The sequence below is a fragment of the Spirosoma luteolum genome (assembly GCF_054778875.1).
Genome location: NZ_BAAGZE010000023.1, coordinates 288357 through 631222, shown reverse-complemented (window position 1 = coordinate 631222; position 342866 = coordinate 288357). Strand labels below are relative to the sequence as shown.

Here is a 342866-nt window from a genome sequence, read left to right as displayed (position 1 = left end):
GTGCAGAGATGCATGGAGCCGAGCCGTACTAATGGCCCCGGACGCGTGATTAGGAAAGTGTTTTACGGGATAGGAGCTTAGGGTTGAAGTAGTCTGGTTGTGTGGCGCGTTTCTCTCTGTGGGGAAAAAGACTGCAGGTATTGGTAGCTGAAGGGTTGCCGAAGGTATATACAGGTTGGTGCAGTTAAGGCGGGTGAACACCTCTTCCATTTCGAACAGAGCCGTTAAGCCCCGCACTGCCGATGGTACTGCTGTCACAAGCGGGAGAGTAGGAAGGTGCCACCTGTGTTATTTGAGAGTGGGGAGAGTCTGCTGACGAAGGTCGGCAGACTTTTTTCGTTTAAGGCTACCCCAACAAATGGCTGGTCAGAATGATGATGTAATGGCGAGAGTCGGTATAGACACATAGACGAAGCAAAAAAGCCGCTCATGAGCGGCTTTTTCCATAAAGAGAAGTAAGTTCTTAGTATACGTATTCGGGCGTCAAATCGGGCAGTGAAATGCGCTCGAGGAGCTGTTCTTCGAGCAAAGTAGCCCACTCGTTCATATACCGAACTACGTCGTCCCGTTTATTATGTTTTAAATAACGCTCTTCAAGAGGCAGCCGGGCGAGTATCTGGCGATCGTCGAGCTTTTCAAGATGCTTTAGATCTTCAAGCATAAGCCCGGCATTAAGCATCTCGTTGATAATAATGTCAATGGGCATCTGACTGGTCGGGCAGAAATCATCGACCTGTTCGTTCCAGTCGCCGTAGCGTTGCATGGCGTAGCGATGAATGTCGTCCCGATTCAGACAAGTTAGCTCCTGTGCCAGGTTGCCGCAGTTGCAGCCACCCATATGCCCCCATTGGTACGGCGCTCCATTCTGGAGCTTCCGAGCCGTCGTGCGTAGCGCATCGATTAAGGTTGGTGTTGGTCTAGCCATAATTGATAACAAACAGTAGGGTACTCTAGATGACTGCCTAACAGGGCGTTCGAACTATTTGTTCGTAAAAAAAAGCCCATCGTAATGATGGGCTTTTTTTTACCGTACCAGTTCCATAAGATCTTTATCGTTGACTTCTTTCCGGATATCAGCCATGTCCAGAAAGCGGCTGTAGATCGTGTCGAGCGCGGGTTTGTCGTAGCGGAATCCCAGTAGTTCGAGTCGGTGCTTCAGCGCATGGCGGCCGCTGCGGGCTGTCAGGACGATCAACGACTTATCGACACCAACATCCTGTGGATTCATGATCTCGTAGTTTTCGGAATGCTTCAGGAAACCGTCCTGGTGGATTCCTGAGGAGTGTGCAAACGCATTGCGGCCAACAATGGCTTTGTTGGCCTGTACGGGCATACGCATCAGCTGCGAGACGAGGTTACTGACTGGGTAGAGCCGGGTGGAATCGATGTTGGTATGAAGACCAAGTTCTTTCTTTACCTTCAGAGCCATCACCACTTCTTCCAGCGACGTATTGCCGGCCCGCTCGCCTATCCCGTTCATCGTCACTTCAACCTGCCGGGCACCGTTCATAATCCCGGCAAGGGTATTGGCCGTAGCCAGTCCCAGATCGTTATGGCAGTGAATTGAGATGGTTGCCTGATGCACGTTGCTTACGTGTTCGTAGATATAGGCAATCTTACGACCATACTCATCGGGCAGGCAGTAGCCCGTTGTGTCGGGTATGTTGACAACCGTAGCGCCGGCCGCAATGACGGCCTGCGTGAGCTGCGCCAGAAAGCCCAGGTCGGCCCGGCCGGCATCTTCTGCGTAAAACTCAACGTCTTCAACGTAGGTTTTGGCGTGTTTTACAGCGCTTACGGCCTGCTCCAGAATCTGCTCGCGCGTGCTGTTGAACTTGTTCCGTATATGTATATCCGATGAGCCGATACCCGTATGAATGCGGCCCCGCTTGGCAAACTTGAGTGCTTCGCCAGCAGCATCGATATCGCCTTTAACGGCACGGCTTAGCGCGCAGATCGTTGGCTCGGATACAGCTTTGGATATTTCAACAACCGACCGAAAATCGCCCGGGCTGGAGATCGGAAAGCCGGCTTCGATAACATCAACACCCAGTCGTTCCAATTCTTTAGCGACGATGATTTTTTCCTCAGTTGTTAACTGACAGCCGGGAACCTGCTCGCCGTCGCGTAATGTGGTATCGAAAACATAAACCCGCTGACTCATGGTATTGCAAGTAGGTGATTGTGATAATACGTCGGTCAAAAAACAAAAAGCCCTATTCTTGCGAATGAGGGCTTTTTTTACTGGTTATAGTGGTCCCTCTTTCTTACGAAGCGTGTTGTAGTGGCAGTCGACGTAGGTTGGAGAGTAGCATATCGATTCTTGCGAATTTTCGCTGGTTGCGTAAATACACTACAAATGTATCGCTTTTTGCTCGTTGGTCAAGTGGGTTGATTATTTTTTTATACCACCTGATCGACAGGCTGGGCGGCTAATTGCCTGAGCACCTGACTCCCCATCGCATCTGTTCCCAGAATCATATCCGAAGCTGTGTCAGCTGCGGCAATATCACCCGTACGGTAACCCGCTTTCAGCACCGCATCGACTGCTGCAATAACGGCATCGGCTTCTGCTTTCAGGCCAAACGAGATATCGAGCAGCAGGGCTACTGACAGGACGGACGCCAGCGGATTGGCCACACCCTTACCGGTGATGTCGTGGGCCGAGCCGTGGATCGGTTCGTAAACGCCCGTAAGGTCGCCAACCGAGGCCGATGCCAGCATACCCATCGAGCCGGCAATCTGGCTGGCTTCGTCGGTCAGAATATCGCCAAACAGGTTACCGGTAACAACCACATCAAACCGCTTTGGATCTTTGATGAGCAGCATGGCTGCCGCGTCGATAAACTGGTGCTCTACTGTCACGTCAGGATATTCGGGGGCCAGCGCCTGCACAACTTCACGCCATAGCCGGCTACTCTCAAGTACGTTGGCTTTATCGACCGAACACAGGCGTTTGCTGCGCGTACGAGCTGCTTCGAATGCCTTTCTGACAATGCGCTCTACTTCGTATTTGCTGTAGATCATTGTATCGTAAGCCGTATTGCCGTCGTCGAGTCGCTCGCGTTTGCCAAAGTAAACGTCGCCCGTCAGCTCGCGGAAAAACAAAATATCGGCGCCCCGCAGAATCTCGGGTTTGATGCTAGATGCTTCGAGCAATTCGTCGAAGAGTTTGATCGGACGCAGGTTGGCGTAAAGGCCCAGTTCTTTGCGCATCTGCAGCAGCCCCTGCTCGGGCCGAACTTTGGCAGACGGGTCGTTATCATATTTGGGGTGCCCTACGGCACCAAACAGAACAGCATCGGCGGCTTTCATTTTGGTCAGTGTTTCCTCAGGCAGGGGAGAGCCGGTTGCTTCGATGGCTACGTGGCCGATCAGTGCTTCATCGTAGGTGAACTCATGGCCAAACTTCCGGGCAATGGCTTCGAGCACCTGTTTGCCAACGGTGGTCACTTCGGCGCCGATACCATCGCCGGGCACTACAAGAATGTGTTTTTTCATTGATCAGGGGCGGTTGGGCAGGTATGAGCTTGAAAAGCCACAGGCCTGAACCAACCGGATAAGTAAGCGAAATTGAAACGGTACAGGTTGATTACGAATGAATTTGGTTACTGGGGTTTAACGGCTTCAGCGATTACGTTTTTACCGATCACGTGGCCGGCTGTCAAATGATCAAAAAAACGGCTGACGGGAAAAACAACCCGATCGTACAGCACGACTGATTGTTTCGTGATCCGCCCGTCATTACCAAGCCATTTATACAGCAGCGAGATAAAGTAGCCGGCGAAATCATAATAACGACAGTCGGTAACCCGAAACCCGGCATCGGTCAGAATCTGCCGAACCAGCTGCTTGTCGTACCGGCGATAATGGCCTACGTGTTCATCCATGTTGCTGAAAATTTCCTGGCGGGCAGGGACAAACACTTTCAAGCGACCACCGGGCTTCAGTTTCGCGTACAAGGCCTTAACAATGTCGCCATGCTGGTCAATATGTTCCAGCACGTTGATCGTATAGATCAGGTCGTACGTCCTGGTGAGCTGGCTGATGTCCGTATAGACCGGTTGCTTGATCAGGGGCAGCAGGTCGGGATCGATTTCGGCTGCATCAACGCTGCCCAGTGGAAACCGGTTGGCGTATTCACCGTTGCCGGCACCGAAATCGAGTACGGCCAGATTAGGTTTCACATCACGGGCCACCCAGTTATACAAACTGTTGTTATAGTTGACTGCGTGGCTCATAATGGCCAGATTATCGGAGCCGTTATACTCTACTTTGTCAGCGGTCTGTTTAGCCTGATTCATAGAATTCAGCGTTTCTGCGTATCGTTCTTGACATGAGGATGAGGCCCTAATTTATTAAACGATTCACTACAAACGTATATAACGTCAGGTAACAGACTGTGCTGATTGTCAGTCGAGCATATTGAGCATTCGCTGCGTGGCTTTGATCGCCGAAACGGTCTGGTCGGAGTCGAGGCCACGAGTTTTGAATTCGCGGTTAGCCAGCTTCCAGGTAATGATGGTTTCACACAGCGCATCGGTTCGTCCACCCGACGGAATCCGTACGACATAGTCGGTCAGCTGGGGCAGCGTCATGTGCCGGCGGGTATAAATGGCCCGTAGCGCGTTCATGAAGGCATCATATTGGCCATCGCCCTGGGCGCTCTCCTCAAACTGATCGGCGTCGATCCGAACCTGGAGCGTGGCCGATGGTTTGAGGCCCCGGGCTTTGTGGAGCGCATAATTGAGCACCTCTACCCGCGCCGGGCCGGCCGATTGCCCCAGTACGTCGGCAATGACATACGGCAGGTCTTCCCGGGTAACAACCTCCTTCAGATCGCCCAGTTCGATCACGCGCTGGGTCACTTTTTTCAGCTCATCGTCGGGGAGCTGGATACCAAGCTCGCGGAGGTTGTTTTCGATGTTGGCTTTCCCCGACGTCTTGCCCAAAGCATAGCTGCGTTTTCGCCCAAAACGCTCGGGGAGCAGTGCGTTGAAATAAAGGTTATTCTTCTTATCGCCGTCGGCATGGATACCGGCCGTCTGGGTAAAGACATTGTCGCCCACCACGGGTTTGTTGTCGGGAATGCGAAGGCCCGAAAACGTTTCAACAATCTTGCTGACCTGATACAGCGACTTCTCGACGATACCCATCCGGATATCGGGCATAAAATCGCGGATGACGGCGAGGGTACTGGCCAGCGGGGCATTGCCGGCGCGTTCGCCCAGCCCATTCACGGTGAGGTGAATGCCATGGGCGCCCGCACGAATACCTTCCATGACGTTGGCGACACCCAGATCGTAATCGTTGTGCGCGTGAAAATCGAAGTGCAGCGAGGGGTACCGATTTACCAGCTGGCTGATGAAGCCGTAGCTTTCGGCGGGCGTCAGGATACCGAGCGTGTCGGGCAGCAGCACCCGGCGGATGGGCTGGGTCTGCAGAAAGTCGAGGTACTGTAGCACGTAGGCAGGCGAGTTGCGCATGCCATTGCTCCAGTCTTCGAGATACACGTTGACAACGAGGCCGGCCTGTTGCGCTTCGTCGATCACCAGCTGAATGTCGGCAAAGTGCTGCTCGGGCGTTTTTTTCAGCTGGTGGGTCAAGTGGTTGAGGGAGCCTTTGGTGAGCAGGTTCATTACCCGCGCCCCCGACGCCCGCATCCAGTCGAGCGAGGCCTGGCCGTCGACGAAGGTCAGCACTTCGACCCGGTCGAGCATGCCGACGCTCTGCGCCCAGCGGGTAATTTGCTGAACGGCTTCAAGCTCGCCCGCCGATACACGCGCCGATGCTACTTCGACCCGATCGACTTTCACCTCCGTCAGCAGCATCTGAGCCAGCGCGAGCTTTTCAGACGCTGAGAACGACACTCCGCTGGTCTGTTCACCATCGCGGAGGGTCGTATCCATAATTTCAAGGTAGCGAGGTTGCATGGGTCAATGAGTGGGTGGGCAATTGAGTGCTTGCGTGTGAGATTAATACACTCAATCACGCAATCGCCCATTCACCACGTGGTTAAAACGGTCTCGTATCGGCGAAGGCTTTGATCTGGTCTTTCATCGACAGCAGGTAGTCGATGTCGTCGTAGCCGTTGATCAGGTTGTCTTTTTTGTAGCTGTTGATCACAAACGATTCCTGATCGCCGGTGGCCAGCAGCGTAACGGTCTGCGCGGGCAGGTTTACTTCCAGTTCCGCGTTTGGGTCGGCTTCGATGGCCGCGAAGATACGATCGGCAAACTCGGCGCTGATCGTTACGGGCAGGATGCCGACGTTGAGGCAGTTGTTTTTGAAGATATCGGCAAAGAAGCTCGAAATCACGCACCGGAAGCCGTAGTCGTAGATGGCCCAGGCTGCGTGCTCACGGCTCGAGCCACTCCCGAAGTTTTTGCCGCCAACCAGAATTTTGCGGGCTACGCCTTCGCCGGTGTAGCGCGGGTCGTTCAGCACAAAATCGGCTTTTGGCGTATTGTCGGCGTTGTAGCGCCAGTCGCGGAAGAGGTTGTCGCCGAACCCTTTGCGCTCGGTTGCTTTCAGAAAGCGGGCGGGAATAATCTGGTCGGTGTCGACGTTCTCGATGGGCATCGGAACGGCGGCACTGCGAAGGATGGTGAATTTATCGTAAGCCATGGATTTTAGATTTACAGGGTACAGAATACGGATTGGAGCACGCTGATACCGGCCGTTGTCGGGCCGTCAGTCTGGCTGAAAAGCGTAAACTGTAGACTACATGAACTGTCTGGGGTCGGTAACAACGCCCGTTACGGCGGCTGCAGCAGCTACGAGCGGGCTGGCCAGCAGGGTGCGGGCCCCTGGTCCCTGGCGGCCTTCGAAGTTGCGGTTCGAGGTCGATACGGCGTATTTGCCGGCCGGAATTTTGTCTTCATTCATGGCCAGACAGGCCGAGCAGCCAGGCTGACGGAGCGAGAAGCCCGCGTCGGTCAGGATGTCGAGCAGCCCTTCTTCCTTGATCTGGGCTTCAACGATATGCGAGCCTGGCACCAGCCATGCCGTTACGTTGTCGGCTTTTTTACGGCCTTTCACAATCGAGACGAAGGCCCGGAAATCTTCGATACGGCCGTTGGTGCAGCTGCCCAGGAAGACAAAATCGACGGGCTTACCAATCATCGACTCGTTTTCGGCAAAGCCCATGTACTGCAGCGATTTCTTGTAGCTGGCCTCGCCGTCTTTAACGGTGCCGGCCATCGGAATGTGCTGCGAAACGCCCGTACCCAGACCGGGGTTGGTGCCGTAGGTAATCTGGGGCTCGATAGCGGCTGCGTCGAACGTCAGGTCAACGTCGAACGTGGCCCCCTCGTCGGTCCGGAGCGATTCCCAATAAGGTACCAGTTTAGCCCAGTCTTCGCCTTTGGGGGCCAGTTCGCGGCCTTTCAGGTAGTCGAGCGCGGTCTGGTCGGGGGCAATCATACCGCCCCGGGCGCCCATCTCGATGCTCATGTTGCAGACCGTCATCCGGCCTTCCATGCTCATGTTGCGGAACACATCGCCGGCGTATTCGACGAAGTAGCCGGTAGCTCCACTGGCCGAAATCTGAGCAATGATATACAGAATCACGTCTTTCGGCAGTACGCCTTTCCCCAGTGTACCGTTGACCGAAATCCGCATCTTTTTGGGCTTCGGCTGCATGATGCACTGCGAAGCCAGCACCATTTCGACTTCCGACGTACCGATACCGAAGGCAATGGCTCCGAAAGCGCCATGGGTCGAGGTGTGCGAGTCGCCACAAACGATGGTCATACCGGGCAGGGTAATCCCGTTTTCGGGCCCCACCACGTGCACGATGCCGTTTTTCTGGTGGCCCAGGCCCCAGTGCGAGATATTGTATTTATGGGCGTTACGCTCCAGTGCTGCGAGCTGGTTGGCCGACAGCGGATCGGCAACGGGCAGATGCTGGTTGAGGGTAGGCGTGTTGTGATCGGCGGTGGCAAAGGTGCGCCCCGAAAACAGCACGCCGGCACCCCGGCCTTCGAGACCCAGAAAGGCAACGGGGCTGGTTACTTCGTGAATGAAATGGCGGTCGATAAACAACACATCGGGACCGTCTTCGACATGCCGGACAACGTGGGCGTCCCAGACTTTATCAAACAGGGTTTGTGGGGTACTCATGGTAGCTGTGATTTTATAGCCACAAAGGTGGACTATATACGCCTACAGCGAATCCCGATGATCGTCCAAGTAATAGCGATTTTGGTTCGATTGGGTAAATTGGACGGGAAACTATATTGGCGGCTGCTGCACTGGGCGAATAGGCCTAAAGTCCCGACGTACGAGCAGGTCACTGCAGATCCGGTGGCCTGATTCAGCATCGCTGGCTACCGACTGCTGAACTGGCCAATGTGCCACAGAATTCCCGACGGATCGTGCAGGTAACAGGCGTTGCCCCAGTCGAATGCCTGAACGGCGCTCAGGCGTACGCCCTCGTAGGCAGCTGGTAGGTTCAGCGCCGACAGCGTCTGCCAGTACGCGTCGATATCCCTGACCTCCAGGAAGACCATCGTGTTGTCGACCCAGTCTTTCACATAGGCCCGTTGCAGGTAAAAGCCAAGTACATCGTTTCGAAACAGCGACATTGTATCCGACAGTATAACTTCGTCGAAACCGAGGGTCTGGTAAAAGCGTCGCGACAGATCATAGTCCTTTGCACCCAGAAACGGGCGAATCGAGGTAGCTGCGTTGGTCATGGAGGAATGGTTGGTTTACCAAACAACATACGACAAAAGGGGGAGAACTGGAAAGGGCTTGTGCGTCGGATGTATGGTTTTAAAAAATAGGCCTTATGTCCAGTAAGCGCGGCCTATCCAGCCTCCGGCTACGCGATCCGTTTGGGCGTGGTGCCGTACTGCTGCTTGTAGGCTTTGATAAAGTGCGACACGCTTTCGTAGCCGATCTCCAGACTGACTTCCGATACATTTTTGGTGGTGTTGCGCAGCAGAAAATGCGCGTGCTCGAGCCGTTTTCGCCGAATCCAGTGGCCGGGTGAGGTGTGGAAATGGTCGTCGAAGTCGCGTTTAAACGCCGACAGGCTGCGGCCCGACAGCCGGGCCAGTTCATGCATCGACAGCGGTTTGAGCAGGTAAGTGCTCATCAGGTAATCGAGATCCGTTTTCTGACCCTGGTAGATATGCCAGAGAATGGTGCGAAGCTGTCCCGATCCATCCAGTTCGAGCAGGTGCAGCAGCAGTTCCTGAAATTTAAGCCGCAGGAGTTCGTTGAGGTAAGGCGTTCGGACACCGAAGTAGGGGAGCAGCGACTGAATAAAGGTGTTGAAGGCCGGCGATGCGTTGACGGTCAGGATGACGGCGTCGGTCAGGTCGTTCGGGCTGCCCCGAAACAGGCCGGCGTGCTGGCCCACAAATTCCTTTAGCATCTTTTCGTTCATGAAAAAAACCAGACTCCGGTAATTGGCGTCGATGGATTCGTTCATAGAATAACAGCCCCGCTGGAAAAACAGGATGTCGCCCTTGCGGACATGCAGTTCCTGGGTGGGTGAGCTGAACTTCTTTTCGCCTTCGAGCACCACAATGACGGCGTGCTCCTCAAAGAAAACTTCGTTCCGCTCCGGGTACACATCGCTGCGGTAGGCCACGAAGGTCATATCCGACCCGTCGCGGTCGGGCCCAGCGGCTCCTTCGCCACCCGCCCGGCGGATGCTGAGCGACGCGAACTGATCGGGCTGTATGGAGGAGGGAACGCGCAGCATGGGTTTTAGATCAGGAACTGGAACAGGTCGGGCTTATCGTTGACATGTTCGAATACGATGTTCTGCGCCTGCATGCGCTCGATGAGCGGTTCGAAATCGTCGCGGTTCTTGAGCTCGATACCCACCAGGGCCGGACCGGTTTCGCGGTTGGTTTTCTTGGCGTATTCGAAACGGGTGATGTCGTCGGTAGGTCCCAGCACATTCAGGAAGTCGCGGAAAGCACCGGACCGCTGTGGAAACCGGATAATGAAATAGTGTTTGAGACCTTCGTAGAGCAGCGACCTTTCCTTGATTTCCTCGGTTCGGGTGATGTCGTTGTTGCCTCCACCCACCAGACAAACCACGTTTTTGCCCCTGATCTCGTCTTTGATCAAATCGAGGGCGGCAATGCTCAGGGCACCGGCCGGCTCGGCCACAATGGCTTCTTCGTTGTAGAGTTGCAGAATAGTCGTGCAGACTTTGCCTTCGGGTACCAGAACGACCTGGTCGAGGTTCTGGCGGCAAACGGCGAAGGTGGTATCTCCTACCCGCTTCACGGCTGCTCCGTCGACAAACTTGTCGATATGGTCGAGGGGTACCACATGGCCCTGATCGATCGACACCTTCATGGACGGCGACCCCAGCGGCTCAACGCCGATCAGTTTGGTTTTGGGGCTGAGCTGCCGGAAAATGGTCGATACACCAGCCGCCAGGCCCCCGCCACCAATGGCCATCAGGATGTAATCGATCTTGAAGTTGGCGTCTTTAAAAATTTCGAGTCCAACGGTGCCCTGACCTTCCATCACCAGCACATCGTCGAACGGGTGAACGAAGGTACTGTCGTGGGTCTGCACATAGGCATTCGCTGCGAAATACGCATCGTCGTACGTATCACCGATCAGTACCACATCGACAAACTCCTTCCCGAACAGCTTCACCTGCTTTACCTTCTGGTTGGGTGTGGTAGTCGGCATGAATATCGTACCCTTCACGGCCATTTTTCGGCAGGCGTACGCTACACCCTGCGCGTGGTTTCCGGCGCTGGCACAGACCACGCCTTTGGCCAGTTCGTCGGCCGAGAGGCTGGCCATTTTGTTGTAGGCACCCCGAATTTTGTAGGACCGGACCACCTGCAGATCTTCACGCTTCAGGAAAATGTTGGCTCCATACCGATCGGATAGATTTAGATTTTCCTGCAGGGGCGTGTGCACGGCTACGCCCCGCAGACGGTCGGCTGCGAGGTAGATATTATCGAGATCGGGGGTAAGAAGGGGCTTGTCGGTATCTACCACGGCAGTTGCTGATGAGGTTTTAAACAAAGTTACAAAATGCTGGCCGCCCTGGGCAGCATTGGCTCCTGAGTTCTTAACAGGACAGCCCGGCTTCAGGACTCCCAATTGTGAAGATAAATTAATCTGTCATTCAGGCGAGCTTCATGTGGCCCCGGTAGCTTTGCTCCGGGATCAGTTATCGGAACTCCCTTTTTCACATCTATCGGTCTGTCGGGACGAAGGAACTATCGGCTGGCTACTGGTACGGTGAGTAGGCATAGGTTTCCTCATAAGTGAGTAATAATACCAGCATAAGGTGCATTAAAGACTCATTAAAGCTAAAACAGTAGCTTATTAATCAGTGCGTTAGTCAGCTTGTCTTGTCGTGGCATAGTTTTTCGCTGAGCGAGCCGTACGTCCTGTTGATTGACATGACGCGTCGGTAAGCAAAAGAACGACAGGCCGATTTACCCAACCCGAACTAATGAGTCAAGTGAAGCAAACCACCTTAGACAAACGTCGGGTACTCTGGCCCCTGCAGGCCCTGAATTTTTTTATGGCCGACATGCAGGCTGGGGTTGGCCCGTTTCTGGGTGTGTTCCTGCTGGCACACGGCTGGCAGAGCGGTCTTATTGGATCGGTCATGACGATCGGCGGGGTCGCCGGTATGCTGATGACTGCCCCGGCGGGTGCGCTGATCGACGCGACCAAACGCAAACGAACGTATGTAGTTATTGCAGCCCTGTTCACAACGCTGGCCTCTGGGATCATTCTGTTGTCGCAGGAGTTCTGGCTGGTCAGTGTTTCGCAGGTAGCTACGGCCGTTGCCGGCTCCGCCATTGGACCAGGGGTAGTAGGGATCACGCTGGGCCTGGTTCGGCAGAAAGGCTTCAACCGGCAGAATGGCTACAACCAGGCGTATAACCACGCGGGCAACGTTGTGGGGGCCGGGCTATCGGGGTATCTGGGGATGCGTTTTGGTATGCCGGCCGTGTTCATACTGGCCGCCGTGTTCGGTGTGCTGGCCATCGTGTCGGTGCTGCTCATTCCGGCCAGGGCCATCGATGATGAGGCCGCCCGGGGCCTGCCCGACAAGCATAAGAATGACGATTCAGCCGGAGCTACCGGCGTGCAGGTGCTGCTTACCAACAAACCCCTGCTGATTCTGGCGGCCGCGCTGGCCTGTTTTCACCTTGGCAACGGCGCCATGTTGCCGCTTTATGGCCTGGCCGCGGCAACGCACAAAGCCGGCAACGCCACCGGATTTGTGGCCATGACCATCATCATTGCCCAGCTAACCATGATCGTGGTATCGCTGGTGGCCATGCGGATGGCCGAGAAGCGGGGCTACTGGCTGGTTATGCTGGTCTCGTTTCTGGCCCTGCCCCTGCGCGGCTTCATCGCGGCTTGCCTGACCAGTGAGGTCGGCCTGTATCCGGTGCAGATCCTGGATGGCGTCGGGGCTGGTCTGCAAAGCGTGGCTGTGCCGGGGCTGGTAGCGCACCTGCTCAACGGAACGGGACGCATCAACATCGGGCAGGGCGCTGTCATGACCGTGCAGGGGCTGGGCGCATCCCTGAGCCCGGCCATTGGAGGCTGGATGGCGCAGCAGCTGGGCTATGCCCCCACGTTTCTGATACTGGGAAGTTTCGCTTCTGTGTCGATCCTGCTCTGGCTGGTGTTTGCCAGCGCGCTTAAATCAGCCTGTGATACTGGTATGCCAGACGCTGTACCGGCCTGATCGATGATCAGGCTGACGTGGCGAGTCGGTGATCATGTCAGGCGTTGGCCGGGCGGTACCTTTGCCGTTTGACAGATGGGGACGATAGCCCCAATACCGGGTTATAATCAGCACATACGCATGACACCTATTTTTATCTGGATCATTACATTTTTTGCCATTGCGGGCGTTATCGTTCGGCCATTCAATCTGGCCGAATACGTCTGGGCGGTGGGGGGCGCCGTACTGCTGGTGGCGCTGGGGCTGATTACACCGGCCGAGAGTCTGGCCGGCATAGCCCGGGGCACCGACGTATACCTGTTTCTGACGGGCATGATGTTGCTGGCCGAGACAGCCCGGGCCGAGAAACTATTCGACTGGCTGGCTGCCTACGCAACCCGGCAGGCCAACGGATCGGCATCACGCCTGTTTGGTCTGATCTACCTGGTGGGTATTGGTGTAACGGCCCTACTCTCGAACGATGCCACGGCAGTTGTGCTGACGCCGGCCGTAGCGGCTGCCGTCAAGGCTGCTAAGGTCCGGAATCCCCTGCCCTATCTGTTTATCTGCGCATTCATTGCCAATGCCGCGTCGTTTGTGCTACCCATCTCCAACCCGGCTAACCTCGTTATCTATGGCACCCACATGCCGCCCCTGCTGGCCTGGCTGGCGCAGTATACCCTGCCGTCGGTGGTGTCGATCGGTATGACCTTCGTGGTGCTGCGGTTTACCCAGCGGGCGGCCCTGTCCGAATCGATCGAAACGGCTATCCGCATCCCGACCTTATCAGCGGGTGGCCGGCTCGCCCTGGTCGGTATCGGCGTAACGGCCCTGGTGTTGCTCGTGGCGTCGGCGCTCGCCGTACCACTGGGCCTGCCGACGGCCATCACCGGCCTGCTGACGTCGATACTGGTGCTGGTGCGGGTCCGGAAAGGCCCCTGGCAGGTCATCCGCGATGTATCATGGGGCGTACTGCCGCTGGTAGCTGGCCTCTTTGTGCTGGTCGAAGGGCTACTGACAACGGGCGTCATTCAGGACCTGGCCACGCTCCTCCAGACGCTGTCGGCCCGGTCGGCAACCGAAGCAACCTGGCTTAGTGGGGTTGGCATTGCCCTGGCCTGTAACCTGATCAATAACCTGCCGGCCGGGCTCATTGCCGGCACAGCGGTGCAGGCCGGGCCGATTCCGGATATGGTCAAGAGCGCCATTCTGATCGGCATCGATCTGGGGCCCAACCTGTCGGTGACGGGATCGCTGGCTACTATTCTCTGGCTCGTGGCCCTGCGTCGGGAAGGGCAGTCGGTTGGGGCCTGGACATTCCTGCGGCTGGGGGCGCTGGTCATGACCATACCGCTGCTATGTACGCTTGGCATCGTCTGGCTGTATCACCTCTACCGCTGACGGATGGGCCTCGTTCTTTTTTCCTGACTCCGTCACGGAGGCCAATGCTACCCATGGACTGGATCTATACCTTATCCAACAGTTTGCTCTTCGCACTTTGCTGCGGCATAAGTCTGCTATTTTCGGTAGTAGGGCTGGTACTGATGCGTCCCTGGGTAATGGCCCGTGTAACCAATCAGGCCGATCATAATGATCTGGTCAGTTACTTCCTGGGCGCATCGGGCGTAATCTACGGGATCCTGCTGGGGCTGGTAGCGGCTGGGGTCTGGAGCAATTTTCAGGAATTGTCGGGTCAGGTCGACGAGGAGGCTACCATCACGGCTGCTCTGTATCAGGACATGGCTACCTATCCCGAACCCTACCGGCGGGCTTATCAGCAGGAACTGAAAGCCTACGTGCGGGCCGTAATCGAGCAGGACTGGCCCGCCCACCATCGGGGCCGGGTACCGCAGGCCAGTAGTATCATATTGCGTTCGTTTAAAAACCACCTGTTCGATTTTGCTCCTGCTACGCCCCGCATGAACGTGGTTCACCAGCAGGCCATCAACCAACTGAACGAGCTGCTGATTGCGCACCGGTTACGGCTACGGGGCGATCAGGCCGACCTGCCGCCACTGCTCTGGTGGGTAATTCTGCTGGGTGCCCTGATCAACGTAGCGATTTCCTGGTTTTTCGTTAGCCACCCATTTCGTATTCAACTGGCCCTGACCGCACTGATTGCCCTGCTGCTGGGCTCGCTGTTATTTCTGACAGCCGCCATGAACAACCCGCTCAGGGGCGGCTTCAGCGTCGACGCCAGTGCGTTTGAATCCGTTCTGTACGAGATGGTCACGTTCTGACCCACTGTCTCGCCCGATAAATCGCAACGTTATGTATATGAATCGATTAAGTTACGTGTCTACGCACTGGACGGGCCTGGTCTGCGGTCTTCTGTTCGGTACAACCCTGACCGGATGCCTGTCGAACCGGCAGGCCAGCCTTACCCTGAATCAGATTGCCAGCGACAACTGCGTGATCGACTCCAGCGGTACATCGGGCTACGTGTTCCACCCCGTCGATGTGGCACGCGGTTCGGCCGACGATTCGTTGCTTCGGCGTCGGTTCGGCAAGCGGGGGCTGCGAATGGCCCAGGCTGTCGGGTTGCCAACGCTACTGGCGCAACTCACCCGTCTGGAGCGGCAACAGGCGGCTGGCGGTACCCTGTCGGCCGACTACCTGACGCTCCGGCAACGCCTGACCGATCAGCTGCAACTGGCCAGTTTCGACATCGCTGCCGCCACTGCGCTTGTGGCCTGCGATGCCAAACGCGCCAACCTGACGGCTACCCTGCTGACCCGGCGGGAGAACAGCCGCGAAAAGCGCATGACCATTAGTGCAATTACGATCGGGGCAGTAGCCATTATCGGGGCCAGCCTGCTCAACCTGCACGAGCAGCCCAGAACGGCCGACTGGTTTCACATTGCCGGCGGGGTAGGTGAGGGGGGGCTGGGGGTGCTGGCCCTGCGGCAGAAACCGCCCCGGGCTACCTATGCGCATCAGCGTAATCCCCTGCGCGACATCTGGACGCGGGCGCGGACATCCAGCACGTTTCCGCCACTGGTCTGGTACTACCTGAACCACCCCAAATCGGCCGGTGCTCCTTCGCCGATCGACGCGCTTCGCCGACGCTGGGAAATGCTGGTAAAGCTGGACGCCGGGGCGAAAAAAGCACGTACGCCGGGGCGCCGGGAGGTCGACTATTTTGGTAATGGCGATACCTATACGGCCGAAGAACTGACCGTGCGGGCTTCCATGCTGGGGCAGCTGGAAACCGATATTCAACTCATGAACAACGATCTGACCATACTACTCAACGAGATTGCCCGACCTGCCCGCCAATAAAGTAGGCTCTTACCCTACGCACTGGCCTTACATGGCTACACTGGGCGTGGAGGATCTATTTTAAAGTGCTCAATTTTGTCGAAACATGCTGTTTTATCCATTGAGCGGAAATGGCGAAGGGTGTTGTGTCAGAAACCGTATTATGCCCGAGGGCCGGAAACAAGCAATAGTCGAACGGCTTGCCCTGGGCTTTAAGTGTATTCAGTTGCTCCATGCACAGTTTTACGGGAATCTGTATATCCTGTTCGCCAAAGAGCCAAAGTCCGGGAATCGATAGCTTCATGAGGGAGTTTTTCGGGTCTGTCGTCGTAAACTGGTACCGGTCAGCATCGTTTTTGATATGCTCGCGCGCTTCTGCTTCGGTATGCTTTTCCCAGAAAGCAGTGTCGCCATTCGTATAGAACTGAAACCGGAGTTGCTCCAGCGTTGTAATGGTTGGGCCGCTAAACAAAACCATAAACGATACCAGCGGATTTTTGCTGGCAGCAACCGGGATTATCCACCCTGCCTGACTGAAGCCAACTAGGCCAATCGGTATTTTCCTGTCGGTGAGGTGTTTTCGCAAGGTGCTTACGGCTACGCTGGCATCGTTAGCCAGCAGCGTAAGGTTCGTTGTATCGATGTTATTGGTGCCAACCGTTGGCCCTGCGTAGACACCGCCTGACTCACCCACGCCACGCTTGTCGTAAGTCAACACGGCAATGCCTTCTTTGGCCAGCCGTCTGGCGAATTCCATTTCTCGTTTTACGGGGTCAGATCCATGCACAATGACAACGGCGGCTGTTATTTTTTTGGGCGTCAGCACAGAGCCAGCAAGTGTGACACCCTGGCTGTCAAAGGTTACGGCCTGAATCGCAAAATCCACTGATTGCGAAAACACGAGTGCTGGTAGAGTTATCAGCGTTAGCAGGAAAAATGCGGTCGAAATGAAGTGGGCTTTAGGGGGCATGTAGCGAAGGCTGAGGTTTGGCAAAAGGCTGAGAACGGGGCATCTCCATGTCGACTACGCCGGTATCACATGACCGTACCGTGAAGTTTATGAGTCCGGGCACTCAGCGAGCGGCAAAGATTGGCCCTTGTTCTGTCGACCGCAACCGGAATAGGATGTACGGCGCATCGCTGATACCCGTTGGTGACTGGCGCGAACAGCCGGCCATCGAGTACTGGCTGAACAGCAAACGTGCTTTACGACGACACAGTCTGATAGGCTACTTAAGTTGACTGTAGTATGAGTATGCAGATGCTTTTGCCTGTTGATATAACATCCGGCAGGAGTAGATAACCGACCGGGCTGCGGGCTGGAACTGTGTAATCTGTTGGCCCATAATCGATGCCGTGGCTTAAAAGCTGTTTGACGACATCAGGAACAATGGCCGATGAGTAATCACACACTGGTATCAAAACTGGGGCTTGCCATTAGTTTACGTTTGCTTATCAGACACAATAGTGTTTGCAGGCCCCTTACCGTAAAAACTTATGTATCAGGAATAATAAAACTGGTGCTAACGCGATATTCATCCAGATTGTAAAGTTTACGGAAGCAAAATTAATGAGGTAATTCAACGTGTATACTGAGCAGCTAATGAAGATGATAATGATCGACTCGCCAATATAAACCTGGTCGTTTGAAAACCGGTCTACATGTTTCTTGTTTATATCTCTACTGTTTTCTACGAAACCCTTACCTGGAAAGTAGGCGCCAATAAGGGCAATGTTTTGTGCAATGTAAATGCTGGATATGCCCAAGAAGAAAAATTTCAGGAAAACTAGAATTGCTGAGTCCAGATTTGTTGAATGTTCGATGTCTCTTAGTTTATAAAGCTTCAGTATATTGTCAGTCGCCAACACAAGTGTGAGCAGTGCAGTCCAGATACTTAGTAGTAATCTTGTATTGCTGTTAAGAGCTCTGTATGAAAGCGAGTTGAAAACTGAGAATCCCGAAAGAAGCAAATTTAGTAAAAGAAAACCCTTCATTAAGATGTGATCTGATTTCCAGTGTCCAGTGGCTATAAACCAATAATTGAAAGATATAGTCATCAATAGGGTAATGCCTTCTGTAATTTTTTTAGGTCCTTCCTCTACGTAAACAATCGTAGCGAATACTATAAAAAAACCTAAGAAGAAATATGGCCAACGCTCCAGATGGTCAATAAATGAATAAGTTTTTTCGCCTTTGTATTGTACGAAGCCAAAAAAGCTAAAGATAAACGCCGTAAACGCAGTCCATAACACAGTTGTCCATTGCTTGACTATACGCTTATATTCAAAAGTTAAACCGAGCAGCAAAGCGACAAAGTTCAATTGAAAAATTTTCCTGTCCGCTACAATAGTTTTGTTGAATAGATATCCTATTGTGAATAAAAGACTAAAAGCAAGTACAGATAGGAATATACGCGTACCTGATTGTTTGTTTAAACCTTTTAGATGTTCTGTTCTCACTTAAAATAAGTGTTGTGATTGAAAATAGATTTAGTTTTAACTTACAAAGTTATTGCACTTATGTATTTGCTTTTTTATGTTTTATTTTAGAAAGCCTAAAATTATATATTGCTTAAATTTCTTACTACATCTTTGCCAATTATTAGTTTTAGTTTGTTAAATATTTCAGGATCATTTATATTTTGCCAGTGCTTTTCGAATATCGGATTGAACCGATCAAAAACTCCTTTACTCTCTCTATAAATAACTATTCTGTCTTTATCGCATATGCCAAACAACTGCGATTTCATCATTCTTGCGTATGAAAATGCTTGGTTGTACGATTGTGTTCGCTCAATACTTGAACTCATATTAAACTTAGCTTCAATAACTAATGGTGCATTTTGATAATGAATTTCGCCTTTTGGGAAAAACACAAAGTCGGGAATTGCTTTTTCTTTTCGTCCGGCTTTTTGTGACAACTGTCTTGTCCAATCTTTCTCCGTAAATCCTAGTTTAGAGAGTAATGGAATGAGTAGCCTTTCTTCGACATCTTTTTCGTTTTTTATATTTTCCTCAATTTTTAAGTCGGGTTGATATAGTTGTGGCAAAATGGAAATATCAAAATCTTTTTTTATCAGCAAGCGCTGTAATTCTTTGTAGTCTTTTGCCGAAAATTTTACGCCATTTACTCCTTGAAAATTTTTCCTTGTAATCCCGAGTTTTGAGAAGTATGGGTCTGATTGTAGCTCTTTTAAGCTTATGTGTGGGACAATTATTCCCTTCGTTACTCTTGCTCTACTATTATAATAATTGAAAGGGGTATATATTCCGTCAATGTCTGCTCGCCAAATTGACTGTATACAACTGTACGGGGAAAGGACATACATTATTATGATGTCACCACGCCTTGTGTTTTCATTGCAAGTCCAGGCAGATTTTTCTCCTTCGACCGGATTCTGTAAGAATGTTTGGTAATCCTCTTTGCTTCCGCCTGTCAGCCAAATGTTAGTGGGTTCTGGTAATTCACTATAATCCTTGTTTTCTTCAAGTAGCATGAAAGAGAAATCATAGATACATGCGCATGTTTCTTCAATTGTTAAATTATTTTCCTTTGAGAAAATTTCAATATTTTCGTTTATTTGTTTGTATAATAAAAGCCTTCCTTTTTTGTCTGATTTTGCCGGAAATTCAGGAATCGGAATTTCTAAAGAGTCGAGTATTTTAATAAAAACGTCAAATTGTTCTCGAAAAAGAATTGGAATAAAGAACAGGTCGGTGTCAAAGTATAGTACAATTGATATTTCTGGTAGGATAGAGCAGAGTTTTTTGAAGTCTTGTTTATTGACAATGGGAGGTTCATTTTCAATTCTTGTTAATTCTCCGTTTGCGTCTTGCTCAACTGAAAATAGCTCTAAGTCCTCAATCAGTCTTGAGAAATAATCCGATGAATTCTCATGGTCTTGAGGTAGAAGATTATCGGCAAGAATACTAGTATAGATGAGGTCAGTATCTTCTAAGAAAAATTCTTCATCGCATTGGTTTCCTAAAAATCTCTTGTATTTATTTGAAATGTCTTTGATTTTCATCTCTAGGTCATCATTTTCTGATTTTAAAGAGAATAATTCAATTGCTTCTTTTCCTTCTTTGGAGTTTTTGTAAAAGTTCCAGAGTTTTTTGTTTATCATTTTAGATTAATTTTTGAGTGTAGAAATTGCAGTATTTGATATCCAGTGCCCGATGAATATAAGGATTAGCGAACAACTTAAACAATAATAGAAAAACAAGTGCTCAATTGCTGCCGTTCGCATCGCTTTTTTTAACCAGATTGGCAGCTAACCTAGTAAAAAAATCGGGTAGCAAACAGACCCTGCGGCCGGTTCACTACCCGATTATAAGACAATCAAGCGAAAAGTCTAGCTACGCTCGGGCCGCAGGCTGCGAACGGCGGCACCAGCCTGCCACATTTCCGACTCACGAAGCTCGGCCAGCTCTACTTCCAGCTTCTCGCGGTAGTCGGGCTGTGAGTTGCGGGTGATGCTAATCTCGGCCTGCTCCTGGGTTTTTACCGAGTTGTAAAGTTGCTCGAAAACAGGCTTGGTTGCGTCGCGGAAGGGCTTCCACCAGTCGAGGGCACCGCGTTGGGCCGTGGTCGAACAGTTGGCGTACATCCAGTCCATACCGTTTTCGGCTACCAGCGGCATCAGCGACTGGGTCAGCTCTTCGACCGTTTCGTTGAAGGCTTCCGAGGGGCTGTGGCCGTTGGCGCGCAGCACTTCGTACTGAGCGGCAAAGATACCCTGAATGGCGCCCATCAGCGTGCCACGCTCGCCGGTCAGGTCAGACGTTACTTCCTTGTAGAAATCGGTTTCGAACAGGTAGCCCGAGCCTACGCCGATACCCATAGCAATGGCTTTGGTACGGGCGTTACCCGATGCGTCCTGGTAAACGGCGAAGCTCGAGTTGAGGCCTTTGCCTTCGACGAACAGCCGGCGCAGCGAGGTGCCCGAGCCTTTGGGGGCCACCAGGAACACGTCGACATCGGCGGGGGGGACAATACCCGTTTTCTCTTTGTAGGTGACGCCGAAGCCGTGCGAGAAATACAGCGATTTGCCGGGTTTCAGAGCCGCCTTTACGGTTGGCCACAGTTCGATCTGGGCGGCATCCGACAGCAGGAAGCAGATGATGGTGCCTTTTTCGAGGGCTTCTTCGATTTCGAACAGGGTTTCGCCGGGAACCCAGCCATCGGCAACGGCTTTGTCGTAGGTTTTGCCTTTGCGTTGGCCAACAATCACGTTGAAACCATTGTCGCGCATGTTGAGCGACTGACCGGGGCCCTGAACACCGTAGCCGATAACGGCAATGGTTTCATTGCTCAGCACCTCACGGGCTTTCTCCAGCGGAAACTCTTCCCGCGTTACAACTTGCTCTTCGACTCCTCCGAAATTAATCGTTGCCATAATGCTACTTTGGTTTGTATTCTTGTTTTGAGGGTTACTTATTTTAGTTAGCTGTAATCGCTGATACGGCACAGTCTGCCGTCCCTTGATTCGAAAATGGAAACGCCATGCAGCGTGATTGACTGGTTCGCTTTCCAGCCGTTGGGCAAATCCTGGGCTACCGTAGCCCGGTAGTCGATCTCGGCGGCTGCCCGGTTGCCGGCCACGATCAGGCTTGTAATGGCCTGATTTCGCTCCGAAAAGACAGCAAGAAACTGTTCGGCCTGCTGTTCGAGGGCCTGTTTGCCGGTCAGCGTCATCGAAGTCCCCGAATTCGATACGTTTTCAAACCGAATGTCATCGTGCACAACGGCCAGCATGCCGGCTACGTCTTTCCGGTTATAGGCGTTCAGGTAGGCTTCGATCAGGTCTTTCACGGCGGGACAAATGTATCGGTTCGTTACAGGTAGTAGGCCCAGTCGGCTTCGGGCAGGTATTCGACCAGTCCTTTCTCGGTTTTGCCCACGGCTACCCGGCCAGAGCGCACAAACTCCAGAATTTCATACTGCTTCAGGTAAGCGAAGAAGTCAAAAATGGCGTCGTTGTCGCCGGTCTTTTCGATCACCACATAATCGAGTCCCCAGTACACCACCCAGGCTTTGTATTGCTTGTTGATGGTTTCGACGTCGAGCGATTTGCCGCCCAGTGGGGTCGATATTTTGAAGAGGGCAATCTCGTTGTACACAATCTCATCGTTGAGGTAGCCGAACACGGCCAATACTTCAACGATCTTGCGGATCTGCCGAACCAGTTTCTCGACTTCTTCGCGCGATTCGTGTTTGATGACGATCGTAAACCGCGAAATGCCTTTCCGTTCAGTTTCCGACACGGTCAGGCTTTCGATGTTGATACGCCGACGGGTAAAAATGATCGTAATGCGGTTCAGCAGCCCGATCGTATTTTCCGTGAATATGCAAATCGTGTAGGTGGTCATACGTCTTGTTTGTGGTTGGTGGTTTGTAGAATCCGATAACGGCGAACCACAAACCACGAACGGCACCGGCCGCCCGGTACGAACTTACTTGAGCCGAATCTGCGAAACGCTGGCTCCGGCCGGCACCATGGGAAATACATTTTCTTCTTTCTCCACAATCACTTCGAGCAGGTAAGGCCCGTCGTGAGCCAGCATCGTGTCGAGGGCATCCGACAGGCTGTTGCGGCTGTCGCAGGTGTGGCCATCCATACCAAAGCCCCGGGCAATGGTGATGAAGTCGGGGTTTTGCAGTTCCACAAAGGAGTATCGGCGCTGGTGGAACAGCTGTTGCCACTGCCGCACCATACCCAGAAAGTTGTTGTTCAGAATGATGGCCTTCACGGGCTGCCGGTTCTGAACGATGGTGCCCAGCTCCTGCAGCGTCATCTGAAAACAGCCATCGCCAATGATGGCGACGATCTGCCGGTCGGGAGCGCCCACCTGCGCGCCAAACGCGGCTGGCAGCGCAAAGCCCATGGTGCCCATGCCCCCCGAGGTAACAAGGCTGTTGGGCCGCCGGAATTTGTAGTAGCGCGAGGCCATCATCTGGTGCTGCCCTACGTCGGTTACCAGCACGGCTTCGCCACCCGTTTTCTGCGAGAGCATATCGATCACTTCGGCCATCCGGATCTTGCCTTCCTGGCTGGTCAGCTCGGGTACGGTGATCTGCTCGTGTTCGATGGCATCGAATTTCCGGAACTCGTTGCGCCATACGCTGAAATCGTTAGGGTTGACGAGCGGAATCAGGGCCTGCAGCACTTCTTTGGCGTCGCCTACTACCGGCGCATCGGCCCGGATAATTTTGCCGATTTCGGAGGGGTCGATCTCGATATGAACGACTTTGGCCTGTCGGATAAACTTGCTGGCGTCGCCCGTCACGCGGTCGTCGAAGCGCATGCCGATAGCAATGATCACGTCGGCCTGGTCGGTCTGTACGTTGGGACCGTAGTTGCCGTGCATACCCAGCCAGCCCACGTACAGCGGGTGATCGGTCGGGATGGTCGACTGCCCGAGCAGGGTGGTGGCTACCGGAATCCCGGCTTTTTCGGCCAGCTGCCGCAGTTCGTCTTCGGCTTTAGCCAGTTGAACACCGTGGCCCGCCAGAATGTAAGGGCGTTTGGCTTCGTTGATCAGTTTGGCGGCTGCTTCGACCTGTTCGGCCTTGGGAACCAGGCGTGGGCGGTAGCTAACCAGGCTCTTACAGCGTTCATAGCGAAACGGTTTGGTCATCAGCTCGAGCTGTGCGCTCTTGGTAATGTCGATCAGTACCGGACCGGGCCGGCCCGACTGAGCAATGTAGAACGCTTTGGCCATGATCTCCGGTACCTCGTTGGCGTCGGTAATCTGGTAGTTCCACTTGGTGATGGGCATCGTAACACCCATGACGTCGGCTTCCTGAAACGCATCGGTGCCCAGCAGTTTCTTGCCGACCTGCCCGACAATGCAGACCAGGGGGGTCGAGTCGATCTGGGCATCGGCAATGGCCGTAACGAGGTTGGTAGCGCCCGGCCCCGACGTGACGAGACACACGCCGGCGCGGCCTTGCATGCGGGCGTAGCCCTGGGCTGCGTGCCCGGCCCCCTGCTCGTGGCGCACCAGTATATGGTTGACCCGGTCCTGGAAATCATACAGCGCATCATACACCGGCATGATGGCCCCGCCCGGATACCCAAAAATCGTGTCGACCCCTTCGGCGACCAGCGCGTGCATCAGCGCCTGCGAACCACTGATAAAGGGGGTATCGTCGGGCATGAGCGCCGGCAGGGCGTTGACCGATTCGACTTTGGTTGAATCAAGAACGACACTGGCAATTGTTTCCATGGTACCTGGTCGGTTTAGCTGAGTTCGTAGTTATTTGTTGATTGGAATCAGGGGTGTCGCCTACACTTCGTCGGTGACGCAGCCTTCGCTGGCCGACTTGACGTTGCGGATATACTTGCCCAGCACACCTTTCGTGAAGCGCGGGGCCGATGGGGTCCAGCGGCTGCGCCGGTCGGCGAGTTCCTCGTCCGATACGTGCAGGGTCAGCTCACGACCTACCGCGTCGATGGTAATGCGGTCGCCATCCTGCACCAGCGCAATGGGACCACCCTCAAAGGCCTCGGGGGTAATATGGCCCACCACAAAACCGTGGGTACCGCCCGAGAAGCGTCCGTCGGTGATAAGCGCCACTTTGTCGCCGAAGCCGGCCCCCATTACGGCCGAAGTGGGTTTCAGCATCTCGCTCATACCGGGGCCGCCTTTGGGGCCGGCGTTCCGGATCACGATGACCTGTCCGGCTTTGATCTGGCCCGACTGCAGGGCGTCGATCACTTCGCCTTCGTGCTCACATACTTTGGCAATGCCTTCGAACCGCTCGCCTTCCTTGCCGGTAATTTTGGCCACGGCGCCCGTAGGGGCCAGGTTACCCCGCAGCACCTGGATATGGCCCGTGGGTTTGATGGGGTTCGATACAGGGCGTACGATCTGCTGGGTATCAAAATTCAGGTCGGGTGCCTCGGCCAGATTCTCGGCAACGGTTTTTCCGGTTACGGTCATGCAGTCGCCGTGGATCATGCCCTGCTGGTAGAGGTATTTCATCACGGCGGGCACCCCACCAATGGCGAGCATGTCTTCCATGTAGTATTTGCCGCTGGGTTTCAGATCGGCCAGCAGCGGAACCCGGTTGCTGATCGCCTGAATATCGTCGATCGAGAGGGGCAGGTCGGCCGAGCGGGCAATGGCCAGGAAGTGCAGCACCGCGTTGGTCGATCCGCCCAGGGCCATCACCACCGTCAGGGCATTTTCGAGCGACCTGGGGGTAATAATGTCTTTGGGCGTGATGTTGCGTTCGAGCAGTACGCGCATGGCGGCCCCAATTTTTTTGCATTCTTCCTGCTTACCCTCGTGGGTAGCGGGGTAGCTGCTGCTGAACGGCAGGCTGAGCCCCATGGCCTCGATGCTGCTGGCCATGGTATTGGCGGTGTACATACCCCCGCAGGCCCCGGCGCCCGGTATGGCGTTGCGCACCACGCCGTCGTAGTCGTCGTCGGAGATGGTACCGGCATACTTCTGGCCGAGGGCTTCGAAGGCCGAAACGATGTCGAGTTTTTTGCCTTTGTAGTGGCCCGAGCGAATCGTGCCGCCGTAGACCATGATACCGGGCCGGTCGATTCGGGCCATGGCCATCACCGCGCCGGGCATGTTTTTATCGCAACCCACTACCGTCACGACGCCATCGTACCACTGGGCCGTCACCACCGATTCAATCGAGTCGGCAATCAGGTCGCGGCTGGGCAGCGAATAGCGCATACCATCGTTGCCGTTGGTCATGCCATCCGATACGCCGATGGTGTTGAAGATGAGCCCGACCAGGCCGCTGGCCTGAATGCCCTGCTTCACGTAGACCGACAGGCCGTTGAGGTGCATGTTGCAGGTGTTGCCCTCGTAGCCGGTGCTGGCAATGCCGATCTGCGGTTTCTGCATGTCGTCGGCGGTGAGGCCTACGCCAAACAGCATCGCTTTGGCAGCCGGGTTCGAAATTTCCTGGGTCAGCGTACGGCTGAACCGGTTCAGGTCAGTGGCAACGGGTTGTTCGGTAGTCATACTTAACGATTAGCGAAATTTCGCTGATAGTGTAATAACGCTGTAAAGGAACTTCTTCTTTTGCTAAAAGGCAAGCGATTTTGGCCAAAATGGCCAGCCAGTACGGGTAAATTCAAGGTATAGGGGTCAGGTCGGTGCAACCGGGGCCATCGGCCGGGTCATGGTGGGGTTTAGGCAGTAGCCTACCGATCCACTATAAATTGCCTTATTTTTGGGCCATGACAACCGAAACTTCATCCCACTACGACCATCTGGAGCAGATGAGCGTACATGAGCTGCTCACCCACATCAATACAGAAGACAAAACGGTACCGATGGCGGTGGAGCGGGCCATCCCGCAGATCGAAGCCCTGGTAGGCCAGATTGTTGCTCGCATGCAGCAGGGAGGGCGTATGATTTACATCGGGGCCGGCACGAGTGGCCGCCTGGGCGTGGTCGATGCCTCGGAATGTCCGCCTACCTACGGCGTACCGCACGACCTGGTGATCGGGCTGATGGCCGGGGGCGACGGTGCCATTCGGAAGGCGGTAGAGTTTGCCGAAGATGATGCCGAACAGGCCTGGAAAGACATCGCCCCCTATCACCCCGACGCCAACGATACCGTTATCGGTATTGCAGCCTCGGGCCGCACGCCCTACGTGATTGGTGGGCTGAACGAGGCCCGGGCAGCCGGGCTGCTTACAGGCTGTGTGGTCTGCAACGCCGGCTCGGCGGTGGCAGCCGCAGCCGAGTATCCGGTTGAGGTCGTGGTCGGTCCCGAGTTTGTGACGGGCAGTACCCGCATGAAAGCGGGCACGGCCCAAAAGCTGGTGCTGAACATGATCTCGACGGCCGTTATGATTCGGCTGGGTCGGGTAAAGGGCAACAAAATGGTCGACATGCAGCTGACCAACATCAAGCTGCAGGATCGGGCGGCTAAAATGGTGATGAGCGAGCTGGGCGTCGATCGGGCCACGGCCGAGTCGCTACTGGCCGCGCATGGCAACGTGCGGGGCGCCATCGATAACTATATGCCCTGATCGAGCCCCGGTCGATACCGCACCGGCCGGCCGGTGCGTTGACAGTTGAACAAGTAGTCTTATTCCCTTACTTACTACATGAAAAAACACCTGTTGATTGCCCTGGGCGTACTGCTCTCGGGCGGTGCTGGCCTGGCCCAGACAAAGCCTGAGCGGATGTACGTTGGCACCTACTCGGTGCGGGGCAGCAAAGGCATCTACGTTTTCGCGTTCGATCGGAAAGCCGTTACCCTGACACCGGTGCAGGCCGTTGATAACCCAAAGAACCCCTCGTTTCTGGCGATACACCCGTCGGGGCGCTACCTGTATTCGACCGACGAGGGGGCCGAGTTAGGCGCAGCCAAAGCCGGTACGCTGTCGGCCTATGCCATTGATGCGGCCACGGGTAAGCTGACGTTTCTGAACCGGGAATCGACACTGGGCAACAGTCCCTGCTACGTAAGCATCGATAAAGCGGGCCAGACGGCCTTCGTAGCCAACTACGGGGGCGGCAGTATGGCGGTGCTCCCCATCCGGCCCGACGGGCATCTGCTGGCCGCAACCGACAGCGTACAGGATGCCGGCGCGGGGCCCAACACACAGCGGCAGGAGCGGGCCCACGCCCACTCGGCCGTACTCGCGCCCGACAGCCGGTTTGTGTACATGGCCGATCTGGGCACCGACCGGCTCAACATTCTGGCCGTCAACAGCACGAACCATACCGTGTCGCCGGCCAAGCCGTCCGTAGCTACGGTGAAGCCCGGCTCCGGCCCGCGCCACCTGGTTTTTCACCCTTCGGGCAAATTTGCTTACCTGGTCGAAGAGCTGACCTCATCGTTAGCCGTATTTGCCCGCAACGCCCAGACGGGTGCCCTGACGATCATCGAAGACGGGGTGAAAACCCTGCCGGCTTCCTTTTCGGGGTCCAACACAAGTGCCGATATTCATATCGATCCGTCGGGTCGATTCCTGTACCAGTCGAACCGGGGGCGCAACGCGCTGGCCATCTTCGCCATTGGTGCCGATGGCCGGCTCACATCGCTGGGCGATCAGCCAACCGAGGGCAAAACGCCCCGCAATTTCCTGATCGATCCGAAGGGCGAATTTGTGTTTGTGGCCAACCAGGAAACCGACACGATCACCATTTTCCGGATGAACAAACAAACCGGCAAGCTGACCTATACCGGCAAATCGGTGTCGGTGCCGGCGCCGGTCTGTGTGCTAATGGCCCGTTAGTCTGTTGACCGGTACGAGGAGGCTTCGGCCCGAATTTGCTTTACCCAGTCTATACGTAAACCCTTTTGATCAACGCTCATGAAATACGCTATTGCCCTGTGCAGCCTGCTGGCCGTGCTGGCCTTTACCGCCCCGACCAAAAAAGCCATCCGCCTGTTCAATGGAAAAAATCTGACGGGTTGGAAAGCCTACGGCACCGAAAAATGGTACGTTGATAACGGCGAACTGGTATGTGAGAGCGGTCCCGACAAGCAGTATGGCTACCTGGCGACCGAGAAGTTCTACAAGAATTTCGATCTGACGCTGCAGTTCAAACAGGAAGCCAACGGCAACAGTGGTGTTTTCTTTCGGTCAACGATCGAGGGTACCAAAGTAAGCGGCTGGCAGGTCGAAGTGGCGCCCCCCAATCACGATACGGGCGGTATTTACGAATCGTACGGCCGGGGCTGGCTGGTTCAGATTCCCGACGAAAAAGAGTCGATCCTGAAAGCTGGCGAGTGGAACACGATGCGCATCCGGGTGGAAGGCGATCACGTACAGACGTTTCTGAACGGGCAGCCCATGGTCGATCTGAACGATGCGAAAATCGGCGCGGGCGAAGGATCCATCGCGCTGCAGATCCACGACGGGGGCGGCATCAAAGTGCGCTGGCGCGATATCGTGCTGAAACCCCTGTAGCCCTTGTTGCTGCGAGACCACTATTCTGCCAAACGACTCCCGGTTCGGGAGTCGTTTGGTTTATAACTCACCCAGTAACCCGGGCAGGTCGAGGGGGCGGGTATACATCTCGATGGAGCCGTCGGCCAGCCGGGGCCAGGCATCGCGGGGACGGTCCCAGTACAGTTCGACGCCGTTCTTGTCGGGGTCGTTGAGGTAGATGGCTTCCGATACGCCGTGGTCCGATGCGCCCGAGATGGGATAACCGGCATCGATCAGCCGTTTGAGAGCCACGGCGAGGTCGCGCCGGGTGGGGTACACGATGGCGGTATGGAACAGACCGGCGCTGCGGACGGGAGCCGGTGGCGCATCTTTGCTGTACCAGGTATTCAGGCCGATGTGATGATGGTAGCCGCCGGCCGAGATAAAGGCGGCATCGGTGCCATACATCGTAACGAGCGAAAAGCCGAGCAGGTCGCGGTAAAAGGCCAGGGCCCGATCGAGGTTGGCCACTTTAAGATGAACGTGGCCGATGTGGGTCTGGTCGGGGATGGTGTAGGGGGCTGGCGTATCCATAACGGATGGCGGTTTAGGACACAAACCCCAAAGCGCCCGGTTTTATTCCCACTGCCTTGATTGTTGACGTAACCGGTAACCTTCGCCGGCGGTTTGCCGTTATGGGGGTAACCGGGCAGACCACCAACTTCTGGTCGACTGCGTACCCACATTCTTACCAACTCGTATGGATTTCATCGACTATTACAGCGTGCTGGGCGTACCCAAAACGGCCTCCGACGACGAAATCAAGAAGGCCTACCGCAAACTGGCCCGCAAACTTCACCCCGACCTGAACCCCAACGATCAGGAAGCTCACAAGAAATTTCAGCAGCTCAACGAAGCCAACGAAGTGCTGAGCGATCCCGATAAGCGGAAGAAGTACGACCAGTATGGAAAAGACTGGCAGCATGCCGAACAGTTCGAGCAGGCCCGGAGCCAGCAGCGGCAGCAGCGCCAGACCTATACCCAGGGCGGAGCCGACGACTACGATTTCTCGGGTGGTTTCGGCGGGGCCGATTTTTCCGACTTCTTTTCGTCGATGTTTGGGCAGGAAGCCGGTGGCCGGGGGCGGCAAACCCAGTTTCGCGGGCAGGATTTTCAGGCTGAACTGCACCTCAATTTGCGCGACGCCTATACCACCCACAAGCAAACCCTGACCGTCAACGGCAAGAATATCCGCATTACGGTACCGGCCGGTATCGAAAACGGGCAGAAGATCAAGCTGGCGGGCTACGGCGCCCCCGGCCTCAACGGCGGTCCAGCCGGCGACCTGTACATTACCTTCGCTATCGCCGATGATAGTCGCTTCCGGCGCCTGGGCAATGACCTTTACGTCGACGAGACAATTGACCTGTACACAGCGGTACTGGGCGGTGAGCGCATCGTCGATACGTTCGACGGGAAAGTTAAGCTAACCGTTAAGCCCGAAACCCAGACCGGCACGAAAGTTCGCCTGAAAGGGAAAGGCTTTCCCGTGTACAAACAGGACGGCGCCTTTGGCGACCTGTACATCACCTGGCAGGTAACGCTGCCCACCAACCTCAGCGACGAGCAGAAAGACCTGTTTCGTCAGTTATCGACCCTATAACCGGTAAAGCTCATGCAATCCGTACACTTAATCCCCGTCCGTGACTTCTGCGTGTACCACCAGGTCGAGATTACGTTTGTCGACACGCTGGTCGACACCGGCTTGATCGAGACCACCGTTGTCAACGATACCGTCTACGTAGCACCTACGCAGCTGACCCAGCTCGAAAAACTCGTGCGGCTGCACCGCGACCTGCACATCCATGTCACCGACCTCGATGTAGTGGCTTCGCTGCTCGACCGCATGGAAAGCCTGCAGGACCAATTGCTGAGCCTGCAAAACCGCCTGCGTTTCTACGAGCGTTAGTTCGGCTGGCCGCTAAATCCTTTGCTGAAAAACAGGAGCTGGTATTCGATGTTCGTTCGCCAATAGGCCCAGGTGTGGCCGCCGGGACGCTCGGCATAATCGTGGCTGATTTTACGGTCCATCAGTTTCTGATGCAGCGCCCGGTTAACGTCGGCAAAAAAATCGGCCGTACCGCATTCGAACATGATCCGCAGATCGCCGTCGCGCAGGCTGTCGGCTACGTTGATTACCGTGTTGCGTTCCCAGGCATCGGCGTGGGTAGCCAGATCCCCCAGCGTTTTACGGATTTCCCAATTGGCCGGAAAGGGCCGGATATCGACCCCACCACTCAGGCTGCCGGCCTGCGCAAACCGGTCGCGGTGGCGGATGGCCAGATAAAGCGCTCCGTGACCACCCATCGATAGTCCCGTTATGGCGCGGTGCTGCCGGTCGGGAATGGTGCGGTACGTAGCATCGATGAAGGCAGGCAGTTCGGTGCCCACAAACGTCTCATAGCGCAGGGCTGAGTTTTCGGGGCTGTCGAAATACCAGCTGTTGGCGCCGTCGGGGCACACAATCAGCTGCTGGTACTGGTCGGCCAGGGCCGGCAGGGCGGGAGCTTTCGTAACCCAGTCGCTATGATTGCCGCTGTAGCCGTGCAGCAGATAAACCACGGGAAACCGATTCCTGCGCTTCTTGTAACTGTCGGGCCGAATAATGACGCATTTGATGGGCCGCTGCATAACCGTACTCATCACCTGCACGGTATCGACGCGGGCAGCCTGTGCACCCCCTGGTGCCAGGGAGACGATCAATAACCAGCTGAGCAAATGAGGCAGTATAGAAGAGCGGAAACGTTGGTTCATAGGGATTCATGATGGGTAAATCGATGGGCGTTCGCCCCGCCGGAGGGCATTGACGAGTTCGTGAGCCCGGCGGGTGGGTTCGGGCAGGCGGTAGCCCTTGCCCCGGTTCAGGCCGGCGCGCCCTCCGTCGCACTGCAAAGTGAGGTCGATGGCGGTGGCCAGGTCGATGCGGTGGCCCGGCGATATGTAGACCGGATTGACGTTGGTTTTGGTGCGCAGGGCCGCGCCAATAGTTTCGCCGTAGTGGCGCATGGGCGACCACGACCCCCGCTCCGGCCCCGGCTCATCGTACCGGCCCACCAGCACCGATTTGCCGCAGCCAAACGTGGGCCGGTCGAGAAACAGGCCCGCGTGCGAAGCAATACCGATTCGGCGAGGGTGGGCGGTGCCGTGCCCGTCGAACATAACCACGTCGGGTTCGATGGGGAGCTGCTGCCAGGCATCGAGCAGGGCCGGAATCTCGCGGAACGAAAGCAGGCCCGGGATGTAAGGAAAGGGAGCGGTACTCACCACGGCCGACTCGGCAATGGTTTCGAGAGTGTCTAGCCGCAGTACTACAATGCCGGCATAAACGGTTTCTTCAAACTTGTTGAACGAGATATCGCAGCCTGCAATAGTCTCGGGCGCCTGGCTGAGGGGGTCGATCCGGATCTGATGACGGAGTTGCTGCTGCAGCGCCACCGCTTCGGCGGGCGTCAGATTCCAGTCGTGCAGTGGGGTATAGCCGGCCATTAATCGTACACGACTTTAACCCGAATCTGATGCGGAGCGGGTTCGTTGCCCCCGAAATAAACTCCCGTTTTGTAGGCAAACACTTTGTCGTGCGTAAACGGCACGGGCTGACCACCCAGCACCTGATACACCTTACGGTCGTAGTCAATTTTGATGGTCATGCGGGTGGGCTGGTTGATGGCCGTCTCGGCTACCTTGAACATGGTGCGCTGCCCACCCACGTACACGTAGGCTGCCAGATCGATACGCTGGCGGGTCGGGTTCCAGCGCCAGCCTACCCGCGCCCCGTCGACCTGGTGCGGGGCAGCCCCCAGATCCTGATCTTTCGAGCCAACGAAGCCCAATCCGAATACTTTGTTCCAGTCCTGATTGTCGACGCTGCTGAGGTCGTAGATACAGGTGCTGTCGAAGGTCACGGTAGCCGTCAGGTCGTGGGGGCTGATCAGTACACCCGTTTTGCGTTTGGGCAGCGATTCATGATCGCCGGGTTCGATAACCACCCAGTCCGGATTCGATACCAGAAAGTCGGGGATACAGCTGTTGAGAAGCAATCCCGAGCCGGCCACCAGCAGGCTGGCCACACAGGACCGTACGGTTCGGAAGAGAGCTGACGGGCGTACAGGCATTGGAACGGGACGTTGGTTACGCAAATAACGCGATTATCGGGGGTTCTTATATCCCGTGCCGGCAGGTATCTACCGTCTGGCCCGATGCGTCAGGGCCAACTGCCGGTACACACCGGCCAGCCGTACCGCGGCCGGCAGACCAATGGTGGAAAAAGGTGAGGGCTACAGCGCAGACCTTTGTATATTCAGGCTCGCATACGATTCGTTGCTTCCTGTAACCATGCAAACCATCCATCAGCTGCCGGTCAACGTGCCGGCAGCGCCATTCGGGGCCAGCCGGGTCGGCTCGATTCCCGGCTACATCTACGCCGTCGTTTTTTCGTCGCTGTGCGTTGTCACAGGCCTGCTCTGGGACATTATGTGGCACATCAGCATTGGCCGCGACGGGCTGTTTGCTCCTCCGCACCTGGTCATCTACATCGGGGCCATCGTGGCGGGTTTATCCTCGGCCTACCAGATTCTGCATCTCACCCTCACGCGCAACCACCCCGGTCGGGCCGAAGCCGTACCGTTCTGGAGTGTGTTCTTCGGCCCCCTTGGCGCGATGTTCTGCGTATGGGGCGCGCTGGCCATGCTCACTTCGGCTCCTTTCGACGACTGGTGGCACAACACCTACGGCCTCGATGTGCAGATTCTGACCCCCCCGCACACTATTCTGGCCATCGGAATCATGACGGTTCAGTTTGGGGCCATGGTGGGCGTGCTGGCGCTGCAGAACCGGCTCGCTAAAACGGCCGATACCGGTACAAAACGGCGGTTGCAGGCCCTGTTTGCGCTGTCGGCCGCCCTGTTGCTGACCACGCTCTTTACACTGGGCTCTGAAACCCTCGGTCGCTACTATTCGCACCACTCTATCTATTACACCACGGCGGCCATCATCTTTCCCATCTTCCTGCTGGCCGTTGGGCGGGCCTCAACCCTGCGCTGGCCGGTCACTACGGTGGCCCTGCTCTACATGCTTATACTCGGAGCACCCAGCTGGATTCTGCAGTTTTTTCCGGCTACACCCCGCCTGGGTCCGGTACTGAACCCCATCACATCCTACCAGCCGTTTATTTTTCCGCTGTTGCTGGCTATTCCGGGGCTGGTCGTCGATGCGCTTATGCACCGCTTTGAGAAACAGGCGGGCCTGACCGACTGGCAGCGGGCGGTACTCTACGCCGTTCCGTTTATGCTTGTGCTGCTGGCCGTACAGTGGCCCTTCGGCGAATTTCTGCACACGTCGCCCCTCGCCCGGAATGGGTTTTTTCTGTCGTACAGCTGGAAATACGACAATCCGCTCGACTGGCCGTACCGCTACGCGTTTTCACCCCGGCAGCTGCAGGCTCCGGCCGTGTTCTGGAGTGGCTTTAGCAAAGCCATATTTTACGCCGGTCTGTCGGCCCGGGTGGGGCTGCTGTGGGGTAACTGGATGAAACGAATTGTTCGCTAAGTCGCCGACGACATATGAACCGATACAGAAACGGACGCTTCGGCGTCCTGATTGGGCTGCTGGTGCTGTTGCTGACCGGCCACCGGGCCAGTGCCCACGTTGGCAGCGCGGGGGTAGTGGTACAGAAACAGGCGGGCAGGTACACTCTGCTGGTAAGCGTACAGCCACCCGATGTGGTACCCGGCACGGCTAAGGTAACCGTATTTGTGGAGCAGGGTCGCGTGGCGCAGATCGGCGCGCGCCCCGTTTATTTCCTGTCGGGCGATGAGGGCGCCCCCACGCACGATGCCCTGGTGCGGCAGCCCGACGGTTCGTTTGCGGGCGATCTGTGGCTGATGAGTTCCGGCTCGTCGAGCGTTGAACTGTCCATCGATGGTCCTGATGGCCGGCAGAAGCTGGTGGTGCCGGTGGTTTCGGTGGCCACCGCCCTGCGCGACATGCCGGCGGGTACCGGTATGGGGTTGGCCGCCATGGGGCTACTGCTGGTGGCGATGCTCGTGACGATCGTTGGGGCCAGCAATGCCGACGGCGTGTTCCGGTCGGGGCAGGCCACGCCCACGCAGTTGCGACGCCGGCGGCTGGCGGGCATGGGCGTAGGGCTGGTGCTCATTACGCTCATCATGACGGGCTGGCGCAGCTGGTGGACCAGTACAGCCACGCGCTACCGGCAGGAACAGCTCTACCAGAAACCAGCCCTGCTGACAACGGTACAGCCCACCACCGCAGGCGGTCAGCCTGGCCGGCAGCTGCTGATGCAGATCGATACAACCCGCTTTGGCGAGCGCCGGCAGCTGCGCCGACCGCTGAGTTTCATGATTCCCGACCACGGCAAACTCATGCACACATTTCTGGTGCGGACGCCGGGTCTCGACGCGTTTGCGCACCTGCACCCCACCCGGCTGGACAGTGTTCGCTACACCACGGGGCTGCCACCGCTGCCGGCGGGGCGCTACCTGCTTTACTCAGACGTGGTTTACCGCAGTGGCTTCAGCGAAACCCTGACCGATACGATCGATTTACCGGCACCCCAGTCGGGCCATATAGCCCTGGCTGACGCCGACGATAGCTGGCTTATAACGGGCCCCCAGCGGGCAGCTGCAAACACCCGGCCGTTGCCCTACCTCGACAATACTATGGCCAGTTGTGGCAAGCCCGGCGCCAGCGCTCCGCTGGCCGACGGGGCAACGATGGTCTGGATGGACAAGCCAGCCGCAGTGCTCGAAGCAGGCCGGCCCTACGTACTCAAGTTTGCCGTGGCCGACTCGTCGGGGCGGGCCACGGCTTTGCAACCGTACCTTGGTATGAGCGGGCACGGCGTAATCCTGCGTAACGATGGATCCGTCTATATTCACCTGCACCCTGTAGGCACGTATTCGATGGCCGCCGAGCAGAGCTTTGTGAACCGGCTGGCCGATACGACCCGGCAGTTTCACTATCCAGATGCCAATCGATTCCGCGACAGTATCGACCGCTACGTGGCCCGGCTGAAAACACTGCCTGAGGCCCAGAAGAATCGACAGCTGGCCGCAGCTATGCCCGCCATGCGCCACGCCATGCCGGTCAATAATCTTGTTTCGTTTCCGTATTCGTTTCCACGGGCGGGGCGCTACCGCATCTGGGTACAGGTGAAGCGGCAGGGGCGGGTGCTGACGGGCGTGTTCGATACCGATGTAAACGATCCGCTGCTTTGAGTAGAAGTAAGCCGAAGCGGTATTCTGTGGGCATGAATCGTCGCCAGACTCTTACTGCCCTGACCGCTTCGGCCGGTGCCTTACTTACGCCTTCAGCTGAAGCCAGCCCTGCGCCCGCCCCAAAAGCCGCGTTCGTTCCCTGCCTGAACATGAGCACCATCCGGGGCCACAAACTGGGGTTTGTGGGGGAGCTGGAAACGGCGGCCAAAGCCGGCTTCCGGTCGGTCGAAATCTGGGTCGATACGCTGCAGGAGTACCTAACGGGTGGAGGTACCCCGGCTGAGGCCCGTCGGCTGCTGGGCAATCTGGGCATAACGGTCGAGAATGCCATTGGCTTTGCTCACTGGATCGTCGACGATGCCGGTGTGCGGCAGCGTGGCGTCGAGCAGTTGAAGCGGGAAATGGCCATATTGGCACAGATCGGCTGTAAGCGCATTGCTACGCCCCCCATCGGCGCGCATACAACTACCGACCCGCTTATCGGCCTGCCCCAGATTGCCGAACGCTACCAGGCTATTCTGAGCATGGGCGTTGGCGAGGGCGTTATTCCGCAGCTCGAACTGTGGGGGTTCGCGCGTAATCTCAACCGGTTGAGCGACGTCATGTACGTTGCGCTGGCCAGTGGCAACCCCGCAGCCCGGGTGCTGCTCGACATTTACCACCTATACAAAGGAGGCTCGGGCTACGACATGCTGTCGTTTGTGGGGCGGCCGGCCATCGACATCTTTCACGTCAACGATGTGCCGGCCGGTATGAACCCCGCATCGATCACCGATGCCGACCGCGTTTACCCCGGCGACGGTGTGGCGCCCATCCAGGCGGCTCTGCGCCAGCTGCAGGGGAGTGCCACGTCCGGCAGCCGCCCCATTGTCCTGTCGCTCGAAGTGTTCAACAAAACCTATTACGCCCAGCCTGCTGCTACCGTAGCCAGTACGGCGTTTGCCAAACTGAACACCATGATCGCAGCGGTCTGATCAGGTCGGCGACTGGCCCATATCCGACTGCCGGTCGGCGCGGATTTCAGGCAGGGTGTCGGAGTCGATGAGGCCAATGGCCGCTGCGTGTTCGGCGGCCGCAACCGTGTCGGGCACCAGCAGCATGGGCACGTTATGGGCGTCGGCCACCCGGATCAGCTCCTGAACGGCCCGGTCCCGCTCGTCTTTGGCAGACACGTCTCGGATGTAGATCGCCCGAATCCGGCCCGGATTTTCCTGCAATACCTGCGTATAGATTTCGGGGTCCTGCTGGCCGCTGTCGCCGAGTAGCACAAAGGGAAGCGTCGGGTTCACGTCGAGCACTTTCCGAATCATGGCCAGCTTATGGGTGTGGTGCGACTGCGACGACAGCAGCGCCGGGTCGAGGCCAAGGTCGCGTAGCAGAATCGGTCCTTTGGGAATGCCCTGAATCCGGAAAAAGTCGATGAGCAGGTCATACAGGTTCCAGGGGCTGCTCGACACGTAGTAAATCGGGTTGAACAGCGTGGTGACGGGGCCGCTTTGCAGCGCACGGTAGAAAGCGGCAACGCCCCCAAAAGGCAACCGGGTGTAGGCGTTGCCCAGAAACGTGAGCCGGGCCGTTTGCAGCAGGTTGGTAGCCCCCGTTACCAGTACCGTGTCGTCGATATCGGAGATTACCCCAAACTGGCTGAACGTAGGTGAAATCATCAGGTACCCGTCTTTCCGGACGGGTTCGTCCGTTTGCGGCTGTGCTATGCCATCGAGCGAATACGTAACCGGAAACCAGACCCGGCCGGGTGGCAGGTCGTTGGGTGGGTTGATGGTCACCTCGAAATAGCCTTCCTCGTCGGTCGTGGTCGTATGACGTTGCCCGAACGCGTCGACCCGCACCACCACGCCCGGTACCTCATCGCTCTCAAAGCGCTGGTAGGTAGCGAGCAGGTTTTGCCAGAAGCTATCATCTTGCCCCGTGTGGTCGTCGCTTGGTTTGCGCAGCGGGCGTTCGCGCAGCACGCGGCCCTTCAGCCAGACGGCCGAGGGGCTGCCAAACCCCCGGTAGTAAACAATGCGATAAGGTTTGTCGGCGTCGAGCCGGTTAAACAGCCGGGCTTTAAGCCGGTCGAAGGTTGCTTCGGTGGTATTCAGTGTAGTTGCCAGAAAATCCTGCCAGGTGCTCATAAGGATAGTGCTTGTTCGTAATCACTCCATTCATCGATGTCGGTCAGTGGTTCCAGCCGTTCCAGGCTATAGCCGTGCTGCGCAATTGCCCGTTCGGTCAGCTGCCGCAGCTCGGGCTGACTCCAAGGCATATCGGCAAACAGAAAGGGGTGGGGCTGTTTCATACCCAACAGGTAGTAGCCCCCGTCGGTGGCCGGACCAATCACCAGGTCGGTGCGGTCAAGAGTATCGAACGCCTGCCGGAGGTGATCGGTCGTGATGGCCAGGCAGTCGCTACCGATAATCACGACTTTAGTGGCGCCGGCGGCAAACTGCGCGTCGAAAGCCGCGGCCATGCGCTGGCCCAGGTCATCGCCGGTCTGGAGTTTGCGCTCGAAGCCTGTCCAGCCGTCGTCGGGGTTGATAAAATCGCCGTAATACACCACCCGGTGGGCGTCGAGGGGGCGGGCAATGGCCTGCGTGTGAGCCAGCAGGTGTTTGTACACGGCCACGGCCCGGGCGTTGCCGACGGTGCGGGCCACGCGGGTTTTGACCTGCCCTTCAATCGGATTTTTAACGAAAATAATAAGGTGATGCTGGGTCATGCGGAGGTTTGTCGGACCGCCTTAGTGGTGGTACCTTTGCGAATGAAAGTGGGCCGGCAGAAACCCCGACCCTGTATATTAACTATGAGCAAGCAAATTGTTTATACCGATCAGGCACCAGCCCCCATCGGACCCTACAGCCAGGCTGTACTCGTCAACGGAACGCTCTATGTATCGGGGCAGGTAGCCATCGAGCTGGCACCCCAGGGCGACATCCAGGCCGAGACCCAGAAAGTGATGGAAAACATCGGTGCCATTCTGAAGGCCGCCGGTATGGACTATGCAAACGTAGCCAAAGCCACCATTTTCGTGAAAGACATGAACAACTTTGCGGCTATCAATGCGGTCTACGGTCAGTTCTTCACGAGCAACCCACCCGCCCGCGAAACGGTCGAAGTCGCCCGCCTGCCCAAAGACGTCAACGTCGAAATTTCAGTTATTGCCATTCAATGAGTGACTGGTGATTGCGTGGTTGAGTGATTCAAAACGCTCAATCAATAATCCATTCATTCACTCACTACTTTCCCTATGCAAACTCCAGTTCGCGTTCGGTTTGCGCCCAGTCCAACGGGGCCGCTGCACATCGGTGGTGTGCGAACCGCGCTGTATAATTACCTGTTCGCCCGCAAGATGGGGGGGCAGATGCTGCTCCGTATCGAAGACACCGATCAGAATCGGTTTGTGCCCGGTGCCGAAGATTACATTCTCGAAGCCCTGCGCTGGGTCGGTATTCAGATCGACGAAGGACAGGGGGTAGGTGGTCCCCACGGACCCTACCGCCAGTCGGAACGACGCGACATCTACCAGAAAGAAGCCCTCCGGCTGGTGGCCGAAGACAAAGCCTACTACGCCTTCGATACGGCCGAGGAACTGGATGCCATGCGGCAGCGGCTCGAAGCGGCCAACGCTCCGGCTGCGCAGTACAACGCCATCACCCGGATGCAGATGCGCAACAGCCTGACACTGAAGCCGGATGAAGTGAAGGCGCTGATGGACGCGGGGACACCCTACGTGATTCGGCTCAAAACCCCCCGCAAAGAAGAAGTGCGGCTCAACGATCTGATCCGGGGCTGGGTCAACGTCCACTCGTCGGCGATCGACGACAAGGTGCTGCTAAAGTCCGACGGACTGCCGACCTACCACCTGGCCAACATCGTCGACGATCACCTGATGGGCATTACCCATGTGATTCGGGGCGAAGAGTGGCTGCCGTCGGCTCCGCTGCACGTGCTGCTGTACCGCTACCTGGGCTGGGAAGATACCATGCCGCAGTTTGCCCACCTCCCGCTGCTGCTCAAGCCCGAAGGCAACGGCAAGCTGAGCAAGCGCGATGCCGACCTGGGTGGCTTCCCGATTTTTCCGCTCCAATGGACCGATCCGGCCACGGGCGTCGTGGCCAGAGGCTTCCGTGAAGACGGCTATCTGCCCGAAGCAACGGTCAACTTTCTGGCGCTGCTGGGCTGGAACCCCGGCACCGAGCAGGAACTGTTTACGATGGATGAGTTGATTGCCAGCTTCGACATTGCGCAGGTGCACAAGGCTGGTGCGCGCTTCGATATCCAGAAAGCCCAGTGGTTCAACCACCAGTATGTGCGGCAGGTAGCCGACGACGTGCTGGCGCCCAGCGTGCAGCAGCAGGCCGAAGCCGCCGGCTACCCCTGCACGCTGGAGAAAGCCGCCAAGATTGCCGCCCTGCTGAAAGGCCGGGTCAACTTTGCGCACGAAATTTTTACCGAAGCCAGCACCATTTTCAATACGCCAACGGCTTACGATGAGGGCGTTACGACGGCCAAGTGGAATGCCGATGCGGTGAAAGCCGTGACTGCTTTCCAGACGGCGCTTGGCGCGTTCGAGGGCGAGTTTATGGCCGACGCCATCAAGCACACCCTGGGCGACGCCATGACGCAGGCCGGTATCAAGCAGGGGAAAATCATGCAGGCCATGCGCCTGGCGCTGACGGGTACCGGCGCGGGCCCCGACCTGATGCTGACGATGGAAATTATCGGTAAGGACGAAACGCTGCGCCGGCTTGGGCAGGCGCTGGCAACGCTCCCGCAGCCAGCCTGAGCCCAAACAAGCCGGCCGTAGCGTTGTTATGCAATACGGTTACTTTTGGTCATTAACAGAACCCCCGGCACCATGGCAAAAAAGAAGAACAACCCCGACGAAAGTGAAAAACCCCGGGTTCATAAGGAGCTGGAAGGGTTTGATATTCAGATCAATTCATTCGGTGAGATCACGACCAGCTTCGATATCGACCGGATCAACCAGTTTCTGAACAAGACCGTCGACGACAAAAAGTTGCGCCACCGCACCGATCTCAATCTCAAAGGCGACCAGCCGGCGGCCGAGACCGGTAAGAGCGATGAGGAGAAGCTGTTCGACGAAACGGACAACGACCTGCCCGACGATATCAACGCGCGCTGACCGCCCGCCCTGACCGCGTGGCGCTGCCCTTTGGGGCAGATCGGGCCGGGTGCAGACAGGATTACCAGAAAGCCCAACCTGCCAAAAGGCCCGGTTGGGCTTTTTTTGGTCCGTTTGTCCAAAAAATGCGTTCGCCGACAGGGCATATTCTGTAGTTTTCGCCCAGCAAATCAGACCAACACAACCGAAACCCGTATGTACTCCCACGAGATTGATTACAAGATTATTGGTGAAGATATCCAGATCGTTGAAATCGAACTGGACCCCAACGAGACCGTCATTGCCGAAGCCGGCTCCATGCTGTTTATGGAAGATGGTATTCAGTTCGAAACCAAGATGGGCGATGGCTCGCAGCCGAACCAGGGCTTCATGGGCAAGCTGCTGCAGGCCGGCACGCGCATGATTACCGGTGAGTCGCTGTTTATGACGCATTTCACCAACCGGGGCAGTGGTAAGCGGAAGGTGGCTTTTGCCGCTCCCTATCCGGGTACCATCATGCCGGTTAACCTGGGTAATATCTACGGCAACACGCTGATCGTGCAGAAAGACGCGTTTCTGTGCGCAGCCCTGGGTACCAAACTGAGTATCCAGTTCAACCAGCGGCTGGGCTCAGGCTTTTTCGGGGGCGAAGGCTTCATTCTTGAAAAAGTACAGGGCGACGGGATGGCCTTTATTCATGCCGGGGGCGTGGTCATCGAGCGGACGCTGAACAACGAGATGTTACGCGTCGACACGGGCTGCGTGGTGGGTTTCGAGCCCAGCATCAACTTCGACGTGCAGCGGTCGGGCGGGCTGAAAAGCATGATTTTCGGGGGCGAAGGCATTTTCCTGGCTACCCTGCGCGGCTCGGGAAAGGTCTGGATTCAGTCGATGCCGATTTCGAAACTGGTGCAGCGGCTGGCTCCCTACGGGGCACAGTCGCACAAGGAAGGCGGCTCGGTACTGGGTCAGCTGGGCAACCTGTTCGAAGATTAGCCGGGGAATCAGTTCTGACGGCCAACTGTTATCTTTGTGCGACAATCCATTCAGAAACAACATCATGGACGTAATTTGCACGAATGATAATTTCCCGGCGCCGGTGCTGGCTTTCTACGCTGAGTTTGGCATCAAAACGCCCAAACGCGATCAGATGTACACCATCCGGCAGGTAAAGCGACACACAACCGGCGAGACGGGGGTATTGCTGAACGAAATTCAGAACCCCGACGTGCCGGTGAAGCATCCCGTCATGGGTGAGGTCTGGTTTGAACCCACGTTCAACATCAACCGCTTTGCCACGCTGCTGGGCAAGCCCGTACTGGAAGAAGAACTCGAAGATGTAAACGCCTGACAGGCGATAGGAACAGCGGAAAGCCCGGCACCAAACCGCCGGGCTTTTTCGTTGAGTGTCTAGTCTGATCGATACCCCATGCGCTATTTATCTGTTTTGGTCGTTGCCCTCCTGCTGGGTGCCTGCGGGAGCCGGTCGAACGACAACTACGTGCCTAAACCCAAAGGTTTTCCCAGGCTCGACCTGCCGACAGCCCGGTATGGTGCCCTGCCGCCCACCCATCCCTACCAGTTCGAGTACAACCAGGTGGCCCGAATTCTGCCCGATACCTTTGCCCGTTCGGAGCCACACTGGGTTTTTATCAATTACCCCCAATTTCACGCCAGCGTGCAGCTGACCTATAAACCGGTGGGCAACGATGTGAACCGGCTGCGGGCCATGCTCGAAGATGCCTACAAACTGGCCGCCCGTCACAACATCAAGGCATACGCCATCGAGCAGCGCAAGATCAGGCTGAAGTCGGGACTCGAAGCCAGTATCATCGACTTGTCGGGCGAGGTACCGAGTCAGGTGCAGTTTGTCACAACCGATTCGACAACCCATTTCCTGCGGGGCGCGTTATACTTCAACACGGCCACCGAAAACGATTCGCTGCAACCCGTGATCCAGTACATTCGGAAAGACATTCTTCACATGCTCAACACGCTGACCTGGCGAAAGTAGGATCGGCACTACCTGACACTCATGAAAGCACTGTTCACCCTGCTGGCCGGACTGGCCGTTACCGCGGCCGTGGCCCAGACCAAGCCGGCCGTTACAACCAAGCCGGTCTCGAAAGCCGCCACGGCTGCCGTTTCGGTGAAGTCGCCGGGGCAGATCGTTTACGAGCAAAACTGCCTTACCTGCCACCAGGCCAATGGGTCGGGGGTACCGAACCTGAATCCGCCCCTGCGCAACACCGACTGGGTGCTGGGCGATAAAAACCGGCTGATCAATGTACTGTTGAAGGGTTTGCAGGGGCAGGAAATTGAGGGTGAGCCCTACGATAACGTGATGCCTGCCCACGATTTCCTGACCGACCAGCAACTGGCCGACGTGCTGACCTACATTCGTAGCAGTTTCGGCAACAAAGCCAGCGCCATCACCCCCGACGACGTAAAAGCCCAGCGGGGGAAATAAGGTTTGTGGTTTGTGGTATTCAGTTTACGGTTTTCTGTATTCAGTTTAGAGTGCTCAGGGCGCTGACGCGTATACAATAAAAGCCCTCTGAATACCGTACACCGAAAACAGTGAACTAAATACGCCCCACTTCTACGTCTGAATCACACCCACCGAGAAAGGTTTGGTGATGGGGGCGTGGTTGGCAGCGGCAATGCCTTCCGACAGGACCTGCCGCGTATCGGCGGGGTCGATGACAGCGTCGACCCACAGCCGGGCTGCGGCATAGTAGGGCGATAACTGGGCGTTATACTGATCGGTAATTTTCTGAAGCTGCGTTTGCTCCTCCTCGGGTGTCATGGGTTGCCCCTTGGCCTTCTGGGCCGCTACCTGAATCTGGAGCAGTGTTTTGGCCGCCGAAGCGCCACTCATTACGGCCATCTGAGCCGTGGGCCAGGCCAGCATCAGCCGAGGATCGTAGGCCTTCCCGCACATGGCGTAATTGCCGGCCCCGTAGGAGTTGCCAACGACGACGGTGAATTTAGGCACGACCGAGTTGGCCATGGCGCTGACCATTTTAGCCCCGTCTTTGATGATCCCGCCCTGCTCGGCGCGGCTCCCAACCATAAATCCCGACACATCCTGCACAAACACCAGCGGAATGCGCTTCTGATTACAGGTCATGATAAAGCGGGCTGCTTTGTCGGCTGCGTCGCCGTAGATAACGCCCCCCATCTGCATCTCGATAGGCTGGCTGGTACGTCCCTTTGCTTTAACCACTTTGCGCTGGTTGGCCACGATGCCCACCGCCCAGCCGTCGATGCGGCCGAAACCACACAGCAGCGACTGCCCGTAGGTGGGTTTGTATTCATCGAATTCAGACGCGTCGAGCAGGCGCTCCAGAATGTCGCGCATGTCGTAGGGCTTGGTACGATCGGCGGGGAGCAACTGGGCAATGTCGGCCGGGTCTTTGGCGGGCAGGGCTGGTGCCACCCGGTCGAAACCCGCCGTGGGTTTATGACCGGTCCTGGCCATGATGCGTTTGATGGCGTCGAGGCAGCTCTGATCATCGGGGTATCGGTGGTCGACCACGCCCGAGATGTCGGTATGCGTAACGGCTCCGCCCAGCGTTTCGGCGTCGACATCTTCACCGATCGACGCCCGTACGAGGTAGGGGCCGGCCAGAAACATCGAACCGGTGCCTTCCACAATCAGGGTCTCGTCCGACATAGCGGGCAAATAAGCCCCCCCCGCCACGCAGCTGCCCATAATGGCGGCTATCTGCAGCACACCCATGGCCGACAGGTGAGCGTTGTTGCGGAACATGCGGCCAAAATGCTCTTTGTCGGCGAATACCTCATCTTGCAGGGGCAGGTACACACCGGCGCTGTCGACGAGATAAATGATGGGCAGCTGGTTTTCCATGGCAATCTCCTGCGCCCGCAGGTTTTTCTTGGCCGTGATCGGAAACCAGGCGCCCGCCTTCACCGTAGCGTCGTTGGCCACCAGCACGCACTGACGCCCCGATACATAGGCCAGGCCCACTACCACCCCGCCGGAGGGACAGCCGCCGTGTTCGGCATACATGTCGTCGCCGGCAAAGAGGCCAATTTCAACGAAGGGCGTATCGGTATCGCGCAGGTAGTCGATGCGTTCGCGGGCGGTCAGCTTGCCTTTGCGGTGCTGATCGTCGATTTTCTTGGAGCCGCCCCCCAGTCTGGTCTGGGCTGCGCGTTCGTGTAACTGGTTCAGGAGTGTCATAAGGGTTGATGAAGTTGAAAAAAATAAGACCGGCTAACATACAGTTAACCGGTCTTCGGGACAAATGTGTTTGGGGAAATTGCGCGGCCGGGTCGTGGTCCGTTACTGCGCCTTGGTACTGTCGACTTTGGTCGTAGTTACGGTCGAGGTCGTAATCGTCATGCTGCCGGGCTGGGCAATCGAAGGTTTCTCCTTGTCTTTCTTGCCAAAGAGCGAAAAATGCACATACCGCTTTGGGTTCTGCCGCAGGTCGGCCAGTAGCAGGGCCATGTTCGCCGTTGTCGCGTTGACGTTCTTATACAGAGCTTCGTCGGTGGTCAGCTTGCCCAGCGACCCGCGCCCCTGCTCGATGCTGCCCAGCAGCTTCTGCATATTGTCGATCGTCTTGTTGACGGTGCCGAGTGTTTGCCGCAGTTCCAGCTTTTGAAGCGAATCGGCGAAGGAATCGGCTTTGTCCAGAATCGGGTTTAGTTTTTTCTCTGTTTCGTTGAACGACCGCGCCAGTTGATTTACGTTGGCGAGCGCCGTGCGCAGGCCCGCCCGGTTCTCGGCAATGGTCAGATCAAGCGTTCCAACGGCCCCGTTGGCCGACTTAAGCGTCTGGTTAAGCACAATACCCGTCTGGTCGAACTGCCCGACAATTTTATTCAACTGGTAGGTCAGCGAATCGACGTTGTTCAGAACGGGCAGCGTACGCTCCCGGATCAGAGCCGACAGACCCGATTCGCGGGTGGCAACCAGCATGCCCTTATCCGCCAGTGCCGGCCGACCGGGGTTGATCAGCAGGCGAATCAGTTTGCCGCCCAGCAGCCCGTCGTCGGCCAGTACGGCCCGCGATCCCTGCGTCACCAGAATATCTTTCCGAATTTCAAGGGTTACCAGCAGCCGGTTACCCTTGTTCTGCATGATCTCGATGTTTTTCACCTGTCCCACCGTCAGGCCATTGATCTGGATGGGATTCGATGCCGTCAGTCCGTCGATGTTGTCATATACGGCCTGGTAGGTATTGTTCGATGAAAAGAAGTCGGAGCCTTTCAGGAAATTGAATCCAAAATACAGCATCAGCAGCGAGACAACTGCCAGTAAACCAACCTTAATCTCCTTTGAAATAGTCATGAGTGTGCGACGGTGATACAAGCCTCAACGGCTTCGCCAGTTGAGATGGCGTTTGTATAACCAACTTCGCGGGTGGTTTGTGCCGGAATCGGGCGAAAAAGCTGGGGCGTTGCCCTGACGCTCAGTGCCCGATGCGCTACAGGGTGGTGGTGTCGAAGCCCGGCAACACGGTCAATTTGCCGATTCAATCTCCTGCTTATACTGGGCAAAAGCCTTGTAAATGGCCCCGGCAATGGTTTCCTGCCCTGCTTCCGACATCAGAAAATCTTCTTCGGTCGGGTTGGTGAGGTAGCCCGTTTCGATCAGTACGCTGGGCATGGTGGTGCGCCACAGCACCAGAAAACCGGCCTGCTTCACCCCATTACTTTTGCGCTCGGCATTGCGCCGGAAACTGCGCTCCACCTTCTCGGCAAAGTTGATACTGCTACCCATAAACGCGTGCTGGTAATTGGCCAGCATGATGTGGGCCAGGGGAGAGTTGGGGTTGAAGCCCTTATACGTCTGCTGGTAGTTGGCTTCTTTCAGAATAACGTTGTTTTCCCGTTTCGCCACGTCGAGGTTCCCTTCCGTTTTGTGAAGCCCCATGGTGTAGGTTTCGGTGCCGTAGACCTTGTGCGACGACGGACTGGCGTTGCAGTGAATCGAAATGAACAGGTCGGCACGGTTGCGATTGGCAATAGCCGATCGTTCGGCCAGTTCGACGAAGTGGTCGGTGTTGCGGGTGTAGATTACCCGCACGTTGGGCATTTCTTCCTTAATTTTGCGACCCAGTTCCAGTACCAGTTTGAGCACCACCCGCGATTCGCGCGTTTTGCGCCCGATACAGCCCGGGTCTTTGCCGCCGTGGCCAGCATCGAGTACCACGGTGCGCAGCCGGTTAGGCGCACTTTCGGTGTCGCCGGGCAGCACCTCGCGGTTGCTCGCCCGGACCGTGTCCTGCCAGGTATCCTGCGGGTCGACCGGACGAAACGACAGAACAGAGAGCGCCAGCAACGGCCCCAGCGTCAACGTCAGGGTTGTTACTATTCCGGGAGAGAGGGTCGGCCGCAATGCCCCCGGTTGTTTAATAATTTTTAACAGGGGAAAACGTTTCAAGTCGATAGCAGGATAACGGTTCGTGGATACCTTTGTAAGCTTCGGGTATCCTGACCTGGTAGCAAATATAATTTTTTTGATAAAACAGAAAAAAACGCACTTTATTTTGCGGCCTTCCTGGATGCAACTGAGCTGGACCCGTCTTTTCCTCTGTCTGATAGGGGTTTGCTGGACGCTTGCGGCCCTGGCCCAAACCAAACCCGTTACCACAGGGGCCGCTACCACGGGGGCTGCTACCACGACAGCGACGGGCGGCCGGACGCTCCGGGCGGTTCAGCCCGCCCCCCTCAAGCCCCGCACGCTGACACCCGGGGCAGTGACTCCCCTTGTCGTACGGCCCCAAAGCCTGACCGGCGGCTCCCGCGATTCGCTGCAGGCGGGCCTGGCCGACACGACCAAGGCCGATGCATCGTTCCAGACCACGGTCAAATACCAGGCCAGAGACTCGACCATTTACCTGGCCGATGGACAGACGGTTGAGCTTTTCGGCGACGCCAGCGTGGTGTACGGCGAGATTTCGCTCAAGGCCGATTATATCCGGCTCAACTATATCACCAACGAGGTGTATGCCAAGGGCCGATACGACTCGACCACCCAGAAAACCATCGGGCGTCCGATTTTTCAGGACGGGGAGGGGAAGTACGATACGAAAGAGATTCGCTATAATTTCAAGACCAAGAAAGGGAAAATTCAGGGGGTTATTACCCAGCAGGGCGAAGGCAACATCCGGGGCGTGTCGGTGAAAAAGGACGCCGAAGATAACTTATATATTGGTAAGGCGATCTACACCACCTGTAACCTGGCCACGCCCCACTTCCATATCAACGCCAGCAAACTCAAGGTAATCCACAATAAACAGGTGGTAGCGGGGCCGTTCAACCTCGTGATCAACCAGATTCCACTGCCGATCGGGCTGCCCTTTGGGTTCTTCCCGTTTCCGAAACGAAAAGAGATCGGCGTGTCGGGCGTAATTGTGCCACAGTATGGCGAGGAGCCCAACGGCCGGGGCTTTTACCTGCGCGACGGGGGCTACTACTGGGCTGTCAACGAAAACCTGGGCCTGCAGTTTAAAGGGCAGATCTATTCGCGCGGGAGCTGGGGGCTGGGGCTGTCGTCGGCCTACAACAAACGCTATCGCTACAGCGGGTCGATCAACATGGCTTTTAACCGTAACCGGTCGGGCGACCGGGTTGATAGGACGCAGACGCCCCGCAACGACTTCTTGTTCTCGTGGGCTCACTCGCCCGTACCGCGCGGTCGGGGCAGCTTCTCGGCCAACGTCAACGTCAGCAGCAACTCCTACAACCAGTTCAACTCCAACACGGCCAGCAACGCCTACATCTCCAACGTGGCGGGGTCGTCGGTACAGTATAGCCGGCAACTGGGTCAGTATGCCCGCTTCGGCACCAACCTGCGGGTCAACCAGCAGTTTGGACAGGTTAATTTCCAGACCGGTGTTCGGGAGAATGGCAAAACCGACGTCTCGTCGGATTTTAACTTTGGCCTCAACCAGATCGCGCCCTTTGCGCTGCGGGGAGGCACGGGCCGCTGGTACGAGAGTTTCCGGGTTGGTCTCGATGTCAGTGGCTCCATTGCCATTAGCAACACCATTCGCCGGCAGGTCGACACCACCGGGCTGGGCTTTCGGCTAATCACCAACGAAATACCCATCAGCGCGGTGCAGCGCGCGCTCGACAGCATTGCCCGGGCGCAGGCCATTCGCGATGGACAGATCGTGAGCGATCCGAACCTGATTGCGTTTAGCCTGGATAACGCCAACCGGATCTGGAACAACCGTGTGGTGCAGGCCCGCTACAGCATCCCGATTTCGCTGCCCAACCTGAAGCTGCTGCGTTACATCAACGTAACCCCCGGCTTTTCTCTGCAGGGCGACGTTTTCACTAAAAAACTGAATTACACCTACGTGCCGGCCTCGGGCGAGAACGCCGATGGTATCCGGATCGACACTGCGCGGGGCTTTTTCCCCTCGTATAACTTCTCGGCCAACGCCAGTATGAACACCCGCTTCTACGGAACGGTGTTTGTGCGGGGCAAGCGTATCGAAGCCATCCGGCACACGGTGGCCCCGTCGATTTCGTTCAGCTATATTCCCGATTTCACCAACCCGTCGTTCGGGCAGTTTCAGGTCTTGCCGGCGGTGGGCAGTCTGGCCAGCCTGCCGCTTTACCGGCGAACGCTGTCGGTGTTCCGGGGGCTGGGCGGCAGCAGTGGGTCGGGCAGTACCGAGTCGGCCTTTATCTCGTTTGGCGTTGTCAACCAGCTGGAGATGAAAGTGCGGACCCGCAGCGACTCGGCCGGGCAGGATTTCAAGAAGATTCCGATTTTCGACAACCTCAGCCTGAACGGGAGCTATAACCTGCTGGCACCCGACTTCAAACTGTCGCCGATTTCGGTCAACGCCAACACACAGATCTTTAAAAACGTCAGCTTCAACTTCTCGTCGACCTTCGATCCGTATGCCAACCGGCCCTACGGCGGAACGATCTACTACGCCTTGCTGGCCGCGTCGAACGGCACGACGGCACTGCCGCCCAACTCGTATTCGGAAGCCCTGCTGGCGGCAGCGGGCTACCTCGACCAGACCCGGCAGTATGAGCGCGTACCGAACGTGTATGCGTTTCAGGCAGGGCAGGGGCTGCTGCGCTTGACCAATGTGCAGGCCTACGTGAGTACCCGACTGGCACCGAAACAGGGGCAGAAGAAAAAAACGAGCAACAATGCCAGCGATGCGACCATGAAGGCGATCAACGCCAATCCCGAGCTGTACGTCGATTTCAACGTCCCCTGGACGGTCAACATCAGCTACACCTTTGGTTTGACGAAGCTGACGCCCGAAATCTCGCAGGTGGTGCAGGCCCTGACCCTGACGGGTGATCTGAGCCTGACCCCCAAGTGGAAAATCACGTTCAACTCGGGCTACGACTTCCAGTTCAAGCGCCCCACCCTGACCACCATCGGGATCAACCGCGACCTGCACTGCTGGGAAATGGCGTTCAACTGGACCCCCTTCTCGGGTAGCAACATCCGGTCGGGCAACTACTCCTTCGACCTACGGGCGCGTTCGTCGATTCTGCAGGAGCTTAAGCTCAGCCGTCGTCGGAGTTTCTACGACAACGGGGGCTTCTACGGCCGGTAGAAGTGAGTTTGTCGTTTTCGGTTTACCGTGTTCAGTCAGGGAAGCTGAATAGCTGTGCGGCCTTTACCGTTTTCTGTCAGGGAGACTGAATAGCCGTGCGGCCGCTGAAGTGGAGTGGGATTCAGTGTACTCGGAATACGGACCATTGCCCCGTCTGATTAGCGTTCCGGTGAGGGAGAACGTTTTCGATTCACAGCATTCCGTGTTGGCAGTATAGAGCGCCAAACCGCCTGATTACGGCTTTGCCAGCGCATAGGCGCGAAAACACCCTACCCCCCGCGGAAAACTGTAAACCGAAAACTGAAACCAGCGAACCGCTACTGCTCTTTGTTCACCGGTTCGTTCATGATGGTGTGGCCCATCTTGTCGCGTTTGGTGCGCAGGTACCGTTCGTTGTAAGGGTTAGCGGGTATTTCAATCGGGACCGTGTCGACGATTTCCAGGCCGTAGCCCATCAGGCCTGCCCGTTTCTTCGGGTTGTTCGAAATAAGCCGCAGTTTCCGAATACCCAAGTCGCGGAGGATTTGTGCACCCAGACCATAATCGCGGGCGTCCATCGGTAAGCCCAGATCCAGGTTCGCTTCGACCGTGTCGCGGCCCATCTCCTGCAATTTGTAGGCCTTCAGTTTATTGATAAGTCCAATGCCGCGCCCCTCCTGAAACATATACACCACAACGCCCTTGCCCGCGGCTTCAACCATTTTCATGGCCGCATGGAGCTGGCCACCACAGTCGCAGCGGCAGGAGCCGAAAATGTCACCCGTAACGCACGAAGAGTGCACACGCACCAGCACCGGCTCGTTGGGTTCCCAGCTGCCCTTCACGAGCGCCAGGTGCGTATCGCCCGTATTGCTCTGCTTATAGGCGATGAGGTCGAAATGGCCCCATTCGGTAGGCATATCGACGCCAATTTCGCGCCGGATCAGCGACTCGGTCCGGAGTCGGTATTCGATCAGATCCTGGATGCTGATCAGCTTCATGCCGAAACGATCGGCCATGACGCGTAGCTGGGGCAGGCGGGCCATCGTCCCGTCTTCGTTGAGCACTTCGATCAGCACACCCACGGGCGACAGTCCCGCCAGACGGGCCAGATCGACAGCCGCTTCGGTATGGCCCGATCGCCGGATAACGCCCCCCTCCACGGCCCGGAGCGGGAAAATGTGGCCCGGCCGGCCCAGCTCGTCGGGTTTGGTAGCGGGGTCGACCAGCGCCCGGATGGTTTTAGCCCGGTCGGAAGCCGAAATGCCGGTGGTACAGCCATTACCCAGCAAATCGACCGATACGGTAAAGGGAGTTGTATGGACCGAGGTATTGCTGGCCACCATCATGTCGAGACCCAGTTCGTCGCAGCGTTCCTGGGTGAGGGGGGCGCACATGAGGCCCCGGCCTTCGCGCACCATGAAGTTGACCATTTCGGGGGTCACAAGCTCGGCCGCGCAGATCATATCGCCTTCATTTTCCCGATCTTCATCGTCGACAACCAGCACAATTTTGCCGGCGCGAATGTCGGCAATCGCGTCCTCGATCGTGTCGAGCCGGATTGGCGAAGAATCTGGTGCAGAATTCACCGATTCGGGAATATTGGTATTATTGTTGTCCATGTGTTTGGTTGATGGGTGCCATCATCCGTAATTTTGAGAATGGCTGACAGTTGTGCAGCGGCTGCTTGAGGCAGCGTGGTTTTCTCCGAAAACCGTTTTCCAGAAAGATACGTTTCGCCAAACGCGAAAATGTCGGTGACTACGTTTCCTGGATGATAGGCATTGGATTTCAGACGACAAGACTTTTGGTTCAACACTACCCGCTGTGCAAATTTTAGGAATGAGGCTGACTGATTACCGGGTGCAATCGGGCCGATACGGAATACTGGCCCTTTTCCTGCTACTCAGTACGGCGTTGCCATCATGGGGCCAGGGCGTTTGTGCAACCGGAACGGCCAAAGGCTTCTTCTCTCTCGAAAAAGCAAAGGTATGCTTCGGGACGCCCGTCAAAATCACCGGGGTCCCTTCGACAATTAGTAACACGGGCTACGATTTTAACTACGATGGGCGGACACTGGATAAAGTCAGAACGGTAACGTCAACCACTTTTTCCTACACGGCCCCCGGCACCTACACCATTCTACAGGTGGGCAGTGGCGCTGGTCTGAGCGAGGGAACCATTTACTGCCAGACCGTAGAGGTATTGCCACTGGGCAAAGTAAATTTCACTGTCCGGGCCTGCGCCGGCCGTCAGGCGACCATCGTGCCGGCGCTCGACGAAACGAATAACAAGTACGATACCTATCAGATCAGCTGGGGTGATGGGGTGGTGGAAAGTAAAAAACGCGCCGATTTTCAGGCTAACGTCCAGCATACCTATGCCAATAACGGGCCATATACAGTTACTGTGGTTGGCGTATACGGCGCGCCGGCCAACTGCAGCGGGCTCGCCAACAGCGCTCCGCCAATCAGTTTTGTCGGTACACAGACGCAGCCGACCATTAACCGACTGACGACAGTCAACGATAACACCATCACACTCGACTTTCAGGCCAGCAACGGCGCCAGGGTACAGCTGCTGCAACGCGATGCCTCGGGCGTGTATGCACCAACGAGTCAGACCGGTCTATCGTCGGGCACGATGACTGTTACGACCAACGCCAAACAAACCCAGTGCTTCCAGCTGACCACGCAGGATGCCTGCGGCACGGCGGGGCAACCTTCCGAACAGGTATGCAGCCTGGTGCTGAATGCTACGGCGGCCAGCAAGCAAAATAACCTAAGCTGGGACGCCTATCAGGGTACGTCGACCCCGTTCCGTTATTACCGCATTTACCGAAATGGGTCGCCCACCAATGGTTTGATTGCCAACCGCAACACCACGACCACGACCGACGCCAACCGGATCGAATGTGGTACCAACTACTGCTATACACTCGAAGTCACGGCTGGCCCAACAATCGTTACGTCAGCATCGACCTGCGTGACGGGTATCGATGGCGATAAACCTACTGGTTTTACCAATGCACTGGTATCAATAGAAGACGGCAAGCCCCGCGTTATTGCGGGCCTTCCGGCCACGTCGCCCTCGTCGAGCTACAGCATGGTGGTTAGCCGGGCACCGGCGGGCAGCACCAGCTTTCAACCAATCGGTACGATAGGGACCAACGCGTTTACGGATGCGACGGTCGATCCGGGTACGGGTTCATACTGCTACGTGGTGGCCTATCAGAACAAGTGTGGACAACTGTCGGACCCTACCAAACCGGTCTGTACCGTGTTGCTCGATTCAAAATCGGCCGGCGGCATCGACTGGACGTCGGCGTCCCCGTTTTCAAATAGTGCCGTCAGCAGTTACACGCTCGAAATTCTGGATACTGGCAGTAATACCAAAAAAGAGATTCCGCTGGGCACATCCACCCACTACGAGCCTGACCCCAACGCGCCGGTGGTGCAGACGCAGCAATACCGCATCATCGCCGTCGATCAGAACGGCGTAGTGAGCTACTCGAACTACTACACGCTCCGTATTGCCTCGAAAGTATTTGTTCCCGATGCCTTCACCCCCAATGGCGACCAGGCCAACGACGTTTTTCTGGTACGGGGCCTGATCGGTGATACCTTCCGCATGACCATCTTCAGCCGCTGGGGTGAGGTGGTTTACAACACGACCGATAAAACCAAAGGCTGGGATGGGCTGATCAACGGCGAACCAGCCATGGCCGGGCAGTATATGTACCGGATCGAAGTGCAGGATCTGGAGGGAACCCAAACTGTTAAGACCGGAGCCTTGTTGTTGCTGCGGTAGCAACCCAAAACGACACGACGATGATGAATATGATGGACATGTTCGGGAAGATGAAGGAAGTTCAGTCCCGCATGAAAGATGCGCAGCAAACGCTGGGTAGCCTCACCGAAACCGGTGAGTCGGGGGCGGGGATGGTCAAAGTAACCGTCAACGGGTTGAAGAACGTGCTTACGATCGAGATCGACCCCGAACTGTTCAGGTCGGGCGCAAACACCAACGACGACCGCGTTATGCTGCAAGACCTGATCGTAGCCGCCACCAACAAGGCCATGGGTGCTGTCGAAGTAAAATCGCGTGAGCATCTGCGGCAGGCCACCGAAGGGCTACTGCCCAACATTCCGGGCCTCAACCTCGATGGCCTGATGTAACCTGTTCGACCCGGCGAGCGTGTCGGGTCGCTGTTTTTACAGACCGGGGTAACGCATGGCCCCAACGGTGCCGTTACCTGACGGCTTCAACACCTTTCACCCCATCCGCGTGGATCGTCTTGCCATCGTTGTGCTCAACTACAACGGCCAATCGTTTCTCAGTCGTTTTTTGCCAACCCTGCTGGCCAACGCCGGCGAATACCCCGTTTATGTTGCCGATAATGCCTCGACCGACGGGTCGGTGGCGTACATGCGCCAGCACTTTCCGACCGTTCGGGTACTCGAGTTAGCCACCAACGAAGGCTATGCCGGCGGCTACAACCGGGCGCTCGATCTGTTGCGGCATCAGTACGGCGGAGCGCAGTATTACGTGCTGCCCAACTCCGATATTGAGGTTACGCCCAACTGGATCGAACCGGTCCTGGCGCGGCTCGATGCCGATCCCACCATGGCCGCCTGCCAGCCCAAAATTCGTTCCTACCAGACCCGAACCGACTTTGAGTACGCGGGGGGCGCCGGCGGGTATCTCGACTGGCTGGGCTATGCCTGCTGCCGGGGCCGTTTGTTCGACACCGTAGAGCCCGATCGCGGGCAGTATGACGACAGCCGACCGGTATTCTGGGCTACGGGAGCCTGTTTGTTTATGCGGGCCGATGTGTTTCACCAGACCGGCGGTTTTGATTCGGCGTTTTTTGCGCACATGGAAGAGATTGACTGGTGCTGGCGCGTGCAACGGCTGGGCTATCGCGTCTGGGCCTGTGGCGAGTCGGTGGTGTATCACGTAGGCGGTGGTACGCTCCACAAATCGAACCCCCATAAAACCTACCTCAACTACCGCAACAGCCTGTTTATGCTCTACAAAAACTGGCCGGCGGGGGGCTGGTTGTGGGGGCGGGTGCTGGCGCGCCTGACCCTCGACGGACTGTCGTCGCTGCTTTTTGTGAAGAATGGGCAGTGGGCCGATGTGTGGGCTATTATCCGCGCCCACGGCGGTTTCTACGCGCATCTGGCCACGCTCCGGCAGCAGCGTCGGGCGTTGCGGCAGAGCGCGGTGACTGAGCCCGCCTTATATAGGCACAGTCTGATCTGGCAATACTTCGGGAAGGGGCGGAAAACGTTCGATGCGCTGCCCTGACATACGGGTCTGCTAGAGTTCCCAGATGGTGGGGTGAGCGTGCCGGCGCAGGTGCTTGTTCATCTCCAGCCAGAAGGCCATAATGAGATACAGTACGACGGGTGAGCCAAGTGTCAGAAACGAGGTGTATATGAAATACAGCCGGATGCTGCTGGCCGATATGCTCATGCGCTCGCCCAGTACACTGCAAACACCAAAGGCTTGCTTTTCAACGAAATATCTGAGTTGGTTCATGACTGTTTGTAGATGAATTACAGGTATATACGTTAGCCTACGTGTTACGCAAAGCTAACGAACCCTTACCGTACATTGTTTGCCGTTTAGAAAGAAAGTATACCCGTTTGTAGCAAAAAGAATGAAAAACGCAGGGCTAGTCTGTTGACATTGGCGCAAATTTGTTTATTTCGTATTTCAGCGGATAGGCAACGCTACAAGGCCAGCCAACTCCGTATAAACCAGCAAAGTGCGTGCCGTGCCATTTAGGTGTTTCGTTGTTTGTATGCTTAGGTGCCTGTTTCGTATCCTTTGTTAAGTGCTAACCCTTTGTCTGTTTTTTTATTTAATTTCTAATTGTTTATGCAAACAGGTGTAGTAAAGTTCTTCAACGAGAGCAAAGGATACGGATTTATCGTTGAAGATGATTCGAACCGGGACATCTTTGTCCACATTACGGGTCTGAATGGCATTACCATTCGCGAGAAAGACCGCGTGCAGTTTGAGGTTGTTGACGGCAAAAAAGGTCTCAATGCCGTAAAGGTAAGAAAGCTAGACGCAGATTATTAATCCTGATAGTCTGACGATACCATAAGAAACCCCGCCCGGAGACCAGGCGGGGTTTTTCACGTATAGGTAAAACAGATTGAAAGTCGTTGCCGGGCTAGGCCAGGTAGTTACCGATGCCCACGATGACCGATGAGAGAATGACAGTCAGAATGCCAAGTCGGATAGTGCGCATGGTCGACGCGTTGGCGCCCCGCCATTCGTGCAGGTAAAGGCCCCAGAAGCTACTGAAGGCGATAATAAAAGCCATGTGCAGGGTCCAGCCCGAAAACCGGTACTCGCCCATCTTGCTGTCGCCCATGCCGTAGAAAAAAAACTGAAAATACCAGGTTACGCCCGCTATGGCGCAGAAAAGAATATTCTTCAGAATGGGCGCCGACAGGTTGGTATAATCGCTGTAGGTGCGATTGCGGATGTTGAGAAAAACCGACCAGATCGCGTTGGTCGTGAGGCCGCCGAGCAGAATAATGACCAGCGGGGCGTTGTTCATGTAGAGCGGGTCGGCCCCGGCCTCAACTGCCCGACTGGCAATCGACTGACCTGCCGTCAGGCCAAACGAAAAGCAGGCACTCATCACGCCCGAAAACACGGCTACCAGAAACCCTTTGCGCAGGTCGAACTCGGCGATAGCGGCTTTTTTGTCGCTATCCGACAGGGTGCGCTCTTTCATGATGCCCGCTAGTCCGCAGATGCTGATGCCAACGACACAGACGGCAAGACCCAGCAGGATGAACTGCCCCGAGGTAGTGCTCACGAGCTTGCCCAGCTGCCCGAGCCAAATGGGGGGGACAAGCGTACCGAAAACGGCGCAGAGCCCCAGCACTACGGCCATGCCCAGCGAGAGGCCGAGGTAGCGCATGGCCAGCCCGAACGTCAGGCCGCCGGTTCCCCAGAGCAAGCCCCAGAAATAAGTCCAGAGTAGCGTTTCCGATGGCGTCTCGCGCAGAATCTGCACCAGGTTGGGAATGGTTAGCCAACCCAGTACCCAGGGCGCTATAAGCCACGAAAAAATGCCGCCTACCAGCCAGTAGCTTTCCCAGGCCCAGCTTCGGACCCGCTTGTAGGGTAAATAAAAACTGCCGGAAGCGAAGCCGCCCAGCGCATGCAATACAACTCCCCAAAATACGGCCATGAGTTAAAAAAGGGTCGGATGAGTACGGTTTAGGAATAGGATGAAGAAAGAGAAAAGCAACGGGTTGTTTACTGATAAACAGCCTGGCTCACGACAGGCGCTGTTCCTAGAGCGCCGGACTGGTGGCGCTGGCGTCGCGCAGGCTGACGAGGTGATCAGGAATTGGCCCTGGGTTCCAGTGGTCATGAATGGCCAGGGCGGCCCCCAGGGCTGTGGCCTGGGCTACCGAAGCCGCCGACACCCGCAGGGTCGGGAATGCCGAGGCCAGCAGGGCCATGTAGATCGGGTTGTTGCCAAAGCCCCCATCGACAAAAAGGCGGTCGACGGGCGAGCGGTGCAGGACCAGTTCGGTTGCAATCAGCTGCTGCGCCACAATGTCATGCATGAGCTGATGATAGGCCTGCTCGTAAGTGTCGAACTCGTTGAGGTCGCGCCGGCCAAACGCCGACTGAATCAGTACGGCCGGTTGCGAGGTGGTAAGCGGTTCGGGAGCGGGCTGCACCGGGCGTAGCGGCAGGTGGTCGATCAGGCTCGGATCGTAGACGACGTACCGGTAGGCATCGACTGGCCGGTCAAAATGAGCCGCCAGCCGCTGGACCTGTTGTTCGTGTTCATAGCCGGCAAACAGTCGGGATGCTTTCACCGGCCGCCCGCGGTAGTGCAGATAGCAGAGACAGTCATACTGGAGCTCTTCGGCCGTGAGTGGGTGGTGGTTGAACGGGTTTAGGCTAATGCACCAGGTGCCGGTCGAAATCAGCACAAAGGGCTCCTGAAAGCTGGCCAGATACGGAATCAGTGCGGCCGACGAATCGTGCAGGCCAGCGCCAACGGGCAGCGTTCGCCCGGCAATGGTCGCCGGCACTACCGCATCACCCGGAAAAAGCGGAGCCAGCTTCTGATCCAGGGCTTCGGCCCGTACCCAGTCGTGGTAGTCCTGGCGGTCGAAATCCCAGAGCGCCGTATGACAGCCAAGGCTGGTGAGGTCGGTATAGTACTGGCCCGTAAAGAGCTGACTGACGTACTGGGGCAGGTGAAGGGCATAGCGCATCCGGGCAAACAGAGCGGGTTTGTCGTGTTTGATCCGGTACAGCATCAGGCCAGCGTTGAGACTTTTCAGTGCCGGCGAGGCTGTAGCCACCGACAGCTGATCGTCGGGCCCGTAAGCTGCGTAGAACTGCCGGAGCAGCGCGTCGGGAAACGGTTTGAGGTAATTATACAGCGGGCCGACTGCTTTCCCGTCGGCGTCGATGTAAACCAGACTGGCCCCGTAGGTCGACACATTGAGCGCGTCGACCCGGTAGTCGGGCAGGTTCAGCACGGTATACAGGGCCGCGTGCAGCCAGCGGGTCAGGTGTTCCAGATCTTCACAGGCGTCGCCATCGTCGTCGACGATTTCGGCAAACGACTCGGTCTGTTCCCAGACAATCTCGTACTGCCGGTTAAACAGGAAAAGCTTCTTGTTGGTCTTTCCAATGTCGAAGATGGCGATGACGGGGAGCATACAATTGGTGAATACGTGATTGAATGGTTGAGTGAATGCGGAGTATGCCGATCAATAACCGACCAGCACTAATCACTCATCCACTCAACCACATAGTCGCTCAATGCCTAAAGTCCCGTTGCTACCGTTTTGGCACCGCGTTCGCGGATGAGCTGTTCGCGCACGTTGAGGGAACGGAACAGGGCCAGGGGCTGCAGGGCACCACCCGCCCGCCGGCGCGCTTCGGCAACCAGGGGGCGCAGGTCGCTCCGGAACGCATCCTGCAAAATTTCCTGCGCCCGCACCACGTCATTGGCATCGCGGGCTTCTTCGAGCGCCACCCGATCGACGAGCAGGGCCTGCGCATAAGCCAGTTGAATGGCCTCGACGCTTTGGAGCAAATCCTCGAGCGGGTCTTTCACGTTGTGGCTGGCATCGATCATCCAGCCCAGATCGGTGGCGTGATTCATGCCCCGGGCGTCCATCCCGTCGACCAGTTCGTTGAAGATCAGAAAGAGCTGGTAGGGCTTGATACTCCCCGCCGTCAGGTCGTCATCGCCGTATTTGGAATCGTTGAAGTGAAAGCCGCCCAGTTTCTGCTCCATCAGCAGGAGCGACACAATCTGTTCGATGTTGGCATTGGGCAGGTGATGGCCCAGATCGACGAGCGTATAGGCCTTGGGCCCCAGCTTATTGGCAAACAGCAGGCTGCTTCCCCAGTCGCCCACGGTGGTCGAATAGAAGTTGGGCTCGAACGCTTTGTATTCCACAAATACTTTCCAGTCGGCGGGCAGCGCGGCATAAATGGCTTCCAGCCCACTCAGCGTTCGCTCGAAAGCCTTGCGGAAGTTGAGCTGGCCGGGAAAACTCGACCCGTCGGATAGCCAGACGGTCAGCGATTTCGACCCCAGCTCGATGCCGTGGCGGATAACGTCGATGTTGTGATCGATGGCCTGCTGCCGCACCGCCGAATCGACGTGCTGGAGCGAGCCAAACTTGTAGCTATGCGCCTGGTCGGGCTGATCCTGGAAGGTATTGGAGTTAACGGCATCGAACACCAGTCCGTGCTGGGCCGCCAGTTGCCGGATGGCCGCCGGATCCTGCGGAATATCCCAGGGAATATGCAGTGAAATGGCTCCGCTCGAGCGGTTAAGGGCGTGCAGCAGCCCCACATCACTTAGTTTCTCTTCCAGGCTTCGGGGTTCGCCCCCGCCCGGGAAACGCCCGAAGCGGGTGCCGCCGGTGCCGAGTGCCCAGCTCGGAATGGCAATCTGAAAGTCAGCCAGCTTCTGAATAATGGCTTCGGCACTGGCCAGCGAGTCGGTCCAGTAGGCCAGTTTGCGCTGGTGCGCCCCGGCAAACTGCTGGTTATGCGTATCAAGCTGATAGGATTCGAGTTGCATAGGAAAAGGATCTGGGAAAAGGTAGGTCAACCAAAATCAGCGAACGAAGGCCATCGCCACGCCCCCGTCGACATTCAGTACGTTACCGGTCGACTTATTGAGCAGGCCGCCCACAAAGGCAAAACAGGCATTGGCAACATCGTCGGGCAGAATAATCTCGTTGAGTAGGGTGCGTTTGGCGTAGTAGGCCGGCAGCTCCTCAACTGATATGCCATAGGCTTTGGCGCGGCCCTCGGCCCAGCCCCCGGCCCAGATGTTCGAGTCGGAAATAACGGCGTCGGGGTTGACCGTGTTGACCCGGATGCGGTCGCCACCCAGTTCGGCCGCATTCAGCCGGCTCAGGTGCAGCTGGGCGGCTTTGGCCGAGCCATAACCCGCATTGTTGGGGCCGGCCACGAGCGCGTTTTTCGACACGATGTTGATTACATCGCCCCCCATATCCTGTTTACGCATTACCTCAACGGCGGCTTTGGTAACCATAAACTGCCCTTTCACCAGAATGTCGTACAGGCGGTCCCACTCCTCAAGGCTATGATCGGCAATGGGTTTGGAGATGCTGATGCCGGCATTATTGACAATGATATCGACTCCGCCGAAGGCCAGGCTGGCCTCATGCAAAGCCGCCTGGATACTGCCAAAGTCGGTAACGTTGAGGAGGGTGGTGGCCACGGCATCGGCGCCAAAGGCTTTGGAAAATTCGGCCTGTGCGCCGGCAAGCCGCTCGTCGTTGATGTCGTTGAGCACGACACAGGCGCCCTCCTGCGCAAACTTTTTGGCTATGGCTTTGCCAATACCGCCGGCACTGCCCGTAACCAAGGCCACACGGCCGGTAAGCGGTTTGGGTTTGGGCATCCGCTTCAGCTTGGCTTCTTCCAGCAGCCAGTACTCGATGTTGAAGGCTTCCTGCCGGGGCAGGGCGGTGTATTCCGAAATGGCTTCGGCACCTTTCATCACGTTAATGGCATTGGTGTAGAACTCGGCCGCCACGCGGGCGGTTTGTTTGTCTTTGGCAAACGTGAACATGCCCACGCCCGGATACAGCAGAACCACCGGGTTCGTGTCGCGAATGGCGGGACTGTCGGGGTGTTTGCAGGCGTTGTAATAGTCGGTGTACAGCGCCCGGTACGCGTCGAAAGCGGGTGTCAGCTGGGTGCGCAGGTCGGAGCCGTTGCTCAAGTCGGCATCGGGCGCCAGGGGCAGCACCAGCGGACTGATCTTGGTACGCAGAAAATGGTCGGGGCAGGAGGTGCCCATGGGCGCCAGCCGGTCGAGGTCGGCCGAGTTGATAAACTCCAGCACGCGCGCATCGTCGGTAAAGTGGCCCACCATCGACTGGTCGCCCGAGCACAGGCCGCGCAGGACAGGAGCCAGCTGGGCTGCCTGCTTCCGGCGCTCATCGGCCGGCAGGGCACCCACGTTCTCGCCCCCGAAAACGGGGCGGGTTTTGCCGATATGGTTGGCCAGGTATTCGGCACAGCGTTCAACCACCTCCAGCGTGTTTACATAGCTTTCGTAGGCGGTATCGCCCCAGGTGAAGAGGCCGTGCGAGCCCAGCATGATGCCGCGCAGGTTAGGGTTTTCGGCTACGCAGGCGGCCAGTTTCAGCCCCAGATCAAAGCCCGGCCGCTGCCAGTCGACCCAGCCGATGCTGCCGTTGAACAGCTCCTCGGTGATGCGTCGGCCGTCTTTGGCGGCCGCAATGGCAATGGCGGCATCGGGGTGCAGATGGTCGATGTGTTTGTAGGGCAGAAAGCCGTGCAGGGGGGTATCGATCGATGGGGCCTTCGAAGCCAGGTCGTAGATGCAGTGGTTAAACAGCTCGACCATCTCATCTTCGTGCTCGATGCCCCGGTAGATGTTTTTCAAACTGCGCAGCCGGTCGACGTAGAGCGCGGCCAGGCCGCTGCGGGTCAGCGTACCAATGTCGCCCCCCGAGCCTTTCACCCACATCACCTCGGTCGACAGGCCGGAGAGCGGGTCGGTGGCCATGGCTTTGCAGGACGTGTTACCGCCCCCGTAGTTGGTCAGCCGGAGGTCGGCACCCAGCAGATTGGAACGGTAGATCAGGAGGGCAACTTCGTCGCCTTCGAGTTCAGCGGCTTTGGCGTTGTCCCAAAGGTAACTGACGTGGCGGAACGTGTTTGGCGAGGCAATCATATACGAACAGTGAAGGTATAAAGAGCAAAAGCGAAGACGCTGTTCAGGCCGCGTGGCCCGGGCGTCAACAAAGTAGCGACATCGTTTGCCGGTAACCTTCCTGTACTTTCCTACACCGGGGTATTATTTTTTGGAGAACAGGGCTATAGTGATTTCCGGACGATGAGCCGAAACGGATTCTCGATGTGCTGGCAGCTATCTTCCAGGATAAGGCGGGCCGCTGTCTGGCCCATCTGCGCAAAATCGGTCGACATCACCGTGATGCCGTCGAGCAGGATTTCCTTCAAAGGCGTTTCGTTGTACGACAGAATGCCAACCTGCTGCCCCACGATGTAGCCCGTATCCTTGATTTTCTTGATGAGCAATACCAGGTCGTCTTCCATCAGATTGATGTAGGCATTGCCGGGTGTTATTGGCTCATCGGCGATGTTGCGGACCACGTTGGGCCGAAAGCTGTTTTCGTTGCAGAACCGGTAAAAGCCGTTCAGGATGGCTTTGGGGTGGTAGGTCTGACCCGGAAACAGGATGTTCAGCGTTTCATACTTGCGGAGCAGCGGCAGGGCTTCGGTCAGCGCCTGCATCAGATCGTTCTCGAAATTCTGCACCACCGATGCGTAGTTGCCCGTGATGCCGTCGATCAGTTTGTCGAGCACCACCAGTTTGTGCTTCGGCAGGGCGTTGATCAGCTCGCGGGCCTGTTCGGTTTCGTCGAAGAAGTGGGCAATGACAACATAGTGCGAATGCCGCGCGCCTTCTTTCTGTATGATGTCGCGGAAGAGCCGGAAATCGTTGTTGTAAATAAAAAAATCGATGGGCGTGTCGGCGCCGAGGGCATCGACAAACGAATCGTAAATAATCTTCTTGTGGGCGCTTAGTTTGTTGAAGAGCAGAAAGATTTTCAGGTTGCGCCCTACCGACGTGTGGTTGATGTAGTAGCCCTTTCCTTTTACGGCTACCACAATATCTTTCTCTTTGAGCAGGTCGTAGGCTTTCTCGACGGTGCGCTTGGCCACGTCGAACTCGGCCGTAATGTCATGGATCGACGGAAGCTTGTCGCCGGGGCGGATATCTTTCGTTTCGATACCACTGACAATCGAGTTGATCAGCTGCTGGTATTTAGGGACACTCGATGTATCCGTTATTGCAATGTAATCGAGCATGCGCGGAAGCGTTGATGAAGGCATTCGTACCCGACAGAGTCGGTCTGATCGGCACGCCGGGCCAATGTAAATTTACCCATTCGTATAAAAAATTTACCTTTTGTAGGAATGAGTAGGTAAGTCGACGCCGGGCGGGCGTTCACTTTTGCGACAGACCAGGATCTATCATTCCCATCTGTAAGATCGTCTTCCCAACCCGTTTCTACTCGAAATACATATGAAAAACGCAGGTATCGCCGTCCTGATTGTTTTGTTGAGTATGCCGTCGCTATGGGCTCAGCTAACGCCCACGGCCTTAACCTGTGAGCATCGTACCGATCCGCTCGGCATCGATGTGGCGCAGCCCCGGCTGAGCTGGCAGCTGACCGGTACCGGGCGGGGCCTGAAACAAACCGCCTACGAACTCGATGTGGCCACCACCCCCTCTTTCTCGCCCAAAACCCGGCTGTGGCAGTCGGGCCGCATCGGCACCGATGCGTCGGTACTGCAGCCCTACGGCGGGCCGGCGCTAACATCGGGGCAGCGGGCCTACTGGCGGGTCAGAACCTGGGATGGCAGCGGTAAGGTGGGTCCCTGGAGCCCGACGGCGTACTGGGAAATGGGCCTGCTTTCCCCAACCGACTGGCAGGCCGGTTCGACCCGCTGGATTACGGCACCGGGCGATACAGCCCGGCAGCAGGCAGGCCCGGCGGCATCGCTGCGCCGGGAGTTTGTGCTAAACCGGAAGGTCGTATCGGCCCGGGTCTACGCTACGGCCCGCGGTCTCTATGAACTGTATCTCAACGGGCAGCGTGTCGGGCAGGATTTGCTGACTCCCGGCTGGACAGCGTACGACAAACGACTGCAGTATCAGGTCTACGACGTAACCACGCGGCTGCGACCGGGCGCCAACGCGCTGGGAGCACTGCTCGGCGAGGGCTGGTATCGGGGCATTATCGGCTTCAACGGTCAGCGCGACTTCTACGGAAACGAATCGGCGTTGCTGGCGCAGCTGCGCATCCGGTATGCCGATGGTACGGAACAGATTATCGGTACCGGTGGCGACTGGCAAACGTCGGTGAACGGGGCCATCCGGTCGAGTGAGATTTATAACGGTGAAGTGTACGACGCCCGGCGTGAACAAACGGGCTGGGCACAACCCGGCTTCGATGCCCGCGACTGGCAGCCTGCCCGGCCGGCCGATTACCCGGTCAATACCCTGATTGCTACCGTGAGCCAGCCCGTACGGCGAATGGAAGAGCTGAAGCCTGTTCGGATTTTTCGAACGCCGGCTGGGCGGCTGGTGGCCGATATGGGGCAGAACATGACCGGTTTTGTTCGGCTGCGGGTCAGTGGCCCGGCCGGTACCACCGTAAAAATTCAGCACGCCGAAATACTCGACAAAACGGGGGAGTTCTACACGGCTAATCTTCGCACCGCCAAACAGCTGTTGCAATACACGCTGAAGGGTGGGGGCGAAGAGGTGTTCGAGCCGCACTTTACGTTTATGGGTTTCCGCTACGTAGCCATCGAGGGCTGGCCCGGCGACCTGAAACCCGAACACCTGACGGGCGTGGTTATCTATACCGATATGCCTAAGACAGGCTCGTTTGCCTGTTCGAACCCGCTGGTCAATCAGTTGCAGCATAATATCGAATGGGGGCAGAAGGGCAATTTCGTGGATGTGCCCACCGACTGCCCGCAGCGCGATGAGCGGCTGGGCTGGACGGGCGATGCGCAGGCGTTTGTTCGGACGGCCGGCTTCAACCGCGATGTAGCCGCCCTGTTTACCCGCTGGCTGGGCGACGTAGCCGCCGATCAGCACGCCGATGGCGCTGTTCCGTTTGTAGTGCCCAACGTGCTGCAGCGCGATGACCCGGCCAAGCCCGGAATCGCTACGTCGGCGGGCTGGGGCGATGTGTCGACCATTGCGCCCTGGACGCTCTACCGACTCTACGGCGACCGTGGACTGCTCGAACGGCAGTATGCGAGCATGAAAAGATACGTCGATCATATTCGGCAGAAGGCCGGCGATAACCTGCTCTGGCACGGTGGCAGTGTATTCGGCGACTGGCTGTTCTACCATCCCCATGTCAACAGTCACCCCGAACCCGACGGCTATACCAGTCCCGACATGATTGCCACGGCTTTTTTTGCGTACTCGACCGATCTGCTGCAGCAGGCTGCTCAGGCGCTGGGCAAAACCGACGACGCCCGCCAGTATGCCGATCTGCTGAATCGCATCAAAGCCCGCTTCGTCAACGAATACGTAACCGCGTCGGGCCGGCTGGTGTCTGATTCGCAGACGGCCTACGTGCTGGCGCTGAATTTCAACCTGTTGCCCGAGGCCCTGCGCGCCAAAGCCGCCAAATTTCTGGTCGAGGATATTCGGGGGCGCCGGAACCACCTGTCGACCGGATTTCTGGGAACGCCCTATCTGTGCCACGTGCTGTCTGACAACGGCTACACCAACGTCGGTTACGATCTGCTGTTGCAGGAGTCATACCCGTCGTGGCTGTATCCCGTCCGGATGGGGGCTACTACGATCTGGGAGCGGTGGGACGGTATGAAACCCGACAGCACTTTTCAGGACGTAGGGATGAATTCGTTCAATCACTACGCCTACGGGGCCATTGGCGACTGGATGTACCGCGTGGTGGCAGGTATCGAACTGGGGCAGCCCGGCTACCGGCAAATCCTGATTCAGCCGCAGCCTACCGACCGGCTGACCTACGCCCGGGCAACGCTTAACAGCCCCTACGGTGAAATCCGCTCGGGTTGGGAGCGCAGCAACGGGCAACTGCACCTGCGGGTGCAGGTACCGCCCAACACCACGGCCCGCATCCGGCTGCCGGGCGCCGATGTGGCCCGGGTAACGGAGGGAGGCAAACCCCTGGCGCAACGTACCGAGATCAAAATGCTGCCGGCCGAAGCCGGTGCGGCTACGGTCGATGTGGGGTCAGGCGAGTACGATTTTGCCTACCCGATGCCCTAGTCGGCGCTGAGTAATACAGGTGCTGACGATCCGGCTGCCCGAAGCTGCTAACGTAAAAGCCAATCGGCAACCCCGTACCGGTTACCAGACCTGGTTATTGTTTTTCAATCATAGGTTATAGAAAAAGAGCAAAGCCCGTGTTTAGTGAATACGGGCTTTCTGACTTTCCGCGCGCCAGTAGGCCAGGGAAGAAACGACCGCGCAGGATAACGATTATTAGTAGTTTTTGTAGAACTATTTGGAGACGAAATTTTGCCTGTCTATAATTGTGTAAAATTTACACATACTATGTGTAGAAAAAACACATTTACCCCTTTATCAGCATATCGATGACCGCTTACGAAGGGAGTTCCCGGATTCTGGTGGCGCTGGACTGTATCATCTTCGGGTTCGATGGTGAGTCGCTCAAGTTGTTGTTAATCAAGCGGAATTTTGAGCCCCAGTACGGTAAATGGTCGCTGATGGGGGGCTTTCTGCAGGCTGATGAAGACCTTCGGGAGGCTGCCGTCCGGATTCTGTATAACCTGACCGGACTGCGCAACAACTACCTGGAACAGCTGCAAACGTTTGGCAGAATCGACCGCGACCCGGTCGAGCGGACCATTTCGGTGGTGTACTACGCGCTGGTCAACATTGCCGATCAGGATGTCAATGCCATACAGGCCCACAACGCATCGTGGATCGGGCTGGCCGATAAGCCGGCGCTTATCTTCGACCACGATCAGATGGTTGAGCAGGCCCTGCGCCGACTGCGTTATAAAGCCGCCGTGCACCCGATCGGCTTCGAACTGCTGCCCGAAAAATTTACGGTGCCTCAACTCCAGAAACTGTACGAAGCGATCTACGGCATTCAGCTCGACCGGCGCAATTTCAGCCGCAAGATCATGACTACCGAGCTGCTGCAGCCTACCGGCGAAAAGGATGAAACCTCGGTGACCAAAAAAGGGCAGCTCTTTACGCTCAACACCGATCGCTACCAGAAATACCTGGATGGCTACTACACATTTTTGCCCGAACTGACGGTCGACAGTAAATCGGCCTAGCAGTGCGGCCTACCCTTACCGAACTCACCTATTCGTTTACTCATGTTTCGCTTTTTAACCGTTTCGCTGGCAACCAGTCTGCTGCTGATGGGGAGTATGCTTCCGGGAGCGGCTCAGCCCGTGCCTACCCTGCGGGTCGACGTAGCCCGGCCCACCGCCACCATCGAACCAACCATGTGGGGTGTCTTTTTCGAAGATATCAACTTCGGGGCCGATGGTGGTATCTACGCCGAACTGGTCAAAAACCGGTCGTTCGAGTTCTTCAAGCCGCTCATGGGCTGGAAAGTAAGTGGGAAAGCCCACACCGAAGGCGATATTCTGATCGAAAACCGGCAGGATAAAGACACCCGCAATCCGCGCTTTGCCCGGGTACAGGTTAGCCAGGCTGGTCCCGGCGACCTGAGCCTGACCAACGAAGGTTTTCGGGGTATGGGCCTCAAGGCGGGGCTGCGTTACGATTTTTCGGTGCTGTATCGGGTGCAGGCCGGGGCCGTAACGCTGCATGCCGAACTGCTCGATGCGGCCGGCAAGGTCATTGGTGCCGGCGTGCTGAAGCCCGAACAGAGCGACCGGAACTGGCATCGCCAGCAGATCAGTTTCACCGCGTCGGCCACCGAACCGAAGGGGATGCTGCGACTGTGGTTTGAAGGCAGCGGCACGCTCGATCTCGACATGATTTCGCTGTTTCCGGCCGACACCTGGAAGGGACGCCCCGGCGGTATGCGGGCCGATATGATTCAGATGCTGGCCGACATGAAGCCCGGCTTTGTTCGGTTTCCGGGGGGCTGCATTGTCGAAGGCTTCGACCTGGACCAGCGCTACCAGTGGAAAAAAACCTTGGGACCCATCGAAGAGCGGCAGCTGGTCATCAACCGCTGGAACTTTGAGTTTGGCCACCGCCCAACCCCCGATTACTTTCAGACGTTCGGACTGGGCTTTTTGGAGTATTTCCAGCTCTGCGAAGACATTGGTGCCGAACCCCTGCCCATTCTGAACTGCGGTATGGCCTGTCAGTTCAACTCGGCCGAGCTGGTGCCGCTCGAACAGCTCGACCCTTACGTACAGGATGCCCTCGATCTGATCGAGTTTGCCAATGGCGACGCCAGCACAACCTGGGGGCAGGTACGGGCGCAGCTGGGACACCCCCAGCCGTTCAACCTGAAGTTTCTGGGCGTGGGCAACGAGAACTGGGGCCCGCAATACATCGAGCGGCTGGCAGTTTTTCAGAAAGCCATCAAATCCCGTTATCCGGCCATGCGGCTCGTGTGCAGTTCGGGCACTGACCCCAACGGCGAGCGGTTCGATTACCTGAATGGCAAGTTGCGGGCCATGAACGCCGATCTGATCGACGAGCACTACTACCGCAAGCCCGAGTGGTTTTTACAGAATGCCCGCCGGTACGACGCTTATCCCCGCACCGGCTCGAAAATCTTTGCCGGCGAGTGGGCCGCGCAGAGCGATGGGATTGCCAGCCCGAAAAACCAGAACAACTGGGCCTGTGCGCTGGCCGAAGCCGCCTTCATGACCGGTCTGGAACGCAATGCTGGCGTAGTGAACATGGCCTCCTACGCCCCCCTGTTTGCCAACGCTGACGCCTGGCAGTGGACGCCCGATCTGATCTGGGTCGATAACCTGAACGTCTACGGTACCCCCAACTACTACGTGCAGAAACTCTATTCGCTTAACAAAGGCACCCAGGTGCTGTCGCTCACGCAGGGCACCGAACCGCTGGCCGGTCAGGACAGCCTGTATGCGTCGGCCGCCTGGGACAAGCCTACCAGCGATGTGATCCTGAAACTGGTGAATGTGTCGGATAAGCCGCAGCAGCGTGTTGTGCAGCTCGACGGGGCCCGGCGGCTCAAGGCCTCGGCCCGGCAAACCGTCCTGAAAAATACGGCGCTCGACGCGGTCAACTCGTTTGCGAACGCTACTAACGTCAGCCCGGTCGAGCAGGCAGTGGTTGTCGATACCCGCCGAAAAACGGTCACGCTGACATTGCCCGCCCGATCGCTGTCGGTCGTGCGCATCAACGCGCAGTAATGTCTCTCCACTAAACCGATACCCAGAAAAGAACTATGGAAAATCAGTATGTCATTGGCGTCGATTTTGGCACCGACTCGGTTCGGGCGCTGGTGGTCGATGCCCGCACGGGGGCGGCTATGGGCACCCACGTTCACGAATACGCCCGCTGGAAGCAGGGCCTTTACTGCGACCCCGCCCAGTCGCAGTTTCGCCAGCACCCACTCGATTACCTCGAGGGGCTCGAAGCTACCATTCGGGGCGCGCTGACACAGGCCGGCGATGCGGTGCGTCGGGGGGTAGTGGGCATCTCGATCGACACGACGGGCTCTACGCCCTGCGCTGTCGACCAGACGGGCTTGCCGCTGGCCCTGCGGCCCGACTTTGCCGAGAATCCCAACGGTATGTTTATTCTCTGGAAAGACCATACCGCCAACGCCGAAGCGGAGCAGATCAACCAGCTGGCCCACCACTGGTCGGTCGATTATACCAAATACGTAGGCGGCATTTATTCGTCGGAGTGGTTCTGGGCCAAAATCCTGCGGACGCTGCGTGTCGATGCTGCCGTGCGTGAACACGCTTTTTCCTGGATCGAGCATTGCGACTGGATGTCGGCCGTGCTGACGGGCAACACCGCTCCGCTTGCGCTGCGTCGCTCACGCTGTGCGGCTGGCCACAAGGCGCTCTGGCACAGTGAGTTCGAGGGCTTGCCGTCGGACGAGTTTCTGACCCGTCTCGACCCGCTGCTGGGTGGGCTTCGCGACCGTCTGTTTACCGATACCTACACCGCCGATCAGGCCATGGGCACGCTGTCGGCCGAGTGGGCCGATAAACTGGGCCTCTCGACCGAGGTGGTAATTGGCGTGGGAGCCTTCGATGCGCACATGGGCGCGGTAGGGGCCGAGATCGAGCCCTATGCGTTTGTGCGCATCATTGGTACCTCTACCTGCGATATTCTGATGGCGCCCAACGAAGAAATCGGTCATCGGCTGATTCGGGGTATCTGCGGCCAGGTCGACGGGTCGGTAGCGCCGGGTATGCTGGGGCTCGAAGCCGGTCAGTCGGCGTTTGGCGATGTCTACGCGTGGTTCGCGCGGCTCATCACGGGGCCAGTGCGGGCGCTGCTGGGGGCCGAAGCCGCCGACACACTGGCGCAGCAGCTGATTCCGCATCTGGCCGATCAGGCCGCTCAGCTGCCCGTTACGGAATCGGATGTGGTAGCGCTCGACTGGATCAATGGCCGCCGGACGCCCGATGCCAACCACACACTCAAGGCGGCTCTGGCGGGGCTGAACCTGGGTACCGATGCTCCCCGGGTGTTTAAGGCGCTGGTCGAAGCCACGGCATTTGGCTCGCGCAGCATCGTGGAGCGGTTTGTAGCCGAGGGCGTACCCATTCGGAAAGTGATTGCCATTGGCGGGGTAGCCAAGAAATCGCCCTTTGTCATGCAGACCCTGGCCGACGTACTCAACAAGCCCATCCAGGTAGCCAGTGCCGATCAGGCCTGTGCGCTGGGGGCGGCTATGTGCGCGGCTGTAGCGGCTGGCGTACACCCTACGCTCGACGCGGCCCAGCAGGCGATGGGCTCGGGCTTCGACGCGCATTACGAGCCCCGCCCCGACTACGTGGGCGTGTACGACCAGCTGTATGCGCGGTACTGCCAGCTGGGCACGTTCGTAGAAACCCATTCATCTGTCATTCTCTAGTTAACCACTCAGTATGCGTACGCTTGATCAATACGAAATCTGGTTTGTAACCGGTAGTCAGCACCTCTACGGCGAGGATACCCTGCGGCAGGTAGCCGAACACGCGCAGGTCATTGCCCGTCATTTCAACGAGTCGGCAGCCATGCCCGTGCGGGTGGTATTCAAGCCCGTCGTGAAAACACCCGACGAAATTTATGCCCTCTGTCAGGACGCCAACGTGGCCCCCGGCTGCGTGGGTATTCTGACCTGGATGCATACGTTCTCGCCCGCCAAAATGTGGATTCGGGGCCTGACGGTACTGCAGAAACCGCTGCTGCACCTGCACACGCAGTTTAACCGCGATATTCCCTGGGGGTCGATCGACATGGACTTCATGAACCTCAACCAGTCGGCCCACGGCGACCGGGAGTTCGGGTTTATGATGTCGCGGATGCAGCGGTCGCGGCCGGGTCTGAACCGCAAAGTGGTGGTGGGCTTCTGGCAGGAAACCGACGTGATCGAGCAGGTAGCCCACTGGACCCGCGTGGCCGTGGCGGCTTTTGAACTGCGTACGATGAAAGTGGTCCGCTTTGGCGACAACATGCGGCAGGTAGCCGTAACGGATGGCGATAAGGTGGCGGCCGAAATGACCTTTGGCATGGCCGTCAACACCCACGGTATCGGCGACCTGGTGGCGGTGGTCAATCAGATCAGCGATGCCGAAGTTGACCGGCTCGTAGCCGAGTACGCCGACAGTTACACGCTCATGGCCGGGTTGCAGGCCGGTGGCGAGCGGCACAGCGCCCTGCGCGATGCCGCCCGGATCGAACTGGGGCTGCGGGCCTTCCTGACCGATGGCAACTTCACGGCCTATACCGACACGTTTGAGGATCTGCACGGTATGAAGCAGTTGCCCGGTATTGCTACCCAGCGGCTGATGGCCGACGGGTACGGCTTCGGGGGCGAGGGCGACTGGAAAACGGCCGCGATGGTACGGACCATGAAAGTGATGGCTACCGGCCTGCCGGGCGGTAATTCGTTCATGGAAGATTATACCTACCACTTCGATCCGACCAATCCGATGGTGCTGGGCGCCCATATGCTTGAAATCTGCCCCAGCATTGCCGATGGTAAACCCAGCTGTGAAATTCATCCGCTGGGTATCGGCGGTAAAGAAGATCCCGTTCGGCTGGTATTCAACGCGGGCCTGTCGCAGCGGCCGGATGGACTGGCCATCAACGTATCGCTGATCGATATGGGTAACCGGTTCCGGTTGCTGGTCAACGAGGTGGAGCCGGTGGCCGTAACGGAGGCCCTGCCCAACCTGCCCGTGGCCCGGGCCCTCTGGAAACCCCTGCCCGATATGCGCACCGGCTGCGCAGCCTGGATTCTGGCCGGTGGTGCGCACCACACGGTCTACAGCCAGAACCTGACCACGGAGCATATCGACGATTTCGCCGACATTTTCGGCGTCGAGCTGGTAGTGATCGATGCGCAGACCCGTCTGCGCCAGCTTAAACAGGAACTGCGCTGGAGCGATACCAGCTATCGATAATTCCCTGATCCTTACCCATCTGCCGGTTTCTGGTATATCCGGCTTTAGCTTAATTCGTATGAAAAAACTCATCTTACCCGCTTTGCTGGCGCTGAGCCTGTCGGGGCTGGCTCAGAACAAGGTAACCATCAAGGCCGGCACGCCCGGCCCGGTCATCAACCGCCACATCTACGGCCACTTTGCCGAACACCTGGGCCGCTGCATCTACGACGGCTTCTACGTGGGCGAAAACAACACGACCATTCCAAACAAGAACGGCGTGCGGCTCGACGTGGTCGATGCCCTCAAAAAGCTCAAGATTCCAAACCTGCGCTGGCCGGGCGGCTGCTTTGCCGACACCTACCACTGGAAAGACGGCATCGGCCCCAAAGCCAAGCGCCCCAAAATCGTGAATACCTGGTGGGGCGGAGTTACGGAAGACAATAGCTTTGGTACACACGACTTTCTGAACATGTGCGAGCTGCTGGGTACCGAGCCATACCTGGCTGGCAATGTGGGTAGCGGCACCGTACAGGACCTGAGCGAATGGGTGCAGTACGTTAACTTCCCCAAAGACAGCCCGATGTCGGCCCTGCGCCAGCAGAACGGCCGCGAAACGCCCTGGAATGTGCGCTACTGGGGCGTTGGCAACGAAGCCTGGGGCTGTGGCGGCAACATGAAACCCGACTACTACGCCAACATTTACCGGCAGTACAGCACGTTCATGAACCCGCAGGTGGGCAAGGAGAAAATTTTCCGGATTGCCTCGGGCGCCAGCTCCAACGATTTCAACTGGACCGAGACACTCATGAAAAACATCCCGGTCAACATGGTGGAAGGGGTGGCCCTGCACCACTATTCGGTGTTCAGCTGGGACGAGAACGGTAAAGGATCGGCGACGCAGTTTACCGAAGCCGAGTATGCCCACACCATGCGCGAAGCCCTGAAAATGGACGAGTTCGTGCAGAAGCACTCGGCCATCATGGACAAGTACGATCCGCAGAAGAAAGTGGCGCTCGTGGTCGATGAGTGGGGCGGCTGGTACAATGTAGAGCCGAATACCAACCCCGGCTTCCTTTACCAGCAGAACACCATGCGCGATGCCATTCTGGCCGGCGCAACGCTCAATATTTTCCATAAGCATGCCGAGCGGGTGCGGATGGCTAACCTGGCGCAGGCAATCAACGTGCTGCAGGCCGTAATTCTGACCGAAGGCACCAAGATGCTGCTGACGCCGACCTACCACGTACTGGAGATGTATAACGTACACCAGGATGCCACGCTGCTGCCGGTCGATGTAACGACCGAAACCTACACGGTGGGCCAGGAGAAGCTGCCGGCTGTGTCGGCCTCGGCCTCGCGCGACAAGGCGGGTAAGGTGCACATCTCACTGGTCAACATCGACGCCAGCAAGCCCCAGACCATCACCGTCAGCCTGGGCGGACTGGGGGGCGGTACCCCCACGGGCCGTATTCTGACGTCGGCCAAGGTGCAGGATCACAACACGTTTGCGAAACCAGATCTGATCAAACCCGTTGCGTTCACGGGCGCCAAGCGTACCGGCGACGAACTGCGCGTAACCCTGCCGCCGGTATCGGTGGTGGTGCTGGAACTGGCCAATTAGTGATTGGCTGAATGAGTGATTGAGCGCGTGAAAAGCGGGTTCAGTCACTCATCCACTCAATCACGCATTCACAACTAAATACCCATGTATAAATCCTTACAGGAGGAGTGCTACGAGGCTAACATGCAGCTGCCACAGCTGGGGCTGGTGTTGTTTACGTTTGGCAATGTCAGCGCGGTCGACCGCGAGCGGGCGGTGTTTGCCATCAAACCGAGCGGGGTGCCCTACGCAACCCTCAAGCCGGACGATATCGTGATCTGCGACTACGACGCCCGGGTGGTGGCCGGCACGATGCGCCCCTCGTCGGATACGAAGACCCACGCGCTGCTCTACAAAACCTGGTCTGATATCGGTGGTATCACCCACACCCACAGCACCCACGCGGTGGCCTGGGCGCAGGCGGGTCTCGATATTCCGATTTTCGGCACTACCCACGCCGATCATACGCACCAGGATATTCCGTGCGCGCCCGCGCTCACCGACGCTATGATCGAGGGCGACTACGAACACGAGACCGGCCATCAGATCATCAATCTGTTTGCCGAGCGGGGGCTGTCGCATCAGGAAGTAGAAATGGTGCTGTTGCAGAACCACGGCCCCTTCACCTGGGGCAAAACAGCCGAAAAGTCGGTCTACAACGCGGCCGTGCTGGAAGAGGTGGCCCGCATGGCCTACATGACCCTGCAGATCAACCCCGATACCCCCCGGCTGAAAGAAACCCTGCGCCAGAAACATTACCTGCGGAAACACGGCACCAACGCCTACTACGGACAGGGCTGCTGATACCGCCGGGTTGCCCGCTGACTGGTGGGCGACAACCAACCCTCCTAAACCTTTCCTGACTACATGAAACTTGGACTCGAAACCCTCGATTACATTATTTTCCTGGTCTACTTCGTCATTGTGGCGTCGTATGGCTACTGGGTCTACCGCCACAAGGGGCGACAGGCCGGCGACCGCGACGGCGATCAGGTGACCGATTTTTTTCTGGCCGAAGGGTCACTAACCTGGTGGGCTATCGGCGCGTCGATCATTGCCTCCAACATCTCGGCCGAGCAGTTTATTGGTATGTCGGGGCAGGCCTTTCAGATGGGCCTCGCCATTTCGGTCTATGAACTGGTAGGTGGCCTGTCGCTGGTAATCATCGCAGTGTATTTCCTGCCGATGTATATCCGCAACAAGATCTACACCATGCCGCAGTTTCTGCAGATGCGCTACGACAAGCGGCTGGCGACCATCATGGCTGTGTTCTGGCTGTTTCTGTACATTCTGGTCAACCTGACGTCGATCATATACCTCGGGGCGCTGAGCCTGGAGAAAATGACGGGCTTTGATTTCATGGCCTGCGCGCTTTTCCTGACCGTTTTCGCCGTGTTTATCACGCTGGGCGGTATGAAAGTGATTGGCTATACCGACGTGATTCAGGTGGTTTGCCTGGTTGCCGGCGGACTGGCCACGACCTACCTGGCCCTGAACCTGCTGTCGGATAAGGTCGGCACGGGCTCGGGTATGCTGGAAGGCCTGAGTTTGATTCGCGAAAAAGCCGATCACCACCTGCACATGGTTTTCGCGAAGGGCGACTATTTCGTGCACGACGGCCGCGGGGGTAAAATCGACGCCTACAACCAGCTGCCGGGCCTAATGATGTTTATCATTGGCGGTCAGTGGATCGTCAACTTCAATTACTTCGGCTGTAACCAGTACATGATTCAGCGGGCGCTCGGGGCCGACCTCAACACGGCCCGCAACGGGGTGCTGTTTGCGGCTTTCCTGAAGCTGATGATGCCGTTTATTGTAGTACTGCCGGGTCTGGCGGCCTACGTGCTGTTTCAGGAAAACGCCGATGCGGCCATCGTTCAGGGTATTACCGACAATGGTATCGTGAAACCCGACAACGCGTATCCGGTGCTGCTCAACATTCTGCCCACGGGGCTGAAAGGCCTGTCGTTTGCGGCCCTGACAGCGGCCATCGTGGCCTCGCTGGCGGGCAAGGCCAACAGCATCTCGACGATCTATATGCTCGACATCCATAAAAAGTTTTTCGACCCCGATATGGATCAGCAGAAAACGGTCTGGCTGGGGCGGGTAGCCATCGTTGTGTCGTTTATCATCGCGCTCGCCATTAGCCCGCTGCTGAAAAATTTTGGTCAGGGTTTTGAGTATATCCAGGAGTATACGGGTTTCATATCTCCGGGTATCCTCTGCATTTTCCTGCTGGGCATGTTCTGGAAGCGGGCCACCGCCAACGGTGCCCTGGCAGCGGCCATGCTGAGCATACCGCTGTCGGCCCTGTTCAAATACCAGTTTCCCGATTTCCCGTTCCTGAACCGGATGGGTACCGTGTTCTGGATTTGCGTGGTGGTGCAAGTCACGATCAGTCTGATCGAGTCGCGCGGGCAGAACAGCCCCAAAGCGTTTGCCGTCGACAGCCAGTGGTTCAAAACCACACCCGCCTTCCGGCTGGGTGCACTGGCGGTCTGCGCGCTGCTCACGCTGGTGTACGTTATTTTCTGGTAGGCCTTAACAAGTTTCTATTCATAGGTTATAGAAGATTCAGCAAAGCCCGCTCCCGCCTGGGAGCGGGCTTTCTTGTTGACTGGCAGGGCCAGAAAAAGCGCCGGCCGCGCCAGGGTTTTCCTGACGCGGCCGGCGCTTTCATAAAGCATGGGCAGGCTTAGTGGCCCATCCAGCTACGCACATCGGCCATGGCCGGCATAGGAATATCCATTTTCAGGCGCTTGCGGGCCCCGCCCAGGTCGTTGAAAAGCTTATTGGGACTAGCCGACCGCAGCTGCTCGATCGTCAGAATGCCCAGCAACTGGAGCGCCGGAATCCATTCGGCGGGTACACCCGCTTCCAGAAACTCGGCATCGCCCGACTTCTCCTGTTTTTTCTCGGGCCGCATCTGCGGGAAAAACAGCACATCCTGAATCGATGGCTGGTTGGTCATAATCATCGTCAGCCGGTCGATGCCCAGGCCAACGCCGGCCGTGGGGGGCATACCGTATTCGAGCGCGCGCAGGAAGTCCTCGTCGAGGGCCATGGCTTCTTCGTCGCCCCGTTCGGCCAGCCGCAGCTGCTCCTCGAAGCGCTCGCGCTGATCGATGGGGTCGTTGAGCTCGGAGTAGGCATTGGCAATCTCCTTGCCGTTGCAGATGGCTTCGAACCGCTCGACCAGCCCCGCTTTGCTCCGGTGCTTTTTGGTCAGGGGCGACATCTCGACGGGGTAGTCGGTGATAAATGTCGGCTGGATCAGGTTAGGCTCGCAGGCTTCGCCGAACAGTTCGTCGATCAGCTTCGATTTGCCCATCGACGCGTCGGTTTTGATACCCCGTTCTTCGGCCACGCTGCGCAGTTCGGCTTCATCCATGGCCGATACGTCGACGCCTGTGTATTCCTGAATGGCTTCGAACATGGTCAGGCGTTTCCAGGGCCGTTTGAAATCGATCACGTTTGGACCCACGGTTACTTTCGTGGTGCCGGCTACATCGATCGCTACTTGCTCGACCATCTCCTCGATGGTGTCCATCATCCAGAGATAGTCTTTATAAGCCACGTAGAATTCGACCTGCGTGAACTCGGGGTTGTGGGTGCGATCCATGCCCTCGTTGCGGAAGTCTTTGGCAAACTCAAACACGCCGTCGTAACCACCCACGATCAATCGCTTCAGATACAGCTCGTTGGCAATTCGCATAAAGAGCTTCATATCGAGCGAGTTGTGGTGCGTTTCGAAGGGGCGGGCCGCTGCGCCCCCGTGGATGGGCTGCAGAATGGGCGTTTCGACTTCGAGGTAGCCTTTCTGGCTCAGGTACTGCCGGATGGAGTTGACCAGCTTGGTGCGCTTCACGAATACATCGCGTACCTGGGGGTTCACGATCAGGTCGACGTAGCGCTGCCGGTAGCGCTGCTCGGGGTCGGTGAATGCATCGTACGTTTCTTTCTCACCCTGTTCATTGACCACTTCTTTCACGACTGGCAGCGGCCGGAGGGCCTTGTTCAGTACCGTGAACGAGCGCACGTAAACCGATAGCTCGCCGGTCTGGGTGGTGAACACGTTGCCCTGGATACCGATGATGTCGCCGATGTCGAGCAATTTCTTGAAAACGGTGTTGTAGAGCGTTTTGTCGTCGCCGGGGCACAGGTCGTCGCGTCGGAAGTACAGCTGCATCCGGCCGGTCGAGTCCTGCATTTCGGCAAACGAAGCGCTTCCCATGATGCGGAAGCTCATCAGGCGGCCGGCGAGCCGGACTTCGTTCCAGGGCGCTTGGTCGGCAAAGTCGAGGTGGGGCTCATAGCCACCCTGCGTATCGGCACCCGCCCGGTCGGCAAAGGCGTCGCGGAGTTGCGTGATGGTATGCGTTACGTCGAACAGCGGGGCGGGGTAGGGGTCAATACCCATCCGCATCAGTTCTTCCCGTTTCTGCCGGCGATTTATTTCCTGTTCACTCAGTAGCATAATAGTCAGTCGGTTGGTCGGCGTCGCGACCCTGTTTTTAAGGGGGCAAAAATAGCGAAAAGGATTGGCGTTTTACCCACGAGTGGCGCAAGAAGCCGATTGGCCCGCCCCGTATCCATTCGTCCGAATCCGGTGGGCTGACTGGTCGGTTGCCGCTATTCTTGCGCAGGCTATCGGGCCTTTGCTGTACCTAAACGCTTGTTATCATGCAGGAAAAATCGCTTACCTCCATTTCGGGTTATCTGCTGTTGCTGCTGGCCGTGTTGTTTATGCTGGGAGCCGTTGGCGTAGCCGTCTCCAGACTAAGTATGGTGCTGGCTGGCGCCTTGTTTCTGGTGTCGATTGTGCTCTTCATGGGCATTACCGTTATCAACCCAAACGAAGCCGTGGTCTGTACCTTCTTTGGCGATTACGTCGGAACCATGAAGCAGAATGGGTTGCGCTGGGTGAACCCGCTTTACAGCAAGCGCAAGATCAGTCTGCGCGCCCGTAACCTCAACGGCCAAACCCTCAAGGTGAACGACAAAATGGGGAATCCCGTCGAGATTGCCGCTGTGGTGGTCTGGCAGGTGCAGGATACGGCCAAAGCCCTGTTTTCGGTCGATGATTACGTGCTGTTCGTGCAGATTCAGTCGGAAGCGGCCGTGCGCAAACTGGCCAACTCGTATGCCTACGACCACATGGAAGACGAGAGCGAAACCACATCGGTAACGCTGCGCGACAGCACCGGTCAGATCAATACCGTGCTGGAGCAGGAATTAAACGAGCGGCTCGAACGGGCTGGTGTCGATATCATCGAAGCGCGGGTGAGCCACCTGGCCTACGCGTCGGAGATTGCGGGGGCTATGTTGCAACGGCAACAGGCGGCTGCCATGATCGCGGCCCGACGGCTGATTGTCGAAGGCGCCGTCGGCATGGTCGAGATGGCGCTGGAACGGCTGGAACGGCAGGACGTAGTCAAACTCGACGAAGACCGTAAAGCCGCCATGGTGAGCAACCTGCTGGTGGTGCTGTGCGGAGAAAAAGGAGTCAGCCCGGTTGTCAATACTGGTAGCCTGAGTGCCTGATGGAATGCCTGAAGCGGTACATTCGTCAGTCGAGGGGGGCGCTGGTCTGCCAGGCCACTGTCGGACTGGCCTGCTGCCGGGTCAGCAGAGTATTGTAATAGCTGATAAGCCGCATCCGGCTCCGGGCCGAACGCTCGTCGAGGTGATTCCGGAGCCGAAAGGTTTGCAGCTCGGTATCGAAAGTCGATAGGATTGGCACATACACGTCGCTGTAAAACCGATCGAACGAGCGCAGTTTTCCGTCGGCTTCGGCGAAGTAATCGTAGTAATAATCAGGGGCGTCGGGCTGGTCGGGGTTGACCCGCTCCGGGTGTTGAAACGTGCGTTTAACTAATCCGCGTGGCTTGCGCATTCGGCGGTAAACAGACAGGGGACCGCTGACCATGCGTTCGAAGAATGCCGGCGCATCGGGATTGGTGGGTACCGACCCGGCAACGGAAACAAAAAAGCGATACCCATGCGTAGCCGGATCATACCAGGCGAAATCCTGCACCTGGGTGGCCGACAGGGTCTGCACCCGCCCGTCGGCCCGCTGGAAAAGAACCATCTCGGCCGCCCAGTTATAAGCCAGATCGCCGGTCAGGGTTTGCCCGGACGCGAGTACCAGCTGGCCCGGCAGCCAGTGAATACCTGGCGGAGTAGCCAGACCGGCCAGACAGCTGCCCAGCAGCAGCGCCCACACAAGAGTAAATCGGTAATGAGTTTGCATAACACAGCCAGTTTCGTTGCGTAGTAGCCTGATAACCGATCGGATCGTATCTCGACACCCTGATCGGTATGGGCAATATAACGGCCGTGAAAATAAACTGTTAACTAGCTGTGAATCAGTGCAATTTTATTTTTATAAACTATTCCAGACGAAGTGTGACGGAACCACTGCCCGTGCCCGAAAATAGACCGAATCGAAGACAGACACAGCCTTAAAACCGGTTGAAGCAATTAGGCAATGGTCCTGCTTTTTTTGAAAAAATTCTGTCGTATTGAAAAAATACAATCAGAATAATTGCCAAAAGGCAGTATGGCCATTTTTTAACTAGGTTTGGGAGCAGTGCAAGCCTGGGTCAGGCCGGGCGAACGCTGACCGCAACCAGTTCGCCGATGAGCCGAACCCCGTCGAGCGTGAGCGAGGGCGTGATGTCGACAAAGGCGTCGCGGAGGGATGGGATCCGGCCCGAGAGGCCACCCGTAGCTACGGCGATACAGTCGCCCCCGAGTTCGGCGCGAATCCGGTCGAGCAGCGAGCGTACCAATCCTTCGTAGCCTAGTACTACGCCCGCCTGGATAGCGTGGGTGGTATTCTGGCCAAGCGCCGAAGCGGGCACATCGATGGGTACTTCGGGTAGCTGGGCCGTGTTGGCAAACAACGAACGAATAGCTGTTTTCAGGCCCGGTGCAATGGCCACACCGAGCATTTTTCCTGTAGCCGAAACCGTAGTGAAGGTGAGGGCGGTGCCAAAATCGACCACCACGCAGTTGCGGCCGTATCGGGTATGAGCCGCCAGCGCATTGGCAACCAGGTCGGCGCCAATCTCGTGGGGCCGCAGAATGTCGAGGGGCAGCAGGGGGTAGACGCCCGGCCCCACCACCACCGGATCGAAGGCAAATAACTCGGTTAGCATGGCCCGCAGCGTAGGCGTCAGATCCGGTACCACGCTGCTGAGCACCGTTTGCTGCACCGTACTCAGCGATACGCCGGCTTCGAGGAGCCACAGCCGGAGCCGGGCTTCGTAGGAAGCTGCCGGCTCGTCGATACGGGCCGGGGTGCGCCAGATAGAACGCCAGGCAGACTGGTCGTACAGGCCAAAAACGGCGTCGGTATTGCCAACATCAACGATAAGCTGCACAGGAAATCAGGACGGTTGTCGGGACGAAATACGGATAAAATCGGCAGAATCCCACGCAGCCTAGTCGGCAGGGGCTGGCGGGGCCAGTACATCGTCGGTGTCTTCACCCGGTTGTGGGGCTGGCCAGGCGGGCTGGGCGGGGGTAGCCGAAAATTTTAGCGGTACACCAATGGCCGGATACGACCCGGCAATCGGGTGGGCTTCGGTATAGACCATACTTCTGGCAGCAAGGTGCGGGTCGCTGGCCAGCTGATCGACGGTCAGCACTGCCGTGATAAGCACATCATGCAATTGACCGAAAGCGGCCCAGTCGGTCTGATCGCGGGTAATAAACAGGTCCTGTAACTGTGCTTTCTGGTCGGCCAGTTCGGCATCCGTGGCGGGCATGAGCCAGTATTGCCAGTCGGGGCGCCCGACCAGCTGGCAGAACTTGAGCCAGAATTTAGGCTCGAGGGTGCCCAATGCCACATAGCGGCCGTCGCGGCAGCGATAGACGCCGTAGTTGGGCAGTCCGCCCGAGAGTGGCATGGCACCGGCGGGGGGGGCGGTACCGGTGCCGGCATAGGAGGCAAAAGCGGTGGCCAGCAGCGGCATCACGGCATCGGTCATCGACACATCGACGTGCTGTCCCTCGCCGGTGCGTTCGCGGGCGTAGAGGGCCGCCAGTGTGGCGATCACGCCCATATACGATCCCCCGGCCACGTCGGCCAGCTGCACACCGGGTACGACCGGCGGGGCCGACGGGTTGGGGGCCGATACTCCCAGCACGCCCGCCAGCGCGGTATAGTTGATGTCGTGGCCCGCCAGCTGCGCGTAGGGGCCTGTCTGCCCGTAGCCCGTAATGGAAACATAGATGATGCGGGAGTTAACGGCTCTTGCGGCTGCGTAACCCACACCAAACTGGTCGAGGTAGCCTGGCCTGAACTGCTCAATGACCAGATCGGCCGTCCTGACCAGCTCCAGAAATTGCGCCCGTCCGTCGTCGGTATGGTAATCGAGCCAGATGCTTCGTTTGGAGCGGTTGTAGGCCAGATAATGCACCGACTCGCCCTGGCGATACGGCGGAAAGGTACGGACGTAATCGGGGGCCGCCGGCCGCTCAATCCGGATAACATCGGCTCCCATGTCGGCCATAAGCATGGTGCCAAGGGGGCCGGGCAACAGCCGGGTGAGGTCGAGAATCCGCAGGCCGAGCAGGGGGCCGGTACTGGGCTGACGCATAGGCATGATCGTTGGGGCAGCGTGTAGGAATAATATTGATGCCTGCCGGTAGTTTATAAGGGCTATGGAAAGGAATAGAGTAGTAAAAAGTTACCAGCTACGGGTCGAACCTATGGAATTTTGCCGGGTTTTGCATCTATACGGTACATTGCCCGGCTGCCTATGTTTTTAAAACGATTTCGTCGCGCTAAATCCGCTGCCGGCCCCGCCGGCAGTTCGGCCGATCTGGTAGCCCGCTACCGGGCCACGGGCGATCTGGCGGTATTGGGTGAGCTCTATGAGCCGCACATGGAACTGGTATATGCCGTATGCTACAATTATCTGCGCGACGAAGAAGAGGCCAAAGACGCCGTTATGCAGCTGTTCGAACAGCTCATTGTCGATCTGCGCCGGCATGAGGTCGGGCAGTTTATGCCCTGGCTCCATACGGTAGCCCGCAACTACTGCCTGATGCTCATACGCCGGCGGCAAAACCGACCCCAGACCACCCTGCTCGACTCGGTACTGAACGACGAGGACGACGGTCTGGGCCTGGTGGCTACCGACGACAGCGACCGCGAGGAAGACCTCAGCCGCATGGAAGCCTGCCTGCAAACCCTGCCCGATGAGCAGCGACGTTGCCTTACCCTGTTTTATCTGGAGCAGAAAAGCTACGGTGAGGTGGCCGCCGAAACAGGTTACGACCTTAAACAGGTGAAAAGTTATTTGCAGAATGGCCGCCGAAAACTTAAACTTTGCCTTCAGCATGCTACTGGAGTTGCCGGCCCACCCCGCACTTCAACCCATTGACAATGAGCGACCAACTAACACTTGATGAACTGCGTGATTACCAGGCGGGCCGGCTGCGGGGGGCGGCCCGACACCGGGTGGAACGGCTGATGCTGGAAGACCCGTTTTATGCCGATGCGCTGGCGGGGCTCGAAGCCATGCAGCAGGCGGCCCGGCCCACGCCCGAGCAGCTGGCCAGCCTGCGCGAAACACTGCAGGAACGTATCCACGCGTCGGCTACCAAAAAGCGCCTGTGGCACCTCTGGATTGCGACCATCACGGCTGCCCTGCTGTTTGTGCTGGCGGTAGCGATCTATCTGATTTACTTTATGCCTAAAAAGACCCCTCGTCCCGGCCCGGTGCCCTTCACCAGCAGTCGCCTGCCCGACCTGAAACGGTCCAGCCTGCGGTCAGGGCAGGGGATTACGGTATACGGGACGATAACTAACGGCGTCGATCACGATTTTGGCGATGATTTCGCGCATGATCTCTGAGGTTCCCCCGGCAATGGTGCCTACCCGCGCATCGCGGTAGGCGCGGGCAATGGGATAGTCTTCCATGTAGCCATAGCCACCGAAAAACTGCAAACAGGTATCGATTACCTGTTTTTGCATTTCCGAAGCCGCGAGTTTGGCCATCGAACACTCCTTCACCACCACGTCGCCCTGCGTAAAGAGCCAGCAGGTATGGTGCACAAACTGGCGGGTCAGCTCGATCTGCGTGGCCACATCGGCGATTCGGTGGCGGATTGCCTGGAACATGCTTAGTTTACGGCTGAACGCTTCGCGTTCGTGGAGGTATTTGAGTGTCCAGTCGAGGGCGGTTTCGGCGCCCGACACCGCCATGATGGCAGCCACCAGCCGTTCGAGCTGCAAACTTTCCATGAGGTAGTAGAACCCTTTGTTCTCCTCGCCAATGAGGTTGCTGACGGGCACCCGTACCTGATCGAACCGAATCTCGGCCGTGTCGGAACTGTGCCAGCCCATTTTGTTCAGTTTGGTTCGGGTAATACCCGGACAGTCGAGGTCTACCACAAACAGGCTCAGGCCATTGGTGCCGGGCGCCGTTCGGGCCACCAGGGTGGCAAAGTCGCCATAGGTGCCGTTGCTGATAAAGGTTTTGGCGCCATCGATCACAAACTGCTCACCCGACTCGCCAGATCGGGGCGCATCGCGCCGGGCGGTGGTCCGGATAGCCGACACATCGGAACCGGCGTCGGGTTCAGTAATGGCCAGTGCCGCTATTTTCTGCCCGGCTATGGCCGGCGCCAGGTACTGCTGCCTGAGGGCGGGTGAGCCAGCTTTGGCAATGTGGTTGACAGCCATGTACTGATGCACGCTGACGGCCGTAGCGAAACCGCCCATGCCGCAACGGGCCAGCTCTTCCAGAAACACAACCGAGTACCAGAAATCGGCGCCGGACCCACCCATGTCTTCCGGAAAGGGAAGGCTCAGGAAACCCAGTTCGCCCATACGGGCAAAGATCGACGCCGGAATTCGGCGGGCCGATTCCCAGGCATCGGTGTGGGGGATAACTTCCCGTTCGATAAACTGACGCACGCTCTGCCGGAACAGATCGTGCTCCGCAGTAAAGTAAAGAGAAGGGCGTTTCATAGGCGTTCGGGTGGGCGTTCTTGATGAAGGAAAAAGCCTGACAGGCTGCTATTCCAAATGTACGCATTTCGGCATAAAGCGAAAAAGTAGCGCCGGGGCATGAAACATTTGCAAAACATCGCTCGTTAACCCGAAGAATCAATCAACCGATTTAACTATGTTTCGCACAATTCCTGTACGAAGTTTTTACCTTCTTCTTCTTCTTATTTCTTCTTGTCTGACAACGAGTTATGCGCAGCAGCGCTTTAGCGCAGGCCCTCGTGTAGGCTTGAATTTATCTAATTACTGGGGCAACTCTGACGGAATGCGCTTCAAGCCGGGCGTAACGGCCGGGGCCTTTCTGATGTACAGTTCACTCAATCATTTCGGCATTTCGGCCGATGTACTGTATGCCCAGCGGGGTGCCCGCTACGAGGCCAACGGGCTCAAATTCACGCAGCGGGTCAACTACCTCGAAATCCCCGTTGTAGCCCGTTATTTCCTGAATCTGTCGGGCAACTTCCGGCCGAATATTTTTATTGGTCCTTCGCTGGCTATCAAGCTGAATGCCCGCCGGGTTAATGGCGAAGGGGGCAATCCGGCCGTCATCAACGCCGACAACACGAGCGATTTCCGGGACCTGGATCTGGGTGCTACGGGCGGCTTTCAGCTGAACTGGCATGCTGGTCCCCGGCAACGCTTTCTGATCGATGCCCGCTATACGCTGGGGCTGAGCGAAGTGCAGACAAGCCTGCCTAATGTGTGGGGCCGGCGCAATAGTCTGCAGAACTCGACCGTTTCCGTAACACTGGGCTATGGCTTTGGCGTCGGTCCCGAGTACCGGAGCCGCCGATAGTACAGTAATCAAGTTCCATTCTCTATACTAACTCAACTGTTATGATGCGTACCCTGTCTGTTCGCGGGCTGCTGTTGCTGACCGCCGTTTGTTCAACCCTGACCGTTGCTTCGGCTCAGCAGCGCTTCAGCGCTGGTCCCCGCGTGGGCATCAACATGTCGACCTTTACGAAGGATGCCAGCGACTATAGCTTTCGTCCCGGCGTAACGGCGGGTGCGTTTCTGATGTACAGCTCGCTCAACCACTTCGGTATTTCGGTCGACGCGCTGTACTCGCAGATGGGTGCCAAGTATTCGACCACAGCACTCGATGGAAATACGCCCCGCGAAGTAAGCTTCAAACAGCGTATCAACTATCTGGAGGTTCCCGTTGCCTTCCGTTACTTCCTGACCAAAGGGGGAGGCTTCCGGCCCAATGTGTTCTTTGGTCCATCAATGAGCTTCCTGCTGAACGCTAAAACCAACGAGCGGCCAGCGCAGGGACTTATCCCGGCTATTCCGGAAATCGACCTGACCGACTATTTCCGTAAGCTCGATCTGGGCGCTATGGCCGGCGTGCAGTTCAACTTTCCGGGTTTTGGCGAGCGCCAGCGCTTCCTGGTCGATGCCCGTTACCGGTACGGCCTGAGCGATATTACGGTCGATAACAACGCCAATATTCATAACTCGACCGTTACACTTACGCTGGGTTATGGCTTCGGCGTCGGTCCTGAATATCGGAGCCGTTACCGCAAGTAAGCTACAACAGCGCTTGTATTACCGGCCCGCCCCGTTTGCTGATGGGGCGGGCCGTTTTTTTTCAGTCGAGCGTATCGGGGTCATCGGCAATGCGGGTGTTGTCGTAACACTGGTCGAGCACGGCCATTTCATCGGACGTCAGTTCGAAATCGAACACGTCGAAGTTTTCCTCAATACGGGCCTGTTTCACCGATTTTGGAATCGTCACGACACCGTGCTGCAGCGACCACCGGACCAGCACCTGATACGTACTTTTGCCGTGGGCGCCGGCAATGGCCTGCAACCGCGGATCGTGCTGTTTGAGTCCCCGCACCAGGGGCGCATAGCCCTGAACCTGAATGCCTTTCTCCTGGCAATAGGCTACTACATCGGGGCGGTAGCAATAGGGGCTGAATTCGATCTGGTTGACCGCCGGCACCACGGTCGCCTGGCTGAGCAGTTCGTCGAGGTGGGCCGGGTAGTGGTTGGAAACGCCAATGGCCCGCACCCGGCCTTCGGCATAGAGCGCTTCGAGGGCACGCCAGGTATCGTGCCGGTACTGCTTCACGGGCCAGTGAATCAGGTACAGATCGACCGTGTCGAGGCCCAGGCGGGTCAGACTACGGTCGAAAGCCCGCCGGGTTTTGTCGTAGCCCTGATCAGTATTCCAGACCTTGGTGGTGATAAAAATCGAGTCGGCGGCAATACCACTGGCTCGGATACCGGCAGCTACTTCGGCTTCGTTGCCATAGACCGATGCCGTATCGATGAGCCGGCAGCCCGCTTCGAGCGCCCACTCGACGGCCTGCTGCACCTCGCTGTTCTGACTGGGCGCGTAGACACCCAGCCCAAGCATGGGCATCGTAACGCCATTGTTGAGTGTTACAAACATGTTTTCCATAGTGTAAATAAACGCATTCGGCAACACCCATAACAGCCTACCCGCTGGCTAATGTTGATCGTCGGCACAATGGGTAAGGCCAATCCGGCACTACCTTTACGCCGTACATGGGCTGGTGGTTTCTGTTCAGAACGGGGTTATGATGCAACGCTACGGGTGGGGAATTGTAATTAGCTGGCTGCTGATGTCGGCAGCCGTGGCCCAGCCGACCCGGCCGTGGCAGGGGGCGGTCGAAGTAGGCGGACTATCGGCCTTTGGCAACCAGACCCCCTACTGGCTGCGTACTAACCAATATGGCACGGTGCCGCAAACGGGAAACGTTGCCACCGTGCGGGCCGAGTGGCAGCGCGACTATCGGCGTGATTCGACCACCCGGAAACAGCCGCGTCGGGTCGACTGGGGCGCTGGCCTGCGCGCTGTGCTCAACGTGGGCTCGCCCCATACGACCTACGATCCGGCGCTGCTGCTGCCCGATGCCTACCTGAAAGTACGGTTGAGCGGGCTGGAACTGTATGCGGGTAACCGGCGCGAGGTGGTCGGGATTGGCGATACACTGCTTACATCGGGCTTTATGGCCTGGTCGGGCAATGCGATGCCCTTTCCGAAAGTGCAGCTTCATACGCCCAATTACATTCCCATCGGCTTCACAAAAGGGTGGCTGGCCGTGCGCGCCGGCTACGCCCACGGCTGGCTCATTAATACGTACATTCAGGGCAGTTACCTCCATCAGAAATACCTGTATGGTCGGTTGGGTAAACCCGGCGGGCGCTGGCATGTGGCCGGTGGTATCAATCACCAGGTGCAGTGGGCCGGGCAGGCCAACTACCTGCGCGGTACCGACCTGGCCGTCGATGGCCGGCTGCCTTCTGCCTTCAGCGATTACCTGTCTATGATTACGGGGCGATATCCCGACGCCCTGCAGAATGACCGGTTTACGGGTTTCGATGGCACCAATCGCATCGGCAACCATCTGGGTACCTATGATCTGTCGGTCGACTACCGCAGCCGCCGGGCGAGCTGGCTGCTCTATCACCAGCATTATTACGAAGATGCGTCGGGGCTGGCGCTTCAAAATCTGCCCGATGGCCTGACGGGTTTGCGGTGGCAACGCGGAACGGGTAGCCGGGCACGTTTTCAGCTGCAGCGCGTGCTGGTCGAATGGCTGACAACGATGAACCAGAGCGGTAGTCAGTTCGATCCCGCTGCCCGGTACCAGGGGGCCGATAATTACTTCGATCACAGTCAGTACCGCGAGGGGTGGTCATACCGGGGTAAAACCCTGGGCACTCCGCTCATTGCCCCCCGCGGCACCTTCGTTACCAGCATAAACGATACCTATACGGGTGGCGGGTATTTCCCGAACAACCGGCTGTCGGCCTGGCACGCCGGGCTGATTGGCGCGTTTCGGAAAGGCCCTGTGCTGACCCTGCGGCTAACCTACAGCCGGAATTACGGTACCTATATCCAACCCTACCCCGCCCCCTTCCGGCAGTTCTCGGGTGCCGCATCGGCCCGCTGGGCATTGCCTAAACGACCGGATGTCAGTCTGTTGGCAACCCTCGCCGTGGATCGGGGTGAGCTGTATCCAAACAGCGTTGGCTCGTTTTTGAGTCTGCAAAAACGCTGGTAAGCGGTTAAGCCTGGACCGTTGCCTTTATTTTTAACCTTTTTTTAATAGGCTGCAATCCGAGTTTGTTTCCTGTGCGTAAGCGACTGAGGCTGTTTGCCTCGCGCAAGCGAAACCTGGATACCATTTAAACTCAACTGTATGCTTACCCGTACCTCTCTCCGCTTATCGGCGGGTTTACTGGCCCTGGGGGCTATGTTCGGACTCGAGTCCTGCACTGACCACCGGCTGTCGCCCGACCCGACTTCGCTTCCCGATGCGCAGTTCTACGCCATCAATGATGCCAACCAGCTGATGCGCTTCAGCGTCCGCGCTACATCTACCCCCCAGGCAACGGTAGCCGTTACGGGTATGCAGCCGGGCGAGCAGCTGCTGTCGATCGATTTCCGGCCGGCTACGGGGCAGCTCTACGGGCTGGGCAACACCAGCCGTCTGTACGTCATCAACCCCAACACGGGCGTTGCACGGCCGCTGGGTCTTCAGTTTACACCGGCCATCAACGGTTCGATCGTTGGTATCGACTTCAACCCGACGGTCGACCGGCTGCGGCTGGTTACCAACGCAGGTCAGGATCTGCGCCTGAATCCAGAAAACGGCGCTGTCGTAGCAACGGATGGCGCGATCAACGGTGCCCCCGGGGCTACCATCTCGGAAGTAGCTTACACCAACAACCGGGCGGGTGTGACCACGACCACCCTGTATGATATCGACCCAACCAACGATAAACTCTACAAGCAGGATCCGCCAAACAACGGTACACTGGTTGAAGTGGGCTCGCTGGGCCTCGACATCACCGGTGCAGCTGGCTTCGATATTGCACCGGATGGCAATGCCATTGCAGCTGTGCGGTTCAATGGCCGTTCAGAACTGCAACAGGTAAACCTGACCACGGGCCGGCTGCAGAAACTGGGCGACCTGCCTGGTAACATCATTGGCCTGGCCATTCCGACGGAGCCTGTGGCTTACGCTGTCGATGGTTCGAACATGCTGTATATCTTCAACCCAATGAACCCCGCACCGATCATGAAGGCGCTCACGGGTCTGCAAATGGGTGAAACGATCGGTGGTCTCGACTTCCGGCCGGCCAACGGTCAGCTGTACGCCATTGGCAGCAGTAGCCGGATCTATACGATCAACACGGCTAACGGTGCCGCTACGGCCGTTGGCTCGGGGCCCTTCACGCCGGCCATCAACGGCAATGACTATGGCTTCGACTTCAACCCCACCGTCGATCGGATCCGGCTCGTAACCAATACTGGTCAGAACCTGCGTCTGCACCCCGACCTCGGTACGGTGGCCGCTACGGACGGTAACCTCAACCCTGATGTGCCGAACGTAACGGGCGCTGCCTACACGAATAACTTTGCAGCTGCTACAAGCACCGTGCTGTATGATATCGACACCCGCACCGGCAACGCCATGCTGTATCGGCAGGATCCGCCGAACAACGGCACGCTGGTTGCCGTCGGCTCGCTGGGTCTTCAGATCGAAGGCAACAACGGCTTCGACATTGGCGGTACGTCGGGCACGGCTTACGCCCTGCTGCGCACGACCGGTGGTGCCACGGGTATCTACACGATCAACCTGAGTTCGGGTGCCGCCACGATGGTATCGTCGCTGCCTGGCAACCCCACCCTGCGCGGTTTCGCACTGGGTCTGGGCTTCTAGGAAACCCGGTCTTTTCGCACACAAACAGACCCGCTTTGCCTCGGCAGGGCGGGTCTGTCTGCCTGTAAACGTTAATAAAAACGGCCTCGCTGCTTCTGAGCAGCGAGGCCGTTTGCTTCGATTATGTAGGTGACCCCATTCCTAATAGACAACAAACCGATCGTAAAAATCGGTAGGACTGACTATAAGAGTACTCCCGATTTGTTCCAGCGGAAGCAGATGCCTGGTATCGCCAGTTATAAGAAAATTGGCATCAACAAAAAGGGCTGCCTGCAACACATAATTATCGTCGGGGTCGACACTATGGGTAGGCAGTTCGTTAAATGGGTAAACGAGTTGCGCGTCTGCTCTTACCTGATCAAGAATGGCATATTGTATCGGTACTGGTAAGCCGAACTTAGGCCTGCTCAATACACGCTGGAGTTCGTCTAACAGCCATTCGGTTGTAAATACGCTATATCGTTCAACACAATACTGATACACAATTCTTGCTTTACCTCTGAAAACGAAAGCAGAAATCAAGACATTCGTATCAAAAACCAGTTTGGCCGCAGACGGTATTTTGCCGTTCATATCTTGCTGTTACGCTTCGCAAAACTAAGCACGGTATCGACTATAAAGGGGGGGACGACAGACAGCAAAAACCTATACTAAATTTTATGATACTTCCGTATAGATATCATCGTCGGTGAGGAAGCCTGCTGCTTCTATGTGAGGTTGTGATTCCTGCTGAATCCGATCCATGCGTAGCTGTCTCAAATAATTACTGATCGCCTTTCGAACCAGGTCTGCTTCTGGCGTTTGTAATGAGGATGCCACCTCCTTAAGATCAGTGGCTACTTTATCATCCAGTTCAACAGCGACAACAGTCATAGTGCTTTATCTCTTTGCAGATACACGAATATCTATTCTTTAAACGCAAACTGCAATAAAACAGTTGTGCCACCCCATATTGGGGTGGCACAACTGTTTTATGCGGACAAGAAATAGTTTTACCGGCTCAGGTAGAGATTGCGCTCGGCATAGACCTTCTGGAAGAAGTCGTCGTGCAGATCGTCGATAAAGTAGATGCCTTCGCCCGTTGATTTCATCTCTGGTCCCAGTTCCTTGTTCACATTAGGGAACTTGCTGAACGAGAACACGGGAATCTTGATGGCGTAACCCTTTTTGACGGGTTTGAAGTTGAAATCCTTCACCTTCTTGTCGCCCAGCATCACCTTCGTGGCGTAGTTCACATAAGGTTCCTGGTAGGCTTTGCAGATAAACGGCACCGTGCGGCTGGCGCGGGGGTTTGCTTCGATGATGTAGACAACCTCGTCCTTGATAGCGAACTGAATGTTGATCAGGCCGACGGTTTTCAGCGCTACGGCGATCTTCTTCGTGTGTTCTTCGATCTGGCGGATCACGTTGTCGCTCAGGTCGAACGTGGGCAGCACGGCGTAAGAGTCGCCCGAGTGGATACCGGCTGGCTCGATGTGCTCCATGATGCCGATGATGTATACATCTTCGCCGTCGCAGATAGCGTCGGCTTCGGCTTCGATGGCGTTTTCGAGGAAGTGGTCGAGCAGAATGTTGTTGTCGGGGATATCCTGCAGAATCTTCATCACATGCTGCTCCAGCTCGTTTTCGTTGATGACGATCTTCATGTTCTGCCCGCCCAGTACGTAGCTGGGGCGCACCAGCAGCGGGAAGCCCAGTTCGCGCGAGAGCTCGATAGCCGCTTCTGATTCGCGCACCGTACCGAATTTCGGGTACGGAATATCGAGTTGGCGGAGCATGGCCGAGAAATGGCCCCGATCTTCGGCCAGATCGAGCGCTTCCCAACTCGTACCGATAATTTTGATCCCGTAGCGTGTCAGCTTCTCGGCCATTTTCAGGGCGGTCTGGCCACCCAACTGTACTATTACCCCTTCGGGTTGCTCGTGCATGATAATGGCATGCACATGCTCCCAGAAAACAGGCTCGAAATACAGTTTATCGGCAATGTCGGGGTCGGTCGAAACCGTCTCCGGATTGCAGTTGATCATAATGGTTTCGTAGCCGGCTTCTTTGGCGGCCAGTACCCCGTGTACGCACGAGTAATCGAACTCGATACCCTGCCCAATCCGGTTGGGGCCGGAGCCCAGCACCACCACTTTTTTGCGGTTGCTGCGGATCGACTCGTTGCCGGGCAAGTCCGAAACGGGTTCGGGCCGGTCGAGCGTGATGGGCAGCTGGTTGTTGAAAGTCGAATAGTAGTAGGGCGTTCTGGCCTCGAACTCGGCCGCACAGGTATCTACACACTTGAACACCCGACGGATGTTGTGGCGCTGGCGGTAGTCGTAAATCTTGCTTTCGCGTACCTGCAGAATATGCGCCAGCTGCCGGTCGGCATAGCCTTTTTGCTTGGCGGTGCGCAGCAGCTCGGGCGGCAGGTCGTCGAGGTCGTACTGCTGAATTTCGCGCTCCAGCTCGATCAGCTCTTCAATCTGGTGCAGGAACCAGGGATCGATGCGGGTCAGCTGCTGAATGGTCCGGAACGACATCCCGGCCTTGAAGGCGTCGTAGATGTGGAACAAACGGTTCCAGCTGGGGTGAGCCAGGCTTTGCTTCAGCGCGGCCATATCGGTCAGCTCGCGGCCATCGGCGCCGAGGCCGTTGCGCCGGATTTCCAGACTCTGACAGGCTTTCTGGAGGGCTTCCTGGAAGTTGCGGCCGATACCCATGGCTTCGCCTACCGATTTCATCTGCAGGCCCAGCGAGCGGTCGGCACCGGGAAACTTGTCGAAGTTCCAGCGCGGCACTTTTACGATTACGTAGTCGATGGCTGGCTCGAAGAAAGCGGAGGTGGTGCCCGTGATCGGGTTGATCAGCTCGTCGAGGTTGTAGCCAACGGCCATTTTGGCGGCAATTTTGGCGATGGGGTAACCCGTTGCTTTCGACGCCAGGGCCGATGACCGGCTTACCCGCGGGTTCACCTCGATCACGATGATATCGTCGGTCTGGGGGTTTACCGAGAACTGGATGTTACAGCCACCCGCAAACTGGCCGATACCCGCCATAACCCGGATGGCCAGATCGCGCATTTTCTGATAGAGCGTGTCGGGCAGGGTCATGGCCGGCGCCACCGTGATGGAGTCGCCGGTGTGAATACCCATCGGATCGAAGTTCTCGATAGAGCAGATGATGATGAAGTTGCCGTTATTGTCCCGCAGCAGCTCCAGCTCGTACTCTTTCCAGCCCATCACGCTTTGCTCAACCAGCACCTCGTGAACGGGCGACGCATGTAACCCGTTGGTCAGCGCCTTATCGAATTCTTCGGGGGTGTTCACGAAGCCACCACCCGTACCGCCCAGCGTAAACGAGGGGCGAATAACAAGCGGGAAGCCGATTTCCTGGGCAATCTCCTTACCCTCCAGAAACGACCGGGCCGTGCGGCCTTTGCAGACCCCGGCGCCCAGCTGCAGCATCAGCAGCCTGAATTTTTCCCGGTCTTCGGTTGTCTCGATGGCCTTGATGTCGACCCCGATGATCTGTACGTTGTACTTCTCCCAGATACCGGCCTTGTCGCAGTCGATGGCCAGGTTGAGTGCCGTTTGCCCGCCCATGGTTGGCAGTACGGCGTCGATGGGGCGGCCCATCTCCTGGTGCTTCTTCAGAATCTCGACAATCGACTTTTTCTCCAGCGGCAGCAGGTAGACATGATCCGCGTTGATCGGATCGGTCATGATGGTAGCCGGGTTGGAGTTGATCAGCGAGACCTCGATACCCTCGTCGCGAATGGACCGGGCGGCCTGCGAACCAGCATAGTCAAACTCACAAGCCTGACCGATGACGATGGGGCCGGAGCCGATAATCAGAACCGAGCGGATGTTGGCGTTTTTTGGCATTTTTCAGCAGGACAATGAAAAATGTACAATAGGAGATTGTACGATGAACGGTTGTATTCGACAGTACGATGACTTTCAGACCGTTGGAGGGGGGCTAAAAATCCTGCAAAAGTAGACCATGTCGGGGGGAATGACAAGCCAAAGCCTGCAAAACCCTGCACGGCCTGTTGCCGCATCTGGTTCGCTAGGCCATCGTGATCTGATCCCAGCGGCTCTGCCGGTAGCGGTTGGCCAGTAGCCACAGCGTCAGCGCAGCCAGCGGAATACCGGCCCACACGCCGTACGGAATAAGTGACAGGGCGTAATGGATGCCACCGATGGCGCTCAGAACCACCATCAGAATAAGGCCCCGGCCGGTATTGCTCTGATTTACGGCATCGACGGCCACCGAAAAGGGCATGTGCCGCTGCGACAGCAGGGCCGATGCCAGCACCATGTTCAGGATGTTCAGGTAAGCCAGTACCACATCGCTGCTGCGTTCCAGCCCGTAGCGGTACAGAATATAAACCGACAGTAGCATGTAGAACGGCGTCAGGAGCTTCACGACCACGGCTTTGACCGCGCCAAGCAGCACGAAGCCCGGTTGCCGGATGGGCGCTGACCCGTATAGCCACGACGCCCGAAAGTTGTCGGATGCCGATAGCTGATACTGGGCTACCATGCCGTAGAGGCCCGCAAAGTAGAGGGCAAACAGGTAGAAATGTGATGAACTGCCCAGCTTCGAATAATTGTACGACATGATAACGGTGTAGGCCAGCCCGAAGCCCAGTTGCGGGTAGGTCTTGAGCTTGAACTTGCGGTCGCGGCTCGTAATGCGCCATACAAACAGAAAGGCAGCCCGCTCGAGCGGGGCGCTTGTTGCCCAGCCCGCCAGTCGGTTCACCAGCGACGGTGTCGCCGGTGTCGTCGGGTCAACGGCCGGGCTGGCAGCTGGCCGGCTGTCCTGGTCGAGGCTACTGAGTTTGTGGCTGAATGAGCCCGTCAGAAACCGATTCATGAACCACAACCCACCAAACGGCATCAGCACAGACAGGCCAAGCATCAGCAGGTGGGTCTGGTCGAACCAGCGCAGCATCACGGCTTCGATGGCGCCGGCCATCCACATAGGCGGCACCAGCAGATGCCATGGCTGATGCGCCATCACGGCCGTATTGCTCCCCAGCTTTGGCATCAGCTGGGGCAGTAGCTGGTAGCCCCCGTAGAAGGCAATGGCCATGACGATCTGCGTGTAGTTGATAACCTCGCGCAGCCGCTCTTCTCCTATAAACTGCATCAGCCCCAGGTACAGTAGGTTGGTCAGAAACACCGTAAGCATAACCGACAGCAAACTCATGAGCAGGCATAGCAGGCCAATACCCACGCCAAACCGGATGCCGAGCACAAGGATACCGCCCAGACTGGCGGCCAGCGCGATTGAAAAGAGGTAAACCGAAATGTGCACAACCCGGGCTACCCACAGCGTACGGCTGCTGACGGGGCGAGGCAGTATGATCTGATTGTCAGACGAGTCGAGGATGATCGACGAGAAGTCGGAGATAAGGGTCATGGCGCAGAGGGCCATCACGTACGAAAACTCCAGCGTAAGCGGCAGAAACAGGGTATCCGGCTCCACAAAACTGAGCGTAGCCACGGCAAACAGCCCACCAAACAGGGTGTAGAACAGCAGCACCCACAGAAAGGTATTGTTGCGCTCGCCCGACTTCTTACCGTATCGGCCCAGCGTGGTGTAGCTGCGCCGGTTGTCCATCAATAGCTTTACCCGCACAATGGCGCGCAGCTGCGGTACGTCGACACCCGCCAGCCGGAACAGGGGGGCCAGCCGGTCGATCAGGGCTACCAGAATTGCCATCATGGTTGGTTAGTCGATCAGGGTCTGAATAAACGCCCCGGCCACGTCGGTCTGGCCATCGCTGCCGGTCATTTCGGCAAAAAGCTGCTCGAGCGATTCGGGCCGCTGGTGCTGCAGCTCGGCAAAGGTGCCGTCGGCCAGAATCTGGCCCTGGCTGATGATGATGATGCGGTCGGAAATTTTCTCGACCACGTCCATAATGTGCGAGCTGTAGAAAATGGTTTTGCCACTGTTGGCCAGCTGCCGGATAATTTCTTTCACCAGCACCACCGCGTTGGCGTCGAGGCCTGACAGGGGCTCGTCTAGAAACACTACGTCGGGGTTGTGCAGCAGCCCCGCAATGAGCAGTACTTTTTGCCGCATTCCCTTCGAGAAGGTGGTCATGCGGGCGTTGGCGTGGTCGCTAAGCTGAAAAAGCCGGAGTAGCTCGAGCGCCTTGCGGTCGATCTGAGTTGGGTCGAGGTCGTAGAGCTGCCCGATAAACTGCAGGTATTCGAGTGGCGTCAGCGAGTCGTAGAGAGCCGCGTTTTCGGGTACGTACCCGATCCGGCGCTTGATGTCGAGCGCCTGGGTGCGCACATCCATGCCCAGCACCGTGGCCGAACCGCCAAAGTCGGGCAGCATGCCGATGAGTACTTTCAGCGTGGTGGATTTGCCCGCGCCGTTTGGGCCGATATAGCCCACTACCTGGCCGGCATCGACGCGCAGGTCAATGCCTTTCAGAATCAGGGTGTCGCCGTAGGATTTAGTCAGGTTTTGAATCTCGATAACCGGAGGGGTAGTCACGCAGCAAGGGGTCAGTGTACCGAAAGGTACGAAAAAGTCCCGCCCGGCAGCAAGCCAGACGGGACCATCGGATACAAGCGGGATCGGCTGGTTAGGCAACCGTCTCCGTAACGTCAACCAGGTTGTGTTTCATCAGGTATTCGGCAATCTGAACGGCGTTGGTGGCGGCTCCCTTGCGGAGGTTATCGGCCACAATCCACATGTTCAGCGTTTTAGGCTGCGTTTCGTCGCGCCGAATCCGGCCCACAAAGACTTCATCTTTGCCGTGGGCGGTGAGGGGCATCGGGTACAGGAAGTTTTTCGGATCGTCCTGCACGATAACACCATCGGCGTTGCTGAGCAGTTCGATGACGTCGGCCAGTTCGAATTCGTTTTCGAATTCAACGTTGACCGCTTCCGAGTGGCCCCCGATGGTCGGGATGCGCACCGTGGTGGCCGTTACCTGAATCGACTCATCGCCCATAATCTTCTTCGTCTCGTTTACCATCTTCATTTCCTCTTTGGTGTAGCCATTATCGAGGAATACGTCGATATGGGGCAGCACGTTGAGGTCGATGGGGTGCGGATACACCTTATCGGCGTCTTTGTTGCCGGCCCGCTCGGCAAACAGCTGATCGACGGCGGCTTTGCCCGTGCCCGTTACCGACTGGTAGGTCGACACCACAATGCGCTTGGCTTTGTAGCGATCGTGCAGCGGCTTCAGGGCCACCACCATCTGAATGGTCGAACAGTTGGGGTTGGCAATGATCTTATCGGCCGGTGTCAGGGTGTCGGCGTTGATTTCGGGCACCACCAGCTTTTTAGTTGGGTCCATGCGCCAGGCCGACGAGTTATCGACAACGGTGATGCCGGCTTCGGCGAAGCGGGGGGCCAGGGCGAGCGAGGTGCTGCCACCAGCCGAAAAAATCGCAACGGCAGGCTTGGCCGCAATGGCATCCTCGAAGCTAACGACCGTGTACGATTTACCCTTGAACTCGACCTGTTTACCAACCGACCGCTCGGACGCAACGGGAATGAGTTCGGAAACGGGGAAGTTGCGTTCGGCCAGCACCTTCAGGATTTCGCTACCGACTAAGCCAGTAGCGCCTACGACTGCGATTTTCATACTGATTTTAACAATTAATTACGGAATTGGGGGCAAAAGTACGGTTAAAAACGCGCGGATGTGAAAAACAGCCTAAAAAACTTAACATGCCTACCGTCCTGTTTTCCAGCGGATTTTTACCCCAATGTGACGACGTTGTCATAAACGCAAACGCGCCGGCTGAACGTGGAATCGGCTAGTTGATAGGCGAGCTACCCAATAGGTAAGACGATAGGGTAAGCAGTAAGAATCAAAACGTCACGATCCTGGCCGGCGTCAGGCAGGCCGTCAGGGGGATGTCGGTCGGTTCGACATCGGCGATGTGATCGATGGGGGGGAAGAGCGATAAGCCTATCCGTGCGCAGTCGGGGCGGCAGCTGGCCAGAAAGCGGTCGTAATAGCCTTTACCATAGCCAACGCGGTGGCCACGGCGATCGAAGGCCAGCAAAGGTACCAGCACCAGATCGATGTGCCGGGGCGCAATGGTCACCAGCGCATTGCCCGATGGCTCCGGAATACCCCATCGGTTTTGCGTCAGGGGGGTATCGGGCGTGAGGGCGTAGTGCGTAAGCAGACCGGTCTGGATACCCGTTACCGATACTACTACTTGTACCTGGGGCCATTCCCGCCAGATTGTATGGATCAGGGGCCAGGTGTTCACCTCATGGTGCTGCTTGATGGGCAGAAACACATGCAACAGCGCGGGGTGCTGGAGCAGTGTACGCGTGTAGGTGAAAAAATGATGGGTCAGCAACGCGCTGCGCCCGGCAACCTCAGCCGGGGTCAGGCTGCGTCGGGCAGCCAGAAACCAGGTACGCAGGCCTGCTTTGGTAACGGCAGCGGGCTCCTCGGGCAGCATGGTCAGGCTTCCAGGCAGATATACATCCGGAAATCGAACGGATCGAAAGCCGCCTGCATTTTTGAGAGAAACGATGCGTCGTTGAGCGCGAAGGTCAGGTAGTTCTCCGTGCGTTCCTGCGGCCCCCCGTTCGGGAACAGTTCGTCTTTGACCGCCATCAGCTGCCGCAGCCCTGTTTCCTGATTCCGCTCTTCGGCCCGGCGCATTTTCTTCTGCAGCCGCACCACGGCGTTGGCAAAGCGCTTAGTTTCGGCCAGCACCGCTTTCTCCAGCGTCGGATCGACCATCATGGCTTTGTGCAGCAGGGCATCGAGTCCCTTGTTGACCAACTTGTTCTCGTTATCGAACGAAAGACTATGCCGCGTGTGGTGGTCGACAAATTCGCGTTTGAGGGTCAGATCATCTTTGAACAGTTCCTCTGGCGTCAGGCCCAGCTTATGCACACGCCGGGCGCTGACCCGTGGCACATACAGGGCGAAGTTACGCGGCATCAGCACCGGAAACGGGGTCTTGTACTGGTCGAACACGCCCTTGAGCTGCAACCAGTAAGGTACTTCCGACGGGCCACCGATGTAGGCCAGGTTGGGCAGAATCGTTTCCTGATACAGCGGCCGCAGCACCACATTGGGACTAAACCGCTCGGGGTGTTCGTCGAGCAGCGCCAGTAGTTCGGCTTCCGTAAACCGAAGTTTGGTGTGCAGCACCCGGTAGGTGCCGTCGTCGAGACGCTCAAGACGCTCCCGTAGCTGATCATCGAGATAAAACAGGTTGATAGCGCGGGGGGCAATCACCGTTTTGTAGCCCAGCGCCGACAGTTCGGCCGTACGCTCGTCGACCAGTCGACCGGCGGTTTGCTGCAGCAGGTCGTCGCGCATGATGGGCGCAAACACCCGTTTCAGGGCGGCATCATCGGCATCCAGGCAAACGAGCCCATCGGCACCAAACAGCTCGTTTACGTAGTAGCGAACGGCGTCGGCCAGGGTATTGTGTTGCAGATAAGCTTCTTCGAAAAGCCGCAGCTTTTCGGGAATCTGGGCAAAGAGTTGCTTCAGTTCCTGCGGATTCATACGGCCAACGGCTCCGGCCTGTTCCGTTTCCCAGACGTACGACTTGCCCGACAGCGAAACGTGGTTGATCTCGGCGAAATCGTGGTCTTCGGTGGCCATCCAGTATACCGGCACAAACCGGTGGTCGGGATAGGCCTGCTGGAGTTCACGCGCCAGGTTGATGGTCGTAATCAGCTTATAGATGATATAAAGCGGACCCGTAAAGATATTGAGCTGGTGCCCCGTCGTAACCGTAAAGGTTTTGGGGTCGAGCAGCACCGAAAAGTCGGGTTTATTAGCAATGGCTGCGTACTGCCGGTCGAGCGTATCGACCAGTACCTGCCGGGTGGCCGCGTCGACTTTTTTTTCCTCGATCTGCCGGGCAAAGGCGGCCCGGTCAGGATATTGGTTGTAAAACGGTTTCAGACTGTCTTTCTGGGCAATATAGTCGAGAAAAAGCGGGGAAAACTGGCTCGTCGATGCGAGGGGCAGGTACTGACAGTCCATGCAGGCGTTGCGTTTTACAGGGGGCAACAACAGAAAAACCCGCAAGGTTCGTAGCCTTGCGGGTTCGCTGTTACTGCCTGTGCAGTACAGGAGTCAGCCGGCGCGTCAATACCGGCCTCACGCTGCCAGCTAGCGGTAAACGACCAGCCGGAAATCAGCAGCTGATTCGCCAGCCAGGGGGTGTAGTTGCCCCCTTCGCCACTGGGTTATGATTAAGGCTGAACCACCGTACCATAGAGGTCGAACTCCTCGGCACGATCGATTTTTACGTGGGCAAAGTCGCCCATCCGCACATACTGCGTGCTGGCCGATACCAGTACTTCGTTGTCTACCTCGGGCGAATCGGCTTCGGTGCGGCCGATAAAATAACCACCCTCTTTTCTGTCGAACAGGACTTTGTAGGTGTTGCCCACCTTCTGCTGGTTCAGCTCTTCCGAAATGCCCTGTTGCAGCTCCATCAGTTCATCGGCGCGTTCCTGCTTCACCTTGGCCGGCACATCGTCGGGCATGGTAAACGAATGGGTATCGTCTTCGTGTGAATACGTGAATACGCCCATCCGGTCGAAGCGCATCCGCTCCACAAAGTCGTACGTTTCGTCGAACATAGCATCGGTTTCGCCGGGGTGACCCACAATCAGGGTAGTGCGCAGGGTAATGCCCGGCACGCGTTCCCGAATGGTCTGTACCAGCTCTTCGGTTTTAGGACGTGTAATGCCCCGACGCATAAGTTTGAGCATCTCGGTCGAACCCGTTTGCAGGGGCATGTCGAGGTACTTGCACACGTTGTCGCGGTCGCGGATCACGTCGAGCACGTCCAGCGGAAAGCCCGAGGGGTAGGCATACTGCAGCCGAATCCAGTCGATGCCTTCGACATCGGCAAGCCGGTTGATGAGGTCCGAAAGGTTCCGTTTCCGGTAGATGTCGAGCCCGTAGTAAGTCAGGTCCTGGGCGATCAGGATCAGTTCCTTGGTACCCCGGCGGGCCAGCGACCTGGCTTCGGTAACCAGTTCGTCGATCGGGCGCGAGACGTGGCCCCCGCGCATGAGCGGAATGGCACAGAACGAGCAGGGCCGGTCGCAGCCTTCAGCAATTTTGAGGTAAGCAAAGTGCGCCGGCGTTGTCAGCAGCCGCTCGCCCACCAGTTCGTGCTTATAGTCGGCCCGGAGGGTTTTGAGCATGCGGGGCAGTTCGTTGGTGCCGAACCAGGCATCAACGGTAGGCATCTCAACTTCCAGCTCGTCTTTATACCGGTGTGAAAGGCAGCCCGTCACATACACCTTGTCGACCAGACCGGCTTCTTTTGCATCGGTATAGCGCAGAATGGTGTTGATCGACTCTTCCTTCGCGTTGTCGATAAAGCCGCAGGTGTTGATGACCACAATGTTGGCATCGTCCTTCTTCGACTCATGCGTTACGTTCATGCCGTTGCCCCTGAGCTGCGTCAACAGCACCTCCGAATCCACCAGATTCTTCGAGCATCCGAGCGTAACGATATTGATCTTATTGGTTTGTACTCCTTTGGTTTTCATGTATTAATACACCGCCTGATGCGTAATCTCAACGGTGAGTGTGCTCCGGCGGTTCCGTTCCACCCGGATTGGGTTGATATTGTTTTGTGTATCCGACAGATTGGCATACAGGCCGTTGGGCTCGCGAACGAGTACGCTGTACCGACCAACCGGCAGTTTGGCGCAGAACGACCCGTCTTTTCCCGACCGAACGGTCAGCACGGGTTTGGCCTGGCCCACCGAGTTGATGAATCCGCCAGACCCGGCTTCAACCTGACTCAGGTTGAGCAGTGGAAAAATAAGTACCTCGCGTTCGACCGGTTGCCCTGCCGATACGGACCGGTCGGGGCCGGGCATCTGGTTGCCCCGTTTCTCAACGACCTTGCCGCAGATACCCTGCCGGATCGATGCGGGTTTCCGGCGCGCCGGCTTCTGGGCCGACACCATGTTGACAAGGCCCAGCAACAGGCCCAGCAGAATGATCCAGGCCGAGGCCGTGCAGGCCCAGCGGGTGCGACAGGCGGGAGCAGTGTTACGGCGCATAGGTTGCGTTGACAACGGTTAAGCAGCGTTCGGCCTGCTGATTTCAGGCCTAATTTCCCCTTTTAGCTGTCTTAGGCTTCAGCGTGATGATGTCCGCTGATAGCTATCCACGGGGGTTACAAAGGCAATGAGAACGCTGGTATGCTTATTTCTTAAAGAACGAATCGACAAACTCCATCTTATTGAACGTCTGCAGATCGTCGATTTTCTCACCCACGCCAATGTACTTGACCGGAATCTTAAACTGATCGGAGATACCGATGACCACGCCACCCTTGGCTGTTCCGTCGAGCTTGGTGATGGCCAGCGCCGTAACCTCGGTGGCTTTGGTAAACTCGGTGGCCTGAATGAAGGCGTTTTGCCCGGTCGAGCCATCGAGCACCAGCAGCACCTCGTGGGGCGCGTCGGGCGTGAACTTCTGCATCACGCGCTTGATCTTGGTCAGCTCGTTCATCAGATTCACCTTGTTGTGCAGTCGGCCGGCGGTATCGATAATCACTACATCGGCGTTCATTTCGGTGGCTTTCTTAACCGCGTCGAACGCAACGGCCGAGGGGTCGGTATTCATGCCGTGCGAAATAACGGGTACGCCAACCCGGTCGCCCCACAGCTTGAGCTGATCGACGGCCGCTGCCCGGAACGTATCACCGGCGCCCAGCACTACCTGCTTGCCACGCTTGTGAAACTGAGCTGCCAGTTTGCCAATGGTTGTGGTTTTGCCCACGCCATTGACGCCGACAACCATGATCACGTAAGGCTTCTTACCGGCCGGAATTGCGAAATCGTCGCGGTCGGACGCACTGGTCACGTCGGTGTCGGAAAGGAGCCCGGCGATTTCTTCGCGCAGGATTCGGTCCAACTCGTCGGTGTTGATGTATTTATCGCGGGCTACGCGGGCTTCGATCCGCTGAATGATTTTAACCGTCGTCTCAACGCCCACGTCCGATGATACCAGTACGTTCTCAATTTCGTCGAGCACATCTTCGTCGACGGTTGATTTGCCCACAACTGCCCGGCCCAGTTTCGAGAAAAAACTATCCTTTGTTTTTTCCAGGCCCTTGTCGAGCGTTTCTTTCTTTTCCTTTGAGAAAAAACCAAATAAAGCCATTGGGGAATGGATTGGGTTAGTGCGTGTGGGCCAGCCTCTGTTGGCCAACGATCGCTAACAAAGCTATAACAAAAAACGTCCCACCGGGCCGGTCAGGCGGTGGGACGTCTGGATGTCCTCGTGCGGTGAGTCAATAACGGACTAGGCTTTCAGGGCCGACTGTACGTCATCAACCGGAACCATTTCTTCCTTGAAGGTGTAAGCGCCGGTTTTAGGCGACTTAACGGCTTTGATGATCTTGGCGAATGCCTTGCCGTTGTCCTTCGTTTTCAGGGTTGCAACTACCTTTTTTGCCATGACAGTCTATGGTTTACAGTCTACAGTAGCGGGTATACGGTGTATCAGGCTGGCTGCTGGTAAGCTGCCCCTGTCTCCGCCCCCTACCTACTTACTTGATCTCTTTGTGCAACGTAACTTTCTTCAGGAACGGATTGTACTTCTTCCGTTCGATCCGGGCCGGCGTATTTTTCCGGTTCTTCGTCGTGATGTACCGGGACATGCCGGGAACACCGCTGTCTTTTTGCTCGGTGCACTCCAGAATAACCTGGATTCTATTGGCGCCTTTCTTTGCCATTGCTTAGTTCGTTTTCTCGATAAGGAGCGCAAAGGTACAAAAATAAATAGTTTCGGCAAGCGGCATTTTTAGAAAAAGTAATGATCTGTAAGGGGTTAAGGCCTGGTTCAGGTCAATTCGCTGGTTTTTCTTGGCCTCACTACCGACCTTTACCGGCGTGACAACCCCTCGTACCATACAGTATGACTATGCGCCCGGCCATTTCCGGGCGTCGGAACCCAATCTGCATCAGCCCGAAACGCTTGCCGAAGGGGAGATGTTGCTGAATATGGGACCGCAGCACCCCTCTACCCACGGGGTGCTGAAACTCGAAGTAATCACCGATGGCGAAATCGTCGTGGATGTGGTGCCGCACCTGGGTTATCTGCACCGCTGCTTCGAAAAACACGCCGAATCGCTGCCCTTCAACCAGACCATTCCGTTTGTCGACCGGCTCGACTACCTGGCAGCCATGAACGGCGAACATGCCTTTGTAATGGGTGTCGAACGGATGCTGGGTATTCAGGGCGACATACCCAAACGGACCGAGTATATCCGGGTGCTGGTTGCCGAGCTGAACCGTCTGGCGTCGCACTTTGTCGGGATCGGTACATATGCGCTTGATATTGGTGCCTACACGCCCATGCTGTGGCTGATGCATGACCGGGAGCATATTCTGCGCCTGCTCGAATGGCTCAGTGGCGCCCGCATGCTGTACAATTACATCTGGATCGGTGGCTTGTTCTACGACCTGCCCGTTGGGTTCGAAGAGCGATGCCGGGAGTTTGTGACCTACGTTAAGCCCAAACTGACCGAACTGCAGCAGCTCGTCATCGATAACCAGATTTTTGTGAAGCGTACGGCCAACGTGGGCGTGTTGCCGTTGCCCGTTGCCATCAACTACGGATGCACAGGGCCCGTGTTGCGCGGCTCAGGCCTGCGCTACGATTTGCGCCGGGTCGATGGGTATTCGGTCTATCCGGAACTCGACTTCGACATACCAATCGGTGAGGGACTGATGGGAACCGTAGGCGACTGCTGGGACCGTAACTACGTCAGGGTGCAGGAGTGCCACGAGTCGCTGCGGATTATCGAGCAATGTCTCGATCGGTTGCTGGGCGACTACCGGCGCACTCGCGACTACGATCCGCAGGCGGTAGTGCCCAAAAAGATACGGCCCAAAGCCATGGATTTTTACGCCCGGGCCGAAAGCGCCAAAGGCGAGCTGGGTTTCTTCTTCCGAACCGATGGCCGGTCCGACGTACCGGTGCGCTGCAAGGCCCGCGCCTGCTCGTTCCACAACCTGTCGGTAATCGGTGAAATCAGCAAAGGGGCCATGCTGGCCGACCTGGTGGCCATTATCGGTTCAACGGATATTGTGATGGGCGAAGTCGACCGGTAACTAGTCGACAGCGTCGAGCACCAGAATATCGGGTGTGTTACGACCAAAGCCGTCGTAATCGAGGCCGTAGCCCAGCACGAAGCGGTTCTCGATCTCGAACCCGACATAGTGCAGTTCGACGGGGTTGACCAGTGCCTGTGGCTTGAAGAGCAGCGTAGCAATGGCAATCGATGCGGGCTGTTTTTCGCCCAGTTGCCGGCACACTTCGGCAATGGTCAGGCCTGTATCAACGATGTCTTCGATCACAATCAGATCCCGTCCTTCGACCGATTCGTTAAGCCCCAGAATTTCCTTCAGCGTTCCGCTCGACTGGGTGGCCGTGTAGGAGGCTACCCGGATAAACGTAATCTCACAGGGGATAGTGAGTCGTTTCATCAGATCGGCCGCAAACAGGAACGCCCCGTTGAGTACCACAACAATCAGCGGCTGCCGGTCGGCATACTGCTGGTTGATCTGATCGGCCAGTTCGCTGATCCGCTGTTGCAGGGCATCGGCGCTGATAAAGGGAACGAAAGTTTTGTCTTTAACGGTCATACTGAAGTGTCGGCGAAGGCCAAAGATAAGGCCGGGGGGGCGATGCCGACAAAAAAAAGGCGAAAAAGACGCCCGGGCAAACGGAGTGCCGACCGTTTACGTTCATACCATAGGCCGGCCATAAACGGCCTGTTCTACAGCTAATCAGGGGCATAAGCCCACGCACACACACGCATGAGAAAACTGATGTTGACGGTATGGTTGACGGGTTTGGCCCTGCTGGCGCAGGCGCAACTCTACGACCCGTCTGCCTTCGACAAGAAATATGACGGGTTGCTCAAGCATCCCGGCGTGCAGATTGAATCGGCCGAGGCCATCAATCAGATGTACAATTACAAGTTCTACGAAGCGGACAAAGAGTTTCGCTGGCTGCGGCTCCGTTATCCGAAGCACCCGATGCCTTACTTTCTGATGGGGCTGGCCGAGTGGTGGAAAATTGTGCCCAATACCGAGGTTACCGACTACGACGACCGCTGCCTGATGTACATGGATTCGACGATCAACCTGGCCGAAAACCTGTACGAAAGCAGCGAGAACAAGCTGGAACCGGCTTTTTTTCTGGCTGCGGCTTATGCCTTCAAGGGGCGGCTGTACTCAGAGCGGAAGCAATGGGCCAAGGCCACGCTGGCGGGTAAGAATGCGCTTAAATACTTCAACAAGTGCAAGGGCAACGCCGATTTCAGCCCGGAACTGCTGTTCGGTGATGGAATGTACAACTATTACGCCCAATGGATTCCGGAGAACTATCCGCTGCTGAAACCAATTCTGATGTTCTTCCCTAAGGGCAACAAGCAGACCGGTATCAAGCAGTTGGAGAAAACGGCCAACAGTGCGTTTTACACCCGGGTGGAGGCCCGCTACTTCCTGCTGCAGATTTACAGTATGGAAAATCAGTACGACAAAGCGTACGACATGGCAAAATACATGTGGGAGCAGTACCCCGACAATCCATTCTTCGAGCGGTATTACGTCCGGTCGGCGTTTGTGGTGGGTAAGCTGGCCGAAGCCGAGCGGTTATCGAAAGATATGCTGGAAAAGATTGGACGCACACAATCGGGTTATGAGGCCGTGAGCGGCCGGACAGCGGCTTATATTCTGGCCTACATCAATCAGCACTTCTACCACAACAACGCGGTCGCCAAGGAGAACTACCAGAAGTCGATTGATTTTGCTAAACAGACTAACTCGACCAATGCCGGTTATTACTGGTCGTCGGTGCTGGCGCTGGGTAAGATTGCCAACGAAGAAAAAAATTATGACCTGGCGCAGACTTACTTTAAAGAAGTGATCGACAAGGCAGAGCGGAAGTCGAGTCAGTATAAAGATGCCAGGAAGCTGATCGACGAAGGTAAAAAGTCGAGACGGGACGAGCGACGCAAGCGCCGGGAACAGGGTTAACCCGGTCGTAGCTACGAAAAAAAGGCCATGCGCTACGGATTTACCGGGCGCATGGCCTTTTTCGTGAGGAACAAGAGCCTCAGGGAATGGGCAACACCTTACTTTCCTTGAACGTCGACATAATAACCATCGTCTGGGTATTGGCGACTTCGTTGATTTCGTTGATTACGTCCAGCATCAGGGCCTGATAGGTCGAGATATCGCGCGAAACAACTTTGAGCAGAAAATCGCCCGAACCCGTGATGTGATGACACTCGATGATTTCGGGGATTTTGTTGACCTGATCGACAAACGACATGGTCGTGTCTTTCTTGTGGCCCACCAGCGTTACCATGACAAACGTAGTAACACCGAGGTTGACTTTATCGCGATTGAGCTGCGCGTGGTAGCTCTGAATGATACCTGAAGTTTCAAGTTTCTTTACGCGTTCCAGTGTGGGAGCAGGCGAAAGCCCGATTTCCTTCGAAAGCTGGGCGTTGGTGATTTTTGCGTTGGACTGTAAGATCTCTAGCACATTACGGTCTATCTGATCTAACTTTTGGCTCGACATAAACGAAGCGATCTGTTGAGGTGGCTGTTTCAGTTCGGTGCAAGATACTTATCTTTCCTAGGAAAAAATCTAAAAACATATTGGTTTCCTGCAAAAGGCGAAACAATCGTTTGCTTTTCCGTACCTAAAACGGCACAAAACTACGGGAAATCTGGCGTACGCCAAACGCTAGATTTATCGTTTGGTTATCTTGTTATGCGTCACTGTGCGTTGCTGGTTCGAGCGAAAGCGGGCATCATCGACGGCCGAGCGGGCCGCATGTTTGGTGGCCCGGCCCTGCACACGGGCGCGCCAGAGTCGCCACGAGGCCGGCTTCAACGACCGACGCATCAATTCGATAACGCCCTGTTCGGCAAGGCCAAACTGGGCTTCAATGGCGTCGAAGGGCGTCCGGTCTTCCCAGGCCATTTCAATTATCCGGTCAATATCATCGTCGCTCAGGACAGGGGCATCGGGTTTTTGCTGCATACAGTCCTAACAACCCGTAGGGGCTGGTGGTTAGCCTGCCGGTTACTTTTTTGGGACGAGCTGCTGCCCGGCCTGCCCGAGCAGATTCCAGATCATGACAAACTGCTTCGTCAGTTCAGGATCGGTGTCGATGTCGATGTTGGTCATTAGCAGTCGGCCCAGCCCTGTCTGCGGATCAAAAAAGAGGAAAGCTGTTGCGCCGGGGTCACTGCCCGTGTGGCCAATGAGGCCATTGCTGCGAATGATCCAGAACAGCCCGGCGTTCGACTCGCGGGCTGGCAGACCGCTGGGCAACGAAGTGCCTTCGAACTGAGGGGCCAGCACAGCCTGTATGCCTGACGGCGTTAGCAGGCCCGTACCGCCAGCACGGTTGGCCAAAATCAGGCGCAGATACCGGGCCAGTTCGTGGCAGGATGTACGCAGATTACCATCGGGATACGTGATCGACGTATATGACGGGTAGCTACGCTGCTCACTGGAATAAGCTTTGGCCTGCAGGCGCGGGTCAATGTCGACGCCCGACCAGGCTGAATGCGTCATACCGGCGGGTAGCAGAATATGCTGTCGGGTATAGTCGGCGTATGACTGGTTTGTCTGCGTCTCCACGATCAGTGCGGCCAGCGCAGCACCCATGTTGGTATAGGCATAAGCCTGACCAGGATGGGTAGGGGCAAATTGTTGCGGGCCGTAGCGACTTCCGCCGGGGCTCAGGCACGACGCTAAGAACGAGCGCAGCGTTTCCTGTTTATACCGACCGGATCGGTCGTACCCCTTTAGCTGGCTAATCGGTACTGTGCCGCCCCGGGGCGCCATAAGGTAGGTCTGCAGATAGGTCCGCTCATTGTCGACAAGGCCCGATGTATGCGTGGCCAGATGACGCACCCGAATGGTGTCGGTCGGGTAATGCGGGTTCACAACCCGAAACGGCAGCAACGAATTGATGGGCGTATCGAGTGTAAAAAGCCCTTTCTCGACGCACTGCATCAGCGCGACGCCGATCAGGGTTTTGCTCACAGAGCCAACACTCTGAATGGTGGCGGCCGTGTAGGGCCGTTTGTTTTCCCGATCGGCCCAGCCGAATCCGTGTTCGTACCAGACGCTGTCGGCATTGATCAGAGCAACGGCGAAACCGGGCAGTCGCGACGCCCGATAGCGCGCCTGAAGGTGTTGCGTAAGGGTATCGGGCTGATGCTGAGCCCGCCCTGCCAGGACACAGCCTAACAGGATCAACGTGATACAGAAACGAAACATGAACAGCGTAAAAAAAGAGGCAGCTATTGGTTGAAACCAGCGAAAACCAAAGCGTAAAGCCGCGTGTTTTGCTGGTATGAAAATGCGAAAGAAGGCAGATTTGCCCACAAAATTGTGCCCCGTCTGTAACCGGCCCTTTGCCTGGCGGAAGAAATGGGAGCGCAACTGGGATGAGGTTGTCTACTGCAGCGATGCCTGTCGGGCCCAGAGTAAGCGACAAAAAACGAGTGCGTAGGCAATAGGGGTGTGCATCCCTATCGTTATTTTTGGCGATTAACCCTGCCTTCAATGCGCTTTCTCCGCTGCCTTTCCTTTCTTTTTCTGGTTCTCCTGATCGATAGCTGTCGGCGTCCGCAGCCGGTGGTGGTTCGTCGACCGCCGGCCGCTCGCCCTGGCCCGGCCCGCCCGCCCGGCGCCCCGCCAACATCCCCCTCCGTAGGGGGTCGCCCCGCAACGCCCAAGCAGCCAGCGCCGAAGCCAGCGCCACCCATCACCGTGATTCCCGAGTCGGCTCCGCTGGATACCGATGCGGCTGGTCAGGCACCAGTGCCCCCCAAACGCGAATTCAGGGCGGTGTGGGTTGCTACGGTCGACAACATCGACTGGCCCAGCCGGAAAGGTCTTCCCGTAGTGGACCAGCAGCGCGAGATCGTGTCGATGTTCGATATGCATCAGCAGATGGGCCTCAACGCTGTAATCGTGCAGATCCGGTCGGCTGCCGATGCATTCTATGCCAAGAGTTCAGAGCCCTGGTCGGAGTGGCTGACGGGTCAGCAGGGGCTGGCCCCCGAACCCTTCTACGACCCTACCGAATTTATGATCGAGCAGGCGCACCTGCGGGGGTTGGAATTTCATGCCTGGTTTAACCTCGACCGGGCTACGTTCAGCAAATCAGCCAGTGTGGCACCGACCAATATCGTTTATCGAAAACCGGAGTGGATGCTGGAATACGGCGGCCGGAAGCTGTTCAATCTGGGAATACCGGCGGTGCGCTCCTACATTGCCGGTATCGTGGCCAACGTGGTGCGGGAATACGATGTCGACGGTATTCACTTCGACGATTATTTCTACCCCTACGCAGTAGCCGGTCAGACGCTGCGCGACGATAGTACGTACCAGCGTAATTTCAACGGCATGACCAAACAGGACTGGCGACGCGACAACGTGACCCGGCTGATTCGGGAACTGCGCGATTCGATCCGTGCCAACAAACCCTGGGTCAAGTTCGGCATAAGCCCGTTTGGCATCTGGAAAAACAAACGAAGCGATCCGGCCGGCTCGGAAACCGACGGGGGACAATCGTACTACGACAACTATGCCGACACACGGCTGTGGATGCGCGAAGGGCTGATGGACTATATTGTGCCGCAGGTTTATTTCAGCACCGAATTTGGCCGGGCGCCCTACAAAACCCTGGTCGACTGGTGGACGCGTAACCTGACGCCTACCTGCCACCTCTATATCGGGCAGGGCGCTTACCGGGTGGGCCGCGGGTCGGAGCGCGATCCGGGCTGGGGGCGCTACACCGAGTTTCCGGAGCAGATGCGGTTCAACCGGCAGCGCCCCGGTGTGCAGGGCAGTGTGCTGTTCAGTGCCAAAAACCTGCAGCTGAATCCAATGGCGTTCCGCGACTCACTGCAAACCAACTTTTACCGACATCCGGCGCTGGTACCGGCCATGCCCTGGCTCGACAGTATTCCGCCCCTGCCACCGCGCGATGTGCAGGCCGCCGATACGCCCGACGGTATCGAACTCTACTGGCACGAGCCAGCCCCCGCGCTTGACGGCGACGAAGCCAACGCGTATCTGGTGTATCGGTTCGATGGGCCCCGTTCACACATACGGCTCAACGATCCACGCTGTATCGTGGGGCGCTGCATCGGTAGCACAGGTACCCGCTTTGTCGACAAAACGGCCCAGCCCGGTAAGAAATACATTTATGTCGTGACGGCAATCGATCGGCTCAACAACGAAAGCCGCGAGGCCATCATCCGGGTCAGGCACTAAACGCCCCCATCACCTCATCGAGCGGGCGGGCATCCGGAAAGAAGCTGACCAGTCGCAACAGAATGCCTTCAACCACCGCATCGGGGCAGGAGGCTCCGCACGTCAGCAGAATCGTGACCGGGTGGTGATCGGGCATAAAGTGCTCCGTCACAATTTCCTGCTTCGTCGCACTGTCGAAATGCCGGATCAGCTCGGGCGACAGAATTTTCTCGACCGATTCAATGAAGTAAGTAGGCAGTTTCTCGGCACACAGGTCGACCAGGTGGGCGGTATTCGACGAGTTGTAACCGCCGGCCACAACGGCAAAGTCGGCCGGGTGCGTCAGTAACGCGTAGGTAGCATCCTGGTTGTCGTTGGTTGCGTAACAGAGCGTGTCGCGGGTATTGGCAAAGTGCGCATCGACCTGGTCGGGTGTCAGTGCGTAATGACTGATCATGACCTGCCGCAGGTAGTCGGCAATGCCCTGCGTGTCGGAGGCCAGCATGGTTGTCTGGTTCACTACGCCAATGCGGGTGAGGTCGCGTTGTGGATCGAAGCCAGTCGAAAACTGGCCGGCAAACTCGGCGTAGAACTGCTCGGGCGGGAGCGTTCCGGTGATGTACAGCGCCAAGCGTTGGGCCTGTTTCATATCTTTCACAACAACGGTCGGCGCGCCTTCCTTGCTGTGCGAGAACGTAGCCCGGGTTTCTTCGTGGCTGGGCTTCCCGTGTACTACAACCGTATAATCTTTCTTACCAATCTGACTGGCTTTGTTCCAGACTTTCTCCACAAACGGGCAGGTAGTATCGTAGCGAGCCACGTCGAGCCCAATCTGCGCCAGTTGCTGCTGCGTTTCGAGGGTGGTGCCAAAGGCCGGAATAATAACCACATCGTCGGGGTGAAGTTCCGACCAGGGCAGCAGTTGTCGGCCAGCCGTATCCATGATAAACCGCACCCCGCGCGCCTGCAGATCGGCGTTGACGTCGGGATTATGGATCATCTCGCTCAACAGGAAGATACGCTTGTCGGAATTTTCGGCGATGGCTTTGTAGGCAATCTCCACCGCGTTTTCGACGCCGTAACAAAAGCCGAAGTGCCGGGCAATCAGAAACCGAACTGACCCAAAGTCGAGCTCGGTAGGCGTGAAGTCGCGTTTGAGTTTATCGCGTTTGCGCCGAAACTCTTTCAGCGGGGTAATGATACGGCTCCGGTAGTACTCGGGAATGTCGAACGATTTCATGGTCTGTCGGGACTCGGCCAGCTAGTGGGGCAAAGGTACGCAGCCCCACAGAATCAACAATCCGGCCGCCCCCTTCGTTCTCGTTGGGGCCGGTTGCTCCCCGGCTCCTGTCTGGTATGGCCCGTCGGCTCCTCAAATACAAAGATTACGATATACAGTCCGTCACGACCGTCGTCGATCCCGACGGCCCATCTCCGCGTCGAAATGCCAACATCGTAGCCTGGGCCATGCCCACCGCCATGGATGGCAAAACGCTGGCGGTTGCGCTATACAAGGTTGATTACACGATCGAACTGGTACGGGCAAGTGGGGTGTTCAACCTGAATTTGCTGGCCACCGACCAGCTCAACCTGGTTCGGCGCTTCGGGCAACAGTCGGGTCGTACACGTGACAAGCTGGCCCGAATACCGCATGCGCTCGACGACCGGGGCTGCCCCTTCCTGACCGATGCCATCGGCTTTGCCCAGTGCCGGGTGCTGACATCGGTGGATGGGGGCGACCATGAGCTGTTCATTGCCGAGGTGTTAAAACAAACGGTACTGCACCCCGACAAGGTGGTGATGACCTATGCCCTGCTGAAAGAACGAAAGGTGGTTAGAGGGTAATTTACAACTCAGGGACCCGGCTCAGAATATCGTCGAGGTATTCGCGTGAATTGGCCAGCCTGGGCACTTTATGCTGCCCGCCCAGTTTGCCCCGTTGTTTCATCCAGGCGTAGAACGTACCCCGCGCCACCACCCGGATTCGGGGTAACTCGAGCACCATGTCGTTGTAGCGCTTGGCGTCGTAGTCAGAGTTTACCTGCCGCAGCGTCTGATCGAGCAGGTGCGTAAAGCGCGTCAGGTTGTCGGGCTCGCGGGTAAACTCGATAATCCATTCGTGCCCTCCACGGGTGCCGTTGCCCATGTAAACAGGCCCGGCGGTATAATCGGCAATGATGGCGCCCGTGGCGTTACAGGCAACCGTAATGGCGGCCTCTGCATTCTCAACGATTACTTCTTCTCCGAACGCGTTAATAAAGTGCTTGGTGCGCCCGCTAACCTTGAGTCGATGGGGGTACAGCGACGTAAACCGGATGGTGTCGCCTACTTTATAGCGCCACAACCCCGCATTTGTCGATACGACCAGAGCGTAGTTGCGATCCAGTTCGACTTCGTCAATCGTTAGCGCTTTCGGAAACGGCTGATCGGCTTCCTCAATAGGCACAAACTCGTAGAAAATGCCGTAGTCGAGCATCAGCAGCATCTGGCCCGGCCGCCCCATGTCGTCCTGAATGGCAAAAAAGCCTTCCGACGCATTGTAAACCTCCTGGTAGTGAACGGATTTAGATGGAAATACCTGCTGCTGGAATAGCTCGCGGTAGGGCTGAAAGTTGACGGCGCCGTGCACGAGCAGTTCGAAATTGGGCCATACTTCCAGAATGTTCTGTTTACCGGTACGCGCCAGAATCTTGTCGATGAGCACCAGCCCCCAGGTGGGCGCCCCCAGCATACTCGTAACGTTCTGGTGCTGGGTAATCTCGGCCATGCGCTCCATTTTGGTCTCCCACTCATCGAGCAGGGCTACATCGATCGACGGCGTCCGGATAAACTGGGCCCAGCTTGGCAGGTTTTTCATGACCACCGCCGAGACATCGCCGGCCGCTCCGTTAGAGCCCGACGGATTGGGGTGCAGACTGCCACCGATGGATAATCCTTTCCCCTCGAAAGTGCGGCTGTCGGGGTTGTTGGCCACGTAGAGGGCCATCATGTCTTTCCCGCCCTTGAAGTGGGTCTCATCGAGCGATTCAGGGGTGACGGGAATAAACTTACTACGGGCGTTGGTCGTACCCGACGATTTGGCGAACCAGCGAACCGGCGAAGGCCATAATACTTTCGATTCACCCGCCATGACCCGCTCAATATAAGGAAACAGGTCTTCGTACGTCGAAACCGGAACCTGCTGTTGAAAATCAGCTATGGTCCGAATAGCATTGTAGCGGTACTTTTTCCCCCATTCGGTCGACCGTCCGGCCCGGATGAGCTGCGTAAACACCTGCTGCTGCACCCGACCCGGGTGATTCATCATGGCCTGTATGCGCGGCAGTCGCCGTTGCAGGAGCCATTTTAGCGAGGTGTTCAGAAACGTCATAGTGCAAAGGTTGGCAGAATCTACGCGCTTAGGCAGCTTCGAAGGAGAAACTTACGAAACGAGCCGTTGGTTTACAAGCGAAGGGCCCGATCGGGGTAGTCGGTAATCAATCCATCGACCCCCCACGCCTTTAGTCTGGCCATATCGGATGGCTTGTTCACCGTCCAGGGTACTACCTGAATATGCTGCGCATGGAGCCGGGCAATGGTTGCTTTACGCAGCAGCCGGTAGTAAGGACTGTAGATGTCGGGCCTGAAACCGAGCTGCGCCAGATTTTTATCGACACCATGCAGGTTTTCGACCAGCGCAGCCAGCCGCACCTGCGGATAGTGCCCCGCATCGGCCGCCTGTTTCCAGTGCTGAAGCACAGCGAAATCGAAACTCTGGATAATGATTCGGCTGGCCGCCAGCCGGGGCTGCAGCACAGCCAGCACCCGGTCGCAGAAGGCTGCGGGCTGCGGCTGGCTCTGATCGTATTCCGCCGGTTCGCTCTTGATCTCGATGTTATAGGCGCAGGGGGCCTGCTGATGGGCTGTCTGGTAGGCCTCAACCGCTTCGATGACCTCACTCAGCAGTGGTTTACAGGTTTTCTGGCGCTGCTGTTCCGGAAAGCGTGGGTTTCCGTTTGAACCGGTGTCGTACTGTCTGATCTCGGCATACGACATCCGGTACAGGTTAAGGCTTTTCTGAGCGGACCGTGAAACGGGTTTGCCCGTTGGATCGATGCTGAAATCGGCATTGAAATACGGTTCGTGCGATACCACCACCTGCCCATCGCTGCTGATCACCACATCGAGCTCAAGCGTCGTAACACCCAGTTCGAGGGCTTTCAGAAAAGCTGGAATGGTGTTTTCGGGCATCAGGCCACGGCATCCCCGGTGCCCTTCAATATCGAAAGAGGGGGGCGTAAAGGCAGGCAGTGCGGTACTCATCAGGCAGCAAAAGAGAAGGAGCGTACGCATACAGGGTCGGGTGGTAACGACGACCAAAAGTACAGGATCTGCGTCAGAAGCCGGCCATTGGCAATGGCTGGCCGACAACGTGGGTAAAAGAATAATTTTTAGTTGATGAGTGCAATTGTAAACTTGCAGTTCCATTGTCGACCGCTCATCGCCTATATGCGTTATACGAAAGCAATTACTGTTACTGTACTGACTGTGGCCCTCGTCTGGGCGCTGAACCGCCCCTGGGGAAGCGTTCCGGCTTTCGGCCCGCTGATGAGCCCTTTCAGCGGGTTCTGGCAAAACGCGGAAACGATCAGCACGGCTGATGAAGACATCAAACTGGGGGAAACCCGGGAGCCGGTAACCGTGCTGATGGACGATATGGCCGTTCCGCACGTGTTTGCCCACAACGACCACGACATGTACTTCGCTCAGGGGTATCTGACGGCCCGCGACCGGCTCTGGCAAATGGAGTTTCAGACGCATGCTGCCGCCGGCCGCGTATCGGAACTGGTGGGTGAGCGGGCCCTTGAGCTGGACCGGTTCAACCGCCGGCTGGGTATGGGCTATGGCGCCGAACAAACCCTGAAAGGTATGGAACAGGACCCGCAGACCCGTGAGGCACTGGATGCCTATACGGCAGGTGTGAATGCCTGGATCAGCTCGCTGACTCCCGCGACGTACCCCATCGAATACAAGCTGCTCGGCTACGCGCCCGAACCGTGGACACCGCTGAAATGCGCGCTGCTGCTGAAAGTAATGACCAGCACGCTGGCCAGTGGAGCCGATGATCTGCTGATGACCAACATTCTGGCTAAATACGGCCCTACGATTACCCGTGATCTGTTTCCCGATTATCCAACGCACGAAGATCCAATCATTCCGGTCGGCACCAAGTGGCCCTTTACACCGCTGCCGCTCCCTAAAACGTCGGTCGATAGTGGCCTGCATCAACTGGCGGCCCTGACTAGTGGACTGTCGGCCGTCCATCCCCGTGCCAACCCGGCTATCGGCTCCAATAACTGGGCCGTAGGAGGGCAGAAATCAGCTACGGGACGCCCCCTGCTAGCCAATGACCCACACCTGACCCTGAGTTTGCCCTCGATCTGGTACCAGATTCAGCTGGTTTCGCCCACTGTAAACGTATATGGGGCATCGTTGCCCGGTGCGCCTAACGTGATTATTGGGTTCAACAAAAATGTTGCCTGGGGCGTCACCAACGTCGGAGCCGATGTGCTCGATTTCTACGCGATCAAGTACAAAGATGCCAGCCGCAAAGCCTACTGGCACGATAACCAGTGGAAGCCGACCCGACAACGGATCGAGCGCATTGTGGTCAAAGGGAAGCCTGATGTTATGGATACGGTGTATTACACCCACCATGGCCCGGTGGTGTATGAAGCCGGGGCAAAAGCGTTTAAACGTAATATACCAGTGGGCTACGCGGCCCGCTGGATTGCCCACGAGCCGTCGAACGAGATGGCGTGTTTCTACCGCCTGAACCGGGCCCGTACCATCGATGATTACCGCAAAGCGTTGAGCTACTACGTGGCTCCGGCGCAGAACTTCATCTTTGCCGATAACCAGAACGACATTGCCATCTCGCCCAATGGACGCTACCCGTTGAAGCGGAAAGAACAGGGCAAATTTCTGCTCGACGGTACCAACCCCGCCGACGACTGGCATGGCTACGTACCCGCTGAGCAGAATCCGCTGGTAATCAATCCGCCGAGAGGATTCGTGAGCTCGGCCAACCAGTCGTCGACCGACCCGACCTACCCCTATTATATCAACTGGTCGTTCGCGCCGGCCGAGCGGGGCCGCCGGATCAACCAGCGGCTGACCCGGATGAACCGGGCTACCATCGATAGTCTGCGGCAACTCCAGAACGACAACTACAACCTGCGGGCTGCTGATGCGCTGCCAACGATGCTGTCGATGGTCAATATCAATGCCCTGACGCCTGCTGAGAAGCAGGCACTGCAGACACTGCGGCAGTGGCGACTCAATAACGACCCCGGCGAAATAGCCCCCACAATCTTCACCGAATGGATCGAGCGTTTCATGGATGCCGTCTGGGCCGATGATTTCAACAAAAGTGACACGTTGCCCATGCGCCTGCCGACATTCGATCGCACGCTGACGCTGATGCAGCGGGATTCGGGGTCGCACTGGTTTGACAACACCAAAACGCCCGTTCGTGAACACCTGCCGCAAGTGGTACAGATGAGTTTTCGGGCTACCTGCGATACGCTTAACCACCGGCTTGGGGCCATGGGGCCGCGCTGGCAGTGGGCAGCCGCCAAGGGTACCGATATCCGGCATCTGCTTCCGGGCGTCGATGCGTTCAGCGTGCTAGACCTTAATATTGGGGGTGGAGCCGGTATTGTCAACGCCACCACGGAGCGAACAGGTCCCTCGTGGCGGATGGTGGTGGCTCTAGGTCCGCAGCCCAAAGCCTATGGTATATATCCGGGTGGGCAGTCGGGGAACCCCGGCAGCCCCTATTACCAGAACATGATCGAGACATGGCGTACCGGCCAGCTCAACGAACTGCTTTATCTGACCTCCTCGCAGGCCCGCCATACCCGCCTGAAACGCCGGTTGACCCTTAACTAGCCGCAACTAAACCAACCATACGTATGCTTCCTATTTTATTGATTGCGCTCCTGAGTGGCCTGGTTCAGCTGGTATTGCCCTGGTGGAGTGCAGCCCTTGTGGCCTTCGTCGTATGTTGCTGGCGCAGCCGCAGCTCAGGCGGAGCCTGGATGGCCGGTTTTCTGGGCGTTGGTCTGGTCTGGCTTGTCTACGGTCTGGCCATTCACCTGCGTACCGATGGCATCTTTACGGCCCGGATGGGTGAACTGCTTTTCAAACGCCAGGGCGCGGTGCTGCCGCTGCTGGTAACGGCGGTACTGGGCGGGCTGACGGGTGGGCTGGCCGGCCTGTCGGGTTACCTTGTGCGAGCGGCTTCGGCAAACAGCCGGGTCTCAACCCCGCCAAATGCATAATTCCACTACCTTTGCGACTCCAAACTATCACCAAACAGCCAATTACCTGTGAAGAATGCCTCACTGATTATCAATGTCGTTCTGGCAGTTGCCGTAGCGGTTCTGTACTACCTGCATTTCAAAGACCGCCAGCCCGACAGTGTGCCAGTGGTTAACAAACCTGCCGAAGCCAAAGGCCGGCAAATTGTGTATGTAAACGTTGACTCGCTGCTGACCAAATACGACTTCTTTAAAGACACGCAGAAAGTGCTGGAAAGCAAGCGTTTCCAGCTCGAAAACGATCTGGCTACAAAAGGCCGGAACCTGCAGAATAAAGTTCAGTTTTTTCAGCAGCGTGCAGCTACTATGACCCAGGAGCAGGGCCGGGCCACCGAGGCTTCGCTGCAGAAAGAGCAGCAGGACATTCTGGCCTATCGGGAACGGGCGGCCCAGAACCTGGCCAATGAGGAACAGACCAAAAACAAACAGCTCTACGACCAGATTTACGATTACCTGAAAAAGGTGAATGCTCAGAACAAATACGAGTTCGTGCTGGGCTATACCAAGGGCGGTGGTATCCTGTTTGCCGATCCGTCGGGCGATCGCACGTCTACTGTGCTGGAAGGGCTCAACAAAGAATACAAAGAGAAGCAGGCTGCCAAGAAATAAGCTGGGCAGTCGAACCGAAAAGGCCGTGAACGAACTACCGGTTGGGAGAATCGTTCACGGCCTTTTTGTATCCGTTCCGGTTTGTGGCACTGTTGTTGGTTGTATAGTAAAAAACGACCAGGCAGTAACTTGAAGGAGAGTCTTTTTGGGCAATGCAACGCTAACCGACTGTCGGTTGGTGAAAACAAGGCTTTGAACCGCTCAGGCACCGTTTTTGCTGATTCGAGCCCATGGTACTGACCGCACTGTCGGGCAGATTTACTATGACCATCGCTTTGGTTTGGGCCGGTGCTGTATCGGGTCTTGAGGCTGTGACTTCGTTACCGTTTTTACAAACGCAAACACCGGCCCACCAGGTGGCTTCGGCAGCCACTTCTTGAGAGTATTCTTTTCGGGGTTGGTCACAAACCTCCTGCAACGTTTACGGGTTATGGGCTGATACCGGTTACCTTTACCGGATCAATCGATTAACCTGTATGGCATCCACCTCCATCGTAAAGCGTGTCGACATTCGTAACAGACGGGCTTCATTTGAATATTCGTTTCTGGAAACCTTCTCGGCCGGCATCGTACTGACCGGTACCGAAATCAAGTCGATACGGCAGGGTAAGGTAAACCTGCAGGATGCGTATTGCCTCATTCTGAACGAGGAACTGTTTATCCGGCAGATGAATATCTCGCTCTATTCCGAAGGGACGCACTACAACCACGAGCCCCTGCGCGACCGGAAACTACTGCTGACCAAGCGGGAAATTCGCCGGCTGTCGGAAAAACTCAAAGATCAGGGGCTTACCATCGTGCCGATTCGCATGTACACCACTGACCGCGGCTTCGCCAAAGTCGACATCGCACTGGCAAAAGGGAAAAAGCTGTTCGATAAACGCGACAGTATCAAAGAACGCGATGTGCAGCGGGATATGCAGCGCGAACGCTACTAATTCGGAGCCCTTTTACGGGTAGTCGGGTAGTGGCTAATATTTGTCTACGGCTGTTGCTGTTGTGTGGATAACTCTGTAACTTGCTACCGTACAGAGGCATCTAAACGCGATATGGGCAGGAAAGTATTAGTCTTAAATCAAGATTACAGCGCACTCAGCATCTGCTCCGTCCCTAAAGCATTTTTGCTGGTTTATTTAGACAAAGCCGAACTTGTTGCCGAATCGGACCAGTTTATGCTCCGGACTGTCTCGGCCGAGTTTCCCATGCCAACCGTCATTCGGCTGCACCGCTACGTCAGCCTACCCTACAAGGGCGTTATGCTTACCCGGCAGAACATCTTCAAACGCGACGGGCACCGTTGCCAGTACTGTGGTACGGCGGAAGAACTGACCCTCGACCACGTCATTCCTAAATCAAGGGGAGGTAAAACCAGTTGGGACAATCTGGCTACGGCCTGCAAACGCTGCAACTCGCGTAAAGGCGACTATACCCCCGAAGAGGCCAACATCAAATTGCGTCAAAAACCGTTCAAGCCCACTTTCTTAGTGTTTCTCCGGGACTTTTCCGGCACGATCGAGCAAAGCTGGCTGCCTTTTCTGGCGCGCAAGGAAAAAGCATTTCGGTAGGTAAGACAGCGTAACGCAGGCGGTTCTGTACCAGATTCTATTTCGGTCGAAATAGGGCTGGGGGCAGAACCGCTCTTTTTTTTGCCTTGATGCCTTGAAATCAACCCTTTTGGAACTAATTGTCAAAACCAAACGCTATCTTTGCAGTCCTTTTTCAGGAAAAAAATAATCAACCAAAAAGTCAGTCCGCCCTTGACCCACGGGCTGATGTACTGAGCGGGTCAGGAAACCTTTTTTTATGAGCAAAACGCAACAGCGCGAACTGCCCGATTTTGATTGGGACCGGGCAGACAACAAAGGATTTGGTAGTGGCTATTCGGACGCTGAGCGCGATCGGATGCTGGAACTGTACGACAATACCCTGTCGGAGGTTAAAGAAAAAGAAGTGGTGATGGGAACCGTGGTGGGCATCACAGACCGTGAGGTTCTGCTCAACATCGGCTTCAAATCGGATGGTCTTGTTCCTGCTTCGGAGTTCCGGGATATGCCCGACCTGAAAATGGGCGACGAAGTAGAAGTTTACGTAGAAAACCAGGAAGACCCCAATGGTCAGCTTGTGCTTTCGCGCAAAAAGGCGAAAGTGATCACGGCCTGGCAGAAAATCCAGCGTGCGCTGGACGAAGACCTCGTTATCGATGGCTTCGTGAAACGCCGGACCAAAGGTGGTCTTATTGTCGATATTTTCAGCATCGAAGCCTTCCTGCCCGGGTCGCAGATTGACGTTAAGCCAATTCGTGACTTCGACGTATTCGTTGGCAAGAAGATGGAGGTTAAGGTCGTTAAGATCAACTATGCAAACGACAACGTTGTCGTATCGCACAAAGTCCTGATCGAAAAAGACCTGGAAGCTCAACGCGCTCAAATCCTGAACAACCTCGAAAAAGGTCAGGTTCTGGAAGGTGTGATCAAGAACATGACCAACTTCGGCGTGTTTATCGATCTGGGCGGTGTCGATGGTCTGCTGCACATCACCGATATTTCGTGGGGCCGTATCAGCCACCCTTCGGAAGTGCTGCACCTCGACCAGAAAGTCAACGTGGTTGTTCTCGACTTCGACGAAGACAAAAAGCGGATTTCGCTGGGTATGAAACAGCTGCAGGCTCACCCATGGGAAGCGCTGTCGTCCGACATTCAGGTTGGTTCGAAAATCAAAGGTCGGATCGTTAATGTTGCCGATTACGGTGCATTCCTCGAAATCATGCCAGGCGTAGAAGGTCTGATCCACGTTTCAGAAATGTCGTGGTCGCAGCACCTGCGTAACCCACAGGAGTTCCTGAAAGTAGGCGACGAAGTAGAAGCACAGGTGCTGACGCTGGATCGTAACGATCGGAAAATGTCGCTCGGTATCAAACAACTCACCGAGGATCCCTGGACCCGTCCTGAGCTGCGTTCTAAATACGCGATTGGTACGAAACACAAAGGTCTCGTGCGCAACCTGACCAACTTCGGCCTCTTCCTCGAACTTGAAGAAGGTATCGACGGACTCGTGCACGTATCGGATCTATCGTGGACCAAGAAGGTGAAACACCCTTCGGACTTCATTAAAGTAGGCGAAGAACTCGAAGTGGTTGTGCTGGAGCTGGACGTTGAAAATCGTCGTCTGGCCCTGGGTCACAAACAACTCGAAGAAAACCCATGGGATACGTTTGAGTCGGTATTTGCCGTAGGTACCGTGCATCGTTGCACGATCCTGAGCAAAAACGACAAAATGGCTACCCTGGAACTGCCCTACGGCATCGAAGGCTTCTCGTCGCTGAAAAACCTGACCAAAGAAGACGGTACGTTCGCTGAAGTAGGCGAATCGCTGGACTTCCGGGTTACGGAGTTCTCGAAAGAAGAAAAACGGATTATGCTGTCGCATACCCGCACCTGGCAGGAGAAGAATGAGCCACAGCGTGAGCCGAAGCCAGCCAAACAGGCTTCGAGCAAACCAACTCAATCGTCGAACCAGCCGGAGCGTGGCGCAACGCTGGGTGATCTCGATGCGCTGGCCGCTTTGAAAGAGCAGCTGGAAGGTCGTAACTAAGCGATATATGTGTTGAAAAGCCCTGTTGCCAACGGCAGCAGGGCTTTTTTTTGCAAAGGCGGCACCCACAATCTAATAAAATACTATATTTGCACTCCCGAAACGGGTCTTAGGGCTGTTTTGGGAGTAAACATGGTTCCGTGGCCGAGTGGCTAGGCAGAGCTCTGCAAAAGCTCGTACAGCGGTTCGAATCCGCTCGGAACCTCCGTAAAGGGCAGGTAAAACTGTACACAAAACCATTCGGTAGCGACCGTCGTTGAGCGGTCCGGCCGAATGGTTTTTTTTTGCAGAACAAACGCATAAACAGACGGTTAGGCGGGTGTTGGCGGGGGTATAGAAAGGCGTTGGTTAGAACCTGTATAAATAAAAATGAGGTTTAAAAATAACTCAAGGCCAACTTTTGCCTATACAGTGATCGTATCGTACTTTTGTGAGCCAAGAAAAAGGCGTTAGTGCTTATGTTGATTCAACCAATTAATATGCGTCTCTCTATGAGTCGTTTATACAAGGTTTTTGGGGCTGCGGCTCTTTCTCTGACGTTGATCGCAGGGAACACTCAGGTATACGCTCAGGATTCGGCAGCCGCAGCTGCTGCTCCGGCCGCAGCCGCGGCACCAGCTGCCGGTGGTGCCGGAGACGCCGAGAAAGGCAAAACGCTCTTCACCAACAACTGTGCACAGTGTCACTCTACGGGTGATGACGTTGTTGTCGGGCCCGGCCTGAAAGGGGTTCAGCAACGCACGCCCGGCAAGGAGTGGCTCTACAAGTGGATCAAGAATTCATCGGCTGTTGTTGCCAGTGGCGATGCCTACGCCGTAGGTGTTTTCAACAAGTTTGGCAAAGTGCAGATGTCGAGCTTTCCGAGCCTGTCGAACGCTGACATCGACGGAATCCTGGCTTACATCGATCAGTCGAGTGCACCAGCCACGGCTGCCGCTGCTCCTGCGGGTGGTGGTACCACAGCCCCTGCTGCCGCTGCCGCCACCACGTCGGGTCCGTCCGAACTCTTCACGTTCGTTTTGGTCGCTTTGCTGGTCGTTATGGTACTGGTACTGGGTGTACTGCTGACGATTGTAACGATCCTGTCGAAAGCCGTTACGCCGACAACAACTGATGGAACGACGACAGCTCCGTTCGGTCAGCGCCTGAAAGAGGGCCTGTCGACCGCTTTCAATAATTCGACACTGCGCTCGATTGTGATCTGGCTCTTCCTGCTAGTTGTAGCTAAAGAAACAATCGATGGCGCCTATAGCATCGGCGTTCAGCAGGGCTACGCGCCAAAACAACCCATTGCTTATTCGCACAAGCTGCACGCTGGCCAGTACAAAATCGATTGTAATTACTGCCACACGGGTGTTAACAAAGGAAAGAGTGCTACCATTCCGGCGGCAAACATCTGTATGAACTGCCATGGGGTGATTAAGAAAGAGTCGCCCGAGATTCAGAAGATTTATACGGCCATCGAAAATAATCAGCCGATCGAATGGATTCGGGTACACAACCTGCCCGATCTGGCTTATTTCAACCACGCCCAGCACGTAAACGTTGGTAATGTTCAGTGCCAGACCTGCCACGGTGAAATTGAAAAGATGGAAGTTGTTGAGCAGCGATCGTCGCTGACGATGGGCTGGTGTATCGACTGTCACCGCAAAACGGAAGTCAACACGAAAGACAATGCCTACTACGATAAGCTGGTCGCTCTGCACAAAAAAGAAAGCAAAGAACCACTTAAAGTTGCCAACATCGGTGGGCTGGAATGCTCGAAGTGTCACTACTAAGATCAATGAATAATGAACAATGCATAATGTGCGCTTGCCGATAAGATAGCCGCTCATTGTTCATTACGTTACATACATTATTCATTTCAGCGACGGCTGGATTACAACTACGCATGGAAAATACATCTAAACGGTATTGGAAAGGGGTTGAAGAGTTGCGCAACGATGCGACATTCGTCAAAAACGCCAATAGCGAATTTGCCAATCCTGATCTAGGCGAATCGTCGGAAGATCTGGAAGGTTTGCTCGGCGGTTCGAATACACAGCGCCGTGATTTTCTGAAGGTTATGGGTTTTGGCATGGCAGCCGTTTCGCTGGCCGCCTGTGAAACACCTGTTCACAAAGCCATTCCTTATATCAACAAACCGGAAGGCACCTTCCCGTCTATTTCAGATTACTATGCGTCGACCTACACAGACGGTGGCGACTATGCCGCCATCCTGGTAGAAACCCGCGAAGGTCGCCCCATTAAGATTGAAGGTAACCCCTTGTCGAGCATTACGAAGGGAGGCACGACGGCCCGCGTACAGGCGTCGGTTTTGTCGTTGTATGATATCGATAAACTGAAAGGGCCCAAGCGCGGTGAAACCGACATTGACTGGGCAACGGCTGACAAAGAAATCGCAACTCAGCTGGCTTCGGTAGCTGCCCGGGGTGGTGCCATTCGTATTGTAACCGGTACGATCCTGAGCCCATCGACCAAGGCTGTTATCGCTGATTTTGTTGCCAAGTACCCAACGGCGCGTCATATCATGTACGATGCCAACTCGGCGTTTGGCATTGTTCAGGCTAACCAGGCTTCGTTTGGTCAGTCCGTAATCCCCGCTTACGATTTTAGCAAGGCGCAGACAATCGTAAGCATTGGTGCTGATTTCCTTGGTACCTGGGTTTCTCCGCTGGAAAACGCAAAATCATATATCCAGACCCGTAAAATCGGTGCTGTTGGCGATGGGAAGAAAACCATGTCGCGGCACTACCAGTTTGAAACCGGCCTGTCGATGACCGGTTCAAATGCTGATTACCGTTCGGCGATCAAGCCTTCGCAGGAAGGGCTGGTTGTGGCTGCTCTCTATAACAAAGTGGCTGCCAAACTGGGTGGTACTTCGGTCGCCACGGCGTCTATCGATGTTCCTTATCTCGACAAAGCTGCTGCCGACCTGGTTGCATCGCGCGGCCGGGCTGTTGTTGTTGCGGGTTCCAACGATCCGAACGTACAGATTGTCGTTAACGCACTGAACAGCCTGCTCGGAAGCTATGGTGTTACAATTGATCTGGGTACTCCTGTCAATTACAAACAGGGTAACGACGCCCAGATGAACGCCTTCATCGACGAGGCCAAAGCCGGTCGTGTTGGTGCTGTGATGTTCTTTGGCGCAAACCCCGTTTATGACCATCCCCGTGGTGCTGAACTGGCCGAAGCACTGCCAAAGGTAAGTCTGTCGGTTTCGTTTGCTGATCGGGCCGATGAAACAGCTGCTCTGGCTAAATACATTACACCTGCTCCTCACTTCTTGGAGAGCTGGGGTGATGCTGAGCCTCGTCAGGGTTTTTACAGCCTGACGCAGCCAGCCATTACGCTGATCTTTAAAACACGGCAGTTTCAATCGAGCCTGCTTAAATGGGCCGGCCAGTCTGCTGACTTCCAGGCTTACCTGAAAAACTTCTGGCGTACTAACTATTACGGTCAGGCTACGGGCTTCTCGTCGTTCGAAGCGTTCTGGCTCAAGTGTCTGCACGATGGTGTCTTTGAGCCCAATAAGGGCAAAGCTGCCAGCGGTGCTACGTTTGCGGGCAATGTTGCTCAGGCCGGTGCGGCTATCGCGCAGCGGTACAAGCCTACCACGGGCATGGAAGTAGCCCTTTACGAGAAAGTTGGGATGGGTGCTGGCTCAGTAGCCAACAACCCCTGGCTTCAGGAAATGCCCGATCCCGTTTCGAAAGCCTGCTGGGACAACTATGCAGCGATGTCGCTGAAAACGGCCAAAGACATGGGCGTTGCTCAGAACGACATGGTCAACGTAACGGTCAACGGCAAGTCGGTTGAATTGCCGGTGCTGGTTCAGCCGGGTCAGGCCGACAACACGGTATCGATTGCTATCGGATACGGTCGTGAGAAAGGCGGTAAAGCTGCCAACGGCGTTGGTAAAAACGTAATGCCTTTCGCCAGTTTTGGCAGCAACGCTATCCTCTACACCGCGTTCACCGCCAAAGTAGAGAAAGGAAGCGGTCGGCGTGAAATTGCGCAGACGCAGACCCACGACACGGTTATGGGGCGTCGGGCTGTGCTGCAGGAAGCCCGTCTTGCCGATTATGCAAAAAATCCAAAAGCCGGTCGCTACGAGCCTAAAGTGGTAACGTCGGAAGGTCCATCGGATCCAACAGACATCACGCTCTGGAACGGTTATGGCAAGCCAAACCATTCGTGGGGTATGGTCATTGATCTGAACTCCTGCATTGGTTGCGGTACCTGCGTAGTTGCCTGTAATGCTGAAAACAACATTCAGGTTGTAGGTCGCGAAGAGGTTATCAACCGGCGTGAAATGCACTGGATGCGGATCGACCGGTATTATAGCAGTGATGCAGAAGCTGAAGATTTCTCGGCTCTGGAAATTGCATCGGCTAATCCCGAAGTTACGTTCCAGCCGATGCTTTGCCAGCACTGCAGCAACGCGCCCTGCGAAACGGTATGTCCGGTACTGGCCACTACCCACAGCACGGAAGGGTTGAACCAAATGACTTATAACCGGTGCATCGGTACCCGTTACTGCGCCAACAACTGTCCTTACAAAGTACGCCGTTTCAACTGGTTCAAGTACTTCGACAACGATAACTTCGATTATCACTTCAACAACGATCTGGGTAAGATGGTCATCAACCCCGACGTTACGGTTCGCTCGCGTGGGGTGATTGAAAAATGCTCGTTCTGTGTACAGCGTATTCAGGAGGGCAAACTGACTGCTAAAAAAGAACGTCGCCGGCTTATGCCGGATGAGGTACAGACCGCCTGTGCGCAGTCTTGCCCAACGGATGCCATCACGTTTGGTGATATGAACAACCCTGAAAGTACGATTTCGAAAGTACTCGAAGTAGAAAACGAAGGTCGTGCCTTCCACGTACTCGAAGAGATCAACGTACGGCCCCAGATTTCATACCTCACCAAGATTCGGAATAAAGATGAGGCTCCCAAACAGGAGTCGCGCCAGCCTTCGGAAGCTTAAACGAACGATAGTGAAGGGTGGGAGCAGCCGTTGGCTTCTCCCGCTCAACGAGCATTTATCCCTTTTACTCATTAGCAAAAAAGTACCAATATGTCGCATGTTACATCAGCCGTAAGAACCCCTCTCGTTACCGGCGGAAAAACCTACGCCGACGTGACGGAGGACATCAGCAGACAGGTTGAAGGCAAGCCCACCCGCGAGTGGACCATTGCATTCACCATCTCTGTGCTTGTGCTCCTCTACGGAACCGCCTGCGTGTTCTGGACGTGGTGGGAAGGTCTTGGCGTTTGGGGGCTGAATAAAACCATTGGCTGGGCCTGGGATATTACCAACTTCGTATGGTGGGTAGGTATCGGTCACGCTGGTACGCTTATTTCGGCTATTCTACTGCTGTTCCGTCAGAAATGGCGGACGGCCGTTAACCGGGCAGCTGAAGCGATGACCATTTTCGCCGTTATCTGTGCTGCCAGTTTCATTCTGATGCACATGGGGCGCCCCTGGCTGGCCTATTGGGCGCTTCCGCTGCCTAACACATTTGGCTCGCTGTGGGTGAACTTTAAATCGCCCCTTGTATGGGACGTATTTGCTATCAGCACCTACTTCACGGTATCGCTTGTGTTCTGGTACATGGGTCTGCTGCCTGACCTGGCTACGATTCGTGACCGCGCCCGTAGCAAAGTATCACGGTATATCTATGGTGCATTCTCGCTGGGCTGGAATGGTTCGGCAAAAACGTGGGCCCGGTACGAGTACATGAGCCTTATACTGGCTGGTCTGTCGACACCACTCGTACTATCAGTACACACGATCGTAAGTATGGACTTTGCCACATCGGTTATTCCGGGCTGGCACACCACGATTTTCCCGCCTTACTTCGTTGCTGGTGCTATCTTCTCGGGATTTGCCATGGTACAGAACTTGGTGCTGATTATCCGGGTCGTTTTTAAACTTGAAGACTACATCACACTGGAGCACATCGAATCGATGAACAAGGTCATCACGCTGACCGGTTCGATCGTGGGTGTCGCCTACCTTACGGAGTTCTTCATTGCCTGGTACTCTGGTGTTGAATTTGAGGCTTACGCCTTTATCAATCGTGCTACAGGACCTTACTGGTGGGCCTACTGGGCTATGATGACCTGTAACGTGATCTCGCCACAGCTGTTCTGGTCGCGGTACATCCGCCGGAGCATTGTCTGGACGTTTACGCTGTCGGTTGTCGTGAACATTGGTATGTGGTTCGAGCGGTTTGTAATTATCGTAACATCGCTACACCGCGATTACCTGCCATCGAGCTGGGCTATGTTCCACCCTACGCTATTCGATATCAGCGATTACATTTTCTCGTTCGGCCTGTTCTTTACGCTGTTCCTGCTGTTCTCCAAATTCCTGCCGGTTGTCAATATGGCGGAGGTGAAAACAGTTATCAAGTCGTCGTCTGAGCACCTGCCAGCGTCGGTTTCCGGAGTCGCCAAAGGCGAGCGTGTTGCCAACCCGACCTTCAACAAAAACGTAGATTAACTCCCTGTTTGACGCCAATGCTGCCTGCCAAACAGCGGGCAGCATTGGCCTGAACTACAAACCAATAAGTCCTGATTATGTCAGACGCACACGGTAACAGCAAGTTTCTGGTAGGCATTTACGATGATGACGATGTCGTGCTGGAAGCTGTCAAAGAAGTTAGAAGTGCAGGTGTACGTATCCATGAAGTGTACTCTCCATTTCCGATCCACGGCCTCGATGTAGCCCTCGGCCATCCACGGACGAAACTGGGTATCGCTGCCTTTATGTTTGGCCTATCCGGAACGCTGACTGCTCTGGCGCTGACTTTCTACACCGAAAGTTTCGACTGGCCAATGATCGTTGGCGGTAAAGATTCTTACTCGCCCATCGTTTACGTACCTATCATCTTTGAGCTGACCGTTCTGTTCTGTGCATTGGGCATGGTTGGGACGTTTCTGGTCTCGAATGGTCTTGGTCCCACGGTTAAACCACTGATGTATGACCTTCGGACGACGGACAACAAATTTGCCATGACGATCGACATGAGCAAAAACACGATCGGTGAAGGCGATATCGAGCAGATTCTGAAACGCTCGGGTGCCGCAGAAGTAAACGTTAAGCAGTTCTAATTCTGGACATGATTAAACTTACAAACCATACAACCGTAGCAGCGCTGGCTTTCATGAGCCTGCTGTTCGGTGGATCTGCCTGCAAACGGAGTCACGACAGTACCGGGCTTGAGTTTGCACCCCAGATGTACGATGCCGTAGGGTATGAGCCTTATCGTCAAGTCCGGAAAAACGAAATCAATCCGCAGGGACTGAATATGCGTATGCCGGCGGCCGGAACCGTTGCCCGCCCCAATTACCGAACAAAGTTTGGTGAGGGAGCCAGCGAGACCACCGATATGATGATGTATAATATTCCGAAAGACAGTATCAGTATCGCCGAACGTGTACTTACCAATCCGATTCCAGAAACGGAGAAAAGCCTGGCTGAAGGAAAAGTACTTTACGGTCGTTACTGTCAGCACTGCCACGGTGAAGGCGGTAAAGGCGATGGCCCGGTAGCGGCTCAGTATAAAGGGGTGCCAAACTACTCCTCAGACGCACTGAAAACCCTCAACGATGGTCACATCTTTCACGTAATCACGAACGGAAAAGGTCGGATGTGGCCCCACGGTTCGCAGGTTACTCCCGACGAGCGGTGGAAAATTGTTCAGTACGTACACAAACTACAACAGGGTTCTTAATTTTTAGTGAATAAGGTTGGGCTGATCGGTGATCAGTAAGAACCTTGTTCAGCGTAAAACGGCAAACTTTCTCAGAATGGCATCGGCTCACGCAATACCGTCTTTGGACGAAAAATTTGAATTTACTGCGGATTCCAAGCGTCGGCTCATGATTGGCCTTGCCGCCGGAGTAGCACTGGTAGCCGTCGGCTGCTTTCTGCTGGCATCTGGTGCCGGGAATCACGAAGTTCACGAAGCTGGACATGCAGCCGGCGCCGGCGCAGCTCACGAAGGCGCGCACCATGCATACAAATGGACAAACCGGCTTTGGGCAAACATATGGCTCAATGCTATCTACTTCACCGGCGCTTCGGTTATCGGGATGTTCTTCATCTCATATAACTATCTGGCGCAGGCAGGCTGGTCTGTAGCCTTCAAACGGGTTCCCGAAGCCATGCCGGCCTACCTGCCTTTTATGGGCGTAGCGGTGCTGGCCGTGTTCCTGCTTGCTGGTCATGATCTGTTCCACTGGACAAACCCAGATCTTTACGATACCACTAAAGAAGCATACGACCCAATTATCGCTGGTAAAAAAGGTTTTCTCAATACGCCTTTTTACCTGATTCGGGTAACACTGTACTTTGTGCTTTGGTATGTACTGTGGCGTGGTATTCGGGCCAATTCGCTGCAGGAGGATCTAAGCCATGGTACCGAGCATTACTACAAGAGCCTTCGGCTGGGTGTTATCTTCCTGGTTGTTTTCGCTGTCACATCATCGACTTCGGCCTGGGACTTCGTCATGTCGATCGATACGCACTGGTTCAGCACCATGTTTGGCTGGTACACGCTGGCAAGCTGGCACGTTACAGGCCTGGCTGTCATTACACTGACCGTTCTCACCCTGAAAGAGCGTGGACTGCTGACAATGGTCAACGCCAGTCACCTGCACGATCTGGGTAAGTTTATGTTTGCGTTCAGTATTTTCTGGACGTACGTATGGTTTGCCCAGTTTATGCTGATCTATTACGCTAACCTCCCCGAAGAAACCATTCACTATCGGGAGATCTTCAGTGGTCACGGCGGCATCTACAAAGCCCCTTTCTTTATCAACCTTCTCTTGAATTTTGTCTTCCCATTCCTTGTTCTTATGACGACGGCTGCGAAGCGGACAACGGTGATTTTGAAGGTAGCTGCCTGGTCAATTATTATCGGCCACTATTTCGATTTTTACGTAAACATTATGCCTGGAACAGTTGGTTCACACGGTGGCTTCGGACCAATTGAGTTTGGAATGATCCTGATTTTTGCGTGTGGCTTTATCTGGAGCGTTTATACCCAGCTGGAAAAAGCAAACCTTGTTCCTAAAAATCACCCGATGCTTGAGGAATCGTTGCATCACGATATCAACTAATAATTTAATAAGCACATGGTTTACATAGTCGCTTTGTTATCGGTAATCTTTCTGGGTCTGGCGGCACTCGTTGTATCCCGGATGGCAGCTGTCGTAAAGAACGCGGCAGGTCCTGTTGACGAGGATTATATCGGTACCAGCAACAAGATCAACGGAGCCCTTTTTCTGATCTTCTTCGTACTGGGCGTAATTGGTGTTATCTGGTCGTACATGCATGCCCGCCAGTTCTTCCTGCCCGAAGCTTCTTCGCCACACGGCCGGCGGACGGACTTCCTGTTTTGGTTGTCGATGGGTATCATTATGTTCGCCTTCTTCGTGACGAACGCGCTGCTGTTCATTTTTGCCTGGAAATATCAGTACAAAAAAGGTCGCCGGGCGTCTTACTATCCTGAAAACCACAAGCTAGAGTTGATCTGGACGGTGATTCCGGCGATTGTGATGGCTGTACTGGTTTTCACCGGCTGGAGAGCGTGGCGCGACATTATGGCAGAAGCGCCAAAAGATGCGCAGGTTTTCGAGATCATCGGCAAGCAGTTTAACTGGATTGTTCGTTACCCGGGTGTTGACAATAACAAACTGGGTGCTTTCAACTACAAGTTGATCGACAATGCAAACGATACGGGCATCGACTACACGGATGAAGCCTCGTTTGATGACTTCACCAGCACATCTGAACTACACATTCCTGTAAATAAGCCTGTGTTGCTGAAAATTCGGGCTCGTGACGTTTTGCACAGCGTGTTCATTCCGCATCTGCGCGTTAAGATGGACGCTGTACCAGGCATGCCTACGCGGTTCTGGTTTGTGGCTGACAAGACCACCGACGAAATGCGAAATGCAACTGGCAATCCCAACTTCGGTTACGAAATTGCCTGTACCGAGGTCTGTGGCCGTGGTCACTTCTCCATGCGTATTCGCTTGATTGTTGAAGACGAAGCGTCGTGGCAGGCGTGGTGCAAATCGCAGAAGCCGTTGCTCAACACCAATCCTGAACTGGCGAGTCGCATTCCGGCTAACCTGAAAGCAAAAGCGGCAAAATATCTGCCTGCAGAAGCGGCTGCACCTGCCGACAGCGCCACTGCATCGGTTCAGCAAGGCGGTGTTTCGAAAGCTATTACTGCAATACGTTAACAAAACCACAACAAACAAAATACTATGGCGACTGTAACAGCTAACTCGACTGTTGTGGCTCATGTTGAAGAACATGAACATCACGAGCCGCAAAGCTTCTGGCGGAAGTATATTTTTTCGGAAGACCATAAGACTATCGCCAAGCAGTACCTGATTTCGGGTATCATCTGGTCGGTCATCGGAATCAGCCTGTCGGTCATGTTCCGGCTTCAGCTTGGTTTTCCTGATATGAAAGTTGAGTTCCTGCGCCCGATCCTGGGTAGCTGGATCAACGATGCCGGTAAAATCGATCAGGATTTTTATCTGGCGCTCGTAACCATGCATGGTACCATCATGGTATTCTTCGTGTTGACGGCTGGCTTGAGCGGTACTTTCTCGAACTTCCTGATTCCATTGCAGATTGGTGCACGGGATATGGCTTCGGGTTTTCTGAATATGCTCTCTTACTGGTTTTTCTTCCTGGCCAGTATGGTAATGCTGTTCTCGCTGTTCATTGAAACGGGACCTGCTGCTGGTGGCTGGGTTATCTACCCACCGCTTAGTGCCCTGCCTCAGGCGCACAAAGGCTCGGAACTGGGTATGACGCTCTGGTTGAGCAGTATGGCTCTATTTATCGTGTCGCAGCTGTTGGGTGGTATTAACTATATCACCACGGTAATCAACCTCCGTACACGGGGTATGTCGTTCAGTAAACTGCCACTAACCATCTGGGCCTTCTTCCTCACAGCTGTCCTGGGTCTTATCTCGTTTCCTGTACTGCTTTCGGCTGCTCTACTGCTGATCTTCGACCGTAGCTTTGGCACGAGTTTCTACCTGTCTGAAATCTATGTCAACGGTGAAGCACTGCCAAACGTAGGGGGTAGCCCAATTCTATTCCAACACTTGTTCTGGTTCCTGGGTCACCCCGAGGTGTATATCGTACTGCTTCCAGCTCTCGGTATGACGTCGGAAATCATCGCCACCAATTCGCGCAAGCCTATTTTCGGCTATCGTGCCATGATTGCGTCGATGATGGGCATCGCTTTCCTCGCGTTCATTGTGTGGGCTCACCACATGTTCGTTACGGGTATGAACCCATTCCTGGGCTCGATCTTCATGTTCCTGACGCTGATCATTGCCGTTCCTTCGGCTGTTAAAGCGTTCAACTACATTACTACACTGTGGCGCGGCAACATCCGGTTTACGCCAGCCATGCTGTTCTCGATCGGATTGGTATCGTTCTTTATCTCGGGTGGTCTGACGGGCCTGATTCTGGGCAACTCGGCACTCGACATTCAACTGCACGACACCTATTTTGTAGTGGCTCACTTCCACCTGGTAATGGGTGCTGCATCGGCTTTTGGCCTGCTGGCGGGTGTATACCACTGGTTCCCAAAGATGTTCGGTCGTATGATGAACGAGAAGCTGGGCTATATCCACTTCTGGCTTACATTTATCGGCATCTATCTGGTATTCTTCCCGATGCACTACGTGGGTATCGCTGGTTTCCCCCGCCGGTACTATGCGTTCACGAGCTACGACTTTACGAAGAACATTTTTGCCGATATGAACGCCTTTATCAGTCTGGCGGCCATATTCACCTTCACGGCACAATGGGTATTCGTTTACAACTTCGTGTACAGTATCTTCAAGGGTAAGCGTGCCACGCAAAACCCGTGGAAATCGAACACACTGGAATGGACAACGCCAGTCATTCCGGGCCACGGCAACTGGGTGGGAGAGATTCCTGCCGTGTATCGCTGGCCTTATGACTACAGCAAACCGGGGGCTAAGGATGACTTTATCCCTCAAAACGTGCCTTACTCGCAAACACCAGAGTCCAACCTTCCGCATGAGAACGAGTTGATCGCACTGGAACCTGAAATCGAGGCACAAAACCTGAATGACCAGTTCAAGCAACATCACTGATCTTGCCGAACGACGTTTCCGGCGTCTGGTCCTTCTGACAGTACTTATCATATACCTGCTCATTCTGGCAGGTGGTATTGTCAGAGGGACCGGCTCGGGAATGGGGTGCCCAGACTGGCCGAAATGTTTTGGCCGTTGGATTCCACCCACAAGTGTTACACAGCTTCCCCCGAACTATCAGGCCATTTACGGAGCCAAGCTGAAAGGGGAGGTTGAATTCAATGCCACAAAGACGTGGATTGAGTATGTAAACAGGTTGCTTGGCGTACTGTCAGGCTTCTTCGTATTGGCCACTTTGCTGGCTTCCCTCCCTCTCTACAGGCGTAACCCATCACTTGTATGGGGTAGCTTCGCTGCACTACTACTTATTGGCGCCAATGGCTGGCTCGGTTCTAAAGTCGTTTCGACAGAACTGGCTCAGTACATGATTACAGCTCATTTGCTATTAGCAGTATTGGTGTTGTTCTCGTTGCTGTTCGTATTTATCCGATCACGGGGTAATTTATGGAGCAAAGAGGCCCTAAAGCTGACCAATAAGACAAGCATTAAATCAGTTGCGATTGTGGCCTTGGTTTTGACTATGATTCAATTGGTACTTGGTACTGAGGTTCGGGATAGTCTGGATAAGGTTGTCAAGCTGCTGGGTTACGAGCAGCGGGATAACTGGATCAGTGGTTTGGACTGGCGCTTCTACGTACATCGATCGTTCTCACTGGTTGTACTGGGAGTGCATCTCTTCCTGATAGGCAAACTGAAACCAACACAGCCTTCAACATTAATCAGCGGGCTGAGTAAAGCGCTGATTGCCGTCGTTGTTGCTGAAATTGCCACTGGGGCTATCATGGGTTACTTTGCTGTTCCGGCAGCGGCACAACCAATACATTTGCTACTGGCAGTACTGTTGGTGGGTATTCAATTCATTATTATAGCGTTGGTCGCCCCTACGCTGTTAGTCGGTAAGCAGCACGACATCGTCAAAGCTGACTTACAACCCAACTAAGATGGAACGAGTCGCTGGCACACAAGTGCTATCAATCAAGACCAAAGCATACGTAGAACTCATTAAACTCAAGCTGACGTTGGCCGTCGTCTTCTCAGGCGTATTTGGCTATTGTCTGGCGTCGAATGAAATTGAGTGGTGGAAAGTACTGGTCTTAAGTGTTGCGTCGATCGCTATTACGGGGGCGGCTAACATTATTAACCAGATCATTGAGCGCGATTCTGACAAGTACATGAAGCGAACAGCCGTCAGACCGTTGCCCACGGGGCGACTATCGGTCAGCGAAGCGGCCTGGTTCGCACTGGTGCTTTTTGGAATATCAGTTTTTCTGTTCGTAACTGTTTTCAATATTCGGGCTGCCTGTCTGGCAGTACTATCACTGTTACTCTACGGTTTTGTTTATACACCACTGAAACGGAAAGGTCAGATTGCCGTATTTGTGGGTGCCCTACCCGGCGCTTTTCCACCCATGATCGGCTGGGTAGCAGCTACGAATCAGTTTGGCTGGGCCCCTGGTATCCTGTTCGCTATTCAGTTCTTCTGGCAATTCCCGCACTTTTGGGCTATAGGCTGGCTGGCCTTCGATGAATACAAAAAAGCGGGTATACAGATGATGCCGGGTAAGGGGAAAACAGCCGATACCGCATTCAGAATAATGATCTATACGCTGTTTCTGATCCCGATTGGCTGGTTGCCCTACCTATTGAATATGACGGGGATTCACTCGGCTATCGTAGCCATGGTGGGTGGAATCTTGTTTCTGGCGCAAACGTTTCATTTGATGAGAACCTGCACCGATAAAGCGGCCCTCCAGATGATGTTTGGTTCGCTGATCTACCTGCCGGTCGTACAAATCGTTTACCTGCTGGATAAAGTTTAAGGACATGAGCGATTACGCCAACGATATTGCCCTGGTCGAAGAACCAGAAGAAACCTTATCGATGAACCCCAGGAAATTTATTCTTTGGTTGTTCATCGTCAGCATCATTATGATTTTTGCCGCTATGACCAGTGCTTATCTGGTACGTAGGGCTGAAGGTAACTGGCTGGAATACGAAATTCCGCCTGTGTTCAGTTATAGCTCGATCGTGCTTTTTGTAAGTAGTCTTACCATGCACTGGGCTTACCTGGCCGGAAAAAAAGACAACTTCGGCGCCCTGAAAATAGCGATAAGCATTACTTTTGCACTTGGACTGGTTTTCCTGTATATGCAGTTTCAGGGCTGGAAGGCACTTGTAAACGAAAATGTCTTTTTCGTTGGCAACCCGGCTGGCTCGTTCATGTACGTGTTTACGGGTCTGCACGCATTTCACCTGATCTCAGGCTTGATTGTGCTGGTTGTTGCGCTTATTGCCGCTTTCCGCCTGAAAATGCACGCCAAAAACCTGAATCAACTTGAGATAGCGGCCACTTACTGGCATTTTTTAGACATTCTCTGGCTTTACCTGTTTTTCTTTTTAGTCTACTTTCATTGATAATCCTCTAGACGCATGGCGGCTACCGCGACCCACGAAACCCTGACGACCGGCTCGGACGCAACGTTCGATAAAAAATCCTGGATGGGTGGGGTTGAACCCATGAACGCGAGCTACGGCAAGCTGATGATGTGGTTCTTCCTGATTTCTGATACGTTTACGTTCTCAGCATTGCTGGTAACGTACGGTCTGATTCGCTACAGCTACCCTGCCTGGGACCCCGCTGTATATGGGGAAGTGTTCCAGTTTTCGAACCTGTACTGGCCAACGCCGGAAAAAGTTTATAATTCTGTTCCTTTCCTGCACGGCGTCGATCTCCCGCTTATTTTCGTGGGTATCATGACGTTTATCCTGATCTTCAGCAGCGTGACCATGGTATTGGCCGTAGAAGCTGGTCACCGGATGGATCGTCGCGATGTTGAGAAGTACATGCTCTGGACAATTTTGGGTGGCTTTGCCTTTCTGGGCAGCCAGGCCTGGGAGTGGTCGCACTTTATCCACGGTACAGAAACCGGTACGGTAATTAGCGAACTGGTTAACGGACAAACCATCCAACGCACTATTTTCGGTGCTAATCTGGTCGAAAATCAATACGGTCCACCGGCCTTTGCCGATCTGTTCTTCTTTATCACGGGTTTCCACGGGACTCACGTATTCAGTGGTGTTGTGCTGAACATTCTAATCTTCTACCGGACAGCAACTGGTCTTTACGACCGTCGCGGCCATTATGAAATGGTTGAAAAAGTAGGTCTGTACTGGCACTTTGTCGATCTGGTGTGGGTATTCGTATTTACCTTCTTCTATCTGGTTTAATCCTTAACGAATTTCAGCAATGGCTGTACATACACACGACAATACCGACGCACATACGCACGAGATTCCGGCGGCAAACACGGGTGCTATCTGGCGTACTTTCTGGATTCTGGCGGCCATCACCGCCATTGAATTTACGCTTGCTTACGTGATGAAGGCAGGTGGTTTGCGTACATCGTTCTTCATTATCATGACGCTGGTCAAAGCGTTCTACATCGTTGGTGAATTCATGCACCTGCGCCACGAGGTGAAAAGCCTGATTTGGGCTATCGTTGTCCCGATTATCTTTATCATCTGGCTGCTGGTAGCCCTGCTTACCGAAGGCGGCTCAATCTTCATGCTGCGCTAGACGTAGTAACTGCATCGATATAAGGCAAAACAAATGGAAGGAAAATCACCTTCCATTTGTTTTGCCTTATATCGTCAACAGAAACAGTACAAAGGCATGTCTAAATCTGGAAAAGCCGGGATCTTGCTCGCTACGCTGCTGGTCCCGGCTTTGCTGTATCTATTCCTGCGTTTTGCAACGCAGAACCATTATGCACTCCCCCGTTATCTGCCCCTGATCGATTCAGCGCGGGGGGAGCCGCGCATGGGGCTCGTCAGACAGCCCGATGGTAGTGAGCGCACCGATACACTCTTTCACCGCATACCGCCTTTCCGGTTACTGGATCAGGACAGTGCCCTGATCGATCAGTCGGTGGTGAAAAATAAGATATACGTGGCCAGCTTTTTCTTCACGCGCTGTGGCACGGTATGCCCCAAAATTTCATCGCAGCTAACGCGGGTGCAGGACATTTTTGCTGAAAATCCGGGCATCGTTTTCCTGTCTCACACCGTAGATCCGGAGCATGACCGGCCAGCCCAGCTACGAGCCTATGCGAAGCGGTATGATGCTATACCGGGAAAGTGGTATTTCCTGACCGGTAGCAAGGCAGATATTTACAATCTGGCCATGACCGGCTACTATCTGCCGGCAGTTGATGCAGGCGTAAAGGCCGGAAAACCAGACGAAACTTTTATCCATAGCGAAAAGTTGGTACTGGTAGACCGGGATGGCATTGTACGTGGGTTCTACGACGGAACCGACAAAGAGGATGTCGATCGGCTGGTGCTGGAAATCAGAGTCTTGCTGGATATCTACAGCAAACAATAAGCCTACCGTATGGAAACGATACAACCTGTTCAGGAACAGAAGGCCAATCGCATCATCAACCTATTATCGCTGGCTATACCTATCACCGTGGCTGTTTTGCTGGGCATACGGCAGAAAGTTGACCTGGGTAGCTGGACATCCTATCTGCCACACCTGAATGCCGTAATTAATGGGGTTACATCGGTCCTGCTGCTGGTTGGATTCTACTTCATTCGGCAGAAGAACGTAGCGGCCCATCGCCGAACGATGCTGATGGCTTTTACGCTAGGCGCTATATTTCTGGTAAGCTATGTGCTCTACCACCTTACCAATGAGTCGACCCCCTTTGGTGGCCAGGGTGTTATTCGGCCGGTTTATTACTTCTTGTTGATAACCCACATCGGTCTGTCAATTGTGGTGGTCTGGTTTGTCTTGAGGGCCGTTTATTTTGCAGTGAGCGGTCAGATTGCACGGCACCGGCAGGTAGTGAAATGGGCCTTTCCGATCTGGCTCTATGTGAGTACAACGGGTGTCATTGTGTATTGGCTTATTAAGCCGTATTATCTTCATTAAACAAAACAGAAATGAAAAGCTGGAAGATTGTGTGGTTGCTCGTATTCCTCGTGCTGGCTACGAACACCGATTTGCTGGCTCAGTGTGCCATGTGCCGTGGAACCGTTGAAAGTACAGTCAGCAATGGTCGCAGCACAGTAGCCTCGCAGCTCAATATTGGCATTTTGTACCTGCTGATGGCGCCGTATCTTATTGTGGCTTCGATTGCTTATTTATGGTACCGCAACAGTAAACAGGAACATGGAAAACGTCTCGAAATTGCAAGCCGTGTTAAACGGGCTATGTCCTCATTGTAGAAAGGGTAAAATATTCCGACAGCCGTTCTATTCGCCCCGTGGTTTCGACGATATGTATGAGCACTGTCCGCACTGTGGACTACGGTACGAAGTGGAACCCGGCTATTTTGTGGGGGCTATGTACGTGAGTTATGCTGTCTCGGGCGGGGTGGCACTGGTGCTGGGGTTTCTGTTGTTTTATCTGGGTAATGATCCTGAGGGCTGGGTATATGCCGCAGTTGTGGCACCGGTGATGGTACTGATTGCCCCCGTCAATTTTCGAATATCAAGGGTAATCTGGCTTCACTACGTGGCCGGTATCAAATACGTCGAAGGGCTTTAGCTGACCGACGGCAGGAAAGGACTCGTCAGCGAGTCCTTTTTTTTTGAAAAAAAAGTGAAGAGTCATGCAACCCGGCCGAGGGGGTTATGCATCTTGCTGCTGAAACGAGTTAGTGATGCTGCGACTTATACCCTTTTTTACGACCGAGAACCAGCTTATCGCTGCGCTGAAGCGTGGAGAGAGTAAGGCGCATAAGGTTGCATATGATCGGTACGCGGGCAAGATGCTGGCCGTTTGCCAGCGTTATACGGGAAACCGCGACGATGCCGAAGAAGTCATGCTGGATGGCTTTATGCGCGTCTTCGAAAAAATCGACCAGTTCAGGGAAGACGGCAGTTTTGAGGGCTGGATCCGTCGGGTTATGGTAACGGAATCGCTCATGTTCCTGCGCAGGAATAAGCAATTGCGCCAGGAAGTTTCGATCGACGATGTGCAGGTCGAACCTGACTACACCTGGGCTGATACCGCTATCCATGAACAGGAGTTGATGCGTCTGGTTAACCAATTGCCGGATGGCTATCGTACCGTATTCAACCTGTACGCAATTGAGGGCTATAGCCACGCCGAAATCGCCGAAATGCTCGGGATTTCGGAAGGCACATCGAAATCACAGTTGAGCCGCGCACGCGCTTTATTACAGGCCAGTGTGCTGAAAATGCAGCAAGCACAACAAAACTATGAACAACCAAAAGGATACAGAGCGAAAGCCAATTGACGATCTGTTTGCACGTCGACTGGGGCAGGCAGCCGTAGAGCCGTCTGCCGATGGGTTCGCGCGCCTGCAGGCTCGTTTACAGGCTCGTGAAGAAAAGAAAGGGCTTGTGTTCTGGCAGAACCCGGCCATGCGCTGGGCCGCAGCTGCCTGTGTAGGAGCCGCCTGCCTGGTTGGCTGGCTGACCTATCAGCAGCTTGGGCCGTCGGGTGCAACTAAGTCAGACGTTGCTATAAGCCGGCCAGCGGCATCCGACGTCGCCGTTGCAAAAGCGACGAGACCGGAGACCGCGACAACGGCGGAAACAACCACATCGGTCGCCCCGGCCGAACAAGTACAGGTGGTGGGCGCTGGATCGCATCAGCGGGAAGGACTGGCCGCCAACCAACCGTCGGAAAGGGCGGCCACTCAGCGCCAACAAGATCTGCCTGCCGGTGCGCATCAGACCGAATCAATCGTGGTGGACAAAACAGCAACTGGGTCGACCACCCGGCCGAAGAGGCTGGTTGAAACACCATCGGCAGGGAATCGTCAGGAAAGAACAGAATCGGGCGGTCAACCTATGATCGCACAGGTGGAGTCGAAAGCAACGCCCGCTATCAATACGCCCAGCGTAAGCCAGGAGCGAGTGCTGGTCGTGACGATCGATGAGCCGGAAGCATTGGTAGCCGCCCGTCAGACCGCGGTAGCCGTTGTCAACAATATGCCCGTGCTGGCAGCCCAGTCTAAAGAGGCTAAAAGCTCTTTCTGGAAGCAGCTCAAGCGCCTGAAGCAGGACGATGATGTGGCTCGGTTTGAGGATAAAAATGAAGAAAGTGGCCTGCTGAGCCGAGCCTACAAAGGCATACGGGATGGCTTGGCCAAGGAAAAAACAAGTCGTCAATGAACAACGCCCCGCGTACCCTGCTGCTCGTGCTGAGCCTGCTCATGGGCTGGTCGGCCCGTGCCATGCCTACCGACTCCCTGGTGATCCGGTTTGCCAACCGTACCCGTTTGGTCATCTATGCGCCCGACAAAGCCAGTATTCAGGCCCTGCGTAACTACGACCTGAACAAAATTGTGGGTGAGATGGCGCAGAAACTTGACTCGATCCCGGCGGGGAAAACCACCTTGTCGCGCGATGGTGAGCAGTTTGTGAAAGATACGCTGGTCGTAATCACACGCCAGAAAAACGGAGTTATGATTGTTATCAACGGGAAGGATACGACCCGAACCGATTCGGCCCGTAACAAACGGGATTATAAGATCGCCAAAGCAACTAAAAAGAGTACCCGCTGGATTCGGGGGATCGACTTTCAGCTTGGTTTGAACACACTTTTGACCCAAACCGAATCGGCTACCTACCCAACCAGTCAGTATGAGCTTAAGCCGCTGGGCTCGCGCTATTTTGCCGTGGCGCTCAAACAGCAGGTAATCCTTGCCGACGGCAAGCGGGCCAAATTCAGCCTGTATTATGCGCTGGAAGGGGCCTGGAACAATTACATGTTCGATAACAACAACGTGGCCACCCGGGGCGCCAACGGCCTTGAGCTGACACCGTATAGTGAACCCCTGAAGAAGACCAAGCTAACGACGTTTGCGCTTCAGGTGCCGGTTGTACCGCGCCTGACGTTTTACAATGCCGCAGGCCGTAAAACAATGCATATCGGTCTGGGCGGCTTTGTGGGGTACCGGCTCGATAGCTACACGAAGATCAAACGCGAAAACAACGATAAGAGCCGCGATCATAACAGTTTCTACCTCAACAACCTGCGCTATGGGCTAGTTGGGCACATTGGTTTTCAGAAAACAAGTCTGTTCGTTAAATACGATTTAAACCCGTTATTTCAGCCCGGAAAAGGCCCCGACGTTCGGGCGCTTAGTTTTGGTCTGAGTATATGACGGAACAAAAATCGGTTGCCATTATTGGGCTGGGCTGGCTGGGTATGCCGCTGGCGAAGGCGTTGCAAGAGGAAGGCTACGCTGTGATCGGCTCGACAACGTCGGCCGACAAGCGGGCGATGCTGCAGCAACAGGGCCTGCAAACCGTTGAATTGACCCTGAATCCGGCGCCGGTGGGTCGGCTCGAAGCGCTGCTCGGCAGCGACGTACTGGTCATCAATGTGCCACCCCGGGCTGGCCGGCAGGGAACAGACTTCCACCCGCAACAGGTAGCCGGTCTAATTGAGGCTATACGGACATCGGCTGTAGCGCATATCATCTACGTTAGCTCAACGTCGGTTTATCCGGAGCAGCAAATACCTGGCCGGGCCCTGGTAGAGGCCGACGTGACGAGCCCGGCCGAAGCGGCCGCACCCGCGCTTGTGCGCGCCGAGCAGACTGTGTTAGCGCTGTCGCCCGAGCGCACCGTTACCATTCTGCGTTGCGGGGGACTGATGGGCTACGACCGGATTCCGGGTAAGTACGTTGCCGGACGAACCGTCGACAGCGGTTCGGTACCTGTCAACTACATTCACCGCGACGATGTGGTTGGCATTCTGCAGCAACTGATTCGGACGCGCATCGCCGGGACTTACAATGCCGTAGCCCCTGAACATCCCCCGCGTGAAGCCATCTACCGGCGTAGCTGCGCCGATTTTGGTTATACGTTGCCCACCTTTATCGAACCCGATGGGCCGGTTGCCTATAAAGTGATAAGCTCCGACAAACTGATAACGACAACGGGCTACACCTTTACCTGGCCCAACCCGTTGCTGTTCTCCTATGATCCTGCGGCTGGCTAATCAGGACCGCAGCAGTTGCCGCATGCGGGTTTGCAGAAAGCCGCCCGTCTGGCGGGGGCGGGGTGTAGCGGCCCGGTTCAGGGCACCCAGAAACAGGAAATAACCCCGCGCATACCAGTCGCGAAAACGCGCCGATACGGCCGCGTCGTGGTTGGGCAGGTAATCGAGCAGCCGATCCAGGTCGAAAGAGGCCGAGGCTACACCAACGCCGGCCCGTTGCCCATCAATGGCATTACAGGCCTGCTCATAGTGGTTGGGCTGCGGAATCATCAGCGTGGGCTTTCCCAGGTAGGCAGCCTCGCAGACCGACTCGAAACCGGCTGTAGTGACAACCGCCCGACTGCGGGCCATGAAATCCAGAAAACGCTTCCCGTCGATCGCGTGATACGTCAGCGTTGCGTCGACCGGCTGGTCGGGAACCTGAACCCCGGCATGAAAACCGTCGATCCGAACATCGGGGTGTTGGGCATGGGCCTTCTCGATCTCGACCCGCAGGCCCGGCTGGGTAACGTAGGCGAGCAGAAAGTCGCCGGCAACGGGACGCTGTTGCGTAATTTCCTGCCGCAGCAACGGCGGAACGATACGAACCCGATTCTTCGGATAGTCGGCCTGCTTATCGAACGACAGGGCCAGCAGTTCCTCCGCTCCGAAACAGGTTAGCTGCGTGTTGAGCCGGAACGCAAACCGATACAGCCACTGTCCTTTGGGGCACTGAAAATCGGGGTGGAAAACCATGTACTGGTGCGCGATACAGACCATCGGCACCGAAGGCCGCAACAGGGCATAGGTCATGCCGCCAAGCATCTCGTAGAAATTGACAACCACATCGGGCCGGTGTGCTTCGATGGTGCGCCTGACGGTTTGCAGGCTGCGCCAGAACGGCCGGGCCAGCCGGATGGCCTGCAGCGTTGTTTTGCCGGGCTCCAGTTCGTTGGTACCCGCGTTGTAGACCAGTCCGGGGCTGAAAACCGGCAGAATGGGCGCGCTGAAAGCCTCCCGAAAGAAAGCAGGAACAGCGCGCTGGTCCGTAATGCCGACAATGGCCCCCGTTACGTCGTGGCCGGCCGATTTAAGGATCTGAGCCAGCGACAAAGCCTGCGTCAGGTGGCCACGGCCCTCACCCTGTACAATGAATAAAACGCGCATGATCGTATCGGTTTTGGAATTCCCGGTCGCGGACTCCTGCAGAATGGCCTACTGAGGCTGATTGATTGATTTGATCAGGTTTTTGGCAGCCTTGGCGGCTTTTTTAGCTTCGGCTTTCTCGTCGTCGTCGGAGAGGTCGGCTGTGTAATAAAGCAGGCTCCAGTTGCCCTCGTGGTCTTCGACCAGCGCACTCATCGACTCCACCCAGTCGCCTGAGTTCATGTAGATAATACCGTCGAACTCGTGGATGGCTGGCTGGTGAATATGACCGCAAATCACGCCGTCGCAACCGCGGGCGCGCGCCAGTTCGGTCAGCTTCTGTTCGTAGTCAGAGATGTAGCTAACAGCCTGTTTAATCCGCATTTTCACCTGTTGCGAGAGCGAATAGTAGGGTTTACCCTGCCAGGCGCGGTACTGATTGTAAAATTTATTTACCCAGAGCAGGAACGTGTAGCCCAGATCGCCGAGGTAGGCCAGCCACTTCATGTGCGACGTGATTGAGTCGAACACGTCGCCGTGCGTGATGTAGAATCGTTTGCTGCCGGAGGTGAGCAGATAGTCTTTGCGGACAGAGAAATTTTTGCCGACGCGCAGGGGCATTACCTGATCCAGAAAATCGTCGTGGTTGCCGCGCAGGTAGATTACCTTCGTGTCGTAGTGAACGATTTGCTTTAAAACCGTTTTAAAAAAGGCGGTGTGCTTTTTTTTCCAGGTGCCGTACTGCTTGAGCTGCCAGCCGTCAATGATATCGCCGTTCAGGATAAGCTTCTGACACGAGTAGTTGCGCAAAAACTCAGTAGCCTCTCTGGCTTTCGACCCGGTGGTGCCGAGGTGAATGTCGGAGAGTACGATGGTCCGGAACTGCGTACTTGATTTCATGTACGAAGCTACATACCGCGTATGACGTGAAATTTATGGGCGTGTTACCAAATTGCCAACATTAGCGCCTTGTGGGCTATGTTGTTCATATTGACTTAATCGACAGTGTCTTATGGAGAATCCTGTTTTAATTTTTGGGGCCGGAAGCCTGGGCGTAACTGCGCTGGATCTGTTCCAGCGTAACAACGTGGTGGTGTATGGTCTGCTCGACGATAAGAAAGAACTGCACGGCAAAGAGTTCGGCGATGTGTCGGTGCTGGGCGATACCGACGACGACGGATTTCTGAAGCTTATTGGGCAGAAATGCGAAAGTTTTGTGGCAATCGGCGATGGCCGGGTGCGGAAACGGCTGGTGAAAATGCTGAACGACCGGCGGAAGGTGCAGCCGGTCAATGCCATTCATGATACGGCGGTGGTATCGGCCCTGGCTTCGATCGGACACGGTAACCTGATTGCCGCGCGGGCCGTAGTCAATGCCTACAGCGAAGTAGGACAGCACTGCCTGATTCTGGCCGGGGCCATCGTTGACAGTCAGGTCAAGCTGGGCGACTTCGTGCAGCTAGGTGCTGGCAGCGTTATCAACAGTGGCGCAACGGTAGAGGAGGGTGCCTTTATCGGTAGTGGCGTAACCGTCGTGGCGGGCGTAACAATCGGTAAAAACGCCCGAATCGGTGCCGGCTCGGTTGTGGTCGAGAATGTGGAGGCCAACAGCACTGTCTTTGGCAATCCGGCCAAAAAAGTAGGCTAAAAAAAGCAGGGGCTGGCCGTGTCGTTTCCCGACGGGCCAGCCCCTGCTTCAGTTGTATCGGGCCGATTACTCGACGTAGAGCACTTCGTTGGCCAGGAAATCCTGGTACGTGCGTTCGATGCCTTCTTCCAGTTCGGTACGGTGTTTCCAGCCCATGTCGTGCAGCCGCGAAACATCCATCAGCTTGCGGGGCGTACCGTCAGGTTTCTCGGTATTCCAGCGCAGTTCGCCCGCAAAGCCTACCGTTTTCTGTACCAGCTCGGCCAGTTCACGAATTGTAACGTCTTCGCCCGTACCGATATTCACAAACTGCTCGCCATCGTAGGTTTCCATCAGAAACACACAGGCCGCTGCCAGGTCGTCGGCGTGCAGAAACTCGCGCCGGGGCGAGCCACTGCCCCACACTTCTACCACCGGCTGGTTGTTTACTTTGGCCTCGTGGAACTTGCGGATCAAAGCCGGCAGTACGTGCGATCCCTGCAGGTCGTAGTTATCGTTGGGGCCATACAGGTTGGTGGGCATGGCCGAAATAAAATTACAGCCATACTGACTGCGGTAGGCTTCGCAGAGTTTAATACCGGCAATCTTGGCAATCGCGTAGGGCTCGTTGGTCGGTTCCAGAAACCCACTAAGCAGATAATCTTCTTTCAGCGGCTGCTCGGCCAGTTTGGGGTAAATGCAGGACGAGCCCAGAAACAGCAGTTTCGTTACGCCGGAGGTATAAGCACTATGAATGATGTTCGATTCGATCATCAGGTTATCGTACAGAAACTCGGCACGATAGATGTTGTTGGCCAGAATGCCGCCTACTTTCGCAGCCGCCAGAAACACGTAGTCTGGTTTTTCGGTGGCAAAGAAGTCGGCAACCGCCTGCTGGTTGCGCAGATCGAGCTCCGACGAGGTGCGGGTGATAATCGTTTCGTAGCCATCGGCCTGTAACTTGCGCACTAAGGCTGAGCCAACCATGCCCCGGTGACCGGCGACATAAATGCGAGCTTGTTTTTCCACAACAGTTGTCTAGTAGGGTATGCCGCAAGTCCGGCAAACAGGGGTGAATAAAATAATCACGCTCCGGGGAGCGTTGCAAAACTAACAAACTTCGGGTATCAATCGTTGCCGTGCACATGGCCTTACTACCACATCGCTACCTGATAGCCGGGCTTTTACTGGGCCTTTTTATTAACCGAACCAGTTTGGGGCAAACCACTGCGCCAGCCTCACTCACGACCGATGCCAAACCCGCGCTGGCCCCATCGGGGGCCGGTACGTCGTTCCCTACTTCGCTGACTACGCTGGGTCTGCCCAGCATGAGTTCCCTGAAGGAGCAGAAAGACAGCTACGTGGCCGGTGTGACCGATTTGGGCCTTAAACTCAAGCAGCTCAAAAAAGCCAAAACAAGCAAAAAAGCCAAAGCCAAGCTGTCGAAAACCGAATACGAGGGGTTGTCGATGGTGAAGGCCTACACCAAGCTGGGCAGTGGCGATCGGACTATTGTTGAAGAGTTCTACGTGCTCAAAAACAGCGATGCGGCCAAGCCCCTGCCTTACATCCGGGATGTGTACCGGTACTACCAGCGGTCGGGGCGGGTGTCGAGCGCCATCGTCAAAGATGAAGGTACCGGACTGCTGCTACACGGGCCCTATAAACGGTTTCAGAACGGCGATCTCATGGAAGAAGGCTACTACTATGCCGGCATGAAAGATGGCCGCTGGGAGCGCTATGATACGCACTTCATGCTCATCGACAAGGCGCACTGGCTGCGTGGGGTGCCGGCCGAGTCGCAGCTGACGTTCTACGACGACGCGAAAACCAAGATCCGCGAGATTGTTCCGCTGGAGTATGGTAAGGTGAAGGGTACCTACATGGCCTTCCACGAAAACGGGCTGCTGGCCGAAGAAGGCAAATACGACAACGGCGTCAAGATTGGTCGCTGGACCGAGTTTTATCCCATCAGCCCCAGCGGCCGCCGTATGCGCCGGAAGGTGATGCAGTACGGTGCCGACCAGTGGGATACCGAGTTCGAGCCCTATGTGGTGGCCGAGTGGGATGAGAAAGGCAAGGCTACCTACGAGCGCGGGAAAGAAAAAACCGTGGAAGACGACGAAACGGACCGGTAGGCAGCGGCTACTTGAACACGCCTTTGGGGTCGGGTCGCTTGCTCATCAGATCGTTCAGAAAACTAAGGTCGAGCACCGACAGGTCGAGTTCGCGGGCCTGGTGGAAAAATGTCCAGGCTTTTTCATAATCCGTTTTGAGGTAATTCACCAGCGCCAGCTTCTGAAACGAAGCGGCATGCGTTGGCGTGAGGGTAATGATTCGCTGCAGGTGCTGTTCGGCCTGATCGAGATTGTCGCGGTTGTGGTCGTGCTGAAACTGCTTGATCTGTACCGTAGCCAGATCGCCCAGCAACTCGGTGTTCGTATCCGTCACATCGAGGCCCTTCTTCAGCATCCGGATAGCCAGCGGCAGGTCTTCTTTCTGGTACGACACGACCCCCAGCCCCCAGTATGCATCAGGATTACGATCGTTCAATACCCAGGCCAGGTTGAACCGGTAGGCAGCCGTATCGAGTTGCCCATCGGCCACGTAGTCCCAGCCGCGGGCGGCAAAAAACTCACTGGCTTCCGTACGCGTGGCGAAGTTGCGGTCGCAGTCGTTTAGAAAATGAATTTCGGCATCGATCTGGGTGGCTGTTTTCGGACGTTCGCCAAACAGGGGCAGGCTATTGACCGAACCCGACAGGGCCGGCGCCGTATCGGTGCTGACCGACTCGGCTTCTACCTGGGAATGGTCCGACAGGGTTACGGTCTGGCTGGCAACGTGGGCTGTAACCGGCCTTGCCGACGACATTAGCTGCCTGGGTTGAGCAGATGCCAGCAACGGAAACACAGTCAGCAGTAAACCACAGTGTACCAGATTTATCCGAACATTCATACGCGATGGCAAAGCAACGGGAGGTTGTCTGGGTAAAACGAACGAGCTATTGCGGTTAGTACATTCGGTGCCTGTTAGCGTTTGCCGCCCCGGGGCCCCGACCGCTTGGCGCCACCGCTACGCGAACCACCCGGCCGTGCCTGACCAGGCCGGCCGGCCCCTGACCGGCTCCCGCCCGACCGTGTTGAGCCGGCTTTGGCTGGTGTGTCCGATCGATCGGCCATGGGCCGGCTACCCACCTTGCGGGTGCGCTCTTTCAGGCTAGCCTTGCCCGGGGGTAGGTTCTTGGCTTTCTTCTCGTGGAAAGCGCCCATAAACGTGGGGTCGTCTTTCCGGCGCTGTTCATCGATTTCGCGCAGCATCGACTGCTGTTCGTCGAACGGCGTCTCCGTGATCTCGACGCCCTCCGGAATGGGCGTGAAGGGTACCGTCATGCGAATGATACGCTGAATTTTCTGCATGTGGTAATCTTCGGCCATCGTCACAAACGTGATGGCCTCACCGGTTTTGTTGGCCCGGCCCGTCCGGCCAATCCGGTGCACGTAATCCTCGTAGATCAGGGGCACATCGAAATTGATGACGTGACTTACCGACGCTACGTCGATACCACGGGCGGCCACATCGGTCGCGACGAGTACTTTGATGTGCCCTTCTTTAAAGGCTTCCATCGAGTTGATGCGGGTGTTTTGCCCCTTGTTGGCGTGGATAACCCGAATCTGCTTCGGATCGAGCACCTTCCGCGACAGAAACTTATAGATATTTTCGGCCGTGGTCTTGGTTCGGGCGAAGATAATGACCCGCTCGAACGACTGTTGCCGCACCAGCGATTCCAGCAGGTTGATCTTGGTCCGGAAGTTCGGCACTTCGTAAATCACCTGATTTACCATATCGGCCGTAGAGGCCTGGGGCGTCACCTCGACCTTGATAGGGGCTTCCAGAAACTCTGACGAGAGCCGCTCGACGCGTCCGCCAAACGTAGCCGAAAATAGCAGGTTTTGCCGCTTGGTCGGAATTACTTCCAGAATAGAGCGGATTTGCGGCATAAAGCCCATATCCATCATCTTGTCGGCTTCGTCGAGCACCAGCGTCCGGATATCTTTCGTCACCAGTTCGCCCATGCGGTAGAGGTCCATAAACCGGCCGGGGGTAGCAACCAGCAGGTCGACCCCAGCCTGCAGGGCTTCGATCTGCGACTTAGGTCCCAGGCCACCGTATACGGCCACGTGGCGCAGGTCGGTATATTTGGTCAGGTCGGTAACAGCGGCATTGATCTGGATGGCCAGCTCGCGGGTGGGGGCCAGAATGAGCGCACGTGGATTTTTGCCCTGTGCGTATTTGATCTTCATGAGCAGCGGCAGCAGGTAAGCGGCTGTTTTGCCGGTACCGGTCTGGGCAATACCCAACACATCGTGGTTGCCCAGGCTGATCGGAATCGTCTGCTGCTGAATGGGCGTTGGCTCGGTGTAGCCCAGGTCGGCTACGGCATTGAGCAACTGCCGGTTCAGGTCGAACTGCTCGAACGAAGTAATATCCATACTGTAAGTCGTTTGTCGATGGGCGGGCGGGTTGCCAGGGTACTCCTGCCCGCCGGTACAGGGCGGGCAAACGCCCGGCCAGGTGGCTGCAAGGTACGCATAGGCAGCCACTTACGCGGTCTGCCCGGCCGAATTGGCTGGTCGGGACCGCTGCTGACAGACCCATCGGGTAAAGACTAACCGCAATCGGACCTAAAACGGTTTCAAAATGCGTTCCACACCGCTCACATAACCCGACCCAAACAGGTTGACATGCACCAGCAGGGGATAGAGGTTATAGATCGGTACCCGCTGCTCAAAGCCGGCTTCGAGCGGGAAGGCTTCATCGTACGCATCGTAGAACCGGTGGTCGAAACCGCCAAACAACCGCGTATGGGCCAGATCGGCTTCCCGAAAGCCGTAGTAAACCGCCGGGTCGATGAGGGCTGGCCGTCCGTCGGCGGTAACCATCACATTGCCCGACCATAAATCGCCGTGCAGCAGCGCCGGCCGCTCGTTGGGCAGCAGATCGGGCAGCCGGTCGCGCAGCCGGAACAGCGATTCGTAGACTGGTTTGCTTAGCAGTCCGTTATAAAAAGCCTGTCCGGCCTGCGGCAGCAGCCGATTGTCGAAGAAAAAGGTAAGCCCGTGGGCTTGTCGGGCGTTGTTCTGGGGCAGCGACCCGATGTAGTTGTTGAACGAAAGACCAAACTGGGGTTGGGTGTGCGAATGAATTTCGGCCAGTGCCTGCCCGAGTTTCTCCCAGTAAGTAGCCAGGGGTTTGCCCGGATCGATATAATTTAGAATCAGGTACGATTTATCCTGCTGATGACCATAGCCAATGACCTCTGGAATCGCCAGTGCATCGGTATGGCGCAGCAACTCAAGCCCTCGGGCTTCGACCGCAAACATGTCGCCGGGGTCGGCGTGATTCCATTTAATGAAAAAGACGCCTTCCGAGGAACTGACCTGCGCGGCAATGTTAATGTCGCCCCCGGCCAGAAACTGGGTGTCCAGCACATCGACGGGCCGGCCAAGGGCTTTAAACAGAATATGTTCAAAAAATGAGAACTGATCGTCTCCCCAAAAATCCATAGGAACCAGATTAGGATCAGCGATTGCACAACCGGCAATCGCCGGAAAAAAAATACTTTTGCAGCGTAACCCCGCCTATGAATCCTTACCTCCAACGCCTGTACGATCTGGCCCGGCAGCCAAGCCGCCGAATTGTCGGGCTGATGTCGGGCACATCGCTCGATGGCCTCGACGTGGCCCTGTGTCGGATTTCAGGCCATGGCCCTGATACTTTCGTAACGCTCGAACGGTTTGCAACCGTGCCTTACGACGCTGCATTTAAAGCCCGTGTCCGAACCATCTTCGCTAAACACGAAATCGAATTCGAGTTGCTTTGTTTACTCAACCCCTACATTGGCCGGCTTCACGGGCAGCTTGTGCTCGATTGTCTGCAGGCCTGGGAAGTTGATCCGGCAACGGTCGATGTGGTGGCGAGTCATGGCCAGACGGTATATCATGCCCCCAGGCGGCAGCATAACCGAGCCGATTATCCGGGGGGGACACTCCAGATTGGCGATGGCGACCATGTGGCCGTTACGAGTGGTATCATCACCCTGAGCGATTTCCGCCAGAAGCACGTAGCCGCCGGAGGGGAAGGAGCCCCGCTGGCGGTCTATGGCGATTACTTTATGTTTTCGAAGGCGGGCGAAAACCGGCTGCTCCTTAACATGGGGGGAATTGCCAACTTCACGTACCTGCCGGCCAGTCAGGATGCGGGGGCGGTGTTTACGACCGATACCGGGCCGGGCAACACGCTGCTCGATGCCTGCGCCCGGCAATACCTCAGCCAGCCTTATGACCAGGATGGACGACTGGCCGCCAGCGGTCGCGTCAGTTCAGCGTTGTTGCAGGCCTTGCTCGATCATCCGTTTTTTGCCGCCACCTTCCCCAAAACAACCGGGCCGGAAGTATTTAACCCCGACTATGTTGCCGCAGCACAGGCCCGCAGCCAGACAGAAGCACTCGCTCCCGCCGATCTGATGGCCACTCTTGTGCAGTTCAGTGCCGATACGATTGCGTCGGCCATCCGGCGCGTCATGCAGCCCGGCGAGCATTACCATGTCTACATGAGCGGTGGTGGCATGCATAACCCTGTTCTGACAGGTGCCATCCGGCAACAGCTACCCGGCTGCACGTTCAACCGAACCGACGAATTGGGTATCAGTGGTGATGCCAAGGAGGCTGTGCTGTTTGCCGTGCTGGCCAACGAATGCCTGGCGGGCGGCACCACGTCGTTTGGCGCGCGCGAAGGCGTACCGACCGTGCGGATGGGTAAGATCAGCCTGCCTGGCTGACACACACGCACGGGGAATCTCCGGAGCCGATTGGCAGATGCCTGGCAGAAAAGCTAACTTTTTGGCCGGAACACCTTCATTTTAGTTTCGTCGGTCGTGATAAACGGGCCTCCGATGAGGTCGATGCAGTAAGGTATAGCCGGAAACACAACCGACAGGCACTGGCCGATCGCGGTTGGTTTGCCGGGCAGGTTCAGCAGCAGGGTCTGGTTGCGAATGCCGGCCGTTTGCCGCGACAGAATAGCCGTTGGCACATACTTCAAACTTTCCTGGCGCATCAGTTCACCGAAGCCGGGCAGCATTTTCTGGCAGACGGCTTCAGTAGCTTCGGGCGTCACGTCGCGCAGGGCGGGGCCGGTACCACCCGTGGTTACCACCAGACAGCACCCTTCGGTATCGGCCAGTTCGATCATGGTGGCCTCCAGCTGATCCTGCTCGTCGGGGATAACGCGGTAAACGGGTTCCCAGGGCGAGGTAAGCCAGTCGGTCAGGAACGAAACCACCGCCTTGCCGGGAATGTCTTCGTAAACCCCCGCACTGGCGCGGTCCGAAACGTTGATAATGCCGATACGAATCATTGGGTCGGTATACGGTTTACAGGATTCAGTAGCCAGTTTACGGCGGCAGCAGCCCGGCTGCGCGATAGCCACCCTAAACCGGAAACCGGATACTGAAAACGTTATTTAAGGTTTCTTGCGCTTCAGCGCGAGGTCGTGGGCGGTGTCGTAGTAGGAGCGAAGGCTGCTCCAGTCGAAAATTTCGGCGATGTTCTCGACCCGGTTGCGTTGTTGAATCCGGTCGCGCTGACTCATCTTTACAAAACGGTACAGCATATCGGCCAGCTGATCGGCGGCTTCGTTGAACGAGTTAGTTCGCCGGTTGACGACGTAAATGCCCCGGTTCTCATAGTCGCGCATGATCTGCATGATGAAGTCGCCGAAGCCCGACTGGTCGCTCGTGACAGTCGGAATGCCGCGCACCACGCACTCCAGTGGGGTGTAGCCCCAGGGTTCGTAATAGCTCGGAAACACGCCCAGGTGGCAACCCCGCACAAACTGACTGTAGTCGAGGCCGAACAGAGGGTTGGTCGAGGCAATGAAGTCGGGGTGGTAAACGATCTTGACCCGGTCCGATTCGTTGTTGACCAGATTGGCCTGCCGGATAAACCGCGTCATGTCGTCTTCCTGCACCAGGTTGTGGGTCACAAACGGCGGTAGCTTCTTGGTTTTCCAGCTCTGTACCGTCCGCCGGAGCCGCAGCCGCCAGTATTCGTCGATAAAGGTACTGAGGTCCGGAATCTTGGTGTCGACGTTGGAGGCCGCTGCCAGAAAGAGCCGTTCGCCCACCTGCTTTTCAATGCTTTCGCAGGTTTCACGGATTTCGTCGAGCAGGGCGCGCGAGTGCAGTACTTCCGGATTGATCGACGTGTAAGGCTGCCGCGTTACCATGAACATAACGATAGTCATATCCATCTCCTCTACCTTCATGCGGTAATTGAGCCGGGCGAGGGCTTCCAGCGTCAGGTCGTAGCCTTTGTTGGAAAACTCGAACCGGCCCGAGGTAAAGAAGTAAAGCGTTTTGTTGAGGTCGAACGAATAGCTCTGGAAGAAGTGGCCCATGATGAACTCATGGATCTTCTCCTTGTAGCGCACGTGCAGGTTCTGAAACTCGTGGGTAGCCGCAAAGCGGGTGATATTGAGGCCGTTGGGCAGCACGAGGTCGGGGTTGCGCCCGAGAAACACTTCGCACTCGCGGGCTGTCACATCACTGACAGTGGTGAAAACGTGGGCCTGCTGCGCCGACAGCCGTTCGATGGTGGCCTGCGTTTCAATGCCGTAGTGCCGGGCTTCGCGCAGCCAGTCGTAGAACGGGAGTTTACCGTAGAAGCCGGCTTCGTTCTGCGCCAGATAGCGCCCCAGCATGGTGGCGTGGGTGGTAAAAACCGTGGCTACCTTCACATTGTCGCGACGCAGGTCGGGCAGGCCCGTACTGGCCATCCACTCGTGGAAGTGCGCCACAAAATCGACCCGGCGGGCGTGGTTCTCAGCCAGCAGCGTCAGAAACTGCCGGACCATTTCGCCAAAAATAATGGTCTGATTTACCAGGTCTTCGACGTTGAGGGTCGTGAGCTGGTGGTTTTCCCAGAGCTTGGCCTTGATGTAGTTGAGCTGATCGGTACTGACACTGGAAATATCGAATAGCACCACGCGCGGGCGGCCCGTGATGAGCCAGTAGCCGTATTCGACCCGGTAACCCATCTGGCGCATCTTGCTGACCGTTTGCCCGATCTCGGTTTCGTCCGAATCGGTAATCGGTTCAAATTCAGACGCTGCCCGCTGGGCAAAATACGGGCCCAGGGCCACGTAATTATCGTCCCACTTCTCGACCATGGCCGGCACTTTCGACCGAATGACCGTGTAAATACCGCCTACCTGGTTGCAGACCTCCCAGGCAACTTCAAGCAGTAGTTTGCGCTTCGAGGTTGAAAAAATGGATTCCAAAATTAGTCGCTGTGGTTTTGGGTGTATGTGCGGATCAATCCTGATTCATGCGGAGCAAAGGTCGGGCTGCCGCCTAACCGAAACCAGAAACCGACTTCTATTTTAAATAAGATTTGGCTTCGACCACCTGCGTATCCTGACCTCGGGTCAGTGTGTAGTTGAAACCCGGCTGAATGCTATAGGCACCCATCTCGCCCTGTTTGTTCACGGCAATAAAGCCAACCTGTACGTCTTTATAATCCTGCTTCTTCACAATTCGCAGAGCCGCTTCTTCACAGGCCTGCTGGGGCGTGCGACCCTGCCGCATCAGCTCGACCACCAGAAACGAGCCGCAGGTGCGCATGACCAGTTCACCCAGCCCCGTGGCGCAGGCTCCGCCAATTTCATTATCGACAAACAGGCCGGCCCCGATAATGGGCGAGTCGCCCACGCGGCCGTTCATTTTGTAAGCCAGCCCGCTGGTGGTGCAGGCCCCCGAAATATTACCCGCAGCGTCGATCGACAGCATGCCGATGGTGTCGTGCCGTTCGATGTTGACGATGGGCTTGTATTTGGCCGTCTTAAGCCAGTTTTGCCAGGCTGCTTTCGAGCCCGGCGTAAGCAGGTTCTGTTTCTTGAATCCCTGGTCGAGCGCAAACTTCAGGGCACCTTCGCCACTGAGCATGACGTGGGGCGTTTTTTCCATCACGGCCCGGGCCACCGAAATGGCGTGCATGATGTGCTCGAGGTAGGTGACGGAGCCAGCATTGCCTTTCTCGTCCATGATGCAGGCATCGAGCGTTACGCGGCCATCCCGGTCGGGCAGACCACCGTAGCCAACACTGGTATCGTTGGGGTCGGCTTCGGGTACGCGAACCCCGGCTTCGACAGCGTCGAGGGCGGTACCACCTTTGGTAAGGGCCGCCAGGGCAGCCGCATTGGCCTTGGGTTGTTTCCAGGTAGAGAGAACAAGGGGGCCGGCCGGGGCCGTAGCCCGGGGTGTTTTAGCGGCACCGAACGCCAGCGACGGGAATAGGCCTGCCAGTGGCCCCAGGCGTAAAAAAAGTCGTCTGTTGAGCATGAATTGAGGGTTACGGCCCAAATTAAGGGAATAAACAGTTGGCATTTGCTACTTTTAACCGATTTATTCATTGCAGTTCATGGCGGATTTAGACAAGCACATTTTGCTGATGGAAGGCCCCGATTCCAAGGGCCTGATTTACCACGTAACGGGCGTTTTGTTTCGGCATAACCTCAACATCATCCATAACGATGAGTACGTAAGCCCGGCGGGCCGGTTCTTCATGCGAACGGAGTTCGAGGGAAGCTTCGACGACAAGGCGCTGCTGGATGAGCTGAAAACGGCCCTGCCGCCTGCTATCGATGCCTCGGCCATCCGGTTTCGGCTCAATCCCAAACGGAAGAAAAACATTGTGGTGCTGGTTACGAAAGAGCACCACTGCCTGGCCGAACTGCTGGTTCGCTATGCGTTCGACGAACTCGATGCCGACATTCTGGCTGTGGTGAGTAACTACAGCACGCTGCAGCCGCTGGTCAGCAAATTTGGCATTCCGTTCCACCACGTAGCCCACGAAGGCAAGACCCGCGAGGAGCATGAAGACGCCATTCTGCGCACGCTGGCCATCTATGAACCCGAATACCTGGTACTGGCCAAATACATGCGGGTACTGACTCCCGGCTTTGTCGATCGGTACCCCAATCGTATTGTCAACATCCACCATTCGTTTCTGCCGGCCTTCGTGGGGGCCAACCCCTACCGACAGGCCTACGAGCGGGGGGTGAAGATCATCGGGGCTACCGCTCACTTTGTCAACAACGATCTCGACGAGGGGCCCATCATTGCGCAGGATGTGAAGGAGGTGAACCACCGGCAGCTGGCGCAGGACATGGCCATGGAAGGGCGCGACGTTGAAAAAATCGTTTTGTCGCAGGCGCTTAAACTGGTGTTCAACGACCGCGTATTTATTGCCGGCAACCGTGCCATTGTGCTGTAGGCGGGAGTAGGGTAATCCAGGGTAATTGTAGAATAATGTCCCGAAATTTCCCTAAATCCTTATCTTTCGACTCCAAATCGGTCAAATGAGCGAAAATTAATTTACTTGTATCTATACCCTTAACATGCAACAACTTCAGGCGCTGGACTACACAGTCTTTTTCTTTTACTTTATTATCGTTGCGGCCTACGGTATCTGGATTTACAGGCGGAAGAAAACCGCCCAAATGTCGACCAAGGATTTCTTCCTGGCGGAGGGTTCACTGACCTGGTGGGCTATCGGTTCATCGCTGATTGCATCAAACATTTCGGCCGAGCAGTTTATCGGCACCTCGGGTGATGGATTTGCCATGGGGCTGGCCATTGCGACCTACGAATGGATGGCGGCAGCCACGCTGATCGTGGTGGCTGTTTTCTTCATGCCCATCTATCTCAAGAACCGCATCTTCACGATGCCCCAGTTCCTGACCCAGCGCTACAACAATACTGTGGCCATGATCATGGCCATTTTCTGGCTGTTTCTCTACATCCTGGTCAACCTGACATCGATTCTGTTCCTGGGTGCCCTGGCCGTATCGACCATTTCGGGTCTGAACTTCACGGTATGTATGATCGGCCTGGCGGTTTTCGCCGTTATCATCACCATCGGCGGGATGAAAGTAATCGGCTTCACCGACGTCATTCAGGTGTTCTTCCTGATTCTGGGCGGACTGGCCACGACGTATCTGGCTGTTAACCTGGTGTCGACCCAGAGCGGTACGGAAGGTATTGCCAACGGCATGCACATCATGCTGACCCAGTCGGCCGATCACTTCCACATGATTTTCCCCAAAGGCCACCCATTCTATGCATCGCTGCCGGGCCTGACCGTGCTGTTCGGCGGGATGTGGATTGTAAACCTGAACTACTGGGGCTGTAATCAGTATATCACCCAGCGGGCGCTCGGTGCCGATCTGAAGACGGCCCGGGAGGGTATTCTGTTTGCCGCTTTCCTGAAGCTGGTCATGCCGATCATCGTGGTTATTCCGGGTATTGCAGCCTACACGCTTTACCAGAAAGGGCTGTTCCACGCCGAAATGCTCGACGCTACCGGCGAGGTAAACAAAGACCACGCGTATCCTGTACTGCTCAATCTGCTGCCGACCGGTCTGAAAGGGCTGTCGTTTGCGGCTCTGACGGCGGCCGTGGTAGCCTCGCTGGCCGGTAAAGCCAACTCGATATCGACCATTTTCACGCTCGATATCTACAAGAAATACATTGCGCCCGAAGCCAGCGAAGAAAAACTGGTACTGACCGGCCGGATCACGATCTGGGTCGCCATGATTCTGGCTATTCTGATTTCGCCGTTCATGGGCATCGACAAGAAGGGTGGTTTCCAGTTCATTCAGGAAATGACGGGTCTGGTATCGCCGGGCGTATTTGCGGCCTTTATCATGGGCTTCTTCTGGAAAAAGACCAACTCGTCGGGCGCCCTGTTTGCGATTGTCGGTGGCTTCCTGCTGTCGTTGTTCTTCAAATACCTGCTACCCGGTCTGGTCGACCTGTCGTTCCTGGCGCCCTACGGATTTGCCGTAGCGGGCGAAGGCGGAGTATATACCATTCCGTTCCTCGACACGATGGGCTTCGTATTTGTGATCTGCGTGGTGGTGATGTTTATTCTCGGCCTGCAGAAACCCAGCACGCGCGGGCTGGAAATCGACGCGAGCATGTTTAAAGTAGCGCCATCCTTTGCCATCGGCGCGGCTGTGATCCTGACGATTGTAACGGCGCTGTATGCTTACTTCTGGTAGGTAGTTAACCCGACCACCTGCGCAATGGCGTCGGCACTGGCTTCGATACGTTCGTATTCGCCCAGTACAGCCGACGCCATTGTTATGTTGGGCCGGCGGTAAATCATGCCACTGGGCTGCGCTGATTTGCCACTCAGGTGCAGGGCATCGACGCCCGTCTGCGCCAGCTGGGCTGCGTTTTGTGCCGATACGCCTACGCCCGCCATAATTTCGATACGTCCGGCAGCCTGCGTTGCCAGTTGCTGCAGCACAGCGGCACCGGTCAGAGCCGAGGGGTGTTGCCCCGAGGTCAGAATCCGGGCACAGCCCGTGCGGATTACCGCTTCGAGGGCTTCCGGCGCGTCGCGGGTCATGTCGAAAGCACGGTGGAAGGTAACCGGCAGCGGATGGGCCAGAGCAACCAGTTCGCGGGTGGCTTCTTCGTCGACGGTACCGTCGGGGCGCAGCAGACCCAGCACCACGCCATCGGCCCCGGCGTGTTTGGCTGCTTCGATATCGGCGCGCATCACCGCGCGTTCGGTATCTGAATAAAGAAAGTCGCCCCCGCGCGGCCGAATCATCACGTAGAGCGCAATGGTCAGGTGCTGGCGGACCAGCTGAATCAGGCCCGCGCTGGGTGTCGTACCGCCTTCGCTCAGGCCGCCACACAGCTCGACCCGATGGGCACCGGCCTGCTGCGCCACCAGGCACGAATTGAACGAATAGGCACAAACTTCGATTGTCATAAGCAAGTCGGATCAGAATGAGCCGGCAAGTTACGCGCCGAACCCCGCTCCAGGCCACTACACGGCCTGTATGACTAAAAAAGTGCGACCGAATTGGGCAATTTTTTGCTATTTGACAATTAAACCGGGCAGACGAAAACAAAGCTGAGTATCGTTGGTTAATCGCCTAACTCCCATGGTGGGTACGTCCGCAAACATTATGTAGAGGGGAGGTTCCGGATACGCAGTTTTTTATACTTTTGCACCCTCATTGAAAAACAGTCACGCTTTACTTAAGACACACTATGTACTGGACACTCGAACTAGCTTCCTATCTCGAAGATGCCCCCTGGCCAGCCACGAAAGACGAACTCATTGATTATTCGATTCGCTCCGGTGCTCCGCTGGAGGTTGTTGAGAATCTGCAGGAACTTGAGGACGATGGTCAGCCTTATGAAAGCATCGAAGAAATCTGGCCTGACTATCCAACCAAGGATGATTTCTTCTTCAACGAAGACGAATATTAGGCCGTTGACGGCCCCTGACGGGTCGGCTTACGGTATGGCATAAAAAAAGCGTGGCTCCTTCGGAACGCCACGCTTTTTTTATGCCCGCAGATAACGAGTCAGGCCTCACTGAAGTCGAGGTCATTGCCATAGGTTTCGGGCAGGCGGGCCAGCGACCAGAAGGCCAGCAGGAAACACACGGCGCCGATCAGGGCACCGGCCGGCAGTATGCCCAGCGTGGGTTTCAGCGCCTGAAAGACCGGGATACTCAGCAGCGTGGTGGCCCGCACATTATTGGCTACCGATGTGGTCGCCGTAGCGCGCAGGTTGGTGCCAAAACTCTCGGCCGTAACGGTGAGAAACAGGGCGATGTAGCCAATGCCGAAACCCATGCCTACGCAGATGGCGTAGAAGCCGGTAGCCGTCGACAGGCTACCGGTCAGGTAAATAGCCACAAACACGAGCGTCAGGCCCATCATGAGCCCGATGGCTTTCCGGCGCGCGTGCAAGAGCTGACTGAAGGGGCCCGACAGCAGGTCGCCCGCTACCATGCCCACGTAGGTAAACATCACGCTGCGGCCGGGCTGAATGGGTTCGGCAATGCCCATGGCCTTGCCAAACTCGTTGCCGAAGGTGGCCAGAATGCCAATGACGAAGTAAGTGGGTAGCGAAATGCCCATGCACTGCAGGTAGCGCCAGAACCGGGCCCGCTGCTGAAACAGGGCCAGAAAGTTGCCCCGGCGCACGGCTGTTTGCTGCACCTGCCTGAACAGCCCCGACTCCAGCACCGTTACCCGCAGGGCCAGGAGCCCCAGCCCCAGTCCGCCACCCACAAAATAGGTAGTTCGCCAGTTAAACAGCGACACGGTGAAGTAAGCCACCACCGCTCCCAGCAACCCGATGCCGGCTACGAGCGAGGAGCCATAGCCCCGCAGCTGTCTGGGCAGAATTTCGCTGACCAGCGTGATGCCAGCCCCCAGCTCGCCGGCCAGTCCCAGCCCTGCCACGAATCGAAGTATGGCGTATACGGTTGGGGTCTGCACGAAACCACAGGCAATGTTGGCCAGCGAATAGGTAATGATGGAGCCAAACAGTACCGACAGCCGGCCGCGCTTATCGCCCATGATACCCCACAGGATACCACCCAGCAATAACCCCGCCTGCTGATAATTCAGAATTCGGCCCCCTTCCAGCGATATCGCGGCTTCGCTCAGACCCAGATCGTTCAGACTCGGCACCCGCACGATGTTGAACAAGAGCAGGTCATACACATCGACAAAGTAACCCAGCGCGGCCACCACCACGGGCAGCGAAAACAACGGGCGGAACGAAACGGATGTCGGGGCGGGGGCAGTGGGCATGGCGTGAGGAAGGTATATGCCGGCAAAGACGCCAGCGGAAGCAGTCTACCGCCCGTAGCGCCGGCGCCGAACGGTCTGCCACACCAGTCCCACCACGCCTACCAGCGCCAGTGGAGCCAGCAGATTGAGCGCCTGCCAGCCTGTGCGGTTGGCATCGACCCGGATTTTATCGAGGGGGCGCAGCGTAACGGTACGGGCGCGGGCGGCAATTACGCCCTCCGGGTCGACCAGGTAGTCGATGGCGTTGAGGGCGAAGTCTTTATTGGCGAAGGTGTTGCGCGTAAACCGGTCGAAACCGAGTGGGTAAGGCATGTTGCGTTTGTAGTCGACATCGTTTACGATCAGATCGCCGTCGGAACAGACAAGTACCCGCGAAGGAAGGCCTTCGGCCCGGAAGCCGGCCGCGCGCGGATCGCCGGGCAGAATACGGTTGGCGTAGAGCGACGTGAACCGACCTTCGAGCAGGCAGGCAATCAGGCGGGGGCCGGCGTTATAAGTCTGGGGGTCGGGCTGCCGGCGGGCTTCGGTGTAGGAGATAAGCGCCGGCGCCTTCAGCAGCTGGGTATAGCGCGAGGTCAGCAGGAGGGGCGTTTTGCGAATACCGGGCGACCGCACAGTGTCGAGCGTACTGCTGAACTTGCTCAGCACGGCGTCGAGGTTACGCACGATGGGGTTGCCCGATGTGCCAAAGTCGTTGAGCAGGGGGTAGAATCGCCACGGCAATAGCTGAATATTAGGCTTATCGCCCAGATTGCCCACGTTGAGCGGGATGGGAGCGCAGTACAGGTCTTTTACCACATCGCGGTTGATCCGAACCCCCCACCGGAAAAACAGATCGTCGAGGTTGAGCGCGAGCGGCTGGGCGTAGGTGCCCTCGTTGCTCACCGAATCGACCCGTTGCCCATCCACAAAAAACAGGGCCCGGCCCCCATTGACCACAAACTGATCGAGTTTGAAAACCTCGTCGTCGGAAAAGGGACGATCGGGTTTGGGCACCAGAATGGCGTCGAGGTTGGTGATGGGGCCCGGCTTGGTCATGTCCACGAAAAACAGGTCGTAGGTTTCCTGCACCGTAGCCAGCAGATCGGCAAAACGCGACGGCGGTACCTGCGTATGGCCATACAGGAGGCCGATCCGACGGCGGTTGCCTTCGGTCTGGGTCAGCTTGCGAATAGCGGCCGCCAGCTGGAACTCGACGCCTTCGTACGACTGGTTCAGCTGGTCTTCTTTCGAGGCTGTCTTATTCCCCTTCAGCAGCAGCACGGCGGTTTGCCGCCCTTTATACGAAACAACGGCCCCCGGAAAAACCAGTTTCTCGGTACGTTTGCCGTTTTCGTTGGCTACCAGGTTGGTGGGTAATAGCCCCAGCTGTTGCAGTTTGTCGATGAGCTTACCCTTCTCGTCGGCACTGCCAGAGCCGTCGGGATCGATGAAGCGATAGGTAAACGGCTTGCCGGCCCGGGCGTCGAACTCGTCGAGCGTTTCGCGAACGGCCGTTTCGAGTCGCTTGAAGGCGGGGGGTAAATCGCCCGTCAGGTACACATCGACATGGACATCATCGGGCAGCCGGGCCAGCAGCGACTCGGTAGCCGGCGACAGGGTGTAGCGCTTTTCTTCGGTCAGGTCGAGCCGGAAGAAAACAAAGGCCGACAGTACGTTGACGGCAATCAGGGCAAGGATAAAAACGAGGGTGCGCAGCGAGGCAGCTTTCATAAAGTACACTAACGAACAAGGCGGCAGAAACGGTACTGCTCAACGGCCAAATCAACACGCCAGCCCCTGCGCTCAGGCACAGTAGTCTTTGCCGTATATCGGGGCCGACCGGATAATCCTGTACGGACAGCGTTGCCGATCGGTTCCTTTTCGTATCTTTAAAAAGGCTACCCGCTGCGCCATCCCGGTCAGGGCCGTGGACAAGTTTACAGCAAAAGCAGCGAAATGCGGTCGACCCTGGTTTATTTTTTGCCGGTCACGCAACCTCCTCCACACCATCTCCGTACTGTCTACGAAATCGCCCGATCCTGGTTGGGCGAGGTTACACTCCCGCTGTGACATCAGATGGCTAACGCACCCGAACGCTCTGCGCTGCCCGACCTGTTGGCTGGTTGCCTTCGCAATCACCGGCAGAGTCAGGAACTGCTGTACCGGCAGTTCTACGGATTCGCCATGAGCGTTTGTCTGCGGTACGCGCCTACCCGCGAGAGTGCCCTGGAAGTGCTGAATGATGGCTTTCTGAAAGTGTTTACGCGGCTCGACCAGTACGATCCGGCCCAGCCATTCAAGGCCTGGCTTCGGCGCATCCTGATCAACACCGCTGTCGACCACTACCGGCAGGAACTACGCCATTTTTACCATGATTCGGTGGAACAGGCCGGACAGGCCAGCGTAGCAACGGGGGCCGACGCCTATAGCCAGCTGGCCTACGACGAACTGCTGAAACTGGTGCAGATGCTGTCGCCGGCCTACCGGCTGGTGTTCAACCTGTATGTGATGGATGGGTTTGCGCACGATGAAATTGCGGAGAAACTGGGCATTTCGGTCGGAGCATCTAAATCGAACCTGGCCCGGGCCCGCGAGAACCTGCGTGTACTATTGAAACAACAGAATTACGATGAGTATGCAAGAGTTAACCGATGACCAATTGGACGGGCTCTTCAGAAAATCGCTTGAAGAGGCTGATCCATTACCTGATCTGACCAATGATGCCTGGGCTGGACTATCCCGGCAACTCGACGCGCACAACCGGCGCCAGGTCTGGCAGCGATGGCTGCGCTGGGGCGGCCTGGCAAGCGTACTAGTACTAATCATTGGTACGAGCTGGCTGCTTGTTCGCCGGTCTGACGGCCCTGGTCGAACGACTGCTGCGCGATTGGCCGGCGGGATGCAGAAACCGGTTGTAACAGGCGAGTCGGTAGCCCCCCATGCGCCCGATCTGGCCGGTGTGGCCGGTCATAACGTGCGCCTTCCGGCCACGAACGGCGCAAGCCGGCAAGTAACCAGCGACGCGCTGCCTGCAGCCGGGCCGAATTTGCCGGCTGGGCGGAAGCAAAATACGACGGGCTTGCCAGGCAGGCGTGTAGCGCGTGAATCGGCGGAGCAAAACCCTGAAATGGAGATCGATCTGGCGCCGACGGCTACCAGCCGGCCGACCGTAGCTCAAAGACGTCGCTCCTGGCTGGCAACGCGCGCCAGACGAACCGGAATGAACCAGCGCAAAACCGTCGACACAGACGGCACAAATACCATCTGGCAGCCGAACGGGGTCGATCCCGTAACCGACGCGCCCGCGCTGGCTACCCCCCTGACTCCAACAACCGGATCAGTTGCGGAACGCCTGCCGAAGGAACACGTGGGTCGGCGGGGGAGTCGGCGGTCTGGGGCAGATTGGGTACCAGCCGGCGCGTTCGTCGGTACGCGCACATCGGAGTACGGTGTAGAGACAGGCAATGTCATCGTCGACAAATCGGTTTCAACCAGTGGGCCGCCCGACCAGCGGAACCTGTTGCCGGGGCTGACGACTGTGGCAAGCCATACCGCGCTGACCCTGCTGCCGCTCGATCCGCTGCACCGACAGCCCGAGTCGCCGGTAGTGGCCGAACAGCCCGGTCGACAGCCGCAACCGATAAGCGTCCGCGGGCCGAGTGTTCGGTTCGTCGTGTCGCCCGACTTGAGCGGGGTGGGGCTGCGTAATTTCAGCCGGCCCGGCACCAACCTGGGGCTTATGCTCGACTACCGGCTGGCCAGCCGCTGGAGTGTACAGGCGGGCGCCCTCTGGAGTACCAAACGATATGAGGCCAGGACCAGCGATTATACCTGGCCAGCCCATACGTACTGGAAAGTAAAGCCCGAGAGTGTCAGTGGTGAATGCCGTATGATCGACATTCCGCTGAACGTTCGCTATGACTTTGTTAACCGGCCCCGCAACGGCCGGTTCGATCGGTGGTTTGTGAGCAGTGGCCTTACCAGTTACGTCATTCTGGAAGAGGAGTACAACTACAATTACGCGAAGCCCAACGACCCGGCTATCGTGAACCGGTCGACCTATGTCGACAGCACGAGCCGGTATGGCTTCAGCCAGCTAAACCTGTCGGCGGGGTATGAACGGGCGATCAGCCAGCGGCTCGCGTGGCAGGTCGAACCCTTTCTGAAAGTGTCGCTCAAGGGGGTCGGGGTCTACAAAGTTCACCTGCTCAGTACGGGTGTCTTCCTGTCGCTCCGCTATCGATTGTAAAAAAAGAACACGTTTTATAGCAACTCATACCAAACCAATACAACCATGATGCCTACACAGCCCCAACAAACCGACAATCTGAACCGCGCAGCGTTTATCAAATCGCTGGGCCTGAGCGGAGCCGCCCTGATGGCGTTCTACTGCATGGGTACCCTGTCGGCCTGTTCGAGCAAAAGCACCGACCCCGCTCCATCGACGGGAACGGGTACCGGCACCGGTACCGGCAGCAATACGCTGGACCTGACCAGTGCGGCTAACAGCGCCCTCAAGACGGAAGGCGGCTACATCTACAATGGCAATATGATTGTTGCCCGTATCAAGGGAGGTAGTTACGTCGCTCTGGCCCGCGCCTGTACCCACCAGGGCACCAATGTGCAGTACCGGCTTACGCAGAACGATTTTTTCTGCCCTAACCACGGCTCTGAATTCAGCACGACGGGTGCCGTTGAAGTTGGCCCGGCAACCGCCGGCCTGACCGTCTATAAAACGGCGCTCAGCGCTGATGGTAACACACTGACCATTTCAGCCTAGACACCGGACCTATGCGCCCACTCTGTATGCTATTGCTGCTGTTGATCGTTGGTGGGCAACTGCAGGCCCAGGATTCAACAGCGGTGCGTGCGCGGCCCGATACGCTGCCGGCAGCTACCTCGGCCGATGACCTGCTGGCGGGGCTGACCGATTCGGCAACGACCCAGCCTTTGCTGCCCCACAAAATGCTGTTTACACAACGGGCATTCTGGGGCCCGAAAGGCCTGTTGCGGACGCTGAAGGTGGCACCCCTGACACCCGAAGGCCGCGCCCGCGAGCTCAACGTTCGGCGCACCATGCTGGTTGCTCACCAGATCGGTGGCTTCGTTACGCTGGCGGGTTTTGTAGCCCAGGGCCTGCTAGGGGCTAAACTATACAATGCGAAAGGGCAGGACTATGTCGATACCAAACGCTGGCACGAACGCACGGCCACGCTCATCAACGTCAGCTACGGCACAACCCTGGCGCTCTCGCTTACAACGCCCCCGCCTGTAATCGGTGCCCGCCGGGGCTTCACTACCATCAAGCTGCATAAATACCTCGCCATTGTTCACCTCACGGGTATGGTGGCTACCAACATCCTGGCCGGCCTGATCGACGAGCATCCCGACCTCAAACCGATCCACCGGGCGGCTGCTTACACCACCTTCGGGGCCTATGCGGTCTCGGTGGTAGCCCTGACGTTCTAGCGGCTGCCTGATGGCGGGTCGTTCCCCTTACCTAACCGCGTGTCGGCCGACTTCTACAAGGAATTTCGTGCCGGCACGCTTATTCGAACTTCGCTTACTGCTATGAAACCGTTTCTGATTCTGTTGCTCTGCGTGGGCTTCGTGGCGCCCCTGGCCAAACGTAAACTCGTGGCCGACAAAAGCCTGTCGACCGTGACCTATTCGGCTAAACACCCGTTGCACAAGTGGGATGGCGTGAGCCACGATGTAAACTGCGCGCTCATCTACAACGACGAGTCGAAGCAGCCCGAGAGTGTAGCGGTATCGATCAAGGTAGCCTCGTTCGACAGCGATAATAACAACCGCGATTCGCACGCGATGGAGGTGCTGGAAGGACTTAAGTACCCCAACGTGACGTTTACCAGTAACGACATCAAAGCCGGTGAAAACGGCCAGCTCGTGGCACGCGGTACCCTCACCTTCCACGGTGTTGCCCGATCCATTACGCTGCCGGTGATGCGCCGGGAAAGTGGAGGGAAGCTTACCCTGACGGGTGAGTTTCCGGTTCGTATGACTGACTACAAAGTAGAGCGGCCTTCGCTGATGGGCCTCAAAACAGACGATGAGCTGATTCTGAAAATCAACGCCGTCTTTACGCTCTAACACGTATTCTTCCTGAAGCCGTTAGTCGGCAGCCGGGGTGCCAGCCGTACGGGCCAGGCCTCGGCGTGCCAGGCCGGCGCTGATCAGAATCAGCACGGCACCCAGAAAGAAGGGCGCCCCCGGCAGGTAGATAGGCGCTTTCGGGCTGGTGAAGTATGAAAACAGATTGGTCATGATAACGGGGCCGACAATGGACGTTATGCTGGTCAGGCTCGTTAGCGCCCCCTGCATCTCACCCTGCTCGTTGCGCGGCACTTGGTTTGAGATGATGCCCTGCACCGAAGGGCCGGCAATGCCGCCGAGGGCATAGACCGCCAGAAAAGCAAACATCATCCAGCTCTGCGAAGCCAGCGCAAACAGCGCGAAGCCCAGTGCGCTGAACAACAGCCCTACATAAACGGAGCGCTCCTGACCGAGCTTCGGAATGATGATGCGGCTCAGGCCGCCCTGCACCACGGCAAAGGCCAGCCCAATAGCTGCCAGCGAAAGGCCCACGGTTTTCTCATCCCATTTGAATTTCTCCATGGTATAGAACGTCCAGGTACCCTGCACGGCAAAGCCGGCAATGTAGATCAGTACCAGCGAGGCCACCAGCCCCAGCACGACTGGGTACCGGCGCAGGTTCATCAGTGAACCGATAGGATTGGCTCGTTTCCAGTTGAAAGGCCGCCGGTTTTCGGGTGCCAGCGACTCGGGCAGAATCAGCAGCCCGTAGAGAAAGTTGAGCAGCGTTAGGCCGGCCGATACGAAGAAAGGCACGCGGGGACCGTACTGGCCCAGAAAACCACCCACGGCCGGTCCCAGGATAAATCCGACCCCAAAAGCGGCTCCGACAAGGCCGAAGTTCTGCGCCCGCTTTTCCGGCGTACTGATGTCGGCAATGTAGGCGTTGGCCGTTGTGAAACTGGCCCCGGTAACGCCCGCCAGCAGCCGGCCTACAAACAGCCACTCGATGGTGGGTGCAAATCCCTGAAAGAGGTAATCGATGCCAAAGCCAAACAGCGAGAACAGCAGCACGGGCCGCCGGCCATAGCGGTCGCTCAGGCCCCCAAGTACGGGCGAGAACACAAACTGCATCAGGGCGTAGGCGAACGTGAGCCAGCCACCGTAGCTGGCGGCCTGGCTGATATTGCCGTGAATCAGTTGCTCGATCAGTTTGGGGAAAACGGGAATGATGATGCCCAGACCCGTAACATCGAGCAGGAGGGTGATAAAGATGAAAACGAGGGCCGGTGCGGTACGTTTGGGCATAGGAAGGGGGGGATTAAAAAGCGGTAGGGTTGTCGAGTCACGGGCTTGGTCAGGGGTCTTTCAATGACGCACCAGCCAACTCTCGGCAACTCGACAACCCTACAATACGACAGCGCCCGTTTACTAAGCGTAGGTGTTCAGCATGACGGGCATCACCAGCATCAGAATATCTTCATTTTCTTCCTTGTCGGCCGGAATCAGCAGCCCGGCCCGGTTCGGAGCCGATAGTTCGAGGGAGATCATTTTGGCGCTCAGATTGCTCAGTACCTCGGCCATCAGCTTGGCATTGAAGCCAATCTCCATCGGATCACCGTCGTACTCGCAGAGCAGTTTCTCGTTGGCTTCGTTCGAGTAATCGAGGTCTTCGGCCGAGATGGTGAGCGAGTTGGCTTTGAGCGACAGCCGGATCTGGTGCGTGGTGCGGTTGGCGTAGATCATGATCCGCTTCAGCGAGTTCAGCAGATCGGTCCGGCCAATGGTCATCACGTTGGGGTTGTTGGTCGGAATGGCGTTTTCGTAGTCGGGGAACCGCTCGTCGATAAGCCGGCAGATCAGCTGAGTACCACCAAACGTAAACGACGCGTTGGATGGGCTGAATTCGGCCGTAACGGCTACGTTCTCGGGAAGCGACGCCTTGAGCAGTTGCAGCGCTTTGCGCGGAATGATCAGCGAACTGCTGGCCGAGGCACCCAGGTCGGTCCGGCGGTAGCGAATCAGCCGGTGCCCGTCGGTGGCGACAAACGTGGCGTTGTCATCGCTCAGCTGCAGAAACACGCCCGTCATGGCCGGCCGCAGATCGTCGGTGCTGGTGGCAAACACCGTATTGTTAATGGCGCTCAGCAGCACATCAGACGTCATATCGACCGACAGGCTCTTGTTGACCGTGGGCAGTTTGGGGAAATCGATTGGGTTTTCGCCCGACAGTTTATAGCGACCGTTGTCGGTCAGAATTTCGGTGCCGAAGGTGTCCGTATCAATGTTGACCGTGACGGGCTGTTCGGGCAGGCTGCGGAGCGTGTCGAGCAGCAGTTTGGCCGGAATCGCAATGGCGCCGTTCTCACTGGCTTCCACCGGAATCTGCGTGGTCATGGTCGTTTGCAGGTCCGACGCTGTTACCGTCAGCACATTGTCGTCGATACGAAACAGAAAGTTTTCGAGGATCGGCACAATCGGGTTGGTTGCTACAACGCCGTTGATATTCTGGAGGTTTTTAAGCAGGACGGACGAGGAGACTATAAATTTCATAAGCCGATCAGTTTGGCAATTTGTTGCTGTAATATAGAAACAAAAGTAGCAAAAAAAAGCGAGCCTGCGGTACGATCTACCCCCGAATAGAACCTTTCGCGGGGCCGGGTCTGTTGCCTGTATAAACAGGGGTTGGCCCGGGTCTACAGCCCGCAGAAGGCGTTGCCTGACCGGCTGCCAGCCGCCCTTTTTCTGGCTTATCGTATGGAAGCGCCCATCATCAACCGTGTGGCCGGCAGCGGCCTTGTTTCGCTCGATCTGGAAACCTATTACCACCCCGGTGAGCGGGTTGTCTACGACCTAAAAGACAACCTTTATATGGGGCTTATGCTCCGGGAGAAAGACTTTCGGGCCTTTCTGAAAGAACACGACTGGACGCAGTATGCCGGTAAAAACGTAGCCATTACCTGCTCCGAAGATGCCATTGTACCTACCTGGGCCTACATGCTGCTGACCCTGCAGCTACAGCCCTACGCCAACACGGTGGTCTATGGTTCGCTGACCGATCTGGAGGAGAAACTGTACTTCGACGCCATTGCTCAGCTTGATCCCGACGACTACCGCGACGCCCGGGTGGTGGTGAAAGGATGCAGCAGAGTGCCGGTACCGACGGCTGCCTATGTCGAACTCACCCGACGGTTGCGCCCGGTGGTGCAGAGCCTGCTGTTTGGCGAACCCTGTAGTACCGTACCGCTTTACAAGCGCGCCAAAGCGGTAGCTGCAACGCCAGCGGCTGAGTAACGGTAAAGCCGGGGCTTTTCTTTACTCGAAGTATATTATTTTCGGTAGAACGTTACAGTTTGTACGGGGTGGCTGCATATTTGCTTAGCAGTCAGTAGCGGATGTTGTCTGTCAGACAGTGCCCGTTTCTCCAGTAACTGTACGTATGAAACCTTCGCTGGCTGCTCGTGTCGTCAATCGATTTGCACCCCGTCTGCTGGTGTTGCTGATGGATCTTGGCCTGACAGGCTTCGCGTTCCTTTGTGCCTGGCTGCTGCGCTTCAACTTTGTTATCGATCCGGCCAACTGGCACTGGTATCATCCGGCAGCTCTGCTGCTTGTCAGACTGCTGGTGTTTCTCTGGCTGCAGCCGTTCGCGGGGGTAATCCGGCACACGGGGCTCGAAGACGTGGTGCGCATCGGCTGGGCCATTACGCTGAGCAGCCTGCTGGTGGGCACGCTGTCTTATGCGGGCTGGCAATTGCTGGGTAGCAGCAGGCTCTATATTCCGGTGTCTATTCTGGCCATCGAATACTTTATCTGTCTGGTGCTGCTGATTACGGTGCGCTTTCTGGTGCGCTACGTCTACCGGGTGCTCGTGGCTAGTCCCATCAGCGAAAGCCGGCCGGTGCTGATCTACGGAGCCGGAGAAGTGGGTATCCATACCAAAGACATGCTGCTCCGCGACCCCGATCGGCGCGTACTCGGCTTCATCGACGATAATCCGGCAAAAGCGCAGAAAACAGTGCATGGTTTTCGGGTCTATACCCCCCGGGAGGCAGCCGCGTTGTTTTTGCAGAGCGCCCACAAGCCCGATGTCGTGCTGGCAATCAATCAATTATCGCTGCAGCGCCGAACCGAAATCACGAATTTTCTGCTACGCTACCAGGTCACGGTCAAAGTCATTCCGTCGGTCCGGCAGTGGATCGATGGGGAACTGAGCACCCAGCAGATCCGGGATGTGCAGATCGACGATCTGCTGGGCCGGCCCGCCATCGAACTCGACCGGGAGGCTGTCGACCAGCTGGTGCGGGGTGAGGTGGTACTGGTCACGGGAGCGGCCGGCTCCATTGGCAGTGAGCTGGTGCGCCAGTTGCTGAACCACGGTCCCCGCGAGCTGGTGCTGATCGATCAGGCCGAATCGGCGCTGCACGATCTGGTACTGAGCCTGCCGGCCAGTATCCGCGCCCAGACCCGGCTGACGCCCCTGCTGGCCGATGTGAGCGATGCCCGCCGGATGCGGCAGCTGTTTGCCCGGGTGCGCCCCGGCTTCGTGATCCACGCGGCCGCCTACAAGCACGTACCGCTTATGGAAGCGCACCCCTACGAGGCCGTCCGGGTCAACGTGCTCGGTACGCGCGTCGTGGCCGATCTGGCCGTACAGTTTGGCGTGCGCCGGTTTGTGCTGGTGTCGACCGATAAGGCCGTCAACCCCACCAACGTAATGGGGGCCACCAAACGACTGGCTGAGCAGTATGTGCAGAGCCTGAATACCCGGAGCCGCTGCCGGTTCATCGTTACCCGCTTTGGCAATGTGCTGGGCTCGAGCGGTTCGGTGGTGCCGTTGTTTCGGCAGCAGATTGCGGCCGGCGGTCCCGTTACCGTCACGCACCCGGATGTGATCCGGTATTTCATGACCATTCCCGAAGCCTGCCAGCTGGTACTCGATGCCACGGTGATGGGGCGCGGGGGCGAGGTATTTGTGTTCGATATGGGGGCCCCCGTCCGAATCGCCGATCTGGCCCGGCAGATGATCCGGCTATCGGGTTACGAGGTCGATACCGACATTGCGCTGCAGTTTACGGGGCTGCGGCCGGGCGAGAAACTCTACGAAGAACTGCTTAGCGATACCGAAACTACCCTGCCCACACACCACCCCAAAATCAAGGTGGCCCGCCTGACCGAACCCGAACCCTATCGACTCAGGCAGGCCTACGATCAGTTGCAGCTGGCCCTCGACTACACGGATGAAACACAACTGGTCCGGATTCTGAAGGGGCTGCTGCCCGAATACATCAGCAACAACTCGCCCTACAGTCGGTTCGATCAGCGCCCCTTAGTGCCCGTACTGCGGTCGTAAGGGTTTTGTCGGGCAGATTGCGCAATTTTGCCCGGGCTGGCCTGCACCCTGCACCGTGGCCAGCGGGTTCGCTATGCTCGATTTTCGCCTGACTGTTTTTTACACCGTTGCCAAGCGCCTGAGTTTCACCAAGGCGGCTGCCGAACTGTTTGTTACGCAGCCAGCCGTTACCAAGCATATCCAGGAGCTTGAAAATCGCTTTGGCACTGCTCTCTTCGACCGACGCGGCAATCAGATCAGTCTCACCACGGCGGGGCAGTTGCTGCTGCGGCATGCCGAAACCATTCTGGCGACCTACCGCCAGCTCGAATTCGATATGAACGCGCTGAAGGGCGAGCCGGGCGGGGTACTGCGGCTTGGCGCCAGTTCGACCGTGTCGCAGTACGTGATTCCGCCCGTATTGGCCCGGTTCCACGAGCAGTCGGCTGACGTATCGATCTCCCTCAACAGCGGTAATACCGAGCAGATCGAGCAGCAGCTCCTCAACAACGACATCGACCTGGGGCTGGTGGAGGGCCGCACCCACCACAGCGATATTCGCTACACACCCTTCGTGAAAGATGAACTGGTGCTGATCTGCCGCTCTGACCACCCACTGGCCAGCCGCGACGAGATCACCCTCGACGAACTGCGTACCATTCCGATCGTGCTCCGCGAACGCGGGTCGGGCTCCCTCGAGGTGGTCGAGCATGCCCTGCGCGGGGCCGGCCTGCGCCTGACCGATCTGACACTGGATATGCAGCTGGGCAGCACCGAAAGTATCAAGTCGTATCTGCTCAATTCGCGCTGCATGGCCTTCATTTCCATCTTTGCGGTGCAGTCGGAACTCAAAGCCGGTACACTGCGGGTGCTCGATGTGCAGGGGCTGACCATCCAGCGCGATCTGTATTCGATTCAGCTGCAGGGCATGAGCGAAGGGCTGGCCGATACGTTTATGCGGTTTGTGCGGCAGCACTACGCCCGGCGCTGATCGTTTATCCGGATGAGCAAAGCCGGCAACGGGCTTTTTCGTACGTTTGCGCCAAACCCAACACCTCATGCAAACACCCTTACTGACCGCAGCTGCACTGCTGGCCCTCCTGACGGCCTCGGCGCAACCCAGGCCGGCCCGTACCAAAGCCCCTTCGCCAACCCCCGTTGCCCGACCTGTACCGTTTGCCGTTGCGCCGGCCGAAGTCGAAGCACACATGCGTTTCCTGGCGGCCGATGAATTGATGGGCCGCCGAACCGGTGAGCCCGGCAACTGGACAGCCGCCCGCTACATTGCCGAGCAGTTTCGGCAGCTGGGCCTGAAACCGGCCGGCGACCGCGGGGATTTCTTCCAGCGCATCGAGCTCGAAAAAGTTGGCGCGGCCCGGTCGGCCACGATGCTGATGGGCAAAGACACGCTCAAACTGGGCAATCAGCTGGTCGTGATGGCCGGTGGGCCCACTACCGTATCGGGCGAGGTGGTATATGCCGGCTACGGTCTGACCGATGGCGACGATGGCTACAAGGGCCGCGACGTAAAAGGGCGCATTGTGGTGGTGCAGGGCGGTTCGCCGGACGCCAAACGCCCGAACGAAATTTTCCGGGCCTCCAACGAAAAGCGCAAGCTGGCGATGCAGAAAGGCGCGTCGGCCCTGCTCGAACTGTACAGCGAGTCCATTCCCTGGGGGTTTGTGAACCAGTATTTTAGCCGCGAGCAGATTACCGCGCCGGTAACGGCTACGGGATCGATGCCGCTGGCCCACCTCTGGATAAATAACGCCAACAATCAGTATAAAGCCCTCAAGGAGCCGGGTGCATCGGTATCGCTGCAAACCTCGGGGCGGTCGCGCGTGGCGGCTCCCTCGGCCAACGTAGCCGGACTGATCGAAGGCACCGACCCGACATTGAAAAACGAATATGTGATTCTGTCGGCGCACTTCGACCATATTGGCGTGGGCAAACAGGGCGGAAGCGCCTATCAGCCCGCCGACAGTATCTTCAACGGTGCCCGCGACAATGCCTTCGGTACCGTGTCGGTGCTGGCTGCGGCCAAGTCGCTGAGTCTGCAGCGGCCGAAGCGCTCGGTGCTGGTGCTGGCCCTGACGGGCGAGGAGGTTGGTCTGCTGGGGAGCAGCTACTATGCCGAACACCCGCTGGTACCCCTCAAACAAACTATTTTCGATTTGAATACCGATGGCGCGGGCTACAACGACACCACGCTGGTATCGGTAATTGGTCTGGAGCGAACCGGCGCCCGGGCCGAAATCGAAGCTGGTGCCAAAGCCGCCGGGCTGGGCGTATTTGCCGAACCAGCGCCCGAGCAGGGGTTGTTCGACCGGTCGGACAACGTAGCGTTTGCGGCCAAAGGCATTCCGGCCCCGACCTTCTCGCCCGGTTTCAAAACCTTCGATGAAGCGATCGGCAAATACTACCACCAGGCCATCGACAACCCGGAGTCGCTCGATTTTGGGTATGTATATCGGTTCTGCCAGGCCTACACCAACGCGGCCCGGCTGATTGCCAACCGGGCTACCCGACCGCAATGGTCGGCTGGCGACAAGTATGAAGCGGCCGGAAAGGCCTTGTATGGTCAATAAAAAACGGCGGGGGCGGGCCGTAGCGTCATCCCCCGCCGTCTGAAAAACTAATCGGACCGTCTCTTCGTTTAGACAGTATTAACGACACCCGATCATGCTCTTTAAATATCTGCTCATTGTTACGCTCATCATTCTGTTTGTGCCACCGGTACGCCGGTTTGTGTTCTACCTGCTGGTAGGTCGCCAGCTGGTCAATCAGCAGAAAGAAAAGCAGCGGACGGCCGATCGGCGTCGGGAAGGTGACGTAAGGGTCGACTCGCGCCCGGCCACCGGCGATGGCCGCTTCAAAGGCGGTGAATACGTCGATTACGAAGAAATCAAGTAATTACTGTTCGGCCCGGTATCGCACGGCCAGCCCCTTCATACTATAGCCATTTTCGGTCTGGCTGGTGTAGTAGCTGTAGCGGACGCCCACCAGCGCCGTAGCGCCCAGCTTTTTGGCCTGCATGGTCAGGCGGGCCAGCAGCAGTTCCTTTTCCTGCATATCAATGCCCCGTCCGGTTAGTTTTTTATCGGTACGCTGCTGCGCCGTCAGTGGCATATCGTTGTGTACTTCCATTTCCTCGATCGGCTCATAGGGTCGCTCAGGCCGCTGATTGTCGTAAAAGACATCGATCGGGTAACGGGGGGCATTATTCAGGTACACGATGGGCCGAAAACAGCCGCCCAGACCCAGAATCAGCAGCAGCAGGTAGCTATATTTCATACTGTGTCGGGTTGTGCAGGCAACGCGGCCAGTACCTCGGCCACGACCCGCGGATAATGCATGTGTTCGAGCGCCTGTACCTTACGGGCCACGTCGTCGGGCGTATCGGTGGCAACCACCGGGCAGGATGCCTGAAAAATGGGCGCCCCTTCATCATAGTGTTCGTTGACGAAATGAATCGTGATGCCCGACTCCGATTCGCCGGCGGCTACCACGGCTTCGTGGACAAAATGCCCATACATCCCCTTTCCGCCGAACCTGGGCAGCAGTGCCGGATGAATGTTGACGATACGGTCGGGGAAAGCCCGCACCAGATCGGCCGGCATGAGCCACATGAACCCTGCCAGTACAATCAGGTCGATCGACTGTTGCTGCAGGAGCTGCGTGATGCGGTCGGTGTTGTAGAAGGTCGTACGATCGAAAAGCAGCACCGGGATATGGTGGCGCCGGGCCCGTTCGATAACACCCGCTTTGGGATTGTTCGATAGAATCAGGTCGATCGATACATCGGCCGAGCCGGCAAAGTAGTCGGCGATTTTTTCGGCATTCGAGCCCGAACCAGAAGCAAAAAGAGCAATTCGTTTCAACGCGCAGGGAAAAGTAAGTAGTCAGGAAGACCGAATGGGCCAGACGCCGGACCCGCGTCAACACCCGGCATGGGCCGGGGCAACGCCCGGATGAGCCGGGGCAGTCGGGCGGCCTTCGGAACAGGAGCGGGGCTAAATTACAACTTTTGCCTATTTTTGTCGGTAGTCAACCCAATCCGATGCTGGCAACCCATCAACTTACGTTTGCATACGGTCCCTCCCGGCAGTTTGCTTTCCCCGACGTACACTGTGCCAACCGGGAAGCCCTGCTGATTCTGGGCCGGTCGGGTACGGGTAAAACTACCTTTCTGCATTTGCTGGCGTTACTGCTGACGCCCCGGACGGGGTCGGTGGTGATCGGACAAACCGATATCACCAAACTGAGCCCGGCTCAGACGGCGGCTTTTCGGGCGCAGCACCTGGGCATCATCTACCAGAAACCCCACTTTGTCAGCTCGCTGTCGGTACTCGACAACCTGCTGATGGCTAACTACCTGGCTGGAAAGCCGCAGGATAAACAGCGGGCGCGCGAGCTGGCCGGTCAGCTGGGCTTTGCCGATCAGCTCACCAAAAAAACAAATCAGCTCAGTCAGGGCGAGCAGCAGCGGGTGAGTATTGCCCGCGCCGTGATGAACCAGCCCGACGTGATTCTGGCCGACGAACCTACCTCCAGCCTCGACGACGAAAATACCGACCGGGTCATCAGTCTGCTTCGGCAGCAATCCGGCCAGATTGGGGCCAGTCTGATCGTAGTTACCCACGATCAGCGCCTTAAAGACGCTTTCGACAACCGTATCAACCTCTAGGCCCGTACCAGCTGGTACCGGCTCGGCCCCTTATGACCAAACCGATTCTGTTTTTGTGTTGCCTGCTACCGTTGCTGACGATGGGTCAGAACCGGAAGAAAAAGGATTACCTCGTAACGATCGCTACCGACTACGGCCCCATGAAACTGGTGCTGTATGACCAGACGCCGAAGCACAAGGAAAACTTTATCAAGCTGGTCGGTCAGAAGTTTTACGATGGCCTGCTGTTTCACCGCGTCATCGAGAAATTCATGATTCAGGGGGGCGACCCCGACTCGCGGGCCGCGAAACCGGGTGTTGCGCTGGGCAATGGCGATGTGGGTTATCGGGTACCCGCCGAGTTTGTGCCGACGCTGTTTCATAAAAAAGGCGCGCTGGCGGCCGCCCGCGACAACAACCCCGACAAAGCGTCGAGTGGTTGCCAGTTCTACGTGGTGCAGGGGCGGGTCTGGGATGCAGAAACGCTCAGCAAACAGATCGAGCGTATCAAGAGTATGAATGGCCATGTGCCAACCGATGCCCAGCAGCAGGTCTACAAAACACTCGGCGGTGCGCCCCACCTCGACGGTAACTACACCGTATTCGGCGAAGTGATCGACGGGCTGGCCGTAGTCGACAGTATTGCCCGGCAGCCGCGCGATCAGATGAACCGACCCACCCGCGACAGCCGTATGACGGTAACGGGCGAATGGGTACGCAAAAAGAAAATCACCAAACAGTACGGGTACACGTTCTGACCCAACACGCGGGTAACGGCCCGACAGCCCGCTCCGCAAAACACCACAGGTATGACCAAAAAACGAATTCTACTGACCGGATCGAACGGATTGCTGGGCCAGAAACTGGTGGGCCTGCTCACGCAGCAGCCGCACGTAGAACTGATTGCCACCGCCCGCGGAGATAACCGCCTGCCCGCTTCGGCCGATTACACTTACCGTTCCATGGACATTACCAACCGCGAGCAGGTGCTCGACGTGATTGGGGATGTGCGTCCGGATGTAGTTATCCACACGGCAGCCATGACCGATGTGGATAAGTGTGAATTGCAGAAAGACGACTGCTGGGCGCAGAACGTGGTCGCCACCGAATCGCTGGTGGACGCCTGCCGGGCTACCGACGCGTTTCTGGTACACGTATCGACCGACTTTATCTTCGACGGTACGGCCGGTCCCTACGATGAAACGGCCGAGGGCAACCCCATCAGCTTCTACGGCTGGAGCAAGCTGGCGGCCGAAATCATTGTGAAACAGTCGGGGCTGCGGTGGGCCATTGCCCGCACGGTGCTTGTCTACGGCATTGCCCACGACATGAGCCGGAGCAACATCATTCTGTGGGTGAAAAAGTCGCTCGAAGACGGCAAAAACATCAAGGTCGTGACCGACCAGTGGCGGAGCCCAACGCTGGCCGAAGACCTGGCCATGGGTTGTTTCCTGATTGCCGATCAGGGGGCCGAAGGGATCTTCAATATCTCGGGTAAGGAGGTGCTGACTCCCTACGATATGGCCATCAAGACGGCCGATTATTTTGGCCTCGACAAGTCGCTGATTGCGCAGGCCGATGCCTCTACGTTTACGCAGACGGCTCGCCGGCCGCCCCGCACCGGCTTCACACTCGACAAGTCGCGGGCCGTACTGGGCTATGACCCCCACTCGTTCGAAGAGGGTATTGCCGTGCTGGCTGGGCAGTTGAAGCAGCCCGCATGATCCTATCGCTGAAAGTAAAGCCCGGCAGTAAAGTCGATCTGTTTGCGATCGATGCTGCCGGGCAACTGACAGTGAAGCTAAAGGCGCCCGCGCAGGATGGCCGGGCCAACGCCTACCTGATCGACCTGCTGGCCAGCCGGCTGAGTTTGCCCAAATCGGCTATCCGGATCGTGTCGGGTTTTACCAATCCCCACAAACGGCTCGAAATCGACTGCGACGAGGACGTACTGATCGCTTTTCGCCAGTCGATAGCCAACCCATCGTAGTCCAGATACGGCGGTAGCAGTTGTCGCCGGCGCTGGTTTTACACCTGTTCTATTGATCGCGGCTGTCTAGAGGGCATCGACCGGCTCTTCGGAGCGGGCTGCCTGCCGGCGCGGAATGTAGTGGCGAAAGAAACTGCTGACTTTCATCTGCAGCACGCCAAACACCGCTTCTTTGAAAATCTTGGACGACATTTTCGACACGCCTTTGGTGCGATCGGTGAAAATGATGGGTACCTCGGCAATGCGGAAGCCGTATTTCCAGCACGTAAACTTCATTTCGATCTGGAAAGCATAACCCACGAACTTGATGGGGTTATGCAGAATCACTTCGAGTACATCGCGCCGATAGCAGACGAAGCCCGCCGTGGGATCCATAATCGACATGCCGGTGATGAACCGGACGTACACACCCGCAAAATACGACATCAGTACCCGCCCCATGGGCCAGTTCACCACGTTGACCCCCCGGATATAACGCGAGCCAACGGCCACATCGGCCCGGTGCCCATCGGGGCCGGGCTCGGCGCAGGCGTTGTAGAGGTTGATGAGGTCGTTGGGATTGTGCGAGAAGTCGGCATCCATCTCGAACAGGTACTGGTAGCCCCGCGAGAGCGCCCACTTGAAACCATCGATATAGGCGGTGCCGAGGCCCAGCTTACCCCGTCGCTCCAGCAAAAACAAGCGGGGATTGTACTCCTCCTGCAGGTCGCGCACCCGCTGGGCGGTGCCGTCGGGCGACCCGTCGTCGACAATGAGCACATCGAAGGAAACCGGTAAACTGAAAACCTTCCGGATAATGGCCTCGATGTTCTCAATTTCGTTGTAGGTGGGAATAACAACCAGACGTTCTTTCACGGGAGTGACGGATTGGCAAGCGAAGTATATAGGAAAATAACAGCAGCTGCTGCTTTTTCTATACAAAATACGCGTTAAAAATTGTTAATCAAAGGCTTAGCGGTCAGCTCGTTGGCCAGCCGACGTGCCTTGCCGATGCAGTCGGACAGCGACACCCCCCCGTACCAGTTGGCACACACGTGCAGCCGGTTATCGGTCAGGCCGTCAACCTGTTTCCGCACGGTGGCAATGCGCTGGTCGTACTGCGGAATGGCGCGCTCCCAACGGTAGATCGACTGCCAGACGGGGCCCGCTGCGCGAATACCGAAGCCACTGACCAGTTCCTGATGGACCCGCTGCCGTACCACCTCGTCGGGCTGCCGGGCCTGTTCAACGCCCTGCTGACCGCCCACAAAGGTCGTAAACAAAACCTCATCGTCGGGGCAGCGACCGGCAAATACCGAACTGCTCCAGATGTGGCCCGCCGAAAACTGCCCTTCCACCTTCGGGTTGAGGCCCCCGAACCCATCGAGCGGATGCTGCACGTCGGCCCGTTTATAAACCGAGTACACGCCCGTCATGGGCGGGTAGGCAACCGCCGACAGGGACTCGGCCAGTGCCGGCTGGTGAGGGGCCAGCAGGCGCGCGGCCGCGCCGGTGCCAACGGCCAGCACCAGCTCATCGACCTGCGTAGTGCCCGCGGCTGTAGTAACCTGCCAGCCACTGCCCCGCGGCTCGATGTGCGACACGGGCATTTGCAGCGACAGGTTGCGCAAACCGGCCGCCAGCGCATCGGGCAGCATCTGAACGCCATCCTGAAAGCTGAACGATTCGCGCCGGCCCGTTGCCGACTGGTTTTTGATGAGTCCGCGCAGTACCGAGCCGTATGTCTGCTCATACGCCAGCAAGCTCGGAAACGTTTCAGCTGCCAGCAGTTGCTCAGGGTCGCCGGCGTAGATACCGGCCACAAAAGGCCCCAGCGCATAATCGACGACTTCGGCCGAAAACCGGCGCCGGAAAAACTGCCCGAGCGTTTCGCCGGGGGGCGAGGTGGTTTTGTTGGTTAGTTCGCGCAGGGCAGCCAGCTTGGTCGACCAGCTGAAAAAGCCGCCAAACAGCAGCGATGGGGGGGAGCCGGGCAGCTGGCGATATCTTCCGTTGCGGTATATGTAGCGGGCTTTGCTGACGGGGTTACTCCTGACCAGGTGGGGCGTCAGGCCCAGGCTGTCGATCCAGCGCAGCAGGTCGGCATCGCCCAGCATGGAGTTGGGCCCCTCTTCGATCAGGTACGACTGTCCGTCGGGGCCGGTTCGCCGGCTGGAGCGGATGTAGCCGCCGGGGCGGTCGGTGGCTTCCCACAGCTGGTAGTCGATACCACGTTGCTGCAGCTCGTGGGCCAGGGTCAGGCCCGAGATGCCGGCGCCAATGATGCCAATGCTCATGATTGTCGGAGGGTGTCGGCCTGTCCGGTTTTTTTCTTCAGCTGGTCGACCACCGATTCGTAAATACGCTGCATCTCTTTCGGATGCGAGGAATAAAAAATGTAGCTCCGTGAATACGTCGCTGTGTCGACTTTCATCCGGCGGAAGAGCTGACCCTCAAGGTGTTTGTAGAGCGCCCGCGACGAGTCGCCGGAGGGGAGGGCAAAGCGATTAACCCGCGCTTCGATCAGATGAATCTCAGTCAGAATATTGGCCATGCGGTCTTCCGGAATCACGTCGTCGGGCCGTTTGTCTTCCGGGGCTTCGCAGGCCAGCAGCATGACCAGGCTGAGCAGCAGCCAGCCGTAGCGGGCGGTTTGGGTGAGCAGGAGTCTGTACATGGAATTTAACCTTAGTTTTGTAAGCCAATCCCGGCGGGCAAAGTTCGGGTTCACCAGTTAAAAAAGCCTAACGTCAGATGCTGATCGATGAGTTTCTGGCCCGGATCCGAAACTTCGACATTCAGATTCGTAAAGCGGTCAATTCGCAGATGCGCGGCTCGTTTCGGTCGGTATTCAAAGGTACGGGGCTGGAGTTCAGCGACCTGCGTACCTACCAGTACGGCGACGACGTGCGGGCTATCGACTGGAACGTGTCGTCGAAGGGCCACGGTACGTTTGTCAAGGTGTTTCGGGAGGAGAAAGACCAGACCGTCTTTTTTGTGGTCGATGTGAGCGCATCGCAGCAGGTGGGCCCGCGCGGACGGGTGAAACTCGACGCCACGCGCGACGTGTGTGGCGTGCTGGCCATGTCGGCCATCCGCGAGGCCAGCCATGTGGGGCTCTACTGTTTCTCCGATCAGAAGGAGTGCTACATCAAGCCGTCGAGCAGCATGAAAACGGGCTATCAGCTGATTCTGAGTCTGTTTAAGCTCCAGCCCCAGTCGACCCGCACCAACCTGGCCGATGCGCTGCTGTTTACGCTGAACAACCTCAAGCGCCGGAGCGTGGTCATTCTGCTATCTGACTTTATCGATACCGGCTACGAGCACAACCTGAAAGCGCTGGCCCGCAAACACGACCTGGTGGTGGTTCATCTCTACGATCAGCGGGAAGTAAATCTGCCCCGGCTCGGCATCGTACCCGTTCACGACACCGAAACGGGGCGGGTCAGCTGGGTCAACACCTCGTCGGTGCTGTTCCGTACCCGCCTGCGCGACTCGTTCCGACGGAGCCAGCAGGCGCTGGAGCGGCTGTGCCGGCAATACAATGCCAATTACCTGGCGCTCGATTCGCAGGAGGACTTTGTGCCGAAGCTGGTCGAGCTGTTCCGGATTCGTAAATACCAGTAAATGCAGCGGCTGATTCGATGGTTTCCGGGCGTACTCCTGTGCCTGCTCAGTTTGAGCGGGGCCGGGCAGCCGCGTCCGGCCGGGCTGCCGGTGGGGCAGTTTCTGACCGATACCATCGAAATCGGTCGCCCGTTTCAGTACAGCCTGACCTACCGGCACGACCCCAAAGTAGATGTGCTGTTTCCCGATACCAGTCAGCATTTTCGGCCCTTTCGGGTCACCGACCTGACCGTAACGCCCACGCTGACGACCGGCAACCTGAGCCGCGACAGCGCCGTGTACACCCTCGTTTCGTTTTCGGTCGATTCGCTGCAGTGGCTGGGCGTACCCGTCCGGCTGGTCAATGCGACCGACTGTACGGCGCTGCTGGCCACACCCGACACGGTGTTTCTGCGTTCGCGCTTACAAACGGCCGGCGCTGCCTCGACAGCCCCCCGCGCCCTGTCGACGGCCACGCAGCTGGCCCCGTTGCAGCAGCAGTTCAACTACCCCCGCCTGGCTACGGCGGTGCTGCTGCTGAGCCTGGTGGTGGGTATCGTGCTGGTGTTTTTCGGCCGGGCTCTGCAGCGCCAGTGGCGACTGTTCCGACTGAGCCGGCGGCATAGCCGCTACCTGGCCGAACACGATCGGCTGGCGTCGCTGCTCAACAGCGAGACGGTAGCCGAAACGGCCAACCAGCTGATTGTAGCCTGGAAAGCGTATATGGAACAGCTGGAAGGGCAGAGTTATGCCGCCCTGACAACCTCCGAAATTGCCGATCGCACGGGCGACGACCGCGTGGCCGATGCCCTGCGCACCGCCGACCGCATGATCTACGGCGGGGCTTTTTCGCTTGAGTCGGCGGCTTCGCTGCGCGTGCTGCGCGATGTGGCCGAACAAACGTATCTGCGCCGACGCCAACAGATTCGGTTACACGATCAGCCGCTGGCGCCCAACGCGCCCGCCGAAACCAACCCGACGCTATGATGGATGCCTGGTTTTCATTGCGCTGGTTTAGCCCGTCGGTCTGGCAGCAGTTTCGGTTTGCCTACCCGCTGGCGCTCTACTTCATACCAATTACACCGGTACTGATGCTGCTCCGGCAATACCTGTACCGCAGTACCCGGCAGCAGCTTGTCTTGTCGGGTAGTAATGGCCGCGACGCCGATCTGACCTACAACTCGTTTCTCCAGCGGCTGGTGGGGGGGCTGCGGTACCTGTTGCCCCTGTCGATGGTGCTGGCGGTAAGTCTATTACTAGTGGCACTGGCCCGGCCGCAGCTGGTGCGGGAAAAACGCGAAGAACAGGCGCAGGGTATCGACATTATGCTGGCCATGGACGTATCGGCGTCGATGACCGAAACCGACTTGCCCCCCAACCGGCTGGTAGTGGCCCGGCGGCTGGCCCAGCGCTTTATCCGGGGGCGCCAGAACGATCGGATTGGGCTGGTGGTGTTTGCCGGCGAAGCGTTTTCGCTGTGCCCCCTCACGACCGATTATACCCTGCTCAATGAATACCTGAGCGGGCTGAATGATCGCATGATCCGCACGTCCGGCACGGCCATCGGCGATGCGCTGGCGCGCTGTATCAACCGGATGCGCGACCCCGACGGGCTTCCGGTCGACTCCCTCCACCCAGCGCCCGAGCGCAGCCGCGTGGTCATTTTGCTGAGCGATGGCGACAACACGGCGGGCAACCTCGACCCCGTTACGGCCGCCCGACTGGCCCGTGCCTTTGGTATTCGTATCTACTCGATTGCCGTGGGTCGCCCACCCGTGCAGCAGGCCGGGGCCTCAACAACGGTCGATGAGGGTATTCTGAAGACCATTGCCAGCCTGGGCGGGGGGAGCTTTTTCCGGGCGGCCGATGCCCGGCGGCTCGAAGCGGTGTTCCGGCAGATCGACCGGCTGGAGAAATCGCCGGTTCGGGTTCGGGTATACGAAGACGTCCGCGACTACTACCGGGTCTATCTCTACTGGGGTGTCCTGTTTCTGCTGGTCGTGATGGGCCTGAAAGTCACCATTTTTGGCAATGTACTTGAAGATTAACCGATGCTGAAATCCTGTTACGCGGCCAACACCATCGAAGCTGGTCTCGACGAGGTGGGGCGGGGATGCCTGGCCGGGCCAGTCGTCGCGGCCGCGGTAATACTCCCGCCCGACTATACCCACCCCGTACTGAACGATTCGAAGCAGCTGACGCGCCGGCAGCGCGACCGGGTCCGGCTCGACATCGAGCGGGATGCCCTCAACTGGGCCATCGCCGAGGTGTCGTCCGCCGACATCGACCGCATCAATATTCTGAAGGCTTCGTTTCTGGCCATGCACCGGGCGGTCGATCAGTTGCTGGCCCGCCCCAATCAGCCCCACCCGGCCCATCTGCTGGTGGATGGCAACCGGTTTGTGCCGTTTCCGATGATTCCGCATACCTGCATTATCAAGGGCGACGCGCATTACCTGTCTATCGCAGCTGCATCGGTACTGGCCAAGACGTATCGGGATGAACTGATGGAGCAGCTGGGCGTCGAGTTCCCGGCCTACGGCTGGGCGCAGAACGCGGGCTATCCCACCCCGCTCCACCGCGAGGCCATCCGGCAGTTTGGTCCCACCCAACATCACCGCATGAGTTTCCGGTTTTAAGGCCGTATTCAGTTTACAGGGCTCGGTTTAAGAACCGACATTCGTAATTTAAGCCGCCGGTACCGGCAACGAACGGCCAGCACCACGGCAAACAGAATACTGTAGGCTGAAAATTTACCCGTCTAAACAGACAATCAACACGATGGACGAATTTATGGAAGAGGCTATCCGGCAGGCCCGGAAAAGCCGCGCCGAGGGGGGTATCCCGATTGGCTCCGCACTGGTAAAGCAGGGAAAACTAGTGGCCTCGGGCCACAACAAGCGTGTTCAGGAAGACAATCCTATTCTGCACGGCGAAATGGACTGCCTCAACAATGCCGGGCGGGTGGGCTCGTTTCGTGATACGGTTATTTACTCCACCCTGATGCCCTGCTATATGTGTGCCGGAACCATTGTGCAGTTTAAAATTCCGAAAGTGATCGTAGGCGAGTCGCGGACGTTTCCGGGCGCGCGGGCCTTCATGGAATCACATGGCGTTGAGGTCATTGATCTCGATTTGCCCGAGTGTGTAATCATGATGAATGAATTTATTGCCGAAAAACCGACACTTTGGCACGAAGATATCGGTGAATTATAAGGTTACGATACCATGAGAGACCCGGTCGCTTCTGGTAATCTGCCGGCGACCGGGTAGGGCTCAACAGGAGCCACTGTCTGTCGACTGGTGGGTATACAGCCGTAACGGACAAACCCATTGCGATTTACTCGACACACGGTATGCCTCTTCGGAGCCCTTTTTCTACTTTCCTCCACCTCCTCCGCCCAGCGCGCCAGCCTCTTTCGCGATGGCATTGGAACATGGCAACTCAACGTAGGGCTGGGCACTACGCACTATGCCGGTGACCTGTCGGTGATGGGGAACTACCGGCGCATGGCTATGGGCGCGACCATCGATGTCGCCGTGGCCCACCGGCTGTCGACCCGGTTGAGTCTACGGGCCGAAGCGCAGCTGTATTACCTCCGGGGCAGCCACCGCAATACGCGCAACTATTACAAGAACCTGTCGTTCTACAGTATCAATCCCGACCTCTGGGCGGGGGTGCAGGTCGATTTGTGGCCCATCGACGACCCAAACCGGTCGCGGATTCCCTACGGTTTTGTGGGCCTGGGCGTTACCTACATGACGCCCCGCGCGATCTACCAGGGCCACAGCTACAGCCTGGCCCCGCTGCATACCGAAGGCGTCGCCTATAACCGGCTGGCCCCCCTGCTGCGCTATGGCGTTGGCCTGCCCATCTGGACCGGCGCCCGGATGCGGGTCATGGCCGAGGCTGCCTACACCCACGTGGGCAGCGATTACCTCGACGATGTCAGTACGATGTATCCGGCCGAAACGCCGGCCAATCCGCTGGCAGCAGCCCTCAGCGACCGACGCACCGAAATCGGGCTGAGCCCCCAGCGCAACAGCAACAACCGGGGCAATCCGGGTCGCAAAGACGGGTATATGACCCTGACGGGTCGGCTGGTTTATGTGCTCGACACCCCCCTGCTGCGTACCAACCGCCGGTGGCGCCGGGGTTAGGGTTTTGGGGTCTTTTCGCTTATTTTTGAGCCCAAACCCGGGCCCCCGCGCCACATCCGAATGAGTCCTTCGACGTTTATCAACGCCCTTCAAACCGAACTCAACCATACGTCATACGGGCAGCAGCCAGCCGAACTTTACGAACCGATCCGCTACATCATGGGCCTCGGTGGCAAACGAATGCGCCCCCTCATGACGCTCATGGCGGCCTACCTCTTTACCGACGACTGGCAGAAAGCCGTGCGGCCGGCGCTCGCCATCGAAGTGTTTCACAACTTCACGCTTATGCACGATGATATCATGGACCAGGCACCCCTGCGCCGGGGCCAGCCTACGGTGCATGAGAAATGGAATCCTAACACCGCGATTCTGTCGGGTGATGTAATGCTGGTCAATGCCTTTGAGCTGCTGCTTGGTATCGACCCCGAGAAACTACCGCGTGCCATGACCCGCTTTAGCCGCACGGCGGCCGAAGTGTGCGAGGGCCAGCAGTTCGATATGAATTTTGAAACCCGCTGGGACGTTACGGAAGCCGAATACATCGACATGATTCGGCTCAAAACGTCGGTTCTGCTGGGTCTGGCGCTCGAACTGGGGGGGCTGGTGGCCGGCGTCGACCAAGCCACGAGCGGCCTCCTCTACGAAACCGGCGTCAACATCGGCATCGGGTTTCAGCTGAAAGACGATTTGCTCGATGTGTATGGCGACCCGGCCAAGTTTGGTAAACAGGTGGGGGGCGATATTCTGGCCAACAAAAAAACATTTCTGCTGATCGAAGCCCTTGATCTGGCGACGGGGCCGGTTCGCGACGAACTGACCGACTGGCTCCGGCGCACCGATTTCGACCGCGACGAGAAAGTACGGGCCGTTACGGCCATCTACGATCAGCTGGGCATCCGGCAGCGTACCGAAGACCAGATCGATGCGTACTTTGCGCGGGGCTTCGCCAGTTTCGACCGGGTAGCCGCCGACCCAGCCCGTAAGGCTATCCTGATCGAGTTCACCAAACAGTTGATCGAGCGCGAAAGCTAACGCTCAGCATCGGTACCGATATCTCCATCCGCATGAGCACCATCCTGATTATTATTGCCGTTACCGTTATCATCAGCCTGCTGGCCTGGAACAATCCGGCCCTGATGGATCGCTGGATCATGAATCCGTACCGGGTCAGCAGCCGGGGCGAGTATTACCGCCTGCTGACCTCGGGCTTTCTGCACGCCGACTGGGGGCATCTGTTTTTCAATATGCTCAGCCTGTATTTTTTCGGTGGGCCGATCGAGCAGGTGTTCTACGCCCTGTTTGGGCAAACGGGACCGCTGTACCTGATCGGGTTCTACGTGGCGGGTATCATCGTGTCGGATATACCGAGCTTCCTGAAGCACCGCAACGATCCCGGCTATAACTCGCTGGGAGCATCGGGGGGCGTTTCGTCGGTGCTGTTTGCCGCCATTCTGTTCTACCCGCTCACCAAAATTTACATGTACTTCATCCCCATCGGTATCCCGGGCTTTATTTTCGGGGGGCTGTACCTGGCTTATTCGTACTACGAGTCGAAGCAGAACCGGGGACGGGTCAACCACGATGCCCATTTCTACGGTGCCCTGTTCGGTATTCTGTTCATGATTGCGGTGTATCCGCCGGTGGTGGGCGACTTTTTCGGGCAGATTGCTAACTGGCGCCTGTTCTGATTGGCCTGACCTGCCGCCATGTCGCTGCTGAACCAACCCTATCCATTCGAAGACCGACTGCGCTACCAGCTGGGGCGGGCCGCGCTGATCGGCTTATTTGTGGGGCTTTTTCTGCTGGCCTTTCAGCCATTTGGCATTAGCCACTGGCAAACGGCCGGCAAGGCGGTTAAAGTGATGGGGTTTGGGCTGGTCACGTTCGTGGTAACCAGCCTTGTCTTTGTGGGCATGCCCCGCCTGTGGCCGGGTCAGTTCACAGACCGGCGCTGGACGGTAGGGCGCGAAATCCTGCTGATTACGGTCAACGTGCTGCTCATTGCGGTGGCCAACCGATTTTACCTCGAAACGTTGCTCCGGCTCGATGGGTACCCAACGTCGGGTATGAGCTGGCTATCTACCGTGCTCATTACGGCGCTGGTGGGTGTATTCCCGGTAACGGGAACGGTACTGCTGAGTTATATCGGCCGGCTGAAAAAATATAGCCAGGCAGCCGCGACCCTGGCCGTGCCGACGCATGGGCCGATCACGACGGGCACACCGACAAACGACCCGGCTGGCTCCCCGGTACCCAACGACCTGCCAGCAAGGCTGACGCTCGTGGCCGATAACGGGAAAGATCAGGTCGACATGGTGCCCACTGACTTGCTGGCGGTCGAGTCGAGCGATAACTACTGCACTGTCCTGTTCGATCGGCAGGGGCAACTGGGGCGGATGTTGCTGCGCAGTAGCCTGAGTCGGCTGCAGGGGCAGATCGACGCACAGCGTTTGCCCGACAACCGACAGCCCTATGTACGGTGCCACCGGTCCTACGTGGTCAACCTCGACCGGGTTGAGCGGGTTACGGGCAATGCGCAGGGCTATAAGCTGCACCTGCTCGATAGCCAGCTGGTGGTGCCGGTGTCGCGCCAGTACAACGACACGCTGGTGGCCGATCTGAAACGGTTGTAATTGGCCCCTCCCGTTTGTCCCAACCACCGCCGGGGCCTGCCAAACGCCCCAAACTGTGCCGTTTGCCCCTTTGAACTGGACCAGGTCTCCAATACGCCCTACGTTTGCTGCTGTCAATCGCAACCGAAACAGTTATGCAAACCCTCGTCCTGCTCACCACCATCATTCACGTATTGGCCGGTACCCTTGCCCTGCTTGTCGGGTTGGTGGCCATGTTCGCCAAAAAAGGCGCCCGCCTGCACAATGGCAGCGGTATCGTTTACGTCTGGTGTATGATTATCGTGGCCATTACGGCGCTGATGCTGTGTGGCCTGCAGCCATTCAAGATGCTGCGTCTTTTCCTGACCGGCATTGCCGTGTTTAGCTTTTACCTGTGCATGACGGGCTGGCGGTCGACCAGGCAGAAGAAAACGGGGCCGGTGCTGGCCGATCAGGTGCTCAGCTACGTAACGCTGGCGGTCAGTCTGGCCATGATTGGCTTCGGCGCTTACCTGACCATTCGCAACGGGGTTACGTTCTTCCCGATCGTGTTTCTGTTCTTCGGCTTTCTGACCCTGTCGTTTGCCCGGCGCGACGTAGCTGGCTTTGGCCGCACGCCCGAAAAAATGCACTGGTTCTATACGCACATTGCCCGCATGGGTGGCTCCTATATTGCCACGTTCACCGCTTTCCTGGTCAACAACATGTATCGGATGCTGCCCGCCAGCGCCCCCGACTGGGTACAGACCGCAGGCTGGATTGCACCCTCGCTGGTTGGGGGGCTGCTGATTGCGCGCACCATCAGTGGATACCGGCAAAAGACCGGACCGCGGTCAGATGCCCGGCCGGCGGTTGCCTAGCGGCTGAGCAACTGTTTCACTACGGGCAGGGCTTTATCGGCCCACTGCCTCATCTGCGCGCCGGAGTAGTGCAGCCCATCGCTGGCAAACTGGCCTGTATTGCCGGCTGCCTGCCGGGTGATGGGCGTAATGTCGACGAAGGCCACGCCCGCCTGCCGGCACTCGTCGGCCGCAATGGCATTGAAGGCGTCGATATCGCTGCCGATCTGCCGCGTGTCGCGGCCCTGCGCGTAGGGCGACTGGCCCCAGTCCGGAATCGAGAGAACCACCACCCGGCCAGCCTTACCGCCGGCAAACTGAATGGCGGTTTGCAGCAGCGCCCGAAACTCCGTTCGGTACGTGCTCTGCGACTGGTTGCGGTACTGGTTGTTGACCCCGACCAGGAGCGATACAAGCCCGTAAGTTTTGGTATTGTTGGCGACCCGGATGGCATCCTGCAGCTCGCCAGTGGTCCAGCCGGTGCGGGCAATAATGTCGGGGTCGCCCACGTCGAGGCCCGACTGCCGCAGCATACCGGCCAGCTGAACGGGCCAGCGGTTGGCGGCTGTTTCGCTTTCGCCAATGGTGTACGAATCGCCGAGGGCCAGGTACGAAACGGCCGACTGGGGGGCGCTGGGGTTGGTAATCATAACAGAACTGGTCATGACGGGCTGGCGGCAGGCCAGGAGCAACAAAATCAGCAGGAACGGGGATAAAAACGAAAAACGCATAGCGAATATAAAGGCCAATGGCTGTATAAACGAACCAACCCGACCGCTGGATGTAAGGCAGTGGCCGGGTTGATTTGTTAGCCGCACACGAGCGGCCGGTTAGCTTTCCTGTTCGAGCAGAAACGCTTTAATGAACGGGTCGATGTCGCCATCGAGCACCGCATCGGTGTTGGAGGTCTGGTGGCCGGTGCGGTGGTCTTTCACGCGCCGGTCGTCGAGCACATACGACCGGATCTGCGAGCCCCACTCGATTTTCTGCTTGCCGGCTTCAACCTCGGCCCGGGCCGCGTTGCGCTTCTGCACTTCGATCTCGTAGAGTTTCGACTTCAGCAGTCGGATGGCCACTTCTTTGTTTTGCAGCTGGCTGCGTTCCTGCTGGCACTCGATGATCAGGCCCGAGGGTTTGTGCCGCAGCCGCACGGCCGTCTCGACCTTGTTGACGTTCTGGCCACCGGCACCACCTGACCGGAAGGTATCCCAGTCGATATCGGCCGGGTTGACTTCGATGTTGATGGTGTCGTCGACGAGCGGGTAGGCAAATACCGACGCGAACGAGGTATGCCGCCGGGCGTTGGAATCGAAGGGCGAAATGCGCACCAGCCGGTGCACACCATTTTCTGATTTCAGAAACCCGTAGGCCAGCGGCCCGTCGACCTCGATCGTCGCCGACTTGATACCAGCCGTGTCGCCCTCCTGGTAATCGACCTGCTTCAGTCCGTAGCCGTGCTTTTCGGCCCAGCGCATATACATACGATAGAGCATATCGGCCCAGTCCTGACTTTCGGTGCCGCCGGCGCCGGCGTTGATTTCGAGTACGGCACTGAGCTGGTCTTCCTCATTGCCGAGCATTTTCTTCAGCTCCAGCTCATCGAGGGTTTCCGTGACCCGGCGTCCTTCGGCATCGACCTCCTCTTCGGTCACCTCACCGGCTTCGTAGAATTCGAAGAGCGTTTCGAGATCGCCAAACTGCGTATTGAGCTTTTCGTAGCTGCTGGTCCAGCCTTTCAGCCCCCGTACCTGCTTCATGACGCCCTCGGCGCGGGCCGCATCGGTCCAGAACTCGGGCTGGAACGTCTGCTGTTCGAGCTCGGCTAGCTGTTCTTTCTTGTTATCGTAGTCAAAGATACCCCCTCAGGGCCTCTACTCTGGCCCTCAAGTCGGTCAACTGATCAGTTGTCATGAACTTGTCGTCTGTGGTTGGTGAACAGCCGAGGCCTGCACAGTGGGTGCCGGCTTCGTGCGTATAGTCTGACAAAGATAGAACAAAAGCAGCGCGGCCTATGGTTTCCGGAAGCCGCATGATAACGGTCGATCCCGATTTGGGGTAAGCCGGTGCGAATCAACTTTTCGGCCTACCTTTGCGTTCTCTGAGTAAGGTTGATTCGTTTAGTTTTCATCATATAGTTTCATTCACGTAATGGCTTCACAGTACGACGTAATTGTTGTGGGTAGCGGGCCGGGCGGCTATGTAGCCGCCATCCGGGCGTCGCAGTTGGGTATGAAAACGGCCGTTATCGAGCGCGAAAGCCTCGGCGGCATTTGCCTCAACTGGGGCTGCATTCCCACCAAAGCCCTGCTCAAGTCAGCCCAGGTCTTTGAATACATCAAGCATTCGGCCGATTACGGCATCACGGTGTCCGGCGAAAAAACAGCCGACTTCGGCGCCGTGGTAAAGCGGAGCCGCGGTGTAGCCGACAGCATGAGCAAAGGGGTTCAGTTTCTGATGAAGAAAAACAAGATCGATGTCATTAGTGGCAACGGTGTAGTGAAACCCGGTAAAAAAGTCGACGTGACCGATAAAGACGGTAAGGTTACCGAATACGAAGCCAAGCATATCATCATTGCGACGGGTGGCCGGGCGCGGCAGCTGCCGGCCGTTCCCATCGATGGCGAAAAGGTGATCGAATACCGTAAGGCCATGACGCTCGAAAAACGGCCCGACACGATGCTCGTGATCGGCTCGGGCGCCATCGGCGTTGAGTTTGCCTATGTCTACGCCAGCATGGGTACCAAAGTGACCATCATTGAGTTTCTGCCCAACGTGGTGCCGGTCGAAGACGAGGATATCTCGAAAGAACTGGCCAAGCAGTACAAGAAAATGGGTATCGACATCTTCACCAAGTCGGAGGTGACGAAGGTCGATACGGGCGGTAAAGGCTGTAAGGTATTTGTGAAAACGCCCGACGGCGAGAAAACCTTCGAGGTCGACGTCGTTCTGTCGGCAGCGGGTGTGGTAGCCAACATCGAGAACATCGGCCTTGAAGCAGTAGGTATCGCCACCGACCGGGGCAAGATCGTGACCGACGATTTCTACCGTACGGGTGTCGAAGGCTACTACGCCATTGGCGACGTAACGAAAGGGCAGGCGCTGGCGCACGTAGCCTCGGCCGAAGCCATTATCTGTATCGAAAAAATTGCCGGGCTGCCCCACGTGGAGCCGCTCAACTACAACAACATTCCCGGCTGTACCTACTGCACGCCCGAAATCGCGTCGGTTGGCTACACCGAAAAAGCCGCCCGTGAAGCCGGTTACGAGCTCAAGGTAGGTAAGTTTCCGTTCACGGCCTCGGGTAAGGCCAAAGCGGCCGGTGCGCCCGAAGGCTTTGTGAAAGTGATCTTCGACGCCAAATACGGTGAATTCCTGGGAGCCCACTTCATCGGTACCAACGTTACTGAGATGATTGCCGAAGTGGTAGCCGCCCGCAAGCTCGAAACCACCGGCGAAGAGATCCTGAAAACCGTGCACCCGCACCCAACCATGTCGGAAGCCATCAAAGACGCGACCGAAGCGGCCTACGGCGAAGCAATACACCTGTAATGGTTTGTCGTTTGTGGTTTGTCGTTGGGTCACTGCCATAAAAACCACGAACGGCAAACGACAAACTGAAAAGCCCCTGCCCCGCGATTTTTGCGTTGGGCAGGGGCTCTTTTTTCGCGTAATTTTGTTATCCGGGCAGGCCGCGTCACCGCCTGTTAACTTCCTGCGCCCTTACCTGTATGCTTAACGTTATTCAACTGCTGCCTGATTCGATTGCCAACCAGATTGCGGCTGGCGAGGTGGTTCAGCGACCGGCATCGGTCGTGAAAGAGTTGCTCGAAAACTCGGTTGATGCGAAGGCCAAATCGATACAGGTCATTATTCGGGATGCCGGGCGTACCCTGCTTCAGATTATCGACGATGGGGCGGGCATGACCGAAACGGACGCCCGCATGAGCTTCGAACGGCACGCCACGTCGAAAATACGCAGTTCCGACGATCTGTTCCGGATCAAAACGATGGGATTTCGGGGTGAGGCCCTGGCGTCGATTGCCGCCGTGGCGCAGGTTGAGATGCGCACCCGCCGGGCCGACGAGGAACTGGGTACGCTGATCCGGATCGAAGGGTCGGATCTGAAAGCGCAGGAATCGGTATCGTGCCTGCCGGGCACGAATCTGCTGGTCAAGAACCTCTTTTTCAATGTACCGGCCCGGCGCAACTTCCTGAAATCAAATTCGGTGGAGATGCGCCATATCATCGACGAGTTTCAGCGGGTGGCGCTGGCGAATCCGGAAGTAGGGTTCTCCCTGTTTCATAACGACCAGGAACTGTATAACCTGCCCGCCGGTAAGCTGAGCCGCCGAATCATCGACATGTTTGGCAAGAGCTACCGGGAGCAGCTCAATCAGTGCGAAGAACAAACCCCGTATGTGACGGTACGGGGTTACATCGGTAAGCCCGAGTCGGCCAAGAAAGCCCGCAACGAGCAGTTTTTCTTTGTCAACAATCGCTTCATCAAGCACAACTACCTGCACCATGCCGTTGTGGGGGCCTACGAGGGTACGCTGCCCGAAGGCAGTCACCCGTTCTACGTCCTGTTTATCGATATCGACCCGGCCCACATCGATATCAACATCCACCCCACCAAAACCGAAATCAAGTTCGACGATGAGCGGTCGGTCTATGCCATTATGATGGCTGCCGTTCGGAAAGCGGTGGGGGTCTATAACCTGGCGCCTTCGCTCGACTTTGAATCCGACGTCAACTTCCTGTCGGGGGGGCGGAGCAGCCTGGCACAGGCCGTATCGCAGGCGGCTCAGGATGTGCCCCGGCCCATTTCGCCCAGCTGGGCGGGCGCAACGCCCGCCAGTTCAGCGCCGGCTTCTACACCGCCCCCCCGGGCCGAGCGGCCCTCACTGCGCAACGAGTCGCTCAACAAGGCGGCCGGCGGCAGTTTCGACGTGCCCAAAAAGCCATCGGTCAACAACTGGCAGGCGCTTTTCGAAGGGGTAGCCGATAAACCTGCCGAGGCCGAAACACCACCGCCAGCCCCCGTGGGCGACTGGCTCGGACCAGCCCGGGCTACCCCCGCTCCCGCAGCCGATGAGCCCATCCGGATTGGCAGCCGCGTCAACCAGCGCGATGAGTCGACGGCCCCCGATGTGGTGGAGGATGAAAATATCGTGCAGATTCAAAACCGCTACCTGCTGGCAACGGTTAAATCGGGGATGATGCTGATCGATCAGCGCCGGGCCTATGAACGGATTCTGTACGATCAGTTTTATACGGCGCTGACCAAGCGCAACGGCGCGTCGCAGCAACTGCTGTTTCCCAAAACAGTGACGCTTACGCCCGTCGATTTTCAGCTGGCCATCGACCTGCGTGAGGAACTGGTAAACCTGGGGTTCCAGTTCGACGAACTGGGGCAAAATACGTTTGTGGTCCGCGGCATTCCAACGCTGACCATGGGCGAAAATGAAGAAGAATTGTTTGCCAATCTGCTGGCGCAGCTCCGCGAAGATACCGGCCGGCTCAAACTCGACCGGGTTGAATCGATGGCGCGGTCGCTGGCCCGGCGGGCTTCGCAGCGGCACGTGTCGCGCCTGAGCCTGACCGAACGGCGGGCTCTGGTCGATCAGCTGTTTGCGTCAGCTAATCCAAGTTATACGCCCTCCGGCGAACCCGTTATGACGGTTTTGTCGTTGGATAAAATTGCCGGGCTTCTGCGCTAGCGCATGGCCTGAAATACGTAAATTGTTCTGTGAGCGCCAATGTCTAACCTTACCCCCGTAGTTCGTGCCATTCTGATTCTGAATGTGATCGTTTTTTTCTTCACGAATGAAACCATCATTCAGCAATACGGATTGCATTCGTTTCTGTCCGACCAGTTCAATCCGATTCAGCTGCTGACGCATATGTTCCTGCACGGGGGCTTCAGCCACATCTTCAGCAACATGATCGGTTTGTTTGTGTTCGGGCCAATGCTGGAGCGCTTTTGGGGGAGTGAGCGGTTCACGTTCTTTTACTTTTTTTGCGGCCTGGGCGCGGCTCTGCTGTTCTCGGGTGTAAACTATTACGAAATTCACGACGTATATGAAGCCGTTCGGGATTATCGGCAGGCGCCAACCCCCGATGGATTCATTGCGTTTATGACCGAGCATGGGAATGCCTATTACGATCAGGTAGCGTCGTTTATCGATACCTACCAGGCGCAGCCCGGCAACCCCGATTATGTGAAGGGAAGCGTACAGATTGTCAATAAGATATACGCGGAGCAGGTAAGTCAGCCCATGGTTGGGGCATCGGGCGCCATTTTCGGCGTCATTATGGCGTTTGGGCTGCTGTTTCCAAACACTGAGCTGCTTTTATTGTTTCCGCCTATACCAATCAAAGCGAAGTACTTCGTTATCTTCTACGGAGTCATTGAGCTGTACTCGGGGGTATATCAGCGTCAGGGCGACAACGTGGCTCATTTTGCCCATATCGGTGGTATGTTATTTGCGTACATACTGGTCAAATACTGGAATTCACAACGGAAAACGTTTTATTGATAATGAGCGGGTTGTTTGATGATTTTCGGAGCGAATTCAACAAGCCCAACAACACGTTGGTGCAGATCATCCTGGTCAACACCGTGGTGTTTCTGCTGCTGTTGCTGGCTAAAGTAGGCTTCACGATGGCGCAGAATGAGGGCGCCTATTACCTCATTCGGCAGCAGATCATGATACCGGGGAGTCTGGATGCGTTTCTGCATAAACCCTGGACCCTGTTTACTTACTTCTTCGCCCACGACGATATCTTCCATATCCTGTACAACATGCTCTTTCTGTACTGGTTTGGCCGGCTCATCGACGAGTATCTGGGCAACCGCCGGCTGGTCGGCCTGTATGTAATGGGTGGTCTGGCAGGCGGTCTGCTCTACCTGCTCATTTATAACACAGTTCCGTATTTTCAGACGCAGGCGGGTACCGCCCTCATGCTAGGTGCATCGGGTGCGGCTTATGCGGTAGCCGTGGGTGCGGCTACGCTGCTTCCCAACTACACGTTTCACCTGCTTTTTTTCGGCGCTGTGCGCATCAAATACATCGTCTTTTTCTTCATCATTCTGTCGTTTGCGCAAACGGCAGGCGCCAATGCTGGCGGCCACCTGGCCCATCTGGGCGGGGCGCTGCTGGGCTTCGGCTACGTAAAGCTGCTGCAGAATGGCACCGACATTGGCCGGCCTGTTTACTGGCTTATGCAGGGCTGGAACAACCTGGTGCGTCCCAAACCGCCTGTTCGGGTGTCGTACCGGCAGCGGAGCAGTGCCAGCGCCCCCGCCAGCAGTTACGCTTCGTCGGGTAGCGGCAGTTCAATCACGGCTCCCGATCAGGATGAGGTCGATACGATTCTGGACAAAATTTCGCGGTCGGGTTATGAGAGCCTGACCCGCGAAGAAAAGCAGAAACTATTCCGGGCCAGTCAGCGGAACTGAGCCGTACCTCGCCCCTGGAAAACCAGAAGCCCCTGCCGTGTTTAGGTAAATCCAGACGGGCAGGGGCTTCGTTTATTTATAAAATTGGCTTTTTTGCTGTACTTTCGCGGCCCTAACGGGCCGGCAAAACCGTCGCGGTAAACTTTGTAATGTACCCGTTTGTTGTTGTCACACAGACGATTCTTTGCTCATCACCATGCTGATTACCCCCGGCGCCCTTCTGGCCACCATCAACACGCCCGACGATCTTCGCAAGCTCGATAAATCGCGATTGCCGCAGGTGGCCGACGAGCTTCGGCAGTTTATCATCGACGACGTTTCGGTGTATGGCGGGCATTTCGGTGCCAGCCTGGGCGTAGTCGAACTGACCGTAGCCCTGCATTATGTGTTCAATACACCTGATGATCAGCTGATCTGGGATGTGGGCCACCAGGCCTATGGGCACAAGATCCTGACCGGTCGCCGGGACCGGTTTCACACCAATCGCTTTTACAAGGGCCTGTCGGGTTTCCCCAAACGCAAAGAGAGCGAATACGACTCGTTTGGCGTGGGGCACTCCTCCACATCCATTTCGGCAGCATTGGGTATGGCCGTGGCTTCGCAGCTGCAGGGCAACCAGATCCGCAACCATATTGCCGTGATTGGCGATGGTGCCCTGACGGCCGGTGAGGCTTTCGAGGGTATGAACCATGCCGGGGCTACCGACAGCAATCTGCTGATCGTGCTCAACGACAACTGCATGAGCATTGATCCCAACGTAGGGGCGCTGCGCGAGTACCTGACCGACATTACAACCTCACAGACATACAACAAGGTGAAAGACGAAGTCTGGAACCTGCTGGGTAAAATGAGCAAGTTCGGCAAGAGTGCGCAGGAGATTGTGTCGAAGGTGGAGTCGGGTCTGAAATCATCGCTGCTCGATCAGAGCAACCTTTTCGAATCGCTGCACCTGCGCTATTTCGGCCCCATCGATGGGCACGACATCGATCATCTGGTAAGCGTCCTCGACGACCTCAAGCATATTCCGGGCCCCAAGCTGCTGCACGTGCTGACCGTGAAGGGTAAGGGCTACGGACCCGCCGAAAAAGACCAGACCAAGTGGCACGCGCCCGGTTTGTTCGACAAGGTAACCGGCGTTATCACCAAGAAAGTGTACGATACCCCCCAGCCCCCCAAATACCAGGATGTGTTTGGGCATACGCTGGTCGAGCTGGCCGAGCAGAACCCGCGTATCGTGGGCGTTACGCCAGCCATGCCGTCGGGCTCGTCGATGAATATCATGATGAAGGCCATGCCGAAGCGAGCGTTCGACGTTGGCATTGCCGAGCAACACGCCGTTACGTTCTCGGCCGGTATGGCTACGCAGGGTGAGGTGGTGTTCTGCAACATCTACTCGACGTTTATGCAGCGGGCCTATGATCAGGTCATTCACGATGTGTGTATTCAGGAGCTGCCCGTGATTTTCTGCCTCGATCGGGCTGGCTTTGCCGGTGCCGATGGACCAACCCACCACGGAGCTTACGATATCGCTTTCATGCGTTGCGTGCCCAACATGATCGTTGCGGCCCCCATGAACGAGCAGGAGCTGCGCAATATGATGTTTACGGCCCAGTCGGTCGCCATTCAGCAGGGTAAGCAGGCCTTTACGATCCGGTACCCGCGGGGCGAAGGCATGATGCCCAACTGGAAAACGCCGTTCGAGCAACAGACCGTCGGGAAGGGCCGGCTTATCAGCGAGGGGGAAGACGTGGCCATTCTGACCATCGGTCATATCGGCAACTACGCCGTTGAGGCTACGGCCATGCTCGCCAGGGAAGGGCTTCAGCCGGCACACTACGATATGCGCTACGTGAAGCCCCTCGATGAAGAACTGCTCCACCAGATTTTCAGCCGTTTCGATCGGGTCGTTACAGTCGAAGATGGGTGCGTGATGGGCGGTTTTGGCAGCGCCGTACTCGAATTTATGGTCGATCACGGGTACATGGCCCGGGTGAAACGCCTGGGCATCCCCGACGCAGTAATCGAGCATGGCGAACAGATCGAGCTACAGCGCGAATGTGGTTTCGATCCAAAAGGTATTGCCGATGCCGTTCGGGAACTCATGTTTGCCGGCCGGTCGGTTACGGTTTAAGATTCGTTAGTTGCTCAGCAGGGTCAGGGACGTTGCAGGCCGGTAGCCTGTTGGTCCCTGATCCTGCTCTTGTTTTTTAGTAGCATGAATGTTTTCAAATTCGGAGGAGCGTCGGTAAAAGACGCGGCAGGGGTTCGTAATCTGGCCACTATCGTTCGGGAGCAGGGGAGCCGAAGTGTTGTGGTCGTGTCGGCCATGGGCAAAACAACCAATGCCCTCGAATTGCTGGTGAGTGCCTGGCAGAACGGCCAGACCACGGCTATTGCCACGCAGTTCGATCAGCTACAGGCGTATCACCAGCAGATTATGGATGAGCTGGAGGGCGATTTTTCGGCCGTGCAGCAGTTATTTGTCCAGTTGCAGCAACTACTGCAGAAAACCCCGGCAGGCGCGCCCGATGAACTATATGATCAGATCGTATCGCAGGGCGAACTGCTGTCGACCCAGATCGTTGCGGCTCACCTGAAGGCCGCGGGGCTGCCCGCCCGCTGGCTCGACGCCCGAACCCTTATCCGTACCGACGTGACGTTCCGGGAAGGGAAGGTCGACTGGGCCGAAACCAAACAGCGCGTACAGGCAGCCGTCGATGGGCAGGGTATTGTCATTACGCAGGGGTTCATTGGCCAGTCGGCCGATGGGCGCACCACCACCCTGGGGCGCGAGGGGTCCGATTATTCGGCGGCTATTCTGGCTTTCTGCCTCAATGCCGAGAGCGTAACGATCTGGAAAGATGTGCCGGGCGTACTCAACGCCGATCCAAAGTGGTTCGACGATACAGTGCTGCTGGAGCGGCTGACGTACCAGGACGCCATCGAACTGGCCTACTACGGAGCCACCGTTATTCACCCGAAAACGATCAAGCCCCTGCAGAACAAGGGCATTCCGCTCTACGTTCGGTCGTTTATCGATACCAAAGCGCCGGGCACGGTGATTGGTCAGTTCGATCAGCACCTGACAGTTCCGTCGTTTATCTTCAAGGTCAACCAGGTACTTATTTCGCTGCACCCGGTCGATTTCTCGTTTATTGCCGAAGATAACCTGAGCCGTATTTTCGGACGGTTTGCTCAGGCCGGGGTCAAGATCAACCTGATGCAGAACACGGCCATCAGTTTCTCGGTCGTAGTCGATAACGACCCCGTACGGATACCGGCCCTGCTTAACGTGCTGCGCAAGGATTTTCGGGTCAGCTATAACGAAGGCCTTGAACTGGTCACGATCCGGTACTACGATTCGGGCACAATTGATCGGGTACTGGTCAACAAGAAGCTGTTGCTGGAGCAGAAAAGCCGCTATACGGTGCAGCTGGTGGTGAAAGACGCGTAGAGGCTTCAGTATAGGGTTTTCGGTACACAGTTTTCAGTTTACTGTTCACTGTAAACTGTATACGGGTAAACCGTGTACTATACCGTTTAAAACTTCGGGCAGGGGAGCTTCTTGTCGCGCCGGCGAACGCCCGACCGGCGGCCTTCCGGCTTTTCGAAGATGTACGACAGAGATAGCTCGTGTGAGCCGCCACTGCCACTGAGCGACGAGATGGTCGCGTCGTAGCTGTAGCCAATCGAGAACTTGTCCATCCGGTAGCCCGCCAGCAGCGCCACCGCATCGTTGTTGTTGATTGTCTGATCGTACTTCTTGAACGGAATGCCGCGGTAATACGCCCCGATGGTCAGGGGCGCGTAGGTCAGGTAAGCACCCACGTCGAGCTGATCGTACTTACCCTGAAATTTGTAAAGCACAACGGGCGAGAAGCTGATCTCGCGGTCTTCCTCATCGGCCAGCCCCGTGAAGCCGCCCAGCGGAATCCGCAGGCCGGCCTGAATACTTCCTTTCATGGGCAGCCGGCTGCGGCCACTCACGAAAAACCCCTGATCGGGCCGGTTGATGTGGTGCGCAGCGGCTCCCAGCCAGAACCAGTCGGAGTAGAACAGGGCTCCCGTCGAGAAATCAAGGTACTTATTTTTGGGATAGCCGCCCTGCGCCACCGGATCGATGGTGGTGCTGCCTGAAATAAACCCGCGGTCGCTGAACTGATCGCCGAAGGTGAGGCCGAAATAGTTGATGTTTCGGTTCACGTACGAACCCTGCAGGCCCAGGCGCATAAAGGCCGTTTCGCTGACCTGGAACTGGTATGAGTATTGCAACCCGATTTCTGTAGCCTGGATGCGTCCTTGCCCCTGGTTGTCGTTCTGAATAAGCAAGCCCACGCCACTGTTGACCCGCTCGAAGTAGTGGTCGAAGCCAACCATAGTGGTAACGTAGTTGGTAATGGCCGGCCACTGGTTTCGGTAGTTGGCGGTCAGGCGCGGAGCCAGTGCCGAGCCGGCAAACGCCGGATTGAGGTACAGCGGGGCCGCGTAGAACTGGGTAAACTGGGGGTCCTGCGCCAGCGCTAGCCGACCAGTGAGCACCAGCATGATCCCAAGTACGTATTTCTTAATCATAGCGATTCACAAAGCAACAGTTGGACCAACTCCGGCCATGCAACAGTAAAGAGTCAAAACCAGTACTGGAAAATGGGGCAACCGATAAAATTAGGGGAATTTAAAGCGCCTTTTCTGCCTCAGTAAGGATAAAATTTTAGCCGGGCAACATCGTTTATACTAACGTAGTGCTCCCGTTGTATGATATGTTCAGGCGGTAAATTGTGCAGGTGAGCTTAGGTAGTCGTTCGTTCCATGAAAATCTATACCGGGTATATACGTTTTGCGGGCTCCCTGCTGCTGTGCATGTTGCTGTGCATGAGTGCATCCTGGGCGCAACAGATCAAAATCAGTGGTCGACTCTGCACGCCTGATCAGCAGTGTAAGTCCGACTCGGCTGTCTTTACCGATAGTCTCCAGACGGGCGTTACGCGCCGGGTCTGGGACTTTGGCGATGGCTCGCCTGCGGTGACCGTCCTGAACGATTCCGTTGTCCGGCACATCTACAACAATCCGGGTACCAAGACGATCAAACTGACCCGAACCGTAAACGGAAAAGATACCACTCTGATTCGGTCATTCATCGTCAACACCCCGCCCCAGGCATTTGCCAACTGGCGTACCGACACCACCATCTGTCAGGGCGACAAGATTACGCTCGATCCCTACAGCACCGGTCCACCCGTGTCGGGGCTCACGTATCTGTGGTTTCCGAAGGGCCAGACAACCCAGTCGATCGAAGTCGATAGCTCAGGCTGTTACTCGGTTGAGGTGACCAACGCGGCTGGCTGTACCTACCAGGATCGGATCAACGTCGATATCTGTGGCGAGAAGAAAGAATCACAGGGAGTGAAATGGTATTTCGGCCAGAACGCCGGTCTCGATTTTAGCGGTGGGGGGGCTCCGAAGCCGCTCACCGACGGTACGCTGAGTACCATTGAGGGCTCCTCGTCTATTGCCGATACCAAAGGCAAACTCCTCTTTTACACCGACGGAATCACGATCTACGATAAAAACGGCAGGCCCATGAAGTCGCTCGATCCGCGCGATTCGGCGGCCACGGCAACACCGATCAAGCTGGGTGGTAATACCAACTCCACGCAGTCGGCGCTGATTGTGCCGAAGCCTACCTGCCGGGGCTGCGAATACCTCTACTACGTTTACACGACAACCGAGATCAACGGCTCGAAGCAACTGGCCTACAGCATTGTCGACATGCGGCAGAACAGCGGCAAAGGCGCTGTGATCGAGAAAAACATTCCGGTCAACGCTGCCGGCAAAGGCACCGAGCAGTCGGCATCGGTGAAAAACGAGCGCGATTCAACCTTCTGGGTCATTACCCGGATCTTTGGCACCAACCAGTACGAAGTGCGGCACCTGACCACCGCTCAGACCCCCATTCTGCTACCCAGTGTCAGCGGGGGCGCATCGGCCACGGCCACAGTAAATGGCGAAGGTTACATGAAAGTAGGCCCGGCCGATACCTCGAGTGCCAACGGGGCATCGCGGCCCATGGCAGTTGTGGTGCCGGGGCCACCGCGCAACTCCGTCGAACTGTTTACCTTCAACGACTCTACGGGGGCGCTCAAATACAACCGGACGCTCGATCTGGGGCCGGCACCGCCCAAAGCCTACGGCGTCGAGTTTTCGCCTGACGCTAAGAGCCTCTACGTGACGATGCTGGCCGATACGGCCAAAGATGGCAGTCAGACTGGCACCTCGTATATCCTGAAATATGATCTGAGCCAGACAACCGATTCGCTCCTCAGCCGATCCCGGACGGTGGTCGACAGCAGTACAACCCGACAGTATGGGTCGGCGCAGATTGGGCCGGATGGACGCATCTACGTAGCCATAAAGGGCAGCAGTACGCTGGGTACCATCGAAAACCCGAACGGGGGGCTGCTCGATTCGCTGGTGTTTAAAGTAGATGGTCAGTCGCTGGGTGGCAAAACAAGTCAGCTGGGATTGCCCAACCTGGTATCGAACTTCAACGACAATTCGAGCGGACCAGGCTTTTCCTACTCCGATACCTGCGCTACCAAACCGACCATATTTCAGGGTAGTCCTAACTGCCCAAAGCTGAAAGAAACTTATATCTGGACGTTTGGCGATGGCAGCGTTCCGGTTTCAACCACGGCGCTGCAGCCGCAGTCGCACACCTACAAACAGCCGGGCGACTACATCGTTAGTTTTCACATTATCACCCGTCGGGCCGATGGCAACATCTGTAAAGACACAACCATCACCGATACGCTGACCATTCTGGCCATTCCGCCCAAGGTCGATCTGGGCCCCGATCAGGTAATCTGTAACAAACGGGGCGTAACGCTCGATCTGAAGGTCGAGGCCAGGACCTATGTGTGGCTGATCAACGGCGCGGTGGCGGGTCGACAGAAAACGATTAAACTGGTCAGGCCGGGCTACTACAAAGTCATCGGGTTTGCCGCCAATGGTGAGTGTTTTATCAGCGATACCACCGAAATTCAGATCAGGCCGGCGCCCACGCTCAATCTCGGCCCCGACACGCTGGCCTGTTACCAGCAAACTGTGCAACTGGCGGTAAAGGAACAGGTCTGGAGAAATTTCCAGTGGAGCAATGGCGGCACCGAAAAGAGCGTCACGGTATCGGCCGGCGTCTATAGCGTTACGGCAACCTTTACCCTCGATGGGGCTACCTGCGAAAACAGCGATACCATTGCTGTAAAATCGCTCGATAAAATCACGATGCAGAGCTTGCTGACCAATCCGAAGTCATGCACCTCGACAGACGGAGGCATCGCACTGAGTGTGCGGCCCACGGGCGATTATACGTACAATTGGACCCGCACCGACGGCGCGGTGCTCGACGCGGTGGCGAGTCTGACGGGGCTGACCGAGGGTCTGTATAACGTGTCAGTCACCGACAGGGTACACGCCTGTAAAGCCGATTCAGCCTTTACCCTTAAATCAACGGCCAATCAGCTGGCGCTACGGCCTTCCGTACGCGATGCACTGTGTTCGACACCCAATAGCGGCACCATCAGTCTGAACGTCAGTGGCGGCACGGCCGTTGCCTACACCTGGCTCGATCAGAACAACAACCCGCTGGCGTCGACACCCATTTATGGGCAGGCGGCCCCGGGCAGCTATAATGTGCAGGTGACCGATGCCAATGGGTGCAAGGCCAGCCTGGCCAATATAGGCGTTGGTCTCGACAGTACCGGTTTCGCCAAAATAGGCCCCGCCCCGCCCAAATGCGCCGGACAGCCCGTGTCGTTGTCCATCGTTGGGGGTGATGTCGTGGGGAATATTTATGCCTGGAGTACGGGCGCATCGAGTCCGACCATCACCATCAGTCAGGCCGGAACCTACAGTGTACGGGTACGCAATACCCAAACCGGCTGTACCGGCAGCAGCACCGTACAGGTAGCTGATCGGCCGGCACCTGAGTTTTCGCTGACGCGGCTGGCCGCCCTGTGTGCCGGCGATCAGGGTAAAACCCAGCTGGTAGCGGGCGGGCTCACGGGTTTGCAGTATCAGTGGCTCAACGGCGACGGCACGCCCCGCCCCGAGACCACCAGTACCCTGACGGTCGACCGGTTGGGCGACTACGTGCTGCGCGTAACCGACCCGGTTGGCTGTACGGCCTCGGCCCGGGCCAGCGTCATCAACCAGTGCGAGCCGCGCGTGAGCATTCCGGATGCGTTCTCGCCCAACAACGACGGTGTCAACGATGTGTTGCAGGTTTTCTCGGCTTACATCACCGACTACGAGATGCGGGTGTACAACCGCTGGGGTGAGGTCATTTTTGTGTCGACTAACCCCGAACAGAAGTGGGATGGTACGTACCGGGGCGCCGATTACCCATCCATGGTATATCCCTACGTGATCAGGTACAAGAGCGAGTCATTCCCTGAGCGGGGCGTGGTCGTAAAGCGGGGTTCTGTACTGTTGGTCAGATAGTCGCTAACTTCTGACAGGCAGTGCGTTAAGGGTCGGTTGGCCTACCCGAAAAAAGGCCCGATACGGTGTGAAAACCGGGAGAATCCGTACGGCATTCTCCCGGTTTTTTCGTATATTTGACCTGTACGATAGGGTGCTATATAAGCATCAGTAACGGGCCATCCGGCCGGTTTATGTCAACTGCCAACAACATGCGAAACGAAGTTTTAAAAGGTTCGGGTGAGGGTATGAGTGCCACCGACAAAGAAATCGAACGGGCGCTACGACCGCTATCGTTTGCCGACTTTACGGGGCAGGCCAAAGTGCTCGACAACCTCGAAGTGTTTGTGCGGGCGGCCATGCAGCGGGGCGATGCACTCGACCATGTGCTGCTGCATGGACCTCCGGGGCTGGGCAAAACCACGCTCTCGCACATTATTGCCAATGAACTGGGCACGAGCATAAAAATGACTTCAGGCCCTGTGCTCGACAAGCCCAGTGATCTGGCGGGGCTGCTGACCAACCTGCAGGTCAACGATGTGCTGTTTATCGACGAAATTCACCGGCTCAACCCGGTGGTCGAAGAATACCTCTATTCGGCCATGGAGGATTATAAAATCGACATTATGCTCGATTCGGGTCCTAATGCCCGCACGGTGCAGATCAAACTCAATCCCTTTACGCTGATCGGCGCTACCACCCGCGCCGGTATGCTGACCTCGCCCCTGCGGGCCCGCTTCGGTATCAGCTGCCGGCTCGAGTACTACGACGCGCAGCTGCTGACGAGCATCGTGCAGCGGTCGTCGGCTATCCTGGGAACGCCTATTGATGAAACGGGAGCGTATGAGATTGCGCGCCGGAGCCGGGGTACACCCCGTATTGCCAACAACCTGCTGCGCCGGACGCGCGATTTCGCCCAGGTGAAAGGCAACGGCTATATCAACGTCGACATTGCCGAGATCGCACTCAGCGCGCTCGAAGTGGATCAGAATGGGCTCGACGATATGGATAACCGTATACTGTCGACCATTATCGAGAAATTTAAAGGAGGACCGGTGGGTATCACGACCATTGCTACGGCCTGTGGCGAAGAGTCGGAAACGATCGAGGAAGTCTACGAACCGTTTCTGATTCAGGAAGGCTTTCTAAAGCGGACTTCGCGCGGCCGCGAAGCTACCGAGAAGGCTTACCAGCACCTCGGTATTGTGCCGCATTTCAAAACGGGCGGCCTGTTCAATTAACGTGTGTGGGGTGGCTGACGGGCTAGTCAGCCACCCCACACACGATCAGGCGCGTAGAATTTTACTCTTGTAGATGCAGTCGATGATGTCGGCCACGGCTGTATCGACCAGAAAATAATAGATATTCTTGCCACTCCGGCGGATTTCCAGAATCCCTTTGTCGCGCATATTGATCAGGTGGTGCGAGATAAGGGACTGCTCAGCATTCAGGTTTTTGTAAATAGCCGAAACGTTGAGTTCGTCGTGCTCATTCAGCATCTGAATGATGCGGATGCGCAACGGATGTGCTACAGCTTTCAGCACGTAGGCTGCTTTTTCCACTCGTTTATCTTCTTCCATAACCGTCTCCATAGGACAAATAGTTTAATGCTGTAGTGGTGAGGGGGAACCTGTGTGAATTTAGACCGATTACGACCACTTCGGTACAGCGACCAGCAAAATAGATGAGAAGAATTTATCGAAAGGTAGGCTAAGTATCCTATACTAGCATGAAAACAAGTTAATTGATAAGAAGTTCGCTAATTGGTCTGTAGTTGCTTCATTATCAGTAAGTTGAAAGATGTATGAATTTTGGTTACTTAATGGATACTTCGGCTTGGTCGAGCCGGGTGCGAAAAACGACGTTTGCGGTCCGGCGGTCACGTTCAACTGGCGATCCGCACTCATCTGATTCGGCGGTTGTCAGAACCGTTTCGGCAGCGGTGCGTCGGATGTGGGTCAGGTGGCTAGAAAGGGTCAGATTGCGCGTCAACCTGACAACCGATGATCCGGCCACAAAAAAAAGGGCGCTGTCCGATAGTCGGCAGCGCCCTGATGTATACACAGCCTGAGTCCCTTACTTCTGGCGGAAAAACAAGGTCAGCGGCACCCCGGTAAAATCGAAGTGTTCGCGTAGCCGGTTCTCCAGGAAGCGCTGGTACGACTCCTGTACGTACTGAGGCAGGTTGCAGAAAAATACAAACGTGGGCGATGGCGTCGGCACCTGCAGCATGTATTTGATCTTGATCTGCTTGCCCTTCATGGAGGGGGGCGGGTACTTCTCGATTTCGACCTGCATAGCCTCGTTCAGTTTCGAGGTCGTGATCTTCTTACTTTTGTTCTCATACACCTCCATCGCTTTCTCCATGACCTGGAAAATGCGCTGTTTCTCGTGTACCGACGCAAAAATGATGGGCAGGTAGTCGATCGGCATCATGCGCTGGATCATCTCCTTCCGCAGCACGTCGGCCGTGCGGTGGTCTTTCTCAACGGCGTCCCATTTGTTCACCATAATGACGACGCCTTTCTTGGCCTTCACCGCCTGCCCGATAATGTTCAGGTCTTGGGCTTCGAGTCCGCGGGTGGCATCGAGCATGACAATACAAACGTCCGATTCTTCCATGGCCTTCAACGAGCGCAGGGTCGAATAAAACTCGATGTTGTCCTGGATGCGGGCCCGGCGCCGGATACCAGCCGTATCGGTCAGAATAAAATCTTTGCCGTAGGCCCGGTAACGCGTATTGATGGCATCGCGGGTGGTACCGGCAATGCTGGTGACGATACTGCGGTCCTGACCCGTCAGCACGTTCAGGAACGACGATTTACCCACATTGGGACGACCCAGGATGGCGATGCGCGGAATACCGGCATCGGGATCTTCGACGCCCGTAATCTGAAAGTGTTTTACCACTTCGTCGAGCAGATCGCCGGTGCCGGTGCCGGTCATCGACGAGATCGGATAGGGATCGCCGAGGCCAAGCGCGTAAAACTCGGCGGCACTCTGGGCGCGCTCGCTGGTTTCGGCTTTATTGGCCACCACGTAAACGGGCTTTTTCGACCGGCGCAGTACGTCGGCGAAATCCTGATCGAGGCCGGTAATACCCGTTTGGGTATCGACCACGAACAGCAGCACGGTCGACTCCTGAATGGCGATCTCGACCTGCTCGCGGATCGACTCTTCGAACACGTCTTCGGAGCCTACCACGTAGCCCCCCGTGTCGATAACGGTAAAATAAGAGGTATTCCACTCGGCGGTGCCGTAATGGCGGTCGCGGGTTACCCCGCTCTGGTTGTCCATAATGGCCTTACGCTGTTCCGTCAGGCGGTTAAACAGCGTGGATTTGCCCACGTTCGGGCGACCAACGATTGCTACAATATTTGCCATGTCTGTAATGGAGAAAGGGGAGAAAACGAGAAGAGCCGGTGAGGGCGGCAGCACCCGTCGGCAACGGGTAGCCGGCAGCCCCGAACGGCCACACATCAGCTCCTTTTATTCGTCGTAACCCAGGCGTTTGAGCATCCGGTCTTTCTGACGCCAGTCGGGCTCTACCTTTACGAACTGTTCTAAAAATACTTTTTTGCCGAAGAAGCGTTCCAGTTCTTCGCGGGCCATGATGCCCGTTTTCTTGATCATCTTGCCGCCTTCGCCCAGCAGGATAGCCCGCTGTGTAGCCCGTTCGACCAGAATTTCGGCCTGGATGACAATGATGTCTTCCTTTTCCTTGAAACCCGTCACGACCACTTCGCTGCTGTAAGGCACTTCCTTTTTGTAGTTGAGGAAGATTTTCTCCCGGATAATTTCCGACGCGAAGAAGCGCTCCGGCTTATCGGTCAGTTCGTCTTTGGGGAAATAGGGGGGGTGCTGCGGCAATCGTTCGATGATCTCGTCGAAGACCTGATCGATGTTGAACGCGTTGAGGGCCGAAATGGGAATAATGGCCTCGGCCTTGAAGTGCTCCTGCCAGTAAGCAATTTTCTCCTGCACCTGATCCTGCGTGGCCTGATCGACTTTATTGATCAGCAGCAGAATGGGTACCTCCGACTTCTGAAGCCGTTCGATTACGTCATTTTCGTCGTGCTGTTCGAAAATATCGGTAACGAACAAAACCACGTCGGCATCTTCGATCGATCCGCGTACGAAGCTCATCATCGATTCGTGGAGCTTATACTGCGGCTTGATGATACCCGGGGTGTCGGAGTAAACCAGCTGGAAATCCTGCCCGTTATGCGTACCGTTGAGGATACCCATGATGCGGTGCCGGGTGGTCTGGGCCTTGGAGGTGATAATGGAGAGACGCTCGCCAACGAGCTGATTCATCAGGGTTGATTTGCCGACATTCGGTTTGCCGACAATACTGACGAAGCCGGCCTTGTGATCGGCCGGAAAATTTTCAATCGTTTCCGTATTCATTCGTAGGTGATCCCGCTGACTGATTGTCAGCAGCTTTAGCAAACAACTGCACCCGTCTGGAAAACGTTTCCGGCCGTCGCAAAACTTTTTTTTGACAAAGATAGTTGTTTATATCGAAAGGGGGTGTACTTTTGCACTCCCAACACCGCGGGATGGAGCAGTTGGTAGCTCGTTGGGCTCATAACCCAAAGGTCGCTGGTTCGAGTCCAGCTCCCGCTACTCAGAAGAAAAAGGTCGCTGATTATCAGCGGCCTTTTTTGCGTTTGGGCCCACTGGTTGGGCCGATAATTGGAAGTGTGTCTGGGCTGGCGGGTCCCGCTAACATAATCGCTCATCGCCGGTTATGTCATATACTCCATTCACAAGACTACTTACGTGGCATCACCGTTACACAAATCTGTACTGCTGACAGCCCTATGGCTGTTAGCCGTTGTTGGCCCGGCCGTGGCGCAGTCGCCCGACACGCTGCGTACCCGCCGGCGCGTACCGCGTCGTACCTTACCGGCCGATCACCCCCGGGCCATTCCGCCGGGTATACGCCGGCCGGGTATCTACTTTCCACAGGCCCCCCTGCCCACCGAGTGGCGCAAGTCGATTGGCGCTACGTTTACGACCACGCCCCGCGAGCTGACCGAAGAGGTAGGTGTCAATATCCCGGCGGTCGATTTTACCATCCAGCGGGGTGTCAGCAAGCATTTTTTTCTGACGGGGCGCGTACTGACGCAGTTTCTGCAAAGCAACGCCGGTATTGGGCTGCGCTGGTCGACACCCATTAACGATCGGCTGTTCATTGGAGCCGGCGACGATCTGCACGGCTGGTTTGGCGCCCTCAAAATAAAAGACGTGTTCAACAGCCAGGCCTACGGCGTGCAGAACTATCCCAACGTGTCGATCGGGTATCGCTTCACGCGCGACCTGCAGATTACGCTCAAGGGAGAAGCTATTTTCGATCTCTACTACCGGTCGCAGGTCGGTAATCTGACCATCGAGAATACCCAGCGTATGTTCAACGGCAGTGCAATCTCTGTGGTGTTCGAACAACCGCTGTACGGCAAGAAACACGTCTCCCTGGGATTCCGGGGCTCCTATTCCAATTTTAACTGGCAGCTCTGGTCGCTCTACGATACGTTCGATCGCAACCTGTTTTATCCACAGCTCATTTTTGGCTTTATCCTGTGAGACATTTTCACCTGTTACTGATCGGGCTGCTGACGCTCATGCTGGGCAGCTGCCGCAAAGAATACGATGTTGTTGAGCCCTACGCGTTTGCCAATACGCCGGGCGCGGGGCGGTTTTCGACCCCGGTGCGGCAGGCCATCGAAGGCGTATATGCCGTTACGGATGGCGCTGATCTGTTCGGCGAGCAGGTCGTCCTGAAATGGTCGACCCTGCGCACCGGCAGCGACACACTGCATTACCTGTCGGTTTTCACGGCCGATGCCGGCTATTTCAACCTGGAGCCACAGCCGCAGATCGGCGGCCTGTCGGTAGCGGGCTACTGGCGCAAGCTGGCCAATACCCAAACCGGGCTGGCCCGGCTGGCGGTTGAGGTGAAGCGCAACGGCCAACGGAGTGCCTTCACGGGGAAGCTGGCAACGGGCGACTCACTGGTGGTGAGCGGGGTTTATGGCGAGAATAACCTGGAGCCTACGAAGCGTCTGACGATGGTATACCGCCGGCCGCTTAATGCCCGCCCGTTTGCGGTGCTGGCGCACCGTAGCGGGGGCCGCACGTCTGACCTGTTACCAGCCTCGGAAAATAGCCTGGAGATTATCAAGATGGCGTCGCGACTGGGGGCGACGGGTATCGAAATCGACGTGCGCTATACCAAAGACGGTGTTCCAATTCTGTACCACGACAATACCCTGAACCTGCGGCTGATTCAGAAAAACGGCTTGTCGGGCCCGATTGAGTCGTACACCTACGAGCAGCTGACCACCTTTGTGCGGCTGATCAACGGTGAAAAAATCCCGACATTGGAGCAGGCCCTCGAAACGGTCATCAGCCATACAGACCTGAGTTTTGTATGGCTCGATACTAAATACATCGGGCCGATGGAAAAAGTACAGAAGCTGCAGCAGCAGTTTTTGCAGCGGGCATCAGCCGCCGGGCGTAACCTCCGCATCGTGATCGGCATACCCAGCCAGGATGCGCTCGATTCGTACCAAGCGCTGGCCAGTAAAGCCAATACGCCCGTGTTGTGTGAGCTCGATACGAGTATTGTGCGTAGCGTGAATGCCCGAATCTGGGCACCCCGCTGGACGCTCGGCGATCAGACTCCCGAGGTCGATGCCATGAAGGCCGAAGGGCGTACCGTTTTCGTCTGGACGCTCGATGAGCCCCAGTTCATCCGCGACTTTATCAACCAGACCCGCTTCGACGGCATTTTGTCGAACTATCCATCTGTTGTTGCCTACTATCACTACTCGGAGCAATAACCCCATGACGTACCTCAGAACACTTATAGTGGCTGGTCTGCTTGGCCTGCTATTGTCGATACCGGCCTCGGCACAGACGCGCCGGATCCGGCGGGCCAGAGTGCCCTACCAGCCAACCATGGCCGATTCGACCAAACAGGGGCGGGGACCGTTTGCTGTGGTTGTTTCGGCCGGTATAGGCTCTTCCTATTATGCCACCCAGCGCGGAGTTGCGCCCGTACTTGAGCAGGCTGCGCTCAACAAAACGGGGGTGCCGCTGACCTTTCGTGCGCTGTGGGTGCCCGACCACCGGCTGCGGCTGGGCCTCGAAACGGGCTACGTACCGATGTATTCGTACAAGGGTGTTGTGAACGGGCAAACAGGCGAGGTGCGGGTAACAGCGGTGCCCATGCTGGTGCTGTTTCAGATGCCGCTGGCCTGGCTCAGTGGTACCCCCCGCAGCCTGATGCGCCGATTATCGGTAACCGTTGGGCCGGGTTTATACGTTATCAACTCGAAGCTTGACTACATGGGCACCGTCAAGACCAGCAGCAACAGCCTGGGCTGGATGGCGGCCCTGGCTTACAACCAGCCGCTTGGCCCCCGGTTGGGGCTGTCGGCCGAAGTGAAGTGGTACGATGCCGTGGCGGCCGACGATGCCGCCTTTGCCGCTCAGCTTCACCTGAACTGGCGCCTGTTGCGCTGGTAATGACCAATACGTTATGACACAGGAAGAACAACAACCCGATATTCTGTTTCTGAGCGATACGCAGGCGCCTATGCTCGTCGAGCGGCTGGTGCTGCGTACGCATCAGAACACGAAGGCAACGCGGGTTATTCTGGACGAGATTGTCCGGCTGCATCCCCCCGCGCTCTACTGGCTGGGCGATATTGTCTCGCTGGGCTACCGGAACAGCAAGTGGCCAACGATCGACCGGTTTCTGGAAAAATGCCGCGAGGCCGGAACGGCGGTGTATGCCATTCTGGGCAACCACGACGTGATGGGTCGTCCGCGCAAAGGAGCCCGTAATTTCCAGCAACGCTTTCCCGAACACGTACACACCGGCTATGTGCAGATTACCGACGGTATTGCGGTGGTGCTGCTCAATTCAAACTTCAGCACCCTGTCGGGGGCCGAGATCGCCAGACAGCAGGCCTGGTACGAAGACACACTGCAGGCGCTCGACGCCGACTCGTCGGTAAAGGTGGTGATTGTTACCTGCCACCATGCGCCGTACTCCAACAGCAAGCTGGTGGGCTCGTCGAAACTGGTGCAGCAGCGGTTTGTGCCGGGCTACATCGCTTCCCGAAAGGCGAGTCTGTTTATCACGGGGCATTCGCACGCGTTCGAACGGTATGAATTCGACGGCAAAACGTTTCTGGTAATTGGTGGTGGAGGAGGGCTTCGGCAACCGCTCAACACCTCGCCCACGCGCCTGCCGGACCTGGCCAGCGATTATAAGCCGCTGTTTCACTACCTGGCCGTTCGGCGCGAAGGCACAGGGCTGGTGCTGACATCATACTGCCTGCACAAAGATTTCTCGGGCTTTTCGGTTGGCTATTCGTTCTCGATTCCTGCCGTGCCCGAGCCCGTGCAGTAGTTACTGCTCGTCAACAGAACCGACCCCCAGTTCGGCAAACAGCGTTTGCCAGTACTGCGTAACGGTGGGGTTATTTTGCCGCGCCGATGCGTTGGGCTCGAACGGCAGAATCATCGTAATGTCGGGGCTGCCGAGCGTGTACCGCTTCAGGCCTTCGGCATCGGCTTTGGCCCAGGTATCGGCCTGGTTGTTATCGGCGGGGGGCGTGTGCTGGAAATCGCGCCGGCCGCTGCCCTTTACACTCTCGATCATATCGCTGAGGTAATAGACCCGAACCGTGGCACCCGACTCGTTGGCCCTGGCAATAACGGGTAAACTACCCCAAATATCGGTTTCCTGATTTGACGAACCGGTGTTCTGGGTTGCCAGTTGCTGCATGATTCGCTTCCGGATCTGCGCTTTCTCACGGCTGAGCATGAGCTGAAACTCGGTTTCGGCGGCTTCGCGATCGGTAGGACTGGCCGACGATACGTCTTCCATTTCGCTTCGGACAGTCAGGTTCAGGACGCGGGCCTTGGCGGTGTTCTCGTGGATGAAATACACAGCGAGCCGGTCGCCCTTCTGGTGAATATTGGCATCGACAATGGTGTTCAGGGCCTGGGTGTACTTCTGGGCCACGAAAGCGTTATTGATGTTGACACTGCGGGTCTTATCGATGAAAATCAGGGTGTAGACCGGCTCATCGGGCGAGGTGGTGGTGCCTTTATCGGACGAGCAGGCGGCTGTAAGCAGGAAAATCAGAACGACGAGCAAACGCATACGAGCAGCAGGAGTTTGGTGGCAGATACGGCCCCGCGGGGCCGCTGGTTCATGAAAAACGGCAGGAAAAGCGCCGACGCACTGGCCGGGTCAGCGCATCAGCGTACGCCGTAAGGTGCTGTCGGCGGGCGCGTTATGGGCCCAGTAATCCGACCGCAGACTCGTTTTAAGAACGGCGCGCGTGGTCAGAAGGTTGTCTTTGCTCGCATAGGTTTCTGACCAGCCCACGATTTTGAAGGGGAAATCGCCTTCGAAAACAATCTTCAGCGTGCGATCGTCGGTTGGGTATTCGAGGGTGTACTGCTTCAGGTTTCGGCCCGGATACAGTACCCCCTCGTACGTATCGAGTGTGGCGTTGGCGGTCAGCGGATCGAGCCGTTTGTGCCGCAGGCGGGCCGTCATGGTACCCGGGATGAGCTGGATCGACCCGGTGGGCAGCTTGTCGGGGTTGAGCCGGATTCGGTTCCAGAGTTCATCTTCCAGCAGGGCTTTGGGTACGGTGTACGCTTCATGCGCTTCCTGCTCGAAATAGGAGCGGCCATCAATCTGGTACCCGTTGTTGCCATAGTCGATCTGGAGGTAGCTGTGGCCGCACCATTCCTGTCCGGAGGTGCTCACCTTCAGCGTGTTGGGCAGGGCGGGGTTGTTGATTGGGGTAAAAACCGACGTGAACAGCGAGTAGTCGTAAATGCCGGTTGTGAAGCGCTTGATACTGTTTGTTTTAAGCACCGGCGTGGCTTTGTCGCGGCTCTCGGGCGCTTCGGCCTTTACGTGCGTGTCGGTCCGGAAATCTTCGGTTACAAAGATCAGCACGGCCTCGCCGGGGTTCAGGGCACCGTACTGGGCCTGCTCGAGCGTGTAGCGGTTCAGCTCGGCTTTCCCGCCAAACCAGTAGGCCCGGAAGGCCGCCGACGGCTCGGCTGGGGGCGGTGTAGCGGGGGCGGCTGGCTGCTGGAAGATGGTTGCCCGCATGGCAAACGCGATGGCAACGGACAGCAGCAGGATAATGAGCAGGAAATTCGACGTGATCGTTTTTTTCATCGAAGCGGGGCAAATGGGGGTTCCGGCACCAGTCGGCGTCAGGGGCGTGGGCCGGGGCTGGTTGCAAAAATCCGCTAGTTTCGCTTACCTTACAATGTTTCGCCAACCGAAGTTTAGCCCTATGCACCGTTCGCTACGCCGTCGTTCCGTTCGTTTATTAACCAGTCTGTGTCTGCTGAGTGTGAGCCTGTATGCACAGGTCGAAAAAGCAGCTCCGCGCCAGCAGGGCGATGGCCCCTTCGGCCGGCTCATCATCCGGGGTGTCACACTTATCAACAGCACCGGGGCTCCCCCGATCGGCCCCGTCGATATTGTCGTCGAGAAAAACCGCATTGCCGCCATTCGGCAGGTCGGCTACCCGGGCGTACCGATCGACGCCAAAAGCCGGCCCGTGGCCAGCCCCGGCGACAAAGAACTGAACTGCGAGGGTATGTACCTGATGCCCGGCTTCGTGGATATGCACGGCCACATTGGCGGGCAGGCGCAGGGCGCCCCTGCCGACTACGTGTTCAAGCTGTGGCTGGGCCACGGCATCACCACCATCCGCGACCCAAGCTGCGGCAACGGCCTCGACTGGGTGCTGGAACACCGGGCCAAAAGCGAGCGCAACGAGATTGTTGCCCCCCGCATTAAAGCGTACACCGTGTTTGGTCAGGGTGCCAAAGACCCCATCAGTACGCCCGAGCAGGCCCGCGCCTGGGTGCAGCAGAATGCCAAACGCGGGGCCGACGGCATCAAGTTTTTCGGCGCCGAACCCGCCATTTTCCGGGCGGCTCTGGACGAAAATAAGAAACTGGGGTTACGCTCGGCCTGCCACCACGCCCAGCTCGAAGTGGCCCGCATGAACGCCCTGGCCACCGCCAAAGCTGGCCTGACTTCGATGGAGCACTGGTATGGCCTGCCCGAAGCGCTCTTTGAAGACAAAACCATTCAGAACTACCCCGCCAACTATAACTACAACAACGAGCAGGATCGGTTTACCGAAGCGGGGAACCTCTGGCAGCAGGCCGCCAAACCCGGCACCGAACGCTGGAACAAGGTGATGGATGAGTTGATTGCCCTCGACTTTACGCTCGACCCGACCTTCAATATCTACGAAGCCAACCGCGAGCTGATGCTGGCCCGCCGGGCCGAGTGGCACGACGACTACACACTGCCGAGCTTATGGCGGTTCTATGGTCCCAGCCGCATCTCGCACGGGTCGTACTGGCACAACTGGGGTACTGAGCAGGAGGTGGCCTGGAAGAAAAACTACCAGCTCTGGATGGCCTTCATCAACGAATACAAGAACCGGGGCGGCCGCGTAACAACGGGCTCCGACTCGGGCTTTATTTACCAGCTCTACGGCTTTGCCTATATCCGCGAGCTGGAACTGCTGCGCGAGGCCGGTTTCCACCCGCTCGAGGTCGTGCGGGCCGCGACCATCAAAGGAGCCGAAGCGCTGGGTATGGCCGATCAGATCGGATCGGTGGAGGTGGGTAAGCTCGCCGACTTCGTTATCGTGAAGGAAAACCCCCTGGCTAACCTCAAAACGCTCTACGGAACCGGGGCCATTCACCTGACCGAGAAAAATGACGTGGAGCGGATCGGTGGCGTAACCTACACGGTGAAAGATGGTGTCGTCTACGATGCTAAACAGCTTCTGGCCGACGTGCGGAAACTGGTGGCCGAGGCCAAGCAGAAAGAGAAATTCGAGATCAGCCAGCCCGGCGTGGCGCCCAAAACCGGTAAGATGTCGGGCAGCAACTGATTGGCCCAGCCAGACGGCGGGATGAACGGGATGCGTAAGTTTGCACCGGGTTCTGTCCAGATCAATGGGTAGCATGACCCGATCCGGAGCAATCACCAACCCTCGTACGTCTGTAACCCCGTCAACGAAATGCCTACTCTCTTTATCGATGCCGAACGAATGCGCGACCTCAACAGCGGACTGGGGCAGGTTTGCCTGCACCTGAGTCGCGAGCTGGTTGCGCAGCGTCCACCCGACTGGACCATGACGTTTCTGGTGCCGAAAGGGCAGCGGGGTGTCTTTGGCGACTCCGTTCAGTACATCGAAGCAACGCCCCTCCGCAAGCTCTGGATACCCGGTCAGTACGACGTCTGGCACTGCCTGCACCAGGATTCGGTGTACCTGCCCAGCCCGATGAGGCAGGCCGGCAGCCGGCTGATGCTGACGATCTACGATCTGAATTTTCTGGAACGGGCCGATTACTCGGTAGCTAAAAAAGCGCGCAAACTGGCCCGGCTGCAGCGCAAAATAGACCGAGCGTCTCTGCTCACGGCTGGCTCGGCCTACACGGCGTCGGTGGTGCGCGAGCACCTGCACGTGCCTGACACGCTGCCGCTGGAGGTGGCCTATACCGGCCTCACCGTCGACCCAACGCAGGCGCCCGCCGAGGTGCCGCCAACCGTGGCCAGTCTGGTCGATACGCCCTACCTGCTGTTTGTGGGCGTTATTCACCCCAAGAAAAACGTACTGACGCTGTTGCCCCTGCTGGAAGCATTTCCGGATTACCGGCTGGTGCTGGCCGGCCCCGACAAGCATCCCTACGCGCAGCACATCCGCGAGCAGGCGGTCAAACTGGGCGTGGCCGACCGGCTGGTGATGCCGGGTGCGGTCGACGAGCCCACCAAACTGTGGCTCTACGCCCACTGCGACGCCTTTCTGTTTCCGTCGCTGTCGGAAGGTTTTGGTATGCCCGTTGCCGAAGCCATGCTGTTCGGCAAACCCGTGTTCAGCTCGACGCTGACGAGTTTGCCCGAGGTAGGCGGTAAAGAGGCTTATTACTTCGACTCGTTTGAGCCGGAGTCGATGGCGCAAACCATACACGATGGGCTGCACGATTTCGGGCAGAATACCCTGCGGGCCGATCGCCTGCGCAAACGGGCGGCTGCGTTTCGCTGGCCTGTTATTGCCCGGCAGTACTGGGACTACTACCAGCGGCTGGTATAGCGGACTGAGCTCAGATAGGCCCTAAGACCTGGGGTATATTATCCGCTCCCGGGGCGGTATCTTTGCGGTACGAATGAAGACTTACCTCCGATTACTCGCATTTGCCCGACCGCTGGGCCGCTTTCTGGCGCCCTTCGTAACCACGTCGCTGCTGGCCAGTGTGTTTGGTGTGCTCAACTTTACGCTGCTGATTCCGCTCCTGAGCATTCTGTTCGATAAGGTCAATGCGGCCGAACTACGAGCCCTGCTCAGCCAGCCGTCGCCGTCGCTCACCAGCTCGCCGACCACGGCTTTCCGATACTACTTTGCTCAGGTTTTCCAGCAGTACGGCAAAATCGGGGCGCTTCAGTTCGTGTGCGTCGTCATTGTGTTGTCGGTGCTGCTCAGCAATGTCTTTAAATACCTGTCGGTGCGGCAGCTCGAAGCGTTCAAGGCCCGCATGGTGTCGCGGCTGCGCGAAGCCGTATTTGCCCGCACTCTGAACCTGCACCTGGGCTTCTTCTCTAACGAGCGTAAAGGCAACCTGATCTCCCGCATCACCACCGATGTGCAGGAAGTCGAAAACTCCATTGCCAACTCGCTCTCGGCGGCTTCGAAAGAAGTGTTTCTGCTGATCGGCTATATCGTGGCCCTGCTGAGTATTTCGGTTAAGCTGACCCTGTTCGCCATTATCGTCATTCCCGTGTCGGGAATTTTTATTGCCACGCTGGTTCGGCGCATGAAACGCGACGCCCAGGAAGGACAGCAGCGGCTGAGCGGACTGGTAAGTCTGCTCGACGAAACCTTCGGCGGCATGCGGGTAGTGAAGGGGTTTGTGGCCGAAGACTTTATGCTGGCCAAGTTTCAGCGCGAAAACAACGGCTACCGCGACGCCGTGCGGTCGCTGGCCAACCGGCGCGAACTGGCCTCGCCCTTTTCCGAAGTGATGGGCGTAACCGTAGTGGCCGGTATTTTGCTCTACGGCGGTACGCTCGTGCTGGGCGGGCAGTCAGATCTGGCTGCGGCCGAGTTTATCACGTATATCGCCATTTTTTCGCAGGTGACCCGCCCGGCCAAAGATATTTCCAACGCCTTCAGTGGCTCGCAGCGGGGGCTGGCGTCGGGCGAACGGGTACTCGAACTGATCGATACCGTTCCGCTGATTCAGGACAAACCGGGTGCCATTACACTGCCGGCTTTTACCGACCGTATCCTGGTGCAGGCTGTTTCGTTTAGCTACACGGCCGATACACCCGTGCTGCGATCTGTCGACTTCGAGATACCGAAGGGCAAAACCATTGCGCTGGTGGGATCGTCGGGGGGCGGCAAGTCGACCATCGCCGATCTGGTGCCTCGCTTCTATGACCCCACGGCGGGCCGGATCCTGATCGACGGTATCGATCTGCGCGACTGTACCGTGGCGTCGCTGCGCGGGCAGATGGGTATTGTTACGCAGGAAAGCGTCCTGTTCAACGATACCATTTTCAACAACATCGCCTTTGGCAGTGAGGCTACCGAGGCTCAGGTAATGGAAGCCGCCCGGATTGCCAATGCCCACGCCTTTATCGAAGCCCAGCCGCAGGGGTACCAGACCGTGATTGGCGACCGGGGCGGCAAACTATCGGGTGGGCAGCGGCAGCGCATCAGCATTGCCCGCGCCATTCTGAAAAACCCGCCCATTCTGATTCTCGACGAAGCCACCTCCGCCCTTGATACCGAATCGGAAAAACTGGTGCAGGAAGCCCTGACCCGGCTCATGGCCAACCGCACCACGCTGGTGATTGCGCACCGGCTCAGTACCATTCAGCATGCCGATGAAATTCTGGTGGTGCATCAGGGACAGATTATCGAGCGGGGTCGGCACGATGACCTGCTTTCGCTCGACGAAGGGTTTTACCGACGGTTGAGCACCATGCAGGCCGTATAGGCCCAAGCCGTTTCCCCACAGTACCCTACGCTACCAAAACCACGCCCGACGCCCGGGCCAGACCAGTTTCCACAACGACCGGTCTGGCCCGGACGTCGGGCTGTCTGGCCGTGAAAACCGGCAGCCGGCAGCAACCGGCTTTGGCGGGGGGCAGCGCGTTCTGGCGGCTGGCCAGCGGGTTGTCAGGCGCAACTGTTGGCGCGTGCCGGAACACTGGCTTCGGTCGCCCCCGGAACAGGGTATTTTTGTTGAGTTAACGGATGTTTTTGGGCCGTTCCCTCAGTTAAGAATAGACTTTCTTAAAAAGGTGAAAAATCTCAAATCCTTTTGCCTGCCTCGTTCGTAGTTACTGTGCTTACTCTGATGAGGGGGTCAGCATAAACCAAACTTTTTGCTCAATGGAAAAACAACCAAACGACCCGATGGTAACCATGGAGGGACTATCTGGCAAAGCATCGGCTGCCCTGGGGCGCCGTGTGTTTATGCGGTATCTTGGCGCAACGGCAGCAGCTGGCGTAGCACTTAGCGCCTGTCATAGCGAACTCGTTGACCCCACGACTGGCGCTGCCCGTCCGGGTGATGCCGTCGACCTTGGCGATATTGGTAGCAAAGATGTAAACGTGCTGAACTATGCATACGCACTGGAGCAACTCGAAGCTGCTTTCTACACCCAGGTTATCATGACTCCTTACTCGGGAATCACGGATATGGAACGTCGCATCCTGACCGACATTCGTGATCACGAAGTAATCCACCGCGAGTTGTTCAAAGCCGCTCTGGGCAGCGCAGCCATTCCAGGCCTGACGCCCGATTTCAGCAGCATCAACTTCAGCAGCCGTGCCAGCGTACTGGGCACAGCCCGCGTGTTCGAAAACATTGGTGTGTCGGCCTACAATGGCGCTGGTCAATACATCCGCACCCCGGATTATCTGGTACTGGCCGGTAAAATTGTATCGGTCGAAGCCCGTCACGCGTCGATCATCGCTACGCTCATCGAACCAAACAGCACGCTGTTTGCCAGCGATCAGGTAGTATATCCACAATCAGGTCTGGAAGAAATCCGGAACCCCGAGGAAGTACTGCAACTGGTTAAGCCGTACGTGAAAGAAATCATCAACGGTCGTAACGGACGTCGCTAATCCACCTTTAACTCAACACGGCAATGAATCTCCAAAATATCCTTAGTGAAATTGAAAAAGTGGACGGTGACGCCCTGGCGCGTATCGAACACATGTCGCGTCGGAGCATTTTCCAGAACCTTCTGAAGAAGACGGTAATGGGTGCTGCACCCGTAGCCCTGGCCGGGGTTCTGAACAAGACCTACGCCCAGAGCAGCACGGTTGCTGACGTGCTGAACTTCGCCCTGACGCTCGAATACCTCGAAGCAGAATATTACAACATGAGCCTGGCCACGCCCGGCCTGATTCCATCGGCGGCCCGCCCTTACTACGAGCAGATCGCCAAACACGAAAACTCGCACGTTGCCCTGCTGAAATCGGCACTGGGTAGCGCAGCCGTCCCCAAGCCAACGTTCGACTTCACGGCTGGTGGCAAATTCGCGGATGTATTCTCGAATGTGCAGACCAACTACGCAGTGGCACAGGCTTTCGAAGATACCGGCGTTCGCGCCTACAAAGGCCAGGCTACCAACCTGATGTCGGCTCCCGCCATCCTGACGGTTGCCCTCCAGATCCACTCGGTAGAAGCCCGGCACGCTGCCCGGATTCGCTACCTGCGTGGCAACAAAGGCTGGATTACGCTTGCCGAAGAAACGGGTCTGCCCCAGGCCATCTACTCGGGTGAAGAAAACGTAACCCAGGGTGGTGTAAACCTCGTAACGGCTACGGGTTACAGCAACATCGCTGTATCGGAAGCGTTCGATGAGCCCCTGTCGAAAGAAGCCGTACTGGCTATCGCCACGCCGTTCATCAAATCGCTGAACCGCTAGTCGATTCCAATCGCATACGAAGGCCTCGGTCGGGATATCCCAGCCGAGGCTTTTTTGTGTTGGGCGAAATTGCCCTGTCAGGGTCGGGTAGTGGTAATGCTGCGGATGCGGGCCAGCGACCCCTTCTCGAACCCCCGCTGGGATGGCGGTGTGTTCAGGCCAATCTGGGTAATGATGCCCTCCCAGCCGGGCTGGTTCGACAGATCGATTTCGTAGGTGCGGTACTGCCCATCGCCAATGATCGGCAGGTCGATGTAGCGGCCGGCAATGTCGAAAATGTCGGTGTCTTCGAACCGACGCCAGCCAAAGCGTACGGTACTGGCCTTTGTCTGGAAGGCAGCCTGCAGATACAGCTTGCGGGTGTCAGCCGCTTTCCAGAAGGAAAGCGGGCTCAGCGTCCGGAAATCGACTTTGGTGGTATCGACGCGCTGCCACTTGATGGCCAGTTCGTTGTTGATGGGCCAGCCCCGGTCGCGGGCGTTGAAATAGTACCAGCCCTGCCGATCCTGCGTGAACCGAAAATTGGGCTTGGGGGCTGGCCGTGGCTGGGCATACACAAACTGGCGTATGTCGGTCAGCGAGCCCAGCACCAGCGTGTACTCGAACTCGTAGGTGCCATTGTAGTCGATCAGGATAAAACTGTCGCTGTTCATGTACGTGCTCGTTACGTCGAACTCGCCCCCAACCTTTGGCTGGCCGAAACCGGCCGTGCGGTACCGATATTCGCTGGGCCGGTACAGACCAACACCCCGGCCGTCTTTGTTGAGGAGCGCCACCCAGTTTTCGCTGGCAAAGCGTGTAACAATATCCTGTTCGGTCGTCTCGGTAACGGCGGCATTGGTGTAAGGCTGCTGACCGCTGTAGGTGACCATCCGGTACCAGGGGCTGTTGAGGTAGACGCAGGGCGTTTCCTGCGTGCGGGCTTCGTACTGCGTGGTATCGGCCCGATTGACGGTTGTACGGCAGCGCACACGCACCGTATTGCCCTGCAACTCGATCCAGTGTTCCATCACACAGTCGGCCGGTTCGTTGAGCAGGGGCCAGATCAGCGGAATGGTTTTGACGTAGAGCCGATTCTGATCCTGCTGGTAACTGACAATCTGCGAAGGGTTGTTGTAATAATCGCCGGTCTGCACGGGATTCCAGCCCAGGTTGCGCCACTTCTCCACGGGTTGCTTGCCATTGACCGAGTAGGGAAAGGGCCCTGCGTAAAGCGATGTCTGCAGTTGCCGGCCCAGATCGAAGTTATTGATCATGTTTTCGCTCGTACCGGCTTCAGCGAGGTAGTTGATGGCGCCCCCCATGTTCAGGTCGATACCGACCCGTACCTTGTCGTTGGTCAGAAACAGCCGTTTCTGGGGCGGGGGAGGCTGGGTCTGGGGCGGTAAGCTGCCCGGGTTCGATGGCTGTACCGGTGGGGTGTAGGGCGCCGTGGCCGGATACTCGCGTACACAGGTAAAGGCAAGCAGGCTAATGAGTACACACCAGAGATAGAGCGAGAAGCGGGATCGAAGCATGGGGCATAGAACGGAGTCAACTCAAAAATAACGTACCCACTACCGGTTTGCAAGGATTCCGGTACGTTCCGCCCACCGGCCGTTGCCTTCTCTATCGACTGGCAGCCGGCTGGCCCATGAGCCCCAAAAAAGACAGGTCTGTCAGGCACATCCCGGTGGGAGCCCAACAGACCTGACTGGTATGCTTTACGGAGCTGATCTACTGCCTGCGGGGCGAGAACTGCTGCCCGTCGAGGGTGGCGTACTTAAACTCAGCATTGCCATCGAACCGGGCATTATCGAACCGGGTACCACGGGGGAAGTGTGTATACCGAAAATCAGCAATGCTTACAAAACGGCTTTCCTGAAAGTCGGTCTGCTCGCCAAATTTGGTGTACTTGAAATCGGCATACTGCGAAAACATAACACGCTGGAACGTCGACGATTCATCGAAACGTGTGTATTTAAAATCGGCGTACCCCTTAAACTGGGTGAAGGCGAAATCAGACGCGGCCAGAAATTTCGAATACTTGAAGTTCGACATCTCGCCGTTGAACCGGCTGCGGGTGAAGATAGCCTGTTGCTTGAATACGGTGTATTTGAACGCGGCATCGCCCTCGAACGTGCACCCTGTAAACGTAACGGGTTCCTGAAAGCTGGCGGTAAAGTTAGTGCCGTTGGCGCCCAGCGTTTCGTCGTGCTTGCAGGCAATGAAACGGCCCGTGAAGCGGCAGTGGTCGAAGCTGATGGGCACCTCAACCAGCGATTCGTATTGATCGGTGGTGCCCCAGTTGCCGTTGCGGGTTTTGTGTTTGTTGGCCAGTTCGGTCAGGTCAACGTCGCCGGTGATGGTTACGTTGCTGTAGGCAATGGTTTCCCGGCGGTTGATTTTTTCGATCAGCTCGCGGGCACTGAGGGTGTTCGATTGGCTTTGGGCCAGGCTTGACAGTACGGTGGTAGCAGCGAAGAGCAGACTGAGCAGGGTAGACTTCATGGGGCTGTTTGTTCTTGCGTTTGCATAAAGATGCACGTTTTTTTTTGGACGCTGCATAGGTAACCTAAAAAAAACGATTCGCTGGTTATCAGGCCGCTACCCCGGAATGGGCAGGGCCGACCCGTTTTCGACAGGCCGGCCCCGGCAGAAAGGAATAGTCAGCAAAGGGTAAGCAAATTCAGTCGAGCCACATTACTTTATCGTAAGCCACTTCGTAATCGACTTCTTCGAGCGGAACAAGGGCTTCGAAATGCCCCATCCGGCTGGTTCGCACGGCGTTCCAGCGGCCACTGGCATCGCGCAGCAGCAGCCGGTAGCCGCAGAGCGGATGATAGGTGTGTCCGTCGGTGCGGGCATCCCAGCCGGTTTGCAGTTCGATGGCAAAAGCAATGCGATCCAGCACGTCATTCATCTGGCCGGCCAGACTACCGGCGCCGTCGAGTTCTTCAATCCACAACACCAGTCCGTCGGTGCCCCAGTCGAAGTGGAGTTCACTGGGCGTAAGGGTGATCAGCGATGCGTTCATAAAGGGATAAGTCGTTGGCAGAGCCTGTTGAAAGCGCAGCATCAGGCCAGACGCTGCCAGGCTGGCAGTGGGCCCACCAGTGGGCGCGTGTCGGTTTGTTGCTCCTCGCGCCATTTACGGAGCCAGAAACGGTACTTCTTCCGGCCATAGTCGATAAAGCCGGGTATCGATGTGGCATCGACGGCAAACAACCGGTGCGGGGCCTGCTTCATGACGCCCACAAACACAAACCGGAACTGCCGCGTGTCTGCCCATTCGCCCCCCTCCGACTGCCGCAAACTGTCGAGGTAAAAAGCAGCCTGCCGGTCATAATCGTAGGTATAGCACGATTCGAGAAACTGGGCCGGGGTGCGGGCCGAGGTAGTCTTGAGGTCGACGATCAGGGCACTTCGGCGTTGCGGGCTGGTATAAAGCAGGTCCATCCGGGCCTTACAGGCAATACTGGTGGCCGGGTCGGTCGATAGAACGATCCGTTCGCGTTCGGCCTGGCGGAGGTAGCGCCGGCAGAACGCATCCTGCTGCACAATGTGCATGAGGGTCTGCAACTGCCCGGGGTCGGGGGCCGACTCCAGCAAGCCCGGCGTCAGATCGGGCAGTAGCTGTTGCATCACGGTACCCACGCGCTCGGGTTCGAGCAGGTGCTGATGAAACGCGCGTCCGAAAATGCTGGCGCGCTGCAGGTTGGCCTGCGCCTGCGGATGGACCGCCCCACTGCCCAGCCGTTCTTCTTTCAGGCGGGTCAGGTCGGAGTTGGAAACGCGGGGCAACGCCCGGTAAGCATCAATCAGGTCAGATGGCATACGGAGAAGGAGATAGACGGAGGAAACAACAAACCTGTACTCAGGCAGTACGGGCCAGACTCATCAGGCCGGAACGCCGGCGGGCAGCAGGTTCGGCTCGACCTCGTCGGGCAGGCTGGCAAACGGGTTGTAGTAGTGCATGGCCGTTTTGATGTTGGCGATGTCGGTGAGGGTTTCCTGCCGGAATAGCCTCACGTCCTGCGCAAACGCTTTCAGCTCGGCCGAACGGGCGGGGTCGGCCAGGGTGTAGCTGAAATTGGCGATGTAGTAGACCCCTTTGGGCTGAATCTTGTTGTTTTCTTTCTTCTCGGCAACGGCCGTAATCACGACATCGGCCAGCGTCAGGTCATCGTAGTAGAGGGGTTCGATAAGCCGAAAAATATTGTCGACCGAATACCCGTGGAAGAGAATGGCCGACACGCAGTTCTTTTCGTCGATAAAGAAGAGCTCCGCCCAGTTCTTGGTTCCCATGTTCAGGATGTTATCCGTGAAGATGCGCCAGGCAATAGGCTGAAACGTAAGGGTCCGGCCCAGTTTTTCGGCACCGTTGATGTTGAACACCCCTTCTTTGGCGTCGAATCGATACTGACGGGGGTGTCCTTCGAGGTATTTGTACCGCCGGACCACCGTCTGCTGGTCATGATCATTAGCTGCTGCAACGGCCATTTGCGTTAAATGGAGCGGGCTCTCGCTTTGATTTGTCGAAAGTTGGCTTTTGTTTTGTGTGTTCATTAGTATTTGTTGTTTACTGTTCAAGCAGGGGACCCGTTTTGCGGTCCCTTTTGCCTTTTTAAGGGGTGTTGTTTACTGGTTTAAAATTACACAGTTTCAGGTAAAAAACAAGCCCTTGGTGCCTATATCTGCGGCCTTATTTACCCATTTTTGTGTAAAATAAATGATCGCCTGCAGGGCCTGTAAGAACGTTCTCCGATTATGATCGAAACCCGCCTTCAGCAATTGATCGATGCCCTTCAGGTAAGTGTTCTCGAATTTGCCCGGCAGCTGGGCGAACACCGGGGCGAAAAGGTCTACCACATTTTGCACGGCCGGGTGAAGCCCCGCTACGACACCCTCGAAAAGATTCTGATCGCTTACCCGCAGGTCAATGGCGACTGGCTGCTGCGGGGAGAGGGGCTGATGTTTAAAACGCTCGACACGCCTTCGGCCGCCATCACAACCGAAGAGCGGCTCCGCAATGTCGAATACCTGCTGTTCCAGCTCAATCAGCGCATGGCCCTGCTCCAGGAAACCAATGATCTGCTGCGGGCCGAGCTGGCCCGGCTCCGGCCCCAGGCATAAGCCTAGTCATTACCCTGAGTATACTTACTCAACTTATCTGGTAGAGTTGTATTTTAAAAGGATTTATCGTCCTTAAGGGTGACTATTTTTTAATTATTTTATTATTTGATCGCATTATTTTGATATAAAAATTAAAAATACTCAATATTGGGTAGGTATAATCCTAAACTAACGCGTATAAAAACGTATTGTATGGAACACATGTACGGTATGACCGCCCGGCTCTGGCTTCTGGCGGTTTTGTTATTTATGGGCCCGCTGGTACTGGCACAGGGTACACTGCGCACCGGACGCGTCATTGGCCAATCCGACGCCACTGGCCTGCCCGGCGTGAACGTATCGGTGAAGGGAACCAACCGGGGCGTAGTGACCAACGCCAATGGCGAGTACAGTATTCCGGCGAACAACAACGCCGTGCTGGTCTACTCGTTTATCGGGTACAAAGCGCAGGAGGTAGCCGTAGGTAGTCAGACCACGATCAATGTGACGCTGGCCGAAGATGTGTCGACGCTGAGTGAGGTGGTCGTAACGGGCTATAGTGCTCAGTCGAAGCGGGATATCACCGGAGCCGTAGCAACCGTGAATACCAAAGACTTACTGTCGATTCCGGCCACCGATGTAGCGCAGCAGCTGCAGGGCCGGGTAGCCGGTGTAACGGTAACGAACGACGCTACGCCGGGCGGCAGTGCCACGGTCCGGATTCGGGGCTTCGGTACGATCGGCAACAACGATCCGCTGTACATCATCGACGGGGTGCCTACCCAGAACCTGGGCACCATCAATCAGAACGATATCGAAACCATTCAGGTGCTGAAAGACGCGTCAGCGTCGTCGATCTACGGGTCGCGGGCGGCCAACGGGGTCGTGATCATTACCACCAAGAAAGGTAAGGTAGGCGTGTCGCGTATTACGGTCGATGCCTACTACGGATCGCAGCAGTGGGCCAAGAAAGGCGAAGTGCTGAACGCTACCGAGCTGGGTCAGTACTTATACTTGGCCGACGTGAACGCGGGTAAGACCCCGTCGCACGGGCAGTATACCTACGGAGCCAACGGACAGGTGACGATTCCGGCCTACGTGTTTCCGAGCAAAGGGGCCGAAGGCTCAGCCGCGGTAAACCCCAGTCTGTATTCGCTTACCCCCAGCAACATCTACCCCATCACGAAGTCGGCCAATACCAACTGGTTTGACGAGGTCACGCAGGTGTCCCCCATCCAGAACTACAACATTGGCGCAACGGGCGGCTCGGAGACGGGCCGGTATGCACTGTCGGTGGGTTATTTCAACCAGCAGGGCACGGTCCGGAATATTGGCTACGACCGCTATTCGCTGCGGGCCAATACCGAATTTACGGTGAAAAAACGGATCCGGGTGGGCGAAAACCTGACCGTCGCCTACAGTAGCCGCAAAGGCGGATTCAACAACAACGAGGAACAAAATGCCGTATCGGGAGCCTACAAGCACCACCCGCTGCTGCCCGTATACGACATTGCCGGCAACTTTGCCGGTAGTCGGGGGCTCAACCTGGGCAACAACGAAAACCCGGTGGCAACGCTTTACCGGCAGCGCGACAACCGCTACAATAGCCTCCGCGTGTTTGGTAACACCTACGCCGAAGTCGACCTGATTTCCGGCCTGACGGCCCGCACCACGATCGGGATCGATGCCAACGGCGACCGAGCCAAGTATTTGGGCCGGGCCAATCCGGAATACATCGAAGGTAGCTTCAACACCAGCCTGACCGATCAGAACCGGTTTGCCTATCAGTGGGTCTGGACCAATACGCTGAACTACTCTAAAACATTTAATACCGTTCACAAGGTCGACGCCTTTGTCGGAACCGAGGCCATCCGGCAGTATCAGGAGTTTTTCGAAGCGGGGCGAAGCAGCTTCTTCAACGAGCAGATCGATATCCAGAGCTATCTCGATTTGGGCACCCGGTCGACCTCGAGCAATGGGGGACGCGTGGAGCAGGATTACTCGCTGTTCTCGCTGTTCGGGAAAGTCAACTACGCCTACGGCGACAAATACCTGTTTCAGGCCATTCTGCGGCAGGATAAGTCGTCGCGTTTCCTGACGGCGTCGAACAGTGCCCTGTTTCCGGCCGTGTCGGCGGGCTGGCGGATTTCGCAGGAGAATTTCTTCAAAAACAACATTGCCTTTGTCAATGACATGAAAATCCGGGTCGGCTACGGCCTGACGGGTAACCAGGCCATTGGCGATTACAATGCCTACACTACCTACCAGTCGGATACGTTCCACTCGGGCTATCCGATCAACGGCGACCAGAGCACGGCGGCTGCCGGTTTCGATATTCTGCGCTTCGGAAACCCCAACGCCAAATGGGAGTCGACGGCCTCGACTAACCTCGGGTTCGACCTAGCCCTGGTGTCGAATAAACTCGATATCAGCTTCGACGTGTGGAGCCGCAAAACAACCGATATGCTCTTCACCACGCCCTTCACCTTCACAGCGGGCGACGCGGGTATTCCGGCCTATAACGTGGGCAGCATGCAGAACCGCGGTATCGACCTGGCCATTGGCTACAAAGACCGCGTGGGCAACTTCCGCTACGGAGCCAGCCTCAACTTTGCTACCTACCGCAACAAGGTGCTGAAACTCGATGAAAGCGAAAACACCCGCTACTTCGGCTACGGCTCGCGCGTGCCGGCCGTGACCGTGACGCAGGCCGGCCTGCCCATCTCGTCGTTCTACGGCTACAAAGTGCTGGGCATTTTCCAGACCGACGAAGAAGCCAAAACCTGGGCGCCCTACACCGATGGCTACAACCGGGCGGGTAAGTTCAAGATGGCCGATATCAACGGTGATGGCGTGATTACCGACGCCGACCGGACTATCATTGGCAGCCCGCACCCCGATTTTACCTACGGCGTGAATATCAATCTGGGCTATAAAAACTTCGACCTGACCATTTTCGGCAACGGGTCGCAGGGCAACAGCATCTACAACTACACGCGCTACTTCTCCGATTTCAACACCTTCCAGGGTAACCGGTCGCGCCGGGCGCTGTACGATGCGTGGTCGCCCACCAACACGGGGGGCACGGTGCCCATACCCGACGCCAACGATCAGGTCAGCAGCCGGCCCTCGTCGTACTTTATCGAAGACGGCTCGTATTTCCGGCTGAAGAACCTGCAGCTGGGCTACACCTTTCCGGCGGGGCTGCTGTCGCGGCTGGGGCTGGGTAGCTGCCAGGTCTACGTGCAGAGCCAGAACCTGCTGACGTTCACCAAATACCAGGGCCTGAACCCCGAGATCAGCATCTCAAACAATTTCAACGGGGATAAAAACCGGAACCTGGGCTTCGACGGCGGCTATCTGCCCGCGTCGCGCACGTTCCTGTTCGGTCTGAACCTTGGTTTCTAACCCATCTTTTCCACGAAAAACTGTTGCCTCCTATGCAGCCATTTCATAAAAAATTAACCATTTCGGCGTTGTCGCTGGCGGGTATGCTGGTTGTTAACGCCTGTAGTGACAGCTTCCTGACGCGCCCGCCCCAGGGGCAGTACAGCCCGGCCTCGCTGACCAACAGCAAAGGGATCGAAGGGCAGCTGATCGGCGCCTACGGGATGCTCGACGGACAGGGCATCGACGGGCAGTCGCCTTGGGAAAACGAAGTGCAGAACTGGGTATTCGGCGGCATTCCGTCCGACGATGCCTACAAAGGCACCGATGCCGGCGACCAGCCGGAGCAGTCGTTTATCGAGCGCTACGATTTTCAGCCCACCAACGGCCACATCCGCAACAAGTGGCGGGGCCTGTACGAAGGCGTGGCTCGCTGCAACGACGTGCTCGACAATCTGGTGAATGTGAAGGATATTTCCGATGCACGTCGGAAGCAGATCGAGGCCGAGGCCAAATTCCTGCGGGGCTACTTCCATTTTGAAGCCCGCAAGATTTTCCGGTATGCGCCCTACATCGACGAAAAAATCTACGATGTAAACGATCCGAACTCGACCAAAATCCCGAACACCGCCGAGATATGGCCCAACATCGAAGCCGACTTTACGGCGGCTGCGGCCGTGCTGCCCGAAACGCAAGCTGAGCCAGGGCGCCCGACCAAGTACGCGGCTCTGGCACACCTGGCCAAAACCTACATGTTTCAGGGGTTCGACGTGGCTACCGGAGCACCCAATGCAGCCAAGCTAACGGCGGCCAAAACGGTGCTCGATCAAATCGTCAACAGCGGCAAGTTTAGCCTGATGGACAACTTCTCGCAGAACTTCGACTCCGATACGCGCAACAACCGGGAGTCGATTTTTGAAGTGCAGTATGCCAAGTCGGCCTCCGACGACGGCGCGGCCACAGCCGGTATGGGACTGGCTCACCCGTACGCGTCGCCCTGGGGCTGCTGCGGTTTCTACCAGCCATCGCAAAACCTGGTCAATGCCTACAAAACCGACGCCAATGGCCTGCCCCTGTTCGATACGTTCAACAACAGCGACGTAACCAACGATCAGGGCGTAGCGCTCGATGCGGCCTACACGCCCTATACCGGAACACTCGACCCGCGACTCGACTGGACGGTAGGCCGGCGGGGTATTCTCTACAAGGATTTCAAAATCCACAACAGCGATTTCATCCGCGACCAGACCTACGCGGGGCCCTATTCGCCCAAAAAGCACGTGGCCTCGAAAAAGAACACGCTGCTGGGCGTCGGCTGGCAGAACCTGACGGCCAACAACTACCGCCTGATCCGGTACGCGCATGTGCTGTTGTGGCTGGCCGAAGCCGAGGTAGAGGTCGGCAGTCTGAGTCGGGCCAATACGCTGGTGAATCTGGTGCGCGCCCGGGCGGCCAACCCCGCCGATTTTGTAAAAAAAGCCGTGCAGGGCAGCACCCGCGATGCCTATACCGAAACAGCCGATCCGGCGGCCAACTACCTTATCAAGCCCTACCCGGCATCGGTGTTCGCCAGCAAAGAGTCGGCGCGTAAGGCGGTGCGGTTCGAAACCCGGCTGGAGTTTGCCATGGAAGGTCACCGCTTCTTCGACCTGGTGCGTTGGGGTGTTGCCGACCAGGTGCTCAATGCCTACGTGACAACCGAGGGTAACAAGCGCACGTACCTGAAGGGTGCCCGCTTCGTAAAAGGCAAGCACGAATACTACCCCGTGCCGCAGGAGGCTATCGATAACGCCTTCGTTGGCGGTAAAGCCACCCTGACGCAGAACCCGGCTTACAAGTAAGTACGCAGGTGACCGGCAAACCCGCTCCGATCTGGCCCGTTGCCCGATTGGGGCGGGTTTACCGGCGTGGGTCGGCAAAACAACTGCCCGCCTTTACGGTTATACTCTGAAAATAACGACACGATTATGGCGACGACATCCCCATTCGATCCCGATAAAGTTGATCCTGAATTCTATTCGCAGAATCCGAACCAGCACGGTACGTCGGATTACGGCCACGAGTCGGCCGGCGTAAGCGCCAGCACCTCGGGCGTCGACATCAACGATGTACCGGTTGAGCCTGTTGCCGGCGAAGGCAGCATGGGTACCACCGGTCAGCATGCCAACGAAGGGTCGGGTAACGGCTGGGACGTAGATCCCGCAGTGGCCCAGCGGCAGGACGGTAAGCTGATGAGCGACGAAGCCGCCCGGAAGCTGGACGAAGTAGCCGAGAACCCATCGGACGATGCACTGCTGCACCGCGCCGATGCCACCTATCTGGAACAGGGTGACGATCCGGGTAAAGGCTACGACCCGCACAACAAAGGGTATGACGGCAAAGACAAAGAAAGCGTAAGCTAACTTCAGGGTATCTATATGGTCTTTCGGCGACCGGTGAAAAGCTCACCGGTCGCTTTTTTTATACGCTTACTAGCCCGAAATGGGGCAATGTTTCGTAAACTTGACCCGTTCCTACCCAAATTACGTACTCAATCGCTCAGTAATCGGTGCTCATTGAAACCCGCGCCTACGCCCGAGCCGGCCTGCTTGGCAACCCCTCCGACGGTTTTTTCGGCAAAACGATCGCCATTTCGGTCCGAAACTTTGGCGCGTCAGTAACGCTTTACCCCTCGCCCGAACTTAATATCGAGCCGCAGCCGCAGGATACCAGCGTGTTCAGAAGCCTGCACCACCTGCGCGATGCGGTCAGTACTGTGGGGTATCATGGAGGGGTGCCGCTGCTGAAAGCGGCTATCAAGAAATTTGCTGAATACTGCGAGCAGGAGCAGATCCGGCTCCCCAACCAGAACTTTTCCATTCGCTACAACACGTCTATTCCGCGGCAGGTGGGCTTATCGGGCTCGAGTGCCATTATCGTGGCTACCTTCCGGGCGCTGATGCAGTTCTACCGGGTCGAGATTCCGCTGCCCATACTGCCCAACCTGGTGCTGGCCACCGAAACCGATGAGCTGGGCATCACGGCCGGCCTGCAGGACCGCGTGATTCAGTGCTACGAGGGCTGCGTGTACATGAACTTTGAGCAGTTGATCATGGAGCGGCAGGGGCATGGCGACTACGAACCGATCGATGCCCGGCAGCTGCCCAAACTCTACATAGCCTACAATACCGACCTGAGCAAACAGTCGGGGCGGGTGCATAACGACGTGCGCGCACGCTGGCTCAAGGGCGAAGAAAAAGTAGTAGCCACGCTCAACGAGATTGCCGACCTGGCCCGGCAGGGCTACGATGCGCTGGCCCGGCACGATACCGATCAGCTCAACGACCTGATCAACCGCAACTTCGACCTGCGGGCGCAGATCTACACCATCAGCGACCGTAACCGCAGCCTCATCGATACGGCCCGCGCCTGCGGAGCGTCGGCGTCGTTTACGGGCTCAGGCGGTTCGATTATTGGACTCTACCGCGACGATGCCATGCTGAACCGGCTCTTCGTCGAACTCCGCAAAATCAACGCCCGCGTGATTAAGCCCTTTGTTGTTTAATGGCGATTGTGCGGTTGAGTGGTTGCTTGGTGTAATCACATCAGTTGCTCACTCAATCACTCAATCGTTCATACACTCAATAAAACGATGATTAAAAAAGCTGTTATACCGGCCGCCGGGTTTGGAACCCGGTTTCTGCCCGCCACCAAGGCGCAACCCAAAGAGATGCTGCCCATCATCGACCGCCCCACCATTCAGTATGTGGTGCAGGAAGCCGTCGACTCGGGTATCGAGGATATCCTGATTATTACGGGTAAGGGGAAGCGGGCCATCGAAGACCACTTCGACCGCAACTACGAGCTTGAAACCCGGCTCGAAGAAAAGGAAGATCAGCTCCTGCTCGACGAAATGCGCCGGCTCTCGGACATGGCTAATCTGCACTACGTGCGGCAGCGCGAACTCAACGGCCTGGGCGACGCCATTCGGTATGCCCGGCACCACGTGGGAAACGAGCCTTTTGCGGTACTGCTCGGCGATACCATTATGGACTCGGTAATTCCGGTGACGCAGCAGCTGATCGATACCTACGAACAGTACGGCGGGTCGGTGATTGCGGTTGAAGAGGTACCCCACGATAAGGTGAATCGCTACGGCATTGTGGGCGGCATCTCGCTGAGCGACCGCATCATGCAGCTCGACACGCTCGTGGAGAAGCCGTCGCTGAGCGAGGCTCCCTCGAATCTGGCCATTGCCGGGCGCTACGTGCTGACGCCCGATATTTTTACGATGCTCGATCAGACACCGGCCGGCAAGAACAACGAAATCCAGCTGACCGATGCCATGCTGCTGCTGCTGCGTCGCGAAAACCTGTTTGCGCACCGCATCGAGGGCAAGCGCCACGATATTGGCAATAAACTCGATTTTCTGAAAACAACCGTAGAATTTGCGCTCAAGCGCCCCGAGTTTGCCGACAAGTTTCGGGCCTTCCTAAAGGAGATTCTGGCCGAATAGCCTTTATGTATCCAGGGTTTTTGGTTTACAGTGTCCGGCTCACAGTAAACCAGGCCTATGGAAAAACTGTCCAACGGCAAAACCGGATACTGTAAATCAAAACCGTGCAATCTCAACCGTTAAACCACATGAACTACCTCCGCTTATCTGCTGCTGGCCTGCTGGCCCTGGCACTCACCTGTAGCAACCATCCGGCCAATGCCGATGCAACGGCCCGCCCGCCCAAAGGCAAGTGGGAAACCCTGTTTGATGGCAAAGATTTTAAAGGCTGGCACAACTACCTCAAAGCCGGTCAACCCGTATCGGATAAGTGGGCAGTCGATAACGGCGCCATTCACTACACCGGCGGTGGGGGTGGTGGCGACCTGGTGACCGATAAAGAATACGGTGATTTCGAACTGGAACTGGAGTGGAAAGTGTCGGAGGGGGCCAATAGCGGTATCATCTACCACGTACACGAAGATCCCAAGTACCGTGCCACCTACCAGACCGGCCCCGAGATGCAGGTACTCGACAATGAGCGCCACCCCGATGCCAAGATGGGCCGCGATGGTAACCGCACTGCCGGTTCGCTCTATGATCTACAGAAACCGGTGACACCTAATGCGGCCAAACCGGCCGGTGAGTGGAACAAGGCCCGGCTGGTGATCAAAGACGGCAAAGCCGAGCAGTACCTCAACGGCAAGAAAACAGCCGAGTACCCTACCAGTGGCCCCGAGTGGGATAAGATGGTAGCCGAAAGTAAGTTTAAGGGCTGGGAAGGGTTCGGCAAGTATGCCACCGGCCACATTGCCCTGCAGGACCACGGCGACAAAGTGTGGTTCCGCAACATCCGTATCCGCGAACTTTAACCGGTGACCGGTCTGTGGTTCACTGGTTGTAATGGCTGTCGCCCGACGATGTACCGTCCGACAGCCACCGTAAACTGAGTGCCGAAAACCGTAAGCCGCAACCTGTAAACCCTACACTGATCATGAAATCATCCCGCCGTATGGCGCTGAAAACCCTGACCGGAACAGCCCTGTCGCTGCCTGCACTGACCTCCGCCGTGGCGGCTTCGCCAACGACCGCGTTGGTAGCGCCCAAGCTGAAAGGCAACATCAACCATTCGGTATGTCGCTGGTGCTATAGCAAAACGCCTTTCGAGGAGCTCTGCAAAGCGGCCAAAGAGATCGGTATCAAGTCGATCGAACTGGTTGACCCGCCCGAATGGCCGATCCTCAAAAAATATGGCCTCACCTCGGCGCTGCCGCAGGGCGCCGGCAAGGGTATTGTCGATGGGTTCAATGATCCAAAGAATCACGACGAACTGGTGGCCAGCTATGAAGCTATTTTTCCGAAGCTGAAAGAAGCCGGTTACAGTACCATCATCTGTTTCTCGGGCAACCGGCGGGGGATGAGCGACGAAGAGGGCATGAAAAACTGCGCCGTCGGTCTGAAGCGGTTGATGCCTAGCGCCGAGAAATACGGCATTACCATGATTATGGAGCTGCTCAACAGCAAGGTCGACCATAAAGACTACATGTGCGACCACACGGCCTGGGGCGCGGAGCTGTGCAAACTGGTTGGTTCGGAGCGTTTCAAGCTGCTCTACGATATCTACCACATGCAGATCATGGAAGGCGACATTATCCGGACGATCCGCAAGTACAGCCAGTATATCGGTCACTACCACACGGGCGGTAACCCCGGTCGCAACGAGATCGACGAAACGCAGGAAATCTACTACCCCGCCGTGATGCGGGCCATTGTCGAAACAGGCTACAAAGGATACGTAGCGCAGGAGTTTATTCCGAAGCGCGAGCCACTTAAAAGCCTGAAAGAAGCGGTGCTGCTCTGCGACGTGTAGATCAGCCCCATGTCTGAAAACCCCAACCGAATGGGTAATTGGTCGGCTACGGCAGGAACCAATTGCCCATTCGGCGTATTTATCCAGGTACATAGCCGGAGCCAGCAGCGGCTGGCTCCGGCTTTTTTGTCTGTTCGTTATGCAAGCCGTTGATAGTCATTTGTTTTTGGTTGTGGGGGCGGCTCTGTTCAGCATCGGGCTGGCGGTAGTGCTGTTCAAGCGCCATGCCATTGTCGTGTTGATGGGAATCGAGCTGATGCTCAACGCGGTCAATATCAATCTGGTAGCCTTCAGTCAGTTCGACCCCGACCGGCTGCAGGGGCAGATGCTCAGCCTGTTCGTAATGGTAGTGGCTGCGGCCGAGTCGGCGGTGGCGCTGGCCATTGTGCTACAGGTGTACCGCCATTTCCGGACGGCGCAGCTCGACGAACTCAACGAACTTCGGCAGTAACCGGCGCTGCCTCTCCCGTATGAATCCTGATTTTGAACCCATTATCGACGGCATACTGACCCAGGGCTACGGCCTGGTCGATGCGTTTCTGTCGCCCGACGAGACAAGGGCGCTGACCGCCCGTTTGCACGAGCGCCGGCAGGCGGGGCTGTTCCGGCAGGCCGGTATCGGCAATCAGCAGGTGCTGGTCGAAACCGCCATCCGGGGCGATGAGATCATGTGGATCGAGGCCGATACGGCCACACCCGAAGAAGCCTCCTTCCTGGCCCGCATTGCCGAGTTCATCGACTACGTCAACCAGACCTGTTACCTGGGCCTGCGCGACGCCGAATTTCACTATGCGCGCTACCCGGTAGGTACTGGCTACAAGCGCCACCTCGACCGGTTTCGCAGCGATTCGCGCCGAAAACTGTCGGTGATCTGCTACCTCAATACCGACTGGCAGGAAGAGGAAGGCGGCCAGCTGGCGCTTTTTCTACCCAGCAACGACGGCAGCGAGCAAACCGTAATGGTATCGCCCGTGGGCGGTCGGCTGGTATGTTTCGAGAGCGACCGGCTCGAACACGAGGTGCGCCCCGCCACCCGCGAACGCCTGAGCCTGACTGGCTGGCTCAAAACAAACTAACACCGGCCAACCCCCTCTGCAAACGGGTGGCGGGTTGTTTCCCCACCGCAGAATCGGGATATTTGCGGCCACATTCACCATGCCCATGTCCATACACCTGGTTTCCATCCTGCTGTTGCTGCTGCCGTTTGCCGGGGCACTGGCTGTGCTGGGAGCCGGCCGGCGGGGGGCGGGTCCGGTGGCCATTGCCCTGACCGCCCTGGGGCTGGGCCTGTCGGGCTGGCTAGCACTGACACTACCCGCCGAACCCCAGTCGTTTGGTTTTTCCTGGGCCACCTTCGCCGACCACGGGCTCCGTCTTGGCCTGCGCATCGACAGCCTGGCCGTGCTGATGTTGCTGGTCGTGCATTTCGTGGCGTTGCTGGTGCAGGTCTATTCACTATCGTATCTGCACGACGAACCCGCCCAAACCCGCTATTTCGCCAGTCTGCAGCTGTTTGTGGGGGCTATGCTGGGTATCGTACTGGCTGGCAACCTGCTGGTTATGTATGTATTCTGGGAGCTGGTGGGGCTGGCGTCGTACCTGCTCATTGGCTTCTACGCCGACCGGCCGTCGGCGGGGCAGGCAGCCCAGAAAGCGTTTCTGATGAACCGCGTTGGCGATATCGGCTTTCTGCTGGGTATTTTCATGACCTATCTGCATACCGGTTCGCTCGAACTGGGTGTACCGGTGGGGCCGCTGCCTACACTGGCCGGGCTGTGCCTGTTTATGGGCTGCGTGGGTAAGTCGGCCCAGTTTCCATTGCTGACCTGGTTGCCCGATGCTATGGAAGGCCCCACGCCCGTGTCGGCGCTGCTCCACGCGGCAACCATGGTGGCCGCCGGTATTTTTCTGCTGGCCCGTATTCATCCCCTGCTCTCGGCCGATGCGCTGGTGGTCATCACCGTGGTGGGTACCATAACGACCTGTTGGGGGGGGTATTCGGCCCTCTTCCAGACCGATATCAAAAAAGTACTGGCCTTCTCGACGGTGTCGCAGCTGGGTTTGATGGTGGCGGCTATGGGCACCGGCAACGTGGGGGGGGCTATGTTTCATTTGGTGACCCACGCGTTTTTTAAAGCCGGTCTGTTTCTGGGAGCCGGGGCCGTTATCCACGCCGTGCATACGCAGGATATGCGGCAGATGGGTGGCCTGCGCCGGGCCCTGCCGGTTACCTTCGCGGTGTATACGCTCTGTACCGCAGCTCTGATCGGACTGCCGTTTTTTTCCGGTTTTCTGTCGAAAGAAGTCATTCTGGGGGGCGCGTTTGCCTGGGCGGCCGGGCAGGGCGGTCTGGCCGCCCTGATACCCGTGCTGTTGCTCCTGTCGTCGGGGCTAACGGCGCTCTACATGGCCCGGCAGTGGCGGCTGGTGTTCTGGGGCGACTATCGGCACCCGTCTCTACCCGCCACGGCCCTGCACGAAGCCGACTGGCTCATACGGTTGCCCATGCTGCTGCTGGCGGGGCTTTCGCTCTTCTTCTGGTTCTCGATCAACCCACTCAGCGCGCATCACAGCTGGTTCTGGCGGCTGCTGCCGCTGGGTACTGAAACCGCACCGGTCTGGCTGGGGCCGGCATCGGTGGCGCTGGTACTGGGCGGAGCGTGGCTGGGTTTCCGCCTGCGCGACCCCAACCCGCGGTCGAGCTACGTGCGGCTGTCGGTCGAATACGGATTTCTGGATACCCTGTACCAGGCGCTGTTCATCAATCCGCTGCTGCGGCTGGCTGATCTGCTCAACCATACCGATCAGCGGGTGGTCGATCGGGTGGTCAACGGCGTGGGCGTATCGACGGTGGTGCTGGCACATCTGGCCAGTGTTGTCGACCGGTTTGGCGTCGATGGTCTTGTGAATAGCATGGCCTGGCTGGCGGGCCGGCTCGGACGCCTGACGCGCTCGGTGCAGAATGGTCGTGTACAGTCGTACATCACAGCCGCCGTTGTAGGGTTGCTGCTGGTGCTGTGGTGGGTATTATAACGGTTTTCGGTTTACAGTTTACGGCTTTCGGGAAGTCGTCGCAGAAAAGCGATACCCAGACCAAGCTTATCGTAGACTGTAAACGGTAAACCGAAAACTAATTGAGAAATGCTGCTTTCGTTACTGATCTTTTTACCGTTGCTGAGTGCGCTGCTGGTGGCGCTGCTACCGGAGTCGCTGGCAAGCCAGTTTCGCTGGATTGCTCTGGCGGTGCTGATACTGGAAGTTGTGCTGGCCGGGCTGGTCGGGGCCGGCTTCGACACGGCCCGCCCCGATTATCAGCTGCTCGAACAGGCCGACTGGATTACGCTGCCCCTCGGTAGGCTGGGCGTGGCGTCGATCGACTACCTGGTAGGGGTCGATGGCATCAGCCTGCCGCTCGTGCTGCTGTCGGCCGTGGTGATGCTGATCGGGGTGGTGTCGTCGTGGCAGATAACGCACCGGCGCCGAGCCTACTTTGCGCTCTACCTGCTGCTGACGGGTACCATCATGGGCTGCTTTCTGGCGCTCGACTTCTTTTTGTTTTTCCTGTTCTTCGAGTTTATGCTCCTGCCCATGTACTTCCTGATCGGGTTGTGGGGCGGACCACGCCGGGAGTACGCGTCCATCAAGTTTTTTCTCTACACGCTGCTCGGGTCGCTGCTGATTCTGCTGGTGATGATCGGCCTCTATCTGTCGGTGATCGACCCGGTTAGTACGGCCGTCGCTGCGGGCTTCATCGCCGATCCGGCCGAGGCCACCCCCGAACTGATTCGACTGGTGCAGAGCCACCTACAGCAGGGCCAGCTCAATCCGGCCCAGCTGGTGCATACGTTCGATATGCGCTACCTGGCCGATGGGGGCAACTACCTGCCCGACGCGTTTCTGAACCCGGCCGCCGAGCCGATGGTGCTGGGACTACCCGCCCGCATGCTGGCGTTCTGGGCTATTTTTATTGGCTTTGCCATCAAGCTGCCCATCGTGCCGGTGCATACGTGGCTGCCCGATGCGCACGTCGAAGCCCCCACGCCCGTATCGGTGGTGCTGGCCGGGGTGCTGCTCAAGATCGGGGGCTACGGCTTTCTGCGGATTGTCTGGAATTTCTTTCCCGATGGGGCGGCTCAGTATGCCCCCATCCTGGCGGGGCTGGGTGCCCTGTCTATCGTCTACGGCGGGCTCAACGCGCTGGCGCAGCACGACCTGAAAAAGATGATCGCCTACTCATCGGTGTCGCATATGGGCTTTGTACTGCTGGGCGTTGCCTCGCTCACGGGTGAAGGAGTCAACGGGGCCGTGTACCAGATGGTGAGCCACGGCATACTGTCGGCCATGCTCTTTCTGCTGACGGGCGTCGTCTACGACCGTACCCACGACCGGCGCATCGATTCATACCGGGGGCTTATGCAGCCCATGCCGCGCTACACGGTACTGACCGCCATCGCTTTTTTTGGTTCGTTGGGCCTGCCCGGGCTGTCGGGCTTTGTGGGTGAACTGTTCACGCTGATGGGCAGCTTTCAGTCGACCTGGCTGCCGGGCTGGCTCACGGCCGTGTCGGCCACGGGTATCGGACTGGCCGCTGCGTATTTTCTCTGGACCCTGCAGCGAATGTTTTTCGGCCGGTTCTGGTCGCGCCATGAGCCCGCATCGCCCGACGCGCCCAGCCCGCTTACCGACCTGACCCCCCGCGAGCGGCTGCTGCTCATACCGTTGGGGGTGTTGTCGGTGGTGCTGGGGCTGTTTCCCAACCTCATCTTCGATCTGAGCAGCGCCACCGTGGGGCAATGGCTGCTTCGGTTTGCCGTCGAGTAAAGCGCGCCGATACGGCCCGATGGGTGGGAGAGCCGGGGGGAATCCCGTCGTTGTCGTAACGCTTAAATCTGGTCGGTCAGTAGAGCAGTCTTTTCGTATCTTGCGTTTTTCCTTACCTCTGACGCAATGAAGAACAAAACCCCTGACCAGTCGGCCGGCCAATCGTCACGCCGGTCGTTTTTGAAAAAACTGGGCGTTGCCGGCACGGCTGTGGCCGCGGCTCCGGCGGCACTCGCCAAAACCCCCGCGGCCACTCCGCAGTACCTGAATCTGGTACGCAACCACGCCAGCACGGCCGCCAATACCAAACTGCGCATTGCCCTGATCGGTACGGGCGGCATGGGCATCGGCGATACGCAGACCGCGCTGATGGTCGATGGTATCGAGATGGTGGCTGCCTGCGACCTCTACGACGGCCGGCTGCGTCGGGCCAAAGAACTCTGGGGCGATGGCCTGACCGTTACCCGCGACTACCGCGAACTGCTCGAACGGAAGGACATCGACGCCGTGATCAATGCCACCACCGACCACTGGCATGAGAAAATCTCGTCGGACGCCATGCGCAAGGGCAAGCACGTGTACTGCGAGAAGCCCATGGTTCAGAAAGTCGAAGACGGCCACACGCTTATCAAAGTAGCCCGCGAAACGGGGAAGGTGTTTCAGGTGGGCAGCCAGTTTGGCAGCTCGCTGATCGTGGCTAAAGCCCGCGAACTCCTTAAAGCCGGCGATATCGGCGAGCTGGTATTTGCCGAAGCACAGTATGATCGCCACAGCGCCATGGGTGCCTGGCAGTACTCGATTCCGCCCGATGCTTCGCCCCAGACTGTCGACTGGGATACGTACCTGGGCAGCGCGCCCAAGCGCCCCTGGGATCCGCTCCGGTTTTTCCGCTGGCGCAATTACCAGGACTATGGCACCGGCATTGCCGGCGATCTATATGTGCACCTGCTAACCTCGCTGCACACCATTACCGGCTCCAAAGGGCCCAATCGCGTGTACTCGAGCGGGGGAATCCGGTATTGGAAAGATGGCCGCGACGTACCCGATATTCAGCTGAGTATCTACGACTACCCCAAAACGGCCGAGCATCCCGAGTTCAACCTGACTACCCGCTCGAACTTCGTTGACGGTGGGGGCGGGGGCTACCTGGTCCGGATCGTGGGCACCGAAGGCGACCTGTCGCTGGGCTTCGACTCGCTGACCGTGCGCCGGAATAAATTCCCGAAAGCGCCCGGCATGTCGATCGACAACTTTCCGAAAGACCAGAAGGATCTGTACGTGCAGGAGTACGCGAAGCTGTATCCCCCCAAGCCCGAACTCGATGGGCCGAAGGAGTTTAAATACACGTTTCCGAAAGACTACAAGGGCGACCGGTACGAACACTTTGCCAATTTCTTCAGCTCGATTCGCGACAAAACGCCGAACGTGGAAGATGCTACGTTTGGGCTGCGCGCCTGCGGGCCTACCCAGTGCGGCAACATGAGTTACTTCCAGAAAAAAGTGGTTGGCTGGGATCCAGTCAGCATGAAAATTCTGGGGTAGGAAGGAGAAGAAAGAGCATAGACAAGAGACGAAAGAATCGCGGTGAACGGTCTTTCTTCTCTTGTCTATTTCTTCTTTCGTCTATCTCTTCTTTTATCGGTTACCCGTAATACGCCTGCAGCCAGGCTTTCAGAAAAGCAGGCTGGGTCAGGCTTTTGAGCTGCTGTTTGATGGCTTTCACGTCGCGTTTGAGCGCGTTGACGGCCTCCCCAATGCTGATTTCCAGCCCAAACGTCGACTGTACGCTGGTTAGTGGCCGACTCAGCAGCGAGGCCATATACTGCTGCCGCTCCATCAACTCGTCAGTCAGCCGGTCGATCTGCTGTTTCAGAAGCTTGTTGTATTGCCGGAGCGGTTCATCGGCCAGGGCGTTGACGCGTTCCTGATCGAGTTCGCTCAGGGTGAGCTGCAACCGGAGCAACGCCATCAGATCGCCCTTCTCATAGGCTTCCGTAATCCGCTGCATAATGGCCGTTTTGCGTTCTTTTTCGGCTTCGTCGGGCTCGCGGTCGGGGTGGTAGGCTTTTACCAGGTCGCGGTATAACGTTCGGATCGTTCGGGTTGTCTGCTGCAGTTTGGCGGCCTGTTTGGCGTCACTGGCCTGCTGTTGCGCCGACTTCGCCTGTTCGGATTGGGACTGGCGCTGTTCCTGCGCGGCCTGCCGTTCCCGTACCTGCTGTTCGATGTAGGTCATCAGCTCCTCGGGCGATTCAAACGAGAGGTCGTCCAGATCGAGGCCATAGGTAGCCGCAGCCTGCTGCTTCATCTGCTCCAGTGGCTGAACGGCATCGTCGGCCTGGTCCATATCCTGCTGACTGTATTTGCCGACAATCGGACGCAGGTCGGCAAAGCCGTGGCGAAAGAGTAAATCTTCGCCCATATCGACAATCAGGCGGGCCAGCTTGCGCCGTTCGGGGCGGGTGGCCTCGGGGTTATCGTAATAGCGGTCGAAGAGCCGGACCAGGTCGGCACGAGACTGGTTGTAGGCGTTCAGCAACGGCAGGTAATCCTGCTGAATGCGTTGCTGCACGGCATCGACACTGGCGCGGTAGTCGGTCAGTTGTTTTTCAAGCTCGGCCACCCGGGCCGATAGCCGGTTAAACTCCTTTTGTACTTTCGACAGCGGTTTGGCGTTCGGCCCCGACAGGGCAATCCGAACGAGGTTGGTATCATTCGTCATCTACAGCTATAACCCCGCCGGCACCGTTTTGGTGTCCGGCGCTTTTTACAGCAAGGGGGATACCGACAGTCGTCAGTATCCCCCTTGCGTAGATCGATAAATACGCCCGGTAGAAACGCAACATGTTGCGTCTCTACCGGGCATATCACTGCGGTTACTGCCGCTCGCCGAGCAGGTTGAGCATGAAAGCGTATTCGAGAGCGATTTCCCTGAGCGCCTGAAAACGACCCGATGCGCCACCGTGACCGGCTTCCATATTGGTGTGCAGCAGCAACTGGTTGGTATCGGTTTTCAGGGTGCGCAGCTTGGCAACCCATTTGGCGGGCTCCCAGTACTGCACCTGCGAATCGTGCAGGCCCGTTGTCACGAGCAGGTTCGGGTAAGCCTGCTTGGTCACGTTGTCGTAGGGCGAGTACGACAGCATGTAGTCGTAATAAGCTTTGTTTTTGGGGTTGCCCCATTCTTCAAACTCACCCGTGGTGAGCGGGATGCTTTCGTCGAGCATGGTTGTCACCACGTCGACAAACGGCACGGCGGCCACCACGCCTTTGTAAAGCTGGGGGGCCTGGTTGATCACGGCACCCATCAGCAGCCCACCGGCGCTGCCGCCCATGGCAAACAGCTTGTCGGCAGCGGTGTATTTGTTCTTGATGAGGTAGTTCGATACGTCGACGAAATCGTTGAAGGTGTTTTTCTTCTTCAGCATCTTCCCGTCTTCATACCACCGGCGGCCCATTTCCTGCCCGCCCCGAATGTGGGCAATGGCGTAGATAAAGCCCCGGTCGAGCAGGCTCAGGCGCGTGGAGCTGAAGCCCGGATCGGTCGAATAGCCGTACGACCCGTAGGCATACTGCAGCAGCGGAGCGGTGCCGTCTTTTTTGGTGCCTTTCCGATACACGATCGAGACCGGCACCTGCACACCATCGCGGACAGTGGCGTAAACCCGCTCCGACACGTAATTGTCTTTGTTGAAGCCACCCAGCACCTCCTGCTGTTTCAGCAGTGTTTTGGTTTTGGTGTCCATGTTGTAGTCGAACGTCGACGATGGGGTCGTCAGCGACGAGTAGCCGAACCGCAGCACGCTGGTGTTGAAATCGGGGTTGTAGCCGATGCCCGCCACGTAGGCTGGTTCGCCAAAGTCGAGGTAGCTGTCGTCTTTGGCCGGATCGCCGGTTTGTTTCTGGCGGATAACCCGGATATTGGTCAGGCCCGCCTTGCGCTCGCCCAGTACGAGGTAGTTGGCAAACACATCCATATTGCCCAGATACACGTCGGGGCGGTGGGCAATCACTTCTTTCCAGTTGGCCCGGTCGGTGGTTTTGCCCTCAGGCACTTCCATCAGCCGGAAGTTTTCGGCGTTCCAGTTGGTGCGGACGTAAAACTTGTTCTGGTAGTGTACGATGTCGTATTCGTGGCCCTTCTGGCGGGGTAGAAACGACGTGAAAGCACCCGTCGGTTTGCTGGCTTCGAGCAGCATATACTCGGTGGCCACACCATTGTGGTCGGAGCTGATTTCGATGTATTTCTTCGACTTCGAGCGGCCCAGCCCCATGTAGTACTGGTTGTCTTTTTCTTCGAACACCAGCACGTCCTGTTTCGGATCGGTGCCCAGCACGTGGCGGTAAACCTGGTAGCCGAGCAGGGTCTGCGGGTCTTTCTTTACGTAGAACAGCGTTTTGTTGTCGGCTGCCCAGGCCACCGAGCCGCCCTCCGTATTCGGAATGGCTTCGGGGTAGACCTGGCCGGTTTTCAGGTTTTTGATGCGCAGCGTATAGAGCCGCCGGCTCACGGTGTCTTCCGAAAAAATGGCCAGTTCTTCGTTGTCCGAAATATCGTAGCCTCCCAGCTGGTAGTAGTTGTGTCCTTTGGCCAGTGCATTGCCGTCGAACATGATTTCTTCGGGCCCCTGCATCGAGCCTTTCCGGCGGCAGTAGATGGGGTACTCGCCACCCGTAATGAACCGCGTGTAGTAGTAATAATTGCCTTCCTTGTAGGGCACCGACTCATCCTGCTGCTTGATCCGCCCCTTCATTTCGTCGAAGAGTTTGGTCTGCAGGTCTTTGACGGGGGCCAGCACCTGATCGAGGTAAGCGTTTTCGGCATTGAGGTAGCTGATTACCTCCGGGTTTTCGCGTTCGTTGAGGTAGTAGTAATTATCCGTCCGTTTGTGGCCGTTGGTCACGAGTTCTTTCGGCTTCACAGCCGCTTTGGGCGGCACCGGGGTCTGAGCTTGGGTCATGCTGTACAGCGTGAGGGTGGTAATAAGGGTAAAACAGGTCTGTTTCATGGATGAGTTCAGCAGGCGGTTCGTAAAAATAAGCGATTGCTGCATCTTTGCCGGTATGATTCAACCCGAACTGGTGGTTGCCCGCTATACCGAGAACCTCAACTGGCTCCACAACCTGCCGGCCCATAAAACCCCCGCCGGCTGGTCGACGGGCCTGACCATTACCGTCTACGACAAAAGCCCCGACGGGTCGGGCGGTCCGCGCGCCATCCGTCTGCCCAACATCGGCCGCGAAGCCCATACCTACCTCCACCACATCGTGGAGCGCTACGACAGCCTGGCCGACTGGACCATTTTCTGCCAGGGCAAGCCGTTCGACCACGCCTTCGATTTCAAGAAAACCCTGCGTCAGTACAGCGAGCCCACCACGCTGGCCGACCTGACCGGGCCGCCGTTTCGCTGGCTGGGTCACCTCATCGACACCGACGATAACGCCGGCAACCGGCTGTTTCGGCCCTGGAGCAAAAACGAGAATGGGCGCGGCCTCGACCTGCTGGGTTTCCACCGCGCGCTGTTCGGTACCGATGGACCCGAACGCTACACCTTCGTGCTGGGTGCCCAGTTTGCCATTCACCGCGATGCCATCCGTCGGCAGCCGCTCGATTTCTACCGCAATGCCCTGTCCGTATCGGTCACGTTTCCCGATGCGGCTCACTGCTTCGAGCGGAGCTGGGACCGCGTGTTTGGCCTGGTTGGCCTCGACCCCGGCTGGCTGGCCGGCCGGGAAACCGTTTACCTGAAGCCCATGCGCCACCAGTCGCCCGAAGGGCCGCAGTAGTGGTTATTTTTTGCCCGACCTTAAACGAATACCGGCGTTCTGTTGTCTACTCATCAGGGCTCGGAAAACCAGGCTCTTTCCCTATATTTATTGACGAAACGTTACCCTCACTTTATGCACCGAACACGCTACGTGTCTTTGTTCCGGCTGGTCCTGTTAACGCTGGGTACGGCCGGTTTTTTTTCGCTCAGCAATCCCGAACGCATTTCGCTTGAAAAAGCGTTTGCCCGTATCAACAACGAGGTGATGAGCCACAGCCGGGCCTACGAAACCCTGGCCGACGCATCGAAACAGATTGGGCACCGGCTGACGGGCAGTCCCAACGGCGCCCGTGCCGAAACCTACGCCTTCGACCTGCTGAAATCGTACGGCTTCAAAGATGTTCAGTACGAACCGTTTGAAGTGGAGTCGTGGAGCCGCGATACCGTTACGCTGTCGGTGGTGCCCAACCGGAGCGATAATTTCCGCGAGGTGCCCGTGGTGGCCCTGGCCCACTCGCCCGTCGAAGCCCACGTGAAAGGCGAGATCGTCGACGTCGGCAACGGGCTCGAAGGCGACTTTGCCGGGCTGAAAGATAAAATCCGCGGCAAGGTGGTGCTGGTCAACATTGGTCTGGCGGCCCCTACCAAAGGCGCCCGCAACCTGCACCGGTCCGAAAAAACGGCGCTGGCCATTCAGTACGGGGCTACGGGTGTCATTATGGTCAATCTGGTGCCGGGCAACGTGCTGCTGACCGGTACGGCATCCGTAACGGGTAAGCTGATCCCGATTCCGTCGGTCTGCATTTCGCTCGAGAGTGGGCAGGCGCTGCGGAGCTGGATGGCCGATGAGCCCAGCCGCCTGCACGCGGTGATCGACATGACCAACAAGAGCCAGAAGATCCGGGCCCGCAACGTGATTGCCACGCTCAAAGGGTCGACCTACCCCGACGAGAAAATCATTGTGGGCGGCCACCTCGACTCGTGGGATCTGGCCACGGGGGCCATTGACAACGGCATCGGTTCGTTTGCCGTGATGGATATTGCCCGCACCTTCCGGACGCTTAAACTCAAACCTAAACGCACCATTCAGTTTGTGCTGTTTATGGGCGAGGAGCAGGGCCTGCTGGGGTCGCGTGCCATGGTTGAGAACCTCACCCGCCGGGGTGAACTCGATAAGGTGCGGTATATGCTCAACCTCGACATGACCAACGACCCCACGGGGCTCAACGCCTTCGGGCGACCCGATATGGTGTCGATGCTGACAACCATCGGCGACGTGATGAAGCAGACCGACCCGGCCTTTGGCAATCAGCTGCAGAATCAGGCCGGGCTGCACTCCGACCACCAGCCTTTCATGCTGCAGGGGGTGCCGGTGGTGGGCATGAATGGACACCTCGACCGAAACGTGCTCGATTGTTACCACGCCAACTGCGACCGCATCAACCTTGTCAACGCGGGACAGCTAAAAAATACCGTACGGTACTCAGCCATGCTGCTCTACGCCCTGGCCGATGCCGAAACCATTCCGACCCGTCGGCAGACCGACGCCCAAACCCGTGAGTATCTGGTAGGACAGGGGCTGCGAACCCCACTCCAGATTGCCAACGAGTGGCGCTGGGCCGACTAGGCCGGAGTGGTGCTGGTGGGGGCCGGTCTGCTGTCTGTTGAAAAAAGATGGCAGACCGGCCCCGCCGTTTGTGGTCGTTACGCGCCCGATTTTGTTACTTTGCATACGCCCATAACCCGTTTCACACCATGGCAAAAAACACGTTCCGGACACCCCCGCCCGGACAGGGTACGGGGCCGGCGCAGGCCCGCCGTAAACGCCGGCTGGCGTCGTGGCTGAACAGCTTTATCCGGCTCGACCGGCTTTTTGGTGAAGACAACGCCTGGCCGCTGCGCCACATCGACCGCATTCTGTGGGTCACGCTGCTGATCATCTTCTACATCTACTGCAACCACAACGCCGAGCGGCTCGTCCGCCGGATTCAGGCGACGCGGGTGCAGCTCGACGAAAAACGCTCGCAGGCCACCGTCATGCGCGCCAATTTCGACAAGAGCGGCCGGCAGTCGGAGATATCGCGCCGGGTATCGGCCCTTGGCCTGACCGGTAGTCAGACCCCGCCCCATAAAATCGTTGTCGACCATGTCGAACCATAAGGAACAGATCATTCAGCGGGCCGAGCACGTATCCTACGTGGTGTTTGCCCTGGCCATCTGCATTATGATGCGGCTGGTTTACGTGCAGTATTTCCAGACCTTCAAAGGCAAGCGCTGGAGCGAACGCGCCGAAGCCAAATACCAGCAGGATACCATCAAGGCCATGCGGGGCAACATCTACGCTCTCGACGGCAGTCTGATGGCTACCTCGCTGCCCTCGTATGTGGTAGGGCTCGATCCGACCATTGCCAAAGACGAGTACTTCAAAAAGAAAATCGACTCGCTGGGCCTGCTGCTGTCACGTATCTACAAAGACCGCTCACCCCGCGACTACGCCGATCTGGTACGCGATGCCCGCGCCAATGGCCGCCGATACGTGCTGCTCAACCGCCGGCGCGTGACCTTCGAAGAGCGGCAGATGATGCTCAAATGGCCTTTCTTCCGGTCGACCAATCGCGTGGCGGCCCGGGGTGGGGTGCTGCGACCCTATTACGAACGCTACCACCCGTTTGGCACCATGGCCGAACGGACTATCGGCAACCTCGACCCGGCTACCGGACGCGGGCAGCGGGGGCTTGAGGCCAGCTTTCAGCAGGCCCTGGCCGGCCACAACGCCGTGGGCCTGGTCGAAGTACTGTCGGGGGGCGTACGGAAACCCGTCGACGATGGCCCCGACATGAAGCCTGAGCCGGGCATGGATCTCTATACGACGATCGATGTCAACTACCAGGACATGGCGGAGTCGGCGCTGCGGACCACGCTCGAAAAATACAATGCGCTCAAGGGCTGCGTGATTGTGATGGAAGTGGCAACGGGCGAGATCAGGGCTATGGCCAACCTCAGCCGGACTACCGACAAAGCGGGCATGGTTAAGTACATCGAGAACTTCAACCACGCGCTGGCCGGCGGTACCGACCCTGGCTCGACCTTCAAGCTGGCCACCATGATGGCCCTGCTCGAGCGGAAAGCCATTACCCTGAACCAGACTGTGGCCACCGGCGACGGTCGGATCAAGTATAAAGGCGCCCTGATCTCCGACGCGCACCGGGTGGGCTTTGGCACCATAACGGCCCAGCAGGTATTCGAGAAATCATCGAACGTAGGGATTCACCTGCTCATGCAGCGCTACTTCTACAGCCGCCCCAACGACTACTGCCAGTTGCTGCGGCAGTTTCACCTGAACGCGCCGACGGGCATTCACATGCGGGGCGAGGTGTCGCCGTTTATGCGGAATCCCGATATGAAAGGCTGGAGCAAAACCTCACTGGCCTACATGGCTATCGGCTACGAGATGCGGCAGACCCCCCTGCAAATGCTGGCGCTTTACAACGCCGTGGCCAACAACGGACACTGGGTGCGCCCCATGCTGGTGAAGCAGGTTAAGCTGGCCAACGAAATCGTTGTGGACAATAAGCCTTACGTGCTGGCCGAACCCATCTGCTCGCCAACAACGCTGCGGCAGGTGCAAGACCTGTTGCGGGGCGTGGTGGTTCGGGGTACGGCCCGGCATATCGACAATCCTTACTATGCCATTGCCGGCAAAACCGGTACGGCGCAGAAAATCGAGAACGGGCAGTATCAGGTGGGAAAATACTATACTTCGTTTATTGGCTATTTCCCCGCCAACAAACCCAAATACAGCATGATTGCCATGGTCGACAGTCCGCAGGGCAACAACGTCGACCTGCTCTACGCGGGTGCGGTGGCTGCCCCCGTGTTTAAGGAAGTTGCCGACCGGATCGTGGCCTACGATGTCCGGATGCACGAGCCGGTGCGGGCGGGCAACCGGTCGCTGCCAACGGCGCCGGGCCTGCTGGCGGGGTATGCCGACGATCTGCATACCATTGGTTCAACAATCAACCTGAGCCAGTCGCCCAATGCCGAAGGCTGGATCGAAGCCACGCCCGGTGGCCGCTGGAAAGAGCGCCCGACGCGACCTGAGCAGGTACCCGATGTGCGGGGGCTGAGTTTGCGCGATGCCCTCTTTCTGCTCGAAAACCGGGGCTTCCGCGTTACGGTGCAGGGGCAGGGCAAGGTAAGTGTGCAGTCGATTGAGCCCGGAAGCCGCGCGCCGGGCGAAGGCCGTAAAGATATTATGCTCACCCTCAGTCCGGAACGACCGGTCGGAAAAACACCTAATTCGAATACCTGAGTATGAAACGTATCCTGATTATCATCGGCATTGTGGCCGTTGTGCTGCTGGCGGGCTTCTTCGCCCTGCGCAGCTGGACTAAATCGAAAAGCCCGGAGGCCGTAGCCGAAATAAGCCAGAATGGGCTGCAGGTGCGGGTCGACTACTGCCAGCCGTTTAAAAAAGGCCGCAAGGTTTTCGGCGGTCTTGTGCCCTATGGGCAGGTGTGGCGCACCGGGGCCAACGAAGCCACCGTGGTCGACTTCGATCAGAACGTCTTTGTGGCGGGGCAACCCCTCGACGAGGGTACGTATTCGCTCTGGACCATTCCGTCGGCCGATGGCTGGATCGCCATTTTCAACGCCGAAACGGGGCAGTGGGGTACCAACTACGATCAGACAAAAGACGTGCTGCGGGTGCCGATCGTGAGCCGGACCCGGCATCGGGTGGCCGAGCAGTTCTTTATCAACTTCATGCCCAGCGGAGACGGTACCGACATGACCCTGGGCTGGGATAAAACCGAAGCCATCATTCCGATCCGTAAGCGCTAGACTACTTACCGTCGGAATGAAAGTGCCATGAACGACAGCACGTCGGGCAGGCTCGTGCGCCAGTAGGTCCAGGTATGTCCGCCGTCGCGAACGCGGTATTCGTGAGCGATGGCCCGTTTGCCCAGTTCGATGTGAAGCATGGCATTGCCCTCGCTGAGGGCATCGTCGTCGCCACAGTCGATAAACCAGCGCACACGGGTCAAGTCGGTTGCCGGCGCCGACCGGGCCAGAATGATGGGGCTATTGCGTTTCCAAGTCAGCGTCAGGCGGTCGGCGCCCGATACGGGGCCACTCAGTACGGGGGCCAGCATCTGATTGTAGCGTTCGGCGGGCAGTGCCATCAGCATCTCGTCGGTGCGGGCCGATGCGCTCATGGCCCCACAGGCGCTGAACAGATCGGGGTGGTGCATGGCCAGCACGAGTGCGCCGAAACCGCCCATCGACAGGCCGGCTACCCCCCGAAACTGGCGCTGGGTGCGCGTGCGGAACGTGGAGTCGATGTGCGGAATCAGTTCCTGCACCACCATATCTTCATAACGTACCTTACTCTGGTAGTCGTTGATATACCACGATCCACCGGCATTGGGCATAACCAGAATCATAGGGGGCAGTTCGCCGGCCCGAATGCCGCTGTCGGCCAGCCGGTCGGCTTCGCCATATTGAATCCAGCTGGTTTCGTCGTCGCCATAGCCGTGAAGTAGGTACACAACCGGGTACCGGCGGTTTGAGGTATAATAATCGGGGGGCAGGTAAATGGAGTAGCGAACCGGTCGATTGAGCACCGAGCTATGTAGCAGCAGACTCTCGAGCAGTTGCGCCTGCGGAGCCGCCACTACCGGAACGGGGGTGTTGGCGGTCGGGTTGGTCAGCCGCTCCCGTCGGCGCGACTGTCCGTTGGCGGTTGGCAGCAGCAGGCCAGCCAGACACAAAACCAGAAGAAGGGTACGAATAGGCATACTGGGTTGGGCTGACAAAGTGAAAAAACTGGGTGTTTCTCCCGGTTTACTAACGTAGAAAGCGTCTGGCTTGTGTACGCAGGCCCGCTGCGTTTCGACGAGACTGTTACTGACCAGGCAGCAACGGTTGTCGAAGACAGGGAGCAGACGTCACCAGAAACGCAGTTCGTTTCGACATTTGTCCGGTAGTAAACGAATCGGGCGTTACCGCAAACAAATTTTGCTGTCGACGCCTTGCGAAATCAGTCTTAAATATGCCTACTTTCGGGCTTACTAATCCAAATGAAATCGGTACAGGTTTATGGCTAAACTACTTATCGTTGACGACGAGAAGTCTATTCGGGCCGCGCTGCGCGATATTCTCGAATACGAAGGCTACGAAGTAGACGAAGCCCGCGACGGTGAAGAGGGGCTGAACATGCTGCAGCGCACACAGTATGACGTGGCGCTGTGCGATATTTCGATGCCCAAACTCAATGGGCTGGAGATGCTCCAGAAAGCCAAAGAGACCAGTAAAGGCACGCAGTTCGTTATGATCTCGGCCTATGGCAATGTGGAAAACGCCGTCGAAGCCACCAAAAGCGGTGCCTTCGACTTCGTTACCAAACCACCCGATCTGAACCGGCTGCTGATTACCATCCGCAACGCCATTGAGCGGTCTAAGCTCGAGCAGGAAACCAAGACGCTGAAGAAGCGGATCTACAAGCTCAACGAAATCGTGGGCGACTCAGACCCGATCCGGCGTGTCAAGGAAACCATCAACCGCGTGGCGGCTACCGAAGCCCGCGTGCTGATTACCGGGGCCAACGGCTCGGGTAAGGAAATGGTGGCCAAGCAGATTCACGAAAAAGGCAGCCGTTCGGCCATGCCGCTCGTGGAAGTCAACTGCGCGGCCATTCCGAGCGAACTGATCGAGAGCGAGCTCTTCGGTCATGAGCGCGGGGCCTTTACCGGTGCCAGTGCCCGGCGTGTGGGTAAGTTCGAGCAGGCCGACGGCGGTACGCTGTTTCTCGATGAGATCGGCGATATGAGCCTGTCGGCGCAGGCCAAGGTGCTGCGGGCATTGCAGGAAAACAAGATTACCCGGGTTGGGGGCGATAAGGAAATAAAAGTCAACGTACGGGTCATTGCCGCTACCAACAAAGACCTCCGGCAGGAGATCGTTAACGGTAATTTCCGCGAAGACTTGTTCCACCGGCTAAGCGTGATTCTGATTCACGTACCGCCCCTGGCCGATCGACGGGTCGACATTCCGCTGCTGGTCGATAAGTTTCTGCAGGATATCGCCAACGAATATGGCGCGCCCCCGAAAGATTTGCTGCCCGATGCCGTAACCTACCTCCAGTCGCTGCCCTGGACTGGTAACGTGCGCGAACTGCGCAACGTGGTCGAGCGGCTCGTGATTATGTGTGGCGACGAAATCACGCTCGACGATGTACGGGCGTATGCCTAGGGCAATGCGTGATTGAGTGGTTGCGTGATTGAGTGAGTGCGCCCTTTCACTCAATGGCTCAACCACTCAATCACTCATTTACAACACCATCAGATTACACCCCCGTATGTCGGCGTTGTCGAAGCGGCCGATGACGCGGAACGAGCCATCGGTGCCGACGTACTGCCCCAGATCCTGGGTTTCGATAAACGAGCAGGAGTCGAGGTTCGCCAGGTCGATCACGTTGATGCCGCCCGTGCGGGTGTAGTCGGTGGGGTAGATGGCAAAGGGGTCGTTGATGTCGCGGAGTAGTACCCGCAGCGTGGGGCTGGGCGCAAAAACGCCTTCGCCGGTCGAGTAGGCCTGCGACAGCAGCTCGGTCATTCCGTATTCTGAATGAACCCGGTCGATACCCAGTTGGGTCGTGAGCAGCTGATGCACCTCGTCGCGGAGCAGCTCCTTGCGCCGACCTTTCATGCCGCCGGTTTCCATGACCGTCAGGGCCGGATGATGAGCCGTGGCCAGCCGGCCGGTGGCCGACTCCGCCCAGTCGAGCAGGCCAAACGTAACCCCGATCAGAAGCGTACGCTGCCCCTGCTGACCCAGGTGGGCCAGGCGGCTGGTCAGCTCCTGATGATCGTTGAGAAAAAAGCCCGACAGGGGGTGCCCCGAACGGGTCATAAATTGCCGGACCATATACACCAGCGACGAGTTATTTCGTTCAAGGTAAGACGGTAACAGAGCCAGTATGGCCAGCCTGTTGAGGGAGCCGTAAACCTGCTCGAAAATCCGGACGCAGACGTCGTCATACAGAGCCGGATCGGCTACATAATGCTGGCTGGTCTGCTCGCCCGTCGTGCCGCTGCTGGCAAAGGTCAGCAACTGGCCGGTCGTAGCCTGCGCCTGATCCAACCCCGACAGGATATGCTGGGTCTTGAAAAAGCCGATCGGCATAAACGGAATCCGGTCGGGCGCTGTTACGGTGTCGGGGCGAATCTGCAAGTGATGCAGGTAACGGGCGTAGACGGGATTGTGGGCGGCCTGGTAGCGGAAAACGGCCAGCGCCAGCGCATCGAAACCTGCCGGATCGACCGTCAGAATCTGAGCCCGGAGTGCGTGCCGCCAGGCGGCCGCGTCGGCAGGAAGCGAAAAAGAAAACGACAAAGTAACGTAAGCGTTTATTGCAACACGAGTACAACAGTATGCGACGGAAACAAATTCAACCGTACGGCCTGGCGCTGGGGCTGGCGCTTCTCCTGACGAGCTGCTTCAACGAGCCTAACTATGCCGACACGCCGGCTATTGAGTTCCGGGGCCTGTTCCGCTATACCATCGAAGCCGGTAAAGGCGTGGGGCAGTCGAAACGCGATTCGGTTGTGGTGACGGTTGGTTTTAAAGACGGCGATGGCAACATGGGCAACGATACGCCCGTGTCGAAAGCCGATTCGGCGCTGTATGCCAGCAACGGCGGCTGGGGCAACTACGAGATCCGCACGTTCCGGCTCGTCAACCGCCAGTATCAGGAAGTGATCCTGCCGATCAACAAAACGCTGTACTTTCCCGATCTGACCAAAAACAAACCGAAGGGGCCCATCGAAGGCACGCTCGATTTCAGTTCGACGTTTCCCTACGGCAATAGCTTTCAGTTGTTTCCGGTCAAATTCCAGATCCGCATCCGCGACCGGGCGCTCAACGTGAGCAATGTGATCGAAACCGACACCGTTACGGTGCCGTTTCCGCGCAACTAGCCCATCAGTCCTCGTCGATCTTGCCGCTCAGTACGATCCGGAACGTGGTGCCCTTGCCCACCTCCGAACTTTTAACAAACAGCCGGCCGCTGTGGTATTCTTCCACAATGCGCTTGGCCAGGGTAAGGCCCAGGCCCCAGCCCCGCTGTTTGGTGCTGAAACCGGGGTTGAACACCTTCTGCATGTTTGCTTTTGAAATGCCCTTACCCGTGTCGGTAATGTCGATGGCAATCTGCTGGTTCGGTAGGTTTCTCATGGTCAACCGCAACTCGCCCACACCTTTCATAGCGTCGACGGCGTTTTTGCAGATATTCTCGATGACCCACTCAAACAGCAGTTTGTTGATCCGCACCGTCTGATCGGCCGGAATCTGGCTCGTCAGACTCATCTTCACCTTGGTCGAAATGCGCCGGGCGAGGTAATCGGTAAACTGGCTCACCGTGTCGTTGATGTTTTCGGGTTTAAGGGTCGGTATGGAGCCGATACTCGAGAACCGGGCCGTAATGGTTTCGAGTCGCTGTACATCCTTCTGAATCTCATCGGTAATGGATTCATCGTACTGCGCCGGATCGGAGCGCATGTACTCGACCCACGCCATCAGCGACGACATGGGTGTGCCCAGCTGGTGAGCCGTTTCTTTGGCCAGCCCCACCCACACCCGGTTCTGTTCGGCCCGGCGCGATGAACTGAACGCCAGATAAGCCAGTACGCTCAGCGCCAGCAGAATGGTGAACAGAGCGTAGGGAAAGTAGGTAAGCTGTCGCAGCAGGGGTGAGTTGTTGTAATACACCAGCCCGCGCTCGCCATTGCCGATCTCGACCAGTACGGGTGAGTGGCGCTTCCGCATCTCAACAATCATCCGGCGCAGCTCCTGCTGTTTTTCCTGATCGCTCAGGCCGGCCGCCAGCGTAATGTTGTTGGGCTTGGCAATCTCGCCATTGGGGTCCACATAGATGGCCGGAATGGTGCGGTTGGCTTCCAGAATTTCGCTGGTCACAAACGTCAGATCGCCCGAACTTTCGTGGTTGGGATCGACCAGGTAAGCAATGCTTTTGGCATAGAGCTGCACATACTGCTCCTCGCGGTCTTCCAGCTTGTTGATCAGCCGGTTGGTATACAGCAGCGAAGCCGTACCGACCAGCAGCAGGTTGACCGCAATGATGATTTTCAGAACGTTATTCTGATTATAGATATCAAACGATTTAAGCATAGACGTGGAAAGAAACCACTGACAACCGGTGCCGATGGCGGCAGACAGGCACGATTCATGAACGATTAGCCGGGCAGGCCGCCTGCGCCCGATGGCGGTGAGCAGGCATAAAAATAGCCAGAACCGTGCCTAAACCGAACGTCTGACACCCCCTCTTTGTTACATACGCAAATAGGACGGAAGCCAGAAGAGTCAAACCAGTTTAGATGGATTCTAAATAAGGTGTCGGCGGTCAGCGCTTGTTTCCATGTCCGGTAATTGTGGCGTAATTTTGTGGTGGCCAGCGGCCATTAGCGTGTTTATCAATAATGTTAGATACCTTCCGATCAATTAGTTTATCGTACAAGACGGCTCCCCTCCGGATTCGCGATCTAATTGCACTAAACGAAGACGAGGCCAAACGGTTCATGCTTCGGCTGCGGGATTTCTTCACCCTGACCGATCTGCTCGTTATCTCGACCTGTAACCGCACGGAGGTGTATTATGCGTTCGACGGTGCCGCTACGCAGGGCGAAATCGGCAGCGAGATCGTTCGGCTGATGCTGATCGAGAAGGGGCTGACCGATACGGAGCAGTACGTTCCCTATTTTGAATTTTTCACCGATCACCAGGCCGCTGTCCGGCACCTGTTTGAGGTGAGTACCGGCCTGCACTCGCAGGTGGTCGGCGATATGCAGATTCCCAATCAGGTCAAGCATGCCTACCAGTGGTCGGCCGACCTCGATATGGCGGGTCCGTTTCTGCATCGGTTGATGCACACCATTTTCTTTACCAACAAGCGGGTCGCGCAGGAAACCTCGTTTCGCGATGGGGCTGCGTCGGTATCGTATGCATCGGTCGAGCTGATCGACGAGCTGGTGGGGCAGAAGCCCGATCCGGCGATTCTGGTGGTTGGGCTGGGCGAGATCGGTACCGATGTGTTCCGCAACCTCGAAGCCCGTGGCCTGCGCAACCTGACACTCATCAACCGAACACGCTCGAAAGCCGAAGCGCTGGCGCAGTCGACAACGTTCCGCGTGGCCGATTGGGCGGATCTGGCTGCCGAGATTCAGCGGGCCGACGTAATCATCTCGTCGGTGCAGCGCGACGAGCCCCTCATTACGCCGGCGTTTCTGGCGTCGGTCAACGTCGTTACGTTCAAGTATTTTATCGACCTCTCGGTACCACGCAGCATCGATGCCGCCATCGAGCAGATTGCGGGCGTACTGGTCTATAACATCGACCACATTCAGAGCCGCGCCGATGAGGCCCTCAACCGGCGTCTGGCGGCCGTGCCGCAGGTCGAAGCCCTCATCACCCAGTCGGTCGCTGAATTTGGCGACTGGTCGAAAGAAATGATGGTGTCGCCAACGATCAACAAACTCAAGAACGCCCTCGAGCAGATTCGGCGGGATGAGATTGCCCGGCACCTGAAACACCTGACTCCCGACGAATCGGAAAAAGTAGACCGGATCACGAAGGGAATCATGCAGAAAATCATCAAACTGCCGGTGCTACAGCTGAAAGCCGCCTGCAAGCGGGGCGAAGCCGAAACCCTGATCGACGTGCTCAACGACCTGTTCGATCTCGAAAACCAGCCCGCCGACGAGCATAAACGCTACTAGGTACCTCTCCGATATACAAAAAAGCGTCCCGGCCAGTGCACTGGCCGGGACGCTTTTTTGTGGCCTGAATACTCAGAAAACCCCCGGCCGGTTCATGGTCAGTCGGCTGATGGGCCGGTAGTCGGTAAACTGAATGGCGGGCGATACGTAGCCGGGTTTGATGGGTTCGGCCTTCACTAGATCTGTGCTGAGGTATTTTTTGTTGCTGTCGCACAGAATCGTGACCACCCGGGCCTGTGGCCCCATGGCCCGCTGCAGCTTGATGGCACCGATCAGGTTGGCGCCCGACGAAATGCCCACCGCCAGGCCGAGGTGTATGGCCAGCTGCTGGGCCATCAGAATAGCATCGCCGTCGTTGGCCTGTACCACCGGGTCGAGTTCGTCGAGCTTCAGAATGTCGGGAATAAATTCGTCGAAGAAGCCCTGAATGCGGTGGGTACCGGTTTTATAGCCTACCGAGAGCGTGGGCGATTCGGCGGGTTCGAGGGGGTGAATCCGGATGTCGGGCCGGCGCGATTTGAGGTAGCGGCCCACACCCATCACGGTGCCCCCCGTGCCCACGCCCGCTACAAACGCATCGGGGGTGACATCAACATTCTGCAGTTGCAGCCAGATCTCCTTACCGGTGGTAAGCCGGTGCGACTCGGCATTGAACTGGTTGGCAAACTGACGGGGCAGAAACACCGTCGGATCGCTGGCGGCCAGCGCTTCGGACCGGCGGATGGCACCCATAAAGCCGCCTTCTTCCTTCGTAAACAAGACGATGTCGGCGCCCAGGCTGCGAATGATGTCGATACGCTCCTGGCTGATGCCGGCCGGCATGATGATGGTGACAGGATGCCCCAGGGCACGGCCCACGGCGGCAAACGCAATGCCCGAGCTGCCACTTGTGGCTTCGACAATGCGGTCGCCTGGCCGGATGTGGCCGTGCCGGTAGGCCTGGTGCAGCACATGCAGGGCCATGCGGTCTTTCATGCTGCCGGTCAGGTTATAGTGTTCGCACTTGACATAGAGTGAGCGTTCCTGACCCTCATCGGTGTAGAACAGTTCGAGCATGGGCGTATTGCCGACCAGGTGCCAGAGGTGTTCGAATTTTTCCTGGGTCCGGGCCGTCAGCAGGCTGGCGTTGGGTGGTGTAGGCATACGGCGGGTCGTTACGGATAAACCGGTCGAAAGATACGGGTTGAGGGCGTAATCGGGCCGCTACGGATTGGGTCAGGGGCAAACTACGCGTCGATTTCCCGCGTTAATACCCTACAGGTCGGCGCGACGATTCATCCGCCGGCCACTAACCACCATGTCACGTTTACTTACGGTTTTACTGCGGCTATGCCTGCTGCTTGTGCTGGTAGCCGGCCTGATTGCACTCTGGGAGCAGGTGCGCGGGGCCGATCTGTTGCGTCGGTTCCGGCGCGAAGCCCCCGACACCCGGCAGATCGTGCTGAAAGAAATAACGACCCTGGGCCGCCTGGAACTGGTAAAATACACCTTCAAGGATATTGTCGAGCATGAACAGATCAACACACTGCTGCCCAATGCCAACGCCGTGCTGATTGTGGAAGGTGAAGCGACCGGTTGCCTGGATCTGGCGCGGGTAAGGCCCGGCGATATTACGGCCACGGCTGATTCCGTAACGATTCAGCTGCCCCTGCCGGAGCTGTGCAGCTGGAAGATCAACCACGACCGATCGCGGGTCTACGATACCCATTTCGCGTTTCTGAACGAGTCGCAGCTCGTGAGCGATGCCTACCGGCAAGCCGAGAAACAAATCAGACAGGCCGCCCTGTCGGGAGGGATTCTGGATCAGACCCGGCAGAATGCCGACCGGCTGCTCAAGCCGCTGCTGGAGCGTATATCGGGTAAAAAGGTAGGGTTTGTGTTCCCGGCAACAGACGGCTAGGGGCCCGCTTCCGGCAAAAATGGGTCAGCCCGCCCGTCTTAATGGGCCATTGGTTTGGTAAGCAAGCGCGCATATCGTTATTTCGACTATCTACTTTTCGTTTCTGCTCATGAACGCCAACAACTCGTCCGTGTCATCAGGAAGCCTACTGATTGCCGAGCCGTTTCTGGGCGACGGCAATTTCGTCCGCAGTGTTGTGCTGGTTTGTGAACATAGTGCCGCCGGTACGTTTGGGCTGGTGCTGAACCAGGCTACCGACCTGCAGCTGGGCGACGTGATCGATGATATCTATGCCGACCTGCCGCTGTTTGTGGGGGGGCCTGTGCAGCAAAATACCCTGCACTACCTGCACCGCCGGCCCGACCTGATCGAAGGGTCGATTCGGGTGGAGCCGGACCTGTACTGGAGTGGCGACTTCGAGCAGGTGAAGCAGGCCATTAATATCGGTACCCTGACGGGCGATGACATCCGATTTTTCCTGGGCTATTCGGGCTGGGACGGTGGCCAGCTGGAATACGAGATCGAACTGCGGTCGTGGATCATCAGCCGCACCACCAGCGATTTTCTGTTCAATACGCCAACCGACGATTTCTGGCGTGAGGTGCTGGAACAGATGGGTGGGCTCTATGGTGCCATTGCGCTCTACCCGACCGACCCCGGCCTGAATTAGCCAATGCCGGGGTCCGTCGGAAGCCTGAAGGGCGTGGCCGGACCAACCGGGCGGGTGCGACATCTTAACTTTTTTTAACCAATTTTGCAGGCTGAAAACGCGTTATCGAACGACATCGTTTTCATTTATCTGTCCTGTATGCACACGTCCCGACTTCTCCTCTTTACCCTGCTGCTGACCGCACCGTTTCTGACGAAAGCCCAAAGTAATAACCCACACGGTGGCCATTTTGGCGTTAAGCTGGGCGGTTCGCTGACCCGAATCAGTATCTCGGGTACGTCGGCCAACATTCCGAAGCAGAAGCTCGATCCGGTGCTGGGCGTTATGTATCGCTACCGCATCAACAAGTTTGTGGTGCAGCCTGAAGTGCTGTTACAGATCAAGGGTGGCACCTTCCAGACCGAGCAGGTAGGGGGTCGAACAACCACCAAAGTCAATTACCCCTACGTGAGTGTGCCGCTGCTGCTGGGCTATATTCCAACCGAAGGGCTTACGCTGCAGGCCGGGCCGGAGTTTAGCTACGCCCTCAACGCGGGTAAGTCGGGCGGCCCGGGCTTGTCGACCGACGTGGGAGCCGTGGTGGGTGCCCACTACGATTTTCTGGACATGCTCGATAAGTTTAGCCTGCACGTACGCTATGTGTATGGCTTCGCCAATGTATCGCCCGAGCCAACGGCAACCTACAACAACCGGGTTTTTCAGGCGGCCATTGTGTATAACCTGTACCCCAAGAAAAAGCGGTAAGCCATCCGCAGGCGACCTGACGGGTCGCCTGCCCCAACCCGATTTGCCGTATGCTGTCTGATTTCGGTTTTATACTGCTGTTTATCCTGGCGGCCTTCGCGTTTATCGCCCTGGTGCTGTTTGGTGCGAGCCTCCTGCGGCCCAACCGCCCGAACGTTGAAAAAAACAGCACCTACGAATCGGGCGAAGAGCCGGTGGGCAATGCCAACGTACAGTTCAACACCCGGTTCTACGTCGTAGCGCTGGTGTTCGTGCTGTTCGATGTCGAACTGGTATTTCTGTTCCCGTGGGCAACTGTTTTCGGGCAGGCGCGGTTGATTGAGGAGACGGGGGGCCTGTGGGGTTGGTTTGCGCTAACCGAAGTGGTGCTCTTTGTGGTAATACTGGCCCTGGGGCTGGCCTACGTCTGGGCTAAGGGATACCTCGACTGGGTGAAACCCCGACCCACGGTTCCTACCGTCGATACGCCCGTACCGACCGACCTCTACCGGGCTGTCAACGAAAAATACCGGCGCTGACCGCCGTTTCGACCAACCGTTATGACTCCATCAACCGATAAATCCGGCGACGCGGGCGTGATGCTGATCCGTTCCGAAGAACTGCTGAACTGGTCGCGCGAGAAATCGCTCTGGCCGCTGACGTTTGGGCTGGCCTGCTGCGCCATCGAGATGATCGGGGCCATGGCGTCGAACTACGACCTGGAACGGTTCGGTATCTTTCCGCGCCCCTCGCCCCGGCAGGCCGACATCATGATTGTTTCGGGTACAGTGACCTATAAAATGGCCGACCGTATCCGGCGGCTCTATGAGCAGATGGCGGAACCCCGCTACGTGATTTCGATGGGTTCCTGCTCCAACTGTGGCGGGCCCTACTGGCAGCATGGCTACCACGTAGTGAAAGGCGTTGACCGCATTATTCCGGTCGATGTGTACGTGCCGGGCTGCCCGCCCCGCCCCGAAGCCCTGATCGACGGGTTTCTGAAACTGCAGGAAAAAATCCGGACCGAGCACCCGTTGCTGGGCAACAAAGAAATCGTACTTTCGGCCGATAGACCCGCCGACGCCGATGCGGCCGGGTCGCGCGCCTGATGACCTACCTCCTGACCGCTCTGCGTCAGACTATCGACTCGCTTCGAATGGTCTGGCTGATCTACGGCATGACCCTGGTGCTGGGACTGCTGGTGGCCCTGCCCACCTACAGCATGATCCAGACCGAAGACCAGGATTCGCTGGCGTTTCTGCGCCTGCTCGACGGTTTCGACTACACCGTAGTTACCGACTTTCTGAGTCGCAGTGGCGGGGCCGTGAAGGCGCTGCTGGGCGTGGTGCGCTGGGTGAACCTCACCTATCTGTTTCTTACCATTTTTCTGGCGGGCGGCATTCTGCTCCGGTTTGCGCAGCTGACCGGTTTGCCGGGCCAACCCGTGGGCTCCGACAGCCGCTTTGCGGCCGGTGCGTTCTGGCAGGGCTGCAGCCTGTATGTCGGGCGTATGCTGGGCGCATTTGGCGTTACGCTGCTGTTTGTGGTGGTGAGTGCCGTGATCTGGCTGCTGGTGGGCATTCTGCTCGGTGCGGGCCTGTCCGACGCGTACTCGGAGCGGGGTGTATTCTGGCTCAGTGCCGGTGCGTTCGCCGGGTTTGCCCTGACGGCTACGCTGCTGCTCTGCATCGGCGATATGGCCAAAGTGCTGCTCGTGCGCAACGACGCGCGGGGGGCTTTCCGGGCCTTTGGGCTGGCCGGCCGCCTGGTGTTCCGCAACCTGGCGACTACCTATGGCAGTTATCTGCTGCTGATAGGAATCGGTACGGCCCTGTTCGGCCTGTATTTTGGGGTCGAAAGCCTGCTGGGCGCTGGGGGCTGGCCTGGCATACTGCTGCTGTTTCTGGTACAGCAGGCGCTTATTTTTGCCCGGACGGGACTCAGAATCTGGTGGCTCGGCACGGCTTGGCAAGCAGGGGAGTACCTGCCGCGGCCGGTAGCACCGGCGCCAGCACCCGTTCTGCCGGAACCTCTCGCTCCCTCGCCCGACGATCAGCCGCGACCGTTGGCCGATTAGGCGATTGGCGGCTTTTCCCCAATCTTCTCCGGCCGCTTCGTATACTTGTGGATAAATTAGACCCTTCTTCGTCCATTGTCCATAGTATATGGCTGTTCCTGCTCCCGTTTCTGATTCACGACCCGCAGCCGTCGGGCTTTTTAGCCTGCCGGTTATCGTAGCGGCCCTGGGTTACTTTGTCGATATCTACGACCTGCTGCTGTTCGGCATTGTGCGCGTCCCCAGCCTGAAAGACCTCGGCCTGACAGCCGAGCAGATTTCAACCGTGGGTACCTCGATTATGAACTGGCAGATGGGTGGTTTGCTCATCGGTGGTATTCTGTGGGGCGTGCTGGGCGATAAACGCGGCCGGCTGTCGGTGCTGTTTGGCTCCATCATTACCTACTCCATTGCTAACATCGCCTGCGGGTTTGTCAAAAGCGTGACGTTTATGGAGCCGACTACCTACTACGCCCTCATGCGGTTTGTGGCCGGGGTAGGGCTGGCGGGTGAGCTGGGGGCCGGTATCACGCTGGTGAGCGAGGTGTTGCCCAAAGAAAAACGCGCCATTGGAACCTCACTGGTAGCGGGCATCGGCCTGTCGGGGGCCGTTGTGGCGTATTTCACCGTCAAGCTGTTCGACTGGCAGACGGCCTTTCTGGTGGGTGGAGGACTTGGCATCGGGCTGCTCATGCTCCGCGTTGGTGTGGTCGAGTCGGGTATGTTTAAAGGACTGGCCGAGCAGACGGGCGTGAGCCGGGGCAATTTCTTTGCGTTCTTCACCAGCCGCGACCGCTTGAGCCGCTACCTCAAGTGCATCGGCATCGGACTGCCCACCTGGTTTGTGATCGGGATTCTGGCCACCTTCGCCAACGAGTTTGGCAGGGCGCTCGGCATTGCTGAAGAGATTCAGCCCGGGCTGGCCATCATGTGGTGCTATGTAGGGCTGGCTGCGGGCGATCTGGCCAGCGGGTTCATCAGCCAGGCCATGGCATCACGCAAGAAAGGCGTCGCGCTGCTGATGGCCGTCGCCCTCGTGTTTAGCGTAATCTTCCTGTTTGGGGGCGTCAGGAGTGCCGTAGCCCTCTACGCCCTATGTCTGGCGGCCGGTTTCGGTATTGGCTACTGGGCCATGTTTGTTACCATCGGGGCCGAGCAGTTCGGCACTAACCTGCGCGCCACGGCGGCTACCACGGTGCCCAACATGGTACGTGGGCTGGTGATTCCGATGACGCTGACCTACCAGGCCCTCAAGCCGTCGCTGGCCGAAATCAATGCCGCTGCCGTGGTGGGCCTGATTGCGTTCATACTGGGCTTCTACGCCATCCTGACTATTCCGGAAACGCACGGCCGCGACCTCGATTTTCTGGAAGACTGATGCAGACACAATCGGTTTCCGACGTGCGGCCGTCGCTCCGGCCGTTGCTCGCCCTGCCCGTGATCGTATCGGCGCTGGGGTTCTTCGTCGATGTCTACGATATGCTTATTTTCAGCATCGTGCGGGTGCCCAGTTTGCAGTCGATGGGGTTTTCGGCCGCCGAGGTGTCGACCGCAGGAACCTTTATTCTCAACTGCCAGCAGGCTGGCCTGGTGCTGGGCGGCTTTCTGTGGGGTATTCTGGGCGATAAGCGCGGCCGTATGTCGGTGCTGTTCGGTTCGATCCTGACCTATTCGCTGACCAACATTGCCTGTGGGTTTGTCAACGACGTAAATACCTACGCCCTGCTGCGGTTCGTGGCGGGCGTCGGGCTCTCGGGTGAGATTGGCGCGGCCATGGTGCTGGTATCTGAAATTCTGCCCAAACAGATTCGGGGCTATGGGTCAGCGCTGGTGGCCGGTATTGGCTACCTCGGTGCGGGTGTGGCCTACCTGACGGTTGAATACTTCGACTGGCGAACCGCGTTCTGGGTCGGCGGTGGGCTGGGGCTTGCCCTGCTGCTGCTGCGCGTGCGTGTGTTCGAATCGGGTCTGTTCAGCCGGCTCAAAGCCGGGAACGGGCACACGAGCCGGGGCGACTTTCGGTATTTCTTCCGGAGCTGGCCCCAGTTCCGGAAGTACCTGCGCTTTGTCTCGATCGGGGTGCCCACCTGGTTCATTGTGGGTATTCTGGCCACGTTTGCCAATGAACTGGGCGAGGCTCTGAGCATTGCCGGGGGTGTGAAGCCCGGGCGCTGTGTGATGATGATTTACGTGGGGCTGGCCGGTGGCGACCTGCTCAGCGGTCCGCTCAGTCAGTGGCTGCGGTCGCGCATCAAAGCCATCACCGGGCTGCTGGTGTGCAGTATGGCCCTGAGTGGCGTTTACCTGTTCGGCGGTATACAGACGGCAGAGGGTATCTACACCGTGTGTCTGCTGGCCGGTTTCTGCACGGGCTACATTGCCATGTACCTGACCATGGTAGCCGAAAGCTACGGCACCAACCTGCGCAACACGGCCACAACCTCGGTGCCGAGCGTTGTGCGCGGGGTGCTTATTCCGATGACGCTGCTGTTTCAGGCCCTGAAACCATCGGTCGGCGCGCTGGCAGCCGCCGGCCTGATTGGCGGGCTGGTCTATGGGCTGGCGTTCTGGTCGCTGAGCCGGCTCGACGAAACGTTTGGCCGCGACCTCGACTTTATTGAGCCCAACACCGACCGGGTCGCCGAAGACAGGGCGGTGGTGTAGGCCGTAAACCACCGCTACACCACCGCCCTACGATAGGGCTTGCCCCCGTTGGGTCAGGCCGTTTCTTTTTTAAGCTTGTCGCGGAGCTGAAACAGCTCGTCGCGTAGGCGGGCCGCTTCGAGGAAGTCGAGGTCTTTGGCCGCCCGCTCCATCTTCGACTGGGTTTCGTTGATTACCTTCTCCAGATCGTTTTTGCCCATATACTGCAGCACCGGGTCGGCGGCAATCCGAATCTCTTCGGGCTCCACGTAGTACTGCTTCGGTTTCGAATCGGCCACTTTGGTCTGGCCCATAATCGACTCCCGCGACTTCAGCACCGTGGTCGGCGTAATGCCGTGGTCGGTATTGTACTCCATCTGTACGGCCCGGCGCCGGTTGGTTTCTTCGATGGCCCGCTGCATCGACCCCGTCATCGTGTCGGCATACATGATTACCTTGCCGTTGGCATTCCGGGCGGCCCGGCCAATGGTCTGAATCAGGGACCGGATGTCGCGCAGGAAGCCCTCCTTGTCGGCATCCATGATGGCCACCAGCGATACTTCGGGCAGATCGAGCCCCTCCCGCAGCAGGTTTACCCCCACCAGCACATCGAAGTTACCCAGCCGCAGGTCGCGCAGAATTTCGACCCGGTCGAGGGTTTTTACCTCCGAGTGAATGTAGCGGGTTTTGATGCCCACGCGTTCGAGGTACTTGGTCAGCTCCTCGGCCATCCGCTTGGTTAGCGTGGTCACCAGCACCCGCTCGTGGTTTTTGATGCGGCTGTCGATTGACTCCAGCAGATCGTCGATCTGGTTGAGGCTGGGCCGCACCTCGATTTCGGGATCGAGCAGCCCCGTGGGTCGAATCAGCTGTTCGACCACCACGCCCTCACTTTTGCGCAGTTCGTAGTCCGAAGGCGTTGCCGAGACGTAGATTGTCTGGCCCGACAGATCCTCAAACTCCTGAAAGGTAAGCGGCCGGTTGTCCATGGCCGACGGAAGCCGGAAACCGTAGTCGACCAGGGCGGTCTTGCGCGAACGGTCGCCCCCCCACATGGCCCGAATCTGCGGGATGGTTACGTGACTTTCATCGACTACCAGCAGGTAATCGTCGGGGAAATAATCGAGCAGACAGAAGGGACGCTGACCCGGCATCCGCTTGTCGAAGTAGCGGGAATAGTTTTCGATACCCGAGCAGTAACCCAGCTCGCGCATCATCTCCAGGTCGAATTCCGTTCGTTCGCGGATGCGGGTGGCTTCCATCTCCCGGAACTCCGATTCGAAGTAGTTGACCTGCGTCACCATATCGTCCTGAATCTGGTGGATGGCCATATTGAGCGTATCGCGGCCCGTTACGAAGAGGTTGGCCGGGAAGATCGTGACCAGGTTCTCGTCCGAGATTTTTTTACCCGTCGACGGGTCGATCCGCTGAATGGTTTCGATTTCGTCGCCGAAGAAAATAACCCGGTAGGCAAAATCGGCGTAGGCCACGTACAGGTCGACGGTATCGCCCTTGACCCGAAAATTGCCCCGCTGAAAATCGCCCTCGGTGCGGCTGTAGAGAATGCTGACCAGCTGATGCAGAAAGCTGTTGCGGCTCAGCTGCTCGCCCACCCCGATCCGGACCACGTTGCGCTTGAATTCTTCGGGGTTGCCCATGCCGTAGATGCACGACACAGACGCAATCACAATCACGTCGCGCCGGCCGCTCATCAGGGCCGAGGTGGCCGCCAGCCGCAGCTTGTCGATCTCCTCGTTGATGGCCAGGTCTTTCTCAATGTACGTACCGGTGGTGGCAATGTAAGCCTCCGGCTGGTAGTAGTCGTAGTAGGAAATAAAGTATTCGACGGCGTTGTCGGGAAAAAACTGTTTAAACTCGCCGTAGAGCTGGGCCGCCAGCGTTTTGTTGTGGCTCAGAATAAGCGTGGGGCGATTGGTGCGGGCAATGAGGTTGGCCACCGTAAAGGTTTTGCCCGAACCCGTTACCCCCAGCAGTACCTGGGCGGGTTCGCCCTCGTTGATACCTTTCACCAGCTGCTCAATCGCTTTGGGCTGATCGCCGGTTGGTTCGAAGTCAGAAGTTAGTTTGAAGTTCATTAGCAGGCCTGCCGCAGCAGGCAATTACAAGCTGGCTAATTTACGCATTTTAGCCCCCAATTACAAGGTCGCTTCCAACCCGGATCAGGGCCGTATGTACCCCTCTGTTCAACTCGTCGGAGGGCGCATCTGTTCCCACATACTGGCTTGTTAAAACTTACTGGAATCGCTCGTGTTAGCAAAACCACAGGCCTTGCCGGTCTGTCGTGCCTTTACCGGGGCTGCTGCCCCACCGGCCCGGCCGGTAGTCTGCCACTTCTGTTGCTTCGTGCCAATGCCCGTACCCAATCCCCGCGATACCCGCCAGTCGCCCGACCAGCTGTTTGGCCCGCTCTTCGAAGCGGTACAGCGCCAGCACCTCTTTGCCGACTCCAAAACCTTTGTCGACTGTGTACCGCAGCAGGCGCCCGACCAGATTCTGGCGGCCTACGAAGTCGCTGTCGGCCAGCCCAACTTTAGCCTCGATGCCTTTGTGCAGACCCACTTTGCCGTGCCGGTACCCGTCGGGGGGAACTACGTGAGCGACCGGGAAGCGGGTACCGTGACGCACATTCACCGGCTTTGGGACCACCTGACCCGCTCGGCCGACCGGCCCATTCCCTACCACTCCCGGCTGCCGCTGCCGCATCCCTATGTAGTGCCCGGCGGCCGATTTCGTGAGATTTTCTACTGGGACAGCTACTTTACCATGATCGGACTGCGCGAGTCGGGCCGGCTCGACCTGATTCGGGGTATGCTCGACAACTTCGCGTTTCTGATCGATACGGTAGGTTACATTCCCAACGGTAACCGGACGTACTTTCTGAGCCGGTCGCAGCCGCCGTTTTTTGCGCTGATGGTGGGCCTGCTGGCCGAGATCGATGGGCCCAATGTATTGTTGCGCTACCTGCCTCAGCTGCAGCGCGAACACGATTTCTGGCTGGCCGGAGCCGACGCGTTGAGTCCGGCCAGCCGGTGCAGCTGCCGCACGGTCTGGCTGCCCGGGCAGTCAGCGGGCACGGTCAATCGCTACTGGGACGATACGCCCACGCCCCGCCCCGAAGCCTGGCGCGAAGAAGTCGAGCTGAAGGAGCGTAACCACCTCGACGAGGAGGCTGCCGCCGGCCTGTTTACGCATATCCGGGCGGCCTGCGAATCGGGCTGGGATTTCAGCAGCCGCTGGCTGGGTGATGAAGCAACTATGGTCACCAACCGCGCGGCCGATATTGCTCCGGTCGATCTGGCCTGCCTGCTTTATTCGCTCGAGAAAACCCTGGCCGATGGCTACCGGCTCACGGCCGACACGGCCCTGGCCGATACGTACGCAGCCGCGGCCGAACACCGGCGTGGGCAGGTGCAAACCCTGTTCTGGAACGAGCAGACAGGCTTTTATCACGACATCGACTGGACCACCGGTGGGCAGACCCCGGTACTGAGTCTGGCAGGAGCATTTCCCTTGTTTCTGGGGCTGGCCACGCCCGAACAGGCGAGCCGGGTGCATGACCGGCTGGCGGCCGACTTCCTGCAGGCGGGCGGCTGGGTCACGACGCTCAACCAGACGGGACAGCAGTGGGACTGGCCCAACGGCTGGGCACCCCTGCAATGGATCGTGTACGAAGGGCTACGGCGCTATGGCTTTACGGATACCGCCCGGGCGGGGAGCAGCCGCTGGGTAGCGCTCAACGACCGGGTTTTTGCGGCTACGGGCAAAATGATGGAGAAGTACAACGTGGTCGATGCCGCCCTGACAACTGGTGGCGGGGAATACCCCAACCAGGACGGTTTCGGATGGACCAATGGGGTGTATCTGGGATTGATGCGGATCGAATAGGTGTATTACACGTAGTTTACGAATGGTAATTAGTGGTATCATATTTGCAGCGTATGTCGTAGAAATGAGGCATACGCTGCGCCATGAGTAAACACGTATCGATTCTCCTGCTCCTTATCGGTTTAACAACGACCTGCCTGGGTCAGAAAACGTTTATTCTGTCGTTGCAGGATAAGCGGGGGTTTGTAGCGGTCACTGCCGGTGGCAACATGCCCATTGGGGCATTTGGGAGCCGTACTTCACCCGATCAGAAGGCGGGCATGGCGGCACCGGGTCTGACCCTGTCGGTATCGGCCGGCTTTCGGGCGCTCGAGCGCTTTGGGCTGATGGCGCAGGCAACCCAGCACCGAAACGCCATACAGACCGATGCCCTGCTGGGCGCTGTTTACCACGCGGCCACCGATGTCTGGACGGTGAAAGCCGATAACTGGAATATCACAACCTTCATGGCCGGGCCCTACATCACGGTGCCCAAAGGGCGCTTTTCGATCGACGGCCATCTGCTGGCTGGCTGGGCGCAGGCTACCATGCCCAACACGGCCATGGCCGGTACCATTGGCACAACCACCATGTCGGTGCAGACGACCGGCTCGCAAACGGGTGGGCTGGCCTTCGGCGCCGGGGCCGGTCTACGCTACCGGCTGTGCCCGGATCTGTCGGCCACGATCAACGCCGACTACAGTTATTCGCAGCTGACCTTCAACAACCTGACGTCCCGGGCTGTCAGCAGCAACGGCGTCTCGGAGAGCCTGCCTTACAGCAGTGACCGACAGATCGGGCTGGTCAGCGTATCGGTAGGGCTGGCGTTCCTGTTCGGCAACAGCAACCGTCCGTTCTAGCGACCGCTGGTCGTGATGAGCAGCAACTTATCCAGTCTGGCATTGCAGGTGGTTGCGGGAGGTTGTAGCTTCGGCTTCCTAAATCAATTCCTCATGACTCCTGTTCGTCGACACACCGTCCTGCGCCGAGTAAAAGACATAACCCTGAGTGCTACCCTGATGCTGGCTCTGGTCAACGGGTCGGTACTGCTGCAGAGCTGCGGCAACAACCGGTCTGACAATGAGTCGGACGAGGAGCAAACCGAAACGCGCTTCAACCGGGGCGTGCGCACCTACATCACCGAAACCAAACCGGGCACCTTCAAAATAACCGATGAAGTGCCTGTTTCGCCCGATAAAGCGGGTGCCATTGTCAACTACGCCGATGGGCACCGCGACACGCTGAGCGTCGAAGCGGCCAAACGGCTGGTCGATGCCGATACCTCGACCCGCAATTACCTCCAGAATCAGGGCGGTTATCATACCTACCATCACAGCAGCGGCCTGTCGAACGCGCTGCTGTGGGGGAGTCTGGGCTATATGCTTGGCCGGTCGACGGCTCCGCAGTACCGTGCCGATGAGCAGCGCTATGGCGCGGGCGTCTATGCCAGCCCGGGTTTGTATGACCGGGCCAGCCGCGTCAGTGAAAATGTCCGTTCGTCGCGGGTGGTACGCACCACCCGGCCGTCGGGGGGGCGCAGTGGCTTTTTCGGGCGTAGCCGTTCCGGCGGTTTCTCGTCCTGACAACCGGGCTGCCCACGGGCAGCTTTTTTTTGGTTTATGGCCGGCAGAAAAGCGCAGACAAGGCACTACCCCTCAATCAATTGGTGTACCTTTATCGTATGAATCGGGACGGAAACAAACAGCGGCTGCGGACAGAATCGTTTGATATTTGCATCATAGGGGCGGGCGCCAGCGGGGCCGGTTCCGCCCTCGATGCCGCCCTGCGGGGCTATCGGGTAGCGCTCATAGACCGGGGCGATTTTTCGGGCGAGACGTCGTCCCGCTCGACCAAACTCATCCACGGGGGCGTTCGGTACCTCGAGCAGGCCATCAAAAAACTGGATCTGGCCCAGTTGCGGCAGGTGCGGCACGGGCTGGCCGAACGCCGGACCGTTATTCGGAATGCGCCCCACCTGGCCCATCCGCTGGCGCTGCTGACACCTGTATTCAGCTGGTTCGAAGGTTTGTACATCAGCATCGGGCTGGCCCTCTACGACTTTTTCGCCCACGACGCTACCTTTCCAAAAGGCCGCTGGCTGAACCGGCGCGACGCGCTGGCAGCCATGCCCGGCCTGACCCCCCGGCTGCATAGTGCCGTGCAGTACTACGACGGGCAGCTCAACGACGCCCGCTACGCGCTGGCGCTGGCCCACTCGGCCGACGAGGCTGGCGTGGCCACGGCCAATTACGTAGCCCTGACCGGTTTCGAGCACGATGCCGCCGGCAAACTCAGCACGGCGCTCGTGCAGGATGAACTCACGGGCGAGTCGTTTGCGATTCGGGCGCGGGTATTTCTCAACTGTACCGGCCCCTACGCCGATGCGGTCCGGCGGATGGCCAACCCGGCTGTTTCCGACCGAATTCGGCCCAGCAAGGGCGTGCACATTGTGCTGCCCCGCCAGACCCTGCAGAGCGATCAGGCCATGCTGATTCCGCAGACGCCCGACGGCCGGGTGGTATTTGCCATTCCGTTCGAGGATAATGTGTTTGTGGGTACGACCGACGACGATTATACCCAGCTCGACCGCGAACCGGTGCTTGAACCCGCCGAAGTCGACTACCTGTTGCAGACGCTGGCGCCCTACGTGGCGCGGGTGCCCGACAAAAGCGAGGTACGTGCCGGTTTCGGGGGCATTCGCCCGCTGATCGTGAGCAGCCGGGCCGATACCAAAACCCTGTTGCGCGACCATGAGGTCGAGCACGACGAGCAATCGGGGCTGCTGAGTTTGCTGGGCGGCAAGTGGACTACCTACCGCCTGATGGCGCAGGATGCCGTCGACCGCGCTGGTGAGCAGCTGGGCCAGCCGGTTGCCGGCACTACCGAACACCACCTGCTGGTTGGGGCCGAGGGATACCAGTTCGATCAGTGGCAGGCGCTGGCCCGCGACTACGGCCTGCCGGCCGACGTGGCGCAGCACCTGATGCGTACGTATGGCAGCCGCGCCGACCGCGTAGCCCGGCTCGCGGCCGATGAGCCAAACCTGGGCGAACGGCTGCACGAGCGGCTACCCATGATCGGTGCCGAGGTGCTGTATCAGGTACGCCACGAAATGGCCGTGACCCTGCGCGACGTGCTGGCTAGGCGGTGGCGGCTGGAGCTGTCGGACTGGCAGCTGACGGGCGATGTGGCCGGGCCGGTTGCGGAACTGATGGCGCTGGCCCTTAGCTGGACCGCTGATGAACAGCAGCGGCATCTGGCCGGGTATCGGGCCCAGCTGATGGCTTTTACGCAGCAGGCGGGCGTGGCTGCCGGCCGGCCAACACCGGCCTAGCTGGTCAGGCATCTGCCGTTTGTCAGCCGTGAGTACATTCCAACGAAATATTGGTTAGGTGACAGCAAACCGTTGCTTCTTTGCGTACCTGCGAGTGAGTAGGTAACCAGTGGTAACGGATGATCAGGTAATTTACAGGATATGGTAAAACGCATGGCACTGGCGAAATCGCCGGATGCTCAACTTCGTAATCTTGGCTGGGACTGGATGCTGGGGCAGGACACCCTGCCGTATCTGGCCAATGAGGTGGTCGTTATCAGCGAAGCCGAAGCAAAGGCTTACGAAGACGCGGCCAATGAGCTGTTCGATATGTTTGTGGCAGCCGGGCAGGCGGTCATCGATCAGAATCGGTTCGCCGAGCTGGGTATTCCCGAGAGTTTAATCGAACTGATTAAGCTGACCTGGGACGATGACCGGAACGTGCACCTCTACGGCCGATTCGATCTGGCGGGGGGGCTCGACGGGCAACCCATCAAACTCATCGAATTCAACGCCGACACCGCCACCTGTCTGCCCGAAACGGCCGTGGTGCAGTTTGCGCACCTCAAAGCCAACGGCCGCGACGAAACCAGGCAGTTCAACGCCGTTTTTGAAACGCTGACGGCCCAGTTTGAGGAAATTCTGGCGCTCAACCCCGACCTGCAGCCCTCGCTGCTGCTGTCGGCCATGCGTAACTTTCCCGAAGACGACGCGAACGTAGCCCTGCTGGGTGAAGCCGCCCGCGAAGCCGGTTTCGATGTGGAGTTCGACTTTATCGACGATGTCGACTTCTCGGAAGAGGAAGGCATCTTCTGGCAAAACCCTAAGAACAGTCAGTTCGAGAAAATGGATTTCTGGTTCCGGCTGGTGCCCTGGGAAGTGATTGCCGACGAAGAGCCCGATCTGATCCCGATCCTGACCGATATCGTACGCGAACGGCGGGCGCTGGTACTCAATCCCGCCTATACGCTTCTGTTCCAGTCGAAAGCCATTCTAAAGGTGCTGTGGGAGCTCTACCCCAATCACCCGCTGTTGCTCGAAACGCAGCATACACCGCTCACCGGGCAGCGTTGTGTCGAAAAAGTGCTGTTCGGACGCGAAGGGGCCAACATTCGCTTTATCGACGCCGATGGCAGCGTGCAGCAGGTGTCGGACGGGGACTACAGTGATTATCCGAAGGTGTATCAGCAGTATGTCGATTTCATGCAGGACGATGCGGGTATATCCTACCAGGCAGGGGTATTTTTTGCCGGAGCAGCCTGCGGGCTGGGTTTCCGGCGGGGTGGCCCCATCCTCGACAACACGGCCGGCTTTGTGGGACATCTGGTCGAATAGGGATGGGCTGACCGGGGCCGTTACCCATTGCCCAGGGCTTATCACGGCTCCCCGACGATGAACAAGATCAGTCTGTACGGACAGGCGCTGGTGTACATAGCGGCCGGCGTCAATCATTTTCTTCGCCCGAAGATATACCTGGCGCTGATGCCGCCCTATTTGCCCGCCCATCAGCAACTCGTAGATCTGAGCGGTATAGCCGAGATCGGACTGGGGTTGGGGCTGCTGTTTCCGCTCACGCGCCCCTGGGCCGCCTGGGGGCTTATTCTGCTCCTGATTGCCGTGTTTCCGGCCAATGTGCACATGGCCATGGCCGACACCTTCGCGCGCATACCCGCCTGGATTCGGTGGGGGCGGCTGCCGATCCAAGGACTGCTGATTGCCTGGGCCTACCACTATACCCGTTAGCCGGGCCTGAACCATTCGACAGGCGGAGAGTTGGATAAATAGGTGTCCGCTGCGGGCATTTGTAAACAACCAACGTTATGACCACTCATGCTGCCACGCGCTGTTTATTGGCGCTACTCCTCTCCACGGCCCTGTCTACTGCCGGGGTCTTCGCCCAAACAGCCGCCACCGCCAATCGGCCTGTACTGAACGCATCGGGCCGGGCTACGGGCCAGCGGCTGTACGAATCGGCCCGCGCCATGCCGGATCTGTCGACGGCGATTCAGCTGCTCACCAAATCGGGGCTGAGCCGGCAGGCCAGCCCAACGGGTCAGTACACCGTCTTTGCGCCCACCAATGCGGCTTTTTCGGTGCTGGGGCAGGCAACGCTCGACGAGATGCTGCTGCCCTCAAGCAAAAAACGACTGACCACCTTTCTGGCTTACCACGTGGTCAAAGGGCGCCTTACGTCCGATCAGCTTAAAGACGGGCAAACCCTGACCAACCTGACGGGGCAGATTCTGGTGGTCCACAAGCAGGAAGACCGTATCACCATCACCGACGGGCGTGGCACGGTGGCCGATGTGGAGCAAAGCGACATTCGTGCTACAAACGGCGTGATCTATACCATCAATAAGGTGCTTCAGCGGAACATAGCCTCGGCGGAGGGTCGTTAGTAAACGAGTAGCCATACCCGCAACGCCCGTCCCATGTCAGATACCCCCTCGCCCGATCAGCAGCCTTCCCGCTATCAGCGCCTGCTGGCGCTTTTCGATCAGCGCATTCTGCAGGTGCTGTATCGGGGACGGGTGCGCCGGACGGTGCTGCAAAGCATACCGTTCTGGGTAGCCTCGGTGCTGACCGGGCTGGCGGCTGTGGCCTATGAGCAGGCGTTCAGCTGGGCCGAACAGATGAGCTTTCGATGGCTGCGCATACAGCCGTTGCTGGCCTTTGTGGTGATGCCGCTGGGGTTTCTGCTGGCCTGGCTGGTGGTGAAGCAGCTGGCGCCGGCCGCCCGGGGCAGCGGTATTCCGCAGGTGATGGCCGGCATTGCCCTGTCGGGCCCAACTACCCATCAGAAAACGGGCTGGCTGCTCAGCATGCGCGTGGCCATCGTTAAAGTCGTCAGCAGCGTGCTGCTGCTGCTCAGCGGGGGCGTTATTGGCCGCGAGGGACCCACCATTCAGATTTCGGCAGCCATTTTCCGGGCCATCAACCGCCTGCAACCCGTTGGGTGGCCCCAGCTCTCGCGCCAGATCGCCCTGATCACGGGCGGGGCCGCCGGGCTGGCAGCCGCGTTCAATACGCCCCTGGGCGGTATCGTCTTTGTGGTCGAAGAGCTGACCCAAACCCACATCACTCATTTCCGGACGGCGGTATTCACGGCCGTTATCATTGCCGGCATCACGGCGCAGGGCCTGCTGGGGCCTTACCTCTACCTGGGTTTTCCGGTTGTGGCCAGTTCGGGAGGCATGGTCTGGCTGGGCCTGGCCACCGTGGCCGTGGTGTGCGGCCTGACCGGGGCTGCTTTTGCTAACCTGCTGCTGGCGCTGGGCCGTTACCGGCAACGCCTTAAAACGCCGGGCCAACAGGCAGCCTGGGTTGCCGGGGGTGCGCTGCTGCTGGCTGGCCTGGCTTTTCTGATCGGCACCGACGCCATTGGCACGGGCAAAGTGCTGATCAACCGGCTGCTGTTTCAGAATCAGCACGACACACCCTGGTATCTGGGGCTGGTTCGGCTAACGGGTATGGCCGTCAGCTACAGCAGCGGGGCCGCCGGGGGTATCTTTGCCACGTCGCTCAGCGTTGGCGCCATCCTGGGCGACGCCATGGCCCGGCTGCTGCGAATCCCTATCTCCGATCATAACCTCATCATGTTGGTGGGGATGGTCAGTTTTCTGACGGGCGTGGTTCGGTCGCCGTTTACGGCGGCTATTCTGGTGCTCGAAATGACCGACCGCCACTCCGTTATTTTTCAGTTGCTGCTGGGCGGACTGCTGGCCCAGGGCGCGGCCTCGCTGCTCGACCCCGAATCGTTCTACGAGCACCTGAAAACTGGTTTTCTGCGCGAAGCCACGGCCAGGGACAAGACCGATGTACAGCCGGGCTAGTTCACTGGAACAATCGAGAACGGGGCGGGTAAGGCGTAGGTGTTTTGCGTAAGCGAACGATTAATCGGCACTCTATTCCAAGATCTATCTCAAAGGATGCCAAAGCGATGTTTGCTCGCTCGCGATCACTCTACGTGAATAGCGTTCGATCAGGAAGAAGCCACGTTACTTGAATAGGAAAGCGAACGTTTTTTGGTGAGTGTGCGGAACGTATTAGGCACAAAAAAAGCGCTTAGCCGGTAGGCTAAGCGCTTTTTGTTGGTGGGAGTTGACGGGTTCGAACCGCCGACCCTCTGCTTGTAAGGCAGATGCTCTGAACCAGCTGAGCTAAACTCCCTTTTGTCTTTCCCTCTCGTTGTCGTCGTTTGGGAGTGCAAATATAGGGTCGTAAAAAGGCGTTATGCAAGCGTTGGACGCAAAAAAAATGAAGTTTTTTCTAATTTACTGATTTCCAGTGGCCTTTTTGGGGCTATTCGAAATGCAGGTACAGCGTGACGCTGTGGGTGGTCAGGCGGTTGATACCGATGCCGGCCGCGTTGGTGGTGGGACGATACAGATTGATCAGGCCGTGGGAGAACCGCAGCTCGGGCGCGAACTTGAAAAACTCGAAAAACTGCTCGAAACCGACCCCGTATTCGACCGCCAGATCCATGGTGCCGGTGCTGAGCCGGCTTGCACCCTGCTGCTCTTTCCGCCGTACGTTGGTTTCGACGCTGAAGGCACCTCCCGCCACCAGGTACATGCGCGAGTTGTTGCGCCGTTCGGACTTGTACTTGAGCAGCAGCGGAAAATCGACCCAGGTCGATTCGCGCACTTCGGTTTTGCTGGTCCCGCCCGGGTAGGCATACTGCACCTCGCGGCTCATGAGCGATACCGACGGGGTCAGCCGCAGATCGAAGCGATCGTTAAGAAACGCATTGACCACAAAGCCCACCCGAAAGGCCGGTTTGTTGGGCGACTGAATGCTGGAGGCCGAGTCGCTGGTTAGAAAAGCCGGGCTATACCCAACCGAAAAGCGGGTGATGGGGGCGGCAAAGAAAAACCCATAATGGATGGGTTTGTCGTCGTAGCGTTCGAGGTGCTTGACCACGTACTTGTAGGCCCCCTGCGCATGCACCGACGGAGCCATTGGCCCAATCAGCAGCGACAACAGCCCCATGACGGCCGCCAAACGTCCGAAACCAGAAAAACGCATCAGGCCCGTTTGTGACCGATGTAAATTGACGCAACGCCGAACGTAAGCGGTATCCATTTGGTGTCAGTGAAGCCGGCTGCTTCGTAGATGCGCAGAAAGTCGGGACCGTCGGGGAACGCCTGCACCGATTCGGGCAGGTAGGTGTAGGCCGACGCGTCTTTACTCACCGCACGCCCGATCAGCGGCAGAATGGTGCTGGAATAAAAACCGTACAGTTGTTTAAACGGAAACTGGCGCGGGTTCGAGAATTCCAGCACCACGCACACTCCGCCAGGGCGGGTTACGCGGTGCATATCCGTCAGTCCTTTCTGCAGATTCTCGAAGTTACGCACCCCAAAGGCAACGATGACAGCGTCGAAATCATTGTCTGGCAGGGGCAAACCTTCCGAATCGCCCGAGCGCATCTCGATAATCTGGTCGAAACCGCGCTTCTTCATTTTCTCGCGCCCAACGGCCAGCATGCCCTCCGAAATATCCATGCCAACAATGCGCTCGGGTTTCAGGGCGAGGGCCTCGATGGCGAAATCGCCGGTGCCGGTGGCAATGTCGAGGATCCGTTTGGGCGACCGGGGGGCGAGGGCTTTGCGTAGTTCGCGGATGGCCCGTTTGCGCCACAAAATGTCGATACCACCGCTGAGCACATGGTTGAGCAGATCGTATTTGGGCGAAATACTGTCGAACATTTCGGCGACCTGCTCGCGCTTGGAGGTGTCTTTATCTTTGTAGGGTACAACGGCCATAAGAAACAGGGAAAGAATACGGTAGCCAGCGGGCTGCCGATGGTGTTGCCGCTCGGCCGGGCCCGGGTTTGGTTGCTTATTGACCTGCCTAACAGCACGTGAACCGCGAAAGTTTGCGAATGCAGCAGCGGGTGCGTAGTTTTCAAAATCGGCCCCTTTACTGCCGGCCGCCCCGACAGCATCCGGGCTGCCGGCCATACCTGTGCACGGGTCCGGACCGTGTCCCGGCTGGCCGTGTGCACAAACCTCTTTGGACCAACAACCTGACTCCCGCATGATTCGTCTCCTTGTACCAGCCCTCTTTGCCGCTTCGGTCGCTCAGGCCCAGACCGCGCCAACCAACCAGCCCCTGCCGCCGGCGGTTCAGAAGTTGCACGGGCGGGTGCTGACGCTCGATACCCACGCCGATGCACCCATTAATATGCAGAAGCCGGGCTTCGACGTGGGCGTAACGCACGATACGAAACGCGATCAGTCGCAGATCGATTTCCCGCGGATGAAAGCGGGGGGGATGGATGCGATGTTTTTTGCGGTCTATACCTCACAGGGGCCGCGAACGCCCGAAGGCCATGCCGAAGCCAAACGCAATGCCCTTAATCAGTTCGATCTGATTCATAAGGCGCTGAAAAAATACCCTGATCTGGCCGAGCTGGCGCTGACCCCGGCCGATGCCTACCGTATTCAGAAGGCTGGCAAACGGGCGGTGTTTATCGGGATGGAAAACGGTTATCCCGTCGGCAGCGACCTGGCCATGCTCAAAACGTATTATGACCTGGGCTGTCGCTACATCACGCTCACCCACTTTGCCAACAACCTGATCGGCGACTCCTCGACCGACCCCGATGGACCGATCTACGGGGGGCTGAGCCCATTTGGCAAGCAGGTGGTGCCCGAAATGAACCGGCTCGGCATCCTGATCGACGTGTCGCATGTGGCCGACAGCACGTTCTACGATGCGCTGGCGCTCTCCAAAGCACCCGTTATTGCGTCGCACTCGAACTGCAGGGCGTTATGCGATTTTCCGCGCAATATGACCGACGATATGATCCGGGCCATTGCCGCCAAAGGGGGCGTGGTACAAGTGAACTTCGTGAGTGACTACCTCAAAAAACCGTCGGATGCGTTTCGGGCGGCCAAAACCAAAATCCGGATGGCGCGGGTCGGTAAGGTTCTGACGCCGGCGATGGAAGCCCGCCTGCAGGCCGAAAGCGACTCGCTGGCTAAAGTCTTCGCGCCCGAACGGGCCAGCCTCTCCGACATTGCCGACCACATCGACCACATTGTGAAGCTGGTCGGGATCGACCATGTGGGCATCGGCTCCGACTTCGATGGGGGTGGGGGTGTCAACGGGCTCGAAGATGTAAGCCAGATTGGCAACCTCACCGCCGAACTGGTGCGCCGGAAGTACACCGAAGCCGACATCGCCAAAATCTGGGGCGGTAACCTGCTGCGCGTGCTGGGTCAGGCGAGGGTGGAGTAAGGGGGTTGGTTTACGGGGTATTCAGTTTACGGTTTTCCGTCCTTGTGTTTGAACAAGTGCCACCTGGGACTGATGGGTACTTTACGTTGTCTTAGACTGAAAACTAAAAACCGAATACCGTAAGCCGTTTTTTATGTCCCCCGATGTTGTGTTCAAACTCGTAAATGCGCTGGTGCTGCCGCAGTGGCTGCTGATGGCGGTGGCTCCGCGCTGGGCGGTTACCCGCTGGCTCGTACGGTCGTACCTGATTCCGGTCTGCCTGGCGGTGGTTTATATTCGTTACCTGCTCAGCGGTGGCCCCGTGGATGTGGCGGCCTTCGCGTCGTTGTCGGGCCTGACCCGGCTGTTTGCGCAGGGGGGCGAGGGGGTGATGCTGGCCGGCTGGGTGCATTACCTGGCCTTCGATCTGGTGGCGGGATCGTTTGTGCTACAGGATGCGCAGGACAAACAGATTCCGCACGGCTTTATTTTGTTGCCGCTTTTTTTCTGCTTCATGCTGGGCCCGGTTGGGCTGCTGCTTTACTGGCTCATCCGAACGGTACGCACCCGGGCGCTGTCAATCTAACCGTTTACCCCCTGCACCATGGCCGGCTGGATTACCACCCTGCGCACCCGCAATACGGTGCTCTACACGTTTGGCCTGCTCAGCCTGCTGGCGGGCCTGGGCTTTATCGGCGTGGCGCTGGTCAGGCCGCAGCCGCTACTGGGCGTCAACGCCTTCTACAAACCCGTTAAGTTCTTTATCTCGACCACGGTGTTTTGTTGGTCGATGGGCTGGTTTACGGGCCTGCTGCCGCAGCGCCGGTCGGTGCGTATCTACAGCTGGGTGGTTGTCAGTACGCTCGCATTCGAACTAATTGTCATTGCCGGGCAGGCCACCCTCGGTAAAATCTCCCATTTCAACATCAGTACCCCGGTCGACGGGGCGCTTTTTTCGCTGATGGGGATCGCTATCACGGTATTGACCGGCTGGACGCTCTACATCGACTACCTGTTTTTCCGGACGAGCCCAACCGACGGGGCCACGGGCTATTGGTGGGGAATTCGGCTGGGCATACTGCTGTTTGTGGTGTTCGCCTTCGAGGGGTTTCTGATGGCTACGCGGCTGAGCCACACGGTGGGCGCGCCCGACGGCGGGCCGGGCCTGCCCCTGCTGAACTGGAGCACCGCCCACGGCGACCTGCGGGTGGCGCATTTTTTTGGTATGCATGCCCTGCAACTGTTGCCGCTGCTGGGCAATTACGTAGCGCGTCGGCCGGCACAACTCGTTGGGCTGGCCGTAGCTTACCTACTGCTGGTGAGCTGGCTGCTGGTACAGGCGCTGGGCGGATTGCCGGCCGTTCGGGTATAAAAAGGGGCAAAAACCACGGTTTTCGCCCCTTTTCAGCTGTCTGACACCGAATGCCTTAAGCCATTTCGATAAATAACTGGTCGGCTGTCCGTCGTACTTTCGTGGCGTTGGCCAGATAGTCCTTCTCGGCATCACGGTAGCCCAATACCAGCAGCACCACGCTGTGCAGGCCTTTTTCGCGCAGACCCAGCAGTTCGTCGAGCGCGTCAGCGTTGAAGCCTTCCATGGGCGTAGCATCGACCTGTTCGGTAGCCGCAGCAACCATGGCTGTACCCAGCGCAATGTAGGCTTGCCGCGCTGCCCATTCGGCGCGGGCTTCGGGCGTGCGGGTAAGCAACGCGCCCTTGATCGAATCGGCAAACGGAGTCAGCGATTCAACTGTGGTTTGACGGGTATCGGCAATGAGCTTGATATAGGCATCGATCTGCTCCGCTTCGATAGCAGTCCAGGACGCAAAAACCAGTACGTGCGAACCCTCCACGATCTGGGGCTGGGGGCAGGCTTTCTCGTGAATTTGCCCCCGCAGCTGGTGGTTATCGATCACCAGCACGTTGTAAGGCTGCAGGCCTACTGATGAAGCCGACAGACGAATGGATTCCAGAATGGTGTCTACTTTCTCGGCCGGCACCGGCTCTCCATTCATCTTTTTAGCGGCATAGCGCCAGTTGAGTGCGTCAATCAATTCCATGGTTGTATGTATGTTAATGGTTGCAATGAGTAATGTGAGCAGAAAGTCTGCGGAGCTGATCAGCAGCCTGCTCCGTCGAGTCCGCAGGCGTCACCGGCGGCCGACAGATCGGTCAGAGCCGGGCGGGTCTTTTCAAATTCGCCCCAGGCTGTTTCGAGTGCCTTCAGAAACGTTTCGGGCTGTTGCGCCCCCGAAACCGCATAGCGCTGGTTGAGCACGAAAAACGGAACACCCCGCACGCCCACCTGCTGCGCTTCGTAAATGTCGCGGCTCACGGTATCGGCAAACTGGTCGCTGTTGAGCACGGCCGTGATGGCCTCGGCGGGCAGACCTACGTCGGTGCCCAGCTCTACCAGCGTAGCGTGGTCGGCAATATTGCGACCTTCGGTGAAGTAAGCTTTGAACAGCCGCTCTTCCATGGCATCGCCCAGTCCGTGCTGGTTGGCCAGCTTACTCACCCGGTGGGCATCCCACGAGTTGGCCACAACGGACTTACTGAAATCGTAAGACAGGCCTACCTGACGGGCCATGTCGGTTACCTGCTCGGTAATCTGGTTTGCCTGTTCGAGGCTCCAGCCTTTCGATTCGGCCAAATAGGCAACGGTCGACTTGGTCGGGTCGGTAACGAGGTCGGGGTTCAGCTGGAAGCTTTTCCAGGTTACCCGAATCTGCTCGCGCTGGGGAAACTGAGCGAGCGCCTGTTCGAACTTTCGTTTGCCGATGTAGCAAAAGGGGCACATCACATCACTCCAGATGTCAACGTCCATTGGTTTATTCGGTTAAGGAGCCTGCGCTCCGTCGATGAACTGACTAACAACCTTATGATTGCTAACAGTGTTAGTAAAAACGCAAAAAAATTCAGCGCGTCAGCGCCTTGACGAAACTACCAACGGCATCCTGCAGCACCAGCAGCCCCATGGCTTCGTCGCCCGGATGCCGGTCGATCATGCGAATCGATACCAGCCCGTGCAGCAATGACCAGTAGGTCTGGAACTTCAGGTGTACATTGGTGCAGTCGATCGCGGCACCGTCCTGCGCCATAACCTGCCCAATCAGGCCCATAACGACCTCGCCAAACTGGCGCATCTCGGTCACCTGGATCGCCTGCTCACAGGTTGGTATGCCCAGCCCAAACATGAGCTGGTAGTACGCCTGGTTGTTGAACGCAAACTGCCAGTACGCTTCGCCGATGCGTTCGAGCTGCTCGGCTGGCAACAGCAATGGATCGGTTTCGGCGTTGATAGCGGCCAGCAGCCGGCTGAAGCCTTCGCGCGTAAACTCCATCAAAATGGCGTCTTTGCTGTCGAAGTGGCTGTAAATGACTGGCACGCTGTATTCGATGGCATCGGCAATCTTACGAATCGACAGCGACGACCAGCCTTCGGCCAGTACCTGCTGCCAGGCGGCCGTCAGGATACTGTGCCTGACTTCTTCCTTTTGCCGTTGTCTACGTTCCAGAATGCCCATTCGGTGTGGTGTTCGCTTTTATAACAGTGTTAACTTTAGTGGGCTCTGATTAGTTCCCGTTACAGGTATCTGTCATTGATACTGAAAATAACTTATGATTATCAGGCTGTTACAGACAGTCTACGTCGATCACGATACTGACCTGCCGCAACCCTTTATCGGTCAGAATATCGTTGATGCGTTCCTGCATGAAAGCTTTCACGGCCTTGATATTCACCTTGTCGCGCTCGAGTTTGATCAGAATATCGAACAGAAACTGGTTGCGGATACGCTCGACCAGCGGTTCTTCGGGCCCCAGTACGCGGCTGCTGCCCAGGGCATCGGTCAGTTCGGTGGCCAGCCGTTCGGCCGCCTGCTGGCTGATGCGCTTGTCGGTGTGCCGAACAGTGAGCTTGATCAGGCGCGAAAAAGGCGGGTAGTTAAAATCCTGCCGCTCCTGAATTTCCTCGTCGTAGAGCCCTTTGTAGTCGTTCTGGATGATTTTCTGCAGAATGGATTGCTGCGGGTTCGCCGTCTGAATCAGCACCGTACCCTGCCGGCCTGCCCGCCGGCCCGCCCGCCCGCTTACCTGCGTCAGCATCTGAAACGAGCGTTCGGTGGCCCGGAAGTCGGGGAAGTGAATCAGCCGGTCGGCGTCGAAAATACCGACCAGACTAACGTTATCGAAATCGAGGCCCTTGGTAATCATCTGCGTGCCCACCAGAATATCGACGTTGCCCGTCTCGAATTCCTGAATAATCTGCTGATAGGCGTTTTTGGCCCGGGTGGTATCGAGGTCCATCCGCAGCACTTTCGAATCGGGAAAAAAGAGCTGAAGCTGGTCTTCGAGTTTTTCGGTACCGAAGCCAATGGTTTTGACTTTGGTGGAACCGCAGGCAGGGCACAGACGCGGTACTTCTTCCTTGTGGCCGCAGTAGTGACAGCGTAGTTCGGCCGCCCGCTGGTGGTAAGTGAGACTAACAGCACAGTTGTTACACTCGGCAGTCCAGTCGCAGTCTTCACACTGCAGGTAGGGCGAGTAGCCGCGCCGGTTCTGAAACAGGATGCTCTGCTGCCGACGCTCGAGGTTGTTTTCCAGAGCCGTCAGCAGGGCCGATGAAAACTCCTGCTTCATGGTTTTCTGATTTTTCTCGCGCTTGGTATCGACCAGCCGGATGTCGGGCAGGGTAGCGTCGCCGAACCGGTGGAACAGCTCCACCAGCCCGTAGCGGCCCTGTTTGGCCTGGTAGTAGGTTTCGAGGGCGGGCGTGGCCGAGCCGAGCAGTACTTTGGCCTGCTGCCACTGGGCCAGCATAATGGCCACGTCGCGGGCGTGGTAGCGTGGAGCGGGGTCGTGCTGCTTGTAGGATGTTTCGTGCTCCTCGTCGACGATAATCAGGCCGAGGTTATCGAACGGCAGAAAGACCGCCGACCGCACCCCCACCACGAACTGGTATTGCCCCGACACTACCCCTTTCCAGACTTCGACCCGCTCGTTGTCGGAAAACTTGGAATGGTAGATGCCCATTTTGTCGCCAAACACGCGCTGAAGCCGAACCACGATCTGGGTGGTCAGGGCAATTTCGGGCAGCAGATACAGCACCTGCGAACCACCACCCAGTGCCTGCTGAATCAGGTTGATGTAGACCTCGGTTTTGCCGCTGCCCGTGATGCCGTGGAGCAGCACCACATTCTGCTGCTCGAACTGCGCCAGAATCTCGTCCGACGCGCGTTGCTGATGCTCGGTCAGGCGAATTTCGGCAGTGGCCGTGATGGTATCGGCAAAGCGGGGCTGAATGACCTCGAACGTTTCGAAAACCTGGTTTTTGATCAGCGTGGCCAGCGACGACTGCGACAGCTCATCGTCCTGATTGAGCAGGGTTTTGTCGAGGCCTTTCTCGTTCAGTTCGGGGCTGCGCTGCAGCGGCACGTGGCTAAGGTAGCGCATGAGCACCTCCTGCTGTTTGGGCAGTTTTTCGAGTCGTTGCAGCAGGATCAGCAGCTGGTCGCGGTTTTCATAGATCCGGTTGAGCCTGATCTTGCGCACCATCTTGGGAATGTATTTTTCCTTGACCTCCTCAAACACGATCACGGCTTTCTTGCCCACCAGCGATTTGATAAGCGCCGGCACGTTGGTGCCCTCGCCCGCCAGCCGCCCCAGCTCGTCGTAGGAGAGGGCGGGGTGCTTTTTAAGCTCCGTCAGCAGCACCTCTTCCAGCTCGGTCAGCAGCTCGGGGTAGTCGAAATCGGGGTTGAACTGCACCTTCGACTGACTCGATATTTTCAGGCCCGACGGCAGGGCGATGTTCATCACATCGCCGATGCTGCACATGTAGTACGCAGCCATCCAGCGAAACAGTTCGAGCTGGTAACCCGTCACGAGGGGGTATTCGTCGAGCAGTTCGCTGATGTAGCGGGCCTGATAGGCAGTCGGGGGGGAGTTATGGAGCCGTGCCACCACGGCGGTCATCACGCGGCTGTTGTTTTTGCCAAAGGGCACAATAACCCGCGCGCCAATCTTGACCAGTTCGGCCATGGCACGGGGCACGCGGTAGGTAAATAGCTTCGGAACGGGTATGGGCAGAATCAGGTCGGCAAAGACGGTAACTTCGTCGGTGTCGGGAACTGAAAAAAGCGAATAAGACTGGTTTTCCACGAATTGAGTGCGGGCGGTACGTCAGGTAAATATACAGAAAACGCCCCGGAGCCCCCGCTAATTCCAGCACCGGCAAAAAAGAGTCGGGGGCATAAATCAGCGCAACCGTATCTGCCTTCGGCGGTACGAAAAAAACGGAATTCCTTGATCGGTATCTCAGGTCGCCACCCGGCCAGAATGCTGTTGGGTGCTGAATAATATAATTTCGGGCTGTTACAAACCTTTGCAAATACATTGCTTGTTATGACCGCGTATAACCTGGGTAATCAAGCAGATCAACTAGACAATGACTGAGAATCAGCAACCGTACGACGTACTGATAGTGGGGGGCGGTCCCTGCGGCCTGGCGGCTGGCATCGAAGCCGTGAAAGCCGGCCTGTCGCACCTGATTCTGGAAATGGGGAGCCTGACCGAATCGATCCGGCAGTACCCGCGCCGGATGCGGTTTTTCTCGACAGCCGAGAATATCGAGATCGGCGGCCTGCCATTTCCTATCTCGGGGGTGAAGGCCGGGCGCGACGAAGCCCTGCAGTACTACCGCAAAGCGGCTGCCTACTATAACCTGAACTTCAAGCTGTTTCAGCAGGTCGACCGGGTCGATAAGGTGGGCGACCTCTTTACGGTCGTAACGACGGCGGGCGATACCTATCAGGCGCGCCGGGTAATTATGGCGACGGGCTATTTTACCCGCCCCCGCTGGCTGAACATTCCGGGCGAAAATCGGCCCCACGTGTCGCATTACTACGACGAGCCGTTCAAATATTCGTTTACGAACGTGGTCATTATCGGCGGCTCCAACTCAACGGTCGAAGCGGCACTGGAACTGTATCGCCACGATGTTAACATCACGGTGGTGCACCGGGGCGACGACTTCCGCAGCACGGTGAAATACTGGCTTGTTCCCGACGTGAAAAACCGGGTGAAGGAAGGCAAAATCAACACCCGGTTCGACTCGGTGGTGACGGAGATCGGTGAAAAAACCGTCACGGTGCATAACCTCAAAACGGGCGAAGAAACACAGCTGCCGGCCGATTTTGTGCTGGTGCTGACAGGCTACATCCCCGACGCCGATTTGCTGCGTCGCTGTGGCATCGAACTCGATCCGCTCACGCAGGTACCGGTCTACAACAAGGAAACGTTCGAAACCACGGTGCCGGGCCTCTACGTCTGTGGCACCGTAATGGCGGGTATTTACACGGAAAAGGTGTTTATCGAGAACGGCCGCGAACACGCGCAGGCTATCATCGACCACATTATGGGCCGCGACATTCACCAAGTGAAAGAGCTGATTCAGCGTATCTGATTTTTCAGGCAGGGTTGCTAATTTTTTGACAGGGGTACGGCCGTCCACCCGGGCGTGGGCGGATTGGCAGGGTTTTATTGGCTGCATAAACCGATAAGACAGATATTGCAGCGTTGTGCGTGTTTTTTGGGGTTACGTCCGAACTTCGGTTCGGGCCGGCCTCCTGAAAAAAAACCGGCTAATCCGCCCGGCGGCCCGGCCATAATCCTGTCTGCAATGCCTATACGCCCGCTTATTCTGGCCCTGCTGCTCTCGCTTAAAGCGGTAGCCCAGCAACAGCCTGCCAACGACTGGACCAACCGCTACTGGACGGCCAAATGGATTACCCCGCCCGGTGTGTCGGGTCGTCAGTACGGCATCTATCACTTCCGCAAAACCCTCGACCTGGCGCAGAAACCCAGTCGTTTCGTCGTGCACGTCTCGGCCGACAACCGGTATCAGCTGTTCGTAAACGGAAAGCGGGTGGCCTTGGGACCGGCCCGCAGCGATCTGCAGCACTGGTACTACGACACCATTGATCTGGGTCCGTTTCTGCAGGCGGGCCGCAACGTGCTGGCTGCCCAGGTCTGGAACATGGGCGATGGTACGCCCGTCGCGCAGGTAAGCTACCAGACGGGCTTTATCGTGCAGGGCGACGGCGCTGCCGAAGCCGCTGCCAACACCGACAACAGCTGGAAAAGCTACCAGAACCCCGCTTATTCGCCGATTAAAAACGACATTCCCAAGCTGCGCACCTACATCGTGGTGGGCGATGGTGACCGGGTCGACGGAGCCCGGTACCCGTGGCGGTGGGAGCAACCCGACTACGACGAAACGGCCTGGAAACCGGCGCAGGCGCTCTGGTTTCAGGCCAAACCCCGTGGCTTTGGCACCGATGGGAACTGGCAGCTGGAACCCCGCCCCATACCCATGATGGAGGAGCGGCCCATTCGACTGGCAGCGGTTCGGCGCACCGAAGGCGTAACGGTGCCCGCTGCGTTTCTGGCTGACGGTAGCCCCGTAACCATCCCGGCCAGCACCACCGCCACGCTATTGCTCGATCAGGGACACCTCACCAATGCGTATCCGGAACTGACCGTGAGCGGGGGGAAGGGCGCGCTGGTAACCCTGACGTATGCCGAAGCGCTGGTCGACGCGGCCGGTAAAAAAGGCAACCGCAACGAGGTAGACGGTCGGCGCGTGGTGGGATTCGACGATCAGTTTCTGGCCGATGGCAGCGACCGACGCCTGTTTCGGCCGCTGTGGTTCCGCACCTACCGTTATTTGCAGCTGCGGGTCGAAACCGGCGCAGAACCGCTGCGGATCGACGAGCTGACGGGGCAGTTTACGGGCTACCCGTTTGCCGAAAAAGCCCGTGTCGCTACCAGTGATTCGGGCCTGTCGGCGCTGTGGGAGGTGGGCTGGCGTACGGCCCGGCTCTGCGCGGGCGAAACGTACTACGATTGTCCCTACTACGAGCAACTGCAATACACGGGCGACACCCGCATTCAGGCGCTGATTTCGCTCTACGTGTCGGGCGACGACCGGCTGATGCGCAAAGCTATTTCCGATTACGACCATAGCCGGTTCAGCGACGGTCTGACCCAAAGCCGGTACCCCTCGGCCGATTTTCAGGTAATACCCACGTTTTCGCTGTTCTGGGTCTGCATGCTCCACGACTACTGGATGCACCGCCCCGACGATGCGTTTGTGAAATCGATGCTGCCGGGTATGCTGGCGGTACTGAACTGGCATGAGGAACGGCTCGACAAGGGCGGTATGAACGGCCCCCTGAGCTGGTGGAACTTCGTCGACTGGTCGAGCTGGAAAGGCGCGCAGGCCGAAACGGCGGGGGGCGTGCCGGCAGGAGCCCGTACCGGCGGGTCGAGCATACTGACGCTGCAGCAGGCCTATACCTACCGGCGGGCCGGCGACCTGCTGGCCCATTTCGGGCAGAACGAACGGGCCGAACACTACCGCGAACTGGCGCGTCGGCTCACCAAAGCGACCTACGCCCGCTGTTACGATGCCGGACGAGGCCTTTTTGCCGATACGCCGGCCAAGACGACGTTTAGCCAGCACGCCAATATCCTGGCCGTACTGACCGATGCCCTGCCAGCGGCTCAGCAACCGGCGCTGCTGCAGAAAACCATTGCCGATACCAGTCTGACGCAGGCGACATTTTATTTCAAGTTCTATCTGTTCGAAGCCATGCACAAGGCCGGCCTAGGCAACCAGTTTATCGGGCAATTAAAACCGTGGCGCGACATGCTGGCCCTGGGCCTGACCACGTTTGCCGAAAACCCCGAGCCAACCCGCTCCGACTGCCACGCCTGGAGTGCTTCGCCCCTCTATGAACTGCTGGCAACAACCTGCGGCATTCGGCCCGCCGAGCCCAATTTCAAAAGCGTTCGGATCGAACCGGCGTTCGGTGCACTCAGCACGGTGTCGGGTCGCATGCCGCACCCGGCTGGCGAAATCGCCGTGCAGTTTCGGAAAACACCCGCCGGTGGCCTCACCGGCACCGTTACGCTGCCGGCCGGCCTGACGGGCACCCTGCGCTGGAACGGCAAAGCGATGCCCCTGAAAGCCGGTGCTCAGCCCGTAACCCTTTAGAGCCGGACTGCACCGACAATCTGCTGGTTGTCGGTGCGCTGCACGTAGAGGAGTACGGCCAGCTGATCGGGAGCGAGGTCGCCGGGGAGGGGAAGTGTAATCCGGCCTTCCGGCGAAGCCGCTACGCTGCTGAATTGCCGGACCACGTTGCTGTTGACGAGCGTTCGACCGCCGTTCTCACCGGATTGTACCACCGTGCGGGCCTGTTGCTGCACCACGGCCACGTTGACCCGGTAAGGCCCGCTGACCGAGAGGGTGTACTGCACCATCAACTGACGGGCCGACCGGTTCATCCGGCCGCCGATACCCACAAACGTTGTTGCCGGTTGCTGCTGGATGTGCTGAATGGCCGTTTCGATGCGACTCTGCTGACTGCCCACGAAATCCTGCCGGCCGTTGATGATGAGCTGGGGTGTGTAGGTCTGGGTGTGCAGCAGGCGGTTGTATTGCTGTTGGCGCTGTGTAAACAAAGGCTGGCTAAACGGGTCGCGCCAGCCCAGGCGGTTCCAGTAATCGACGTGAAAGGATAGCCCGTAAACGGCCTGGCCTGAAGCCGACGCCCGTTCGGTTAGCTGCTGCAGCACCCGGTCGGCCGCGGGGCAGCTCGAACAGCCCTGGGAGGTGAATAGCTCAAGCACAACGACCGGCTGGGCCGTTGGCCGGCTGGCTGGTTTCGGGCTGCCGAAAAGACCGGCGAGGAGTATCAGCAGTAGCATACGTCTGTTCGGTGTAACGATATGAACGGTAATGGTGCCGGCATACTCAGGTGTATCCGGCAACGAATGGGCAGACCCGATCAAAACGGATCGAGCCCGTTATAAGCCCACGTAGTAGTCGTAGCCCCGCTCGGCCCAGAAGTCGCGCGGACGTTCATCGGCGAAGAACATCCGGCCGATGCGTTTGAGGTTTTTTACCCCGTACTTAACCGGAATGATGAGTCGGAGGGGCGCGCCGTGCGGGGCCGTGATGGGCTGTCCATTCAGTTCGTAGGCCAGCAGGGTCTGCGGGTGAAGCGCACTGGCCATGTCGATCCCCACATAGTACCCTTTGTCCGGTGTTTCCAGGCCTACATGGTGGTAAAGATCGTCGGCGTTGTCGGCGCTGGGGGCGTTGCCGCTGCGGGTGCCCAGCTTATAGGCCGCCAGGAAATCGGCCAGACGGGCGCCACCCCAGTGCTGTACCTGGCTCCAACCCTCGATGCACTTGAATTCATAGATGATCTCATGCTTCGGCAGCGCCCTGATCGCGTCGATGGACAGCTGCAGCGATGGCGCACCCGGCCGGTCGACCTGGAGTTGCCAGTTGTCGGGAATGGGTTTTTTAATGCCTTCATAGCCATTAACCCGGGCCTTGCGAACGGCTTCGCTGCGGACAAAGGTAGGCACCAGGTGATCGTTGCTGAAGTACGTCTGGCCCACGGTTTCGTTGGCGTTGAGCACCGACCGCAGCGGCTGCCGGATGCCGAGGGCGTTGGGGCTGCGCCGGATGTACTCGTACACACCAAACGGCACGGTGGCCGCCAGCGCGAACAGGCCAAAGGCCTGCAACGTTTTTCGGCGCGTTACCGACTCGGGAAGGTCTTCTTCGGGGAGGTTGGGTTCTGGGTTGAGGCTCATGACAGGGCGGGTTGGGTAGGCGTAACCGGATCCGTTTCGGGGGTATCGGCGGGGGCTGGGCGTTCGGGATCGGCAGGCTTCACGACGTCGAAGCCCGTTACCATCGACTGGAAATTGTGCCATCCCGCCCGGATTACCTGCGCTACGTGAATCAGGAAAAACAGCACATAACCCAGCGTCAGGATAAAATGCTCGAGCCGGGCGGCTTTGTAGCCACCCAGCAGGGTAGTCAGCCAGGCGATCTGAACCGGCTTGTAGATGGCAAAACCCGTCAGGACCGAGCCTGCACCCATAAGCATAACGGAGAAGTAAGCGATTTTCTGCGCGCCGTTGTACTTGATGAAAGGCGGCTGGGTTTTGCGCAGGCCCAGATCGTAGGCCGTTACCTGAATGGCTTCGCGAAACGAGTGTCGGTTTGGCACCAGATGCCGCCATTCGCCCGACAGAAACGTATAGCCCACGTAGAGCAGCCCGTTGCCGATAAAAAGCCACATAAACACCCAGTGCCAGGCCATACCTTCGGCCAGTCGGAACGGCACGTTCAGGAATTTGTAGAACCCATCGGGGAAGAACGAAATCACGTAAGCGCCAAACTCGATCTTGTAGGGGTCGTAGGCCCAGTAAATCAGCAGGCCGCTCCAGATCATAACGAACAGCACTGGAAAATTGATCCAGTGAAACCAGCGGATAGCCAGTGGATGCTTGTGAACGATGCGCTTCGATGGCATAACAGGGCCGTGTTACAGGTAAGTGGGTTCGTTACCGAACGACTAAGTTCAGGAATATATACGCAACCTGGTAGCCGTCAGACTGGTTTGTCGGTGGGCCTGTTGGGAACCCGGAAATCGCGCCGGCCCGCTTACTTTTGCAATCTGTATTATTCCTTCATCCGATATGATTCTAAAAACCATTGACGTAGGCCCGTTTAAACTCGATGGGGGGGCTATGTTTGGGGTCGTGCCCAAAACGATCTGGCAGAAAACCAACCCCGCCGATGACCGCAATCTGTGCGAATGGGCGCTGCGCTGCCTGCTGATCGAAGACGGCAACCGGCTGATGCTGGTCGACACGGGAACCGGCGACAAGCAATCGGAGCGCTTTTTTGGCTTCTACGATCTTCCCAACGGCAAAACCCTCGCGGGTGCCATCGAGCAGGCTGGCTATAGCCCGACCGAGATAACCGATGTGCTGCTGACACACCTGCATTTCGACCATGCCGGGGGGGCGGTACACTATGCCGATGCCGCCCGGACCAAACTGACTCCCGCCTTTGGCAACGCCGAGTACTGGGTGCACAGCGGGCAGTGGAACTGGGCCATGAACCCCAACCCCCGCGAGCGGGCTACCTACCTGAGCGAAAATCTGCTGCCCCTGCAGGAAAGCGGGCAACTGCGTTTCTGCGATCGGCAGCAGCCACCTATCGGCGGGCTGGAGCTGATGTATGTGGATGGGCATACCGAAAAAATGACGCTGACTAAACTGGCGTACGCCGGCCGAACGTTACTCTTCTGTGCCGATCTGATTCCGTCGGCTTCTCACGTGCCGGTGCCCTACGTAATGGGCTACGACATTCGGCCGATGGTGGCCATGACCGAGAAAGAGCAGTATCTGGAGCAGGCTGTCGATCAGGACTGGATTCTGGTGTTCGATCATGATCCGTACGTGGAGGCTGCTACCGTGGAGCGGACCGAAAAAGGGATTCGCATCAAACAGAAAGGCAGTCTGGTCGAGTTACTATAGAAGTGCCCGCAGCTGGCAACTGGTATCGGGCACCAACGCCGTTATTGCTGGATAGCTATGAACATTGGGTTGGTTTTATCGGGTGGTGGGGCCCGGGGTATTGCGCACCTGGGCGTGATCAAGGCCCTGCAGGAAATGGGTATCGGCTTCAGCCAGCTGTCGGGAACGAGTGCGGGGGCCATTGCCGGCGCGCTGATTGCCCAGGGCTACTCGCCCGACGAGAGTCTGAAATTAATCGAATCGTCGTCGTTTATGCGCCACCTGCGCCCGGCCTGGAACCGGATGGGCCTGCTGCGACTCGACACGGCTATCGACCTTTATCGTAAATACATTCCCCACGATTCGTTCGAAGGGCTGCAGATTCCGCTGCACGTGGTGGCGGTCGATCTGCTTGGGGGCTGCCAGGTGCTGTTCGAGTCGGGCGAGCTGATCCGGCCGGTGCTGGCGTCGTGTTGCCTGCCGGGTATTTTCGAGCCCCTGCTCATCAACAAGCGGCAGTACATCGACGGCGGGGTACTCAACAACCTGCCCCTCGAATGCATCGAAGATAAAGTCGACTTTATTGTGGGCTCGCACTGCAACCCGTTTGGCATGGCCAAGCCCATCCGGTCGATGCGGGGTGTAATCGAGCGCAGCCTGATTCTGGCCGTACAGAGCAAAACCCGTGACAAGTTCAGTCGGTGCGACGTGGTGATCGAACCGCCCGACCTGGTCGGTTATAGCCCTACCGACGTAAGCAAGGCGCGGGAGCTGTTTCGGATCGGCTACCAGTATGCCCGCTCGCAGCGGGCTGTTATTGAACAGGCCCTGCAAACCCATTCGTCGCCCTGATGACGACAGGCTGGTGCTACTGGCTGGTGCGCCGACCCGGATGGGTCGGCGCACTTTTTTTTAACATGGTATAACTACTTAGTTTTGTTCTGGCTGCATTATGGCGTTAAAAAACAGTCGGTCTTTTGATAGGATTAATCGCATAAGGAATATAAAACAGAATATAACATTACTATTTTGGTCTATAGCAGAAGAAAAAAATGCGCTTAAATGACAGGGCGATTTTTTATTTAATGGCCAGTAGTCTTATTTTCGGCCGTTCATCGTGTCTGTTTAACCTAAAACAAACGAGTCTATGAAAGTAATTTTACTGGTGAGTCTATGGCTGGTATGCTCAATCGGAGCACCGGCGTGGGCTCAGGATCGGACCATTACGGGGCGGGTCGTCTCAGCCGAAGATGGGAGTGCCATGCCGGGGGTGTCGATCGTATTGAAAGGAACGTCGCGGGGCGCCAATACCGATGCCAACGGGACGTATTCGATTGTCGCCCCGAGCAACGGGGGCGTGCTGGTCTACAGTTTCGTGGGGTCGGCCAGCCAGGAAGTAGAAATCGGTAACCGCTCGGTTATCGACATTAAACTCATCAACGACTCGAAGCAGCTGGGCGAAGTGGTCGTAACGGCCCTCGGTATCCAGCGCGAGAAAAAAGCGCTGGCCTACGCAACGGCTAACCTCAAGGGCGATTACCTGCAGCAGCGTTCGGAGCCCGATCCGCTGCGCGCCCTGTCGGGCAAGGTGCCGGGTGTAAACATTACCTCGGGCGGGGGCGCACCGGGGCAGGCTACCAAAATTAACATTCGCGGCAATACCTCCTTCACGGGTAACAACCAGCCCCTCTTCGTCGTCGACGGGATTCCGTTCGACAACTCGTCGAACAGTGCCGGATCGAGTTTTGCCAACAACAGCGTTGTCTCGAACCGGGCCTACGATATCGACCCGAACAACATCGAAGCCATGACGGTGCTGAAAGGTGCGGCTGCGTCGGCGCTGTACGGTTCGCGGGGTGCCAATGGGGTAATCGTGATTACCACCAAATCGGGCAGCAAGAGCGCCAAAAAAGGGTTGGAAGTAACCTACAACGGATCGTACTCGGTTGAGAAGATTTCCACCATTCCCGACTATCAGAACACGTATTCGCAGGGTTCGAACCAAACCTACAACGGAGGCTTTATTGGCAACTGGGGTACGGTAATGCCCTCGGAGGTCGATCGTATCAACCAGCAGCTGGGTTTCAACCGGTACTCGAAAACCATTGTCGATGGCTATCCCGAAGGCACGGTACCAAACCCGGTCGTAGGGGTTCCCTACACGGCCGCGCGCTACAAATCGGTGTTTCCCGAACTGCTCGACGCCAATGGCAATGCACTGCCGGTGCCACTGCAGGGCTACGATATCATCGGCGGCTTTTTCCGGCAGGGTAGCGTAATCGAAAACAGTATCAACATCAGTTCGACCGGCGACAAAACGTCGCTCAACGCCGGGGTATCGCGTACGACCAACAACGGAATTATTCCTAACTCGTACTCGAACCGGACATCGCTCAACTTTGGCGGCAGCGCCACGCTCAACAACGGGCTGCACATTGCGGGTAACGTCAACTACGTGAACACGGCCCAGCAGAGTCCGCAGTCGGGTGCCTCGTACTTTACCGACTATAGCTCGGGATCGAGCAGTTCGATTTATGACCGGCTGTTCTACCTGCCGCGCAACTACAACCTGAACGGTTATCCGTTCGAAAATCCGGTTGACGGATCGAACGTATTTTACCGCGCGCTCGACAACCCGCTCTGGATTGCCAAATACAACCTGTATAACTCCGACGTAAACCGGGTATTCGGCAACATGACGCTGAACTACGACGTAACGTCGTGGCTGAACCTGACGGCGCGGGGTGGGGTCAACACCTACCACGAAACCCGCCACAACAACATCCGGCCGGGTGGCACGGTCATACCGCTGGGTTCGGTATCGCGTACCGAGCTGACCAAAACCGAAACGGATTTCACGTTCCTGGCAACAGCCAACCACGATTTCAGCGAGCGCTTCAATGCGCACCTGCTGGTTGGTTTCAACGCCAATGAGCGCAATTACCAGCAGGCTGTGCTGATTGGCAACCAGGTAATCGACGCTAACGTGATGAACGTGGGTAGTACGCTGACGCAGACGGCCAGCGAATACGGCGAGAAGCGCCGGATCTACGGGATTTTCAGCGAACTGGGGCTGTCGTATAACAACTACGCATTCCTGACTGCTACCGTTCGCAACGACCGCTCGTCTACGCTGTCGACCTCGGCGCGCAGCTACTTCTACCCCGCTCTGTCGGCATCGTTTATTTTCACCGACGCGCTGCGGATGCCCCGCACGATCCTGAACATGGGTAAGATCCGGGCCAACTACGCCAAGGTGGGTAAAGATGCGGATCCGTACCTGGTGTATACCCAGTACAATTTGGGCCGGGCGTTCGTCAACGGAACGGCGTACTCGATCACGAGCCTGCCCTCGCAGCTCAACAACCTGGGGCTGAAGCCGGAGTTTACGGCCGAAACCGAAGTCGGTACCGAACTGCAGTTTTTCAACAACCGCATCAACCTCGACATGGCGTACTTCTATCGCAAGTCGACGGACCTGATCGTGCCGCGCCGGATTGCTACGTCGACCGGTTTTGCGACCGAAATCACCAACGCTGGTCAGATCGACAACAAGGGCGTTGAGATTGGGCTGACGCTGGTGCCGGTTCGGCTCAACAACGGTTTCGAATGGTCGTCGACGTTTGCCTTCACGCGGCTGCGCTCGAACGTGGTCGACGCCGGTCCATCGAACGAAATCTTCCTGGGCGGTACGGGCCTGTCGTCGCTGGGTACCATGCACCGCGTGGGCAACCCCTTCGGTATGATCTATGGTACGGTGAATGCCCGCAGCGAAAGCGGCAAGCTGCTCATCAACTCGAGTACGGGTCTGCCTTTCACGCTGCCGCAGTCGCAGCTGCTGGGTAACCCGGCCCCCGACTTCACGCTGGGCTGGACCAATAATTTCTCGTTTAAAGGCTTCCGCCTGTCGGCGCTGATCGACTACCGCAAGGGCGGTAAAATCTTCTCGGCAACGGCGGCTTCGCTGCTGCTGCGGGGGCAGCTGAAATTCTCGGAAGACCGCGAAGGGATGCGCGTGATTCCGGGCGTGTACGGCGATCCGGCTACGTATAAGGCACTACTCGATGAGAACGGCAAGGAAATCCGCAACACCATTCCGATGTCGGCTTTCCAGTACCACTTTACGAGCGGCTATGGTGCTTACGGGGCCGACGAAACCAACGTATACGATGCAACGGTGATCCGGCTGCGGGAGGTGACACTGGGCTACGACGTGCCAAAGACATTCCTCAACCGCTACATCAAAGTGTTTGGGAGCCTGCGGGCATCGGTGTCGGGCCGGAACCTGTGGTTCTACGCGCCCAACATGCTGAAAGGCCTCAACTTCGATCCCGAAGTGCTGGCCAGCTACGCCGAATCGAACATCCAGGGCTTCGACCTGGGGGCCGCCCCGTCGACACGCCGGTACGGTTTCAACCTGACGGCTACGTTCTGATCACCCGTTCGCTTTACTTGTTTACTTACCTGATCTGAACCAATGAAACGATCCTATAAAACTTACCTGAAAACGTGGGCACTGGCTGGCGTACTGCTGGGACTAAACGCCTGTCAGCTCACGGATCTGGATATCAATACCAACCCCAACCAGCCTGCCACCGGCTCGCTCAAGCTGCTGCTGCCCAACGCCGAGCTGGCGGCCATCAACTCGGCCACCCAGATCGTCAACACGGCCTCGGGTTTTGCCGGGCAGATCACCAGTTCCGACGATTACGACCTCAACAATAACTCGTTCAACGGCACCTGGGACAACTTCTACCTCTCCATGCAGAACGTAGAGCAGATGCTGCGGGCCACCGAAGACGGGCTGAATCCAGCCTACCGGGGTATTGCGCTGACGCTGAAGGCGTTTGCCGTAGGAAATATGGTCGATACGTTTGGCGACATTCCGTATTTCGATGCCTGGAAAGGCAACGTGGCCGGCACCGACCGGGCGGTGAAGTTCGACAAAGACGCCGTGATCTATGAAGACCTCATCAAGCTGTGCGATCAGGCCGTGGTCGAGTTTGGTAAAAATCAGGCTGTTGCCGTATCGGGCGATTTTATCAACAACGGCAGTGCCGCTTCGTGGATTCGGCTGGCCAAAACGGTGAAACTGCGGTTGCTGATGAATTCGCGCAAAGGCCGCACCACCGGCAACGCCGATCTGAAAGCAGCCTTCGCAGCGGGTGGTTTCATCAGCAGCTCGGCGCAGGATTTCATCTACCAGTACTCGACCCAGATTTCGCCCGTTGATAACCGCCACCCCTGGTTCCGCAACTCGTATCTGGCCGATAACGGGTTCACCTACATCAACCACCAGCTGATGGGTGAGATGATCCTGAACAAAGACCCGCGGCTGCCTTTCTATTTCTACCGGCAGACCGCACGGGTGCTGAACCAGGCCGATCCTACCGACCGGGGCACCACACCTTACGGCGGCACCTACATGCCGCTGCGGGCTTCGTTTCTGGCCGAATACAAAAAGGTGTTCTACAACGATACCAAAGAGCTGACGACCGACGACATCGCCTACATTGCGGGCATCTTCGGTCGCGACCGGGGCGACAACACAGGGGCTGCGGCCGATACCCCGCTGCGCACCGCGCCGGGCGCTTATCCGGCGGGTGGCCTGTACTCGGGCCGTGAAATTGCGGCCCGGGCGCTGACCGGCGGCACGGGTAGCGGCAACGGTATCTGGCCCATCATGACCAGCTGGAACGTGAAGTTCTACCAGGTCGAAGCCATTCTGGACGGTACCGGCGTAACGGGCGATGCCCGGGCGCTGTTTGAAGCCGCCATGCGCGAGCAGATTGCGCTGGTTGTCCGGACGGCCCAGCGCGTCGACAGCAAATCGGTGGCGCCTACCGATGCCAGCATCACAGACTACGTAAACAACTGGCTGAAACTGTACGATGCGGCACCAACCGATCAAGGTAAGCTCAACGTGGTAGCCAAGCAGATCTGGTTCTCCACCTGGGGCCAGGGCCAGGAAATCTGGAACCTGATGCGCCGGACGGGCTATCCGCTCCAGGGGCAGTTCAAACAATTTTCGACGACGATCCAGGCCCCTATCCTGAAACCGAAACGGCAGTATGCGCTGCGGTTGCCGTACCCATCGCAGGAAGGTAGCCTCAACAGCAACGCGGCTCCTTATCTGCAGAACGTGATCTTCGACCGTGACCCGCTGTTCTGGGATAAAACCAAAGTGACCTGGAGTTTCTAATCAGACCTGTACTGCGGGCGGTCTGGCCGGCCAGACCGCCCCTCTAACGCCTATACGCATGAAAAAATTAGTTACCTACGCCCTGTCGTTCAGTATGCTGGTACTGCTGGGCTGCCGCGATGAATCGTTGAGTCCGTTGCCCGGCTGGGATCCCGGCGTACATGCCTTCGGTGTGTTCGATGGCGTTGCCGAAGCCAACAAAGCGAATATTGTCAGCTTCGCCCGCAACTTCCCCAAAACGGGGCAGGATCAGGCATCGGCTGCCCTGCCCTTCAAAATTCGCTGGGTATCGCTCGATAATATGCTGACAGTCAATAAAGTCGAAATCTATGTCGACATGATCGAGAACTATACCGACCCCGACGGGAACCCGAAATCGGTATCGCTGGGCAGTGGCGGCAAACTGGTCAAAACCATCAGCCCGGCCGCCGGAAACCGCCAGTGGAGCTCGTTCACCATCAGCCCGACCGAGGTGTACAACCTCTACAAAGATGCGACCGTCAAATACGATAAGGTCAACGCGGTGAAGGTGTTTAGCAACCCGGCCAATGCCCGCCCGACCGGCAAATGGTTCAACGGCAGCGAATATTTCGTGATGGTGTGGCGGCTCTACACCACCGACGGGCAGGTATTTACGACCTGGAACCCCGACAGTATCTGTGGCGATCCAACGCCGGTGTCGGAAGCTAACGCCAACTGCAGCCTGACCTGGGACGTGAAATAGGGCATGACCTGACCCATAAAGTACCCGTTGACAATAGCAGACCCGGCCGGGTCTGCTATTTTTAATTCAAAACCTCAATGAATCACACCGGTGAGCAATCGGCTTTTTCTCGTTCTGGCGCTTTTGTTTTTGGCCATCGGCTGGGCCTCGGCTCAGACGCCGACCTACGTTGCCGATGTGCAACCCATTGTGCGGCAGCACTGTGCGCCCTGTCACCAGCCGGGTGGGGTGGGGCCGTTCAGCCTGCTGACGTTTGCCGATCTGACCAAACGGGCGAAGTTTGTGGGCAAAGTCACACAGAGTCGATACATGCCGCCCTTTCCGGCCGACCGGTCGTTTCAACACTACGCCAATGAGCGGGGCCTGTCCGACGCCGAGATCAAAACCATTGCCGACTGGATCAGCGGAGGTATGCCCGAGGGCAAGGCACCCCGCCGGACATCGGCGCCCGCACCGGTAGCCGGCGTCACCGTTCGCCCGCCCGACCTGGTGTTGCGCATGAAGCCGTACAGCATTCGGGGCGATGGGCAGGAGGATTTTCGGTATTTCCACGTGCCCATGCACTTGCCGGCCGATGTATGGGTCGAAACCATCGAGTTTGTGCCGGGCAACCGGAAACGTCTGCACCACAGCCGCCTGATGATCGATTCGACGGGAACTATGGCCGGCATCGATGGCCTGCGTGAAGACGATCCGCGCCTGCGCCTGTTCCAGCAGACGCCCCTGGCCGACGAATTTCTGTATGGCTGGGTGCCCGGCAACGATCGGGTTACGTTTCCGGCCGGTACGGCAAAACGTATTAGGGCCGGCAGCGATCTGATTCTGAACATACACTATGCCCCCTCGGCGCAGCCCGAAACCGATCAGTCGGAGGTCCGGCTCTACCTGAGCCGGGAGCCGGCCCCCCGGCCCGTGCAGACCCTGACGCTGACCGAGCGGCAGATTACCAATCAGCCATTCAGGCTCCCCGCCGGCACGCAGCCCGCTTTTTTTATGAACTACGGGCCGCTGCCCGACAGCGTCCGGCTGCTGTCGGTAATGCCGCACATGCACCGCCTGGGCCGAACGGTGCGGGCGTTTGCTATTACGCCCGACGGCGACGCGATCAACCTGATCGCCATTCCCGACTGGGATTATAACTGGCAGCTGTCGTATTTCTTTCGTGAACCGCTCGTGATTCCAAAGGGCTCCACCATTCTGGCCGAAGCCCACTACGACAACACCGATCAGAATCCGCTCAACCCCAGCCGCCCTGCCCGAACGGTGGGCTACGGCTGGAACTCGACCGACGAGATGATGAATCTTGTTTTTTACTACGTTCGCTAAGTCTATAAGTAACGCACCCGCTCAACACCAGTCAGCCCTTTGTGTCAGCACCGACAATGAGCTGGCTTATAACCCAGCCGCTTCGGGCAGTGCGCCTACCAAAAATCCTGAGTAAGTAGTTACTACAGTTTATATCTGAGCCAGAAGCCCTTGTCAGCCAACAAGGGCTTCTGGCATATAGGCGATTAACCATCGATAAAGTAGGCCTACCAGCCGATCGGCGATGAATTGTTTTATTCAGGAGAAAAATGGTATATTTTAAGTTCAGGTCGCTACTCTGTTAATTTTACAGGTAATTTGGCAGGTAAACGGTACTAAAAATTTAATCTATGAGAGGTTTTTTACTCCTGTTGCTGGTGTTTGGAGCGGCTCTGCTGAGCCATCCGTCACTGGCACAAGCCCGGCGCGTCACCGGAACGGTAACCATGTCGGAAGACGGTACGCCCCTGCCCGGCGTATCGGTAATTGCCAAGGGCACAACCCGGGGTACGCAGACCGATGCGACCGGTAAATACACGCTGGAAATTCCGGCCAACATCAACACACTCGTCTTTAGCTTTGTGGGCGTAGCTACCCAGGAAGTATCCGTAGGCAGCCGGTCGGTGGTCGACGTGGCCATGAGCAACGACACCCGCTCGCTGAATGAAGTAGTGGTAACAGGCTACGGCGCCCAGTCGAAGCGGAACATCACCGGCAACATTGCCAGCCTTAACGCCCGCGATGTCGAAAACGTACCGGTGCCCAGCGTCGAGCAGGCCATTCAGGGCAAGGTGGCCGGGGTGCAGGTTACGTCGCTCAATGGTAAAGTAGGCCAGGGGCTGCAGATTCGGGTGCGGGGCTCGTCGTCGCTGACGGCCAGCAGCCAGCCACTCTACGTAATCGACGGGATTCCCGTCACCTCGTCCGACCAGTCGTCGACCACGGCACCGACCAACCCCATTGCCGACCTCAACTCCAACGATATCGAATCATTCGAGGTGCTGAAAGATGCCTCGGCGGGTGCCATTTATGGCGCGCGGGCGGCCAACGGCGTGGTACTCATCACGACCAAGAAAGGGAAGGCCGGAAAAACCATGTTCGAAGCCTCGGCCCAGGTCGGCAGCAGTACGCCAACACACCTGCGGCAGTGGCTCAATACGAACCAGTACGTCGAACTGTTTACCGAAGCCCGCAACAACTCGGCCGCGCTGGGTATCCCCGTCTATTCGACCACCTCGCTGACCAACCGCTTTACCCGCTACGCAGCGGGTGATGCCGCCGGCTGGCAGGCCCCCAATCCCAAATACAACACCGACTGGCAGAAAGAAGCTTTCCAGGCAGCTCCGTCGCAGCAGTTCGATCTGAGCGCCCGGGGTGGCGATGCCAAAACCCGGTTCTTTATTTCGGGGCAGTACTTCGACCAAAACGGGATCATCATCAAGAACCGATTCCGCCGGATGAGCGGTCGAATCAACGTCGACCATACCGCCACCGACCGGCTGACGCTGGGCGCCAACCTTAACCTGGCCCACACGATCAACGACCGTGTATCGAATGATAATGCCTTCTCGACCCCGATGCAGATTGTGGCGCTGCCCCCGATGACTCCCGTCATCGACCCGCGTACCAATCAGTTGAGCGGCAACTACACGCTCTACTATAACCCGCTGCTTAACCGCGATTTTGCTGCCCTGCAGGCCCGCGTGTACCGCGTGTTTGGTAGTACCTATGCGCAGTATCAGATCCTGTCCGGTCTGTCGTTCCGTACAGAGTTTGGTGCTGACATTCTGTCGCAGCAGGAAGAAGAATACTATGGTCGCGAAACGGCCCGTAACACGGGTGCCCCCAACGGCCTGGGCGCGAACAGCTTCCGGCAGGTGGTCAATTACACCACCAACAACTATTTCAACTTTGGCCGTACGTTTGCCGAGAAGCATGACGTTGATGCCACGCTGGGTATGTCGTACCAGGAGTCGCGCAGTAACTTCAACTCGGCTACGGGGCAGCAGTTTCCCAGTAATGCCTACAAGCAGCTGGCATCGGCCGCCCGCATTACGGCGGGTACGGGTACCGAAACGGCCTATAGCTTCCTGTCGTACTTCGGACGGGTCAACTACCGGTTCAACAACAAGTACATTCTGGGTCTGTCGGGCCGGGTCGATGGTTCGTCGCGGTTCGGAGCTAACAACAAATACGGCTTCTTCCCGGCAGCTTCGGTGGGCTGGATCATCTCCGACGAGAACTTCATGAAGTCGGTACCCGCACTGAGCCTGCTGAAACTGCGCGCCAGCTACGGTCTCACGGGTAATGCCGAGATCGGTAACTTCAACTCGCAGGCGCTGTATACGGCCGGAGCAGGCTATGCCGGCGTACCGGGTCAGGCTCCCGTTCAGGTACCCAACCCCGATCTGACCTGGGAGAAAACGCTGCAGACCGATATCGGTCTTGACTTTGGTGTACTGAACGGGCGGATTTCGGGTAGTGTCGATTATTACCAGAAAAATACCAGTTCGCTGCTGCTGAGCGTGAACGTACCCGGCTCGACCGGCTATCGGACGCAGCTGCGGAACGTGGGCAAAATGGAAAACAAAGGCGTTGAGTTCGTGCTGACAACGGAAAACGTCACCGGTGCCTTCAAATGGACCACCTCGCTCAATCTGGCCTACAACACCAATAAGGTAACGGACATGGGCGGTACGACCATCACTGGTTCGTTCCTGAACCGGGCACAGGAAGGTCAGCCGCTGGGCGTGTTTTTCGGACCTGAGTATGCCGGTGTCGACGTGCAAAACGGCGATGCCCTGTACTACAAAAACACCATGAACGCTGATGGCAGCCGCGACCGCACCACGACCAACGATTACAACAGTGCGGAATACGTAGCACTGGGCACCCCAACGCCCAAGGTCATCGGTGGCCTGACCAACACCTTCAATTACGCTGGCTTCGACCTGAACGTGCTGCTGCAGGGCCAGTATGGTAACTACATCTACAACGGGGGCGGCAAGTTCCAGTCGGCCAACGGCGATTTCTTCGATAACCAGTCGATCGATCAGCTGAATCGCTGGCGCAAAGCCGGCGATATCACCAACGTACCACAGGCCCGCCTGCTGGGTGGCAACGGTACAGGCGAATCGTCTCGTTATCTGCAAAAGGGCGATTTTACCCGGCTGCGGTCGGTGACGCTGGGCTACACGCTGCCCAAAGCCCTGCTTAGCCGGCTCAAGATGAACCGGGTTCGGGTGTACGTATCGGGTCTGAACCTGCTGACGTTTACCAACTACACGGGCTGGGACCCGGAGGTTAACTCGGATGCCTACTCGGCAAACCCCGTCAACCTCGGCATTGATTTCTATTCGGCTCCCCAGCCAAAAACCCTCGTTGGTGGCCTGCAAATCGGTTTCTAACGCCAACTCCATACGACGTATATCATGACGACAAAATCAATACTCAGTGTAGCTGCGCTGGCAACGGGTCTCTGGCTCTCGTCCTGTAGCAGCCAACTCGATATTAAGCCGGTCACGAACGTATCGGCCGGTCAGGCGCTTTCGAACGCCGACGACCTGAATGCCCTGCTGGTGGGTGGCTACGATGCCCTTGGCAGTGTCAATCTTTACGGCGGGAACCTGCAGCGCGATGCCGAACTGCTGGGCGACAACGGTGAGGTCGACTGGACGGGTACGTTTGTGGCGCCCCAGCAGATGTTCACCAAGCGGCTGCTGGTCAACAACGATCAGGCCGATGTTACCTGGACAGATGCGTACCGGGCTATCAATATCTGCAACACCGTACTGGCCAATCTGAACCTGGCGGCTGCGGCCGATAAGGCCCGGATCGAGGGCGAGGCCAAGTTTATCCGGGGTTCGCTTTATTTTGAACTGGTGCGGGTGTATGCCCGCACCTGGGGCGATGGCGATGCCAATGCTAACCCGGGCGTACCCATCGTGCTGAAGCCTACCGAAACGCTCACCGCGGCCGACAATGTGCCCCGCAGTACGGTGGCTGCCGTGTATGCCCAGGCCATTCAGGATCTGACCGATGCCGAGGCTAAACTGCCGACGGTCGACGATCGGTTTGGCTTTTTTGCCACCAAAGGGGCCGCTGCTGCTCAGCTATCGCGGGTGTATCTGCAGAAGTCTGATTACCCCAATGCCGCCAGCGCAGCCAACCGGGTAATTGCCGCCAATGTCTACAGCCTGGTGCCCACGGAGCAGGTATTCGATCTGCGGCTCAACATCAGCGGTGTCAATACGGATGAAACCATCTTCGCCATCCAGAACACCGATCAGGATGCTAACAACAACCTCAACACGTTCTATGGCGCGTCGGAATACGGCGGTCGGGGCGATATCGAGATTACCAGCAAACACCTGAACCTATACGAAGCTGGCGATAAGCGGGGCGATGTGCAGGGCGATTTTTCATTGTTCTACCAGGACGAAATCGGAGCTATCCGGACTGCCAAGTTTGTGAACCAGTACGGCAACGTGCAGGTGTTACGGCTGGCCGAAATGTATTTGACGCGGGCCGAAGCCAACTTCCGGGCCGGCACGTCGGTGGGGGCTGCCCCGCTGGCCGATGTGAACCTGATCCGGGCCCGCGCGGGCCTGGCCCCGCTCACGGCCGCTCAGCTGACGGCAGCCGCTATTCTGAAAGAGCGCCGGCTGGAACTGGCGTTCGAAGGTACGCTGATTCATGACCTGAAGCGTACCCGGCAGAATGTGGGCAGCCTGGCTTATAACAGCACGCGCCTGATCTACCCCATCCCGCTCCGTGAGGTGAACACCAACCCGGCTCTGATTCAGAACGCCGGTTACTAACCGAAGCAGGTAGTCTTTTTTACGGCCGGTGGTATCGTTTCGATGCCGCCGGCTTTTTTTGTAACTATGAAGTATCGTATCCATTGCCGCGCCCTGCTCCTGATCGCCGGGCTGGTATCCATAGCAGGCCTGTACGCGCAGACCCCCGGCGCACCGCCCGCCAGTCTGACCTATACGGCCTGGCTAACCGGCGATTCGGCCGATGTACAGCCCAGACCGCTGGGTGGGGTGCTGCTGGGGGGCGGCAGTACCGACGTACGCGAAGCTATGCAGTGGCTGCTGCAGCGGGCGGCCGGGGGCGACGTGGTGATTCTGCGGGCCAGCGGGCGCGACGGCTACAACGATTATCTCTTCCGGGAATTGGGTGTTCCGGTCAACTCGGTCGAGACGTTGCTGATCGACCGGCGGGAGCTGGCCAGTCATCCGGAGGTCGTAGCGAAAGTGCGCCGGGCTGAAGCCATTTTCCTGGCCGGGGGCGATCAGGGTAACTACACCCGGTTCTGGCGCGATACTCCCCTGTCGGCCGCTATCAACGAACGCATCCGGGCGGGGGCCGTGGTGGGCGGTACGAGCGCCGGCTGCGCTATTCTGGGCAATCCGTATTTTTCGGCCCGGCAGGGTACGATCCGCTCGGAAGAAGCGCTCGCCGATCCCTACGATGCGCGCATGGACGTGCAGACGGCCCCTTTCATTATCCAGCCACTGCTGGCGGGCGTGCTGACCGATATGCACTACAACAACCCCGACCGAAGCGGCCGTCACCTGGCGTTTCTGGCGCGGGCGCTGGCTGACGGACAACAGCAGGTGCGGGGCATCGGGATCGACGAAAAAACGGCGGTCTGCGTAGCGCCCGACGGGCAGACCCGCGTTTTTGGGCGTGGAACAGCCTGGTTTATGCACCCGGCAGGACCGCCGGAACAGTGCTGGCCGGGCAAACCGCTCCGCTGGCATCGTGGTGGTAAGGCCGTGGCGGTATTGGCCGTAACGGGGTCATCGACGGGTATGGCGGGTCCGCGCCTGGGCAGCAGCGACTTCGACGGTATGGAAACCACAACCTACTGGTCTGTTGTTGATGGACAGGTAATTAAACCCTGAGCCGATGTGGCCATCCAACGGCCAGGTTGATAACCACTACCCAGCAACAACGCCATGAACGTTCGCTTACTGTCTCTGCTTTCGATCTTTCTGCTGATCCTGGCCCCCCTGTGGCCGCTACGGGCGCAATACGTTACGGTGAGCCCCCGCGTCGACGATGTGAATGACGAGGATGTACGGATCCAGCGCGTCGAACTAACCAGAGACTACACGGCCGTTTACATGACGTTTCAGGCTCCGGCTGATCGTGCGCGTACTCGTCGGGCGCCATTTGGCATACCAATGCCAGGGCAGCGGCTGCCGGAAGACGATGTAGAGAGCACAATTGGGTTTCAGCCAACATCACGGTTGTATGTGAATCAGGGAGAGCGTTCCTATAAATTCATCCGGGCCGAGAACATACCCCTCGAAACGATTCGGGGCGTGGAGCCCGGCGAACGGGTCGATTTTGTCGCCTACTTTGAACGCATCGATCCGGGTTACACGGTTTTCGATCTGTTTGAGTGTCGCGACAGGGGAAAAACTCGTTGTTTTAATTTCTGGGGGGTGCACATCACGAACCCGAAGAAACGCGACACCTACGCGCAGCGGAAGCCGACCCCAACCGCGCCACCCAGGGCGCAGCCGCGCTATACGCCCCGCACCGCGCCCGGCATGGGTAAGCCGCAGCCTAAACCCGCTCCGGAACCCGTGCAGCCCCCGGCTCCGGCCGAACCCGCCCCTGAGGCTCTGGCCATCAATGGCGTAACGCGCGATGCCAAAACAAACAAGCTTATATCGGCCACGCTGACCTATCAGCTGCTGGCCGGTGCCGAAGCCGCCGGCGACAACCCGGCCGATTCACTGCAGAGCGGTACGCTGACGGGTGACTACCGGATTACCACGGATGTGCCGGGCCGGTACGTAGTGAAGGCAAGTCGGAAGGGCTATTTCTCGCAGACCGATACCATTCGCATCACCAACCGGCCCGTGGCGCGCGATTTCAACCTGGTTCCCATTGAAACGGGTGCCAAGGTGACGCTGAAGAATATCTACTTCAACGTGTCGCGTTTCGATCTGAAACCCGAATCGTTTCCCGAACTGGATCAGCTGGTAAGCCTCATGCAGACCAATCCAACCATGACCATCCGGCTCGAAGGACATACCGACACCGTGGGCGACTTCGACGCCAATGTCGAACTGTCGCGCAACCGGGTCAATGAAGTGAAGCGGTACCTGGTGGGCAAGGGCATCAGCGCCGGCCGCATCGACACCGTAGGCTACGGTCCCTCGCGCCCCATCAATACCAACCGAACGCTGAAAGAACGGCCCGAAAACCGCCGGGTCGAGCTGGTCATTACAAAAGCCTGAACAGTTGGGCCCGCTTTGTAGTCGTGGAGTAGATGCGGTCGGATGGCCGGGTCTACTCCACGTTTGCTTATGCACCCCGACTTCGATCTCGATACGGTACTCGACCGCGTTGCTGCGGCCGTAGCGCCCTTTCCCAAAGCGGCCATGTTCGATCTCTATGAACGCGGCTACAACACCCTGTTCGAGCAGCTGATTTCCTGCATCGTTTCCATCCGGACGCTCGACGAAACCACCATTCCGGTGTCGCTCCGGTTGTTTGCCCGGGCCCGTACGCCTGAACAGCTGCTGGCGCTCGACATTCCGACGTTGACCGAACTGCTCTACGGCACCACCTACCCCGATCAGAAAGCCTACACCATGCGGGGGATTGCCGAGCGCATCGTGCATGAATTTGGCGGCACCCTGCCCGCCGACTACGCCACGCTGACATCGCTGAAAGGGGTAGGCCCCAAATGCGCCAATCTGGCGCTGGGTGTGGCCACCGGGCAGGCTGCCATCAGTGTCGATGTGCATGTGCATCGGGTGGTCAACCGGTGGGGCTATGTGCACACCAGACAGCCCGAACAAACGCTGGTGGTGCTGGAAAAACAGGTGCCCCGGCCCCGCTGGGTCGATATAAACCGGCTGCTGATGCCTTTCGGCAAGCACATCTGCACCGGCACGCTGCCCCACTGCTCAATCTGCCCCGTTGCCGAGACTTGTGAGCGGGTGGGCGTTGAGCGGCATCGGTGACAGCAGCCGGGTCTGCCGTGGCGACTACACCTGCAGCAGGGTAAGCCAGGCCTCGTTTACCTTGTTCCCGGCCAGCAGCTGTCTGGCCCGCGCGTGGAGCAGATCGGGCAGGTATTGGCAGCCGTACCGGGCTTCGGCGAACAGCTCGTCCAGCACGCCCGACTGGCGGTAGCTAACGACCTCGTCGGCACTGGGCAGTGCCGGATAGCTGCCCAGCTTGCCCAGGTCGTTACCGGTCAGGATGGCGCTTTGCCGGATGGCTGCGGGCAGGGCATCGACGCCAATGCCGATTTGCGGACGGGCTACTTCAAAAAGCGCATTGCCACTGGCCCGAACGTACCAGTCGCCCCCAAGGCGGCCGATCAGGTCGAGTTTGTGGGGATCGATGGCGCCCTTCTCGTTGAAAATAGCCTCGTCGAAATGGCTTTGCACGATTTCGCAGATTACCAGGTTGCCGGCACCCGGATCGGTGCCGGTGACAATGATCTGGTTGACGATGCACTCGTACGATACGGGTGACTCACCCACGCGCGGAGGACGTACCTTGTCTGAAGCCACTTCGGTAAATCCCGCTTTGGCAAACTCATTGACCCCCCGTGGATAATCGGCACTGGCCAGCGACATCTGCTCGACCATGCCGTAGGTAACCACGCTGATCGTCACCTCTTGTATGTCGTTCAGATTATCGAGTGTGTTTTTGTGGGTGCCGTGCCGCGTTATTACGGGCGAAAACACCAGCGTGGGCGGGTTGGAGCCAAACACGTTGAAAAAACTGAACGGGCTCAGGTTGACCCGGCCGGCCGCGTCGATGGTGCTGGCAAAAGCGATGGGCCGGGGGCCAATGGAACTGTTGAGCAGGCGGTAAAAATCGGGCGCCGGCAACGTAGTCGGATCAATGTGTTTCATGGCAGACATGGCAGACGGGAAAGCAGGTGGCCGGTATGGCGTCAATCAGGATGCGGGCTGGATGGTTCCCCATACCTCGCCCAGCTGACGTTCGTAGTCGCCTGTCCGGCCCCACCCACGCAGGGTAACGGTGTCGCCATCCTGTAAAAATGTGCGGCTACGACCGGCGGGCAGGCCAACGGGGCGGGCACCGTTATGACTGAGTTCGAGCAACGACCCACAGCTGTCGGGCGTAGGACCCGAGATGGTGCCGGTAGCCAGCACGTCGCCAATGGATAGATTACAGCCATTGACCGTATGGTGAGCAATCAGCTGCGCAAACGACCAGTAGAGGTACCGGGCGTTGCTCTGACAGATGACGACGGGGGGCTCGGCACCGGTCTGCAGCAGTACCTGCAGGTTCAGATCGAAATGACCGGCCTGACCGGCCTGCAGGTAAGGCAGGGGGGGCGGGGCCTGTACCGGACCTGCTACCCGAAACGGCTCCAGTTCATCGAACGGTAACACCCAGGCCGACAGACTCGACGCAAAATTCTTGCCCAGAAAAGGCCCGAGCGGCTGGTACTCCCAGCGCTGAATATCGCGCGCCGACCAGTCGTTGAACAGCGTGAGGCCAAAAATATAATCTTCAGCCTCGATAAGGGGCACCGGCTGGCCCAGCGGGTTTGCTTTGCCAATAATCAGGCCCAGTTCCAGTTCAAAATCGAGTGTTCGGGTGGGGCCAAATACGGGCTGGCCGTCGGGGCCAAGGTAGGGCCCGTTTGGTCGCCGGACGGGCGTGCCCGATACGACAATCGACGAAGCCCGGCCGTGGTAGCCAACGGGCAGGTGGCGGTAGTTAGGCAGCAGCGGCTCGGCATCGGGCCGAAACAGCCGCCCCACGTTTTCGGCGTGGTGAATGCCGGCGTAAAAATCGGTGTAGTCGCCAATCCGGACGGGGCGGTGCAGGGTAGCGCGCGCGGCCTGAATCAGCACCTGGTCGTGTACCGACCGAAGTTCGGCTTCGTCGTTAGCCAGCAGTTGGTCGATGCGCTGGCGAACGGCCCGGTGAAGGGGCCGGCCCAAGGCAATAAACTCGTTGAGGGCATCCCGGGCAAACACCGTCGGGTCGATGCCGAGGTCGCGAAAAAAGCCGAGCAGCGCCACCGCTTCCAGATCGAGAATGAGGTCGCCGTGGCGAAAGCCTACGCGCGGGGCGGCAATGGCGTAACTGAAGATCCCGTACATGGGCGTCGTGGTTTAGCGATTGGGTTGATTCGGTAGTCGGGCCCGGGCCGCCTGCCTGGTCAACCGCCCGCGCTAGCCGCTGATGTTCTGATAGATCGAATCCATGATCTTCACGAAGTGCTGGTAATCGGCTTCGCTCAGGTCGCCCCAGCCTTTCCGGCGGATGGCCGACACCACGGGCAGGACTTCGCTGTGTTTGGCCTGGCCGGCTTCGGTCAGGAAAACCAGAAACTTCCGGCGGTCGGTATCCGTACTCCGGCGTTCGGTCAGGCCCTTCTGGCTGAGCAGGTCGATGATGCGCGTAACGGTAGGCGCATCTTTAACGGTTATCTCCGAGATGGTGTTCTGACTGATACCAGGATTACGGGCCAGATGATCGATGACCACCCACTGGTCGACGGTCAGATCGAAGCCGGCTTCGTTGAACTGCTTTTGCAGCGCATTCCGTATTTTCTTGATCGTGGTATCGATCTTAAAAAAGTAAGCCCGGGCGTCGGAAGGGTGGGTCATAGCGGAGGATAGGCGCGTAAGTCAACCGGCAAGTTAACGCCTAACCCTCAACTAACCAGCATGGCATCCAGCGTGGTTTCGATTTCAGGAATCGACCGGTACAGCTGGCCATACGACCCAATCACGAAATACTGCTCCTGGTAGCGATCGATGACGTAGGGCGTTCGCAGCAGCGTTTCGACCGAGTAGGGCAGCCGCCGAACCTCGTTGCTGTACAGGCTGTGGCCCGTTTCGCCCACCGACGACAGAATACCTCCGCCGTAAATGCGCAGGCCCTCGGGCTCCTGAATCAAACCAAACTCGACCGTGTACCAGTACAGCCGCGAAATCATGGCAATGGCTTCTTCGCTGTCGATGTGCCGCAGGGCAATCTGACTCAGGGCCGCCAGGAAATCGCAGAACGGCTGATTCGACAGCAGCGGTACGTGGCCAAACGTATCGTGAAACATATCGGGCTCGGGCAAGTAATCGAGCTGATCGCGCCGACGCAGCCAGGTGGTGGCCGGAAACTGCCGGTTGGCCATCAGCTCGAAAAACGATCGGTTGTCGATCAGCCCGTCCACCGCCGTCACGCGCCAGCCCGTCAGGTTGGCCAGCCGGGGGTTCAGGTCGCGTTCGAAATCAGGAATACGCGTCGCCCGAAAGCCGGTAGCCGCAATACCATCCAGATAAACCTGACTGGCTTTGCCGGGCAACTGGGCCATCTGGCGCCGGTACAGCATTGTCCAGACAGCCTGATCGTCGGGGGTATAGGTCGAATAGGATTGGATCATGGCGGGGAAACTGAAAAGTTGGGTGGTTGTTGAGTTGTAGGGTTGGATAGTCGTAGCGTTAGAAAGTTGTCGAGTAGGATAATTGGCTAGTTCTCGAGTTGGGCGGGGAGCGCTGTTGGGTAGCGTGATTACCTACCAACTTTATTGCCTGCCAGCGTTAGAGCACTATAACCCTCTAACTCGACAACTTTATAACTCTATAACCATCCAACCGCCCAACTCGCATCGTATTACAATGTTCCCCGCAGCGCCTGTTCGCGTTCGATGGCTTCGAAGAGGGCTTTGAAATTGCCCTTGCCGAACGACCGGGCGCCTTTGCGCTGGATGATCTCGAAAAACAGCGTGGGACGGGGGCAAACCGGCTTTGTGAAAATCTGCAGCAGGTAGCCCTCTTCGTCGCGGTCGACCAGTACGCCCAGCGAACGCAGCGTGTCGAGCTCCTCATCGATCGGGCCTACGCGCTCCGACAGCGTATCGTAGTAGGCCTGAGGCACCGTCAGAAACTCGACGCCACGGCTTTTAAGAGCCTGTACGGTGTCCACAATGTTGTCGGTAGCCACGGCAATGTGCTGCACGCCCGGTCCGCCGTAGAAATCGAGGTATTCTTCGATCTGCGACTTCTTCTTGCCCTCGGCGGGTTCGTTGATCGGGAATTTCACGCGTCCGTTACCGTTGCTCATCACTTTGCTCATCAGCGCCGTGTACTCGGTCGAGATGTCTTTATCGTCGAACGAGACCAGCTGCTGAAAGCCCATCACGTCGCGGTAAAAATCCATCCAGGGGTTCATCTCGTTCCAGCCCACATTGCCCACCATATGATCCACGAATTTCAGACCGGCGTCGGCCGGGCGGTAGGCGGGAGTCCAGGGCTGATAGCCAGGCAGGAAAATGCCCGTATAGTCGTTCCGCTCCACGAAAATATGCACCGTATCGCCGTAGGTGTGGATACCCGATCGCCACACGTAGCCAAAGTCGTCGGCTTCCCGAACGGGCTCCATAAACGGGCGGGCGCCCCGGCGCGTGGTTTCGGCAAAGGCCTGCCGCGCATCGTCGACCCACAGCGCCACCACCCGCACGCCATCGCCATGCTGGTCGATGTGTCGGCCCATGTCGGTATTGCCGTGCAGGGGCGAGGTAAGCACCAGCCGGATTTTGTCCTGCACCAGCACATACGATTCCCGGTCTTTCAGGCCCGTTGCCAGACCGGCGTGTGCCAGCGGCTGGAACCCGAAGGCGGTCTGAAAATAATGGGCCGACTGCCGGGCGTTGCCCACATATAGTTCGAGGTAATCGGTGCCGTTGAGCGGCAGAAAATCGGTGGTTTCGGGATGAAGTGTCTGAACAGATTCCATAGGGTATGACAACGCGCCTGTACGCGTCTGTTTTAAGGATATATCCGAAGTCGTGTTTGTTGTCTACTCGTCGAGCCACGATTGCCAGTACACGCCATCGTCGAGCGCTACGGCCTGTTCGGTCAGCATCAGCGGCCGGAACGTGTCGACCATAACCGCGTATTCGACTGTCTCGGTTTTGCCGATGCTGCGTTCCATGGCGCCCGGTGCCGGACCGTGCGGAATGCCGCCGGGGTGCAGCGTAATGTGGCCGGGTGCAATGTTGTTGCGGCTCATGAAATCGCCATCCACGTAGTAGATCACCTCGTCGGAGTCGATGTTCGAGTGGTTATAGGGCGCCGGAATCGCCAGGGGGTGGTAGTCGAACAGGCGCGGTACAAACGAACAGACAACGAACGTATCGGTCTGGAAGGTCTGGTGTACCGGTGGTGGCTGGTGTACCCGACCCGTAATCGGTTCGAAATTCTGGATATTGAACACGTAGGGGTAGTTGTAGCCATCCCAGCCCACCACGTCGAACGGATGACTGGCGTAGACCAGCGAATGCAGCGAGCCCTGCTTCTTGATCCTGATCAGAAAATCGCCCCGCTCGTCGTGGGTCTCCAGATTGGTCGGGCGCACCATGTCGCGCTCGCAGAAGGGTGAATGCTCCAGCAGTTGCCCAAACTGATTGCGGTAGCGCTTGGGGGTGTAAATGGGCGAATGCGATTCTACGTACAGCAGCCGGGTGCCCTCGGCGTTGGCGGGCGTGGGGTCGAACTCGATCTGGTAGATCACCCCGCGCGGAATCACCACGTAGTCGCCATAGCCAAACGGCAGGGTGCCAAACAGCGTACGCAACCGGCCCGATCCCCGGTGTACGAACAACAGTTCGTCGGCATCGGCATTCTTGTAGAAGTAGTCGGTCATCGACTGCCGGGGAGCGGCCAGCCCGACTGTCAGATCGTTGTTGACCAGCAGCGGAACCCGGCTAACCAGAAAGTCATCGGCTGGCGGCACCTGAAAGCCAAGCAGTTTGCGCGACAGCATATTTTTACCCACAGCCAACCGGGGTGTCATATCGATGCTATTGAGCACCTGCCGGACCATGGTGGGCCGGTGAACATGGTAGAGCAGCGACGACATACCGTCGAAGCCGATGGTGCCGAACAGTTGCTCGTAGTAGAGCCCCCCCGGTTCGCCGGAAGCGGTATCGGGCTTGCGGAACTGCGTGTGGCGTTTCGCCGGAATCTGTCCCAGGGTGTGATAGAACGGCATACGACGACGGGGAGTTGCCGCCGTACCGGGAGCCAGTGGCCCCCGGTAAAGCGGACGTTCGTTGATGAAGTGTAATTAGTTGTTTTAGCAACTATTGTTTTACGCACAATTATAAAGACAAATACTGTGAATTGTATAGTTTGGTGAAAAAATTTTACTGAACAGGGGGTTGGCGACAAGCCGCGGGATGTTTGGATCGGGCGTAGGTAGCCAAAAAGCTTTTTTTTACTTTTGGCCTGCCAACACGGCCCGCCCATTGCTCAATGGGCGGGCCCGTGCAACAGGCTTGATCTGAAACCAGGTATGAAACCAACCCTTCTGTTACTGGCCGCCGGTATGGGCAGCCGATACGGTGGCGTCAAGCAGCTCGACCAGTTCGGGCCTAACGGCGAAACCATCATGGATTACTCCCTGTTCGACGCGATTCGGGCGGGCTTCGGTAAAGTCGTTTTCATTATCCGCGAGGAACTGCGGGCCGATTTCGAGGAAATCTTTGCCCCTAAACTGCGCGGCAAAATCGACTTCGACTACGCCATTCAGGCCATCGATTCATACGTACCGGCCGAACTGGGCAAAGCGGTGCGCAGCAAACCCTGGGGCACGGGCCACGCCATGCTCTGCGCCTGGCCCCAGACCGAAACGCCCTTTGCCGTTATCAATGCCGACGATTTCTACGGTCCGGAAGCATTCCGGGTGCTGGGCGATTTCCTGCAGAACGATACTGACCCGGCTTTGCACGCCATGGTAGGCTACGAAGTGAAAAATACCCTGTCGGATTTTGGCTCGGTGTCGCGGGGCGTGTGCACTGTCGATGCGCAGGACAACCTGACCTCGGTGGTGGAGCGTACCAAGATCTACCGCAAAGACGCCGGACTGGGCGGCTCAGTTATTGGCTTTGAAGAAGGCGATACCTTCGAAACGCTGGACGCCGATACCCCCGTGTCGATGAATTTCTGGGGCTTTAAGCCGGCGGTGTTCCCCTTGCTGCAGGAACAGTTCGAAGACTATGCCCGGGCCAATTTCGATGCACCCAAGGCCGAGTTCTACATCCCCTCGGTTATGGAGAAGCTCATCCAGCGCGAGCAGGGCAGCTGCCGTGTGTTCCGCAGCCAGTCGGAGTGGTTTGGCGTTACCTATCCCGAAGACAAACCCACGGTACAGGCGTCGCTCAGGCGGCTGCACGAACAGGGCGTTTATCCGGAAAATCTCTGGCGCTAGGCCGTAGCGGCAAACAACACTAAAAAAGCGGGGATGGTGGCTGAAACACCGTAGCGATTTGCGTTACAGTGTTTCAGCCGCCATCCCCGCTGTCTTGTGTAGGTATCCGGTTCCGACAGGAATGACTGTCTAAATCGGTCTAGCTTTTACGATCGGGAAACTTCTCGACAATTTTCTCCACTTCCCGGGTCAGCTGGGCCGCAATCCGGGCCGGATCGCTGACGGCGTTCTGAATCGAGCCGCGCCATACGAGCCGACGGGTCCGGGCATCGACCATGTCGACGACCAGCGTACCAGCCTGGTAATCTTCCTTCACGTATTGCTGGCCACCCCAGCCCCACCACGATGGGCCCCAACCCTGGTAACCCCAGCGGCCCCAGCCCAGATAAGGCCCGTAATAAGGCGAGTTGGGCGTAGCGACCGTGCGCGTTTTATTCTCGACAAAAAAGTGGTAACCAACCAGCAGATCGGGCCGGCGACTGGCTACCTGCAGCCCTTTGTCGGTCAAGACTCTGGCCACCGTGTTTTCGACGTTTTCGGTCGCGATCTGATTGTAGTAAAGCGGGTTCTGACCAGCCTTCACGTCGGAGTCCATCCAGGCGAAGGTGCGGTATTTATTGAAGTTGACATTGTTGTTTTGGTCGACTGTTACGCGGGGCGAACAGGACACGAGGGCCAGCAATAAGCCACCCAGCAGCAATAAGCGATTCATACCAGTTGAGTTCATGTTGTTTACTGGTTATAAAACACTCGTTGCTCGGCAAAGGTTTGCTACGCCGGCCCGCGCACAAACCGGCTATAACGATGGGTGTTGCTGGTGCCAGCGGGTGGCCTGCTGGTAGGCGCCGGCCACGGCCAGTACGTCGCCCTCGGCAAAGAGTTGTCCCATAAACGTGATGCTCGATGGCGTTTTCTGCGCGTTGAAGCCATTGGGCAGCACCACGCAGGGGTGGCCGGTCAGGTTGGTCAGGGTCAGGTTGCCGCCCGCATACGTTGGGCTCACGTAAACCGACACACGTGCCTTCTTCAGCTGATCGGCCATGTCGTTGATGAGCTGGGTGCGGATGCGGTTGGCCTGAACGTACTCGACCGCCGGCACAAATCGCGACGACCGGAACTCGTTGGGCCAGGCGTTCTTCACCTGCCGTACCAGCTGATCGTCGCGGCCCGAGCGGGTCAGTTCGTCGAACGACGCGGCTGCTTCGACCCCTAGTATGTAGCCGATGCGGCCCGCCGGAATGCGCGCCGGTAGTTCGAGCGGTACCAGTTCGGCACCCAGCTGCCGCAGCGTCTGTAGGGTCAGTGAATCGGTGGCGCGGCCGGGGTAGTTGCTGGCAAACGCTTTGTGCAGGTAACCGATGCGCATACCTTTCAGCGACGTTCTGGGGGCGTAGCGAAACGGGGCCGCCATCACGGTTGCATCGTGCCCGTCGGGCCCCTGAATGGCGTTGAACACCAGCGCACAGTCGTTGACCGACCGGGTAATGGGTCCGATCTTGTCCATACTCCAGCTCAGGGCCATGGCACCGTGTCGGCTCACGCGGCCGAAGGTAGGCCGCAGGCCGGTGGTGCCGCAGACCGTCGAAGGCGATACGATGGAGCCCAGTGTTTCGGTGCCGATGGCGAAGGGCAGCAGCCCCGCCGATACGGCCGAGGCCGACCCCGCCGACGAGCCGCTGGAGCCCGTTTCGGGTTTCCAGGGGTTGCGGGTCATGCCGCCAAACCACACGTCGCCCCAGGCCAGCTCGCCCACCGACAGTTTGGCGCAGAGCACGGCCCCGGCGGTTTCGAGCTTCCGGATCACAGTAGCATCGGTGTCGATGGTCTGGTCTTTAAACGGTACCGACCCCCAGGTCGTCTTGTATCCCCGTTTGGCCAGCAGGTCTTTGGCGCCGTACGGAATACCGTGCAGCGGTCCCCGGTACCGGCCCGCCCTGATCTCGGCATCGGCCTGCCGCGCCTGCCGCAGGGCCAGCGTGTCGGTAAGCGTAATCACGCAGTGCAGTTTCGGGTCGTAGGTGCGCAGACGGTTCAGGAAAAAGTTGGTCAGTTCGACCGACGTGATCTGGCGCGTCCGGATCAGCTCGCTCAGCTGGGCTACCGTCAGAAAAGCCAGATCATTGGCGTTGCCGGGTCGTTTGACTCCCGTAGTTGCCGGCGCCGGCATCGACGAGGCCCCCGTGGGCATGATAAAGCCGGTAGGCAGGGGGTTGAAGAGCAGCGCCGGGGCAACGTCGTTGGTCAGTTCAACGTTCCGAACGGCTTCGTAGTCGGCCTTGAAGTCGTTCAGGTTTTCGAGGGCCGAGTCGCGTTCGGCGGTTGTAAAAGACAGGCCGATCAGCCGGGCGGCTACATCGGCCATCTCGCTCGTAACGGGCTGTTTCGGATCGTCGGGGGCGGTGATAAACGCACCGAGGGCGAAACTGCCCAGACAGGCCAGGGTCAGAAGGGTAGTCGTTTTTTTCATCGGGTAGTTTATTGATTGCCTGGAGGCAGGGTTAACAAGGTCTGGTGCAGCGCCCAGATCTGGGGGAGCAGCAGGGTGTGTTCGTCGTTTTGCAGCACAAAGTCGGCCAGTGACCGGCGGTCGGCGTCGCTTACCTGACTGGCCATGATCCGTTCGATGTCGGCGGGCGACCGGTGCGGGTCGCGCTGCCGGATGCGCGCTATGCGCAGGGCCAGGGGTGCTTCGACCACCACCACCCGGTCGATACCGGTGGCGGCACTGGCGGCTTTCATCAGGGCGGCTTCCTTCACCACGTAGGGAGCGCCGGTTTGCTGCGCCACCCAGTCTTCGGTGTCGAGCCGCACCCGGGGGTGGATAAGGCCATTGAGTTGCTGAAGCAGGGTTGCGTCCGAAAAAACCCGGCTGGCTACCCAGCTGCGGTTGTAGCGCCCCAGCGGGTCGTAGGCGTCGGTGCCCAGCAAGCGCTGAATATCTGCCTTCAGAATGGGGTCGTTTTCGGTAAGCCATTTGGCGCGGTCGTCGGCACTGTAGACGGGCACGCCGAGTGCGCCGAAAACGCGGCAGACAATGCTCTTGCCCGAGCCGATACCGCCCGTAACGCCAACGCGGAGAAGTGTATTCATGAAACGGAGCCCGGCCGTGTCGTGCCGGATGCTGAAAAGCCAGTTACCTTTGCTACTGGCTTAAAGGTACTAACGGCGTCGTGATTGACTGGTATTTAATCGATTTAATTGGTACGGGTGTTTTCGCCGTGTCGGGGGGGCTGTCGGCACTCAACAAGAAGATGTATCACGACCTGTTCGGCGTCTTCTTCGTGGGGTTTGTGACGGCGGTTGGGGGCGGTACCCTGCGCGACATGCTGCTGGACGCGCACCCAATTGCCTGGATTCGTGATCCGAATTACCTGCTCGTCATTATCGGGGGCGTAGGCGTAGCCGTTGGGGGCCGCCGATGGTGGCTCGGCACCCTGCGCCGGCCGCTGTTGCTGTTCGATACCATCGGCATCGGGCTCTACACCATCCTGGGCATGCAGAAAGCGCTGGCCTTCGCCGTCAACGACTGGGCTGCCATGCTGCTGGGCCTGATTTCAGCTATTTTCGGCGGGGTAATCCGCGATACACTGGTGAATGATCTGCCGTTGATTTTCGATCGGCAGGTCTATGCCACGGCCTGTCTGGTGGGTGCCACGCTGTTTCTGCTGGGCCGCTCGGCGGGGATCGATCCTACGCTCAACTTCTGGCTGTCGGCTGGCACCATCACCGTCATACGGCTGGTGGCGATCCGGCGGGGCTGGGCGTTACCCCGCATCGGTCAATAAGCCTACCGCACCGGAGCTGCCGCCGGCGACAGCAGCTGGCCCACTTCGAAGCTGACCACTACCCGGCTGGCCGAATAATGCAGCAATGGGTGGCGCAACAGGGCAAGCGGTACATCTTCGTCGTAATTGTCGGCTATGTTCTTGCGGGGAATCCGAACGGGCAGCGTGTCGGGCAACCCACGCACGAGCCGGCGTGGCCCGTCGACATCGATACGGTGGGGCGTCACGTTGATGATGCTCGACACGACGAAGCCGGGGGCCAGCCCGATGTGCAGGCTGTCGGGCCGAAGGTAGATGGTTTTATGAATGCGCTCGTCGAAGGCCAGATCGAGTGTGTCGGCCACCACGTAGTTGACCCGCAGTTTCTTGATCTGATCGGCCAGGGCGGCTGTGAGCGAGGCTGTGTTGATAACCGACGCCCGCAATGGGGCTTTCACGACGTAGTCGACCGGATCAGCGCGGAACGGGAGCAGCGAATGGCGCAGCAGCCCCCAGCCGTCGCCCGACACGTTGACGCGCACCGTGCGGGGCAGGGGCAGGGTTGGAATAAACGCCGACTCATCATACACGAAATGAATCGGATAATCGACATTGACCGAATAACCGGTTTTGTTGAGCGCATTGAGCAGCCAGAAGAGGGCTGCGGCCAGCACACAGAGCAGGGCTTTCGAGAGCCGGAACGACAGGGTATTCGGCGGGTTGGTCACCGGAAGCGCGTCAAGGAGTCTGAGACCTTATTTCTTTTCTTCGTCGGCAGGCTTGCCGGTGGCTTCGCGCGAGATGGCCGATTTTTCGAACGTCATCTTCACCCCTCGATCCACATCGAGCGTAACGGTAGCGGCATCGACCGAGGCAATGCGGCCGTGCAGGCCCCCAATGGTAACCACGTTATCACCCTTCTTGAGGTTCTCGACAAACGTTTTCTGATCCTTCTGTTTTTTCTGCTGCGGCCGGATCATGAAAAAGTAGAAGACGATAATGATACCGCCCCAGAGCAGGATGTTGGCCAGCATCGACGAGTTGCCGCCGGTGGGCATGAGTTGCAGGAGTAGTGCGTACATAGGAAGTGTGAGAATGATTATGGATTAGTAGGCTGGCGATTGGGGTTCACGAGCGCCTTGAACCGCAGCTCGGTCATGGCGGGTTCGGTGTTGGCAAAGACCGTTACGGTTTTGCTCTGCTCTCCGCTCTTGCCCCGGCTGTTAAACCGAACGCGGATCGACGAACTGGCGCCGGGGGCTACCGGCTCGCGGGGCCATTCGGGCGTGGTGCAGCCACACGAGGCCGTAATGTTGTTGATGATGAGCGGAAATTCGCCGGTGTTGGTAAAGCGAAAGACGTGTTCGACCGTGTCGCCTTCGGTCAGGGTACCGAAATCGTAGATGCCTGTTTCGGCAAACTGAATTCGGGGCATTTTGCCGGCTACCGTCGATTGGGCGGTTTCTGCCTGCTTCCGGTTGTCGCAGCTGAGCTGTGCGAACCCAAGGCCGGCCACGGCCAGCATCAGAAGCCAATTCGGTGCGCGCATTCCTGTAGGAGAGTGGTTGGTTCGGAAAACAAGTACGGGGCCGGCGGTTGGGCCGGCCCCGCGGGTAGCCTGGTATCAGGCGTTTTGTTGCTTGATCTGGGCCATCAGCCGGTCGACATCTTCCAGCAGCCGTTCGGCTTTCTCGCGGGCATCATTGACCACGCGTTCGCCTTCGTTGCGCGAATCGTTGGCGGGCAGCTCACTGGCATTGAGCAGATCCGTGATCATCATCTCGATCTGCTCCCGATATTTCGACAAGCGGTACGACAGCCGGTCGCGGGTTACCTTACCCCGATCGGGTGCGTACAGAAGACCAAAGGCAGTGCCGGTGGCGGCACCGATTAAAAGAAACGTTAAGTCGCGGCCTAGTCTGCTCATTTGACAAAAAGTTTTTTCGGTTTACAGTCTGTGGTTTTCCTACTAACGAACAGAAATCCCAAAGGTCATGCCGTAAACCCCAGAAACTAACAACTATTTATTGTCCAGCAACCCGCGTCCACTCTTACGCAGACGCCCCGAAGCCTGTAGTTTTTCGGAGAGGTTGTCCAGAATTCCGTTGACAAACTTACCGCTTTTGGGCGTACTGTAGGCTTTGGCCAGTTCGATATATTCGTTGATGGTAACCTTGATGGGGATGTTGGGGAAGTTAAGCAATTCACAAACAGCCAGTTTCAGGATGATCCGGTCGAGAATGGCCACGCGCTCTACATCCCAGTTCTGGAGCTGATCGGTCAGCAGCTGCTCGTAGTCGGCGTCGTTGAGCAGCGACTGCTGGTAGAGGGTCGTCAGAAAATGCTCGTCTTCCGGCCAGTCGTCGGTGAGGGGTTCGAGCTGCAGACCCGTTGGCCCCTGCGCCGATTTAAGCGTCCGGATAGCCAGCCCCCGTACCACTTCGCTGTTTTCGGCCCAGCTCAGGTCGATCTCGGCCAGGTGGTCGCGGATGATCTCGTTCTTAAAAATAAGGGTTCGCAGAATGTACTGCACCAGCGCCTGATCCTCGTCGGGGGTGTGTTGCTGCTGGCTGCAGTACGCGCGGTAAGTTTCGTCGGTTTTCAGGACTTCCTTGAGGGCTTTGCGCACAAAACCCATATCGTCGGTCCAGGAAATGCTGTGGCGCAGGGCTTCGTTCTGCAGGGCCTGATGATCGGCCAGTGCCTGCACAACGGTGTTGTTGCTCAGGTCGGAGTCGAACGGAAACGGTGCTTCGTCGACGTCGCGGTAGCGCCGGTCGCGGTCGGCCCGGGCGGCCTGGCCGAGGGCTACGAGCAGCGTCATCACGCGCAGATAGTCGTCGTAGATGCCGTTTACCTGCCGGATCATCATCTGCGCGAAATGCTGCTGGTCTTTTTTGGTGCGGCTGCGGTAAAAAAGCAGGCCGTCGTTGGCGGCTTTCAGTACGGGGCGGGGAGCCTCGTCGTCCTGAGCCGGCTGATCGGTCTTAACCGCTTCTTCGAAGAGGAGGCTGGCCAGCTGCCGGTTTCCTTCCAGCTGGCGCTTGTCCTGCGGCAGCATGGAGTTGAGATCGGGTTGAAATAAATCGGCAATACCATCGAGGGCCAATTGCTGATTAGAAAATTCGGCCTGCCGAAGCGCGTAAAGCGCCTGCATGACCTTGATCCGGAGTAGTCGCCGATTGAGCATACTGCCTGAAGTGATTAAGCTACCGATAAAGAAAAGAACGAATGCATCAGGCCGCAAAAGTACGAAATTCTTACCAGAATTTGACAGGGTGGCCGGATTGAGCGGATTTTATGGTTCTGCCTATGAGGGTGCTACGAGAAAGGAGCGCGCGGTTGCCGGGCAAACGGTGGCGGAAACGGGCCGTAAATCCTGTCAGCCTGTCGACTCGATCAACTGCAACTTTTCGGCGGGGGTGGGGGTTAAAAACAGGACGTCATCTGGTTCTCTGTGAAAGCACTTTCCTACCTCAACAAATACCTGCTCAAGTATAAATGGTACCTGATCTGGGGGACCGTGTTTACCATCGTATCCAACCTGTTCGGCATTTTTCCGGCGCAGCTGGTGCGGTATGCGCTCGATCTGGTGCGCGAAACGCTCGACGTCTACTACCTCTACGAACAGTCGCCCCTGCAGTCGGCGCTCTACGATGTATTTGCCTTTAGTCTGCTGCTCTTTGCGGGCGGCACGCTGGTGATGGCCCTGCTCAAAGGCTTTTTCCTGTTTCTGGTGCGGCAAACGCTGATCGTGATGTCGCGCCATATCGAGTACGATCTTAAAAACGAAATCTATAACCATTACCAGACGCTGCCGCTGAGCTTTTACCGGCAACAGAACACCGGCGACCTGATGGCCCGCATCTCGGAAGATGTGAGCAAGGTGCGCATGTACGTAGGCCCCAGCATCATGTACGGTCTCAACCTGATCGTACTGTTTATACTGGTCATCAGCTACATGGTCAGCATCAATGCCAGGCTGTCGGTCTATGTGCTGCTGCCGCTGCCTATCCTGTCGGTGCTGATCTATGTAGTCAACAACATTATCATCCAGCGGTCCGAAGAAATTCAGCGCAGCCTGTCGCGCTTGTCGACCTATGTGCAGGAAGCCTTTTCGGGTATTCGGGTACTCAAGGCCTTTGTTCAGGAAGCGAACTCGGCTGCGCGGTTTGAGAAGGAAAGCGACGAATACCGGGGTAAGTCACTGGAGCTGACGCGGGTCGATTCGCTGTTTTTTCCGATCGTAGCCATTCTGGTGGGTCTGAGCAACATTCTGGTGGTGTATATCGGCGGGCAGGAGATCATTGCCGGACGCCTGACACCGGGCAATATCACCGAGTTTATCCTGTACGTAAACATGCTCACTTGGCCCGTTATGGCCCTAGGCTGGACCACCAGTCAGACCCAGCGGGCGGCCGCGTCGCAGCAGCGTATCAACGAGTTCCTGCAGATCAAAACCGACATCGTTTCGACTAAAAACGTGCAGCAGCCGATTCGGGGCGAAATTGAGTTTCGGAACGTCCGCTTTGTGTATCCCGATTCGGGCATCGTAGCGATCAAGAACTTCTCGATGAAGGTGCGGGCTGGCGAGACGGTGGCCATTCTGGGTACGACGGGGTCGGGCAAAACCACGCTGGCCAACCTGCTGACCCGGATGTACGACGTATCGGCCGGGGAAGTCCGGATCGACGGGCTGCCCATCGCCGACTATAACCTGACGTCGCTGCGGGAGCAGATGGGCTACGTGCCGCAGGATGTGTTTCTATTTTCTGAAACGATCAGCAACAACGTTTGCTTTGGCAAGCCCGACCTGCCACAGGCGCGGGTGGAGCAGGCCGTGCGCGACGCCGACTTGTATCAGAACGTTGTCGACTTTCCCGAGGGATTCGAGACGCCGGTGGGCGAGCGGGGTGTTACGCTGTCGGGTGGGCAGAAACAGCGGCTGAGCATTGCCCGCGCCATTGCCCGCGACCCGCGCATTCTGATCCTCGACGACTGTCTGTCGGCGGTCGACACGAACACCGAGAACATCATCCTGAATAACCTCCGGCGCATCATGGCCGACCGTACGTCGGTGGTGATTTCGCACCGTGTATCCTCGGCCAAACTCGCCGACTACATCATCATGCTCGACGAAGGGGGCATTGTGGAAGAAGGTACCCAGGCTGAACTGATGGCCCGCAACGGTGCCTACCGCGAACTCTACGAGAAGCAACTCCAGACCGAAGAGGTGTAGGCGCTACGGCCCTGTCTGGGCGGGCGCTGTGTCAGTCAGTATCGAACCGGGCGAGCCGGTACTCCAGAAATTCCCGACGCGGTCGATAACTGGCCGGAACGGCAATGGGCTGGTGCTCGAACCGGCCGAAAAAAGACTCGTAAAACGCTTTCGGTGACTCGGTCTTCAGGCGTCGGCTAATCAGCAACCGGTAGTCGGTGTCGATGCAGATCAACCCTGTTTCATAAGCCCGGTCGTAGAGGGTCGACAGGCAGATGCCGTTTTCGGGGTTGAGCCGCTCCTGCTGATTACTGGCCCAGGGAAGGATATGGCCCGCTACGAGCAACTCGGGCTGGTCGATGCCCGAAATCGCGCATCGGCTACTGTAGGTTTTCAAAATCATTTGCCGAAAAACGGCCTGATTGACCCGGGCCCTGACCAGCCGGGTGCGCGTTTCGCCCTGTAGGCCTTCCAGGTCGAACAGTAGGTCCTGGTGGGTTTGTTCGACGGTCTGGTGCGTGTATCCGGCCAGAATCCGCTCGCTCTCAAAAACCAGCTCTTCCTTATTGTTTACAAACTCATTCCAGATCGGCTCTACCTGTTTGCGACCGCCATCCATACCCTTCACACCGCGCTGTTGATGATACGGGTCGACGCTGGCAAAATTGGTGAGCCGCATCGCCACGGAGTCGGGTGTCCGGCGGTCAAGAATAGACGCGAGTTTCTTGACTTCTGCGTTTCCTCTGTGCATCTGTCCGAAGGGGATTTTCAGGTACAGATTGAAGGCCAGAATAAGTTCGTCTCGTGTCCAGTTTGGGGATTTTGCCATGGGCAGTCAGCCGGTCTAGTCGCTTAAATAATCGCTTTAAAACCACTGCTTCACCCCGCCGTGCCGGGAGCAGGTGCCCCGGCGAGACTGGCTGTAGCTGTAGCTGCCGTCGCGGCATTCGGCAGTGGCATTGGCCGGCGGGACGCTGTAGAGCGTGGGGGCCTGTATCCGGTTGCCCCGGCTGTTGGTGTAGTAGTGAATGGAACCTCGGGCCACCCGTGCCGACCGGTGATACCGGTTTGCCGAGCGGGGATAGTGGGCCGGCGACTGGGCCGATACCTGATCGGCAAGTGGGCCCGCCAGGCTTAACAGCATCAGCAGAACGAAGCGCATAAACAGTGTTGAGTAGACTACAAAACTACGGTTTGTGCGGGAAAGGCTCGGTTTATTGACTGAGGGGCAAGCACGGATCCGCACGGCAGGGTCTGTTAGCATAGCTGCGATTTCTGCGCACGTGATTTAACCATTGGCGAAAAACCATCCGCATCCCGTGGAGACGCAAAATGTTGCGTCTCCACGGGATGCGCCAGCCAAGATGCATCGGCACACCTCTGAATCCAGTTGGTTTTCGGGAAACTACCCTCTCGGCTTTTACGTTGCTAGTAAGAATAAGCCAACCGCTCCGGCGGTACGACGCAGCGTGACGACTGAAGAAACAACCCAACTGAACGATATTGACCTGACGGGCTACGACCAGATCGAAGTACTGGGCGCCCGCGAACATAATCTGAAGAACATCGACGTTACGATTCCGCGCAATAAGCTCGTGGTCGTAACCGGCATCAGTGGCAGTGGTAAATCGTCGCTGGCTTTCGATACCATTTATGCCGAAGGGCAGCGACGGTATATGGAGAGTTTCTCGGCCTATGCCCGCTCGTTCATCGGCGACATGGAGCGACCCGACGTCGACAAGATCAATGGTCTGAGCCCGGTGATATCGATCGAGCAGAAAACGACCTCCAAAAACCCCCGTTCGACGGTGGGTACCACGACCGAGATTTACGATTTTCTGCGTCTGCTCTACGCCCGGGCCGGCGAAGCGTTTTCGTACGTGACGGGCCGCAAAATGGAACGGCAGTCGCAGGATCAGATCATCGACACCATTCTGCATCAGTACGACGGGCAGAAAACGACCCTCCTGGCACCGGTAATCCGGGGCCGTAAGGGGCACTACCGCGAACTGTTTGTGCAGATCGCCAAAACGGGCTACACCAAGGTGCGGGTCGATGGCGTGGTGCAGGACATTGTTCCCAAAATGCAGCTCGACCGCTATAAGATCCACGATATCGAAATCGTGATCGACCGGCTCGTGCCGCGCCCCGACGACCGCTACCGGCTCAGCCAGTCGGTGCAAACGGCCCTGAAGCAGGGAAAAGGGGCTATGCAACTGCTCGACAGCCAGGGGCAGCTGGTGTACTTCTCGCAAAACCTGATGGACCCCGAGTCGGGCATCAGCTACGACGAACCGTCGCCCAACTCCTTTTCGTTCAACTCGCCCTATGGCGCCTGTCCGGTCTGTAACGGGCTGGGCGTGATCGAAGAAATCACCGAAGAGTCGGTTATTCCCGATCGGTCGCTGAGCGTGAGTCGCGGGGCTATTGCGCCCCTGGGGGAGTACCGCGAACTCTGGATTTTCAAGGAAATCGAGGTGATCCTGAAAAAGTACAAGCTCAACCTCAGCTCGCCCGTCAGCAAGTATCCCGACGATCTGCTGTATGCGCTGATGTACGGTACGGAAGAAGATCCGGCCGATGTGCCCGCCAGTCGCAACCTGAAACGCAAACCCGATGCGGAACCTTATCCGTTCAAGTTCGAGGGTATTGTGAATTTTCTGAAGCGCCAGCAGGAAAACACGACCGACAAGATTCAGGAGTGGCTCAAAGACTTTATGGTCATTAGCCCCTGTCCGGAATGCCACGGGGCACGTCTGAAAAAAGAGTCGCTTTATTTCCGCATCGACGAGAAAAATATCTCCGAACTGGCCCGCATGGACATTTCGGAACTGACGACCTGGTTCGACGGACTCGAGAGTCGCCTGACCGATCGGCAGAACGTGATTGGAAAAGAGATACTGAAGGAGATTCGGAAACGAATCGGTTTCCTGCTCGACATCGGCCTCGACTACCTGACGCTCGATCGACCCCTGCGTACGCTGTCGGGGGGCGAAGCGCAACGCATCCGGCTGGCTACCCAGATCGGTACGCAGCTGGTCGGCGTACTCTACATCATGGATGAACCCAGCATTGGGCTGCATCAGCGCGACAACGTGAAGCTCATCGATTCGCTGAAAAACCTGCGCGATCTGGGCAACACGGTGCTGGTGGTCGAGCACGACAAAGACATGATGCTCGAGTCGGATTTTATTCTCGACATCGGCCCCGGCGCGGGGCGGCATGGCGGGCAGGTGGTCGGCATCGGCACCCCCGATGAGTTTATCCGGAACGGCAGTACCACGGCCGAATACCTGAGCGGCCGGCGGGCCATTGAGGTGCCGGCCGAACGGCGCAAGGGCAACGGCAAATTCCTGATCATTAAAAACGCCACGGGGCACAACCTCAAAAACGTAACGCTGAAACTCCCGCTGGGCCGCATGATCTCGATCACGGGCGTATCGGGCAGTGGCAAGTCGTCGCTGATCCACGAAACGCTGTTCCCGATCCTGAACCGCCATTTCTACAAGTCGAAGCGCGAGCCGCTGGCCTACAAAACGGTCGACGGGCTGGAGCACCTCGACAAAGTGATTGAAGTGGATCAGTCGCCTATCGGCCGTACCCCCCGTTCCAACCCGGCTACGTACACCGGCATGTTTTCCGACATTCGGTTGCTGTTTGCCGAGCTGCCCGAAGCCAAAATCCGGGGCTATAAACCCGGCCGTTTCTCGTTCAACGTGAAGGGCGGTCGTTGTGAAGACTGTGAAGGCGCAGGCATGAAAAAGGTAGAGATGGAATTTCTGCCCGACGTGCATGTGCTCTGCGAAACCTGCAAAGGCAAACGCTTCAACCGCGAAACGCTGGAAGTACGCTTCAAGGGAAAGTCCATTGCCGACGTGCTCGATATGACGGTCGAGCAGGGGCTGGAGTTCTTTGCCAGTCAGCCCAAGATTCTGCGAAAAATTCAGACGCTGAACGATGTGGGGCTGGGCTACATCACGCTGGGCCAGCACGCCACCACGCTGTCGGGGGGCGAAGCGCAGCGCGTGAAGCTGGCCGAGGAACTGTCGAAGAAAGACACGGGAAAAACGCTCTATATTCTCGATGAGCCCACCACGGGGCTGCATTTTCAGGATATCGCTCACCTGTTGAACGTGCTCAACAAACTGGCCGACAAAGGCAATACGGTGCTGATTATCGAACACAACCTCGATGTCATCAAAGTATCGGATCACCTGATCGATCTGGGGCCGGAAGGGGGTAACAAAGGCGGGCAGATCATTGCCGAAGGTACGCCCGAGAAGGTTGCCGAGGTGAAGGGCAGTTATACCGGTAAGTTTCTGAAGCTGGAACTGACCGGACATGGTGCCGCCTAATTGCGTATCTTGGCGGGCCGTCAATAACCCGGCAACTTTGCGTTATGCGTAACCCATTCTTCTACGTTGTTTTGCTGGTGCTGGTCGTTCTGGATGGCTGGCTCCTGGCACACCCCAACCTGATTGGCCGGGCTGGGGTGTTTTTTTTCGATTATACCTACCTCGAAACGTTTCCCAAAGCCCTTGCCACGGTAGCCGCCGTTACGGGCGTAGCGCTGCTGGTTGGCGGGCTGCTGAGCCGGCTGGGGCAGGCCGTGGCCATTGCGCTGACGGCTGCTCTGCTGGCCGCGTCGGTCTACTGGCTTATCAGCAGTTTCACCCAATACAATACGGGTGTTTATAAGCTCACGGGTGCCGGCTTCCGGGCGGGGGCTATTCTGCTCCCGGGCCTTATTACGCTCGTGTTTGGCGAAAAGCTCTACGGGGCCATCCGGGGCAAGGCAGTCCGTCGGTAAAGGGCTGCGCTGGCTTACCCGGCAACCGTCGGCCTGAACGTTATAACTCCTGCTACTATGTTTATCCCGAAGCGATGGCTGCTGCTGCTTGGTCTGGGCAGTCTGTTGCGGGGGGGCGTCGCGCAGACGCCCCCGACCGAGTCCCGACCAGCGGCCAGGGCGTATCTCCTGCGCCCCGACCGCGTGTTCGACGGCGAAACCATGCACGAAGGCTGGGTGGTGCGCGTCAACGGCGATCGGATCGATGCGGCTGGCCCGGCGGCCGGTATTCAGGCCAACGGAGCCGACGTGATTGACCTGCCCGGACAAACGCTGCTGCCCGGCCTTATTGAGGGCCATTCGCACCTGCTGCTGCATCCCTATAACGAAACATCGTGGGACGATCAGGTACTGCGCGAAGCCCGGTCCATGCGGGTAGCCCGCGCTACCGTTCATGCGCGCAACACACTGCTGGCTGGCTTTACCACGGTGCGCGATCTGGGTACCGAAGGCGCTGAATACGACGATGTGGGGCTGAAACAGGCCATCGAGCAGGGCATTATTCCCGGCCCGCGCATGGTGGTCGTGACTAAAGCGTTGATTGCTACCGGTAGTTACGGCCCCAGGCGATTCAGTCCCGACATCGACGTACCGCAGGGAGCCGAAGAAGCCGACGGACACGATGGTCTGATCCGGGCCGTACGGTCGCAGATTGGCAAAGGCGCCGATGCCATTAAGATTTACGCCGATTACCGCTGGGGGCTGATGGCCGAGGCTAAACCAACGTTCACCGTCGACGAGATCAAGCTCATCGTTGAGGTGGCCGGCAGCAGTGGCCGGGCGGTGGTTGCCCATGCTGCCACCGCCGAAGGCATGCGCCGGGCCATTCTGGGCGGTTGTACCACCATCGAGCACGGCGATGCCGGCACGCCCGAGATTTTTGCGCTCATGAAACAGCGCAACGTGGCCCTGTGCCCGACCCTGGCGGCCGGCGATGCCGTTAGTCAGTACCGGGGCTGGAAGAAAGGCCAGGAGCCCGAACCCGAGCGTATTCGCGAAAAACGGGTCACGTTTCGGCAGGCGCTCAGCGCGGGCGTAACCATCTGCGCCGGGGGCGATGTGGGCGTATTCAGCCACGGCGATAACGCCCGCGAACTGGTCATGATGGTCGACTACGGGATGAAGCCGCTCGACGTGCTCCGATCGGCTACATCGGTCAATGCCGATGTGTTCGGTCTGCGCGACCGGGGGCGGGTGCGGCCGGGCTTGCTCGCCGATCTGGTTGCAGTGGCCGGCAATCCGGCAGCGCAGATCGACGCGCTGCGGCAGGTGCGGCTTGTGCTGAAAGGAGGTATCCGTTACCAGCCCTGACGAAAACTTAATCGGGAACCACCGGGTTATTGGGTAGGGGCTCCCAAATGGCCTTTTTTATAATGATTTCGCCTGACTTTTGGGTTTTTGGGCTAATTTCGCCCCGCTACCCCAGTCGGAGTCTAATCCTTTACTACTGAATACTCTACCCTGATTTTCTATATGGCAAACACTGCTGAACTCACCGTCGATGGTAAATCGTACTCGTTTCCGACTCTGGAAGGAACGGAGAACGAAAAAGCCTTCGACATTTCCAGCCTTCGTGATCAAACGGGCTATGTTACTCTGGACCGTGGTTACAAAAACACAGGGGCTACCAAAAGTGGTATTACATTTCTCGACGGTGAAGAAGGTATTCTGCGCTACCGGGGGTATTCAATCGAGGATCTGGCTTCCAAAGCTTCTTTTCTGGAAGTCGCCTACCTGCTGATTTACGGTGAGTTGCCTACGCAGGAGCAGTTCGCGCAGTTTGAAAGCGCTATTCGGCATCATACGCTGGTGAACGAAGACATGCGGAAAATCTTCGACGGTTTTCCGGTGAGTGCCCACCCCATGAGCGTACTCTCGTCGCTGGTGAGCGCCATGAGTGCGTTCTATCCCGAATCGTACGAAGGAACAACCGACAACAGCGATCAGGATATCATCCGGTTGCTGGCCAAACTGCCTACCATTGCGACCTGGTCATACAAACGGGCGCAGGGCCATCCGATCAACTACCCCAAAAACAAGCTGGGCTACATTGAGAACTTCCTCAATATGATGTTCGCGCTGCCGGTCGAAGACTACACGGTTGATCCGGTGGTAGCCGAAGCCCTCAATGTACTGCTCATTCTGCACGCCGACCACGAACAGAACTGCTCGACCTCGACGGTACGACTGGTTGGCTCGTCGCAGGCTAACCTCTATTCGTCGATCTCGGCGGGTATCAGCGCCCTGTGGGGGCCCCTGCACGGCGGTGCCAACCAGGAAGTGATTGAGATGCTCGAAGAAATCAAAGAAAACGGTGGCGATGTGGCCAAGTATGTCGATATGGCGAAAAACGCCAAGACAACGGGTTTCCGTTTGTTTGGCTTTGGACACCGCGTCTACAAAAACTTCGATCCCCGCGCCAAGATCATTAAGAAAGCGGCCGACGATGTGCTGAGCAAACTGGGGGTCAACGATCCCGTACTCGAGATTGCCAAGGGACTCGAAGAAGCTGCCCTCAACGATGAGTACTTCGTATCGCGCAAGCTGTATCCAAACGTCGATTTCTATTCGGGTATTATCTACCGCGCACTCGGCATCCCGACCAACATGTTCACGGTCATGTTTGCCATCGGTCGTCTGCCCGGCTGGATTGCCCAGTGGAAAGAAATGCGCGAAACGAAAGAGCCCATTGGCCGCCCCCGTCAGATCTACACGGGTGCTACTCTCCGCGAGTTCGTACCCATTGCGCAGCGCTAAGCACGCGCTTATTCAACATAACAACGAACCCCGCCCATTCGATGGGTCGGGGTTCGTTGTTATGGATCGATAACGTTGTGTAAATCAGAAAGGCGGGTTACATGCCCATGCTGGCCTGCAGGTCGTTGAATTTTTTGTCCTGCTTGGCTTCGTCCAGCGTCATCACTTTCAGTTTCGGGCGAGCACCAAACAAGCCAAAGCGGGTTTTGTACTGGACCACATACGTCTGGCCATCCTGCGCGTTAATGGTAACGGCTTTGTTGGGGTTCTTCGGCGCCACTGTGTGCGAGCCGGGCGTCAGGGTAGTCGTATAGATCGACTTGTTTTTCAGTTTAGCCATCTCCTGATTATCGACATTGACCTTGTATTTGGCCATGCTGCCGTAGATACAGCCTTTGCGGTAAACGATCAGGTTAGCGGCTTTCGGAGCGGTTTCGGCGTAGGCGGCCATCAGCGTTCCCGCCGACAGGCAAAGTGCCATGAACAGTGATTTCATCGTGTAGGTTGCGTTACGGATGACCCGACTGCCGGGCCATCTCGCCATTACCTACGGCCATACCCCCCCGTTTGGATTGCCTGTTGCTACAACGAATTGATCGAAAGCCCGATCGCCAGCGCCATGAAGAGCGTAATGGTGAGGCCATATATGATGAAAATCAGGGCAAATTTACCCAGGGTACGGGGCCACGACTGCCGGTATACGCGCTTGAGCGACAGCAGAAAATAAATGGCGCCGATCCCTACGGTGATCTTCAGCAGGCGGTCGCCCATTCCTTCGGGCAGGTAATGGCCCAGGTACACGGCAACCAGCAGGGCTACCGACAACAGCAGAAACAGAACGGTGTGAGCGTGAATCGAAAAGATCAGGTGCTCGTAGTAGTAGCGCCGGTACTGTTTGCGCCGTACATAGAACAGCCAGAGCAGAAAAGCCACAAAAGGCATCAGGACAAACATCACACCCGACAGGCTCTTGATAAACAGGTGACCAAACTCATCGGCTATGGCGTTGGTATTGGTAGCCTGCTGAAACTCCGTGATGCGTTCGGCCTTGCGCAGCGCCAGCCGATTGATGTAGTTAGCCGTCAGCTTATGCGCCTGCAGCGTCGAGTCGAGCTGATCGTTCGACATACGGTGAACCTCGTCGAGAAAGTGCTGCCGGCTACGCTCATTCGGAAACGGAATCATGCTGCCATTTTTCCGGTCCGACTGGGCCACAAACACATTGTAATCGATGGGCTGGTTATGGATGGTGGTAATCAGCTGACGCAGCCGGGCGCGGTTGTCGGTTGTGGTGGCCAGTTGCTTGGTCTGCAGCAACGAATCGATGCCACGGTCGGGCAGGGCAGCCAGCTCCTGGTAGAAGAGCCGGCGCTCGGCCGGGTGATTGATTATGTCGACTTCAATGGCGGCCACCTCGTTGAGCTGGTTGCGCAGCAACAGGCTATCCTTACGATCGTCGTCGCTGCCGCCGAGGCTGCTGCGCTCGACATCGTCGCGCAGGGCATGCTGCCGTTCGCCCGGGTCGACCTCTATGATCCGGTGACTGGCGTATTTGCCCACCAGAAAAAAGAAAATTACGCTCACGAACACGTAGAGCCGGGCGGGCGGTACAAACCGGGCTCGCTTGCCTTCCAGAAACTCGGCGGTCATCTGGCCGGGGCGGGTGAAGATCGCTTTGAGGGAGTTCCAGAGCTTGTTGTCGAAATGGGTGATGCTCTCAATAAACTCGTAACCGATGTGTTGCAGGGGGAGTTTGACCTCATGGTTTTCCTGCCCGCAGTTGGGGCAGAAATTGGCAGTGGGGCCAAGCGGGGTATCACAGTTGGGACAGACTGCTAGTTTATGATGGGCGGCCATCGGGGCGTTGCGGTTGGGAGGAAGGTATGGTACCGGTGCAAAAATAAAAAAAGCGGTGGCCAGACAACGCTGACCACCGCTCAGGGCAAAAAGATAATCCGGTATTAATCGTCGATTTCGCCTTCGCCGTCTTCTTCGGTACCACCGATGGGGTCGAGCAGGGCGTTTTCGTCTTCGCTGATTTTAGCCCGGATCTTTCCTTCGATCTCGGCCATCAGTTCCGGATTGTCGAGCAGCAGTTCTTTCACGGCGTCGCGGCCCTGAGCCAGGCGACTGGTGCCGTAGGAGAACCACGAACCCGATTTCTTCACGATTTCCATTTCTACGGCCAGATCAAGCACCTCGCCTACTTTCGAGATACCCTGTCCGTACATGATGTCGAACTCGACCACTTTGAACGGAGCGGCCAGTTTGTTTTTCACCACCTTCACCTTGGTGCGGTTACCGACAACGTTGTCGGCTCCCTCTTTGATCTGCCCGATCCGGCGGATATCGAGCCGGACCGACGCGTAGAATTTCAGGGCGTTACCACCCGTGGTTGTTTCGGGGTTGCCGAACATCACACCGATCTTTTCGCGGAGCTGGTTGATGAAAATGCAGCAGCAGCCCGTTTTGTTGATCGTACCGGTCAGTTTCCGCAGCGCCTGCGACATCAGGCGGGCCTGCAGACCCATTTTGCTTTCGCCCATTTCGCCTTCGATCTCGGCTTTGGGTACGAGAGCCGCTACGGAGTCGATAACGATGATGTCGATGGCGCCCGAGCTGATGAGGTGCTCAGCAATTTCGAGCGCCTGCTCGCCGTTGTCGGGCTGCGAAATGAGAAGATTCTTTGTATCGATACCGAGTTTCTCGGCATACACCCGGTCGAAAGCGTGCTCGGCGTCGATGAAGGCAGCCAGACCGCCGGCTTTCTGAGCCTCGGCGATGCAGTGCATGGTCAGCGTGGTTTTACCCGACGATTCAGGACCGTAGATTTCGACAACCCGGCCGCGTGGCATACCGCCAATACCCAGCGCCAGATCGAGACCCAGTGAGCCAGTGGAGATGACCGGTACGTCGACAACTTTGCTTTCGCTCAGCCGCATCACGGTTCCTTTACCGAAGGCCTTGTCGAGCTTCTCAATGGTGGTTTGAAGGGCTTTCAGTTTACTGTCATTAGCAGATGCTGTGGCTTGCGCCGTATCTGATTTTGCCATGTTGGGATGGTTGTTTTAAACAGATAAAATTACCCAGAAACGGCCGGATTACCAAACCCTTTTTTGAAATAGATCGGGTTATTTCGACGCGCTGGAGACCCCACTGCGCAACGCCTGTATATATCCCGGACGGATGTTTGTAATGGGCTGATTAATAGGGTTTTGCTCTCGTTTTTCGAGGCAATAAAA

Annotated in this window: 305 protein-coding genes, 3 tRNA genes and 1 rRNA gene; 181 read left to right on the top strand and 128 right to left on the bottom strand. The window is 57.4% G+C overall.

Going from position 1 to position 342866, the window contains the following annotated elements:
• The first annotated feature begins 174 nt into the window (after positions 1-174).
• Positions 175-285: ribosomal RNA gene (rrf, locus tag ACYVAC_RS22990) — 5S ribosomal RNA — on the top strand.
• Between the two features lie 178 nt (positions 286-463).
• On the opposite strand, the gene ACYVAC_RS22985 is transcribed toward rrf, so the two are convergent.
• The 10 genes from ACYVAC_RS22985 to ilvA form a co-directional block, all read right to left on the bottom strand.
• A complete protein-coding gene (locus ACYVAC_RS22985) occupies positions 464-925 on the bottom strand; it encodes a hypothetical protein (protein WP_461100172.1) in 462 nt (153 codons plus the stop codon).
• A gap of 99 nt (positions 926-1024) precedes the next feature.
• The gene (locus ACYVAC_RS22980; RefSeq protein WP_461100171.1) at positions 1025-2164 is read right to left on the bottom strand and encodes a 2-isopropylmalate synthase; all 1140 of its coding nucleotides are present in this window, start codon (positions 2162-2164) and stop codon (positions 1025-1027) included.
• Between the two features lie 239 nt (positions 2165-2403).
• Complete coding sequence (gene leuB, locus ACYVAC_RS22975) at positions 2404-3501, bottom strand: 3-isopropylmalate dehydrogenase (RefSeq protein WP_461100170.1); 1098 nt, start codon at positions 3499-3501, stop codon at positions 2404-2406.
• Between the two features lie 107 nt (positions 3502-3608).
• Positions 3609-4304: a class I SAM-dependent methyltransferase gene (locus ACYVAC_RS22970; RefSeq protein ID WP_461100169.1), complete on the bottom strand. Its 696-nt coding sequence runs from the start codon at positions 4302-4304 to the stop codon at positions 3609-3611.
• Positions 4305-4412: 108 nt separating this feature from the next.
• Positions 4413-5933: an alpha-isopropylmalate synthase regulatory domain-containing protein gene (locus ACYVAC_RS22965; protein ID WP_461100168.1), complete on the bottom strand. Its 1521-nt coding sequence runs from the start codon at positions 5931-5933 to the stop codon at positions 4413-4415.
• An 82-nt stretch (positions 5934-6015) separates the two neighbouring features.
• Entirely contained in the window at positions 6016-6627 is a 612-nt protein-coding gene (gene leuD, locus ACYVAC_RS22960) for a 3-isopropylmalate dehydratase small subunit (protein WP_461100167.1), read from the bottom strand.
• Between the two features lie 96 nt (positions 6628-6723).
• Positions 6724-8124 carry a 3-isopropylmalate dehydratase large subunit gene (gene leuC / locus ACYVAC_RS22955; RefSeq protein ID WP_461100166.1) on the bottom strand — a complete coding sequence of 467 codons (1401 nt, stop codon included), beginning with the start codon at positions 8122-8124 and terminating at the stop codon, positions 6724-6726.
• A gap of 206 nt (positions 8125-8330) precedes the next feature.
• Positions 8331-8699 (bottom strand): VOC family protein, encoded by a 369-nt coding sequence (locus ACYVAC_RS22950; protein WP_461100165.1) that lies wholly within the window; start codon positions 8697-8699, stop codon positions 8331-8333.
• A gap of 128 nt (positions 8700-8827) precedes the next feature.
• Entirely contained in the window at positions 8828-9718 is an 891-nt protein-coding gene (locus ACYVAC_RS22945; protein ID WP_461100164.1) for a helix-turn-helix transcriptional regulator, read from the bottom strand.
• A gap of 5 nt (positions 9719-9723) precedes the next feature.
• Positions 9724-10989 carry a threonine ammonia-lyase gene (gene ilvA / locus ACYVAC_RS22940; RefSeq protein WP_461100162.1) on the bottom strand — a complete coding sequence of 422 codons (1266 nt, stop codon included), beginning with the start codon at positions 10987-10989 and terminating at the stop codon, positions 9724-9726.
• 463 nt (positions 10990-11452) lie between these two features.
• Between ilvA and ACYVAC_RS22935 the strand changes: the two genes are divergently transcribed.
• The 4 genes from ACYVAC_RS22935 to ACYVAC_RS22920 all read left to right on the top strand — a co-directional run bounded on the left by ACYVAC_RS22935 (position 11453) and on the right by ACYVAC_RS22920 (position 15970).
• Positions 11453-12709, top strand: a complete 1257-nt coding sequence (locus ACYVAC_RS22935; RefSeq protein ID WP_461100161.1) for an MFS transporter — start codon at positions 11453-11455, stop codon at positions 12707-12709.
• A gap of 120 nt (positions 12710-12829) precedes the next feature.
• The gene (locus tag ACYVAC_RS22930) at positions 12830-14089 is read left to right on the top strand and encodes an arsenic transporter (protein ID WP_461100160.1); all 1260 of its coding nucleotides are present in this window, start codon (positions 12830-12832) and stop codon (positions 14087-14089) included.
• A gap of 53 nt (positions 14090-14142) precedes the next feature.
• Positions 14143-14928 carry a bestrophin-like domain gene (locus tag ACYVAC_RS22925; RefSeq protein ID WP_461100159.1) on the top strand — a complete coding sequence of 262 codons (786 nt, stop codon included), beginning with the start codon at positions 14143-14145 and terminating at the stop codon, positions 14926-14928.
• Between the two features lie 37 nt (positions 14929-14965).
• Entirely contained in the window at positions 14966-15970 is a 1005-nt protein-coding gene (locus ACYVAC_RS22920; protein WP_461100158.1) for a hypothetical protein, read from the top strand.
• A gap of 55 nt (positions 15971-16025) precedes the next feature.
• On the opposite strand, the gene ACYVAC_RS22915 is transcribed toward ACYVAC_RS22920, so the two are convergent.
• From ACYVAC_RS22915 to ilvD, 8 genes are all read right to left on the bottom strand, one after another.
• Positions 16026-16919, bottom strand: a complete 894-nt coding sequence (locus ACYVAC_RS22915) for an alpha/beta hydrolase family protein (protein ID WP_461100157.1) — start codon at positions 16917-16919, stop codon at positions 16026-16028.
• Positions 16920-17431: 512 nt separating this feature from the next.
• Complete coding sequence (locus tag ACYVAC_RS22910; RefSeq protein ID WP_461100156.1) at positions 17432-18409, bottom strand: hypothetical protein; 978 nt, start codon at positions 18407-18409, stop codon at positions 17432-17434.
• Between the two features lie 101 nt (positions 18410-18510).
• Positions 18511-20076, bottom strand: coding sequence for a hypothetical protein (locus tag ACYVAC_RS22905; protein WP_461100155.1), 1566 nt, complete (start codon positions 20074-20076; stop codon positions 18511-18513).
• A gap of 228 nt (positions 20077-20304) precedes the next feature.
• Positions 20305-21348 (bottom strand): ketol-acid reductoisomerase, encoded by a 1044-nt coding sequence (gene ilvC / locus ACYVAC_RS22900; RefSeq protein WP_461100154.1) that lies wholly within the window; start codon positions 21346-21348, stop codon positions 20305-20307.
• A 47-nt stretch (positions 21349-21395) separates the two neighbouring features.
• Complete coding sequence (locus tag ACYVAC_RS22895) at positions 21396-21764, bottom strand: nuclear transport factor 2 family protein (RefSeq protein WP_461100153.1); 369 nt, start codon at positions 21762-21764, stop codon at positions 21396-21398.
• 23 nt (positions 21765-21787) lie between these two features.
• Positions 21788-22321 carry an acetolactate synthase small subunit gene (gene ilvN, locus ACYVAC_RS22890; protein WP_461100151.1) on the bottom strand — a complete coding sequence of 178 codons (534 nt, stop codon included), beginning with the start codon at positions 22319-22321 and terminating at the stop codon, positions 21788-21790.
• Positions 22322-22405: 84 nt separating this feature from the next.
• Positions 22406-24181: a biosynthetic-type acetolactate synthase large subunit gene (gene ilvB / locus ACYVAC_RS22885; RefSeq protein WP_461100150.1), complete on the bottom strand. Its 1776-nt coding sequence runs from the start codon at positions 24179-24181 to the stop codon at positions 22406-22408.
• A 60-nt stretch (positions 24182-24241) separates the two neighbouring features.
• Positions 24242-25945 carry a dihydroxy-acid dehydratase gene (gene ilvD / locus ACYVAC_RS22880; protein WP_461100149.1) on the bottom strand — a complete coding sequence of 568 codons (1704 nt, stop codon included), beginning with the start codon at positions 25943-25945 and terminating at the stop codon, positions 24242-24244.
• Between the two features lie 218 nt (positions 25946-26163).
• On the opposite strand from ilvD, the gene murQ reads away from it, so the two are divergent.
• From murQ to ACYVAC_RS22865, 3 genes are all read left to right on the top strand, one after another.
• Entirely contained in the window at positions 26164-26964 is an 801-nt protein-coding gene (murQ, locus tag ACYVAC_RS22875) for an N-acetylmuramic acid 6-phosphate etherase (RefSeq protein ID WP_461100148.1), read from the top strand.
• A gap of 78 nt (positions 26965-27042) precedes the next feature.
• Positions 27043-28179, top strand: a complete 1137-nt coding sequence (locus tag ACYVAC_RS22870) for a lactonase family protein (RefSeq protein WP_461100147.1) — start codon at positions 27043-27045, stop codon at positions 28177-28179.
• Between the two features lie 78 nt (positions 28180-28257).
• The gene (locus ACYVAC_RS22865) at positions 28258-28857 is read left to right on the top strand and encodes a 3-keto-disaccharide hydrolase (protein ID WP_461100146.1); all 600 of its coding nucleotides are present in this window, start codon (positions 28258-28260) and stop codon (positions 28855-28857) included.
• 60 nt (positions 28858-28917) lie between these two features.
• On the opposite strand, the gene ACYVAC_RS22860 is transcribed toward ACYVAC_RS22865, so the two are convergent.
• Positions 28918-29412, bottom strand: coding sequence for a VOC family protein (locus ACYVAC_RS22860; RefSeq protein WP_461100145.1), 495 nt, complete (start codon positions 29410-29412; stop codon positions 28918-28920).
• Between the two features lie 166 nt (positions 29413-29578).
• Between ACYVAC_RS22860 and ACYVAC_RS22855 the strand changes: the two genes are divergently transcribed.
• Positions 29579-30481, top strand: coding sequence for a DnaJ C-terminal domain-containing protein (locus ACYVAC_RS22855; RefSeq protein ID WP_461100144.1), 903 nt, complete (start codon positions 29579-29581; stop codon positions 30479-30481).
• Between the two features lie 12 nt (positions 30482-30493).
• Positions 30494-30787 carry a chaperone modulator CbpM gene (locus ACYVAC_RS22850; RefSeq protein WP_461100143.1) on the top strand — a complete coding sequence of 98 codons (294 nt, stop codon included), beginning with the start codon at positions 30494-30496 and terminating at the stop codon, positions 30785-30787.
• Here ACYVAC_RS22850 and ACYVAC_RS22845 read toward each other — a convergent pair.
• The 3 genes from ACYVAC_RS22845 to ACYVAC_RS22835 are packed head-to-tail and all read right to left on the bottom strand — an operon-like array spanning position 30784 to position 32990.
• Positions 30784-31632: an alpha/beta hydrolase gene (locus ACYVAC_RS22845; RefSeq protein ID WP_461100142.1), complete on the bottom strand. Its 849-nt coding sequence runs from the start codon at positions 31630-31632 to the stop codon at positions 30784-30786. The genes ACYVAC_RS22850 and ACYVAC_RS22845 overlap by 4 nt on opposite strands.
• 6 nt (positions 31633-31638) lie before the next feature.
• A complete protein-coding gene (gene nfi / locus ACYVAC_RS22840) occupies positions 31639-32364 on the bottom strand; it encodes a deoxyribonuclease V (RefSeq protein ID WP_461100141.1) in 726 nt (241 codons plus the stop codon).
• Positions 32364-32990: a hypothetical protein gene (locus tag ACYVAC_RS22835; protein ID WP_461100140.1), complete on the bottom strand. Its 627-nt coding sequence runs from the start codon at positions 32988-32990 to the stop codon at positions 32364-32366. The genes nfi and ACYVAC_RS22835 overlap by 1 nt, the downstream gene beginning before the upstream one ends.
• Positions 32991-33210: 220 nt before the next feature.
• Here ACYVAC_RS22835 and ACYVAC_RS22830 point away from each other — a divergent pair, with 220 nt between their 5' ends.
• Genes ACYVAC_RS22830 through ACYVAC_RS22820 form a run of 3 tightly spaced genes read left to right on the top strand, consistent with a single transcriptional unit; the run spans position 33211 to position 37087 of the window.
• Positions 33211-34422, top strand: a complete 1212-nt coding sequence (locus tag ACYVAC_RS22830) for a hypothetical protein (RefSeq protein ID WP_461100139.1) — start codon at positions 33211-33213, stop codon at positions 34420-34422.
• A 14-nt stretch (positions 34423-34436) separates the two neighbouring features.
• Complete coding sequence (locus ACYVAC_RS22825; protein WP_461100138.1) at positions 34437-36113, top strand: hypothetical protein; 1677 nt, start codon at positions 34437-34439, stop codon at positions 36111-36113.
• Positions 36114-36145: 32 nt separating this feature from the next.
• The gene (locus ACYVAC_RS22820; RefSeq protein WP_461100137.1) at positions 36146-37087 is read left to right on the top strand and encodes a sugar phosphate isomerase/epimerase family protein; all 942 of its coding nucleotides are present in this window, start codon (positions 36146-36148) and stop codon (positions 37085-37087) included.
• Here the strand turns inward: ACYVAC_RS22820 and ACYVAC_RS22815 are convergent, their stop codons facing one another.
• Positions 37088-38248 carry an App1 family protein gene (locus ACYVAC_RS22815; RefSeq protein ID WP_461100136.1) on the bottom strand — a complete coding sequence of 387 codons (1161 nt, stop codon included), beginning with the start codon at positions 38246-38248 and terminating at the stop codon, positions 37088-37090. It lies immediately after the preceding gene.
• The gene (locus ACYVAC_RS22810) at positions 38245-38832 is read right to left on the bottom strand and encodes a TIGR04282 family arsenosugar biosynthesis glycosyltransferase (RefSeq protein ID WP_461100135.1); all 588 of its coding nucleotides are present in this window, start codon (positions 38830-38832) and stop codon (positions 38245-38247) included. Before ACYVAC_RS22810 ends, ACYVAC_RS22815 begins: the two co-directional genes overlap by 4 nt.
• An 84-nt stretch (positions 38833-38916) precedes the next feature.
• On the opposite strand from ACYVAC_RS22810, the gene ACYVAC_RS22805 reads away from it, so the two are divergent.
• The 7 genes from ACYVAC_RS22805 to ACYVAC_RS22775 all read left to right on the top strand — a co-directional run bounded on the left by ACYVAC_RS22805 (position 38917) and on the right by ACYVAC_RS22775 (position 43708).
• Positions 38917-39285, top strand: a complete 369-nt coding sequence (locus ACYVAC_RS22805; RefSeq protein ID WP_461100134.1) for a Rid family detoxifying hydrolase — start codon at positions 38917-38919, stop codon at positions 39283-39285.
• A gap of 75 nt (positions 39286-39360) precedes the next feature.
• Positions 39361-40899 (top strand): glutamate--tRNA ligase, encoded by a 1539-nt coding sequence (gene gltX, locus ACYVAC_RS22800; RefSeq protein WP_461100133.1) that lies wholly within the window; start codon positions 39361-39363, stop codon positions 40897-40899.
• A 72-nt stretch (positions 40900-40971) separates the two neighbouring features.
• Positions 40972-41259 carry a hypothetical protein gene (locus ACYVAC_RS22795; protein ID WP_461100132.1) on the top strand — a complete coding sequence of 96 codons (288 nt, stop codon included), beginning with the start codon at positions 40972-40974 and terminating at the stop codon, positions 41257-41259.
• A gap of 195 nt (positions 41260-41454) precedes the next feature.
• Positions 41455-42234 carry a TIGR00266 family protein gene (locus ACYVAC_RS22790; RefSeq protein WP_461100131.1) on the top strand — a complete coding sequence of 260 codons (780 nt, stop codon included), beginning with the start codon at positions 41455-41457 and terminating at the stop codon, positions 42232-42234.
• Positions 42235-42298: 64 nt separating this feature from the next.
• A complete protein-coding gene (locus ACYVAC_RS22785; RefSeq protein ID WP_461100130.1) occupies positions 42299-42589 on the top strand; it encodes a hypothetical protein in 291 nt (96 codons plus the stop codon).
• A 78-nt stretch (positions 42590-42667) separates the two neighbouring features.
• Positions 42668-43252, top strand: a complete 585-nt coding sequence (gldD, locus tag ACYVAC_RS22780; RefSeq protein ID WP_461100129.1) for a gliding motility lipoprotein GldD — start codon at positions 42668-42670, stop codon at positions 43250-43252.
• 21 nt (positions 43253-43273) lie between these two features.
• Positions 43274-43708, top strand: coding sequence for a c-type cytochrome (locus ACYVAC_RS22775; RefSeq protein WP_461100128.1), 435 nt, complete (start codon positions 43274-43276; stop codon positions 43706-43708).
• 132 nt (positions 43709-43840) lie between these two features.
• Here the strand turns inward: ACYVAC_RS22775 and ACYVAC_RS22770 are convergent, their stop codons facing one another.
• From ACYVAC_RS22770 to ACYVAC_RS22760, 3 genes are all read right to left on the bottom strand, one after another.
• On the bottom strand, positions 43841-45448 hold the full coding sequence (locus ACYVAC_RS22770) for an acyl-CoA carboxylase subunit beta (protein ID WP_461100127.1): 1608 nt from the start codon (positions 45446-45448) through the stop codon (positions 43841-43843).
• Positions 45449-45550: 102 nt separating this feature from the next.
• The gene (locus tag ACYVAC_RS22765; RefSeq protein WP_461100126.1) at positions 45551-46564 is read right to left on the bottom strand and encodes an MlaD family protein; all 1014 of its coding nucleotides are present in this window, start codon (positions 46562-46564) and stop codon (positions 45551-45553) included.
• 171 nt (positions 46565-46735) lie between these two features.
• Positions 46736-47572 (bottom strand): N-acetylmuramoyl-L-alanine amidase family protein, encoded by an 837-nt coding sequence (locus ACYVAC_RS22760; RefSeq protein ID WP_461100125.1) that lies wholly within the window; start codon positions 47570-47572, stop codon positions 46736-46738.
• Positions 47573-47780: 208 nt separating this feature from the next.
• On the opposite strand from ACYVAC_RS22760, the gene ACYVAC_RS22755 reads away from it, so the two are divergent.
• Positions 47781-50816, top strand: coding sequence for a putative LPS assembly protein LptD (locus tag ACYVAC_RS22755; RefSeq protein WP_461100189.1), 3036 nt, complete (start codon positions 47781-47783; stop codon positions 50814-50816).
• Between the two features lie 317 nt (positions 50817-51133).
• On the opposite strand, the gene ACYVAC_RS22750 is transcribed toward ACYVAC_RS22755, so the two are convergent.
• Positions 51134-52417: a bifunctional 3,4-dihydroxy-2-butanone-4-phosphate synthase/GTP cyclohydrolase II gene (locus ACYVAC_RS22750; RefSeq protein WP_461100124.1), complete on the bottom strand. Its 1284-nt coding sequence runs from the start codon at positions 52415-52417 to the stop codon at positions 51134-51136.
• A gap of 295 nt (positions 52418-52712) precedes the next feature.
• Here ACYVAC_RS22750 and ACYVAC_RS22745 point away from each other — a divergent pair, with 295 nt between their 5' ends.
• The 3 genes from ACYVAC_RS22745 (at position 52713) to ACYVAC_RS22735 (ending at position 56108) form a co-directional block, all read left to right on the top strand.
• Complete coding sequence (locus ACYVAC_RS22745) at positions 52713-54605, top strand: gliding motility-associated C-terminal domain-containing protein (RefSeq protein ID WP_461100123.1); 1893 nt, start codon at positions 52713-52715, stop codon at positions 54603-54605.
• Between the two features lie 23 nt (positions 54606-54628).
• The gene (locus tag ACYVAC_RS22740; protein ID WP_461100188.1) at positions 54629-54973 is read left to right on the top strand and encodes a YbaB/EbfC family nucleoid-associated protein; all 345 of its coding nucleotides are present in this window, start codon (positions 54629-54631) and stop codon (positions 54971-54973) included.
• 109 nt (positions 54974-55082) lie between these two features.
• Positions 55083-56108 carry a glycosyltransferase family 2 protein gene (locus tag ACYVAC_RS22735; protein ID WP_461100122.1) on the top strand — a complete coding sequence of 342 codons (1026 nt, stop codon included), beginning with the start codon at positions 55083-55085 and terminating at the stop codon, positions 56106-56108.
• A 12-nt stretch (positions 56109-56120) separates the two neighbouring features.
• On the opposite strand, the gene ACYVAC_RS22730 is transcribed toward ACYVAC_RS22735, so the two are convergent.
• Complete coding sequence (locus tag ACYVAC_RS22730) at positions 56121-56342, bottom strand: PspC domain-containing protein (protein ID WP_461100121.1); 222 nt, start codon at positions 56340-56342, stop codon at positions 56121-56123.
• A gap of 342 nt (positions 56343-56684) precedes the next feature.
• On the opposite strand from ACYVAC_RS22730, the gene ACYVAC_RS22725 reads away from it, so the two are divergent.
• A complete protein-coding gene (locus ACYVAC_RS22725) occupies positions 56685-56891 on the top strand; it encodes a cold-shock protein (protein WP_461100120.1) in 207 nt (68 codons plus the stop codon).
• Between the two features lie 94 nt (positions 56892-56985).
• On the opposite strand, the gene rhaT is transcribed toward ACYVAC_RS22725, so the two are convergent.
• The 5 genes from rhaT to ACYVAC_RS22700 form a co-directional block, all read right to left on the bottom strand.
• Positions 56986-58020 (bottom strand): L-rhamnose/proton symporter RhaT, encoded by a 1035-nt coding sequence (rhaT, locus tag ACYVAC_RS22720; RefSeq protein WP_461100119.1) that lies wholly within the window; start codon positions 58018-58020, stop codon positions 56986-56988.
• Between the two features lie 106 nt (positions 58021-58126).
• On the bottom strand, positions 58127-59521 hold the full coding sequence (locus ACYVAC_RS22715; protein ID WP_461100118.1) for an FGGY-family carbohydrate kinase: 1395 nt from the start codon (positions 59519-59521) through the stop codon (positions 58127-58129).
• A 107-nt stretch (positions 59522-59628) separates the two neighbouring features.
• The gene (locus ACYVAC_RS22710) at positions 59629-60903 is read right to left on the bottom strand and encodes a sugar isomerase (protein WP_461100117.1); all 1275 of its coding nucleotides are present in this window, start codon (positions 60901-60903) and stop codon (positions 59629-59631) included.
• Between the two features lie 36 nt (positions 60904-60939).
• Positions 60940-63060 (bottom strand): bifunctional aldolase/short-chain dehydrogenase, encoded by a 2121-nt coding sequence (locus ACYVAC_RS22705; RefSeq protein WP_461100116.1) that lies wholly within the window; start codon positions 63058-63060, stop codon positions 60940-60942.
• 143 nt (positions 63061-63203) lie between these two features.
• Positions 63204-64220 carry a GntR family transcriptional regulator gene (locus ACYVAC_RS22700; protein ID WP_461100115.1) on the bottom strand — a complete coding sequence of 339 codons (1017 nt, stop codon included), beginning with the start codon at positions 64218-64220 and terminating at the stop codon, positions 63204-63206.
• A gap of 217 nt (positions 64221-64437) precedes the next feature.
• Here ACYVAC_RS22700 and ACYVAC_RS22695 point away from each other — a divergent pair, with 217 nt between their 5' ends.
• The 8 genes from ACYVAC_RS22695 to ACYVAC_RS22660 all read left to right on the top strand — a co-directional run bounded on the left by ACYVAC_RS22695 (position 64438) and on the right by ACYVAC_RS22660 (position 77616).
• Entirely contained in the window at positions 64438-67194 is a 2757-nt protein-coding gene (locus ACYVAC_RS22695; RefSeq protein WP_461100114.1) for a family 78 glycoside hydrolase catalytic domain, read from the top strand.
• 329 nt (positions 67195-67523) lie between these two features.
• The gene (locus ACYVAC_RS22690) at positions 67524-68237 is read left to right on the top strand and encodes an NUDIX hydrolase (RefSeq protein ID WP_461100113.1); all 714 of its coding nucleotides are present in this window, start codon (positions 67524-67526) and stop codon (positions 68235-68237) included.
• A 42-nt stretch (positions 68238-68279) separates the two neighbouring features.
• Entirely contained in the window at positions 68280-70277 is a 1998-nt protein-coding gene (locus ACYVAC_RS22685; protein WP_461100112.1) for an alpha-L-arabinofuranosidase C-terminal domain-containing protein, read from the top strand.
• Positions 70278-70312: 35 nt separating this feature from the next.
• Entirely contained in the window at positions 70313-71962 is a 1650-nt protein-coding gene (locus ACYVAC_RS22680; protein ID WP_461100111.1) for a ribulokinase, read from the top strand.
• Between the two features lie 13 nt (positions 71963-71975).
• Entirely contained in the window at positions 71976-73496 is a 1521-nt protein-coding gene (gene araA / locus ACYVAC_RS22675; protein ID WP_461100110.1) for an L-arabinose isomerase, read from the top strand.
• A 58-nt stretch (positions 73497-73554) separates the two neighbouring features.
• On the top strand, positions 73555-75099 hold the full coding sequence (locus tag ACYVAC_RS22670) for an alpha-N-arabinofuranosidase (RefSeq protein WP_461100109.1): 1545 nt from the start codon (positions 73555-73557) through the stop codon (positions 75097-75099).
• An 84-nt stretch (positions 75100-75183) separates the two neighbouring features.
• Positions 75184-75882, top strand: a complete 699-nt coding sequence (locus ACYVAC_RS22665) for an L-ribulose-5-phosphate 4-epimerase (RefSeq protein WP_461100108.1) — start codon at positions 75184-75186, stop codon at positions 75880-75882.
• A gap of 63 nt (positions 75883-75945) precedes the next feature.
• Positions 75946-77616, top strand: coding sequence for a sodium/sugar symporter (locus ACYVAC_RS22660; RefSeq protein WP_461100107.1), 1671 nt, complete (start codon positions 75946-75948; stop codon positions 77614-77616).
• A 157-nt stretch (positions 77617-77773) separates the two neighbouring features.
• Here ACYVAC_RS22660 and lysS read toward each other — a convergent pair whose 3' ends face one another.
• Positions 77774-79555 (bottom strand): lysine--tRNA ligase, encoded by a 1782-nt coding sequence (gene lysS, locus ACYVAC_RS22655; RefSeq protein WP_461100106.1) that lies wholly within the window; start codon positions 79553-79555, stop codon positions 77774-77776.
• A 206-nt stretch (positions 79556-79761) separates the two neighbouring features.
• On the opposite strand from lysS, the gene ACYVAC_RS22650 reads away from it, so the two are divergent.
• Positions 79762-80622, top strand: a complete 861-nt coding sequence (locus ACYVAC_RS22650) for an SPFH domain-containing protein (RefSeq protein ID WP_461100105.1) — start codon at positions 79762-79764, stop codon at positions 80620-80622.
• Between the two features lie 25 nt (positions 80623-80647).
• Here ACYVAC_RS22650 and ACYVAC_RS22645 read toward each other — a convergent pair whose 3' ends face one another.
• From ACYVAC_RS22645 to ACYVAC_RS22635, 3 genes are all read right to left on the bottom strand, one after another.
• Positions 80648-81331: a hypothetical protein gene (locus ACYVAC_RS22645; RefSeq protein WP_461100104.1), complete on the bottom strand. Its 684-nt coding sequence runs from the start codon at positions 81329-81331 to the stop codon at positions 80648-80650.
• A 352-nt stretch (positions 81332-81683) separates the two neighbouring features.
• A complete protein-coding gene (locus ACYVAC_RS22640) occupies positions 81684-82466 on the bottom strand; it encodes a type III pantothenate kinase (protein ID WP_461100103.1) in 783 nt (260 codons plus the stop codon).
• Between the two features lie 60 nt (positions 82467-82526).
• Complete coding sequence (locus ACYVAC_RS22635) at positions 82527-83687, bottom strand: CaiB/BaiF CoA transferase family protein (protein ID WP_461100102.1); 1161 nt, start codon at positions 83685-83687, stop codon at positions 82527-82529.
• A gap of 162 nt (positions 83688-83849) precedes the next feature.
• On the opposite strand from ACYVAC_RS22635, the gene ACYVAC_RS22630 reads away from it, so the two are divergent.
• A complete protein-coding gene (locus ACYVAC_RS22630) occupies positions 83850-84476 on the top strand; it encodes an RNA polymerase sigma factor (RefSeq protein ID WP_461100101.1) in 627 nt (208 codons plus the stop codon).
• Positions 84477-84478: 2 nt separating this feature from the next.
• Positions 84479-84949, top strand: a complete 471-nt coding sequence (locus ACYVAC_RS22625) for a hypothetical protein (protein ID WP_461100100.1) — start codon at positions 84479-84481, stop codon at positions 84947-84949.
• Here ACYVAC_RS22625 and ACYVAC_RS22620 read toward each other — a convergent pair.
• Complete coding sequence (locus ACYVAC_RS22620) at positions 84866-86068, bottom strand: acyl-CoA dehydrogenase family protein (protein ID WP_461100099.1); 1203 nt, start codon at positions 86066-86068, stop codon at positions 84866-84868. The genes ACYVAC_RS22625 and ACYVAC_RS22620 overlap by 84 nt on opposite strands.
• Positions 86069-86225: 157 nt before the next feature.
• Here ACYVAC_RS22620 and ACYVAC_RS22615 point away from each other — a divergent pair, with 157 nt between their 5' ends.
• Both ACYVAC_RS22615 and ACYVAC_RS22610 read left to right on the top strand, forming a co-directional pair.
• Positions 86226-86903 carry a porin family protein gene (locus ACYVAC_RS22615; protein ID WP_461100098.1) on the top strand — a complete coding sequence of 226 codons (678 nt, stop codon included), beginning with the start codon at positions 86226-86228 and terminating at the stop codon, positions 86901-86903.
• A gap of 41 nt (positions 86904-86944) precedes the next feature.
• Positions 86945-87640 carry a porin family protein gene (locus tag ACYVAC_RS22610; RefSeq protein ID WP_461100097.1) on the top strand — a complete coding sequence of 232 codons (696 nt, stop codon included), beginning with the start codon at positions 86945-86947 and terminating at the stop codon, positions 87638-87640.
• Between the two features lie 61 nt (positions 87641-87701).
• Here the strand turns inward: ACYVAC_RS22610 and ACYVAC_RS22605 are convergent, their stop codons facing one another.
• Positions 87702-88520: an aldo/keto reductase gene (locus ACYVAC_RS22605; RefSeq protein ID WP_461100096.1), complete on the bottom strand. Its 819-nt coding sequence runs from the start codon at positions 88518-88520 to the stop codon at positions 87702-87704.
• 139 nt (positions 88521-88659) lie between these two features.
• On the opposite strand from ACYVAC_RS22605, the gene ACYVAC_RS22600 reads away from it, so the two are divergent.
• Together ACYVAC_RS22600 and ACYVAC_RS22595 are read left to right on the top strand one after the other, a co-directional pair.
• Complete coding sequence (locus ACYVAC_RS22600; RefSeq protein ID WP_461100095.1) at positions 88660-90150, top strand: capsule assembly Wzi family protein; 1491 nt, start codon at positions 88660-88662, stop codon at positions 90148-90150.
• A 138-nt stretch (positions 90151-90288) separates the two neighbouring features.
• A complete protein-coding gene (locus ACYVAC_RS22595) occupies positions 90289-91815 on the top strand; it encodes a DUF4394 domain-containing protein (protein ID WP_461100093.1) in 1527 nt (508 codons plus the stop codon).
• Between the two features lie 141 nt (positions 91816-91956).
• Here ACYVAC_RS22595 and ACYVAC_RS22590 read toward each other — a convergent pair whose 3' ends face one another.
• The 13 genes from ACYVAC_RS22590 to rpmG all read right to left on the bottom strand — a co-directional run bounded on the left by ACYVAC_RS22590 (position 91957) and on the right by rpmG (position 105548).
• On the bottom strand, positions 91957-92388 hold the full coding sequence (locus ACYVAC_RS22590) for a putative toxin-antitoxin system toxin component, PIN family (protein ID WP_461100092.1): 432 nt from the start codon (positions 92386-92388) through the stop codon (positions 91957-91959).
• Positions 92389-92472: 84 nt separating this feature from the next.
• On the bottom strand, positions 92473-92688 hold the full coding sequence (locus ACYVAC_RS22585; protein WP_461100091.1) for a hypothetical protein: 216 nt from the start codon (positions 92686-92688) through the stop codon (positions 92473-92475).
• A gap of 119 nt (positions 92689-92807) precedes the next feature.
• Positions 92808-95684: a carbamoyl-phosphate synthase large subunit gene (gene carB / locus ACYVAC_RS22580; RefSeq protein ID WP_461100090.1), complete on the bottom strand. Its 2877-nt coding sequence runs from the start codon at positions 95682-95684 to the stop codon at positions 92808-92810.
• Between the two features lie 184 nt (positions 95685-95868).
• Entirely contained in the window at positions 95869-97536 is a 1668-nt protein-coding gene (locus ACYVAC_RS22575) for a hypothetical protein (protein ID WP_461100089.1), read from the bottom strand.
• Positions 97537-97542: 6 nt separating this feature from the next.
• Complete coding sequence (locus ACYVAC_RS22570) at positions 97543-98319, bottom strand: ABC transporter ATP-binding protein (RefSeq protein ID WP_461100088.1); 777 nt, start codon at positions 98317-98319, stop codon at positions 97543-97545.
• Between the two features lie 91 nt (positions 98320-98410).
• Complete coding sequence (locus tag ACYVAC_RS22565; protein ID WP_461100087.1) at positions 98411-99424, bottom strand: aspartate-semialdehyde dehydrogenase; 1014 nt, start codon at positions 99422-99424, stop codon at positions 98411-98413.
• Between the two features lie 229 nt (positions 99425-99653).
• Positions 99654-100262: a 5-formyltetrahydrofolate cyclo-ligase gene (locus ACYVAC_RS22560; RefSeq protein WP_461100086.1), complete on the bottom strand. Its 609-nt coding sequence runs from the start codon at positions 100260-100262 to the stop codon at positions 99654-99656.
• Between the two features lie 2 nt (positions 100263-100264).
• On the bottom strand, positions 100265-101815 hold the full coding sequence (bshC, locus tag ACYVAC_RS22555; protein WP_461100085.1) for a bacillithiol biosynthesis cysteine-adding enzyme BshC: 1551 nt from the start codon (positions 101813-101815) through the stop codon (positions 100265-100267).
• Positions 101816-102027: 212 nt separating this feature from the next.
• Positions 102028-103344 carry a 30S ribosomal protein S12 methylthiotransferase RimO gene (rimO, locus tag ACYVAC_RS22550; RefSeq protein WP_461100083.1) on the bottom strand — a complete coding sequence of 439 codons (1317 nt, stop codon included), beginning with the start codon at positions 103342-103344 and terminating at the stop codon, positions 102028-102030.
• A 3-nt stretch (positions 103345-103347) separates the two neighbouring features.
• A complete protein-coding gene (locus ACYVAC_RS22545; protein ID WP_461100082.1) occupies positions 103348-103866 on the bottom strand; it encodes a hypothetical protein in 519 nt (172 codons plus the stop codon).
• A 145-nt stretch (positions 103867-104011) separates the two neighbouring features.
• On the bottom strand, positions 104012-104974 hold the full coding sequence (ftsY, locus tag ACYVAC_RS22540; protein ID WP_461100081.1) for a signal recognition particle-docking protein FtsY: 963 nt from the start codon (positions 104972-104974) through the stop codon (positions 104012-104014).
• A 141-nt stretch (positions 104975-105115) separates the two neighbouring features.
• Positions 105116-105271, bottom strand: a complete 156-nt coding sequence (locus tag ACYVAC_RS22535) for a DUF4295 domain-containing protein (protein WP_461100079.1) — start codon at positions 105269-105271, stop codon at positions 105116-105118.
• Between the two features lie 91 nt (positions 105272-105362).
• Positions 105363-105548: a 50S ribosomal protein L33 gene (gene rpmG / locus ACYVAC_RS22530; RefSeq protein WP_012929817.1), complete on the bottom strand. Its 186-nt coding sequence runs from the start codon at positions 105546-105548 to the stop codon at positions 105363-105365.
• Positions 105549-105705: 157 nt separating this feature from the next.
• Here rpmG and ACYVAC_RS22525 point away from each other — a divergent pair, with 157 nt between their 5' ends.
• Positions 105706-106929 (top strand): NADH-quinone oxidoreductase subunit D, encoded by a 1224-nt coding sequence (locus tag ACYVAC_RS22525; protein WP_461100078.1) that lies wholly within the window; start codon positions 105706-105708, stop codon positions 106927-106929.
• On the opposite strand, the gene hpt is transcribed toward ACYVAC_RS22525, so the two are convergent.
• Positions 106930-107463, bottom strand: coding sequence for a hypoxanthine phosphoribosyltransferase (gene hpt, locus ACYVAC_RS22520; protein ID WP_461100077.1), 534 nt, complete (start codon positions 107461-107463; stop codon positions 106930-106932).
• Positions 107464-107637: 174 nt separating this feature from the next.
• Between hpt and ACYVAC_RS22515 the strand changes: the two genes are divergently transcribed.
• On the top strand, positions 107638-108861 hold the full coding sequence (locus tag ACYVAC_RS22515) for a tetratricopeptide repeat protein (RefSeq protein ID WP_461100076.1): 1224 nt from the start codon (positions 107638-107640) through the stop codon (positions 108859-108861).
• Between the two features lie 79 nt (positions 108862-108940).
• Here ACYVAC_RS22515 and ACYVAC_RS22510 read toward each other — a convergent pair whose 3' ends face one another.
• The 3 genes from ACYVAC_RS22510 to ACYVAC_RS22500 all read right to left on the bottom strand — a co-directional run bounded on the left by ACYVAC_RS22510 (position 108941) and on the right by ACYVAC_RS22500 (position 111130).
• Positions 108941-109411 (bottom strand): Lrp/AsnC family transcriptional regulator, encoded by a 471-nt coding sequence (locus ACYVAC_RS22510; RefSeq protein WP_461100075.1) that lies wholly within the window; start codon positions 109409-109411, stop codon positions 108941-108943.
• Positions 109412-109585: 174 nt separating this feature from the next.
• Complete coding sequence (locus ACYVAC_RS22505; protein WP_461100074.1) at positions 109586-109879, bottom strand: TIGR03643 family protein; 294 nt, start codon at positions 109877-109879, stop codon at positions 109586-109588.
• Between the two features lie 42 nt (positions 109880-109921).
• On the bottom strand, positions 109922-111130 hold the full coding sequence (locus ACYVAC_RS22500) for a serine hydrolase domain-containing protein (RefSeq protein WP_461100073.1): 1209 nt from the start codon (positions 111128-111130) through the stop codon (positions 109922-109924).
• Between the two features lie 76 nt (positions 111131-111206).
• On the opposite strand from ACYVAC_RS22500, the gene ACYVAC_RS22495 reads away from it, so the two are divergent.
• Complete coding sequence (locus ACYVAC_RS22495) at positions 111207-111365, top strand: DUF2256 domain-containing protein (protein ID WP_461100071.1); 159 nt, start codon at positions 111207-111209, stop codon at positions 111363-111365.
• 53 nt (positions 111366-111418) lie between these two features.
• The gene (locus ACYVAC_RS22490; protein ID WP_461100070.1) at positions 111419-113137 is read left to right on the top strand and encodes a glycoside hydrolase family 10 protein; all 1719 of its coding nucleotides are present in this window, start codon (positions 111419-111421) and stop codon (positions 113135-113137) included.
• Here ACYVAC_RS22490 and ACYVAC_RS22485 read toward each other — a convergent pair.
• Positions 113127-114356: a 4-hydroxy-3-methylbut-2-enyl diphosphate reductase gene (locus ACYVAC_RS22485; protein WP_461100069.1), complete on the bottom strand. Its 1230-nt coding sequence runs from the start codon at positions 114354-114356 to the stop codon at positions 113127-113129. The genes ACYVAC_RS22490 and ACYVAC_RS22485 overlap by 11 nt on opposite strands.
• Before the next feature lie 116 nt (positions 114357-114472).
• Here ACYVAC_RS22485 and ACYVAC_RS22480 point away from each other — a divergent pair, with 116 nt between their 5' ends.
• Entirely contained in the window at positions 114473-114961 is a 489-nt protein-coding gene (locus tag ACYVAC_RS22480; protein ID WP_461100068.1) for a flavin reductase family protein, read from the top strand.
• 1 nt (position 114962) lies between these two features.
• Here ACYVAC_RS22480 and ACYVAC_RS22475 read toward each other — a convergent pair whose 3' ends face one another.
• Positions 114963-116486 (bottom strand): GH3 auxin-responsive promoter family protein, encoded by a 1524-nt coding sequence (locus ACYVAC_RS22475; RefSeq protein WP_461100067.1) that lies wholly within the window; start codon positions 116484-116486, stop codon positions 114963-114965.
• Positions 116487-116557: 71 nt separating this feature from the next.
• Positions 116558-117448, bottom strand: a complete 891-nt coding sequence (locus ACYVAC_RS22470; RefSeq protein ID WP_461100066.1) for a glycerophosphodiester phosphodiesterase family protein — start codon at positions 117446-117448, stop codon at positions 116558-116560.
• Positions 117449-117604: 156 nt separating this feature from the next.
• On the opposite strand from ACYVAC_RS22470, the gene ACYVAC_RS22465 reads away from it, so the two are divergent.
• From ACYVAC_RS22465 to ACYVAC_RS22330, 28 genes are all read left to right on the top strand, one after another.
• Positions 117605-120049, top strand: coding sequence for a penicillin acylase family protein (locus tag ACYVAC_RS22465; RefSeq protein ID WP_461100065.1), 2445 nt, complete (start codon positions 117605-117607; stop codon positions 120047-120049).
• Positions 120050-120072: 23 nt separating this feature from the next.
• Entirely contained in the window at positions 120073-120441 is a 369-nt protein-coding gene (locus tag ACYVAC_RS22460) for a hypothetical protein (RefSeq protein WP_461100064.1), read from the top strand.
• A gap of 48 nt (positions 120442-120489) precedes the next feature.
• Positions 120490-121089, top strand: coding sequence for an OmpH/Skp family outer membrane protein (locus tag ACYVAC_RS22455; protein ID WP_461100063.1), 600 nt, complete (start codon positions 120490-120492; stop codon positions 121087-121089).
• Positions 121090-121565: 476 nt separating this feature from the next.
• Entirely contained in the window at positions 121566-122027 is a 462-nt protein-coding gene (smpB, locus tag ACYVAC_RS22450) for an SsrA-binding protein SmpB (protein ID WP_461100062.1), read from the top strand.
• A gap of 111 nt (positions 122028-122138) precedes the next feature.
• Entirely contained in the window at positions 122139-122654 is a 516-nt protein-coding gene (locus ACYVAC_RS22445) for an HNH endonuclease (RefSeq protein WP_461100187.1), read from the top strand.
• A gap of 238 nt (positions 122655-122892) precedes the next feature.
• Positions 122893-124680 carry a 30S ribosomal protein S1 gene (rpsA, locus tag ACYVAC_RS22440; protein ID WP_461100061.1) on the top strand — a complete coding sequence of 596 codons (1788 nt, stop codon included), beginning with the start codon at positions 122893-122895 and terminating at the stop codon, positions 124678-124680.
• Between the two features lie 134 nt (positions 124681-124814).
• Positions 124815-124885 (top strand) — tRNA-Cys (locus ACYVAC_RS22435).
• 253 nt (positions 124886-125138) lie between these two features.
• Entirely contained in the window at positions 125139-126458 is a 1320-nt protein-coding gene (locus ACYVAC_RS22430) for a c-type cytochrome (protein ID WP_461100060.1), read from the top strand.
• 113 nt (positions 126459-126571) lie between these two features.
• A complete protein-coding gene (locus ACYVAC_RS22425) occupies positions 126572-129676 on the top strand; it encodes a TAT-variant-translocated molybdopterin oxidoreductase (RefSeq protein WP_461100059.1) in 3105 nt (1034 codons plus the stop codon).
• A gap of 90 nt (positions 129677-129766) precedes the next feature.
• Entirely contained in the window at positions 129767-131197 is a 1431-nt protein-coding gene (gene nrfD, locus ACYVAC_RS22420) for an NrfD/PsrC family molybdoenzyme membrane anchor subunit (RefSeq protein WP_461100058.1), read from the top strand.
• Between the two features lie 77 nt (positions 131198-131274).
• Complete coding sequence (locus ACYVAC_RS22415; protein WP_461100057.1) at positions 131275-131808, top strand: DUF3341 domain-containing protein; 534 nt, start codon at positions 131275-131277, stop codon at positions 131806-131808.
• 8 nt (positions 131809-131816) lie between these two features.
• Complete coding sequence (locus ACYVAC_RS22410) at positions 131817-132431, top strand: c-type cytochrome (RefSeq protein WP_461100056.1); 615 nt, start codon at positions 131817-131819, stop codon at positions 132429-132431.
• Between the two features lie 76 nt (positions 132432-132507).
• Positions 132508-133821, top strand: a complete 1314-nt coding sequence (locus tag ACYVAC_RS22405; RefSeq protein WP_461100055.1) for a quinol:cytochrome C oxidoreductase — start codon at positions 132508-132510, stop codon at positions 133819-133821.
• Positions 133822-133836: 15 nt separating this feature from the next.
• Complete coding sequence (locus ACYVAC_RS22400) at positions 133837-134952, top strand: cytochrome c oxidase subunit II (protein ID WP_461100054.1); 1116 nt, start codon at positions 133837-133839, stop codon at positions 134950-134952.
• Positions 134953-134976: 24 nt separating this feature from the next.
• On the top strand, positions 134977-136860 hold the full coding sequence (locus tag ACYVAC_RS22395; RefSeq protein ID WP_461100053.1) for a cytochrome c oxidase subunit I: 1884 nt from the start codon (positions 134977-134979) through the stop codon (positions 136858-136860).
• Positions 136835-137860, top strand: coding sequence for a COX15/CtaA family protein (locus ACYVAC_RS22390; protein WP_461100052.1), 1026 nt, complete (start codon positions 136835-136837; stop codon positions 137858-137860). The genes ACYVAC_RS22395 and ACYVAC_RS22390 overlap by 26 nt, the downstream gene beginning before the upstream one ends.
• Before the next feature lies 1 nt (position 137861).
• Complete coding sequence (cyoE, locus tag ACYVAC_RS22385; RefSeq protein WP_461100051.1) at positions 137862-138740, top strand: heme o synthase; 879 nt, start codon at positions 137862-137864, stop codon at positions 138738-138740.
• 4 nt (positions 138741-138744) lie between these two features.
• Complete coding sequence (locus ACYVAC_RS22380; protein WP_461100050.1) at positions 138745-139335, top strand: cytochrome c oxidase subunit 3; 591 nt, start codon at positions 138745-138747, stop codon at positions 139333-139335.
• Between the two features lie 15 nt (positions 139336-139350).
• Positions 139351-140148 (top strand): cytochrome c oxidase subunit 3, encoded by a 798-nt coding sequence (locus ACYVAC_RS22375; RefSeq protein WP_461100049.1) that lies wholly within the window; start codon positions 139351-139353, stop codon positions 140146-140148.
• 19 nt (positions 140149-140167) lie between these two features.
• Positions 140168-140497 carry a cytochrome C oxidase subunit IV family protein gene (locus ACYVAC_RS22370; protein ID WP_461100048.1) on the top strand — a complete coding sequence of 110 codons (330 nt, stop codon included), beginning with the start codon at positions 140168-140170 and terminating at the stop codon, positions 140495-140497.
• Between the two features lie 96 nt (positions 140498-140593).
• On the top strand, positions 140594-141304 hold the full coding sequence (locus tag ACYVAC_RS22365) for an SCO family protein (RefSeq protein ID WP_461100186.1): 711 nt from the start codon (positions 140594-140596) through the stop codon (positions 141302-141304).
• Between the two features lie 9 nt (positions 141305-141313).
• Positions 141314-141856, top strand: a complete 543-nt coding sequence (locus ACYVAC_RS22360; RefSeq protein WP_461100047.1) for a DUF420 domain-containing protein — start codon at positions 141314-141316, stop codon at positions 141854-141856.
• An 11-nt stretch (positions 141857-141867) separates the two neighbouring features.
• Complete coding sequence (locus ACYVAC_RS22355) at positions 141868-142152, top strand: hypothetical protein (protein WP_461100046.1); 285 nt, start codon at positions 141868-141870, stop codon at positions 142150-142152.
• Positions 142153-142204: 52 nt separating this feature from the next.
• Complete coding sequence (locus ACYVAC_RS22350) at positions 142205-142474, top strand: DUF983 domain-containing protein (RefSeq protein WP_461100045.1); 270 nt, start codon at positions 142205-142207, stop codon at positions 142472-142474.
• Positions 142475-142589: 115 nt separating this feature from the next.
• Positions 142590-143189 (top strand): RNA polymerase sigma factor, encoded by a 600-nt coding sequence (locus ACYVAC_RS22345; protein WP_461100044.1) that lies wholly within the window; start codon positions 142590-142592, stop codon positions 143187-143189.
• Positions 143152-144072, top strand: a complete 921-nt coding sequence (locus ACYVAC_RS22340; protein WP_461100043.1) for a hypothetical protein — start codon at positions 143152-143154, stop codon at positions 144070-144072. Before ACYVAC_RS22345 ends, ACYVAC_RS22340 begins: the two co-directional genes overlap by 38 nt.
• The gene (locus ACYVAC_RS22335) at positions 144069-145067 is read left to right on the top strand and encodes an outer membrane beta-barrel protein (RefSeq protein WP_461100042.1); all 999 of its coding nucleotides are present in this window, start codon (positions 144069-144071) and stop codon (positions 145065-145067) included. The genes ACYVAC_RS22340 and ACYVAC_RS22335 overlap by 4 nt, the downstream gene beginning before the upstream one ends.
• Positions 145064-145909, top strand: coding sequence for an NAD(P)H-binding protein (locus tag ACYVAC_RS22330; RefSeq protein ID WP_461100041.1), 846 nt, complete (start codon positions 145064-145066; stop codon positions 145907-145909). Before ACYVAC_RS22335 ends, ACYVAC_RS22330 begins: the two co-directional genes overlap by 4 nt.
• On the opposite strand, the gene ACYVAC_RS22325 is transcribed toward ACYVAC_RS22330, so the two are convergent.
• Both ACYVAC_RS22325 and ACYVAC_RS22320 read right to left on the bottom strand, forming a co-directional pair.
• On the bottom strand, positions 145910-147055 hold the full coding sequence (locus tag ACYVAC_RS22325; RefSeq protein ID WP_461100040.1) for a glycosyltransferase family protein: 1146 nt from the start codon (positions 147053-147055) through the stop codon (positions 145910-145912).
• 48 nt (positions 147056-147103) lie between these two features.
• Positions 147104-147934, bottom strand: coding sequence for a UDP-2,3-diacylglucosamine diphosphatase (locus ACYVAC_RS22320; protein ID WP_461100039.1), 831 nt, complete (start codon positions 147932-147934; stop codon positions 147104-147106).
• A gap of 112 nt (positions 147935-148046) precedes the next feature.
• Between ACYVAC_RS22320 and ACYVAC_RS22315 the strand changes: the two genes are divergently transcribed.
• Positions 148047-148682 carry an acetyltransferase gene (locus ACYVAC_RS22315; RefSeq protein ID WP_461100038.1) on the top strand — a complete coding sequence of 212 codons (636 nt, stop codon included), beginning with the start codon at positions 148047-148049 and terminating at the stop codon, positions 148680-148682.
• Positions 148683-148748: 66 nt separating this feature from the next.
• Here ACYVAC_RS22315 and fcl read toward each other — a convergent pair whose 3' ends face one another.
• Complete coding sequence (gene fcl, locus ACYVAC_RS22310; RefSeq protein WP_461100037.1) at positions 148749-149690, bottom strand: GDP-L-fucose synthase; 942 nt, start codon at positions 149688-149690, stop codon at positions 148749-148751.
• Positions 149691-149806: 116 nt separating this feature from the next.
• Here fcl and ACYVAC_RS22305 point away from each other — a divergent pair, with 116 nt between their 5' ends.
• Positions 149807-150799, top strand: a complete 993-nt coding sequence (locus tag ACYVAC_RS22305; protein WP_461100036.1) for a toxin-antitoxin system YwqK family antitoxin — start codon at positions 149807-149809, stop codon at positions 150797-150799.
• A 7-nt stretch (positions 150800-150806) separates the two neighbouring features.
• On the opposite strand, the gene ACYVAC_RS22300 is transcribed toward ACYVAC_RS22305, so the two are convergent.
• The 3 genes from ACYVAC_RS22300 to ACYVAC_RS22290 form a co-directional block, all read right to left on the bottom strand.
• Entirely contained in the window at positions 150807-151532 is a 726-nt protein-coding gene (locus ACYVAC_RS22300) for a tetratricopeptide repeat protein (protein ID WP_461100035.1), read from the bottom strand.
• 158 nt (positions 151533-151690) lie between these two features.
• Positions 151691-153151, bottom strand: a complete 1461-nt coding sequence (locus tag ACYVAC_RS22295) for a DEAD/DEAH box helicase (RefSeq protein ID WP_461100034.1) — start codon at positions 153149-153151, stop codon at positions 151691-151693.
• Between the two features lie 192 nt (positions 153152-153343).
• Positions 153344-154225 carry a fructosamine kinase family protein gene (locus ACYVAC_RS22290; RefSeq protein WP_461100033.1) on the bottom strand — a complete coding sequence of 294 codons (882 nt, stop codon included), beginning with the start codon at positions 154223-154225 and terminating at the stop codon, positions 153344-153346.
• A gap of 77 nt (positions 154226-154302) precedes the next feature.
• On the opposite strand from ACYVAC_RS22290, the gene ACYVAC_RS22285 reads away from it, so the two are divergent.
• On the top strand, positions 154303-155499 hold the full coding sequence (locus tag ACYVAC_RS22285; RefSeq protein WP_461100032.1) for an anhydro-N-acetylmuramic acid kinase: 1197 nt from the start codon (positions 154303-154305) through the stop codon (positions 155497-155499).
• Between the two features lie 53 nt (positions 155500-155552).
• On the opposite strand, the gene mog is transcribed toward ACYVAC_RS22285, so the two are convergent.
• The 3 genes from mog to ACYVAC_RS22270 all read right to left on the bottom strand — a co-directional run bounded on the left by mog (position 155553) and on the right by ACYVAC_RS22270 (position 159060).
• Positions 155553-156077 carry a molybdopterin adenylyltransferase gene (mog, locus tag ACYVAC_RS22280; RefSeq protein WP_461100031.1) on the bottom strand — a complete coding sequence of 175 codons (525 nt, stop codon included), beginning with the start codon at positions 156075-156077 and terminating at the stop codon, positions 155553-155555.
• A 105-nt stretch (positions 156078-156182) separates the two neighbouring features.
• Positions 156183-158000, bottom strand: coding sequence for a glycosyltransferase (locus tag ACYVAC_RS22275; protein ID WP_461100030.1), 1818 nt, complete (start codon positions 157998-158000; stop codon positions 156183-156185).
• Positions 158001-158097: 97 nt separating this feature from the next.
• On the bottom strand, positions 158098-159060 hold the full coding sequence (locus ACYVAC_RS22270; protein ID WP_461100028.1) for an isoaspartyl peptidase/L-asparaginase family protein: 963 nt from the start codon (positions 159058-159060) through the stop codon (positions 158098-158100).
• A gap of 79 nt (positions 159061-159139) precedes the next feature.
• Here ACYVAC_RS22270 and purU point away from each other — a divergent pair, with 79 nt between their 5' ends.
• Both purU and ACYVAC_RS22260 read left to right on the top strand, forming a co-directional pair.
• Positions 159140-159994, top strand: coding sequence for a formyltetrahydrofolate deformylase (purU, locus tag ACYVAC_RS22265; protein WP_461100027.1), 855 nt, complete (start codon positions 159140-159142; stop codon positions 159992-159994).
• A gap of 124 nt (positions 159995-160118) precedes the next feature.
• Positions 160119-161783 carry a sodium:solute symporter family transporter gene (locus tag ACYVAC_RS22260; protein ID WP_461100026.1) on the top strand — a complete coding sequence of 555 codons (1665 nt, stop codon included), beginning with the start codon at positions 160119-160121 and terminating at the stop codon, positions 161781-161783.
• On the opposite strand, the gene ACYVAC_RS22255 is transcribed toward ACYVAC_RS22260, so the two are convergent.
• Entirely contained in the window at positions 161771-162508 is a 738-nt protein-coding gene (locus tag ACYVAC_RS22255) for a copper homeostasis protein CutC (RefSeq protein ID WP_461100025.1), read from the bottom strand. The genes ACYVAC_RS22260 and ACYVAC_RS22255 overlap by 13 nt on opposite strands.
• A gap of 284 nt (positions 162509-162792) precedes the next feature.
• Between ACYVAC_RS22255 and ACYVAC_RS22250 the strand changes: the two genes are divergently transcribed.
• A complete protein-coding gene (locus ACYVAC_RS22250; RefSeq protein WP_009284883.1) occupies positions 162793-163014 on the top strand; it encodes a DUF2795 domain-containing protein in 222 nt (73 codons plus the stop codon).
• 98 nt (positions 163015-163112) lie between these two features.
• On the opposite strand, the gene ACYVAC_RS22245 is transcribed toward ACYVAC_RS22250, so the two are convergent.
• Positions 163113-164354, bottom strand: a complete 1242-nt coding sequence (locus tag ACYVAC_RS22245) for an MFS transporter (protein WP_461100024.1) — start codon at positions 164352-164354, stop codon at positions 163113-163115.
• Between the two features lie 45 nt (positions 164355-164399).
• Positions 164400-166067 carry a gliding motility-associated ABC transporter substrate-binding protein GldG gene (gldG, locus tag ACYVAC_RS22240; RefSeq protein ID WP_461100023.1) on the bottom strand — a complete coding sequence of 556 codons (1668 nt, stop codon included), beginning with the start codon at positions 166065-166067 and terminating at the stop codon, positions 164400-164402.
• Between the two features lie 345 nt (positions 166068-166412).
• On the opposite strand from gldG, the gene ACYVAC_RS22235 reads away from it, so the two are divergent.
• From ACYVAC_RS22235 to ACYVAC_RS22215, 5 genes are all read left to right on the top strand, one after another.
• On the top strand, positions 166413-166991 hold the full coding sequence (locus ACYVAC_RS22235; RefSeq protein WP_461100022.1) for an RNA polymerase sigma factor: 579 nt from the start codon (positions 166413-166415) through the stop codon (positions 166989-166991).
• Between the two features lie 565 nt (positions 166992-167556).
• Positions 167557-168585, top strand: coding sequence for a porin family protein (locus ACYVAC_RS22230; protein WP_461100021.1), 1029 nt, complete (start codon positions 167557-167559; stop codon positions 168583-168585).
• 45 nt (positions 168586-168630) lie between these two features.
• On the top strand, positions 168631-169116 hold the full coding sequence (locus ACYVAC_RS22225; RefSeq protein ID WP_461100020.1) for a QcrA and Rieske domain-containing protein: 486 nt from the start codon (positions 168631-168633) through the stop codon (positions 169114-169116).
• 11 nt (positions 169117-169127) lie between these two features.
• The gene (locus ACYVAC_RS22220; protein WP_461100019.1) at positions 169128-169805 is read left to right on the top strand and encodes a hypothetical protein; all 678 of its coding nucleotides are present in this window, start codon (positions 169128-169130) and stop codon (positions 169803-169805) included.
• A gap of 102 nt (positions 169806-169907) precedes the next feature.
• Positions 169908-170447, top strand: coding sequence for a YceI family protein (locus tag ACYVAC_RS22215; protein ID WP_461100018.1), 540 nt, complete (start codon positions 169908-169910; stop codon positions 170445-170447).
• Positions 170448-170468: 21 nt separating this feature from the next.
• Here ACYVAC_RS22215 and ACYVAC_RS22210 read toward each other — a convergent pair whose 3' ends face one another.
• Both ACYVAC_RS22210 and dnaN read right to left on the bottom strand, forming a co-directional pair.
• The gene (locus tag ACYVAC_RS22210; RefSeq protein ID WP_461100017.1) at positions 170469-171698 is read right to left on the bottom strand and encodes a TCR/Tet family MFS transporter; all 1230 of its coding nucleotides are present in this window, start codon (positions 171696-171698) and stop codon (positions 170469-170471) included.
• Between the two features lie 123 nt (positions 171699-171821).
• Positions 171822-172943, bottom strand: a complete 1122-nt coding sequence (gene dnaN / locus ACYVAC_RS22205; protein ID WP_461100016.1) for a DNA polymerase III subunit beta — start codon at positions 172941-172943, stop codon at positions 171822-171824.
• 204 nt (positions 172944-173147) lie between these two features.
• Here dnaN and ACYVAC_RS22200 point away from each other — a divergent pair, with 204 nt between their 5' ends.
• The 5 genes from ACYVAC_RS22200 (at position 173148) to ACYVAC_RS22180 (ending at position 178635) form a co-directional block, all read left to right on the top strand.
• Positions 173148-173684 carry a DUF2480 family protein gene (locus ACYVAC_RS22200; protein WP_461100014.1) on the top strand — a complete coding sequence of 179 codons (537 nt, stop codon included), beginning with the start codon at positions 173148-173150 and terminating at the stop codon, positions 173682-173684.
• A gap of 145 nt (positions 173685-173829) precedes the next feature.
• The gene (locus ACYVAC_RS22195) at positions 173830-175743 is read left to right on the top strand and encodes a polysaccharide biosynthesis protein (RefSeq protein ID WP_461100013.1); all 1914 of its coding nucleotides are present in this window, start codon (positions 173830-173832) and stop codon (positions 175741-175743) included.
• 73 nt (positions 175744-175816) lie between these two features.
• Positions 175817-176713, top strand: a complete 897-nt coding sequence (locus ACYVAC_RS22190) for a LysR substrate-binding domain-containing protein (protein ID WP_461100012.1) — start codon at positions 175817-175819, stop codon at positions 176711-176713.
• A 67-nt stretch (positions 176714-176780) separates the two neighbouring features.
• The gene (locus ACYVAC_RS22185; RefSeq protein ID WP_461100011.1) at positions 176781-178310 is read left to right on the top strand and encodes a M28 family peptidase; all 1530 of its coding nucleotides are present in this window, start codon (positions 176781-176783) and stop codon (positions 178308-178310) included.
• 94 nt (positions 178311-178404) lie between these two features.
• On the top strand, positions 178405-178635 hold the full coding sequence (locus ACYVAC_RS22180) for a DUF4834 domain-containing protein (protein ID WP_461100010.1): 231 nt from the start codon (positions 178405-178407) through the stop codon (positions 178633-178635).
• Here the strand turns inward: ACYVAC_RS22180 and ACYVAC_RS22175 are convergent, their stop codons facing one another.
• Both ACYVAC_RS22175 and purN read right to left on the bottom strand, forming a co-directional pair.
• Positions 178636-179016: a hypothetical protein gene (locus tag ACYVAC_RS22175; protein WP_461100009.1), complete on the bottom strand. Its 381-nt coding sequence runs from the start codon at positions 179014-179016 to the stop codon at positions 178636-178638. It abuts the gene before it with no gap.
• Positions 179013-179603, bottom strand: coding sequence for a phosphoribosylglycinamide formyltransferase (gene purN / locus ACYVAC_RS22170; RefSeq protein WP_461100008.1), 591 nt, complete (start codon positions 179601-179603; stop codon positions 179013-179015). The genes ACYVAC_RS22175 and purN overlap by 4 nt, the downstream gene beginning before the upstream one ends.
• Before the next feature lie 179 nt (positions 179604-179782).
• Between purN and ACYVAC_RS22165 the strand changes: the two genes are divergently transcribed.
• Genes ACYVAC_RS22165 through ACYVAC_RS22150 form a run of 4 tightly spaced genes read left to right on the top strand, consistent with a single transcriptional unit; the run spans position 179783 to position 182378 of the window.
• Positions 179783-180409 carry an ABC transporter ATP-binding protein gene (locus tag ACYVAC_RS22165; protein WP_461100007.1) on the top strand — a complete coding sequence of 209 codons (627 nt, stop codon included), beginning with the start codon at positions 179783-179785 and terminating at the stop codon, positions 180407-180409.
• Positions 180410-180441: 32 nt separating this feature from the next.
• Positions 180442-181146, top strand: a complete 705-nt coding sequence (locus ACYVAC_RS22160; protein ID WP_461100006.1) for a peptidylprolyl isomerase — start codon at positions 180442-180444, stop codon at positions 181144-181146.
• Between the two features lie 51 nt (positions 181147-181197).
• The gene (locus tag ACYVAC_RS22155; RefSeq protein ID WP_461100005.1) at positions 181198-182112 is read left to right on the top strand and encodes an SDR family oxidoreductase; all 915 of its coding nucleotides are present in this window, start codon (positions 181198-181200) and stop codon (positions 182110-182112) included.
• On the top strand, positions 182109-182378 hold the full coding sequence (locus tag ACYVAC_RS22150; protein ID WP_461100004.1) for a DUF167 domain-containing protein: 270 nt from the start codon (positions 182109-182111) through the stop codon (positions 182376-182378). Before ACYVAC_RS22155 ends, ACYVAC_RS22150 begins: the two co-directional genes overlap by 4 nt.
• A gap of 66 nt (positions 182379-182444) precedes the next feature.
• On the opposite strand, the gene ACYVAC_RS22145 is transcribed toward ACYVAC_RS22150, so the two are convergent.
• The 3 genes from ACYVAC_RS22145 to ACYVAC_RS22135 form a co-directional block, all read right to left on the bottom strand.
• Positions 182445-183233: a polyprenol monophosphomannose synthase gene (locus tag ACYVAC_RS22145; RefSeq protein WP_461100003.1), complete on the bottom strand. Its 789-nt coding sequence runs from the start codon at positions 183231-183233 to the stop codon at positions 182445-182447.
• A 74-nt stretch (positions 183234-183307) separates the two neighbouring features.
• Positions 183308-184654, bottom strand: a complete 1347-nt coding sequence (hemG, locus tag ACYVAC_RS22140; RefSeq protein WP_461100002.1) for a protoporphyrinogen oxidase — start codon at positions 184652-184654, stop codon at positions 183308-183310.
• Entirely contained in the window at positions 184651-185034 is a 384-nt protein-coding gene (locus ACYVAC_RS22135; RefSeq protein ID WP_461100001.1) for a DUF4296 domain-containing protein, read from the bottom strand. The genes hemG and ACYVAC_RS22135 overlap by 4 nt, the downstream gene beginning before the upstream one ends.
• Before the next feature lie 83 nt (positions 185035-185117).
• Here ACYVAC_RS22135 and ACYVAC_RS22130 point away from each other — a divergent pair, with 83 nt between their 5' ends.
• From ACYVAC_RS22130 to ACYVAC_RS22085, 10 genes are all read left to right on the top strand, one after another.
• Positions 185118-185984, top strand: coding sequence for a DUF58 domain-containing protein (locus tag ACYVAC_RS22130; RefSeq protein ID WP_461100185.1), 867 nt, complete (start codon positions 185118-185120; stop codon positions 185982-185984).
• A complete protein-coding gene (locus ACYVAC_RS22125; protein WP_461100000.1) occupies positions 185985-186950 on the top strand; it encodes a hypothetical protein in 966 nt (321 codons plus the stop codon). It begins immediately after the preceding gene.
• Positions 186950-188011, top strand: a complete 1062-nt coding sequence (locus ACYVAC_RS22120) for a VWA domain-containing protein (protein WP_461100184.1) — start codon at positions 186950-186952, stop codon at positions 188009-188011. The genes ACYVAC_RS22125 and ACYVAC_RS22120 overlap by 1 nt, the downstream gene beginning before the upstream one ends.
• Before the next feature lie 3 nt (positions 188012-188014).
• Complete coding sequence (locus ACYVAC_RS22115) at positions 188015-188602, top strand: ribonuclease HII (protein ID WP_461099999.1); 588 nt, start codon at positions 188015-188017, stop codon at positions 188600-188602.
• Positions 188603-188744: 142 nt separating this feature from the next.
• Positions 188745-189179: a nucleoside deaminase gene (locus ACYVAC_RS22110; RefSeq protein WP_461099998.1), complete on the top strand. Its 435-nt coding sequence runs from the start codon at positions 188745-188747 to the stop codon at positions 189177-189179.
• Positions 189180-189296: 117 nt separating this feature from the next.
• Complete coding sequence (locus ACYVAC_RS22105; RefSeq protein WP_461099997.1) at positions 189297-190124, top strand: hypothetical protein; 828 nt, start codon at positions 189297-189299, stop codon at positions 190122-190124.
• Positions 190125-190184: 60 nt separating this feature from the next.
• Positions 190185-191156: a polyprenyl synthetase family protein gene (locus tag ACYVAC_RS22100; protein WP_461099996.1), complete on the top strand. Its 972-nt coding sequence runs from the start codon at positions 190185-190187 to the stop codon at positions 191154-191156.
• A 32-nt stretch (positions 191157-191188) separates the two neighbouring features.
• Positions 191189-191812: a rhomboid family intramembrane serine protease gene (locus ACYVAC_RS22095; RefSeq protein ID WP_461099995.1), complete on the top strand. Its 624-nt coding sequence runs from the start codon at positions 191189-191191 to the stop codon at positions 191810-191812.
• Positions 191813-191830: 18 nt separating this feature from the next.
• Positions 191831-192757 carry a LytTR family DNA-binding domain-containing protein gene (locus ACYVAC_RS22090; RefSeq protein WP_461099994.1) on the top strand — a complete coding sequence of 309 codons (927 nt, stop codon included), beginning with the start codon at positions 191831-191833 and terminating at the stop codon, positions 192755-192757.
• A gap of 134 nt (positions 192758-192891) precedes the next feature.
• Positions 192892-193596, top strand: a complete 705-nt coding sequence (locus ACYVAC_RS22085) for a DUF2306 domain-containing protein (RefSeq protein ID WP_461099993.1) — start codon at positions 192892-192894, stop codon at positions 193594-193596.
• Here the strand turns inward: ACYVAC_RS22085 and ACYVAC_RS22080 are convergent.
• Together ACYVAC_RS22080 and prfB are read right to left on the bottom strand one after the other, a co-directional pair.
• Positions 193593-194306 (bottom strand): SGNH/GDSL hydrolase family protein, encoded by a 714-nt coding sequence (locus tag ACYVAC_RS22080; protein WP_461099992.1) that lies wholly within the window; start codon positions 194304-194306, stop codon positions 193593-193595. The two genes, ACYVAC_RS22085 and ACYVAC_RS22080, sit on opposite strands and share 4 nt — an antisense overlap.
• 99 nt (positions 194307-194405) lie before the next feature.
• A protein-coding gene (gene prfB / locus ACYVAC_RS22075; protein ID WP_461099991.1) for a peptide chain release factor 2 occupies positions 194406-195486 on the bottom strand; the annotation gives its coding sequence in 2 pieces (ribosomal slippage) (positions 194406-195425 and positions 195427-195486; 1080 coding nt in all).
• Between the two features lie 237 nt (positions 195487-195723).
• Here prfB and lpdA point away from each other — a divergent pair.
• The 6 genes from lpdA (at position 195724) to ACYVAC_RS22045 (ending at position 204491) form a co-directional block, all read left to right on the top strand.
• Positions 195724-197124, top strand: coding sequence for a dihydrolipoyl dehydrogenase (gene lpdA / locus ACYVAC_RS22070; RefSeq protein WP_461099990.1), 1401 nt, complete (start codon positions 195724-195726; stop codon positions 197122-197124).
• A gap of 179 nt (positions 197125-197303) precedes the next feature.
• Positions 197304-199295 (top strand): DNA mismatch repair endonuclease MutL, encoded by a 1992-nt coding sequence (gene mutL, locus ACYVAC_RS22065; RefSeq protein ID WP_461099989.1) that lies wholly within the window; start codon positions 197304-197306, stop codon positions 199293-199295.
• A gap of 39 nt (positions 199296-199334) precedes the next feature.
• Positions 199335-200114, top strand: coding sequence for a rhomboid family intramembrane serine protease (locus tag ACYVAC_RS22060; protein ID WP_461099988.1), 780 nt, complete (start codon positions 199335-199337; stop codon positions 200112-200114).
• A 2-nt stretch (positions 200115-200116) separates the two neighbouring features.
• The gene (locus ACYVAC_RS22055; RefSeq protein ID WP_461099987.1) at positions 200117-201037 is read left to right on the top strand and encodes a rhomboid family intramembrane serine protease; all 921 of its coding nucleotides are present in this window, start codon (positions 200117-200119) and stop codon (positions 201035-201037) included.
• 196 nt (positions 201038-201233) lie between these two features.
• Positions 201234-203168, top strand: a complete 1935-nt coding sequence (dxs, locus tag ACYVAC_RS22050; protein WP_461099986.1) for a 1-deoxy-D-xylulose-5-phosphate synthase — start codon at positions 201234-201236, stop codon at positions 203166-203168.
• 84 nt (positions 203169-203252) lie between these two features.
• Positions 203253-204491: an aspartate kinase gene (locus ACYVAC_RS22045; protein ID WP_461099985.1), complete on the top strand. Its 1239-nt coding sequence runs from the start codon at positions 203253-203255 to the stop codon at positions 204489-204491.
• 86 nt (positions 204492-204577) lie between these two features.
• Here ACYVAC_RS22045 and ACYVAC_RS22040 read toward each other — a convergent pair whose 3' ends face one another.
• On the bottom strand, positions 204578-205609 hold the full coding sequence (locus ACYVAC_RS22040; protein WP_461099984.1) for a PorP/SprF family type IX secretion system membrane protein: 1032 nt from the start codon (positions 205607-205609) through the stop codon (positions 204578-204580).
• Positions 205610-205843: 234 nt separating this feature from the next.
• On the opposite strand from ACYVAC_RS22040, the gene ACYVAC_RS22035 reads away from it, so the two are divergent.
• Positions 205844-209533 (top strand): PKD domain-containing protein, encoded by a 3690-nt coding sequence (locus ACYVAC_RS22035; protein ID WP_461099983.1) that lies wholly within the window; start codon positions 205844-205846, stop codon positions 209531-209533.
• Positions 209534-209724: 191 nt separating this feature from the next.
• On the top strand, positions 209725-210753 hold the full coding sequence (ruvB, locus tag ACYVAC_RS22030; protein ID WP_461099982.1) for a Holliday junction branch migration DNA helicase RuvB: 1029 nt from the start codon (positions 209725-209727) through the stop codon (positions 210751-210753).
• A 45-nt stretch (positions 210754-210798) separates the two neighbouring features.
• Here ruvB and ACYVAC_RS22025 read toward each other — a convergent pair whose 3' ends face one another.
• The 3 genes from ACYVAC_RS22025 to era all read right to left on the bottom strand — a co-directional run bounded on the left by ACYVAC_RS22025 (position 210799) and on the right by era (position 213922).
• On the bottom strand, positions 210799-211104 hold the full coding sequence (locus tag ACYVAC_RS22025; RefSeq protein WP_461099981.1) for an ArsR/SmtB family transcription factor: 306 nt from the start codon (positions 211102-211104) through the stop codon (positions 210799-210801).
• A 484-nt stretch (positions 211105-211588) separates the two neighbouring features.
• Positions 211589-212896: a ribosome biogenesis GTPase Der gene (gene der, locus ACYVAC_RS22020; RefSeq protein ID WP_461099980.1), complete on the bottom strand. Its 1308-nt coding sequence runs from the start codon at positions 212894-212896 to the stop codon at positions 211589-211591.
• Positions 212897-213001: 105 nt separating this feature from the next.
• Positions 213002-213922: a GTPase Era gene (era, locus tag ACYVAC_RS22015; RefSeq protein ID WP_461099979.1), complete on the bottom strand. Its 921-nt coding sequence runs from the start codon at positions 213920-213922 to the stop codon at positions 213002-213004.
• Between the two features lie 146 nt (positions 213923-214068).
• On the opposite strand from era, the gene ACYVAC_RS22010 reads away from it, so the two are divergent.
• From ACYVAC_RS22010 to ACYVAC_RS21990, 5 genes are all read left to right on the top strand, one after another.
• Positions 214069-214141, top strand: a tRNA-Met gene (locus ACYVAC_RS22010).
• A 156-nt stretch (positions 214142-214297) separates the two neighbouring features.
• The gene (locus ACYVAC_RS22005; protein ID WP_461099978.1) at positions 214298-215101 is read left to right on the top strand and encodes a hypothetical protein; all 804 of its coding nucleotides are present in this window, start codon (positions 214298-214300) and stop codon (positions 215099-215101) included.
• Complete coding sequence (locus ACYVAC_RS22000; RefSeq protein ID WP_461099977.1) at positions 215098-216360, top strand: glycerophosphodiester phosphodiesterase; 1263 nt, start codon at positions 215098-215100, stop codon at positions 216358-216360. The genes ACYVAC_RS22005 and ACYVAC_RS22000 overlap by 4 nt, the downstream gene beginning before the upstream one ends.
• A gap of 4 nt (positions 216361-216364) precedes the next feature.
• The gene (locus ACYVAC_RS21995) at positions 216365-217048 is read left to right on the top strand and encodes a hypothetical protein (RefSeq protein WP_461099976.1); all 684 of its coding nucleotides are present in this window, start codon (positions 216365-216367) and stop codon (positions 217046-217048) included.
• 13 nt (positions 217049-217061) lie between these two features.
• The gene (locus ACYVAC_RS21990; protein ID WP_461099975.1) at positions 217062-217940 is read left to right on the top strand and encodes a metallophosphoesterase family protein; all 879 of its coding nucleotides are present in this window, start codon (positions 217062-217064) and stop codon (positions 217938-217940) included.
• Here the strand turns inward: ACYVAC_RS21990 and ACYVAC_RS21985 are convergent, their stop codons facing one another.
• Positions 217941-218699 carry a hypothetical protein gene (locus ACYVAC_RS21985; protein ID WP_461099974.1) on the bottom strand — a complete coding sequence of 253 codons (759 nt, stop codon included), beginning with the start codon at positions 218697-218699 and terminating at the stop codon, positions 217941-217943.
• Positions 218700-218789: 90 nt separating this feature from the next.
• A complete protein-coding gene (locus ACYVAC_RS21980) occupies positions 218790-219740 on the bottom strand; it encodes a hypothetical protein (RefSeq protein WP_461099973.1) in 951 nt (316 codons plus the stop codon).
• A 121-nt stretch (positions 219741-219861) separates the two neighbouring features.
• On the opposite strand from ACYVAC_RS21980, the gene ACYVAC_RS21975 reads away from it, so the two are divergent.
• From ACYVAC_RS21975 to ACYVAC_RS21955, 5 genes are all read left to right on the top strand, one after another.
• The gene (locus ACYVAC_RS21975; protein WP_461099972.1) at positions 219862-221490 is read left to right on the top strand and encodes an amidohydrolase family protein; all 1629 of its coding nucleotides are present in this window, start codon (positions 219862-219864) and stop codon (positions 221488-221490) included.
• 129 nt (positions 221491-221619) lie between these two features.
• Positions 221620-222693 carry a glycosyltransferase family 4 protein gene (locus ACYVAC_RS21970; protein ID WP_461099971.1) on the top strand — a complete coding sequence of 358 codons (1074 nt, stop codon included), beginning with the start codon at positions 221620-221622 and terminating at the stop codon, positions 222691-222693.
• A 73-nt stretch (positions 222694-222766) separates the two neighbouring features.
• Complete coding sequence (locus tag ACYVAC_RS21965) at positions 222767-224599, top strand: ABC transporter ATP-binding protein (RefSeq protein WP_461099970.1); 1833 nt, start codon at positions 222767-222769, stop codon at positions 224597-224599.
• A 398-nt stretch (positions 224600-224997) separates the two neighbouring features.
• Positions 224998-225738, top strand: a complete 741-nt coding sequence (locus tag ACYVAC_RS21960) for a ferritin-like domain-containing protein (RefSeq protein WP_461099969.1) — start codon at positions 224998-225000, stop codon at positions 225736-225738.
• A 23-nt stretch (positions 225739-225761) separates the two neighbouring features.
• Entirely contained in the window at positions 225762-226547 is a 786-nt protein-coding gene (locus ACYVAC_RS21955; RefSeq protein ID WP_461099968.1) for a ferritin-like domain-containing protein, read from the top strand.
• Between the two features lie 77 nt (positions 226548-226624).
• Here the strand turns inward: ACYVAC_RS21955 and ACYVAC_RS21950 are convergent, their stop codons facing one another.
• The 5 genes from ACYVAC_RS21950 to ACYVAC_RS21930 all read right to left on the bottom strand — a co-directional run bounded on the left by ACYVAC_RS21950 (position 226625) and on the right by ACYVAC_RS21930 (position 231095).
• A complete protein-coding gene (locus tag ACYVAC_RS21950) occupies positions 226625-228064 on the bottom strand; it encodes a hypothetical protein (protein WP_461099967.1) in 1440 nt (479 codons plus the stop codon).
• Between the two features lie 199 nt (positions 228065-228263).
• Entirely contained in the window at positions 228264-229037 is a 774-nt protein-coding gene (locus ACYVAC_RS21945; RefSeq protein WP_461099966.1) for a pentapeptide repeat-containing protein, read from the bottom strand.
• Positions 229038-229215: 178 nt separating this feature from the next.
• A complete protein-coding gene (locus ACYVAC_RS21940; RefSeq protein WP_461099965.1) occupies positions 229216-229563 on the bottom strand; it encodes a hypothetical protein in 348 nt (115 codons plus the stop codon).
• A gap of 41 nt (positions 229564-229604) precedes the next feature.
• Entirely contained in the window at positions 229605-230363 is a 759-nt protein-coding gene (locus ACYVAC_RS21935; protein WP_461099964.1) for a PD-(D/E)XK nuclease-like domain-containing protein, read from the bottom strand.
• A gap of 63 nt (positions 230364-230426) precedes the next feature.
• Positions 230427-231095, bottom strand: coding sequence for a hypothetical protein (locus ACYVAC_RS21930; RefSeq protein WP_461099963.1), 669 nt, complete (start codon positions 231093-231095; stop codon positions 230427-230429).
• A gap of 198 nt (positions 231096-231293) precedes the next feature.
• Between ACYVAC_RS21930 and ACYVAC_RS21925 the strand changes: the two genes are divergently transcribed.
• From ACYVAC_RS21925 to ACYVAC_RS21865, 13 genes are all read left to right on the top strand, one after another.
• Positions 231294-231662 carry an XRE family transcriptional regulator gene (locus ACYVAC_RS21925; protein WP_461100183.1) on the top strand — a complete coding sequence of 123 codons (369 nt, stop codon included), beginning with the start codon at positions 231294-231296 and terminating at the stop codon, positions 231660-231662.
• Between the two features lie 201 nt (positions 231663-231863).
• Positions 231864-235049, top strand: a complete 3186-nt coding sequence (locus ACYVAC_RS21920) for a SusC/RagA family TonB-linked outer membrane protein (RefSeq protein ID WP_461100182.1) — start codon at positions 231864-231866, stop codon at positions 235047-235049.
• A 32-nt stretch (positions 235050-235081) separates the two neighbouring features.
• Positions 235082-236869 carry a RagB/SusD family nutrient uptake outer membrane protein gene (locus tag ACYVAC_RS21915; protein ID WP_461099962.1) on the top strand — a complete coding sequence of 596 codons (1788 nt, stop codon included), beginning with the start codon at positions 235082-235084 and terminating at the stop codon, positions 236867-236869.
• Between the two features lie 126 nt (positions 236870-236995).
• Complete coding sequence (locus ACYVAC_RS21910) at positions 236996-237430, top strand: hypothetical protein (protein ID WP_461099961.1); 435 nt, start codon at positions 236996-236998, stop codon at positions 237428-237430.
• Positions 237431-237576: 146 nt separating this feature from the next.
• Positions 237577-238572 carry a mevalonate kinase family protein gene (locus ACYVAC_RS21905; RefSeq protein WP_461099960.1) on the top strand — a complete coding sequence of 332 codons (996 nt, stop codon included), beginning with the start codon at positions 237577-237579 and terminating at the stop codon, positions 238570-238572.
• Between the two features lie 87 nt (positions 238573-238659).
• Complete coding sequence (gene galU / locus ACYVAC_RS21900) at positions 238660-239523, top strand: UTP--glucose-1-phosphate uridylyltransferase GalU (RefSeq protein WP_461099959.1); 864 nt, start codon at positions 238660-238662, stop codon at positions 239521-239523.
• Between the two features lie 128 nt (positions 239524-239651).
• Positions 239652-240374 (top strand): 3-keto-disaccharide hydrolase, encoded by a 723-nt coding sequence (locus tag ACYVAC_RS21895; RefSeq protein WP_461099958.1) that lies wholly within the window; start codon positions 239652-239654, stop codon positions 240372-240374.
• A 122-nt stretch (positions 240375-240496) separates the two neighbouring features.
• Entirely contained in the window at positions 240497-241372 is an 876-nt protein-coding gene (locus tag ACYVAC_RS21890; RefSeq protein WP_461099957.1) for a hydroxypyruvate isomerase family protein, read from the top strand.
• Positions 241373-241511: 139 nt separating this feature from the next.
• A complete protein-coding gene (nuoK, locus tag ACYVAC_RS21885; RefSeq protein ID WP_461099956.1) occupies positions 241512-241823 on the top strand; it encodes an NADH-quinone oxidoreductase subunit NuoK in 312 nt (103 codons plus the stop codon).
• Positions 241824-241842: 19 nt separating this feature from the next.
• Complete coding sequence (locus ACYVAC_RS21880; RefSeq protein ID WP_461099955.1) at positions 241843-242448, top strand: 2OG-Fe(II) oxygenase; 606 nt, start codon at positions 241843-241845, stop codon at positions 242446-242448.
• An 85-nt stretch (positions 242449-242533) separates the two neighbouring features.
• Positions 242534-244405 (top strand): NADH-quinone oxidoreductase subunit 5 family protein, encoded by a 1872-nt coding sequence (locus ACYVAC_RS21875; RefSeq protein ID WP_461099954.1) that lies wholly within the window; start codon positions 242534-242536, stop codon positions 244403-244405.
• 108 nt (positions 244406-244513) lie between these two features.
• Positions 244514-246193 carry a complex I subunit 4 family protein gene (locus ACYVAC_RS21870; RefSeq protein ID WP_461099953.1) on the top strand — a complete coding sequence of 560 codons (1680 nt, stop codon included), beginning with the start codon at positions 244514-244516 and terminating at the stop codon, positions 246191-246193.
• A 126-nt stretch (positions 246194-246319) separates the two neighbouring features.
• Positions 246320-247735, top strand: coding sequence for a Gfo/Idh/MocA family protein (locus ACYVAC_RS21865; RefSeq protein ID WP_461099952.1), 1416 nt, complete (start codon positions 246320-246322; stop codon positions 247733-247735).
• A gap of 100 nt (positions 247736-247835) precedes the next feature.
• On the opposite strand, the gene ACYVAC_RS21860 is transcribed toward ACYVAC_RS21865, so the two are convergent.
• Positions 247836-248915: a J domain-containing protein gene (locus tag ACYVAC_RS21860; RefSeq protein WP_461099951.1), complete on the bottom strand. Its 1080-nt coding sequence runs from the start codon at positions 248913-248915 to the stop codon at positions 247836-247838.
• Between the two features lie 154 nt (positions 248916-249069).
• Positions 249070-251202, bottom strand: a complete 2133-nt coding sequence (locus ACYVAC_RS21855) for a S9 family peptidase (RefSeq protein WP_461099950.1) — start codon at positions 251200-251202, stop codon at positions 249070-249072.
• A 55-nt stretch (positions 251203-251257) separates the two neighbouring features.
• Between ACYVAC_RS21855 and ACYVAC_RS21850 the strand changes: the two genes are divergently transcribed.
• From ACYVAC_RS21850 to ACYVAC_RS21830, 5 genes are all read left to right on the top strand, one after another.
• The gene (locus ACYVAC_RS21850; RefSeq protein ID WP_461099949.1) at positions 251258-251980 is read left to right on the top strand and encodes a DUF3431 domain-containing protein; all 723 of its coding nucleotides are present in this window, start codon (positions 251258-251260) and stop codon (positions 251978-251980) included.
• A gap of 114 nt (positions 251981-252094) precedes the next feature.
• A complete protein-coding gene (locus ACYVAC_RS21845; RefSeq protein WP_461099948.1) occupies positions 252095-253588 on the top strand; it encodes a M20/M25/M40 family metallo-hydrolase in 1494 nt (497 codons plus the stop codon).
• Positions 253589-253716: 128 nt separating this feature from the next.
• Positions 253717-254121: an FtsL-like putative cell division protein gene (locus tag ACYVAC_RS21840; protein WP_461099947.1), complete on the top strand. Its 405-nt coding sequence runs from the start codon at positions 253717-253719 to the stop codon at positions 254119-254121.
• The gene (locus ACYVAC_RS21835) at positions 254108-256273 is read left to right on the top strand and encodes a penicillin-binding protein (RefSeq protein WP_461099946.1); all 2166 of its coding nucleotides are present in this window, start codon (positions 254108-254110) and stop codon (positions 256271-256273) included. Before ACYVAC_RS21840 ends, ACYVAC_RS21835 begins: the two co-directional genes overlap by 14 nt.
• A gap of 2 nt (positions 256274-256275) precedes the next feature.
• Positions 256276-256803, top strand: coding sequence for a DUF2911 domain-containing protein (locus ACYVAC_RS21830; RefSeq protein ID WP_461099945.1), 528 nt, complete (start codon positions 256276-256278; stop codon positions 256801-256803).
• Between the two features lie 5 nt (positions 256804-256808).
• Here the strand turns inward: ACYVAC_RS21830 and ACYVAC_RS21825 are convergent, their stop codons facing one another.
• A complete protein-coding gene (locus ACYVAC_RS21825; protein WP_461099944.1) occupies positions 256809-257759 on the bottom strand; it encodes an alpha/beta hydrolase in 951 nt (316 codons plus the stop codon).
• 301 nt (positions 257760-258060) lie between these two features.
• Here ACYVAC_RS21825 and ACYVAC_RS21820 point away from each other — a divergent pair, with 301 nt between their 5' ends.
• Complete coding sequence (locus ACYVAC_RS21820) at positions 258061-259212, top strand: sigma-54-dependent transcriptional regulator (protein WP_461099943.1); 1152 nt, start codon at positions 258061-258063, stop codon at positions 259210-259212.
• Positions 259213-259290: 78 nt separating this feature from the next.
• Here ACYVAC_RS21820 and ACYVAC_RS21815 read toward each other — a convergent pair whose 3' ends face one another.
• Positions 259291-260355 (bottom strand): acyl transferase, encoded by a 1065-nt coding sequence (locus ACYVAC_RS21815; protein WP_461099942.1) that lies wholly within the window; start codon positions 260353-260355, stop codon positions 259291-259293.
• 38 nt (positions 260356-260393) lie between these two features.
• Here ACYVAC_RS21815 and ACYVAC_RS21810 point away from each other — a divergent pair, with 38 nt between their 5' ends.
• Positions 260394-260939: a hypothetical protein gene (locus ACYVAC_RS21810; protein WP_461099941.1), complete on the top strand. Its 546-nt coding sequence runs from the start codon at positions 260394-260396 to the stop codon at positions 260937-260939.
• A gap of 4 nt (positions 260940-260943) precedes the next feature.
• Here the strand turns inward: ACYVAC_RS21810 and ACYVAC_RS21805 are convergent, their stop codons facing one another.
• Positions 260944-262149: a sensor histidine kinase gene (locus tag ACYVAC_RS21805; RefSeq protein WP_461099940.1), complete on the bottom strand. Its 1206-nt coding sequence runs from the start codon at positions 262147-262149 to the stop codon at positions 260944-260946.
• Positions 262150-262457: 308 nt separating this feature from the next.
• On the opposite strand from ACYVAC_RS21805, the gene hemA reads away from it, so the two are divergent.
• On the top strand, positions 262458-263753 hold the full coding sequence (gene hemA / locus ACYVAC_RS21800) for a glutamyl-tRNA reductase (protein ID WP_461099939.1): 1296 nt from the start codon (positions 262458-262460) through the stop codon (positions 263751-263753).
• A gap of 72 nt (positions 263754-263825) precedes the next feature.
• Here the strand turns inward: hemA and ACYVAC_RS21795 are convergent, their stop codons facing one another.
• Entirely contained in the window at positions 263826-264896 is a 1071-nt protein-coding gene (locus ACYVAC_RS21795) for a PLP-dependent cysteine synthase family protein (RefSeq protein WP_461099938.1), read from the bottom strand.
• A gap of 154 nt (positions 264897-265050) precedes the next feature.
• Here ACYVAC_RS21795 and ACYVAC_RS21790 point away from each other — a divergent pair, with 154 nt between their 5' ends.
• The 8 genes from ACYVAC_RS21790 to ACYVAC_RS21755 all read left to right on the top strand — a co-directional run bounded on the left by ACYVAC_RS21790 (position 265051) and on the right by ACYVAC_RS21755 (position 271766).
• The gene (locus ACYVAC_RS21790; RefSeq protein WP_461099937.1) at positions 265051-265653 is read left to right on the top strand and encodes a DUF4230 domain-containing protein; all 603 of its coding nucleotides are present in this window, start codon (positions 265051-265053) and stop codon (positions 265651-265653) included.
• A gap of 109 nt (positions 265654-265762) precedes the next feature.
• On the top strand, positions 265763-266323 hold the full coding sequence (locus ACYVAC_RS21785) for a YqgE/AlgH family protein (RefSeq protein WP_461099936.1): 561 nt from the start codon (positions 265763-265765) through the stop codon (positions 266321-266323).
• Between the two features lie 138 nt (positions 266324-266461).
• On the top strand, positions 266462-267067 hold the full coding sequence (locus tag ACYVAC_RS21780; RefSeq protein WP_461099935.1) for a porin family protein: 606 nt from the start codon (positions 266462-266464) through the stop codon (positions 267065-267067).
• A gap of 50 nt (positions 267068-267117) precedes the next feature.
• Positions 267118-267585: an NADH-quinone oxidoreductase subunit A gene (locus tag ACYVAC_RS21775; RefSeq protein ID WP_461099934.1), complete on the top strand. Its 468-nt coding sequence runs from the start codon at positions 267118-267120 to the stop codon at positions 267583-267585.
• 21 nt (positions 267586-267606) lie between these two features.
• The gene (locus tag ACYVAC_RS21770) at positions 267607-268155 is read left to right on the top strand and encodes an NADH-quinone oxidoreductase subunit B (RefSeq protein ID WP_461099933.1); all 549 of its coding nucleotides are present in this window, start codon (positions 267607-267609) and stop codon (positions 268153-268155) included.
• Positions 268155-269123: a hypothetical protein gene (locus ACYVAC_RS21765; RefSeq protein ID WP_461099932.1), complete on the top strand. Its 969-nt coding sequence runs from the start codon at positions 268155-268157 to the stop codon at positions 269121-269123. The genes ACYVAC_RS21770 and ACYVAC_RS21765 overlap by 1 nt, the downstream gene beginning before the upstream one ends.
• A gap of 88 nt (positions 269124-269211) precedes the next feature.
• A complete protein-coding gene (locus ACYVAC_RS21760) occupies positions 269212-270480 on the top strand; it encodes an MFS transporter (RefSeq protein WP_461099931.1) in 1269 nt (422 codons plus the stop codon).
• Positions 270480-271766, top strand: a complete 1287-nt coding sequence (locus tag ACYVAC_RS21755; protein WP_461099929.1) for an MFS transporter — start codon at positions 270480-270482, stop codon at positions 271764-271766. The genes ACYVAC_RS21760 and ACYVAC_RS21755 overlap by 1 nt, the downstream gene beginning before the upstream one ends.
• A gap of 53 nt (positions 271767-271819) precedes the next feature.
• On the opposite strand, the gene uvrB is transcribed toward ACYVAC_RS21755, so the two are convergent.
• On the bottom strand, positions 271820-273841 hold the full coding sequence (gene uvrB / locus ACYVAC_RS21750; RefSeq protein ID WP_461099928.1) for an excinuclease ABC subunit UvrB: 2022 nt from the start codon (positions 273839-273841) through the stop codon (positions 271820-271822).
• A 274-nt stretch (positions 273842-274115) separates the two neighbouring features.
• Here uvrB and treF point away from each other — a divergent pair, with 274 nt between their 5' ends.
• From treF to ACYVAC_RS21710, 8 genes are all read left to right on the top strand, one after another.
• Positions 274116-275651, top strand: a complete 1536-nt coding sequence (treF, locus tag ACYVAC_RS21745; RefSeq protein ID WP_461099927.1) for an alpha,alpha-trehalase TreF — start codon at positions 274116-274118, stop codon at positions 275649-275651.
• 83 nt (positions 275652-275734) lie between these two features.
• Positions 275735-276490, top strand: coding sequence for a hypothetical protein (locus ACYVAC_RS21740; RefSeq protein ID WP_461099926.1), 756 nt, complete (start codon positions 275735-275737; stop codon positions 276488-276490).
• A gap of 93 nt (positions 276491-276583) precedes the next feature.
• Complete coding sequence (locus ACYVAC_RS21735; RefSeq protein WP_461099925.1) at positions 276584-277213, top strand: hypothetical protein; 630 nt, start codon at positions 276584-276586, stop codon at positions 277211-277213.
• 98 nt (positions 277214-277311) lie between these two features.
• Complete coding sequence (locus tag ACYVAC_RS21730) at positions 277312-278964, top strand: glycerol-3-phosphate dehydrogenase/oxidase (protein WP_461099924.1); 1653 nt, start codon at positions 277312-277314, stop codon at positions 278962-278964.
• A gap of 153 nt (positions 278965-279117) precedes the next feature.
• The gene (locus ACYVAC_RS21725) at positions 279118-280278 is read left to right on the top strand and encodes a glutathionylspermidine synthase family protein (RefSeq protein ID WP_461099923.1); all 1161 of its coding nucleotides are present in this window, start codon (positions 279118-279120) and stop codon (positions 280276-280278) included.
• Positions 280279-280335: 57 nt separating this feature from the next.
• Complete coding sequence (locus ACYVAC_RS21720) at positions 280336-280686, top strand: DoxX family protein (RefSeq protein ID WP_461099922.1); 351 nt, start codon at positions 280336-280338, stop codon at positions 280684-280686.
• Positions 280687-280763: 77 nt separating this feature from the next.
• Complete coding sequence (locus tag ACYVAC_RS21715) at positions 280764-281342, top strand: fasciclin domain-containing protein (protein WP_461099921.1); 579 nt, start codon at positions 280764-280766, stop codon at positions 281340-281342.
• Positions 281343-281375: 33 nt separating this feature from the next.
• Entirely contained in the window at positions 281376-282776 is a 1401-nt protein-coding gene (locus tag ACYVAC_RS21710) for a chloride channel protein (RefSeq protein WP_461099920.1), read from the top strand.
• Between the two features lie 259 nt (positions 282777-283035).
• Here ACYVAC_RS21710 and ACYVAC_RS21705 read toward each other — a convergent pair.
• From ACYVAC_RS21705 to ubiE, 3 genes are all read right to left on the bottom strand, one after another.
• A tRNA-Val gene (locus tag ACYVAC_RS21705) sits at positions 283036-283113 on the bottom strand.
• Positions 283114-283245: 132 nt separating this feature from the next.
• On the bottom strand, positions 283246-283971 hold the full coding sequence (gene porT, locus ACYVAC_RS21700; RefSeq protein WP_461099919.1) for a type IX secretion/gliding motility protein PorT/SprT: 726 nt from the start codon (positions 283969-283971) through the stop codon (positions 283246-283248).
• Positions 283971-284711: a bifunctional demethylmenaquinone methyltransferase/2-methoxy-6-polyprenyl-1,4-benzoquinol methylase UbiE gene (gene ubiE, locus ACYVAC_RS21695; RefSeq protein ID WP_461099918.1), complete on the bottom strand. Its 741-nt coding sequence runs from the start codon at positions 284709-284711 to the stop codon at positions 283971-283973. Before ubiE ends, porT begins: the two co-directional genes overlap by 1 nt.
• Before the next feature lie 274 nt (positions 284712-284985).
• On the opposite strand from ubiE, the gene ACYVAC_RS21690 reads away from it, so the two are divergent.
• The 3 genes from ACYVAC_RS21690 to ACYVAC_RS21680 all read left to right on the top strand — a co-directional run bounded on the left by ACYVAC_RS21690 (position 284986) and on the right by ACYVAC_RS21680 (position 287542).
• A complete protein-coding gene (locus ACYVAC_RS21690; RefSeq protein WP_461099917.1) occupies positions 284986-286191 on the top strand; it encodes a dipeptidase in 1206 nt (401 codons plus the stop codon).
• Positions 286192-286324: 133 nt separating this feature from the next.
• Positions 286325-286756, top strand: coding sequence for an ABA4-like family protein (locus tag ACYVAC_RS21685; RefSeq protein WP_461099916.1), 432 nt, complete (start codon positions 286325-286327; stop codon positions 286754-286756).
• 18 nt (positions 286757-286774) lie between these two features.
• Entirely contained in the window at positions 286775-287542 is a 768-nt protein-coding gene (locus ACYVAC_RS21680; RefSeq protein WP_461099915.1) for a hypothetical protein, read from the top strand.
• Between the two features lie 55 nt (positions 287543-287597).
• Here the strand turns inward: ACYVAC_RS21680 and ACYVAC_RS21675 are convergent, their stop codons facing one another.
• The 4 genes from ACYVAC_RS21675 to priA all read right to left on the bottom strand — a co-directional run bounded on the left by ACYVAC_RS21675 (position 287598) and on the right by priA (position 292332).
• The gene (locus ACYVAC_RS21675; protein ID WP_461099914.1) at positions 287598-288230 is read right to left on the bottom strand and encodes an NAD(P)H-dependent oxidoreductase; all 633 of its coding nucleotides are present in this window, start codon (positions 288228-288230) and stop codon (positions 287598-287600) included.
• A 59-nt stretch (positions 288231-288289) separates the two neighbouring features.
• Positions 288290-288997 carry a DsbA family oxidoreductase gene (locus ACYVAC_RS21670; RefSeq protein ID WP_461099912.1) on the bottom strand — a complete coding sequence of 236 codons (708 nt, stop codon included), beginning with the start codon at positions 288995-288997 and terminating at the stop codon, positions 288290-288292.
• 91 nt (positions 288998-289088) lie between these two features.
• Positions 289089-289697 (bottom strand): TetR/AcrR family transcriptional regulator, encoded by a 609-nt coding sequence (locus ACYVAC_RS21665; protein WP_461099911.1) that lies wholly within the window; start codon positions 289695-289697, stop codon positions 289089-289091.
• Positions 289698-289806: 109 nt separating this feature from the next.
• Positions 289807-292332 carry a replication restart helicase PriA gene (priA, locus tag ACYVAC_RS21660; protein ID WP_461099909.1) on the bottom strand — a complete coding sequence of 842 codons (2526 nt, stop codon included), beginning with the start codon at positions 292330-292332 and terminating at the stop codon, positions 289807-289809.
• 286 nt (positions 292333-292618) lie between these two features.
• Here priA and ACYVAC_RS21655 point away from each other — a divergent pair, with 286 nt between their 5' ends.
• A complete protein-coding gene (locus tag ACYVAC_RS21655) occupies positions 292619-293635 on the top strand; it encodes a YpdA family putative bacillithiol disulfide reductase (protein ID WP_461099908.1) in 1017 nt (338 codons plus the stop codon).
• 216 nt (positions 293636-293851) lie between these two features.
• Entirely contained in the window at positions 293852-296230 is a 2379-nt protein-coding gene (locus tag ACYVAC_RS21650) for an alpha-L-rhamnosidase-related protein (protein WP_461099907.1), read from the top strand.
• Here ACYVAC_RS21650 and ACYVAC_RS21645 read toward each other — a convergent pair.
• From ACYVAC_RS21645 to ACYVAC_RS21635, 3 genes are all read right to left on the bottom strand, one after another.
• Entirely contained in the window at positions 296227-296946 is a 720-nt protein-coding gene (locus tag ACYVAC_RS21645; protein ID WP_461099906.1) for a DUF1223 domain-containing protein, read from the bottom strand. The two genes, ACYVAC_RS21650 and ACYVAC_RS21645, sit on opposite strands and share 4 nt — an antisense overlap.
• A 99-nt stretch (positions 296947-297045) precedes the next feature.
• Positions 297046-297846 (bottom strand): molybdopterin-dependent oxidoreductase, encoded by an 801-nt coding sequence (locus tag ACYVAC_RS21640; RefSeq protein ID WP_461099905.1) that lies wholly within the window; start codon positions 297844-297846, stop codon positions 297046-297048.
• Positions 297843-298574, bottom strand: a complete 732-nt coding sequence (locus ACYVAC_RS21635; RefSeq protein ID WP_461099904.1) for a cytochrome b/b6 domain-containing protein — start codon at positions 298572-298574, stop codon at positions 297843-297845. Before ACYVAC_RS21635 ends, ACYVAC_RS21640 begins: the two co-directional genes overlap by 4 nt.
• 166 nt (positions 298575-298740) lie before the next feature.
• Here ACYVAC_RS21635 and ACYVAC_RS21630 point away from each other — a divergent pair, with 166 nt between their 5' ends.
• From ACYVAC_RS21630 to ACYVAC_RS21580, 11 genes are all read left to right on the top strand, one after another.
• On the top strand, positions 298741-299586 hold the full coding sequence (locus ACYVAC_RS21630) for an MBL fold metallo-hydrolase (RefSeq protein ID WP_461099903.1): 846 nt from the start codon (positions 298741-298743) through the stop codon (positions 299584-299586).
• A gap of 57 nt (positions 299587-299643) precedes the next feature.
• A complete protein-coding gene (locus ACYVAC_RS21625; RefSeq protein WP_461099902.1) occupies positions 299644-300417 on the top strand; it encodes a patatin-like phospholipase family protein in 774 nt (257 codons plus the stop codon).
• Between the two features lie 295 nt (positions 300418-300712).
• A complete protein-coding gene (locus tag ACYVAC_RS21620) occupies positions 300713-304000 on the top strand; it encodes a SusC/RagA family TonB-linked outer membrane protein (RefSeq protein ID WP_461099900.1) in 3288 nt (1095 codons plus the stop codon).
• A gap of 42 nt (positions 304001-304042) precedes the next feature.
• Positions 304043-305767: a SusD/RagB family nutrient-binding outer membrane lipoprotein gene (locus ACYVAC_RS21615; RefSeq protein WP_461099899.1), complete on the top strand. Its 1725-nt coding sequence runs from the start codon at positions 304043-304045 to the stop codon at positions 305765-305767.
• Between the two features lie 58 nt (positions 305768-305825).
• Positions 305826-306491, top strand: a complete 666-nt coding sequence (locus ACYVAC_RS21610; RefSeq protein WP_461099898.1) for a hypothetical protein — start codon at positions 305826-305828, stop codon at positions 306489-306491.
• A gap of 123 nt (positions 306492-306614) precedes the next feature.
• Entirely contained in the window at positions 306615-307817 is a 1203-nt protein-coding gene (locus ACYVAC_RS21605) for a monooxygenase (protein WP_461099897.1), read from the top strand.
• 329 nt (positions 307818-308146) lie between these two features.
• Complete coding sequence (locus ACYVAC_RS21600; protein WP_461099896.1) at positions 308147-311203, top strand: SusC/RagA family TonB-linked outer membrane protein; 3057 nt, start codon at positions 308147-308149, stop codon at positions 311201-311203.
• Between the two features lie 24 nt (positions 311204-311227).
• Positions 311228-312616, top strand: coding sequence for a RagB/SusD family nutrient uptake outer membrane protein (locus tag ACYVAC_RS21595; RefSeq protein WP_461099894.1), 1389 nt, complete (start codon positions 311228-311230; stop codon positions 312614-312616).
• A gap of 66 nt (positions 312617-312682) precedes the next feature.
• A complete protein-coding gene (locus ACYVAC_RS21590) occupies positions 312683-313711 on the top strand; it encodes a cyanophycinase (RefSeq protein ID WP_461099893.1) in 1029 nt (342 codons plus the stop codon).
• 54 nt (positions 313712-313765) lie between these two features.
• Positions 313766-315061: an OmpA family protein gene (locus tag ACYVAC_RS21585; protein ID WP_461099892.1), complete on the top strand. Its 1296-nt coding sequence runs from the start codon at positions 313766-313768 to the stop codon at positions 315059-315061.
• A 69-nt stretch (positions 315062-315130) separates the two neighbouring features.
• Complete coding sequence (locus ACYVAC_RS21580; protein ID WP_461099891.1) at positions 315131-315793, top strand: endonuclease III domain-containing protein; 663 nt, start codon at positions 315131-315133, stop codon at positions 315791-315793.
• Positions 315794-315817: 24 nt separating this feature from the next.
• Here ACYVAC_RS21580 and ACYVAC_RS21575 read toward each other — a convergent pair whose 3' ends face one another.
• The 6 genes from ACYVAC_RS21575 to ACYVAC_RS21550 form a co-directional block, all read right to left on the bottom strand.
• A complete protein-coding gene (locus tag ACYVAC_RS21575; RefSeq protein ID WP_461099890.1) occupies positions 315818-316699 on the bottom strand; it encodes a flavin reductase family protein in 882 nt (293 codons plus the stop codon).
• 45 nt (positions 316700-316744) lie between these two features.
• On the bottom strand, positions 316745-317926 hold the full coding sequence (gene fahA, locus ACYVAC_RS21570; RefSeq protein ID WP_461099889.1) for a fumarylacetoacetase: 1182 nt from the start codon (positions 317924-317926) through the stop codon (positions 316745-316747).
• A gap of 72 nt (positions 317927-317998) precedes the next feature.
• Complete coding sequence (locus ACYVAC_RS21565) at positions 317999-318436, bottom strand: MarR family winged helix-turn-helix transcriptional regulator (protein WP_461099888.1); 438 nt, start codon at positions 318434-318436, stop codon at positions 317999-318001.
• A 47-nt stretch (positions 318437-318483) separates the two neighbouring features.
• Complete coding sequence (locus ACYVAC_RS21560) at positions 318484-319257, bottom strand: phenylalanine 4-monooxygenase (RefSeq protein ID WP_461100181.1); 774 nt, start codon at positions 319255-319257, stop codon at positions 318484-318486.
• Positions 319258-319439: 182 nt separating this feature from the next.
• Entirely contained in the window at positions 319440-320561 is a 1122-nt protein-coding gene (hppD, locus tag ACYVAC_RS21555; protein ID WP_461099887.1) for a 4-hydroxyphenylpyruvate dioxygenase, read from the bottom strand.
• Positions 320562-320624: 63 nt separating this feature from the next.
• Complete coding sequence (locus ACYVAC_RS21550) at positions 320625-321818, bottom strand: homogentisate 1,2-dioxygenase (RefSeq protein WP_461099886.1); 1194 nt, start codon at positions 321816-321818, stop codon at positions 320625-320627.
• 303 nt (positions 321819-322121) lie between these two features.
• On the opposite strand from ACYVAC_RS21550, the gene ACYVAC_RS21545 reads away from it, so the two are divergent.
• Positions 322122-323036, top strand: coding sequence for a nucleotidyltransferase family protein (locus ACYVAC_RS21545; RefSeq protein ID WP_461099885.1), 915 nt, complete (start codon positions 322122-322124; stop codon positions 323034-323036).
• A 139-nt stretch (positions 323037-323175) separates the two neighbouring features.
• On the opposite strand, the gene ACYVAC_RS21540 is transcribed toward ACYVAC_RS21545, so the two are convergent.
• The 3 genes from ACYVAC_RS21540 to coaE form a co-directional block, all read right to left on the bottom strand.
• Positions 323176-323748 (bottom strand): DUF4136 domain-containing protein, encoded by a 573-nt coding sequence (locus ACYVAC_RS21540; RefSeq protein ID WP_461099884.1) that lies wholly within the window; start codon positions 323746-323748, stop codon positions 323176-323178.
• An 84-nt stretch (positions 323749-323832) separates the two neighbouring features.
• The gene (locus ACYVAC_RS21535; protein ID WP_461099883.1) at positions 323833-325503 is read right to left on the bottom strand and encodes an amidase; all 1671 of its coding nucleotides are present in this window, start codon (positions 325501-325503) and stop codon (positions 323833-323835) included.
• 8 nt (positions 325504-325511) lie between these two features.
• Positions 325512-326126: a dephospho-CoA kinase gene (gene coaE / locus ACYVAC_RS21530; protein WP_461099882.1), complete on the bottom strand. Its 615-nt coding sequence runs from the start codon at positions 326124-326126 to the stop codon at positions 325512-325514.
• Between the two features lie 80 nt (positions 326127-326206).
• Here coaE and ACYVAC_RS21525 point away from each other — a divergent pair, with 80 nt between their 5' ends.
• Positions 326207-326821: a trimeric intracellular cation channel family protein gene (locus ACYVAC_RS21525; RefSeq protein ID WP_461099881.1), complete on the top strand. Its 615-nt coding sequence runs from the start codon at positions 326207-326209 to the stop codon at positions 326819-326821.
• A gap of 2 nt (positions 326822-326823) precedes the next feature.
• Here the strand turns inward: ACYVAC_RS21525 and ACYVAC_RS21520 are convergent, their stop codons facing one another.
• The 5 genes from ACYVAC_RS21520 to nusB all read right to left on the bottom strand — a co-directional run bounded on the left by ACYVAC_RS21520 (position 326824) and on the right by nusB (position 329957).
• Positions 326824-327528, bottom strand: coding sequence for a YbbR-like domain-containing protein (locus tag ACYVAC_RS21520; protein WP_461099880.1), 705 nt, complete (start codon positions 327526-327528; stop codon positions 326824-326826).
• 27 nt (positions 327529-327555) lie between these two features.
• A complete protein-coding gene (gene yajC, locus ACYVAC_RS21515; RefSeq protein ID WP_461099879.1) occupies positions 327556-327882 on the bottom strand; it encodes a preprotein translocase subunit YajC in 327 nt (108 codons plus the stop codon).
• Positions 327883-327899: 17 nt separating this feature from the next.
• Entirely contained in the window at positions 327900-328349 is a 450-nt protein-coding gene (locus ACYVAC_RS21510) for a DUF1573 domain-containing protein (protein ID WP_461099878.1), read from the bottom strand.
• 75 nt (positions 328350-328424) lie between these two features.
• Complete coding sequence (locus tag ACYVAC_RS21505) at positions 328425-328727, bottom strand: YtxH domain-containing protein (protein ID WP_461099877.1); 303 nt, start codon at positions 328725-328727, stop codon at positions 328425-328427.
• Between the two features lie 93 nt (positions 328728-328820).
• Positions 328821-329957 carry a transcription antitermination factor NusB gene (gene nusB, locus ACYVAC_RS21500; protein WP_461100180.1) on the bottom strand — a complete coding sequence of 379 codons (1137 nt, stop codon included), beginning with the start codon at positions 329955-329957 and terminating at the stop codon, positions 328821-328823.
• Positions 329958-330257: 300 nt separating this feature from the next.
• Here nusB and ACYVAC_RS21495 point away from each other — a divergent pair, with 300 nt between their 5' ends.
• Positions 330258-332039, top strand: coding sequence for an ABC transporter ATP-binding protein (locus ACYVAC_RS21495; RefSeq protein WP_461099876.1), 1782 nt, complete (start codon positions 330258-330260; stop codon positions 332037-332039).
• A 31-nt stretch (positions 332040-332070) separates the two neighbouring features.
• Here the strand turns inward: ACYVAC_RS21495 and ACYVAC_RS21490 are convergent, their stop codons facing one another.
• Both ACYVAC_RS21490 and ACYVAC_RS21485 read right to left on the bottom strand, forming a co-directional pair.
• Complete coding sequence (locus tag ACYVAC_RS21490; protein ID WP_461099875.1) at positions 332071-332847, bottom strand: HNH endonuclease; 777 nt, start codon at positions 332845-332847, stop codon at positions 332071-332073.
• Positions 332848-332883: 36 nt separating this feature from the next.
• Positions 332884-333180: a DUF3761 domain-containing protein gene (locus ACYVAC_RS21485; RefSeq protein WP_461099874.1), complete on the bottom strand. Its 297-nt coding sequence runs from the start codon at positions 333178-333180 to the stop codon at positions 332884-332886.
• A gap of 307 nt (positions 333181-333487) precedes the next feature.
• Between ACYVAC_RS21485 and uvrA the strand changes: the two genes are divergently transcribed.
• From uvrA to ACYVAC_RS21465, 4 genes are all read left to right on the top strand, one after another.
• Positions 333488-336373, top strand: a complete 2886-nt coding sequence (gene uvrA / locus ACYVAC_RS21480; RefSeq protein ID WP_461099873.1) for an excinuclease ABC subunit UvrA — start codon at positions 333488-333490, stop codon at positions 336371-336373.
• 44 nt (positions 336374-336417) lie between these two features.
• A complete protein-coding gene (locus tag ACYVAC_RS21475) occupies positions 336418-336828 on the top strand; it encodes a hypothetical protein (RefSeq protein ID WP_461099872.1) in 411 nt (136 codons plus the stop codon).
• 57 nt (positions 336829-336885) lie between these two features.
• Positions 336886-338178 carry a metal-dependent hydrolase family protein gene (locus tag ACYVAC_RS21470; RefSeq protein ID WP_461099871.1) on the top strand — a complete coding sequence of 431 codons (1293 nt, stop codon included), beginning with the start codon at positions 336886-336888 and terminating at the stop codon, positions 338176-338178.
• A 162-nt stretch (positions 338179-338340) separates the two neighbouring features.
• Positions 338341-339624 (top strand): citrate synthase, encoded by a 1284-nt coding sequence (locus ACYVAC_RS21465; RefSeq protein ID WP_461099870.1) that lies wholly within the window; start codon positions 338341-338343, stop codon positions 339622-339624.
• A gap of 97 nt (positions 339625-339721) precedes the next feature.
• Here ACYVAC_RS21465 and ACYVAC_RS21460 read toward each other — a convergent pair whose 3' ends face one another.
• From ACYVAC_RS21460 to recA, 3 genes are all read right to left on the bottom strand, one after another.
• A complete protein-coding gene (locus ACYVAC_RS21460; RefSeq protein ID WP_461099869.1) occupies positions 339722-340120 on the bottom strand; it encodes a DUF2846 domain-containing protein in 399 nt (132 codons plus the stop codon).
• A gap of 86 nt (positions 340121-340206) precedes the next feature.
• A complete protein-coding gene (locus ACYVAC_RS21455; RefSeq protein WP_461099868.1) occupies positions 340207-341481 on the bottom strand; it encodes a DUF3667 domain-containing protein in 1275 nt (424 codons plus the stop codon).
• 104 nt (positions 341482-341585) lie between these two features.
• A complete protein-coding gene (gene recA / locus ACYVAC_RS21450; RefSeq protein ID WP_461099867.1) occupies positions 341586-342677 on the bottom strand; it encodes a recombinase RecA in 1092 nt (363 codons plus the stop codon).
• Positions 342678-342866: the final 189 nt, after the last annotated feature.

Coding starts and splice junctions, on each gene's coding strand:
- ACYVAC_RS22690 (WP_461100113.1), top strand. CDS start 67,524: ATGACCGCTTACGAAGGGAGTTCCCGGATTCTGGTGGCGCTGGACTGT.
- ACYVAC_RS21950 (WP_461099967.1), bottom strand. CDS start 228,064: ATGCTTCGATCCCGCTTCTCGCTCTATCTCTGGTGTGTACTCATTAGC.
- gldG (WP_461100023.1), bottom strand. CDS start 166,067: ATGAAAGCTGCCTCGCTGCGCACCCTCGTTTTTATCCTTGCCCTGATT.
- smpB (WP_461100062.1), top strand. CDS start 121,566: ATGGCATCCACCTCCATCGTAAAGCGTGTCGACATTCGTAACAGACGG.
- ACYVAC_RS21540 (WP_461099884.1), bottom strand. CDS start 323,748: ATGAATCGCTTATTGCTGCTGGGTGGCTTATTGCTGGCCCTCGTGTCC.
- ACYVAC_RS22235 (WP_461100022.1), top strand. CDS start 166,413: ATGGCTAACGCACCCGAACGCTCTGCGCTGCCCGACCTGTTGGCTGGT.
- ACYVAC_RS21775 (WP_461099934.1), top strand. CDS start 267,118: ATGCTGTCTGATTTCGGTTTTATACTGCTGTTTATCCTGGCGGCCTTC.
- ACYVAC_RS22715 (WP_461100118.1), bottom strand. CDS start 59,521: ATGCTCCCCGTCATCGCCATCTTCGACATTGGAAAGACCAACAAGAAG.
- ACYVAC_RS22600 (WP_461100095.1), top strand. CDS start 88,660: ATGATGCAACGCTACGGGTGGGGAATTGTAATTAGCTGGCTGCTGATG.
- ACYVAC_RS22215 (WP_461100018.1), top strand. CDS start 169,908: ATGAAACCGTTTCTGATTCTGTTGCTCTGCGTGGGCTTCGTGGCGCCC.
- ACYVAC_RS21980 (WP_461099973.1), bottom strand. CDS start 219,740: ATGAAAAAAACGATCACGTCGAATTTCCTGCTCATTATCCTGCTGCTG.
- ACYVAC_RS22495 (WP_461100071.1), top strand. CDS start 111,207: ATGAAAATGCGAAAGAAGGCAGATTTGCCCACAAAATTGTGCCCCGTC.
- araA (WP_461100110.1), top strand. CDS start 71,976: ATGCGTACGCTTGATCAATACGAAATCTGGTTTGTAACCGGTAGTCAG.
- ACYVAC_RS22825 (WP_461100138.1), top strand. CDS start 34,437: ATGAACCGATACAGAAACGGACGCTTCGGCGTCCTGATTGGGCTGCTG.
- rhaT (WP_461100119.1), bottom strand. CDS start 58,020: ATGGCCGTATTTTGGGGAGTTGTATTGCATGCGCTGGGCGGCTTCGCT.
- ACYVAC_RS22710 (WP_461100117.1), bottom strand. CDS start 60,903: ATGCAACTCGAATCCTATCAGCTTGATACGCATAACCAGCAGTTTGCC.
- ftsY (WP_461100081.1), bottom strand. CDS start 104,974: ATGGCTTTATTTGGTTTTTTCTCAAAGGAAAAGAAAGAAACGCTCGAC.
- ACYVAC_RS21955 (WP_461099968.1), top strand. CDS start 225,762: ATGAATCTCCAAAATATCCTTAGTGAAATTGAAAAAGTGGACGGTGAC.
- ruvB (WP_461099982.1), top strand. CDS start 209,725: ATGCGAAACGAAGTTTTAAAAGGTTCGGGTGAGGGTATGAGTGCCACC.
- ACYVAC_RS22370 (WP_461100048.1), top strand. CDS start 140,168: ATGGCTGTACATACACACGACAATACCGACGCACATACGCACGAGATT.
- ACYVAC_RS22085 (WP_461099993.1), top strand. CDS start 192,892: ATGCAAACCCTCGTCCTGCTCACCACCATCATTCACGTATTGGCCGGT.
- ACYVAC_RS21960 (WP_461099969.1), top strand. CDS start 224,998: ATGGAAAAACAACCAAACGACCCGATGGTAACCATGGAGGGACTATCT.
- ACYVAC_RS21975 (WP_461099972.1), top strand. CDS start 219,862: ATGCACCGTTCGCTACGCCGTCGTTCCGTTCGTTTATTAACCAGTCTG.
- ACYVAC_RS22090 (WP_461099994.1), top strand. CDS start 191,831: ATGTCGCTGCTGAACCAACCCTATCCATTCGAAGACCGACTGCGCTAC.
- ACYVAC_RS21485 (WP_461099874.1), bottom strand. CDS start 333,180: ATGCGCTTCGTTCTGCTGATGCTGTTAAGCCTGGCGGGCCCACTTGCC.
- ACYVAC_RS22095 (WP_461099995.1), top strand. CDS start 191,189: ATGAGCACCATCCTGATTATTATTGCCGTTACCGTTATCATCAGCCTG.
- ACYVAC_RS22430 (WP_461100060.1), top strand. CDS start 125,139: ATGTTGATTCAACCAATTAATATGCGTCTCTCTATGAGTCGTTTATAC.
- ACYVAC_RS22245 (WP_461100024.1), bottom strand. CDS start 164,354: ATGCCCACTGCCCCCGCCCCGACATCCGTTTCGTTCCGCCCGTTGTTT.
- ACYVAC_RS22340 (WP_461100043.1), top strand. CDS start 143,152: ATGAACAACCAAAAGGATACAGAGCGAAAGCCAATTGACGATCTGTTT.
- ACYVAC_RS21935 (WP_461099964.1), bottom strand. CDS start 230,363: ATGCCATCTGACCTGATTGATGCTTACCGGGCGTTGCCCCGCGTTTCC.
- ACYVAC_RS21755 (WP_461099929.1), top strand. CDS start 270,480: ATGCAGACACAATCGGTTTCCGACGTGCGGCCGTCGCTCCGGCCGTTG.
- ACYVAC_RS21795 (WP_461099938.1), bottom strand. CDS start 264,896: ATGCCTACACCACCCAACGCCAGCCTGCTGACGGCCCGGACCCAGGAA.
- ACYVAC_RS22290 (WP_461100033.1), bottom strand. CDS start 154,225: ATGGATTTTTGGGGAGACGATCAGTTCTCATTTTTTGAACATATTCTG.
- ACYVAC_RS21835 (WP_461099946.1), top strand. CDS start 254,108: ATGTCGAACCATAAGGAACAGATCATTCAGCGGGCCGAGCACGTATCC.
- ACYVAC_RS22665 (WP_461100108.1), top strand. CDS start 75,184: ATGTATAAATCCTTACAGGAGGAGTGCTACGAGGCTAACATGCAGCTG.
- ACYVAC_RS21595 (WP_461099894.1), top strand. CDS start 311,228: ATGACGACAAAATCAATACTCAGTGTAGCTGCGCTGGCAACGGGTCTC.
- porT (WP_461099919.1), bottom strand. CDS start 283,971: ATGCGTTTTTCTGGTTTCGGACGTTTGGCGGCCGTCATGGGGCTGTTG.
- ACYVAC_RS22680 (WP_461100111.1), top strand. CDS start 70,313: ATGGAAAATCAGTATGTCATTGGCGTCGATTTTGGCACCGACTCGGTT.
- carB (WP_461100090.1), bottom strand. CDS start 95,684: ATGCCAAAAAACGCCAACATCCGCTCGGTTCTGATTATCGGCTCCGGC.
- ACYVAC_RS22335 (WP_461100042.1), top strand. CDS start 144,069: ATGAACAACGCCCCGCGTACCCTGCTGCTCGTGCTGAGCCTGCTCATG.
- ACYVAC_RS22470 (WP_461100066.1), bottom strand. CDS start 117,448: ATGCGTACGCTCCTTCTCTTTTGCTGCCTGATGAGTACCGCACTGCCT.
- ACYVAC_RS22190 (WP_461100012.1), top strand. CDS start 175,817: ATGCTCGATTTTCGCCTGACTGTTTTTTACACCGTTGCCAAGCGCCTG.
- ACYVAC_RS21680 (WP_461099915.1), top strand. CDS start 286,775: ATGGCCGGCTGGATTACCACCCTGCGCACCCGCAATACGGTGCTCTAC.
- ACYVAC_RS21765 (WP_461099932.1), top strand. CDS start 268,155: ATGACCTACCTCCTGACCGCTCTGCGTCAGACTATCGACTCGCTTCGA.
- ACYVAC_RS21825 (WP_461099944.1), bottom strand. CDS start 257,759: ATGCCTATTCGTACCCTTCTTCTGGTTTTGTGTCTGGCTGGCCTGCTG.
- ACYVAC_RS22535 (WP_461100079.1), bottom strand. CDS start 105,271: ATGGCAAAAAAGGTAGTTGCAACCCTGAAAACGAAGGACAACGGCAAG.
- ACYVAC_RS22750 (WP_461100124.1), bottom strand. CDS start 52,417: ATGGACAACAATAATACCAATATTCCCGAATCGGTGAATTCTGCACCA.
- ACYVAC_RS21690 (WP_461099917.1), top strand. CDS start 284,986: ATGATTCGTCTCCTTGTACCAGCCCTCTTTGCCGCTTCGGTCGCTCAG.
- ACYVAC_RS22855 (WP_461100144.1), top strand. CDS start 29,579: ATGGATTTCATCGACTATTACAGCGTGCTGGGCGTACCCAAAACGGCC.
- ACYVAC_RS22035 (WP_461099983.1), top strand. CDS start 205,844: ATGAAAATCTATACCGGGTATATACGTTTTGCGGGCTCCCTGCTGCTG.
- ACYVAC_RS22660 (WP_461100107.1), top strand. CDS start 75,946: ATGAAACTTGGACTCGAAACCCTCGATTACATTATTTTCCTGGTCTAC.
- ACYVAC_RS21875 (WP_461099954.1), top strand. CDS start 242,534: ATGTCCATACACCTGGTTTCCATCCTGCTGTTGCTGCTGCCGTTTGCC.
- ACYVAC_RS22565 (WP_461100087.1), bottom strand. CDS start 99,424: ATGAAAATCGCAGTCGTAGGCGCTACTGGCTTAGTCGGTAGCGAAATC.
- ACYVAC_RS21650 (WP_461099907.1), top strand. CDS start 293,852: ATGCCTATACGCCCGCTTATTCTGGCCCTGCTGCTCTCGCTTAAAGCG.
- rimO (WP_461100083.1), bottom strand. CDS start 103,344: ATGAAAACCAAAGGAGTACAAACCAATAAGATCAATATCGTTACGCTC.
- ACYVAC_RS21635 (WP_461099904.1), bottom strand. CDS start 298,574: ATGCCATCGAAGCGCATCGTTCACAAGCATCCACTGGCTATCCGCTGG.
- ACYVAC_RS22705 (WP_461100116.1), bottom strand. CDS start 63,060: ATGATTGCCTCGCCAAACACGTTCCGCCACGTCAGTTACCTTTGGGAC.
- ACYVAC_RS22180 (WP_461100010.1), top strand. CDS start 178,405: ATGCTCTTTAAATATCTGCTCATTGTTACGCTCATCATTCTGTTTGTG.
- ACYVAC_RS21860 (WP_461099951.1), bottom strand. CDS start 248,915: ATGACGAATGATACCAACCTCGTTCGGATTGCCCTGTCGGGGCCGAAC.
- ACYVAC_RS21685 (WP_461099916.1), top strand. CDS start 286,325: ATGTCCCCCGATGTTGTGTTCAAACTCGTAAATGCGCTGGTGCTGCCG.
- ACYVAC_RS21920 (WP_461100182.1), top strand. CDS start 231,864: ATGTACGGTATGACCGCCCGGCTCTGGCTTCTGGCGGTTTTGTTATTT.
- ACYVAC_RS22365 (WP_461100186.1), top strand. CDS start 140,594: ATGTCTAAATCTGGAAAAGCCGGGATCTTGCTCGCTACGCTGCTGGTC.
- rpmG (WP_012929817.1), bottom strand. CDS start 105,548: ATGGCAAAGAAAGGCGCCAATAGAATCCAGGTTATTCTGGAGTGCACC.
- ACYVAC_RS22795 (WP_461100132.1), top strand. CDS start 40,972: ATGGCAAAAAAGAAGAACAACCCCGACGAAAGTGAAAAACCCCGGGTT.
- ACYVAC_RS22770 (WP_461100127.1), bottom strand. CDS start 45,448: ATGACACTCCTGAACCAGTTACACGAACGCGCAGCCCAGACCAGACTG.
- ACYVAC_RS22320 (WP_461100039.1), bottom strand. CDS start 147,934: ATGAAATCAAGTACGCAGTTCCGGACCATCGTACTCTCCGACATTCAC.
- ACYVAC_RS21665 (WP_461099911.1), bottom strand. CDS start 289,697: ATGGGCATTCTGGAACGTAGACAACGGCAAAAGGAAGAAGTCAGGCAC.
- ACYVAC_RS22300 (WP_461100035.1), bottom strand. CDS start 151,532: ATGTCGTCGGCAAGGCCGGTTACAGCCCACGTTGCCAGCCAGACCGTA.
- ilvB (WP_461100150.1), bottom strand. CDS start 24,181: ATGGAAACAATTGCCAGTGTCGTTCTTGATTCAACCAAAGTCGAATCG.
- ACYVAC_RS21710 (WP_461099920.1), top strand. CDS start 281,376: ATGTCAGATACCCCCTCGCCCGATCAGCAGCCTTCCCGCTATCAGCGC.
- dxs (WP_461099986.1), top strand. CDS start 201,234: ATGCTGATTACCCCCGGCGCCCTTCTGGCCACCATCAACACGCCCGAC.
- ACYVAC_RS22925 (WP_461100159.1), top strand. CDS start 14,143: ATGGACTGGATCTATACCTTATCCAACAGTTTGCTCTTCGCACTTTGC.
- ACYVAC_RS21990 (WP_461099975.1), top strand. CDS start 217,062: ATGACACAGGAAGAACAACAACCCGATATTCTGTTTCTGAGCGATACG.
- ACYVAC_RS22820 (WP_461100137.1), top strand. CDS start 36,146: ATGAATCGTCGCCAGACTCTTACTGCCCTGACCGCTTCGGCCGGTGCC.
- ilvN (WP_461100151.1), bottom strand. CDS start 22,321: ATGACCACCTACACGATTTGCATATTCACGGAAAATACGATCGGGCTG.
- ACYVAC_RS22055 (WP_461099987.1), top strand. CDS start 200,117: ATGAGCGGGTTGTTTGATGATTTTCGGAGCGAATTCAACAAGCCCAAC.
- ACYVAC_RS21550 (WP_461099886.1), bottom strand. CDS start 321,818: ATGCCGTTCTATCACACCCTGGGACAGATTCCGGCGAAACGCCACACG.
- ACYVAC_RS22510 (WP_461100075.1), bottom strand. CDS start 109,411: ATGTCGAGCCAAAAGTTAGATCAGATAGACCGTAATGTGCTAGAGATC.
- ACYVAC_RS22775 (WP_461100128.1), top strand. CDS start 43,274: ATGAAAGCACTGTTCACCCTGCTGGCCGGACTGGCCGTTACCGCGGCC.
- ACYVAC_RS22210 (WP_461100017.1), bottom strand. CDS start 171,698: ATGCCCAAACGTACCGCACCGGCCCTCGTTTTCATCTTTATCACCCTC.
- leuD (WP_461100167.1), bottom strand. CDS start 6,627: ATGGCTTACGATAAATTCACCATCCTTCGCAGTGCCGCCGTTCCGATG.
- ACYVAC_RS22695 (WP_461100114.1), top strand. CDS start 64,438: ATGAAAAACGCAGGTATCGCCGTCCTGATTGTTTTGTTGAGTATGCCG.
- ACYVAC_RS21655 (WP_461099908.1), top strand. CDS start 292,619: ATGACTGAGAATCAGCAACCGTACGACGTACTGATAGTGGGGGGCGGT.
- coaE (WP_461099882.1), bottom strand. CDS start 326,126: ATGAATACACTTCTCCGCGTTGGCGTTACGGGCGGTATCGGCTCGGGC.
- dnaN (WP_461100016.1), bottom strand. CDS start 172,943: ATGAAATTTATAGTCTCCTCGTCCGTCCTGCTTAAAAACCTCCAGAAT.
- ACYVAC_RS22425 (WP_461100059.1), top strand. CDS start 126,572: ATGGAAAATACATCTAAACGGTATTGGAAAGGGGTTGAAGAGTTGCGC.
- ACYVAC_RS22590 (WP_461100092.1), bottom strand. CDS start 92,388: ATGAACGGCAAAATACCGTCTGCGGCCAAACTGGTTTTTGATACGAAT.
- ACYVAC_RS22345 (WP_461100044.1), top strand. CDS start 142,590: ATGCTGCGACTTATACCCTTTTTTACGACCGAGAACCAGCTTATCGCT.
- ACYVAC_RS21890 (WP_461099957.1), top strand. CDS start 240,497: ATGAAATCATCCCGCCGTATGGCGCTGAAAACCCTGACCGGAACAGCC.
- ACYVAC_RS22480 (WP_461100068.1), top strand. CDS start 114,473: ATGGCCCGTCGGCTCCTCAAATACAAAGATTACGATATACAGTCCGTC.
- ubiE (WP_461099918.1), bottom strand. CDS start 284,711: ATGGCCGTTGTACCCTACAAAGATAAAGACACCTCCAAGCGCGAGCAG.
- bshC (WP_461100085.1), bottom strand. CDS start 101,815: ATGGACTGTCAGTACCTGCCCCTCGCATCGACGAGCCAGTTTTCCCCG.
- ACYVAC_RS22490 (WP_461100070.1), top strand. CDS start 111,419: ATGCGCTTTCTCCGCTGCCTTTCCTTTCTTTTTCTGGTTCTCCTGATC.
- ACYVAC_RS22500 (WP_461100073.1), bottom strand. CDS start 111,130: ATGTTTCGTTTCTGTATCACGTTGATCCTGTTAGGCTGTGTCCTGGCA.
- ACYVAC_RS22400 (WP_461100054.1), top strand. CDS start 133,837: ATGGTTTACATAGTCGCTTTGTTATCGGTAATCTTTCTGGGTCTGGCG.
- ACYVAC_RS22700 (WP_461100115.1), bottom strand. CDS start 64,220: ATGCTCGATTACATTGCAATAACGGATACATCGAGTGTCCCTAAATAC.
- ACYVAC_RS22195 (WP_461100013.1), top strand. CDS start 173,830: ATGAAACCTTCGCTGGCTGCTCGTGTCGTCAATCGATTTGCACCCCGT.
- ACYVAC_RS22585 (WP_461100091.1), bottom strand. CDS start 92,688: ATGACTGTTGTCGCTGTTGAACTGGATGATAAAGTAGCCACTGATCTT.
- ACYVAC_RS21640 (WP_461099905.1), bottom strand. CDS start 297,846: ATGAGCCTCAACCCAGAACCCAACCTCCCCGAAGAAGACCTTCCCGAG.
- ACYVAC_RS22985 (WP_461100172.1), bottom strand. CDS start 925: ATGGCTAGACCAACACCAACCTTAATCGATGCGCTACGCACGACGGCT.
- ACYVAC_RS22670 (WP_461100109.1), top strand. CDS start 73,555: ATGAAAAAACTCATCTTACCCGCTTTGCTGGCGCTGAGCCTGTCGGGG.
- ACYVAC_RS22485 (WP_461100069.1), bottom strand. CDS start 114,356: ATGAAATCGTTCGACATTCCCGAGTACTACCGGAGCCGTATCATTACC.
- recA (WP_461099867.1), bottom strand. CDS start 342,677: ATGGCAAAATCAGATACGGCGCAAGCCACAGCATCTGCTAATGACAGT.
- ACYVAC_RS22505 (WP_461100074.1), bottom strand. CDS start 109,879: ATGCAGCAAAAACCCGATGCCCCTGTCCTGAGCGACGATGATATTGAC.
- ACYVAC_RS22620 (WP_461100099.1), bottom strand. CDS start 86,068: ATGAAACGCCCTTCTCTTTACTTTACTGCGGAGCACGATCTGTTCCGG.
- ACYVAC_RS22045 (WP_461099985.1), top strand. CDS start 203,253: ATGAATGTTTTCAAATTCGGAGGAGCGTCGGTAAAAGACGCGGCAGGG.
- ACYVAC_RS22355 (WP_461100046.1), top strand. CDS start 141,868: ATGAAAAGCTGGAAGATTGTGTGGTTGCTCGTATTCCTCGTGCTGGCT.
- ACYVAC_RS21600 (WP_461099896.1), top strand. CDS start 308,147: ATGAGAGGTTTTTTACTCCTGTTGCTGGTGTTTGGAGCGGCTCTGCTG.
- ACYVAC_RS22125 (WP_461100000.1), top strand. CDS start 185,985: ATGCAGCGGCTGATTCGATGGTTTCCGGGCGTACTCCTGTGCCTGCTC.
- ACYVAC_RS22270 (WP_461100028.1), bottom strand. CDS start 159,060: ATGCTCAACAGACGACTTTTTTTACGCCTGGGGCCACTGGCAGGCCTA.
- ACYVAC_RS22635 (WP_461100102.1), bottom strand. CDS start 83,687: ATGCGTCAGCCCAGTACCGGCCCCCTGCTCGGCCTGCGGATTCTCGAC.
- ilvD (WP_461100149.1), bottom strand. CDS start 25,945: ATGACTACCGAACAACCCGTTGCCACTGACCTGAACCGGTTCAGCCGT.
- ACYVAC_RS21785 (WP_461099936.1), top strand. CDS start 265,763: ATGAACGCCAACAACTCGTCCGTGTCATCAGGAAGCCTACTGATTGCC.
- ACYVAC_RS22945 (WP_461100164.1), bottom strand. CDS start 9,718: ATGCTGCGCGTTCCCTCCTCCATACAGCCCGATCAGTTCGCGTCGCTC.
- hemG (WP_461100002.1), bottom strand. CDS start 184,654: ATGAGCATTGGCATCATTGGCGCCGGCATCTCGGGCCTGACCCTGGCC.
- ACYVAC_RS21830 (WP_461099945.1), top strand. CDS start 256,276: ATGAAACGTATCCTGATTATCATCGGCATTGTGGCCGTTGTGCTGCTG.
- ACYVAC_RS22630 (WP_461100101.1), top strand. CDS start 83,850: ATGTTTTTAAAACGATTTCGTCGCGCTAAATCCGCTGCCGGCCCCGCC.
- ACYVAC_RS22815 (WP_461100136.1), bottom strand. CDS start 38,248: ATGAGCACCTGGCAGGATTTTCTGGCAACTACACTGAATACCACCGAA.
- ACYVAC_RS22175 (WP_461100009.1), bottom strand. CDS start 179,016: ATGAAATATAGCTACCTGCTGCTGCTGATTCTGGGTCTGGGCGGCTGT.
- ACYVAC_RS21850 (WP_461099949.1), top strand. CDS start 251,258: ATGATTCAACCCGAACTGGTGGTTGCCCGCTATACCGAGAACCTCAAC.
- ACYVAC_RS22515 (WP_461100076.1), top strand. CDS start 107,638: ATGAGAAAACTGATGTTGACGGTATGGTTGACGGGTTTGGCCCTGCTG.
- ACYVAC_RS21620 (WP_461099900.1), top strand. CDS start 300,713: ATGAAAGTAATTTTACTGGTGAGTCTATGGCTGGTATGCTCAATCGGA.
- gltX (WP_461100133.1), top strand. CDS start 39,361: ATGCAAACTCCAGTTCGCGTTCGGTTTGCGCCCAGTCCAACGGGGCCG.
- ACYVAC_RS22445 (WP_461100187.1), top strand. CDS start 122,139: ATGGGCAGGAAAGTATTAGTCTTAAATCAAGATTACAGCGCACTCAGC.
- ACYVAC_RS22220 (WP_461100019.1), top strand. CDS start 169,128: ATGCGCCCACTCTGTATGCTATTGCTGCTGTTGATCGTTGGTGGGCAA.
- ACYVAC_RS22835 (WP_461100140.1), bottom strand. CDS start 32,990: ATGCCTGTACGCCCGTCAGCTCTCTTCCGAACCGTACGGTCCTGTGTG.
- ACYVAC_RS22790 (WP_461100131.1), top strand. CDS start 41,455: ATGTACTCCCACGAGATTGATTACAAGATTATTGGTGAAGATATCCAG.
- ACYVAC_RS21780 (WP_461099935.1), top strand. CDS start 266,462: ATGCACACGTCCCGACTTCTCCTCTTTACCCTGCTGCTGACCGCACCG.
- ilvC (WP_461100154.1), bottom strand. CDS start 21,348: ATGGCAACGATTAATTTCGGAGGAGTCGAAGAGCAAGTTGTAACGCGG.
- ACYVAC_RS21995 (WP_461099976.1), top strand. CDS start 216,365: ATGACGTACCTCAGAACACTTATAGTGGCTGGTCTGCTTGGCCTGCTA.
- ACYVAC_RS22850 (WP_461100143.1), top strand. CDS start 30,494: ATGCAATCCGTACACTTAATCCCCGTCCGTGACTTCTGCGTGTACCAC.
- ACYVAC_RS21740 (WP_461099926.1), top strand. CDS start 275,735: ATGAGTAAACACGTATCGATTCTCCTGCTCCTTATCGGTTTAACAACG.
- ACYVAC_RS21490 (WP_461099875.1), bottom strand. CDS start 332,847: ATGGCAAAATCCCCAAACTGGACACGAGACGAACTTATTCTGGCCTTC.
- nrfD (WP_461100058.1), top strand. CDS start 129,767: ATGTCGCATGTTACATCAGCCGTAAGAACCCCTCTCGTTACCGGCGGA.
- ACYVAC_RS22685 (WP_461100112.1), top strand. CDS start 68,280: ATGTTTCGCTTTTTAACCGTTTCGCTGGCAACCAGTCTGCTGCTGATG.
- rpsA (WP_461100061.1), top strand. CDS start 122,893: ATGAGCAAAACGCAACAGCGCGAACTGCCCGATTTTGATTGGGACCGG.
- ACYVAC_RS21730 (WP_461099924.1), top strand. CDS start 277,312: ATGAATCGGGACGGAAACAAACAGCGGCTGCGGACAGAATCGTTTGAT.
- lpdA (WP_461099990.1), top strand. CDS start 195,724: ATGGCTTCACAGTACGACGTAATTGTTGTGGGTAGCGGGCCGGGCGGC.
- ACYVAC_RS22965 (WP_461100168.1), bottom strand. CDS start 5,933: ATGCAACCTCGCTACCTTGAAATTATGGATACGACCCTCCGCGATGGT.
- ACYVAC_RS22295 (WP_461100034.1), bottom strand. CDS start 153,151: ATGGATATTACTTCGTTCGAGCAGTTCGACCTGAACCGGCAGTTGCTC.
- ACYVAC_RS22410 (WP_461100056.1), top strand. CDS start 131,817: ATGATTAAACTTACAAACCATACAACCGTAGCAGCGCTGGCTTTCATG.
- ACYVAC_RS22165 (WP_461100007.1), top strand. CDS start 179,783: ATGCTGGCAACCCATCAACTTACGTTTGCATACGGTCCCTCCCGGCAG.
- leuB (WP_461100170.1), bottom strand. CDS start 3,501: ATGAAAAAACACATTCTTGTAGTGCCCGGCGATGGTATCGGCGCCGAA.
- ACYVAC_RS22330 (WP_461100041.1), top strand. CDS start 145,064: ATGACGGAACAAAAATCGGTTGCCATTATTGGGCTGGGCTGGCTGGGT.
- mog (WP_461100031.1), bottom strand. CDS start 156,077: ATGATTCGTATCGGCATTATCAACGTTTCGGACCGCGCCAGTGCGGGG.
- purU (WP_461100027.1), top strand. CDS start 159,140: ATGGCGGATTTAGACAAGCACATTTTGCTGATGGAAGGCCCCGATTCC.
- ACYVAC_RS22740 (WP_461100188.1), top strand. CDS start 54,629: ATGAATATGATGGACATGTTCGGGAAGATGAAGGAAGTTCAGTCCCGC.
- hppD (WP_461099887.1), bottom strand. CDS start 320,561: ATGGAATCTGTTCAGACACTTCATCCCGAAACCACCGATTTTCTGCCG.
- leuC (WP_461100166.1), bottom strand. CDS start 8,124: ATGAGTACCCCACAAACCCTGTTTGATAAAGTCTGGGACGCCCACGTT.
- ACYVAC_RS21630 (WP_461099903.1), top strand. CDS start 298,741: ATGATTCTAAAAACCATTGACGTAGGCCCGTTTAAACTCGATGGGGGG.
- ACYVAC_RS21505 (WP_461099877.1), bottom strand. CDS start 328,727: ATGAGCAGACTAGGCCGCGACTTAACGTTTCTTTTAATCGGTGCCGCC.
- era (WP_461099979.1), bottom strand. CDS start 213,922: ATGAATACGGAAACGATTGAAAATTTTCCGGCCGATCACAAGGCCGGC.
- ACYVAC_RS22595 (WP_461100093.1), top strand. CDS start 90,289: ATGCTTACCCGTACCTCTCTCCGCTTATCGGCGGGTTTACTGGCCCTG.
- der (WP_461099980.1), bottom strand. CDS start 212,896: ATGGCAAATATTGTAGCAATCGTTGGTCGCCCGAACGTGGGCAAATCC.
- ACYVAC_RS22110 (WP_461099998.1), top strand. CDS start 188,745: ATGGACGAATTTATGGAAGAGGCTATCCGGCAGGCCCGGAAAAGCCGC.
- gldD (WP_461100129.1), top strand. CDS start 42,668: ATGCGCTATTTATCTGTTTTGGTCGTTGCCCTCCTGCTGGGTGCCTGC.
- fahA (WP_461099889.1), bottom strand. CDS start 317,926: ATGTACGGGATCTTCAGTTACGCCATTGCCGCCCCGCGCGTAGGCTTT.
- ACYVAC_RS22185 (WP_461100011.1), top strand. CDS start 176,781: ATGCAAACACCCTTACTGACCGCAGCTGCACTGCTGGCCCTCCTGACG.
- ACYVAC_RS21475 (WP_461099872.1), top strand. CDS start 336,418: ATGCGTAACCCATTCTTCTACGTTGTTTTGCTGGTGCTGGTCGTTCTG.
- ACYVAC_RS22375 (WP_461100049.1), top strand. CDS start 139,351: ATGGCGGCTACCGCGACCCACGAAACCCTGACGACCGGCTCGGACGCA.
- ACYVAC_RS22560 (WP_461100086.1), bottom strand. CDS start 100,262: ATGCTGCCCGAGGAGCCCGCTGCCGTTACCAAAGCAGGCCTGCGTACC.
- ACYVAC_RS22160 (WP_461100006.1), top strand. CDS start 180,442: ATGACCAAACCGATTCTGTTTTTGTGTTGCCTGCTACCGTTGCTGACG.
- ACYVAC_RS22040 (WP_461099984.1), bottom strand. CDS start 205,609: ATGATTAAGAAATACGTACTTGGGATCATGCTGGTGCTCACTGGTCGG.
- ACYVAC_RS22260 (WP_461100026.1), top strand. CDS start 160,119: ATGCAACAACTTCAGGCGCTGGACTACACAGTCTTTTTCTTTTACTTT.
- ACYVAC_RS22250 (WP_009284883.1), top strand. CDS start 162,793: ATGTACTGGACACTCGAACTAGCTTCCTATCTCGAAGATGCCCCCTGG.
- ACYVAC_RS22930 (WP_461100160.1), top strand. CDS start 12,830: ATGACACCTATTTTTATCTGGATCATTACATTTTTTGCCATTGCGGGC.
- ACYVAC_RS21870 (WP_461099953.1), top strand. CDS start 244,514: ATGCTGCTTTCGTTACTGATCTTTTTACCGTTGCTGAGTGCGCTGCTG.
- ACYVAC_RS21965 (WP_461099970.1), top strand. CDS start 222,767: ATGAAGACTTACCTCCGATTACTCGCATTTGCCCGACCGCTGGGCCGC.
- mutL (WP_461099989.1), top strand. CDS start 197,304: ATGCTTAACGTTATTCAACTGCTGCCTGATTCGATTGCCAACCAGATT.
- ACYVAC_RS22060 (WP_461099988.1), top strand. CDS start 199,335: ATGTCTAACCTTACCCCCGTAGTTCGTGCCATTCTGATTCTGAATGTG.
- ACYVAC_RS21465 (WP_461099870.1), top strand. CDS start 338,341: ATGGCAAACACTGCTGAACTCACCGTCGATGGTAAATCGTACTCGTTT.
- ACYVAC_RS22625 (WP_461100100.1), top strand. CDS start 84,479: ATGAGCGACCAACTAACACTTGATGAACTGCGTGATTACCAGGCGGGC.
- ACYVAC_RS22730 (WP_461100121.1), bottom strand. CDS start 56,342: ATGAACCAACTCAGATATTTCGTTGAAAAGCAAGCCTTTGGTGTTTGC.
- ACYVAC_RS22610 (WP_461100097.1), top strand. CDS start 86,945: ATGATGCGTACCCTGTCTGTTCGCGGGCTGCTGTTGCTGACCGCCGTT.
- ACYVAC_RS22460 (WP_461100064.1), top strand. CDS start 120,073: ATGCTTCCTATTTTATTGATTGCGCTCCTGAGTGGCCTGGTTCAGCTG.
- nuoK (WP_461099956.1), top strand. CDS start 241,512: ATGCAAGCCGTTGATAGTCATTTGTTTTTGGTTGTGGGGGCGGCTCTG.
- ACYVAC_RS21565 (WP_461099888.1), bottom strand. CDS start 318,436: ATGACCCACCCTTCCGACGCCCGGGCTTACTTTTTTAAGATCGATACC.
- ACYVAC_RS22475 (WP_461100067.1), bottom strand. CDS start 116,486: ATGACGTTTCTGAACACCTCGCTAAAATGGCTCCTGCAACGGCGACTG.
- ACYVAC_RS21545 (WP_461099885.1), top strand. CDS start 322,122: ATGAAACCAACCCTTCTGTTACTGGCCGCCGGTATGGGCAGCCGATAC.
- ACYVAC_RS21840 (WP_461099947.1), top strand. CDS start 253,717: ATGGCAAAAAACACGTTCCGGACACCCCCGCCCGGACAGGGTACGGGG.
- uvrB (WP_461099928.1), bottom strand. CDS start 273,841: ATGAACTTCAAACTAACTTCTGACTTCGAACCAACCGGCGATCAGCCC.
- ACYVAC_RS21895 (WP_461099958.1), top strand. CDS start 239,652: ATGAACTACCTCCGCTTATCTGCTGCTGGCCTGCTGGCCCTGGCACTC.
- ACYVAC_RS21715 (WP_461099921.1), top strand. CDS start 280,764: ATGACCACTCATGCTGCCACGCGCTGTTTATTGGCGCTACTCCTCTCC.
- ACYVAC_RS21845 (WP_461099948.1), top strand. CDS start 252,095: ATGCACCGAACACGCTACGTGTCTTTGTTCCGGCTGGTCCTGTTAACG.
- ACYVAC_RS22350 (WP_461100045.1), top strand. CDS start 142,205: ATGTATGAGCACTGTCCGCACTGTGGACTACGGTACGAAGTGGAACCC.
- ACYVAC_RS22950 (WP_461100165.1), bottom strand. CDS start 8,699: ATGACCAACGCAGCTACCTCGATTCGCCCGTTTCTGGGTGCAAAGGAC.
- ACYVAC_RS22150 (WP_461100004.1), top strand. CDS start 182,109: ATGATCCTATCGCTGAAAGTAAAGCCCGGCAGTAAAGTCGATCTGTTT.
- ACYVAC_RS21945 (WP_461099966.1), bottom strand. CDS start 229,037: ATGAAGTCTACCCTGCTCAGTCTGCTCTTCGCTGCTACCACCGTACTG.
- ACYVAC_RS22395 (WP_461100053.1), top strand. CDS start 134,977: ATGGCGACTGTAACAGCTAACTCGACTGTTGTGGCTCATGTTGAAGAA.
- ACYVAC_RS22645 (WP_461100104.1), bottom strand. CDS start 81,331: ATGCAAACTCATTACCGATTTACTCTTGTGTGGGCGCTGCTGCTGGGC.
- ACYVAC_RS21985 (WP_461099974.1), bottom strand. CDS start 218,699: ATGCGTTTGCTCGTCGTTCTGATTTTCCTGCTTACAGCCGCCTGCTCG.
- ACYVAC_RS22305 (WP_461100036.1), top strand. CDS start 149,807: ATGGCCTTACTACCACATCGCTACCTGATAGCCGGGCTTTTACTGGGC.
- ACYVAC_RS22115 (WP_461099999.1), top strand. CDS start 188,015: ATGCTGAAATCCTGTTACGCGGCCAACACCATCGAAGCTGGTCTCGAC.
- ACYVAC_RS22255 (WP_461100025.1), bottom strand. CDS start 162,508: ATGACAATCGAAGTTTGTGCCTATTCGTTCAATTCGTGCCTGGTGGCG.
- ACYVAC_RS22135 (WP_461100001.1), bottom strand. CDS start 185,034: ATGTACAGACTCCTGCTCACCCAAACCGCCCGCTACGGCTGGCTGCTG.
- ACYVAC_RS21790 (WP_461099937.1), top strand. CDS start 265,051: ATGTCACGTTTACTTACGGTTTTACTGCGGCTATGCCTGCTGCTTGTG.
- nfi (WP_461100141.1), bottom strand. CDS start 32,364: ATGGCCGGCTATACCCCACTGCACGACTGGAATCTGACGCCCGCCGAA.
- ACYVAC_RS21460 (WP_461099869.1), bottom strand. CDS start 340,120: ATGAAATCACTGTTCATGGCACTTTGCCTGTCGGCGGGAACGCTGATG.
- ACYVAC_RS22805 (WP_461100134.1), top strand. CDS start 38,917: ATGAGCAAGCAAATTGTTTATACCGATCAGGCACCAGCCCCCATCGGA.
- ACYVAC_RS22980 (WP_461100171.1), bottom strand. CDS start 2,164: ATGAGTCAGCGGGTTTATGTTTTCGATACCACATTACGCGACGGCGAG.
- ACYVAC_RS22545 (WP_461100082.1), bottom strand. CDS start 103,866: ATGCGCCGTAACACTGCTCCCGCCTGTCGCACCCGCTGGGCCTGCACG.
- yajC (WP_461099879.1), bottom strand. CDS start 327,882: ATGTACGCACTACTCCTGCAACTCATGCCCACCGGCGGCAACTCGTCG.
- treF (WP_461099927.1), top strand. CDS start 274,116: ATGCCCGTACCCAATCCCCGCGATACCCGCCAGTCGCCCGACCAGCTG.
- ACYVAC_RS21970 (WP_461099971.1), top strand. CDS start 221,620: ATGCCTACTCTCTTTATCGATGCCGAACGAATGCGCGACCTCAACAGC.
- ACYVAC_RS22325 (WP_461100040.1), bottom strand. CDS start 147,055: ATGCGCGTTTTATTCATTGTACAGGGTGAGGGCCGTGGCCACCTGACG.
- ACYVAC_RS21910 (WP_461099961.1), top strand. CDS start 236,996: ATGGCGACGACATCCCCATTCGATCCCGATAAAGTTGATCCTGAATTC.
- ACYVAC_RS21455 (WP_461099868.1), bottom strand. CDS start 341,481: ATGGCCGCCCATCATAAACTAGCAGTCTGTCCCAACTGTGATACCCCG.
- galU (WP_461099959.1), top strand. CDS start 238,660: ATGATTAAAAAAGCTGTTATACCGGCCGCCGGGTTTGGAACCCGGTTT.
- ACYVAC_RS22905 (WP_461100155.1), bottom strand. CDS start 20,076: ATGATAAACAAAAAACTCTGGAACTTTTACAAAAACTCCAAAGAAGGA.
- ACYVAC_RS21510 (WP_461099878.1), bottom strand. CDS start 328,349: ATGCGCGCACCGAATTGGCTTCTGATGCTGGCCGTGGCCGGCCTTGGG.
- ACYVAC_RS21930 (WP_461099963.1), bottom strand. CDS start 231,095: ATGAACACACAAAACAAAAGCCAACTTTCGACAAATCAAAGCGAGAGC.
- ACYVAC_RS22405 (WP_461100055.1), top strand. CDS start 132,508: ATGGCATCGGCTCACGCAATACCGTCTTTGGACGAAAAATTTGAATTT.
- nusB (WP_461100180.1), bottom strand. CDS start 329,957: ATGCAGGCGCTTTACGCGCTTCGGCAGGCCGAATTTTCTAATCAGCAA.
- ACYVAC_RS21590 (WP_461099893.1), top strand. CDS start 312,683: ATGAAGTATCGTATCCATTGCCGCGCCCTGCTCCTGATCGCCGGGCTG.
- ACYVAC_RS21645 (WP_461099906.1), bottom strand. CDS start 296,946: ATGCTACTGCTGATACTCCTCGCCGGTCTTTTCGGCAGCCCGAAACCA.
- ACYVAC_RS22870 (WP_461100147.1), top strand. CDS start 27,043: ATGAAAAAACACCTGTTGATTGCCCTGGGCGTACTGCTCTCGGGCGGT.
- ACYVAC_RS22390 (WP_461100052.1), top strand. CDS start 136,835: ATGACCAGTTCAAGCAACATCACTGATCTTGCCGAACGACGTTTCCGG.
- ACYVAC_RS22155 (WP_461100005.1), top strand. CDS start 181,198: ATGACCAAAAAACGAATTCTACTGACCGGATCGAACGGATTGCTGGGC.
- ACYVAC_RS22935 (WP_461100161.1), top strand. CDS start 11,453: ATGAGTCAAGTGAAGCAAACCACCTTAGACAAACGTCGGGTACTCTGG.
- ACYVAC_RS22865 (WP_461100146.1), top strand. CDS start 28,258: ATGAAATACGCTATTGCCCTGTGCAGCCTGCTGGCCGTGCTGGCCTTT.
- ACYVAC_RS22970 (WP_461100169.1), bottom strand. CDS start 4,304: ATGAATCAGGCTAAACAGACCGCTGACAAAGTAGAGTATAACGGCTCC.
- ACYVAC_RS22360 (WP_461100047.1), top strand. CDS start 141,314: ATGGAAACGATACAACCTGTTCAGGAACAGAAGGCCAATCGCATCATC.
- ACYVAC_RS21580 (WP_461099891.1), top strand. CDS start 315,131: ATGCACCCCGACTTCGATCTCGATACGGTACTCGACCGCGTTGCTGCG.
- ACYVAC_RS21625 (WP_461099902.1), top strand. CDS start 299,644: ATGAACATTGGGTTGGTTTTATCGGGTGGTGGGGCCCGGGGTATTGCG.
- lysS (WP_461100106.1), bottom strand. CDS start 79,555: ATGCTACTGAGTGAACAGGAAATAAATCGCCGGCAGAAACGGGAAGAA.
- ACYVAC_RS21880 (WP_461099955.1), top strand. CDS start 241,843: ATGAATCCTGATTTTGAACCCATTATCGACGGCATACTGACCCAGGGC.
- ACYVAC_RS22810 (WP_461100135.1), bottom strand. CDS start 38,832: ATGACCCAGCATCACCTTATTATTTTCGTTAAAAATCCGATTGAAGGG.
- ACYVAC_RS21770 (WP_461099933.1), top strand. CDS start 267,607: ATGACTCCATCAACCGATAAATCCGGCGACGCGGGCGTGATGCTGATC.
- ACYVAC_RS21805 (WP_461099940.1), bottom strand. CDS start 262,149: ATGCTTAAATCGTTTGATATCTATAATCAGAATAACGTTCTGAAAATC.
- cyoE (WP_461100051.1), top strand. CDS start 137,862: ATGGAACGAGTCGCTGGCACACAAGTGCTATCAATCAAGACCAAAGCA.
- ACYVAC_RS22785 (WP_461100130.1), top strand. CDS start 42,299: ATGGACGTAATTTGCACGAATGATAATTTCCCGGCGCCGGTGCTGGCT.
- ACYVAC_RS21720 (WP_461099922.1), top strand. CDS start 280,336: ATGAACAAGATCAGTCTGTACGGACAGGCGCTGGTGTACATAGCGGCC.
- ACYVAC_RS21865 (WP_461099952.1), top strand. CDS start 246,320: ATGAAGAACAAAACCCCTGACCAGTCGGCCGGCCAATCGTCACGCCGG.
- ACYVAC_RS21585 (WP_461099892.1), top strand. CDS start 313,766: ATGAACGTTCGCTTACTGTCTCTGCTTTCGATCTTTCTGCTGATCCTG.
- hemA (WP_461099939.1), top strand. CDS start 262,458: ATGTTAGATACCTTCCGATCAATTAGTTTATCGTACAAGACGGCTCCC.
- ACYVAC_RS22025 (WP_461099981.1), bottom strand. CDS start 211,104: ATGGAGACGGTTATGGAAGAAGATAAACGAGTGGAAAAAGCAGCCTAC.
- ACYVAC_RS21940 (WP_461099965.1), bottom strand. CDS start 229,563: ATGAACGCATCGCTGATCACCCTTACGCCCAGTGAACTCCACTTCGAC.
- ACYVAC_RS22225 (WP_461100020.1), top strand. CDS start 168,631: ATGATGCCTACACAGCCCCAACAAACCGACAATCTGAACCGCGCAGCG.
- ACYVAC_RS21810 (WP_461099941.1), top strand. CDS start 260,394: ATGCGACGGAAACAAATTCAACCGTACGGCCTGGCGCTGGGGCTGGCG.
- ACYVAC_RS22415 (WP_461100057.1), top strand. CDS start 131,275: ATGTCAGACGCACACGGTAACAGCAAGTTTCTGGTAGGCATTTACGAT.
- ACYVAC_RS22915 (WP_461100157.1), bottom strand. CDS start 16,919: ATGCCCCCTAAAGCCCACTTCATTTCGACCGCATTTTTCCTGCTAACG.
- ACYVAC_RS22605 (WP_461100096.1), bottom strand. CDS start 88,520: ATGGAAAACATGTTTGTAACACTCAACAATGGCGTTACGATGCCCATG.
- ACYVAC_RS22615 (WP_461100098.1), top strand. CDS start 86,226: ATGTTTCGCACAATTCCTGTACGAAGTTTTTACCTTCTTCTTCTTCTT.
- ACYVAC_RS22725 (WP_461100120.1), top strand. CDS start 56,685: ATGCAAACAGGTGTAGTAAAGTTCTTCAACGAGAGCAAAGGATACGGA.
- ACYVAC_RS22380 (WP_461100050.1), top strand. CDS start 138,745: ATGAGCGATTACGCCAACGATATTGCCCTGGTCGAAGAACCAGAAGAA.
- ACYVAC_RS22465 (WP_461100065.1), top strand. CDS start 117,605: ATGCGTTATACGAAAGCAATTACTGTTACTGTACTGACTGTGGCCCTC.
- ACYVAC_RS22200 (WP_461100014.1), top strand. CDS start 173,148: ATGGAAGCGCCCATCATCAACCGTGTGGCCGGCAGCGGCCTTGTTTCG.
- ACYVAC_RS21470 (WP_461099871.1), top strand. CDS start 336,886: ATGTTTATCCCGAAGCGATGGCTGCTGCTGCTTGGTCTGGGCAGTCTG.
- ACYVAC_RS22755 (WP_461100189.1), top strand. CDS start 47,781: ATGCAACTGAGCTGGACCCGTCTTTTCCTCTGTCTGATAGGGGTTTGC.
- ACYVAC_RS22830 (WP_461100139.1), top strand. CDS start 33,211: ATGCAAACCATCCATCAGCTGCCGGTCAACGTGCCGGCAGCGCCATTC.
- ACYVAC_RS21760 (WP_461099931.1), top strand. CDS start 269,212: ATGGCTGTTCCTGCTCCCGTTTCTGATTCACGACCCGCAGCCGTCGGG.
- murQ (WP_461100148.1), top strand. CDS start 26,164: ATGACAACCGAAACTTCATCCCACTACGACCATCTGGAGCAGATGAGC.
- ACYVAC_RS21670 (WP_461099912.1), bottom strand. CDS start 288,997: ATGGACGTTGACATCTGGAGTGATGTGATGTGCCCCTTTTGCTACATC.
- ACYVAC_RS22285 (WP_461100032.1), top strand. CDS start 154,303: ATGAATCCTTACCTCCAACGCCTGTACGATCTGGCCCGGCAGCCAAGC.
- ACYVAC_RS21915 (WP_461099962.1), top strand. CDS start 235,082: ATGCAGCCATTTCATAAAAAATTAACCATTTCGGCGTTGTCGCTGGCG.
- ACYVAC_RS22100 (WP_461099996.1), top strand. CDS start 190,185: ATGAGTCCTTCGACGTTTATCAACGCCCTTCAAACCGAACTCAACCAT.
- ACYVAC_RS22650 (WP_461100105.1), top strand. CDS start 79,762: ATGCAGGAAAAATCGCTTACCTCCATTTCGGGTTATCTGCTGTTGCTG.
- ACYVAC_RS21610 (WP_461099898.1), top strand. CDS start 305,826: ATGAAAAAATTAGTTACCTACGCCCTGTCGTTCAGTATGCTGGTACTG.
- ACYVAC_RS22080 (WP_461099992.1), bottom strand. CDS start 194,306: ATGCGTTTTTCGTTTTTATCCCCGTTCCTGCTGATTTTGTTGCTCCTG.
- ACYVAC_RS22575 (WP_461100089.1), bottom strand. CDS start 97,536: ATGATGGCAATTCTGGTAGCCCTGATCGACCGGCTGGCCCCCCTGTTC.
- ACYVAC_RS21820 (WP_461099943.1), top strand. CDS start 258,061: ATGGCTAAACTACTTATCGTTGACGACGAGAAGTCTATTCGGGCCGCG.
- ACYVAC_RS21855 (WP_461099950.1), bottom strand. CDS start 251,202: ATGAAACAGACCTGTTTTACCCTTATTACCACCCTCACGCTGTACAGC.
- hpt (WP_461100077.1), bottom strand. CDS start 107,463: ATGACCGTTAAAGACAAAACTTTCGTTCCCTTTATCAGCGCCGATGCC.
- ACYVAC_RS22860 (WP_461100145.1), bottom strand. CDS start 29,412: ATGGATACGCCAGCCCCCTACACCATCCCCGACCAGACCCACATCGGC.
- ACYVAC_RS22765 (WP_461100126.1), bottom strand. CDS start 46,564: ATGACTATTTCAAAGGAGATTAAGGTTGGTTTACTGGCAGTTGTCTCG.
- ACYVAC_RS22120 (WP_461100184.1), top strand. CDS start 186,950: ATGGATGCCTGGTTTTCATTGCGCTGGTTTAGCCCGTCGGTCTGGCAG.
- ACYVAC_RS21575 (WP_461099890.1), bottom strand. CDS start 316,699: ATGAAACACATTGATCCGACTACGTTGCCGGCGCCCGATTTTTACCGC.
- ACYVAC_RS22845 (WP_461100142.1), bottom strand. CDS start 31,632: ATGAACCAACGTTTCCGCTCTTCTATACTGCCTCATTTGCTCAGCTGG.
- ACYVAC_RS22315 (WP_461100038.1), top strand. CDS start 148,047: ATGGAGAATCCTGTTTTAATTTTTGGGGCCGGAAGCCTGGGCGTAACT.
- ACYVAC_RS22920 (WP_461100158.1), top strand. CDS start 14,966: ATGAATCGATTAAGTTACGTGTCTACGCACTGGACGGGCCTGGTCTGC.
- ACYVAC_RS21535 (WP_461099883.1), bottom strand. CDS start 325,503: ATGAAAAAAACGACTACCCTTCTGACCCTGGCCTGTCTGGGCAGTTTC.
- ACYVAC_RS21615 (WP_461099899.1), top strand. CDS start 304,043: ATGAAACGATCCTATAAAACTTACCTGAAAACGTGGGCACTGGCTGGC.
- ACYVAC_RS22230 (WP_461100021.1), top strand. CDS start 167,557: ATGAACCAGCGCAAAACCGTCGACACAGACGGCACAAATACCATCTGG.
- ACYVAC_RS21735 (WP_461099925.1), top strand. CDS start 276,584: ATGACTCCTGTTCGTCGACACACCGTCCTGCGCCGAGTAAAAGACATA.
- ACYVAC_RS21725 (WP_461099923.1), top strand. CDS start 279,118: ATGGCACTGGCGAAATCGCCGGATGCTCAACTTCGTAATCTTGGCTGG.
- ACYVAC_RS21675 (WP_461099914.1), bottom strand. CDS start 288,230: ATGGAATTGATTGACGCACTCAACTGGCGCTATGCCGCTAAAAAGATG.